A 461,373-nucleotide genomic window follows, 5' to 3' on the forward strand; every position below is an offset into this window, starting at 1 on the left:
CGGCTATGATGCGCTGGTGAAGACATTGGCGCAGGGCTGGCAGCAGGTTGCTAAATCCATCGCACAACAGGCTGTCTTGGCAAATTAACATCCGTTGTTAAAAGAAAGTCTCTGAGGGATAGGTGAAGTCGCCGAACTCTTTCAGAGGCTTTATTTTTTGTCTTTTTCTTCCTCCGGCCATGCTTTTTTCTTTTGGGGAAAATTCCCATTTTCATTCATAAATGTGACATTGGCGTGAATTTTGCGCCTTGACCTTTGGTGACCTAATGGCTATTCATAATCTGTGGTTGCCCAGAAAGTAATCACTGTTTTTTTTCCACCAGATAAATAATGAGGGAAATAAGGCATGAAAAGACAGAAACGCGATCGCCTTGAAAGGGCTCATTCACGTGGTTATCAAGCAGGTATTTCCGGCAAATCGAGGGAACTTTGTCCCTATCAATCTTTAAATGCGCGGTCTTACTGGTTGGGAGGCTGGCGCAAGGCCATGGAAGACAAGGCGGTTACGGCGTAACTCGCCTTGTGATTTCTAAAGGAACTGCCTCCGCTTTTGCGGAGGCTTTTTATTGAGGCTTTTCAACCGTCCATCACGCATAAAAGAAAACGCCCCTGACTCGCGTCAAGGGCGAAAAGGCGAGTGTACGGGGGGGATTGACTCGCGTCGTCGTGACGCTCGCCCTGCGGGCCGCCGTTGGCGGTCCAAAACGGCTATCCTGCCGTTTTGTCGAACCCTGACGAGGCTTTTCAACCGTCCATCACGCATAAAAGAAAACGCCCCTGACTCGCGTCAAGGGCGAAAAGGCGAGTGTACGGGGGGATTGACTCGCGTCGTCGTGACGCTCGCCCTGCGGGCCGCCGTTGGCGGTCCAAAACGGCTATCCTGCCGTTTTGTCGAACCCTGACGAGGCTTTTCAACCGTCCATCATGTATAAAAGAAAACGCCCCTGACTTGCGTCAAGGGCATTTTCTTTTATATGGCGGTGAGGGAGGGATTCGAACCCTCGATACGTTTTCACGTATACACACTTTCCAGGCGTGCTCCTTCAGCCTCTCGGACACCTCACCGGGTTGCCGCGGTCGTAGCAGCGGACGGCGCTAATGTAGGGAAATTAACGGACAGCGTCAATAAACTTCTGCTGTTATTACGCGCGTTTAGCTAAAGTTAAATCAATTTGTTGCTTTACTCGCCACATTCCTGGTTTCCCATGCGGCATCACGCGCGATGCCGCTCCACACCCATGTTTAATTTTTGTTAACTTTGGCGCGGCGGGCGTTCGTTAGCTGTTCGGTAAGTGCAAAAATGTTATGCTGCTATTAAATGTTGACTCAGGAGAAATCATGTATCCCGTCGATTTACATATGCACACCGTCGCCAGCACTCATGCATATAGTACATTGCATGACTATATCGCCGAGGCAAAAAGAAAAAATATTCGCCTGCTTGCCATTACCGACCATGGCCCGGATATGGCCGATGCGCCGCATTATTGGCATTTTATGAACATGAAGGTCTGGCCGCGTCTGGTGGATGGCGTAGGGATTTTACGCGGTATTGAAGCCAATATTAAAAATGTGGATGGCGATATTGATTGTACCGGGCCGATGTTGGATCAATTGGATTTAATCATCGCCGGTTTTCATGAGCCGGTATTTCCGCCGCAGGATAAAGATACCCATACCGCCGCGATGATTGCGACCATGGCCAATGGCGATGCGCATATTATCAGCCATCCCGGCAACCCGAAATTTCCCGTTGATATTCGCGCCATTGCTGAGGCCGCCGCCAAGTATAATGTGGCTTTGGAGTTAAATAATTCTTCCTTTACGCATTCTCGTAAAGGAAGCGAGCCAAACTGTCGGGCGATAGCTGAGGCGGTGCGTGATGCCGGCGGTTTGCTGTCTTTAGGTTCCGATTCTCACATCGCTTTTTCTCTGGGAGACTTCAGCCAATGCGAGCGTATTTTACAGGAGGTCAATTTCCCGCAGGAGCGCATTTTGAACGTGAGTTCCCGGCGAGTACTGGACTTTCTTGAACAACGGGGAAAGCCCGCTATTGCCGCATTTTCTGATTTGTGACGGCGTCACTAAATAATAATAAGCAGGTTTTGAATGAATGAGTTTTCCATCATGTGCCGTATTTTGGGCACCTTGTTTTATCGTCGTCCTCGGGATCCGGTAGTGGCTCCGCTGCTTAGTTTGCTGCAAGAGGGCAAGCTGCAGCCTAACTGGCCGCTAGAGCAGGATGCTTTGCTGGATCGCCTGCAGAAAAGCTGTGACATTGCAGCCATGGAGGCGGACTACCAGAGGCTGTTTGTCGGCGAAGCGCGCGCCGTCTCTCCCTGGCGTTCGGCCTATGTGACGGATTCCGATGCGGCGGATGTACGCGCTTTTTTACAGCAGCGCGGCATGCCGCTCAATGAGGGGGCGATCGACCACTTCGGCGGATTGCTTCTGGCGGCGTCATGGCTGGAAGATCAGGCGCAGGAGGATGAAACCGCGGCGCAGATCGAACTCTTTGATGAATATCTGCTGCCCTGGAGCAACCTTTTTTTAGGGAAAGTGGAAAGTCATGCCGTGACGGCGTTTTACCGCACGCTGGCGATCATCTGCCGCGAGGCGCTGGATGCAATGCGCGACGAACTGGATGAAGCGGAAGAGTTGCCTGACTCTGGCGCGGAGTAAATAACGATAGATGGAAGAGCGGGTGACAGCGCTGCTGTCACCGCAAGAGAACGTCAGTCAGTGAAAAGAATGACGATCTGTCCTGGCTTAATCTCAATGCCTTTCGCCAGTTTCTTCGCTAATGACTCCGCCGTGCTGTTATCCGCATTCAGGATATAGGCTGGCTTCTGTCCGAAGTAGCTTTTCAGCGATTGATTCAGATAGGGACTCAGCGTATTCATCACCGTCTGCATTTTTTCCGGTTGAACGGTGTAATCAACTAACTCCATATCTTTCAAATAAATAGCGCCCTGATCTTTATCAAACACGGGCTGAGCCTTCAGCGTCAGCTTGAGATCGGCGGTTTGATTGCCGAGCAGGGACGCGATATCAACCTTTGCATTGCCGGACAGCGTGACTTTGCCGGGTTCGGCCCTGCCGATTTGGCTGGATAAGTCGGTCAATACGATATTGGCATCCACTACGCCCGGTATGCCGAGTTGTTTCTGGTAATCGTTGTGCTTTTGCAGGTATTCGTTTATTTCTTGCTCATTGAGTGTGTACTGCGTCAATTTATTACAGCCGCTCAGAGTAAATATAAGCAACAATGCTGTGGCGGCGAATCCCAACTTCTTCATTATCCTGACCTCAATTATCATTCTTTCGCACCGTAATCTATGGCGAATTCAGGGTGCACTGCGAGGCGAGTTTCACCAATCAGATAGCGCTGAAAGTGGCGCTATCTGCGGCATGGCATCGCGCCCCGCTTTGCGGCGGCGAGGGCGCGTGCCGTTTCTTTCTTATTGCGCGAGGCTGCTCAGTAAAGTGATTTGCGCCTGTTTGGCCATATTGTCACGGTAAGCCGCAACGCGTGACGGCCATGTTACGCCAGCGACAATCGACAGAGAGCGTAACGTTGGGAACAGGTGAATATCATCCGTAGATAATTCGCCATTGCAGGCATTTGGCTGAACGATCAGCGGATCCAGATCCAGCAGATCGCTATTCAATTTCTTAATCAGACCTGCGGAATGATTGAGATGCTCTTCAAAACTGCCGATCTGCGCCTCTTTTTTATTGATGAAGTATTGCCGGGCCGATGCGGAGGCGAACTCTTCAAATGCGGCTTTGGCGAAACGCGGTATAACCAACCGTGACGTATAGTCGGAGACTTTGCGCAGCCAGGCATCGATCGCCGGGTTGGCCGGGCCGGTCAATAGCGGCTTTTTGTCGTAATTATCAATAAAATGAACAATATCCATGCTTTCAGGCATATAGCTGCCGTCATCTTTTTGCAGGATCGGCACCATTTTTTGCCCGATCATCTTCTTAGGCGTTTCTTCATCGTCATTGGCTAAAATGAGCAGTTCGACAGGGATATCCTTCAAGCCGAAAATCATGCGTGCTTTGACGCAGTAAGGGCAATGATCGTAAACATATAATTTCATACTCGGTATCCTCTGATCCACTGATAAGACAATGGCCGCGCGTGCGACCATGAATGAAAGCTGTCATCAAACGATGACATAACAATCGATTGAATGTATTAGGAAAGTATGGGGCGCTTTACCGGCGAGATCAAATGCGCCGGTAAAGTTCGTGGATCAGTGACCGCCAAGCATGGCGGGCTCAATGCGACGCAAATTGAATTGCCAATAGAGCGCGGCCAGCGTCAGCAATCCGATAACGCCCAACATAAACCAGGGGAGTTCGGGCTGCTCCAACGCATGTCCGGCGTCGAACAGCCAACCGCCGCCGCTATAGCCAATGGCGCCTCCCAATGCCAGCCCCAGACGGCTGAATCCCATGTAGCTGCCGCGCGCCCGCGGATCGGCCAACGAGGCACCCAGCGTTTCGCGAGCGGGTTCAGCAATAATCGAACCGATATAAAACAGACTGATTAGCATCAGCAAGGATTGCAGACTGGTGGTTAGGCCTATAGGGAACAGACTGAGCGTCATCACCAGTAATCCGGCCATCAGGCGCTGCTCCAGACGGTAATGCTTCTCGCTCCAGCGGGCGATCGGGTACAGCAAGGTCAGCGAAAGCGTCGCCTCGATGGCGTACATCCATTTTATCGCCGTCGGCGTGCCGGCGATTTCATTCACCATGATTGGCAACATCAGTAATACCTGAACAGACAACATGTAATATCCGGTCAGGGTTAGCACGTAGGTCAGAAAGCGCCGATCGCGGATGACGCGGATCATGCCTTCCTGCATCGGGGTTCTGGCCGTCGAAGTCCGATAGGCCGGCAGGTATCTCCAGTTGAGCGCCGCCGCCAGCACGAAAATCAAGGCGCCGACCCAGCAAACCAGTTCGAAGTCGTAGCGCAGCAGCCAACTGCCGATAAGCGCGCCAATCACGGCTCCGGCGCTGTCCTGCATCATCAGCAGGGAATAAAAACGTCCGCGTTCCTGAGGGCGGATCAGCTTAACGACCAGCGCGGTTCTTGGCGGATCGAATAATGTGCCGCCCAATCCGGAAAGCGCGCAGGCCAGCCATAACAGCCAGGGTTGGTCGGCGATCGCCATAAACACGAAACCGAAAGCGCGTAACAGCATCCCGGTAATGATCATCGGTTTTGCGCCGAAGCGATCGGCAATAGCGCCAGCGAAAATACCCAGCCCTTGCTGAATAAATTGACGCAAGCCCAGGGCAATACCGACAAGTAGCGCGGCCCAGCCAAGTTGATCGACAAAACGAATGGATATTAGGGGGAAGACGACAAAGAAGCCCAACACCACCAGCATATTATCTACTAATAGAAAGTATTTACCCAAGCTCCGAGCTTGCGACATCAGCGGCATGTTTCACCACGAGGAAGAAAGAAGAAAATAATGACGGTGACTATTTTGTACTCTATTTATCGTTTGGGATAGCCCATTGATGGATAATATTTTTTTATCGACCAAATAATATCTGAGTAACATTTTCCGTAGAAAATTCAGGATGATCTGGCCGATCGAGCAATAACTCGGCAACGGGGGTTTTACGCCAGAGAATTTATCCGGTTATAGTAAGCATTATCAGCAGTAAACAATATTTTCTGCTTACGGAAGATATTTATCTTTTCATCCCGATAAATTTCTCTTATCGAACAACCCGGGAGCTAGGGGGAGGAATGTTTGGCTATCGTTCTACATCATCAAAAGTTCATTTAAAAACCGAGCGGATGGTGGTGCGTTTGGCTCATGAGCGTGATGCCTGGCGTCTGGCTGAATACTATTCGGAAAATCGTGATTTTCTTAAGCCCTGGGAGCCCATCAGGGATATCAGCCATTGTTATCCGTCTGGCTGGCAGTCTCGCCTGAGCATGATTTGTGATATGCATAAACAGGGCAACGCCTATTATTTTTTGCTGCTTGATCCAAACGAAAACGAGGTTTGGGGCGTGGCGAATTTCAGCAATGTGCTAAGAGGCGCTTTCCATGCCTGTTATCTGGGTTACTCCCTCGGTCAAAAATGGCAAGGGCAGGGGCTGATGTTCGAAGCGCTGCAACCGGCGATACGCTATATGCAGCGCCAGCAGAATATGCACCGGATTATGGCCAACTATATGCCGCATAATCACCGCAGCGGGAGCTTACTGGCCCGATTGGGCTTTGAGCGAGAGGGTTATGCGAAAGATTATCTGCTGATCAATGGGAAATGGCAGGATCACGTTCTGACCGCACTGACAAATAACGACTGGAAACCACAACGCTAAGGAACCGTGATGAAATATCAGTTAAGCGCCAAAGAGGCGAGAGTGATTGGTTGCATGTTGGAAAAGCAGATCACTACGCCGGAACAATATCCGATGTCGTTAAACGGCGTGACAACGGCCTGCAATCAGAAAACGAATCGTGAGCCGGTGATGGATCTGAGCGAGAGTGAAGTTCAGCAGACGCTTGATTTACTGGTGAAAAAACATTTTTTACGCACCCTCAGCGGTTTTGGCAATCGGGTTGTTAAATATGAGCACCGCTTTTGTAATTCAGAGTTCGGCGATTTGAAATTCTCCCCCGCCGAGGTGGCGCTGGTGGCGACATTGCTGCTGCGCGGCGCGCAAACGCCCGGCGAGTTGCGCACGCGGGCCGCGCGGTTGCATGAATTTACCGATGTGAATGAGGTCGAAACCGTGCTGACGCAGTTGCAACAGCGCGAAGACGGGCCGTTTGTGGTGCGCCTGGCGCGTGAGCCCGGCAAGCGCGAAAGCCGCTATATGCATCTTTTCAGCGGCGAGCTAAGCGAAGATCTGGCGTCGGCAACGGAGACGGAAGCGGCGGACCAATCTTTAGCCGCGAGAGTAGACGCGCTGGAGAGTGAGGTCGCGGAGCTTAAGCGGCAACTTGCGCAGCTGCTGGCGTGAGCGTGTAAACCTTTACTTGGATAGATGTCATGGCCGCGAGTTCATCGATGAAAGCCAATTATGCTACAAACTCTGATTCTTTGGGCAAGATGCCCCGAATTGGGATCGTGGGATTAGGTTCGATTGCGCAAAAAGCCTATTTGCCGATACTCGCCCAGGCTAATCGTTGGCAGTTGATAGGCGCTTTTTCTCCCAATTGGACGAAGACGCAATGCATCTGCCGGCAATATCGGATGGCGGGTTTTACCGATCTGGAAGCGCTGGCGGCGGCGTGTGACGCCATTTTTGTTCATAGCAGCACCGCTACGCATTTCTCCGTCGTCAGTACGTTGCTCAATGCTGGCGTTCATGTGTATGTCGATAAGCCGCTGGCGGAGACGATTGAACAGGCTGAAGCGCTGGTTGAACTGGCTGAGCGGAAGCAAAAGACGCTTATGGTTGGATTTAACCGACGCTTTGCGCCGTTATACCGGCAGCTAAAGCATCAGCTAAAAGGGCCCGCGTTGCTACGGATGGATAAACACCGCATTGATAATGTGGGGCCGCAGGATATGCGGTTTACCCTGTTGGATGACTATTTGCATGTGGTTGATACGGCACTCTGGCTGATGGAAGGACAGGCCAGGTTAGTCGGCGGCGTATTGCAATGTAATGCGGAAGGACAACTGCACTATGCCGAACATTATTTTCAGACCGATGGCGGTCAAATAACCACCAGCATGCACCGCCGCGCCGGCAGTCAGCGAGAACGGATTCAGGCCGTAACTGACGGCGCGTTTTATCAGATTGATAATATGCTGGAATGGCGTCAGGAATGTCAGGGAATAACGACGGAACATCCAGCGCCTTCCTGGCAAAGTACGCTGGAGCAACGGGGATTCGTCGGCGCGGTGAATCACTTTATCGACTCGGTGGAACAGCAGAAACCGGCGGAAACATCGGGCCATCAGGCGCTACGAGCCCAGCGCATGATTGACGAACTGCTGAGAAAACGCTGAAAAGTTCAGCGGTCATCACAATCCCTGGTAGCTATTGGGCGCGCAATGCGTAGACTAGTTGCACCGCGAAATCAGGATGACCGCAGAATGGTCAACCAAAACCCCCGAACATTTCAGAATAAAATCGGATGAATTTACTAAAATCACTGGCAGCCGTCAGTTCAATGACCATGCTTTCGCGCCTTTTAGGTTTTGCGCGTGATGCAATCGTGGCGCGGGTTTTTGGCGCCGGAATGGCAACGGATGCATTTTTCGTTGCCTTTAAACTTCCTAACCTGCTGCGCCGTATCTTCGCTGAGGGCGCGTTCTCTCAGGCCTTTGTTCCCATCCTGGCTGAATATAAAAGTCAGCAGGGCGATGAAGCGACCCGCACATTCCTTGCTTACGTTGCCGGTATGCTGACGCTGATTTTGGCGTTGGTCACGGTGGCGGGCATGGTAGCGGCGCCGTGGGTGATTATGGTGACCGCCCCCGGCTTTGCGGCGACCGCCGATAGATTTGAACTGACATCGGCGCTGCTGCGGGTAACTTTTCCTTATATATTATTGATTTCTCTGACATCAATGGTGGGGTCGGTACTGAATACCTGGAACCGGTTTTCGGTGCCGGCTTTCGCGCCGACGCTGTTAAACGTCAGCATGATCGGTTTTGCGCTGTTCGCCACGCCGTATTTTCATCCGCCGGTGATGGCATTGGCCTGGGCCGTACTGGTCGGCGGGGTGCTGCAACTGGGTTATCAACTGCCGCACTTGAAGAAGATCGGTATGCTGGTTCTGCCGCGTATCAAGTGGCGGGAGTCTGGCGTCTGGCGGGTGATGAAATTGATGGCGCCCGCTGTACTAGGGGTTTCGGTTAGTCAAATATCCCTGATCATTAACACCATTTTCGCTTCGTTCCTCAGCGAAGGGGCCGTGTCGTGGATGTACTATGCCGATCGGTTAATGGAGTTTCCTTCGGGCGTGTTAGGGGTTGCGCTGGGGACGATCCTGCTGCCTTCATTGGCGAAAAGTTTTGCCAGCGGCGATCATGATGAATATTCCCGTTTGATGGATTGGGGATTGCGTCTGTGTTTTCTGCTGGCCTTGCCGAGCGCCGTCGCGTTAGGGATCCTGGCGCAGCCGTTGACGGTTTCGTTGTTCCAATACGGAAAATTCAGCGCTTTTGATGCGGCGATGACTCAACGCGCGTTAATCGCTTATTCCGTGGGGTTAATGGGGCTTATCGTGGTGAAGGTGCTGGTTCCCGGTTTTTATTCCCGGCAGGATATTAAAACGCCGGTAAAAATCGCAATAGTAACGCTGATTCTTACTCAGGTTATGAACCTGATCTTTATTGGACCGTTGCAACACGCCGGGTTGGCTTTGTCTATCGGGTTGGCATCCTGCCTGAATGCGGGGCTGCTGTTCTGGCAACTGCGTAAGCAAGATATTTTTCACCCGCAGCCGGGGTGGCTGAGTTTTCTGACCAAACTCGCCGTCGCTGTCATCGTTATGTCGTTGGCGTTGGCCGCTATGCTGTGGTGGATGCCGGCCTGGGACGTGGGCAATATGGGGTTCAGGATCGTCCGCCTGCTGCTGGTGGTGGCTGCAGGGGCGGGAGCCTACTTTGCCACGCTGGCTTTACTGGGATTTCGCCCGCGGGATTTTGCCCGCCGGAGCATCTGAGTTTGTAGGTAGGAATAGCAAAACACTATTGGCGAATGATGCTGATAGTGTTTTATATCGCTGACATCGTTTGTTGAGGCTCTTCGGCGATGAAAACGGCGGTGTTCGCCATTTTCATCGCGCATCAGAAAGTTACATTTTATCTACGGTTTCAATGCCCAGCGTGTCTAACCCTTGTTTCAGCGTCTTAGCCGTCAGCAGAGCCAGTTTCAGGCGGCTTTGACGAACCGCGTCATTTTCCGCATTCAAAATCGGACAGTGTTCGTAGAAACCGGAGAACAGGCCGGCCAAATCATACAGATAAGCGCACATCACGTGAGGCGTACCGTCGCGGGCGACAGTAGTGATGGTTTCTTCAAATTGCAGCAGGCGGGCGGCGAGAGCGAACTCGCGTTCGTCGCTCAACGTAACCGGCTGAGTCAGGCTATCTTCCTGAATATCTGCGCGTTTGAAGATTGATGCCACGCGGGTATAGGCATATTGCATGTAGGGCGCGGTATTGCCTTCGAACGCCAGCATGTTATCCCAATCAAAGATATAATCGGTGGTGCGGCTTTTGGACAGGTCGGCGTATTTTACCGCGCCGATGGACACCACTTTTGCCAGCGCATGCAGTTCATCGTCGTCCATTTGCGGGTTTTTATCGGCGATGAGCTTACAGGCGCGCTCATAGGCTTCATCCAGCAAATCGGAAAGCTTGATTGTACCGCCCGCACGCGTTTTAAACGGTTTGCCGTCTTTACCCAGCATCATGCCGAACATGTGATGTTCCAGGCTGACGGAGTCCGGTACGTAACCCGCTTTACGCACGATGGCCCAGGCTTGCATTAGGTGCTGGTGCTGGCGTGAATCGATGTAGTAAAGCACGCGATCGGCATGCAGCTTTTCATAACGATATTTTGCGCAGGCAATGTCCGTGGTGGTGTAGAGATAGCCGCCATCTTTCTTCTGAATGATGACGCCCATCGGTTCGCCTTCCTTGTTTTTAAACTCATCAAGGAATACCACCGTGGCGCCTTCGCTCTCAACCGCCAGGCCTTTCGCTTTCAGGTCTGCGACAATGCCTGGCAGCATGCTGTTGTACAGGCTCTCGCCCATTACATCATCTTTGGTCAGCGTGACGTTAAGACGCTCATAGGTGAGCTGATTTTGCGTCATGGTGATGTCGACTAGCTTGCGCCACATCTGACGGCAATATTCGTCGCCGCCTTGCAGCTTCACCACATAGCCGCGCGCCTTTTCTGCGAACTGGGCGTCTTCATCGTAATGCTTTTTCGCTTCACGGTAGAACGCTTCAAGATCGGCCAGCGCCATCTCGCCGGCATTATCATTCTGCACTTTTTCGAGATAGGCGATCAGCATACCGAACTGCGTTCCCCAGTCGCCGACATGGTTGGCCCGAATGACATTATGACCAAGAAATTCCAGCGTACGAACGGCGGCATCGCCAATGATGGTGGAACGCAGGTGACCAACGTGCATCTCTTTCGCTACATTCGGCGCGGAATAATCGATAACGATGGTTTGCGCCTCAACTGGCGCCACGCCCAGTTTCGGGGCGCTCAGCGCGTTCTCTACCTGGCGGGCGACCCACTGTTTATCAAGAAATATATTAATAAAACCTGGGCCTGCGATTTCTGTTTTTGCTGCAATACCGTCCAACGCTAAAAGTTGAACCACTTTTTCTGCCAGTTGACGAGGCGGCATGCCAAGTTTTTTGGCGACGGCCATAACGCCGTTAGCCTGATAATCACCAAACTGTGCTTTTGCCGATTGGCGGACCTGAGCTTCGCTCCCGATAGGAGCCCCCGCTGCGGTCAATGCCTGGCTGACTTTTTCGGAAAGAAGAGCCTGTATGTTCACCGGGTTACCTTAAGTAAAAAATCAAGCCCTGCTTATACCATATTTGCCTTGACGAGTCAGCAGACGGGAGGGGGACCGCAACGGATGGCATGCTTACATTAAACGTGGGTAGGTGAAATGAAACAATAGAATATTAAGAGAACATTTTTAATTTTTATGTAAAAAAGCGAAAACAATCAATCGCCTTTCTTAACGTTTTCTGGCTCTGGGATGAGATCCGATTTTTTGTTCATTTCTGATTTTAAAATGGCGAAAAATAGCATAAGCCGCAATGATAATCAGCAGAACGGAAATAATTAATAGCATCATGATCATAACTCAAGATTAATATTGATAGTTTAAATTATCCTGTTTTTTTTCTTCATTCAATGGGGGGGATTTTATTTAAGATAACTCCCAAGAAAAACGGGTAAATGTATCGTAAATCGGCTGATGATGAGCACAAATTGACAATAAATAGCCTCTCATACCATTTTCCGCTTACGCTTAATGTAGTCGCATTGTTATCAGTTTTTTACTCGCCTAAAACACTTTTTTTAGTAAGCCTATTGGGATTAGTTCATTCACTCTGCACGATGAAATGAATTTGACGATATGTTTATTAATCAATCTTTTCGGTTATCATTTATCACAATAATCTTATGGCTATTTTTTGCTCATAAAGCTATGAGCCAGTACGGAAAGAAAAATATAGCTGCCAAAAGTCATGGATGTAGATATTATCGCTGTGTAAATAATTCTTTAACAGTTTAAGTAACTAGTAAGGAGTCTATATCAAGTATGTTACCTAAAGATTTGGCACTAGATTTGGTGCGTTTTGAGCAAGAACTGAGCGGTCTGGCAGCGTTGCTTAAGTTGGATCTGGCACAGTTTCGCGCCGATCATATTTCGTTGCGTTGTCACCAAAATGCGACCGCGGAACGCTGGAAAGCACAAATGCTGAGTATAGGAACGCTATTTTCTGAAAAAATAATTAATGGACGGATTATCTGCTTGTTTATATTGGATTCTGCAATCAATGTCGGTCCATGGAAAATTGATTGTATTGAGTTACCCTGGCCAGGAAAGAAACACTATTCTCATGAAGGGTGGGAACATGTGGAATTAGTATTGCCGGGTGAACCGGCTACGTTGCATCAAAGAGCGCTGGCATGTTTATCTGACGAGGCGTTGCGCTCGCCCGGCATTAAACTCAACTTCAATTCTCCTCAGGGTGAAAATGAGCGGCTACCTAATCCAACTCTGGCTGCGTCTAATGGTAAGATAGCCATAAAATTTCATTCATCTGATATTCGCGATATTGTCATAAGCGAAAACAATAGCAAATAAAAGCGATTACAAGTGATGATTTTAGATAATGATTATTAATCAGTTATAAGCCTAATCATTACATAATGCGTATTAATAAAATTGTGGCTTATGTCATATTTATCTCAGCTATTTATCTCGCTCATTGTGACCATCGTCTCCTTACTACGTCCGCTTGAATGCCATAGTTAGTTGTTCTCGCCATTAAGGATGATCCAACGATCTTTGTCTAATAAAGAGAAATGAAATTTCAGTGGCTTTTAATGGAGGTGGAGATGGCAAAATTGGAAGTGTGTTGCTATAGCATCGAATGCGCGGTGACCGCAGAGCAGGCGGGAGCCGATCGGGTTGAGCTTTGTTCCGGGCTGCGGGACGGCGGATTAACGCCGGGATATGGATTGCTGCGGATCGCGCGGGAAAAAATAGCGATTCCCGTTCATCCTATGGTCCGTCCCCGCGGCGGTGACTTTTGCTACAGCGCAACCGAATTCGCCGCGATTAAGCATGATATTGAACAAATGAAGGATATGGGGTTCCCTGGCGTTGTCGTGGGCATTCTTGACGCGGAAGGGCATATAGATTTATCTCGGATGAAAGAGATTATGGCCCTGTCTCAAGGCATGGCGGTTACTTTTCATCGCGCATTTGATCTGTGTCTGAATCCGCATGTCGCGCTGCAGCAACTGACTGATTTGGGGGTCGCCCGCATCCTTACCTCAGGGCAACAACAGACGGCAGAAAATGGATTGGCATTATTACGTGAACTAACTCATGCCAGTTGCGGTCCAATTATTATGGCTGGTTCCGGCGTGCGGTTAACTAATCTTCACAAATTTCAGCAGAGCGGTATCCAGGAATTGCACAGTTCCGCCGGGTTGTGGGCTCCATCAGTGATGCGGTATCGCAAAATCGGTGTTTCTATGTGCACTGATACCGATATTGATGAGTTTAGCCAATATTGCGTCGATGGTGACGTGGTAGCGGCAATGAAGCGAGCGCTGAGTCCAGACCGTACGATATCGTCGGTTTCATAAACATTTCAGGTTGAGCGGCATCAGCCTGCCAGAGCACCTTGCCGCGCAGCATACCATCAGGTTTGCTTGCGAGTACCAAGCCCCGGCGTGTTGCCGGGGCTTTTTTTATTTAGATTCCGAGTGTGAAAAATGCACGATACCCGACGGTCATTTTTCTGATGGCTGGCAAATACTTTTGATTTTCAAAATAAAATTGCCATTCTCAAGTTTTATTTTTGCGCCACGGGCACACCATTCGCTCGCGAGTTGGAAAAATTCATCACTGCTAATGTTGAAAGCCAATTCAACTTTCTGATACCGCCCTGAGCCGAGTAGTTGCCGGGCCTCTTGCATGTTCGTCGCTTTTATGGTTTTCATTTTGCTGCCTTGAGGTATGGTTGCATGTAATAAAATTGAAATAATTCAACCGATTATGTGCCATTCTTTTATCACGGAAAGCATGGGATAGAAACCAATATATCTATACCGCATTGCTCTGCGCGCGCCATTGCCCGTTTTCGGACGAGCATTGGCTGAATCATCGTCCTGCCGTATGCCGGGAAGTTATGCAGAAAACTGATAACATTCTATTTACTATAGCCATAGGTAACTAGCTATGGCTGCGGCAGAAAGAGAATGAGAATTTTTATCATAAATCGTATAAGCGGCGGTAGATCGCTCGTTCAAGAAAGTCACATAAAAAAGTTACATAAAAATAGTTGGCGCCAATATATTCATCATTGATGAATCCCAAAGGTAAACCATCTTCGTCAAAGACTCAGCGGCGGGCTGAGCTGCCGTAAGCTAAAGTCTATATATGGTTCGCAGAATGAAGGATGGAGGCAAATGTGCAAGGTCTTGCTATAGAAAAGGCGTTCACGCTGATAGAACCGGGACCGGTCATCCTGGTTACGACGAACGATGGGCAGAAAGATAACGTGATGACCATCACCTGGACGATGGTGCTGGGATTCTCGGCGTCATTCGCCATTACCACCGGTCCCTGGAACTATTCATACGCCGCGCTGCAAACATCAAGAGAATGTGTGATTTCAATTCCCACGGTCGATATGATCGATACGGTCGTCGGTATTGGAACCTGTTCAGGGAAAGACACCGATAAGTTTCGCAAGTTCGGACTCACGCCATTGCCGGGGCGGCATGTGCGGGCGCCGCTCATCAAAGAGAGCCTGGCAAATATCGAGTGCCGGATTATCGATATTATCGATCAGCACAGCATCATCGTGCTTGACGGCATTGCCGCATATTATGACGCTGCGCGCGCCGAGAAGCGAATGCTCCACGCCGTCGGCGATGGAACGTTCATCGCGGATGGGCGCCGGATTGATAGAAAGGAGATGATGCGCTCCAAGCTGCCGGACGGCGTGTAGAACCCCGGCGCGTTGCCGGGGTTTGCTTTCTACATTTATGCTTAGGTAGGGTTATGGTTTATGCGCCACCAGTACCGCGCGTACCGGCGCAGGGTAACCCTCGATGGTTTTACTCCGATCGTTCGGATCGAGAAAATCAGCCAGTGATTCGGAGGTCATCCAGTCTGTTCTGCGTTGCTCATCCGGCGTGGTGGTACAGATATCTACGATCCGGATATCCACAAACCCGCATTTTTGCAGCCACTGCGTCAGCGCGGCGGGCGAGGGAATAAAGTAGACATTGCGCATCTGGGCGTAGCGTTCTCCCGGCACCAGCACTTGATTTTCATCCCCTTCGATGACCAGCGTCTCCAGCACCAGTTCGCCGCCAGGCGTCAGTTGGTTTTTCAACTGCCACAGATGATCGAGCGGAGAGCGTCGGTGATACAGCACGCCCATGGAAAACACGGTGTCAAACGCGGCCAGTTCCGGCAACTGCTCTATCCCAAGCGGCAGAACGTGAGCCCGCTGATCGTCGCCCAGCAGTTTGCGTACCGCTTCAAACTGGCATAAGAACAGCTGCATGGGATCGATGCCGACGGCCAGGCGAGCGCCTTCGCCTACCATTCGCCACAGGTGGTAGCCGCTGCCGCAGCCGACATCAAGGATTAGGCGATCCTGTAACGGACTGATATGAGGAAGCACGCGCTGCCATTTCCAGTCGGAACGCCATTCGGTATTGATATTGACGCCGTAAAGAGAAAACGGGCCTTTTCGCCATGGCATCAGGTTACGCAGCAACATCTCTATCCCTTCCCGCTGTCCGGCGGAAATATCGGGCGTCATGCCGGCGGTTACGCTATCGGTCAAATCCAGCTCGGTGGGGGTGAGGGCCGGCAGATGCTCCAGCGTGTTAAACCACAGTTTGAACTTCCCGTGCAGTGATTCCTGTTGCCAGCTGCTCAACTGTGAAGGCAGCGTATTAAGCCAGTGACTGAGGGGACTCTTCGCGATTAGCTGATAAAAGTTGCCGAAATCGATCACGCTTGTTCCCTTGTTTTGATCGCTAATAATGAACCAAAATTGAAGCATTGAAACCAAAGCTCGCCGTGCTCAAAGCCCGCCAGTTTCAGGCGGGCTTTATGGGCGTCGACGGAGTCGGTCAGCATGACGTTTTCCAGCATGCTGCGTTTCTGGCTTATTTCCAATTCGCTATAGCCGTTTGCGCGTTTGAAGTCGAGATGCATATTGAACAGCAGGTCGTCCACTTCGGCATCGGCAAAGCTGAATTTTTCAGACAGCACCAGCGCGCCGCCGGGCCTTAATCCCTGATAGATCCGGTTGATCAATAATTGGCGGTTTTCCGGCGCCAGAAACTGCAGGGTAAAGTTCAGAACCACCATGGAGGCGTTTTCGATTTCAACATCAAGGATATCGGCTTCAAGAATGTCGACCGGAGTATCGGAACGGAATGCATCGATATGACTCCGGCAGCGTTTTACCATCGCCGGGGAGTTGTCCACCGCGATAATTTTGCAGCCTGGTACGTGAATATTACGACGCATCGACAACGTGGCCGCACCTAGCGAGCAACCCAAGTCGTAGATCTGGCTATTTTGTTGCACAAAACGTTCCGCCAGCATGCCAATCATCGAAATGATGTTGGAATAGCCGGGAACCGAGCGCTGAATCATATCGGGAAAGACTTCAGCAACGCGTTCGTCGAATGTCCAATCGCCCAGATTGGCGATAGGAGCGGAAAAAAGCATGTCGCGGTTTGGCATGACAAAAATAATGGCTGAGATAAATAAATGAGGGGAGGTATTCTAGCAGAATGGCGTAATAAAGCATGTATACCCGTCATCTTTCGGGTAGCGAGCGGGTTGGCTTCCTGTGATTTGCAGTTGAACCGCTATTCTGTGCCTGGATTGGCAGGGAAGGGAGAGGGGATTCATTCCTTTGATCGCATCCCTCGCCGGGCGATCGCCGGTCCCGTGAATGGTTAAGCATCAACGGGCGGTTAGTACAGGGTAAAAACCATTTCCCATGGGAGGTAATAGAGATTCGCCAATGACATCAGGAGCAGTGATATATAGGTTGCCGCCATGCCTGAACGTCTCCAGCGGAATTCGCGCTGACGCAGACCGTAATAATGAAATAAACGCCCGATAATCAGCAAAATACCGCATAGGTGGATCATCGCCACGATTGCGCCGTTCATTTCCATCAAAACTAACAGGATCGCGCCGATAGGAATATATTCCACCGCATTGCCGTGTACCCGAATCGCCGTTTGCAGCTCATAAAATCCGCCGTCGCCGTAGGCTACACGGTATTGCATTCTGAGTTTGACAACGTCGAGCGATAATTTTATCAGCAATAATGCGCCAAGCACTACGTAGAGTGCGCTTACCATTTTTAACTCCATGATCTAACCGAAAACGGCTTGCAGAATAATAGCTTTCCATATTAAAGCTGTCGCCTGTAAAGCCAACTTTTTTTATTGGAAATGAACGTACTTGCCGGAGTCTTTATAAACAAAAAGACTAATGGTTTATTTAATGGATTATCGTTATCAATCGCCGCCAGCGCTTGAGCGCCGCCGGTTAAAACAGCGATGCCTGTTGCGGCCAGTCCGGCTGCGGCGGCATTGAGGGAATAACGCTGGTTAGCAACGGCCAGAGCTGCTGCGCCAGCGCGGGTGAACCGCCGTTATCGGGCGTGTGGATAAATAGAAAAGGCCGGGCTTGCGACCACTGCGGCAGTTTGGTTAACCACGGCTGGAACCAGTGTAGATTTTCCTGCAGGTTTTCGCTGCCGATAAAACGAATGATGGGTTGTGAAGCGGTTAAGACGGCATGTACCGGCAGACGCGGTTTTTTACGCTGCGCGTCGCGTATCGCCGGGCTGTTCGGCGCGGCATGATGAATCGGCCGACTGTCCAGAATGGCCCGATTGATCCCGCGCTGCTGCAGGCCCTGGTTCAACGCCCGTTCATCGTCGCCTTTCGCAAAAAATTGCGGGTGACGAATCTCCACGCCATAGCTAAATCCCTGAGGCAGCGTATCAAGGAAGCGCCATAACGTCGGGAGCTGCGCCGGGCCGAAAATGGCGGGCAACTGAAGCCAGAGTTGGCCAATACGTGATGCCAGCGGTTCCATGCGCTGGAAAAAGCTAAGCACATCCTGTTCACAGTGGCTTAATGCCGCCTGATGACTAATGGCGGATGGAAATTTAAAACAGAAGCGGAAATCATCCGCAGTCATATCGCGCCATCGCATAACCAGCTCATGGTTGGGGAGCGCGTAAAAGGTGGTATTCCCTTCAACACAGTTAAAATAGCGGGAATAGTCAGCCAGATCGTGCAATCCTAGACGACTCCAGGCAGGATGTTGCCATTGAGGTAATCCGATATACATTATTCTGTTCCAGTAACAAATTAACGCTATATTAGCGATCATTTCATTAACCGGTAATGGAAATTGTCAAAAAGAGTGTGCGGACAACCCGCAGAGCGTTACCTTCATACTTATCGTCCGAGTGAATTTCCTTTATAATAGCCGCCTTTTTTCACCGGACAGTAATCCAGAAAAACCACGCCGTTCAGCAAAGATACCACGGCTTTTTCAACTGCCATACGCAGCGAAAAAGGGTGAGTTGTGCGGCTGAGTAAAAGGACATAGTGATGCGTACTGAATATTGCGGACAGTTGAATTTGTCCCATGTGGGCCAGGAAGTGACATTGTGCGGTTGGGTTAACCGCCGGCGCGATCTGGGTGGTTTGATCTTCATCGATATGCGTGACCGCGAAGGTCTGGTTCAGGTGTTCTTTGATCCGGACCGTCAAGATGTGCTGAAACAGGCGGCCGAGCTGCGCAACGAATTCTGCATCCAGCTTAAAGGCGTAGTACGCGCCCGCCCGGATAATCAGATCAATAAAGATATGGCGACCGGTGAAGTTGAGGTTCTTGCCACTGCGCTGACGATAATCAACCGGGCTGAGCCGCTGCCGCTGGATTCGAATCAGACTAACACCGAAGAAGCGCGTCTTAAGTACCGTTATCTGGATCTGCGCCGTCCTGAAATGGCCCAGCGTCTGAAGACCCGCGCCCGGATTACCAGTTTTGTTCGTCGGTTTATGGACGATCACGGCTTTCTGGATATTGAAACGCCGATGCTGACCAAAGCGACACCGGAAGGGGCGCGCGATTATCTGGTGCCAAGCCGGGTGCATAAGGGCAAATTCTATGCGCTGCCCCAGTCGCCGCAGTTGTTCAAACAGCTGCTGATGATGTCCGGTTTTGACCGTTATTATCAAATCGTCAAATGTTTCCGCGATGAAGATTTACGTGCCGATCGTCAGCCGGAGTTTACCCAGATCGATGTGGAAACCTCATTCATGACCGCCCCGCAGGTGCGTGAAGTGATGGAAAAACTGGTGCGCGCGCTGTGGCTGGAAATCAAAGGCGTCGATCTGGGCGATTTCCCGGTCATGACCTTCGCCGAAGCCATGCGCCGTTTCGGTTCGGATAAGCCGGATCTGCGCAATCCGCTGGAACTGGTGGACGTGGCCGATCTGGTGAAAGATCTTGAATTCAAGGTATTCGCGGGCCCGGCAAACGATGCCAAAGGCCGTGTCGCGGTTATCCGCGTGCCGGGCGGCGCGCAACTGAGCCGTAAACAGATCGACGAGTACGGCAAATTTATCGAAATTTACGGCGCGAAAGGATTGGCCTATATCAAGGTCAATGAGCGCGCCAAAGGCCTTGAAGGCGTACAGAGCCCGGTTGCGAAATTCCTCAGCGAATCGGTATTGTCCGCGTTGCTGGAACGTACCGGCGCTGCCGACGGCGATATCCTGTTCTTTGGCGCAGACAGCGCCAAAGTGGTGACGGATGCGCTGGGCGCGCTGCGTCTGAAACTGGGCCGCGATCTGAATCTGACGAAAGAGAACAGTTGGCAGCCGCTGTGGGTTATTGATTTCCCGATGTTTGAAGACGACGGCGAAGGCGGTCTGGCTGCGATGCACCATCCGTTTACCGCGCCGCGCGATATGACGCCTGGCGAACTGGCGGCGAATCCGGTATCCGCGATCGCCAACGCCTATGATATGGTGCTGAACGGTTATGAAGTCGGCGGCGGTTCGGTGCGTATTCATAACGGCGACATGCAGCAAACGGTGTTCGGCATTCTGGGGATCAATGAGCACGAACAGCGTGAGAAGTTCGGCTTCCTGCTGGATGCGTTAAAATTCGGTACGCCGCCGCACGCCGGTTTGGCTTTCGGGCTGGATCGTCTGGTGATGCTGCTGACCGGCACTGATAATATTCGTGATGTCATCGCATTCCCGAAAACCACGGCCGCCGCCTGTCTGATGACGGAAGCGCCAAGTTTTGCCAACCCGGCCGCGCTGGATGAACTCTCCATTGCGGTGGTGGGAAAAGCGAAAGCGGCGCAAGACGGTCAATTCGAGAATTAATGACATGACATACAAGCGGCCCGTTTCGGTTCTGGTGGTGATTTATGCCCGTGATACCGGGCGGGTGCTGATGCTGCAACGGCGTGACGACCCTGATTTCTGGCAATCGGTTACCGGTAGCCTTGAAGATGGGGAAAGTACGCTGTGCGCCGCACAGCGTGAAGTTAAAGAAGAAGTTAATATTGATATATCCGCAGAGGCATTATCACTCTTTGACTGTCAACGCTGTATTGAGTTTGAGCTATTCGCTCATTTAAGACGTCGCTATGCGCCGGGGGTAACGCGTAACACCGAACATTGGTTCTGTTTGGCGTTGCCTGAAGAACGCGAGGTGGTGATTACCGAACACCTTGCTTACCAGTGGCTGGATGCGCCGAGTGCGGCGCAGCTTACCAAGTCGTGGAGTAACCGGCAGGCGATTGAGGAATTTGTTATTTATCCGGCCTGAACAGGCTTTTTTCGGAGATTTTTATGGCAGGTCATAGTAAATGGGCCAACACAAAGCATCGTAAAGCAGCGCAGGACGCGAAGCGCGGTAAAATTTTCACCAAAATTATCCGCGAATTGGTTACCGCCGCCAGATTGGGCGGCGGTGATCCGGGGGCGAACCCCCGCCTGCGTGCCGCCGTCGATAAAGCACTGTCCAACAACATGACGCGCGATACCCTGAACCGCGCCATCGCCCGCGGTGTCGGCGGCGATGACGACGCCAATATGGAAACCATCATTTATGAAGGATATGGGCCTGGCGGCACGGCCGTGATGGTTGAATGTTTGAGCGACAACCGTAACCGTACCGTATCCGAGGTTCGTCATGCGTTCAGCAAGTGCGGCGGTAATCTGGGCACCGATGGCTCCGTCGCCTATCTGTTCAGTAAAAAAGGCGTGATTTCCTATGCGCCGGGTCTGGATGAAGATACGGTGATGGATGCGGCGCTGGAAGCCGGCGCGGACGATGTAGTGACCTATGACGACGGCGCGATTGATGTCTACACGCCGTGGGAAACCTTTGGCGAAGTTAAAGACGCGCTGGATGCCGCTGGTTTGGTGGCGGAATCCGCCGAAGTTTCCATGATCCCTTCAACCAAAGCGGATATGGATGCGGAAACGGCGCCGAAGTTGATGCGCCTGATCGATATGCTGGAAGATTGTGATGATGTTCAGGAGGTTTACCACAACGGTGAGATCTCCGATGAGGTGGCGGAATTACTATAATGACGGCGGCGCGGTGATGGGAAGGTCGCACCTTTCTGTCCGGCGAGCCGGCGGTGCATGGCGATGACTATTATACTCGGCATCGACCCCGGTTCGCGCGTGACGGGCTATGGTCTTGTTCGTCAGCAGGGGCGCCAGATTTCATATCTCGGCAGTGGTTGTATTCGCACCGTGGTTGACGATTTACCCACCCGGCTGAAGCTGATTTATGCCGGAGTGAGTGAAATCATCACTCAGTTTCGCCCGGACTGTTTCGCTATTGAACAGGTCTTTATGGCGAAGAATCCGGATTCGGCGCTTAAGCTGGGGCAGGCGCGCGGCGCGGCGATTGTTGCGGCGGTGAATCAGGATTTGCCGGTGTTCGAATATGCGGCTCGTTTGGTGAAACAGACCGTGGTGGGAACCGGAGCAGCGGATAAAAAGCAGGTGCAGCACATGGTTCGCTCGCTGCTTAAGTTATCCGCCAGCCCGCAGGCCGATGCGGCCGATGCGCTGGCGATTGCGATTACCCACTGCCATTCCAGCCAGAGCCTTATCCGCATCGGCGTTGAAAAACGGCATATCGCGCCGAGGCGGCTGCGTTGAAACTGGAGGCTGGATATTCATCCAGCCTTTTTTATGTTATAAGCTATATCCATAATCTTTCAGGTTGCGGGCGTGACGGTTGTCTTCCTGCACCTTGAAATCCATTGGGTATACAATATTTTTTTGATAAAACGTAAAAGGAAGAGAACGTGATAGGTCGTCTCAGAGGCATTATCCTGGAAAAACAACCGCCGCAGGTGCTGATAGAAGCTAACGGCGTTGGCTATGAAGTCCACATGCCGATGACTTGCTTTTACGAACTCCCGGATCTTTCACAGGAAGCCATCATTTTTACCCATTTTGTGGTGCGTGAAGACGCGCAGCTGCTGTTCGGCTTTAATGATAAGCAGGAGCGAGCGCTGTTCCGTGAACTGATTAAAGTCAACGGCGTCGGGCCTAAACTGGCGCTGGCCATTCTTTCCGGGATGTCCGCCACGCAGTTCGTCAGCGCGGTGGAGCGCGAAGAGGTTAGCTCGTTGATCAAGCTGCCCGGCGTGGGGAAGAAAACGGCCGAGCGGCTGGTGGTGGAAATGAAAGATCGCTTTAAGGGGTTGAGCGGCGATCTGTTTAATTCGGCAAGCGATGTTCCGTTAACACCGCCTTCTTCCGCCGATAATGAAGCGGGCGATCCGGAAGCGGAAGCCGCTTCCGCACTGGTTTCGCTGGGGTATAAGCCCCAGGAGGCGAGCCGGTTAATCGCCAAGGTTGTTCGTCCGGATGCAGACTGCGAAACCCTGATCAGGGACGCACTACGCGCCGCGCTGTGAGGTATGCATGATTGAAGCAGATCGCTTGATTTCCGCAGAGGCCATCCCCGAAGAGGAATTTATTGATCGCGCCATTCGGCCGAAGCTGCTGGCGGAGTATGTCGGTCAGCCCCAGGTGTGCGAGCAGATGGAAATCTTCATTCAGGCGGCGCGTAAACGCGGCGATGCCCTGGATCATCTGCTGATTTTTGGTCCTCCTGGATTGGGAAAAACCACGCTGGCAAATATTGTCGCCAATGAGATGGGCGTGAATTTGCGCACCACTTCAGGGCCGATATTGGAAAAGGCGGGGGATTTGGCCGCGCTGCTGACCAACCTGGAACCGCACGATGTTCTGTTCATTGATGAAATTCATCGCTTGTCTCCCGTCGTTGAAGAAGTGCTGTATCCGGCGATGGAAGATTACCAGTTGGATATCATGATCGGCGAAGGGCCCGCCGCCCGTTCGATTAAACTCGATCTGCCTCCGTTTACGCTTATCGGCGCCACCACCCGCGCCGGTTCGCTGACGTCGCCGTTGCGCGATCGCTTCGGAATTGTTCAACGGCTGGAATTTTATAAAGTCGCCGATTTGCAACACATTGTCAGCCGCAGCGCACAGTGTATGGGGTTGGATCTTACTCAGGACGGCGCGTTGGAAGTGGCTCGGCGCTCGCGCGGCACGCCACGTATCGCCAACCGGCTGTTGCGTCGCGTTCGTGACTTCTCGGAGGTCAAATCCGAGGGCGCCATCACCGCCGAGGTGGCGACGCTGGCGCTGGATATGCTGGCCGTGGACACTGAAGGTTTTGATTATATGGATCGGAAACTGCTGCTGGCGATCATCGATAAGTTCATGGGCGGGCCGGTCGGATTGGATAATCTGGCGGCGGCAATCGGTGAAGAGCGGGAAACCATTGAGGATGTGCTGGAGCCTTATTTGATCCAGCAAGGTTTTATTCAGCGCACCCCGAGGGGAAGAATGGCGACGCAACATGCATATCGCCATTTTGGCCTTACGCGAGAAGAGTAATAGCCTGCTTTAAGCAGGCTGTTTCTTGATTAAACTGGCGATAAACAGCAGCGACGCACAAAGCACGACGGAAGGGCCGGCCGGCGTGTTGTAACCGGCGGAAAACGCCAGACCGCCGGTAATGGCTATCATGCCAACGCCTATCGCGATGCCGGCCATCTGTTCCGGCGTGCGGGCAAAACGGCGGGCGCTGGCTGCGGGAATAATCAATAATGAGGTGATGATTAGCGCCCCGACGAACTTCATGGAAATACCGATCGTCAGCGCGGTCACCAGCATCAGGATCAGCTTGGTACGCTCCAGGTTAACGCCGTCGACATGCGCCAGTTCGGGACTGATTGTCATGGATAATAACGCTCGCCACCGCCAGCCGAGCACCGCAACCACCACCGCAACGCCACCGCTGATAATCCATAGGTCGTCAGTGGTAACGGAAAGCAGATCGCCGAACAAATAAGCCATCAGATCCACACGCACGTTATTCATCAAACTTACAACGACCAGTCCGAGCGACAGGGCGCTGTGCGCCATAATCCCCAATAAGGTATCAACCGACAGATAGGGGCGCCGCTCCAGCCAGACTAGCCCAAGCGCCAGCGCCAGCGTAACGGTAATGACGGCGTAGAAAAGGTTGATATCCAGCAACAGGCCGAAAGCCACGCCCAGCAAAGACGCATGCGCCAGCGTATCGCCGAAATAAGACATGCGTCGCCAGACGACAAACGAGCCCAGCGGGCCTGCGGCGATGGCTAAAAAAATCCCCGCCAGCCAGCCGGGAAACAGAAGCTCAATCATGCGTCGTTTCCACCTTGTCTTTTTAAAATGACACGTCCATTTAAATCGTGACGATGATTATGATGATGCCGGTAAACCGCTAACTGCTCGGCGCCGCGATGGCCGAACATGGCTAAAAATTCGGGATGCAGGGACACCACTTCAGGAGTGCCGGAGCAGCAGACATGCTGATTGAGGCACAACACTTCATCGGTTTTCGCCATCACCAGGTGAAGATCGTGGGAAACCATCAATACGCCGCAATTAAACTCCTGACGAAGCTGGTTGATGAGATCATAAAGCGCAAGTTGTCCGTTGACGTCCACGCCCTGCGTCGGCTCATCCAATACCAGCAACTGTGGATGATTTAATAATGCCCTGGCCAGAAGAACGCGCTGATTCTCTCCGCCGGACAGCTTCTGCATCGGCTGCTGTAGCAGATGCGCAGCCTGAACGCGTTTCAGCGCGGGGAGAATATCCTGTTGTTTAACGCCGGGACGCAAGCGCATAAAACGGCTGACGGTTAATGGCAGCGTGGCGTCCAGGTGCAGCTTCTGCGGGACATAGCCGATACGCAGCCCCGGTATTTTTTGCAGCGAGCCGGAGGTGGGCGACAACAGGCCCAGAACCACGCGCACCAGCGTTGACTTGCCCGCGCCATTAGGGCCGAGCAGCGTAAGAATACGTCCCGCCTGTAAAGACAGCGAGATATCTGACAGCACTTTCTTACTGCCGAACGACACTGAAATATTATTGAGTGATACCAATGTGGACATAGAATTCGATTTGCAGAGATTCTGTAATGTTATAATATAACAAACTACACGTTAAAATCGATGGGATAACATGCGATGCAAAAGCATATTCAACAAAATAAATGGTTAAAAAGTGTGTTTGTTGCCAGCGCACTGATGGCTTCCGGTGCGTCGATTAACGCCGCCTCCGCCGAAGTAGTAACGTCTATCCGTCCGCTGGGTTTTATCGCTTCAGCGATAACGGAAGGGATTACGCCGACGGAAGTTCTATTACCCAACGGGGCTTCGCCCCATGATTATGCCTTGCGTCCGTCTGATGTCCAGCGTTTACAGTCAGCCGAACTGATCATTTGGGTCGGGCCGGAAATGGAAGCCTTTTTAACGAAACCATTGTCGCAGATTGCACCGGCAAAACAAATCACGTTAGCGGAATTACCGGCAATAAAAGCGGAATTGATAAAAGAAGCTGAACATCATCACGATCATGACGATAACGATCATGATGAGCATCATAATGATTCCCACGATAACGAACATCATCATGACGGCGAACATTCGGATGAGCACAGCCATGCAGCGGTTTCAGAACCAGAAGAAGAGGGCGATGGACACCATCACGGCGAGTACAATATGCACATTTGGCTGTCTCCTGAGATGTCAAAACAGGCTGCAATTGCTATTCATGCAAAATTATTGGAACTTATGCCTCAAAATAAAGACAAACTAGACGCGAATCTGCTTTATTTTACAGATAAAATCGCGCAGACAGACAAAAAAATTGCTAACATGCTAGCGCCTGTGCGGAATAAGGGTTATTTCGTCTTTCATGATGCCTACGGTTACTTTGAGCAGCGCTATGGTTTAAGTCCGTTAGGCTACTTTACGATTAACCCGGCGATTCAACCCGGAGCACAGCGCTTACACCAGATTCGAACACAGTTGGTTGAGCATAAAGCCGTATGCGTTTTTGCTGAGCCACAATTCAGGCCAGCCGTTATTAACGCTGTCGCCAAAGGAACTGACGTGCGCTTGGGCGTGCTGGATCCGTTGGGAAGCGATATCGCACTGGGTCAGGACAGTTATGTGAACTTCTTATCACAACTGTCGAGTCAGTATCTGAGCTGCCTGGAGGAAAAATCATGAGGATACGAATAAGTGCAGCAGATAGTCCGAACTATCGCTCTGGCGTATAACAACCTGCCAAGACCCCACCGCGTGATGCTGGGGTCCCTTACCGTTATGACATTGGCCGTTGCAGTTTGGCGGCCTTTTGTTTATCCCCCCGTTAGCGATGCTCCCGTGATAGTGAAAGACGTTGCTCTGGAAGCCAACCAGTTGCGCGCGCTTACGCCGGAGGCCAGCGAACCTATCGATCAACCCACGCCTGATGATGAAATTCCGCAGGATGAATTGGACGATAAAACCGACGAAGATGGAGCGGTGCATGAATACGTCGTTTCAACCGGCGATACGCTGGGTAGCATTCTTACCCAGTATGGCATTGATATGGCGGATGTCACCCAGCTTGCCGAAGGAAACCCGGCGCTGCGCAATCTTAAGATCGGCCAGCAGATATCTTGGGTACTCGGGGATAACGGTGAGTTGCAGAGTTTGACCTGGCAAATGTCGCGTCGTGAAACCCGGTTTTATGAGCGCGTAGGCGCCGAATTTAAAGAGCGAATTGAAACTCTGAAAGGGGAATGGCGTAATAGCGTACTAACCGGCCGTCTGAACGGGAGTTTCGTCAACAGCGCCAGAAACGCCGGTTTAACCCAGGGGGAAATCGGCGCGGTGGTTAAGGCGTTGCAATGGCAACTGGATTTCCGCAAGCTGCGCAAGGATGATACTTTCGCCGTGCTGTTATCCCGCGAAATCCTGGATGGCCGTAGCGAGCAGAGTGAACTGCTGGGGGTTCGTCTGAATAGCGGCGGTAAAGATTATTATGCCATCCGCGCCGATGACGGCAAATTCTACGACAAAGAAGGTTCCGGCCTAACCCGTGGATTCATGCGTTTCCCTACCATTAAACAGTTCCGTATTTCCTCGAATTTTAACCCGCGCCGTATTAATCCCGTTACCGGGCGTGTCGCGCCGCATAAAGGCGTCGATTTTGCCATGCCGGTCGGTTCTCCTGTGTTGGCCGTCGGCGATGGGGAAGTGCTTATCGCCAAGCGCAGCGGTGCGGCGGGCAACTATGTCGCGATACGGCATGGTAGACAGTACACCACGCGATATATGCACCTGAATCGTATCTTGGTGAAGCCTGGTCAAAAAGTTAAGCGCGGCGATCGCATCGGTTTGTCCGGAAACACCGGGCGCTCGACCGGTCCGCACCTGCACTATGAGTTCTGGATAAACCAGCAGGCGGTTAATCCATTAACGGCTCAGTTGCCTCGCTCCGAAGGTTTGAGCGGCAAAGAACGCCGCGATTATCTGGCGCAGGTGAAAGAAGTTGTACCCCAGCTTCAATTTGATTAGTTTCTGATGGAAAATAATTAGCCGGCAGCTTGCTGCCGGCGTTTTCATTTATATCCCTTGCGATTTTTCAGGTCGCTGGCTTGTTGGCTTCATTACTTATCCTTTGGGGTGCCGTCCGCCTGCATCTTGGAAAACACCGGGAGCGTTTTTAACCTTAGTTTCCGGAGGCGGGCTGGGGAGTCCGCCGTAAATTTATTGGGTTATAGGTTTTTCGGTTTATTTGAAGAGTTGATGATGGAAAAAGAGAAAAAAACGAGCGCTGAGTTTGTCCCTCAGTTCCAACGTGCCTTTTATCACCCTCGATACTGGGGAACCTGGCTGGGCATCGGGGTAATAGCCGTTGTTGCATATATTCCGGCTCGTTTAAGAAATCCGCTGCTGGGGGGATTAGGACGTCTGGTTGGCCGATTTGCCAAGGGAGCCCGCCGCCGCGCGCGCATTAACTTACTGTACTGCCTGCCTGAGCTAACCGAGGAGCAGCGTGAAACCATCATCGATAATATGTTCGCTACGGCTCCGCAAGCGATGATTATGATGGTGGACGTGGGCATTCGCGATCCTAAAAAAGTAGAGAAACATGTTCGCTGGCATGGCGACGAGATCCTGCACCAATTAAAGGAGCGGGGGCGGAATATCATCTTCCTGGTGCCGCATGGCTGGGCTGTTGATATTCCCGCCATGTTGATAAGTTCGCGTGGGCAAAATATAGCCGCCATGTTCCATAACCAGAAAAACGAATTAGTGGATTATTGGTGGAATAGGCTACGCCGCCGTTTCGGCGGACGGATTCATGCGCGTAATGACGGCATAAAGCCGTTTATCAGTTCCATTCGGCAGGGATACTGGGGATATTATCTTCCCGATCAGGATCATGGCGCGGAACACAGTGAATTCGTCGATTTTTTCGCTACCTATAAGGCGACGTTGCCGGCTATCGGCCGTTTGATGAAAGTTTGCCGCGCGGATGTTGTTCCGTTGTTCCCGGTATACGATGCGAAAACCTGCTGTCTTGATGTTTTCATCCGTCCGCCGATGGATGATCTGGCCGACGCCGATGATAAGCGCATTGCGCGCCGCATGAATGAGGAAGTCGAAATTCTGGTCAGACCGAACCCGGAGCAATACACCTGGATCCTTAAGCTGTTGAAAACCCGCAAGCCGGGAGAGATCGAACCCTATTGCCGGGACGATCTATACCGCGATTAATTATGCCGCTTGCGTTGGTCAGCATGGGGGTGGCAAAGAAGGCTTGTCACGATAAAAAAGCCGGGCGGTTTATTCATCGCCCGGCTTTTTAACTATATCGAATCAATAGCGGAGCAATGCACGACATCATGCTCTGCTGTTTTATCGGCTACTCCACCCGAAGGATACGCGTGGTATTGGTGGTGCCTACCGTACCCATTACATCGCCCTGGGTCACAATCACCAGATCCCCGGACGCCAGGAATCCCTTATCACGCAGCCGGATTACGGCATCATTAGCCGCGGCGACGCCATCGGTATAGCTGTCAAAATGCACGGGAGTCACGCCGCGATAAAGCGCGGTCAGATTCAGCGTGTGCTCATGGCGCGACATGGCAAAAATCGGCAGTCCGGAACTGATGCGGGACATCATCAGCGCGGTGCGTCCTGATTCCGTCATGGCGATCAGCGCGGTTACCCCTTTCAGGTGGTTGGCGGCGTACATTGCAGACATCGCAATGGACTCCTCAATGTTATCGAACTGCACATCAAGACGGTGTTTGGATACATTGATGCTGGGGATTTTTTCTGCGCCAAGACACACCTTCGCCATTGCGGCCACCGTTTCGGCCGGGTACTGTCCGGCGGCGGTTTCGGCTGAGAGCATAACGGCGTCGGTACCATCCAACACCGCGTTGGCCACGTCCATCACCTCTGCGCGTGTCGGCATCGGGTTCGTGATCATGGACTCCATCATTTGTGTTGCCGTAATTACCGCACGGTTGAGCTTACGGGCGCGGCGGATCAGCTTTTTCTGGATGCCAACCAGTTCGGGATCGCCGATTTCAACCCCTAAATCACCGCGGGCGACCATAACAACGTCGGAAGCCAGAATAATGTCGTCCATGGCCTCATCGGAGGAAACCGCCTCGGCACGTTCCACTTTGGACACGATTTTGGCGTGGCAGCCGGCGTCGCGCGCAAGACGGCGCGCGTAATTCAGATCCTCGCCGGTGCGGGGAAAAGAGACCGCCAGATAATCCACGCCGATCTTTGCGGCGGTAATAATGTCTTCTTTATCTTTTTCGGTTAGCGCTTCGGCGGAAAGACCGCCGCCGAGCTTGTTGATCCCTTTGTTGTTAGACAGAGGACCACCCACGGTAACTTCGGTGTAAACCTTCATCCCTTCAACCTGCAGGACTTTCAACTGCACTCGGCCGTCGTCCAGCAGCAGAATGTCGCCTGGGACGACGTCGGCTGGAAGACCTTTGTAATCAATACCAACTTTTTCTTTATCGCCTTCGCCTTTGGACAGATTGGCGTCCAACAGGAATTTATCGCCGATATTGAGAAAAATTTTACCTTCCTTGAAGGTGGAAACTCGAATTTTCGGACCCTGTAAATCACCAAGAATAGCAACGTGGCGGCCTAATTTAGCGGCAATTTCACGAACTTTATTGGCTCGTAACTGATGATCTTCTGCTGTGCCATGAGAAAAATTCAGGCGTACTACGTTAGCGCCTGCAGCAATAATCTTTTCCAGATTATTGTCGCGGTCCGTAGCTGGCCCCAAGGTAGTGACGATTTTGGTTCTTCTGAGCCGTCTGGACATGTATAACTCCGTTGACTTGTGAAGCAGTAGTGTTTCGATTAATGTCAGGTAGCGGTGAAAAATGTAACTTTACAACGAAACTATTTCATCCGGGTTACCCGAATTCCGTATGAACCTGGTGTCGTGTTAGCAGCCGTTATGTCAAGTAATGATGCCAGTTTAAAAATAAACTCCATTGAGCATTAACAAACTAATTGAAGGTTTTGGTAAATTGTTCCTCTTTATCAAAACGCGATTCCCGTAATGCTTCTTTGACTCGCTTCAAGTTATCTCTGAATTTTGCTCCACGCCGCAATGTGAAGCCTGTCGCCAGCACGTCAATCAACGTAAGCTGCGCGATACGGGATACCATCGGCATATAAATGTCCGTATCTTCGGGTACATCAACCCGCAGCATCAATGTGGATTCACGAGCAAGCGGCGTGCCGTCGGAAGTGATTGCGATCACTGTCGCATCATTCTTACGCGCCAGGCGAGCCATTTCAACCAGGCTTTTCGTTCTTCCGGTGTGCGAAATGAGCACGACAACGTCCCCTTCGCTCGAATTCATGCAGCTCATGCGCTGCATGACTATGTCGTCAAAGTAAACCACCGGGATATTGAAGCGAAAGAATTTGTTCATGGCGTCATGGGCTACGGCCGCCGATGCGCCAAAGCCAAAGAAAGAGATTTTTTTCGCCTGGGTGAGCAAATCCACCGCCCGGTTAATGGCGCTAATATCAAGACAGGATTTTACGTGTTCCAGTCCCGCCATCGTAGATTCAAAGATTTTGCTAGTATATGAATCAACGCTATCATCTTCTTCAACGTTGCGATTCACATAAGGCGTGCCATTCGCCAGGCTTTGCGCCAGATGCAGTTTGAAATCAGGAAAACCTTTGGTTTCAAGACGGCGGCAGAAGCGATTAACGGTAGGCTCGCTGACCTCGGACATTTTCGCCAGAGTCGCAATGCTTGAGTGAATGGCCGTTTGCGGTGCGCTCAGGATGACTTCGGCGACTTTTCTTTCCGATTTGCTCAGTAGTTCCAGGTAACTCTGAATTTTTTCCAGCATGTTCATATGCGAAGGGCCATGTAAGTTTTTCCGATTTCAGCCAAAGGAGCAACCGATGCGAATTTCGTGAAAATATACTACGACCTTGTAACTGTTGGCAGCGGGCAAAAAGTGAAGTTACTCACTTTTTTTGTCAGAACATGACATGTGTCTAACTTTCAGAAAAGTAATCCGTTGTCGGAAACGGTGAAAAATTTCTTTTTCAGGCGTATGCACCATACCCTTTAGTCATTGTAACAATTCAATTTTTTCGTATTTTTCTGGAAAGTATGGAGAAAATTTTGGCTTTGGGGACGGGTTTACTGGCTAGCGTCAAAAAGAGTACATTACTGCTGTAATAAAATTACAGTATCCCGTAACGAGGAGATGAACATGGCGGTAACTTCAACAGCCCAGGCATGCGACCTGGTTATTTTCGGCGCGAAGGGCGATTTGGCGCGCCGTAAATTGCTGCCTTCACTGTATCAGTTGGAAAAAGCAGGTCATATCCATCCGGAAACCCGGATTATCGGCGTCGGTCGAGCCGATTGGGATAAAGCAGAATACACCCGCGTCATTCGTGATGCGCTGGATACCTTTATGAAAGAGCCGATTGACGAGGCGTTGTGGGAGACGCTAAGCAACCGGCTGGATTTCTGCAATCTTGATGTTGAAGATACGCAAGGTTTTGACCGGTTGGGCAAAATGCTCGACCAAAAAAACCGTACCACCATTAACTACTTCGCCATGCCGCCCAGCACTTTTGGGGCGATTTGCCGCGGTCTGGGCACCGCGGGGCTGAATAAAGAACCGTCTCGCGTGGTGATGGAAAAACCATTGGGAACGGATTTAGCCTCTTCGTGCGTTATCAATGATCAGGTCGCCGAGTATTTTAAAGAGTGTCAGGTTTATCGTATTGACCACTATTTAGGCAAAGAGACGGTGCTGAACCTGTTGGCGCTGCGTTTCGCCAACTCGCTGTTTTCCGCTAACTGGGATAACAGAACCATCGATCACGTACAGATCACGGTGGCTGAAGAAGTGGGAATCGAAGGGCGCTGGGGCTATTTTGATAAAGCGGGCCAGATGCGCGATATGATTCAAAACCATCTGTTGCAGATTCTGACCATGATTGCCATGTCGCCGCCTTCCGATCTGACAACCGATCGTATTCGTGATGAAAAGGTGAAAGTGTTGCGATCGCTGCGCCGCATCGATCGCAACAACGTGCATGAAACCACGGTGCGCGGACAGTACACCTCCGGTTTCGTCCAGGGCAATAAGGTGCCGGGTTATCTGGAGGAAGAGGGCGCCAATAAGACCAGCGATACGGAAACCTTCGTCGCCATTCGGGTTGATATTGATGACTGGCGCTGGTCCGGCGTGCCGTTTTATCTGCGCACCGGTAAACGCCTGCCGACGAAATGCTCCGAAGTCGTTGTCTATTTTAAAAACCCCGCGTTGAATCTGTTCCGTGATTCTTATCAGCAGCTACCGCAGAACAAGCTGATCATTCGCCTGCAGCCGGATGAAGGGATTGAAATTCAGATCTTGAATAAAATCCCAGGGCTGGAGCATAAGCACCGTTTGCAAACGGTTAAGCTGGATTTGAGTTTCTCCGAGACGTTTAACCAACAGCACCTGGCCGATGCCTATGAACGTTTGCTGTTGGAAACCATGCGCGGAATTCAGGCGTTGTTCGTGCGTCGGGACGAGGTTGAAGAAGCCTGGAAGTGGGTTGATTCAATTATGGACGCATGGTCAATGGATAACGATGCGCCGAAGCCTTATCAGGCGGGAAGCTGGGGGCCGGTGGCCTCTGTTGCGATGATCACCCGCGACGGACGTTCCTGGAATGAATTTGAGTAGCATTTGAGTTGTTGACGAAAGTCATAACTCATCCGGTAAGTACAGTTTTAATGTATGGCTAACGGTGCGGTCGGACGTCTGCAATTTATGCAGACCCCTGTGGCAGGGGCGCGCTATATCATTAATGATGCCCACGGGCATGACAGGAGATAACTTTTGATGAAAAACTGGAAAACGAGCGCGGAACAAATTTTGACTGCGGGCCCGGTCGTTCCTGTTATTGTGGTTAACAAGCTGGAGCACGCGGTGCCGATGGCAAAAGCCCTGGTCGCAGGAGGCGTTCGCGTTCTGGAACTGACGCTGCGTACCGACTGCGCCATAGACGCCATCCGCGCCATTGCTAAAGAAGTTCCTGAAGCGATTGTCGGCGCCGGTACGGTAACCAATCCCCAGCAATTGGCCGACGTGACTGAAGCCGGCGCGCAATTCGCCATCAGCCCAGGGCTGACCGAATCTTTGCTGAAAGCGGCAACCGCAGGCAGCATTCCGTTAATTCCGGGGATCAGCTCCGTATCTGAACTGATGCTGGGCATGGATTATGGCTTGCGTGAGTTCAAGTTCTTCCCGGCGGAAGCCAATGGCGGCGTGAAAGCGTTGCAGGCGATTGCCGGACCGTTTGCGCAGATCCGTTTCTGTCCGACCGGGGGAATTTCGCCGAAGAATTACCGTGATTACCTGGCGCTGAAAAGCGTACTGTGTGTCGGCGGTTCCTGGCTGGTGCCGAATGATGCGCTGGAAAGCGGCGACTACGCGCGTATCACCGAATTGGCGCGTGAGGCCGTTGCCGGGGCGAAAGCGTAATCATTAATCTATAAATCTATACCGTTTTATTCTCAGGCCACCCATGATTTATGGGTGGCTTTTTACTATCAGCGCAAGTTAACCGCTGACCTTAACGGCTGATGCGCTGTTTTTTGCTAATATGACGGCCTCATCGGTGGTTGATGCGCTTGCCAGCGCGACGCCCATACGGCGTTTACCGTTAATTTCCGGTTTACCGAACAGACGGATCTGCGTATAGGGATGCAGCGCGCTTTCCAGTCCTTGATAGCGTACATTCCGGCTTTCCAACTCCGGCAGAATCACGGCCGAAGCGGCTGCGCCGTACTGGCGAATGGCGCCGATTGGCAATCCCAGAAAAGCGCGAACATGGAGTGCGAATTCCGACAGATCCTGAGAAATCATCGTTACCATGCCGGTATCATGCGGGCGCGGCGAAACTTCGCTGAAAATGACATCGTCGCCGCAGACAAACAGCTCAACGCCGAATAATCCGTAACCGCCCAGCGCCTTGACCACATCGCCGGCTATTTTTTGCGCCCGTTCTTGCGCCAGCGCGCTCATTCGCTGTGGTTGCCAGGATTCGCGATAGTCGCCGTCCTCCTGGCGGTGGCCGATCGGTTCGCAAAAGTGAATGCCATCCACCGCATGGATCGTCAGCAGGGTAATTTCAAAATCGAAATTGACCAGCCCTTCGACAATAACGCGACCGCCGCCGGCACGACCTCCCTGCTGGGCGTATTGCCAGGCTTGGTCTAATTGCCGAGGTTCACGGATCAGGCTTTGTCCTTTACCCGATGAACTCATCACCGGTTTAACGATGCAGGGATAACCGATTTCCGCTACGGCCTGCCGAAAGCGCGTTTCGCTGTCGGCAAAACGGTAACTTGAGGTAGGAACGCCCAGCGTTTCGGCGGCCAGGCGGCGAATGCCTTCCCGATTCATAGTCAGAAGCGTAGCCTGCGCGCAGGGCACGACGTGATGTCCTTGTTGTTCAAGCTTTACCAACATATCGGTAGCGAGCGCTTCGATTTCCGGCACGATATAATCGGGGCGTTCGGCTTCAACCAATGCTTTTAACGCTTCGCCGTCCAACATGTTAATGACGTGGCTTCGATGAGCAACCTGCATGGCCGGCGCGTCGGCATAGCGATCGACCGCGATAACCTCAAGGCCTAAGCGCTGGCATTCGATCGCCACTTCTTTGCCCAACTCGCCGGAGCCCAGCAACATCACGCGAGTGGCATCAGTACGCAGGGCAGTTCCAATCGTTAACATCATGTGATACCTGATCTGGTTGTGAAAAATGGGCGCAGTATAAACGAAAACGTTTGCGTTCGCATCTGAGGCGACGTCAGGGGGCGGATGCGGAGCGACGGGGATTCTCCTCGCTTGGCATCGCCGGGTAATCGTGCCACTCTTGATCTCAGCACGGTTTTATTCCTGATCCAAGGGCTTTATTCCAGAACAGAAGGAGCACCATGACAGCACCGAAAGCAGCAAAAAGACCCTATCCGTTGACTATCCACAATGATACCCGTATCGATAATTACTATTGGCTGCGCGACGACGAGCGGGCCGATCCTGAGGTATTGGATTATTTGCAGCAGGAGAATAGCTACAGCAGTGCGATAATGGCCTCCTACGACGGCCTGAAACAGTCGCTGTATGAAGAAATGGTCGCCCGGATACCCTCGGAGGATATGTCGGTTCCCTACGTTAGAAACGGTTACCGCTATCAGAGTCGCTATGAGCCGGGTAAGGAATATCCTATCTACCGACGCCAGCCCGAAAATGTAACGGATGAATGGGAGACATTGCTGGATGGAAACCAGCGGGCGGAAAATCATGAGTTTTATAGTCTGGGCGTGTTGGAAGTCAGTCCTGATAATCAGGTGTTGGTGATATCGGAAGATTTCCTGTCCCGGCGGCAATACGACATTCGGTTTCGCGATCTTAGCCGCGGCGAGTGGCTGCCGGACGTCATCGAGAAGGTGTCTTCCGGGGCTGAATGGTCGGCGGATTCCAGCACGCTCTATTATGTCCGCAAACATCCGCAAACCTTGTTGCCGTATCAGGTTTATCGCCACCGGTTGGGAAGCGATCCGGCGTGCGATGAACTGGTCTATGAAGAGCAAGATGACACCTATTACGTCAGTCTGAGCAAGACAACGTCGGAACGCTACATCACCATTTACCTCAGTAGTACCACCAGCACGGAAGTTTTGCTGATCGATGCGGCGGCTAATGATGCGGCGCCGCAGGTGTTTATCGACCGGCGTAAGGATCATGAATATTGGGTAGACCATTATCGGGGCGTCTTTTATCTGCGTTCCAACCGGGAGGGGAAAAACTTCGGTCTGTACCGCACCAATGATATTGGGGAAGAGAGACTGGAAACGCTGATCGCGCCGCGGGAACATCGCGTTCTTGAAAGCTTTGAGCTGTTTCGTGACTGGCTGGTGGTGGAAGAAAGAGAGAAGGGGTTAACCTGCCTGCGGCAAATTCACTGGCAAACCCAGGAAGAGAAAAATATTACGTTCAATGACGCCAGCTATGTCACCTGGCTATCCTATAATCCGACGCCGGAAACCGCTTTGTTGCGTTATGGCTATGCCTCCATGACTACGCCAAGTTCACTTTATGAACTGAACATGGATACCGGTCAGCAGCAATTGCTCAAACAGGCTGAAGTAAAGCACTTCACTACGGATAATTATTGTAGTGAACGTTTGTGGATTACCGCTCGGGACGGCGTTGACGTTCCGGTTTCGTTGGTGTACCACCGCGAACATTTCAAGCCGGGCCAAAATCCCATCTTGGTATATGGCTATGGCGCGTATGGCAGCAGTATGGAGCCGGATTTTAGCGTTAGCCGATTAAGCCTGTTGGATAGAGGTTTTGTCTTCGCGCTGACCCATATTCGCGGCGGCGGAGAGCTGGGACAACAGTGGTATGACGACGGACGCTTGTTGAACAAGATGCATACATTTACCGATTTCATTGATGTTTCACAGGCGCTGGCGGAAAAAGGCTATGGCGATCGGCAAAAAATGTTTGCCATGGGCGGCAGTGCCGGCGGGCTATTGATGGGGGCGGTAGCGAATTTCGCGCCTGATTTGTTTAAAGGCGTTATCGCCCAGGTTCCGTTTGTCGATGTTCTGACCACGATGCTGGATGAATCTATTCCCTTAACCACCGGTGAATATGATGAGTGGGGCGATCCTAACGATCTCACCTACTATAACTATATCAAGCAATATAGCCCGTACGATGGAGTAACGGCCCAGGATTATCCGCATATGCTGGTTACCACCGGATTACATGATTCGCAGGTTCAGTATTGGGAACCGGCAAAGTGGGTAGCGAAACTGCGTGAGATGAAAACAGATCAACATCTTTTGCTGTTGTATACCGATATGGATGCCGGGCATGGCGGGAAGTCAGGGCGTTTTAAACATTACGAGGATATTGCGCTGGAGTATGCGTTCTTACTGATGGTGCTTGAAACTGACTGAACCGATGAGAGTAAACCCGCTGATAGCGGGTTTACCGATCAGCATTGTTGACTTTACTTAATAGTATCCGCCTGTGGTTGCGCCTTCTTGGCCTTTTTTTCCGCGCGCTTTTCTGCTGCGGTTTTCAGGGGTTTCTTTTTGCTGTTCTTTTTGCTGTCCATTCCTTTACTCATTTCTGACCTCGCTTGGTAAAAGGTTGGTTTGCCAGTACATTAACCTCCTGTTTGGCGCGAGATGCAAGGGGAAAATGTTTTTTATTGAGAGGAAATGTGTCGCCGGCATAGTGAGCGAAAGATGCTATTTCGATTTCGGCTCGTAAGGCAAACGAGAGAACTGCAAAGAGAGCTGGCGGTAAACGCCAACGCGCTCGCGGAAGTAGCTGCGCAGATGTTCCGGTTGTTCCTTTTCTACCATTTCAGGAATAACCGGCATGTTATAACGTTCTTTGAAGGCGACGCCTGACGCGGCCAGATCCACATTAACCTTGTCCATCTCTTCTTTGGAAAGATCTGCCAAATTATATCCCATGGGGAGGTTCTCCTGCTAAGACGCTTTGTGCGTCAAGGTAAATCAGAGGCAGGAAAATGGCAAGTCTCAGCAATGTGTTTGAAATGACCTAATAAGTTAATCTTTTATTTAATTCGCATTCTGATAATAGAAATTATTATCAATAATAATCACGAAATATTTATTGGAAATAAAAATCAATATCAATCAACTTTTACTATCTTAATGATTTTAAACGTAAAAATAATTATTGTTAATTTAGTTAATAAGATGTTTTTATTTTTTATCTTCAGGCATAATAAGCGGCAAATCATCTACCTGCCAGAGAAATAAGGAATGACTATGTTAAAAAAAGAAATGATTAACAAACTGAATGAACAGCTTAATCTAGAGTTCTATTCCGCCAACTTATATTTACAGATGAGTGCCTGGTGTGGTGATAAGGGTTTTGAAGGCGCTTCTGCTTTTCTGAAAGTGCACTCTCAAGAAGAAATGGAACATATGCAGCGACTGTTCAACTATCTGGATGATACCGGCAGCATGCCGATATTAGGCGCCATCGCTGCGCCGCCGGTAGACTTCGCTTCACTGGCTGACGTATTCAAACAGACATATGAACATGAACAGTTGATTACTCAAAAAATTAATGAACTGGCCCATGAAGCCATCACTTTACAGGATTATTCAACGTTCAACTTCCTGCAATGGTATGTGGCGGAGCAGCATGAGGAAGAAAAATTGTTCAGTTCTATCCTGGATAAACTGGCGCTGGTTAATACCAGCGAAGGCGGCCTGTTCTTCATCGATCAAGATCTGAAAAAAATGGCGGCCAGCGCCGCGGGTAGCGAATCAGCCTGAACCCTTTAACTGGCTAAGCTATTTATCTCTACCTAACTAATTTCAAATTCGGTAAGTCAATATACCTGTGATTTGAAAGAGGAAGGGGTGTAGTGGCAATGCATATCGGGTTAGCGATTGCGTTGCCGCTCAATTGCAAAACGATCTTTTTCTTCATGTTTCGAAAGCCCTCCGATTTTTGTATCGCCTTTCTTCCACGGCGGCCTTATTTTCCCTTATTGCCAGACAATCCGATTTGACGAGGGTAAACATTGTCGCTCGACTTCAACGGCCGCTATCGTTATGATCGTTGTCAGCATATAGTTAGTAACCTTCTGTTTTATATGGAATGAATCTATTTTTTGATTTAGCGCGTTGTATAACCATGACGCGCGGAGCGTTTACATAATCATGTCCAGGAACATCATGATGAAGAAATTAATGCTATCCCTCATTCTCGTCTCCGTATCTGTGAATGCTTTTGCCGCAGCAAAATTGGCAAATATAGGCCGTTTACAGTATGGCGATAAGTGGGCCTTCACGCGGGAAGAGGTGCAGCTTATTTGTCGGCCAGGGAAGGCGCTGTATGCTCTGAACACCGCCACATTGATGCAATATCCGCTCAACGATGCCGCTACCGCACAAATGAAAGCAGGACAGGTAAACGCGCAGCCGATAGATGCCATCTGGTTGGATGATCCTAACAACCCCGGACAGAAAAAAAGCTTACAGCCTTTTGTTGAACGGGCTGAACAACTCTGCGATTCCGACAGCTAATCGTAAAGTCATTGATTCTTAATTAAATGTTAAACAATTGGTTTCCTACGGTTAACTATAAGTGTGATATTTATCTTAATTGTAATATTTGACGTTATGGGAAAACTGGAAAATGCGAGGGAGTTGGCTACGCTTAGGTTACAAGGCTAGTTCAGCTTGTAAAAATGCCAACTTTTAGCGCAAGGCTCTCTCCCAAGAGCCATTTCCCTAGACCGGATACAGGAATCGTATTCGGTCTTTTTTTAACTCATTGATATTTAATGATTTTATTTTGGTGATCCCGAAAAATCCCGAAATTCCCCGAAAATCGATATCCGGTCTTTTACAGATAAGTGTATTCTTTCCCTCTTGTATCCAGGTATTTTTCTGTCATTTTGGCCGATTTGTGTCCGAGTAATTTTTGAGCGAATTCCTTTCCATATTCGGCCTCATAAAGTCGTGAAGCGAGACTACGGATTTCATGGAAACTCGGCGGTGATTTCCCGTAAACCAGATCCGTTGCTTTGAGCGCTTTGACGAATGCTTTAGTGATCGAGTCGGCATTAAGCGCGCCTGGTGTTCTGCTCGATTTCCGGCTGGGTATTCCTGCCCCGGCAAATCCGATCGTTATCGCATCAATCACGCCGCCGGCGGATGCAGAAGAAGATGATGCAACTGACGATGAGACGCGGTTCTATACGGAAACCTATGTCACTGCGTACTGTGCAAAAGGACCGCCCGGCCCGGCATCGGCAGAGGTCACTGCCGCCGGACGGGATGATCGGGCTGTGCATGATGAGCAACGGTATTGCCGCCGGCTTCATGGGTAATCAGGTGATGTTTGGCGAGGCGTATTTGCCATACGCATGGAAGGATTCAAATAAGCAGACCACGCAGGATGAGATCGTCTCCATTACCCCGGTTGGCATTACTCTGGTGGTGGGCAACAAGGGCATACCCTATATATTCTCCGGTATCGCTCCGTCGAACATTACCAGCAATCATCCGATCAACATCGCTGCGTCAACGTTGTGCGACCACACGTTGCTGTCGCTGCTGACGAAGAAAGGGGCAGCTAGCGGAAAGCTGACGTGATGCGCATCCGCCGAGGCTGACGGCGCGGGATTCTCATCAGAATAGATGCCGGGCAGGACAAAGGCGGTATCCAGTTCACCGCCGATTGACAGGATCAGCACCTGCTCGCCAACGGACGGCGCCCACCAGCCGCGGGAGCGTCCGGCGCGCCGGGTCAGCCAGTTAAGCCAGCCGGTGGTCATTTCCCCGGTCTGCACCCGGCACAAGGCGTCACCCGTGTTGACGTGGGTGACGACGCCGACACGGATCAAATTGTGGAATAGGCGCATAATTTCGGTAAGGTTGGCTTGTGTGTTCATGCGAGAAAGGATGCCGTCGGGGAAATTTTGCGGCAATTGATGTGTGTTTGTTGACACGTAAAACAACAAGCGGTAGAACACACCGTGACCGCTATTGTTAAGGAATGATAATAGGGAGCAATAATGGCAACAAAAGAAGAGGGTTTCCGCAATCTTACGGCGGGTGAACTTAGGATAACCCGCACAGTTTTCAAGGATGCTATTAATTACGGGATGGTTAAGGTTTATAACGGCGAGTATATCCCTTTTGGAATGCAATATGATAGTACGGCTGTTACACCGAATGGCAATATGTATTGGCCTAAAAAAATATTTAAAGAAGATTTCTCTTCACAATCACCGGAAATACAAAATTGGTTCATTCATGAAATGACGCATGTCTGGCAGTATCAGATGGGGATGAATGTGAGAACGCGGGGGGCAATGAGTTGGGCCGCTAATTATGAATATTGGTTACCTGACTACAAAACTTTGGCTAATTTTAATATGGAACAACAAGCCGGAATTGTCGCCGATTATTTTACACTGGAGCGTTTTGGTATAAATTCCTGGATGCGAGCAAAGGATTTTAAAGGTATCGTTGGTCCTGATTTGAAGAAAAAGTATCAAAATGCACTAAAATACTTTCTTTATCACCGCGCGACAGGAAATGTTTATGGAACTGAAATTATTTTCTTTCAGCTTAATTGTTTTATTATTAGCTGGGTGTGGACATAAAACCGCTTTCCGTGTGGCTTCTGTTACTCTGAATAATAATCAGCCTTGTATTTCCGTTCAGAAAGAATCTGTCACTAAGGATGGTCGTTCAAAACTGGTTAGTGTCACTATTTACCAAAGAGATAGTGCTGGTGAAATGCGTACGGTTTGGGAAAAAAATGATATAAAAAATCCAACTTATGCAACATTACCTCAGCAATGTATTCCAATATCATATGACTTTGAACCGGATAAAGAATATAGCGTCAGTGTAGTAACAGATATTTCTGATGATACAGTGGAGTCCAAGCGTATATGGGTAAGAAATTTTACACTGGAAGAATTGAAATCGCAGGAAAATAAGTAACTGATGTTATGAATTGCCCCGAATTACGGGGCAATGTGTTTTATTGGCTCAGATGTTCTATCAGCAGCTCGTCAACCGTTTTTATATCTGCTTTACTAAATCCCAACAACTGCCTTGCCTCATATTGCACATCGTCACTAGGGCGATCGCGTAGACCGTAGTGATGCACGCGAGCCATGCGCTGAACCCGGCCGACAAACTCCACGCTGGCCGCATCCGCTGCGTCTTTAGCTTTCAGGTACTTGGCTGTGCGCAGTTTCTGGAACATCTGACGCTTAACCCGGCCTTTTTTACCTTCAATCGGCTTCGCTTTGCGTGGGGCGTAGGGCGTGCCGTCCGGCGCCTGCTGCTGCCTGATGGGTTGGTCGATGTCCTCGCGGATGACGGCACAGCGGGTCTGCGATGCATTACAGATGGCGCTGTGGCGTCGGAAGCGGCCGGAACAGGTTATTGTTCATACAGATAGAGGCGGTCAGTACTGTTCAGCGGATTACCAGACTTTACTGAAACGGCATAATCTGCGTGGCAGTATGAGTGCAAAAGGCTGCTGTTATGATAATGCCTGTGCAGAAAGCTTCTTTCATTCGCTGAAGGTGGAATGCATCCACGGTGAACACGTCGCCAGCCGTGAAATAATGCGAAGCACAGTGTTTAATTATATAGAGTGTGATTACAATCGCCGGCGCCGTCACAGTGCCTGCGGCGGTCTCCACATTACGTGGGTAGGATCACTTATCTCATCAGCGGCTTTCTCCGTTGCTGATAAACTTCCGTCTCTCACTGCCGATAACTTGTCCATAGGTCTGTTTATTGAGGGCAAGGATGTGAGGATATTGATTTTATTTCTGGCGGCGATTTCGTTTTCGGTAATGGCTGACGCTGATAAAGAAAGATGGAGTCACTCATTTGAAAAAGATAAATTCGACGGATTTCATATAGAAACAGCAACCACTGATAATGGAATTGCAAAGATGCAATTGCAAAGACGTGCTGGTATGTTTTCACTGAATTTGTTCATGTATGGTGGTAAATTTTCTTGCGGAGAAGATTGTACTGTAAGGATTAAACTTGATGATAATGAACCTAAAACGTACATAGCGTTGGGAAACAAAAATGAAAGAATTTTAAGTATCATTCTTAATAAGAAAGATATAAATGCCATAAAGCAATCAAGATCAATTGATATAGAAACAAATGTAATGGATTATGGTTTTAATTATAATGGAAAGAAAATATATTCATTTTCCTTACTAGGGAACCCGTTTGTTGGTGAGGTTCATGTTAATATCGAGTATATAAGAAGACTGGTATCTTCTGGCAAGAAACCGCAAACGTTAAGCGCAGAGAATGGCGGAAAGAAAATTGAATCATTTAAAACATGCAAAAAGGTTTTTTATGATTATTACAATAATAAAAATTATATTTCATTAATAGAGCGTGAAGATGCAAGGGTTTTGGTTGGGTTTATTTATTCCAGTGTGGGTGGGGTGATGTTTAGTTGCAGTGATGAAATAAGTAAAATAATAATTCTTGAATATATGTAATATCAAGAAAATTTAACCCGCTAAAAGCGGGTTTTTTAATGCCTGGAGAATACATTGGCTGAAAATGCAGGAACAATCGATTCTCTGTTGGTTTCGCTTGGGCTGGAAACTGTGCCAAATCATTCCAGAAAGGTGCGGACGCCAGCAAAGGTGTCACCGATGGAATGTTACAACTTGCGCCGCTGCTGGTGTTGGCACAAAACATCCACGAATTCCACTAACGGGGATTTCAACGCCGACGATCAATGAACAACACTGGCACAATTTATATTGGGGCCGGGAATTTTAGTGGATGGACAGATCCCGCCGCTAGATTCGGAGACAAAAATTACCCTGTCGGAATTGTGATGAACATGTATTGGGAATGGACTATTGGAGCGCAAAAATATTACCACCAGTTCGTCCCATACACGCTAACTGCATAACTTAAGTGCGTGAACAAGGGCGAATTGGCGGCCGCCGGCCGAAAATGACACAGGATGTTATCCATCATGCGCGTCAGATGTTGACGAATGGCGTTTTACGAAAACAGGTAGCGAATGTTTGTGGCATGACTGTGAAGACAATTTATAAGCATTTCCGTGCCAGTTAATTGATCGGTTATAGCGATCAATTAACCCGAATCGATCTGTACAAACGTTTATAAAATATACAGCTCAGGTGTCATGATTAATAGGTGACGAAAAACTATAAAAACGGCACTAGGGGAAGCAGCCCATCGAGTTACCGATGGGCTTTTTCTTTCGAGAGGCTTGATAGCGATTCTTTGCTATCAGCTGCGCGAACACGATCGCAACAAAAGGCTACTTTTTCACAGCAAGGTATCGCAAAAATCAATTAAATAGGCCATTTTTTAATGATTTTTGATATGCTGCCGAAATTTTAATAATCCGCTACCAGTGCGGGTTTTTATGTCTTCAGAAAATGGGCGAGCGCCAATAGAGTCATACGGCTGTTTAAATTAACATATAACTATTACCGGCATAATATTGGTATTATTTATGGGTGAATGAAATAAATTTGGAGTATATATGAAATTGGTTTTATCATTTGTTGTTGCTATTTTGTTTTCCTCCGCTGTTTTTGCTGCTGATTCAAATTTGAGCGATCTTATTTGGTCAAAGAAAGAAAATAGCGAAGCTATTCAAATAATGAATAACAATCCTAAATTGATTAACTCAAAAAACAGACTTGGTTATACCCCACTGCATTTAGCCAGCATGGTTGGCAATAAAGAGATAGTTATATTTCTTTTAGAGAAAGGCGCTGATGTCAATGCCACTGACGGGGAAGGGTATAGCCCCTTAGTCAGAGCTAAAGCTAATCACCATCAAGATATAGTTGAAATCTTGATCAAGAATGGCGGAAAGGAGTTAGAGCCACAGATTTAGGCTGACTTAATGCGTTAACCCAAATCACTATGCATTAAGTAACTCCACTCATAAGACAATATTCAAGGCTCACTTCGGTGAGCCTTTTCTTTTCCCGTAAATCACTCACAGCGCCGACCATTCGGGAGGTAAGGATCATGAAAATGCCAGACAAAATCCCCGACCTGTGGGCGCAAATCATTGCGTGGTTTACCGCATGGTTTACTGCTCACAAAGAGGAAGCTGGCTATTCAGCCGCTGCGGGAGACCTGAAACACGCGGGCCATCGCTTTGATGCTGAATTCAGCCTGATATTTTTCGATGAAGTCATACTTCATTTCAGGCGTTTCGCAAAGTATGTCGCGGCCTTTTGGAGAATGGCCGGTTCCTCTGCCTGTTCAGCCAACTATCTATTAAGACGGGCATTTTCAGCAGCCAGTTCGTTCTCTCGCTCAGACGATGTCAGTTGTTGCTGTTGTTTACTGCGCCCGGCGTACAGTTGCGACTCGTGTAAGCTGAGTTGGCGAGCCGCAGCGGCAACCCCGATATGCGCATGCTGGGTAAGATCAAAGGTACAACCGGATAACCGGAGTAAAACTTAATTGCTGCGCTGATGAGATGAGATCAACGGCGCGGGTCTTCCGATGTTTGTGTGTTGGGTTACGCACTTCATTGTTCCGAGACGCTGTCTGGCGATGGCGACTTAATTGGCGTTTCAATCGGGAAGTGATAATGATCTTGAATGATAAAACGTAACCAATTAAGATAAATTCTCTTTTAATCAGGAAGATTAATTATCATGTTTGGTTTTGACAGGCTCATAACACCTAAGATCATCAGCATTCTCTATGTTATTACCGTTGTTCTGCTGCTTTTCGCGGCTGTGGTCCAATTTATGTCAGGCGGCGTGTCAGCAGCAATAGGGTTTATTGTGATAGCTATTTTCTCTCGTATATTCTTTGAATGCATTATGATCGCATTCAAAAATAACGAATATCTTCGCCGTATTGCTGAGTCGCTGGAAAAAGATAAAATTCAGCCGTAAGACGGTTGAATATTTATTGGCGCCGCCATATAGATTTATTGCGCACATCCCAAGCCCTGGCATCTGCCGGGGCTTGTTATTTGGATAATGTCCCGGTATAAATATTTTGCTTGATGGAGATATGCAAGCCATGCGTTGTGAATCCTGCGCTGATCTCTGCGTTAAATATGTGATCCGTACACCCAATGATTTGCGCAAAGCCATCCGAATAGCTGCGCAAAATGTGCAAGATGGCACCATTACGGAAATAAAGGCCGATCCAGATTGGAATCAATTTAGTTTTGAAGAGTGTGCGAAAACGATGCGCTGGGGCGATATTGTCGCCTATCAGTTCGTCTGTAATCGTTGTGGGCGACGATTTACTCTTGGGGCTGAAACTTATCACGGCAGCGGCGGAAGCTGGGAGCCCGATAAGGGGAAACACCCGATTATAGATTAGGTAGGAATAGAAAACGGGCCAGCCATTTTAACTCGTTCGAAAATGCCCGATTTATCCGAAATCTTATCTCCGGCCTAAACCAAAATCTGTTTTTTCTCGCGGCTCGTGATAGCGCCGGTCAGCTTGATGGCGCTATGTTCACGCCGTTTTAGGCAAATTTCCTCTCTCATTCTCGCACATACGCACGCTGCAACTACCAACGAGGTTATCGATATACGCAGGCCAGGCGGCCGCGCGGAGGATATCAATTATTGGGCAAAAAAATAATGAGGACAAAGGGTTAATATTGCCGTTGGACAGGACAACGCACTAAAAGTGAATATCTATCACCCTGAAACAGTAAAATATTACATTTATTTTACTGAATATAATTACATTGATATGAAATTGATTTTTAGACAGTTTATTTTTCTTTTGTTTTCGGCGGTGATTGTGATGCTGGCGGTAATGGCGCTATTTTTAGATGTCCAATGGCTTCACAATGAAGTTAAAGAGACCTCCATTACAGAGATTTCCCAGGCGTCGATACTGGCGGCGATCGTGTGTTCGAACCTATTTCAGGCGGTTAGGAGCAGAGAGGGCAAACGAGGCTTTGTGCTGATAGCCGGATTTTTCGGCTGTATGCTTATTCGAGAAATGGACTTTGTGTTTGACATGATAGCGCATGGTTCATGGCTATGGTTTGCTCTGTCAGTGGCCATCGGAACTATATTTTTTTGCTTTAAAAAACCATCAGATACGATTCATCAACTGACGGTTTTCATTCGCCATCCTGCTTATGGAATGATGTTTTCCGGGCTTCTTTGCGTTTTGGTTTTTTCCCGTCTATTTGGGATGCAGGTTCTATGGCAAGATCTTATGCGGGACGGATATATCCGGTCGGTAAAAAATATAGTGGAAGAGGGAACCGAGCTTTTTGGCTATGCGCTTTGTTTGATTTCAACATTCTGGTTCATGGCGAGAAGTAATGAAAAGAAGGCGTTGTAGCGGAACAACGCAGAGTGGGAAGCGGTATGTGGCTGGATGGTTGAAGCCGGCTTCACAAAGGGCGCGTCGTTTAATCCCCGCAGGGACGTAAAGGCGTCACTTTCAAAGATCATGACGATTACAAACGGGGCTTCAGAACAGAAAGTGGGGGGCGAATAGGCCGCACTCCAATTATGCACCGGTATTATTACCGGTTCCTGTCTTACTGAAAATTATGTCAGGAGCAAGAGTGCGGTTGCAGTATTTTATTCATATTTATCCCAGTCACCTGAAAACCGGTGGATTGGTAAACATGCGTCGCCAGTTTATTATCCGGGGCTACGCGTAATTTGATTTGAATAAATCCTTCTGCCGAGAGTTTATCTTCCAGGCATTTCATCGTGCGTTTACCGAAGCCCCGGCCCCGGTAATCCGAGAAAATATAGAAATCGTTAATATAAGCCGAGCGGGCGGTAGGATCAGGCCGGTACCATAAATAGCCGAGCGTTTTTTCCGCTCCGCCGTCGCGTATGACGATGCAGAGTAAAACCTGTCCGGCGGTATCGACGCCATTCGCCAAACTTATCGCCACTTCACGCTGCGCCTGCTGTAAGGCGTCTTCTTCGGGGATCTGGTAACTTGAAGATATTTCCGCTGCATAGTCGGGAATGAAGTAAGCCAAATAATCTGAAAACTCACTGCTTAGCATTGCTCTAAATGAAATCATTTTTTCTTTTCCATCGAACTTATTCAGCACGCGAAAGTGCGCTACGGTAGACGCTGCGGCGCGCCAGTCGGGTTGAATAAGGGGATTTCTGTATATTTGCTGGACGGCCAGTTGCTGAATCCGAACGGGGTCGGCGGCCGCATGTCAAATATCCGGGAGATGCCCCGGATAACGAGAGTGTAAATCAAGGCTTGAAGGAACAAAAATAAGTTTTGCCGTTGTCAAAAGCGTCAGACCGGCAGCGATAAATCACCGGTTAAAGCGTTGGGGAGCGCGGCCAGTACGGGAGAAGGAACCAGCAGTTTTACCTCGCGGATCCCCCGCCCATAACGAGAGCGGGTTGCTGTAGAACCGCATTATCAATCAGCACCGGCCACGCGGCGGGCAGACCGAACACCGTAATCCCGCCGGGAACCATCCCGGTTAGCTCCGTGGATTTCTCCATCCGGGCGAAGGAGATGCGTTGCGCCGCGAGCAACTGCTTTACTGCGCCGTTGATGTCGAGGCGCCGCGCGCCCGTACAGACAGCGGCGGCATAGGCTTCAGCGCCGTGTTTTTTAAATTTCAGTATCAGCGTGTTGGCACAGGTTTCCAATGGATAACCATAGCGTTCGCTGAACACGCTTGTATCGGATGCCTCACTGTCGACGATAAAAGCCTTGAGCGATAAACGGGTGATGTGTTGCAGCACATGCGCGGGAATCTGCGCATCCAGCTGTTTGGGATCGAGTAATTTTTCATGATGGGGCTGCGTCATTTGTTTTATCGCCTCGTAGCTACTTTGCGTCACCGTTGAATCCTTTTGATTCAGTTAATATTATCCGCTTGTCGTATTTTTTCCGGCATATTTTTTTTCCCATACAGGAATTGAGAAATCTGTTTTTCCAGCGTCCGCGTTTCGGTTAGAAACCCGTCATGTCCGTAGAGCGAGTCAATTTCAGCAAATTGCGCGCCTTTTATGTGTTGCGACAGGAATTTTTGTTCTCTAACGGGGAAAAGATGGTCTGAAGCGATCCCGATAATCAGGGTTCTTGCCTCTACTTTCCCCAGCACGATTTCCGGTTTATTTCTCTTTCTGCCGATATTGTGGGTGTCCAGGGCATTAAGCAAGCACCAGTAACAATAGGCGTTGAAACGCCGGATAAATTTTTCCCCTTGATAGCGTTGGTAAGCGGCGGCCAGAAAATCATCCAACTTATGCCTATCGTGTTCCTTCTGGCTATGAAGGTAGGTGTCAAAACAGCGATAGGATAACAGGGCGATACTTCTGGCCGCCTTCAATCCGGCCATACCGCCGTTACGATCTATACCGTCAAAGGTTTTATCGGCCAGCAGCGCCAGCCGCTGGCTTTCATTGAAGGCTATCGCCCAGGGGGAACTGACGGCATTGGCGGATAATATCACCATCTGCCGTATCCGTTGGGGCTCGCAGATGGCCCATTCCAGCGCCTGCTGTCCCCCCATGGAGCCGCCGATAAGTAAAAAAATGCGTTCTATGCCCAGATAGTCGGCAAGCAGGCTATGCGCGAAGACCATATCCCGAATGGTGATTGACGGAAAATCACGCAGGTAAGGTTTGTTGGTCGATGGGTTGATGCTTTGCGGGCTGGTGGAACCATAAGGCGAACCAGGCACATTGGCGCATACGATGAACCAGCGGCCGGGATCAAAGCATTTTCCGGAACCGATCAGGCCGGGCCACCAGACTGCCACATCCGAGCTCCCCGTCAGCGCATGGCAAATCCATATCACATTGGATTTGTCCGCATTGAGCGTTCCATAAGTGTGAAAAACGATATCAATGCCCCGGAGAAACGAGCCGTTTTCCAGGAGAAAGGGGGCGTCTGAGCGGAAATGATGGCGCGTCATAGGCATGCCGGATTATTTACTGGCGTTGAACGCCTGTTCGATGTCCGCCTTCAGGTCGTCAATATGTTCGATGCCTACCGAGAACCGCAGCCCGGCCGGCGTCACGCCGGCGGCTAGCTGCTGCTCATCGCTCAATTGCTGATGGGTGGTGGCCGAAGGCTGGATAATCAAGGTCTTTGCGTCGCCGACATTCGCCAGGTGGGTAATCAGCCGCAGACTGTTGATAAAACGGCTGGCGCGCTCTTTGCCCCCTCTGATTTCCACGGACAGTACGCCGCCAAACCCTTTTTTCAGGTATTTGTGGGCGATATCGTATGCCGGGCTGGAAGGTAAACCCGGATAGTTCACGCTTTCCACTTCCGGATGCTTTTCCAGCCAGAGCGCCAGTTCCAGCGCGTTATCAACATGCCGCTCTACCCGCAGAGAGAGCGTTTCCAGTCCTTGCAATAGAAGAAAGGCGTTAAAAGGCGACAAGGTCGGGCCGAAATCACGCAGGCCTTCGACCCTGGCGCGGATAATAAACTGAATGTTGCCCAATTCACTGCCCGGACCGAAAACATCGTTATACACCAGACCATGGTAAGCCTCCGACGGCGTTGAGAATTGCGGGAATTTTCCGTTGCCCCACGGATAGTTGCCGCCATCCACTATCACGCCGCCGATGCTGTTGCCATGGCCGCCGATCCATTTGGTCGCGGATTCCACCACCACGTGCGCGCCATGCTCAAGGGGGCGAAAGAGATACCCGCCGGCGGCAAAGGTATTATCCACCACCAGGGGCAGGTTATATTTTTGCGCTAACTCGGCGAAATGGTCGAAATCAGGGAACCCCAGGCGCGGATTGCCGATGGTTTCCAGGTAAAGCGCTTTGGTGTTTTCATTAATCAGGCTTTCAAAACTTTTGGCGTTATCATCTGTGGCAACGCGAACTTCCACGCCCAATCGCTTAAAAGATAGATTGAACTGCGTCCAGGTGCCGCCGTACAACGAAGGCGAAGAGACGAAATTATCGCCGGCCTGCAAGATATTGTTCAGCGCAATAAATTGCGCGGCCTGGCCGGACGCCACCGCCAATGCGGCTACGCCGCCTTCCAGCGCGGCGATGCGCTTTTCAAACACGTCGGTGGTGGGATTTTGGATCCGGGTATAGATATTGCCGAATTCACGCAGTGCAAACCGATCGGCGCCCTGTTGGGCGTTCTCGAAAGCATAAGACGTTGTCTGATAAATAGGCACGGCCCGCGCTCCGGTAGTGGGATCGGGCTCTTGGCCGGCATGAAGTTGCAAAGTTTCGAATTTTAAGGATGCCATAAGATGTTCTCAATTAAGTTAGAGAATAAGAACATCAGGTAAACATAGCCGGGGTTGATTGTTAACTGACTAAAAAGGATATTGATTGTTGTTTTCGTACTATGCGTCACTACTCTTAATGGCAATCCATTCTTAAATATTAAGCGTGATAATTTATACCCTGAATAATGGGGGCGCAGGAAAATCAACGCATTTACCGCTTGAAACATTACGTCTTATATATTTAAAGAATATGTCATATGCTGGTCGCGCTTATTTCATTCATTAGTAAAAATCATGCCGCAACAGGCATTTTGTTTGAATGGCTATATAGAAAAATAAATGGTTATTTTTAATAAGCGCCGATTTCCGCGCCCGATAATATCGGCTCGCATTTTATGCGTCGATTATTTAGGGTATATACTACTAATTAGTCTCTGCGCTTTTTTAGCCACAAACTGGCGCGGCGTCCCGTTGAATACATCCACGATGTCGGCGTAGTGATCGTATTCAGCCAGGGCGGCATAGTCATGGGGGAACGTCGGATGGCCAAACCTAAATCATCGCGTAAGAAGGGCGGCTCGCCGGGGGCGAATCAAGAGGCTTTGCGTCGGCACATACGGGCGAAAGGCGCCGATTACCTCAAGGATCCCAATATTACGTCCGTTGGCATTGGCTTGAAAAATGGCGATGGCCCGGTATGTCTCCAGTTCACCGTCGGAATGAAGGGCGAATCGGCCATACAGTCGCTCGGCAGTCTGCGTATTCCAGAGGCTATCGAAATTGACGGCGTCATGATCCCGACCGACGTGATACAACGCTCTTACGGCCCCTCGTTCAAGCTCGTTAAGCCGGAACAAATGAATGCGCGCCGGGAGCGCATCGATCCCATTCGGCCAGGCGTCAGCGTTTCCCACATCGCCGGAACGGCGGGGACGATCGGCTTGATTGTCTATGATCGGTTCACCGGCAAGCCCGCGATCCTGTCGAACTGGCACGTCTTGCACGGGAATACCGGAAACGTTGGCGACGTCATCGTTCAGCCGGGGCTCTTCGACGATAACAACACCGCCCGCAATGTAACCGGCGAGCTTCTGCGCAGTCATTTGGGGCCGGCCGGAGACTGTGCGCTGGCTGGTATCCGTATGCGCGGATGTGACCCCTCGGTCTTTGAGCTGGATGTCGTTCCCACCCGCATGGCTCAAGTCGAACTCGGCGACGCCGTCGTCAAATCAGGCCGGACCACGGGCGTTACTTATGGCAAGGTTCGCCGCGTCGACGTGATGGCGCGTATCAATTATGGCTTGCCCGCAGGAGAGCAGGCGATCGGCGGCTTTGAAATCGGGCCCGACCCGGCGCATCCTTCCTCCGATGGCGAAATCAGTAAGGGCGGCGACTCTGGTTCGGCCTGGCTTATCGCCGAAGACGATAAACCGACGGATATTTTCGCTGGATTGCACTTCGCCGGCGATGCCGACGGTAATTCGAATGAACACGCGCTCGCCTGTTATCCCGCGTCTGTTCAGAAAAAACTCGGTTTTCTGCTGATGCCGCCTGGCGGGGCGGCGAAAAATTCGCTTCTTGAGGAGGCCGTTCCCCGCACCGGCTACGATGCTAATTTCCTCGGCATAGATGCTCCTGAGCCAGCTCTTTCGGCCGCGTTCAAGCGCGACGCCGTGAACTTCGGCCGCAGTCAGACCATCCCTTATACCCACTTTTCGGTGTGCCTCAGCGCAGGGCGGCGCATGGCGCGCTACGTCGCCTGGAACATTGATGGTTCGCGAATGGTAAAGCTCCCAAGACTGGGTTTCGCGCTTGATCCGCGCATCGACGCCAAGTATCAGATTGGCGAGGAGGCCTATGAGGGCAATCGGCTCGATCGCGGGCATATCGCCCGTCGCGCGGATCTCTGCTGGGGAGATGTCGAAGAGGCGATGCAGGCGAATAAGGATTCCTTCTATTTCACCAATATCGCGCCCCAGCACGAACGTTTCAACCAATCATCCCGCCAGGGGCTGTGGGGAGAATTGGAGAATCTTGTTTTCGAACAGGCTGATGTGCAGAACCTCAAACTCTCTGTTCTTGGCGGGCCGGTGTTCGGCGATGAGGATCCGATCTATCGCCGGATCCGTTTGCCGCGAGCGTTCTGGAAGGCGATCGTTTATCGGTCCGGCGATGGGCAATTACGCTGCTCGGCGTTCGTTCTCTCTCAGGACAATCTGCTAAGCGATCTTGAAAGTCTCGATCTGGACTCCTTGCGTATTTATCAGATCAGCGTATCGGATCTCGCTTCACGAACCGCGCTCGATTTCTCCGCCTATGCGGCGGCTGATGTAATGCAGCATCCGGAGATGGCGACGGTCGGCCAGGCGATCGAGGCTTCCAAACGTGAGCCAAGAGCCATCGTGGAAATCAAATCACGCGCGGAGATCATTTTTTAAAGCAAGGGGTATCTATCGGCGGCGGTTTAGTCATTCCATGACGCCGGCCCCAGCGCCGTAATCGAGCGCCGTCTCCAGCTAAACATGATAAAGCCCTGTGATCAGGGCTTTCAGGATTATTTATCGGCGGTAAAGTAATCGTTGGTATCTGTGATGGGGATATATGCTCTGACCCATTCGTTTCCTTCAATCATTTCCCAGCTATGCCCCTCGCCTTGGGTGTCTTCGGCAAGAAGCACGGTTCCCGGGGCTATGGTGAACGTCGAACCATCGCTTACTTTAAACTTCAGCGTTCCTTTTAGCGTTACGACATACTGTTTTCTTGGCGCCGGGTGCGTATTTTTTTCCCAATCTTCAGTGGAGTTGCTGATCCAGAATTGTTTGGCGGGGATTTTTTCCAGCGCTGGAATGCTTCCTTTTAAAAAGGTGGAATGGTTATCCGGCGTGCTCATGAGTTTAATTGCAGGTATGCGGGTCTCGCTATTGCCCGTTGTCTTAGCCGGCTCACCGTATCCCGCCAAGGGAAGAGATAACGCGGCGGCCGATAAGAGAAATAGTTTTGCTTTTTTCATTAACTAAAACCTATCAAATGTTGTTATTGAGTGGCTAATGCCTCTCGCCGTGCTCCCTGAAACAGCCGGATCGTGTTTCACACGGCGCGATATATTACCTCAGTCATTCTTCGGATCGCCAGTAGGGTTAATCCGAACCAGACTGGCATCGCCGGGGCCGTACTGTTGCAAACGCCTATCAAGTTTTTTAGCAAATGCTTCTCGGTAGATGACGGTTATGCGGCGGCAAAAAAAATCCCGCCACGGGGGCGGGGAAACTACTCTTGGCAGGGATGGATAACTCAATATCAAGAACACAACATCAATAAGGGTTGATAAAAAGATAGCACCGGCAATGTATAGAACTGTCTTGAGCAAGTAAGGTTACCTAGACGGGTGTAAAATGAGATTGAAGCCGAAACAAGGCGGACGCCCGATGTATTCACCGAGTTTCCAGCGCCCGAGCCGTGTGTTTTATTCCATTTCAATCACTTCGTCTTTCTGTTCATCCTCCAGCTGGCGCAGGATACGGTAAACTTGCGCCACCGCCTGCAGCGTGTCGCGCGGAATGTAGTGATCGACGGGGGTGCGGTAAAGCGTTCGCGCCAGCCAGATAAAACGGATAATCGGAATTTCCGCCTGTTTGGCCTGCTCGATAAGCAGCTGCGCCTGCCGGTCTTCGCCTTTACAGATAATTTTCGGCAAAGGGGTGACGCCGGGGCGGTAGTAGAGCGCCACGGCATAGTGGGTGGGATTGACCAGCAGCATATCGGCCTCGGCAACCGGTTTTTGCGGCGGGGGCGCCGCTGGTTGGTTAATCAACTCATTCGCCAGAGATTTACGGTGTCCCTTCATGTGCGGATCCCCTTCGGCGTCTTTGTGTTCGTTACGCAGATCCTGGTGGCTCATCCGTTGCTGCTTGAGGAAAAAGTATTTCTGCAACCCGAAGTCGAGAACGGAAAGCGCCAGCAGCGCCACCAGCGTGGTGCGAGAGATATGCGCCAGCAATTCTTTCACTCCCAGCCAGAAACCGTTTAAATCCCCGTAAGCCAACTCCACCAGCGACTCCAGTTCAGGCACCACAACTTTATAAAAAACCGTGCCGATAACGGCGGCTTTCAGAATATTGGTGATCAGCTCCGTCAGCTTCCGCACGGAGAACATCTGTTTGAGTTGGTTGATGGGATTAAGACGGTTCAGATCCATCTTTAATGCTTCGGGCGCGAACAGCGGGCCGTACTGTATCCAGCCGCCTATGACCCGCAGCAATACCGCAATGCTGGCGGCCAGCAGGCAGAAAGTCAGCGCCAGCGTCATCGCGTCATGGAATACCTCTTTGACGGCCTGACCGAACGGCTGGCCCAGCCGCATTAGCGGGAGTTGTATCAGCGCCTGTAATTTACCCATGGTTTGTTCGGCCAGCGCCAGAATGCACTCCAGCAGCCCGACGCAAATCAGCAGCTTGGGAACATCCTGGCTTTGCCCGACTTCGCCTTTCTTCCGGGCATCCTGAAGTTTTTTATCGGTGGGTTTTTCGGTTTTTTCGCTCATGATCGGGCCGTTATGGTGAGGGCGGGAAAAACAGCGGGAACAGATGCTTTAAATCCGGCAAGGTCTGCAGCTTGCCATCCCCTAGATAGTGCAGAACCGGCAGATAAACGATGAAAAAAGCCAGACCGACCAGGCATTTTGCCGGAATGGAGAGCACGAATACCTGTAACTGCGGGCTATAAAGGCTGAGCAGCGAGATGCTGAACTCCAGCAGCAGCAGCAGCGCGACCAGCGGGCCGGCATAGATCACCATATGGGTGAAGGTTTCGGCGAGAAGTTTCAGGTAGATCTCAAATCCTTGCTCGGTAAGGGGCGGCAGCCATGCCAGAGCCGGCCATAGACGGTAGCTGTCCCACAAAAGCTGGGTAAGCCCGCTAATGCCGATGCCGATAATCAGCAGCAAGATAATAAGCTGTTTGAGCAGGTGGCCGAGCGGGGTGGCGTCCGGTCCCAACGCCGGGTTGAGTTGTCCGCCCATCAGCGCCCCGCGCTGGTTATCGAATAATGCGCCTACGGATTCAAACAGCCAGAATGGCATCGCCAGGATCAGGGCGAGCAGCAGGCCGACGATGACCTCTTTTAATAGCAGCCCCGGCAGCATCGGCCAGGAGATCGGCGCCTGCAGCAATTGCTGCTGGATAATCGGCGCCGGCAGCAGCGTCAGCGAAATCACCACCGCGCTGCGCAGCATGCCTCTCAGAACGTTGAGCGAAAACGCCGGCACCAGGATAAAACAGGGATAGATACGCGCAATGCCCAGCGTGATGGCGATAATGAAATCATAAACGTGCTGGATCGTGGCGATCATCGGTATCCTCAGGTGTGTTCGATCATGTTAAATGCCGTAATGGCAAGCTGGATTAGCTCCACGCCGATCCAGCGGCCGGTCAGCGCCAGCGCCACGCCGACGGAGATTAGCTTGACGGCAAACGGCAGCGTTTGGTCCTGTAGCTGCATCACCGCCTGCAATAACGAGATCAGTACGCCGACGATAACCGCCACCAGCAGCGGCGGTGCGGAGAGCAAAACAACCATCACCATGGCCTGCCGGAAGAGCGTGATAATTTCCATGCGATCCTCACAGGTAACTGTAAAAAAGGCCGTCCAGCAGCCGGGTCCAGCCGTTGACCAGCACGAACAGCAGCAGCTTGAGGGGCAACGAAAGCGTCATGGGCGCCACCATCTGCATCCCCAACGCCAGCAGCACGTTGGAAACGATCAGATCGATGACGATAAACGGCACATAGATTAAGAAACCGATTTTGAATCCGGCCGTCAGCTCGGACAGCACAAAGGCCGGGATCACCAGCAGCAGATTTTGGCTATCGACTTTTTCCGTCATGGCCGGCGGCCACATGCGCTGGCTGTTTTCATGCAAATGGGTGAGAACGTCCGGGTCGGTATTGCGGGACATAAACGTCTGCAACGGCTCCAGGCCATGCAGCACGCTCTCATGCAAGACGGTAATGTCGCTCATATCCGGCGGGCTTTCTTTAAAGCGCTTGGTGATATCCTGAAAGATCGGCGCCATAACGAACAGGGTCGCCGCCAGCGCGATGCCGTACAGCGCCATGTTGGGCGGCACCTGTTGCACGCCGATGGCGTTGCGGGTAATCAGCAGCACGATGGCGATTTTCAAAAAGCAGGTACAAACGATCATCATCAACGGAATGAGAGAAAGCGCGCCCAGAAAGAGCGCGAACATCAAGGGATCGAATTGACCGGCCGTCATACCTCTGACTCCTGTCGCGCCGGGGCGTCGGCCGTGGAGAGCAACCGGGTGATTTGCAGCCCCAGTTTGCCTTCTATATCAATCAATTCGCCATGAGCCAGCGGGATATCGCCGTGACAAAGCCAGGCTTCTCCCAGCACCACATCGCGCAGCGTCAGAACCGAACCGCTGGCCAGACGCTGTAGTTCCGGCAGCGTAAAGGTGATCTGCCCGCAACGGATATTAAGCGTCACCGGCAGCGGCGGCAGTCTGGCCGGTTCGGTTTGGTCCATCGAATTCTTATTTGTGACGATGTCACTTATTTCGTCGTGGGCGGTCTGCTGCGCCTGCGCGTCGTTAAAAGAATCGTTCATTGGGATAATCTCCATGTCAGCGATGACAAAATGGTAAGGGGCCAGTCCCGCTAAGCGCGCCGCGCCATGCAGACGCCGCTGAGCCAGCGTGATGGAGCCCTGTCCGGCAGGAGAGAAATAGGGCGTCGTCGGCAGAATGACATCGCCGCAGCCAAGCCGGCTCAGCGTTTCGGGCGTTAGCACGGCGTCGGCCAGTATTAGTGGAACGGCGAACGGCAATGAATGCGGCAAGGCCGGGTAAATCCGTCGCCAGCCAGGCCGTTTGAGCAGGGCGCGCCACCAGGCGGTAGACGCCTGTATACGGCTGCGCGTGCGAATGCCGTTCCAGCTTACCGTTAGCCAGCCTGCCACTGCGATCTCCGCCGTCCGGGGCGCCGGATGGGGAAATAGCTGGCCCAGCACCGCCGCGACCGATGGCGCAAGCGATTGGTTATACAGCGTCCAGTACCACTCCTGCGCCGCTTGCTTGTCCGTCTCCGGCAATAACGGGCAGTCGGACAACAGGCTTAAAACCGGCGCGGGTGAGGAAAGCGCGAAGATCCCGTCATCGCAGCGCCAGTGGCTGAGGGGTTCGACGCCGCCGTTCTCCGCCAGCGTCAGGCGTATCTCGCCGGGCCGATCTTCACGGCTGAACGGCAGCGTCAGGCCTGCGGCAAGCTGGTTGCGCACGTCGGCCTGTTCGCGGTACATGCGCGGCAGCGCCAGAGGTTGCGTTACCATCGCTCGTCCTCGCGGCTGGCAAAACTCAGCCTGACCGGGCAGCCCAGCGCATCGGACAGCGAACGGCGGCAGGCTTCCCGGCGATGCTTTAATAACTGGTAGCTGTCGCGGCTAAAGCGCAGGGCGATATCCCAGCCCTGCGGCGCCAACGTTGCCAGCGTGACGTCGATATCGCCCAACTGCGGCAACTGCAGGCTGAATGAAAACGGCGGGTTGCCAACGTTGTCCACAGCGTCGACCAACTCGCACTGGAGGACCAGCCATTGTGACGATGTCACTTTATCCATCGACGCATCGTAGCCGGCGGGCGGCGGCGAATCAAAACAGACCGGGGCCGCCGTTGCCGGGACGTCAGGATTCCCAGCCTGATAAACCGCCTGCTCAAAGCCGTCGGAAAAGGTGAACGCTTGCCAAAAATGGTACTGTTCTTTCTCGCCTCGTGCGGCGGATTTGGCGGGGAAAGCCGCCGCGGCGTCGGCTGGTTTGGGGAACGGGATCGTTGCGTTGCTCATGTGCGCTCCTGGGGCAGCGTTAACAGAAACTCCAGTTTTTCGACTGCTTTCTGGCACTGACGAACCGTCTGGCGCGCCTGTCCGATCTGCTGCTGTTGGCGATGGCGCCGTTGCTGATGGACATGACCGCGCTGAATTTCCTGCTCGATGTTGCGAAGGGCTTTACGTTCGGCGGCCAGTTGCGACTTGAGGTCTTCAAGCGCCTGATTACGGTCTTTCAGTTGAGCGTCGAAGGCTTCACGCCGCTGCCGATCCGTCTGTCGCAGCGCCTGCAACTGCTGTTGGTGCCGCGCTATCTGCGCGTTGATCTCCGCCAGCGCGTTCTCTTCCTGGCGCAGTTGCCGTTCGCTGCGAAACAGACGCTGGCGGCGTATCGGCATCAGCAGGTTTAGCGTGGCCTGTAATTCCTGGGCGGCGGCATCGTCATGGAGCATAAGCGCTGACCTCGGCTAATTGCTGTTGAATATCGTCGTAGGACATGGGGTCGCGCATGGCCTGGCGCAGAAACCGAGTAATATCCTGGTGCGCGTTGACCGCCGAGTCGGTTAACGCATCGTGGCCGGGCTGGTATTCCCCCAGCCGGATAAGCATTTCCACCTGCTTGTAGGCAGCCATCAGGCGGCGTACGGCGCCGGCATGATGCTGGTGCGCGTCGTCCACGACGTTGCTCATGGTGCGGCTCAGGCTGGCCAGTACGTCGATGGCGGGATAGTGGCCCTGTTCCGCCAGCCGCCGGGTTAGAACGATGTGCCCGTCAATCAGCGAGCGCACTTCGTCCGCCACCGGGTCGTTCATGGAATCCTGTTCGATCAGCACCGAATAGAGGGCGGTAATGGCGCCGGCCTGCGTTTGTCCGGCGCGCTCCACCAGGCGCGGCAGCAGGGTATACACCGAGGGCGGCAGACCGCCGCGGCCCTGCGGTTCGCCAAGGGCCAGGCCGATTTCGCGCTGGGCGCGGGCAAAGCGGGTCAGGGAGTCGATGATCAGCAATACCTGTTTGCCGGCGGCGCGGTACGCTTCGGCGATCGCGGTGGCGGTAAAGGCCGCGCGCGCGCGTTCCATACTGCTGCGATCGGAAGTGGAGCAAACCAGCACGGTACGGCGGCGCAGATCGTCATCCAACTCATGATCGAGAAACTCGCGCAGTTCGCGCCCGCGTTCGCCAATCAGGCCGAAAACAATCGCATCGCACGGCGTGTTGCGCGCCAGTTCGGCCAGCAGCGTGGTTTTGCCGCAGCCGGCGCCGGCGAAGATCCCGACGCGCTGGCCCTGTCCCAGCGTCAGTAGCCCGTCGATGGCCCGCAGGCCGGTAGGCAACGGCATGGCGATGCGCGGGCGCGACGTGGGGGGCGGCGCGTCGCCCAATACCGGAAGGGCGCCGTCATGCCGTTCTCCGGGCTGGACGAATGCGCTTTCGCCGCCGTCTTCCAGCGCGCGTCCGAAGCCGTCCAGCACGCTGCCGAACAGCCGATCGGAAACCTGGATACAGTGGGGCTGGTAAAGCGGGGCGACGGCGGCCCCTGGGCGATGCCGTCTAACGCGCCCAGCGCCGATAGAAAGGTGTTCCGCGGACTGAAACCCACGACCTCGGCCATCACCTGGCTGCCGTCTTGACGCTCGACCAAACAGAGATCGCCGATGCGCGCGCGCGGCAGGCCGCACTCCAGCAAAATGCCGCTGATGCCGATAACCCGTCCTTTCAAATCGACGGGGGCGTAATCGGACAGCCGTCGCCGCTGTTGCTGAAACCAGCGGGTCATTAATGGAAAATCTATCGCTGCCTGCGTGTGCATTTACCAATTCACCCTAATCTGCTGCTGACCGCCGAACACGATCTGATGCTCGTCGATGCTGATCAGCCGGAGCTGATTCACTTCATCGCCGACAAACAGCCGTCTGCCGTCGTCGGTGACCACGTTGGCCCGCGGCCCGCTGGTGACCTGCACAATCTGAAACGGCAATTGCGCGCTCTTCAACTGGGTACGGTTATCAACCATCAGCGTCGTGCTATAACGTTGGTGGAATTGAAGAAGCATCCGTTCCAGTTTTTTTTGTTCTTCCGCCGTTAACTGGCCGGTCAGTACAACGCGCGTATGAGTGGACGCCAGTTTTACCGCATCGGTTAATTCACGCTCGCGCAGCATGGCGTGCAGCGTACGTTCCAACTGCGCCACGCTGTTAAGCATACGGCGCGTATCTTTGGGTTTCGGCGCGGGAGGCATTGCGACGCTCTCTTGCAACAGCCAACTGCCGATCATCATCATGAGCAACAGGCTGAGCAGCAGATAGCAGCTTTTGGCCCATAGCGGCAGACGCGGCGCGGCGACGGTCGCGGAGGGCGGCGCCGCGGCGGGCTGTACCGCGTCAGGAGCTTCCTGCGGCGGCGTTTCCGCTGCGATCTCTTCGCGCTCGACGGGCGCTTCCGGCTCCGGGTCCGCTTCCCAGGGGGTTTCGGCGGCGACCACGCACAGCCAGATATGATTAAGGGCGAAAGGCGTGCCGGGCGGCAGATCGGCGATTTGCGCGACGGCGTGGCCTTCCGCATCGCTCACTTCCCCGTCCAGCGCGCTGAGCCGCCAGTTTGTTTCCTGTTTTTCCAGCAGACAATGCTGCGCGCTGATGCCCGGATCGTAGAGGACGAGATCGGCATCGTCGTCGGCGCCTATCCGCCATGACGTTCCGCTCAGCGGTAATGCCGCGCCGCGATGTAAACCTGTCAGTACGCGTAGCTCAAACATATTTCATTCCTATGCGTTAAAAGGCGCGTTTTCTTCATACAGATCGAACCGTCCGAGGACGTTGATAGATAGATGCGATTCCAGTTCGGAGAACGAGAGCACCGGCACGTGGTGGAATTCATCTTGCAGCAGGACGCGTAAAGGGCTGCGTAAGTCCTGCGCGACCAATATCTGGCCGGTGGATGGCAGCGAGGACGGAAAGGCGCGCCGCAACTGTCCGAGCAGGGCGGCGGCGTAGTCCTGCGTCAACGCAAAGAAGGTTTCATTCTGGGTTTGGCGCAGCGAGTCGCGCAGCAGTTCTTCCGTTTCCGGCGTCACCAGCCACACATGCAGGCTGTTTTGTTGACTGTACTGGTGGCAAATTTGCGATTTCAGCGCCAGCCGGACGTAGTCGGTCAACGCGTGGATGTCCCGCTCGTGTTGTCCAATCTCAATCAGCGCTTCGGCGATCGGACGCACCGAACGCAGCGGAATCCGTTCCGCCGCCAGCCGTTGCAATACGCCGGCAAAGCGCGACAGCGGCATGATGCGTTGCAGCTCCTGCGCCAGTTCCGGCTGTTCGCTCTCCAGCCAGGTCAGGATCGACTTGGTTTCCTGCAGACCGATAAACTGCGCGCCGGAGCGGTGAATGGCGTTTTCCATCCGCATGAGGATTAATGCCTCCGCCGACCAGCGCGGGCGCTCTTCCTGTTCGAGCAGCGGATGAGCGGGGGAAACCCACAGCCAGTCCGCTTCATCACGCAGCGGAGAACCGGCGATGATATCCTCTTGCTCTTGTTCGTCCTGGCCGAGAGACGAGCGGTGCACGGCCAGACGTTCGGTGATGAAGGTGGCTTTGACGTAGGGGATTTCGTATACGCAGAATTGGAATTCGTCCTCGTCCAGCCGATCGTTGAACTCAATGTCGAACGACGGCAGCGTCATGCCGAACTGATACACCAGCCGGTTGCGCAAACGACGGATATGCTGCACCAGCGAGAGCGTGGCGGGATTTCCCTGCAGCGACGGATGAAACAGCAGCAGATAGGCCCGCGTTGGATTGAAACGCCGCAAATCCTGATGACCGTTTTGTTCGGCGGGCAGGTTGTCGGCCTCCGCCTGCGAATGGCTTAAGATCCCTTGCTGCTTAATCCGCCATAGCTGGAATACCCCGCTGCTTAACGAGGCGAGGCTGATCACCATAAATACCATCGAGGGCATGCCGGGCAGTAAGGCGAAACCGAACATGCCAAGGGCGGAGATGATCCAGGCCTTGGGCTGGCTGGTCAGCTGCTCGGCGATTTCGCGGCCGATGTTGGCGTCCAGCGGTTGCCCCTCGGCGGAAACGCGGGTGATGATCATCCCGGCCGTCAGTGAAATCAGCAGCGCGGGGATCTGGGCGATCAACCCATCGCCGATCGTCAGAACGGAGTAAACATGCATGGCGTCGGCGGCGGCCATGCCGTGCTGCAGCACGCCGATGGCGAATCCGCCGATCATGTTGATGAACACGATCACCAGCCCGGCGATGGCGTCGCCTTTGACGAATTTCATCGCGCCGTCCATCGCCCCGAACAGTTGGCTCTCTTTCGCCAGATTGTCGCGCCGCTGCCGTGCCTGATGCGCTTCAATCAGCCCGGCGCGGAGATCGCTGTCGATCGACATCTGTTTGCCGGGCATGGCGTCCAGCGTAAAGCGCGCGGCGACCTCCGCCACGCGTTCGGAACCTTTGGTGATCACCAGAAAGTTGACGACGGTAAGAATCAAAAAGATAACCAGTCCCACCGCCAGATTGCCGCCCACCACATAGTTGCCGAATGCTTCGACGATATGGCCGCCGTCCTGTTGCAGTAGGATCTGGCGGGTGGTGGAGATCGATAGCGCCAGCCGGAACATGGTGGTCAACAGCAGCACCGCCGGGAACGTGGAAAACGCCAGCGGCTTGGGCAAATACATCGCCAGTACAATCAGCAGCGAAGAGACGCAAATATTGAACGCGATCAGCACGTCGATCAGGCTGGTCGGCAGCGGGATGATCATCATAAATACGATGGACATGACGATGACCGCGCCCACCACCTCGGAACGCTGCATCGCGCTGAGGGCGATGCGGTTGAGCCAGATAATCAGCAGATTCATGTCAAATCCCTGCCTGGCGCCGGCGACAGCGAAGCCTTGACGTTCTCGTACTGCGCGACATCGCCGATCATGCCGCGAATAAGATGCAGCGCGGTTTGGCGGTTTTTCACATCGCGCCACAGCGGCTGCGGCAGCTCACGGACCAACGGCAGCAGCGCGTTGAAAAATATTACCTGGTGCCGGGGTTCGGTACCGGCTACCTCGCGCCCCAGATTGTGCAGATCGCGCGCGTAAGCGCCATTGGCGCCGAGACCGATCAGCCGGCGGGTGAGATCGATCGCGCCTAAGGTAAACGACGGCAGTTTTAGCGACAGGCGCGCCAGCATCTCTCTGCTGGCCGATAGCGTGTGGCTTAGGTGGCTGGCGTCGTTGAGGCTGCCGAGCATTTTTTTCAGCGCCTCTTTAGGGAGAGACGAAGCCTGGCAGGCGATATCCGCCGACAGCGCGCGCTGCATGGTGCGCAGGCCGTCCGTGAAACGGCCGGCGTCGAAGCGCTCCAGCAGCGCGTCCAGCAGGGCGCTGACCGACTGTTGATGGACGACCTTCTGATAATAGAGATCGCGCATCGCCTGGCGATGTTCGGGCTGGGCGCTGAACAGCGAAATGGCGCCGGCCGTGTTTATCCCCGCCCTGATTTCCGGCCCCTTCTCCTGATGCAGATGTTGCAGCGCCAGTTCCGCCGCTTCAGCCAGCGCGGGCCTGGCGGTCCGCTCCTGGCTGATAATCTGTCTGAGCAGCACGTCTCCCCGCGCCGGATCGTTTCCTGCGGCCTGGAGTATCGTTTCTACTGCCGGCGTTTCAGCGTTGGCCAACAGACCGCGCATGCGATCCATCTGCTGAGAGGGAGAGCCTTCGGATGGGTTTTCCAACAGCTTGAACAACTCGGTAAGTTTTTCAATCCGTTCGACGTTGGCCAGCGTCCGCACATCGGTTTGAACGATATTACGGCGATTAAGGGATTTACTTCTGCGCTCCGCCTGTTCGCCGAACGCCATGGCGACTTCTTCCATTGATGTGGCGAGCGGCGAGCGCGGCGGTTCATGATGTACAGGCGCTTTCGCCGCCGCCGGCTCGTTATCGGTATCTACTGGGCGGGATACGGGCGTCGTAACGGGCGTAACATTCTGAATTTTTATCATTATCCAGTCCGGCTTAAGTCAACACGATGCTGTTGTGTGGTTCGAAAGTCCGGACGGTTCCTGCATAGGCTTCATCTTTCTTGCCGAAAGCGCGCCGCCTATCCCGCATTTTGCAATCCATCTGCATAGAAACCAAAAATCAGAGCAATAGGTATTTCTTGCCGGGATGAATCATATACTTTTGAGCATTGCAAAAACTTGCATCGATTTTAGGGTCTATTGGCAAAATGTTGCGTGAAAAAGCGGCATCAAAAAAATAAGTAATTATAAATCAATAGAATAAATTGATGATAAGGGTGGTACGGGACTTGCTCTTCGTTGGCGCCGATATGGGCTAATTGCGGAGAGTAAGCTAAATGGAATCCTTTACCCCGGTCTATTCCGACCAGAAAGACGCCTCGTATAACGCGCCATCCGTCGATTGGGAACAGGTGTTTAGACAGCATGGAAAGAAGTTACATAACTTTATCCGTAAACGTGTCAGCAACCATGACGATGTTGAGGATTTACAGCAAATGACTTACCTGGAGGTGCTAAAGCATCAGGATAAGTTTCTTGGTGCGTCACGTCCCGAAACTTGGGTGTTCGGCATTGCCCTCAATTTGGTGCGCAATCACTTCAAACAGGCGCGCCAGCGATCGTATGAAATCGGCGATGAGGCGCTGGAAAACGTAACGGTTGATACAGATCCGGGAATGATCACAGAGAGCCAGAGAGCGTTAAGCAGGGCATCTGAAGCGATGTCCAGCCTGCCTGATGACACGCGCAATATGCTGCTGATGTTGCTCGATTCCGACGTTAGTTATCAGGATATCGCGCTACGGCTGGATATTCCTATCGGGACGGTTCGTTCACGGTTGTCCCGTGCGCGGGGGGTTATTCGTCAAGCCGTGGATGCCTGACCCGCGCTGTTCATGGCGGTAAAGCCTTCCGTCAGCCGGCACGACGGTGTTGTCGCAGGTTGGTTCTGAGCTCGGTTCCTGTGATGTATCTGAAACGCAGCATGGTTTCGGCTGTGCGTGCTATTCACTTAACAAGGGGAAGTCTAATGATGTTCACGCAACCTTTTCGGACCGCGTCTGATACCGATGTGCCACAGTTGGAGCTGGTGGATTTTGCGTTTAGCCGTATAAAAGACGCGATTTATATCGTGAACGAAGAAGAGCGTTTCTGCTATGCCAATGAATCGGCATGTCAAACGCTGCACTATAGCAGTGAAGAGTTTCTTCAGTTACGGGTCGCAGATATCGACCCCAATTGGCCGGTCAGAAGCAGACCGGCAAGCTGGTGGAAGGAATATGACACCGATAGGGGCGTCACGTTTGAAACATTTCACGTCACCCATTTCGGTATGGTTATTCCTGTTGAAGTCAATTTGACTCACTTCAAACATAAAGGACGCAGTTACAGCATGTGTGTGGTAAGAGATATCAGGGAACGGAAGCATATTGAGCAGTTGGCTTACGCGCGGGAACAAGAGTTTCGCGCGTTGGTGGAAAATACGCCTGACCTGATAACCCGTTTTGATCCTCAGTTGAATTGTCTTTACGCCAATCCGGCCACCCTAAGACACCTGGATTTTACTATTGAGCAACTGTGCGGCCGCAAGCTGACGGATTTAATGCCGGGAGCCAAGTGCGCCATGCATATCCAACAGCTGGTGCAACAGGTGGTTGATAGCCGCCGCAGCGCGGAGGGGGAGCTATCGGATGAAAACGGCAGAGGCGATCAGCGCCATGTGGTTATTCATCATATCCGCTGTGTCCCGGAGTTCGATCAGCAAGGGGCGCTGTTATCTATTCTCGCGGTAGGACGCGATATTACGGCCATTCGCTATGCGGAAAGAAAATTGGAGGACTCGCATATGCAACTGAGCTTGCTGGCGCGTCAGCGGGAGATTTCCCGTGAAGCGGAACGCAAGCATATCGCCAGGGAAATTCATGATGAACTGGGACAGCATCTGACCACCATCCGCATGAGCTTGTCGCTGATGCGGATGTGCTTCGCCAAAGACAACCCAGATATGCAGGAGCAGTTGAAGAAACTGATGCAGTTGTCGGATCAGACCATCCAGGTGGTGCGTAATGTGTCCACCCGGCTGAGGCCCAATGTGCTCAATATGGGGCTGACGCCCGCGCTGGAATGGCTATGTGACGAATTCAACCGTAATTACCGCGGCGAATGCCGGTTAAAAACGGCGGAGCCGGAGCTGATGCTCAAAGACGAATTCGTGACGGCCGCATTCCGCGTCGCGCAGGAGTCACTGACCAACGTGGCGCGTCATGCACAGGCGAGCAAGGTGGAGATCACGCTTGAAAACCACTCCGGCAATGTGGTGCTGCGGATCAAGGATAACGGCAAAGGGTTTGACGATCGGATAAACAAAGCCGATGCCTTCGGCCTGATTAGCATGAAAGAGCGAGGACGCATGCTGGGGGGCGAGGTGATTGTCGAAAGTGCTCCGGGAAGCGGCACCCTGGTGCAGCTTACCTTTCCAATGGAAGCGGATGCTTAGCAGGAAAAAGGGAAAAGGAGAGAGTGATGGATAAGCCGATCCGCTTAATGATCGCAGACGATCATGTCATTATGCGCGAAGGTCTTAAACAGATTTTCGCGCTGGACGATACGCTGGGCGTGGTCGCGGAGGCAGGCAACGGCGCGCAGGTGTTGAGCAAGCTGCGCACCAGCAGTATCGACCTGCTGCTGCTGGATATGTCTATGCCCGGCATCTGCGGCGAAGACCTGATTTTACGTATTGTCGCACAGTATCCCCTGTTGCCGATCCTGGTGCTCAGCATGTACAGCGAGGCACAGATTGCGCAACGGGCGCTGAAAAGCGGAGCCAAGGGATATATCACCAAAGATAAGGATCCTGAAACGCTGCTTTCCGCTATTCGCCGCGTAGCGCAGGGGGCGCGTTACATTGACCATACCATTGCCGAGCAGTTGGTCTTTTTCGATTGCATGGAAAGGGGGAAGGCGCCGCATGAGGTGCTGACGCCGCGGGAACATCAGGTTATGGTGATGTTTGCGCAGGGAATGGGGGTTAATGCGATAGCCCAGGCGCTGGCCATCAGCAGTAAAACGGTAAGCACCCATAAATCGCGTTTGATGGAAAAAATGCAGTTCAGCACCAATGCCGACATTGTTAAGTATGTGCTCAACAAGCGGCTTATTTTATAAACGACTCGCCAGCAATTCTCGTGGGGCGGTAGGAATTTCCTGACACGACTCTCTGTAATTCCTACCCTACGTTCAGCGATAACTGATGGTTTCGCTTTTCGTTGATGGTTAATGCTTAGCCCCACTCTATCAACGACTAACCGGCGCCGCTAATGCGCGCCGGTTACGTTCACGTAATTATAGAGCACAATAGGAACGTTCGGAAGGTATAAGTCAGCCCGGAAGGGCACAGGAGCAGGAAAATGTTTAGGAAAAACAATGACGCCTACCGTTGGGTAGGTTCATGCCCGGAAATAGCGTCAACGGCTTATTCATCAGATGACATTCACGCAACATTGTCTCCGTTTATTGATGTTATTGCACCGCTGAGTGTGGATATCGTCCTTGAGGGAGAAACCGGAACAGGTAAAGACACGCTGGCCCGCCGTATTCATCAGTTGTCGGGATGCAGCGGATCGCTGGTGGCGGTCAACTGCGCCGCCATTCCTGAGAGTCTGGCCGAAAGCGAACTCTTTGGCGTGGTTTCCGGCGCTTACACCGGAGCCAGCCGATCGCGGGCGGGGTATCTGGAAACGGCGGACAAAGGCATTCTCTTTCTGGATGAAATCGACAGTATGCCCTTGACGCTGCAGGCGAAAATGTTGCGCGTGCTGGAAAACAGAGGCGTAGAGCGGCTGGGCAGTACGCAGTTCAAACCGCTGGATATGCGGGTGATCGTCGCCACGCAAACGCCGCTGCATCAACTGGTGGAGAAAGGACTGTTCAGACGCGATCTGTACTTTCGTTTGGATACGGTGAAAATACAGTTGCCCACGCTGCGTTCCCGTACCGATATCATCGTCCCGCTTTTTCAGCGCTTCTGCCATGAAGCGGCCCAGCGTCTTAAAGTGTCGCCCCCCGCGATGACGACCCATTTGCATGAGTGCCTGCTGGCTCACTCATGGCCGGGTAATCTTCGCGAACTAAAAGCAGCGGCCGAGCGCTGGGCGCTGGGGCTATCGCCGTTGGCATCGGTATCGGAACCCAGTCATGAACCGTTGCAATTGCGAGATCGTCTAAAGCGGATTGAGAAATTCTTGATTCAGGACGCGCTACGGCGGCATGGCCACTGCATCGATCGCGTGGTTTCGGAGTTGGGTATCCCCAAGCGCACGCTTTATCACCGTTTAAAAGTCCTTAACGTTTCCGCGCGCTGAAAACGTTAGGGGGGCAGGCAGCGGATGCCTGCCATTAAGAAAGTTCGGCGTAGCGTGGAACTGTTTTTCTCTCTTCTCCACTTAATCGATGAACAGGATGACTGTAAGTACAGTATGACGGTTCACCCACATTATTAATGTCAATCATATTGGAGATAAATCATGGCTTTTGGACTTTCACAGGTTGCTTCACAGGCCGCCACCACCACGCTGGATACCGCAATGGCGGGTTCACTGACTAAATCCGCTGCCGCGCAGGCGCAAAAAATTGCGCTGGATACGGAGAACTCGATTGCGGACGGTCATATGGATTCCGCATCCAAGTCATTGAACGCCGGTCAAAAAACGGCGAAATCCATTCAGTTCTGATTCTGAAGCCGCCTGCCGGTTGCGTATGCCGGCAGGTTATTATTTCGCTGGAATGGAAAACTCATGAAAATCAATCGAGTGAATGAAGCAGCCCCGATGAACTTCACAGCGGAAGCCGGAGACTCAGCGATCGATCGGCAGGATATCGCCTGGTTCAGCGCCGCATTGGAGCAGCCTTCCGCTTCGTCGGCGCCGGCTAACGGCAACAGCGTCTGGATGAACGCGCTGGCAGAAAAGTCTCAGGGAATCAACGCCGGGTTTAAAGACGCCGAGCGTGAGGTAAGCCGATCGATGCGTTCAAATAATCCTAAGGATGTATTGGACGCCACCCGGACGCTCTCTTCTTTTTATCTGGAAAGTTTGTTCAGTGCCAAGCTGGTCGCCAAAAGCGTTCAGAGCGTGGAAAAACTGACCAATCTACAGTAACGCATGATGAAAACGGACTTGCGAGCACTATTTCTATTGTTATCCCTGCTGCTGATTGGCTGCGGCGATCCCATCGAACTGAACCGCGGGCTATCGGAAAGCGATGCCAATGAGGTGATTGCCGCGCTCGCGCGTTATCAGATCGCCGCGGAAAAGCGGGTGGATAAAACCGGGGTGACTCTGGTTATCGATGCGAAAAATATGGAAAGGGCGGTCAACATTCTTAACGCGGCCGGGTTGCCCCGCCAGTCCCGCACCAACCTGGGCGAGGTCTTCCAGAAAAGCGGCGTGATTTCCACCCCGCTGGAAGAGCGGGCGCGCTATATCTACGCGCTGTCGCAGGAGGTTGAAGCCACGCTGACGCAAATCGACGGCGTACTGGTGGCGAGAGTGCACGTGGTGCTGCCGGAGCGCATAGCGCCCGGCGAGCCGGTACAGCCGGCGTCAGCGGCGGTTTTCATCAAATACCGGCCGGAGCTGGAGCCGGACAGCATGGAGCCGCGTATCCGGCGCATGGTCGCCAGCAGCATCCCTGGGCTTTCGGGCAAAAACGATAAGGATTTGTCGATTGTTTTTGTTCCCGCCGAACCCTACCAGGATACGATTCCGGTCGTCACGATCGGTCCGTTTACGCTGACGCCGCAAGAGGTGGCGCGCTGGCAGTGGACGGCCGCGCTGCTGGGGCTGGTGATTGTCAGTCTTTTGGCCTGGCGGTTGGGCAAGCCCTATATGCAGCAGTGGCAGCAAAAACGCACTGATGCCCGGCAATAGCGTAGACGGGGAAAGAGGAAAGCAATGACGCGCGAACAATCTCGTCTTGACTGGGTGCGATGGTGGGCGGGGCAATGCGTATTACAGGCCGATCCCGACTGGGATGAACCGCGTTTTTTTACGCCGCCGTCCCCCCGGCTGCGGCAGTTTATCCATGCGAATCCGCTGGCGCTTGGCCGCTATTTCGATCTGCCGGCGCAGCCGCCTCCCGCGCCGGAGCCGTCTTTGATGCGGCTTGGCGCGCTTAACGCCGATCGACGGGCGCTGGTCTTGCGGCTGATGGCGGTGGTATGCCGGCCGGCCGAAGCGCCGCGGGACATCGCCGCGGAGCAGGTAATTTGGTGCCGGCGTCTGGCTAAAGCGCTGCGTCCCGGCTTGTGGCTGCCGGCGGACTGTTCGTTTACCGACGATGCGGACGCGCTTGCCCTGCTGCGCGTTCACTATGGCGAAGCGTGCTGGCCGCGCCTGCGGCTGCTGTATCCCCGCGCGTTGAGCGAGCGGAGCCCGCTGTTTAAGCAATCCTTGCCCGCCGGGCGGCTCAAGGCATTGTGCGAGGCGTTGATCTGGAAAGCCGAGACGCCGGAATCCTCACAAGGAGAGGGTAATGCTAACGAAGAAAACGTTTTTCACGCTTGATGGCGCAGCCCGGCAGGAAGCGGTGGTGATCCCCGCCGAGCGGGTGGCGGAGCATTATTACAGCCGTACGCTGCTGGATAATGCCCGCGAGCAGGCAACGGAACTATTGGCGCAAACGCGCGAGCAGGCGGGCCAGGAAGTTCGGCAGGCCGTTGAGCAGGCGGAGTCCCGTTTCTGGCGGCAGGCGGATGCGCTGTTGCAGGGATACCGGCAGGATCGGGAGAAGCTGGAACAGTTTTGGCTTATGCAGTCCGGCTCGCTGCTGCGCGAGGCGTTGAGCCGGTTGCTGGATGAGATCCCCGAAGCGCAGCGGCGCGACGCTCTGTTAAGGCAACTGCTGCGGCAGCGGCAGGATGAAGCGCGCGGTACGCTTTATTGCCATCCCGCTCAGTTGGCCGAAGTGGAGACTTGGCTCCAGGCGCATCCTCATCTGGACTGGCGGCTGGCCAGCGATGAGTCGCTGGATAACGACGCATTAAAGCTGATTACCGCCTACGGCGTGATGTCGCTCAGTTGGCGGCAGGCCAGCGAGCAGCTGCTGCCGCCCGCAGAGGCGACGCCGCTGCATTCTCAGTCATAATTCACCGATGGCCGCGGTTTCGCAATAGGGGACGCTGCTGGCGTATCAACGCGGCAGCACCTTATACCACCATCCCGCGCCCGCCATAACTTCGGCTCTGCGCCAGATGCGCCCATAGCGGCTGCAGCCGCGCCAGCGCCGCGTTCATCTGCGCCGTTTCCAGCGTGAACGGCAGGCGAAGAAAGCGTTCGAACGCGCCGTCGGCGCCGAAACGCGGACCGGCGCCGATGCGGATGCCGATGGTTTCCGCGCTGGCGGCAAAGACGCTCGCCAGCGGTTTAGGCAATTCGAACCACCAGGATAGCCCGCCCTCCGGGGAGACGGCCCGCCAGTCAGGAAACAGATCGCGTATCGTTGCACCGCAGGCGTCCCGTTGCCGGCGCAGCGCTTCCCGCTTTTGCGGCAGAAAATCATCCGCCTCGTTGAACAGGGCCACGGCGGCCAGCTGTTCCAGTACCGGCGAGCCTAAATCCAGCGTATCGCGAATCTGAGTCAGCGCGCCGATGGTGCGGGCGGAAGCGCGGATCCACCCCAAGCGCAGGCCGCCCCAGAAGCTTTTCCCGGCGGAACCGAGCGTAATCACCCGATCGGTGTGGTCGAATGCGGCCAGCGGCGGCGGGGGCGGGGCGTCGAACCATAAATTAACCATGGTTTCATCCACGACGATGGCGGTGTGGGTGCGGGCGGCAATGTCCGCTATCGTCTGACGGGTCGCGGCATCCATGCAACGGCCGGTCGGATTATGGAAATCGGGGATCAGGTAGGCGAGACGCGGCGAGGTCTGGGCGATGGTCGCCGCCAGGCCGTCGGTGTCCCAGCCCCGATCGGGCAGGCTTACCGGAACAGGCCGGCAGGATGCCCCTTTAATGGCGGCCAGCGCGACCGGATAGGTCGGATGATCGATCGCCACCCGATCGCCGGGGCCGGTCAGCAAACGCAGGATCAGGCTAAAACCGCCGACCGCGCCGTTTACCACCATAATTTGATCTGCCGTGGTCGGCAGCCCGCGCGCGGCATAGTGGCGGGCGATGGTGAGGCGGAGCTCCGGCAGCCCCTGTTGATTGTAACCGGTGGTGTCGAGGTATTCCGGCAAGGCGATCAGCGCGCTGGCGTAAGCCCGATGAATTTCCGGGCCGGCGGGCAGCGCGGCGGTGGAGAGATCCAGCGTCGGCGCCGCGCCGGGCGTAAGCGGGGCGGTTGAACCGCCTTCCGGCAGCATGGTCGCCGAACCTGAACCGTGACGGCTGATCAGATACCCCTCCTCGCGTAGCTGCGCCAGCGCGTTCGCTACCGTCGTGCGGCTTATGCCGAGCACCGCCGCCAGCTCCCGTTCGCCGGGCAGGCGGCTATCCAACGGCAGACGGCCATCAAGAATCAACAGCCGCAGACCATCCGCCAGTTGGCGGTAAACCGGCATTCGCGGAACATCCTGATGCCAGCGCCCCAGCAATCGCGCCAAAGACGCGGCGCCTATTCTGCGTTGTGCCATAACTTACAGTCCACTTTGTAAAAACTGGACCTTAATATTAAGTCCATTTTGCGTAACTGTATAGCCACAGTACAGATGAAGTATGAGGGGAAAAGAATGGTTCGTCGATTGGCGCAGCTTTATATCGGCCTGACGTTATACGGCGTTTCCACGGCGATGTTCGTGCGCGCAGATCTGGGCGCGGATCCGTGGAACGTGTTTCACCTCGGCGTAGCGCGTATCTTCTCGCTTAATATCGGCGCGGTGATGATTATTGTCGGGGCGCTGGTGTTGCTGCTGTGGATCCCTCTGCGCCAGCGCCCCGGACTGGGAACCATCAGTAACGTGATTGTTATTGGATTGGCGGCTGATGCCGCGCTGGCTCTGATGCCGCCTCTGGCGTCGCTGACGGCCCGCAGCGTGTTGCTGGCGTCGGCGATCGCGGTCAATGCGCTGGCGACCGGGATGTACATCGGCGCCGGTTTCGGCGCCGGCCCGCGGGACGGACTGATGACCGGCATCAACGCCCGCACCGGCTGGTCCGTACGGCTCGTGCGTACCGCTATCGAGGTAAGCGTGTTGCTATCGGGCTGGCTGATGGGGGCACGTTCGGCGTCGGCACGGTACTGTACGCTTTGTCAATCGGGCCGTTGATTCAGCTTTGCCTGCCGTGGTTTATCGCCAGACCGGACCAGAGAACGGCGCGCCCGCAACCGGCGGCGTCCTCCGCGGATCCCGGCCAAATTCCCTAATCTGCCGGTTCTCACTGATACCGCGCCGCGAAACGGCGGCGCGGGCATAACCCGCCTGACGATGGAACTCCTTCAACGCGCCGACCACTTAACAGCAGTCACCCCATGGTCGAATCAACGAAGGAGAGTTCATTATGTCCTACAACTCCGTACAGCGCCGTCTGGATACGCATTTCGTCAACGCCCAGCGCAGTCTGGATAACATCGCGCTGGACGTCGCCGACGGCGGCGCCAGCCAGGCCGATAGCTACGCTTTTTTCGAAGCCAGTATGGACTATTCCAACGCCAGTTGGGCCGTTGGGCAGCTACTGAGCGTAAAACACGGCTTGGCGAAGGCCATCATCAATGACTTCAACTGAGTTGGCCGTTTCGCTGGAGAACTGGCTAAATGGGATGACCGCCATGCTCCGGCTGGAAATCGACAACGGCGCGGTTGCGCTGATGCGCCATGCGCAGGGGATTGCCTGCTGTGCGGCTATTCCTTTGCCGATGGCCGTGGATGAGACGGTGCTTGAGCGGGCGCTGCAACTGGCCGGGAGCGCCAGGATGCAGTATGGCGAGGATGCCGCGGCGCTGTCGCTGTCCGCGCAGGATGAGCAACTGTGGCTGTGGATGAAGCATGAACCCGATGATGCGCTACAGCTGTGCCGGTGCCTGGAGGCATTGCTGAACCAGCGCGATGTCTGGCTCGGCATGCTGCTTCCCGCCCTTAGATCGGCGGCACCCGGTCCGCTGAACTTGAATACGTTGGCTTTTTTGCAAGGAGAACGGCATGCGTAACATGCTGTATGCATTTTTATTGACGTTATATCGCTGGTTTTGTTGGTCGCTTGTCTTGCTGGGAATGATCCCGATGGCGCATGCCGTCACGCCGCCGGAGTGGAACAAAGGCGCATACGCCTATTCGGCCGAACAGACGCTGCTGTCGACGATTTTAACCGATTTCGCCAACAGCCACGGCGTGAAGCTGGTGCAGGGCAACCTGAACGATACGCTGGTCGAAGCCAAGATCCGAGCCGAAACGCCCGCCGCCTTTCTCGATCGCCTGGCGTTGGAACACCGTTTTCAATGGTTTGTTTACAACCATACCCTCTATATCAGTCCGCAGGACGAGCAGGCGTCAATCCGGCTGGAAATATCTCAGGACGCCGCGCCCGATCTTAAACAGGCGCTCAGCGGCATCGGGCTGCTCGATCCCCGTTTCGGCTGGGGCGAGTTGCCTGAAGAAGGCGTGGTGCTGGTGACGGGGCCGCAGGCGTATATCGATTTGATCCGCAATTTCAGCCAGCAGCGGGAGAAGCAGGATGAACGGCGCAAGGTGATGATCTTCCCGCTGCGTTTCGCCTCGGTATCGGACAGAACGTTGCAATATCGCGATCAGCACATCGTGATCCCCGGCGTGGCGACGATCCTCAGTGAACTGATGGACGGTCAGCGCACGCCGCCGGCAGGCGCTGCCGGGCCAACGACCGCCGCGCCGGATAGCGCGATGGAAGCCATGCGGGAAAATACGCGCGCCATGTTGACCCGGCTGGCTACGCGCAATAGCCCGGCGCGCAGTACGGATGAGAACGGAAGGTTGGCGTTGAATGGCCGGATTTCCGCCGACGTGCGCAATAATGCGCTGTTGGTCCGCGATGATGAAAAGCGGCGGGAAGAGTATCAACAGCTGGTTGAGCAGATCGACGTTCCGCAAAACCTGGTGAATATCGACGCCATTATTCTGGATGTGGATCGCACCGCGCTGTCGCGTCTTGAGGCTAACTGGCAGGGCGCATTGGGCAACGTCAGCGCGGGCAGCGCCATGATGATGGGGCGCAGCACGCTGTTCGTCAGCGATTTCAAACGCTTCTTTGCCGATATTCAGGCGCTGGAAGGCGAGGGCACCGCCTCTATTGTCGCTAATCCGTCGGTGCTGACGCTGGAGAATCAGCCCGCGATTGTGGATTTCAGCCGCACCGCCTTCATCACCGCCACCGGCGAGCGGGTCGCGCAGATTCAGCCCGTTACCGCCGGAACCAGCCTGCAGGTTACGCCGCGCGTGGTCGGGCAGGACGGGCAGCGGAGTATCCAACTGGTGATTGATATTGAAGACGGCAGGGTTGAAACCGGACGCGACGGGGAAGCCACCGGCGTGAAGCGCGGCAACGTCAGCACGCAGGCGCTGATTGGCGAAAACCGCGCGCTGGTGCTGGGCGGTTTTCACGTGGAAGAGAGCGGCGATCGCGACCACCGCATTCCGCTGCTGGGGATATCCCCTGGCTGGGGCAGCTGTTTACCTCGACGCGGCATGAAGTTTCCCGCCGGGAACGGTTATTCATCCTGACTCCGCATTTAATCGGCGATCAAACCGATCCCACCCGCTATGTCTCCGCTGAAAACCGCCATCAGCTTAATGACGTCATGAATCGCGTTTCGCAGCGTAACGGTAAAAACGGCCTCTACAGCCTGGTGGAAAACGCCATGCGCGATCTGGCCGGCAAACAGCTTCCGGCCGGATTTCAGAGCGAAACGCGGGGGGCGCGTCTGAGCGAAGTTTGCCGTTCGCAGCCAGGCCTGGTGTATGACAGCAACCGCTATCAGTGGTACGGCAACGGCAGCGTCGGATTAACCGTCGGCGTGGTGCGCAATAGCGGGACGCGAATACAGCGTTTCGACGAATCCGCCTGCGGCGGTAGCCGCACGCTGGCGGTGGCGGCCTGGCCTAAAACCACCCTGGCTCCCGGCGAGTCCGCGGAGGTTTTTCTGGCGCTGCAACCGTTATCTTCAACAACGCCGGCCCGGCGTTCGCTGCTGGCTTCTTATTGAATTGGGAGAGATGTTATGTGGCATAAAGCATGCCTGCTTATTCTTGCCGTTCTGCTTTTGAGCGCTTGTTCTACATCGCGCCAGACGGCGAATTGCACCTCGGTTTCCTGCCGGCCGCAGCCCGACGCCCGGCAGTTGGTTATTTGGTGGCATCCGGATTTACGCACCGGACAGGCGGATTACAGCAAGGTGACGATCAATGAATGAGGAACCGGCGGTCTTTATGACGCGGGAGGCGTTTCTGGCGGCGATGAGCGACGTGCCGACAGGTTGCTGGCGGCCGCAGGAGGGCGTCAGCCTGCTGTTTCGACGGCGGTCGAGAGAGCCGGAGTTGCAACTGCTGTTGGCGTTCGGCCGGCGCTATCCGGGGATGCTGCATCAACTGCTGCAACGGCGCTTTCTTGAGGCTGAAACGCTGGCGGACTGCAGCCTAAGCATGAATGACCAACGCGACGTGGCGCTGCGCTGCCCGCTGCCGGAGACGGACGAGGAAAGGCGGCTCGCGTTGACCAAACTGTGGCGGCTGTCGGGTTTGCCGCCGTTGTAGCCGCACGGCGCAGGCGTTTCCTTTGAAAATCGTACCGGGCTATTCGACGCCGTCGCGCCGGATAGCCTTGTCTCATCTCGCCGCCGCCGGCGTGGCGATAAGCGGCGTATTCCCACAATAAACGCCTGTTTTCGCACGGTTTGCCGGGAACTGAACGCCGCAGATCGTCACTTAACAGGTGCGTCCACTAAAAGGCTGGGATCATCGGCCGCAAGGATAGTGGTGCTTTGATACACCCAGTAATTTTAAGGTGCGGCCCCGAAAGGGCTAGGTTCAGGATGGGCTAGGTAATTTAGGGAAACCAATACCGCTGCAACTTGAAAGATGACGGGGATTAAATCATTCAATTTATGAGGAATCGTTATGCTTAAAGATGTTATCAGCAATTCTGCTTCTACTTCTTCATTGCAGATTACCATCAAATCAAGTGGGCTGGATAAGCCGTTTCAGTCTTCCAACTCATCGCAACCTTTTTCTTCGGCCGGCGGCCAGCAGGGCGACGTTGCCGAGAAGCTGGCGAACGCGCTGACCTCCCTGCTGTTTGGAACGCAGGGACTGGGCGGCGGCGCGCAGAGCCGCGGATTATACGGCCAGAATAGCGGCGGGTTATTCGGACAAAACGGGTTTGGCGGCTTGTCTAACAACGGCAGTCTGTTAGGCTCCGGTCTGACTGCGATGGATTCCGGCACGCAGTTGGCCGCTCTGTTGTTAAACGTGCTCTCCCAGTTGCTGAACGGCGATACGGCACAAAACGGTCAGAACGGCCTGTTTGGCCAGAAACAGCCGACGAATTCGGAAGTCTCCGCCTATCAGCAGGGCGTTCAGGACGCCTTGTCCTCGATCCTGAATAACGGCTTTAGCCAGACAAGCAATGAGCAGCAGCCTTTGCAGTTAGGCAGTAACGGCCTACAGGGATTAAGCGGCGAAAGCGCGTTCAACCAACTGGGCAATACGCTGGGACTGAGCGTCGGTCAACAGGCGGGCTTACAGGAACTGAACAATGTCAGTACCCATAACGATAGCCCAACCCGTTATTTCGTCGACCAGGAAGACCGCGCCTTGGCTAAAGAGATTGGCCAATTTATGGATCAGTATCCTGAGAAATTCGGCAAGCCTGAATATCAGAAAGACAATCAGACATCGCCCACGCAGGATGATAAATCCTGGGCTCAGGCGCTCAGCAATCCTGATGACGACGGCATGACGAAAGCCAGCATGGACAAGTTCCTGGAAGCGGTCGGCATGATTAAGAGCGCCGTCGCCGGTGATGTCGGTAATGCCAACCTGCATGAACGCGGCAATGGCGGTTCTTCTTTAGGCATCGACGCGGCGATGATCGGCGACAGAATTATCAATATGGGGTTGGAAAAACAGGCTGCCTGATGGGCGGCGCATACTCCACGCAACATAATAAAGCAGGGCGTCAGCCCTGCTGTAGTTACCGACACGCCCTTTCCGGCATGGCCATTCCCGCGCAGCCCCGTTTTCTGGTCGCATTTTATGCAGACGCAGCACGCCAGAATGCCGCCGGTTCTATGCCATGCCGCCGCACGCCGCGCTTTCGCCGCGGCTATGCAGCTCATCCTAAGCCGGCCATCGCTTAGCATCCTATTATTTTACGCCGGGTAACGGCCAAACCCGTCAGCGCGCCGCATTTATATATAAAAGACGGAGCATATCGACTTTTAGGCTGCGCGTTGATAGCCGGAAGGCGGGAATGACGTATTTAGGTTCGGTATCGCGAAGCCTTTTGTCATCGGTCCGAGTAGGGCGCTCGTCCTGATTTTTATATGCGGCGGCCGGGCTATCAGCGGGGTGAAGCGAGTGGTCAACGGGAGGAGCCGGCGGTTGCATAAGCCAGCTTACGCTGGCTTATGCCGAGTCATTACGAAGCGAGTTTCCGCGGGGCTTGCGCCATGATGAGGTGGTCGGCCATCAGGCGAACGGCCCAGAATGCGGTTTGCGCCGCATCGCTGCGCACTTTTGTGCTCTGCGCGCCGGCGCATCGCAGAAAGTCCTGCTCCAGCGAATCCACAAAGGCGTCAAAATCGAACTGGCCGCTGCGCTGCGGCGCCGTCTGCGACAACACCTGATGCAGATTGTCCGTCACCAGACGTATCGCCCGTTCGAAGGCTTTACGCTGCGCCGGCGTCAGATAACCGCCTTGTCTTACCACATCAACCCAGCGCGTGGGCGGATTGTTGATGTTATTTAACGGCATGGGCATCTTAGTTTACCTGTATGTTAGCGGATTCAGGAACTTTGTAGTGATTCTTGACGTTGGTCAGGTTGATGTTGCTGCCCGTTACGTTCAAGTTTTCACTGTCGCTTTTCACAAACGCGAACTTGCCGTTTTCCGCGTCTATGTTGTTAAGGTTCAGATTCCAGTTGCCCTGCTGTCCGCCGTTGGTGCGGACAAAGGTGCCGAAATCTTTTGCTTTGAAGTTATCAACGGTCAGGTTGGCGTCGGCATTGAGCTGGAATATCTTGTCGGATGCTCCCTGAGCGCTGCTGTTGGTGATTTCAACGTTAGCCGGTTTGCCGCTGTTGGACTTCACGGTCAGCGCATCTTCCCCTACGTTGGTCCAGTGAACGTTATCAATCTTGGCATCGCCGCGGACATGTATGCCATCGGCCGCGTTGTCGCCAAAGACCACATTTTTCAGCGTAGCGCCTTCAGCCAGTTCAAACATGGGTTTTTGCCCCTCTTTCTGGCTGCCGTCGCCTAACTTACTGCTGGCGACGAAGGTTTTGCCGCCGCCGTCAAAGACTTCGCCCGGACCGACTTTTATTGTTTGGTCGACGACGGTCGCATCGTCACTGGCGGTAGGAAATTCGACCGCTCCCGTCTTGCCGATGTCACTAGCGCCGCCGGCGGTTCCCGGTGCGGCGGAGGTTACGCCTTTGCTTCCTTCAGGCGCGGCGCCGGAGGATGAAGAAGGCGCGGCGAAAGCATTGGTCGGGCTGCCGCTGGTTGTGGGAGCGGAGCCGCCGCCGGATGCCGGAGCGGATGAGCCGGATGACGATCCCGAACCCGCATCCTGTGGTTGACCGAATTCGCCATTTTGCGCATCCATCAGGTTGGCGATAATTTCCAGCAGCAGTTTTAACAGTTTATTGTCGCTGATTTGCCCGCCGCCGTCCTCCGTCGGGTTAATGGCATTATTCAGCGAGCTGTCCGTGGTGTCCTGCAATAATGAGCGCGAGAGATTTTCCGGGTTCTGCGCGCCGCCGGCGCCGGATAGAGGGGATGCGCCGGACGCCGCATTACCGGCATCGCCGGACTGCGCCAGCGGATTTTGCGCGCTTTGTCCGTTCTGCGCTCCGTTGGAGGAAATCAACTTCTCAAGCAGCTTCATTAATAATTCGCCCACATCCTGCTGGCCTGAGCCGCCATTACCCAGCGCATCGGCGGAGCGGTTCAGCGGATTATTGTTCGACTGAGATGCAGCGTTGCCCGCGCCATTATTGGGCATCAGCGCGTTCAGCAGAACGCCCAGCGCCTCCAGCATCTGCGCATCTTGTTGTGAAGAGCGTTGCTGCTGCGGTGAACTGCTGGAGTCGACCGGCGACAACCCCGGCGAGGAGTGTGTCAGAGTCAGCGTAATTTCTGCCATTGTTAACCTCATAATAGAGTGAAAAGTAAGTGTCTTGGCGACGTATGACGGATGGGCGGGCGGGATCGCCGCGTCCGCCTGTCCGCTATAAAATGAGTAAGGAAAGGCATGATGGGGTTCCCATGCGGGGGAAAAGGTTTTAACGCCGATAAGTTCAGCAGTAGGATAAGGACAGACAGATAACGTATTCATTCGTATAAGGTGAAGGGAAGACAGATGCAGATTTCAGAAAATCGCTTAATTGATATTGCCCGGTCACTGCTGCTGAAAGTGGGGTGCGAAGAGGCGGAAGCGGCCTGCGTGGCGGAACACTTGGTCGGAGCGAACCTCAAGGGGCACGATAGTCACGGCGTCGGCATGTTGCCGCACTACGTGAGTTTTATTGCGGACGGCATCATGCAGCCAAATACGCCAGCCCGAATGATCCGCGACGGCGGCGCGGTATTGCAGTTCTCCGGCGATCGGGGTTTTGGCCAACGAACCGGCAAAGAAGCCATGCAGGCGGCGATCGAGCGGGTAAAGACAACCGGCGTGTGCCTGATGACGTTATCGTCGACGTGCCATTTGGGCCGCATCGGCACTTATGGCGAAATGGCCGCCGCCGCGGGGCTGGTATCGATCCATTTCGTTAATGTCAACGATCTCGATCCGATTGTCGCCCCCTGGTGCGGCAGCGAAGCGCGCTTTGGCACCAATCCGATTTGCATCGCTTTCCCCAAAAGTGAAAACAATGCCGCCTTTGTGCTTGATTTCGCCACCAGTATTGTGGCGTTGGGGAAAACCCGTGTCGCCTATCTGGCGGGCAAAAAGTTTGATGAAGACGTGATGCTTGACTGTAACGGCGTTTCCACCAACGATCCGCGCGTCATGTGGGAAGGGGAAAAGCATGGCGCCCTGAAGCCTATTGCCCGGCACAAAGGCGGCGGGCTGGTGCTCGCGGCTGAAATGCTGGCCGGGTTATTGTCCGGCGGCGGCACCATCCAACCGGAAAATCCGCGTCATGGGGCGATAGTGAACAACATGACCACCATAGTGATCGATCCCGCCAATATGGTGTCGCTCACGTGGCTGCAGAAAGAGTACGATGCGATGCTGGATTATGTCCGCTCTTCACGCGCTCCGGATCCGGAACAGCCGATTCTGATCGCCGGCGAGCCGGAGATTCGCACCAGGGCGCAACGGCAGGCCGCAGGGATCGAGATCTCCGATCAGGAGTGGCAAAAGATTGTCGACGCGGGGATCTCGCTCGGCATGACGCCTGAAAACTTCGCCGCGTAGGCGCTTGCCCGGAGGCGGCCTGGCAAGCGTGACATCTGGTTGATATGGCCTACTATTGCATAAGGGCAGCGCGATAGCCGGGGTAGCGGAGTAGATGCGGGGATGGTTGGTCGTATTAGTGATGTTGGGCGGATTGGTCGCGTTGGCTCCATGGATCCAACGCCATCTGCCTCCGGGCTACAATCCTTTTACGCCGTTGTCGGTTGACGATCCGCCCACGCTGGTGACGCGCTTCAAACTCAGGCAGTTGGCGAACGATCCCGCCGCCTGTCTGGCTATATTGCGGCAGGCGCAGGAGGAGGGGCGCATTACCTTCTCGTTGCCCGGCAGCGTTGATGGACAGTGCCCGTTATCTTCCCCCATTCGCATACAGCGGTTCGGCGCCGTCACGCTCAGTTCAAGTTTTTTGGCCAGTTGTCCGCTGGCGGTGAGCGGCACGATGTTTGTTACGCAATCGGCGATACCGCAGGCGCAGCGTCTGGGCGCGATGCTGTCGCGTATCGATCATCTCGGAAGCTACGCCTGCCGTAACGTGTACCACCGGCCGGAAGGCCGGCTGAGCGAGCACGCCACGGCCGATGCCTGGGATATTTCCGCTTTCCGGCTGTCGGACGGGCGTCGCATCAGCGTATTGAATCAGTGGAATGCCGCGGATGACGCCGGTGAATATCTGCGCGCGACGTTTGAACAAAGCTGTGATTTCTTCGGCAATTCACTGGGGCCGGAGTACAACGCGGCCCATGCCAATCATTTTCATTTGGGAATGCGCGGTTTCGGCGTGTGCCGGTAATAGCGTCAGGATGAGCGGTCATAAGGCCGGCGCGAATTAAAAGTCGGCGTATTCCCGCGCCGGCAGCCAGAAACCGTCGATAAACTCTTCAATAGGATAACACCCGGCGCGGCGTAAACGTTGTTCAGCCATGGCCTTGAGACACTGATGCTCTGTGTTATATGCGCCGATCACCAGTTCATCGCAACCATTACCGAGATAGCAAACAAATATCACCAGTGCGAACATGATGTCCTCAGTTCTTACGTCAATCGTACAGCCGTATTTCTATGCCCTTATACTCGTCATACTTCGGTTGCATGCGCGTTGGCTTGGTTAATCGGCCATCCTTGGGCTTGGTCCCTGCGGGGGCGCAACCTTCCAGCAACGCGAATTATTCAGAGCATATGCGCTAATTGTAGATGAAAATCAGAAATAGATAGGGGCGCGGGCTTATCAGATGGCGATAAAACCACCTGATAAACCAATAGCGGGATTCAACTATTATCTTGCGCGGCGGAGCAGGCGCCGTCACGTACCAGATCGCGCGGCAAATTATTTTTTATCCGGCTGCCGATGCGTTTGGCCAACCCCACCGGGCAGTTATGATAGGTCAGCAATAGCTCATCGAAAGCGGGAACTTGTTGCGGATAGCTGTCTTTTCCCTGAAACCATTCACAGGCCTGTTGGTCGTCAAGCGCATAGGCGTGGCCGGCATTCACGTTTGCCAGCGCGATGATGGCCTCATGCTGCCAGCGATAGCCCTTGGGAAAACGTTCCGCCAGTTTGATGCCGATACGCGAGAATCTGATTTTGCCAAAAGCGGACGCCAATTCGGCGGGGAACAGCCAGATTTCGTTATCCCGTTGCCACAGTTGTAGCCGGTTTTCGTCCCATTCCAGCCCCTGGCGCCGCGCCGCCTGAGTGACCAGCGCGCGATCTTTGGCGGTTAGCGGGGCGAACGGGAATTTCCCGACTTTATAATCAGGCGCCGGAAGCGGCGGCACGCTGGCCGTTTTACGCAGACGCGCCACGAAAAAACCTTCGCTATCATAAATTTGCGGGAATACGTGTAAAAATCCCTCTTGCGTCGCGGACAGGGCGGCGCCGGGGAACAGGCCGGTTAACGGCTCGAACTCGCAGGCATCGGGGAAGGTCTGCCGCAGCCAATGGCACACCTGCTGATTCTCCTGCGTGTTTAGCGTACAGGTCGAGTAGATCATCACGCCCCCCGGTTTTAGGGCGTGAAACGCGCTGAGGATCAGTTCGCGCTGGGTGGCGGCGATGCTGGCGATGCTTTCCGGCGACCAGTGGCTCATCGCGCCGGGATCTTTACGCACCACGCCTTCGCCGGAGCAGGGGGCGTCAAGTAAAATCGCGTCGAAATATTCGGGCAGCGCCGCGCCGAAAACCCGCCCGTCAAAATGGGTCAGCGCCGTATTGCCGACGCCGCAGCGGCTGATATTGGCATGCAGAACCTTAACCCGGCTGGCGGAGTATTCATTGGCAACGATCCCGCCCCGGTTATCCATTCTGGCGGCTATTTGCGTGGTTTTGGAGCCGGGGGCCGCCGCCACGTCCAATACGCGCTGAGGAGACGTTTGATGCTGAAAAAGAGCGCTGACCGGCAGCATGGAACTGGCTTCCTGAATGTAAAACAGTCCGCTCAGGTGCTCCAGCGTATTGCCCAAACGCACGATTTCGTCATCCGCGTTCAACAGCCAGAAACCTTCACTGCACCAGGGAATCGGTTCTAGCCGCCATTGATAAGGCGCTACCAGATTTAAAAATGCCTCGGTGCTGATTTTTAACGTATTGACGCGAATACTTCGCCGCAAAGGCCGCTGACAGGCGGAAATGAAGTCATCCATCGACAGATGTTGCGGCATGATGTCCTGAATCGCGGAGAGAAACGCTGGGGGTAAATGGGCTGGTGTCTGTTTGGCCACGGCGGGATTCCGTTACAGCAATATAATATAAAGGGCGAAGTGTAGCATAAACGCCGGGCTTATCGGAAAGCGGCCGGCAGGCTTCGAATTGGAACGCGATACGATATGTTACACCCCGTTATTTGAAATCCGGCTGATTCTTAGCGCGGATGAATGAATCTTATGGCATGCTGTAGCAGGCATTTTTTATGATGGGTTCCTGCCATTCCCGGAGGGCCGTTGCAGGCGGCGTTTAAAATCGCTGCCGGCGGTTTTGTCTTGTAATTTCTTGTTATACCCTTCATCTTTTAAGTTGCAGCGGTGTTGGATTTTGCCTTTTGCCGCCGCCGGCGACGCGTAAGCCGGCTTCAGGAAGAATCGTCGCTTACCCGAACGCTGATTCGAGTAAGTTCGCAGAGATTGGCGTGATTCGGTTTGAATGCGCCTTGAAATCTATTGGACATGTGTGATTAATTCGATCCGAGAATATGAGCAAACAAGAGTTTTATCAGGATTTGGTCCGCGATTTGTCATCGCTGATTGCGGGAGAAAGGCGTTTCATCACGATTTTATCAAACAGCAGTGCGTTATTGTTTGAACGTCTGGATGGAGTTAACTGGGCCGGTTTTTATCTGCTGGAGCAAGACTCGCTATTTCTGGGGCCGTTCCAGGGGCGGGTCGCTTGCGTACGTATTCCGGTAGGCAAAGGGGTATGCGGCCGGGCGATTGCTGAAAATCAGATTCAACGCATAGGTGATGTGCATGCGTTTCCCGGCCATATTGCCTGCGATGCCGAGAGTAACGCCGAAATTGTACTGCCGCTGACGGTCAGCGGTCGGTTGATTGGCGTTTTAGATATTGATAGCACTGTTTATCAACGGTTTGACGCAGATGATGAAGAGGGGCTTAAGGCTGTGGCGGCGGTACTTTGCGCACAACTTGAAGAGAGCGATGTGCTGACTTCTATCAATTTCTCATGTTGAGACAAGGATAACGTAGCAATTGCCGATGGCGTCATTATAATGACGCCTGTTCATGCCTGCGCCGGTTGGCAAACCCGTTGTAATCAGGAAATTTCATGGAAAATCAACCTAAGTTGAACAGTAGTAAAGAAGTCATTGCCCTATTGGCAAAGCGTTTCCCGTTATGTTTCACCACTGAAGGTGAAACACGCCCGTTAAAGATCGGTATTTTTCAAGATCTTGTTGAGCGCGTATCCGAGATGGATAACATCAGCAAAACGCAACTGCGTTCTGCATTGAGGCTCTATACCTCAAGCTGGCGTTATCTGTACGGTGTTAAGCTGGGCGTTCAGCGTGTGGATTTGGATGGAAATCCATGCGGCGAGCTGGAACAGCAGCATGTTGACCATGCACGTAAACAACTGGAAGAAGCGAAGGCCAGGGTTCAGGCCCAGCGTGCGGAGCAGCAAGCGAAAAAACGCGAAGCCGGAGAAACGGCCGCACCCGCGCGCGCGCGCCAGGGCAACGGTAAAAATGCGCCGCGTCGCGATGCCTCTGATGCCACTGCGCGTAAACCACGCCAGTCTTCATTCCGTCACTCGCCGTCCTCTTCTCAGCAACCCGCCAAAGCTCAGCCCCGCCAGACAAAATCCGACGGTCGCGGCGAGTCTCAGAAGCGAGTTGCGGTTACGGATGTTTCCAAACTGCAAATCGGTCAGGAAATCAAAGTCAGAGCCGGCAAAGACGCCATGGATGCCACTGTGCTTGAAATTGCCAAAGGCGAAGTCAGGGTCCAGTTGGCTTCAGGGTTGGCTATGATTGTACGCGCAGAACATCTGCAGTTCTGATACGGAGGCCAACCTGGGCATGAACAAATTAGCCAGAATGACCGCCATTGCAGGCTTACTGCTGGCGGGTGCAAGTTTCGCGAATGAGAACATCACGCGTGTTGATCAAATACCACTGTTGCACCAGGAGTCTCAACACGCCACGGTAAGTGACCGGGTAACTTCACGTTTTCTTCGTTCCCACTACCGCCAGTTCGTACTGGACGACGCTTTCTCCGAGAAGATTTTCTCCCGCTATCTCAATATGCTGGACTATAGCCATAACGTGCTGTTGGCTTCAGATATTGCGCAGTTCTCCGACAAGAAAACGCAGTTGGATGATGAACTGAAATCCGGCAAGCTGGATATTCCCTATGCGTTGTATAACCTGGCGCAGAAACGGCGTTTTGAGCGTTATCAGTACGCGCTGTCGCTATTGGAAAAACCGGTGGACCTTACCGGCAACGATACCATCGACCTGGATCGAAGCAAGGCTCCCTGGCCGCAGAATGTAGGCGAACTAAACCGCTTATGGGACGCGAAGGTTAAATACGACTGGCTAAGTCTGAAGTTGACCGGTAAAGAAGACAAAGACATCAAAGAGACGCTGACCAAGCGCTATCAGTTCGCCATTCGCCGTCTGGCGCAAAGCAACAGCGAAGATGTCTTCCAACTGATCATGAACGCCTTTGCGCGGGAAATCGATCCTCATACCAGCTATTTATCGCCGCGAAATACCGAACAGTTCAATACCGAAATGAGCCTGTCGCTTGAAGGGATTGGCGCGGTGTTGCAGATGGATGAAGACTACACCGTCATTAACTCCATGGTTCCCGGCGGCCCGGCGGCGAAAAGCAAAAACATTACGGTGGGCGATCGCGTCGTGGGCGTCGGTCAGGGCGATAAGCCGATAGTTGATGTTATCGGCTGGCGTCTTGATGATGTGGTCGCGCTGATTAAAGGACCGAAAGGCAGCAAGGTCCGGTTGGAAATTCTGCCCGCCGGTAAAGGCACCAAAACCCGTATCGTTACGCTGACTCGTGAGCGCATTCGTCTGGAAGATCGCGCGGTCAAGATGTCGGTCAAAAACGTCGGCAAAGAGAAAGTGGGCGTGCTGGATATTCCGGGGTTCTACGTGGGCCTGACGGATGATGTCAAAGTTCAGATCCAGAAACTGGAAAAACAGCATGTCAACAGCATCGTGATCGACCTGCGCAGCAATGGCGGCGGGGCGCTGACCGAAGCGGTGGGGCTGTCCGGTCTGTTCATTCCCAGCGGGCCGGTGGTGCAGATCCGCGATAATAACGGCAAGATCCGCGAAGACAGCGATACGGACGGCATTGTTTATTACAAAGGGCCGCTGGTGGTGCTGGTGGACCGTTTCAGCGCTTCGGCGTCTGAAATTTTTGCCGCCGCGATGCAGGATTATGGGCGGGCGTTGATCGTCGGCGAGCCGACCTTTGGTAAAGGCACCGTGCAACAGTACCGTTCCCTGAATCGCATTTACGATCAGATGTTGCGCCCCGACTGGCCGGCGCTGGGGTCGGTACAATACACCATTCAGAAGTTCTATCGCATTAATGGCGGCAGTACGCAGATGAAAGGCGTGACGCCCGACGTGATGATGCCTACCGGCACCGAAACCGTCGATACCGGCGAGAAGTTCGAGGATAACGCTCTGCCGTGGGACAGCATTAAAGCCGCTGATTACACGAAGAGCGGCGACCTGAAACCGTTTATCGGCGAGCTGAATGAAATTCATCAGAAACGTATTGCCCAGGATCCCGAATTTCAATATATCGCAGAGGATATCGCGCGTTATAACGCAACGAAAGATAAGCGTAATACGGTCTCTCTCAATCTTGCCCAGCGGGTGAAAGAGAATGACGACGACGAAGCGCTGCGCTTGAACCGGATAAACGATCGTCTGGCCAGAGAAGGCAAAAAGCCGTTGAAGTCGCTGGAGGATCTGCCAAAGGATTATCAGGCGCCGGATCCTTATCTGGAAGAAACGGTAAAAATCGCCAACGACCTGGCTCAGGAAGAAAAAGAATAATCTGGCGATTTAAGCATAATGAACAAAACCCCGGCGCTGTCCGGGGTTTTTTTATGGCGGTTAGTTAGTTGACAGCCCCGTTATACATAATCGCGGCTGCTGTATGCCGGCTAATTTCACTTTGCTTGATATGAGTCAAAGGTACGGCGAGAGGTAGGAATATGATTGATAATAGTTATTACTTATGTTCATTTTTCAATCATATCCTCTCTATTATTCACATCGAATATATTGATTTAAATGAAGTGTTGTAGAAATAAAGGAAATCATACATGGCGTTACTTCTTCAAACATTACTGGATATTCCCCTTAATGTGAATGCGGTTGTCGCACGAGTTCGTCTAAACGGGGAAAGCCAGCAGCGCTTGACTGAACTAGGCATTCGCGTAGGCGGTAATGTGCGGGTTATTCAACGGGAAGAAAATCAGCCGTTGATGCTTGCCGCAGGCGATGGCCGCATCGCCATTAACTGGGATATGGGAAAGCAAGTGTGGGTTTCCCCGCAGCAATCACAATAACAAAGAGGGCGTGATGATGTCTTTGGACGAATTAACGGTTGCGACCCGGTGGCGCGTCATTGGTTTCCAAAAAGGTTCGGCGGATTATCGTAAAAGGTTACTGGCGCTTGGCGTCACGCCGGGCGTGGAGTTTTCCGTGTCACGCATTGCGCCATTGGGCGATCCGATCGAATTGCGTTTGCGCGGCGCGGCAATCAGCGTTCGCAAAAGCGAAGCGCAAATACTTATTCTCGAAAAATGTTGAACTAATAAAATTAGATAGGAAAATTTTATGGATGCGCAACCCGTTATTTGCGTTGTCGGCAACCCTAATTGCGGTAAAACAACTTTGTTCAACATGCTTACCGGCGGTAAGCAGACCGTAGGCAACTGGCCGGGCGTGACGGTAGAGAAAAAAATTGGATACTACCGTTGCCAAAACCAGCGAACGACGCTGGTTGACCTTCCCGGTGTTTATTCACTCAACCCATCATCCGAAAGTTCCGAAGATGAACGCGTCGCCAGAGATTATATTTTATCCGGCGAAGCGGATTTGGTTTTGAATATTGTCGATGCTTCCAATCTGGAGAGAAATCTTTATTTAACCGCGCAACTATTGGATATGAATGTTCAGATGGTGGTGGCCGTTAATATGATGGATATTGCCGCATCACGTAAATTGGATATTGATATTGCGGCATTACAGCGGCAATTGGGATGTCCGGTCATCCCTATTATCGCCAGCCAGAAAAAAGGCATCGATAATTTACGCCAGGTTTGCGCGGAAGCGATGTCTCATCCTGCCGCGCCCAATGTCGTCATTCCTTATGATGAGCCGCTGCGCCGGGCGGCAGAAGAGATAGCCCGGCGCTTTTCCCAACATGGAGGCATCAATAATCCCTATTGGCTGGCTCTGCAATTACTGGAGGGCGATACCACGGTCCGGGCGGCCATTCCGGCGGAACTGCTGGCAATGGCCGATGCCAAAGTGGCGGAGTTGATCGGGCAATATGAAGATGAGCTGGATATTTTTCTGGCGGATGCCCGCTATCAGTTCGTATCAGCGATGGCCGCATCGGTGATTACCCGCCGCGGCGAGATGTCGGTGACGTTGACGGATAAAATAGATCGCATTGTGCTGCACCGCTTTTTGGGAATACCCATATTCCTATTGGTGATGTATTTGATGTTTATTTTCACCATCAACATCGGTAGCGCCTTTATCGATTTCTTTGATAAATTCTTCGGCGCTATTTTTGTTGATGGCCTGGGCGAGCTGCTGGAGGCCGTCAATACGCCGGCATGGTTAAAAACGCTGATTGCCGATGGCATCGGCGGCGGTATCCAGACGGTATCGACCTTTATTCCCGTGATCGCCTGTCTATATCTGTTCCTGTCTTATCTGGAGGATTCCGGCTACATGGCGCGGGCGGCTTTCGTCATGGACCGCTTTATGCGCAGTATCGGCTTGCCCGGAAAGGCGTTTGTGCCGCTGATTGTGGGATTCGGCTGTAACGTCCCGGCGGTGATGGCGACGCGAACCATGGAAAGACACAGCGATCGTATCGTCACGGTGCTGATGGCGCCCTTTATGTCCTGTGGCGCGCGCTTGCCGGTGTATGTGTTATTCGCCACCGCGTTGTTTACCAGCGGCGGCCAGAATCTGGTATTCGGTCTGTATCTGATTGGGATTATCGCCGCTGTCGCCACCGGCTTTATGCTGAAAAACACCGCGCTACAGGGTGAGGCTTCCACTTTTGTTATGGAGATCCCGCCTTACCACCTGCCTGGATTACGCAGCGTGTTGATCCGTACCTGGGATCGGCTGAAAAACTTTATTTTCAGAGCCGGTAAGCTGATTGTCATTGTGGTTACGGTGCTGGGCTTTTTTAACTCAATGGGAACTGACGGCACGTTCGGCAACCAGGACAGCGATAAATCCGTTCTGTCGGCTATCGGACAAAAAATTGTGCCGGTGTTCGCGCCGATGGGGATAAAACCGGAGAACTGGCCGGCGGCCGTCGGCGTGTTTACCGGTATTTTCGCCAAAGAAGCGGTGGTAGGGACGTTGGATTCACTCTACGGCACTATGGCGGATAACCAAAATGAAGGCGGGGACGAGCCTGAAGAACCGTTCAGTCTGCAAGCCGGCATCGCCGACGCGTTGGCGACCATTCCTGAAAACTTCAGCAAGTTGGGCGGCGCGTTTCTGGATCCGTTGGGTATCGAGGTCGGCGATTTGAGCAATGCCGAATCGGTGGCGGAGGAAAATGAGTTTTCGGTTTCGTCGCTAACGGTAATCGGCCAACTGTTTGACGGCAAGCTGGGCGCTTTTGCTTATCTGCTGATGGTGTTGCTGTATGTTCCCTGCGTCGCCGCGGTTTCCGCCATCTGGCGCGAGGTCGGCACGGCGTGGACGCTATTCTGCGTGGCTTGGACCATTGAACTGGGTTACGGCTCGGCCGTGGTGGTCTATCAGATCGGACGTTTCGCCCAGCATCCGCTGTATTCAACGTTGGCGATTGCCGGCGTGTTGGCGGTATTGCTGATAACGATTCTGCTTCTGCGCCGTAAAGGCGACGCAAAGTTACCGGTTGCGGCGAACCATCTGAACGAAAGTCTCTAATTTGTTAATTCCGCAGGTGAGGAGACTCGCCTGTTCGGAGGATGTATGAGCTTAATTGAATTGCGCGATTATGTGCGCCGGCAAAAGAAAGTGTCATTGCAGGAGGTCAGCAGTGCGTTTCACGCCGACCCTGGCGTTATCGAAGGCATGTTGGATATTTGGGTGCAGAAAGGGAAGATACGCCTGCATCAGGCTGAGACCGGCGGCAAATGCGGGAGTTGCTGTTCGTGTGATAAAAGTCTGAGCCAGTATTACGAGTGGGCCGGCCGATAGCCTACTGAAGTATGACCGGCAGAGGAGCCTGCCGGTCACTTTGTCATGATGATTAATGTCCGGCTTTCAACTGCTGGAAATAAGTTTCATATAGCGTGCTGGCGCTGCCGACGTCGTTCTGCCATTCTCCCTGATTAATCACCGCCTCATCCGGATACAGCGTTTTATCGCCTGATACTTCCGCCGGCAACAGTTTTTTCGCCGCCAGATTGGGCGTCGGATAACCGATAGTTTCCGCCACCTGCGCCGCGATCTCCGGGCGTAATAAGAAATTGATCATTTTGAGGGCGCCATCAACGTTTTTGGCGTTGGCCGGGATAGCCAGGCTATCCATCCAGAAAATTCCGCCTTCTTTCGGCCAGATGATGTCCAGCGGCGTTCCGGCCTGACGGGCCACGTATGCCGAGCCATTCCACACCATGCCCAGGTTGACTTCGCCTTCCATAAACGGGTTGCCGGGGTTGTCTGAGTTGAACGCCAATACGTTGGGCATTAATTTCTGCAATTCTTTGTAGGCCGCTTCGATCTGCTGCGGATCGGTGGTGTTGGCGGAGTATCCCAGCTTGCGCAGGGCGATCTGGAAGACTTCGCGGGCGTCGTCCGTCAACAGCAGGCTGTTTTTGTATTTCGTGTCCCACAGGTCGGCCCAGCTTGTGACGCTGGCCGGATCGATCACATCGCGGTTGACGCCGATGGCCGTCGCGCCCCAGATGTAGGGAACGGAGTAATCATTATTCGGGTCGAACGATTTATGCAGTAAGTTTGGATCGAGATTATGGAAGTTGCTGAGTTTGCTGGTATCGATCTTTTGCAGCATACCTTCTTTACTCATTTTGGAAATGAAATAGGTTGAAGGCACCACAAGGTCGTAAGCGCTGTCCTGATAGGTTTTCAGCTTGGCATACATACTCTCGTTGGATTCATAGGTTGAGTAAATGACCTTGATCCCGGTCTCTTTGGTGAACTGCTCAAGCAGTCCGGGCGGGACATACTCGGTCCAGTTATAGAAATAGAGCGTTTTCCCATCGTCGGCATGGGCGACGTTCATGCTGAAAGCCATGGCGCAGGCCGCCAGCAGATGTGACCATTTCTTCATCGTATTCCTCTCCTTAAGGGTCCCAAAGGTATAATTATTTTCCGGTGCGATCGCGCAGGATAAGCTGACTGCCGAGCACCAGGAGCAATGAAAGCATCAACAAAATCGTCGCCAGCGCGTTCACTTCCGGCGAAACCCCGACCTTAACCATCGAGTAAATTTTTAACGGCAGGATTTCATAGGATGGCCCGGTAACGAAAGATGACACCACCACGTCGTCCATCGACAGCGTAAAACTCAACAGCCAGCCGGCAGCCACCGCCGGCATCGCCAGCGGCAGAATGATTTTACGCAGAATAATGACCTCGCTGGCTCCGAGATCGCGGGCGGCCTCCAGCATACGCACGTCAAACCCTTTCAGACGTGAATAAACGGTGACCACGACGAAGGGCAGACAAAAGGTAATGTGGGAAAACAGCAGCGACCAGAATCCCAGCGATATTCCCAGCAGCATAAACAGCACCAGCAGGGAGATGGCCATAACGATATCCGGCGACATCATCACCACAAACAGCATCCCGCTGACAAAGGGTTTACCGCGGAAACGGTAGCGGTAAAGCGCCACGGCGGCCAGAGAACCGATCAGCGTGGCGAACGTGGCGGAGAATACCGCCATGGTAAGCGAGTGCCGCGCCGCTTGCACCAGGCTGTCGTTATTCACCAGCAGCTTATACCAGTTAAGGGTAAAACCCTGCCAGTTGATGCCGAAACGGGCCTGATTGAACGAGTTCACAATCAGAATGATGATGGGAATATACAAATAGGCGTAGATGATGGACATGAATCCACCGCGCAACAGCCGTCCTATCATTCCAGTTCCCCTTGTTTATTCAGCACACGGGCGGTGCGATAGTAAACAAACAGCAGCAGTCCCATAATCAATGTCAGGCAAATGCTGGTGGCGGCGCCAAACGGCCAGTCGCGAATATTCAGGAACTGGCTTTTAATCACGTTGCCGATAAGCAGGTTCTTGGCGCCGCCCATCAGGTCGGCGACAAAAAACAGCCCCATCGCCGGCAGCAAAACCAGCAGGCAACCGGCGATAATGCCGGGCATGGTCAACGGAATGACAATCTGTATAAATCGCTGCCACTTATTCGCTCCCAGATCGCGAGCGGCTTCAAGGTAGGACTTATCCAGCTTTTCAATGCTGGAATAGAGCGGCAGAACCATAAACGGCAGCAGGATATAGATCAGGCCGAGAATCACCGCTTCCGACGTATACATGATGCGCAGCGGCGTCTCGATAATCCCGCTCCACAACAGAAACTCGTTCAGGTAGCCGCGGGTGCTGAGGAACAATTTCAGTCCGTAAATACGGATCAGCGAGTTTGTCCAGAAGGGAACAATCAGCAAAAACATCAGCAGCGGCCGGATCCTTTGCGGCAACTGCGCCAGAATAAACGCGAAGGGATAACCGAGGATCAGGCAACACAATGTCGCAATCACCGCCATATTCAGCGAGTGCAGCAATACGGAGGCGTACATCGGGTCGGCCAGCCGCGTATAGTTATCCAGCGTAAATACCAGGCTGATGAAGTTCGTATCGTCGCGGGTTAAAAAACTGGCGCCGATAATCATCAGGTTGGGTATGAATACGAACAAAACCAGCCAGGCCACGATGATGGTGATTATGGTGTTTTGAAAGCGTTTACGCGGCTTATTCATCGAGCAGCACGACCTCCCAGCTTTCAACCCAGGTTACCGCCACTTTTTGATTCAGCGAGTGGTCTACATCGGGATCGTCTTCATTAAAGAACTCGCTGACCATGACCATTTTGCCGCTTTCCAGTTCTATGCTGGATTCCAGCGTCATCCCCTTGTAGTTGCGTTCGCGCACGTAACCGACGATAGCGGCGGTCTGCGCGCCGTCGTTGATCTCTTTTACGCGCAGATCTTCCGGGCGCAACAGCACCTTGAGATGTTGCCCGACGCTCACCGGGAAACCAACCGTGATGACGCATTCGCGGCCTTCAATTCGGGCGCGCACGCGCTGCTCATCGATCTGGGCGATAACGGCCGCATCGAAGATATTGATCTCGCCGATAAAGCTGGCCACAAACAGGTTGCGCGGCTCTTCATAAATCTCACGCGGCGTGCCGTCTTGCTCGATCCGTCCGTCGCGCATTACCACGATACGATCGGACATCGTGAGCGCCTCTTCCTGATCGTGGGTAACAAAAATAAAGGTGATGCCCAACGTTCGCTGCAAGGCTTTCAGTTCGTTTTGCATCTGCTTACGCAGCTTGTAATCCAGGGCGGAGAGGGATTCATCCAGCAACAGAACCTTGGGTTTATTCACCACCGCTCTGGCGATGGCCACGCGCTGTTGCTGTCCGCCGGAGAGATGGTGCGGATGGCGCGGGGCGAAATCTTCCATTTGCACCATTTTCAGCACCTCCAGCACGCGGGAGGCGACTTCCGTTTCAGGTTTTTTTTGCATCCGCAGCCCGAATGCCACATTGTCAAAAACGCTCAGGTGGGGAAATAACGCATAGCTTTGGAATACGGTATTAACATGCCGGTGCTCGGCAGGCTGGTGGGTAATATCCTGTTCTTCTAATATGACCTTGCCGCTGTCCACGTTTTCCAGACCGGCGATCAGGCGCAGTACGGTCGTCTTGCCGCAGCCGGAAGGTCCGAGAATAGTGAGAAACTCACCGTTATTAATAGTGAGATTAAAGTGAGAAATGATGTCTTTGCCATCAAAGCTTTTATGGACGTCGAGCAGTTCAACGACCGGAGTAGCAGGATGATTATCTTTCATTTAGGGTTCTTGCTCTATTTCCATGTCTGGCGTATCCACAGGAGCGGGAGCGTGGTATATGCCAAGGGTTATCACCTTTCAGCCTACGAACTCAGTTAAGGGTCGGCATTCTACGGGAATCCATGCTGAACGCCAACTGATGACGCTACACTTGAGCCGGAACAATCACAAATAGTTTGTCGCGCGCAGCCGCGAACCCGCTCATTATGCTGAGCGATTGTTATGTTATTGCGTCTATTATGTAACTTGTGGCTGAAGAATGCGGGTATTTAGCGCATTACTATGACGATAATCCGGCGTTTGGCTGGAGCGGGGGGCCAGGATCGCTATTTCGCTTCTGCGAGTTAACACAGTAAAAACTGACCTGACGCAATATTTGCCGTGGATGCCATCCCCATAATGAAATTTAGGGCTCAAGAGGCACATAAGTGATGGATAAATTACTCGATCGATTTTTAAATTACGTTTCTTTTGATACTCAATCAAAAGCTGGTGTCCGTCAGGTGCCAAGTACCGACGGTCAATTGAAACTTGCACGGGCATTACAACAGGAGTTGCTTGAGCTGGGGTTTGAGCAAGTGACGTTAGGTAAACATGGATGCGTCATGGCGACGCTGCCTTCTAATGTCGCCTGGTCAGTACCAACCATCGGTTTTATTTCTCATCTGGATACCTCCCCTGACTACAGCGGGAAGAACGTTAATCCTCAGATTCTGGAAAATTATCGCGGCGGCGATATCGCGCTGGGCATCGGCGATGAAGTGCTTTCACCGGTGATGTTTCCCGTGTTGCATCAACTGTTGGGGCATACGCTGATCACCACCGATGGCAAAACGCTGCTGGGGGCGGATGATAAAGCCGGGATCGCTGAAATTATCACGGCGATGGCGCGGTTAAAAAAACGTCAGGTTCCGCACGGGGATATCAGGATTGCGTTTACGCCTGATGAGGAAATCGGCAAGGGCGCTCACTTCTTCGATGTGGCCGCATTCGATGCGCAATGGGCGTATACCGTTGACGGCGGCGGCGTGGGCGAGCTTGAGTATGAAAACTTTAATGCCGCCTCGGTGACGGTGAAAATCGTCGGCAATAATGTGCATCCCGGCAGCGCCAAAGGGGTAATGGTTAACGCGCTTACCCTGGCGTCGCGTTATCACCATGAAGTGCCCGCCGACGAATCTCCCGAGAATACCGATGGCTATCAGGGCTTTTATCATCTGCACAGCATGAAGGGCGTGGTTGAACGCGCGGAACTGCACTATATCGTCCGTGACTTCGACCGTGACGGGTTTGAGAAACGCAAGAAAAAGATGTTGGATATTGCGGAGAAGGTGGGCAAAGGTCTGCACCCCGATTGCTATATCGAAGTGACGATAACCGATACCTACTACAACATGCGTGAGCAGGTGGAGCAGCATCCGCATATTATTGCGCTGGCCCAGCAGGCCATGCGGGATTGCGATATCGAACCGGTGCTGAAGCCGATCCGCGGCGGAACTGACGGCGCGCATCTGTCGTTCCAGGGATTGCCCTGTCCTAATTTGTTTACCGGCGGCTACAACTATCACGGCAAGCATGAGTTCGTGACGCTGGAAGGCATGGAGCAGTCCGTGTCGGTGATTATGCGTATTGCCGAGTTAACCGCGTTACGGGCCAAGGCTCAGTAGTCCGGTAATTAATAAAGAAGGCGGGGATCCCCGCCTGAGTTTGATGGCGATTCCATCGCGATGAGATTAGAGAGACCCAATGCGAGAGCGGGGAGAGACGTCTCTGCGGCAACCTCTCCCCCTTGTTTCCCCTAATATCTGACTGTATCAGAAGTCTGAACGCTGACCGTTGACGCCTTAGTCGGCAAAATACCAATAGCCGCTGTTAATCAACGCGGTTAACTGCGCCAGGAATGCGGGATCTTCCAGCGCCTCGGCCAGCATGGCGACGCCAATCTCGTAATGTTCCGCCAGCGTCAGAAGCGCCTGTTTATGCGGGCTGTCGATTTTTTCGCCGTTGACGAAACAGTCGCCGCCGACGCCCAGCACGCGCAACCCGCCCAAGCGCCGCAATATTTCTCCCTGTTGCAGGAAGTCATATATTTCCTCGGCCTGGTAGGGCGGTTCCGGCGGAGCGAGATCGAGTTCATGACGGGACTGCGAAATGAATTCGCCGAACCAGTTCTGGAAATGCTCCGGCTGTTGAACCAGCTCCAGCATCATTTTCTGCAAGCGGTCCAACTCCTGCGGCAGCACCGTCGCCGGATGCTCGCGGGAGGGAATATCCGGATCGCTGTAGCGATGGCTGCCGAGTTCGCGCGATAACACATAGTCGGCGAAACCGCTGACCAGTTCACGAGCATTCGGCGCGCGGAAACCTACCGAGTAGTTGAGCGAATTTTCCAGCGAGTAGCCGTCATGCGGAAAACCCGGCGGGATATACAGAATATCGCCCGGCTCCATCTCTTCATCAATGATGGCGTCGAAGGGATCGACCTGAAGCAGATCCGGATGGGGACAATGCTGTTTCATCGGTATTTTTGCGCCGACGCGCCAGCGCCGGCGGCCCGTTCCCTGAATAATAAATACGTCGTACTGATCCAGATGCGGGCCAACGCCGCCGCCGGGAACCGAGAATGAGATCATCAGATCGTCAATACGCCAGTCAGGCAGGCGGCGGAAAGGGCGCATTAACGCGGTAGAGGGCTCGTGCCAGTGGTCGACCGCCTGTACCAGCAGCGACCAGTTGTTCTCGCCCAGGTGATCGAAACTTTCAAACGGACCGTGGCTGACCTGCCAGCGCCCGTCCTGATGGCTAATCAATCGGCTATCAACTTCATTTTCCAACGCCAGACCGGCTAGTTCGTCTGGTGAGATAGGATCGATAAAATTATTAAAACCGTGTTTGATGATGATCGGCTGCTTTTGCCAGTAGTGCGCTAAAAACTCCGGCCAGTCGAGATTGAGTTGATAATCCATACCATATCTTCCAGAAAGCGAGACTAGCGGCAATTATAGCGGAAGCGCGGTTGGCTGTACCGACTTTCATAGCTCATTCTGACCAAGATTCTGACGGGAGAAGATGGCCTCGACGCGCGCGCCTCCCAACGTACTGTCGCTAATGACGATCTCGCCTTGATATTGCTCGATAATTTCCGCAGCGACCGACAAGCCGATGCCTTGACCGGGACGCAACCGGTCGACGCGTTGTCCGCGTTGAAAAATCACTTCCCGTTTGCTTTCAGGAATGCCGGGACCGTCATCGTCGATGATCAAATGCAGCTTATGGTCGGAATATTGGGCGCTGACCTCCACAAACTCCAGGCAATATTTACAGGCGTTATCCAGTATGTTGCCCATAATCTCCATAAAGTCATTCTTCTCGCCGATAAAGGTCAGTTCGGGGGAGATATCCAGCGTCAGCACCACGCCTTTGCGCTGATAAACCTTATTCAACGCGGAACATAATCCATCCAGCAGCGCCGGGACGGAATGGAGCTCGCGCATTAACATATGATGTTCGGAACGAACGCTGGCGCGATGCAGGTAATAGCCAATCTGTTGTGAAATTCTGCTGATCTGCGCCAGCATGATGGGTTCCGCCTGATCGATGGTGATCTCCTTACCGGTACGTAAGGCCCGCAGCGTGGTTTGTAAAACCGCCAGCGGCGTTTTCAGGCTATGAGTGAGATCGGTCAAGGTCGTGCGGTATTTGTGATAGCGCTGGCGCTCGTTATTCAACAGAATGTTTAGATTTTTCACCAGGCTGAACAGCTCGCGCGGCGGATTTTCATCCAACTGTTCACGCGTGCCGTTTTCCAGTTCGGCAATCTGCCTGACCAGATGCTTGATAGGGCGCAGGCTCCAGTGCGCGCCGAGCCAGAGCAGGGGGAAAACCAGAATGAGATTGGCGATGACGACATAGCTGAACCATTCCCAGACAATGTCTTCCTGCTGCAATTCCTGCGGGATACGGTCTACTACCACGATGGTTAATGGCGGGAGATGCTCGGTGCGCGGATAAACGTTAACGGCGACGGAGTGCGTCAGCGTGTGCGAGTAGACGCTATTGAGCGCCCGGAGACTATTCAGCAGGAGCGTGTTTTCTTTCAGCACCGAACTGCTGGTGCTGCTATCGATATCCAGCTCATGATAGGCCGTTTTTTCCAGCCATTCCGGCTTGATCAGCGCTTCCAACTGCGGCACTTCTTTTTCACGCCAGAGGATTTTTCCCTGTTGGTCGTAAATCAAAACCAGCGTGGGGAAATTGATATCAATATCCGGCGGCGTGGCGATGGTTAACTGATTGTCGTGCCACTGCGCCAGACTGTAAAACAGGTTACTTTCGCCGCGCAGCAGCCGGAAAGAGGTTTTATCGAAATTGACGCTATAACCGATAATGGCCACGATGCCGTAAGCCAGGGACAAGGCGAGAACGATGGCGACGGTGGCGAGTAAAAAGCGGACGCGCAGCGAAAAAGGAAATTTTTTATGATGAGGCTTCTGCCCGTCACCCGCGGCGTTAAACAGCGCGCCGGGCGATTTTTTATTACTCATCTTGCGCTTGACTGGCGTCGATGTCGAAACGATAGCCTTGACCGCGAACCGTGGTGATGACGTCAGGGGAACCGGCGCTCTGTATTTTTTTGCGTAAACGACCCATTAATACATCGATAGTATGACTTTCGCGCAGCTCTGCATCAGGGTACAACTGTAACATTAGCGACTCCTTACTGACGACTTTTCCATTGTTGCGGATCAGGGTTTCAATAATAGTATATTCAAATGCGGTGAGTTTAACCGGCGCCCCTTTAATCATCAGTTCACGCCGCGACAGATCGATTTCAAACGGCGATATGCTGACAATCTGCGATGCCAGCCCGCTGTTGCGGCGCATCAGCGCCTGGAGGCGAGCGACCACCTCTTCCATATGAAACGGCTTTGTGACGTAATCGTCCGCGCCCGCTTCCAGCACCGCGACTTTATCTTGCCACCCTTCACGGGCCGTCAGCACTAAAATAGGCAGCTTGAACTGCTGTGAACGCCAGCGGCGGATCATACTCATGCCGTCTTCATCCGGCAGGCCGAGATCGACGATAGCAATATCCGGCGAGTGTTCGAGCAGGAAATAATCGGCCTCTTTGGCTCCCGCCGCCGCATCGACCTGATGTCCCATTTCATTCATTTGCACGGTAAGGTGATGGCGTAATAAAACGTTATCTTCGACAACCATAATGCGCATTGCTATTTCCTTTGTAAAACGGGCTGACGGTATATATAAGCGAACACCACTTACGTATCATAGTAATAGGTAGGCGGAATAATCCTATTATTTAGTTTTTATCTGACAGATTATCCATAGAGATAATAAACCGTGGATAAACGGGCGAACGAAGGGAAATGGGGAGAGAGAAATAGGCGCCTGGCGGCCGGACGATCGCGGGGATAAGCTATTGAAATCTCATCCCCGCGAGTCGTATCAGGGTAAGCGGGCGACAGAAACAGGGAACTGCGCCCGGCGGCTGGCCGCCCTTACTTCAGATCATCGACCATTTGAATGGCGCGGCCGATATAATTCGCCGGCGTCAGGGTCTTCAGCCGCGTTTTTTCCGCTTCCGGCAGCGCCAGGCCATCGATGAACGCCTGAATGCCTGCCGCGTCAACGCGTTTGCCGCGGGTCAGCTCTTTCAGTTTTTCATAAGGCTTTTCAATGCCGTAGCGGCGCATAACGGTTTGAATCGGCTCCGCCAGCACTTCCCAGTTATGATCCAGCTCTTCACTCAGGTGGTCGCGGTTGACTTCCAGCTTGCTGATGCCTTTTAACGTTGACTGATAGGCGATCAGCGCGTAACCCACGCCTACGCCCAAGTTACGCAGCACCGTTGAGTCGGTCAGGTCGCGCTGCCAGCGGGAAACCGGCAACTTCCCGGCTAAATGCCCTAACACGGCGTTGGCTAACCCCAGGTTGCCTTCCGAATTCTCGAAATCAATCGGGTTCACTTTATGCGGCATAGTGGAGGAACCGATTTCACCGGCAATGGTTTTCTGTTTGAAGTGATTCAGGGCGATGTAACCCCAGATATCGCGGTCAAAGTCGATCAGAATGGTGTTAAAGCGGGCGATGCAGTCAAACAATTCCGCGATGTAGTCATGGGGTTCGATCTGCGTGGTGTAGGGGTTCCAGGCGATCCCCAGCGACGTGACGAAACTCTCGCTGAACTGATGCCAGTCGATATCCGGGTAGGCTGCCAGATGCGCGTTGTAGTTGCCCACCGCGCCGTTGATTTTGCCCAGGATTTCAACCTGCTGAAGCTGACGATATTGGCGCTCCATCCGGTAGGTGACGTTAGCGAACTCTTTGCCGATGGTGGATGGCGTGGCCGGCTGTCCGTGCGTGCGCGACAGCAGCGGAATATCGCGATACTGCCGGGCCAGATCGGCCAGCGCGTCAATGATTTTGCGCCACTGGGGAAGGATCACGTCACGGCGCGCGCTATCCAGCATCAATGCGTGGGACAGGTTGTTGATATCTTCCGACGTGCAGGCGAAGTGAATGAATTCGCTCACGGCGTGCAGTGCCGGAACGGCGGCGACTTTTTCCTTCAGAAAATATTCAACGGCTTTAACGTCATGGTTGGTGGTGCGCTCAATAGTTTTAATGCGCGCCGCGTCCTGTTCATTGAATTCGGCGACAATTTTGTCGAGGAAAGCGTTTGCGTCAGCATCAAATGCAGGAACTTCCTGGATTTCTGCACAGGCCGCCAACTTTTGCAGCCAACGTACTTCAACCTGTACGCGGAATTTCAGTAAACCGAATTCGCTGAAAATAGCGCGTAACGAGCTGACTTTATCGCCGTAGCGGCCATCTATCGGGGAAACGGCGGTCAGTGAGGATAATTCCATCGCAAGCAACTCCTGGGATTGGTTTTAATAACAATAAATATACAGTTCATGCTATCGGCAAACATCTTGAATCGTCATCCCCGCGCAGGCGGTTATCTGCTGTGGGGAGAATGTATTTGCTTTGACGCTATGACGACTAGCGCGGGTCGTTCGCCGCGCAGCCGTTCATCAGCAGCGTTCCAATATCTGTTTCGCTTCTTTCACCAGTTGACCGCGGGAGAACATCAGTTGCAGGCGTCCGCCGCCAATCTGCTGCCACAGCACCGCTGAGCGAATACCGGCCAGGAGCGCCGCGCGCACCTTGGCCTGAATCTGGCTGTTTTTCAGTATCTCCGGCGAGCCGGTAACCTGAATACGCGGCCCCAGCGTACTGATGACATCAACATAAATACCGGCCAGCGCGCTGACGATCGTATCAGAGAGCAGTTCAAAATGCTCCAACTGACGCTCCAACTGCCCGATGCGCTTACCCAGCTCATCAAGCGCCGTTTTTTTGCCATGCAGTTTGCGCTCCAGCGTAATCAGGCTGAAGGTATAGCGTGACAATTCGGCCCCCGGGCCTTTACCGCTGGTGTTCAATATGCCCAGCAAGGTTTCCAGCCCGGTTTTCAGGTTGCGTTCCGCATCGCCGTAAACGGCAAGCGTCGATAGCGGGTTGACCACCAGAATACTGTTGAGCGACGTGTGCAGACTTTCATTGTCGCAATTGCCGGTATGGGCCAACTGCTGCACCAGTTGGGCGGACTGGCAGACACCCGCAAGCGCCAATGTAATGTCATGATAATTCTTGGCCACGGTTACTCCTGTAAACGCTCTTCAATGATGCCGCCGCCCAGGCAGACATCGCCCAGATAGAAAACGGCGGACTGGCCGGGGGTAACGGCTGCGACCGGTTCATCAAAACGTACGGTTATGCGATCTTCCCCCAGCGGGGTGACGGTGCAGGGAATGTCCGCCTGACGATAACGGGTTTTGACGACGCAGCGAAATTCCCCGGTCAGCGGTTGACGATCGACCCAATGCAACTGCTGGGCGATTAAGCCGCGGGACATCAGGCGAGGGTGCTCGTGTCCCTGCGCGACATAAAGGATATTGTTTCCCACGTCTTTATCTACAACGTACCAGGGTTCTTCTCCGCCATCTTTGACGCCGCCGATCCCCAGCCCTTTACGCTGGCCTAATGTGTGGTACATCAGCCCCTGGTGTTCTCCCATCGGCTTGTTGTCGTCGACGGACAGAATCGGCCCCGGCTGAGCAGGCAGGTAACGGGAGAGGAACTCGGTGAATTTTCGTTCGCCGATAAAGCAAATGCCGGTGGAGTCTTTCTTTTTGGCGGTCGCCAACTCCAGTTGCTCGGCAATTTTGCGCACCTGCGGCTTTTCCAATTCGCCGACGGGAAATAGACTTTGCGCGATCTGCTCATGGCTGAGCGTATAGAGAAAATAACTCTGGTCTTTATTGCCGTCCAATCCACGGAGTAAACGGCTTTTGCCATCGACGTCCTGACGACGGACATAGTGGCCGGTGGCGATGTAATCCGCGCCCAAATCTTCGGCCGCGAATTCAAGAAACGCTTTGAATTTGATCTCTTTATTGCACAGGATATCGGGATTGGGCGTGCGGCCTGCTTTATATTCCGCCAGGAACAGTTCAAAGACGTTATCCCAGTATTCGGCGGCAAAATTGACGGTATGCAGCTCTATGCCAAGTTTGTCGCAGACGGCCTGTGCGTCGGCAAGGTCGGTTGCCGCGGAGCAATACTCCGTGTCGTCGTCCTCTTCCCAGTTTTTCATAAACAGGCCTTCAACATGATAGCCCTGTTGTTGTAACAGGTAAGCGGAAACGGATGAATCAACACCGCCGGACATACCGACAATCACTTTTTTCTGGCTGTTATCTGACATAGAAGTCTCACGAACTGAAATACGTATACCCGCCATTTTTCAAATCACAGGCGCGTTGGCCCGGTTATTCGGCCTCTCTCCCGCAATTCGAAATCCACCGGGTATGACATTAAAGCGAAAAACAAGCGGCGTATTTTATCATGTTGCGACCGGGCCTGCACCGCTATTCCTGATACGTTATGCGCTAAAACGGCCAGTTAAAGGCGTTCAGTATCGTTAAAGGATAGCGTTCGGCCTGTTGATAGCGCCGGATGCTCTCCGCAACCAGCGGTGAGCGCAGCCGGTCGGAGTTGAGGATTTGTTCCGCCGTCAACCAGCGACAGCACTCGATATCGCTGTCGTGGGGGTGCGTTTCCATCCGATAGGGCAGATCGAGGGAGAAGCAGAAACGCAGAAATGGCGTATGATCGGGGGCGATCCATTGGTGTAACTGCAGAAAACTCTGCGGCTCCGCTTGAATACCCGTCTCCTCCCACAGCTCCCGGCTGGCGGCCTGAATCAGCGTTTCATCGGCTTCCAGGTGTCCGGCGGGCTGATTCCACAACAGTTTGTCGTTAATCAACTCTTCAACCACCAGAAAATGGTTCTCAGCCTGGACTACGCAGGCAACGGTAACGTGTGGCTTAAACATCAGCGATCTCCTTCCATTCTCCGGGGGACAGGTTTTCCACGGTCCGATCGGCCATGCCGTAGCGTATCAGGCGCAGCGTGGGATAACCAATATTTGCCGTCATACGCCGAACCTGACGGTTGCGGCCTTCATGCAGGGTGATTTTCAACCAACTGACGGGGATGTTTTTGCGTTCCCTGATCGGCGGAACCCGCGGCCACAGCCAGTCTGGTTCCGGTACTATTTCAGCGCCCGCCGGCAGGGTTTTACCGTCTTTAAGCTCAAGACCGCTTCGGAAGCGGGAAAGCGCGGCTGCGTCGGGAATGCCTTCAACCTGAACATAATAAATTTTTGCGGTTTTATAGGCGGGCGAGGTAAGTTTGGCTTGAAGCTTTCCGTCATTGGTGAGGATCATCAACCCTTCGCTATCCCGGTCCAGACGCCCGGCTGCGTAGACGCCGCTAATCGGTATATAGTCTTTCAGGGTTGAACGGCCGGCTTCATCAGTAAACTGGGGCAGCACATCAAAAGGTTTATTGAACAATACGATGCGTCGAGGCTCCGTATTAGCGCTTTTTTTTGCCGTTCGGGAGCTGAATCGTTTAACTCGGTGATTTTTAACAGGGAATTTATTCATCATCTTTATAGCCGCGGGTAACAAAAGCATTATACTCGAAAAGGTTTGCGATTGGCGCGGGCTAAATATTCAAGTAGTATCGACACACATCTTACAAGTCATTAACAAATTGCGCTCGAAGGAGAGGTTAATGGAAAGCAAAGTAGTAGTACCGACAGAGGGGCAAAAGATCACGGTTGATGCTCAAGGCAAGCTGGTCGTTCCCAATAATCCGGTGATCCCTTTTATCGAAGGGGACGGTATTGGCGTTGATGTCACGCCGGCCATGATCGACGTTGTTAATGCCGCAGTAAAAAAAGCCTATCAGGGCAAACGCGCAATTTCCTGGATGGAAATTTATACCGGCGAAAAATCAACGCAGCTTTATGGTAAAGACGTTTGGCTGCCGGAAGAAACCCTGGATCTGATTCGCGAGTATCGCGTTGCGATTAAAGGCCCGCTGACTACGCCGGTCGGCGGCGGCATCCGCTCTCTGAACGTCGCATTGCGCCAGCAACTGGATCTATATATCTGCCTGCGTCCGGTTCGTTATTACGAAGGCACGCCAAGCCCGGTAAAACACCCTGAATTGACCGATATGGTTATCTTCCGTGAAAACGCCGAAGATATTTACGCCGGTATCGAATGGAAAGCGGATTCGGCGGAAGCGGATAAAGTGATCAAGTTTTTGCGCGATGAAATGGGCGTAAATAAAATCCGTTTCCCGCAACATTGCGGCATCGGCATCAAGCCATGTTCCGAAGAAGGCACGAAGCGTCTGGTGCGTGCGGCGATTGAATATGCCATCACCAACAATCGTGACTCCCTCACGCTGGTCCATAAAGGCAATATCATGAAATTCACCGAAGGCGCCTTCAAAGACTGGGGCTACCAGCTGGCGCGTGAAGAGTTCGGCGGAGAACTGATTGATGGCGGGCCGTGGGTTAAAATCAAGACCCCGAACACCGGTAAAGATATCATCGTTAAAGATGTGATTGCCGATGCGTTTTTACAACAAATCCTGCTGCGCCCCGCGGAATATGATGTTATCGCCTGTATGAACCTGAACGGCGACTATATTTCTGATGCGCTGGCCGCACAGGTCGGCGGTATCGGTATCGCACCGGGGGCTAATATCGGCGACGAATGCGCGCTGTTTGAAGCGACCCACGGCACCGCGCCTAAATATGCCGGCCAGGATAAAGTGAATCCGGGTTCTATTATCCTGTCTGCGGAAATGATGCTGCGTCACCTGCAATGGTTCGAAGCCGCCGACCTGATTGTTAAAGGCGTTGAGGGTGCGATCAAGAACAAGACCGTGACCTACGATTTCGAACGCCTGATGGAAGGCGCTAAGCTGCGGAAATGTAGCGAGTTCGCGCAGGACATCATCGATAACATGTAAGTATATTGTTATAACATTGATCGGCGGGGGCGTTTGGCTTCCGCTGATTTTTAACATGGTGAATTCCGGTTAGTAAAACAATTTAGTAAATCTGATTGAAAAATGACCTTTTTGATGATCGTTTTTCATCGGTCATTGACCGTAATTGTTAACCAATCTTTGCCGCGATCGTCATTGTATCTGTCGGTTTGTTGTTGTGATTTATGCCCCAGTAATAACCGTGTATCCACATCTCCTTGCTCTCTGTAAAGTCGTTCAGCTAATGAGCGTTGTTCGTGAAATGTCGGCCCAAACCAATCCTGTCTCTGGCTGCGCTGAATCGCATTGTAAGCGTGCGGGAAGAGACGGCGTCGCCGCGCTTCGCCTGCGAGGTAGATCGAAAGAAATGCACCAGGTAAGGGCTGACGACATAGTCGCGACATCGGTTTACAACCTCGCGCAAGCTCCAGTTAATAACGTTACAGCGTAACGATAATGGAATGGCAATCCGTGTACCGGTTTTCTCTTGAATTACATGCAGATGGTCATCCCAAATGTCCGAGAACTTCATGTTTGCCACATCATCCAGACGTTGGGCTGTAACCAGGGCCAATAGCATAGCGTTACACTCGTTGTCTGGAAACTCGATCGGCTGGGCCGCAGTGTGCGCGACCTGATAACGCTCGACTCTGATTTGCAGTCCCGCGGCATTCATTTCCGCAGCCTGACCAACTCGATAGACACATCAACGCCAACTGGCCGATTTTTTTCCACGTTATGAGCGCGTTAGCAGAAATGGAACGCGAGCTGATAGTTGAACGAACCCGCGCCGGGCTTGTGGCTGCAAGAGAGCAGGGTAGGATCGGCGGCAGGAGACCGGTCATGACGCCAGATATTATTGAGCATGCCAGGCAGATGTTGCAGAACGGCGCAACACGGCGTCAAGTCGCGGAGATTTGCGGCGTGACGGTGAAGACGATTTATAAGTATTTCCCTGCCAGCTAATTGATCGGTTATAGCGATCAATTACCACAAATCGATCTGTATAAACGTTTATAAAATATACAGCCCAGGTGCCATGATTAATAGTGATGAAAAACTATAAAAACGTCACTAGGGGAAGCCGCCCATCGGTAACTCGATGGGCTTTTTCTCACACAAAAACGACAGGCGGCCCGATCTTGGAGCTGGATTGGAAAAATATTAAAATTGACCGCGCCGGAGTGGACAAGGTGAAACTTCATACCGGCCGGTTTGCGGAAACGCCAGAAAACAAGGTGATGATCGACCGCCTGGAAAAAATTCTGAAGGGTGAACTGCAGGCCACCGATACCGACAAACGTTTTTATACCCATGAAGTCAGGGAGCTAGAGCGCTACCGAAATCTGGGCATACGGGATGGTGCGGTTCCTCAAAGTGTTAAGGAGCAAAAAGATGTGTGGAATAATACACATACAGCAACCCTTGAGGATTACAAAATAAATGAAAGGGAGCAGGCTCTTTATACTGATGAGGCTTTACAAGCCGCATATGAACAGGAATTAAAAGATGCTTTAGGAGGGAAAAAATAATGTCTTTGAGTGATATTGTAAAAAATGAAAGCGTAGAGGATGTGCTAACCTTCCTGGGGCCAACCTCCGACTACCGTAAATTAGATCGATTGTACACATATAACCGGTTCGAAGTTATCTCCAGTGGTGAGCTTTCGTTTGCCTATGATGAGTTGCTTCGAAAAGGAGTGCTTCAGGACCAAAATGGAAAAGTTGTAAAAGGTCCCAATTGGAAAGAACCCAGATTCGTTACCGAAGAGAGCGTTAGAAATTCTGTGTCATTCCAGTAATATACTTCAAAAAAGGAATGACACATGTCCCAGCCCTTCGATTTCGACAAAGCACTTAAGGCCCTCCAGTCCGGTCAGGCATTAACAGGCAAGGATGGTATCTTAACCCCATTAATTAAACAGTTAACTGAAGCTGCTCTGGCCGCTGAACTTGACTCTCATCTGGCTGCAGATGTGGAAGCAAACCGTAAAAACGGTTCCGGCAAAAAGACCATTAAAGCGACGACCGGCAGTTTTGAACTCGCCACACCACGCGACCGCAATGGCACTTTCGAGCCTCAGTTGGTAAAAAAGCACCAGACCACCCTGTCCGACGAGATTGAGCACAAGATTATCCGCCTGTTCGCTCTCGGCATGAGCTACGCCGACATCAGCCGGGAAATCGAAGACCTGTACGCTTTCAGCGTTTCCACGTCCACTATCAGCGCCGTTACCGACAAGGTCATCCCCGAACTGAAACACTGGCAGCAGCGCCCGCTGGAGCCGGTGTATCCTTTCGTCTGGCTGGATGCCATCCACTACAAAATCCGTGAGGATGGGCGCTATGTGAGCAAGGCGGTGTATACCGTACTGGCCCTGAACGCCAAAGGCAAAAAAGACGTGCTGGGGTTGTATCTGTCTGAAAGTGAAGGAGCCAACTTCTGGTTGTCGGTGCTGACCGACCTGCAAAACCGGGGTGTCAGGGATATCCTGATTGCCTGCGTGGACGGATTGACCGGGTTCCCGGAAGCGATAAATAGCATTTATCCGCAGACGGAAGTGCAGTTGTGCGTCATCCACCAGATACGCAACTCCATCAAATACGTGGCGTCGAAGCACCACAAAGCGTTCATGGCCGACCTGAAGCCGGTTTACCGCGCGGTATCGAAAGCGGCGGCGGAAACTGCGCTGGACGAGTTGGATGCCAGATGGGGCCAGCAGTATCCGATGGTTATCCAGTCATGGCGCCGGAAATGGGAAAATCTGTCGGCGTACTTCCGCTATCCGGCGGATATCCGCAAGGTGATTTACACCACCAACGCCATCGAATCAGTTCACCGGCAGTTCAGGAAGCTGACGAAAACCAAAGGGGCGTTCCCTAATGAAAACAGCCTGTTGAAGCTGCTTTATCTGGGGCTGATGAATGCGCGGGAGAAATGGACAATGCCAATCCAGAACTGGAACTTGACCTTGTCGCAGTTGGCCATTTATTTTGACGGGCGACTGAATAACGTGATTACGCTGTAATATTTTTACCGTGACACAGAATTCTGAACACTCCCTTACCGAAAAAAAATACGGTTTCTAATCGAAGGTTCATCGCTTGCGCTCTTGATTGATACGCGCTAACTTCCCCGAAGTTACCAAGCCTCGCCTTAAACAGCGGGGCTTTTTTTATGCCCTTTTTATACCATTATCAGGATCCTCATGGCGACCATTGATATCACCACGATGCGTGGCGAGATGCCGCGTGTCATCGGGCATCTATTGCCTGAATCCAATTCCACACTGGCGCAAGGTTGCCATTTCGGCCCCTATGTTTTGCCAGTAAACCGTTTTTCCACAAAAATCCCCCTGTTTTTGTATTAACCATCGTCCTAATCGTTTTCCCGATTGTTTTTGTCGTTATTTTTTCGATCGGTAATCCGGTTGTCTCTGGCTATCTATCCCTCAATCTGGCGTGATATCTTCATCCATTCGGTTAAACCAGCATTGAAAGAATCATGAACTTTTCTTTTGATAAATATCAGCAGCATTATTTCACCTTTATGATGATCTTCGCCGCATCACTGGTGGGGCTGATTACCGGCTACACGTTACCGCTTATCAGCCTGCGGCTGGCTGCGATGGGGCATGGCGTCGCGCTGTTGGGCGTTATTTCCGCGCTTCCTGCCGTGGGGATGTTTATCTCATCGTTCATCACTCCCGCGCTGACGCGGCGAATAAACATGAGAATTCTGCTGGTTTTTAGCCTGCTGGCGCTTTCCGTTTCAACCGTGGCGTCGTGCCTGTTGAACAATCCCGCGCTATTGCTTTTCCCGCGCTTGATGACGGGGCTGGCCAGCGGAGTTGTGATTGTCATCGGCGAAAGCTGGATCGCCGGCGCGGCATCGGAGCGTTATAAGGCGACGTTCACCGGCTTATACACCTCGGCGTTCACCGGCTTTCAACTGATGGGACCGCTATTGATTGTGGCGGGCAATGCCTATGAGACATGGGCCGTATGGTCCATCGGTATCATGACGGCGGTATGCGGATTGATGCTCGTCCTCTGCCGCAGCGTCGCGAGTTCCGAGGAGAAAACACCGGTCTCTTATCGCCGCGTATTGAAAACAGCGGCGGCCATTGCCGTGGGCGTGCTGTGTTTTTCCTTTTTCGACGCCAGCGTACTATCGTTATTTCCGCTGTATGGCATGGCGAATGGGCTGACGGAGCAAACCGCCGCGCTTCTGGTTAGCGTGATTTTCCTGGGGGATGCGCTGTTACAACCTGCTATGGGCTGGATGGCCGACAAACTCGGCGTCAGGCGCGTTCACATCGGCTGTGGGGCGGTATTTTGTATTCTGTCGATGCTGGTGCCGCTAACGTTTAATTCTCCGCATTTGATGTTCCTGAACTGTTTTATCCTGGGGGCGGTCGCCGGCGCTATCTATACGCTTTCGCTGGTTCGCGCAGGAAAAGGTTTTTCCGGGCAGAAGCTCATTGTCGTCAATTCCCTTTTCGGGGTTGTCTGGGGAGCCGGAAGTATTTCGGGGCCGGCATTGACCGGTATCGTCGTGTCTTTTATCGGGTATGGCGGCGTCATTTTTTGTCTGGTCGGCATGGGGCTGATTTTTCTCTTGGCGCAGTACCTATCCGTCAGTGAGCAAAATCCGGCGCTGACGACGAATCTATGACGCCGGGCGGGTCAGGTTTGTGATCAAGACGCATACCGGCGGCGCGCCCGATTTTTCTTGACGCTATAAAGTATCGATATAACGGGGCGGGGCAGCGTCAGATTTTATCAATGTAGAAGTTTGCGCCAAAATTGGGATCATCATTGGCAAAAAATACCATTTCCCAGTCCATACCGTATTTTATGCTGTGAAATGCCGGGCATAACTTGTTTATCATTCGATTTATGATGATTATCAAAACGCCTAATAAGAATTTACATTTTATGGGTTCATCTTATTTCGCCGGCGATCCATTGGAAACGTGGGATTATGTTGATCTAAATCACAATCTGTCGGTATGTAATTTGCTCTTATGAAAATCCCGTTGTGGGAAAAATGCTCCATAGATTATGTTTCATAAAGGCATGCTAATAGCTGTATGCCGCGGAGGATGTATGTCTGTAATTCGCACGTGTATGAGTCTTTTTGGTGGTGATACGCTAATTGTTCGTTGTTCTAACGCTTTTGATCTTCAAATGATCAATGGCTCACATACAATGGACACTCAGAATAAAGCCGCTACACAAGACGCTATTAGCGTGAGTGCTGAGGATGAAGTTTATTTAACGGTTCCATATACTGGCGATTGGGATTTAATCATCCATGCAAAGAATGATACGCCCGAACATTCAATAAGTTATTTTCCGGCTTAATTTTATTTAGCGTCCATAGTGGTCAGCATATTTGATTAGCATCATTGGTGTTGTATTGCCTGTGTCCAGTTATGCTTTTCAGCGGTATATGCTGGCCTGTTTTTTATTCTTACCGAAACTGATTGATTGCGCGATTACGCCTTGTCGATGGCGGCGGTCAGCGCTGATATCTGTTGTGATATCAATCCCTTAATTCTATCGTCAATAAGATTGCCGTCTGCGTCGAAACTGTCGCTATAGGCGTTTGAGAACACCTCTGGCTTATTCAGCGGGCGTAGATCGAGAAATACGCACACCTGACGTAAATGATACTGAGCACGCGATGTTCCCATTCCGCCGCCGGAGCCCATTATTGCCACGGGTTTCCCTGCCAGCAACGTTTGGTCTTCATCACGAGACAGCCAATCAAGAATGTTCTTTAACGCCGGCGCCATCGAATAATTGTATTCGGTGCAGGCAAAAACCAGCCCATCGGCTTTTTTGACCTGTTGAACGATGTGTTGAACTGATTCGGGCTGGGCGGCGATATCTGAATTATAAAATGGCACGTCGCTTAAGTCGGCAATATTCAGCGATACGTTTTCAGGTAATACCGACTGCGCTGCGCGCAATAACCCTTTATTGGTTGATTTCTGGCGTAAGCTGCCTGAAATACCGACGAGATTAATATTTTCCATAATATTTCCTTATAGTTAAGTCCGCTTATTAAAATAAAGACCTGTATTTAGACTTTTCACTGGGGAAATGTCGCATACAGGTCATCATATCAGGAACCTGAAAAATTAGAATTCAGCATCGATATCGACGATGTCGATCAACTTGTGGTTAACAAATTCTTTGATGCCCAATCCAATCAATTCTCGTCCGTAACCAGAGCGGCGGAGACCGCCGAACGGAAGATCGGCTTTAACCATGGTCGGGTGATTCACAAAGACCATCCCGGTGGAGATTTTTTTGGCGACTTCCGCGCCGCGTTGAGCATCCTGGGTGAAGACAGAACCGCCTAAACCGAAGGGGGAGTCATTGGCGATACGGATGGCATCGGCTTCGTCTTTGGCGCGGAACAGCATGGATACCGGCCCGAAAAACTCCATGGAATAGGCCGGGTTGTCCGGCGTGACGTTGGTCAAAATCGTCGGTTGGACGAACGCGCCATTTTCCGGCACTTTCGGTCCCACTTCGGTCGCCGTCGCGCCATGGTCCACGGCGAACTGAATCTTCTCTTTCACTTCGTCAGCCGCTTTCTGTGAAGAGAGCGGGGCAAGCGTGGTTTCGGCAGACATTGGATCGCCAGTGCGTAATGCAGCTACGCCATCGGTATACAGTTTGAGGAAGTCGTCGTAGACATCATCAACAATGATCATTCGTTTAGACGACACGCACACCTGTCCGCCGTTCCAGTGACGCCCGAACACCGCCCATTTTGCGGTTTTTTCCAATTCGGCGTCGGCCAGCACGACAAAGGCATCGGCGCCGCCGAGTTCCAGCGTCGATTTTTTGAGTGCTTTGGCGGCTTGCTGAGCGACAAGCGCGCCGGCGTCTTCGGAGCCGGTAAGCGCCACCCCGTGAACCCGTGGGTCATTGAGAATTAATTCAATCTGGGTGCGTGTGGCGTACAGATTTTTGAATCCGCCGGCGGGCAAACCCGCTTCTAGCATCAGTCGTTCAAAACGCGCGGCGCTTTGCGGAACGTTGGAAGCATGTTTCAAAAGCACGGTATTGCCGGCAGACAATTGCGGGGCAATGATGCGGGCAATCTGGTAGTAAGGGAAATTCCACGGTTCGATTGCGAGCAGAACGCCAAGCGGTTCATGGTATACCACCGCTTCGCCTTCCGCCGGATCGGCGACGGGGAGTTTTTCCGGCTCCAGCAGGGATTCGGCATATTTTGCATAATACTCAAAAATCTGAGCGGAGAGTTCAACCTCGGCCTTCGCTTCGGTAAACAGTTTGCCCATTTCCAGCGTTAGCAATTTTGCATGTTCGTCGCTGTCTTTACGCAGCAGGTCGGCCGCCCGTTGCATAATGGCGCGCCGTTCGGCGAATGACGTGTCTTTCCAAGCCTGGAAAGTCGCATGTGCATGTTCAATCGCTGATGCAACTTCAGCATCGGTCGCATCAGGAAAGGTTTTAATCAGTTCCCCGGTATAAGGATTTGTTGTGGCATATGCCATGTCAGTTCTCCTTTATCTATGGAATAGGGTGCAGCTTGAAAGTTGGAACATATCCAACGAATTGCGGTAAGCCTGTATCAACGTCCGCATTGAGAGCGCGATAGCGGCGTATACCCAATTTTAGTCATGTATTTTTGCAAAGCTACATCAATCTTCTGACGTATTTTTAACTTTGCGTCAACATAAAATCATAATACGCTTATTTTAATCCAATACAATATTAGCCACATCGTGGTACGGTTTTGAAATGTTTCCGGGGGAATGATGAATAAAAAAGCCCAGAAAATCCAGGTGATATCGCGAGCCGCAAGCATTTTGCGCGCGCTGGGATGCGAGGGCGTCAGTCTGGGGACGTTAGCGTCGCGAACGAATTTACCCCGTTCGACGGTACAGCGTATCGTTGATACGCTGAAAGAAGAGAATCTGGTCGAGAGTAGCAAATTCGGCGTCAGGCTTGGATGGGGAATCAATGAACTGGCGAAAATGTCCTATTCGAATGTGGCGGCTCAACTGCGCCGTCCGCTGGAGATGGCGTTTGAGATGACCCATGAAACGGTGGATATCTCGACTATTCATGGCACCGAGGTTTATTGCCTTGATCGCATTATTTCCGACCAGGTGGTGCGGGTTGTGCCGGCTGCCGAACGGCCAAAACCGCTGTATGCCATGGCGAGCGGCAAGGCTATTTTAGCCAATATGGATGATGATGCGATCGTCAGTTTATTTAACAGCGGTATGCCCGCGCTGACCAGCAATACCATTACGTCGATCGACAAACTGCTGGAGGAGGTTCGGCAGGTTAGAGTCAGCGGTTTCGCTTTTGATTATCAGGAGCATGCCGAGGGCATTTGCGCCATTGGCATCCCGCTGAAAACGCATTGCAGCTCTCCTTATGCCATAGCGGTTGTTGTTCCGTCCTTTCGTTTTCAATCTCTCCTGCCCGCGATAACAGAAGCGCTAACTCAAGTAAAAGCATCATGCGTACCGATCCTGACTGGATGCCAGTCTTGATATCCGGGCGCGGCTTCAATTCTATTTGAAAATTCATTACACAAATTAAATGGTTACAATTGTCATTATTAATGTTGTTAATGTATAGCGATTTTGGTTTTTTTGCTTTAATAATCTATGGGTTATATGAATTTCCTGCTGTGTTGCTGAGCGGTCCAAGCATTTTATTTGTTTTGAAACGTTGTTTTTTTGTCCGTATTGTTCTATTTCGTTACATAGTTGGCTAGATTTATACATTGAAAACTTATGTTTTAATCTGAACGTTAAAGCGATGAATACTATAGGGGGCCCCATGAGCTGTACTCCAATAGTTAAAGAGGAAACGAATCGTCTCGCTGCTCTTCATGAGTATGGAATTGAAACCGAATTGTTTGATCCCAGTCTTAACAAGCTGATTAATCTGGCGTCAAACATATTTAATGTGCCTATTGTTTTGGTTTCTCTGCTGGAATCGGAACGGCAGTTGTTTGCCGCGGGACTTGGCGTTTCATTTACTGAAACGCCGATAGAGATTGCTTTTTGTACGCACGCGATTCACCAAGAAGGCATATTGGTTATTCCTGATGCGAGTAAGGATCCGAATTTTAAAGATAACCCGCTGGTTACGGGGGAGCCGCATCTTCGCTTTTACGCAGGCATTCCATTACGAAACCTATCCGGGTACGCCATCGGCGCGCTTTGCATTATCGATATCAAACCACGGTTGGCCTTTAGCGTCAGAGATGAACATAATTTGCAGGATCTGGCCATGTTGGTCATGGATCGGCTGGAGGCCAGACGGCTTAATTTGTCGCGTAAGATTGGGCCGGCGGTTTTTGAGAAAATCGCCAAAACGTCTACCGACGCCGTTATCTGCGTCGACGAGAAAGGCATTATCACTTTTTGGAATCCTTCCGCGCAGAGAATGCTAGAGTACGCCGGCGACGAGATCATCGGACATAGCGTCGATACCGTTATCCCAGACTATTTACTCGTTCAATTTACTCGTTTGGCTACGGATAAGGCGTGGTTGGCTAAAGGCGTCACGCTGGAGTTAAATGTTCGAACTAAAAGCGGTGTTTTGTTTCTTGTCGAGCTGTCCGTATCGATGTGGAAAAATGATGACGCTGTAAGTTACGGCGTTATTCTGCGTGATACGAAGGAACGACGGCGTAACGAGGAACGACTATTTTTACTGGCGCATATGGATCCGCTGACCGGTCTGGCCAATCGGGCTCTATTGACCTCGAATCTGGAACAGACTTTGAAAAACAAATCGGCGGCCTGCATCATGCTGATCGATCTGGATGGCTTTAAGAATATTAACGATAGTCTGGGGCATGACTGCGGTGATGATATTCTGGTCAGCGTAGCAAAGAAAATACAGATGAACGTGCGAACAGGCGATTTAGCGGCCCGCATGGGCGGGGATGAGTTCGTCTTGCTGTTTCCCGGCATGGACGATCGGGATGAGGCGGCTACGATCGCTGAGCAGGTCATCCATAATATTTCGCAAACCATGATTGCCGGCGAGGGGCCGCTCAATGTCAGCGCCAGCGTCGGGATAGTGTTTTATCCCATACATGGTCTTACCGCTCAAGAACTGCTGGCCAGCGCGGATCTGGCGTTGCTTCAGGCCAAGAGCGAGGGGCGCAACTGCTATCGTTTCTTTACCAGGGTATTACGCGAGAATTTTCAGGCCAAACATGCGTTTCAGTCAGAATTCGCGCGGGCTTATAAAAAACATGAGTTTGAAGTGTTTTATCAACCGCTGGTAGACCTGTCGAATAATGAGATTGTCGGCGCTGAAGCGTTATTGCGCTGGCGTCATCCCCATAAAGGATTACTTAGTCCGGGGGCGTTTCTTTCCGCTCTGGAGTGCGGCACCTGGGCTGAGTATGTCGGCGACTGGGTGATGCTGACCGCCTGCAAGCAGGCAGCCGAATGGCACCATATCGGCGCGAAAGATTTCCGTATCAGCGTTAACCTGTTCAGCGCACAGTTCCGTTCCGGTATGCTGTCGCAAAAGATCGCGGATATCCTGAAACTGACCGGTTTGCCGGCCAGCTCGTTGGAGGTGGAGATCACTGAAAATATCATCCTGCGTCACGATAAAAACATGTTGCAACCGTTGTATGAACTGCGGGATGCCGGGATCGGCATTGCGTTTGATGATTACGGCACCGGCTATGCCTCTCTCAGCGTATTAAAAAACTATCCGGTAACGCGTCTTAAAATTGATCAAAGTTTTGTTCGCACCATGTGTGAGTCGCCCACGGATGCGGCCATTGTTTGGGCGATAATCTATCTTGGCAAAAGCTTCGGACTAGGCATCGTCGCCGAGGGCATTGAAACGCTGGAGCCGTGCGAGCAACTGAAAAATCGCGGCTGTGATGAGGCGCAGGGATATCTGTTTGGTCATCCGATGTCCGCGAAGGAGTTCACTAACCTGTTGAAGTCGAGACATCGCCTCGCCGGGTGAACATGCTCGGTTTTAGCCTTAATGCATTGCTGCAATGCGCGCAAGAACTAATGGAATATAGATCACATTTTTTCTATAGTGACCGGCTTGTCGTCTGATTCCCGGAATGTTCTGTGCACGAAATATTCGAGATGCTACTGGCGGTGTTTGACCGTGCGGCGTTGATGCTGATTTGTTTGTTTTTCCTTACCCGCACACGGCAGTTTCGTCAACTGTTGCAAAAAGAACAGCACTCGCCTAGAGAACGGGTAATGGTCACGGCCATTTTTTCTCTGTTCGCGCTGTTCGGCACCTATTCCGGCATCAATGTCGAAGGCTCCCTGGTTAACGTGCGCGTGATTGCCGTGATGTCCGGCGGTATCTTGTTCGGACCATGGGTCGGCATCGCCACCGGGCTGATCGCTGGGATCCACCGCTATTTAATCGATATCGACGGCATTACCTCTATTCCCTGTCTGATTACCAGCGTGATTGCCGGAGTGATGGCCGGCTACATTAACCGGAAAGTGAAAAAAGAACAGCAATGGAGCGTCGGTATCCTGGGCGGAATGCTGTGCGAGTCGCTCACGATGCTGCTGGTGGTGGCCTGGGCAAAACCCATTGAGTTGGGACTGGATATTGTTTCTAAAATTGCATCGCCGATGATTTTGGGCACGGTGTGTATCGGGTTAATTGTTTTATTGGTGCAAAGCGTCGCGAACGAAAAAGAGGTTATCGCCGCCAGACAGGCGAAGCTGGCGCTGGATATCGCCCACAAAACCTTGCCGTACTTCCGTAACATCAACAGTGATTCATTGACGACTATTTGCAATATTATCCGCACCGAAATCAATGCGGACGCGGTCGCTATCACCAATACCCAGCATATTCTGGCTTATGTCGGCGTTGGCGAAGAAAAATATAATATCGGACACGACATCATTAGCCCCATGACGCAGCTGGCGATTAATGACGGAAAAATCATCATTAAAAATAATGATGAGCAGCACCTTACGCCGCAAATTCACTCGATGATCGTTATTCCCTTATGGGAACACGGGCAAGTGACCGGAACGCTGAAAATTTATTATTGTCACGCGCACAAGATTACCTATTCACTGCGTGTTATGGCGGTCGGCCTGTCGCAAATCATGTCTACGCAGATTGAAGTTTCCCGCACGGAGCAACTGCGTGATATGGCCAATAAAGCGGAGCTGCGGGCGTTGCAGAGTAAAATCAATCCTCACTTTTTGTTTAACGCGTTAAATGCCATTTCTTCCTCGATTCGCATTAATCCCGATACGGCCCGCCAGCTAGTGATTAATTTGTCACGTTATCTGCGCTATAACCTGGAATTGAATGACGATTCGCTGATTGATATAAAAAAAGAGCTTTATCAAATCCGTGACTATATCGCCATTGAACAGGCGCGTTTCGGCTCGAAATTAACCGTTATTTACGACATTGATGACGATCTATCCTATAAAATTCCCAGCCTGCTCATTCAGCCGCTGGTGGAAAACGCCATCGTTCATGGTATTCAGCCTTGCCGTGGAAAGGGTACGGTCGTGGTGTCGGTGAAAGATCTGGGCGACAAGCTGATGATCGCCGTGAAGGACACCGGACACGGGATTGATCAGGCAACGATGGACCGGGTGGCGAGGAACGAAGTGCCGGGTAATAAAATCGGCCTGTTGAATGTTCATCATCGGGTTCGTTTATTATACGGCGAAGGATTGCACATCCGGCGCTTAGAGCCTGGAACCGAGATCTATTTCTATATTCCCCGCCGCAGTAATCAACCGATTATTTCGCAAGCCGATAGTTCGCCAGAGAAAATTACCGCTGGCATTATGCAGTCAGGAGAAGGCCGGTGAAAGCCATTATTGTTGAGGATGAATTCCTGGCTCAGCAAGAGCTGAGCTACCTTATCAGAGCGCACAGCGATATCAGCATTGAAGCCGCCTTCGATGATGGCCTCGATGTGTTGAAGTATCTGCAACACAACGAAGTCGATGCCATTTTTTTGGATATCAATATTCCGTCGCTGGACGGCGTCTGGCTGGCGCAAAATATCAGTAAGTTTGCGCACAGACCTTATATCATCTTTATTACCGCGTATAAGGAACATGCGGTTGAAGCGTTTGAGGTAGAGGCGTTCGACTATATTCTCAAGCCGTATCACGAATCCCGCATTGTGACGATGCTGCATAAACTGGAAGCGGCCTGGCAACAGAGGCAATTGCCGCCCAGCGCGGAGCAGGGGATCGGCATCAGCGCGCAGCGCAACACGCAGCAAACCATCAATCTGATGAAAGATGAACGAATTATCGTGACGGATATTAATAATATCTATTACGCGGCGGCGCAGGAAAAAGTCACTCTGGTTTATACCCGGCGAGAAGAGTTCATCATGCCGATGAATATCACCGAATTCTGTAGCCGCCTGCCGGAAGAGTATTTCTTCCGCTGCCATCGTTCTTACTGCGTCAATCTGACCAAAATTCGTGAGATTGTTCCCTGGTTCAACAATACTTATATCCTGCGCCTTAACGATCTGGATTTCGAAGTGCCGGTGAGCCGCAGCAAAATAAAGGAGTTCAGGTCATTGATGCGTCTTTAGATGCATTTCATTCCGCATTCCAGGCATCTCATTCCCTATTCGGACAACCACCGTCAGCCCGCTTGTATACTGGCTTCAGCACATAGGCTGACGGTGTTTTCGGCGACATGTCTCTCCAGCACATCAGCTTATATTTTTTAGCGTACCGATCGATTCGGACCAAACTTTTGATGCAGGGGGGAAACCCATGAAGGCGAAACCGGTAAACCGGAGTTTGATTGTTTTAGGCACCATCATTACGCAAATGGGGCTTGGTACTATTTATACCTGGAGTTTATTCAACCAGCCGCTCGTTGATAAATTCGGCTGGTCGCTGGGCTCTGTGGCCGCCACGTTTTCAATCACCAGCTTCAGTCTGGCCGTGGCGACGCTGTTCGCCGGTAAATTTCAGGAGCGTATCGGTATTCGCCGCTTGATTATGTTCGCGGGGATTGCCCTGGGGTTAGGGCTGATGGCCAGTTCCGCCGCGTCGTCGATTACGCTTATCTACATTTTAATGGGCGGCGTGGTCGGCTTTGCCGATGGCACGGGATACATCACTACGCTCTCCAACCTGATTAAGTGGTTTCCCGATCGCAAAGGCCTAATCGCCGGCATCTCCGTCGGCGCTTTTGGTACAGGCAGCCTGCTGTTCAAATATGTTAATCACTTTCTGATTGCCAACGTCGGCGTTTCAGACGCTTTTTTTTACTGGGGAATCATTGTGATGACAATGATTATTATCGGCGGCGCGCTGCTGAGGGAACCCGGTTTGAACGCCGAGGAAAACGCTTCTTCGTCTCAACATCGCGCTCATGATTTTTCACTGGGTGAAATGTTGGCGACGAAAGAGTCCTACCTGTTGTTTATCGTCTTTCTCACCGCCTGCATGAGCGGCTTGTATCTGATCGGCGTAGTCAAAGATATCGGCGTTCAGATGGCCGGTATGAGTATGGAAACGGCGGCGAATGCGGTTTCCGCGATTGCCGTCTTCAACACCATAGGACGTATTGTTCTGGGGGCGATTTCAGACAATATGGGGCGTTTGCGCGTAATTTCCTTTACCCTGCTGGTGACTGCGCTGGCCGTTTCCGTTATGACCTTCCTGCCGCTTAATCCCATGCTGTTCTTTGCTTGCGTAAGCGCGATCGCTTTCTGCTTCGGCGGCAATATCACCGTATTCCCGGCCATTGTCGGCGATTTTTTCGGCCTGAAAAACCACAGCAAAAATTACGGCGTGATCTATCAAGGGTTCGGCATCGGCGCGCTTTCTGGCTCGTTCATTGCCGCACAGTTAGGGGGCTTTCAGGCAACCTTTACGGCGATTATTATTATGTCGGTGGCGTCTTTACTGATCACTCTGTGGATAAAGCCGCCAAAACAACAAGATACTTCATCAATGAGCGTAACAATGGCGCATGCGCAAAGCTGATTGATGAACATAGTCTAATGCCGGGTTATATAAGATGCGGGAGCCGGGTTGCTCCCGTTTTTTCGTCTTGACTGTAATATATTTGTTATAAACCGCTGCCGACAACTGCCTCTGCAATAAGCTTTTCTCCTTATAAAATGTAAAGTTATGTTGATTTAGTAACTGAAAAGTTAAGAATGCTTGAAAATGCCGCCGTAGCCCATACGATGTAGGTGTTACAAACTTTTATTTTTCTGCGAGAGGAAATCAAACTTCTATGATGCGTATTGCGCTTTTCCTGATCACCAACCTGGCGGTGATGTTGGTTTTCGGGCTGATACTCAGCCTGACGGGAATCCAATCCAGCAGTGTCCAGGGTTTAATGGTAATGGCTGGGCTGTTTGGCTTTGGTGGTGCATTTGTTTCACTGCTGATGTCTAAATGGATGGCATTACGATCTGTGGGTGGTGAAGTGATTGAGCAGCCACGGAATGAAACAGAACGCTGGTTGCTGGAAACCGTCCGTTCGCAGTCTCAGCAAGTCGGTATCGTCATGCCTCAGGTGGCGATTTATCATGCGCCCGACATTAACGCGTTTGCGACCGGAGCACGGCGTGATGCGTCTCTGGTTGCGGTGAGCACCGGGTTGCTGCAAAACATGAACCGGGATGAGGCGGAAGCGGTTATCGCTCATGAAATCAGCCACGTGGCCAACGGCGATATGGTTACCATGACCCTGATTCAGGGGGTGGTGAACACCTTCGTTATCTTCATTTCCCGGATCATTGCTCAGGTTGCTTCCGGTTTTCTGTCCGGTAACCGGGATGAAGGTGGAAACGGCGGCAATATGATGGTCTATTTCGCCGTTGCAACGGTACTGGAACTGGTATTCGGTATTCTTGCCAGCATCATTACCATGTGGTTCTCCCGCTATCGCGAGTTCCATGCCGATGCCGGTTCGGCGAAACTGGTCGGCCGTGAGAAGATGATCGCAGCCCTGCAACGGTTGAAAACCAGCTATGAGCCGCAGGAAGAAGGCAGCATTCTGGCTTTCTGTATTAATGGTAAATCCAAGTCGTTCAGCGAACTGTTTATGTCGCACCCTCCGCTGGACAAACGAATTGAAGCATTGCGTTCCGGCGCTTATCTGAAATAACCGTATTTGCCGTTTTCACCCAAAGGCCCTTATCGGGCCTTTGTCGTTTTTATCCCCCTCATTAATTTTTTCCTCCTTTTTTGTGCTGCCGGGTAATGTCATTGAATCTGAAACGATTGATGAAACACGCAGAATGTTTTGCAAAATAAAATCACGATCACGGAAAAATGAAACAATGTTTCTATAATGGCGATTTAACCGGCGTTATCGCATGAAATAGGCCGATCGCCGTTTCGCGGCGATCGTTTATCGTCATAGACGAAACAATTTATAGAAACCGCAGTTTGCAACGCAACAGCGTTGGATGCCCGCGCGGCTTCAGATTCTTCATTATTAGTTCTAAGGATTTACGGATGGCCAAAGGTAATAAGATCCCCCTAACGTTTCATACCTATCAGGATTCGGCGACCGGCGCCGACGTGGTGCGTTTAACCCCGCCCGATGTGATTTGCCACCGCAATTATTTTTATCAGAAATGTTTTACCAATGATGGTAGTAAGCTGCTGTTCGGCGGCGCGTTTGACGGCCCCTGGAACTACTATCTGCTGGATCTGAAAACCGGGGAAGCCACCCAATTAACCGAAGGCGAGGGCGATAATACCTTTGGCGGTTTCTTATCCCCTAACGACGATGCGTTATATTACGTGAAGAATGTACGCAACCTGATGCGCGTCGATCTGAATACCCTGGAAGAGAAAACGATTTATCAGGTTCCCGATGATTGGGTAGGGTACGGTACTTGGGTCGCGAATTCCGACTGTACCAAAATAGTGGGTATTGAAATTAAAAAGGAAGATTGGCAGCCGTTAACCGATTGGAAAAAATTTCAGGAATTTTACTTCACTAACCCCTGTTGCCGCCTGATTCGCGTTGACCTGGCAAGCGGCGAGGCGAAAACCATCCTGCAGGAAAACCAGTGGCTGGGGCACCCGATTTATCGTCCCGGCGATGATAATACCGTCGCTTTTTGCCATGAAGGCCCGCACGATCTGGTCGACGCCCGCATGTGGTTCATCAATGAAGACGGCAGCAACATGCGCAAGGTGAAAGAACATGAGCGGGGCGAGAGCTGTACGCATGAATTCTGGGTGCCGGATGGTTCAGCGATGATCTATGTTTCTTATCATAAGGGGAATCCTCTGCGTTATATTTGCAGCGTCGATCCCGTTACGTTGGAAAACCGCCGATTAACCGTTATGCCGGCCTGTTCCCACCTGATGAGTAACTTTGATGGTACATTGCTGGTGGGCGATGGTTCTGATGCGCCGGTCGATGTACAGGATGACGGCGGTTATAAGATTGAAAACGACCCTTTCCTATACGTTTTTAATATGAAGACCGGCAAACAGCACCGTGTCGCGCAGCACAACACATCATGGGCGGTATTGGAAGGCGATCGGCAGGTAACTCACCCACATCCTTCCTTTACGCCGGATAATAAACAGATTTTGTTTACATCCGATGTTGATGGAAAACCCGCGCTTTATCTGGCCCGGGTTCCGGACTCCGTCTGGCACTGATTGATATGACATAAAGCGATAGCGCCGCAACTCGAAAGGGGAAAAGAATAAACCGCGCTGCTGGTTACATCGCGGTTTATTGCTGAGAATTTACTTGCAGCATAATGAGTAAAGCATCTGAACCCAGAAATTCATCAAAGTTATTTGATTATCGTCGTTGCTCCATTGCCATAATCAAAGTGTTCCCTTTATACTAAAACCAGTGTTCTATTTTTTTTAAAACAAAAAAAACCAAATAGGGTAACGACAAAAATGGCTATTGCAGATTTAGATAAACAGCCCGATTCCGTGTCATCTGTTCTAAAAGTTTTTGGTATTTTGCAGGCATTAGGTGAAGAACGCGAAATCGGTATTACCGAGCTTTCACAGCGTGTGATGATGTCTAAAAGTACGGTGTATCGATTCTTGCAGACGATGAAATCTTTGGGATATGTGGCGCAGGAAGGCGAATCAGAAAAATATTCGCTGACGCTGAAGCTGTTTGAGCTTGGCGCGAAGGCATTACAGAACGTTGATTTAATCCGTAGCGCCGATATACAAATGCGGGAGCTTTCGGCCCTCACGCGGGAAACCATTCACCTAGGCGCGCTGGATGAAGACAGCATTGTCTACATTCATAAAATCGACTCAATGTATAACCTGCGCATGTATTCCCGTATCGGCCGCCGCAATCCGTTATACAGCACCGCCATCGGTAAGGTCTTGCTGGCCTGGCGCGCGCGCGAAGAAGTTAGCGAAATCCTCGCTAACGTTGAGTTTACCCGCAGCACGCCGCATACCCTCTCTTCGCCGGAAGAACTGCTGGTTCAGTTGGATATGGTTCGTGAGCAAGGGTATGGCGAAGATAATGAGGAACAGGAAGAAGGGCTGCGCTGCATCGCGGTGCCTGTTTTTGACCGTTTCGGCGTCGTTATCGCGGGCTTAAGTATTTCATTCCCGACCATCCGTTTTTCTGAGGAAAATAAACTCGGATACGTTGAAATGCTGCATACCGCGGCTAGAAACATCTCCGAGCAAATGGGGTATCACGACTATCCGTTCTAAATTAAGAATATTCTTTATAAACCTGTCCTGGCGGCAGGTTTTTTTTATGGCGTCGTTTCCAGCGGGCATCCTGCAAGCCGTCGCAAAACGCGCAGGAGTGAAATACCGCGCGTTGGGGCATCGGGGATAAAGCGGCGCTGTCGAACTTACCCAGGGCTTGGTGGTAAGATGGACCATCGTGAGTTGTTGTCTGGCTGATTGTTATGAGCGGAATTGGTGTGAACACATTAGAAATGCTTTTTGCCGTACTGGTCGCGCTGTTGCTATTGCTGGTTTGGTTTTTTCTCAACCGGGCAAGCGTCAGAGCGAACGAGCAGATTAAACTGTTGCGGGAGATAGTCGAACAGCAGCAGCAACAGTTGGAGCTGTTGAAACAGCTGACGCCCAAACAGAGCGGCGAGGGCGCGGATAATCCGCAAGAGCAGGATGAAGTCGCGCTTGATTTTAAAGATATCATCCCTGAGCGGTAATGGCGTATGTGCAAACTATCCCGTATCTCTTGCCATGCGGGATAGTTGCACTTTTCGGTTTACGCTAACACTCATTCCACTTTTGTTGTTTCCGAGTTACCCGCTTTCGCATTTTCTATTGCCGCACTAGCCAGTTTTTTAAAATCTTCCGTCGAGTGAGTGGCGCCGGTTACGCCATCGATATTCGCGATATCCTGTTTTTCTATCAGGCTCTGCGGCAGTTTGACGGTATAGATCGCAGGTGAAGTGCCCGTCACCGCCGCCATCGTTTTACCGTACGCTTCGTCTGAAGTTTTCAGGTGGCCATCTTTCTCGCTGGTATAGTCAAATTTTACCGCCGAAATTTTTCCATCTTGATAGGTCAGTTCGAGGAATGGTTTCCATCCATGGTCATCAAAATTAGCGGCTTCGGCTTTATAAGTTCCATCTTTAATCACACTGTCTGCAGCAAAAACGGCAACAGCAAAAACCCCCGTCAGAATGACAGATAACAACTTGATTTTCATGTTTTATTTCCTTGAAAAATGAAAGCGACGGCTATGGGTGAAATAGCGTTGACAGACTCATCGTTTGCAGGGAGCGCGCTGTAGACTAGCGCGAACTTTAGTTAAATAAAGTGGGCTATTTAACAGATTTGCGTTATTGACACATTTTTTACATGGTAATAAGAGGGCTGAGTCACACTGTTCGGCTGAGGTTATCTTTTGCTCGCCGCAAACCGCCTTTGGTGAAAACTATTTTTGAAATTCATGCGGGTTAGCGTTCAATCGCGACTGGTTTTTTTAAAGATCCACGCAAAACAACCGATAGACCTATAAGATCAGATAACTTAGGTCTTTATCATGTATAAGAAAATCGGCATGGTGTTTTTTACGTTGCTTATCCCATTGTTTCTGACAGGATGCCTGGAGGAAACCCCTCCTGAAAACGTGATGAACAGCAAAATTATCCTGCGATCCGGTATTGATGATGTTGACGGTTTTACCGTCAAACAGGTAATCGAGTCTATTCATTATTTAGAAAAATACGGCGATACCAACGTTAGGTGCAGAGGTTGGGAAAAAGGCAATAACCGCTACACCTACATCTATACCTATGAAAGCGGCGGGATAAGACATACCGTCGTCAGCGATTTCTATCCCCAGGGCGATTACACTATTTTCCGTAATGCGCAGAACCCTTCGCTTTTAGCCGCCAGACAGGATCTGATGGGATATGCTTCGGTGTATGAGCAGATAGCCAACAGACGGGAATAAGAGCGCGCCGACTTTCCCGGTCTTATCGGCGGTAATCAATGGCTTTCATGCGCCGATGACCTCTTCTACTTTGCTTTAACACCAGCATTATACGGTGTATTATTGCCGGGACGTTATCCGTGTCACGCAGGGCACATGTTTGATTTATGTGCCGTCATGTGTACATATTCCGCAGAGTATAGAGGAATAGCATGGGTAATATATTGAATTTAAATGATAAGTTATTTTGTATGTGATCTTTCGTGTGGGTCACCACTGCAAATAAGGGAATTATAATGCCTGTTATTACTCTTCCTGATGGAAGTCAGCGTCATTACGACCACGCAGTATCCCCCTTGATGTAGCCCTTGATATCGGACCCGGACTGGCAAAAGCCTGTATTGCCGGACGTGTGAACGGCGAACTGGTGGATGCCAGCGACAAGATTGAAAACGATGCTCAATTAGCCATCATCACTGCGAAAGATGAAGCCGGCCTGGAGATTATCCGTCACTCTTGCGCTCACCTGTTGGGACATGCCATTAAGCAACTGTGGCCTGATACCAAAATGGCCATCGGCCCGGTGATTGACAACGGTTTCTATTATGATGTTGATCTCGATCGCACCCTGACCCAGGAAGATGTCGATCTGCTTGAAAAGCGCATGCATGAGCTTGCCAACAAAGATTATGACGTTATTAAGAAAAAAGTAAGCTGGCAGGAGGCGCGCGACGTTTTCGCCGCACGGGGCGAGACGTATAAAATAGCCATTCTGGATGAAAATATCAGTCATGACGATCGTCCCGGCTTATATCATCATGAAGAGTACATTGATATGTGCCGCGGTCCGCATGTGCCGAATATGCGTTTCTGCCATCATTTCAAACTGCAGAAAACTTCAGGCGCGTACTGGCGCGGCGACAGCAAAAACAAAATGTTGCAGCGTATTTACGGCACCGCTTGGGCTGATAAAAAACAGCTGAACGCCTATCTGCAACGCCTGGAAGAAGCGGCGAAACGCGATCACCGCAAGATCGGCAAGCAGCTCGATCTTTACCATATGCAGGAAGAAGCGCCGGGCATGGTGTTCTGGCACAATGACGGATGGACGGTCTTCCGTGAACTGGAAGCGTTCGTGCGCATGAAGTTAAAAGCGTATCAGTATCAGGAAGTAAAAGGCCCATTCATGATGGACCGGGTGCTGTGGGAAAAAACCGGGCACTGGGACAACTACAAAGACGCGATGTTTACCACCTCGTCTGAAAACCGTGAATACTGCATCAAGCCGATGAACTGTCCGGGCCACGTACAGATTTTCAACCAGGGCTTGAAATCCTACCGTGATTTGCCGTTGCGGATGGCCGAGTTCGGCAGTTGTCACCGTAACGAGCCTTCAGGTTCGCTGCACGGGCTGATGCGCGTGCGTGGTTTCACGCAGGATGATGCGCATATTTTCTGTACTGAAGAGCAGATTCGCGATGAAGTTAATAGCTGTATCAAGATGGTGTATGATATGTACAGCACCTTCGGCTTTGAAAAAATCGTGGTAAAACTGTCCACTCGTCCGGAAAAACGCATCGGCAGCGATGAAATCTGGGACCGTGCAGAGGAAGATCTGGCCGCAGCGCTGACGGAAAACGGTATTCAATTTGAATATCAGCCGGGCGAGGGCGCGTTTTACGGTCCCAAGATTGAATTTACTTTATATGATTGTTTGGATCGTGCCTGGCAGTGTGGTACGGTGCAGCTCGACTTTTCATTACCGGGTCGTCTGAATGCCTCTTACGTAGGCGAAAACAACGAACGTCAGGTGCCGGTAATGATTCACCGGGCTATCTTGGGATCAATGGAGCGCTTCATCGGTATCCTTACCGAAGAATTCGCCGGCTTCTTCCCAACCTGGTTAGCCCCGGTACAGGCGGTGATTATGAATATCACCGATAGCCAGTCTGATTATGTCAGCGAATTGACCAAAAAGTTGCAAGAAGCAGGCATTCGCGTAAAAGCAGACTTGAGAAATGAGAAGATAGGCTTTAAAATCCGCGAGCACACTTTGCGGCGTGTTCCCTACATGCTGGTCTGCGGCGATAAAGAGGTAGAGGCGGGAAAAGTTGCCGTCCGTACCCGCCGAGGCAAAGACTTGGGAAGCATTGACGTTAGTGAAGTAATTAGTAAGCTGCAGCAAGAGATTCGCAGCCGTAGTCTTCATCAATTGGAGGAATAAGGTATTAAAGGCGGAAAACGAGTTCAACCGGCGCGTCCTAATCGCATCAACAGAGAAATTCGCGCGCAAGAGGTACGCCTGACCGGCGTCGAAGGCGAACAACTTGGCATTGTAAGTCTGAATGAAGCATTAGAAAAAGCCGAGGAAGCAGGTGTTGATTTAGTTGAAATCAGTCCGAATGCCGAGCCGCCGGTTTGCCGAATCATGGATTACGGCAAGTTCCTCTATGAGAAGAGTAAGGCCACAAAGGAACAAAAGAAGAAACAAAAAGTTATTCAGGTTAAGGAAATTAAATTCCGGCCTGGTACCGATGATGGCGACTATCAGGTCAAACTACGCAACCTGGTTCGCTTTCTGGAAGACGGCGATAAAGCCAAAATCACGCTGCGTTTCCGTGGTCGTGAAATGGCGCACCAACAGATTGGCATCGAAATGCTTAACCGCGTTCGTGACGATCTGAGTGAACTGGCGGTGGTTGAATCCTTCCCATCGAAGATTGAAGGCCGCCAGATGATCATGGTGCTCGCACCTAAGAAGAAACAGTAAGGCATTCAAGTAATTAAAACCCGCGCTGCCGTTGCGCCGTGCGGGTTTTGTTCGCCTTATCTGATTCGTTGTAATTAACAATGCGAAGTGGAAATTAACATGCCAAAGATTAAAACAGTACGTGGCGCCGCTAAACGCTTCAAAAAAACCGCCAGCGGCGGTTTCAAGCGTAAGCATGCCAACCTGCGTCATATTCTGACCAAAAAAGCGACTAAGCGTAAACGTCATCTGCGTCCGAAGGACATGGTCTCCAAAGGGGATCTGGGCCTGGTTATCGCATGTCTGCCTTACGCATAAGTAACCTTTTTTGAATTTAGAATAAGACTTTAGGAGAGAGCATATGGCTCGCGTAAAACGTGGTGTGGTTGCTCGTGCACGTCACAAAAAAGTATTGAAACAAGCGAAAGGTTACTATGGTGCCCGTTCGCGCGTTTATCGTGTTGCCTTCCAGGCAGTAATCAAAGCTGGTCAGTATGCTTACCGTGACCGTCGTCAACGTAAGCGTCAGTTCCGTCAGCTGTGGATTGCACGTATCAACGCAGCAGCCCGTCAAAATGGCTTGTCTTACAGCAAATTCATCAACGGCCTGAAAAAAGCCTCTGTTGAAATTGACCGTAAGATCCTGGCTGATATCGCCGTATTCGACAAAGTCGCATTCAGCGCGCTGGTCGAAAAAGCGAAAGCAGCTCTGGCGTAAGCCGGTTGAGAGAGGGAGCTTCGCTCCCTCTTTTCGTTTTTAGTCGCTAACGTTCAGATAAACAAGTATTACTGTTGACATTTAGTGTGTCTCATCTTTCAATAAAGCAGTTTTATTTTCCCGTTTTACGATGACGACAAGGTAACGCAAGTATGCATACTGCTATTTTCCGTTTCTTTTTTTACTTTAGCGCCTGACTTCAGGGTGGCTTTGCGCGTAAGAAAAGAAACGAAAAGTAGCGCCTAAGCCTCCCTCAGGGAGGCTTTTTTGTTTAAACAGCATAATTTTTCAATACGCGGGAAAAGTAGTACGCGTTATTGGGGAAATACTTTCCAATCATGACAGTTGGCCATACAGGCAGAAGAAGAGGAATGCAATGCCACATCTCGCAGAGCTGGTAGCCAAAGCCAGAACAGCCATAGAAGAGGCCCAGGACGTCGCCGCGCTGGATACCGTGCGCGTCGAATATCTTGGCAAAAAAGGTCACTTAACCCTTCAGATGACCTCGCTGCGCGAGCTGCCTGCTGAAGAACGTCCTGCCGCGGGCGCGGTGATTAACCAGGCTAAGCAGGAAGTGCAGGAGGCGCTGAACGCGCGTAAGCAGGCGCTGGAATCCGCTGAATTAAATGCCCGCCTGGCCGAAGAAACCATTGATGTGTCTCTGCCGGGGCGCACTATCGAAAACGGCGGGCTGCATCCGGTCACCCGCACCATCGAACGCATCGAGACCTTTTTCGGCGAGTTGGGCTTTTCCGTGGCGACAGGGCCGGAAATTGAAGACGACTATCATAACTTTGATGCGCTGAATATTCCCGGACACCATCCGGCGCGCGCCGATCATGATACTTTCTGGTTCGATGCCACCCGTCTGCTGCGTACTCAGACGTCCGGCGTGCAGATTCGCACTATGGAAAAACAGCAGCCGCCGATCCGCATCATCGCTCCCGGCCGCGTATATCGCAATGACTACGATCAGACGCATACGCCGATGTTCCACCAGATGGAAGGGCTGATTGTGGATAAAAACATCAGCTTTACCAACCTGAAGGGAACTTTGCACGATTTCCTGCGCAACTTTTTTGAGGAAGATCTCCAGGTTCGTTTCCGTCCCTCCTATTTCCCGTTCACCGAGCCTTCCGCCGAGGTCGACGTTATGGGTAAAAACGGCAAATGGCTGGAAGTATTGGGCTGCGGCATGGTGCATCCTAATGTGCTGCGCAACGTGGGTATCGATCCGGAAGTGTATTCCGGTTTTGCCTTCGGCATGGGCATGGAACGATTGACTATGCTGCGCTACGGCGTAACCGATCTGCGCGCGTTCTTTGAAAACGATCTGCGTTTCCTCAAACAGTTTAAGTAAGGCGGGAATATCATCATGAAATTCAGTGAACTCTGGTTGCGCGAGTGGGTAAACCCGGCAATTGACAGTGAAGCATTATCTGAACAAATCACCATGGCCGGTCTGGAAGTGGATGACGTTGAGCCGGTTGCCGGCGCGTTTCACGGCGTGGTTGTGGGTGAAGTCATGGAATGCGGGCAGCATCCTAATGCCGACAAGCTGCGCGTAACGAAAGTTAATGTGGGCGGCGATCGCCTGCTGGATATTGTTTGCGGCGCGCCTAACTGCCGGCAGGGTTTGAAAGTTGCGGTCGCTACTATCGGCGCGGTGTTGCCCGGCGACTTTAAAATCAAGGCGGCCAAGCTGCGCGGCGAACCATCCGAAGGCATGCTGTGTTCATTCTCTGAACTGGGTATTTCCGACGATCACGATGGCATTATCGAATTGCCGCTGGATGCGCCGATCGGAACGAATATTCGCGATTACCTCAAGCTGGATGATAACGCCATTGATATCAGCGTGACGCCAAACCGCGCCGATTGTCTGGGGATCATCGGCGTAGCCCGCGATGTGGCGGCGCTGAATCAGTTACCGCTGACAGAGCCGGAAATCACGCCTGTCGCGGCCGCCATTCAGGATACGTTCCCGATTCAGGTCGACGCGCCTCAAGCCTGTCCGCGTTATCTGGGGCGCGTGATTAAAGGCATCAATGTTAAAGCCGCCACCCCGATGTGGATGCGTGAAAAACTGCGCCGTTGCGGTATTCGCTCCATCGATCCTGTCGTCGACGTCACCAATTACGTTCTGCTGGAGTTAGGCCAGCCGATGCACGCCTTTGATCTTGACCGTCTCGATGGGGGCATCGTGGTCCGTATGGCGCGGGAGAATGAGGCGCTGACTCTGCTGGACGGAAACGAAGTGAAACTGCAAGCCGACACGCTGGTGATCGCCGATAAGCAAAAAGCGCTGGCGATGGGCGGAATTTTCGGCGGGGAACACTCCGGCGTTAATGAGACTACCCAGAATGTTTTGCTGGAGTGCGCATTTTTTAATCCGTTGTCGATTACCGGACGAGCGCGTCGTCATGGTCTGCATACCGACGCTTCTCACCGTTATGAGCGCGGCGTCGATCCGGCGATACAGTTCAAAGCGATGGAACGCGCAACCCGCCTGCTGATTGATATTTGCGGCGGTCAGGCCGGCCCGGTGGCGAACGTGACCAGCGAAGCGGATTTACCGGCGCGTGCGACCATTACGCTGCGCCGTGAAAAACTCGACCGTTTAATCGGTCATCATATCGCCGACGAACAGGTCACTGATATTTTGCAGCGTTTAGGCTGTAAGGTGACGAAAACGGAGGCCGGGTGGCAGGCTGCCGCGCCAAGCTGGCGTTTCGATATGGAAATTGAAGAGGATCTGGTAGAGGAAGTCGCTCGCCTGTATGGCTACGACAATATTCCGAATGTCGCTACTCAGGCGCCGTTGAAGATGACTTCTCACCGCGAAGCGGATCTTTCTCTCAAACGCGTGAAGACGTTATTAGTCGATCATGGCTATCAGGAAGCAATTACTTACAGTTTTGTCGATCCGAAGATTCAGGAGCTGATTCATCCCGGCGAGGAGGCGTTAATCCTGCCCAGCCCGATCTCTGCCGAAATGTCGGCCATGCGCCTGTCTCTGTGGAGCGGCCTGCTGAGCGCGGTGGTGTATAACCAGAACCGTCAGCAAAACCGTGTGCGTCTGTTCGAAAGCGGGCTGCGTTTCGTGCCGGACAGTAACGCCAATCTGGGTATTCGCCAGGATCTGATGTTAGCCGGCGTGATAACCGGCAGCCGCTATGAAGAGCATTGGGATCTGGCCCGCCAGACCGTAGACTTTTATGACTTGAAGGGCGATTTAGAAGCGGTGCTGGCGTTAACGGGGAAATTGTCCGACCTCGAATTCAAAGCGGAAAGCAATCCGGCATTGCATCCGGGGCAAAGTGCTGCTATTTATCTGTGCGGAGAACGCATTGGATTTATTGGTGTTATCCACCCGGAACTGGAACGTAAGCTGGATCTGAACGGACGCACGGTGGTATTCGAACTGCTGTGGGATAAGGTCGCAGACCGCGTGCTGCCTGATGCGAGCAACATTTCTCGCTTCCCCGCAAACCGTCGCGATATCGCTATTGTCGTGGCTGAAAATGTCGCTGCTGGCGATATTTTAGCCGAATGTAAGAAAGTTGGCGCAAATCAGTTAGTTGGCGTAAACTTATTCGACGTGTACAGAGGGAAGGGCGTAGCGGATGGGTATAAGAGCCTGGCTGTGAGTCTGATCTTGCAAGATACTTCCCGTACACTGGCAGAAGAGGAAATTGCCGCTACCGTTGCACAATGCGTAGCAGCATTAAAACAGCGATTCCAAGCATCCTTGAGGGATTGAACCTATGGCGCTTACTAAAGCTGAAATGTCAGAATACCTGTTTGAGAAGCTTGGGCTGAGCAAACGGGATGCCAAAGAGCTAGTCGAGCTGTTTTTTGAAGAAGTTCGTCGCGCTTTGGAAAATGGCGAGCAGGTCAAATTGTCGGGGTTTGGCAACTTTGATTTGCGAGACAAGAACCAACGACCGGGACGTAATCCAAAAACTGGCGAAGATATTCCGATTACGGCGCGCCGTGTGGTCACGTTCCGTCCGGGGCAGAAGCTAAAGAGTCGGGTAGAAAACGCTTCTCCCAAAGAGTAACAGTCATTACCAAAAAGGCCGCGTAAGCGGCCTTTTTCTTTGCGATCGCTTGCGCTATTTCGCCGGCTTCTCTGGCTGGATGACGGTCGTCGTCCAGGTCGGTAGCGTCCAGGAGCCGCCGGCTCGAATCAAGCGGCATAGCCCGGTAGTATAAATATCGCTTTGACGAAACGTCGCGCCATCCCATACCCAGGACTCCATGCTTCTGCAGTCCCCCAACCCTCGGCCTTTCTGAGAACTATCGATATTGCCGTCATAGTAATCTGTACCGGAGGTGGTAATCAGCTGTGGAGCGCTCTTCATATCATTGCTGATTGTCCAGAAGGCATAGCCTTCGTTATAAGCCGCGCGCCAGCACAACATACTGATCAGCGACGTTTTGTCGTTAAGCGTTCTGAGTTCTATGGATGACCCTTCTCCATCCCGATCGTCGTCTGAACGTTCATCGCATTCATCGCCTAATGTCGCCATCAGCTTGGGCAATAACAGCGATTGTTCGATCGCCGTTAGCTTGCGTGGTTGCTCATCCAGCGGAATAACCGCATGAATAGTGGGCGCCGGAAGCGCCGGGAGCACGTCGGTTTTATTCCCCGGCCGCGTAATGGCGCTGGTGGTGCCGATACGCCCCTGTATTTCGTCCATTTTTAATAAAATGGCGTAAGCGCCGGCGCCGGAGAGTTCTCGTGTTTCGCCAAACCATTTGAATTCGATTTTACCGTCGCCTTTCAGCGCGTTCAGTAACGGGATAATCTGTTGTTCCGTCAACGTGGCTTCGCCGTCATCCGGACTCAATGATTCGCCTTTATTCACGCCATTGATGTACAACGTTATATTTTCGTTTTCTGCATGGTTCGTTTGTTCGGTTTCATCATCGCCCCACATGACTTCACCGGTCAATGTCGTGCCGGGGCCAGCCTGACGAGTCAACAACAGCGAGACTTTATGCTCTTGCTCATCGTCTGAATAGCCCGCCGCGCGGCAGGTGAGGGTATTGTCGCAGGCGATTTCCCAGTCTTTGTGAGCGAAATATTTTCCTTCCGAATCGGCGCTGAAAGCTATTGAAGGAAGAAATAGTGCGAGTAAAGGCAAAAAGCGTAATTTGCTAAAAGGCGTTTGCATAAATATTTTGTTATGTGGCGGAAGATTAGTCGGCAAGATCATATCACCAGACTCAATTAGGATGAACTTCAATCTATCTCCCCCAATCCCGGCAGTGAGAATTGAACCGTTTTACAAGCTGCGGTGATGAATGGCGGGTTATTGGGCGCGTTTTGTTAGAGTAGTTCTTTCGCATCAGCGGTAATAAAAAGAACGGGGAGATAACTCCCCCGATCAAACAATGCGGCATCAGACTGGCTATCAGGCATAGCCGAACTGCGCCTGATGCAGGCTGGCGTAAATACCGCTGTGAGCCAGCAGTTCCTGATGGCTGCCCTGTTCGATGATGCCGCCGTTATCTACTACGACAATACGTTCGGCGTTCTGTATCGTCGCCAGACGATGTGCGATGACTAATGTGGTGCGCCCGGCGGAAAGCTCGCTCAGCGACTGTTGAATCGCCTGTTCCGTTGCGGTATCCAGCGCCGAAGTCGCTTCATCCAGAATGAGTATCGGCGGATTTTTCAGAAAGATCCGCGCGATAGACAAGCGCTGTTTCTGTCCGCCGGACAGCTTAACGCCGCGTTCGCCGACGATGGTATCCAGTCCGTCAGGCAGATTGTCAATCAGTTCGTCCAACCGCGCGCGCCGCGCCGCCTGCATGATCTCCTCATCGCTGGCGTTCAGTTTACCGTAGGCGATGTTTTCCCGGATGCTGCCGCCAAACAGGAAAACGTCCTGTTGGACGATACCGATCTGGCTGCGCAGGGATACTTGCGTCATCTCCCGGATATCTATGCCGTCAATGGTAATGCTGCCGCCGGTCAGATCGTAAAAACGCGGCAGTAATGAACAGAGCGTGGTTTTCCCCGCGCCGGAAGGGCCGACGAAAGCGACGGTTTCCCCAGCGTGAATAGACAGGTTGACGTTATGAATAATGGGACGATCGGCGGTGTAACCGAAGCTGACATGATTAAAGCGGATATCGCCTTTCAGCGCATCGACGTGTCGGGCGTTCGGCGCGTCGGTAATTTCCGGCACGGTATCGATCAGTTGAGTGAAGCGCTTAAAACCGGCGATGCCTTTCGGATAGCTTTCCAGTACGGCCGTGATTTTAGCGACCGGACGGAAAAAAACTTCAATCAGCAGCAGGAAACCGATAAAACCGCCATAGCTGAGCTCCCCGGCAATGACGTACCAGATGCCGGCCAGCATTACGATCAACTGTATCAAACGCGTGCTCAGGTAGCTGAGCGTCAGGCTGGCCGTCATGATGCGGTAAGCCTGAAGTTTGGTACGGCGGTAATTTTCGTTGTCGTGGGAAAACAGGCGCTTTTCATGCGCTTCATTGGCAAAAGCCTTCACCACGCGAATACCGCCAACGCTCTCTTCAATGCGGGCGTTGAAATTGCCGACCTGACCGAAGAGCTGCCGCCAGGTTTCCGTCATGCGTGCGCCATAGCGGCTCACCAGAAAGGTCATGAACGGCACGATGATAATGGTCAACATCGCCAGCGGCAGATGTACCGTCGCCATCAGGATAAATGCGCCGATGAAGGTCATCACGGCAATAAACAGATCTTCCGGGCCATGGTGCGCAATCTCACCCACTTCTTCCAGATCTTTGGTGACATGGGTAATGATATGTCCGGTTTTCATATTGTCGTAATAACGAAACGGCAGATTTTGCAGGTGCTCAAACGCCTGGCGCCGCATATCCGTTTCGATGCCGACCCCCAGCGCGTGCCCCCAGTAGTTAACGATCGCCATCAATCCGGTGTTCAACAGATAAACCGCCAGTAGCGCGACGGAGGCCAACAGAATCAGCGTCCAGTTTTGCGCCGGCAGCAGCGTATCAATGAACGACTTGATCGCCATCGGGAAACCCAGTTCAAGTAAGCCGGCGATAATGGCGCAGCCAAAATCGAGTACGAATAACCCCTTATAAGGGGCGTAGTAAGAGAAGAAACGCCGTAACATGCAATAAATTTTGAGTTAAAAAAATGTGAAAAACACTATAACAGGTAATTGTCCCCAACGGGACATGCGAATAATATGAACGGCTTATTTTCCTGGCTGCCGGACGGCCAACCAGCATAGCAGGGAGCCTGCCGTCACCATCAGGACGCCTTGCCAAAAAGAGAAGGCGGGGATGGTTCTGAGCCACAGCGCGGCCAACAGCGTGGAGAGTACCGGCGTAAAATAAGAGGCCGTCGCCAGCAGCATTAAATTACCGTATTGAATCCCGGCGTTCCAGGCTGAGTAAGCCAGCGCGGTCGAAGCGCCCATAAAAATGAGCTCTAGCGACGACGGCAGGGTGAATAAGATCGGACCTTCCGCACTCAGCGCATATTGCATCCACAATACGGCGGAGGCCACCAGGAAAAATAGCGAGATCCCGTTTTTACCCTGACCGTAGCGCTTGGTGATATTGCAATACAGCGCCCAAACCGCCGCCGCGGAGAATGCCAGCCCATAGGCCAGCGGATTACTGAGAATATTATGCCACAGCAATCCGGGGGACCATGCGCCTTCGCCTTTCATAATCCAGACGATGCCGGCTAAAGAGAGAGCCAACCCCAGCCAGAGTAGAATGCGGCTTTTTTGCTGATTGATGAAGATGGAGAACAGAATGGTCAGACAGGGCCAGAGGTAGTTAATCATCCCCAGTTCCATTGCCTGCAACCGGTTGTTGGCGAGTCCGATGGCGAGAGAGAGAAATATTTCATAGCAGACGAACAGGGGGCCGCCAACCAGCAGATAGATTTTAGGCAGCGTTTTGAGCTGCGGCATCCCGTAAAACAGCAAAAGGCATAGCGTGCTCATCGAGTAGATCATAGCCGCGCCGCCGATGGGGCCAAGCGTTTCGGTCAGACTACGAATCAGTCCGACGGACGTACTCCATAGAATAATTGCCACCAAGCCTGCAAGGGTCGCGCGTTGTGGCGTCGAAATCATGATGGGGTATCTTTCTAATATAAATGAAGCGGAAATAATAAAGCGGATACCGTGCCGGTATCCGCCCCATAATATCAATTTATGAGCGAGTTAGCGCCAGAAGTCATCGAAAACGGTAACCGGCGGCCGACGCTTATGTTCGGTTTTGAGATACCAGTTTTCAATGATCGCCGCATCTTTTGCATCAATCTGTTTACCTTCAAGGTAATCATCGATTTTTTCATAGGTGACGCCCAACGCGACTTCGTCCGGCAGCGCAGGTCGGTCGTCTTCCAAGTCGGCCGTCGGCGCTTTGGTATACAGGTTGGACGGGCATCCCAGTTCGCGCAACAGAGCCTTGCCCTGACGCTTATTCAAACGGAATATGGGATTGATATCCGTGCCGCCATCGCCGTATTTGGTGAAAAAGCCGGTTACCGCTTCTGCGGCATGGTCCGTTCCAACCACCAGACCGGCATTCATCCCGGCGATGCTGTACTGCGCTTTCATCCGCTCGCGCGCTTTCTCATTCCCTTTTACAAAGTCAGACAGCTCAATGCCAATCTGTTTCAGCGTGGCTTCGCTGGCGTCGACGGCGGGTTTGATATTAACGGTCAGCACCTTATCCGGTTTAATGAAAGCAATGGCGTCCTGGCAGTCCGATTCATCGGCCTGCACGCCATAAGGTAAGCGTACGGCGATGAACTGATAGTCTTGATTGCCGGTTTCATTACGCATTTCGGTGATGGCCGTCTGGCATAATTTACCGGTCAGCGTAGAGTCCTGGCCGCCGCTGATCCCCAGAACCAACGACTTCACAAACGGATGCGCCGCCAGATAACTTTTCAGAAAATCAACGCTGACACGGATCTCTTGCGCTGGGTCAATACTGCTTTTAACGCCTAACGCGGTGATGATATCTTGTTGCAATGACATAACGTTCCCCTTCCTGAACTTGTTGATCCTGCCTAAAATTGCCTTAATCATCAGAGTGTAAAGCTAATCGGCGTGAAGAAAAAGAACAAGCGCGCTATCAACAGTTTTACCTATGGTTAAACGCCCCCCGGCGCTTAATTAATTATGCGCATAGCTATGGTTATAATTTGAAAAAACGCCTTTTGCCATCTAGTCTTAACAATGACCCATTCACATGAGGTAATGCAATGAAAAATAATCGACTCTTGCTCTGTATGGCAGCGGCTGGCGTGGTCTTTCTTTCTGGGTGTACAACCTACAATAAAGCAGAAAGTCTGGTGACGGAACCTGTCGTGAAGGATGTGAAAACAGGAATGACGAAACAACAGGTTCTTCAAATTGCCGGACCGGGCGCATCGGAAGTACGCATGAAAAATGCAAGGGGGACGTGTAGCAACTATCTGTTGAAAAACCGTGATGGCACGGCGCAAAACTACTTTGTCAGTTATAACGAAACCGGCCAAGTGCTGAATAAGGGTTTCCAAAGCTGTGAGGCATACGATACTTCGCCACAGCGCTAACATGCTTTTCACGTAAGCGATGAGCTTACGCGGTTTATTAGCTCCGATCGTTATTTTTGAGTTTTTATCGTTACAAACATGCTGGAAGACGCACATCTCTTTTTAGATGCCTTTCAGCATGACAGACGCCCCGTCCGCCAACCTTTCCCGCCGTGGATGACGCAATATCAGCCAGAGCAAAACCGCTTGATCATTACCTTCTATTTAGAGTGTTAAGATTCTGTTTGAATTTGGTAATATATTGTCAGATCAAGGGGTTTAAGATATTTCTACCTTTCATTCCGTGACATTGTGACCGATATTGCTGTTAACCAAGTTATACAAAACGGTTTATGCGTTGAGGAAAATGCGATGACGAAAAAAACACTGGCATTAATGATGTCGTTACTTCTGGCGACAAGTTCCTTTTCAGGACTGACTTTTGCGCAAGGACCGAATGGACAGCAAGAGCAGAAGATGTTGCCAAACAATCATCAGAACGGCGGCGATCGTAAGAACGCGCCGGCGGCTAACAACAACCAAAGAAACGTGCCTAACGGCAACAGCCACAACAATAACCGCGGGAACCAGGCGGCAAAACCGGTGCAGCAGGCTCCGCGTGAGCAACGGAGTGCATCCAACTTCCGTGAACGGGAGCATTTTGCCTGGCGCGGCAATGATTTCAGAAAAGGGCATCCCGTGCCGCAGCGTTTCCGTGGCGATGATTATCGGGTTAATGACTGGCGCGCGCGCGGCTTACGTGAACCGCCAGCCGGTCAACACTGGGCCTATATCGACGGTAACTATGTCTTGATTGCCGCCGCTACCGGAATCATCACGGCTATTCTGCTGAACAGCGCGCTGAACTAAACTTGCCGTGAGAAAAAATTAACGCGCCGGTAGCACAAACTACCGGCGCGTTATGCTTTATGCCAGGCCGCCATGGCCTTATGAAGGCATTATCGATGCGCTAGCTCGGCGTCTTCCTGTCCGTCAAATACGTTTTTATCCGTTTGTTTCAATAACTGGCTGGTTACGGTTCCCGCCGTCATCGAGCCGCTGACGTTTAATGCCGTACGCCCCATGTCGATCAATGGTTCGATGGAAATCAGCAGCGCAACCAGCGTAACGGGCAATCCCATGGCCGGCAGCACAATCAGCGCGGCGAAGGTCGCTCCGCCGCCTACGCCGGCCACGCCGGCCGAACTAATGGTGACGATGCCGACCAGCGTCGCAATCCATACCGGGTCGAGCGGGTTGATGCCGACCGTCGGAGCAACCATAACCGCCAGCATCGCGGGATAGAGCCCGGCGCAGCCGTTTTGGCCGATGGTGGTGCCAAACGAGGCGGCAAAGCTGGCGATGGATTCCGGCACGCCGATGCGGCGGGTTTGCGCTTCAATGCTGAGAGGAATGGTCGCCGCGCTGGAGCGGCTGGTAAAGGCAAACGTCAGCACCGGCCATATCTTGCGGAAGAACCGGGCAGGGTTGATGCCGGTCAACGACAGGATCAGCGCGTGAACGCCGAACATGATGGCCAGCCCCAGATAAGACGCCACCACAAAACTGCCCAGCTTAAGGATATCCTGCAGATTGGAACTGGCGACCATTTTGGTCATTAGCGCCAATACGCCGTACGGCGTCAGCCTCATTACCAGACGAACCAGCTTCATGACCCAGGATTGCAATGTATCAATGGCCGTCAGAACGCGCTCGCCTTTTGCCGCGTCGTCTTTGGTCAATTGCAGCGCTGCGATACCGAGGAATACGGCGAAGATAACCACGCTGATGATTGACGTGGGATTGGCGCCGGTCAATTCGGCAAAAGGATTTTTAGGAATGAAGGAAAGAATTATCTGAGGAATGCTCAGATCGGAAACTTTCCCCACGTAGTTATTTTCGATAGCCGTTAAGCGCGCGGTTTCCTGCGCGCCCTGAACCAGCCCGCTGGCGGTCAATCCGAACAGATTCGTAACGAAAACCCCGACCAGCGCGGCGATAAGCGTGGTGAACAGCAGGGTGCCGAGCGTCAGTATGCTGATCTTCCCTAATGAAGAGGCATTATGCAGCTTGGCCACCGAGTTCAGTATGGAAACGAATACCAGCGGCATAACGATCATTTGCAGCAGTTGAACATAGCCGTTGCCGACGATGTTAAACCAGGCGATGGATTGATTAATTACGGGATTACCGCTGCCGTAAATCAGATGTAACGCCAGACCGAACAGCACCCCGACAACCAAACCCAATAACACTTTTTTTGCCAGACTCCACGATTTGTTCTGGCTGGCGTATCCCAGTAAGAACAATAGGGCGGCAAACGCCAGAATATTTACTAGCAGCGGAAAGTTCATCTCCACTTCTCCCTATTAATTAGATGAATAATTTTTTCAGCATGATGAAAAACGCGCTCAAGGATATCAGTTCTTCCATAAGTTTGTTATATGACTGTGAGCTATAAATTATAGCTAACGGTGCGAGCGATCTCCGCTTTTCGGGGATGATATCCGGTTGCGCCTTGTTCGCGAGGCTGTTCCGTAGCAAGCGGTTGAGGCGGTCGGCGGGCTATTTTAACAGTTGGATCACATGTGCCTGCGCTGATTGGATAAGCCTGAAGGATTGTTCGTAAGTGCAGCAGTTCAGGCTTTTCTGCGGCTGGTACAGCGAAAAACCAATAAAAGCGATGCAAAGGAAACGCTCTAGCTGATTACCTTTTTGCCCGTTTAGTATCGGCAGGCGAAAGCGCCAGCGGCAGGGCCAGAGCAGGGGCACCCCGGATGACGTCAGTATATCGGCCGCAATATGGCTTAGGTAACCGACGATCATCGCGTGATAGGCGTCGGTCGGCAGCAGCCAATCAGACGGCAGGCGGGTTTGAATGAAAAACACGCCGGCGATAATGGCGAGTAAACTATGGGTAAAGCCGCGATGGCCGAATGCGCGCGCGATAGGCGCCGATATCCACTTCAACCGTTGTCCAAGCAGGGATTTAGGGTGATCGATATCCGGCAGGAGGGACGTCAGCAGCGCGCCCGGAATGATATGCCACCAGTCTCCCGCTGCCAGTTCCGGCGATAACTCCACTTTTTTAGCCAGGATTGCACAGGCAACAGAGAATAGGACATGTCCTTCCGCAGTCATTAAACGTCTCGAACAAAACTGTTATTTTATACAGTATAAAAGATTGTGATGATCTGCGGAAGTAGTTACAGCGTAACTATTTATTGCTAATACGGTATTTTGTTCCATCCTGCTGCGCCGCGGCCGTTTATTCTCCCGTGGCGGCGCCAGCTATTTAATAACCGGGACGGCGGCTGAAATGGCGTCGGCGCCGCGAACGCCATGATTGCCTTCCCGAAACGATGAATTTCTGGCGCTATATGGCGGCAAGCATCGCCAGGCCGTTATCGGCGGTGAGTGAGGAGGGCATCAATGGTATGAAACGCCGGAACATATAGTTGGGAGGCTTTATGGCTGGTGTGAGCGCGTTATTAATAAAAAAAGAGGGCAGTCATTGTCTCGGAGAAAAAGATGACTGCCCTGAAATCAGGAAAATAGATCAATAGCCAACATTCATATATAAAAAGGGTAATTCAGACACAATAATGACAAACGCAATTCTAATAATGCGGCGTTATTAGAAGTTGTACTGCACGCCTACGCGGTAACGAGTCTGGCGGTGATCGGACTTGCCATCCTGAGCCACATTCCCGACAGCGACAAATGGCTTCCAGTTTTTATCCAGCTTATAGGCCAGCTTTACATCATGGTCGATATTATAGGTTTCATTATCGTATTGGTAAGCGCCGGCCTTGTTCGCCTTTTTATAGTCCATTTCATAATCAATCTGGAAATCTTTCAGGAATTTATAGGTGAGCGTGCCGGTAAGATTATAGCCGTTTTCCTGGGTGCTATTTGAACTGCCGATATTTGAACTTTTTCTCAGGTAGTAAGGCCGGTAACGCAGCGAGTAGGACAGATCGTCAGTGATATTGACTTTACCGCGCAAATAAGGACGGTAATTATTGGACGAAGAACTGGAATCTAACGAGAATCCCGGTTCAAGAGAAAAGGTTTTATTAAAATTATAAACGTAGCTGGCAACGACTTCAGTACCATTACTAACGGTTTCATGATAAGGCTTATTTGGCGTGGTCTCTTGCGACGGTTCGCCATTTTTCCATTTTGCTTCAACGGATAGGCCGAAACCATTGGCAAAACGATGGGAGATCAGCAGACGATCGCGATGATCATTCTTTGGCGTATCTTTCATTTCATGGCGGTAATCGATAGTAACGGCCATTGCATTAATACTGATAAGAGATGTAACTGCCAGAGCTAATGATTTTAATTTCATTGTTATATTACCTGTGTGATTAAAAGACGCTTAATAAAATGACTTCCTAATTCGAGCTCTATTTTATTTACCCGTATTATTCGTTCTGTGATCGAGATCGTTCGAGTAAAGAAAAAATAAAACGATGTTTCAAAATGTGACGATGATCTTAATGATGATATATTTTGTTTCAATTTAAATGAAAAACAACTGGCGTGCATTGCTATATTATTGGCATGTGAAAAATTTGTTTTGTTATTAATTCTTGTTTTTGTTTTTTATGTAACTCATTGATTTTTATTTATTATAAAAATAAATATATGATTTATTTTTTTAAATCTTACAGATTACCAATTATAAAATATACTTTCCGTGATCTGCGTTTTCATTGTTGATGATATTTGAAATAATGTTTTGTTTTTATTTTTTGTTATTTGTGGTTGGCAGTGTTTTGAATTAATTGAAATATCATAAGATGGATGGCGATCGTGATGAGTGATTGTGTTTCTTGCCGTGTTTAAGACTATCTTTGATGGGGGGATGAGGTTTATCTTGATTTGTGATTTCTATTGAGTTAAGCGTTTGGGCTGTTTTGAGCCGGCTGAAATATCTACTGGAATGAGTGTATTAAGCGCTGACTCCGATGCCGGGGGGAAATGCTTTTTAAGATGATTAATGCAAGATTTATTATCAAAAAACATTGAACGGTCGTGACAATAAAAATCCCTGCCGTATAAGCGGCAGGGATGGATACGCTAGAAGGATAATTTCTGCTATCGCATAGCGCGTTTTAAAATACGTTCAGACTGGCGCTGGAAGTATTTCGCTGTTTCCTCAACAGATTTCTGACCGTAATCGATATACTGAATGGCATCGCCGAACAGGGACACGATTTGCGGATCGTCAAAATAGGGCGAAACGCTGGTTTCGTGAGGCAGCGCCAGCGCCAGATTCAATCCGGTAACCGCGGGAGAATCATCTTTAATGACGCCGTCGGCGGTTAACTGCGCCACCGCGGCCTTGCTTAGCGGTACGCCACGCTCTAATCCCAGCGCCTGGACGCCTTCTTTGCTGTTTAGCAGGAAGTTAATCAGCATCGCGGACTCTTTGGGATGCTTAGTCGATTTACCAATAGACAGCATCTGGGCCGGTTTAAAGAACAGGCCGGCATCTTTGGCGCCCGGCAGCATCGGGTAGCTGCCCAGTTCCAGCTTCCCCGGCGGTTGCAGGTTGTCGGAGTACTTGGTAATCGTCGAGTTCCACATATAGGTGCCGCCCCAGTCGCCCAGGATCCACGGTTTCATCTCATACATGTTGCTCTTGCCGAAAGAGGCATAGTGTTTCGCTGACGGCATCACATGGCTATCAACCAGCTTTTTGTACATATCGAAAAATTCAACCCACTGGGCATCGGTGTATGAAAATTTCTTATTTTTCTCGTCTACGGCCGGAATATTGTATTTTTGCACCATATAGGAGTTAAGCAGAGCCAGAGAATCTTGATGCTCCAACACGATTGGATAGACTTGATCTCCCAGTTTCTCTTTGAACACGTTGCCGGCATTGAGCAGCTCATCCCAGGTTTTAGGGTAGTCCAGACCGGCCTTTTTCCAGGTTTCGGTGTTGAAATAGAACACGCGGGCGGTGACGGAAATAGGGATGCCGTTCAGCTTGCCTTCAACCGTGGTGGATTGCAGATCCAGCGGATTGAATTGCCCCAGATCCAACACATCCTTCATTTTATTCAGGTCGTAAAAACCATCGCCGGTTTTAGAGAAGATCGGCAACCAGTTCCAGTTAGTCTGCATTACGTCCGGTTCGGTATTTCCTGCTATTTGCGTCGTCAGCCGGGAAAGGTGGCCGTCCCAACCGGTATATTCGGCTTTAACATTAATATTCGGGTATTGTTTATGAAATTCCTCAATCGCCTTCAGCGTATATTGATGGCGGGTGTTGCCTCCCCACCATGACATTCGCAATTCGACCTGATCGGCGGCAAAGGCCTGGTGAGCCAATAACGCCAGAGACGAGGCTATCAACGTGTGTAGGATCGCTTTTTTCATCGGTTATTTTTCCTATTAAAGAGAAATATTTTTTTCTGTTTTTGCATCAAAGATATGGCACTTCTCCATATCAAATTGGAAGAATACCTGGCGGTGCAGGCCGTTCTTGATGATTAACCGGGCTTCATCCGATGGGACACGGCTGGTTAGTTCAAAGCCATCGACTTTGATATACATAAAGAATTCATGGCCCATGTTTTCTACGCGCACCAATTCGCCCTGCGAGTGATTGCCTGCAAAGGGCGTTTCGGAAACGGTCACGTATTCAGGACGGATACCGAAAAATACATCCTGGCCGGAGTAGGCCCGCACTTTATCCTGCTGCGCGCTGTTTAAGACCAGCGTGTAATGACCCACGGTTAAACCAATCTGACCGTCTTTTTCCACCAGCTTGCTGGGTTTGATATTCATTTCCGGCGCGCCGATAAAACCGGCGACGAACATGTTGTTCGGGTAGTGGTACAGGTTATCCGGCGTATCCACCTGCATGATGTGGCCGAGCTTCATGACGCAGATACGGTCGCCCATGGTCATGGCTTCCGTTTGGTCGTGGGTAACATAAACGGTGGTGGCCGGCTTACCGCTTTTCTTTAACTGCTTGTGCAGATCGGAAATGCGGATACGCATGGATGCGCGCAGCTTGGCGTCAAGGTTGGATAATGGTTCATCAAACAGAAATACGTCGGGTTTTTTCACGATGGCGCGGCCAACGGCGACGCGCTGGGCCTGACCGCCGGAGAGCTGGCGGGGCAGACGATCCATCAGTTCTTCCAACTCCAAAATTTTTGATGCTTCCGTAACCTGCGCTTCAATTTGATCTTTCGGCAGCTTGCTGAGCTTCAGGCCGAAGGCCAGATTCTCTTTGACCGTCATATGCGGATAGAGCGCGTAGTTCTGGAACACCATAGCGATGCCGCGCTCTTTCGGCGCCAGGTTATTCACTACCCGCTCGCCGATGCGCACTTCGCCGCCGCTGATGGTTTCCAGACCGGCCAGCATGCGCAACGTAGTGGATTTGGCGCAGCCGGACGGGCCGACGATAACCATAAATTCGCCGTCTTTGATGGTCAGATCGATGCCGTGTACTGCTTTGAAACCGTTGGAATAAACTTTTTCCAGTTTGTTGAAAATGACTTCAGCCATGATAGATCCTCAATTAACCTTTAATTCCGCTGCTGGTAACGCCCTGTACGAAGTAGCGCTGTGCCAGGAAGAAAATGATGATGGATGGCAGGATGGAAATGCTCGCCATTGCCAGGATTTCGTTCCACGGTGCGCCTTCCGTCACGTCGATGGACATTTTCAGCGCCAGCGCGATCGGATATTTATCCACGCTGTAGACATAAATCAGCGGACCGATAAAGTCGTTCATCGACCACATAAACTGGAACAGCGCCACCGAGATAATGGCCGGTTTCAGGATCGGCACCACCACGTACCACAGCACCTGGAAGGAGTTGCAGCCATCGATTTGCGCGGCTTCTTCCATATCACGCGGCACGCCGCGCAGGAACTGGATCAGCATGAAGACAAAGAATCCCTGAGTGGCGAAAGCCAGCGGCAAATACAGCGGCATATAGCTATTCAGCATGCCCATTTCGCGGAACATGATGTACTGCGGAATCAGCAGCACGGTGCTGGGCAGCAGCATGGTGGCGATCAGCGTGGCGAACCAGAAGGTTTTCCATGGAATTTCAAAGCGGGCGAATCCATAGGCCACGATGGTGGAAGAGATAATGGTCAGGATCACTTTCGGGATCACGTACTTGAACGTGTTGATCATGTAGTGGCCGAAGTTGTATTCCGTTCCGGTTTTCCAGCCATTGACGAAACCGTCCCAGGTGGCGTGTTCGGGCCACAATCCGAGCGTGGTGAAAATCTCATGGTTGGGCTTGAAGGACGCAGCGAACATCCACGCCAGCGGATAGAGCATCAGCAGACCGACAAATAACAGAATGACGTAACGGATAGCGGCGCTGATTTTTTCTTTCCGCAGCGTGCGGCGAATTTCTATTGCGGCCACTTCCTGAGCCGTACTCATGTTTGTATGCATGTCAGCCATTTTTTCCTCCTTTATCGGCGGAGTAGAACACCCAGTACTTGGACGACTTAAAGGCAATCGAAGCAAATACCGCGACGACCAGGAACAGAACCCACGCCAGCGCGGCGCCGTAGCCCATGTCGAAATATTTGAATGCCGTATCGTAGATATAAAGCGAGAACAGGTAGGTGTAATGAGTCGGCCCGCCGCCGGTAATAACGTAAGGCGCGGTAAATTCCTGGAACGCCTGCGTGGTCTGCATAATAAAGTTAAAGAAAATAACCGGCGTAATTAACGGCACGGTGACTTTCATAAACATCTGCCATTTAGAGGCGCCGTCGATCATGGCGGCTTCGTACTGAGATTGCGGTACGTTCTGCAGGGCCGCCAGGAAGATAACCATGGCTGAGCCAAACTGCCATACGCGCAGCAGCGTAACCGACATTAGCGCCAGAGAGGGCTCGCCGAGCCAGTTAACCGCGTCAAAACCAAACACGCCGAGAAAACTATTCAGCAGGCCGTCAATGGCGAAAAGCGCACGCCACAGCACGGCAATCGCCACGCTGCTGCCCAGAATAGAGGGCACGTAGTATGCGGTTCGGAAAAAACCAATGCCGCGCAGTTTAAAATTCAGCACAAAGGCGATTAATAACGCGAAAATCAATTTCAGCGGGATGGTTAAAAATACATAGGCAAAGGTTACCCCCATGGATTTCCAAAACAGGTCATCCTCAATGAACATGCGATGATAGTTTTCTATCCCGGTAAATTCGGGGGGACTCATCAAATCATACTCGGTAAAACTGAGTATAAATGATGAAATAAAGGGGAAAGCGGTAAAAACTATCAACCCTATAATATAGGGGGAGATATAGGCTAACCCCAGCATTCTGTTTTCATTCATAATGCTACCTATTTAGTAATTGTGAATTATTGGAAAATATGAAATCAAATCGTTAATAATTCTGGATAAATAAACTCCACGTCATAAATGGTTTTGTTTTTCCCGTTAACGCAAAAATCACCGTGAACATATCCCCCTTGCGTTAAGAACGGCGGAATATCGTTTAATTTGCGACGGCAAGCGGCGATGAAGGTTAAGAAAGCCAGAGGGATTGGATCATCCAGCCGGACATAGCGATGTTGCGCTGAACGAACGAGCAGACCGCGATGGAAGTGCTTATCAAACAAAATTTCCGCTAATTGCCAGGCATAAGTTCCCCATTTTCCCGATCGTTCATGTTCTGCCAGTTCAATCACGGCCAGTAATAAAACCGGACTGGCTATCTGATGAATATCTTCATTATTTAAGCGATTCAGCATGGTATTAATTAACGCATGCAGATCGTCGTCGCCGCTTAGACGATAAGCGCGCACCAGCGGTAATAAATAATCGCCTTCAAGCGTAAAAAGTTTTAGTTCAGTGCCTGCCTTTCCATAATAACCGTCGCGTTTAAAACGGTAACCCGTCATATCCTGGCCGTTATTCCACATTGGGCGCAGCGTATTAGCGGTAACGTCATAAGCGTACTGATAATAGTTTTTAAGCCCGGAAATAACCCAGCCAAGTATTTCAGCGTCGGGCTGGGTTCGCAGGATATCCAGCATCGCCAGCGGGTTATCGACTAACAGCGGGCGCATATCCCGGAATAGAACGTTGGCTTCTCGGGCTATTTCGCCAAATTCCGCGCCAAATTGACGTTGGGCGCGATCGCCGAACCATGACTGAGTCTGGTTATCGTCAGCGGGCGCCGGCTGACGCTGCAAAGGGGAACTGAATTGATAAACCGGCATTCCGGTTTCTGGGTTTCTTGCCAGTACGTATTGGCGGTACAGGTGCTTACCCCAGTTGGCCGCCTGGCGATCGCCGGTATATTCCGCATATTTGAATGCGGCGTAAATCAGATCGGTGCCGGCATTTACAAACGTTAGCCCTTTCGTCAACGGCAGGTCCGGCCATTTCGCCGGGTCAACCACGTCGCGGCAAGGGTGGAGGAACACATTAGGATCGCGGGGTTTGGCGTAATCGCCGTGACGCCCAAGATCCAATGAATTCCAATCTTCCACATGAGCATTCCAGAAGCCTTGCAGGAAGTTCAGCGTTTTTTCGGCATTAACGCGATGCAGCAGCGCGTAATAGGGCAGATGGTGCTTGAGTTCATGCACCTGGGCCTTTGATTCCGGCCCTTCGCTTTTTAGCGTGTCTAAATTGATGAAACGGTGGCCGCCCCAATAAAACAGTCCGCTTTTCTCGTCCGTAAAGCGATCCAGAAAATAACGGCACAATGATTCAGCCTGCTGTCGGTAAGTGTTTTCCCCGGTGATGGCGCTCATACCACAGAGCGTTCTTAGCCAGTTTTGCTGGCTGGCGAAGTTTGAGATCGGAGCACAACGGTCATCCGGGAATCGCCAGACGACCGGCTCCATATTCAGAACGTCGAACCCGTCGGCTAGCAACGGCGTTGCATGAGTACGGCTGTGCGCGACGCGCTGAATAATCTCAATATGACTTTTCAGAGCGGAAATCCACCCGTCAAGCGTTACTTCTTTGCTGGTGCTTAAATTGGCAAAAATACTCATGGAGTGCCTTCTTATGAAACTGACGGACAGTTCCTTATAAATAGAAACGCTGTTTTGATTGATTATATTGCGCTATTCACCCTGTCGTCATGCATGCAATATCGAAAGTGTGATCAAAGTCGGAACGTTGTTTCGAAATTTTTCACGAGGGGTTTTGTATGAGGGTTTGAATTATAACCATTTGAAAAAAAAGAAAAGACACAATCTGCGTTGTGTCTTTATCTTCGGTTGGAAACGGAATCGGTAATGCGGAAAAACGAATTAGCGAGCCAGCCAGCCGCCGTCGACGGCGATAGTATAGCCATTGATATAATCAGACGCGCTGGAAGCCAGAAATACCGCCGGCCCCATGAGATCCTGCGGTAAACCCCAACGGCCCGCAGGGATGCGATCCAGAATTTCTTTGCTGCGATCTTCATCGGCGCGTAGCTGCTGGGTGTTGTTGGTGGCCATATATCCGGGCGCAAGCGCATTGACGTTAATCTTGTGTTTGGCCCACTCATTCGCCAGCAGACGGGTGACCCCCATTACTGCGCTTTTTGACGCGGTATAAGAGGGAACGCGGATGCCGCCCTGGAAAGAGAGCATTGACGCGATATTGATGATTTTACCGCCATGACCTTGTTTGATAAATTGCCGGGCAACCGTTTGGGACATAAAGAACACGCTCTTGATGTTCAGATTCATCACATCGTCCCAGTTTTTTTCACTGAACTCGATGGAATCTTCACGGCGGATGATGCCGGCGTTGTTAATCAGAATGTCGACTTTGCCAAATTCCGCAACGGCTTTTTCAACCAGCCCGGCGTGACCGGCAATGTTGCCCATATCCGCAGTCAGGCTAAGGAAACGGCGGCCTAAAGCGGTGACTTTCTCAATGGTTTCTTTCGGTTCAACAATATTGACGCCGACAATATCGCAACCGGCTTGCGCCAGCCCGATCGCCATACCTTGACCAAGCCCCGTATCGCAACCTGTGATGATCGCAACTTTGCCCTGTAACTCGAAGGAATTTAAAATCATAGCCATTATCTCTCTATAAGCGACAATACGTTGTCGTTAGCTGTTAACGTAGGGTATGGAATACCGGTAATTCCGGCCGGCAGCGATTAACGCAACTCGCTGACCTTGACGTGATCCATGTCACCGAAAACCTGATTCTCGCCAACCATGCCCCAGATAAAGGTGTAGCGTTTGGTGCCCACACCTGAATGGATCGACCAGCTCGGTGAAATCACCGCCTGCTCGTTTTTAACTACAAGATGGCGAGTCTCTTGAGGTTGCCCCATCATGTGGAAAACCGCCGTTTCGTCGTCCATATCAAAGTAGAAATAAACTTCCATCCTGCGTTCATGCGTATGACAAGGCATGGTGTTCCACAGACTGCCTTCGGCCAGTTTGGTCAGGCCCATGGTGAGTTGGCAGGTGGGGAGTACGTCAGGAACGATATATTTATTGATGGTGCGACGGTTACAGCTGATATCCTCACCCAAGGTTTGCGGCGATGCGTCAGTCTGGGTGATTTTACGTGTTGGATAGGATGTGTGCGCGGGCGCGCTGTTATAGTAGAACTTGGCGGGGGCCGCCGCATCGGCGCTGGCGAACTGAACGTCTTTTACGCCCATCCCAACATAGAGCGCTTCTTCGTTGCCAATCTCGTAGCGTTTCCCGTCAACGGCGATGATGCCCGCGCCGCCAATATTGATAATCCCCAGCTCGCGGCGCTCAAGGAAATAATCGACGCCGAGCTGTTTACCGACTTCGCCGCCAATCGTTACGGTAGCCTGCACCGGCATAACGCCACCGACAATGATGCGATCGATATGGCTATACGTCATGGTGTAGGTATCAGCGGAAAAAATTTCTTCAATCAAAAATTCGCGACGCAAACCGGCGGTGTCCAATTGGCTGGCGTGATCGCTATGAATGCTTTGACGTACTTGCATTACTTGAGCCCCTCTCTTCCATAAAATCAATAACGTGCGGAAATCGTTGGAGAAAGCACCGGGCAGAACAGGCGACATCGCGTGGCAGTGACAATGTCACCTGAATCTTGGCCTGCCCGGGTCTTTCTTGTTATGTTGGGATAATAGTTCTACCGGGACGCGAATTCAATAAATATGAAATAATGTTTTATTTAATCTTGAGGAACGTCATAGTTTTACTTATTTTATGTTTCATAAGATGCCGGCGTGGCTAGAATGTCAGTGCTCGCAGTGGGTATGCTCATTCAGGTTGCGCGGTACGAGTGAGTAATCGGAAGGTAAGGAGAAATGATGAGACGCTATTTTATTGATGATGAAACACCCTGGGAAGAATTGGGCGGCGGTATCAAACGTAAGATCATGACCTGGAGTGATGAGCTGATGATGGTCTGCGTGCATTTTGAAAAAGGCGCCGTCGGCACGCCCCACAAGCATGACATCCACGACCAGATTGCCTATGTCGCCGCCGGTAGTTTTGAAGTCGTGATTGAAGGCGAAAAGCGTATCCTGAAAACGGGGGATGCCTACATGGCGGTCAAGGATGAAATGCACGGCGTCGTCTCTCTGGAAGACGGCAGCGTTCTGATTGACACGTTTTCCCCTAAACGCGCCGATTTCCTTTAAGCCGCTTCGCCGTTGGCCGGTGTCCGCCGGTCAACGGTTTCCTCGCCGTGCTATGAAATATGTTCGGCGCTGAGCTGTTGCAGCGAACCGAGTTTATGATCGGCCAAAACCCAGCGCGGGTCTTTACTGAACTCGGACTGCGGCACCACGATAGAGCGCATGCGGGCGGCTTTCGTCGCAATCATGCCGTTTACTGAATCCTCTAATGTTACGCATTGCAGCGGTGAAATACTCAATCCCTGCGCGGCATTTAAGTATACCTCCGGGTGCGGTTTGCTATACGGCAGGTGTTCGGCTGAAGCCAGAAAGTCAAAATAATGCGCTAAGTCGAACGTGCGCAAAACCTGCTTTTGCATATGCAGAGGCGAAGCGGAAGCCAGCCCGATCTTAAGATTTTGCTGACGGCAAAACTGCAGCGCATGTTCAACGCCCGGTAATAAAGGCCGGCGCTCATCCAGCAGTTCCATCGCCCGTTCAATAATCCGTTTGACCACCGTTTCCCGGCTTGGAGTGCTCCATGGCGCCAGCTGATACCAGAGATCGACGACCATATCGATGCGTAACCCCAACGTATCCTGCATGGATTGACGCAGCGACGTATCGATTCCCAACGATGCAATAACCTCAAGTTCGGCTATGTCCCACAAGGGTTCTGAATCAATCAGCAGGCCATCCATATCAAAAATCGCCGCGCGGATAGAAGAGTTCGAGGTCATGCCATCATCTCCGTAATAGATAAAATAAAGTTCAGATAGGTAAAACCGTTAGGATATACCTGATAGCTTTTAATATGCGGAACGCTATACTCCCGCAGCCCTGAAAAGAAGGGTATAAGTTAATTCACCGCTTATAAAGATCGCCGGCGATAAATTGTTGACTGATGATAAACTTACGGTAGGCTGCCTGCGATTAGCCGCGTTCGGATTTGCTTTGTCATGTATGCCAGTTACATACGGGTGCCAGCTCATGGGGATTACTCGGTCGCCGTCTTCCTGCATCTCGAAATTTATTGGGTATATACTGTTTGTTGTAAAAAATAGCGTCGTTTAGAAGGGGAACTCATGACGTATCAACAGGCTGGCCGTCTAGCCGTGGTCAAACGTATCGCGGGATGGATAATTTTTATTCCGGCTTTGCTGTCCACCATCATTTCATTTGCTAACTATCTTTATGCCTATACCCAGAAAAAACAGGGCATTGATGCGGTGTTGTTGGATTTTCTGCATCTGATGATCGATATGACGCGCTTTAATACACCGTTTCTGAATATTTTTTGGTACAACTCGCCGGTTCCCGATTTTTCGAACTTTTTCAAGGCCGCCAGCCTGATGTTTTGGCTGATTTATATCCTGATCTTTATCGGATTGGCGCTGCAAGGTTCGGGCGCCCGCATGTCGCGTCAGGTGAAGGCTATTCGTGAAGGGATTGAAGACCAATTGATTCTGGAAAAAGTGAAAGGCAATGAAAGCAATTCGCGCGAGAAGCTGGAATCACGGGTCGTGGTGCCGCACCACACCATTTTCCTGCAATTTTTCCCGCTCTATATTTTGCCGATCGTTATTGCTGGCGTCGGCTATATAGCGCTGCGATTATTGGGGCTGTTAGCCTAACGTCGGATATTCTGGCGCATTTATGCGCCAGAAACGCAGCGTTAATCGTAGAGTTGTTGTTCTATCGCTTGCTGGGCTTCGACAATATGTTTACCGCCAAATAAATTGGCGCGGTTAAGCAGGTAGTAGATCTGATAGACGGGCTGGCGTTCAATAAAATCCTTATCCAGCGGCCAGACGCTCTGATAGCCGTCGTATATCTGAGGCGGAAGCGCCGGGTACAGAGGCAGCATCGCCAAATCGCACTCTCGGTCTCCCCAATAACATGCCGGATCAAACAGATAGCAGCCATTACTGCTATTGGCGCAATTGTCTGGCCAGAGATCGCCATGCAGTAGCGACGGCTGCGGCTGATGTCCGGCTAATCGGGCTTCCGCGCGCATAATCAGGGTTTCGATATCACCGAAGTGCATGCCTTTTTCCGCGGCTAGCTGTAATTGCCAGCCAATCCGCTGCTCGGCAAAAAATGACGACCAGCGGCGCTGCCAGCAGTTGGGTTGGAGCGTCGTCGACAGGTCATTGTCAAAATCCAGGCCAAACTGCGGCTGATCGCTCCATTGATGCAACTGCGCCAGCTGCTCACCAAGGCACCAGGCGCTGTGGGCGTCCAGCGGTTTTACCGGCAGGTATTTCAACAGTAGAAAACTGTTATCGCGGGAACTGCCGACGCCGTATACCTCTGGCACCTTTACGGTATTACTGCGAGAGAGTAGCGCGAGTTGATCGGCCTCCGCGGTGAATTTCGGCAGCATTTCGCGCACGTCGCATTTAACGAATACCTCATGGTCGCCATAACGTATATACCAGGCTGGGTGGATCTCGCCACCTGATAATTCCCGGCGTTCCTGAATTTCAGCAGCACCGAGATGTTCTTCCAAAAGCCGGCTGATAGCTTGCCACATAAGACCATCCTCCCGTTGATGTCGCCTGATACCCGTTATCTTGATGCCTAGCGGGTAATATCGTTACGGTAATTCATTGAACTCTATAAAAACCGAACCTGTCGCACAGTGATGATGATTGATTACGATAGCAAAGAGAAAACCGGAGAAAAATATATCGCCGCGAATGAAAATAAAACCGCGGCGCTGCCCGCGGCGAAAACCGCCGGCAACGCCCGTGGAGTTATCAATCGGTTGAAACCGGCGCGACGGCGCGGCGGCGCGGTTTCAACTGGTGATAACCCAATGCGATGGTAAAAAACAGCGCCTGGACAATAACGATGCACGGCCCGGTCGCTCCGTCAATATAGAAGCTGATTATCGTACCGGCAATACAGGACACGACGGAAACCAGCGTTGCTACGATCAGCATACGGTCAAAGCTTTTGCATACCATAAAAGCAACAATACCCGGCGCGATTAACATCGCAATGACCAGAATAACGCCGACGGCCTGCAATGATGCGACGATGGTCAACGCCAGCAGGCAGAGCAATCCATAGTGTAGTAGCTTCACCGGCAGACCGATAACGCGCGCGTGATTAGGATCGAAGCAGTAGAGCATGAAATCCCGGCGTTTCAGCAGAATCACGAACAGCGTGAGGAAGGCGATCGACAATATTTGAGCCAGCTCCTGGGCGGTGATGCCCAGCACGTTGCCAAACAGAATATGATTCAGGTGCTGATCGGTATCGATGCGGGCGAACAACACCAATCCTAGCGCGAACATGCCGGAAAAGATGATCCCCATGACGGTATCTTCCTTGACCCGACTGTGATCTTTGACGTATCCGGTGGCGACGGCGCAGAATATGCCGGAGACGAACGCGCCGATAACCAGCGGGATCCCCAGCCAAAAGGCGACCACAATACCGGGTAAGACGGCGTGAGAAATGGCGTCCCCCATTAGCGACCAGCCTTTCAGCACCAGATAGCAGGACAGCACCGCACAGACCGCGCCAGTGACAATGGCGGCGATCAGCGCCCGCTGCATAAACGGGTAGGAGAGGGGTTCGATTATCCAACTCAGGATCAGGCTCATCGTGCATCCCCCGTTTGATCGCGGCGGCGTAAACGGCGCGACGCCAGCAGGCCATGTTTGGGCGCGAACAGAAATGCCAGCAGGAAGATGGCGGTTTGCAGCGTAACGATAACGCCCCCCGTGGCGCCATCAAGGAAAAAGCTCAGGTAAGCGCCGAATGCGCTGGTAAAGGCGCCCAGCGCGATAGAAATCAGCACTAAACGGCTGAAACGGTCGGTAAGCAGATAAGCCGTCGCGCCGGGAGTAATGACCATTGCGATCACCAGAATCGCCCCAACGGTTTGCAATGCCGCTACGGTACAGGCGCTGAGCAGGGTAAAGAAAATGATCTTCAGCTTCAGGGGGGAAAGACCAATGGAGCGGGCGTGGTTTTCATCAAAAAACACCGCCAGCAGATCTTTCCATAATAGGCAAAGGATCACGAAGGTAACGCCAATAATGATCTCAACCTGAAGGATATCTTCATCGGCGATCCCCAGAATGTTTCCGAAAATAATTGACTGCACGTTAACGGAAGTGGGATTGAGCGAGATGATGAGCAGTCCGACGGCAAAGAAGGTTGAAAAGATAAAACCGATCACCGCGTCTTCCCGCAGCCGGGTGATGTGGCGGATGAGCGTCATCGCCAGCGCCGCCAGCATGCCGGTGAAAAAAGCGCCGGCGGCATACGGCAGCCCCAAGGCATAGGCGCCCGCAACGCCAGGCACTACCGAGTGTGACAGTGCATCGCCCATCAGCGACCAGCCTTTGAGCATCAAATAGGCGGAAAGAAATGCGCAGACGCCGCCTACGATCGCGCTGACCCAGATAGCGTTAACCATGTAGTTGTAGCTGAAGGGTTGCAGTAAGGTGTCGATCATCTGGTTTCTTTCTCCCCCGGCAGGTTGCGGATAGCGGGAGGGTCGCTCTTGGTGGAGCCATAGAAAACAGCAGGGCGCTCGTCATCGGTCAGTACGGTCACCGTACGGGCGTCATCATCGTCATGGAGGTTAGGACCGCCAAGATTGATATGACGCAGTACGCCGCCAAAGGTTTTTTCGAGGTTACTTTGGGTGAAGGTACTGTGCGTCGGGCCTGAGGCCAGAACGGTGCCGTTCACCAGGATCACGTTATCGCAAAATTCCGGCACGCTGCCGAGGTTATGCGTCGCAACCAGAATCAGATGCCCTTCGTCGCGTAGCGTGCGGAGCAGATCGATAATCGCATTTTCTGTTTTTACATCGACGCCGGTGAAGGGTTCGTCCAATAGCAGCACGCTGCCTTGCTGCGCCAGCGCGCGCGCGAGGAAAACCCGTTTTTTCTGGCCGCCGGATAATTCGCCGATCTGCCGGTGGTGTAAGGCGGAGAGGCCAACGCGCTCCAATGATTCCGCAACGATGGCGCGATCCTGCTGGCTGGGAATGCGCAGAAAATTCATTTTCCCGTATCGTCCCATCATTACCACATCGGAAACCAGTACCGGAAAGTTCCAGTCCACGTCTTCGGTTTGTGGAACGTAAGCAACCAGGTTTTGCTTCAGCGCTTGAATAATGGGCTTTTTATTCAGCAGAACCTGTCCTGTCGTGGGTTTCACCAGGCCCATGATGCTTTTGAATAATGTCGATTTCCCGCTGCCGTTAATTCCCACCAGCGCACAGATTGTGCCGCCGTTCAATGCGAAAGAAGCATGCCGAATCGCCTGGTGTCCGTTACTGTAGGTGACCGAGACGTCATTGACCTCTAATGATTGTGTTGCCGTTGTATCGCTGCTCATTGATCAAATCCTTTGGCGATGGTATCTACCGTAACTTGTAACAGGTCAATATAGGTGGGGACCGGCCCTTTTTCGTTCGACAGGGAGTCAACATAAAGTACGCCGCCATACTTGGCGCCGGTTTCTTTACTGACTTGTTTTATCGGCTTATCCGAGATGGTGCTTTCACTGAACACCACCGGGATTTTTTCCGCCCGCACGGTATCAATCACATGACGCACCTGTTGGGGAGAACCTTGCTCATCCGCGTTGATTGGCCATAGATAGGCCTCTTTGAACTGGTAATCCTTCGCCAGATAGCTAAACGCGCCCTCGCTGGTTACCAGCCAGCGCTGCTGTTCGGCAATGCGCGACAGTCTTTCTCGCAACGGCGAATCAATCGCTTGGATCTTTTCCGCATAGGCTTTGGCATTGCGGTTATAAATTTCCGCGTTGGCCGGATCATATTTCACCAATCCCGCCCGGATATTTTCAATATAGATCAGCGCATTGGAGGGCGACATCCATGCATGGGGATTGGGGTTCCCGTTATAGTTGCCTCCTCTGATGGGGAGCGGGGTGATGCCTTCCGTCACCACTACCGCCGGAACGCCTTTAACGTTTTCAAAAAAGCGCTCAAACCAGCGTTCCAGATTCATACCGTTCCATAGTATCAACTGGGCGGACTGCGCCTTAACGATGTCGCGCGGCGTTGGCTGATAGTCGTGAATCTCAGCGCCGGGCTTGGTAATTGATTCCACCGTGGCCGCATCCCCGGCAATATTCTGCGCAATATCCTGAATAATGGTAAACGTGGTCACTACTTTGAGTTTTTCCGCTGCCTGGGCGACGGAGACGGATGCAAAGAGCAGGGCGCAGAGCAAGATAACGCGACGCCTAAAAAGAGGTAACCGAGGCAGAGAACCCATCATTCATATATCCTTACAAGCTGTGAATAATTTTTGAGAATAATTATCAATATCATTTAAGTCAAGAGACAGATGAAAGGTGACGGCGGGTTGGATGACTCGGCGGGGGACTAGCTGTATGCCTATGTGGGAAAAACCCATAGCGCCTCTTTGATAACAAAAATGCTGTTCTAATTTAATAAAACGCAATCAACCTTGCAACGTAAGTCTAACGCTAATGGAGAATATTCGCACTGTTCATATGGAATAAATAGAGATCGTCCGCCGTATGATAGAAGGGCTAAAAAAATGGTGAGTCGTGCCGATAAAACATTATGAATGGGGTTTTAGCATAAGTTTTATTCTGTGGGGAACCAAAATATGAGCATTAAATCAGAAAGACGTTGGAAACTGGCAAGCTGTTTTTTACTTACCCTAGTAGTTCTGCTGTTTATTGCTATGTTGATAGGTAATTAATCCGGGATAGAAGGAAAAATTATTGTTTCTTACTTTAACGCGCTAAGACTCTATCCGAAGGCACAGTATTAATAGTGGCGATATATTGCATTATTATCAGTATATTACCACTATCCATTTCCGCCTTTATTAACGCATTTCCATTTCATTCGGTTAATCTCATCGTATTTTCCTATGACCGCGGCGCCGAGGTAAGGGTTGCAATTACGCCGCAGACAGTGTTTTCTACCGTTATGTGTGAACGATGGGATTCATTAGCAAAAAATATACTTAACCCTATTGTTTACAGAGATTTAATGCATTATTGCGCACTTAGTGGCTTATCAATAGCTTCAATCTGTGCGGCAGGTCTATTACTGGTAAAAAATGGCTTGCCATTGACTACGGAGTGTGTAATAACGCACTTGGGTAAAACGAGGTACAGTTCTGTATATGAATGGCATTTTCAGTAAAGAAGACTTGAGTAAAAACGTTAGCGTTGAATACTACTTCTCTGCCGATCCTTATCTTAGTGCCTCAAGCAGTAACGACTTTGGTTTGTCTGTATACGCCTCTGGCGGTTTAAACAATTAAAGGAAATATCTGAAATGGCAAAGATTAAAGGTCAGGTTAAGTGGTTCAATGAGTCTAAAGGCTTCGGCTTCATCACTCCTGCTGACGGCAGCAAAGATGTATTCGTACACTTTTCTGCAATTCAAGGCAACGGTTTCAAAACTCTGGCTGAAGGGCAGAGCGTAGAGTTCGAAATCCAAGATGGTCAGAAAGGTCCATCTGCAGTCAACGTCACCGCGCTGTAATACACAGCTTACGTTGCAAAACCCGCCTTGGTGCGGGTTTTTTGTTGTTTGATATTTATAAATAATATTTTTTAAGCAGGAAAACATGCTGATAGCTTATCAATGCCCACTGTGTCAGCAACCGTTACGCCGAATAGAACAGCAATGGACATGTGGTCGTCATAACTTCGATTGTGCGAAAGAAGGCTATGTGAATTTATTGCCGGTGCAGTTTAAACGCTCCAAACAACCAGGCGACAGCGCTGAAATGATGCAGGCGCGCAGAATGTTTCTGGACGCGGGGCATTACCAACCATTGCGTGAATACGTCACGCGACGCATTAATGAAATATTGCCGGATGACGCCGCCGCGCTGCTGGATATCGGCTGTGGCGAAGGTTATTACACCGCGGCTCTGGCCGACAGTCTCAAGCAGCGCCGGGCGGCAATGGCCGTTTATGGATTGGATGTTTCGAAAGCCGCCATACAACGGGCGGCAAAGCGCTATCGGGAGGTTGACTACTGCGTCGCATCGAGTCAACGGCTGCCGTTTAACGATCAATCGCTGGATGCGATATTGAAAATTTATGCGCCCTGTAATGATGCTGAATTACGGCGCACCGTCAAAACGGGCGGCTGGGTGATTACCGTATCGCCGGGTCCACGGCATCTTTATCAATTAAAAGCGGAAGTTTATGATCAGGTACAGCTACATCCGCACAGGGATGAAGTTCTGCCTGGCTTTCAACTGCTGGAGCAGCAGACGCTGGCGTATCCGATGCGGCTATCGGGGCTGGAAGGGGCCGCGCTGCTACAGATGACGCCGTTCGCCTGGCGAGCGACGCCGGAGGTTAGTAAAAAACTGCGGGAAACCGCTCAATTCACCTGCGAAACCGATTTTATCGTGCGGCTGCACCAGCGCGTTGATGATGCCGGCGCATCCCGGTAACGGCGAATATATTCTGTATTTTTAACGCGCGGCAGGTTGATTGATAACCGAATACGGGGCAGGGAATAGGTTCCCTGCATCGTTGGGAGCTATAGGGGGGATCAGGCCGCCAGATAGCCAATATGTTCGTAGAGGATGTTGCAGCCAATCCCGATGAGTATGAGACCGCCAATAATCTCCGCTTTTTTACCCAGCAGAGGACCGATATAGCGTCCGATCAGCATTCCCAGCGTAACCATAATCATGGTCGCGCAGCCAATAACCATCGCGGTATGAAAAATATTGACCTGTAAGAATGCCAGCCCGACGCCAATCGCCATGGCATCAAGGCTGGTGGCGATGGCGGTGCAAATCAGAAGCGGCAAACTATGCTTTTTAACCTGCTCGCGGTGCGAGCTTTTAGACGGTTGGCTGCCGTTCATAATCATGCGCACGCCAAGAATAAAGAGCAGGCTAAACGCGACCCAATGATCCCATTCAAGAACGAACCGGCTGGCGAAAAAGCCGAGCGCCCAGCCGATTAACGGCGTAATGGCTTCGATAATGCCAAAGATAAGGCCGGTGCGAACGGCATCGCGAAATTTGGGCTTATGTAATACGGCGCCTTTACCGATAGATGCGGCGAAAGCATCCATAGACATACCGAAAGCAAGGATGAGTGTAGCTGATAGGTTCATGTTAAATAGCCTCGGCTGGGTGTTTCTCCATATCCACGTAGATCATCCCCAACCCCATGATGATCGCCGTGTCTATGGTCTCGCCTGCCAAGCGGCCGCCCGCACCACGTTTTAAACTATCCTGCATATAAAACGAGTATGTTGATACGAGCATTTCTGAATTAATTTCAGAAACCGGCTACTCCCCAATGACGGCGCAACCTTAACATATTATTTGTAGATCAAACAACAATAAAAAATCTACGTGTTAACAATGCGATTGATAATGATTTTCATTTAAGTAAAAATAAATAGTTAGAGTATAAAATAACAGCGAAATTGATAGGGATAAAATACCACAAGCAAGTTAATGGAATGTTTAATAATATTTTAAATCCATAATGAAAAATATTTATATTACTGATTTTCAACCATAAAATTATATATCTTTTCCAGATCGTCAAGCTCGCTTACCTGTATTAGTAAGCGACGCTTTTCTAAGTCAATCACCAGAACGCCATCCTCGGATAAATTCATGTTTTTAATTCGATTATAGAGAATAAATATATTGGCATAAAAGAAACCCGTCGATTTAAACAACAACTTAGGGCGCCGAATATAGGCAAGATAGATCGCCATAAATGCCAGAGAAAGCAAAAGCGAGGTGGTAATAATCGGACCGTTATTGATTACATTCCGATAAATAAGGATGACCACCAAACCGATGAAGATCAGGGCATCCAGGCGGTTTACCCGCTTCAGCAACACGCGCAGCCGGGTTTTCCCTTTAAGTTTATCCATGATGAACTCGTCATAGATGGCATAAGCCAGCGCCAGCGCGATTGATAAAATCAGAGCGATATCCGTACCCGACATAGATAACTCCAGGCGTGAAGATGAGGAAAGGGTAGTTTACTCGGCAATGCGGTTTCCCGCGTGGAATAATTCTTTAGATAGCGTATGCCGGAGGCTTGGCCTCCGGCGGATTAACGTATTACAGACCTAACAGACCGATCCAATAACCAAAGATGCCGATGACGAAGAATCCCATGATAAGCCACAGGGCATTCACTTTACGTCTCAGCAGCCACATACAGCCGAATGTGAGCAGCAGAGGGATCAACCCCGGCATGAGCTGGTCCAGAATCGACTGAACCGTGGTTACCGTGGTTTCCCCGTTTTGATTGGTTACCCTTGAAACCACCATCGGAACGTTAACGTGGGTCCATTTATTAACCAGCGCGCCCATGACAAACAGGCCGAGAATAGATGCCCCCTCGGTCATCTTCTGCAGGAAACCGCCGCCCATATCGCTCACGATGTCCACGCCTTTACGGTAGCCGTATGCGACGCCATAGTAGCGAACCAGCAGGCGAACCAGGTTGAACAGAACAAAGAACAGAACGGGGCCGAGCAGACTGCCGCTCATGGCGATGCCTGCGCCCAGCGCGGCAAAAACGGGACGTGCGGTCCCCCAGAATATCGGGTCGCCAACGCCCGCCAACGGCCCCATCAGACCAACCTTCAGGCCGTTGATCGCGCCATCGTCAATCGGCGCGCCGTTCGCACGTTGCTCCTCCATCGCCATCGTTACCCCCAGAATCGGGGCGGCGACAAACGGCTGAGTATTAAAGAACTCCAGGTGGCGCTTAATCGCCTGTTTACGCTCTTCCGAGTTTTCAGGGTAAAGACGGCGGATTACCGGCACCATGGAAAAACAGAAACCAAGCGCCTGCATACGTTCAAAGTTCCATGACCCCTGGAAAAGGTTGGAGCGAATAAACACACCGCGAATATCGCTGGCGGTGAGTTTCTTGACATTAGTTGATTCAACCATTTCTCTCACTCCTATTAGTCCAGTTCATTATCAAGATCGTTGCTGCCAGCCGCCGCAGGTTGACCCGGCACCCTGTTGTATTTCGGGCTGAGCTGGATATACAGCACGGCCATGACAACGCCAATCACACCCAGCGCGACCAGGTTGAAATCGGTGAATGCGGCGGTAACGAAACCGAGATAGAAGAAAGGCATCAGATAGCCGGCGCGCATCATGTTGATGACCATGGCATAACCAACGACCACAATCATGCCCCCGGCGATATTCAGGCCGTTGGTGACGACGTCGGGTATCGAATTCAACATGGCGTGAACGGCATCCGTACCGACGGATATCGCAACGATAACGGCAGGGATGGCGATACGCATCGCCTGGAGGAACAACGCCGAGACGTGAAGCCAACTGATGGCGCTCAGGTTGCCGCGTTCCGCCGCGCTGTCGGCCGCGTGTTGGAAGGCGACGGTGATGGTGCGGACGATAATCGTCAGCACTTGTCCTGCCGCGGCCAACGGAATAGCCAGCGCGATCCCCGCACCGACGCTCTGTCCGCCGGCAATAACCAGGATGGTTGAAATAATGGAAGCCAGAGCCGCATCGGGCGCGACCGCCGCGCCGATGTTCATCCAGCCGAGAGCGATCATTTCCAATGTGCCGCCGATAATGATCCCGGTTTGCAGATCGCCCAGTATTGCGCCAATAAGCGTACAGGCGACAAGCGGACGGTGGAACTGAAACTCATCAAGAATCGATCCCATCCCCGAGACGCAAGCTACAAGAAATATCAGCACAATTTGAAGCGTAGTAATCTCCATTGTACTTCTCCTATGAAAAACGTTTCTGAGTAAAATAAATCGTTACACAGCGTTATTTATAAATGCGTTAACGAGCCATCTTATTGATTAAGTCCATCATTTTGATTTTGGTATCGCTTGAAACTTTTCTTACCTCTAATTCAATTCCGCGTTTATCCAGTTCTTTAAACGCGGCAATATCTTTTTCATCAATAGAAACCGCGTTATTGACCTGCGTTTTCCCCTGGCGGAATGCCATTCCCCCAATATTGACCGACGTTATTTTCACGCCATTTTCAACCAGCGTGAGAACGTCGGTCGGATTGGTAAATAACAGCATGACGCGATCGGACGCGTATTTCGGATTGTTATAAACGCGAATCGCTTTCTCCACATCGACCACATGAGCGGTAACGCCCGGCGGCGCGACCTGCGTCAACAGCGTTTTGCGCACGTTATCGGCGGCGACCTCATTACTGACGACGATAATGCGGCCGACGTTGGTTTCTTTGGTCCAGCGGGTGGCGACCTGACCGTGAATCAATCGGTCGTCGATGCGCGCTAACCCTATCTTCATATGCTCGCCCGAGCCGGAGACCGGCGCCGCGGGCTGAGCCTTGGGAGGCGCGGATACGGCGGGTTTCTGCCGCTCTTGCGTTTTCAGGGCTTTTACTCCGTCCCGGCCGGCTTCAAGGGCGATGGACACCAGATCGGCAAATGCGGGATTGTCGTCTCTGGCCATAAAGGTTTCCACCAGCAAGGGGATATTCACCCCGGCGATGACTTCGTAGTTCTCCTTATCCGTTACCATTCGGCTGGCGGCGTTAAAAGGGCTGCCTCCCCAGGTATCGACTAAAAACAATACGCCAAGCGAAGTATCTAACTGGGATAGCTTCTCTTGATATTTTTCCATCAATGTTTCAGCATTCTCACCGGGGATGAAATCTATCCAGGCAACGTTTTGCTGTTCACCCAGAATCATTTCGGCTGTTTTAAGCAGCGGCCCTGCGGTGGTACCGTGAGTGCATAGCATTATTGCAATACTCACTTGCTACCTCCTCATTATTCACGATCAAATTATGTGTGTAATGTATCGGGATATTGGGTTAACGCCTCTCTATAGAGAATTAACCGTACAGTATCTGTATAGTCGAAAGAATCTAATTTGGTTGTCCAATAGGTGAAAAACCCACAATGAATTCATGGTGTTCAATGAATTCTCGTTCTAGCTATAAACCGTAAATCAACGGTTTGCCGGATTTATTTTACCCAGCGAAAAAATAAATAGTGTGATGGTGATCGCGTAAAGTTTGCACTGTTATGAAAGTGTGGAGCATATAACGAAATTGTTACACGGTTTTAGATAATTAAAGTGTGTAAGAAAATCTTTGTGAAAAATGGGAGCAACCTGCTAGAGTAATCTTCTGTTAAATTACTTAGGAGCACTGGGCATTAGCCCTTCCCATGGACTGTCACCGACAAAACGTTCTCTGTGTACCCGCTAACGATGGTGGTTTTCTGTACTTGGTTGGCCATTCTGACCACCTTCAGAGTCATTCTGCTTCATACCAACTTTTCTTATTACCATTCAATGCAATTGACGCATTGATGTCATTTGCTCGTTCATTTTTCGGAGTCTGACATGGAATTCTTTTTGCTGGATCCTTCAATCTGGGCAGGCTTATTGACGCTGGTGGTACTTGAAATTGTTCTGGGCATCGACAACCTGGTATTTATCGCCATTCTGGCGGATAAACTACCGCCCAGACAGCGGGATAAAGCCCGTATCATCGGTTTATCGCTGGCCTTATTAATGCGTTTGGGGTTGTTGTCCTTGATTTCCTGGATGGTTACGCTGACCCGTCCGCTGTTTCACATCGGCGATTTCAGCTTCTCCGGCCGCGATCTCATCCTGTTGGGCGGGGGGCTGTTCTTACTATTTAAGGCCACCATGGAGTTGCATGAACGGCTGGAAAATAAATCGCACGATGAGCAAGGCAACCGCTCGCACGCCAGCTTTTGGGCCGTTGTGGCGCAGATTGTCGTCCTGGATGCGGTATTTTCGCTGGATGCGGTGATTACGGCGGTGGGAATGGTTAACCATCTTGGCGTTATGATGACCGCGGTCATTATTGCGATGGGAGTGATGCTGCTGGCATCCAAACCGCTGACCAACTTCGTAAACGCGCATCCCACCGTGGTGGTGCTGTGCCTCAGCTTCCTGCTGATGATTGGCTTAAGTTTGGTGGCGGAAGGTTTTGGTTTCCATATTCCCAAAGGCTATCTGTATGCGGCGATCGGCTTCTCGATCCTGATCGAACTGTTTAACCAGATTGCCCGGCATAACTTTATGAAGCATCAGTCGCGGCGGCCTTTGCGTGAGCGCACCGCCGAGGCGATTCTACGGCTGATGGGCGCCAGAAAGACCGCTAGCGATGAAGACGACGAACCGCAGAAGGTTATGTCTGAAGAGTTTGCGGAGGAAGAGCGCTACATGATCAACGGCGTTCTGACGCTGGCGTCACGTTCTTTGCGCAGCGTGATGACTCCCCGGACAGAAATTTCCTGGGTGGACTGTGAGCGCTCCGTAGAAGAAATACGGATGCAGTTGCTGGATACGCCTCACAGCCTGTTCCCGGTTTGCCGCGGTTCTCTGGATGAATTAATCGGCGTTGTGCGGGCCAAGGATCTGCTGGTGGCGCTGGAAGAGCATGCCGATGTGGAAAGTTTCGCCGCAGCAAACCAACCGATTGTGGTGCCGGAGACGCTGGACGTCATTAATCTGCTGCCGGTGCTGCGCCGGGCCAAGGGCGGCCTGGTGATGGTAACCAACGAGTTCGGCGTGGTGCAGGGGCTGGTGACGCCGTTGGATGTGCTGGAGGCTATCGCCGGCGAGTTTCCGGATGAGGACGAAACGCCGGAGATTATCGCCGATGGCGATGGCTGGCTGGTAAAGGGCGGTACGGATCTGCACTCGTTGCAGCAGGCGCTCGACAGCAACGATCTGGTCAGCCCGAAAGAGGACTATTCATCGTTGGCGGGGATGCTGCTGTCGCACTGCGATGAGTTTCCTAAAGTCGGGGATGTTATCGAACTGCATCAACTGCGCTTTCGCATTATGGAAGTGTCGGAATATCGTATTGAACTGGTGCGGGTGGAGAAAATCACCGAGCCGGTTGAAGACGAGGAAGAGCGGTCGCATGCTTCCCGCTAAATGATCCCGACGGGTGACGATACGGCTTGTTCCTGGCGGACAAGCCGTATTTCGTTGCCGCCGGTCTTGTTAAGAGGCGTTTGGCGATTGCGACCAGTGCGCCATTTCTTCAGCAATAAACCATGTCACCAGATCGCGGTACATCTTTTCTATAACGTCGGGGTTTAGCTCTGCATTTTCCGCCCAGGTTCTGCGCTGTGCGAGCATGCTTTCAAACCGGGCTTTGGCCTGAACCTGATCAGGATTTTTCTTGAACCTGGCGGCGGATTTAACATACGCAAAGCGCTGCGACAGCAGTTGGATTACTTCCCGATCCAGCGCGTCGATTTCCGCTCTTATTTCACCCATGTCGGAACAGCTTTCCGGCGCGTTCGTTTGTTTGTATCCCATTGCTCATCCTTTTTTATTCAACGAATGGCGCAGTCAGCGGACGATTGGCCGTTAATGAACAACAATGCGCTCCCCTGGCTACCCGCTCGGCTTGACATCAACTTTTACGATAGACAGCCAGGCCACCGGCCAGAAAGACCATGATCGCCGCGCAGGCGCGGTTAAGCCTTCTTAACCCAACAGCGGTAAAGGCGCGGGCGGCCTGCATTCCGCCAAAGGCATATCCCGCCATAATGGCGATATCAATGACTATCGTGGCGCAGGCGAAGGCGACATACTGAGGTAGCTGCGGTTCATTGACAACGATGAACTGCGGTAAAAACGCAGAAAAAAACAGTAACCCTTTGGGGTTGGATAAGGCGACCAGCAGGCTGCGCATAAACGCGCGATTGGCCGAATACGAAGGGCGATCGGTCGGCGCCGTCGTCAACAAGGACGAGGGTTTCGCCTGCCAAAGTTGTAGCGAGAGCCAGAATAAGTAACCGACGCCGATCCATTTAACCAGCGAAAACAGGGTTTCGGAGGCGGCCACCAATGAGCCCAGGCCAATGGCGACCAGACCAATCAGGATGAAGTCGGATAAGGCCGCACCCAAAATACCGAAAGCAATTAATTTCTTAATCACTGTTCTGCAATGCAACAACGGCAAAAGGGAGTGGCGGAAAAAGAGGATAACGGGTATGGATAAGCGATGGTGAAGCGGAACGATTCCATGCTGATAGATCGGCGGGCGCCGACCGCCCACCGATTATTGTGAAGAGGACGCTAGTCGCACTGCACCTTTATCGCCAGTCCGCCGCGTGACGTTTCGCGATATTTGGCGTTCATATCCTTGCCGGTTTCATACATGGTTTCTATGACCTTATCCAGCGACACGCGCGGTTCGCTGGTGCGACGCACCGCCATACGCGCGGCGTTAATGGCTTTTACCGCAGCGATGGCATTACGCTCAATGCACGGAACTTGAACCTGACCGGCGACCGGGTCGCAGGTTAAGCCCAGATTGTGCTCCATACCAATTTCCGCGGCCACGCAGACCTGTTCCGGGCTGGCGCCCATTAATTCGGCCAGGCCGGCCGCCGCCATTGAACAGGCGACGCCCACTTCACCCTGGCAGCCCACTTCAGCGCCGGAAATGGAGGCGTTCATTTTGTATAGGATCCCGACGGCTCCGGCGGCAAGGAAATAACGGATATATATTCCCGGCTCAACCGGTTCAATAAAGTGATCGTAATAAGCCAGGACGGCAGGCACGATGCCGCAGGCGCCATTGGTCGGCGCCGTCACGACGCGTCCGCCGGCCGCATTCTCTTCGTTCACGGCCAGAGCGAACATGTTTACCCAATCGACAACATTCATCGGGTCATTCGATAATTTATCGGAAGCCACCAGCATACGGCGCAGCGCGGAGGCGCGGCGGGGAACGCGCAGCGGGCCGGGCAACACCCCTTCAGTATTCACGCCGCGGTCGATACAGGCGCGCATGGCATGCCAGATATCCGAAAAATAAGTTTCGATATCCTGACGACTATGTAACGCCAGTTCATTGCGCATCATCAGACCGGACAGCGAAAGGCCGCTTTGTTTGCAGTGCGCCAGCATCTCTTTCGCCGAATTAAAGGCGTAGGGCACGGAAACTTCGGTTAAAACGCTTTTGCCAAAGTTTTCTTCGTCGACGATAAATCCGCCGCCGATGGAATAATAGGTCTTGCTGAAAACCGCCTTATTCCCGGCAAACGCAGTGATGGTCATACCATTTTCATGCAGCGGCAGGTTTTCGCTGCGGAAAACCATGCCGCCTTCACGGGGAAAATCGACTTCATGCCGGCCGTCCGCCAGCAACAGCCGTTCACGCTGCTCAACATCTCGGATAAAGCCTGGTATGGCATCGATATCGACGTTATCCGGCATACTGCCGGCCAGTCCCATGATGATGGCGATATCGGTATGGTGTCCTTTCCCTGTTAGCGATAGCGAACCGTAAACATCAACGGCAATACGCGTGGCGGCCGTTAGTAAATTCCGATTTATTAACTCATCGACAAACTGCTTACCGGCTTTCATCGGTCCTACTGTATGAGAGCTGGAGGGGCCAATACCGATTTTAAACATGTCGAAAACGCTTATCACGCTAAAAACTCCTTAAAAGCGCAACCATACCCACAGGCTAGAATAAAACTCTCAGAACGGGCTATTGTAGTGTGGAATATGTTGCGAGGTTTCCCTTTTCGCATGAAATAAACTTATGCCAATGGATAAGTTTATTTATTTTCGGGAACGCTAGAGCGTATTAAGCGGGAAGAAAAGGATTAATAATAAAATTAACTATTTTTACTTTATGGATAATGGGGCGAAAGCGGCGTGGGGAAATAACAAAAAGAGTAAAAATATCATGGGCTATTGGCCACATGCAGCGCGAGCTGACGAATGATCGATGCCGTTAATCCCCAGACAAATTGCTGCCGATACCAGGAAAGATAAACCCGGTGCGGTTTCCGCTGCCGCTCAATATCAAGGGCATGATAGCGTTCCAGCGCGAACGCGACCTCAAGCGGCATTTCAAACAGTTCAGCCACTTCTCCCTCATTCGGCTGAAAGCGGATCCGAGAGGAAATCAGGCCGACGACCGGAGTGACCTGGAATCCGCTCACGCTGTCGACGGGCGGCAAGACGCCGAGAACCTGCACGTCCTGGGGCGGGATCGCCACTTCTTCCTGCGCTTCGCGTAAGGCCGTTGCAATCAGCGACCGATCGTCGCTGTCGGCGGCCCCGCCGGGGAAGGCGACTTGCCCGGCGTGTTTCCTGAGATCCGATGCCCGGCGGGTCAGAAGCAAGGTCGGGGTTGTGCGGCGGACAATCGGCACCAGGACGGCGGCTTTCCGTAACTGGCGCGCCGGCGATGCGGCGCGCAGCGTTTGCAGTTGAAAGCGCGTAATGAACTCCGCCAGATCGAAAGGCGTGGTAGAACGGAACGGCGGCGAATTTATCTCAATCACTGGATGCGTCACGAATATTAACCTGTCTTTTCCTGCTGCTTATCCAACTGGCTCAATACGGGCAGGATACGATCTATTTTATCAAAAGTTTCCTGATATTCCGCCTGCTCCCGACTATCGGCGACGATACCGCCGCCGGCCCAGCAGTATATTTTACCCTGTTCGGTCAACAAGGTTCGGATGGCGATATTGGTATCCATGGTTCCGCAGATGCTCAGATAACCAATGCTGCCGCAATAGCCATTACGCCGCTGCGGCTCCAGCTCTTCAATAATCTGCATCGCACGGATTTTGGGCGCGCCGGTAATGGAGCCGCCGGGAAAACAAGCTCGCAGCAGCGCCGCCGCATGGCGGGTCGGGGGCAATTCGGCCACGATCGTACTGACTAGATGATGTACCGCGGGGAATGGCTCGACGACGAACAACTCTGGCACGCGAACGCTGCCGGGAACTGCGACCCGGCCGATATCATTGCGCAGTAGATCGACAATCATCAGATTTTCCGCCCGATCCTTCTCCGACTGGGCCAGCCGCGCGGCCTGTAGGGCGTCGGCGTCCTTATCCGCCAGTCGCGGCAGCGTGCCCTTAATCGGACGGGTCTGGATTCGCTGGTTCTCCAGCCATAGAAAACGTTCGGGAGATACGCTGATAACCGTATTTTGCGGCAGACGCAGGAAAGCGGAAAACGGCGCCTTATTGCCGGATGACAGCCGTAAAAACGCCTGCCACTCATCGCCTTCATAGTCGGCGACAAAACGCTGCGCCAGATTGACCTGATAGCAGTCCCCGGATAGCAGGTAGTCCTGTATTTTACGAAATTTCTCGCCGTATTCTGCCCGCGACATATTGGCGCGCCACGGGCCGGCGAGTTGAAAGTCTGATTGATGGCGGCGCGCGGGCGGATTTGCCAGCCAGTTCAATCTGGCTTGGAGATCGCCATGTACGATCAGCGTTAACGTCTGGCGCTGATGATCGGCGATTAACGCCCAGTCATACAGGCCGACGGCCATGTCGGGCAGGTCGATATCCCGTGCCGCCTGCGCCGGCAACTTCTCCACGCGCCGCCCTAAATCATAACCAAACAGGCCGAGCGCGCCGCCCTGAAAGGGAAAATCGGATTGCGCGCCGGCCGCTATCTCCATTCCCATCAGGTCAAGGTGCTGTTGCAGTAGCGTAAAGGGATCGGCGTCGGATATCTGTTGGCTGCCGTCCTGGGTGATTTCCGTCCGTCCGCCGCGGGTGCATAGCGTGACCTGCGGGTCGGCGACCATGATGTCAAAGCGGCTATGAGGATGCTCGGCAAAACCTGAATGCAACAACATTGCCCACGGCTGCTGTGAAAACGCCGCGAAAAGCGTCAATAACGCCTCAGGCTGATAGGGCAGCGAGTGGTAGGTAGGGGATGAACGCATGGTATTTTTGTATAATCTCTTGCTGTGCAGGTGGATATTTTTTCTTGCCGGTCTGAAACCCGGTCTGAAACCGCGTCTCTTTAGGGGGAGCGTATCACAAACCGGAAGTTCTGGTGTATGGCTGAGATAGCGTGCGATGATATGCCCCGTTTCAATTAGCAGGAGTTTAGCATGATTGCCGGTATGCCCGCGCTGACGCATGAGCAGCAGCAAAAAGCCGTAGAGCGGATTCAGGAACTGATGTCGCAGGGAATGAGCAGCGGTCAGGCGATTGCCGTCGTGGCGGCTGAGATCCGTGAAGAACATCGGGGAGATATGGTCGCCGCGATGTTTGAAGATGAAGAAAACGACCAGCAGGAAGAGGGCGAAACCTACTCTTTTGATGATGGAGAAGAAGAGGAAGAGCACTGATCGTCTTCCCCTCTGGTTATTGTTATAGCGCGGCAATCACTTTTATTTCAATTTTGTATCTGGGGTCCATCAGCTTAGCCTGTACGGTGCAGCGTACCGGCGCGCTGCCCGCAACCACCCAGGCGTCCCATTCGGCGTTCATGGCCGCAAGATCATCGGCGTCGGCCAGAAAAATCGTCACATCCAATAGGCGGCTTTTGTCGGTTCCCGCGCGCTGTAAAACATCGTCCAACGCCGCCAGCGCATTTTTTGTCTGCGCCCGGGCGTCCTGGTCCAGATTATCCGCCACGCAGGTGTGGTATAGCGTGTGGTTATGAATAACGGCGTTGGACCAACGGGCTTCGGGTTCGATTCTGGTGATTGACATAACGTGCGCTCTCTCCAATTTGAGTGAAATAACGCAGCCAAGCGTAACATAATCTTTTATGCGGCTTTAAGTTCCGCGGCAAAAGCCCAACCCCATCTGACGACCGATATCAGGCGCAACGCGGTGTCTCGCCTTGCGTATTTCGTTCCATAAGCGGCGGTGTCAGGCAAAAGCCATCTGATTTTAGGTGGTAGCGCTAGTTGAGTATTGGCATAATCAGCGCGGCGTTGTTATTAACGGCGCCGGCCGCCGGAATATCCTACAAAGAGAGACAGTGTGACGAATGATCGCGTAATAGATGATTTTGCAACCGATGGCGCGCTGGCGAAGGCCATCAGCGGGTTTAAACCACGCGAGCCTCAGCGGCAAATGGCTCAGGCCGTTGTTCAGGCTATCAGCAAGCAGCAGGCGCTGGTGGTGGAGGCGGGAACCGGAACAGGCAAGACTTATGCTTATCTGGCTCCGGCTTTGCGGGCGGACAAGAAAGTCATCATTTCGACCGGTTCGAAAGCGTTACAGGATCAGCTCTACAACCGAGACCTGCCGATGGTGGCGCAGGCGCTTAAATACAAGGGAAAACTGGCGCTGCTAAAAGGGCGCTCCAACTATCTTTGCCTGGAGCGTCTCGACCAGCAGGCGATGGCCGGGGGCGATCTGCCCGCCGAAACGTTAAGCGAGCTGGTGCGGCTGAGGGGATGGGCCTCTGAAACGGCGGAGGGCGACGTCACGACCTGTGCCGGTGTGGCGGAAGATAGCTCCGTCTGGCCGTTGGTGACCAGTACCAATGATAATTGCCTGGGCAGCGATTGTCCGCGCTACAAAGAGTGTTTTGTGGTTAAGGCCCGCCGCAAGGCGATGGATGCCGATATTGTAGTGGTCAATCACCATTTATATCTGGCCGATATGGTGGTGAAAGAGAGCGGTTTCGCCGAGTTGATCCCGGACAGCGACGTGGTGATTTTTGATGAGGCCCACCAGATCCCCGATATCGCCAGCCAATATTTCGGCCAGCAGTTGTCCAGCCGTCAACTCATGGATTTAGCGAAAGATATTATTATCGCCTACCGGACGGAGGTGCGTGATGCGGCGCAATTGCAAAAGAGCGCCGACCGCCTGACGCAAAGCACGCAGGACTTTCGGCTGGCGCTGGGCGAACCCGGATACCGGGGCAATCTGCGCGAGATCCTTAATCAGCCGTCTCTTCAGCGTGCGCTGGTGCTGCTGGATGACGCGTTGGAGCTGTGTTACGACGTGGCCAAACTCTCTTTGGGGCGCTCCGCGCTGTTGGATGCCGCTTTTGAGCGGGCAACTCTATATCGCGGCCGTTTAAAGCGGCTGATGGATGTACAGCAATCAGGATACAGCTACTGGTACGAATGCAGTTCTCGCCACTTTGTTCTGGCGCTGACGCCGCTTTCCGTGGCCGATCGCTTTCGCGAACTGATGAAAGAAAAACCGTCGGCCTGGATTTTCACCTCGGCTACGCTGTCGGTGAACGATCGGCTAAACCATTTTACCGATCGGCTGGGACTGGATGAGACGAATACCCAAACCTTGCTGCTGCCAAGCCCGTTTGATTACGCCAGTCAGGCCTTGCTCTGCGTGCCGCGTTATCTGCCGGAAACCAATCGTCCGGGGGCCGCGCGTAAACTGGCCGCTATGCTGCGTCCGCTGATTGAAGCGAATCAGGGGCGCTGTTTTATGCTGTGTACCTCCCACCTGATGATGCGCGATCTGGCCGCCGAGTTCCGCGCCACGCTGACGCTGCCGGTATTATTGCAGGGCGAAACCGGTAAAGCGCAGTTGCTTTCGCAGTTCGTGTCTGCCGGCAATGCGCTTTTGGTGGCGACCAGCAGTTTTTGGGAAGGGGTCGATGTGCGTGGCGATACGCTGTCCTGTGTGATTATCGATAAACTTCCGTTTACTTCCCCGGAGGATCCGCTATTGAAGGCGCGCATTGAAGATTGCCGCCTGCGGGGCGGGGAGCCATTCGACGATGTGCAATTACCGGATGCGGTTATCACCCTGAAACAGGGCGTCGGGCGGTTGATTCGGGATATTGACGATCGCGGCGTGCTGGTTATCTGCGATAACCGGCTGGTTATGCGGCCGTATGGCGAGGTCTTTCTCAACAGTCTGCCGCCGGCGCCGCGTACGCGCGATCTCGGACAGGCCATCGAATTTCTTACCCGAAAAGCCTAGCGGCGGCTATCGGACTCCGATGATCCGGCGATCAGACGAGTCCGCCATCCAAAGCCGTGACGCATCAATCAGATAAAACCAGAGGAGACCGCTATGCTTAACTCAAGTCTGCGGGGGATATATGCTATGATGCGCGCCGTTAAGATTTATTTTTCCCGCCTGAGGTTGGCATGTCTACGCGAATTCTAGCGCTTGATACCGCAACGGAAGCCTGTTCCGTCGCACTCTGGAATGATGGTGAAATTCATTCTTTATTTGAAGTTTGTCCCCGAGAACACACTCAACGCGTGTTGCCGATGGTCCGGCAAGTGCTGGCGGAAAGCGGTCTGACGCTCAATGTGTTAGATGCGCTGGCGTTTGGCCAGGGACCGGGAAGTTTTACCGGCGTGCGCATTGGCATTGGCATCGCGCAGGGGCTCGCTCTGGGCGCCGATCTGCCGATGATAGGTATTTCCACGTTGGAAACCATGGCGCAGGGCGCTTTTCGTTGCCGCGGCGCGACGCGGGTATTAGCGGCGATAGATGCTCGCATGGGCGAGGTTTACTGGGCGCAATACCTGCGGGAAAGCGACGGCCGCTGGCAAGGCGGATCGTCTGAAGCGGTGCTGACGCCGCAGCAGGTTCAGGCGCTGACCGAACCGTTGAGCGGCGAGTGGGCGACGGTCGGCACGGGATGGAAAACCTATGCCGATCTGGTGAATCATCCGGCGATCGCCTTGCAGGACGGCGAGACGCTTTTGCCGCGGGCGGAAGATATGCTGCCGCTGGCGCTTCAGCAGTGGATCGCGGGCCGGACCGTGAGCGTTGAACAGGCGCAACCGCGTTATTTGCGTAATGAAGTCGCCTGGAAAAAACTGCCCGGCCGTGAATGAGCGGCAACTTATTCTGTGCGTTACAGTCTAATTAGCAGGCATTGAAAAAAGGTGTATGTCATGAAAATGGTGATTATGCATATGAATCAGCGCGCTCGGCTAATTCAACTTCCCCGCGCGCTGCTGGGCGGCATTTTCGCGGCGGCCGCACTGTTGCTGGCCGGGTGCGTATCTGTCCCTGATGCGATAAAGGGCACATCGCCAACGCCGCAGGACGACCTTGTCCGGGTAATGAATGCGCCGCAACTCTATGTCGGGCAAGAATCCCGTTTTGGCGGGCGCGTGGTCAGTATTCGAAACGAAGCCGACAGAACCCGTTTGGAAATCGCCAGTATGCCGTTGGATGGCGCGGCCAGACCTCGTCTGGATTCGCCTTCTGAAGGGCGGTTTATTGCTTACGTCAATCGTTTTCTGGATCCGGTTGATTTTCGAAACAGATTGGTTACAGTTGTCGGCCCGATTACGGGAACGGAGCAGGGCGCTATTGGCGATCGTCCCTACCGCTATGTGGTGGTCGACGTCCGCGGATATCAGCGCTGGAACGTCGCGCAGCGGGTGGTTAATCCTTATGGGCCGGGCCCATGGGGATGGCATGGCCGCTATGGCTGGGGCCCCGGTTGGGGGTTCGGCGGTTGGTATGGTCCCGCTGAGATTGAAACTTTCGTGACTGAATAAACATACTGCCGATATGCGCGATAGTGAATCAGGCGACCTGGGTCGCCTGATTTTTTTAATGATTTTTTAACATGGAATTAAGTGATCGACCTCGCAACCTTGACATTGCTTGATTATTAATTAGCGTCATAAGTTAAAATAATGTTAATGGCAATTCGGCGCAGAGGTTAACGATGCTATTAAGAAAATCTCTCGGGAGTAATGTCTTGGACAGAATTTGGCTATCCCGCTATCCGGAGGATGTTCCCGCAAGCATCGATCCGGATCGCTATTCCTCGCTGGTTGAAATGTTTGAGAATGCGGTAAGGCGTTACGCCGACCGGCCCGCATTTATCAATATGGGCGAGGTGATGACCTTCCGTAAATTGGATGAGCGCAGCCGGGCGTTCGCCGCCTATCTGCAAAACCAGCTTAAGTTGAAAAAAGGCGATCGTGTGGCATTGATGATGCCGAATCTGCTGCAATATCCGGTCGCGCTGTTTGGCGTTTTACGGGCGGGTATGGTGGTGGTTAACGTTAATCCGCTATATACCCCGCGTGAGCTGGAGCATCAGTTGAAAGACAGCGGGGCCGACACGATCGTCATCGTCTCCAATTTTGCCCATACGCTGGAAAAAGTAGTGCATAACACCCAGGTGCGGCACGTTATCCTGACTCGCATGGGCGATCAGCTTTCCGCCGCCAAAGGAACGCTGGTCAATTTTGTGGTCAAGTACATTAAACGGCTGGTGCCCAAATACTACTTGCCTGACGCTATTTCTTTTCGTCAGGTATTGCAGCAAGGACGGCATATGCAATATACGAGGCCGGATATCGATAACACCGATCTGGCTTTTCTGCAATATACCGGCGGGACGACGGGCGTCGCCAAAGGCGCAATGCTGACTCATCGCAATATGCAGGCGAACATCGAGCAGTGCAAGGCGGCTTACGGTCCCGTATTGCAGGAACGGCATGAAGTGGTCGTTACCGCATTGCCGCTGTATCACATATTTGCGTTAATGGTGAATTGTCTGCTGTTTATTGAATTTGGCGGAACCAATCTGCTGATTACCAATCCGCGGGATATTCCCTCGCTGGCCAAGGAGCTGGCAAAGCATCCTTTTACCGTTATCGTCGGCGTGAATACGTTATTTAACGCCTTATTGAATAATGAAGAATTCCATAAGCTTGATTTCTCTACGCTCAGCTTATCGGTCGGCGGCGGCGCTTCCGTTCAGCAAGCGGTCGCTGAACGATGGGAAAAACTTACCGGCAAACATCTGCTGGAGGGATATGGGCTGACGGAGAGCTCGCCGCTGGTTTCGGGCAACCCTTATAATATGAAATATTACAGCGGTAGTATCGGTCTGCCGGTGCCTTCCACCGATGTCAGAATTGTCGATGAAGAGGGCAATGACGTCCCGCTCGGCGAATCCGGCGAACTGTGGGTCTGCGGTCCGCAGGTGATGAAAGGATATTGGCGGCAGCCTGCCGCAACCGATGAAGTTTTGAAAGACGGCTGGTTGGCTACAGGTGACATTGTCACCTCTGATGCGGAAGGCTTTTTACGCATCGTCGATCGTAAGAAAGATATGATTCTGGTATCGGGATTTAACGTTTATCCAACTGAAATTGAAGATATTATTACCCGTCACCCAAAAGTATCGGAATCTGCGGTCGTCAGTATGCCAAGTGAATTATCCGGCGAAGCGGTGAAGGCATTTGTCGTACGACGAGACAATTCGCTGACCAAAGATGAGTTGATTGCGCATTGTCGCCGGAATTTAACCGGCTACAAGGTGCCGAAAGAGATTGAGTTCTGCGAGGATTTGCCCAAATCGAATGTAGGAAAGATCCTGCGCCGGAAGCTGCGTGAGGATAAAAATTCACTCAAGTCGGTAGCAAATGCTTAGGCTCCATACTATTTATCGTTAAATCCGCTGCCAGAAGCAGCGCGGACGCGCTATCATCACTAACAAGCCCGACGCCGGTATAGCCGGCGTCAATTTTTATATCTATATAATGGTCAGATCCATTATGAACATAACCAAGAGAATGATGTTTTGAATTATCAGTTGATCGCTACCGATTCCGGGTTAAAACAGATTTGCACGCAGGCGCGCCAATATAAACAAGTCGCGCTGGATACCGAGTTTGTCAGAACGCGTACTTACTACCCGCAACTAGGGCTGATTCAATTGTATGACGGCGAACGGCTTTCGCTTATCGATCCCTTGACGATAACGGATTGGACGCCTTTTCAGGCGTTGTTGAGCGATAAGCAGGTCACCAAATTCCTTCATGCCGGCAGCGAAGACCTGGAGGTTTTTCTGAATGCTTTCGGCATGACGCCGGAGCCGTTTATCGATACCCAGATTCTGGCGGCTTTTTTAGGTAAGCCGCTCTCTTATGGCTTCGCCGCGCTGGTCGCCGACTATATGGACGTCGCGCTGGATAAAAGCGAATCGCGTACGGACTGGATAGCTCGTCCATTGAGTGAAAAGCAGTGCGATTACGCCGCCGCCGATGTGTTCTATCTGTTGCCGATGGCAATAAAACTGGTGGCGGAAACGCAAACTGCCGGCTGGATGAACGCCGCGCTGGATGAATGCCGCGCGCTGTGTCAGCGCAAGCAAGAGATATTGGCGCCGGAGCTGGCTTATCGGGAGATCGGCAACGCCTGGCAGTTGCGCGGCCGGAATTTGGCCTGCCTTCAGCGGCTTGCCGAGTGGCGTCTGCGTAAAGCGCGGGAGCGCGACAGCGCGGTGAATTTTGTCGTGCGTGAAGAGAACCTGTGGCAGGTGGCACGCTTTTTACCCGCCTCGCTGGGCGAGTTGGATTCTCTGGGGCTGAGCGGTCCGGAAATTCGCTATCACGGTAAAACGCTGCTGGCGATTGTCGAACAGACCAACGGAATAACGGAAGCGGACTGCCCTGAGCCGGTGATAAACCTTATCGAACATCCTGGCTATAAAAAAGCATTTAAAGACATTAAAGCGATGATACAGAGCATCAGCGTCCGTAGTGGCTTATCAACCGAACTGCTGGCGTCGCGGCGTCAGATTAATCGGGTGCTTAACTGGCATTGGAAATTAAACGGGCGGAACGGCGAACCTGAAATGCTGTCTGGTTGGCGCAATGATTTATTCGGCGATGAACTACGGGTAATTCTTCAGGCGTATTAAGCGCGGGCCGCCGAATTAACAGCGAGAGAAATTCGCTAACGAAAGATCGCGTTGGGTAATAGAAGCAGGCAACACCCCGAAAATAAGCCGGGGGTGTTATAGCAGAAAAATCATTTAGGCGTTTCTTCCGCTTCAGGTAATGTTACGTTCAGTTCAAGCACGGAAATATCATCTCCTTTTTGCTCTAACTGAACGCTTACCATTTCAGGATCTATCTGTACGTATTTACAGATAACTTCGAGAATATCCCGCTTTAACTGCGGCAGATAATGGGGCTCGCTATCTCCCCGACGTCGCTCCGCAACAATAATTTGCAGCCGCTCCTTGGCGATATTAGCCGTCGTTTTTTTGCGGGACAGAAAGAAGTCGAGTAATGCCATAATTTATCCCCCAAAAAGTCGTTTAAGGAAACTTTTCTTCTCTTCTTCAACGAAGCGGAAGGGCTTTTCTTCGCCTAACAAGCGGTCGACGGTATCAGCGTAGGCTTTACCCGCGTCGGCTTCGTTATCGAGAATAACCGGTTCGCCCTGGTTGGATGCGCGCAGCACCGACTGATCTTCAGGAATGACGCCCAGCAGCGGGATCCTGAGGATCTCCAACACATCTTCCATGCTCAGCATATCGCCGCGGCTTACCCGGCCAGGATTGTAGCGGGTCAGCAGCAGGTGCTCTTTTATCGGCTCTTCAGAACGTTCCGCACGACGTGATTTAGATGACAAAATGCCAAGAATACGGTCGGAGTCGCGTACCGAAGAAACTTCCGGGTTGGTCGTGATAATGGCTTCGTCGGCGAAATAGAGCGCCATCAGCGCCCCGGTTTCAATACCGGCCGGAGAATCGCAGACGATGAAATCAAATTCCATTTCGTGCAGGTCGTTAAGGACTTTTTCAACGCCTTCACGGGTAAGCGCGTCTTTATCACGGGTTTGCGATGCCGGCAGGATATACAGATTATCGGTGCGTTTGTCTTTAATCAGCGCCTGGTTTAATGTGGCATCGCCTTGAATGACATTAACAAAATCGTAAACCACCCGCCGCTCACATCCCATGATCAGGTCGAGGTTACGCAGACCGATGTCAAAGTCGATGACAACCGTCTTTTTTCCTTTCTGGGCTAAACCGGTAGCAATGGCCGCGCTTGAAGTGGTCTTGCCAACGCCCCCTTTACCCGATGTAACAACAATGATGCGTGCCATAAGTGTTTCCTTGTCAAAGGGCTTAGTCTAAAGGTTGTATGTTTAAAACATTGTCCAGCAGGTTCAAATTGATCCTGACTGCCTGTCCGGAATAGGGTGCGGGTATCTGATCGCTCAGCCAATAGCGGCCGGCGATGGATACCAACTCTGCGGCCAGATGCGTGCAAAAAATCTGGCTTTGTACATCGCCAGAAACGCCGGCCAGGGCGCGGCCGCGCATCATGCCGTAAATATGAATATTGCCGTCGGCGATGACTTCGGCGCCGGCGCTGACGCTGCTGGTGATAATCAGATCGCTGTTCCGGGCATAAATCTGCTGACCGGAACGAACCGGCGCATTGATAACTTTGGTTTTCACCACGGAAGGGGCTGCGACGACAGGGTCGAGCGCCCGGCGCTGTTCTTTCCCTTCGCTCAACAGCGGCAATCCTGCTTGAGTAATCGCCTGTTTCAGCTTCTCGTCTTTGCAACCGCTGATGCCAACGACGTGAAGCCCTGTTGATGAAATTGCCTGCTGTAATCTTATCCAGTCGGTTTCGGCATTTAAGCCTGCGACATTAATGACAACGGGAGCATTTTTCAGAAAAGCCGGCGCTTGCTCAATCTTTTCCTGCAATGCCTGATAAATTACCTCGGGTTGGGAATCATGCAAATGAACAACCGATAAGGTAAAGCTGCTGCCTTTTAGTTCAATTGGCGTTTGTGACATCTATCCTGACTCAGTTTCAGCATCTTTTAATCCCCAGAGTAACATTTAAGGTATGATATTCCAGAGCGCTGTAAGCATGTTATAGTCACAATTATATACAGGCAAGACGCCATTCTCATTAAGTAGAGTAAAAAAAATGTTTTGTGTGATCTATCGAAGCGCCAAACGCGATCAAACATATCTTTATGTCGAAAAAAAAGACGATTTTTCCCGCGTGCCTGAAGAATTGATGAAGAGTTTCGGTATGCCGCATTTCGCCATGTTATTGCCGCTGGACGGCAGTAAGAAATTGGCCAGAGCGGATATTGAAAAAGTGAAGCAAGCGCTCAAAGAGCAGGGGTTTTATCTCCAGGTTCCGCCGCCGCTGGAGAATTTATTAAACACGCTTGGATAAATGTAAAAAAATAATACCGGCTTTATTTTCGGACAATGCCTTAGTCGTAATATCCGTTCGCGCATCATTCAAAAAAGAGATCCGGTATTAATAACCGGATCTTTGTTTTAAAGCGATCCGGCTTCCGGGGGATGATTGCTCCGCATCAACGATATGGCGGGGCGGGTCCAAGGGCAGCCGTGGCGACGGCGATGCCGCCGCCGCGATCGCCGTATCTACGGCTATTCTTGCCGAACGCGTTTTTTCCGACGGGGTAACGTCACTTGATGTAATGAACGTGTTCGCAGATCTCTTCGACAATGGCATCACGTTTTGCTGCAAATCGCTTTTTATTTTTCTCTATCAGGTTGTTTCCATGCGTATCGATGGAAACAATCAGCGGACCGAAGTTCTTTACCCGGCAAACCCATAAAGACTCGGGCATACCTAAATCCATCCAGTGTACTTCCTCTATTTCCTCAACCTGAGTCGCCGCTAATACGGCGCACCCTGCGGGGAATATAGCGTGCAGCGCTTTATATTTCATACAGCCCTGCTCGGTATTCGGCCCCATCCCGCCTTTACCCACGACTAATTTCACACCTGTTTGCTCAAGAAACGCTTGCTCGTATTTTTCCATGCGCATACTGGTTGTCGGGCCGACTGAAACCATCTCCCATTTGTCGCCGTTTTTTCTGACGATTGGGCCGGCATGAAATATTGCTTTGCCCTGTAAATCAATAGGCAGTTCTCGCTTTAATTCAATTAAACGGCGATGACAAACATCTCGGCAGGTAACCAGGGTTCCATTAAGATAGATGATATCTCCCGCTTTGATATCCGTCAGATCTTCATCCTTGATTGGCGTGGTTAATACCTTTTTCATAGCGATGCCCCCTGATGAGAAATATTTTCATAAGTCATATCCGCATGAATTAATAATGTTCCGCGGCGATGAGCCCAGCACCCGGTGGAAACGGCTACGCCGATGGTTGAAGGATGACGGGCCGCGGATTCGATATGCACGCCCATGACCGATGCTTTTCCGGTCAGTCCCTGTGGACCGATCCCCAGTTTGTTCAACCCTGTTTCCAGCCGTTTTTCCAACTCGGCCGCTTTCGGGTTGGCGTTATGCGAGCCGATGGGGCGCAGAATCGCCTTACGTGAAAGTACGGCGGCCGTTTCTACCGACGTGGCGATCCCGACACCGACCAGCACCGGCGGGCAGGCATTGACGGCCAATGTCGAGATGTTTTCAAAAACGAATTTAACCACGCCCTCATATCCTTCGGACGGCATTAATACCTTTGCATGGCCGGGTAATGTGCAGCCGCCGCCCGCCATATATATTTCTATTTCAATGTCATCGCTGTCGGGTATTAAATCCCATGTCACCCACGGAACACCTGAGCCGGTATTGGTGCCGGTATTGAATTCATCAAAAATCTCAACGGCGTTATGGCGTAGCGGCGTGTTTATCGTCGCCGTTTCCACGGCGCGCCTTAATATCGATTGCAACTCCGCCAATAATGGGAAACGGGTGCCGGCCTTAACGAAAAACATAATTTCGCCGGTGTCCTGGCAGGCCGGCCGATTTAGCTTGATGGCCCTTTCCATATTGTCGAACATGGTGTTATAGATGATCTTCGCTATGCCTTCGTTTTCTATATTGCGTAATTCTTGTAATTTTTTAACCACATCATTCGGCATACGGGTTGAAATCATCGCCATAAATCTGGCGACAATATCGGTCAGTTTTTCCACCTCTTGGCTTTTATCTTCTAGCGTGATCATTTGCGAGCTCCAGTATCAATGGGGGAAAATATTGATATTAATTATCATTTGATTTTTTTAATCATCGATTTGCTAACAGCGAAAAACTAACACAGATTGTGTGGTTTATTGGCGGGTGAAAGTATGAATGTAAGATTTACGATTCATGAATTAAGGTTTTATATTCGCCGTACTTCACGTTACGGGCGAAACGGATACAGCGTGATATGTTTCACAGAAGCGGACTTCATACTGTTATTTTAAATAGTCATGGATTACGGTCTTTTGCATAACATTTCCCGCTGAGGATCGCGTTTTCGATGAACAGCCGATATCCCATCCCTAAAGATTTACTGGTGCTGACCACCGTCGTTAACAAGGGCAGCTTTGCCGGCGCCGCAGAAGAGTTGGGGCAGACGCCGGCTTTCGTCACCAAGCGGATACAATTTTTAGAGAGTCAGCTCGGCGTGAAATTGCTACACCGCTCGTCACACGGCATTGCGCTGACGGAGAGCGGCAAGCTGGTATATCAACGCGGGGGCGATATCCTTGAACAGCTACAAAGCCTGCTTGACGCGGTTTCGCAGGTTAAGACGGAACCGAAAGGGATGGTGCGCATCGGCTGCAGTTTCGGCTTCGGGCGTAACTATATTGCGCCGGCGATTACGCAACTTATGGAGCGCTATCCGGAATTACAGATACATTTCGAACTTTTTGATCGCCAGATTGATTTACTTAAAGACCGAATCGATCTTGATATCCGGGTTAATGATGATATCGCCGATAATTGCATCGCCCGGCTGTTAACGAAAAACCAGCGTATACTATGCGCCGCTCCTGAATATATACGGCAGCGGGGAATGCCGGATTCGCTGGCGGCGCTGCGGCAACATGACTGCCTGATCACCAAGGAGCGCGATCAAACGGCGGGCGTCTGGGAATTGGAAAATAAGCAGGGCCGGAAATCGGTAAAAGTATCTGGCCATTTATCTTCCAATAGCGGAGAGATTGTTCTGCGCTGGGCGCTGGAAGGCAAAGGGATTATGCTGCGCTCGATGTGGGATATCGCTACGTTGCTGAAAGAAGGCGCGCTAATCCGGGTGTTGCCGGAGTATGCGCAAAGCGCCAATATTTGGGCGGTATACCAGACCCCGTTATATTCTTCCGCAAAGCTGCGGGTTTGCGTGGAACACTTTACTCGCTATTGTCAGCAACAGAAATTTTGATGTTTGCTTTACAGTAGGTGTAGATTGTCGTGACGCCGCAAGATGAAATACAGGCGCGTAAACCGATATCCATGGCGCCGATACTCGGGTCGCCGGCGTTGGTTTGCCGCCGCGTTGGCTGATGATGGCCGTGATTGATCGTAGTACATGATTACATTTTCACGCGATTTTCACCGTGATGAAGTGTGATATTTATTTAACTGACAGGGCAGGAGATCTCCATGTATCAACACAGAGACTGGCAGGGCGCGCTGCTGGACTTCCCGGTAAACAAAGTGGTGTGCGTCGGCAGCAACTATTCGGCGCATATTAAGGAAATGGGAAGTGCGACGCCGACTGAGCCGGTTCTATTCATTAAGCCGGAAACTGCGCTGTGCGATCTGCGTCAGCCCGTCGCTATTCCAAAGAATTTCGGTGCCGTTCATCATGAAGTCGAATTGGCGGTGCTGATCGGCACGCCGCTTAAGCAAGCGACGGAAGAACGCGTCGCTCGTGCGATTGCGGGTTATGGCGTTGCGCTGGATTTAACCCTGCGTGACTTGCAGTCCGCCTTCAAGAAGGCGGGGCAGCCGTGGGAAAAGGCGAAAGCGTTTGATGGTTCTTGCCCCATCTCCGGTTTTATTCCGGTAGCGGAATTCGGCGATCCGCAGCAGACCGATCTGGGCGTGAAAGTGAATGACGAAATACGCCAACAGGGTAATACCCGCGACATGATTACGCCGGTTCTGCCGTTGATTGCCTATATGAGCCGTTTCTTTACTCTGCGGGCGGGTGACATTATTCTGACCGGAACGCCGCAGGGCGTGGGGCCGATTCAGTCTGGCGATATGCTGAAAATCACCATCAATGACCGGACCCTGAATACCCGCATTATCTAAATACCGCGTTACCCGTTCCGGCGAGGGCGGGTAACGTTTTTCGCCTCCATACAGAGCATTCGATACAGATTAACCGGAAAGAAAAATGACTGAACGCCCCTTTTGGCAGCATAAAACGTTGTCTGAAATGACTGACGACGAGTGGGAGTCGCTGTGCGATGGCTGCGGTCAGTGCTGTTTGAACAAACTCATTGATGAAGATACGGAAGAGATTTACTTCACCAACGTAGCCTGTAATCAATTGAACATCAAAAGCTGTCAATGTCGTAACTATGCGCGCCGATTTGAGTATGAGCCTGACTGCATCAAGCTCACGCGGGAAAATTTACTGACCTTCAACTGGCTGCCCGCCACCTGCGCCTATCGCCTGATCCACGAGGGAAAAGCGTTGCCGCAGTGGCATCCGTTGATTGCGGGATCGAAAGCGGCAATGCACGGGGAGCGCATTTCCGTCCGGCATATCGCCGTGCGGGAAAGTGAAGTGGTGGACTGGCAGGACCATATCATCAACAAACCTGAATGGGCCAGATAGCTTATTGGACACAAGACAATGCCCGGAGCGGCGTTGACATTATCAGGGGTGAAGGATACGGAGATAACCAGGAAATGCGCTATCGCCGCGACAGAATTAACCTGCCGTATCCTTAACAAAAATAAACATGAGACACCGTTATCAACACCAATCTGAATTTTATCGGTGATAGGAAACCGCCCTTTGAAGTGGACGCGCGAGCGGCGCTTTATCCAGGCGGTTTTTTTGATGGATATCACCGGTTGTAAAGCGTCACTCCCGCCGATTTTCGGACATGTATCACAGATCTATTTCAAACCTGTCGGCTTTAGCCAAATAAGCTAAAGTCAGCGTACCTTCTCCCATGTGAAAACCTGAATGTGCAGTATACTTTTAATACAGCAATGGGCGAATGAAAGGGGGGAAGCAGATGATTAATTTTGAGAAGATGATTCTTGGATACAGCGATCAGTACGCTGATTTTGCTGCTTCCACGATTGCTTTTATGGAAAGTCAGAAAAAGCAAATTAATGCTGACGAAATTTCAAAAAAAATCCCACCGGAGAAAAGACAGTACTTCAAAGAACGATTGGACCATTACAGGGATATTTATGGATCGCCGCACTAACGCACGCACGAAAGAGATTGATAAAGAAGCCCGGTTTGCGCAGCCGGGCTTTTTTATTGACTATTACCTTCGCTTTTCGCCTAAAGGCGTTCGCGGTTAGCGCGCCGGATGTTGATCCAACGCTTTGGCGACGTCATCCATCATCCGGGAATAGGATTGCAGCCCGCCCGCCAAATACAGCGCTGCGGAATCCAGATAAACGATCTGATTTTTCTGCCATGCGGTGGTTTTGTGAACCAGCGGATTATTCAGCACCTGTCTTGCCGATTCCGCTTCGCCGCTCCCGATCGCGCTGTCGCGGCTCACCACAAACAGCCAGTCGGGGTTGTATTGCAGCAAAAATTCCGCACTTACGATATTGCCGTGTAATCCTTCCTTCGGCAGAACAGCGGCGGGTGTAAAACCAAGAACGCCGAAGATAAAGCCAAAACGCGAGTTCGGGTTATAAGAGTAGAGTTTTCCACCGCCGATCATCAGTACCATGGCGCTACCCGCGCCGGCGGCTTTGGCTTTAACCTGCTCGGCCTGTTGGTTAAACGCATCCAGTTTCTGTTGCGCCTCCTTCTCTTTGCCGAAAATAACTCCGATTTGCTGCATACGCTGGGCCAGGCTAGCCACGAAGTTATTACTGTCGATGTTCAGGGAAACCGTGGGCGCGATGGCGCTGAGTTTGTCATACGCATCGCGCATGCGCCCGCCGGCGACGATCAGGTCCGGTTCGGCGTCGCTCAGCGCTTCGTAATTGGGTTCAAACAGCGTACCGGCGTTCATGTATTCGCTGCCGCGATATTTGGCTAAAAATGACGGCAAGTGGGTGTTGGTTTGCGGCACGCCGCTGATGTTAACCCCCAGGGCATCCAGAATATCCAGCGTTTCCAGGTTGAATACGATCACTTTCTGCGGGTTTAGCGGCACCTGCGTGGCGCCCTGCGCATGTTCGATAGTTATCGTTTGCGGGGCGGCGGGGCGGTTAAGTCCGGCCGATAAAAACAGCGCCATAGCGATGGCCGCCGAACGTGCTGGAGAGAATTTTATTTTGCTCATAACAAGGCCTGTCTGTGTGATTGATGCGTCATGAGAAATTGCCGGGTGGCCCGGCAATCGGCATGAGAAGTCAGAAGTTATAGGTCACGCCGGCGTAATAGGCGCGCCCCGGCTCGTTATAGGTAAATGCGCCCTGATTATCACGATAGACTCGCTTGTCCAGCAGGTTGCTGACGCCCGCATTAACCTGCACATTTTTCGTGACGGCGTAATTCACGCTGGCGCCCAGGACGGAATAGGCGCCCAGCTCTTTGGTCGACATGAGGGTGCCGCCGCCTACGCCGGAATCCGCGCCATTTTCATAATGCTGGCGCGGTTTCTGGCGGCCGTACAGGGTCCAACTCAAATTGGCGGACAGATCTTCGTTCACCTGCCAGTCCAGCATCGTGTTTATGGTGTACTTGGGGATGACGGACAGCGGGTTGCCGGTCGTCTTGTCCTTGGAGTTGATCATCCAGGTGGCGTTGGTGCGCCAGTCCAGCGTATCCCGCACCAGCGGCACCGTCAGATAGGCTTCCCATCCATGCACCAGCGCCTTGCCGCCGTTTTCCCACTGATAGACGCTGCGTCCGTTGCTCAAGGTATCCAGGGCGCCGGTACTGGAGACAATCTTGTTTTTATAGTCATTGCGGAAGTAGGTGAGCCCGGCGTCGTAGCCTTCATAAGTAAACTCCAGCCCGATCTCCTTATTGACGCTGACTTCCGGATCCAGATCGTCGTTGCCGATCAGATAGCAACCGCCGCTGGTTCCGAGCGGACAACCGCCGCCGTTGCTATACAGCAGGTAACCTTTGCTGGACTGATAGAGATTAGGAGCCTTGAATACCCGGGCGATCCCCGCCTTTAGCTTGAAATAGTCGCCCAGTTCCTGGGATGCGTTCAGGCTCGGGCTCCAGTTGGCGCCAAACCGATTGTGGTAATCGAGACGCAGTCCGGGGATGATATGGGTGCCCGGCGCGGCTTCGATATTATCTTCGAAATAGATGGCGCTCAGGGTGGCGCTGTTTTTGCTGCTGCGTTCGTTCGGATTGCCCGGGATGCCGCCGATGTCGCTATCGGTGGCGGTGTAGCTGGTTGAGTCCGGATCGTCCAACTCTTCGCGGTTCCATTCGGCGCCGATAGTGGCGGTCTGCTCCGCCAGCAGGCGGAACGGAATATTCAACTCGCCGCTAGCCTTATAGTTATCCAGCCGGCTGGTGGAATATTCGTCGGCGTTAACGTCAATCATCCCTTCACCGCGCCCGAATAGCCCCTCGGACAGGCGAGTGTTGTTGGTCTTCTCATAGTAGAAACCCAGCCGCGACTGGCCCCAGTCCCAGATGCCGTTATGCGTGACGCCATAGCTCTGGCGGTACATGCGGTTGGTTTCCTCGCCGTAGTAAGCGGGCAATAGGGGCTGGATATTACTGTTGCTATGCTGGGTATCCCCGGTATAGATATTGCCCTGGCGGCTATAGGCATACTCGAAGTCCAGGATCTGCAGCGGATTGATCTTCCACGACAGCAGCGTATTGATATCCCTGTTGCGCACCCCTTCGCGCCCGGCGGCGTAGGAGCCGTTCTGCGCATGATTGATATCGTAGTCGTCGGCGTCGGTTTTATTGATGTTGCCGTACAGCCGCATGGTCAGCACATCGTCGATCAACGGGCCGTTCAGACTGAAGTTGGCGCGTCGGGTCGCGCCTTCCTTACTGTCTTCCGGCTGATTGGCGTACAGGGAGAACGAACCGCGCCAGTCGTTGGTGGGGCGTTTGGTGATGATATTGACTACGCCGCCGGCGGCTCCGGAACCGTAGCGCGCCGCCGCCGGGCCGCGCAACACTTCGATGCGTTCCACCATTTCCACCGGAACCCAGTTGCTGTCGCCGCGGGTGTCGCGCTCGCCGCGCCAACTGTAGCGGACGGAGTTGCGTGACGTGACCGGTTTGCCGTCGATCAGGATCAGGGTGTTTTCCGGCCCCATGCCGCGAATATCGATTTGCCGGTTATTGCCGCGAGCGCCGGTGGCGCTGTTGCCGGTCAGGTTGACGCCGGGCATTTTGCGAATAATCTCCGACAGATCGTTGACCGGCGGCGAACGTTCGATGTCCTCCTTGGTTATGATGGAAACACCGGGTTGCTGCTTAAGCGCTTCTTCCGCCGTCGCCTGCACCACCATTGTATCTTCGTCATAGGATTCCGTTGCGCCATAACTGCCGCCGCCCATGAATCCTGCCAGTAACAATGTCAGTGGTTTCTTGCTGTATTTAATACCCTGAAAATACATTCCATGCCTCCTCGTTGCTGTGGTTGTTTTTTGTACAGGTCGAGTCGGATGATAAATGTAATATGAATGATAATCATTAGCGTTATTTTCAGGAGTAGAATTTTTCTCAGAATCACGGTTTTTTTAAATAAATTGATAGTGTGAATAAATTATGGAGATTCCTATTTTGAGGTATGCAGGTCTTTACACCCGTGCGTTTTGCTGCGCAACGCGAGACTGGTGAAGTCGGCGGCGGCAGGCTGTGATATCCATTATCGGGATGAGTCGCGCCGTTTGTATTCAGCGGGAAGCCGGCGGCGGCGGATGCAGGTTTTTGACAGGCCGGAGTCAGAGGTAGTCATGTGGAAGCAAGGGAGCGGGGAAAGACGTTCCGCCCGGCGGAAGAAGCGTCAACGGCGACATCCACCGCCTATTCAGACAGAAAAAATCCAGAATCAGGGGAACTGATTCTGGATGATCTCTTGCCGGCAGGGGCGTTTAAACGGGCGGCGCCGGGTTTATTCAGCCGGGCGGCTATCGTTCAATTCGTCGATTTTTAGCGGCTGAAAAGGTCGCGTCGTTTAGGGCGGAAAGGCTGGGCGATTAATACCAGCACGGCAATCAACAGATAGGCGGCGAATATGCCAATCAGCCACTGCGGCATTTCCAGCGACAGGAATTGCCATTGGCGCTCCGAACAGTCGCCCGTTGCGTTGAATATAGCGGGGAGCCATTTATCCAGCGGCAGCCATGATGGGAAACTGACGAAAAAATCACAGGTAGTAAAAGGAGATGGGTGAAGTTGTATATTGGTATGTTCCCAGGCCAGACGCAGTCCTTCGAACGAACTGTATATCCATAGCGCAATGGCGGGATAGCGTAACAGACTGGCGGGAGCGATGGCGCCCAGCAGACCCGCGCCCATAATGCCGAAGAGCGCATTTCGCTGATAAATGCAGAGCACGCAGGGTTTTAACCCCAATACGTGCTGGAAATAAAGCGCGACCAGTTCCAGAATCAAGGCTGTGAATGCCATTAACAGCCAGGCGCCGCGCCCGCGTGAGCAACGGTTAAGAAATCGCAACATAACAAGTATTCCATGCTAAAAATGATCGAATCAGCAGTGTAAACCGAAGCGGCTCCACTACCATCATTTCACTGTGCAAAACGTAGCGTGTATTTATTTGATTCTCTTATTTATTCCGCGACGGTTCAATAATCGTCGACCCGGTGTGGTTTCGGGGCCGAAATCGCATCGTATTGACTACTATACACGAATGTGAGCGCTAATAGCTGCCGGATATGTTTCCGGCTAATACGATGCCGGGCATCGGCCGGGTTACGCGGCATGTCCGAAAATATTTATGACCAGTCAATGAGTATATCGATGCCGTAGGGAAGGGAGTTGTTGATAGTCACAGTTTTATATTGAATTTGTTTCGGGTATGGCGGCGGCGCTATATCATGGCTGGCTCATCTGGTATGATGAGTGTGTTTTTCATCGGTAAATATCGCTACGGAACATCAAACCCATGGTTATAAAGGCGCAAAGTCCGGCTGGATTCGCGGAAGAGTATATTATCGAAAGTATATGGAATAACCGCTTCCCGCCGGGATCAATTCTGCCGGCGGAAAGAGAGCTTTCCGAGCTGATAGGCGTGACGCGCACCACGCTGCGAGAAGTGCTTCAGCGTTTAGCGCGTGACGGCTGGTTGACTATTCAGCATGGTAAACCGACGAAAATCAATAATTTCTGGGAAACCTCAGGGCTGAATATTCTGGAAACGCTTGCCCGGCTCGATCACGACAGCGTACCGCAACTCATCGATAACCTACTGTCCGTTCGTACCAATATCGCGGCTATCTTTATCCGCACCGCGTTGCGGCAGCACCCGGAAAAGACGCAAGACGTGTTGAAGCAAACCGAAACGGTGGATGATAACGCGGACGCTTTTGCCCAACTTGACTACAACGTATTCCGCGGACTGGCGTTTGCGTCCGGCAATCCTATTTATGGGTTAATCTTGAATGGATTGAAAGGGCTGTATATCCGCGTAGGCCGTTATTATTTTTCCAATCCCGATGCGCGCAAACTGGCGTTGGATTTTTATGGCCGGCTGGAAGCATTATGCCGCGAAGGGTTATATGAGCAGGTGCTGGATGTTGTTCGGCATTACGGCAAAGAGAGCGGCGCTATCTGGCATAGCATGCAAAGCGCTATTCCGCGCGATATCGCTGAAATCCGACGCTAAAGAAAAGGGTATTCAGCATTGCCTGAATACCCTTGGCCTTATATCCGCCTTTCAGTTAATTCCGCTCAAGGCTGTGAGGATGAAACATTACGGGGCGGGCACCGCTCCAGCAGTTCGACGCTGCCGTCTTCGTTCACCTGCTCCATAAATACCTCAAATCCCCATAAACGATGAACATGCTTCATCACTTCGTTGCTGCTCTTATCCAGCGGCGCGCGATTATGCGGGATGTAGCGTAACGTCAGCGAACGGTTACCGCGTAAATCGACATTCCAAACCTGAATATTCGGTTCGAGATAGCTCAGGTTGTACTGCGCGGACAACTCCTGCCGGATTAAACGATAGCCTTCTTCATCATGAATCGCAGCGATTTCAAGATAATTGTTGTTATCGTCGTCAAGAACGGTGAACAGGCGGAAATCACGCATCACTTTCGGCGACAGGAACTGACTGATAAAACTTTCATCCTTAAAGTTCTGCATGGCGAAATGAAGCGTTTCCAGCCAGTCTTTACCGGCGATATCCGGGAACCAATAGCGGTCTTCTTCCGTCGGATCCTGACAGATGCGTTTGATGTCCTGGAACATCGCAAAGCCCAGCGCATAGGGGTTTATGCCGCTATAGTAGGGACTGTTATACGGCGGCTGGTAGATCACGTTGGTATGACTGTGCAGAAACTCCAGCATGAAACGTTCGGAAACCCGGCCTTCATCGTATAAATGATTAAGAATGGTGTAATGCCAGAACGTGGCCCATCCCTCATTCATGACCTGCGTCTGTTTTTGCGGATAGAAATACTGGCTGACCTTACGGACGATGCGCAAAATTTCACGTTGCCAGGGTTCCAGCAGCGGCGCGTTTTTTTCCATAAAGTAGAGCAAATTTTCCTGCGGCTCCTGCGGGAAACGTCGGCGCGTCTGCTCATGCGCCACGTCTTGTTCACGGCGCGGAAGCGTTTTCCACAGCTCGTTGACCTGACTTTGCAGGTAAGCCTCACGGCTCTTCTGGCGGGACTTCTCCTCCTCCAGGGATATTTTTTGCGGACGCTTGTAGCGATCGACGCCGTAGTTCATTAGCGCATGGCACGAGTCCAGCAGGCGTTCAACCTCTTCCACGCCATAGCGCTCTTCGCATTGCGCAATATATTGCCGGGCGAAGATCAGATAATCGACGATAGAACCGGCATCGGTCCAGCTACGGAATAGATAATTGCCTTTGAAGAACGAATTATGCCCATAGCATGCATGCGCCATGACCAGCGCTTGCATGGGCATGGTATTTTCTTCCATCAGATAAGCAATACAGGGATCCGAATTGATAACGATTTCGTAGGCCAGCCCCTGTTGACCGTGCTTGTAACGCTGCTCGGTTTCAATAAATTTTTTCCCAAATGACCAGTGAGCATAGTTGATCGGCATACCTACGCTGGAGTAGGCATCCATCATCTGTTCAGACGTAATCACTTCAATTTGGTGAGGGTAGGTATCCAGACGATAAAGTTTCGCTACCCGATCTATTTCATCGAGATAGACCTGCAATAGCTCAAACGACCAGTCTGGCCCGTCATCCAGGCGATTAGGTTTCTTTACCGGGTTATCAGTCGATATAGCCATCAGCGCGCCCCTTACATGATCGGCCTGCACAAGATCGCACAGACATTATTAATCGTAGCTCAATCTGATAAAAGTGACGTAAAAACGGTAGGTTGGCGGAAAAGATTTACAGAGTTTTATTCCATAATATGACGCTATTACGCCTTATGAACAATAGTTAAATGCTATATCTGCGCCTGATGACATTTTTTACCTAAATGCTAGAGTAGCTTTTTATTTCAGTGCATAAATAATTATCCAGCATATTACATGGTAATTCAGAATGATTGGGGGAGATAAGTAAAGATGCGGGTTGCGATTCTAGGGAGTGGCGTTATTGGCGTCAGTACCGCCTGGTATCTGGCGCAGGCCGGGCATGAGGTAACCGTGATCGATCGGCAACCGGAACCGGCGCTTGAAACCAGTGCGGGAAACGCCGGACAAATCTCTCCCGGTTATTCAGCTCCCTGGGCCGCGCCGGGTATTCCGCTGAAAGCCGTCAAATGGTTATTTCAACGCCATGCTCCGTTGGCTATTCGGCCAGACTTTTCCACTGAACAGTTAGGCTGGATGTGGCAGATGCTGCTGAATTGCGACGGCAGACACTATAAAGTCAATAAAGCCCGTATGGTCCGGCTGGCGGAATATAGCCGCGATTGCTTACAGACGCTGCGTCAGAAAACCGATATCCACTATGAAGGACGACAGGGCGGTACGTTGCAACTGTTCCGAACCGAGCAGCAGTACGAAAATGCGGTTCGCGATATTTCGGTATTAGAAGAGGCGGGAGTGCCTTATCAATTACTGGATCGGCTCCAGCTATCGACGGTCGAACCGGCGCTGGCCAATGTGGCGGATAAACTTACCGGCGGTTTACGCTTGCCGAATGATGAAACGGGGGATTGTCAGCTATTTACCCGCAGCCTGGCGAAAATGGCCGAAGAGGCCGGCGTCGTCTTTAAGTTTGGTCAGGAAATCAGCCGGCTGCAGGTAGAAGGTCAGCAAGTCAGCGGCGTGCAATGTAACGGCGAAGCGGTAACCGCGGATGCGTATGTCATGGCCTGCGGCTCCTACTCGACGGGACTGCTGCGTAGCTGGTTCCATATTCCGGTTTATCCGCTGAAGGGATACTCTTTGACTATTCCGTTGGCGAATGAGGCGGCGGCGCCGATCTCTACCGTACTGGATGAGACGTATAAAGTCGCCATCACGCGTTTTGACCAGCGCATCCGCGTAGGCGGCATGGCGGAAATCGTCGGTTTTAACACCGCGTTGAATGCGAAGCGCCGGGAAACGCTGGAGATGGTGGTTCGCGATCTCTACCCGAATGTGGGGCCGGTTGAACAGGCGACATTCTGGACCGGTCTGCGCCCTATGACGCCGGACGGAACGCCGTTAGTCGGGCGCTCCCCGCTAAAGAATCTGTATCTGAACACCGGACACGGCACGCTAGGATGGACGATGGCCTGTGGTTCGGGGCAACTGCTGGCCGATATTATTTCGGGTAAGACACCGGATATTCAATCCGATGATTTGTCCGTATTCCGTTACGCCAAGGTCTAACTCTGGGACAGTTCGGTAATGCTGCCCTTCAGCCTGCGGGTCAGCAGCCTGGCCCGTAGGGCCAGCAAACCCGCGCATAGCATGACCAATGCCAGTGATATTTTGGCTGGTAGAGGTAAAGCCATTGCCGCCAGCCCCAGTGCCGCGCCGCCTGCCATCTGAATAAAGCCGATCATCGCCGAAGCAATGCCGGCTTCATTCGAATAGGGCTCCAGGGCATAGCTGGTGGCCGGCCCCATCAGAAAAGCCAAACCGGCGCAGGACAGCGCGACCGGCAGCATGTAGCTCGGCCAGGTATCTTGTAAATGCGGCGGCAGCAGCGCAACCCCCAGGGTTAGGCTGAGAAATCCGGCGCCCATCAATAGGCTTCCCGTGGTCAAGCACACCGGGCGGCCAAGCTTACGAATAAGGCGGTTGGCGAAACGTTAAGAAAACCGGAAGTCCGGGCGGCGTCATCGCCATTCAGCCGGTCGCGTACGCAGCTGAAAATCGCGACGGCGGTGCAGCAGACGGCGAGTCCCTGAAAAATGTCCGCTGTTAAGTTTTTTGTGGAAATGCAGCGGGAAAATAAGTCATGCAGGACAATGGGTTAGACCATATTCTGGCCCTTTCCTGCTTTTGGCCTCAATACACTAGGCGCCACATAGGGGCGTTGCGGTGGGAAGCCTTGAAGTAACGCGGCGAGTTCTGGCGAAGGCTACCGAGGGCATCCACCGCCGCAGCAGCTCAGAGCATCGTCCAAAGGCGAACACATAAGGCATGGACAGCCTCAACCTCCACTCGGCACCATCCACTCATTGACGAACGCTATGCATTATCCAGAATACGGCGACTGATTCCCAGCAGAAGGCAATCAAGGGCGAAATTCCATTCAGTGGCACTGCTCGTGCTGGTGCCCGATTCGGCGCGAAAGGCCAGCACCGGGTCTTGCGGAGATCGTTGCGCTAGTTGGCGAGTTAGATCGTCTAATTCACCTTGCGAGCCCTTTGCCATCCATGCAGCCTCTATGGCTCCGTGTCCATGAGCAAGGGCGAATACGGCGGACAGCGATGCCGTAATGAGATGGGGCGGCAGACCGCCGTCTGACAACGCATTGGCTGCCAGAGTTGTCATTGACGTTACGTTGGGGCCTGCATTGAGATACCGGCCTGCCAGCGTGGGCAACCAGGGATGGGCAACAAGTAGTCGCCGATAGTCATCTGCCAGTTGACGCAGCACGGCATCCCAAGGGCCGGGGGCCACCTTCAATGCGCCCATGACATGATCTTGGGCGAGTTCAAGTACGTCATCTTTATGACGGACATGGGCATAAAAGGCCATCGCGCTGACACCGAGTCGTCCCCCTAGGGCTCGCATGGTGAATGCTTCCAGGCCATTCTCATCAAGCAACTGCGCAGTGTGGCTTGCAATAAGGACACGGTCAATGGTGCCTTTTGCAATTTTCCGGCTGGTTGGCTGCACCAGCCACACGCTCATTGCGGTGCTTTTGCCAGTCATTTGTACTTTATCTCCCATCGTGGTCGATGCGTCATGGTTCAGTAGCCAGTGCGCAAGGGGTAAGTGTCGCATTGCCGATGCCGACCCCGCCAGGGTACCAACAGCAGAGACAACCATTAGCGCAAGTATCTGCCATCTTATTTACGTTGTAAAGAAGATGATCTATCATTGTCTCCACTGCGAACCCAATGAAGGGAGTTCTCTATGTCTATGCCCTGCATTTTGTTCAACCGAACCTCTTTTAGCTGGCCAGACGGCACCCGCGTCCTGGACGACACGACGGCAGCTTTCGGGCCAGGACGCACCGGCCTGATTGGTGACAACGGTGCAGGCAAAACAACGATTCTTCGATTGATAAACGGAGAATTGGCACCTACCTCTGGGACGATCAACGTTTCTGGCGAGATTGGCTATCTTCCTCAAAATCTGACGCTGGCGACGGACGCTCTTGTTTCTGATTTGCTAGGAATTCGCCCGCAGTTGGACGCCCTCGCGGCGATTGAGGCGGGAGAAACGGCCTCTATGCTTTATGAGACGCTAGGTGATGGCTGGGACGTCCGTGCCCGTGCAGAAGCTGTGCTTTCCAGAGTCGGATTAGGGGCGTTGGGCCTCGATCGCTCAGTGGGCACGCTGTCAGGGGGAGAGGCCATGCTTGTCTCTCTTCTCGGACTGCGCTTGGCCGCGACGCCAATCGTGTTGCTGGATGAGCCGACAAACAATCTCGATGCAGTTGCTCGGCAACAGTTCTATGAAGTCGTCTCCTATTGGCAAGGTACTTTGGTTGTGGTCAGCCACGACATCGAACTACTTGACCTCATGCAAGAGACGGTGGAGTTGCATGACGGAAAACTTGAAATCTATGGCGGCGGATATACCGCCTACAAAGAATTGGTAACGACCGAGCAAGCAGCCGCAGCGCAAGCGCTGCGTACCGCTGAACAGGGGCTGCGCAAAGAGCGGCGACAACGGCAAGAGGCCGAAACCAAACTTGCCCGCCGGACTCATAGTGCGGACAAAAGCCACGCGACCAAGCGTGCCGCAAAAATTGTCATGAATACCCGTCGATTCCAGGCGCAGGTATCCGCCGGGAAACTGCGGGAAAGCCACGATGATCGCATCCAGTCCGCGCGAGACATCGTGGCCGAGCAGAAATCTCGTCTGCGCGACGACGATAGGGTTCGCATTGAACTTCCTGACCCTGCTGTTCATGCTGGTCGTCGTTTGATCGAATTGCACCACGCTGGCGGCATCCACACCATCATCGGGCCGCAGAGAGTTGCAATCACAGGGCGCAATGGTGTTGGCAAGACGCGCTTGCTTGCAACGATTTTCGACGATGCGCTGCGTGCGTCACGGGCAACCCACGCTGTGCCCATCACCTCGGCAATTGGATACCTGTCCCAACGTCTTGACGGTCTTGATAACAACCTTTCTGCCATTGAGAACGTCCACACAGCGGCAAAGCGAGTACCGACCGGTGAAATACGTACCCAACTGGCCAGGTTCCTGATTCGTGGTGAGGCAGCAAACCGATCAGCAGGCACGCTGTCCGGTGGCGAACGGTTTCGCGTTGCCTTGGCGCGCCTATTACTGGCAGACCCGCCCCATCAAATCCTTGTCCTTGATGAGCCGACCAACAATCTGGACATCAAGACCCGACAGGCCCTCATTGACAGCCTGCGCGTCTATCGCGGGGGGCTTCTTATTGTCAGTCACGATCATGACTTGCTTGAGCAGCTTGGGCTCGATCTGCAATTAGCGCTGGATGATTCGGGATGGCTCACTGTTGCGACAGAGACAGCATTGACGTAACCACTTTCTATGATGCAGGGGAAGCAAATTGGAATTTCGCCATCTTCGTTGCTTTCTCGCCGTGGCCGAAGAACTTCACTTCGCCCGCGCCGCGCAGAAACTGCACGCAGGTCGCCGCGTGCCGCACAGCCGACGTGACTAGCCGCCCGTTGGCCGGGCTTACCTATTTGCTAAGGCCCGACAAGGTCGCATCCGAGTCTCTTCGGGCTCCAAGTCCTCTATATATTCCATTTCACCCGCGGCAGCGCTAACTGACCGAGCCCCATGACCATGATGAAAAGCGCAATGGTTGATTGGATCAATGGTTCAGGACTGTTTAAACCGTGAGCGATAGCGGGAATCAGGGGCAAATAAATATCGTTCCCTAGCGGCCCCAGCAACACCAGCGCCAGCAAGAGCAGAACAAACTTTTGCATGAGAAAACAGAAACCTGAATTTTACCTTTCCGCTAAGGGTAATGCCCGGCGGCGAATGGAAGCGTTATATCGGTGACGTTGTAACGAACGTGGCCTTGATAACCGTATATGGCGCGGGCGCCGCCGCGTCAGCTTAGGCGGGAAAAGGGGACGGCAGCATAAAATCAGCCAGAAAATAGAGGTAACTGGCTGATTTATATTATGCTAATGGCCTACGGTTTGTTTCCGGAAAAGCTCCCGGAACACCGGATAGATGTCATCCGGATCGCGAATATGCTGCATGGCGAAATTATCAAACTCATCGCGCAACATTTCATATTCACGCCACAGCGTTTGATGTGAACGCCGGGTGATTTCAATATAGCTATAGTAGCGCACGATAGGCAGCAGTTGATTCGCCAGGATTTGATGACACAGCGGCGAGTCGTCGGCCCAGTTATCTCCGTCAGATGCCTGTGCCGCATAGATATTCCACTGCGCCGGATCGTAACGCTCCTGAACCACTTCCTCCATCAGCTTCAACGCGCTGGAAACAATCGTGCCGCCGGTTTCCTGCGAGTAGAAGAACTCTTGCTCATCAACCTCTTTAGCCTGCGTATGGTGGCGAATATAGACAACTTCGACGTTTTTATAATTTCTACTGAGGAACAGATAGAGCAGAATATAAAAGCGTTTCGCCATATCCTTGGTCGCCTGATCCATGGAGCCGGAAACATCCATCAGACAGAACATCACCGCCTGACTGGATGGCTCGGCCCGGCGTTCATAGTTTTTATAACGCAGGTCAAACGTATCGATAAACGGCACGCGGGCGATCTTCTGGCGCAGATCCGCAATTTCCTGGCGTAGCCGTTCCTCTTCCAGTAATTGAACCGGCTCAGAGTGTTCCAGTTGATCCAGCGTCTCCTCCAGGGCATGCAACGCTCTGCGTTTCCCTGCGGTCATCGCCATACGGCGGGCCAGGGAATTTTGCAGCGATCGCACAACGCTGATGTTGGCGGGAACGCCGTTGGCCGTATAGCCCGCGCGATGCGTTTTGTATTCATTAAGCTGCCGGTGCTGCGTTTTTTTCAGGTTCGGCAGGGCCAAATCCTCAAACAACAAATCCAGATATTCATCTTTGGAGATCTGGAATACGAAGTCATCCTGACCCTCGCCGTCTTTACTGGCGTCGCCCTGACCCGATCCGCCGCCGCCACCTCCTTGTGGCCGCTCGATTCGGTCATTTTGTACAAAATGATCATTCCCCGGGTGAACGCGATGGCGTCGTCCACCGCGGCCCTGATGAAACATCGGTTCATTGATGTCCCCGTTGGGGATCGATACTGACTCCCCACTTTCGATATCAGTCACCGAACGCTTATTAATGGCCTCGGAAATCGACTGTTTTATTTGCGACTTGTAGCGGCGCAGAAAGCGCTGGCGATTAACCATGCTCTTGTTTTTGCCGTTTAGCCGTCGATCAATGAAATAGGCCATACTCCCCCCAAACGACTTTGCTCGCTTCGCATCTCATTACGATGATTTCCGCACCCGCAGATACCATTCGCACAGCAAACGTACCTGCTTCCGGGTATAGCCTTTCTCCATCATACGATCAACGAAGTCATCATGCTTCTTCTGCTCATCCGTTGAGGTCTTGGTATTAAACGAAATAACCGGCAACAGCTCTTCAGTGTTAGAGAACATTTTCTTCTCAATCACTGTCCGCAGCTTCTCGTAACTGGTCCAGTTCGGATTGCGGCCATTGTTGTTGGCGCGGGCGCGCAGCACAAAGTTGACGATTTCGTTACGGAAATCCTTGGGATTACTGATACCCGCAGGTTTCTCAATCTTTTCCAGCTCGGCATTGAGCGATTCCCGGTCAAACAATTGTCCGGTATCCGGATCACGATACTCCTGATCCTGAATCCAGAAATCCGCGTAGGTGACATAACGATCAAAAATGTTTTGTCCGTATTCGGAATAGGATTCCAGATAGGCGGTTTGGATCTCTTTGCCGATAAATTCCGCATATTTGGGAATGAGATAACCCTTCAGGTGCTCAAGATATTTTTCCGCCAGATCCTGCGGAAATTGTTCACGTTCAATCTGTTGCTCCAGTACGTAGAACAGGTGTACCGGGTTCGCCGCCACCTCGCTGTGGTCGAAGTTAAATACCCGGGAAAGGATTTTAAAGGCGAATCGGGTTGAAAGGCCGTTCATCCCTTCGTCCACGCCCGCGTAATCGCGGTATTCCTGATAGGACTTCGCTTTCGGATCGGTATCCTTCAGGCTTTCACCGTCATACACCCGCATCTTGGAATAAATGCTGGAATTTTCAGGTTCTTTCAAGCGCGATAAAATCGAGAAGCGGGCCAGCGTTTCCAGCGTGCCGGGCGCGCAAGGCGCATGGGCAAGCTCGCTGTGGTTAAGCAGTTTGTCATAGATCTTGACCTCTTCGGAAACGCGCAGGCAATACGGCACTTTCACGATATAGACACGGTCAAGGAAGGCTTCGTTGTTTTTGTTATTACGGAACTGTACCCATTCAGATTCATTGGAGTGAGCCAGAATGATGCCGTTAAACGGCAGGGCGGCGATGCCTTCCGTACCGTTGTAGTTTCCTTCCTGCGTCGCGGTCAGCAACGGGTGGAGCACCTTGATGGGCGCTTTAAACATTTCCACAAACTCCATGATGCCCTGGTTGGCGCGGCATAGCGCGCCGGAGTAACCGTAGGCATCGGGATCGTTCTGGGCGTAATGTTCCAGCTTGCGGATATCCACTTTCCCGACCAGCGCCGAGATATCCTGATTGTTTTCGTCCCCCGGTTCGGTTTTGGCGATGGCGACCTGCGACAAAATAGACGGCCACACTTTGATCACTTTGAATTTAGTGATATCGCCGCCAAATTCCTGCAGGCGTTTAGCCGCCCACGGCGACATGATGGTGCCCAGATAGCGCCGCGGAATGGCGTACTCTTTCTCCAGAATGGCGGCGTCTTCCTGCGGGTTAAACAGGCACAATGGATGATCGTTAACCGGGCTGCGCTCGCCGTTCGCGCTCAAAATATAAATCGGCACACGCTGCATCAGCACCTTCAGGCGTTCCGCCAGCGAGGATTTACCCCCGCCGACCGGGCCCAGCAGATATAGAATCTGTTTCTTCTCTTCTAATCCTTGCGCCGCGTGTTTCAAATAAGACACGATCTGCTCTATGGCGTCTTCCATGCCATAGAATTCTTCGAAAGCGGGATAACGGGCAATAATCCGGTTTGAAAATAAGCGGGACAAACGCGACTCATGGGCGGTATCCACCATTACGGGTTCACCGATGGCCATTAGCAATCGTTCAGCAGCGTTTGCATATGCGCTTCGATCTTGCTGACAGATAGTAAGGAATTCCTGCAGTGTGAACTCTTCATCCTTGGCAGCGTCGTAACGCTGACGGTAGTGATCAAATATGTTCATAGCGATGCCCGTCCTTCGTCGATTAGCACAGATTAAGAGAGCGTGTAAAAATGCGTACGGCCTATAATATTGCTCCCCGAAAGAAGAAATCCTCCTGAGTACAGCAACCCTTATGCCAACTTGCGGTATAAGGACAATGTCATGGTTTTATCCATTTCTGCTGACTCGAAAAACTTCGCCTTCTGTATTAAAGCGTAGTTTGCATCCGCAAAATTTCCTCCACTCTGCGGACATATTTTTAAGATATTTCAATGACTCACTTCCTGACAATACCAGGTAATATCCTGTAATGCGGCAGTATAGGCCGCTTGGCGCCGCTGTTCATGAAACAGAGACAATATTGATATAAATTATTCGTTTATCTTATTTTTATTTAAACTAAGAGAAGATGTGAACAGTAGAGTCATCATGTTTAACGATGTTTGTTCGTAACAGGAAACGAAAACTGTGAATAAATTCCAAATATTTTTGTCATCCGCTCTGGCGTCGGCGGCTATGGCGCAACCCGCAGCCTATGCCGCTGACGTGTCGTTAGGCGTTGGGGCGCTCGGCTCGACGTCGGTGTATCGTGGCGATGATAGCCACGTTTACCCGTTTCCCATGTTGAATTATGAAAGCGAACGCTTCTATTTTCGTGGCTTGGGAGGCGGATACTACTTATGGAACGACGGTGAAAATCAGCTATCGCTGACCGCCTATTACCTGCCGTTGGGGTTTAAACCCGGCGACAATGATGATGCCCGCATGCAGCAGTTGGATAAGCGGCGCAGCACGCTGATGGCCGGCGCCGCCTATCGCCACCTGGCCGAGTGGGGCGAAATTCGCACCGTACTGGCGGGCGATACGCTGGATTACAGCAACGGGATTATCTGGGATACCGCCTATCTTTACCACTTTACCATGGGCGACCTGAATATAACACCCGGTATTGGCGCCAGTTGGTTCAGCGAAAACATGAACCGCTATTATTATGGGGTCAGCAGCCAGGAATCCGCACGTTCAGGGTTTAGCCGCTATCGTCCCGGAGATGGGTGGTCGCCGTATGTTGAGCTTAGCGCCAACTATCGACTAACCCCAAACTGGAGTGTTTGGGCCGTTGGCCGTTATATCCGGCTATCCGATGAAACCAAGGATAGCCCGATCGTCGATAGCAGCTACAGCGCGGTAATGGGCGCGGGCGTCAGCTACCAATTCTAAGCCCGTTCGATATCATGGTGCGTTGCCTGCACGATAATGGGGCGACGCCGCTCCATTTGCTCGTTAATGGTGCACGGGCTATTGCGCTACTTTATCAAGGGGAGAAGCAGTCATGGCGATAAAAGAAGTCAGCTTTCCGGATGGAACGAAAGTGCCGGCTATTGGGCAGGGCACTTGGTTCATGGGAGAAAACGCGCAAACGAAAGCTCAGGAAGTTAAAGCGTTGCAGTCGGGGATCGATCAAGGGCTGCGTTTGATCGATACGGCTGAAATGTATGCGGATGGCGGGGCGGAGAGCGTCGTCGGCGAGGCGATTCGCGGGCGGCGCAATAAGGTATATTTGGTTTCCAAAGTTTACCCGCACAATGCGGGAGGCGCAAAGGCGATTAACGCCTGTGAGCGGAGCCTGAAACGTCTGCAGACCGACTATATCGATCTGTATTTACTGCACTGGCGCGGCAATATTCCATTGATCGATACTATCTCCGCCATGCAGCAACTACAGCGTTCCGGCAAGATTGGCCGTTGGGGCGTATCCAACCTTGATATTGACGATATGCGTGAGCTCTGGTCGCTGGATGGCGGTCGGGAATGCATGACCGATCAGGTGCTTTATCATTTGGCGTCGCGCGGAATAGAGTTTGATTTACTGCCCTGGTGTCAGCAACAGCATGTACCGGTTATGGCTTATTGTCCGATTGCTCAGGCAGGGCGGTTGCGCAGCGGGCTGTTCGCGCATCCCGCAGTTAACGCCATCGCCAGCGCGCATGCAATCACGCCGGCCCAGGTATTGCTTGCCTGGGTGATTCGCCAGCCTGGGGTGATAGCCATTCCTAAAGCCAGTTCAGAGCAGCATATTAAAGAGAATGCGCAGGTATTGGATATTACGCTTCACCCCGATGAACTAGCCTTGTTGGATCAGGCGTTCCCGCCGCCGAAGCATAAACAGCATCTTGATGTTGTGTAATGTTTGGGAAGATGGCGTATGAACGCGTGTTCATACGCCCATTTCGTCGTTATGACGATTTCTTAATACGGATAAGCGTGGATAAGCGGGCCGGTGACTGTACTGTCGCGGTTAAAGGCTGACTAATGCGCGCCGTTTCTACGCAGACAAACGTTTTATAGCCATCGTCGGTCATATCGCCGATGGTATGCGATAGCTCTGCGCCGGGATTCCATGCAACAACGTCGCTATAGTTGGTGTGGTGCACTTCAATCGTGCGTTGTAATACCGGGTCATTAATAACGCTAATACTTTGCGGATGCGTGTAAATACGGTCGGTACGATCGGTAAATACCAGATCCCCTTGCTGAGCGGATACCTTGCCCTGGTTTACTTTATCAATAAATTGATCGCCCAGTCCGCTGATACCGATCTGGCCAATATCGCCGATTTGGAAATAGGTGTGTAACGCGCTGGTGTAGCTGTAATCGCCGTGCGCTTCCAATTCGACATGACACGTTTTACCCAATTTGAAACGGGCGATAAGGGTAAATTCGTGCGGCCAGGATTCTCTGGTTTTCGCCGTGTCGCGCAGCGTGAAAGTCAGTTCCACACCTTGTTCATCTTCGCTGTGAGATGTGAATTCCCACGGCAGCAGACGTGCAAAGCCGTGATTAGGTTCAGCATACGGGCCGAACCATGGGAAACAGACAGGGATACCGCCACGAATAGCCACATGTTCGGCGAACGCCGTGTTATCGCTGAGCCAAAGAACCGGCGCTTCACCCGCTGGCTGCCAGTTCAACAGATGCGCGCCCTGCAATGCTACGGCGGCGCGGACCTGGGGATGCTCGACAACGATCACCGGCAGTTGTTCTAGCTGTCGTTGGCTGATGGTTGAGGTGATGGACTTAGTGATGGGGAGTTTGAAAATCTTATCATTCATGATGTTGCCTATTTTGGTTGTTGTTAATCAGCAAGTAAAAAGGGCGACCGGAGGCCGCCCTTCATCATTGAACTATCACTCGAACTTATTTGGAGATATGAGTGATCAGATCCAGAACTTTGTTGGAGTAGCCAGTTTCGTTATCGTACCAGGAAACCAGTTTCACAAAGTTGTCGCTCAGAGCAATACCTGCTTTGGCATCGAATACGGAAGTCAGTTTTTCACCGTTGAAATCGGTAGAAACGACGTCGTCTTCGGTGTAACCCAGAACGCCTTTCAGTTCACCTTCTGAAGCTGCTTTGATAGCGGCGCAGATTTCTTTGTAAGAAGCCGGTTTTTCCAGACGGGCAGTCAGGTCAACAACGGATACGTTCGGAGTAGGAACGCGGAACGCCATACCAGTCAGTTTGCCGTTCAGTTCAGGGATAACTTTACCCACTGCTTTCGCTGCGCCGGTAGAAGACGGGATGATGTTCTGAGATGCGCCGCGGCCGCCGCGCCAGTCTTTGTGAGACGGGCCGTCAACGGTTTTCTGAGTAGCGGTGGTGGCGTGAACGGTGGTCATCAGTGCTTCAACGATACCGAAGTTGTCGTTGATGACTTTAGCCAGCGGCGCCAGGCAGTTAGTGGTACAAGACGCGTTGGAAACGATGTCCTGACCAGCATAGGATTTGTGGTTAACGCCCATAACGAACATCGGAGTGCTGTCTTTAGACGGACCAGTCATAACAACTTTTTTCGCACCAGCGCTGATGTGCTTACGTGCGGTTTCGTCAGTCAGGAACAGGCCAGTTGCTTCAGCAACCACGTCAACGCCAGCTTCGTTCCATTTCAGGTTTGCAGGGTCGCGTTCTGCAGTAACACGGATAGTTTTACCGTTAACAACCAGATGGCCATCTTTAACTTCAACGGTGCCGTTGAAACGGCCATGAGTAGAGTCATACTTCAGCATGTACGCCATGTAGTTAGCGTCTAACAGATCGTTGATCGCAACAATTTCGATGTCAGAACGTTCTTGTGCTGCACGGAAAACAATACGGCCGATACGGCCAAAACCGTTGATACCTACTTTGATAGTCATATATTCCACCAGATTTGGTTAGTGAATAAAGGTTGGTTGTAAAATTACAAAAACCTTGCTGAGCGTCAAGCGGAATCGTGTCAATAGTTGCTGTAAGTCAATCCTATGACCAACCTTTGAACGAAATTCCACCTAAGCTGTAAATAAAGAACATTTAAGACTGATATAGGGCTACGTAAGTCATATTCATATGAAGCCCAATCCGTCTAAAATTGTGATGAATGTCACAATTAAATGCTCATCCGGTCCACTGACATTATATTAAGCCAAAATGACCTGTAAAGTTGTTAATTTTTTGTTATTATTAATGAATGATTTGGTTGATGCTGCTTCCGTGAGACTTCTATGACTAACAAACTCGTTCAGCAAACTTCTTCAGATGCGACTGAATTGACCGAAATACAACGTTACGTGACTCAGCAGAGAGGCACCGAACCCCCGTATTCCGGCAAGTTGCTGCATAACAAGCGTACCGGTATCTATCACTGCCTGTGCTGCCAGAGACCGTTGTTTTATTCAGGCAACAAGTATGACTCAGGGTGCGGCTGGCCGAGTTTCGACCAACCGGTATCCTCTGACGCCGTTCGTTATCTTGACGACCATTCACATCATATGCACCGTATTGAGATCCGCTGCGGCAATTGTGATGCACATTTGGGACATGTATTCCCCGACGGCCCTCAGCAGACCACCGGCGAACGGTATTGCGTCAATTCCGCCTCGTTAAGTTTTATTGATGCCGATGACGGCAACCGGGTCGATGGCTAACCTGCCGCCGTTTTAAAGAGGGCGGTGTGTGGGTTGAGAGTTAGCTAAAACGTTTCAGCAATGCGCGCGAGAACAAACGATGCAACTTGATGATTTGATCGATGCCATGACGCCGGAAATCTACCAACGGCTGGCGACGGCCGTTGAACTGGGAAAATGGCCGGACGGCGTTTCTTTAACCACGGAACAGAAAGAAAACTGCTTGCAGATGGTGATGCTGTGGCAATCACGCCACAATAAACAAGCGGAGCATATGACCATCGGCCCTGATGGGGAGATCGTGATGAAAAGCAAGCAGGAGCTGAAACAACAGTTCAGCGATCCCGCTATTGCGAGGCTTTATCCAACGTGATTGGCGAGGACTGATGTCGGCTCCTCAGCATCCCGATATAAATAGCCGTCCGGCTACGCCGGCAGGGCGGCGATGAATGTGTCCAGATCGATTAGGCTTGCTCCTTGCCGCTGCATCTCCTGAAGCGCTAGGCGGCTATCTTCCGGATTAAGATTGACGCCTCGACATCCATCCACCAGAACATCCGTTTTGTAGCCCAGCGCGAGGGCGTCCAGCACGCTGAATTTGACGCAATAGTCCGTTGCGATACCCATGATGATCAAGTGCGTGACGTCATGAGCGCGCAGCCAGTCATCCAGATCGGTTTTGGCGCGGTGACCGTTGTCAAAGAATGCGCTATAGCTATCAATGTTGGCCTGAGTACCTTTGCGCACCACCCATTCAATCGCTTGCTGATTTAGCGCCGGATGAAACCGGGCGCCCGGTTGATCCTGGACGCAATGGACCGGCCACCAAACTTGAGGCAGACCGTCAAGCTCGCCGATTTCGCCTACTGATGCGTTGGCGTTGACGGCAAAACTGCCATGATTGGCCGGATGCCAGTCCTGACTGGCGATGACCGCGACATTCGACGCGGCGCAGGCCGCAATCGCGCGATTCGCCACCTCAATCACGCGATCGCCTTCTTTGACGGCCAATGCGCCGCCAGGGCAGAAGTCATTTTGCAAATCAATCAATAATAAAGCGCTGTTCATGGTGGCCCCCGTAGTTGCTTAGTCTTTATCGCTCAGTTCGCCGCGCAGATTTTGCTGCATCAGTTGCCTGATCTGGTCGGGACTAAGCGCCTGCTGACTCAGTAGGTAGTGCAATTTAGTCAGCGTTGCTTCGACCGTCATATCGAAACCGCTGATTACGCCGGCCTGAGCCAACGCATTACCGGTGGCGTAGCCGCCCATATTCACCCGGCCGGAAATGCATTGCGTTAGATTAACCACCACGATGCCGCGTTCCGACGCTTGACGCAACTCATTCAACAAACCAGGACTTTGCGGGGCGTTGCCTACGCCGTAGGAGCGTAATATCAGCGCCTTCACCGGCTGCCGCAGAAAATTGCTGACCACATCCGCGGAGATACCCGGATAAATCGTAATAACCCCGATGGGCTGCGGCGTAATGACGTTCACCCGCAACGGAGGACAATTTTCGCATACCGACGGCGGCGCCAGGCGGCGAATATGAATGCCGGCCTCCAACAGCGGCGGATAGTTGGGCGAAGCAAAGGCGTCAAAACCATCAGCATGCGCTTTGGTGGTTCGGTTGCCGCGCAGCAGTTTGTTATTAAAAAAGAGGGCGACCTCGTTGATCGGGTGATTGGCGGCGACATACAGCGCATTCAGCAAATTGGTCTGCCCATCCGAACGTAATTCCGCCAGAGGAATTTGTGACCCTGTCACTATCACCGGCTTAGACAGGTTCTCCAGCATGAAAGATAGCGCCGATGCGGTAAACGCCATGGTGTCGGTGCCGTGCAGAATGACGAAACCATCATACTCATCGTAATGCTGCTGAATATCATCCGCGATGGCCTGCCAGTCGGCGGGCGTCATATCGGATGAGTCGATAAGCGGCGAATACTCATGAATAGTGAATGCCGGCATCTCGGAGCGATGGAATTCCGGCATCTGCGCCAATTGTTGCTGTAAATGCCCGGAGACGGGGATATAGCCGTTAGCGGAGCGCTGCATTCCGATTGTGCCGCCCGTATAGGCAACGTAGATAGACTTTTTCTGCATAGGTGCGGGTTATCTGGGTAAAAGCAGGATTATAGAGATTACCGGGAGGAAAAACAGCCCGGCGTATTGGCGCGCCGGGCCGTAAGGCTGGTTTTTACTGGATGTCGCCGCAGGTGAGGCACAGTGCGTACCGGTGCTGCGGATCGTTGAGGTTATTCATGATGGAAGGCTGCGCGTGTATCGCATTGGTCAGTTGCGCTACCGGAGCAGGCAGCATCGACTGAACGGCCGTAGGCAGCCAAGCGTAGACCGACGCATTGATCTGATTCATCATGGCATCAAACAGGCTTGGCTGTTCTGCGAACCAGCTAAGCTGATATTGCCCCAGTTTCGCCAGTTCGGCGGCTTTCTTCACCGCGTCGTCGAAATCGCCTAATTGGTCGACCAGGCCGTTTTCTTTCGCATCGCTACCGATCCAGACATGTCCCTGCGCAATCTGATCGATTTGCTCCGGCGTTTTTTTACGGGCCTGGGCGACGATATCGATAAAGTTCTTATACCCGCGTTCGATACTCAACTGAACCATTTGGCTGAACTCCGGCGATAACGATTTGGTTACCGATAGATCGGCCAGCGGCGAGGTGGCGACGCCATCCGTATGCACGCCGATACTTTCCAGCGAATTTTCAAACGTATTGATTACGCCGAAGATACCGATAGAACCGGTTAACGTGCTTGGGCTGGAGATAATGGCGTTCGCCGGCGTCGAAATCCAGTATCCGCCGGATGCCGCCATTCCGCCCATTGAAACCACCACCGGCTTGCCCGCGAGACGCACGGCCATGAGTTCCGAGCGGATCATTTCCGATGCCGACACGCTGCCGCCGGGGCTGTTGACGCGCAGGATCACGGCTTTGACTTTAGAATCAAGACGCGCTTCGCGGATCTGGGCGGCCGTCGTGTCGCCGCCCACCATTCCGGGCGTTTCCTGACCGTCAATAATCGCGCCATTGGCAAAAATCACGGCTATCTGATTATTGTTCTGAACCGGCGGTTTCGGCTCATAGTCGTAAATGCTGGTGAAATTAAAGTTGCTGGTCTTGTTATTCCAGCCAAACGCCTTGATCAGCGTTTGTTCAATAACGGTACGGGAAGCGACTTCATCCACCAGCTTGTTTTGCAGGGCATAGCGTGCGGTGTCGCCCTGAACTTCCCGCAGGCCCGCGATGATGCCGGCGGCGCCGGGGAACAACTGCTCCGGCGTGATCTGACGATTCGCCGCGACGGTATCCAGATAATGCTGCCAGAGGGTGTTGATCCAGCGGCTGTCGGCCTCTCTGGCTTCCGGCGACAGATCATCGCGCAGATAAGGTTCAACCGCGGATTTATAAGTGCCGACCCTGAAAATATTGGTGGTGACTTTCAGTTTATCCAATAACGATTTGAAGTAGAGGTTATTGGTGGCTAAACCATGGAGATCCACCTCGCCTTGGGGCGTCAAGGCAATGGTGTTGGCGAAGCTGGCCAGATAATATTGCGCCTGGCTATAGCTATCGCCTACGGCATAGATAGGTTTACCGCTGTCGCGGAATTCACGCAGAGATTTGCCGATATATTGCAAGGATGGCTGGTCAGCCCCGGAAAAATCGCTCAGATCCAGCACGATACCGGTAATATTATCATCGGTTTTGGCCTGACGGATGCTGTCGACAATGTCAAACAGGGAGTTCTCCTGCCGCCGGTTGCTGGATGCGCCGAAAAATTCACGTCCCAGCTGACGTAATTTGTTGTTCATTGACGGCTGATCGACCACAACGCCGGTTAGATCGACCAACAATGCGCCACGGGTAATTTCTGCTGGCGAACTTGTGAACTGTGCGTAAATCCCGACTCCAATCAGAATGAGCGCGATAAGAAAAATATTGAGAATAAATTCTCTGATAAAATTAAGCAGACGCCAGGTCCACTTAAAAATGCCGCTAAAAATTCGCCACAATGTGCGCATGGTATCTCCGGAAACGGGAAAACAGCTATTATTCTAATATCCTAATAAGCGGATAGTAAAAAGTCAGCATTAAATAATCCCCAGGTGGCTCTTGAGTGGGGCTATCTTGTAACAAATCTTCTTCTTATGCTACCGTGGCGCGCACTGCGTCTTACCACAGAAATCACATTGTAATACAGGAGATGTGCGATGGATGCTCTCGAACTGTTGCTTAATCGTCGTTCGGCTTCGCGCCTGACGACGCCCGCGCCTTCCGGCGAGGCGCTTAATAATATTATTCACGCTGGCATGCGTGCGCCCGATCACGGAACGTTACAGCCCTGGCGGTTCTTTGTGATTGAAAATGAAGGACTGGCTCGCTTTAGCGCGCTGCTTACCGAAGCGGCGGAGCAGGAAGGTCTGGATGAAGCCGGCATAGAAAAAGCCCGGCAGGCTCCGTTTCGCGCCCCGCTGATTATTACCGTGGTGGCGCATTGCGAAGAAAATCCGAAGGTTCCCCGCTGGGAGCAGGTCGTTTCCGCCGGCTGCGCCGTTCAGGCGATGCAGATGGCAGCGCTGGCTCAGGGTTTTAACGGCATCTGGCGCAGCGGCGCCTGGACGCACAACCCGCGAGTACGCGAGGCGTTTAATTGCCGCGAACAGGATGAAATCGTCGGTTTTCTCTATTTGGGAACGCCGCAACTGAAAGCGTCAACCTCGGTGACGCCGCTCGCCGCCGAAAAATTTGTCCATTATTTCTGATAAGCGCCAATTGAAAAGTTTTCGTTTCTCCTCTCTGCATTCAGCGGGCGTTTTATCCCGTGGCTGCGGGGGGACAATCTTCCTGCGCAATGGTACGTAATGCGACTTTTTATTGCTGAAAAGCCCAGTTTGGCGCGGGCGATCGCGGATGTGCTGCCTAAGCCGCATCGCCGCGGCGATGGTTTTATCGCCTGCGGTCAAAACGATGTTGTGACATGGTGCGTCGGGCACTTGCTCGAACAGGCGCAACCCGATGTTTATGATGCGCGCTATGCGCGCTGGTCATTGGCCGATTTACCCATCATTCCCCAGAAATGGCTGCTTCAGCCCCGGCCTTCCGTGAGCAAACAGCTCAACACCATTAAAAAACTCCTGGCGGAAGCCAGCGAAATCATTCATGCAGGCGACCCCGATCGCGAAGGACAACTGCTGGTTGACGAGGTGCTGGAATATCTCGCCTTGCCGGAAGAAAAACGGCATCAGGTACGGCGTTGTCTGGTGAACGATTTGAACCCTCAGGCGGTGGAGCGCGCGGTCGCAAGGCTGCGTGAAAACAGAGAGTTCATTCCGCTGTGCGTCTCTGCGCTGGCGCGTTCCCGCGCCGACTGGCTGTATGGCATCAATATGACGCGCGCCTATACGTTATTGGGGCGCAATGCGGGCTATGACGGCGTTCTATCGGTCGGACGGGTTCAAACGCCGGTGCTGGGACTGGTGGTGCGCCGCGACGAAGAGATCGAGAATTTCGTTCCTAAAGATTACTTCGAGGTAAAGGCGCACATCCTCACGCCGGCCGGCGAACGATTTGTTGCGATCTGGCAGCCAAGCGAATCCTGCGAACCTTATCAGGATGAAGAAGGGCGCTTGTTGCATCGTTCTCTGGCGGAACACGTCGTCAAAAGAATCGATGGCCAGCCCGCTTTTGTGACCGGCTATAATGATAAACGGGAATCAGAAACCGCGCCGCTGCCTTATTCGCTATCGACGTTGCAGATTGAGGCCGCTAAGCGTTTTGGGCTCAGCGCTCAGCAGGTGCTGGATATTTGTCAGAAGCTCTATGAAACCCATAAGCTGATTACTTATCCGCGCTCTGATAGCCGTTATCTGCCGGAAGAGCATTTTGCCGGGCGTCATGCGGTACTGAATGCGATTTCGGTGCATCAGCCGGATCTTTTGCCTCAGCCGGTTATGGATATCGAACGGCGCAACCGCTGCTGGGATGACAGTAAGGTCGACGCCCACCATGCGATTATTCCTACGGCGCGCACCTCAGGCGCGGCGCTGTCCGATAACGAGCAAAAAGTTTATGGGCTGATCGCCCGACAATACATCATGCAGTTCTGTCCTGACGCCGTGTTTCGCAAATGCGTGATCGATTTGGATATCGCCGGCGGAAAATTTGTCGCCAAAGCGCGGTTTCTGGCCGAAGCGGGCTGGCGCGCGCTGTTGGGGGGAAAAGAGCGCGATGAAGAGAACGAAGGTACGCCGTTGCCGATCGTCGCCAAAGGCGATGAGCTGTTGTGCGAACGCGGCGAGGTGGTTGAGCGGCAAACGCAGCCGCCTAGACCGTTTACCGATGCGACCTTGCTGTCGGCGATGACGGGGATCGCGCGTTTTGTTCAAGATAAAGCGCTAAAGAAAATCTTGCGGGCGACCGATGGTTTAGGTACGGAAGCGACGCGCGCGGGTATTATCGAGTTGCTGTTCAAACGCTCATTCCTATTCAAGAAGGGACGTTATATCCATGCCAGCGAAGCGGGGCGGGCATTGATTCATTCTCTGCCGGATATGGCGGCGCATCCGGATATGACGGCTCACTGGGAAGCGACGCTGACGCAGATCAGCGAAAAGAAATGCCGCTATCAGGATTTTATGCAGCCGCTGACGCATTCGTTGCAGGAACTGATTCATCAGGCCAGACAGAACCGTGCCGTGAGCGCTTTCAAAGGTATTGCTGCCCCTCCGGTGAGCAGTAAAAAACGGCGTAAAGCCCAGCCCAAAGTGAAGGAGCAGAATAAATGAGGTCGTTAATTTCCTGGTTTATTGCCGGCGCCGTGTTGGCGCTGCCGGCGGCGGTTTTGGCGAGCCGCGGCGGGACGGACGTAGTGGTGCCGGTCCCTCCGGAAGTGTGGGGCGCGGGAACCGCGCGTGAACCGAACAATAATTGTATGCGCTGCTGCGTTTATGAAAACCGTAACTATTCGGAAGGCGCGGTGTTGAAATTGGACGGGGTGATCCTTCAGTGCGTTCGGGATAAACAGACGGTGGGAACGAACGATCTGATTTGGCAGCCGCTCAAGCAGTAGCGTAAGACGCCGATTCAGGCGGGTAGATCTCAAAGGCGCAGTCGCGACGGTAAAATCGCCACTGCGCTTTTTTATGACGGGCGTTTTGCTTTTCGCGCCGCGGCAAGCGGCGTTTAACATCGCTCCCGGCGACTTTTACTTATAACGCGAACTCGGCCCAGATCGGCGCATGATCGGACGGTTTTTCCATCGCCCGAATATCATAGTCGATGCCGGTATCGGTACAGCGTTCGGCCAGCGGTCGGCTTGCCAGTATCAAATCGATACGCAGCCCGCGATTGGTATCAAAACCGGCGGAACGATAGTCGAACCATGAAAAACGATCGTCGCAGTCTGGGTTGGCGGCGCGGAACGTATCGGTAAGCCCCCAGGTTTGCAGACGGGACAGCCACTCACGCTCTTCCGGCAAGAACGAACATTTACCCGTACGCAGCCAACGCTTGCGGTTGTCTTCGCCAATGCCGATATCAAGATCGGTCGGGCTGATATTCAGATCGCCCATAACGATCAACGGTTGGTCGGCGGCATGGTGCTGCTCAATATAGTTTTGCAGATCCTGATAAAAGCGGGTTTTGGCCGGGAACTTAATCGGATGGTCGCGATTTTCTCCCTGAGGAAAATAACCGTTCACCACCGTCAGCGTGCCCTGTTCCGTCGCAAAATCCGCCATGATGATCCGCCGCTGCGCGTCTTCTTCATCCGTTGGAAAACCGCGCCGCACCGCTATCGGTTGGTTTTTGCACAGCAGTGCGACGCCGTAATGGCCTTTTTGTCCGTGATAAAAGACGTGATAGCCATATTGGCCCACTTCTTCCAGTGGAAACATGTCGTCATGGACCTTGGTTTCCTGTAGTCCGATCACATCTGGCTGGTGCTGCTCGATAATTGCGGCCAACTGATGCGGCCGCGCTCGCAGTCCATTGATATTAAAAGAAACAACTTTCATATTAGCTGCCGTTCAATGAAAATGTTTCCAGATGGTAACAGATATTGGCGTCGTGAGTCACGGCAGAGAGAGAACCCGCTCGCGGCGGGTAAATAAGACTCAATCATGATTAGTTGAACCATAAGCGCGGAGCCCGTATACTCCGCAACTCGCAGGAGAGAGCGCGTCAATTGACGCTCCGCCGAAGGCGCAAACTCCCATAATCGCTCAGGTCACCATACTGCGAATTTCATTCAAGCCAACTGGAGAGAGGTTGTTGCGACAACCCACCGAAGGGGCAAGCGCCGCGAACGGCGTAAACTCTCAGGTAAACGGACAGAGGGAGGGGCACATTTCACAGGAAATTTTTTGTGCTTACTTATATCTATCTGATCGCGATCACGGCGGAAGGCATGTCTGGCGCGCTGGCTGCAGGGCGGCGCAATATGGATATTTTCGGCGTGAGTATGATCGCCTTTATCACCGCGCTCGGCGGCGGTACGGTGCGCGATATTCTGCTTGGTCATTATCCCATCGGTTGGACTCAACATCCCGGCTATATTTACCTCACTATCGGCGCAGGTCTCTTCACTATCGTCATCGCCCGCGTGATGCATCATCTGCATCGCTTGTTTCTGGTGCTGGATGCCATGGGGCTGATTGCATTCACGATCATCGGCTGCAATGTCGCGCAAGGGCTGAATTACTCTATTACGATTGTCGTTATGGCGGGGATTGTGACGGGGATTTTTGGCGGCATTCTGCGGGATATATTCTGTAACCGAACCCCAATGGTTTTGAAAAAAGAGCTCTATGCCTGTGTGTCACTGCTGGTTGCGCTGCTTTATCTGGGGCTGAAGGCGTTGAATGTGGATCATGATATCAACCTGCTGGTTTCCTTCGGCATCGGTCTGTCCGTGCGTCTGGCCGCGATTCGCTGGTCATGGCAGCTTCCGGTTTTTTCTTATATGTCGGAAAGTTGGAAGGGCTAACCAGACGAACCTTGGTCGAAGGTTCTCACCTTCCCCCAACGGGGTTCTGGAAATATGGTATTGGAATTTGATTCAGAGAAGTAATTTGAAGTGGTGGTGGGGGAAGGATAACTCGCCGCTACGCGTCTCGCCCTGCGGGCCAACGCTGACGCGTTGTTCAAAACCTTCGGTTTTGTCGAACCTTGGTCGAAGGTTCTCACCTTCCCCCCAACGGGGTTCTGGAAATATGGTATTGGAATTTGATTCAGAGAAGTAATTGAAGTGGTGGTGGGGGAAGGATAACTCGCCGCTACGCGTCTCGCCCTGCGGGCCAACGCTGACGCGTTGTTCAAAACCTTCGGTTTTGTCGAACCTTGGTCGAAGGTTCTCACCTTCCCCCAACGGGGTTCTGGAAATATGGTATTGGAATTTGATTCAGAGAAGTAATTGAAGTGGTGGTGGGGGAAGGATTCGAACCTTCGAAGTCTGTGACGGCAGATTTACAGTCTGCTCCCTTTGGCCGCTCGGGAACCCCACCACTGGCCTTGCTGCAAAACGCTTTTGCTTCAAGCGGGGCGCATCATATCAAATGACGCGCCGCTGTAAAGCCTGATATATCAAAAATTAACGTGTTTGCCGATTTTTTATTCCAGATGGCGCATCCTTGTACATTTAACGTGTAAAGCGATGTCCGATCGGCAGATTAAAGAATAATGGTGCGATTTCCGTAGACAAAAACACGTTGTGCCAGCACCCGGTAAAGCGCGCGGCTTAACACATTTTTCTCAACGTCGCGTCCGGCGCGCATCATGTCATCCGCCGTATAGGTATGGTCGACGTTGATAACGTCCTGCATGATGATCGGGCCTTCGTCCAAACTGTCGTTCACGTAGTGAGCCGTAGCCCCGATGATTTTCACGCCTCGTTCATAGGCTTGATGGTACGGGCGGGCACCGATAAATGCCGGCAGGAATGAGTGGTGAATGTTGATAACCTGGTTCGGATAATGTTGAACAAATGCCGGTGTTAATACACGCATGTATTTCGCCAGAACAACAAAGTCAGGCTGATATTGATCGATCTGCGCGATCATGTGCTGATCGTGCTCTTCGCGGGTGAACCCTTCATGGCTGACCAGATGGAAGGGAATGTCAAACCGCTCGACCAGCGTGCGCAAAGTGTCGTGGTTGCCGATGACGGCGGCGATTTCGACATCCAGCCCGCCGTATGCGCTTTTCATCAATAAGTCGCCCAGGCAGTGAGCTTCTTTCGTTACCAGAATGACGATGCGGCGACGGCCGGAAGTCGTCAGTTCACGAGCAGAACCGGCAGGGAGCGCGCCGTCGAGATCGGCCAGCAAGGTGACATCATTAAATATCCCTTCCAGTTCGGTACGCATGAAAAAACGCCCGGTGCGGTGATCGACAAACTCATTGTTTTGCACGATGTTGAGCTCGTGCTTGTAACAAATATTAGTGATTTTTGCGATTAGCCCTTTAGCGTCGGGGCAAATGGTCCGTAATACTTTTCTTTGGGTATTTTGGGGTTGCATGGGTGTGTGGATCCTGTCCAAAACTTAATGGCGTATCTGTGTTTAGGGTTTAGGTTGAGCAGTGCCGGAATTCACCGCGTTTATGTCTGTTTTACTGTCCGCAACACTTTTTGTATTTTTTGCCGGAACCGCACGGACAGCGCTCATTTCTGCCGGTTTGCAGATGAATGCCGTCCGTATAGTACCAGCGATCGTGATGGCGAAGGAAGCGTGAGCGTTCTCGCATTAATCCAGCCTGTTGTTTATCGCTAGCGGACGTATAGCGGGCGGCGAATTCTACATAACCTTCGTCCGGCGTTTTACCCGGCGCGCTAGCCAATATGTTAAGCCCGAGCCAGAGCGTGTCCTGACAACTTTCCTGAATCGAACGCCGCCATTTTTCCGGCTGATGATCGGGGTGCCAGGTCGCTATCAGGTAGTCCACATCATGCTTAACGTAGGCCGTATAGCGGGAGCGCATCAGCGTAACAGGGTCGGCCGCCGCCGCATCATTGCTGAGATACGGCTGACAGCATGATCGGTATGGCAGACCGCTGTTACAGGGGCAAATTTCCGGCACGACATCTCCTGAAGAATATGTAATTAAAAAAAGTTGATAAATAATAGTGGGATCCTTATTCAGGATGCCGATATGTTACCTAATAATCTCTGGATGTAGCAATGTGCGCTAGAATGAAAGCACACGAGGTCAACCATGCGACAGAAAAAAGTTGGTCTGGCATTAAGTTCAGGGGCGGCCAAAGGATGGGCTCACATTGGCGTGATCAATGCGCTAACGGAGCTTGGCATTAAGATTGATGTCGTTGCGGGATGTTCCGTAGGGGCATTGGTAGGCGCCGCCTATGCGACGAATCGATTGGATGCCATGGAGCGTTGGGTCACTGGGTTTGGTTACTGGGACGTCATCCGTCAGATGGACCTTTCCTGGCAACGCGGCGGTTTGTTGCGTGGCGACAGAGTATTCAATAACGTAAAAAATCTGTTAAGAACAAAACAAATTGAAGATTGTGCGATTAAATACGGCGTGGTTGCGACGAATCTGAGTACAGGACGTGAGCTTTGGTTAACGACAGGGGATTTGCATCAATCGATTCGGGCTTCTTGCAGCATACCTGGTTTGTTATCCCCCGTTTGGTTTAATGGTTACTGGCTGGTTGACGGCGCGGTGGTAAATCCGGTGCCGATATCGTTGGCGCGGGCTATGGGCGCAGATGTTGTGATCGCGGTTGATTTGCAGCAGGATGCCAGCCTTAACCACCACGATTTGCTGTCGATTAAACCAACGACGCCAGAGCCGGAGACTGCGTCAAACTGGCGCAGGATGATTCGTAAACGTTTGGCGCGCGGACGACGCCAGTCGGCGGCGATCTCGCCAACAGCGATGGAGATTATGAGTACATCAATTCATATTCTTGAAAACAGATTGAAGATGACCCGGATGGCGGGAGACCCGCCTGACGTGCTCTTACAGCCTTCTTGTCCGCAAATAGCCACTCTGGATTTTCATCGGGCGCAGGAAGCGATCGAAGCCGGTCGACAGGCAGTGGAAAAAAAACGTGATGAATTGTTACCGCTGGTAAATAGTCCGCACTGAAAATTCAGAACACCGGAGTTAAACGAGCATTGCTGATAATGCGAATCTGAACATTAAGAGTTTGAAGTAAGGGGTAACTGATGGAACAACCATTAGCGGGTAAACGTGTGTTGATTATTGAGGATGAAGCTGTTTTCCGCTCCGTACTTTTCGGTTATCTGACTTCGCTCGGCGCTTCGGTTTTAGAGGCGGTACATGGTTTGGAAGCGTTAAGTATCCTGGAGCACCATTACCCGGATTTGATCATCTGCGATCTAAAAATGCCGATGATGGGCGGTATCGAGTTCCTTGAACGCCTGCGTTTGAAAGATAATCGTACCCCGATACTCGTGATCTCCGCGACCAGCCAGATGGCCGATGTCGCGAAGGTTCTGCGGCTGGGCGTTCAGGATGTGCTGCTGAAGCCTATTCGTGACTACGCGCGCTTGCGCGAGGCGGTCATGTCTTGTCTTTACCCGGATATGTTTACTTCGCCGGTGAATGAGATTGAACAATTAATGCAGGATATGGATTCCCTTAATCAATCTCCGGATGCGGTTGCAAAACTTTTAGCCCAATTACAACCGCCGGTTCAGCAAACGCTTGCGCGTTGCCGAATAAACTATCGCCAGTTAACGGTGGCCGAACAACCCGGCTTGGTTTTGGATATTGCGGCGCTGTCCGACGATGATTTGGCTTTTTATTGTCTTGATGTTACCCAGGCGGTAAACAATAACGGTACGCTGGCCGCGCTGTTGCTGCGTACATTATTTAACGGCGTACTTCAGGAACATATGGCGAATCAACAACATCGTCTGCCTCATTTACCGTTGTTATTAAAACAGGTCAATCAGCTATTGCGCCAGGCGAGTCTGGAAGGGCGTTTCCCTTTGTTGGTCGGTTATTATCATCGTGAATTAAAAAGGCTGATACTGATATCCGCCGGTTTGAATGCCACATTAAACGTTAATGAAAGCCAAATTGCTCTCAACAGCGGCGTGCCGTTAGGAACGCTTGATGAAGCCTACCTCAATCAGTTAAATCACGATTGCGATGCCTGGCAATGCCAGATATGGGGCGGCGGCGGGCGCTTACGGCTGATGCTTTCTACAGAATAGTCCGATAGGTGGGGTAATAGCCCTTGTCAGACCTTGTTCTCCTTCCGTTAGCATTTTTTATTCCCTACTATTAAGTCATATCCTAATTTTTAATTGGACTATGATGTTGGATAAGAGTAACCCGGTAAAACTGGTATACTCATCCGGTTTTTAGACCAGACAATTTAAGTTCGTTATTTGAACGATATATAAGAGGTTGTTTATGTCGATTGTGAATAAAAAAGTTAAAAAAGCGGTTATCCCGGTGGCCGGGTTGGGAACGCGTATGTTGCCAGCCACAAAAGCCATTCCAAAAGAGATGCTGCCGTTGGTTGATAAACCTCTAATCCAATATGTTGTCAATGAGTGTATTGCTGCGGGTATCAATGAAATAATCTTAGTTACGCACTCATCTAAGAATTCAATTGAGAACCATTTTGATACCAGTTTTGAGTTGGAAGCCATGCTTGAAAAGCGTGTTAAACGCCAACTGTTGAAAGAAGTACAATCTATTTGTCCAAAACATGTCACCATTATGCAGGTTCGTCAGGGGCTGGCGAAAGGGCTGGGCCACGCCGTATTGTGCGCTCATCCATTAGTTGGCGATGAGCCTGTCGCTGTTATTTTGCCGGATGTGATTATTGATGAATATAAATCAGATTTGACGAAAGATAACTTAAGCGAAATGCTGCGTCGTTTCTCCGAAACGGGTCATAGCCAGATTATGGTTGAACCTGTTGAAAATGTCAGCAGTTATGGGGTTGTCGATTGCAAAGGCGTGGAATTAAAACCAGGCGATAGCGCGCCAATGGTTGGGGTAGTAGAGAAGCCGAAAGCTTCCGAAGCGCCATCTAACTTAGCCGTTGTCGGTCGTTATGTTCTATCCGCTGATATTTGGTCTTTGCTGGAAAAAACGCCCCCAGGCGCCGGTAATGAAATCCAGTTAACGGACGCCATTGCGATGTTAATGGAAAAAGAAACGGTGGAAGCGTATCACTTAAAAGGCGTGAGTCATGACTGCGGCAACAAACTTGGCTATATGCAGGCCTTCGTGGAATATGGCATGCGCCATGAAAATTTAGGTTCTCAGCTTACCCATTGGCTGCAGGAAACTATTGAAGAAGAAGAAAATTAATATTTAGAAAAAAATGCTCTCTGTTTTATTACATAAGGCGGAGAGCACGGATTTTCACCGGTTTAGCGTTTATTTCCTCAAAAAAATACCCTTGATAAAAATCAAGGGTATTTTGCATTTAATTATTTAAAAAATAGATCAGAGAAGGAAATCGTCTAAAGATTTACCTTGTTCTTCGATCGCTTTTTTGATTACGGCAGGCGTGCGGCCCTGGCCAGTCCAGGTTTTTACTTCACCGTTTTCGTCAGTATATTGATATTTGGCAGGGCGGGCGGCGCGTTTGCTTTTACCTGCGGTTTTGACAGAACCTAAAGATTGCAATAGTTCATTCGGATCAATACCGTCGGCAATCAGCATATCGCGGTATTGTTGTAATTTACGCGCGCGTTCTTCAACTTCTGCCTGAACCTGGCTTTCTTCTTCGCGGCGTTCATTTACCACTACTTCCAGTTTTTCCAGCATTTCTTCCAAAGTATCCAGACTACATTCCCTAGCTTGGGCGCGCAGAGTACGGATGTTGTTTAGAATCTTTAGTGCTTCGCTCATTGTGATAATCTCAAATTTATATTATTGGTGGCGTGTAGGGAGATAATAGAGTGCTATTTTCTTTTCTGCAATAGTCAAATTTGTAAGTTTGTTAAAAATTCCCATTTTTAAAACAGATATCACAAGTCATGTTACATGAATATAAATACGGGCATCTCAATATGAAATACATTTAACCTATCATTTCTCCAGCATTGATGGGTTTGATAAGATATTGAGGCATAGCCAACGTTATAAGGAATGATTATATCCATATTGCATCATCAATAGATGAAACTTAGTGAGCTTGCACAAGTAATAGCCCGTTGCATGGCTTGTCGGAGAGTTGTTACAATAAAACTTTCCTATTACATACGTGATATAGCCTCTTTTTGGGAGCATCGGAGTATGGCTCAACTTTATTTTTATTATTCAGCAATGAATGCAGGGAAATCTACCGCGTTATTGCAATCATCATATAACTATCAAGAACGTGGTATGAGAACGGTGATTTTCACCGCAGAAATAGACAGCCGATATGGTTCCGGTGTAGTTAGTTCGCGTATCGGTCTTTCCGCGCCGGCGCTATTGTTTAATCCGCAGACGCCGTTATTTAGTTTGCTGGCTAAAGAACATCGCAGCCAGCCTATTCACTGCGTATTAATTGATGAGTGCCAATTCTTAACTCGTGAACAAGTCAGCGAACTTTCTGACGTAGTTGACCAATTAGATATCCCCGTATTGTGCTACGGTCTGCGCACGGACTTTCGCGGCGAATTGTTTTCGGGAAGTCACTATTTATTGGCCTGGGCGGATAAGCTGATTGAGCTTAAAACGGTGTGTCATTGCGGTCGAAAAGCGAACCGCGTATTACGATTGGACGCCCAGGGAAATCCTCTGCACGAAGGGGAGCAAGTGGTTATCGGCGGTAATGAAAACTATGTTTCCGTTTGCAGAAAACATTATAAATCGGCGCTCGGATTGATCAGACTTGAAGCCGAATAACAAGGCCGTAATAACTTTAATTACTTGCCGCCGTTGACGACAAACGCGTTTCTAACTCATTTATGCTATTACGATTATTCCGCGTGTGATATTGATTCGCTCCGTTTCCATTGAACAACGATACCCGGTCGCAAGAGGGCGGCGAGCGGACGAGTCGCCTGGCGTTTAGACGACGTAACCCTAGAATGGGCGGAGCGCAACGGATTCACAAAATAAGCCATTTACCGCGTGTGATTGTTAGCGGTGGAGTTATACCCTCCCATTAACGCAATTCAGCGCTGTAAACGGGCGCTGAAGCGCCAGAAATCAATCCGTGTTCTGAGATGCCGATATGTTCGGACCGCATCGCCGAGGATCGCGAAATCGTAAGTGATTCAGGCTGCGGAAAGAGGCGGTATCGTTGTGAATTGCCAGGGGCCAAAGCAAGCAGGCGGGTGACATATCAGTCGGGGGCATGTCTGAAAACGGCTTATAACCTCATCAATGCGAAAGGCCGATATAGGCTCCATTTACCTCAAGGCCGGCTCCTGGCGCCGCATGGCGTTTAAAGGGCCAGGGAAGGCCGTCAGGCGCGTTTTCTCGATGGATATAGGGTTCTCTTCTTCGTCACTCGGCGTAAGCTTGTCAAGCGCTGCATTAGATCGGGATAAAAAAATACCCTGACAGCTGAACTGACAGGGTATATGCGATGCTTGTCCGGGATAAACAGCCTCGGCAGAGGCTGTCATCTCAGGGAGGCATTAGTTAGTCACTTTCTTTGACTGCTTGACTGCTTTCGCGACGGGAGCAGGGGCAGCCGCTTCGGCAGTCGCTTCCTTCTTCTCGTCATTTTCGGTGTACTTACGTCCATAGTAAGTATCCAGCAGGATTTGTTTCAGTTCTGAAATCAGCGGATAACGCGGGTTAGCGCCGGTACACTGGTCATCGAACGCATCTTCAGACAGCTTATCCACTTTCGCCAGGAAATCAGCTTCCTGTACGCCAGCCTCACGGATAGAAGCAGGGATGCCCAAATCCGCCTTGATTTCTTCCAACCAGTTCAGCAATTTTTCAATTTTCTGCGCGGTGCGATCGCTTGGCGCAGTCAGACCCAGGTGATCCGCTACTTCGGCATAACGGCGGCGAGCCTGCGGACGGTCGTATTGGCTGAATGTCGTTTGCTTGGTCGGGTTATCGTTAGCGTTATAACGGATAACGTTTGAAATCAACATGGCGTTGGCCAGGCCGTGAGGAATGTGGAACTCGGAGCCCAGTTTATGCGCCATGGAGTGACAAACACCCAGGAAGGCGTTGGCAAACGCGATACCGGCGATGGTGGCGGCGTTGTGGACGCGTTCGCGAGCAACTGGGTTTTTCGCCCCTTCGTGGTAGCTGGCCGGCAGGTTTTCTTTCAGCAGTTTCACCGCCTGCAAAGCCTGACCGTCTGAGTATTCATTCGCCAGTACGGAAACATATGCTTCCAACGCGTGGGTCACGGCATCCAAACCACCGAATGCGCACAGTGATTTCGGCATATTCATAACCAGATTCGCATCAACAATCGCCATGTCCGGCGTTAATGCGTAATCGGCCAACGGATATTTCTGACCGGTTGCATCATCGGTTACTACGGCGAACGGCGTAACTTCAGAACCCGTACCGGAAGTCGTCGTAACGGCGATCATTTTCGCTTTCACGCCCATTTTCGGGAACTTGTAGATACGTTTACGGATATCCATGAAACGTAATGCCAGTTCTTCAAAGTGGGTTTCCGGATGTTCATACATTACCCACATGATCTTCGCGGCATCCATCGGGGAACCGCCGCCCAGCGCGATGATGATATCCGGCTTGAAGGAGTTCATCTGTTCCGCGCCTTTACGTACGATGCTCAGGGTCGGATCCGCTTCAACTTCGAAGAAGACTTCGGTTTCCAATCCGTGTTGTTTCAGTACGTCGGTGATTTGGTCTACATAACCGTTATTGAACAGGAAGCGGTCAGTAACGATGAATGCGCGTTTTGCTCCGTCGGAGGCGACCTCGCTAAGTGCTACGGGCAATGAACCGCGACGGAAATAGATTGATTTGGGAAGTTTATGCCACAACATATTTTCTGCTCGCTTAGCTACCGTTTTCCTGTTGATTAGGTGCTTAGGACCGACGTTTTCCGAGATGGAGTTGCCACCCCAGGAACCGCAGCCCAGCGTCAGTGATGGGGCGAGTTTGAAGTTATACAGGTCGCCGATACCGCCCTGTGAAGCAGGCGTGTTAATCAGGATACGGGAAGTTTTCATCATGTCGCCGAAGTGGGCTACACGTTCCGGTTGGTTATCCTGATCGGTATACAGACAAGAGGTGTGGCCGATACCGCCCATCGCCACCAGTTTTTCCGCCTTGATAACGGCGTCGTTGAAATCGGCGGCGCGGTACATTGCCAGCGTCGGCGACAGTTTTTCATGAGCGAACGGTTCGGATTCGTCGATATCGGTAACTTCGCCAATCAGCACTTTGGTATTGGCTGGTACGCTGATGCCGGCCAATTCTGCGATTTTCGCCGCAGGCTGACCAACGATGGCCGCATTTAATGCGCCGTTTTTCAGCAGAATGCCCTGAACGGCGTGAAGTTCTTTGCCTTTAAGCAGGTATGCGCCATGGGAAGCCAAACGTTCGCGAACCGCGTTATAAACGCTGTCAACGACAACAATGGACTGTTCGGACGCACAGATAACGCCGTTATCAAACGTTTTTGACATCAGGATTGACGCTACGGCGCGTTTAATGTCCGCCGTTTCATCAATAACGACCGGGGTATTACCCGCGCCCACGCCGATTGCCGGTTTACCGGAGCTGTATGCGGCTTTCACCATGCCCGGGCCGCCCGTGGCCAGGATCAGGTTGATGTCCGGGTGATGCATCAATTGGTTAGAGAGCTCAACGGACGGTTGATCAATCCAGCCGATAATATCTTTTGGCGCGCCGGCGGCAATGGCGGCCTGCAGCACGATATCGGCAGCTTTGTTGGTGGCGTTTTTTGCACGCGGGTGTGGAGAAAAGATAATACCGTTACGGGTTTTCAAGCTGATTAACGCTTTGAAAATCGCGGTGGACGTTGGGTTAGTGGTTGGAACAATACCGCAGATTAGGCCGATAGGCTCAGCGATGGTAATGGTACCGAACGTATCGTCGGTGGAGAGAACTCCGCAGGTTTTTTCATCCCGATAGGCGTTGTAAATGTATTCGGAAGCAAAGTGGTTTTTAATCACTTTATCTTCCACAATCCCCATGCCGGATTCAGCAACAGCCATCTTGGCCAGCGGGATCCGCGCATCCGAAGCCGCTAACGCCGCAGCCCGGAAGATTCTGTCGACTTGCTCTTGAGTATAATTGGCAAATTCACTCTGTGCCTTTTTTACTCTTTCGACCAGTGCGTTAAGTTCAGCAAGATTAGTTACGGCCATAATGCTCTCCTGATAATGTTAAACTCTTTCAGTCAATGGTCTGCTAAGTAGATGAGTATAGATAAATGAGCGAATGTTGCGTCTGAACTCAAGCCTTATCTACTTTTTCCCGTCACTGCATTAATTGACTCAAAGAGCTTACTTACAGTCATGCTACTGGTTATCTGCCGTATCACCTGGGAATCAACGTCCTCGCATCAAAAACATTTTGAGAACTCACTAAATCAAAGATGATTCCTTCGGCTTAACCGGATGACTAAGAGCATACCTGCTTATAGGCGGAGTTTTTGTGATCTCAATCTAGTTTTTTTGATGCTGACACCATTCAGCATCATCGTTTTTGAGAACTATTATCAATTATAAAGCCGGTGCCGGACGACATACCTCTTTTACATGTTGCTGTCAAACTTAAATTGATGATTTTTTATTCTACTCTGCCGGTAAAATGAGAAATAAAATCCTGCGTATGAGAATGGATAAAAATGGCTGATTACACTACATTAGCGCCAGTAGGACATTGGTGCGAACGGCAACCCATCCGGGGTGGTATGTGGTCCAATCACTGTTGAGTTTTTCAGACTATATCAAATTCTTCATCGGATTGTTTGCATTGATCAACCCGATAGGCATTCTTCCCGTCTTTATCAGCATGACCAACTACCTGGCGGTGGAAGGGCGCAATAAAACCAATCTGACGGCCAACTTTTCCGTTGTCGTGATCCTATGGACATCGCTGTTCTTCGGCGACAGTATCTTGCGATTGTTTGGCATTTCAATTGATTCATTCCGCATTGCCGGCGGCATCTTGGTCATGACGATAGCCATGTCAATGATCAGCGGTAAGCTGGGGGAAGACAAACAAAACAAGCAGGAGAAAACGGAAACCGCCAATCGAGAAAGTATCGGCGTGGTGCCGCTGGCGCTGCCGTTAATGGCCGGTCCTGGGGCAATCAGCTCCACGATTGTCTGGAGTTCTCGTTATCATGAGTGGCAGAACTTATTGGGTTTGGCGCTGGCTATCGCGCTGTTTGCGTTTTGTTGTTGGTTATTGTTCCGCGGCGCGCCGCTTTTAGTCAGAGTTCTCGGTCAGACTGGCATTAACGTGATTACGCGTATTATGGGGTTATTACTGATGTCGCTGGGTATTGAGTTTATTGTGACCGGCGTGAAAGCGCTCTTTCCCGGTTTATTATGACCTGGTAGCAAACGCTGAATTTTCCGGGAATATAAGATATTCCGATGAATTATCTGTTTGAAACAAACTGACACCGCAGTGAATTTCATCTCCTCCGTTCTTTTCTATTTTTCGCATAAACAATGCTTATTTATTAAGCGTGTTTTTAGTCTACTTTTTATATGCTAATTGTGACTGCGATCTCTTTCTTGCGCTTTTGATAGTGTACTGGCTTGTGAAATTAATAACATTTTATTGACTAATTCGTTGAGTATGTAACACATGTGAGCGGCCGTTATTTGTACAACCAAAGGCGGGCTTCGATGGGTATGCTGCTAACTGGTTATTTTAACTAAATTTTTCTTGCGTTATGTCTAAATGCTTTTAGATAATACCATTATTAATCAAATGGTTAATAGTGTGAGGCTTCTTTTTTTAGTGATGTTTCTAACGTTTACAAAAAATTATGCAGGATTAATTTTAAATATATTGGCGAATGAATTCTCTTTTGTTAGTTTCGACAACAGGCCGTTAATTGTGAGCTATTCATAAGTTAAATTTATTAATAATGTAAATGCCGGAATCAGCATTTGCTTATCATTTATTCATATGTCCATGCACAAGGTTAACCGTTGTCTGTGAATGGCACGATACGTCACTGTAAAAACAGGAGTGGAGCAGTGGAAAATATCAAAACAAGAAAAAGCGTTGTCGCCAGTTTTATCGCTACGTTGATCATTATGCCAGTCGCGGGTGTATGGGCGGCGGAGGTTCCCGCCGGCGTTCAGTTGGCTGAAAAGCAGGTTCTGGTTCGCAACAACGGCGCTGAAGTCTCTTCACTGGACCCTAACAAAATAGAGGGGGTTCCGGAATCCAACGTCGCGCGCGATCTCTATGAAGGGCTGGTGATTTCCGATTTGGACGGACACCCGATCCCCGGCGTGGCGGAAAGTTGGGATAGTAAAGACGCTAAAGTATGGGTTTTTCATTTACGTAAAAACGCGCGCTGGTCGAATGGCGAGCCGGTGACCGCGCAGGATTTCGTCTATAGCTGGCAACGCCTGGCCGATCCCAAAACAGTATCGCCTTATGCCAGCTATCTGCAGTACGGACATTTACTAAATATCGATGACATCATTGCCGGTAAGAAAGACCCGGATACGCTCGGCGTCAAAGCGCTGGATGACCATACGCTGGAGGTAACGCTCAGTGAAGCGGTGCCGTATTTCTACAAGCTGCTGATCCACTCATCCCTGTCTCCGGTGAACCGGGCGGCGGTGGAGAAATTTGGCGAGAAGTGGACGCAGCCGGAAAATTGGGTGGGGAATGGCGCCTATAAGCTGAAAGAGTGGATCGTGAATGAAAAGATTGTGCTGGAACGCAATCCTCAGTATTGGGATAACGATAAAACCGTTATCAATCAGGTGATCTACCTGCCTATTTCTTCGGAAGTGACGGATGTTAACCGTTATCGAGCCGGGGAGATCGATATGACCAACAACAAATTACCCATCGAGCTGTTCCAGAAATTAAAGAAAGAAATCCCGCAGGAAGTCAAAGTAATCCCGTATCTGTGTACTTACTACTATGAAATCAATAATCAGAAAGCGCCGTTTGACGATGTGCGGGTAAGAACCGCGCTGCGTATGGGAATCGATCAGGATGTATTAACCAATAAAGTGAAAAATCAGGGGGATATTCCCGCCTATGGCTATGTTCCTCCCTTTATTGACGGATTTAAGGCGCAAACGCCGGAGTGGTTTACCTGGCCGCAGGAAAAACGCAACGCGGAGGCGAAAAAACTGCTGGCGGAAGCCGGCTATACGGCAACCAAACCGCTGACATTCAGCCTTCTGTACAACTCATCGGATTTACATAAAAAACTGGCGATTGCGGCGGCGTCCATCTGGAAACAGAATATCGGCGTTAATGTGAAGCTGGAGAATCAGGAATGGAAAACCTATCTGGATAATCGTCATCAGGGCAACTTTGATGTCGCCAGAGCAGGGTGGTGCGCCGATTATAACGAGCCAACCTCCTTTTTGAACACCATGCTTTCCGGCAGCAGCAATAACACCGCCCATTATAACAGCACGCAATTCGATAGCCTGATAGCGCAGGCCGTACAGGCCGGTACGGATGACGATCGCGCCACCCTCTACCAGCGGGCCGAATCTCAGTTGGATAAAGACGCAGTTATTGTCCCCATTTACTACTATTCAAATATCCGCTTGGTAAAACCTTATGTCGGTGGGGTTACCGGTAAAGATCCGCTGGACAATCTCCGGGTAAAAAATCTCTATATCATCAAGCATTAATTGATAAAACCTGCATTCTGATGACCAATTTTGTTGGTCATCAGAATGCGCATGCAGCTATAGGCATGATAAACAACACAGGAGAAAACAATGATATACATTACAACAACAAAAAAAAGGTTGGCCGCAGGCATTATCGCGGCAATGGGGATGTCTTCCGCCTGGGCCGCCACGGTGCCCGCAGGCGTTGAGCTGGCGGCAAAGCAGGAACTGGTGCGCAATAACGGCGCGGAAGTCGCTTCACTGGATCCCCATAAAATCGAAGGCGTACCCGAGTCCAATGTGTCCCACGATATACTGGAAGGGCTGGTGATCTCCGATCCTAATGGCAAGGTTATCCCTGGCGTGGCGGAAAGCTGGGATAACAAAGATTTCAAGGTGTGGACTTTCCATCTGCGAAAAAATGCCCGCTGGTCAAATGGTGACCCTGTCACTGCACAGGATTTTGTCTATAGCTGGCAGCGTCTGGCCGATCCGAAAACCGCTTCTCCTTATGCCAGCTATCTGCAATACGGCCATTTGCTGAATATCGATGACATTATCGCGGGTAAAAAATCGCCGGAAACCCTGGGCGTGAAGGCCATTGACGACCATACGCTGGAAGTCACCCTCTCTGAGGGCGTGCCTTACTTCTATAAACTACTTATCCATCCGGCAATGTCGCCTGTTTATAAAAAATCGGTGGAGCAGTTCGGAGAAAAATGGACTCAGCCGCAGAATTGGGTCGGCAACGGCGCTTATAAGCTGAAAGACTGGATTGTGAATGAAAAAATTGTGCTGGAGCGCAACCCGCAGTACTGGGATAACGATAAAACCGTCATCAATCAGGTCACTTATTTACCTATTTCATCCGAAGTCACCGATGTTAACCGCTACCGCAGCGGTGAAATTGATATGACTTATAATCAACTGCCGATAGAACTGTTTCAGAAGTTAAAAAAAGAGATCCCGCAGGAAGTAAAAGTAAACCCGTATTTGTGCACCTACTATTACGAAGTTAATAACCAGAAAGCGCCGTTTACCGATGTACGGGTGAGAAATGCGCTGCGTATGGGACTGAGTCAGGATATTTTGACCAATAAAGTTAAAAATCAGGGTGATATTCCGGCTTATAGCTTCGTCCCGCCTTATATTGATGGGATAACGGTAACGCAGCCCGAATGGTTTGGCTGGCCGCAGGAAAAACGCAACGCGGAGGCGAAAAAATTACTGGCGGAAGCGGGATATAGCGCGGACAAACCGCTGACCCTCAGTCTGTTATATAACACTTCCGATTTACATAAAAAGCTGGCGATTGCGGCGACGTCAATCTGGAAACAGAATATCGGCGTTAATGTGAAGCTGGAGAATCAGGAATGGAAAACCTTCCTCGATAGCCGTCATCAGGGTTCTTTCGATCTCGCCCGTGCCGGATGGTGCGCCGACTACAATGAACCTTCAACCTTTTTCAACAGCATGCTATCGGACAGCAGCAGTAACACCTCTCATTATAAGAGCAGCGATTTCGATGCGCTGATAGCTAAATCTTTGCAGGTCAATACAGAAGAAGAACGCGCGGCGGTTTATCAACAGGCCGAAGCCTTATTGGATAAAGATGCGGTTATCGTTCCGGTTTATTATTATGCCAACACTCGTCTGGTGAAGCCTTACGTCGGTGGTTTAACGGGTAAAGATCCGATGGATAATATCTACGTGAAAGATCTTTATATCATCAAACACTGATAATATTGCGGGCGGCGCCAATAGTCGCCGCCCGCTCTTATTTGCAGGTTTTATAGGTACGGGCAATGTTAAAATTCATTTTTCGCCGCTGTCTGGAAGCTATTCCGACGCTGTTTATTTTGATTACTATTTCATTCTTCATGATGCGCCTTGCACCAGGCAGCCCTTTCACCGGGGAACGAAATCTTCCGCCTGAGGTTATGGCTAATATCGAAGCCAAATACCATCTTAACGACCCGATGTTGACGCAATATGGCAACTATTTGTGGCAACTGGTTCAGGGTGATTTTGGTCCTTCATTCAAATACAAAGACTACTCCGTAAACGATTTGGTGGCCTCTTCATTTCCGGTTTCCGCCAAGTTGGGGGCGGCCGCATTTCTGCTCGCCGTGATTTTCGGCGTTGGCGCCGGCGTGATCGCCGCACTGAATCAAAACACCAAATGGGACTATACGGTAATGGGGTTTGCGATGACCGGGGTGGTGATTCCCAGCTTTGTCGTGGCGCCGTTACTGGTATTGATATTCGCCATTACGCTGCGCTGGCTGCCGGGCGGCGGCTGGAACGGCGGGGCGCCCAAATACATCATTTTGCCGATGGTGGCCCTGTCGCTCTCTTATATCGCCAGCATTGCGCGTATCACCCGGGGATCGATGATTGAAGTGCTGCATTCCAATTTTATTCGCACCGCGCGCGCCAAAGGATTGCCTTTGCGTCGCATTATTCTGCGTCATGCTTTAAAGCCGGCCTTATTGCCGGTGTTGTCCTATATGGGGCCGGCGTTTGTCGGCATCATTACCGGTTCAATGGTTATTGAGACCATTTTCGGCTTACCCGGTATAGGGCAGCTTTTTGTTAATGGCGCACTGAATCGTGATTACTCGTTAGTGCTTAGCCTGACCATTTTGGTCGGCGGATTAACCATTCTTTTCAATGCGATAATTGACGTGCTATACGCTGTTATCGATCCGAAAATTCGCTACTAACCGGGGGCGTTATGTTTTGGAATCGAAAAAATACTGAGGCGTTGGATAACTTCAACGAGAAGATGGACGTTGAAGGCCGCAGCCTGTGGCAAGATGCCCGCCGGCGTTTTATTCATAACCGCGCCGCGCTTGCCAGCCTGTTTGTTCTGGGGTTGATTACTCTATTCGTGATTGTCGCGCCATGGCTGTCGCCCTTCGATTATGCGGATACGGATTGGGGCATGATGTCTTCCGCGCCCGATATGACATCCGGACACTATTTCGGTACGGACTCATCAGGCCGCGACCTGCTGGTTCGCGTAGCTATCGGCGGGCGGATTTCGCTGATGGTCGGGGTGGCCGCCGCGCTGGTCGCCGTTATTGTCGGCACGCTGTATGGCGCGCTGTCAGGCTATCTTGGCGGAAAAGTCGACTCCGTGATGATGCGCCTGCTGGAGATCCTCAACTCATTCCCGTTTATGTTCTTCGTTATTTTGCTGGTGACGTTTTTCGGGCAGAACATGCTGTTGATCTTCGTTGCGATCGGCATGGTGTCCTGGCTGGATATGGCGCGTATCGTGCGCGGGCAGACGCTGAGCCTGAAACGTAAGGAGTTTATCGAGGCGGCGCTGGTATCCGGCGTTTCAACCCGCGGCATCGTATTGCGCCATATCGTACCGAACGTGCTGGGGGGGTTGTGGTGTACGCCTCATTACTGGTGCCAAGTATGATTTTGTTTGAATCATTCCTGAGCTTTCTGGGATTAGGCACGCAGGAGCCGCTAAGCAGTTGGGGCGCGTTGTTGAATGACGGCGCGAACTCGATGGAAGTGTCTTCCTGGCTGTTGTTTTATCCCGCGGCGTTTCTGGTCGTGACGCTGTTTTGTTTTAATTTTATCGGCGATGGCTTGCGTGATGCCCTCGACCCGAAAGATCGCTGAGGAATCGCATTATGAATAGGCTTGATTCAACTGGAGAAAATGAACCGCTGCTAAGCGTTCGGGACTTACGGGTCACCTTCCGTACCGAAGATGGCGACGTAACTGCGGTAAACGATCTCAATTTTACCCTGAATGCCGGGGAAACGCTGGGAATCGTCGGCGAATCCGGTTCAGGGAAATCGCAAACGGCGTTTGCGCTGATGGGATTGTTGGCCAGCAACGGTTATATCAGCGGTTCTTCGCGTTTTCATGGCCGGGAGATCCTCAACTTGCCTGAGCGTCAACTGAATAAGCTGCGTGCGGAAGAGATCGCCATGATATTTCAGGATCCGATGACCTCGCTGAATCCTTATATGCGGGTCGGCGAGCAGCTGATGGAAGTCCTGATGCTGCATAAGCAGCTCAGTAAAAGCGAGGCTTTTGAAGAGTCGGTCAGAATGCTCGACGCCGTAAAAATGCCGGAAGCGAGAAAACGCATGAAAATGTATCCTCATGAGTTTTCCGGCGGTATGCGCCAGCGCGTGATGATCGCGATGGCATTGCTGTGCCGTCCTAAATTGCTGATTGCCGATGAGCCGACCACCGCGCTTGATGTGACGGTGCAGGCGCAGATCATGACGTTATTAAATGAGCTAAAACGCGAGTTTAATACCGCCATCATTATGATCACCCACGACCTGGGCGTTGTGGCCGGTATTTGCGATAAGGTGCTGGTGATGTACGCAGGGCGGACGATGGAGTACGGTTCGGCGCGCGATGTGTTTTATCATCCGAGCCATCCTTATTCTATCGGGTTGCTTAACGCGGTTCCGCGGTTGGACTCCGAGGATGAAGTCCTGGCGACCATTCCCGGCAATCCGCCTAATTTGCTTCGCTTGCCGAAAGGGTGCCCGTTCCAGCCGCGCTGTCCTTACGCGATGGATGTTTGTCATGAAGCTCCCGCTTTGGCGTCTTTTGGTAACGATCGCCTGCGCGCCTGCTTTAGAACGATCGAGGAGGTGTTATGAGCATGGCAACGGAAAAAAACGCCTTGCTGGAAGTGGTCGATCTGAAAGTTCACTTCGATGTAAGAGACGATAAACAATGGTTCTGGCAACCGCCTAAAACGCTGAAAGCCGTTGATGGCGTGACGCTTCGTTTATATGAAGGGGAGACGCTGGGCGTCGTGGGCGAGTCAGGCTGCGGGAAATCCACGCTGGCTCGCGCCATTATCGGTCTGGTGAAGGCCACCAGCGGAAATATTACCTGGCTGGGACGCGACTTACTGGGCATGAGCGATGATGAGTGGCGTAAGGCGCGCAGCGATATCCAGATGATTTTTCAGGATCCGCTGGCGTCGCTTAATCCGCGAATGACTATCGGCGAAATCATCGCGGAACCGCTAAAAACCTATTATCCCAAACTGTCGCGTCAGGAAGTGAAAGATAAAGTCAAAGCGATGATGTTGAAGGTAGGTTTGCTGCCCAATCTGATCAACCGATATCCGCATGAGTTTTCGGGCGGCCAATGCCAGCGTATCGGTATTGCCCGGGCGCTGATCCTGGAACCGAAACTGGTTATCTGCGACGAACCCGTTTCCGCGCTGGATGTCTCCATTCAGGCTCAGGTGGTGAATCTGTTACGGCAATTGCAGCATGAAATGCAGCTGTCGCTGATTTTTATCGCGCACGATTTATCGGTGGTGAAGCATATTTCCGATCGGGTTCTGGTGATGTATCTGGGACATGCGGTGGAGTTGGGAACCTACGATCAGGTTTATCGGAACCCCCTACATCCCTACACGCGGGCTTTGATGTCGGCAGTGCCTATTCCCGACCCTGATAAAGAGAGGAATAAGCAGATACAACTGCTGGAGGGGGATCTGCCTTCGCCGATAAACCCTCCTTCGGGATGCGTATTTTGCACCCGATGCCCGATCGTCGGGCCTGAATGCGTAAAAACCAGACCCGTAATGGAAGGCAACTTTTCTCATGCCGTGTCTTGTCTGAAAGTTGATCCGCAAGAGCTGGTATCGTCATAACGGTAAAAAAACAAGGACGTCCCTTAACGGGACGTCCTTGTTTCAGCGGCTGGATTTACCGTGATGAGCGGTTTCGGCGCGGTTTATTCTTTCCACAGAATGTGGCAGAGTTTATGGTCCTTTTCCCGGCAAATCAGCACACGGGCAAAAATATCGGTAATTTCGCCGCCATCCTGCTCCGCGAGCCCAATCACCACTTCAGCAAAGAAATCCGGATTAAGATCGAAATCAACATGTTCCGACCAGTCTTCGGCGGGATCGAATAATTCTGCGCCGCCGCGTTCCTCGAACTGTAGGTTAAACAACAGGATATCCGCCGGATCAAGATTATCGGCCGCCAGTTCCAGAAAGATATCGTAAGCCTGCTCCAATGCTTCGTCTTCGGTCAGGCGGTTATTTAAATCCATACAAAATGTCCTGTTAAATGCGTGATGCACTATTAGAACACGTGAGAGGCCGTATTTATAGCAGAGGGCTGAAAAAGTAGAACAGGCGCTCTACAATTCGCTGCCAATATGGCCGGTTTTGCCACTGTGTGGCGCTTAATAGCGTTGAGCGGGCGATATAATCTTCCTGCACGCAGGCAAGATCGGTGCCGAAACCCGCATCGTCAATCACCACCGTAATTTCGAAATTCAGCCAGAGGCTGCGGATATCAAGATTAACCGTACCTATCAGGCTTAATTGTCCATCCACCAGTACGCTTTTTGTATGTAACAGTCCACCCTTAAACTGGTAAATTTTGACGCCGGCCGCCAACAACTCGGCAAAAAATGCCCGGCTGGCCCAACCGACCAGTACGGAATCATTTTTATACGGAACGATAAGACTAACATCGACACCGCGCTGGGCGGCGGTACATATGGCGTGCAGCAGATCGTCGCTGGGAACGAAATAGGGCGTGGTCATGATCAGCTGTTTCCGCGCGGAGTAAACCGAGGTTAACAGCGCCTGATGGATCATCTCTTCCGGATAGCCCGGGCCGGATGCGACTACCTGAATGGTGTGGCCGGTTTCCTGCTCAAACGGCATCATGTTGACGTCTGGCGGCGGCGGCAGCAGACGTTTGCCCGTCTCCATTTCCCAGTCGCAGCAATAGATAATCCCCAGGGTCGTCGCCACCGGGCCTTCGATGCGGGCCATCAAATCGATCCACTGACCCACGCCGGAATCCTGCTTGAAGAAGCGGGGATCAACCATATTCATACTGCCGGTATAGGCAATACGGTTATCGATTAGAATAATTTTACGATGCTGACGTAAATCCATACGGCGCAGAAACGCCCGGAATAAATTCACCTTCAGCGCTTCGACGACTTCTATTCCGGCTGTGCGCATCAACTGCGGGTAGGTATCGCGGAAAAACTTAACGCTGCCGGCGGAGTCGAGCAATATCCGGCAATGGACGCCGCGTCGGGCCGCCGCAATCAGAGACGACGTGACCTGATCGACAATCCCGCCGGATTGCCAGATATAGAACACCATCTCGATATTATTATGGGCAAGTTCGATATCACGAATCAGCGATTTAATCGTATCGTCAAAGGTCGTCAGCAATTGCAGTTGGTTGCCTTTGACCCCTCCCACGCCTTGCCGACGCTCGCACAATTGAAATAACGCGCTGGCGACTTCGCTATTTTCTGTTGCGAAAATACGCCGGTATTCTTTTAGTTCTCGTAGCCATTTGGCGGTGGACGGCCACATTTTACTGGCTCGTTCCGCCCGGCGCTTGCCGAGATGTAATTCACCGAAAGAAAGATAAGCGACAATACCGACCAGGGGCAGAATATAGATAACTAATAACCAGGCCATTGCGGAAGGGACGGTTCGGCGTTTCATTAGAATACGTAGCGTAATACCGGCGATCAGTAACCAATAACTGAAAACAAGTAACCAACTTATTACAGTATAAAATGTTGTCATAAAGGCGTCGTAAATCCCTTCCGTAAAACTTTAATAAAGTGTACGCATACTTTGATGAAAGAGGAAATGTCTTTAGTCTTAATAAAATAGCCCGATTGTTATTTTCCGCCGGGAGGGGAAATTTAAACAATACTTGGATCGCAGTATGAAGGGTCTATAATGCATGCTGCAAGTTGTCGATATAAGAGTTATGTCATGAAACGCAGCCGGAATGAAGTTAGCCGCTGGCGAATGTTGCGCCAGGCTCAGCGTCGCAGAAGTCGCTGGTTGGAAGCGCAGTCGCGCACTTACCGTCATATTCACTACGCCCGCTATTTACAGCAAAAGCATCAACGGCGCGCGTTGTTATATGCGGTAGCCTACGAGTGGTAGCGAGCTGAAAAAATTAGCGGTCATCGGTTAATATGACCGCTAATTTTTTAGGTATAAATCACCGTTTTACTGACATAAAACCGCACGCTCAGGACAATACCGGTATCAGCGTGTTATCGGTCGCGGTAGACGATTTATTCGCATCGGACGGCAGTTGGAAAAGCGACACGGTAGTGCTGAGCTGCTCTGTCTGTTCCAGCAGCGATGAAAAAGTCAGCGCCGTCGTTTCAACCTGATCCGCATTCTGCTGAACGGTATCATTCAAGGTGCGGATACGGCTGGTGACTTCATGGATACTCTGATTTTGCTGGTCTGATATTTCCGAGATTTCACTCAAAAAGGTGCTGGTGCCTTTCGCCGCCTGAATAATTTCCTGCAGGCTGTCATTCAACTTCTTAACCAGTAGCGCACCCATTTCAACGCTGTTGTCGGAATCGCGGATTAACGCATTGATATTTTGCGCGGAGTGACTGCTTTGCGACGCCAGCGTTCCGACTTCGCGCGCTACGACAGAAAAACCTCGTCCCATCTCTCCGGCGCGAGCGGCTTCAATCGCCGCATTCAATGATAGGATGTGCGTTTGGAACGCCACGTTTTCAATCATGCTGATGGCCTCCGTCATTTCCCGCGTCCTGCTTGCGATATCCGACATGGCCGTTTTTACTTCGTTCATCATAACTTCGCCTCGCATGGCGATATCGCTGGTATCTTCGGCGTGTAAGCTGGCTTGTTGAGTATGCTGCGTGTTCTGTTCCAGATGCTGGCTTAGCTGGATGATATGTTCGGTGGTGGCTTTTAGCTCATGGGACTGTTTGCCGGCCTGTTCCGACAGGATCCGGTTATCTTCAGCAACTTTATCAACCTGGCTAATCATGTTGCCAACGCTCTGGCGAACCTGATTAACCAAAACAACCAGTCCTCGTTGCATCTGAATTACGCTGTTATTTAACTGGTCTATTTCCCGCGTCGCCCATTTTTCCATTGCGATGGTATGTGAGAGATCGCCCGCCGCAATAAGCTGCAAATGATCGATGATGCGTTTCAGCGGACGGATAATGACCTTGTTGACGCTGACCCAAATCAGCACCGATACCAGCAGTAATAAGCCGAGCACGATAATAAAAATGGTATGGGCGCGATCGAGCGACGTCAGAAATTGCTGACCGTGCTGCTTTTGCCGGGCATCGTTATCCTGCAGGTAGAGCGAATATTTTTGCGTGAAATCGTTTTGATAAGCCTGAATAGGAATGACGAAAAAGATATCAATTTCATTGGTTCCCTTTATTCCCTGCGCGAGTTCGGCCAATCCGGCATACAGTTGTTGATAACTGTTTTTCAATTGATCAAAGGCCGGGGAGGAGGAGGAGGCATCCAGCGACTGATAGTAGATTTGCGCCTGTTTCAACGACGCTTCAGCCTCATCCATCAGGCTCTGCCAACTGCCGACCGATCCCGTTTCTTTATCAACCAGCAGATAAATTCCGGCTCGGTTAAGCTTATCGCTGGCGTTCATGACTTCCATTCTGGCCTTATCCATCAACGCCTGCTGTTGACGCAGCTGTTCATTGGCGGACGTGTCCAGTCTTACCTGTGTCATCGTTTGGGAAATAATTCCGACCGAAATCAGCTGCAATAAGGAAAATAACCCGATGACGAGTAGTAAACCCAAAAGAATACTCGGTCGGCGGCGGCGAAATATTCTCGATATCCCTAATCGTAACGTATCGGATGTTGACATGTTGTCCGGCTCCCTACATATAAATGGCAGCCAGCCTATCATGGTTAAATGACTAGAATATTTCAGTTTTATCGGGCAGGGATGCGATTATCCGGGGCATCGAACCGCGGGCGCCCATCATATTCCGCTTCTTGGGCGAACGGCAATGGGCCGAGGCCGGCACTGCCGCTACGGCCCATTTAATGAACGGAATTAAAACACTTTTTTGAAGGGTTTTACCGTTACCTGCCGGTAAACGTTGGCCGCGACGTAAGGATCGGCGTCGGCCCAGGTTTTAGCGTCTTGCAGGGAAGGGAACTCGGCAATAATGATGGAACCGCTAAAACCGGCTTTCCCTGGATCTTCGCTATCAACGGCGGGAAACGGACCGGCGGTAATCAGCCGGCCTTGATCCTGTAACTGTTTTAGGCGAGCCAGATGATCCGGGCGTGCCGCCAGCCGCTTATCCAGAGAACCGGCGATATCTTCAGCGTAAATAACGTATAACATAATGCGCCTCGCGTATTGGAGAGAACAAAACCGAAGTAACCCATCATACTTGATGATACGACCAGGACAATAGCTTGATTTACCAGAAAATTAGCTCCATGAGGCGGTTTTTTTTAACAATTTGGGTGGTTATTATTGAATATGATTGCTATTTGCATTTAAACTTGGGCGGCATAAGAGGATAAAGAAATACTATGCCGCAGAAAACGTTTTTCCTGACCCGCCGCTATTCATGGCCATTTTTGCTTTCAGTTGGTATTCACGGTTCTTTAATCGCGGGTTTGCTGTATGCGTCATTCAATAAGGCTTTTGAACTGCCGGAAGAGTCCAAGGCAATTAATGTCGTTATGGTCAATCCAGCATTATTTGAAGCTGCGCCTGCGGCAAAATCGGCGCCAACCGAGCCAGAGCCGGTAACGCAGCCGGAACCGGTTGTCGAGCCGGAGTCGATTCCTGAGCCCGAACCTGTGGTTGAACCTGAACCTATTCCCGAGCCGGAACCGATTCCAGAACCTGTTCCCACGCCGCTCCCTGAGCCAAAACCGGAGCCTAAGCCGAAACCAAAGCCCAAACCTAAACCGGTGAAAAAGATTGAGCAGCCAAAGCCGGTCAAACGGGAGAGGGCCGTTGAAAAACGGCCGCCGTCGCCGTTTACCAGCGAAGCGCCCACGCAAAGCGCGGTGAACGCGCCCGTCAGGCAGGCTCCGGCTCCCGCATCAAGTACGCAGTCGACGGGGCCGCGGCCGCTTAGCCGGGTCGAGCCGCAGTATCCTGCGCGGGCCTTTTCACTGCGTGTGGAAGGCCGGGTGAAAATTCAATTCGATATTGATGATTCTGGCCGGGTGGATAATATTCGGGTGATTTCGGCAGAGCCACGCAACATGTTCGAACGTGATATCAGACAGGCTATGCGGAAATGGCGTTATGAAGCCAATAAGCCAGGCAGGAATCTTGAGGTGACGTTCGTCTTCAGAATAAATGGCAAGACGACCATGGAGTAAGTTCGCCGAGGGTGATTGATATTGACAAAAAACGCCGCTTAACAGCGGCGTTGAGCTAACTGGCCATCCCCATTCTTCTCTTCTCATCCCCGCGCGGGCGGGGATCGACGTTCAGGCGGCGGGGTGATACCAGGATGATTTCCGCCGGCGCGGGAATGATAAAACGATGATATGAGGGGGGACTCAGTCCCGTTCTTTGGGGGTAAGGTGACTTTTCCCCGGCGGCAGTTCGCATGAGCGGCCATGACTATCCACCGCGACATAGGTAAATAATGCTTCCGTGGCGCGATAACGCTGTCCGATGGGTTCTGACGATACTTTTTTTATCCAGACCTCGACATTTATATTGATAGAACTGCGTCCGGTGCTTACGCAACGGGCGTAACAGCACACTACGTCGCCGACGGCCACGGGTTTCAGAAACGACATTCCGTCGACCCGAACGGTGACGACGCGGCCTTCCGCAATCTCTTTTGCTAAAATAGCGCCGCCCATGTCCATCTGCGACATGATCCAGCCGCCAAAAATATCTCCATTCGCATTGGTATCCGCAGGCATCGCCAGTGTGCGAAGTACCAGATCGCCATGAGGTATAACGTCTTGTTTGCTCATTGTGGTATCAATCAAATTAGGCTGACTCATAAAGTCATACTGTTTTTATCACGCAGGCATTATCAGTGCTCGCTGCCATTTTCTTCTGACTTTTCCCGATCGCCGGGTAAATGCCGATAAATATAGACGCCGCAGATAAGCGTAAATAGCAGGGTCAACCCCGTTAAACCAAAGACCTTGAAGTTAACCCACACGCTTTGCGGCATCCAGAAAGCAATATAAATGTTTAATAATCCACATACCAGAAAGAACATGGCCCAGGAGAGGTTAAGCCTTCCCCATACCGTCTGCGGCAAGGTCAGCTCTTTACCTAACATTCGCTGGATCAGCGTTTTTTTCATCACGAACTGGCTGTACAACAATGCCGCGGCAAACAAGGCATAAATGATGGTCACTTTCCACTTGATAAACTCATCGTTATGGAATACCAGCGTCAAGGTGCCGAAAATCGCCACCATGACAAAGGTGACCAGCATCATTTTCTCTATTTTGCGGTAAAGCACCCAGGTCACAACCAGCGCCAGCGCGGTAGCGGCAATCAATGCGCCCGACGCCACATAAATGTCATATAGTTTGTAAAACACAAAAAATACGACAAGTGGTAAAAAATCAATAAGTTGCTTCATTGTGTCGATCCGTAGCTCAATAAGATTTTGGTAATAACCGCAAAATGGTTACCTGATAACTGACAGTATTATCCTTCATTGTGGTGCGCTGTTCTCTTGATATCGCAATAATTTGCAGAAAATTACGATTGGGCGCGCGCGGCATGCGGGTGAAAAGGAGCGTCATAACATAAACGGTTAGCGCTCCCTCCTGAATCAAGCGCGAAGCAGCATGTAAAGACGGAACAGATAGATCAGCAGGATAGCGGATATCAGGTTGCTCAGACCATTTAACAGTACGGAAAGCACGGTGGGTGAAAACATCGGGATCTTCGTCACCAGCAGCAGGATGGCGATTTTGGTCAGCATCCAAAGGATCACCGCCGGCGCCGTTACGCGCAAGTTGGCATAAGCCAGTTTGGAACTGGTTTTAATGGCGCTGAATACGCCGCGTTTTTCGGTGACGACAATGATTGGCGACAGGCTTAGCGCGATAGCCAACAGTACGCCCGGAACAATCAGGAACAGCATGCCGAATTGAATGAGCAGGGTACAGAACAGGATCAGTATAAACAGGCGGGGCAATACCGGCGCAGAGGCGCCGATAGCCCGCAACGCGCTGGTACGGTTTCCGGCGGATACCATCTGAATCAGCATAAGAATGCCGCCGGTGAGAATCGCATTACCGACCAGGGCGGAGAATGTTCCCGCCGCAGACATTTTCAGCAACACCACCTGCTGTTCCGGCGTCATCTGCTGGATCATATCCATCATTCCCAGCTCGACGGACGAGGATAAATCGCTACTCACGTTATTCAGCGTTTGCAACTCTTCATTTCCTGGGGCGAAAGCATGATTCAGAATGACAGTAATGAAGGCGGTCAACAGCGACATCATTAAAATACTGATGAACTGGTTACGCGTAAAATTCATTGTGTCACGGTACAACGCGTTAGCCGTGATAGGCATGCAAACTCCTTGAGAAAAGATAGGCTAATGATATTAGCCTTTAATTGTAACCTGTTACTCTGGGCTGTGGCACCCCCGTCCGCGTTGCGGGGAGCGGATTTCTCATGATTCTGCGGACGGAGCGTCAATCATTGGTCGTCAACGGGGGGAGTCCATAGCGGGCGCGGGCGCGGTCACAGGCCTCATTTGTCTGGCCATTTTCTCCTGACGGCATAAATTCACGGCATGGGGAGGGGCGGTTGGCGTAAATGGAACAGCTGACGTTTTCGCCAATGTTGCCTTCTAGCGCGCGGCAACGGGGAGTTTTGCTGTTTGTGCCCTGCATGCAGCGTAAAAATGGCGTAAGAGGTTCTGTAAGTAGAGTTGGAACTACGCCGCCGCCATCATCGGCTTCAGCCCAGTAAAAAGAGACTCTGAAATAAGCGCAACAAGCACCGCAGTGCATACAGTCGTTATCACTCATTTGATTATCTACCGTCCTCAACCGGCATTGCATCACGCCCTTCATCTTTCAAGCCGCCTCGTGTTGGCTTCGGCAGGAAATCTGTTGGGTACAAAAAGAATGATGAGAATTTACCGCCTAACCATTCACTTGGGCAGCGCATTTTTTCAGGAGCGCACGTTATGTATATTTGGCTGTTTTTGATTTAAATCAATTTCTTTATTTTTAATTAGTTATGGAAAATTGATGGATTTTCATTTTTACAAAAAGCATTTAAAAGATGTGATCTGGCTTAAAACAAGAATGACCGCTTAAAGGTATATTTCGCTCGCAATTTAAACCATACAAATGGAGTGGATAATGAAAAAAGCGTCTTTCTTGCTACTGGCGGCAGCGCTGTTGCCAGCGGCCGCACTGGCTCATCAGGCCGGTGATGTCATTGTCCGTGGTGGAACCGCTACCGTGCGTCCGGTAGAGGGGTCTGACAATGTTTTGAACCTGGGTTCGTTTAAAGTTGATAACAATACGCAACTGGGGTTGACGTTCAGTTATCTGGTTACGGATAACATCGGCGTGGAATTATTGGCCGCGACGCCGTTTACGCATAAAGTAGGGTTGAACGGCGTCGGGACGATCGCCGAGGTAAGCCATCTACCGCCTTCTTTGATGGCGCAGTATTACTTTGGTGATAAAGCCGACAAACTTCGTCCTTACCTTGGCGTAGGCGTGAACTACACCATGTTCTTTGATGAAAAATTCAATGACCGGGGGAAGAGCAATGGCTTAAGCGATCTGAGCCTGACAAACTCCTGGGGCGTGGCTGCGCAGGCCGGTCTGGACTACAATCTGGATGAAAACTGGCTGATTAACGCTTCGCTGTGGTGGATGGATATTGATACCGATGTGAAATTTAATGCCGGCGACCAGCGGCAGACGATTAGTACCCGTCTGGATCCGTGGGTATTTATGTTTGGGGTCGGCTATCGTTTTTAACGATGAAAACGGAAAGGGGGTTGTCGGTAACCTCAAACGGCGGATTTTCACCCGCCGTTTTTCGTCTCTTGCGCGGCCTACCGCTATGAACGCGTTGCCGCTTTCATATTGCTGACAAAGGTACGCAACTGAGACAGCATCTCCGCGGGATTGTGCTGATTTTTTTCAATAATCCGAACGATCGCCGAACCGGAAATAGCGCCGGCCGCCCCTGCGGTTAATGATTCCCGTACTTGTGAAGGTTCTGAAATCCCGAATCCCTGAATTGGCGGGGCCGCATGGTACTCCTTCAATTTGGCGACCAGATGGTGAAGCGGCGAATGAGCGCGATTTTCCGCGCCGGTTACGCCCGCGCGCGACAGCAAATAGGTATAACCGCGGCCATAGGATGCGATTTCACGCAGCAGATCGTCATCGGCGTTGGGCGGGCAGATGAAGATCGGCGCGATGCCGTGGCGCTGTGCCGCGGCCCGGAAAGGCGCGGACTCTTCAACCGGAACATCGGCAACCAATACGGAGTCGACGCCGACTTGCGCGCAGCGCTGATAAAACTCATCGATACCGTTGCTGAAAACCAGGTTGGCGTACATCAGTAAACCGATGGGGATGTCCGGATATTTCTGACGGATGGCGGCAAGCATTTCAAAGCACTGACCGACCGTGACGCCGGCGGAAAACGCGCGCAGCGTGGCGGCCTGAATGGTTGGCCCATCAGCCAGCGGATCTGAAAAGGGGATGCCCAGCTCCAGGGCGTCGGCGCCTGCGGCAACCAGAGTATCAATGATTTTCAGCGACTGTTCCGGTGAGGGATCGCCCAGCGTCACAAAGGGGACAAACGCGCCTTCTTTATTGTCGCCGAGGCGTTTAAACAGATGTTGATAGCGCTCCATTAGATTTCTCCCCGATTTTTTAAAATATCGTGCACGGTAAATATGTCTTTATCGCCGCGGCCTGACAGGTTAACCACCAGAATTTGCTCTTTCTCCGGCTCTTGCTTGATCATTTTCAACGCATAGGCCAAAGCGTGGGACGATTCCAGCGCCGGGATAATACCTTCATGACGGGAGAGTTCTTTAAAGGCCTCCAGCGCTTCATCATCGGTGATCGAGACATAGTCGGCCCGGCCGATGCTATTCAGATAAGCGTGCTGGGGACCGACGGAGGGGAAATCCAGACCGGCCGAGATGGAATAGGACTCTTCGATTTGTCCTTCGCTGGTTTGCATCATCGGGGATTTCATCCCGAAGTAGATCCCCACGCGGCCATGCTTGAGCGGCGCGCCGTGTTGCCCGGTTTCAATGCCTAATCCCGCCGGTTCCACGCCGATCAGGCGGACGCCGGCGTCATCAATAAAGTCGGCGAACATACCGATGGAGTTGGAGCCGCCGCCCACGCAGGCCAGCAGCACATCCGGTAAGCGGCCTTCTTTTTCCAGCATCTGCGCTTTTATTTCCTCACCGATCATGCGCTGAAATTCACGCACGATGGTGGGGAACGGATGCGGACCCGCCGCCGTACCCAATAGGTAATGCGCCTTCTCATAGCTGCCGGACCAGTCGCGCAGCGCTTCGTTACAGGCATCTTTCAGCGTGGAAGAGCCGCTGTGAACCGGTATGACTTCCGCGCCCATCAGGCGCATACGGAATACGTTGGGGGATTGGCGCTCGGCATCCTTGGCTCCCATGTAGACGCGGCATTTCAGCCCCAGCAGGGCGCAAGCCAGCGCCGTCGCGACGCCGTGTTGCCCGGCCCCGGTCTCGGCGATGATTTCCGTTTTCCCCATCCGCTTGGCGAGCAGAGCCTGTCCCAGCACCTGGTTGGTTTTGTGCGCGCCGCCGTGCAGCAAGTCTTCGCGCTTCAGGTAAAGCTTGGTGCGGGTGCCAGCGGTCAGGTTTTTACATAATGTCAGCGCGGTCGGCCGGCCGGCATAGTTCTTCAGTAAGTCGATGAATTCCGCCTGGAACTCGGGATCCTGCTGGGCGCTTACAAAGGCTTCCTCCAACTGGCGAAGGGCCGGGATGAGGATCTGCGGCACATACTGTCCGCCGAATTCACCAAAGTATGGGTTGAGTAATGTCATAATATTCCTGTCTTTATATTCAATATACCCGTCATCTTTTCGCGTTGCGGGCATAAATGTTGAGCCGCGCTGCCATTGACGCTACGGTCATTCCGTCCGTAGCGTCTGAAAAACCGCAGCGATCTTATTCGCATCTTTCTTTCCAGGCTGACTTTCCACGCCGGAATTGAAGTCCAATCCGGCGCACCCCAGTTGAGCCGCCTGGGCGCAGTTATCAACGTTTAGTCCGCCGGCCAACAGTACGTTATCCAGCGTCTGTCCCTTGAGTATGGACCAGTCGAACGTCTGGCCGCTGCCGCCCTGGGCGTTATCCAGCACATAGCGATCGACGTGCCGTAGGTTTCTTTCCGGGCATGCGCCGCGTATGCTCAGCGCTTTCCAAATTTGGCAGGTCGCGGGCAGATGTTCACGCAGCAGCGAAATGGCGTGCTGGTCTTCGTCGCCGTGCAGCTGTACCGCGGCTAGTTGCAACTCGCCGGCGAGAGCGACGATCCGCTCGATCGGCGCATCGCGGAATACGCCGACATAACGCAGCGGGGCGCTCTGAATAAGGCGCTGCGCCTGTTCCAGCGAGATATGGCGCGGGGATGATTCAACAAAAATCAAACCGCCATAAACAGCGCCGGCCTGATAGGCGGCCTGGGCGTCTTCCGGGCGGGTGAGGCCGCAGACTTTATTCTCGCCGAGGATCACGCGGCGCACGGCCTGCGCCAGGTCGGATTCGGACATCAGCGAGCTGCCGATCAAAAAGCCATCGGCGAACCGGCTCAGTTCGCGAATTTGCGCATGAGAATGGATGCCGGACTCGCAGATCACCGTCACGCCTGCCGGCAGCCGTGGCGCAAGCTGACGGGTACGGTCTAAATCAACAGACAAATCGCGCAGGTTGCGATTATTAATTCCCACCACGCGGGCTTCAAGTTTAATTGCCCGTTGCAGTTCATCTTCGTTACTGGCCTCGGTCAACACGCCCAGCTTCAGACTATGGGCCAGGGCGGACAACTGGCGATACTGTTGGTCGTCCAGCACGGATAGCATCAGCAGAATGGCGTCGGCCTGATAATAACGCGCCAGATAGATCTGATACTCCGAAATAATAAAGTCTTTACACAACACCGGCTGGTGAACCTCTGCGCTGACCTGCGGCAGAAAAGCGAAATCACCCTGAAAATATTTTTCATCGGTCAGCACCGAAATCGCGGAGGCGTAGTCTTTATAAATCCGGGCGATCTTTGCCGGATCGAAATCATCACGGATCAACCCTTTCGAAGGCGAGGCCTTTTTGCATTCCAGAATAAACGCCGGCTTATTCTGGCTCAGCGCCTGATAAAAATCCCGTTGGCTGGGAACAACCTCATGCTGGAACGTCGATAAAGGCTGTTTTTTCTGGCGCGCTTCAACCCATAAGGCCTTATCCCGCACTATTTTATTCAGAATGGTTTCCTGCATGACTTCTTTATCCTCTTGCGGCCAGATCGGTAACCCGCTGATAGGCCTGTCCGCTACGAATGACTTCTAATGCCTGCTGCGCATTTTGACGCAAATCTTCCCGTCCGAATAGCTTCAATAATAATGCAACGTTGGCGGCGACGGCGGCTTCATGTGCCGGTTTGCCTTTACCCTGTAACAGTGAGGCCAGAATGTCACGGTTTTCTTCCGGAGTGCCGCCCGCTAATGCCGACAGCGGGAAACTTTCCAGCCCGAAATCCTGGTGGGTTAATTCGTAGGTTGCTATATCGCCCTGGTTCAACTCGGCGACCTGCGTTGGCGCATGTATCGCCACTTCGTCCATTCCACCGCCGTGAACTACGGCCGCCCGCTGATACCCCAATACCTTCAAGGTTTCGGCAATCGGGCGCACCAGTTCCGGACGATAGACGCCGATCAGCGCCAGCGGCGGACGGGCCGGGTTAACTAATGGACCCAGAACGTTAAACAGGGTTCGGGTTTTTAACTGCTGACGCACGGGGGCCGCGTGGCGAAAACCGGGATGATACTGCGGCGCAAACAAAAAGCACACGCCCAGGTCGTCCAGCGCCTGACGCGCCTGTTCGGCAGGCATATCAAGGCGAATGCCGAACGCGGCCAGCAAGTCGGACGACCCCGACCGGCTGGAGACGCTGCGGTTGCCGTGTTTGGCGATCTTCAACCCGCAACTGGCGGCCACAAAAGCGCTGGCGGTCGAAATATTGATACTGTTGGTGCCGTCGCCGCCGGTGCCGACAATATCGGCGAACGGGTAGTCAGGGCGGGGGAACGGTTGCGCATCGGCCAGTAAGGCGGTTGCCGCGCCGGCGATCTCTTCCGGGTGTTCGCCGCGAATTTTCATACTGATCAGCGCCGCGGCCAGCTGGCTAGCTTCAAGCTCGCCGCGCACGACGGCGCCAAACAGCGCCTGGCTTTCCTGTCGGCTGATGATTTCGGCCTGATATAGTTTTTCAAGTATTTCCGCTATGGAGAAAGTCTCTTGCATGATCGTGTCCTTTAATTAAGCCAACGCCCAGTCCAGCGTCTGTTCGAGCAGCCGCGCGCCGTGGGTGGTTAAAATCGATTCAGGATGAAACTGGAAGCCGTAAACGCGGTCGGCGTCGTGACGCACCGCCATCACCATGTCGTTAAAGTGAGCGTTAACGGTCAACTCCGCCGGAATATCGCTGCCCACCAGAGAGTGATAGCGCGCCACCGGTAGCGGATGGGGTAAGCCGGCGAACATCGCCAGACCGTCATGGTCGATGTTGGAGGCTTTGCCGTGCAGAATCTCGCCCGCCTGACCTACATGGCCGCCATAGGCTTCCACAATCGCCTGATGCCCGAGGCAGATGCCGATAATCGGCAGTTGACCGCGCAGACGCTGTAGCAGTTCAGGCATGCAACCCGCCTCGGCCGGGGCGCCCGGACCGGGAGATAACATCAAAACCGGCCGTTCCATTTTCTTTAAATGGTCGATGATGGCGTCGGCCGGCAGATGATTACGATAAATAACCACCTGATGCCCGCTGGCCCGCAGTTGATCCACCAGATTGTAGGTAAATGAATCGATATTATCGAGCAGTAAGATATCCGCCATTAGAACAACTCCTTCGCGTTGTGCGCACTGGCAATGGCCCGCAGAACGGCCCTCGCCTTATTTCGTGTTTCATCGGCTTCCGCTTGCGGAACGGAGTCCAGAACAATGCCCGCGCCCGCTTGCACTGTGGCGATGCCGTCTTCAACGTAGGCTGAACGGATAACGATACAGGTATCCAGATCGCCGTGGGCGGTAAAATACCCCACCGCGCCGCCATAGCTGCCGCGCCGGGTTTTCTCACTGGCGGCGATAAGCTGCGTAGCGCGGACTTTCGGCGCGCCGCTCAGCGTTCCCATATTCATACAGGCGCGGTAAGCGTGCAGCGCATCCAGATCTTCACGCAGCGTTCCCACCACGCGGGATACCAGATGCATGACGAAAGAGTAGCGATCGACCTGGGTTAAATCGGCTACATAGCGGCTGCCGGGCTTACAGATTCGCGCCAGATCGTTGCGCGCCAGATCGACCAGCATCAGGTGTTCGGCCATCTCTTTATGGTCGGTACGCATTTCCAGTTCAATGCGGCTGTCGAGATCGCGATCCAGCGAGCCGTCGGCGCGGCGTCCGCGCGGGCGGGTGCCGGCGATCGGATAAATTTCAATCTGACGGCTGTCTGCGTCATATTTCAGCGAACTTTCCGGCGAGGCGCCAAACAGCGTGAAGTCCTGGTCCTGCATGAAAAACATGTAAGGGCTGGGGTTATTGTCTTTCAGAACCTGATAGGCAGACAGCGGCGACGGGCAGGGCAGCGAAAAGCGGCGGGAAGGCACCACCTGAAAAATTTCTCCGGCGCGAATCGCCTGCTGCATCTGAGTAACAACCTCGCCATAGGCTTCATCGCTCTGGTTGCAACTGAGCTCCATGCTGTCAATCGATTGATGCGGCAGCGCGGGGGCCGGTTGTTTCAACTGCTGCTGTAGTTGCGTTAACCGTTGCTGTAAGCGCTGCCGCTCGCCGCTGTCCGGCGTAAACAGGCTGGCCTGAAGCAGGGTAGTCCGTTGTTGATGGTCCAGCGTCAGCAGGGTTTCCGCCAGATAAAAGCAATAGTCCGGGCAGCGCTGCTGCTGGCTCAGTTCCGGCAATGTTTCAAAACTGGCCACCAGATCGTAAGCGAACAGTCCGCCCAAAAACATCGCTTCACGCTCATCGGCAGGCGAGTCGACCAGCTTTAGAATGACGCGTAGCGCATCAAAAACGGATAACGAACGCAGGCGGGAGTCTTCATCCTGCATGTTGTCTGCCGGGGGGAAGGTCAGTTCGCGGCTGTTAGGATGCGCGGCGATGACGACTTCGGGCGGCAGCGCCTTATCCAGCAGCGGCAGCAAATTCGCGCCGTTGGCGGTCAGCGCCTGAACGGAAACCTGCTGGCCGAGTGCGGTGATGCGCAGCGCGCTATCAATAATTAATAGGCTTTTCAGGTTTTGCTTACTTTCTATTTCGGCTGACTCCAGCAGCAGCGTGGCGGGTCTTGCGCCGCAGAGCTGGTGGAAAATGGTGCTGGGGTCATTGCGGTAGATGGCCTCGGTACGCAGAAGCTCCAGTTTTGGTCGTGTCGTTTGCATCATTGCTACCTGTTTTATTTTGCCCATATATGAAAAAGCCCGCTTAATAAGCGGGCCTGGGAATATCTGCATGTATGATAATGGCTATGCGTGATTACTCCACCCGCGTAAGGGAAGAGCGCCACCAACCTGATTTCATCGTGTTTTGCATGACCATTATCAACATCTCACTGTTTGTGTGCTGAACTTGCGTACTAGTAAACTAGTTCGTACTTCGAAAGTCAATAACAGGAATAATATTATTTTATTGCCGGGGTTAAAGCGACGGCGTAGTTCATCATCATGCTAATTATTACTATTACCGGCGCGTTGATGGCATCATAGTGACCTTCGAACCACCAATTCTGCCAGTGATGGGAATATTTGTGTCACAAGAACCTCAACCGCTATCGTCTTTCCCGCTTTATGATCTGCATAGTCACACTACGGCGTCCGATGGCGTATTAACGCCGGCTGAACTGGTTAACCGGGCGGTTGCGATGCGCGTCAGCGTGTTGTCGATTACCGATCATGATACCACCGGCGGCCTGGCCGAGGCGCAGCGAACGATTGATGAGCTGGCGTTGCCGTTGCGGCTGATCTCCGGCGTGGAGATTTCAACGCTATGGGAAAACCATGAGATTCATATCGTGGGGCTGGGTATGGATATTGGTCATCCGGCCCTGCGCGATCTTTTGCTGAGCCAGGCGCAGTCGCGGTGGGAAAGGGCGGAGCAGATCGCTTTGCGCCTGGAGAAAGCGCGCATTCCCGAGGCGCTGGAAGGCGCGAGCCGGTTGGCGGTCGGCGGCCAAATCACCCGCGGGCATTTCGCCCGCTTTCTGGTGGAGCAAGGCGTAGCGGCGAATATTAATCAAGTGTTTAAGAAATATCTGGCGAAAGGGAAAACCGGATACGTCCCGCCACAGTGGTGTACAATAAAGCAAGCGATTGATGCCATTCATCAATCTGGCGGCGTCTCGGTGCTGGCGCATCCGGGGCGTTATAATTTGACCGCAAAATGGTTGAAACGTTTGTTGACCGGGTTTGCGGACAGCGGCGGTATTGCCATGGAAGTGGCGCAATGCCAGCAGGCGCCGGATGAGCGAACGCGGCTTGCCCGTTATGCCCGGGAATTTAGCCTGTCGGCATCGCAGGGTTCGGACTTTCATCAGCCCTGCGCCTGGATTGAACTGGGGCGCAAGCTGTGGTTGCCCGCCGATGTGGAGCCGGTGTGGCGGCATAAGGCGCTGGCTGAATAAGCATTCCGCCGCCGGTTGTTTGTCCCTGGCGCAAACGGAAATAACAATATTGACGATTATGCGGGAGAGGCCGTGAGCTTTCCCGTATTTCAGAAGCATGAGGTAGTGTCATGAGTCAGTTTTTCTACATTCACCCGCAGAATCCTCAGCCAAGACTGATCAATCAGTCAGTGGACTTTCTGCATAAAGGCGGGGTGATTGTTTACCCTACCGATTCAGGTTATGCGCTGGGATGCAAGTTGGGTGAAAAAAATGCAATGGAACGTATCTGCCGAATCCGCGATCTGGATAGCAACCACAATTTTACCCTGATGTGCCGCGATCTTTCGGAGCTATCGACATATGCCTACGTTGATAATGCGGCGTTTCGTCTGATTAAAAATAATACGCCGGGCAACTATACCTTCATTCTTAAAGCGACCAAGGAAGTGCCGCGCCGCTTGATGAATGAAAAACGTAAGACCATTGGCCTGCGGGTGCCTTCTAATCCTATTGCGCTGGATTTATTAGCCGCATTAGACGAACCATTAATGTCCACCACGCTGATGTTGCCCGGCAATGATTTTGCCGAATCCGATCCGGAAGAGATCCAGGAATCGCTGGGAAAACAGGTCGATCTGGTAATTCATGGCGGGTTTCTCGGCCAGCAGCCTACCACGGTGATTGATTTGACCGAATCCACGCCGCAGATTGTCCGTGAAGGAACCGGGGACATCACGCCATTCCTGTAACCTTGGCCGCCGCAATCTCGCCCTTTCGTTCAAACGATCGTAGTAGGACGCGATTGCCCGGAGAGCCGGGGGCTCAGCCTGTAACCAATACAGCTGGTAATGATCGAAATCTTGTTTAGTTGCATACGAACGTCTAATTAAACGAGAAGAATCAATTATTCTAAAATTCGTGTAGTATGTTCGCCCGCGCAGCATTGTGTGTGGCTTATTTTTCACCATGCTGTTTGTCGTTAAATGTTTTTATATCAGCAGGTTATTCTGTTTTTTATTATAACCTGTTGTTTTTGAAGAACAACATGACGCCTGTGAAGGCGGCACTCAGAGGTTGCTCGATGAGCGAAAAGCTACAGAAAGTATTAGCACGGGCCGGTCACGGCTCGCGCCGTGAAATAGAAGGTATGATTCAAGCGGGTCGCGTCAGCGTTGACGGTAAAATCGCTACGCTCGGCGACCGGGTTGAAGTAACCAAAGCCACTAAAATCCGCATTGACGGTCACGTGGTTTCCGTCAAGGAAACTGAAGAAACCGTTTGTCGCGTTCTCATTTATTACAAACCGGAGGGGGAGCTGTGTACGCGTAGCGATCCTGATGGACGCCCGACGGTTTTTGATCGTTTACCCAAGATTCAGGGTTCTCGCTGGGTAGCGGTAGGGCGGCTGGACGTGAATACGTCAGGTCTGCTGCTGTTCACTACGGACGGCGAACTGGCGAACCGTTTAATGCACCCGAGCCGTGAGGTTGAACGTGAATATGCCGTGCGGGTTTTCGGTGAGGTCAACGATGAGAAGATTAAACAACTGAGCAAAGGCGTGCAGTTGGAAGACGGTCCGGCCTCATTCCGCACCATCCGTTATCAGGGCGGGGAAGGTCTCAACCAGTGGTATAACGTGACGTTGACGGAAGGGCGAAACCGTGAGGTTCGCCGTTTATGGGAAGCCGTCGGCGTGCAGGTCAGCCGCCTGATCCGGGTTCGCTATGGCGATATTCAGCTGCCTAAGGGCTTGCCGCGCGGCGGCTGGTCGGAAATGGCGTTGGAAAGTCTGAACTATCTGCGCGAACTGGTGCAGTTGCCGCCGGAAACGGTGACCAAACTGCCGGTTGAAAGCGAGCGCCGCCGGGTGAAGGCCAACCAGATTCGCCGGGCGATAAAGCGCAGCAGCCAGGTTTCTCCGGCTCGCCGCGGCGCGCCGAAACCGAAACGCAGCGGTCAATCTTAACAACTAAACCGTTGCGGATAATGCGGTAAGTATCTACGGTCAAGCCGCGTCTCTCCGCCAGACTTTAACTTTCTTTATGCCCGCGTAAGCGGGCATCTCAGCAGCGGTTCGTTACCAGTCAATCCCCTGTTGCGCTTTGATCCCGGCTTCAAAAGCGTGTTTTACCGGCCGCATCTCGGTGACGGTATCAGCCATTTCCAGCAAATCACGGTGGCATCCCCGCCCGGTGATAATAACCGATTGCCCGGCCGGACGGTCGCGCAGGGCGCTCAGCACCTCTTCCAGTTCAAGATAGCCATAGCTGACCATGTAGGTCAGTTCATCCAACACCACCAGATCCAACTGCGGGTCGGCCAGCATGCGTTTGCCGTGCCGCCATACTTTTTGCGCGGCCTCGGTATCCGTCTGGCGGTTTTGTGTTTCCCAGGTGAAGCCGGTTGCCATTACCTGAAATTCAACGCCGTGTTTTTGCAGCAGATTTTTCTCGCCGTTCGGCCATTCTCCCTTGATGAATTGGATAACGCCGGCGCGTAAATCATGGCCGATCGCCCGGGTAACGGTGCCAAAAGCCGCCGTGGTCTTCCCTTTGCCGTTGCCGGTGAAAACCATCAGGATGCCGCGCGTTTCGTTCGCGGCGGCGATACGGGCATCAACCTTTTCTTTAATACGCTGTTGACGTTGTTGGTGACGTTCATCACTCATGCTGCGTTTTCTCCTGACTATTCGGCTGGGCCTGATTTTCTACCTGGTTGAGCATCAAAACTCATTCCCGTTTTACGGCGGCTGTCATCGCCCATCAGGTAGAGATACAGCGGCATGATATCCGCCGGGGTTTTTAGTTTTTCCGCGTCTTCATCGGGGAATGCCGATGCGCGCATGCGGGTACGCGTGCCGCCGGGATTGATGCAGTTCACTCTCAGATTTTGCTGGCGGTATTCGTCGGCTAATACCTGCATCATGCCTTCAGTCGCGAATTTTGATACGGAATAGGCGCCCCAGCCGGCGCGGCCCTGACGGCCTACGCTGGAGCTGGTGAACACCAAAGAGGGGCTAGGCGATTTCAACAATAGGGGCAGCAATGCCTGCGTCAGCATAAAGGTGGCATTGACGTTAACCTGCATCACATCGTGCCAGACATCTGCCGGCTGCTGCGTCATCGGCGCGATTTCTCCCAGTAATCCGGCATTGTGCAGTACCCCGTCAAGACGCGGAACAACTCGGGCCAGTTCATCGGCTATTTGAAAAAATCGTTCCGAACGGGTGGTTAACATATCGCAGACGATGACGTGCGCTTTAGTACCGCTTTCTTCATAGATCTGCTGGTTAACCGCCTGTAGTTTACTTTCAGTGCGGCCCAGCAGGACAAGACGGGCGCCGAAGCGGGCGTAGGTAAGCGCCGCCTCACGACCGATACCATCGCCGGCGCCGGTAACCAGAATGATTCGCTGTTGCAGCAGGTCGCTTTGGGGCTGGTAATACACGGGCAATTCCTCTTGCAGACGTACCGGATACCTTCATTAATACGCTTGACGTCGCTATGCCGTTATCTGGCTGAAAAGGCATCCAATAGGATGAAGATGACGGATTTATGCCTTAAATAGGTGGCGTTTTCAATGAGACTGAGACCATTTCTTGGCGCATGTGCGGTAAAAAGCAGCGGAAAGCGCGGAAACGGAACAAATAACATCGCCATCTTGGGTGTCATACGTTAGGTTAAAGGTTTCGTTTACGATGCTGACTTGTCAGTTGGTCAGTATAATCAATGTGATATTTTAATACTCAGTTAATGAGGGCGGTATTTGTGGAATTACTTTCTCAGTACGGTTTATTCCTGGCCAAAGCGCTCACCATCGTTATCTCTATTGGCGCGCTGGTGGTTTTGGTCTTCGGTATGACGCAGCGTAAACGTCAGCGTAAAGGTGAATTACAGGTCGTTGATCTGGGGGAACAGTACCGTGATATGCAACGGGATATGCAGATGGCGTATATGAGCGATGCCGAGCGTAAGCTGCTATCCAAGCAAGAAAAAAAGAAGGAAAAAGCCGCTGCCAAGCAAGAAAAACAGCGCGCGCGGCGCGGTGAGGAAAAACCGTCGAAACCTTGTCTGTACGTGCTGGATTTCAACGGCAGTATGGACGCCGGCGAAGTGAACTCCCTGCGCGAAGAGGTTTCGGCGGTGTTGGCCGTCGCCAAACCAGAGGACGAAGTGCTGTTGCGATTGGAAAGTCCCGGCGGGGTGGTGCATGGTTACGGTCTTGCCGCCTCACAGCTGCAAAGGCTGCGGCAGAGCGGGATCCGGCTGACGGTGGCGGTTGATAAAGTGGCCGCCAGCGGCGGCTACATGATGGCCTGCGTCGCCGACCGCATTGTCGCCGCGCCGTTTGCGATTGTCGGCTCCATCGGCGTGGTTGCGCAGATCCCTAACTTCAATCGCCTGTTGAAAAATAAGGATATCGATGTTGAATTGCACACGGCAGGCGAGTTTAAACGCACGTTAACGCTGTTCGGCGAAAATACGGAACAAGGACGTGAGAAATTCCGTGAAGAGCTAAATATTACGCATGGCCTGTTTAAACAGTTTGTTCACCAGATGCGTCCGTCGCTGGATATTGATTCAGTGGCGACCGGGGAGCACTGGTTCGGCACACAGGCCAAGGATCTGGGGCTGGTTGATGCGATTGGCACCAGCGACGATCTGCTGATTGCCGAGATGGCCAATCATGAGGTTCTTAGCGTACGCTATACGCGCCGTAAACGCCTGATCGACCGTTTGACGGGAAGTACGGGCGATGCCCTTGAAAGGCTGATGCTGCGCTGGTGGCAGCGAGGAAATAGCCCGCTATTGTGATGATTTCATTCAACGGCTTTTCATGTTCATCGCCCGCGCCAAGCGCGGGCGATGGCGTTTAATCGACCAGATAATATTTTTCCGACAGCACGTGAGCCAGGTGTTTGAACATGTTAAACACCGCGGTGGTTTTCAATGTGGGCAGGCCGTTGTCATCAAGAAAAAACTCGCCGCGAAAAACCAGCACGTTGTTTTTTTGCTCAACGTCATCCGCCGCCATGCCATGCAGATAGTCGCCGTGATTTTTAATAATGGCATTAGCTTCGGCGAGCAGCGTTTGGCGGTCGATCGGGGATCTCTCTTTAATCATCTGAATTTCATCGGACATGGGTTACAACTCCATAAATATCTTTCAATGCGACCTGATGTACATCAAGCTCGTCTCTACGTTATGGGTGATAGTACGCCATAACGACCCAAGTGTTACCTATGATTGTACTTCTCCGGCGCATTTTATCGCAAATGTACTAAGTTTTAGTCACTTGGCGGTCGATACTGAGTTCAACATGGAGTGGATAAAACGGTTTTTCCATGCTAATTAGGTTGCGTGACGTCATTTATCAGGTAGAGTGTGGGATTTTGCGCGGTCAGTGGAATTAATTCTTTACGTCATGGCGGTTTGTATTTATTTGATATTGGAATAAACGCGTGACTATTCAGACCGGAGATAAGGATTACGGAAGGTTTTCCGAGTGGAAAATGGTCACCGGTAATGAACTGGCGTACTGCGGCGTTATCCACAATTAATCGAGTATCCGCCCTTGTTTATTTCGGCGGATGCCCCCAAAAGAAATCTGATTTTCAGAAGAATTCAGCAGGTAATAGTACATATGGGTAAAGCTCTCGTTATAGTTGAGTCCCCGGCAAAAGCCAAAACGATCAATAAGTATTTAGGCAATGCCTACGTGGTTAAATCCAGCGTCGGCCATGTGCGCGATTTGCCGACCAGTGGCTCAGCCAGTAAGAAGAGCGCGGACTCAACCAAAGACAAAACGAAAAAAACCGTCAAAAAGGATGAGAAATCCGCGTTGGTGAATCGCATGGGCGTCGATCCTTATCATGGGTGGAAGGCGAACTATGAGATTTTGCCCGGTAAGGAAAAGGTGGTTTCCGAGTTAAAAACGCTGGCGGAGAATGCCGAACATATCTATCTCGCAACCGACCTTGACCGCGAAGGGGAAGCCATTGCCTGGCACCTGCGGGAAATCATCGGCGGCGACGATAATCGCTTCAGCCGCGTCGTTTTTAATGAAATCACCAAAAATGCGATCCGGCAGGCGTTTGAAAATCCGGACAAGTTAAATATCGATCGCGTTAATGCCCAGCAGGCCCGCCGGTTTATGGACCGGGTGGTGGGCTATATGGTTTCGCCGCTGCTGTGGAAAAAAATCGCCCGCGGACTGTCCGCCGGCCGCGTTCAGTCGGTTGCGGTGCGTTTGATTGTCGATCGCGAGCGTGAAATCAAGGCTTTTGTGCCTGAAGAGTATTGGGAACTGTATGCTGACTTACTGGCCGGCAAGGATACCCAACTGCAAATGCAGGTCACGCACCATAACGGCAAGCCGTTTAAGCCGGTTAATAAAGCGCAGACGGAAGCCGCAGTCAGCCTGTTGGAGAAGGCTGATTATGTGGTGGCGGAGCGCGAAGATAAGCCAACCAGCAGCAAGCCCGGCGCGCCGTTTATCACTTCCACGTTGCAGCAGGCCGCCAGTACGCGGTTGGGCTTTGGCGTGAAAAAAACCATGATGATGGCGCAGCGTCTATATGAAGCGGGCCACATAACCTACATGCGTACCGACTCAACCAACCTGAGTCAGGATGCGCTGACCATGGTGCGCGACTATATCGGCAAAGAATTTGGCAATAAATATCTGCCCGATTCGGCCAACCACTACAGCAGCAAAGAGAATTCACAGGAAGCGCACGAAGCCATTCGCCCCTCCGATGTGAAAGTGCTGGCCGAGCATCTGAAAGATATGGAAGCGGATGCGCAGAAACTGTATCAGCTGATTTGGCGTCAGTTTGTCGCCTGTCAGATGACGCCGGCGAAATACGATTCCACCACCTTGATTGTTAAAGCGGCTGATTACCAGTTGCGCGCCAAAGGGCGCACGCTGCGTTTTGACGGCTGGACCAAGGTCATGCCCGCGCTGCGTAAAAACGATGAAGACCGCACGTTGCCGACGGTCGCCGTCGGCGAACGACTGGCGCTGCAGAAGCTATTGCCGGGGCAGCACTTTACCAAGCCGCCCGCACGCTATAGCGATGCATCTCTGGTGAAAGAGCTGGAAAAACGCGGCATCGGCCGTCCTTCCACCTACGCATCGATCATCTCCACTATCCAGGATCGTGGCTATGTCAGGGTGGAAAACCGCCGTTTCTATGCGGAGAAAATGGGCGAGATAGTGACCGATCGTCTGGAGGAAAACTTCCGCGAACTGATGAGTTACGACTTCACCGCCCGAATGGAAAGCAGCCTGGACCAGGTGGCTAACAATCAGGCGCAGTGGAAAGCGGTTCTGGACGAGTTTTTCGCCGAGTTCAGCCAGCAGTTGGAAACCGCGGAGCAGAATCCCGAAAAGGGCGGAATGCGGCCTAACCAAATGGTTCTGACCAGCATTGATTGTCCGAGCTGCGGACGCAAAATGGGCATCCGTACCGCCAGCACCGGGGTATTCCTCGGATGCTCCGGATACGCGCTGCCGCCGAAAGAGCGCTGCAAAACCACCATCAATCTGATCCCTGAAGCCGAAGTGCTTAACGTACTGGAAGGGGATGATGCGGAAACCAATGCGCTGCGCGCCCGCCGCCGTTGCCCTAAATGTGGTACGGCTATGGACAGCTATCTGATCGATAACCAACGCAAACTGCATGTCTGCGGTAACAATCCGGCCTGTGATGGTTATGAGATTGAAACCGGCGAGTTCCGTATTAAAGGTTACGACGGCCCGGTTGTTGAGTGCGAAAAATGCGGGTCGGAAATGCATATGAAGATGGGCCGGTTTGGTAAGTACATGGCCTGCACCAACGAAAGCTGCGGCAATACGCGTAAAATTCTGCGCAATGGCGAAGTCGCGCCGCCGAAAGAAGATCCGGTGCCTTTGCCAGAGCTGCCGTGCGAGAAGTCCGACGCCTATTTCGTCTTGCGTGACGGCGCGGCTGGTATCTTCCTGGCGGCCAATACGTTCCCGAAATCCCGCGAGACGCGCGCTCCTCTGGTAGAAGAACTGGTGCGCTTTAAAGACCGCCTGCCTGAAAAAATGCGTTATCTGGCCGAAGCGCCGGTTGTTGATAAAGATGGCAATAAGACCATGGTGCGCTTTAGCCGCAAGACGAAACAGCAGTATGTCGCGTCTGAAAAAGATGGCAAAGCAACCGGATGGTCCGCTTTTTACGTCGACGGCAAATGGGTTGAAGGAAAGAAATAACCCTTTCCATGATTTATATTGTTATATCAGGCCAGCCTTTTAGGCTGGCTTTTTTTGATCTGGGTAAGGGGATAGCGATTTACCTGAGAGGATAATCATAGCATTGGTATACCCTTATCTTTCACGGCGTAGTGGCGTTCTTATTTCAGTCATCCGTTGATAGTGACCGGGATGCGCCCGTTACCGGCTTCGCCTTGAGATCGGGTGGAGATAAAATATTTTTTATGACGGATCACCGTTTTTTCTATAGACCGCTCTTTAGTGGTTATATAAAAACTATTTTTATGATTAAATGACATTAATTGATGAAAATCTGCACCAGATTGTTACGGTGCAAAAAAATATTCAGCATATGGAACATCGTCAGAATTTGGGATGCCGTGCGCATAATTCAATTGAAAATGGGATAAATTATGAAACTGCAACAGCTTCGTTATATTGTTGAAGTTGTTAATCACAACCTGAATGTTTCTTCTACCGCAGAAGGGTTGTACACCTCTCAGCCTGGGATCAGTAAACAGGTCCGGATGTTAGAGGATGAACTGGGAATTCAGATCTTCGCCCGTAGCGGAAAACATCTGACGCAGGTGACGCCCGCCGGACAGGAAGTCATTCGGATTGCGCGAGAGGTTCTTTCAAAAGTCGATGCCATCAAGGCTGTTGCAGGTGAACATACCTATCCCGACAAGGGTTCGTTGTATGTCGCCACGACGCATACTCAGGCCCGCTACGCGCTGCCTCAGGTGATTAAGGGGTTCATTGAACGTTATCCCCGGGTCTCTCTGCATATGCATCAGGGCTCGCCGACGCAGATTGCTGAAGCCGTGGCGAAAGGGTCGGCCGATTTCGCCATTGCTACGGAAGCGCTGCATCTTTATGACGATTTAATCATGCTGCCTTGTTACCACTGGAACCGAGCCATCGTGGTTAAACCCGATCATCCGCTGGCGTCGAAAACGGATATCTCTATTGAGGAACTGGCCTCGTATCCGATCGTGACCTATACCTTTGGCTTCACCGGCCGTTCTGAACTTGACACCGCTTTCAACCGCGCCGGTTTGACGCCGCGCATCGTGTTTACCGCAACCGACGCGGATGTGATCAAGACCTATGTGCGCCTCGGGCTGGGTATTGGGGTGATCGCCAATATGGCCGTCGATCCGCAGATCGAAACCGATCTGGTGAAGATCAATGCAAGCCAGATATTTAGCTATAGCACCACTAAAATCGGCTTTCGCCGCAGCACGTTCCTCAGAAGCTACATGTATGACTTCATCCAGCGTTTTGCGCCGCATCTGACGCGCGATGTGGTGGATACCGCGGTGGCGTTGCGTTCGAACGAAGAAATTGAAGCCATGTTTAAAGATATCACGCTGCCTGTAAAATAGTGGGCGGCTTGATGCGAACCGCACCCCAAAAGTTGGCTATCAACTGATTAAGGTGCGGTTTTTTATGACGACAGCAAAGCATTCGGTTGAGTTAACGCTGACGATGTCTCGCTAGCGCCGGGGTTTATGGGTAAACCTTTTCTTTGTATTCGCAAAGATCTTCAATCAGACAGGAGCCGCAGCGGGGCTTGCGGGCGATACAGGTGTATCTGCCGTGCAGGATCAGCCAGTGATGGCAATCGACTTTAAATTCGGCGGGCACCACCTTAAGCAGTTTTTCTTCAACCTGTTCAACATTTTTCCCTGGCGCGAAGCCTGTGCGGTTGCAGACGCGAAATATATGCGTATCAACGGCGATCGTCGGCCAGCCAAACGCGGTATTCAGCACGACATTGGCGGTTTTCCGTCCGACGCCGGGCAGAGCCTCCAGCGCGGCGCGGTCTTCCGGAACCTGGCTTTGATGCTGTTCAATCAGAATGCGGCAGGTTTTGATCACGTTTTCGGCTTTGCTATTAAACAGGCCGATGGTCTTGATATAGCTTTTTATACCCTCAACGCCTAACGCCAGCATCGCTTCCGGCGTATTGGCGACGGGATAGAGCTTAGCCGTTGCTTTGTTGACGCTAACATCGGTCGCCTGCGCGGAAAGTAGAACGGCGATCAACAGTTCGAACGGCGTCGTGAATTTCAGTTCCGTCGTGGGATGGGGATTATTCGCGCGTAGTCGGCTTAAAATTTCAATCCGTTTTTGTTTGTTCATAATGTTTCTCCCGCCACGCCGGTGGACGAGGATTTAACATTTTCGGCAATCCTGGCTTTTCGTTGTTTCATTTTTTCATCAATCAGATATTTGACCGCCAACAACAGTCCTAACCCGATAAACGCGCCGGGAGGAAGCATGGCAAGCAGGAAGGGAGAATCCAGATGAATAACCTCAATGCGCAGCGCTTTGGCCCAATCGCCCAACAGCAAATCGGCGCCGTCGAATAACGTGCCGTTACCCATGAGTTCGCGCAGCGCGCCCAGTACGAACAGCGCGCTGGTGGCGCCTAACCCCATGGCCAGTCCGTCCAGCGCGGAAAGCCCCACCGGATTTTTAGACGCGAACGCCTCCGCCCGGCCGATAACAATGCAGTTGGTGGTGATCAGCGGAATAAAGATCCCCAGCGATTGGTACAACCCGTAAGCATAGGCATTGATCAGCATTTGCACCGTACTGACGACGGATGCAATCAACATAATGTAAATCGGGATGCGGATTTCCGCCGGAACCCAACGCCGCAGCGCCGAGACGGAAATATTGGTGAAAACCAGCACCAGCGTCGTGGCCAATCCCAGTCCCAAGGCGTTGGTTGCGGTTGAGGAAACCGCCAGCAGCGGGCAGAGTCCAAGCAGCTGCACCAGCGCCGAATTGTTCTTCCATAGTCCCTGGATTAAAAGATGTTTAACTTCACTCATCGGCTCTCTCCACACTTCGGCAGGGAAGTCAGTTGGGGCGGCAAGGTTTCCAGATACAATGCGCTGCGTTTGATGCTGTTGATCACCGCGCGGGGCGTAATGGTCGCGCCGGTAAACTGATCGAATACGCCGCCTTCTTTTTTTACCGCCCAGCGGGCGTCTGCGCCGCTTTGCACCTGTTGCCCGCTGAAATGGGTGATCCAATCTGATATCCGGACATCGATTTTATCGCCCAGCCCTGGTGTTTCATGATGCTCGGTTACGCGAGCGCCCAGCACGTTACCACTAAAATCAGCGCCGATCAGCAGATAGATCGCGCCGGAGTAGCCGTCCGGCGCGGCGCTTTCCACCGCCGCCGCGACGGGTTCGCCATCTTTACGGGCAATAAATAGCTGATGTGCGGAAGCCGACCCCAACGCTTTATCGGTGACAATGTAACATTCTTGCAGCATGTCGTTGTTGTATTTGTCGGCGGGAACGACCTGATCCAACAGCTTTTTTTGTTCCAACGCCGTTTGATGGGCGATGATTGGCGTGGTCAGACTATTGACCACCGCCGTCAATGCGGTGGTGCCGACAGCGAAGAGAGCCAGCGTTGTCGCGTGGCGGCGCATCGTGGTTAACATGGCGGCTCCTTTAGCGATGATGGCCGTAAGCGCGAGGCTTGGTGTAATAGTCAATCAGCGGCACGGTGATATTCGCCAGCAGGACGGCAAAGGCAACGCCGTCAGGATAGCCGCCGTATGTTCTGATTAACCAGACCAGCAGACCGATCAGCGCGCCAAAAATCAGACGGCCGCGGTTGGTGGTCGATGCCGTGACCGGATCGGTGGCGATAAAGAATGCTCCCAGCATGGTGGCGCCGGAGAACAGATGCAACATCGGCGGGGCATATCTTTCAGGCGACAACATCCAGCCGAGCGAAGCGCATAGCGTCAAGGTAAACAGAAAGCTAAGGGGGATGTGCCAGCGAATGGTTCCCTGTTGCAGCAGGAATAGGCCGCCGATCAGAAAACCGATGTTAACCCACTGCCAGCCAATGCCCGCCAGCGCGCCGGAAAATACCGGCTGTTGAAGAATCTGTTCCGGATGATGGCCCGAGCGTAATGCCGTTTTGAAGGTATCCAGAGGCGTCGCCTGGCTGATCCCATCCACGTTTTGCATCAATTGCTGTACTGAATGTCCTGATGGCGTATGTCCGGAAACAATGGTTAACAGCGTATCGTAGAAACCGATGGGAATACTTTGCAGCGAAGCGGGCGGCAGCCAACTCGTCATCTGCACCGGAAACGAGATCAGCAGCACCACATAGCCGATCATCGCCGGGTTAAACGGGTTTTGCCCCAGGCCGCCATAGAGTTGCTTGGCAATGACAATGGCAAATGCCGTGCCCATTACCACCATCCACCAGGGGGCCAGCGGCGGCAGACTGATGGCTAGCAGAATACCGGTGAGCAAAGCCGAATTGTCGGCCAGATTGACGCGAACATTAAACTTTCTGAGTGACAATGTCACTGATTCGGCCGCGATGGCGGTAACGGCGGCCAGGAAAACCTGGATCAGGTTACCGTAACCAAAGAAATAATACTGCGCCAGTATGCCGGGAACGCAGGCGACGATCACCAGCAACATAATGCGCTGAGTGCGCTGCTGATTATGTGTAAATGGTGAACTTGCAATTTTGAAAGCCATTTATTCCTCTTGATACTTTGACGCTTGCGCCGCTTTACGCGCTTTTACGCGGGCGATAGCGGCGGCGACGACGGCCTTGCGCGGATCTAGCGGCTCATCGGCCGGGCTTTCCGGAACCTCCGCGGCGGGCGTCGCCGGTATGGTTTTACTGCTTTCCGCCGTTTGCGCCGCTTTACGCGCTTTAACGCGAGCGATAGCGGCGGCGACGGCGGCCTTGCGCGGATCTAGCGGCTCATCGGCCGGGCTTACCGGGATCTCCGCGGCGGGCGTCGCCGGTATGGTTTTACTGCTCTGCGCCGTTTGCGCCGCCTTGCGTGCTTTAACGCGGGCGATAGCGGCGGCGACGGCGGCCTTGCGCGGATCTAGCGGCTCATCGGCCGGGCTTTCTGGAATCTCCGCGGCGGGCGTCGCCGGTATGGCTTTACTGCTTTCCGCCGTTTGCGCCGCCTTGCGTGCTTTAACGCGGGCGATAGCATCGGCGACGGCGGCCTTGCGGGCATCATCAGTTTCGGCGGCGCTGGTTTCCACGGCGGCGGCTTTATTGATCCTTGCCTGCGCTTTACGAGCGGCGCGAGCGGCGATAACCGCGCTATTATCCGGCTGCTGACCCGGGATAACCTCAATATCCGGCGACGATTTCGCCTTACGCACTCTGGCCAACGCCGCCTGTATCGCCTGTTTGTCGCTGTCGGCAACGCTGACGGCAGCTTGTTTATGGCGCAGTTCCCGTGCCGCTTTTTCACGCTCAAGACGCGCTTTCTTGGCTTCGAAACGGGCTTTAGCCTGCGCGGCGCGCAGGGCTTCTTCATCAATGGCCCGGATTTCCGCTTTTTCCTGGCGATAATACTGCACCAGCGGGATATTGCTGGGGCAGACATAGGCGCACGCGCCGCATTCGATACAGTCAAACAGATGATGATCGCGCGCTTTTTCGTGCTCTTGCCCGCGGCTGAACCAGTACAATTGCTGAGGCAATAGCCCCGCGGGGCAGGCGTCGGCGCACTTGCTGCAACGAATGCAGGATTGCTCTTCGGCGGCCGGTTCGATTTCCGCATGCGAAGGCGCAAGAATGCAGTTGCTGATTTTTACGATAGGAACATCCAGCGACGGCAGGGTAAAACCCATCAATGGACCGCCCATAATAACCATCGGCTGCCGGCTGATATGAAATCCGGCGTGTTTCAGCAAATGGCGCACCGGCGTTCCTAATCTGGCCCAGACGTTTCCCGGCTGTTGCAAGGCTTCGCCCGTCAGGGTGACGACGCGTTCGGTCAGCGGTTCGCCGTCAATGATGGCGCGCTTGATGGCGAAGGCGGTTCCGACGTTCTGCATCAGTATGCCGATAGCGGCGGAGTGCTTGCCGAAGGGGACTTCTTTACCGGTCAGAATTTTGGTGAGCTGTTTGGCGCCGCCGGACGGGTATTTGGTCGGAATAACGCGTAGCTGGATGTCCGAATGCGGGGGCAGCGCCTGTCGCAGCGCGGCGATAGCCTCTGGCTTATTATCTTCAATCCCGATCAAAATGCGTTGCGGCTGTAAAAGATAAGCAAGAATATCAATGCCCTGCATGATTTCATCGGCATGTTCCCGCATCAACCGGTCATCTGCGGTGATGTAGGGCTCACATTCGGCGGCATTGACGATCAGCGTTTCAATGCCGCGCATTCCGCCCTGCAACTTGGCGGCGGTAGGGAATCCGGCGCCGCCTAATCCTGCTATTCCCGCCTGATGCAGATGGGTGAGCAGGGTATCCGCCGGCTGGGTAAGGTAGTCGCTGAACGTTCTGCGTTCGCACCAGCGGTCTTGGCCATCGGGCGTGATGAACACGCTCAGCTCAGGCAAGGCGGAAGGGTGCGCCGTCATATGATGTCGAATGGCGCTGACCGTGCCGGAAGTCGGCGCATGGACCGGCAAGGTTCTGCCTTTCCCCACCGTCAGCGGCTGGCCGCGCAGCACCTTGTCGCCGGCCTGCACGCACAGCTCGCCTTCCGGACCGAGATGCTGCTTGAGCGGAATAATAAGCTGTTCCGGCAGCGGTATGGCGCGTAGCGGAACCTGGCTGGACTGGGTTTTCATTTCCGGCGGATGAATGCCGCCGTCGAAATCCCATATTTTGTCTGTTTTTATAACGGGCTTCCCGCCCGATCCCCTGCGGGCCGTCGTAAGCGACGTTGAGAATCGCGCCCGGCGATTTTTTAAAGCGGTAAACAGCTTAAGCATGGTGTTCTACTTGAATAACGCGAACCGGAATGGCGTTGAGATCCCATTTCCAGTTTTCGGGAGTCGGGGCGACGGGGCGCAGCGTGATGCAATCAGTGGGACAAGGTGCGACGCACAAATCGCAGCCGGTGCAGAGATCGCTGACCACGGTGTGTACCGCCTTGGTGCTGCCGATGATGGCATCCACCGGGCAAGACTGAATGCATTTGGTGCAGCCGATACAGTTGGCTTCATCAATCCAGGCCACTTTCCGTTCCGGCTTCAGGGCCGCGCCGTCCCCGTCGAGCGGCTGCGGTTCGATGTTCAGCTTCTCGGCCAGCTTCAGCATCATCGCTTCGCCGCCGGGCACGCATTTATTGATCTTTTCGCCATTCAGCGAGACGGCTTCGGCATAAGGCCGGCAGCCGGGGTAGCCGCACTGTCCGCACTGGCTTTGCGGCAGCATGGCTTCAACCTGTTCAACGACGGGATCGTCATCCACCTGAAAGCGGCGCGACGCATAGCCGAGAACAAGGCCAAAAAATAAGGCGAGTAAGCTGAGAGCCGCAATGGCGATCCAAATAGCCGTCATCAGAATTTCACCAGACCGCTAAAGCCCATGAAAGCCAGCGACATCAATCCGGCGGTGATCAGCGCGATCGACGAGCCGCGGAAGGGGGCGGGAACATCGGAAACAGCCAGACGCTCACGGATGGCGGCAAACAGCACCATAACTAAAGAAAAACCGGCCGCCGCGCCGAAACCGTAGATCGTTGATTGCAGAAAACCATGGGACATATTGACATTAAGCAGCACTACGCCCAAGACGGCGCAGTTGGTGGTGATCAACGGTAGAAAAATGCCCAGCAGGCGGTAAAGCTCCGGGCTCGTCTTGCGCACCACCAGCTCGGAAAACTGGACGACCACCGCCAGTACCAGAATGAACGCCATCGTACGCAGGTAGAGGATATCGAGCGGCAGTAAGATAAATTCATTAACGATCCAGGAACACATGGACCCCACGGTCATCACGAACGTGGTGGCCAGACCCATGCCGATGGCCGTCTCCAGCCGTTTAGATACGCCCATGAACGGGCATAGTCCTAGAAACTTCACCAGAACGAAATTATTAACCAGAAGGGCGCTTACAAATAACAGTGCGTATTCAGTCATTACTCTGCCTAAAAAACAAAACCCGCACATTATCGGGTATTGTCAGGCTTTCGACAACATACCTACCGTAAGGATATGGGCAAAAGCCTGAGTAGATATCGGATGGGGATCCGGTAAAGAGACGTTAGAGATCATCAGGTTGTCATGACCGAAATAACTAAAAACGGTGAATATGCATAATTATTCTTTAGTTAGTTACATTAATCACCGGCCGGATTACACCACATAATGCCACACCGATTTAGGCACGCAGCCTAAATCAAATAGTTTTCCGCCAGCCGCCAACTCCGCCCGGCGATGATCCGCCGCCCGATACATATTGATTATTTCTTGATTATCAGTCAGGGAGTAGTTGAGGTGGTCGAAGAGTTTCTCCAGGCTTTCCGTAGTATTAACCTTGCGAAACTTAAGCAAATACTCATACGCAGTCATAATTAATAAGCTAATAGTTATGTAGATGGAGGTGATTAAGTATATGCAAGAGATAGGCGCTGTCTATAGCATAATAAAAAAAGAAATATAAATATTAAGCAAAAAAACGACGCTAAATAATAGATGGAAATGGGGCGGTTATTGATGGCGCGTCGTTTTTTCCGGCAATGTTCGCGATGCGAAAAATTACAGGAATATCGGCAATGCGAAAAAACTAGGAATATTCCGTATGTCAAGGTCTCATCATTTTTTAGGGCTGCGGTATCGAAGGTCATTTTATCTCCGGGCTTTGCCGCGTCCATGCGGCTCAGCTTTTCAGATCAGCGGACGCAGAGTTTGTAGTACGCCTCATTCCAGCGCAGCGCGTCCCTGAACGCCGGGAGGCGGGTGTCGTTATCGATTACCAGTAATTCGATATTCTGCATTTCGGCATAAAGGCGAATGTAGTCCAAATCCAGAGCCTGACTGAATACCGTATGGTGCGCTCCGCCCGCAAGAATCCAGGCTTCCGCCGCCACCTCCAGGGAGGGTTGCGCTTTCCAGATGGCGCGCGCGACCGGTAATTTGGGCAGTGGGCGCGGTTGTTCAATGGCGTCCACTACATTAACCAACATTCTGAAGCGATCCCCCATGTCGATAACGCTGGCATTGAGCGACAAGCCGCCGGGGGTGGAGAAAATCAGCCGGGCGGGGTCCGCTTTACCGCCGATCCCCAGGTGTTGCGCATCCAGAATGGGTTTTTGCTCTTTAGCGATGCTGGGGCAGACTTCCAGCATATGGGAGCCTACAACCAGATCGTTATTGTTTTGGAAGTTGTAGGTGTAATCCTCCATGAATGATGTGCCGCCCGGCAAACCGTCGGCCATCACTTTCATAATGCGCAGCAGCGCGGCGGTTTTCCAGTCTCCTTCGCCGCCGAAACCATAACCCTGCTGCATCAATCGCTGGACGGCCAGCCCCGGCAGTTGCTTCAGCCCGTATAAATTTTCAAAATCCGTGGTGAAAGCCTTATAGCCGCCTTGCTCCAAAAAGCGCTTCATACCCAGTTCAATCTGCGCCGCATCCAGCAGATTCCGGCGGTTTGGGCCGTTAAGTTTTACCGCATCGGTCAACCGGTAGCTGGCCTCATACTCTTCAATCAGCGCATCAATATCGCCTTTGGATACATCGTCAATCACGCTGGCCAGGTCGCCCAATCCCCAAGCGGTGACGGAGTAGCCGAACTTAATCTGCGCGCCGACCTTGTCGCCTTCCGTTACCGCGACTTCGCGCATGTTGTCGCCAAAGCGCGCCAGCTTCAGGCGCTTACTTTCCTGAATCGCCGCCGCCGCCCGCATCCATTTGGCGATGCGCACATGGGCGCGTTTATCCTGCCAGTGGCCGACGATAACCTGATGCGCCTGACGCATCCGGGCGCCGATAAAACCGAATTCCCGGCCGCCGTGAGCCGTCTGATTCAGATTCATAAAGTCCATATCCATCGTATCCCACGGAATTTCCGCGTTGAACTGGGTATGAAATTGCAGCAGCGGTTTATTCAGGATGCCGAGCCCGCCGATCCACATCTTGGCGGGGGAGAAGGTATGCAGCCAGGTCAGCAGACCGATACAGTTGTCCTGATAATTTGCGTCGCGGCACAACGAAATAATTTCGTCCGGTGTTTTCACCAGCGGTTTGAGGATCAGTTTTACCGGTAGCCCGGCCTCCTGGTTCAGTCCGGCAACCACTTTTTCGGCGTTCTCTTTTACCTGGCGTAAGGTTTCCGGCCCATAAAGATGCTGGCTGCCAATAACAAACCAGACTTCAAGCTGCGTAAAATGATCCATGATGACTCCTGTTTATTCCCAACGGGAAGAGAAGATAATTAACCGACGAATCAGGCTTCTGTCCGGGGCGTCGCGCGGTAAGCCGGTTCAGCTATGCGGCACCACTGTTGATAACGTTCGTAAAGGCGCTGGTATTGCGCGACGCGCCGGCCATCAGGCGTTAATGTTCGCTCGATGCCGCTGGACATCCGGCGCTGTGCGCTTGGAATGTCGGCGTAAATATCCGCGGCGACGGCGGCAAAGATGGCCGCCCCCAGCGCGCAGCACTGGTCGGACGCGACGATTTGCAGCGGGCGGTTCATCACATCGGCGCAGACTTGCATGATGGTGGGGGATTTACGGGCGATGCCGCCCAGCGCCAGAATATTCTCGACCGGCACACCCTGATTTTCGAAACATTCCATAATGGCGCGGGCGCCGAAAGCCGTGGCGGCGATAAACCCACCGAACAGGGTCGGCGCATCCGTACCCAGATTGAGATCGGCAATCACCCCTTTTAAGCGCTGATCGGCGAAGGGGGTTCTGCGTCCGTTAAACCAGTCGAGCACTACGGGCAGATGGTCCAGCGTTGGGTTGTCCGCCCAGGCGAGGGTGAGCCGTTCCAGCAACCGGGCTTCCGTGTCCTGCAGCGCCGCCGCAAGCTCCGGGCGATCGCCGGCGGCCTGCCGTAATGGCCAGCCCAACAGACGGCCGAACCAGGCGTACATGTCGCCAAAGGCGGATTGTCCCGCTTCCAGACCGATATAACCAGGCACGACGCTGCCATCGACCTGGCCGCAAATACCTTTGATCGTCCGGCCGCCGATACGATCTTCCTCCGCAATCAGGATGTCGCAGGTCGATGTCCCGATCACTTTCACCAGCGTATAGGGCTGCGCGCCGGCGCCAACGGCGCCGACATGGCAGTCGAAAGCGCCGCCGGCGATCGCGACGGTTTTCGGCAGACCGAGCCGTTCCGCCCATTCGGCGCTAATGACGCCGACGGGCCGCTCGGCGGTCCAGGTATCGGTAAACAGCGGATATTGCAGTTTTTCGGTCAGGCAGGAGTCGAGCGCCTGCAAGAATGCTTTCGGCGGCACGCCGCCCCAGTCCGGGTGCCAGAGCGATTTATGTCCGGCGCTGCAACGGCCCCGTTTGATGCTATTTGGCGTGGTGGCGCCGGAGAGCAGGGCGGGCAGCCAATCGCACAGTTCGATCCAGGATACCGCGGCCTGACGAACGGCGGCATCCTTACGCGAGATATGAAGTATTTTCGCCCAGAACCATTCAGATGAATACACGCCGCCGATATAGCGGGTGTAATCCGCAAACCGGCCGCTGCGGCACAGCGTATTGACGGCGTCCGCCTCTTCTATTGCGGTGTGATCCTTCCATAGCACGAACATGGCGTTGGGGTTGTCGGCGAATTCAGGCCGCAATGCCAGAACCTGTCCCTGGGCATCAATGGGTGCGGGCGTGGAGCCGGTCGAATCCACGCCGATGCCGGCGATCTGCCGGCGCTGCTCCGGCGTCAACTGTTCTACGACGGCGCGAATGGCCTGTTCCAGCGATTCAATATAGTCCAGGGGATGATGGCGGAATTGGTTGCTGGCCGGTTGGCAATATTTCCCTTCGCGCCAGCGGGGATAGTAAACCACGTCCGTCGCCAATTCTTGCCCGCTCTGGCAGTCAACGGCCAATGCGCGCACCGAATCACTGCCAAAGTCGAGGCCGATAGTAATCGCATCCGCACTCATTGTTTGCTCCTGTTGGTCCTGCCCGTCGTGTCGTAACGATAAAGAGAGACGGGCGACGGCGTTAGGAGGCGTTAGCTGGAAGTATGCATTTTTCTGCCGCTGATGGTCGTTTTGTGATGTTCGTCAAAAGTTAATGGCTGGTTAAATTCGCTATATATATGCACAAATCTGCCGTTGTTCCGGTATGTGATAACGCTCTATCTTCTGGTGAAAAATACCAGCTAGAAAGTAGGGCGTCTGAATGCTGCTGAGTAAGGGAATTGCATTAATACGGTGTTTTTCCTTTATCCAGACCGGGAATGCCCTTCTGGAAACGATTACACGTTTCAGAACCGTTGGCGCGTAAAACGACAAATATACCGGAGAACATCATGCATAAATTCACTAAGGTACTGGTAACAATCGGGTTGGCGGCCGTTATGTCACAATCGGCTATCGCCGACACATTGAAACTGGGATTTCTGGTTAAGCAGCCGGAAGAGCCCTGGTTTCAAACCGAATGGAAGTTTGCTGATAAAGCAGGAAAAGATCTCGGTTTTGACGTGATTAAAATCGCCGTGCCGGATGGTGAAAAAACGCTCAACGCCATTGATAGCCTGGCGGCCAGCGGAGCCAAGGGATTTGTTATCTGTACTCCCGATCCCAAATTGGGGCCGGCGATAGTGGCTAAAGCGCGCAGTTACGATTTGAAAGTGATTGCGGTGGACGATCAGTTCGTGAATGCCCGGGGCGAACCTATGGATACGGTGCCGCTGGTGATGATGGCGGCCACGAAAATTGGCGAACGTCAGGGGCAGGAGCTGTGGAAAGAGATGAATAAACGCGGCTGGAAAGTCGATGAAACCGCCGTTATGGCGATCACCGCCAATGAGTTGGATACCGCCCGCCGCCGCACCACCGGATCGATGGAAGCCTTAAAAGCCGCCGGCTTCCCGGAAAAGCAGATCTATCAGGTGCCGACCAAATCCAATGATATTCCGGGGGCATTCGACGCCGCCAACTCCATGCTGGTTCAGCATCCTAAAGTGAAAAACTGGCTGATCGTCGGCATGAACGACAACACCGTGCTGGGCGGCGTGCGCGCCACGGAAGGACAGGGCTTCAAGGCGCCGAACGTGATCGGCATCGGCATTAACGGCGTGGATGCGGTAAGCGAGCTGTCTAAAGAACAGGCCACGGGTTTTTATGGTTCTCTGCTGCCTAGCCCGGATATCCACGGCTATAAGAGCATCCAGATGTTGAATGACTGGGTGACGAAAGACGTCGAGCCGGAAAAATTCACCGAAGTCACCGATGTTGTGCTGATCACCCGCGACAACTTCAAAGTCGAGCTGGAGAAAAAAGGTCTGATGTAACGGCCGATCACCGTTTAACCATGAGGAAATGGACATGACAGCACAGTCGCCCTACTTATCATTTCATGGCATTGGAAAAGAGTTTCCCGGAGTGAAGGCGCTGACGGACATCAGCTTTTCCTGTTATGCCGGGCAGATCCATGCCTTGATGGGAGAGAACGGAGCGGGTAAATCCACGCTATTAAAGATTTTGAGCGGTAACTATTTGCCTTCAACCGGGGAAATCCATATTCAAGGTAAGCCGGTGCGCTTCAACAATACCATGGACGCGCTGAATCAAGGGGTCGCGATCATTTATCAGGAGTTGCATCTGGTGCCGGAAATGACGGTGGCGGAGAATATTTACCTTGGCCAGTTTCCGCATAAATACGGCGTGGTCAACTATTCTCTGATGCGCTATGAAAGCCAGTTGCAACTCGATCATCTGGGATTGGATATCGATCCCGATACGCCGCTCAAATACCTTTCCATCGGCCAGTGGCAAATGGTGGAGATCGCCAAAGCGCTGGCCCGTAATGCCAAGATTATCGCTTTCGACGAGCCCACCAGTTCGCTATCCGCGCGCGAAATCGAGCAATTGTTCCGGGTTATCCGCGAGTTACGCAGCGAAGGCCGGGTGATTTTGTACGTTTCGCACCGTATGGAGGAAATTTTCGCGCTGAGCGACGCCGTCACCGTGTTTAAAGATGGCCAATATGTGCGCACGTTCGATGATATGCGGCAGGTAAACCATGAACTGCTGGTTCAGGCGATGGTCGGGAGAAATCTGGGGGATATCTATGGCTACTCGCCCCGTCCGCATGGCGAGGAGCGCCTGACCTTGAAAGAGGTGAAGGCGCCGGGGGTGAAATCCGCCGTTTCGCTGCATGTGCGGCAGGGGGAAATCGTCGGGTTATTCGGGCTGGTGGGCGCTGGACGCAGCGAACTGCTGAAAGGGCTGTTCGGCGCAACCCAAATCACCGGCGGACAGGTGCTGCTGGATGGCAAGCCGTTGGTCGTCAACTCGCCGATCGAGGCGATCCGCCAGGGGATCATGCTTTGTCCCGAAGATCGCAAGGCGGAGGGGATCATTGCCGTTCATTCGGTACGCGACAACATCAATATCAGCGCGCGGCGCAAGAGTTTGAAGGCCGGTTTTTTCATTAATAATCAATGGGAAGATGAGAATTCGCAACAACGTATTCAGGCGCTGAACATTAAAACCCCCAGCGCGGAGCAGTTGATGATGAATCTTTCCGGCGGCAACCAGCAGAAGGCGATTTTGGGCCGCTGGTTATCCGAAGAGATGAAAGTCATTTTGCTGGATGAACCGACGCGCGGAATTGACGTCGGCGCCAAACATGAAATCTACCACGTCATCTATGAGCTGGCGAGACAGGGCATTGCCGTTCTGTTCGCTTCCAGCGATCTGCCGGAAGTGCTTGGGTTGGCCGACCGCATCATCGTGATGCGCGAAGGCGCGGTATCCGGCGAACTCCTGCACGATGAAGCCACTGAGCAGAAAGCGCTGAGTTTGGCGATGTTACGAACCCCTGATATTGAACCCGCGGTTGCCTGACCGCAAAGGAGTAGAACCATGCCATTGAGTAAAACAGATTCAACGGTTGCGTCGGCTAGCCCGGAGAAGAAGGAAAACGGGTCGGGGATTTCCCGCATTTGGGATAACTACGGCATGCTGGTGGTTTTTGCCGCGCTGTTTTTGGGCTGTGTGATTTTCGTCCCAAACTTTTCCAGCTTTATCAATATGAAAGGGTTGGGGCTGGCGATGTCGATGTCGGGTATGGTGGCCTGCGGTATGTTGTTCTGCCTGGCCTCCGGTGATTTCGATTTGTCCGTCGCATCGATTATCGCCTGCGCCGGCGTGACCACGGCGGTGGTCATCAATATCAGTCAAAGCCTGTGGATCGGCGTCGGGGCCGGTCTATTGCTGGGCATCGCTTTCGGTTTAATTAACGGCTTTATCATTGCCCGGCTGAAAATCAACGCGTTGATCACCACGCTGGCGACGATGCAGATTGCACGCGGTCTGGCTTACATCATCTCCGATGGTAAAGCGGTGGGTATCGAAGACGAGCGTTTTTTTGAACTGGGCTATGCCAACTGGCTGGGGCTTCCGGCGCCCATCTGGCTCACCGTGATATGTATGATCCTGTTCGGGCTGCTGCTGAATAAAACCACCTTCGGGCGCAATACGCTGGCGATCGGGGGAAATGAAGAGGCGGCGCGTTTGGCCGGCGTGCCCGTGGTTCGCACCAAAATCATCATCTTTGCGCTTTCCGGCCTGGTCTCCGCCGCCGCGGGCATTATCCTGGCATCGCGTATGACCAGCGGACAGCCGATGACCTCGATTGGCTATGAGCTGATTGTGATTTCTGCCTGTGTGCTCGGCGGGGTTTCATTGAAGGGCGGCATCGGGAAGATTTCCTATGTCGTCGCCGGGGTCTTGATTCTGGGAACCGTGGAAAACGCGATGAACCTGCTGAATATTTCTCCGTTCTCGCAGTACGTGGTGCGCGGTTTGATTCTGCTGGCCGCGGTCATCTTTGACCGTTACAAACAGCTGGCCAAGAAAACCGTGTAAGTTTCCTCATGCTTATATCCTTAGCATGAGGCGCATCGCTGGCTGATCCCGAGGCTCCCCCGTTTTAAGGCGGAAAACGCGGGAACAGCCAGAGCTTTTTGAGACGCCCGCCTTGCGCGGGCATAACGGGGTAAGGCAGTTTGGCGGCGGGCGGTTAACACCATAGTTACTCAGGTGGATATCTCCTGTAGCCAGGCTGTCGTTTGTTATTACTTTGCGTATTCCGGAGGGGCGATGTATCACCGCGTGGCGCATGAATCCCAGTCTAATCCGTTGTTGCCGGGCTATTCGTTTAACGCCTATCTGGTCGCCGGATTGACGCCGATCCTGGCGGACGGGCCGCTGGACTTCTTTATCGATCGCCCCGATGGCATGAAGGGCTACATCATTAATCTCACCATCAAGGGCCGGGGACAGGTTTTTGATGGAGACGACGCCTTTTATTGCTCTCCGGGCGACTTGCTATTGTTCCCGCCTAAGTCAAAACACTTTTACGGACGTGCGCCTGACTGCGACTGCTGGTATCACCGTTGGGTCTATTTTCGTCCCCGCGCATACTGGGCCGACTGGCTGGAGTGGCATACCAAAAGCTGTGGCGTTGGCCGTATGAGCCTGCCGAATAATCAGCTGTTGCTGGAGTTCGATCGGCTATTCGCCAACATTGAACAAACCCAGCGCTCTGGCCGGCGCTTTTCGGAAGAGTTGGGGATGAATTTGCTGGAGCGCCTGTTATTAAGGGCGATGGAGGAGGATCCGCAAAGTCCGCAAAAAATAATGGATCCGCGGGTAATTGAAGCCTGCCAATTTATCACCGGCAATCTGGCCGGGGAACTGCGCATTGATGAAGTCGCCCGGCACGTGTGTCTGTCGCCGTCGCGGTTGGCCCATCTATTCCGCGAGCAGGTGGGAATCAACATCTTACGCTGGCGGGAAGACCAGCGGGTGATCCGCGCCAAACTGCTGCTGCAGACGACGCAAGAGTCCATCGCCACTATCGGCAGGGTCGTCGGTTATGACGATCAGCTCTATTTCTCCCGCGTATTTCGTAAACGGGTGGGGGTCAGTCCGAGCGACTTCCGCCGCAGCCGCAGTGAAATCAACTATCCGGCGGCGCGCAAGGAGACTTTGATATGGGAAAAGAGATCTCCCGACGCCGGCGGCATCGACCGAACTTCGGAAATGTCATAGGAGATAACGGGATTTCCCTGGTGCTATACTGTGTTCAAATTACAAAGTGAATGCGAAGGGGAATCTTCATGAGTGACGTAATTCGTGTTGGGTTACTGGGGTACGGTTATGCGAGCAAGACGTTTCATGCGCCATTGATTGCCGGAACGCCGGGTATGGAACTGACGGCGGTTTCCAGCAGTAATGCCGATAAGGTTCATGCGGACTGGGCGAAAGTCAAAGTAGTGAGCGATCCTCATACGTTATTTAATGATAAGGATATCGACCTTATCGTTATTCCAACCCCGAACGACACTCATTTCCCCTTGGCTAAACAGGCGTTGACCGCCGGTAAGCATGTGGTGGTGGATAAACCTTTCACCGTGACGTTGTCACAGGCTCATGAGCTAAGTCTGCTGGCCGAGCATATGGGAAAACTGCTTTCCGTGTTTCACAACCGGCGCTGGGACAGCGATTTTCTAACGTTAAAACAGGTATTTCATACCGGCGTGTTGGGCGACGTGGTTTACATGGAGTCCCACTTTGACCGCTACCGTCCGGAGATCCGCCAGCGCTGGCGCGAAGATGGCAGTGAAGGGAGCGGCATCTGGTACGATTTAGGGCCGCATTTACTGGATCAGGCTTTGCAGCTTTTCGGCCTGCCGGTCGCTATTCAGGTCGACCTGGCGCAGTTAAGGCCCGGCAGCAAAGCGACTGACTATTTTCACGCGACCCTGATTTACCCCCAGCGCCGGGTGGTGCTGCATGCCAGCATGTTGGTGGTTGCGCCTTCCGCCCGCTATATTGTCCATGGCTCGCGCGGTAGTTTTGTTAAGTATGGCCTTGATTCGCAGGAAGAACAGCTGAAACTCGGGGAACGCCCGCCGCTGGCGAACTGGGGGCAAGACAAACAGGACGGCGTGCTGACCCTGTTCCGCGACGGCGTGACGGCGGAACAGACCGTTTCAACGCTACCCGGCGATTATCCCGCCTATTATGCCGCGATCCGCGACGCGTTAACCGGGAAGGGCGAAAATCCGGTGACGGTGCATCAGGCGATGCAGGTAATGGAGTTGATTGAGCTTGGTTTAGCCTCCCATCAGCAGAAAAGAGTGATGACGCTAAAAAATAGCTAGTATTGCCGATTTTTATCATAGACATTACAGTTAGGTTTAAGCAGGCGATCTTAGGATCGCCTGTACTGTTTAAAACGAAGCTGATGATGTCCGATATTTCAAGATGCGGAATAACGTCTTGAAAACTGAAAAGTGGCGGGGATAGAAGGCCGTGATAAAGGTGTAAATAATGGCGTGGCTACAGCGGTTGAGAATTGATAAGTTTTTGCTGGTATTGATTTCAGTGGTGGCGGCGGCGTCATTTTTCCCCTGTGAAGGCGCCGCGCAGGTCTTTTTTGAGTATCTGACGACAGCAGCTATCGCGCTGCTGTTTTTTATGCATGGCGCAAAGCTGTCCCGGGAAGCCATTACGGCGGGAATGGGGCACTGGCGGCTTCATATAGTGGTGTTTGCCAGTACATTTATCCTGTTCCCGCTGCTGGGCGTGGGAATGAGCCTGTTGGTGCCGGTGGTGTTAACGCCGACGCTGTATCTGGGCTTTCTTTATCTATGCGCTTTGCCGGCCACGGTACAATCGGCCATCGCCTACACCTCAATGGCCGGCGGCAACGTCGCCGCCGCCATTTGCAGCGCCTCGGCTTCCAGTATCCTGGGGGTATTTTTGTCTCCCATCTTGGTCGGTCTGCTGATGCATACCCAAGGCGGAGGGCATACGGATACGTTGCACGCCATCGGCTCCATTATCATGCAGCTGATGGTGCCGTTTGTGATCGGGCATCTATCCCGGCCGCTGATTGCCAACTGGGTTGAGCGTCACCGTAAATTAATCAATATTACGGATCGGTCATCCATTCTGCTGGTGGTTTACGTCGCCTTTAGCGAGGCGGTTGTTCAGGGGATTTGGAGCCAGATCAACGGCTGGTCTTTATTAGCCGTGGTGGGGTGTTCCATTGTGCTATTGGCGATTGTGCTGGTGGTGAATACGCTGGCGGCGCGCAAGCTCGGCTTTAATACCGCCGATGAGATCACCATCGTATTTTGCGGCTCGAAGAAAAGCCTGGCCAATGGCATCCCTATGGCCAGCGTACTGTTTCCGGCCGCGGCGGTGGGGGCAATGGTGTTGCCGCTGATGATATTCCATCAGATTCAACTGATGGTCTGTGCGGCGCTGGCCCAGCGTTATGCGAACAGGGCAAAGCGCGCCGAAGCCGAGCAGGTTTCTATGGCGGCAGGCGATAAATAACGCTATGAGGCGGCGAATGCCGCCTTTATTTAAGTTTGAGGTTCTAACCCCGCACCGCCGCTTACCTTGCCAAGGTTGTCTGTTAGTCACATTTTTATGCGGACTTAGAGACCGTCCCTGGGGAGGAAGCAAATCCGGCGTGAGTTATCATGCCTGGCCGCGCTTACGCTGCACTTTCTCGCGCAATTGCTGCTTTTCCTGTTCGCTGAGAAACGCGATCTTCAATCCATTTTCCTGCGCCTGACGGGTTTCTTTGGCGGTTAATCCGGCTAATGGCGCGGCCACTTCATATTCATGCCGGATCTCAATGCCTTGCACCGCTGGATCATCGGTGTTAATCGTGGCGGGAATTCCATGGCGCAGAAAATGTATCAGCGGATGTTGCTCCAGAGAGGCTACGGTGTTGGTTTGCAGATTGGACGTCAAGCAGGATTCGACGCCGATGGCGTTTTCAGCCATGTAGGTCATCAGACTGCTATCGACGATGGCGGCGACGCCGTGACCAATGCGTTCCGCCTTCAGTTGGTTGATGGCCTGCCAGATGCTTTCAGGGCCGGCCGCTTCTCCGGCATGGACGGTAATATGCCAGCCCGCGTCGTGAGCCTGCTTGAAGTGTGATGAAAACAGTTCGCCGGGATATCCCAGTTCATCGCCCGCCAGATCCAGCGCGACAATGTGGTCACGGTGGGCCAGCAAACCATCCAGTTCCTGCTGGCAGGCGTCGGTGCCGAAGGTGCGGCTCATGATGCCGATCAGACGCACATCAATATCGCGATCTCGGCATCCTGCGGCCACGCCGTCAATTACCGCTTCAACCACGCCTTCAATCGGAAGCCGGTGATTCATCGACATATAGTATGGGGAGAAACGGAGTTCCGCATAATCCAATCCGGCGTTGACCGCATCTTCAACATTTTCATAAGCGATTCGGCGGCAGGCATCCAGCGATCCCAGCACGGCGACCCCCCAATCCAGTTTGCGTAAAAAGCTTAATAAATCCGGCTCATTGGAAGTGATTTGAACATGAGGACGAAGAGACTCTAGATCGTTGGCGGGTAATGAAATATTGAACTGGCGGCCCAGATCCAGAATGCTCTGCGCCCGGATATTGCCATCAAGGTGACGATGAATATCCGTTAATGGGAGTCGCGTATCGATCATGATGTACTCTTTGTAAATAGTGATATTAGTCAGTCGGGCCGGGCCCGTCGAATGCGGTGAAGTATAAAAACAAATAACGGCAAATTGCCAATCGTTGCTGAAAAAAGTCAGAACGGACGCATTAGCCGGATGTTCACCGTGTCCTCGCGGTTAGTTTGGGGATGAGGCGGATATAAACCAGTTCGCTCAGCAGTTCTACCAGGGTTTGGGTAACGATAATCGCCGGCAACAGCGGGATCGCGCCGGGAATAGCCAGCGCCAAAGGCAAAACGACCAGCGAATTGCGCGTCCCGGCACTGAACGCAACGGCGCGGCCGCTGGCGGTATCAAGCCGGAATAGCCTGCCGGTCAGCCAGCCTAACGTTGGCGCGACGATCGCGAATAGCACATAGAACGGAACGGCTGTCAGAACGATCGACCAGGTGGTTTTAAGCTGAGGGATGACGGAAACCACTACCACGAATAACACCAACGCTGTTGCGGGAACGGGGAGAAAGCCGAGTCCGTCGGCGAACTTATCTAGCGCGGGAGAGCGGCGGGCTCCCCATTGCACGGCGCCGGCCAGCAGCAGGGGAAGCGCGATAAGCCAGATGAACGCATGGAAAAATGGCGCGATATGGACGAGATCGGCCGCTTCCTGGTTAAGAAAAAGGCCAAGATAAAACGGCAGCGCCAGCATTTGCACGATAAGCAGCGCCGGCGTCGCTGCCAGCAATCGCGGCGCATCCGCGCGTCCGAGGTGGGAAAACGTCACCACGTAGTCAATACATGGCGCCAGTAACACCAGCAGAATGCCCAGCCGGATGATTGGCTCGGCGGGTAAATAGGGAATAAGTAACGCCAGAAACAGCGGGATTACGATAAAATCGGCGATGAGCAGGGCGGCAAGAAACCGGATTTGAGTAAAACTTTTTTTCAGGGAGGTTAGCGGCACCTGCAAAAAAGTAACAAACAGCATTAACGCCAGTGCGGGATTGATCGCTACATCCAGTTTTTCTGTGCCGGGAAGCAGCAGGGCAATCAATACCGCCGAGATAACAGAGATGAAGTAGATAGCAGTCTGGCGCTCTTCCATTAACATTTTCAGCTTTTGCATGCTAGAACTCTCAACGGTACGACGAATTCAAATAGGGAAAGCGCCTGTGGCGGCTATGCCGCCGCCACGGATTTTTTATCGGTTTTATTGCGCGGGCGGAGCGACGGGTTCTTCCGGCTGTTGGGGAAGCGATTCTTCGCCGTCTTCTCCGGGGATGCCAATAAGCGGCGCGATGAAATCTGCCAGCGGTATCTTGTTGCCGTTAAAATCAACCTGACCGTCGGCATACTGTAATGAACTGGTGATTGCGCCGTCCTTCGTGACCGTTAACTTGTTCATCTGGCCGATGCTCGCCATCATATTGGCTTGCTGAAGCGCCATTTTACCGGCCTGTTCCCGTTCTTCATCATTGGCGGGTTGTTTGTCCGCCTGAACCATCAATTCTGCCAGCATTTCCAACGGCACGTTCAATTTAGCATCGAATTTTTTGACTGATTGAAGGATGATTTTCTCTTCATCGGAGGCTTCAGGATCGGCGGCTTTGGCGCTGTTTTGAAGCGGATCGGTCATATCCAGCGAGAGCGTAAAGGTACTTTCGCCTTTACTGTTTTTCCAGCTAAGCGGGGCGATCGATACGTTTGGATTTCCCTTCAGCAATTTAGGCAAGTTTTGCAGGAAAACCATGATGACCTGATGTTGGTAAGCAAGCGGATTGATGTCGCTCGACGTTTGCCAAAGCTGTTGAATCGCTTTCTGGTAATCGGTGACGAATTGCTTCGCGCCTTCGCCATCAAACTGGGAAAAGGTGATATTGAGGTGGCCGGAACCCAGGTTACGGCCGCCGATGGTCAGCGATTCCAACGTTATTGCTGATTTGCCCGCCAGATTTTTATCATCTTCCGTCACGGTGCTTTGCACTGCAAAATTGTTCAGCGAGATGGGTTCGCCGCCCTCAACGTTTAATGCCACGGATTTGGCGGTAATGTTGCCGTCGCCTATGCCGATATCAAACTTGCCTTTAAGGTTATTGACGTCCATGGCGAAGTCTTTTAGCGTGAGTTGTTCCATCTCACCCCACTGGTTTCTCATTTCCATCTGTATGTTGCCGATCGTGCCCGTCAGTTTGTTGCTGCGGAAATCGCTGGCGACGTCTAACTGGATTTCAGCGCCGCTGAACGACAGTTTCTGATTGTCGTCCTGGTGTTCGATGGGTAACAGCGAGATGTCGGTATGGGTATCTCCGCTGTAGGAGACGCGCGTTTCAGCCGTGACAAAGGGTTTATTGTGCGTGAGATAGAATAGAGGACTGACCACCTGCGTATTCGCCAACTCGCCGTGTACGGACGCCATAGCGGGGATCAGGTTGAATTTTTTGATCTGCGCCAAAGGGAAGGGACCGTGAGAAACGGTTTCATTAATGACGATTTCCTCGCCCGGCTCAAGCAGTTGCTGCCTTTTCCCCGAACCATCGGGTTGCAGAACGTAGGCTAATTTACTGCTGAAAATTCCGCCTTGATAGTCGCGGTATACGACTTTCAGGGCGGCGTCGGGATAAGCGGCTTTTAGCTGTGTATTAATATTGTCGGTAAACTCATCAATATTCTGAGCCAATTGTTTGCCGGTATACCAGGATGCACCGGTCCAGATTGCTCCCAATGCGATAATAACGCCGGCGGCAATGAGTGATTTTTTCATTCTATATTCATCCTTTTATTAAAAACTCGCCCAGATTCTTCCGGGCGAGAGATATCGGTAATTACCGATTAAATACGCGCGCGATGCGCCCTTGTCCCTGAACCACCACCGGCGACTCGTCGGCGGAAATAAAACAGGATTCGCCCGCTTTGAGTTCGATCCGCCGATCGTCTTTTTGCAGTAACGCTTCGCCATCGACGCAGAAAACGATGGCGGCGCTATTTTGGCTGAGCGCTTGCGGTTCGCCGTTCAGGTTATGCAGGGAAAAGGCGAAGTCGTCTACGGGAATAGGAAAGCTTAGCTCATTTCCATGTTGAATTGGGGCCGTCAGCAATTGAGCGGCCGGTTTGGCTACAAATTTCACATTGTCCAACAGTTCCGGGATATCAATGTATTTAGGCGTTAATCCAGCGCGCAGGACGTTGTCCGAGTTGGCCATGACTTCCAGAGCCACGCCGTTCAGATAGGCATGCGGCGTTTCCGCGTATAAAAACATGGCTTCGCCGGGTTGAAGCGTAATTACATTGAGCAACAGCGGAGAGAACAAACCGCTGTCGTCCGGATAAAACCGGGTAATATCGCGAATGGTCGCCCAGGGTTCATCCGGTTGGTTGTTCAGCGCGGCCTTTAATACGCCCAATGCCTGACTTTTCTGCTTTCCGTCCATACTCAGCAGGTTCGCAAACAGCATGGCGAGATTTTTGCTGTCGGGCTGTTGCAAAAAAGCGGAAATCGACGGATGCGCGCTGGCGACCGGCTGCAATAATGTGACAATTTCAGATAATTCTCTAAAGCCGTTCATCGCCTGAAACGGGGTTAGCGCGAAAACTAATTCAGGCTTGTGATTAGCATCCTTATAGTTTCTTTCTGCTGCATCCATCGGGATGCCGGCCGCATTTTCTTTGGCAAATCCTTGTTCTGCCGAAGATTTACTGGGGTGTACCTGGATAGACAGCGGCTGTGCGGCGCACAGCACCTTAAACAAAAATGGCAATTCCCCGAAACGCTGCGCGACTTTCGCGCCGAGATGCGCGGACAGATTCTCGGCGATCGCTTCCCGCAGGCTGCGATCGTTTCCTTTTTCATCAATGACATGGGAACTGCACTTGGGGTGGGCCCCCATCCATAATTCTGCCATTGGTAAATCATTAGGATTATCAATGCCATATAGCTCAGTTAACGCGTGTTTGCTGCCCCAAGCGTAATGCTGGACACGATTGAGCATTTTTTGCATGTTAGTTTCCTGACGTTAAGTAACTTGTTGATTAACTAAGTTAAAATAATTAATAATAAGGAATGGCTGCGAATACACCGCTTCTGCTCACATCATGGTAATGTTTTATGTGTCACTATTCCAGACAGTGCTGGCTGGCTATAACCTAATGTTGATCGTTTAAGGAAGGATATTCTGGGGCGTTCCTGGTTGGATGAATCAACCCAGACTTAATTAACGGGCATTAGTGTTATTCCGTTCATTTTACTGTTGTAGACAAGCCGGCTTTCCCCGCTATTTTGTGATACTTAAGGAGAAAAGGTTATGACAACCACGCGTAGTGAAAAAGATTCGATGGGGCCGATTGACGTTCCTGCCGATCGCTTATGGGGGGCGCAGACGCAGCGTTCGCTTGAGCACTTCCGTATTTCCGAAGAAAAAATGCCGCGGGCATTGATTTACGCGCTGGCGCAGACAAAACGCGCGGCGGCTAGCGTCAATATGGATTTGAAATTACTGCCCGAAAATAAAGGAAACGCCATTGTGCAGGCGGCGGATGAAGTGCTGGCGGGCAAACTTGCCGGCGAATTCCCGTTGGCCATCTGGCAAACCGGTTCCGGCACGCAAAGCAATATGAATATGAACGAGGTGCTGGCGAACCGCGCCAGTGAACTGTTGGGCGGGGAACGAGGAAACAACCGTCTGGTCCATCCCAATGATGATGTTAATAAAAGCCAAAGCTCCAACGATGTTTTCCCCACGGCAATGCATGTTGCGGCCGTGCTGGCGATTAACGAACATCTAATCCCCGAACTGACGTCGTTGCAGCGTACGCTCGCGGCGAAAGCCGAACAGTTCAAAGATATCGTAAAAATCGGACGTACCCACCTGCAGGATGCGACGCCATTAACGCTGGGACAGGAAATTTCCGGCTGGGCGGCCATGCTGCAACATAACCTGAAGCATATTGAAAACAGCGTACCGCATTTGTGCGAACTGGCGCTGGGTGGAACGGCGGTCGGCACCGGGTTAAACACGCATCCCGAGTATGCGGTGCGGGTCGCCGCCGAACTGGCTAAGCTAACCGGACAGCCATTCGTCACCGCGCCGAATAAATTTGAATCATTAGGCACCTGCGATGCGTTGGTTCACGGGCATGGCGCACTGAAAGGATTGGCCGCCTCATTAATGAAAATCGCCAATGACGTTCGCTGGCTGGCTTCCGGTCCGCGCTGCGGCATCGGCGAACTGAGTATTCCTGAAAATGAACCCGGCAGTTCCATTATGCCCGGTAAAGTCAATCCTACGCAGTGCGAAGCCATGACGATGTTGTGCTGCCAGGTGATGGGGAATGACGTTGCGGTTAATATGGGCGGCGCATCGGGTAACTTTGAACTGAATGTTTATCGTCCTATGGTGATTCATAATTTCCTGCAATCCATTCGTCTTCTGGCCGACGGAATGAAGAGCTTTAATGAGCATTGCGCGGTTGGCATTGAGCCGAATCGTGAGCGTATCGATCAACTGCTGAATGAATCGCTCATGCTGGTGACGGCGCTTAATACTCATATCGGTTACGACAAAGCCGCTGAAATCGCTAAAAAAGCGCATAAAGAGGGGCTGACGTTAAAAGCTTCGGCGCTGAAGCTGGGCTATCTTACCGGAGAGCAGTTTGATGAGTGGGTGCGGCCGCAGGATATGGTCGGCAGTCTGAAAAACTAATTAGTCTCTGTCTCGCCTGCCGGTATTATTGCCGGCAGGCATAGAAATAATAATCATTATTGTAATCATTGGTATTTTGCAATTGGGCGATTCAACCTGCGCAAGGCGGGATGCCGGAGGGATCACGATGAGCATAGGCAGGGTGACTGGGCTGCTAGTTTGATGCATGACGAGGAGCGTCATCAATCGTCGGTATAGGGGTTGAGGTCAAACGTGCAAAAAACACGCTAAGGAGTTAACTTAATGTTTTATTTACTAAAACATCACCAGCCGACGGTTGGTGATGATTCAGTTTTGTCCGCAATCTTTGTGTATACCTACTGCTTAGAGATGTTTACATTGTGTTTAGAATCTGCCAGAGATTTCGTATAGGGACTTCGGTATATCTGGACAAATATTTCCCTGGGTGACGTAAAATGAGCAACAGTAATCACGTCATTATTTTTATAACTTCGCCAGCATTCCGCCTCAACATCACACGTTTTTTGTAGTTCATACCCTTCGGCTCTTAAGTAGTTAATAATTACGCTACTATCTTTGGCTCCATAAAAATGGACTGTAAAAACAAACTCATCTCTGCCTGCGCCTTTACTGAAGTCAAACCTATAGTTATCTGAGGCTCTTGGAATTTTTTTTAGTATTTCAGGCGTGTAATACTCGTACTCACGTTTATCCAGCTCGGTATAATGCGCGCTGCTGGCAAACTCCATCCTCACATACGGCCAGCCAACGACCAGCACAATACCAGCGATGACTACCACACCAATCAGGGCGACGATAGCTTTCCTCATAATCCCATCCTGCCGTTGCTGGCACCAAGTATCACAAACGTCCCATCATACCGTGGCAGGATCACGTTTCCGGACAGAAAATCGTTATAGGGGACTACCGTCCGCATGAATGGCGGCAAAAGCCCTTTACAGGGCCGTGAGTGCGGGAATTTATCCGGATCGGGGAACAGCAGCGGCTGGAACGACTCGTTTTTCCAGCTACCGATCTTGCCGTAGTAGTCCCAGCGCTTTAGGGCTTCGGCCTTGCTCACCGGCCGGATCTGCGCAAAGGGATTCTGAATCGACACCACTCGATAGAAACCCAGCAGGTCTGACACCAGATCCTCACCGCTGAAGCCGCTATCAGTCATCAGGTTATTGGGAAACGATCTCTGGAACGCCTCAAACTTGCACGCCATCGTCATCATCATCGCCAGCGCAATGCTTTTCTGCTCCCAGTGAGGCCTCCCGCGCCGGATGCGCCAGACCATCACCTTACCCGAACGGAGCAACCTAAAGGGTGATGTCATCCCCTGTGAATATCTGACATCATAAAACTCCTTCCCTGATGACTCGCCCTCGGCCATTAATCTTAAGAGGTTGCGTATATCCTCCCCCTCGAATGCCCCAAATCCACCCAGCCAAGTACCTCCGTGTAAATTAATCCATCTCTAGATGTTGCCGCATATTTCCCGTCAATGATGTCTGATCGCTTACTCATCCTGAATATCCCATTCCATGTTTTGATCCACTGCGGCCTAATTTACCATAACACCTGATAGCGGAGTGTAAATTGGCTTAATATGTGAGCATGAGCGTTTTCTCCATGGAAGTGCTCATGTGAAAGAGGAAAAAGTACGGCTTTAGAGCGTAAATGCAAAATTCAGGTTCAGGTTAAATGACGCCTCCTCGCTCAGGTCATCGTTGACGCTCCTTCTTGAGTCTGCGGCGGTCGTTGCCGGTTAATGGCAGAGGTTCTCAAATCAGAAAGGGCAAAGCCCGACAGGACTTAAAGATCTCCACCGTTAGCGGGGTTTTTTACATCATTATCCCTCAAACCCCGTATATAGATGTAGCCGGGGTATCAGTAGTCGCAGCGGCATAGCCTGCGGTTTATGCTTATGTTTTATATTATCGGCATCATAGTTATTCAACTCGCCGATAATGGGAACCTCTCCGCCAAACTCCTGCTGACACAGTACCAACAGCGGCGACGGGCAGGGGTGTTGGACCTGTTTCTGCTGTTTGGGATACCACACTCTGGCAATCGGCTGGACTTTCACCGGACGCTTTATCTTCAGCACCGCATGTTTAGGTAAGCCTATGACCTGTTCTATCTCCCGCTCAACTAATGCAACCCACTGATCTTTGTTGTACGGCGCGCTGCTTTTGCCCGCTTTCAGGCTTTTTTCCAGCTTGGTCAGTAACTCGGTGCGGGTCATATTCTTGATGATATGCTTATTGGCCCAGCCGAAGCGTACCGACGCCGGGTTGGTAATAAGCATTAACGAGCGGTAAGCGCTCAGCGTGATAAGGCCGGGCAGATGGTTATGTACAAACTCAAAACGCTGTTCGGGGGCTAACCCCGATTCAACGGCGATGATGTGCTCTAGTTCTTTCTTCAGCGCGTTTATCTCGGTGACGAGCTGTTGCGCCTGCTGATACTGCCGTTGATCGACGGAAAAACACAGCGCGCCCGGAAGGCGAATGGCGGCTTTGCTGCTGATGGTTTCGGGGTAGTGGTGGATAAATAAGCGTTGGAAATGCGCCAGCCCCAATTCACAGGCCGCCGGGCCTATATGCTGGCGGACCTCGATGCGCGCTATGGCGTCGTGTTCGGCGCCTTTTTCAATATCGGGTAATGAATAAACACGACCAGCCAGTAAACGAAAGGAGGAAAACAGCGGCGGCATCCGCGCCAACTTTTCTTCCAGCGACGTAAAGCAGCGATTCATTCGATCAATCAGTGAATAACGATCCATACCCGCACCATTCTTTAGTTACAACATACTAATGGTTATATTATTAATTCCCGCTATCGGCAACCGTGTTTTTATCGCCAAGCAGGAATTAATGGGAACCCCGATGGGGCAAAGGAGGGATGCCGCGCGCTTAAGCCTGGATTTAGGGAGAAATCTCGGTTCTTAAACGAGCGGCATCAGCGTTAGGAGAGCTGTTTCAGACGAACGCTGACCAGCAGCGCGATGAATAGTAGGGTTGCCAGAAAGGCGGTGATGCCCGCCCAGCCATACGAATACCAGAAGACGCCGCCGAGGGTTCCGGCCAGACTGGAACCGAAATAGTAGGAAAACAGATACATGGAGGATGCCTGGCCTTTTGCACGGCGCGCTCGCTGGCCAATCCAACCGCTGGCGACGGCATGGGCAGCGAAGAAACCGGCGGCGAACATCATCATGCCGAGAAAAACGCACAACAGCGGGCTAAAAGCGGTAATGAACAGGCCTAGCAGCATAATTGCAATGGAGATGCTCAATACCGGCCCCCGGCCATAGCGCGCGGTTAATGCGCCGGCTTTCGGCGAGCTATAGCTTCCTGTCAGATAAACCACGGATAAAAGACCAACCACGGCCTGACTAAGCAGATAGGGTGAGGCCAGCAGACGGTAGCCGATGTAATTAAAGAGGGTAACGAAAGACCCCATCAGCAAAAAACCTTCTAAAAACAGCAATGGCAGCCCGGCATCATGCCAGTGCAGTTTGGCATTCAGCAGTAAGGATTTGGGCCGCAAAGAGCCTGGCCGGAAATGGCGCGACTCCGGCAGAATTTTCCAGAAGGTCAGCGCGGAAATTAACGCCAGAACGCCGATGGCGCCGACAGAAACTCGCCAGGGGAAATAGTCGCTCAATACGCCGCTAACCAGGCGTCCGCTCATGCCGCCAATAGAATTACCGCTGATGTACAGCCCCATGGAAAAGGCCAATACGCTGGGGTGGATCTCTTCGCTCAGATAGCTCATCGCGACGGCCGCCACGCCGCTAAGCGACAGACCGACCATGGCGCGCATGATCAGCACGCCTTGCCAACTGGTCATAAAGGCGCAAATCAACGTACAAATAGAGGCCAGCATTAGCGACACGACCATTACGTTTTTGCGGCCGACGGTATCGGACAGCGGTCCGGTAAATAGTAGTCCGCAGGCCATCGTCCCCGTGGCTACCGAAAGCGACAGGCTGCTGGTCGCCGGGGAAATGGAAAACGCCTGGGAAAGAACCGGCAATAGGGGCTGCACACAGTAAAGCAAGGCAAAAGTGGCCAGGCCGGCTGAAAATAGGGCCAATGTGACGCGCATAAACTGCGGCGTGCCGCGTTTTATATAGGGTTTTTTACCGGTAGCGTTCGATTTAGTTGAAAGCGGTTCCACATCATCAAGGATAGAGACGGATACGGCGTTTGATGCTGGGGTTGAAGGGGTACTCAAAATAATTCCAGGTTTGAAAAAGAAAAGATGGCGCGATCATAGAAGAGCAATATTGTTTTGTATAATATATTAGTCATCATAATTAATACTTATAAGATATGAATATCGAATTACGCCACCTCCGTTATTTTATTGCTGTTGCCGAAGAGCTGCATTTCGGCCGCGCGGCCGAAAAATTGCTTATTTCGCAACCCCCCCTCAGTCAGCAAATACAGATTCTGGAGGAACAGGTCGGGGCGAAGCTGTTAGAACGAAATAATCGTAATGTCCGATTGACCCCCGCGGGCGAAATGTTTTTAAAAGAAGCGTGGTCGATCATCGCGCAGGTTAATCAAGCGGCGGAACGCGCAGCACGAATTCAGCGGGGAGAAATAGGGGAACTGACCATTGGTTTTACTTCATCAGCGCCTTTCATCAAAAAAGTGTCCCGCAGTCTGCTCCGGTTCCGCCAGTCTTTTCCGCAAGTACATATTCAGATGATCGAATTAAACACCAAACAGCAAATCGAACCTTTGCTGAATGGTAAACTTGATATTGGCGTGATGCGCAATAATCCGCTGCCCGATGCGCTGGAACATCAACTGCTGCTGCATGAAGCGCTCGTCGCCGTGGTGCATGAGGAACATCCGTTGGCCACACAGGCCAAAGGACCGATCAGTATTAGTCAATTGGCGAATGAGCCTTTTGTTTTCTTCTCTCGGGCGGTTGGTACGGCGCTGTACGATGAAACGCTGACGTTGCTGAAGAAATATGGGATCACGCCTTATATTACTCAGGAAGTCGGCGAAGCCATGACGATTGTCGGTCTGGTGTCATCCGGCTTAGGCGTATCCATCCTTCCCGCCTCGTTCATGCGGATTAAAGTCGATGGCGTGAAATACTTACAATTAGCGGAAAGTGACGCGATTACCGAAGTATGGTTGGCTACGGCGCGGCATAGGCCGTTAAAAACGGCGGCCGAGACGCTGATTTCGCTTATGCTTAACCGATAATATTTTCAATATGTGCATTAAATCACATAACGAATCAAATATTTGACGGCTTTGGCGAAAAGCTCCAACATAACCTCAGTTTTTTATTTTGCAGCGTGAAAAATAGAATACAGATACCCGTTAGATGTCGAGGTGCAGCGAGAGCCTTAGCGCGACGAAAAGGATAATGGGTATAACCGGTCCCCATCAGCAGTGCTAGCGATAAAAAGTAGGAGCCAGTTTTGTGATTGCCGACGGTCAGCCAGGACATATCGATCAGATTAAACAAATGAATGCCGGTGCAGTATACAGGCTGATCGATAAATATGGCCCGATATCACGTATTGAACTGTCTAAACGTGCGCAATTGGCGCCAGCCAGCATCACCAAAATCGTGCGCGAACTGCTGGAAGCCCATCTGGTTCAGGAAACGGAATATCAGGATGTCGGCAGCCGGGGACGGCCGGCCATCGGGTTGATTCTTGATACACAGGCATGGCATTACCTTTCCGCGCGCATCAATCATAATTCGATCACTCTGGCGTTACGCGATCTGAGCAGCAAACTGGTGGTCGAGGATAGCATTCCTCTTCCGGCGGACCAGCCGCAGCCGCTGCTTCAGCGTATCCTTAACGAAATCGATCAATTCTTTATTCGCTATCAAAATCGGCTGGAACGCCTGACCGCCATTGCGATTACCGCGCCCGGCATGATCGATGCCGCCGCCGGCATTATCCACCGGATGCCGTTTTATGATGTCGAAGAGATGGCGATAGGGCCGGAATTGGAACAGCGGACGGGATTACCTGTTTTCGTACAGCATGATATCTGCGCCTGGACGATGGCCGAAGCGTTGTATGGCGCATCGCGCGGTTGTCAGAACGTCATCCAGGTGGTGATTGACCATAATGTCGGGGCGGGCGTCATTACCGGCGGACGGGTGCTGCATGCCGGGAGCCGTAACCTGGTCGAGATAGGGCACACGCAGGTCGATCCTTATGGCAAGCGCTGTTATTGCGGCAATCACGGTTGTCTTGAGACGGTCGCCAGCACGGCAAGTATGCTGGAACTGGCGCAGCAGCGGATGAATGCGTCGATGAGTTCATTGCTGCATGGCTCGCCATTGACGGTTGATAGCCTTTGTGACGCCGCGCTGAGAGGCGATCAACTGGCAAGAGACATTATTAACGATGTGGGTAATAACGTCGGACGAATTGTTGCCATCATGGTTAATTTATTTAATCCCGATAAAATTCTGGTCGGCTCTCCGCTAAATAAAGCCGCCGGTATTTTATATCCGGCCATTATGGGCTGCATTCATCAACAGTCTTTTCCGCCTTATAGCCACAACATTAAGGTAGAAGCGACCCAGTTTTATAATCAAGGCACGATGCCCGGCGCGGCATTGGTTAAAGATGCATTGTATAACGGGTCGTTACTGGTGAAATTGTTGCAGGGTTAAAGTTAAACGTTCAAATTAATATTTTTCTGTTCGGAAGCGCAGAAAAACAAAACATTGAGCTAACGCAAACTGCCCGAATGGCGCTTCGCCTAGACTTCCACCATTGGATAGCATTTCTGTTGTGCTTGTTATTTTCAGGTGGCCCCCCGGAGTTTTCTCATGTTGAACCGCATTTTTGTCACAGGTACTGATACTGCAGTCGGTAAAACTGTTGTATCCAAAGCGTTATTGCAGAAATTAGCAATGACCGGAAAATCAGTGGCGGGCTATAAACCAATAGCAAAAGGGTGTGTGGAAACGGAAGAGGGGTTACAGAATAAAGATGCGCTGTTGCTACAGGCGGCGTCTTCTATTCGTCTACCCTATGCGGCGGTAAATCCGATTACGCTGAGCGAGGATGAAATCAGCGCGAGTGAACAACCGATTAACTACAGTTCGATGACGCAGGGATTACAGCACTTAAGCGATATAGCCGACGTCGTTGTGGTTGAAGGCAGCGGCGGTTGGCGTACATTGATGAACGATCTGCGCCCTTATTCTGAATGGGTCGTTCAGGAACAACTTCCGGTCGTTTTAGTCGTCGGTATTAAATTGGGCTGTATCAGCCATGCATTATTAACCGCTCAAGCCATTATTAATGACGGCTTGCCGCTGGCCGGCTGGGTTGCCAATCGAATTAATCCGGGACTGGCGAATTATGCGGATATCATTACCGTGCTGCGCAAAAAAATTCCCGCGCCGCAGTTGGGGGAGTTACCTTATTTACCCCGGGCCGAACAGCGTGATTTGTCTTCTTATATCGATCTGTCGGCGTTGGATTATTAGTCCTGCGGCGATATTTATCGAATGATTGCAAGGTGTAGCCTGTACCGCGCTACACCTTTATTCCTTCCGTCGTGTTTATAGCATTCCTGTTTTTAATTCCAAAATAATGTTACCTATCCGCGCCAAATGCAGGAATGATACAGCTTTTCATTTTCTCTTTTCAGTCAGTCACCCAATAGGATGGCAACTGGTATACTCAAAAACAGAGTCTATTTTTCAGGCGAAAAAGTATAATGAAAACAGTAAATAATTCTGAGCATCCTCCTGTAACGCATCGCCACTGGGTTTTAATCGCCTGTATGTTGGCCATGTTTACGGCGGCAATCGAGGTCACCATCGTGGCTACCGCATTGCCGACGATTATTGCGGATTTAGGCGGTTTTTCACTATTGGGATGGGTCTTTTCCGGCTATTTGCTTACGCAAGCGATCAGTATTCCTATTTATGGCCGGCTGGCTGATTTGTTTGGCCGTAAGCGCGTTTTTTTCATCGGTACGATTATTTTTCTGCTGGGATCGGTGCTGTGCGGCTTTTCCAGCCACATGGGATGGTTAATCCTGTTTCGCACGATTCAGGGCTTGGGCGCCGGCGCTATCACGCCGATCGCGTTCACGATAGTCGCTGACGTGTATAGCAGGACGGAGCGGCCTAAAATTCAGGGCTATCTCTCCAGCGTGTGGGGCATCTCGGCGATTGTCGGCCCGCTGATGGGCGCGTTCATCGTTGAGCATTTCAACTGGGCTCTGGTTTTCTGGGTTAACGTCCCCATTGGGTTACTGTCGATATTTTTATTAGCCCGCTATCTGCCGACGGTTAGCCAGGTACGGCAACATCAATTAGACTGGGCTGGCGCATTCTATCTCGCCGTCACCGTCGCCAGCCTGTTGATGGCGTTGCTGCAGGCTGAAGTGCTTGGGCTTTGGATTATCCCGTTAATGGTTATTGCCCTGGTCGGGGGCGTTCTATTATTCCGGCAGGAAACGAGTACGCCGGAGCCGCTTTTCCCGTTAGCCTTATGGCGTAACCGGGTGATTGTCGCGGGAAATCTTGGCGGTTTGCTGATTGGTGCGACCATGATGGGTGTCAGCGCCTTTCTGCCGACCTTTATTCAGAGCGTAATGGGGCGTTCGCCGCTGGAGGCGGGCAGTATTCTGGCGCTGATGTCGATTGGCTGGCCGTTGGCCAGTACGCTGAGCGGCAGATTAATGCTGTGGACATCCTACCGGGTTACCGCCGTCAGCGGAGGCGTGCTGCTGATCGCCGGCAGTTTGACGCTATTAACGCTTGAGCCGGATAAATCGCTCAACTGGGCGCGCATCGCGGCTTTTCTTATCGGCGCCGGCATGGGATTAAGCAACACGACCTTTCTGGTTTCGGTACAAAACGCGGTGGATTATTCCATTCGCGGCATTGCGACCGCGTCCACCATGTTTACCCGCATGCTGGGATCGGCGTTGGGTACGGCAATTCTTGGCGCGACGCTGAACATCAACCTGCATTTGCGTCTGCCGGGCATGGCCGATCCGCTGCAAACGCTGATGGATGCCCATAGCCGGAGCATGATGAGCGCGACGCAGCTTGAATCGCTATCCTGGAATGTTTCATCCTCGATACATTGCGTATTCATTGTATCCGCGCTAATTGCGTTTATTACGCTATTTTCGGCCTGGATGATCCCGGCTAATCAACGAGTTTGAGGTAAGGGTAGGATTGCCTGAATATTTTCGTTTCAGAGATAGAGAGAGCTCTCCGCTCTCTGAAACGAAATATGAACCGGCAGAGGCGCGTTACTGCGCGGTGGGAGCTGGCTGACTCTCCGTCGCCGAAGGTGCGCTGTCGACGCTTGTATCGCCATCAGCATGCCGGATGTAAATAATTTTTTGCGAGTCATTCTCACAATGACCAACTACCTGACCGCCGGCTTGACTCACCTGATCGTTAGGAACGATATCAAGCGTAAAACCTGACTCAGGCACGCCGTTATTGATGATTTTCTGCGAGATATCCGCTTTAACGCTCTCACAAGAGGCCTGTGCCGCCAGAGGAACAAGCACAAATAAGGCCGCGCCGAAAATTATCGTCTTTTTCATCTTATCACCCTTTTATTTGAACAAAGTCCTGGCTCATTGCCTGGCGTTATATCTTTCACCGTCGAAGAGGCTCGAAATCTATTGGGTTATGCCGCCAGGCAAGATGGTTACTTTAAAGCGTAGACTAAATTTCAGGGCGTAACAGGGCGGCCGGTCCGACGGTCAAGACAACGCGCGGTGTTGGCTTCCCAATAGGCGTTAACGTTATAGCTGGCGTTACATTTTTCCTCGCCGTCTATCGCTTTTTCAGTTTTATCGAATTCTTTCTCAACGCGGGTGTTAACCTTGTTACGCAAAGAGCGGGTTGAATTCCACTGCTCGCTGCTTTGACGCGCCGCTTCTTTGGACAAGGTATTATCCGATTCGATAATGACATGACGAGTATCCGCCTGCACGGCTGGCAACCAGGCTGCGGACGCCATCAACATGGACAGTGGGATCAAGGCCCGAATCAGGGAGGCAAAGGAGTGTTGGTTCATTTTTCACCTTGATAAATAGAATGCGCCTTCCAACTTTCTGGCTGCGGATGCGCATCGGGAAAGCCATTGGGCATAAATATAAAAAAACGTTATTACTATGGCAAATACTGCCGGTAATTACAAAACAACCCTTCACTGTGGGACGTAAATGAGAAGGAAACGGCCGGGAATATCTGGCGGCGCGCTGAAGTGTATCATTTTTATCGTCAATGGCTCCATAACCGCGGACAACCGCGCAACGGAAGGAAAGGGGACGTTGCGGCGCGAAGAGCGGCTTCGCGCCGCATGAGGTTTAATTTTCGCGATATACGTTCAGCCCGGCAAAGGATTGGCTGACCGGCATCATTTCCAATGAGTTAATATTGACGTGGACTGGCAGGGAGGCTACCCAGAATACCGCCTCGGCGACATCGTCGGGCGTAAGCGGGTTGGTCTTATCGTAGGTTTTATTCACTTTATTTTCGTCGCCCTTAAAGCGCACGGCGGAAAACTCCGTTCCCCCGACCAGCCCCGGCTCGATATTCGTGACGCGAACCTTGGTCCCGAACAAATCCGCCCGCAGGCCAAGGCTGAACTGCTGGACAAAGGCTTTAGTCGCGCCATATACGTTACCGCCGGCGTAAGGCCAGCTTCCGGCGACGGAGCCGATATTAATGATATGGCCGACATTGCGTTTGACCATCTCCGGTAACAGCGCGCGAGTCATAAAAACCAGCCCTTTGTTATTGGTATCGATCATCACATCCCAGTCATTCACATTGGCTTTATTGGCCGGCTCCAAACCCAGAGCCAACCCGGCATTATTCACCAGGACATCGATATTGCGCCATTCGGCGGGAAGGGAGGTTAACGCCTGATCGATTGATTGATGTTCGCGGACATCCAACTTTAAGGTATACAACGATGTTCCCAGCTCTTTTTTCAGCGCATCCAGACGTTCCTGACGGCGGCCGCACGCGATAACTTTGTGGCCCTCTTTGATAAATCTGCGAGTGATGGATTCACCGAATCCGGCCGTTGCACCGGTAACGAAAATTATCATTACTGTTTCCTCTGATGACTACGTTTATTCAATTAAGGGAAAAAGGCGACAAATCAGCCAGGGCAAAACGGCTGTTTGTGCTCGATGTCAGTTCAGTATAGATAAAGTAGGGCGAACAAACTGACTTTGATGAATACAACATTAACAGCTTGAAGATAACCTTCAAGCATTAAGCTTTACGCACCGTTAAAACGACACTATTCCCGAACAGGTAAAGTCCAGGGTTACCCGCGCTTGGCTAAAATGAATTTCGTAGAGTTCAATCTCATCACCGGCATGATCGATTATCGTTTGATAACCGGGATTTTTTTTAATAAAAAATTCACTTAAATCGTAGATAGTCAAATCGCTCTTTTTAACTATCACATTCATCGCTCTGACATGTTGATTTTCCGACAAGGGGATAGTTGTAAAAGCAACCCGGTTATTTTGCTTAAACTCTTTGACCTTCAGGTTATCTCTGAACGTCGAAAAATAGACGATGCCTTTTTTCGCCGTGTCGCAATAAAAGTTCACAATACGAACGTTCGGTCTATTTTCAATGCTGGTCGCTAAAGCCAACTCCCGCTGTTCCGTCATCAGGCGGTTGAATTGCTGTAAGAAGTCCATCTATTTCCTCCATATACTCAATGAAATTAACATGCGTTTCTTTATGACGTGAGTGTAGTAGACTAACCCTGACATCTGCGTGTCAGGGTTTATTTGCAAAGTAAAAAATAATTGGCAGAGCATCGACAGTGAAAATAGAACGCATCATCGCCATCATTATGCTGTTATTGGAAAGGGATAGAATCAGCGCTACGGTATTGGCAGAAATGTTCGAAGTCAGCATTCGCACCATATATCGGGATATTGATACCATCAATTTAGCCGGCATTCCCATTGTGACGTATCAGGGCGTTAATGGCGGCATCAGTATTATGGATAAATATAAAGTAAATAAACGATTATTCACCACCGATGATATATCAACGCTGCTAACCGGCTTGGGGAGCCTTTCGTCAGCGTTATCGGGTAAATCGCTCATTAATACGCTGGCTAAAATAGAAAGCCTGATCCCGCAGCAGCAGGCCGGGGAAATTAAGTTGAAAACCAGTCAGATTGCTATCGACCTGAGCCGCTGGATTGGCTCTCCCAACCTGCAAACGCACCTTGAAAAAATCAAACAGGCGTTGAATCAAAGCCTATTGCTGAATTTCAACTACTCCGATGGCAAAGGGAAAAAGAGTCAGCGGCAAATTGAGCCTTATCAATTGAGATTAAAAGAGGGGAATTGGTATGTTCATGGCTTTTGTCTTGCCAGGCAGGATTTCCGGCTATTCAAAATCTCCCGAATAACGCAGTTAAATATATCAGAGCAGGGCTTTACTCCCAGGCCGTTTGAACCTGGAACATTGGCGGGGAATATTGGATAGACAAACCATTAATTGCGGTGACGCTGCTACTGGATGAGTCCGTCAGGGATTTGATTTCCGAACGCTGCGATGAAGAGAATATTCAGCCCTATGAAGAGAGTAAACTGTTGGTAAATTTTCCCTTTATTGCCGATGAACAGGGATATCATTTTCTGCTTAGCCTCGGAGATAAATGCGAATGTCTGCAACCTGAATTCGTCCGTAATGAATTGATCGGCAGGGTTAAAAAAATGCTGGCGAACTATAATTAGCGGCAGAGAGAATAAATAAACGACCACCGGCAAGCGGCCGTTTATTTATCATGGGCGACGACGAATATTATTCGTCCTGATTATCCGCCTCTACGGCATCATACAACCGTTCCAGAATGTCAGGGAAGGCGGACTGTACGCGGTTCCAGCTTGGCACGAACGGTTTATCTCCGGGGCTTTCACTGTATACCTGACCAGAAATCGTAATCACGTCAGAAAACAGCTCAACGGCTGACTCCTCCGTATGCCGATCAAAATGTAATCCGTTCATTCGGGCATCATGTTCGAAAGCGTCAATCATATCCAGAGCCGTTCGATAGTAGGTCGCCCGCAGGATACGGAACGAATCCGTCGTGATATTCACCCCTAAAATTGCCAGCTTGCGGTATAGCGCTTTAGTGATATCGATGGCCATCCGCTGTAGACCGGTATTGGGATCGTCTTCCGACATCGGCTGATGTTTATGCTCGTAGTTGTCGGCAATATCCACCTGACAAATACGGCTGGTCGCCGTACCGCGATGTATTTCAGATAGCACGCCGATTTCCAGCCCCCAGTCGCTGGGAATACGCAGATTATTCAAAATATGGGTACGCATGGCGAACTCGCCCGACAGCGGGTAGCGGTAGCTGCGTATGTACTCCAGATAGTCCGAGTTGCCGTAAACCTTTTGCAGTGATTTGAGCAATGGGAAGACCAGCAGGCGGCCGACGCGGCCATTGAGCTTCCCGTCAGCGACGCGCGCATAGTAGCCTTTACAAAAGTCATAATGAAAATGCGGATTCGCTACGGGATAGAGCAGGCGGGCCAGCATACCGCGATTATAAGTGACAATGTCACAATCGTGCAGCGCCACACAGGCTGTCCGGCGTGACGCCAGCGTATAACCGACGCAAAACCACACGTTGCGTCCTTTGCCTGGCTCCGTGGGCGCCAGGGATTTATCCGCCAGCTCATCGCTTAATGCTTTCAGCCGGGGGCCGTCGTTCCACAAGATACGATGACGTTGCGGCAGGCGAGAAAAAAACTCGCGCGCGTATTGAAACTGTTCCCGATCGGCGCGATCCAGGCCGATGACGATTTCATTGAGATAAGGCACCTTGGATAACAGCTCGACAATATTATCCAGGGCCGGACCTTCCAGTTCGGAGAACAGAGAAGGAAGGATAAGCCCCATGCTGTTTTGCCCGGAAAACACCTGTAGTTCATACTCAAGCTCTTCCACATTTCTCTGGGTCAGATTATGGAAGTTGGTAATTATGCCGTCTTGATAAAATTCACTCATTATGTTCTCCCATGCCAATTAGATTTTATATGTCTAATATCACCAATAAACGTTAAGAAAATTAATCGCCAAGAAAATAATCGAGGCCTTCACTCCAGCCCGCCGGCCCCATGAACTGGGTACGATATAGTTTGCCGGCATAGCTTTCTGGCAAACCAACAGGTTGATTTCCTTTACCTTTAATCATCACTGCATTATCCATTGCACACAGCAGAGAGATATCATTCGGCCCATCGCCAAGACCAATAGTTAGCGCCGCCTTGCCGCTTTTATCCGAATACTGTTTTTTTATCCAGTCGGCGGCCTTGCCTTTACCGATGTCTTTTCCCATAACGTGATAAAAACGCCCGCCCTGGGTTAGTGATAATCCAACCTCCGTCAATGTTTGACGAAAGACGGCCAGAGAATCCGTATCGCCCAGCCACTGAATCGGCTCTGAGGCTTCACGCCGACGGGCAAGTTCAGCATCCTGCGCCGATAGCCCGGTTAATCCGGCGACTTCCGCGGCGTCCATGTCGGCGAATCCTCTAAAACGGAAGGCATGTTTTTCCCGCAATTGATTCAGTTGAGCGCAGATAAAAGGGTAGTCGGCGTTAAAAATTTTACGCGGGTAATCCGGATGCGAATGCCAATCCGTCGGCAACGCAATCAGCGCGCCATTTTCCGCGATATAAGGCAGATGGTTGAGACCGAGAGCGCATCGCAGTTGCTCCACTTCAGCCGTGGTTTTACTGGTTGTGATGATGACCGGGATCTTATTCTGAGCCAGTCGTTCCAGCCACGGACGCGCAGGTTCCCAACTGTATGTGTCATGATCAAGCAGCGAACCGTCGAGGTCGCTGAAGATCATCAGATTAGAACTCAATCTTGACATTGGCGCTCCATAGATTATTGGGGATAAACAGATAATAACGGTGAGTTTGCAGTATTGCGTTGCGTTGTCGTATCAAACTGATTTTTTCTATCAGTTTGATAATAAAATGAATTTAAACTATCGATTCTATTTTAACTGTATGCATAAATCGCTAATTACGCAAATTTATGCGGGTTCCATCACATGGTTACCGAGAGCGCCATCGCCGCCATAAAGATGATCAAATGGCTTTCGAAGGGGATGAAACGGCTATTCTTGCTGGAATAATGCCTGGATCTGCTTTGGTGAAACGGGTTTGGAGAAAAAATAGCCTTGAGCTTCATCACAGCCGAACTCTTTAAGCGTTAGCGCCGTTTCCTCATCCTCAACGCCTTCCGCAAGCACGGTATAATCCAACTCCTTAAGCATTACGATGATATTTTTTACGATAATTCGGCTACCGGTATCTGTCGTAATAAGGCTAATAAGGGAACGGTCGAGTTTGATAATATCAATAGGCATACGACGCAGGTAATTGATGTTGCTGTATCCTGCGCCAAAATCATCCAGAAGTATTTTAAACCCTCTCAGTTTGAGCATATTAAGTTCATGCAACGCGGTATCGCTTTCCAGTACCTTTTCGGTTTCTAAGCACTCGATGCGCAAGTCTGCCGGGGTGAGCGCAGATGCGAGTATGCGTTCCTCCAGCCGGTCGGCAAAACCAGGGTTGGATAAATCACTCACGGTTACATTAATAGAGATGGGAATATCGATGCCTGCTTTTCGCCATATTTTGAGTTGTTCAAGCGTTCTGAAAATCACCCAGTTTGTAATATTTCGCATCAGACTGGTTCTTTCCGCCAGGGCGACAATCGTTGTGGGAGAAATATTTCCTTTAACTGGGTGCTCCCAGCGCAGTAGCGCTTCTACACCTTCAATATGACCGTCGTGCAATGACACTTTGGGTTGATAAGCCAGATACAGCTGATCCCCGGATTTTACGGCTTCCCCCAGATCATACAGCAGCCTAAAGTCGTCGTTTCTTTTTTTATCTAATACAGGATCAAACTTTTGCACCGGGATGGCTTGCTTTATCGCTTCATGCAGCGCGCTTACCGCCTGGCGAAAAACCTCCGCGGTTGAAGCGGTGGCCGGTTTGAAAGAGACATAACCCGCATAGATGTGAAGCGTGATGTCAATATCGTTAGTAATTTTTGCGTGCGTCGGGGGTAAAACCGCTGCTTTTTGTAGAATATTCTCCATATTGCGCGATTTAACCAATAGGGCGTACCGTCCCACCGCGAAGGAATACAAAACAGTCTCTTTTTTCAGGTTAAGCCGAAGACGCAGCAATGAACTAAAATCTATTAGTATTTTCTCGACGGCGGCAAGCCCCAGGTATCGGGAAAGCTCATAAGCCTGCGGCATATCAATACAATCAAAAATGATCAAACTATAAGGATCGACGACGCGTTCTTCGGGTAGCTTTTCAATGTCATTGAGTAGCTGTCGTCTATTGGGCAATTCGGTCAATGCGTCAATACGGCTAATCGAGTATCGGGCTTCAAGATAAACGCTTCCCAGCTCGGCTATGCGCAGAAAGCTGTCAATGTCCTCCTGCGACGGAGTCAAAGGATTAGGATCAATGACGCACAGCGAGCCCAGCACAAACCCATCCTTGGTTTTTAATGGCGCGGCCGCATAAAACAAAATAGCGCCGTCTTTAACAAATTGATGATCTTTAAACCGTATATCGGCACGAGTATCCGGGCATATAATCGGATTGCCGGTATCCATCGCATGCCGGTACATGACCTCGGCCATCGGAACTTTTGCAAGCGGGAAGGGCACATTTTTTGCGAACTTAACGTCTTGATGCGCATCATCAAAAATAGTCACAAAATATCCCGATGTTCCCATAGCCTTGCTGGCCAGCCACGCAAATTCACCCAGGGCATGGTCTCTTGCTTGGTCTGCTGTTTTGAGTAATGCAAGCGTCGCTAGTTTTTTTGCTTCGTTTTTATTAAGACCAGTAAACATATCGGTTTTTACCCTCGTGGATAATTTTATTCGAATTTGCCCTGACAAGGGGAAAGATGTCTACCATATAAGGTAAGTGCCTATAAACATTCAGATCATCCTATAGATTATAGCAGCTTGGTGATGATTGGGATTAAGGCGGTTTTTATATGGGGTGTGTACGCAGTTGATTTATGAATTCTCGAGGCCTTTGTCAAAGCTAAGTTCAGATGTCCGGGGCCGGGCAAATTGAAATGTCCGCTGTGGGCCAGAACCGACCATTAATATCTTTATTTAGATGGCCAAAATCTGTGTTCTGCTACGATGACCTGATGCCAAAAAGTGGCTGTATCCAGGACATTTTCCCGATAAAGTAAAACCTAAGCCAGACTGATTTGCATGGAGTAAAAAATTAATAATGATGATTTACGATGTTTTTGGCAGGCACATAGGGGTTGAGCGTAAAGACGAGCGTTGGCTAGTTTATCGTGTTGATTTGACAGAGCGAAAATCATCCCGACTCTATGACGTCATCATTCCTGATGATCTTAGTGAAGCCGAAATCCTCGGCTGGTTGGATGATATTTTTCACGAAGCCGCTAACGCACGTCATCCTGAAGTAAGGAGGATTCAATAAGCCGTTGTGATAATCATCAGGCAACACCGGGCCAGAGCCCAGAATTGAGGCAGCATTACAGAAGCGAGTCCTGGATTCGGTAATCTTAACTTTAAATAAATATAGCTGTCAGGTTGTAAATGTTCGTATGGAATCCAGATTATCCATCACGATCTGGAGCATGGCACCGAAGAAGTGATGTTTGATTCAGCGCATCAATACGACCAATGACAGCACCGGGAATACCAGTTCCCGCCCATTCTTATCTTGGTACGCATAATGTATATTATGTTAAATAAACTTTATGGCAGCCTGACGCTGACACTGGACGTTGCTGGTTGGTCACTCCCCCCATTTTTAACTGAAGGCATTGCCTCATCGAACTATCCACGCGTCTTCCGATACCGTTCTGAATGCTAAGTGTGGGCCTTCGGTGCTCCTGAGATAGGAAGCAAAAAAGCAATCACATTGCAATTGCAAACCTGATAATCGCTGTCATCAGTATGACTATCTCAGTTTCGCAGGTAAAAACCGAAAGAAACCTCACGGTAAAGTTCGCACAATAGTGTTTGCTAAAGAGGCCGCGCGGCCGATATCTTCACTGCGGCCTTTTCAACATAACGAGTCGTACATTATGCGCACTAGATTTGGTTGAATGGCTCTTCCCTTCCCTATTTTACATATGACTGATTATTCAATAGATGGAAGATTACTTATCTTTTCCTTTTCACGTGTCAAAGCGCAGATAGAATATCTAGACTGGCCCCATAGATCACCAGACACTTCGACTCTCTTAAAATAAGAGGTAGTCTTGGAACTATGTTTAATACCAGTCAGAACGATAAGATGGTTGACGTGTTATCAGGGCCTGAACGGCGTCGCCGCCGTACTCCGCAGGAAAAAATTGCCATTATTCAGCAGACTATGGAACCCGGTATGACCGTGTCTCATGTCGCGCGCCTGCATGGCATCAATGCAAACCAGATATTCAAATGGCGCAAGCAATATGAAGACGGCTCGCTGACGGCTGTTGCATCGGGCGAGGAAGTGGTGCCGGCCTCCGAGCTCGCTGCCGCCAATAAGCAAATCCGCGAGCTCCAGCGCCTTCTGGGCAAAAAGACGATGGAAGCCGAGATCCTTAAAGAGGCCGTGGAGTTCGGTCGGGCAAAAAAATGGATAGCGCATGCGCCCTTGTTGCCCGGGGACGACGACTAACCGACGTCTGCCGGAGTATTGGTGTGTCGCGTGCGCAACTGAGCATCAGGGTTCACCGGCCATCTGACTGGCAGGATCACAGACGGCAGCCCCGTTCTGACGATACCACCGTATTGTCCCGGATAAACATGGCGGTGGCTGACCTGCCGACGTATGGTTATCGCCGTGTGTGGGCGCTGCTGCGACGGGAGTCAGAGCGGGACGGCCTGCCTGTGGTTAATGCGAAGCGGGTGTATCGCATTATGAGAACACATAATTTGCTTCTTGAACGTAAACCCGCTGCTCCTTGCCGTAAGCGGGCCCATAAGGGGCGCGGTAGCAGTAGCGGAAAGTAACCGGCGCTGGTGCTCAGATGGCTTTGAGTTCCGCTGTGATAATGGCGAAAAGCTGCGGGTGACCTTCGCGCAGGACTGCTGCGACAGGGAGATCATTGACTGGGCAGCGAGCACCGGAGGCTATGACAAAGAAACGGTGCAGGATGTCATGTTGGGTGCGGTGGAAAAACGCTTCGGAAGGCAGTTGCCAACAGAGTCGCTAGAGTGGCTGACGGATAATGGTTCAGCCTACAGGGCTCATGAAACGCGGGCGTTCGCCCGGTTGCTGGGACTGGAGCCTTGCACGACAGCAGTGCGAAGCCCGGAAAGCAACGGCATAGCAGAAAGCTTCGTGAAGACGATAAAACGGGACTACATCAGCATCATGCCGAAACCGGACAGCCAGGCAGCGGTGATGAATCTGGCGGTGGCGTTCAGTCATTACAACGAACATCATCCGCATAGTGCACTGGGATATCGCTCACCACGGGAATATATACGCAGGAAGTTATCGCAACCGTAAGAGAGCAAAAACGTCTGGATATATAGGGTCAAATCCAGTCGACAGCTTCAACAACTATCTTGAATTATCTAAAAAACTTTGCTATCCGCGTTAGTGACGATTTTTCATATGACGAAACATCAATTCACGGAATAGATTGGTCATCTAATTATTCCACTTCCGCCGGTAACGTTAAATGCATATCCGTGCCGTTACTAACTATGGGGATGACCGGGAGTTGGGAATATTTATCCGTAGAAACAATTTATCAAAATGCGAAAAGTCCTGATAAAAAGATTGCATTTGTAGATGGCGCTAATCATCTTTTTCAAACCTGCACTCAATGTGAAAAAAGCAAAGGACAATATGGGGATACGGCTAATACTCTATTCAACTATATAGACAAGTGGATATCTTTCCCTGGTAGGTTTGATAACTTTTAAGCAATTAATAATAACACCATAGATCCCCTTGAATAACACACCCTAGAATTGTTAGTCTAGGGCGATAAATAAGAGTTCATCGCCATTCGCCAGTCCCTCAGGGGCTTCGTCCATTTCTGCTATGCCGCCTGAATAGGCCGACACAGGAAAGATTTTCGCAGCGGCCTTTTCAACATTTGAATTTTGCTGTTTTGCTTAAAAACTATACTGAATGTTGCCGTCACGAGTGCGCCGAATCATCATAAGAATATTTTTGTCGATGCAGTTCCGAGGAGGCTTCACATCGCTAAAGCACCGTCTGTCCTCTTTCCCTTCCTCTTTATACCCATCTCCAAAATCGTATATGGTAATGAAAAATGGCCCTTCCTCTCCATTTGGAATGTTGTATTTCTTTCTGATTTCTCCTTGATTGTGCTGCCACCAATTAATTCTGGCTGCGTCGGTAAACGGCAATCTATCTACCAGAACCTGTGCGGTATTTCCGTCATAGTGCACGGCAATAATATTTATCGCCCGGTTATTCAGAAACAGGTAACATGCAACACTAAACAGAGCTACCAAAATTAACGCTATTAGCAATCGCATCACAGCCCACCTTCTATATTAATCACTGCTTCCATATTGGTAAGAAACGGATGAAAGCCAAATTTATTAAATCGTTGTAATACAAACCATATTTTAAAAAACTGAAACTGGTTGAATTTCTGTTTTCGAATATCATCAACATCCAAACCGAAATGGTCTTGACCTATGAACTTAACTCTGGCTTTCCAGCTTCTTTCTCCAACATCAAGGCTGAGTATATCTATCTTTGTGGCATGAACATCGTGAACGGTAATACCCATCCCGTTTATTTTATCGAATATAAATGAATCGAACTTTGGAAGTATTGTATCCCTAATAGCGGAATCAAGCTTATTCAGTTTGTCTTGCGGGTAGCCCCTATTGTCATAATCAATGAATAGATCAATAACTTCCTGTATAGCCAGTTTTGTGCTCTTTGATGAATTATCAGAAATAATTCGCTCCCTATATGCAGCGTTTAACTGCATATCAGTGAATGGAGTCCCTGATTTTCTTTGAAAGTGCTTTAGCATTTGATTGATTAAATACTTATACGGACCATAAAAGGAATAAAGAAGTGATGTAGCCTGCATTTCTTCAAATAATAACCTAGCACACTCCTGGATGCTGACTGCGTTGCCACGATGGACACCGCCATAAACCCCTGCAAATCTGGATTGTGGGTTATCAAATGCTGTTAGTCTGGTTAATGTGTAAGGGTCAACAACATTTGATACATTCGTCAACCCAAACTCTCCTTTTAATCTATCCTCAGAAATATCGCCATAGCGCATATCGTTAGCGCCGTAATCATTAAAACTTTTCTGTGTGGTGTATATCGTCTGTGGAAATCTGGTGATAATCATACCCGTTACTCCCTTAACTGATAGTTAATTAATCCATCTTTCCATAATACCTCAACAAAAAACGGGGTTCGAGGACCAGTGCAGTAAAAAAACACGTTGAGAAGCATCAAAAATCGAAATCATTAATCTCTTTTTTGCAGCTACGACCAGAACAGATCGATCATCCAGCACTCCCATCGTTGCTCTGATAACAGATAGCTAAGGGCTGCCCTGCTCCCAGGTTTCCTTGTTTCAGTCAAATAAGTTCCAACATTTCTAAGATGTCCTGCGGGTAAACAACCTCATGCGTTGTTCTTAGTTCTTCTGCATTCCACCAGTGATGATCGCTGATAACCTTTTTTTCATTACTGCTCCAACTGTCATTACTGATCTCATGGTTAGCCACCCGCACAACGTAAAACTTCTCCAGTGCTGCAACCATCTCACCGCTCGGTAATTTCATCTCGAAATTTCTTTGTGCAACGCACCGGCCAACATCTCTACGTACAATGCCGGTTTCTTCCATTAGCTCTCTGATAGCTGCTTGCTCGAATGATTCGCCTTGCTCGACACCGCCGCCTGGCGTAGCCCAGTATGATTTGCCCGCCAGAGCGTCCATACTGTGTGTAAACTTAAACAATAAAACCTGTCTTAAAGAATCGACAATCAAAAGTCTGGATGCTGGCCGGGATTTCACATTATCTCCTGTTTGCTGTTAAGGCGGGGGCAAACCAATAGAGGCAGCCTAATATTCTCAGGGAAATGTTATTATATTTCAATGGATTATTTGTGATTTTTTGACGGCACGCCGAGATTATACTTATACATCAACGTGCCATATGACGTGTTGCTGCTGTCTACGATTACGAATTAATTCAACTTATATTGAAGCGTGATTTCTGCTTTGAGCAGTTGTGATACCGGGCAACCGGCTTTAGCCTTTTGGATAATTTTATCGAAGGTGGCTTCATCAATGCCGGGTAATTTTACCGTGCTATTGAGCGCGATTTTGGTAATGGCGAAGCCGCCGTCGACTTTGTCCAGCGAAACATCGGCCGTTGTATCAATTGATTCCGGCGTATGGCCTTCTTCACCAAGCATCAGCGATAGCGCCATAGAAAAACAGCCGGCGTGCGCGGCGCCGATCAGTTCTTCCGGATTGGTGCCCGGTTTTCCCTCAAAGCGCGTGTTAAAACCATATGGCTGCTGTTGCAAAGCGCCGCTCTCGGTTGAGATAGTGCCTTTCCCTTGTTTGATGTTGCCTTCCCAATGTGCCTGCCCTTTCTTATGAATGGTCATGCTAGCTCCTTTAATCGCTTCGTATTGACGCCTTGACAGACGCCGCCGCCGTGACATTCAATGCTGTCACATCTCCCTTTAACCCTAGTTCACATTCGAAAGGAAAGCCAAACCAGGGGGTGTTTCAGTCTTTAATATCTGGCATGGCCTGGTATTTCTGCTTCATTTCTTTTATGAATTGCCATTCTTTTTCTAGGTTTATTGTACGATCTCGGTTCTGGCAGGCCGTCACGCATAATTTCCTGAGCGCGCCATCATTTTCCTTTACAATGACCATTCCAGCCATTAATCAGGTCGATACTTATGCCAAGACTGACGCAGAAAGACATGACGGAGCAAGAACAACGTCAACTTAAAACCTTGCTCGATCAGGAAAGAAAAAAACGCGGCCGTCCGCTGACCAATTCTGAAAACAATCACATCAAAGATGATTATATCGATAGTCTAATGAAAGAACGGGAAGCGGCAGCCAAACAGGCTCGGGCAGAGAAGAAAAAGAATAAATTCAAGCCCGATACTTCCGCTACCTATAGTTGGTCGTCCAATACCAATTGGCGGGGCCGTCGTTAAGAGTTGAATTTGGTTTACTCAGGCGCTAATCGCTATTATCACCTGAGTAAACAATTAGTTAGATGGTTTTTAATCCATCAAGTTCTTTGCTTGTCATCGACGGCGCAAACTCGATGATGTCATAGTTGGCGACCGCATTGAACGGATCTTCGGATAGTATCGATTCAAGAACCGAGCGCTCCATCGTTTTGGCAAAAATCACTCCGCCCGTACGCGGCACCTTTCTGCCGGAGGCAACGAACGCACCCTGCGCATAGTATTTTTTTAACCATGCGATATGCTCTTCCAGATGCGCTTCCACCGTTTCAATGGGTTGATGATAAGTAAGACTAATTATGAACATCGGTTATCCTTTCGCAATACAAAAAAGCGTTGCATATTAACGCAAAGAGCACGCCGTTGACATAGATAAAACCCGGCCGGTCGTCCCTTTCATCGTCGTTCGAATCTTGCTTATTCATCATCTATGCCGCAAATATTTACCAGTTTTGCCCCTTCTTTAAGCATTTGATTCGCCATCATTGGCACTAGAGTATAGCCTGTCGCAGATTACACACTATTTTCTGCCCTAGGTATCTATTACAAAAGGTCTCTTTTGCGTGACAAAATTATTTTTACGTAGCGGGAGTTTGGATGATTTTCTGGCTCTAGGTGAAAATGGACAGCCAGTTTATGCATCAGCACTTCAGTTACGGGAAACTTTACGTCTCAGAAAACAGCAACGGATTGCGGAATGTTTGGCTATCCCTCAACCCAACGAAAATGGCGATCGTATTGACTGGTATTCGCCAATTGCAGGCAAGATAACATCCTGGATCGCTGCAAGCGAAGATGAACGAGCCGCCGCGCTGAAACTATTGGAAACCTATCAATCCGCTGTGGCTGAAATTAGCCAGCGGGCGCAAAACGCGGAAAAACCCGGCCAGAAACTTTTTGGCGTGCTGTTGGCGAAAGCGATACAGTTCCCCGGACCGAATCACGTTTATCTGGTTGACGGTAAACCGGTCTTGACCTTTTGGGGATTTGTCAATCTTGATAAAAAATCCCGCGCCGACGCGCTAGATTGCTTGCGTCTGGTCGAGAAAGCGGCGGAACCAGCCCTCTCTCCTGTCTCTGCTTATGCTGAGCCTCCGGCCGAACCGGTAGCGCCAGAGCCGAAACCTGCGGTGAAACCAGAACCCATTCCTGAGCCTGAAGCCGTTGCGGCGGCGCCTCGCAACAGTCAATGGCGACGCTTGTGGTGGCTATTCCCCGCCGCCGCGCTGTTGGCGGTTTTAGCGCTACAGATCCGGGGATGGCTCTCACATCAGAACGAGGCGCCGGAGCCGCCGGCGTTGACCGCAGCGATAAAACCGGAAAAACGCGTGTTGCCGGCCTCTTCGACCACTCCTCAAGAAACAGAGCCGAAGCCGCAGGCGGAGAGCGATGCCGAGACGGTAGCGCCGCCAGAGGCTGAACCGCCCAAACCTGTTGCCGCGCCCACTGAAGCGGCTAATCCTGACGTTGCGCAGCCGGAGCCCGCTGCGGCGCCGGTCGAAACGCCTCCCCCGGCGGCGAATACCGAGCCTAAAGCGATCGCCGCTGAAGCCCCGGCCCCTGTTGAAACGCCCGCCGCGCCGCCCGCCAAGGCCAGTAAAGATGAATTGGTCATGCCTGCGGATGCGGTGAGAATGGGCTCGGTCAACTTCCTTAACGGAAACTGGCGCGTGTCGATAGACGCTAAAACCCCGGTTACCGGCCGGCCGCCGAGTCTGATATATCAGATTAAAAATGGCAGAGGAACGGCAAGAATTACTCATGGCGATGGCGTCACTTGCCGGACGGATATTGAAGCTGGGCTGATGAGTTCCGGTAACCTGGTCATCAATAGCCGATATAGAGCGCGATGCAGTGATAATACCCGATACCAGATGCCGGAAATCGTATGTAAACAAGGTACGGCAGGCGGCGCCGCAGAGTGTACCGGTCGCTATAACGCTGATGCGGTCTTCCCTATGACGATAAAGCGCGAGAGTAAATGATAATGCTGGCGACGATCACCGATTACAAACAGAAAATTACGCTTATTCAGGATAGCGGTATTCAATTTCTGGATTTTGCGTTGAAACCAGAATTATCTACGGACTTTCCTAATAAGTATGTACGAAAAAGCGCCAACGGCCCGCTGTTGCGCCTGGTCTATAACGAACAGACCGATAAATATTTGCTTCCGTCCCCGACGGGCGCTGCGCCAGAAGTGGTCAGGCCTGAGTTAAGCATCCCGCTGGCGCAGTCGCTGACGCTGCTGGAAAAAATCTGGTTGCCGCTGCCCTTTTTCCGTTTTAATCCGCCGCGCACTTTTATGGGCGGGCCGGATAACTGGGCGCGGATGCAAATTTTAGCGCTGGATACCCCGGATCAGGACGGCAATACCCATCGAATTTGTCTGGCCTTTGATACCAAGGTTTATCCCGAAGGACATGAGTATGAATCCCTGGCGCCCAACGTCAATGACATCAAAACCGGCGGCAGCTTCGCGTTGGCCTATCGCAGCGACGAACTGGGCGAGTTTCTTGACCTGACCTGGGTGGACGGCTGGCTGCGTGAAGTCTTTACTCAGCAGGCGGTCAGGCTGGAAAAGCGTAGCGCCGGGGAGATCAAGGCCGCGCTGCGGGGATTTGAGTATCAGGCTCATTACATGAACTTGCTGGATATGCTGGGCAATCAACTGTCCGTGCCGGAAATACGCATTAATGCCAGTACGCTCCAGGAGCCTGCCGTCAACGTCGATTTGATACTGGACGTCGGCAACTCACACACTTGCGGTATTCTGGTTGAAGACCATCCTGATGAGAGCAACGGTTTAAAGCAGACTTACGAACTGAAATTGCGCGATCTGAGCGAACCGCACTACCTGTATAACGAATTGTTTGAAAGCCGGGTTGAGTTTGCGCAAGCTAAATTCGGCAAGCAAAATTTCTCCATTGAAAGCGGCCGCGATGACGCCTTTATCTGGCCTTCGATTGTCCGGGTCGGCCGTGAAGCCAGCCGAATGGCGTTACTGCGTCAGGGTTCCGATGGCTCGACCGGTATTTCCAGCCCGCGTCGTTATCTGTGGGATGAAGAGAGCTATGCGCCCGGCTGGCGTTTCAGTCCATCGTCCGAAGTGAATGGTACGAGCGAACCGCTGGCGACGGCGATGCCGCTGACTATTCTGCTGGATGACGAAGGGCAGCCGCTGTACAACCAGCCGTTGGAAGATCGTTTACCGGTTTTTTCCCCGCACTACAGCCGCAGTTCAGTCATGACGTTTATGCTGTCTGAACTGTTGTTGCAGGCGCTGATGCAGATGAACAGCGCCGCCCAGCGTCTGAAAATGGTCCATTCCACGGCGCCGCGTCAGCTGCGCAACATCATCCTTACCCTGCCCTCTGCGATGCCGAAGCCAGAGCGCGAGATATTTCGCCGCCGGATGCATGAGGCGATTGGTTTGGTCTGGAAATCAATGGGCTGGCATCCGTTAGATGACGATTTCACCACGCCGCAAGACAAACAAAAAAGCAGCGTTCCGGTGCCGGAAGTCCAAATCGAGTGGGATGAAGCGACCTGCGGACAAATGGTGTATCTGTACAATGAGGCGCAGGTCAATTTTGGCGGGCGCGCCGAAGACTTTTTCGCCAGCATGGCCCGCCCGGATAAAGAGCTGTCGGAGAATGAGCCCGCCGGAAAAACCCTGCGCATTGCGTCGATTGATATCGGCGGCGGAACAACCGACCTGGCGATCACGCAATATTTGCTGGATGACGGCATCGGCAATAACGTCAAGATCATTCCGCGTCTGTTGTTCCGCGAGGGGTTCAAGGTAGCGGGCGACGATATCCTGCTGGACGTCATCCAACTATATGTTTTACCGGCGCTACAGGCCGAGTTGAAAACCGCCGGTCTGGCCAACGCCGATGAGCTGATGGCTAAACTGTTTGGCAACGAAGGACGAATCGACGGACAGTTGACGTTACGCCAGCAGGTCACGTTGCAGATTTTCATCCCGATTGGCCGGTCGATTCTGGAAGCCTATGAAAGTTTCGATCCGCTGGATATCAGCGCCGAAATTGAATCAACCTTTGGCGAGCTGCTGGCGCAACATCCAACGCCCAAGGTGCTGGAGTACATCAATACCGAGGTTCTGCGCGAACTGCCGGCCGACAGCAGCCCGTTCGATATTTTACAGGTGCCGCTGATCCTCAAACTAAGCAAACTGCATGGGGAATTTTTATCCAACCGGATGAACATCACCCAGAATCTGCGGTTAATGTCCGAGGTTGTCTCGCTCTATTCCTGCGACGTGCTGTTGCTAACCGGACGCCCTTCCCGTTTTCCTGGCATTCAGGCATTGTTCCGGCATCTACAGCCGCTGCCGATTAACCGTATGCTGTCGCTGGATGGTTATCACACCAACGATTGGTATCCGTTCAATAAGCGCGGCCGCATTGATAATCCGAAGTCTACCGCCGCGGTTGGCGCCATGCTCTGCCTGTTGGCCCTCGATCTGCGGCTACCGGGGTTCTATTTTAAGGTCGGCGATTTCCAGCCTTATTCCACCGTGCGCTACCTCGGCATGATGGACGGCAATAACGCGCTAACCACGGACAACGTTTATTACAACGATATCGATCTGGACGATCCCGCTTTTGAGCTTAATCCTAACGCCAGTTTCCAAATTCGCGGCTCCCTTTGTTTGGGATTCCGCCAGCTTGATAACGAACGCTGGCCGGCATCGCCCCTCTATACCCTGTCGATCGTCGATCAGGAATTGGCAAGAAAAGTGGTCGGCGACAGTATCCTGCGCGTCAGGCTGGCCGTGACCAGAGACGATGATCGGGATAGCCCGGAACGCTTTGAAATAGCCGATGCCGTGCTTGACGACGGCAGCCGCGTGCCTCCTCAACATTTGCGCCTCAAACTGAACACATTAGCCGCTAACGGCTCAGGAGCAACCCATTATTGGATCGATAGTGGGAGTGTATTTAGAAAATGAAACCATTAACGCCAAAACAACTGTCAAGCCGACTCAATAGCCAGCTACAGGCCGTAGCGCAAGGCGTTGATCGGGCGATAGACTGGATCGAAAACACCCGGCAAAATGCGCCGCGGCTGGATATTGAGGCCGACAGGCTGATTGTTAAACTTCGCCGCAATCGCAACAAGGCAAAACACCTGTCCGATGTGGCGTTGAAAGATATCGCCATTGGTTTCTTTGGCCTGGCGCAGGCGGGGAAATCTTACTTAATCTCATCATTGGCCGGCGGTGAAAACGGTAAGCTGGAAACGTTTTTTGAAGGACAACAAATTGATTTTCTTACCCATATCAATCCAACCAACCAGCCTGCCGCGTTGGTCACCCGTTTCAGCCGCCAGTCGGGGGTAAAAAACCAATCCTTCCCTGTTCAGCTGTTGCTGCTCAGTGAGGCGGATATCGGCAAAATTATCGCCAATGCTTTTCTATACGATCTCAATCAGGAAAACGCGTTCGAGGAATTGGACGAGCAGCTCATTGATGAACATCTGAGAACATTGCTGATGCATCGTCAGCCGGAACCGGTCGACGGCATGACTTCTGATGAAGTCGTCGCCCTGTGGGATTATCTGGCTCGCCATGATGCAAAGCGGCAAAAACAATTGGAGACGCATTTCTGGCCTGTAGCGGTAGAACTGGCGCCATACCTCGGCGTTGACGATCGTGCGCAGCTGTTCTCGGTGCTCTGGGGCAATAATCATGCGCTGACGGCGGCTTACCGTCAGTTTTCCCATACGTTGCAACACCTCTCCGGCGCGCATAAGGTATTGGCTCCGCTTCGGGTATTAGTCGATGAGGCGCTGCATCCCGTAAATAGCATCATTCACGGCGCCGCGTTGGCGCGTATGAATTCGGCTTACGATCCCGGCGTTTTGGTTCGCCCGATATTGAATAGCCGGGCGGGCAAAGCGGTCGAGCTTTCGCAGGCTGAATTGGCTATGCTGACCGCTGAACTGCTGATCCCTTTGCATTCCCCGCCTCGTGAAACTTTGTTTGAACAGGTCGATATCCTGGATTTCCCCGGTTTCGGCGACCCGTCGGAAGAGGACGGCGAGCAAACGGAAGGACAAGTAAAAAACGAGACGCATCCCCTGGCGCGCACGCTGTTGCGGGCCAAGCGCGCTTATCTGCTTGAGCGCTATACCGATAATCAGGAAATGAATCTGCTGATGGTATGCACCGCCGCCGGCAAGCGCTCTGATGTAAAAGTCGTAGGTAAGGCGCTGGATCACTGGGTTAAACAAATGCAGGGAGAGAATGCCCAGATCCGCAGCCGCCGTAAACCAGGGCTTATCTGGGCGGTCACCAAGTTTGATCGGCGCATCACCCACGGGCAAAACCATGACGCGGCGGTACAACGTTATGTCGGTAATCCTGGCGATGCCTGGGGGACGATGCTGGCAATGGACAAACGGGGCGTCAGCCGGATGGCGGCCTGGCTGGGAACGGAAGTGCACCGTGAAGTGAAACTGGGCCGTATCAATGAACAGCTCAACGAAATACAGCGGGAGATGGGCGATAATCTGCTGGGAAGTTGGTATCAGCCGACGGAGACCGACGACCCGGCTAAAAAACAGCAAATCGCCGAAACGCTGCTCAAGTCGTTACAAACCCGCACCGGCGTGCATGGCGAATTGCTGGAGCGCCTGTTGCCTTCACGCGATGAACTGTGGCGCCTCTATCTGCAACAGCAGGGACAACCGGGGTTCGGCAACTACCATCAGGAAGCGGAGGAACTCAGCGTACCGCTAACGGGGAACGATCCCTTTGGCATCGGGATCGAAATCGATCTATTTGCCGATGAACCCATCGACGTGGATCAACCCGTTTCTCCCGTCCAGGAGATGGATCATGGTTACGAGGCGGAGTATGCGCACAATGTTTATCGGTATTGGATAAACCATTTACGCAGTCTGCCGGAAAACGGCCCGCTGGTGGAGCTGTTGGGCGTAACCAAAGCCACCATAGAGATGCTGGTGGAAGAGCTAATCACCGCGAGCATTCGCATGGGTATCGAAGATGCGCTGATCGCTATGCTGGTGGATGCGGAACAGCTGGGCGTGCATCGTGAAAGTAAGGCTGACCGCCAGGTTTCCCGTGTTCTCACCGTATTGGGTGACTTCGTCGCCTGGCTGGGGTTCCAGCAGATGGATGAGACGCTGCGCCCCGCCAGCCGTATCAATCGCGGCCATAAAATTTTCGCCAAGCCGGAAAAGCAGGCGGTGAGTTGGGGAGCGTCGCAGCGCCTGACCAAGATTTCATTAACGCCAACCAACAATACGGCCTTTTATATCTATGACTGGCTGGTCGGCCTTAATGAGATGATTATTCAAAACACGGGATATTCCGCCGGACGCGAAGTCAGTGCGGAACAGCGTGAGCAGTTAGGCGCTATCTTGAGTTTGATCAAGCCCGACGCGAAGTAATCTTTTGATTATCCCCGGTTAAACCGGGGATATCGTCCTCTTGTTTTATCCGCCAGCGGCCGTCAATTCATGCCGGTGGCATCGCGCCATTATCCATTCAGAAGACTGCTGACAGAAACTGACAGCGGCGCCCGTTACGCTTTGGTCTCCGGTAGTTCATAAGATATGACCAGAGAAGGATATTCCAATGACCAAAGCCATCACTATCATCACCGAAAACTTTTCCGACTGGGAAACGGCGCTGATAAATTCCACATGCCGGGCCTATTACGGTTTCGATACACAGTTCGCCTCCCCCAGCGGCGCTTCGGTTAGCTCTTCCGGCGGCATGACGGTGACTCCCCATATGGCGATTGAAAATATTCGGCTTGATGATCTTGACCTGTTAATCATCTGCGGGGGTACCATCTGGCGGACCAGCCATGCGCCAAATATCAATATGTTGGTTGCTGAAGCGCATGATAAGGGCATCGCCGTTGCCGGCATTTGTGATGGCACCAGAGTGTTGGCGCAAGCGGGCGTGCTTGACGATCTCCGCCACACCTCCAATTCGGCAGAAAACCTGTCGCAGCTGAATTATGGCGGAGCCGCGTATTATCAGGATGTCCCTTATGCCGTAGCCGATCGTCATGTCGTCACCGCTCCCGGCTCTGCCCCGGTTAGCTTCATGGCGGAAATTATGGGGGTGTTAGGGATAAGGGATGAAAAACTCAATGCTTATTTGGCGATGCACGCGGCTGAACACAGCAAACCCGCGGGGAATATCATTAGCTAAAGAGAACCCCATGCCGTATCAAAAGCGATACGGCAATCATTATATCGCAGCCCAATTCCATTGCCTGAATAAGGCAGTATGCAAATAACAAAATATCAGTGTGATTTAGCTTACGTTTTTTCAGATTGAAATCGTGATGTCTTGCTATTTTCACCCGTCATCTTGTGATATTAATCACAATATTTTCCCCGGTAGTTTACTGCTATGACGATTCGCTAATACAGTCAGTGAGATAAATCAGTAAGGAATGATTATGCAGGTTTTTTTGCTGGATGCGCTGCCAACCCCGCTAGGGGAATTAATGATTGTTGCGGATGAAAATAATTGCCTGCGGGCGGTAGAATGGCGTGAATATGAAGAAAAGTTATATCGTTCGCTTAATAGCAGTTACAAGAATGATCCCTTTAGGTTACGGCCTTGCCATAACCCCGGCGGATTGACGGATGTTCTACAGCGTTATTTCGCCGGCGATTTAACAATTATTGAAACAATAGCGGTCGCTTCGGTTGGAACCGCATTTCAGCAACAGGTATGGCGCGAATTACGCCGGATTCCCTGTGGGGAAATAATAACTTATGGTGAGCTGGCCGCCCGGCTCGGTCGCCCTTCCGCTGCCCGCGCGGTGGGAATGGCCAATGGCTCAAACCCAATTAGTATTGTCGTTCCCTGTCATCGGGTTATCGGCGCGAACGGCGCATTAACCGGTTATGCCGGCGGCGTTCATCGTAAGCAATGGTTGCTAACGCATGAAGGGTATTTCCCACAGCAGAATATATTGGCGTTATGAAAGGTATTTCTCCGACAACGGCCTGATCGCTAAAGTATATTTGGCCTTATATCGGGTGAAATTATCTTAGTTCGCTATATATTGGCATCTTGAAGAGACTATCGGACTTATCAGCGGCGATAAAAGCTGTTAAAATTGACCAATATCAATTATCGCCTGAGCAAAGTCTATGATCCCGGAAAAGCGAATTATCCGCCGCATCCAGTCTGGCGGTTGTGCGATCCACTGTCAGGATTGCAGTATCAGTCAACTATGCATTCCATTTACCTTAAATGAGCACGAGCTCGACCAGCTCGATAATATCATTGAAAGGAAAAAGCCTATCCAGAAAGGACAAGCTCTCTTCAAAGCTGGCGATGAGTTAAAATCTTTATACGCTATCCGTTCGGGTACGATTAAGAGCTACACAATCACCGAACAAGGTGATGAACAAATTACCGGTTTTCATCTGGCTGGCGATCTGGTCGGTTTTGATGCCATCGGTAATGCGCAGCACCCTAGCTTCGCGCAAGCGTTAGAGACGTCAATGGTATGCGAAATTCCATTTGAAACGCTGGATGATCTCTCAGGGAAAATGCCCAACCTGCGTCAGCAGATGATGCGTTTGATGAGCGGCGAGATTCGCGGCGACCAGGATATGATCCTGCTGCTGTCGAAGAAGAATGCCGAAGAACGTCTGGCGGCCTTCATCTATAACCTGTCCCGCCGGTTTGCCGAACGCGGGTTCTCCCCCGCGAGTTTCGCCTGACCATGACCCGCGGCGATATCGGCAACTATCTGGGGCTAACCGTTGAAACCATCAGCCGTTTGCTCGGCCGTTTTCAAAAAAGCGAGATTCTTGCGGTAAAGGGCAAATACATCACTATTGAGAATCTTGGCGCGCTCTCCGAGCTTGCCGGCTCCTCGCCTAATCGCGCCTAATCCCTTGCCGGACCTATAAATATCCTATTTTATTGATCCGGCTTGCATCATCTGTTGTTCAAAACGACGCCCTTAGGGTACTCTTAATTTACAGACTGTGAACTAACAGCTGTTTGGAGGACCTATGGCAAAGTATCAGAACTTACTTGTAGCTATTGACCCGAATCAGGATGACCAACCAGCGCTTCGGCGGGCGGTTTATTTGGTTCAGCGACTTGGCGGCCGTATTAAGGCGTTTCTGCCTATTTATGATTTTTCGTATGAAATGACCACCCTGCTGTCTCCGGATGAACGGACGGAAATGCGACAAGGCGTGATTCAGCAACGCACCGAGTGGATTAAGGAGCAATGCAAATATTATCTTGATGCAGGCGTACCGATAGAAATCAAAGTGGTCTGGCACAATAAGCCATTTGAAGCCATCATCCAGGAGGTCATTGCCGGACAGCACGACCTGTTACTGAAAATGGCGCATCAGCACGATCGGTTGGAAGCGGTTATTTTCACTCCCACCGACTGGCAGCTATTGCGTAAATGCCCATGCCCCGTCTGGATGGTTAAAGATCAGCCCTGGCCGGAAATTAGCCGTGCGCTGGTTGCCGTCAACCTTTCCAGTGAAGACCCCTATCACGATCCTCTTAATATTAAGCTGGTATCAGAAACGCTGGAACTGGCTAAACAGGTTAATGAAACGGAAGTTCACCTCGTCGGCGCCTATCCCGTCACGCCGATTAATATCGCCATCGAACTGCCTGATTTTGACCCCAGCGTCTACAATGACGCGATTCGCGGTCAGCACCTTATCGCCATGAAGGCATTACGTCAGAAGTTCAACCTGGATGAACGGGTGACGCATGTGGAAAAAGGATTGCCCGAAGAGGTGATCCCCGATCTGGCGGAGCATTTACAGGCTGGCGTAGTGGTTCTGGGCTCGCTGGGGCGAACCGGGCTTTCTGCGGCGTTTATCGGCAACACGGTGGAACATGTTATCGACCATCTGAAGTGCGATCTGCTGGCGATTAAACCTGATGATTTCGTCAGCCCCGTCACGCAGGAAGGTGAAGCCGAAGAGGATAAAAGTTAGTATAGATTTACATCAATAGCGGGCATAAGAAAGGGGCGATAATTATCGCCCCTTTTTCGTCAGCCTATTCCCGGTAGGGATTACAGCGCTTTCAGAATCGCTTCTACGCTGTCTTTGGCATCGCCAAATAGCATCTGTGTATTTTCTTTGAAGAATAACGGGTTCTGAACGCCGGCATAGCCGGTATTCATCGAGCGTTTGAACACGATGACATTCTGCGCTTTCCACACTTCAAGAACCGGCATTCCCGCAATCGGGCTATGCGGATCTTCCTGCGCGGCCGGGTTTACCGTGTCATTGGCGCCGATGACCAACACGGTATCGGTATCGGCGAAATCATCATTGATTTCATCCATTTCCAGCACGATATCGTAAGGCACTTTCGCTTCGGCCAACAGCACGTTCATATGACCAGGCAAGCGACCCGCAACCGGGTGAATGCCGAACCGAACATTAACGCCGCGGGCGCGCAGCTTAGCGGTAATATCGTGTACCGGATACTGTGCCTGCGCTACCGCCATGCCATATCCGGGGTGATGATCACCGAGCTTGAGTTCTTGAGTAACTCAGCCACTTCTTCCGCTGAAGCCTCACGGTATTCGCCCATCTCTTCGCTTTCACCGGTGGAAGAGCCGTCGGTGCCGAAACCACCGGCAATCACGCTGATAAAGGAACGGTTCATCGCCTTACACATGATGTAAGACAGGATGGCCCCGGAAGAACCCACCAAAGCACCGGTCACAATCAACAGGTCGTTGCTTAACATGAAGCCCGCGGCGGCGGCGGCCCATCCTGAGTAGGAGTTCAGCATGGAAACCACGACCGGCATGTCGGCGCCGCCGATGGAGGCGACCAAATGCCAGCCGAACACCAATGCGATTGCGGTCATGACCAGTAAAGCGAGGGTTTGCGCCACAACGCTGTCGGTATTAATAAACGCCAGAAGCAGCAGGAAAGAGACAACCAGCGCCGCCAGGTTCATTTTGTGACGATGAGGCAGCATCAGCGGTTTGGATGAGATTTTACCGCGCAGCTTGCCAAAAGCGACAACCGAACCGGTAAAGGTTACCGCACCGATGAAGATACCCAGGAAGACTTCCGTCAAATGGATATTCACCATCACCGGGTCGGTGATTTCGCCGTGATCAAGAAAGCTGTTAAATCCAACCAGAACGGCGGCCAGCCCCACAAAGCTGTGAAGAATGGCAACCAGTTCCGGCATTTCGGTCATTTCAACTTTACGCGCCAGATAAACGCCGATCGCGCCGCCAATTACCATGGCGAGAATGATCCAGCCAACGTTTCCGGTTTCAGGCCCAAGGATGGTGGCGATCAACGCTATCGCCATCCCGACGACGCCGAAGATGTTCCCCTGACGAGACGTTTCGTGCTTGGATAAACCAGCCAGACTAAAAATAAATAAGATCGCGGCAACAATGTATGCAGCTGTAACTAATCCACCAGACATGTGTTACCCCTTAATTTTTGCGGAACATTTTCAGCATGCGCTGAGTGACGGTGAAACCACCGAAAATATTGATGCTGGCGATCAATACGGCGATGAAGGAAAAGAAAGACACCCATCCGCCGTGACCAATTTGCAACAATGCCCCTACCACGATAATCCCGGATATCGCATTGGTTACCGACATCAAGGGCGTGTGCAGCGCATGACTAACATTCCACACGACGTAGTACCCCACCACGCACGCCAGCGCGAAAACGGTGAAGTGAGATAGGAACTCTTTGGGCGCGACATTCGCCAGCCAGCCGAACAGCAGGATGGCAATGGCGATGAAAGCATATTTCTTCCACGGAGAAGCCGGCTTTTCCTCTTCTTTCGCCACCGCGGCGGCGGCAGGTTTGGCCTGCTGCGGCTGAGCGGAAACCTGAATCGGCGGCGCAGGCCAGGTTACTTCGCCATTTTTGATAACCGTTACGCCACGAATGACGTTGTCTTCGAAATTAACGTCGATTTCGCCATTCTTCTCTTTGCACAACAGCTTCAACAGGTTAACCAGGTTGGTGCCGTAAAGCTGGGAAGACTGGGTCGGCAGACGGCTGGGCAGATCGGTATAACCGATAATTTTGACGCCGTTTTCCGTTACCGTAACCTGATCGGCAACCGTCAGTTCGCAGTTACCGCCGGTTTGAGCGGCCAGATCGACAATCACGCTGCCGGGCTTCATGCTCAGAACCATATCTTTGGTAATTAGGCGCGGAGCGGGTTTGCCGGGGATAAGCGCGGTGGTGACGATGATATCAACATCTTTTGCCTGTGCGGCAAACAGTTCCATTTCCGCTTTGATAAAGGCTTCCGACATGACTTTGGCATAGCCGTCGCCGCTGCCGGCTTCTTCTTCAAAGTCAAGTTCCAGGAACTCGGCGCCCATACTCTTGACCTGCTCCTTAACTTCGGGGCGAGTATCAAAAGCGCGGACAATCGCACCTAAACTCCCTGCCGCGCCGATCGCAGCCAGACCCGCGACACCGGCGCCGATAATCATAACCTTGGCCGGCGGAACTTTACCGGCAGCGGTAATCTGCCCGGTAAAGAAGCGGCCAAACTCATGGGCGGCTTCTACAATGGCGCGGTAACCCGCAATATTCGCCATTGAGCTGAGCGCATCCATTGACTGGGCGCGTGAGATTCGCGGCACAGAGTCCATTGCGAGCACGGTCACCTGGCGGGCGGCCAGTTTTTCGAGTAGCTCGGGATTCTGAGCGGGCCAGATAAAGCTGACAATCGTACTTCCCGCGCGGGTGAGTTCAATTTCCTCATCCAGCGGCGCATTGACCTTCAGGACAATATCGGATTGCCAGATTTCTGCGGTATCTGCAATTGACGCGCCGGCTTCTGCGTAAGCCGCGTCTTCAAAACTAGCAAGTTTCCCTGCCCCACGTTCTATCGAGACCTCAAAGCCAAGTTTCAGCAACTGCTCGACCGTTTTCGGCGTTGCCGCGACTCTTGCTTCATTGGTCAACCGTTCTCTTGGAACACCAATACGCATACTGATTCCCTTTTTTGCTTATTTTTAACGAAGGTTATTAAGTTACCTTACTGCGGTAATATGAATTGACTGAGATCTATTTCACCCCGTTCTCTATACTAGTCAAATCATCTATGCTCTGTATCTTGCGAATTGCAATGGCGGCGGCATTCCGCACTACATATCTTAGCCTAATAAGACGCTAGGTTGCCGCCAAGGTCCGACTTGAAATCTAATTGGTATATAACCTACTGAAAATGTGATCGATGATCCATAGATAAAACGAATTTCACACAAAAGCCGAGTTATTATGGGCGTCACCCGCTTTTTTTGGTCAAAAATCACACTTACCGCCCCCTTTGTAGCATTATTATTGAAGTATTATTCTGGGGTATTTCACAAAACACATGTGTTACGGGCTTGTTAATACATGAATTTCTCATAAATATCCTTTATTATGAGAAAACAATCATTAACCGTTATTATTTGCGCTTTTCTTCATTCCATTCCCATAAGGGAGCGTTGGAATATCCTGCAAAAATGCTAAGGCATGTGTTTGTATTCCGTGCGATAATCCGTGGCTATCCCATTACATCTTGATTGCTAAGCACGTTATAAACCAAATGCGCCAAGCGAAAGGATCCTTTTATGAAGTTGAAGACTACTATTGTTATTGCATCCGCACTGCTCTCGTTATCGGCATTTTCAGCGCAGGCTGCGAAGGAACTCACGCCGGAACAGGCTGACGCATTGCAGCCATTTGAGCGCATTTCATTTAAAGGCCGGTTTAACGCTATCAATGAAGCGGTTGCCGCCGCATCGAAACGGGCGGGTAAGCTAGGCGCCGATGCGTTCTATGTGCAGGACATGATAGACGAGAATTCCAATGGCAACTGGAACGTTATCGTTGACCTCTATCATAAAGATGCGCCCAAGGCTGATGGCAATGTTAAATTACGTGATTTTCATGGCGTCAAAGAGCTTCCTAAAGATGTTGCCTATGCGTTGGAACCGTATGATACGGTCACCGTCAGCGGCTATTTCCCCAATCAGCCAAGCCTGAATGAAGCGATCGCCAAAGCGGCGAAAGAAAAAAACGCGGCTTCTTTCTACATTGTGCGCCAAATAAACATTAACTCCGAAGGGGGCAACCAGCGGGCTACGGCGTATATATACAAAGCCGATGCGCCTAAGCGCCAGATCCAGAGCGCGGATGCCATTCCCGCTGATTCCGAGGCCGGGCGCGCAGCTTTGGCCGCCGGTGGCGCTGAAGCCGCCAAGGTGGAAATTCCAGGCGTGGCGAACTCAGGCAGCCCAAGCCGCAACGTCGGCAATTTCTTTGAAACTCAATCGTCGAAAGGCGGCCGTTACACGGTAACGTTGCCGGACGGCACCAAGATTGAAGAAGTGAATAACGCCACCGCCGCGCAGATGGTGCCGTTTGATTCGATCACCTTCCGTGGAAACTACACCACCAGCCCCGCCGTATCGGAAGCGGTTGCCAAACGCGCCGCCCAGAAAGGCGCCAAGTATTACCACATTACCAAACAGTGGCAGGGAAACGGTACGAATATGACTATTAGCGCTGACCTGTATAGATAATTTTCGTGTCGCAAGCCCCAAAAAAAACCCGCGTAATGCGGGTTTTTTTATCGGCCGGGTAACGCAAGCCAACGTATCCCTTATTTACTGGTATCCAGTTCAGGGAAACTTTTCACCAGATCGTCAATGGCTTTGATCTGTTTGAGGAAGGGTTCCAGCTTATCAAGCGGTAATGCGGAAGGACCATCGCATTTCGCATTAGCCGGATCGGGATGCGCCTCAATGAAGAGCCCCGCCAGCCCTACCGCCATCCCCGCGCGGGCAAGCTCGGTTACCTGCGCGCGTCGTCCGCCGGATGCCGCGCCAAACGGATCGCGGCACTGCAATGCGTGAGTAACGTCAAAAATCACCGGTGCGCCGTGGGAAACCTGCTTCATAACATTAAAGCCCAGCATATCCACAACCAGATTATCGTAACCGAAGTTGCTGCCGCGATCGCACAGAATCACCCGATCGTTTCCGCCTTCGATAAACTTATCGACGATGTTTCCTACTTGTCCGGGGCTGACAAACTGGGGTTTTTTCACGTTAATGACGGCTCCGGTTTTCGCCATCGCCTCAACCAGATCGGTTTGACGCGCCAGGAATGCCGGCAACTGGATAACATCAACAACCTCCGCGACGGGCTGAGCCTGGAATGACTCATGGACGTCGGTAATTATTTTTACGTCAAAGGCCTGTTTTAGTTCCTGAAAAATTTTCATTCCTTCTTCCAGGCCCGGACCGCGGTAAGAATGAATGGAGGAGCGGTTGGCTTTATCAAATGAGGCCTTGAACACGTATGGAATACCCAGCTTTTGCGTTACCGTAACGTAATGCTCGCAGATACGCATCGCCAGATCGCGTGATTCAAGTACATTCATGCCGCCAAACAAAACAAAAGGCAGATCGTTGGCAACGGGGATATCCCCCACCTTGACCACTTTGTTCTTCATACTTTTACCTTAATGTCGGATAAATCAACGTTGAAATACACCCGCCGACGTTCAAGCTTTCGTCCGGCTTTGCCTTGAGGTCAAGCGGGTATAAATATGCATTCATCAATGCAGGACGATATGTTTTTGCTCTATTGAGTGAATTTGCACTTTAATCATTTCACTCACCGGATCTTCCGGGCATTGTTCAACAAAATAGTTAAGGTCGGATAGCGCAATGTGATCGCAGTCCAACTGGGCGTAAATCAGGCCGCGGTCACGGATTTCATATGGATCGTCGGGATCGAACTGCAACACCGTTTCGCTGGCTTTCAGGGCCAGTTCCATCTGTTTTTCCTCCATTAGCGCCACTTTCAGCGTATCGAGTATTTTACGGACGATCAGCACATTCTCGGCCTCATCAAGATCTTCATCCATCAGCTGCGACGACGGGCCAATATTGCCTTTCAGCCACACTTCCAGCACATGCTCGCTCAAGGTGTCGCCGTTTAACGGATTGATCAGCCACATTTCTTCGTCCAGCCAGTCCGCCCGCAAAATAAGCTGGGTTGGGAAGATGACCGGCATCAGCGGCAGCCCGAGCGCATGCGCGATATGCAGGAAGATAACGCCAAGCGATACCGGCATGCCCTGGCGGGACTCCAGTACCTTATCCAGCCACAGCACATCGGAAAGCCGATAAACGCCGCTGGCGCCGCCAAATCCCCAGGTGTGAAAGAAAAGCTCGATGAGCTTTTCAAGCTGCAAATCTTGTTCAAGATCTTCGGGAATGACCGCGCGGGCATCGTCAACCAGCTGTTGCAGATTTTTCCGCACATCCTGAGCGGGGAAGTCGCGGCGAATCGCCTGTGAAACTAATACGACACCTTCACTTAATTGTGAACGATTGAATTCAAAATTAGCAATAGAACTCATAGTTATTCCATCTGCAACGGTAACTTAGTCAGCGAAATCTGCATAACCAGATAAAAGCATACTAAGGCAAGTATAAACGCCAGCCAACGCACTTTCCCACTACGTGGGCGTTTCCCCAAAGCGATTGCGCCAAGGAGGATGTAAATAATAACGCCAAACAGTTTTTCCGTCAGCCAGCTTTGTCCGGCAACGAACGGATAAACGCGGTTAATAACGACTAAGCCGATACCGCTGACTAATAATAAAGTATCGTTTATATGCGGCAGTATCTTAACCCATCGTTGTCGCAGCATGGCGGATTGCCGGCATAACCAGAAAAAACGCAGCACAAATAAAAAAATGCTGGCGCCGACCGTAACCATATGCAGATATGCAAACCCTAAAAAAAGCGCCATCCGCGTCGCCTCCTGAATAATTATTTAATTGCCGCGTTTAGCCATTGCCCTAGCGAAACGCGATCGTTATTGCCGTAATCCCGATAGGTCTCTATCCGTGCAAACCCGCTGTTTTGCAACAACCGGCGCACGGCGGCTCCCTGTTGCCATCCGTGCTCCAGTAATAGCCAGCCGTTCGGCAGTAAATGGTTGACGGCATGTTCGATAATAAAACGCAAATCGGCCAACCCATGCTCCGCGGCCACCAGCGCGCTGTCGGGCTCAAAACGAACATCGCCCTGAGACAGATGGATATCATCGGCATCGATATAGGGAGGATTGCTGACGATCAGCGTGAACCGCTGTTGCGATAGCGACGAGAACCAGTCGCTCAATAAAAATCGGGCGTTCGTAATACCAAGCCGCTCGGCGTTGCGCCTTGCCAGCGCGACGGCTTCGGACTGCGCATCCACGCCAGTCACCTGACAGTCAGGGCGCTCGCTGGCAATGGCCAGCGCAATCGCGCCGGTGCCGGCGCCCAGATCCAAGACGGCGGACGCTTCAGCGGGCAAGCGTTGCAATGCCAGCTCAACCAGCCGCTCGGTATCAGGGCGTGGTATCAGCGTGGCGGGCGAAACCAGCAGCGGCAGCGACCAAAACTCGCGTTCTCCGGTCAGATAGGCGATAGGTTCGCCTTTAACCCGCCGGGCCAGCAGCGCATCCAACTGCCGCGACTGGCCGTCCGTCAGCATGGTTTCACCAAACGCCAGCAAAAACGTGCGCGCTTTCCCGGTGACAAAGCTCAGCAGGATTTCCGCATCGCGTTTCGGGCTTTCCCCCGCCGCCAGCCGCGCAGTGGCCGATGCTAACCAGGTTTGATAATCCATTACTCTTGCTCTGAAAGCGCGGCAAGCTGATCGGCCTGATATTCCTGAACTATTGGCTGAATCAGCATATCCAGCTTGCCCTCCATTGCTTCATCCAGGCGGTAAAGCGTCAGGTTGATTCGATGATCGGTCACCCTTCCCTGCGGAAAGTTATAGGTGCGGATACGATCCGAACGATCGCCGCTGCCAAGCAGATTACGGCGCGTAGAGGCTTCCTCCAACTGCCGTTTCTGCATTTCCGCGGCGCGGATACGCGCGCCCAGCACGGACAACGCCTTAGCCTTGTTTTTATGCTGTGAACGCTCATCCTGACATTCAACGACGATGCCGGTCGGCAAGTGGGTAATACGAATGGCGGAATCGGTGGTGTTGACGTGCTGACCGCCCGCCCCGGACGAGCGGAACGTATCGATACGCAAGTCGGTTGGGTTGATTTCGGGCAGTTCGGCTTCCGGGATTTCCGGCATCACCGCCACGGTGCATGCCGAGGTGTGAATACGCCCCTGCGACTCGGTTGCAGGAACGCGCTGCACGCGATGGCCGCCGGATTCGAATTTGAGCTGACCATAGACGCCATCGCCGGAGACTTTGGCGATGACTTCTTTATAACCGCCATGCTCGCCATCACTGGCGCTCATGACTTCAACCTGCCAACGGCGGGTTTCCGCGTATCGGCTGTACATGCGGAACAAATCGCCGGCGAAGATCGCCGCTTCATCCCCGCCGGTTCCGGCGCGAATTTCAAGGAAGCAACCGCGTTCGTCATCCGGATCTTTCGGTAATAGCAGAACCTGAAGCTGCTGTTCCAGTTCTTCAGCGGTTAGTTTCGCCTGTTTTAATTCTTCCTGCGCCATTTCGCGCATTTCCGCATCATCCAGCATGATTTCCGCGGTTTGTATATCTTCCTGTACCTGCTGCCATTGTTGGAAACAGCGAGTAATATCAGTGAGCTGCGCATACTCGCGGGACAATGCGCGAAATCGGTCCATATCAGCGATCACGCTCGACTCACCGAGTAACGCCTGAACTTCCTCATGGCGCTCTTGTAACGCTTCCAGTTTAGCAACAATAGAAGGCTTCATGCGGGCTGTTAAATCCTGTTATTAAAAGAGATGAATACTAGTCCAGCCCAAGGCTGTCACGTAAAATTTGCAAACGGTTCAAATCGCCATCGCGGGCGGCTTGTTGAAGAGATTTGGTGGGAGCATGAATTAAACGATTGGTTAAACGATGCGTCAATTCCTGAATGACCGCTTCCACATCGTTTCCCTGCTGAATAGCGGCAATGGCCTTGGCCGTCATTTCCGAACGAAGTTCCTCTGCCTGATCCCGGTAATCGCGGATGGTATCGACGGCGGACTGCGCCCGCATCCAGGCCATAAAGTCAGAGCTTTCCTGCTGAACAATCGATTCCGCCTGGATAGCGGCTGCTTTGCGCTGCGCTAAATTGTGCTGAATGATGGCGTGCAGATCATCAACGCTATAAAGATAAACGTTAGGTAATTTACCCACTTCCGGTTCGATATCACGCGGAACGGCAATATCCACCATTAACATCGGCTGATTGCGTCTTGCTTTCAGCGTCCTTTCCATCATCCCTTTCCCAATAATCGGCAGCGTGCTGGCGGTTGAGCTAATTACGATATCGGCATGAGCAAGCTGCTCATCCAGTTCGGCGAGAGTAATGACTTCGGCCCCTACTTCGGCGGCCAGCGCCCGAGCGCGTTCGCGAGTACGGTTGGCAATCACCATACGATGAACCCGATGTTCATGAAGATGGCGGGCCACCAGTTCGATGGTTTCCCCCGCGCCGACCAATAACACGTTAACATCGGCAAGGGATTCGAAAATCTGGCGCGCCAGCGTACACGCGGCAAACGCGACAGACACCGCGCTGGCGCCGATATCCGTCTCGGTGCGAACCCGCTTGGCGACGGTAAATGATTTCTGGAATAAGCGCTCAAGCTCGCCGGAGACGTTATGTCCGCGCAATGATTCAGCAAAAGCTTTCTTCACCTGCCCCAAAATCTGCGGTTCGCCCAACACCAGTGAATCCAGGCCGCTGGCAACGCGCATTAAATGGCTGACGGCGGCGTTGTCTTTATGCCAGTAAAGGCTGTCGCTGACTTCATCAGGATTCAGATGGTGATATTCACATAACCAGTCAATCAGTTGCTCACGCAGATTTTCCCGCTCTTCGACGCTGAGGTAGATTTCGGTGCGGTTGCAGGTGGACAGCAGTACGCCGCCCTGCACCATAGGTTGTTGCAGCAGGCTATTCAGAGCCTGCTCCAGCGCATCCGGCGAGAAAGAAACTCGTTCACGCAAAGAAACTGGAGCCGTTTTGTGATTAATACCTAGCGCAAGCAGCGTCATTGAACAATTCTTGAGTAATACCGGTGTTAGTATGGGTTTCGTGTGAATGGCATTCTACTTGATGCCGGGAAGCAAGAAAAGCGACAGCGCGCAATGCCGCCCCTCCTCGGTGTATACTCTTTGATGAAAACGACAAATATTGACGCTGAGTCACAAGCCCGTTAGCGTGACACATTTTGCGATACTCAACCTGATTTATAGGATCCGACAGACATGCCACTAATCACCCTCCGTTGCTTGCGGCTACTGCCTTTAGCCGGTTTTTTACTGACCGCCTGTAGTCTTCACCAACCCGCTTCGCCGGGAAAAAGTCCGACGTCGCCCGAGTGGCAACAGCATCAACAGAAAGTGCAACAGCTGAGCCAATATCTGACCCGCGGCTCCTTTGCCTATATCTCCGATAGCAAGAAACTATATGCCCGTTTTTACTGGGAGGAGTCATCATCACAGCGCTATCGTCTGTTGTTGACCAACCCGCTGGGGAGCACGGAACTGGAGCTGAGCGCGCAGCCGGGCAGCGTACAGATCACCGACAATCAGGGTAAACGCTACGTCGGGAAAGACGCAGAAGATATGGTGCGACAGCTGACGGGAATGGCGATCCCGCTGAATAATCTGCGTCAGTGGATCCTGGGGCTGCCGGGCGATGCGAGCGATTTCTCCCTCGACGATCGGTTCCTGTTGAATAAGGTCACCTATCGCCAGGGCGATCAAAACTGGAGCGTGAGCTATCAGAGCTACAACCAGAAAGTGAATCCGCCATTGCCGGAAAACCTGGAGCTTACTCAGGGCGAACAGCGTATTAAGTTAAGAATGGATAACTGGACGGTAAAATAACCCATGCGGCTCAACTTCATTGAGAAATGGCCCTCTCCAGCCAAACTGAACTTGTTCCTTTATATCACGGGGCGGCGGGCGGATGGCTATCACCTGCTGCAAACCCTGTTTCAATTTTTAGACTATGGCGATACGTTGACGATTACGCCTCGTCAGGATGAACGGATTCAATTGCTCACGCCGATAGACGGCGTTGATAACGAGCAGAATCTGATTATCCGCGCGGCTCGCCTGCTGCAACAACATTGCATCAGCCGCGGCGTTCGCCCCGCCGGTTTCGGCGCGGATATTCGTATCGATAAGCGCCTGCCGATGGGCGGCGGACTGGGCGGCGGTTCATCTAATGCGGCCACGGCGCTGGTCGCGCTTAATCACCTGTGGCAGTGCAATCTGAGCGCAGATGCGTTGGCCGGCCTCGGCCTGCGGCTCGGCGCCGACGTTCCGGTGTTCATTCATGGACACGCCGCATTTGCAGAAGGCATAGGAGAAAAGCTGACGCCCGCCTATCCAGCTGAAAAATGGTATCTGGTGGCGCACCCTGGCATCAGCATCTCTACCCCGCTAATCTTTGGCGATCCCCAGCTAAAACGAAATTCTCCGGTTCGATCTTTAGAAACGTTACTAAAACAGACCTTTGTCAATGATTGTGAGACTATCGCAAGAAAACGTTTTCGTGAGGTTGAACAGCTACTTTCATGGCTGTTAGAATACGCCCCGGCGCGCCTGACCGGAACAGGTGCTTGTGTGTTTGCTGAGTTCGACACCGAGCCCGAAGCCCGTCAGGTGCTTGACCAGGCCCCGGATTGGTTAAATGGTTTTGTGGCGCGAGGCGTTAACGTTTCTCCGCTGCAACGCACGCTTTCCGGGCAATGTTAGGTTTTGATAACACCCAACCTTTTCGGGCTGTGTGTTATCAAGCTTAATTCATACACCCGTATGCATATTGTACCTGTTGTTGCTCACCGCTCCCGGATATTATAGCGGGTACAATATTTCTCTGGACGCAAGCCTGAGGTTCTTCTCGTGCCTGATATGAAGCTTTTTGCTGGTAACGCCACCCCGGAACTAGCACAACGTATTGCCAACCGTTTGTACACTAGCCTTGGCGACGCCGCAGTCGGTCGTTTTAGCGATGGTGAAGTCAGCGTGCAAATCAATGAAAATGTACGCGGTGGTGATATTTTCATCATCCAGTCCACCTGCGCACCGACTAACGATAACCTGATGGAATTGGTTGTTATGGTTGATGCGCTTCGCCGCGCTTCCGCCGGACGAATCACCGCCGTTATTCCTTATTTCGGCTATGCTCGTCAGGATCGCCGGGTACGCTCTGCCCGTGTGCCAATCACCGCTAAAGTGGTTGCCGATTTTCTTTCCAGCGTAGGCGTCGACCGTGTACTGACCGTAGATCTGCACGCAGAACAGATCCAGGGCTTCTTTGACGTCCCAGTCGATAACGTTTTCGGTAGTCCTATTCTGTTGGAAGATATGTTGCAACAGGAACTGGATAATCCGATCGTGGTATCCCCGGATATTGGCGGCGTTGTTCGCGCCCGCGCCATCGCCAAGCTGCTGAACGATACCGACATGGCGATTATCGATAAACGACGCCCGCGCGCCAACGTGTCTCAGGTGATGCATATCATCGGTGACGTTGCCGGACGTGACTGCGTGTTGGTTGACGATATGATCGATACCGGCGGTACGCTGTGCAAAGCGGCTGAAGCGCTGAAAGAACGTGGCGCCAAACGCGTATTTGCCTACGCGACGCACCCGATCTTCTCAGGTAAGGCGTACGATAACATTAAAAATTCGGTCATTGATGAAGTGATTGTCTGCGACACCATTCCGTTGACGGACAAGATCAAATCGCTGCCGAATGTTCGTACGCTGACGCTGTCCGGCATGTTGGCTGAAGCGATTCGTCGCATCAGCAATGAAGAGTCGATTTCTGCTATGTTTGAGCACTAATCGTTTCTGCCGGTCTGGTTATTTCCGCGAGTTAAGCCACCTTTTCAGGTGGCTTAATTATTGGCGTGAAGGAATATAGAGATAAAAAACCGCCGTCGCACAGAGGCCACAGCGGATTTTGAAATTCGCTACAGATTATATTTTATATTGCGCTATGAATGGCGTTCTCGCCGGCAGCGCTTATCAAAATGTTTTAACCACCAATAACGATCGGCGACTTTTTCGCGGCCGCTAATACGAGCGCCTGCCAGCCAGGAAATAGCCCCGGTAAAAATGGCCACCAAATCAATATAGGCCGAATGATGCGGCAGGTTCAGATCGGGAAACTGACTGATGATGGAGTAAGCAATACCGCCAATCATCAGAAACATACCGATGCCCATCAACACGTTACCCAATGTAGTCACGTTCTTACGTTTCATCTGTCACCTCCAGATAAACTCTGTGGATGAATGGGGCTTCGTTGTATTGATGTAATTATAGACAATCAGGGGGCTGATGATTGCGTGAGGGATCACAGATAGCGGAGTAAAAAGAATATTTTTTTACATATAACTAGATAAATAGACAAATATTTAAATAATCCCTACCTGGTTTGGCCGGGCAATGTTCTTAACGTTCATATTGAGCTTAGGCGTCCTGGTATTGATGTCAAATGCTCTGCGGCCTTCAAGTAATAAAGAGATATGTGTAAACTATCGGCCTTCACCGCTATTTAAATTATGCGGACGTTATATCGAACAACAGCGATATGGCACGCAATCTGGAATATTATCGTGAGTAGCATTAAGTTAATTGTTGGCCTGGCTAACCCTGGCGCTGAGTATGCGGCCACTCGTCATAATGCGGGAGCCTGGTATGTTGACCGTCTGGCTGAAATTCATCGCCAGCCGTTGAAGGAAGAAAGCAAGTTTTTTGGTTATACCTCGCGCCTTAATTTGGCTGGACGCGATATCCGGTTGTTGGTCCCGACTACGTTTATGAACCTGAGTGGCAAAGCCGTGGCCGCCATGGCGACGTTTTATCGCATTCAGCCGGATGAAATTCTGGTTGCGCATGATGAGCTGGACTTATTGCCAGGGGTTGCCAAACTCAAATTAGGCGGTGGGCACGGCGGCCATAATGGATTAAAGGATATCATCAGTAAGCTGGGGAATAACCCCAACTTCCATCGTTTACGCATTGGCATCGGGCATCCGGGCGATAAAAATAAGGTGGTCGGCTTTGTTCTGGGAAAACCGCCCGTCAGCGAACAAAAGCTGATTGATGAAGCCATTGATGAAGCGATCCGCTGCACTGAGATCCTGCTGAAAGAGGATATGGTGAAAGCCATGAACCGCTTACATTCATTCAAAGCGGTATAAATCGCGCGCTGATGACGATGGCTGATCGAGATAAATAGTCATTCCGTGTATAATCAGCCGGAATATTTTCATTCTGACAGGCATTTTTGATTAATTGTCTGATTAATAAGTAATTTAAGGTGATATAAACATGGGATTTAAATGCGGTATCGTCGGCCTGCCTAACGTCGGTAAATCCACCCTGTTCAACGCGTTGACCAAAGCCGGTATCGAAGCGGCCAACTTCCCGTTTTGTACCATTGAACCCAATACCGGCGTAGTGCCAATGCCCGATCCGCGTCTGGATAAACTGGCCGAAATCGTCAAACCGCAGCGTACCCTCCCTACCACCATGGAGTTTGTCGATATCGCCGGGTTGGTAAAAGGCGCTTCCAAAGGCGAAGGCCTGGGTAACCAGTTCCTGACCAACATTCGTGAAACCGAAGCCATTGGTCACGTGGTACGTTGTTTTGAAAACGAAAATATAGTTCACGTTTCCGGCAAGGTGAGCCCGGCCGATGATATTGATGTGATCAATACCGAACTGGCCCTGTCCGACCTGGATACCTGTGAGCGCGCTATCCATCGCGTACAGAAGAAAGCCAAAGGCGGCGACAAAGACGCAAAAGCCGAACTGGAAGCGCTGGAAAAATGCCTGCCGCAGTTGGAGAAAGCAGGAATGCTGCGCTCGCTGGATCTGAGCGCGGAAGATAAAGCCGCGATTCGTTATCTGAGTTTTCTGACGTTGAAGCCGACTATGTACATCGCCAACGTGAACGAAGACGGTTTTGAAAACAACCCGTATCTCGATCAGGTTCGGGAGATCGCCGCCGCCGAAGGTTCCGTCGTCGTGCCGGTTTGCGCCGCGGTTGAATCCGATATCGCCGAACTGGATGATGAAGAACGCGATGAATTCATGGCGGAACTGGGGCTGACCGAGCCCGGCCTGAACCGCGTCATCCGCGCCGGCTACGAGCTGCTGAATCTGCAAACCTACTTCACGGCGGGCGTTAAAGAAGTCCGCGCCTGGACCATTCCCGTCGGCGCCACGGCTCCCCAGGCTGCGGGCAAAATCCACACCGACTTTGAAAAAGGCTTTATCCGCGCCCAGACCATCGCTTATGAAGACTTCATCACCTACAAAGGCGAGCAAGGCGCGAAAGAAGCGGGAAAAATGCGTTCAGAAGGTAAAGACTACATCGTGAAAGATGGCGATGTGATGAACTTCTTGTTTAACGTCTAAATAAAATTTGTCGTCTCATGAGGTTTCAGCAAATCTCATGAAAGCCATAAAAATCTATAAAATCCACGCATTTGCGTGGATTTTTCTTGAAACGGTAACTGAAGCTCGGCACTTCTTTAATCAGTCATCAATTTCCCGGTAAAAGCAAAAACTGAATAAACCGCATAAAATGCCAGGTAACCATGCAGTGATCATTTCAAAAGTAGGATTGGGATATATCTCTACTGCATTTACCGTAGCCTGCGCAAGCGTAACAGCGGCTACGTCTCCCAGCAGACACATAATCCGGTACACGCCTTCTCTATCCTTAAATTTCGCTGTTCGCCAAAACAGTGACAACGCAAGCGTGAATAAAGCGAGAAATGCGAGAGTGAAAGCATCTTTAATTATGACTTCAGAGAGCAGCAAAGTGATGCCAAATATAGCAACTGCTAACAGTGCAGGGCGGAAAAAAAATTTCCATAACTGTTTGTATTTTCTAATGTTAAATTTATGAGTGGTAATCATTTTTTCCCTGATATAGCTTTTCGGATTAGAGGATATGAGCTTATTAGCTCAACCCCTTGGTTTTTCCATACGATATAATCCCTATACTCTCATTTCTTAAGGATGCGATCGATTAATCTCCATTCCAACGCTTCCTCCGCTCTCATGGCCCCGCCAGCGACCCTCCCCCCCTGCAATAAAAGAAAATTGCTTTGCGACCGGCGTTCACTTCCGTCGGCATAATACTAAAACCGCCGCCAGCGCCGCGTAAGACATCCCTGCGACCGCCATGCCGTTCCACCCGAAATGTCCCGCAACTATGGCGCCTAATGCCGAACCGGCCGCACCACCGAGAAAGTAGGCGGTCATATGATTTTGAGGCGCTGCTGCTGGCGGCGATTGCCGGTATTGGCTTGTGTTACCTGCCAACCTGGGTTACCGCGCGCGCCACTGCCGGCGGACAATTAATTACTGTGTTTGACGATCCGGCGCAACGCCACGACGATATCCATCTGCTGCGCGCACTGAGAAATCCGCCGGCCAAGTTGCAAGTGTTCGCACAGGCGCTGCTGGGAGCATAAATCGGCCAGACAAATCAGAGCGGAAACAGGTTTTCCACGATGAAGTCAACGAACACCCGAATCTTGGGCGAAAGGTGACGGCCCGACGGCCACAATACATGGAAAACCATCATATCCCGGTTGTAATCGTCCAGGATGGTCATCAAGCGGCCTTGCTGCAACTGCGAGCGCACCGCGATTTCGGGCACACAGGCAATGCCCAGCCCCTGCTCCGCGAAGCATACCTGCGGGTCAAGACTATTGGTCACCATACTGGCGGGGAGTTCAATGGCGGGCATACCATCAGGGCGCGACAATGGCCAGACATCCTGTTTACCCGTAGCGGGAAAGCGATAGAGCAGGCAGGCATGCCCTGCCAGATCTTCCGGTTTAAGTGGAATACCGGCCTTGTCAAAGTACTCGGGCGCGCCCACTATCACTCTGCGGCAGACCCCCAGACGTCGCGCGGTAAGCCGGGAGTCGCTGGGCGTTCCGGTGCGGACAACGGCATCGAACCCCTCCTCAATAACATCCACCAGACGATCTGAATAATCGATATCAAGCGCTATATCGGGATAGCGCCGCTTGAATTCCCCCAATCTGGACATAAAAAGCGTACCGATCGATGGGAGGCTGATGCGCAACTTGCCCTGCGGCGTTTTCTTCGTTTGCAGCAGCTCGGCTTCGGCAGATTCCACCTCACTCAGAATGCGCCGGCATCGCTCCAGAAACAGCGCGCCTTCCGGCGTCAGACTGACGGTACGGGTTGAACGGTGGAACAGGCGCACTTCCAACCGATCTTCCAGCCGAGCGATGGCCTTGCTTACCGCCGATGCGGAGATGCCTAACTGCTGACCAACCGCCGTGAAACTACGGGAATCGCCGACCCGCACGAAGATGTGGAGTGAGCCGAGACTATCCATATAACTCCCCTAATGATGACGAATTTGTCACAAGTGTTATTCACTCTAGCCTATTTTTCTTCTATGCGGGAATTGGCAGCATGACAAACAGTTTTCAGCAAGGGGCTGAATGACGTCGATCCGGGGATATATGATTAATGAACAAAACGACTACGGCGATTCTAGACAAGAACAGCGAACGCCTGCCGCTGCCGGGACTGTTTGCTTTGGCGATGGCGGCTTTTCTCACGCTACTGACCGAAATCCTGCCCGTGGGATTACTTTCCGCCATTGCGCAAAGCCTGGATACCTCTGAAAGTCTGGCGGGTCAGTTCATCACCGCCTATGCGTTGGGGGCGTTGATCGCAGCCATCCCTGTCACCGTGCTTACGCAAGGCATGCGGCGGCGTCCGCTGCTCTTGACTGCGATCTTCGGCTTTGCGGTAGTCAATTTTATTACCGCGACCTCCGCTAGCTATACCATCTCGCTCATAGCGCGTTTTTTCGCCGGCGTTTTCGGCGGCGTCGTCTGGTCGCTGCTGGCTGGCTATGCGGTGCGCATGTCGCCATCCCATCTCAGCGGGCGCGCCATAGCAATCTCCGGCGCGGGTGCGACTATCGCGCTGGTGCTCGGCGTGCCGCTCGGTTCCTTATTGGGGCAAGCCATCGGCTGGCAAGGCGCTTTTGGTCTGATGACGGCGCTGGCGTTGGCTCTCATCGCATGGATAGTCGCGGTCGTGCCGGATTTCCCAGGGCAGACCAAAGAACAACGCCAGAGGCTTGTCAGCGTCTTTCTGAGGATCGGCATTCGTACCGTGCTGTTTGTGGTCTTTACCTTCATTATCGCCCACAACATTCTCTACATCTACATCGAGCCTTTACTCATCCCTTCGGGATTATCCGCGAATGTGGATATCGTGCTATTCGTCTTCGGTTCGGGGGCAATCATCGGGCTGTGGTGCGTCGGCGCGCTGGTCGATCGCCGGTTGCAACGGCTTGCCGTGGCGAGCATTGCCGTTTTCGCCCTCGCCTCTCTGCTGTTGGGCCTTTGGGGCGATCTTCCGCAGGTGGTTTATCCTTCCGTGCTGGTATGGGGGCTCGCTTTCGGCGGTTTTGCCACAATCACGCAAACCGCATTATCTTGTTTCGCCGGCGCCTCGGTGGATGTAGCGCAATCCTTCTATACCACCGGCTGGAACACCGCCGTTGCCGGCGGAGGCATCGTCGGGGGCATTTTATTGGGCCGGACGGGTTCAGCATCATTCGCATGGGCGGCGATCGGCATTCTGCTTGCTTCTTTACTGGGGGTGCTTTTCATGAACAGACGGCTGGCCAACAACCACAATCGTTGAAGTGAACGCGCCATAAGCAGGATATGGGGAATGGCGTCGCCCAAAAACCGCTTTCCAATAAGGAAAGCGGTTTAAGGAAGAGAACTTAGCGGTAAACAATGCCGCCATCAATCAGGATAGACTGACCGGTGACGTAGTCAGAGTCAGGGCCGGCCAGGTAGGATACCAGACCTGCCACGTCATCTGCCGTTTCGGCGCGGCCAAGCGCAATACCGTCCACGTATTTTTTGTAGGTTTCGCCCACCGGCGTACCGGTAATTTCCGCAAAACGGCGGTCCATATGTTCCCACATCCCGGTACCGACCACCCCAGGGCAGTATGCATTCACCGTGATTCCGCGGCTGGCATACTCTTTGGCGGCGGCCTGGGTCAGAGCGCGCACGGCAAATTTGGTGGCGGAATAAACGCCGAGTAAAGCGAAACCATCATGACCGGCAATGGAGCTGGCGTTAATGATTTTGCCTTTCTGTTTCCGGTCGATGAATTTCTTCGCGGCGGCCTGAATGCCCCAGAGCGTTCCCTGAATGTTGATGCGCGTGATGCGTTCAACTTCTTCCGGCGTGACATCGGCCAGCGCCTGAACCTGGGAAATACCCGCATTGTTGACAATAATGTCGAATCCGCCTAACTGTTTCTCAGCCAGATCGATAGCTTCATAAACCTGAGCGCGATCGGAAATATCGGCAACAAACGTTGCCGCCTTACGCCCCAATGCTTCAACTTCCGCGGCTACCGTATCCAGAGCGGAACGATTAACGTCGACCAGCATTATCGATGCTCCGTCTCTGGCCAGACGCAATGCGATACCACGGCCAATACCCTGCCCGGCGCCGGTTACCAACGCTACTTTATTTTCGATAGCCATACTCTAAATCCACCTCATTACTGATTAAAAGAAACAATAGTTACTGATGCAATGCCCGGCCATTAGCTGTAAAAAATGGCCCCGAACATTGTTTCCAACAGCCTGGGATGCGCAAAATCATCCCAGGGAAAATTTTCATCCTCCGTCTTAAACGCAGGCGGATGAGCGGCACAATGGCCGTGACCCCGGAGTGCTGAACCGATATAATCGGTATATATCAGGCTTATATACACGCTGACTGCGATGTCCTACTCACCGGCGTATTGATGTATAAATCCGGGAATATCGCCGCCGGTATTTTCAGCGCGCAGACGTTCTTCAAACTCACGATTCATGCATCTTGGATAAGCCGGTAACAACCGTTGTTTATTTCATGTTCCCCGGCGGTATGGCCGTTAGGCGCGTGGAATCCCGTCTTCCTGCTCTATTTGCGGAATGCGGTTTACTTTATAGAAGTGAACAAACTCGGTATACCCCCCGATTGGGGGGGCTAATTCATATGGGGCGAGTCATCGCGGCGGTTCGGTCTATCCTCTTAAGCGCCTTGAAAACATTTATTGAATAAAGGGATATTGGCACGTATGCCGTTTTTGCTCCCCAAATATTACCCGCTGGCAGAATTCGTTAATGAAGAGCCTTTTCGTTTTACACGCAAGCTACCGCTGATCCTCACCAAACTTACGCCCCCGCGCACATCGGGAATGTTGTTGCAGCGAGAGCGCTTATTGCAACGGCTTGATGAAGCCGCGCCATGCTGTTTGACGCTGGTTTGCGCCGCGGCCGGCTTTGGTAAAACCACCCTGCTGGCTCAGTGGTATCATCGGCGCCGGCAGCAAGGCGATGCGGTGGCTTGGCTAAGCCTTGAGGAAGACGACAACTCGCCGCTGCTATTTATGCGTTATCTGCTGGAAGCGCTGCGGCCCCTGTATCACGATTGGAGCTCGGCCTTCCAACAGTATCTGGAGGGCGAGTTACCCGCCGATTTTTCGATGTTTCTGGCGGAACTCATCAACCAATTACACCTTTGTCCGCATCCGTTGTATCTGATTCTTGATGACTACCACAGCATCAGCCATCGTGAAATACGTGACGGGCTTGCATACCTGCTTAACCATGCCCCTTCTTCTTTGCACTTGATAATCGGCAGTCGTTTCCACCCGCCTCTGGCGCTGAGCCGTCTGCGGCTTCAGGATCAACTGGCGGAAATTTACGATAAAGATTTACGTTTCACCGTTGAGGAAGCCAGCGCCTATTTTATGGATTTAGCGCCCGATACGGCCAGAAAGCAGGATATTCAGCAGATTATCGCCCTGACCGAAGGCTGGATCGCAGGCATGAAGATAGCGACGCTGTCCGCCGACTGGCGCACTAACCCCGGTAGCTTTATCGGCAGTCTGAGCGAAGGTTCCCGTACGATCACCCGCTATCTGGAAGAGATTATTTTCAAGCCGCTGCCGCCCGATGTGTTCGATTTCCTGTTATGCACGGCTATTCTTAACCGTCTCAGCCCCTCCCTATGCAATGCCGTAACCGGGCGGAGCGACGGCGAGGCGACATTGGCCTGGATAGAGCGGCACAACCTGTTTCTCTGTGCTCTGGGCGAAGGCGGAGCCTGGTTCCGTTATCATCCGCTGATGCGCGATACGTTGCTCAACCGGCTGCAAAACTCAGCGGATAAAGACATTCATCTCTTGCATGAACGGGCCAGCAATTGGTTCGCCGGTGAGAATCTATGGTCCGAAGCGATAAGACACACGTTGGCCGCGGGCAAAACCGGCAGCAAGCATGCCGTGGTTGGGGCTCAATCGCTGGCTGAGGAAGGGGATATTGATACGCTGGTGCGCTGGATGCGCTACCTGCCGGCCAATCTGGACCCTTCCCGCATTGATCTACAGCTCAACCTGGCCTGGGCGCTGGCGCATCATTTTCGGTTTAACGATTCCCGGCAGTTACTCGATGCCATAGAGGTACTGGTGGCGGCCAACCGCGACAGTCTGACGCGCAGCATCTGGGTCAAGTTACGGGTGGTTCGGGCCATTTGCGAGGCCTTTGCCGAAAATATTCCACAAAGTATGGCCCTGGCCGAACCGTTATTACGCGAAATACCCTGTGGTGATGTTTGGGTGGATGGCCTGGTGTGCAACATTCTCAGTTATTGTCATCTGGTTGATTTACGTCCGGAACAGGCTCTGAATGTGCAACGCCGACTACCCGGCGCCAAAGTCGCGAACCGGAATCTGTTCGTTGAGGTCTACCGTGCGTTCGTCGTGGCCCAGGGTTATCTGCGTCAGGGGCAGCTGATTGAAGCCGAGCGTCAGGCCTCCCAGGCATTGCGCTATGCCGAACAGCATACCGGGGATAATTCCAGCAGCGGCGCAACGCTCGCCCCTATTCTGGCTGAAATTGCCTGGGAGCAAGGGGATATAGGCAGGATTGATGCGTTGCTCACCCTGCGCCTGGAGATGATCGATAATTTCTGCCCGCCCGATAGCCTCAGCCGCTGCTATATCGTCTTAGCGCGCCAGGCGCTGTTAAACGAACAGCCCGGCGAGGCGGATCGGTTGCTGCTGCATGCTGAACAACTGGCGATTAGCCGGGGCTGGTCGCGGGCGCGGGCGCCGCTGCTGGCCGAGCGGTTAGCCGTGCGTCTTCGGCAGCGAGACATCGACGGCGCCAAGCATTTATTCGGCCAGTTGCAAGCGTTGGCTGAAGAAGCCGGGCCGGGGGAAAATGCTGCGGGTCTGAATGTTATTATCTATTATCTTCGCATAAGCCACAGCCGCCTGCTGATTGCCGATGGCGAACCCTTGGCCGCAGCCGACATAATTAACCAACTGGCCGGCGAACAGGAGCAATGCGCAGAGTGGTTGTCGGCCGTACGATTGAGGATTATGCAAACAGTCGCCTTGCGGCGGGCGGGTCAGGAAGCGCGTGCTTGCGAGATCTTTAAACCGGTGTTGCAGCGGGCGATACAGCAAAAACTCAAGCGTAGCCTGTTGGATGCCGGCTCTGACCTGCTGCCTTTGCTGGGCCCATTATGCAAGAAACTGCCCCCTAACGCCGAATGCGCCAAGACGATCGCAATATTATTGCAACAGGCCGCAGAGGGCGGCGAGCTTCTGGCGGAAGAGATCCCGCAATCGCAGCCACACCATTTGACCGAACGAGAGCAGCAAATGCTCCATCTTATTGCCGATGGTTATTCCAATAAAGGCATTGCCCGTTCGTTGGGGATCTCGGTCGAAACGGTAAAATGGTATCTGAAGCAGGTGTATGAAAAGCTGGGCGTCAGCGGCCGAATTCAGGCGATTAACCAAGCCAGGGAGTGGAATCTGTTGAGCTGATTTTCTCGTTATACGATGCAATCACGCTTCAAATGCCGCATTGAGCGGTAATCTCCCTCTTCATTTATTCAGGCAGTCATTTCCTTCTGTCTTGAATGAAATTGCAGGCCGCGATTGTCGCGGTTAACGGCGCTTAATGTTCGAAAAAGGCTAATCGTTTCGTGCCGGTTGCGTTATTTTCCCTGCATAACAATGCGAGCGTTTCACTGCGGCGATATTTTTATATTGTCACCCTGGTGTTAAGAGATAACGACGCGAAATAATCGAGAAAAAGATGATAAACATCTATTTATTATTTTTTGATAAATAATAAATACGATAAATTGTATCACTGGTGACTTTTAAATTCATCAAACATTGAAATACTTAAAAAGCGGATATCATAAAAAATACTCATCTATAACAAAAAGCACCTAACCATAACAAAAAACGCGCCGGCTTTTAATAATATGTATAGATCTTGCTCCGGGGTAATAAATAAATTACCATTTCCGGGTTTTATAACTTTGACGACAAAAATTTTATGAAAAATCATCACTCATTATCCATGTTTAGAACGCTCGCTTTTATTATATTACCTTTACTGCCATTGCAGTCCTTCGCTGAAGTTTCAGTAATTAAAAGCCCCGGTATCAAGAATGCTAATGTTGAGCATGCCAAAATCGTTTATGTCGGCGACGTGACCGAAGGTAAAACCATAGATGTAATGTCCACGCTGGATGAGATTAACGCCACTTACCCTAATCTGAAGGATATATATTTTTATATCAATAGCTACGGCGGCGACATGGACAACGGTTATATGACCTATGAGGCGATAAAAAGCTCGCCGGCCCCGGTGATCACAGTAAATATGTCAATGGTCGCCTCTTCGGCTACCATGTTTTATTGCGCAGCAAAAGAGCGTCTGGTTATGAAAGGCGCATCATTTCTCCTCCATCCGGCGGCTTCATCCAACATCAATAGGGAGTATTTAAAACCTGATGAGGTAAATACGGTGCAACAAATGAATATCACATATAACAATATGTTCGATACGATATATAAGAGCTGTACAACGTATACCGCTGATGAGCGCCAAAAAATCCTGTATAGCGAAAGCACCAGAGCATTAATCAATGCCGATCAGGCGGCGGAGAAAAAAATGACGACCGGTATTGCAGAAGCAATGGTCAATGCCGACGTATCTTATTACATTTCTGAGAAAGAGACGCACTAAACAGTAATCTTCGTTGTTGTTACGCAGCGTTGCGGTCAGGTAATATCAGCACATTTGCGATATTACCTGTCGATATTTTATTTCTGAAATGTCGGTGTTATTTCCCCGCCATCTTGTCGGCGATCGATGTATCCCATTAGTCACTTCTTTTTTAGTCGTCAATGGAATAACGCTATTCTAATGAAATAAAATAAATTATTGCTGAATTAATTCTCATGGCAGAAAGCCGGCGATATGTTATTAACCGTTATTCTGGCAATCCTTTGTTGATTGGCGATTTTTCTCCCAGTCACGAAGCCGGCCGGCCGCGTTTTTATAGGGAGAGGCGGTATTAAATTGAATCATTCTGCCGCGCGTCCACTTACCATACCAGGGCGCGCCGTAGAGTTGTTCATTGGAGTATCCCTCGATCAACGCAAGCAGACTAGCTTTGTTATCCTCCAGTAACTCAACCAATACCGGCCACTTCTCTATATGGGCGTAATCCTGATAAAACTTTTGCGCCAACAGTCCGAGTTGATTCCATTTGAAACCCGTCTCGGGAAAGTCGATCGGCAGGTCTTGTCGTTCGCATTCATGCCATTTCAGCACCAGTTCGCCCCACCCCAGCAGGTAAGCCACCAGATTGGCTGCGCTCATCCGCGTATCTTTTGCGTGTCCGGGCATTTCAGGAACAAAGGCGCGTTCGGGGGAACTGCGTTGATGCGTTTCATCAACGACGCAAAATTACGGTTAATCGCCTTAATTAATTCGTCTTTTGTATCAGGTACCGACATATAACCTCTTCAACTGAAAGTCTGAGAGAAAAGATTAGCGTCAGCATATCCGGTTAACTTTGTTATCGATCATATTGCGGGGTATTAGTCTTCAGGCGAGAAGCAAAAATCAATTTCACTACAGCTTTCGCAGGATGGAGAACGGCACATCAGTTCCCCGTCCTGCGTCAGGCAAACCTGGCGATAGAAAAATTTCTTCCAGCGCATGTTTTTTTCATTCATGCCGACCAGCGGCGTAAAACAGACCGTCATTAATTCCCGCAGCTCTGCGCGTGAAGCCAGCCCTAAATCCTGCCACAGATGATTAAACCCCATCGCGGCGCTGGCGATTAAACGATGCATTGGCGCGGCCTGTTCCGTCATGTATTGAGCGAGCCAGTCGGCTAGCTGTCCGCACTCCTGACGACGCGGCATAAGCAAGCCGCGCAATAGTTCATCCTGCTGATGCAAGTACTCCGGCCGCGCCGGTTCCGTTATCTCTAGCCGTTGCAGCAACCCTTTCCAGGCGGCATCATCCAGATTCATCCGGGTCGGAAAGCGCGACAGGCCGCGCAGGTGATTGTCGACCAGGTAGCGCAGCCATATGTCCGGCGTCTGATGCATTATGCCACCCCCTTCTGGTTGACCTCCGGCGGAGTGCGCTCGGCGCGCCATTGTTCCAGCGTTTCACGAACGGGTTGCCAGGCGCCGTTGACGTATGGTTCTATTCCTTCTGATTCCAGACGCTGCCAGGGCGTCAGCCCGATACGGGCGCAAAAGACCGCCTTTACGTCAGACAGCAATGCGATAACCCGTTCCAGGCGATCTTCCGGCTCATCTTCAGCGCAATCATCCGGCCCCTGGCAATAGCGTTGAGTAAAGCGTTCGCCCAGCGGGATGATACCGGCTCTGGAAATGCTGAAAATATGGAAGCGATCCGCATGGCCGAAATGCTGATCGATGACATCGCCGCTCCCGGTCGCCACCGCAACCAGGCAGGCGTCCGGCTCTTCAGACTCCCCTGCGTTGCGATGCCGGCCTGAATGCTGGCGCGGCGAAACAGTGACGGCAGCATCGGTTCAGGCTGTTGCGGTAGCGATGATAGCGGGAACTCCTGGCTGCGGTCATCGCCCAGCATGCCAATCGCATCGGCCCGGCATTGATTGCAGTGCGCCATCTGCGGCAGATGACGTCCGCACTGGTTGCGCGCCGCTCCCAACTCATCCGCGTTGGGTTCGCGAACCCCATCCAGACCGAAACGCGTGCCGTGTTCCGGTTTGGCTATCAGCGGCATGACATTATGCAGCACGGCGCCCCACTGGCGAGCCTGTAAACTGACGTCATTCAGATGCGCGGCATTGATATCCGGGATCAGCACCGAGTTCACCTTTACCATGATGCCGCGTTCGGCCAGCTTGCGAATGCCCTCGCCCTGCCGTTCTATCAGCAAATCGGCGGCCATGCGGCCCCGCAGCTTATCCCCTTCATACCACAGGTGGTCGTAGATTTTTTCGGCGATGACCGCATCGATGGCATTAACCGTGACGGTGACGTGATCGACGCCCACGTCAATCAGCCGATCGACCACATCTGGCAGCATCAGTCCATTGGTCGATAGGCACAGTTTGATATCCGGCATCTCCGCGCGCAGCCCTTCCAGCGTTTTGAAGGTTCGGGCGATATTCGCCAGCGGATCGCCCGGCCCCGCAATGCCGATAACCGATAACTGGGGGATCCGGGAGGCGACATACCTGGCTTTGGCGACGGCCTGTTCAGGCGATAACAGCTCAGAAACCACGCCAGGACGGGATTCGTTACTGCAATCATACTTCCGGTTACAGTAATTGCACTGCAGGTTGCAGGCTGGCGCCACGGCCAGATGCATACGTGCATAACGGTGATGCGCCTGTGGCGAGTAACACGGATGGCGGGAAATTTTATCCGCCTGCAGAGGCGTAAAGTGCGCCGTATTCATCGAACCGCATGAACGCTTGCCTGAAAATGATGCGTTATTTGCCATATGCTTAACCCCGGTAATGAGCCAACCTCATCACATTTCGTGCAATCGCCATGCCGGGCGGACAAAATAAAAAGTCTTTATTAAATAAATAGTTATTTTTCAGGCATCGTGCTTTATAACCGACATTGTCGCACAATGTACCGAATGCGACATACGCATGGGACGCCTCCTGACGCGGGTTCTTATGCGGTTTCGCGCGGCTTTTGTATATAACAGACAGCAACGCCAGCGGGGATCCGCTTCCGCTGGCGGCCAAACGTGGTTTGAAATATCCGTCCCGTGCGGAACGGAAATAGCGGGCTTCTCACATCCGCTGCATATTGATATTCATTATCTGAATGCGGTAGGCCACCTGGCGGGGCGTCATCCCCAGTAAGCGGGCCGCCTTGGCCTGAACCCAGCCGGTGCGCTCCAGTGCGGCGATTAACCGCTGCCGTTCATCCTGAATGTTTTCAATGCTCGGTTCGCTACTGACGCCCGCCGCCGGATCGTTGGTTTTGGTGCGGCTGAGCGGCATCAAGGCATTTTCTTTGTAGTTAAACAGGATTACATCGCGGTCGATCAAACCATCTTCGGCCATTACCGCTGCACGTTCCAGGCAGTTTTCCAATTCGCGCACGTTGCCCGGCCAGTCATAGTTCATCAATAGCCGTAACGCCCCGTCGCTGATATGCAGCGCCCGCCCTTGCCGTTTACTCAGTTTGGCTAACAAAAACTGGGCGAGATCGGGCACATCCTCAAGCCGATCCCGTAGCGGCGGCAGGAAAATCGGCATGACGTTCAGGCGGTAATAGAGGTCTTCACGAAAGCTGCCCGCGCGAACTTCCTCCTCCAGGTTACGATTGGTCGCGGCGATAATGCGTACATCCACGCGAAGGGTTTCGTCGCCGCCCACCCGCTCCATTTCCCCTTCCTGCAGGATGCGCAGCAATTTAGCCTGGAATGACGCGCTGCTCTCGCCGATTTCATCCAAAAACAGCGTGCCGCCATCCGCCAGTTCAAAGCGCCCTTTGCGCTGCTTGACCGCGCCGGTAAACGCCCCTTTCTCATGGCCGAACAGTTCGCTTTCCAGCAGTGAATCCGGCAGCGCGGCGCAGTTAAACTTCACAAATGGCGTGCCGGCGCGCGGTGAATTGTAGTGAATGGCATTGGCGATCATCTCCTTACCCGTACCGCTCTCGCCGCGAATCAACACCGTGGTATCCCAGCGCGACACTTGGCGCATCATGTCGAAGATATGCCGCATCGACTGGCTTTTCCCGACGATATTGTCAAAACCGTACTGCTGTTGGACTTTTCTGCGCAGGCTATCGCGTTCGGTGCGAAGCGCCTCGCTTTCGCCTTTGGCATGGCTGACCAGCCGGACGGTTTGCGCGATCAGATTGGCCACCATTTCCAGAAAGCGGGTACTGGAAGGCAGGCGATCTTCATGCAGCTCCATGGGCTGCGCGGCTAAAACGCCCAACGGCATCTCATCCGGCCCCGGAATGGGAACGCAGATAAAAGGCAGGGCGTAATCGTAAAGATTGAGCCGATCCAGAAAGCGCGGATCGTCCGATACGCGGGGCAAAACCAGCGAAGAACGCTGACTCATGACCGAACCTAAAATTCCTTCTCCCATCCGATAGCGCACTCCCCGCCCGCCTTTGATAACCTGGGCATCCGAGCCCTGCAATGCCTCAATAAACAGCGACGCCCGGTCTTTATCAAACAGACACACCATGCCGTATTGCATAAACGCATGATCGTGCAGCACCTGGATCATCGCCTCCAGCGTTTGTTGCAAATCCAGCGAATGACTGAGCGCTACGCTGATTTTATGCAGCGCGGCAACCTGTTGTTGCAGATCTAATCGGCGGGTGACGCGTTCCGTCGTCGGAAAATGAGACATGTTTTCATCCTCCCATAGTATCGGTGCCGGCGAGGTATAAACCATCAAGCGGCAGAGCAAGCGTCATCCGTGTGGCGCCCGATGACAGGCTCTCTACGTTAACCGTGCCGCGCAGATGTGACATGATCATCTGAATCAGACGCAACTCCATACACTGCCCCGTCGCCAGAATTTCCGTCATTGGATGCGGCGTGTCCCGTATGGAGGTCGGCAGGTTATCGCAGACGGAAAAACACAGCTGGTGACACTGCCGGCTGGCGCGAATTTCAATCACGCCTTGTCCGTCTTCCCTGGCGGGCTGCGTCAGGCAGCGGTCGAGCCACAGGCTGAGCGCGGTGAGAACCAGCGTGCGCTGAACGCGCAGGGTCAAATCGGGCGCGGAGCAAGACCACATCAGTTTGCCGATGTTGCTCAGCCGATATTGGTAGAGCTCCGCCAGATCCGTCATCATACCGGCTACCGGCCAACCGTCCGGCAGTTCATGATTCATGGAGGGGCGGCATGCCGTTAAACGTGCAATGGCCTCCTTTCCTTCACTCCAGGCCGCCCGCAGCGCAATATTGTCCGCGTCGGGATTCAGACGCAAAGCGGCGGACAGCATATTCAGCGGACAACTGAGCTGGATTAAGGCCGCATCCAATGTTTCCCGGATCGCCGCCATCATTTTATTTACGTTAATTTGCCGTTCGAGTTGGGTGCGCCGCTCCTGGGTCATTTGCCGCTGCTGCTCCGTGCAATCGACAATAACCACAAGCTGTCGCGGGGGGGCGCTGTCGGTAAAATAGAGGCTGGCTTCCTCATTAACCGCATGCAGCGGCCAGTTGCTTACCGAAAACCAGCGCTGCGCCCCGCGGATGGTTAGCGGCAACATGGCGTAGGGCTCCGATTGGTTGAGGCAATCCAGCAAGACCAGCGGTTCCTGGCCTTCGCAGTCGGCGCTGAGAGTCTTATAGGCCAGATTATCCATCACGATTTTTTGCCGCTCGTCCACTACCACCACCGCGGCCGGGATATTGTTCAACACGGCGGAAATCAGCGTCATCTGATTACGCACCCGCTGCGCCAGCGCGTAACGCTCGCTGATATTCTTATGCATGCCGAGATAGTGTTCGATTTCCCCCTGGGCGTTGACGATGGGCGAAATAGTGACTTCAGCCAGATAAAGCGAAGAATCCCGGCGCCGGTTAATCAACTGACCGCTCCAGGAGTCGCCGGCCGTAATCGTTTTCCACATGGATTGATAAACCGATTCCGGCGTATGGCGGCTGGACAACAGATTGTGATTCGCGCCGATCAGGGTCTGCCGCGTGTAGCCGCTCAGTTCGGAGAAGGCCGGATTGACATAAACGATATTCGCCTGCGGATCGGTAATCGAAATAGCGACAGAGGATTGCTCGACGACGGTATGAAAGACTGCCGCATGCAATCCCATTCCCCCGAAAGATGATGTAATCAACTGCACATCGTCCAAAATTAATGATGAACTCATCCAGACCCTCCGGTTTGTATTGCGGGTTCTGTCGGCTTCATGACAAATTGTCAGATTGCAGGACAGCCATCGAACGACACGAAATAACCATAAGAAAACTGCAAGAATCGTTCCTCCTGCACGAAAAACCGCGGAAACCTTGATCTCGATGAGGGTTTTGTCCCTGTTTGGCGGGATTCTCCTTGTCTGTGAGCGAAGTCACATCATGGAGGCTTACCGATTTGCTCATTTTTGGCGCAGGTTTCTGCACTCTAATTGAACATTTATTGACCTAAAAACGGAGGGCGAACGATTGCCCGAGACTAAAATGACAAATATATAAATCCAGACTCTATCAGAGAACTGTTCGGAATTAACTGTAACCAACTGGTTCGCCACAGTAAGTTAATCAGAATTCGCATTTTCTGTATAATTGAGGTCACTTTCCGAACACATTAAGGAGTCTCCGCATTATGGAAGATAGTCACGGAATCAGAATCGCACTTTCACCGGTGCAGCTTGCAGCGGTGCTATCCGATAAAAGCGTCAGTGAAGGAGAAATACTCAGTAACCGCCTCTGGGGCGGTCTAGGACTGGTTGGAGGCGTTGCCGAAATGTTTGGCGCCGGCGTTATGTGCGTCGTTCCGGAACCCACCATGCTGACCAAGGCGGGTTGTGTTGTTGTAGGAACCCATAGTCTGGATACGGTGCAGGCTTCTTTTCGGCAAATCTGGACCGGACGCCAGACAAGTACCGATACCTACAATTCAGCCGTCGCGCTGGCAGAAACGTTGGGCGCCGACCGCAACACGGCGATGAACGTCGGGATGACGGTGGATCTGGCCATCCCTATGGGCTTTTCCATTGCTGTGGGCGCCGTACGCATCGCCGCAATACGAGGAGGAAGAATCAAACTGGCGGAACATGAGTCGACAACGGGCCGCCACCCCGGTGGACATACGCTTGAAAGGCATATCGGCAAAACACCTGAAGAGTTACTGGCCAGAATGGAACGACGGCCGGGACTGCCTGCCGCAAGTTCTTTCAGAAATATTGATGAAGCTGAAATTCTCACAACTAAGGTATTAAAAGCACATAAAAACGAAGTAGAGATGTTTGTAAAATATCAACCTAAGGGAACACCCTGGCGCAAAAAGATATCTATGAGTTTCTCTCAACCAACCGGGACTGTCGTTAAAAAAGGGAGCCGCGAAGTCAGGAAATGCTATCGCGTTGAAATCTGGCTAGAGCTCACTGAATATAATGGAAAGCCCTATTTCATCCTGACATCAATGCCGTTGGAGTAAGTCATGTTCATCAAAAATAAAGCGCGAGAGCTCGATAACTTGATCTGTAACTACTTTGGGTTGGATTATGACTTGATCGATGACAGTGAAGAACTCCAGCCCAAAATTGATGCGTATAACGAACGCTCAGGGCGGGCAATGCAGCAGGCGCTCCTTGATGACATAGAAGAACTTCTGTCGTTAGGGGATCTGTTGGATAGCACTTTTCACGACGTTTATGGAGAGTATTTCGATCCCGCGCTCTGGGGTACGACTCCCCGTGAATTTTTATTGCTGGTCCGGGAGCAGGTAACCTTGCAACTGAAGAAAGAAAACAACTGACGCGCCGAAAACCGTACTCGGATTTTGCGTAGATGCGAGGACTTCAGTTTTTGGACAAGGATTTCGCACAGCCTGAGCAAAAGTCCGGCCCGTTGGGCGAGCGCAGCGAGTAAACCAGAGCGTACGCGTAGTACGTGAGGATTTCGAGCACTGCCCAGGGCCGGAATGGCAAGTAAAATAGCCTAATGGGATAGGCTTTTAGGGGTTACCAGCGGTAATGAATACCCGCGACGCCGGTCCAGTCGCCGGTCACGCCGGAAGATCGCTCCCTGCCTATCTCGATGAACATGCGGAGCTGCGGTTGATTAAACGTCATGGATGTGCCGAAGGTGATTTCGTGGCCGCCGCGATGCGAAGGACCGGAATGAGGCGATATCCGTCCGCCGTTCTTGGCCGCCACCACATCAATATCTCCGCCGTAGGTTTGAGTCCGCAGCGCCCGAAGATAGAATTCATGGTCCAGCACGTTCCCGCTGGCGCGGTAAGCGAGCGTCGCGCCCGCTTTGGCAATGGTTACCGCCGTGCGTTTCATCTCCATCGACACGCCGGTCGACGTCTGATGGCGATCGCCTTGCAGCACGCCGGTAGCGATGGAAGCCTGCGGTTGCAGGGACAGCGATTGGCTAAGCTGGAACGGATAGCCCGTTTCGATCGAAGTCATGAAAGCATTGGCGCGCAGCGTGCCCGCGCTGTAGCGTCTTTCGCTGTCGGTAGCATGGTAGTTATTGCGCAGGCGGCTGATACCCGCGCCGAGCCGCAGATAGCCGCCACGGTCGCCGACAACCCCGCCGTAGACGTTGACTCCCAGCGAGGCGAGATTTCCGCGGCCTTGTTCATACCGGCTGGTCGAACGCCCTTGCGTGATGCTCGCGCCCAGCCTTAATGCCGGTTTGTCCAGGTCGATGCGGCGCTCGCCGCCTAGCGTCGCAGTCTGGATATCCTGGCGGTAATGTCTTGCATACGCGGTATCCACTTTACGCTGGCTACCGCCGGCATTGATCCACACGTGCGGGGCGTCGGCATCGACAAACGCCCGCGAGCCGGATAGCCGGGCGGATTCGAATGACTGTATCCACAGTCCCAGCAGGCTATCGGCGGCGTCGGCGGCGGTCAACACCGTTGCGGATGGGCGGATCCCGCCGTCGATTATCCGGTAGGCGTTATTGCTAGCGATGTTGCTTGCGTCGATGCTAGCGTCATCAATATTATCGAGGCGCAAAGCGCTGACGTCCGCCGCGCTGGCCGTCACCGAACCGTTGCCATGAATATTAATGCCGGTCAGCCGTACTTGGCTTCCGTCCTCCGAGCGTTCAAGCGTCGGGGTATAGGTGAACGCCACCAAATCGTTCTCATAGTTCTGCGACCATCCTGCTTCCAGACCGGCAACGTTATTCAGACTGGCGGTTCCGCCGGCGGCCTGACTGGCGTCAATAACCGTAATGTCCGCCGCGGCATCAATTTGTTTGCCTGTCTGTAACGTGGTTTCATTAACCCATGAGGCGTCGTCGAGTACCGGATCGTAGACCACGCCAATATGTTGCGTGCCGGAAGCGTCAAAACGCGCGATCCCGCCGCCAAAGACGATCTTATCAGCCTGTCCGTTGCGAATATCGCTGAGCAACAGAATTTTTGCGCCGTCCTCAATGGTCACCGCCGCGTTGCCGGTTGAACTGTCTATTTGCAGCGTGCGCAACCTGTAGTCCGGTACGGAGCCAGGCGAGAACGCGCCCCAGCCGGATGCCATATCAATGATGCCGCCCGCGCCGAGCGTCAGGCCGCCGGAGCCGAAATCATTGACTTCCTCCCCGCCGCCGGTAGGTATCCAACTCGCGCCTTTGGCGAAATTCAGCGTCGTGGCGCCGGTGTGGTAATTCAACGCATCGGCAGTATCCGGATCCTGATAACCCAGTACGCGCCCGCGCAGATAAGCGTCGTCGCCGGACAAAGTAATGTCGGTGATGCCGTCAAACGTGTTTCCGTCGCCATTCGTCACGCTGCCGGTGACGATATCGCCGTCCAGACTAACCCGCGCTTGGCCCGCCTTATTTACGCGAACTTCGCCGGACAGCCCGTCAGCCGCGATATTGTGGATCAGGTAAGCCGTCCCTGCTCCCGTAGCGGCGACATCGGCATCCAGCCCGCCGGCAAAATTGATTAAGCCGCCGATGTTTCTCACGCCGTACACCAGACAGCCATCACAGGTCGAACTCGCACTTAACATTACGGTATCGCTTTCGGAGAGGAAATTGATGATACCGTTATTGTGGATGGCATGAGCCTGAGCCGCCGTGCCGATCGTCGCTTTCACGCCCTGAGCGAAATTGATCGATGCGCCGCGGCCATAGACGTTCTCGATGGCGGAAGGCAGTCCCCACGGGGTATATCCGGTGCTGTTGACCACCGAAACGGCAACATCGCCGTCGAAACGCATCTGTGCGGTGCGATAGGTATTGGCGATGCCGAAAGCCGAACGCGGTCCCCCGGCGACGATCGTGGCGTCGCCTCCCACAGAGAGCTGTCCCTGGTTACGAATGCCGAATACGGTGGAACCGTTGGATGTCGCCGTCATATCCAGCGAACCACTGATGAAGAGTTTGCTATTGGCGTTATTGTTGTAGATGCCGTGAACATTGTCGCTGGGCCATATGCCGTAGGCCGTAATGCTCGCATCGCCGTTAAGACTGATGCTGCTTCTTCCGCCCCCGGAATTGTAGATCCCCGTCGTCGATTCTCCCCGCGCCTGTGCGGTGATCGCGGTGTCGCCGTTGATTGCGACATCGCCTTGATACACCCACAGTCCCTGCGAATAGCCCGGCGTAGAGGTTTTAATCGTCGTATCGCCGTTGAAAATGGCGGTGCTCTGGTAAATGCGAATGCCGATGGACGAACTCAGCGGCGTCGCGTCGTCAGACTGAGCGTAGACCGAGGTTGCGCCGTTCACGGTCAGGCTATCCTGCTCAACGTTAATGGCCATCGCGGTGCCCCATGCGCCGACTTCGGCCCGCTTGCTCGAAATGTTCAACAGGCCGTCGCCATTGTCCCCGACCTGAAAAACGGCCGGCGCACTTCCGCTCTGCATGTTGACCGCGTAGATATCTTCGATTTTGTCGGTCGCGGTGGCGATGGTATCGCCATCCTGGAATTTATAGATCAGTTCGCCGCCGTCGCCGGCGCGGGTATCATATTGCGAATCGGCTTCCCGTACCCCAGTGATAACCTGATCGAACGTGGCTGGGAATGCGGCGTCAGGCCATCCTGCGCCCAGCAGCGCCGCAAGCACCGACATGGAGAGCGCCGAGCGGCGTTTTCCCGTCTGCGTGGATTGTTTGTTTGCGTTGATTTCACTTAAACAGGACGTATGCGGGCGCGCATCATCCGTGATGAATAAGCTCATCGAATCCCTCCGGTTGCATTACCTATTCTGTCGGCTTCATGACAAATTGTCAGTTTGCAGGACGGTCATTAAGCGACATCCGATATCCATATAAAAAGTGCAAGATACATTCCTCATAAATGAAGAATCCGATAAACCTTGATCTCAATATGGGTTTTGGCCGCTATTGCTTCATAAATATTCACAATATCGGCATTTTAGCTGCGGATATTTACATTATCTTTGCATATTCATCAACTAATAAAAACTGGCATGGCTTTCGCAATACCCCTTGGGTTGTCATGACCTCAGGGGGATGAATGAAAGAGATATTCTTAATCATGCTGACCAACATTCTGGTCAACAATGTTGTACTGGCGCGCTTTCTCGGGCTGTGCTCCTTTATGGGAGTGACCAATCAGGTCCGGGCCGCCGTCGGTATCTCCATCGCCACCACCGCGGTCATTACCCTGGCCGCCGCGCTGGGCTGGATGGTTGAATCCTGGATCCTGATACCGCTTGATTTGGGCTATCTGCGCCTGCTATCTGTGATTCTGGTGATTGCGTCGCTGGTTCAGCTTATTGAAATGGTGATTGCGAAATACAGTCCGACGCTTTACCGCACGCTGGGCATCTTCCTTCCCTTGATTACCACCAACTGCGCCGTGCTCGGCGTGGCGCTGTTGATACTTCAGGAAAAACTCAGTTTCACCCACAGCGTGCTGTTTGGCTTCAGCGCGTCGCTGGGATATTCGCTGGTGATGGTCATCTTTGCGGGATTGCGCGAACGGCAGGCCAGCGCCTTGCCACCGCTGCTGTTTAAAGGAATGCCGCTCAACTTTATTACCGCCAGCATCCTGGCGCTGGCCTTTACCGGCTTTGCCGGTTTGTCATCATAAGGGGGACGGAGATGCTGTTGCTTTCATTACTCGCCATTCCGCTTATCTCTGCAATGATCGGCGCACTACTGGGCTATGCCTCGATCTACCTGAAAATAGAAAGCGATCCGCTGGTCGACAGCATTGCGGCGTTGTTGCCAAGCGGCCAGTGCGGCCAATGCGGCTATCCCGGCTGCCGTCAGGCCGCTACCGCAATGGCCAGCGGCGACGCTCCCGTCACCATCTGCTCGCCCGGCGGCAATATGGTCGCCCAGCGTATTGCCGCATTAATGGGGATAAACCTGGATGAAAACAGCGTTCAGGGGCCGATGGTGGCGGCGATCGTCCCGCAAACCTGCGATGGCTGCGGCCGATGTTTAAAACAGTGCGCTTTTGACGCTATCGTCGGGGCGACCCGCCAGTTGCATGGCGTACTCAGTGAAGACTGCACCGGATGCGGCTCATGCGTCGCCGCCTGCCCGAACGACAGCATTCAACTTTACGCCGATCCCCATCTTACCCCCGTGGTCGTCAAGCCCGGTTTACCGTTACGGCAGGAGCCTAATTATGCTTAAAGCCCTCACAAGGCCTCATGGTGGTATCCGTCCTTATAGCCACAAGTCATTAACGCGCGATCTGGCGATCCGCACGCTGGCGACGCCGGACAAACTGACGCTGCCGTTACGCCAGCATACCGGCGCGCCCGCCATCCCAGAGGTTAATATTGGTGACGTTGTCACTACAGGGCAGCGGCTGGCGAAGCCGGACGGGCGGATGTCCGCCCCGCTGCACAGTCCGGCCAACGGCGTCGTCAGCCAAATAGTCGCCGGCGAATCCGGCTATATTCAGTTGCAGGTTTTGTCATCCGCATCGAAAGCGTTACCGCTGGAAGCCTGCGCGGATTCCCCCGAAGAACAGATGTTGTCGTTAATCGAACAGGCCGGCATTGTGGGGATGGGCGGCGCAATGTTCCCGGCGGCGGATAAAATCCGGCTGGCGATGCGCCATGAAATCAAGTACCTGATCATCAACGGCGGCGAATGCGAACCTTACATCACCGCCGATGAGCGAATGATGCAGGAGCAGGCCGAGTTTCTGCTCGGCGGGATTCGCTATTTGCAACAGTTGACGAAAGCCCGCCACGTTTACATCGGCATTGAGGACAATAAACGCGAGGCGATCCAACGTCTCGATCGCCTGTGCCAGGGTGAAGCGGATATCGACGTCGTCGCCCTGCCTTCGCTCTATCCGATGGGGTCGGCCAAACAGCTGATTGAAGCGGTGACCGGCAGGCAGATTCCGCATAACAGACGTTCCCCGGAGATGGGCGTGCTGGTGCAGAACGTCGGCACCTGCATCGCCATTTTTCACGCTATCCGTTTTCGCCAGCCGTTGACTCACCGGGTGATTACCGTGAGCGGCCGGGCGATTGAGCAACCCGGCAATCTGCTGGTTCCCATCGGCACGCCGATCAATGCCATTATCTCCGCCTGCGGCGGCATGAAGAGCACCCCGGCCCGCATGGTCCTCGGCGGTCCGATGATGGGGCGCGCCACCACCGACCTCAATGCGCCGATCACCAAAGGCACCAGCGGGCTGCTGCTGCTGACCGAGGATGAAATTCCCCAGCCTCACGCCAGCGCCTGTTTGCGCTGCGGCCGCTGCGTGGATGCCTGCCCGATGGGACTGCCGCCGCTGGCCATGTTGGCCGAGTTAAAAATGGACGCCTTGAATAACGCGCGGGATCTGGGGTTGAACAGCTGTCTGCTCTGCGGCTCCTGCGCGTGGGTCTGCCCGGCCGTATTGCCGTTAACGCAGTTCTTTGACTGGGGACAACAACAGCTAAGGCTGGAACAACGCCAGCAGCAAAAAATGCTGCGCGCCAGCGCCAATAGCCTGCGGCGGCAGGAGCGCCTCGCCCGCGAAGCGGCGGAAAAAGCCGCGGCGAAAGCCGCCAAACCATCGCGCCGTCGCCGAACGACGCCAGATGCACCGATGGAGGAGTCAACATGCTGACATCACCGCACGTACATCAAGGGCTCAGCACGCAAAACCTGATGTATAAGGTTAATTTGGCGCTGATGCCGGCCGTGCTGCTGGGCATCATTCAGTTCGGCGCGCCGGCATTGATGCTGATGTTCGCCAGCATTGTCACCGCCCTGCTGTGCGAAGCCATCTGTCTGCGGATCAATCCGGTGGCGCTCGGCCATGTTTTCGACGGCAGCGCGCTGCTGACCGCGCTGCTGTTTACCCTCAGCCTGCCGCCGCACGCCCCGCTATGGCTGGGGGCGCTGGGTTCCGCCATCGCCATCCTGCTGGGTAAGCATATCTATGGCGGGCTGGGACAAAATCTGTTTAATCCCGCGATGCTGGCGCGCGTGGTGGTGCTGATCTCCTTTCCGGTGCAGATGACTAACTGGGTCGTCCCCACCGAATTCTGGCACGGCGCGGTGTATTCCCTGAGCACCGACGGCACCACCAGCGCCACCCTGCTCGGCGCTTTCCGCGAACATGCCCAGGCCGATTTCTCATTGGAGAATGCCCTGTTCGGCACCCACAACGGCAGCTTTGGCGAAACCTCCACTCTGCTGTTGGCGTTGGGCGGACTGTGGTTATTGCAACAACGGGTGTTTAGCTGGCATGCGCCGGTCGCCATGCTGGCCGGCTGTCTGCTTCCCGGCTCGCTGCAATGGCTTATCGCGCCGGAATCCATACTGCCGCCGCTGGCGCAGCTCACCACCGGGGGATTAATGCTGGGCGCGGTGTTCATTATTACCGACCCGGTTACCGGCCCCGGCAGTCCGCGCGGCCGCCTCTATTACGGCGCGCTGGCCGGACTGCTGGTCTGGGCCATCCGCAGCTTCGGCAACTACCCGGAAGGCGTCGCGTTTGCTGTTCTGCTGGTCAACGCCGTTACCCCGCTGATCGATAGCTGGACCCGGCCGCGCGCCTACGGTTATCAAACGCAGAAGGAGAAATAATATGGCCTCTGCCTTTTCCGGCGGGCTGCGCTGGCCGCCGCTCAGTCACCCGATAAACCTGAGTCTGCTGCTCGGCACCTTTACTCTGCTAATCAGCCTGATGATCGGCGGCGTTTGGTGGGCCACCTATACCGAGATTGAACTGCGGCATCAGGAAGATACCCAGCGTCAGCTCTCGGCGGTTTTCCCGCCGTCGCTGCACGATAATCCGCTCAGCGACAGCGAAGTCACCCTGTCGTTAGAGGGGGAAAACGTGCGGGTTTATCGCGCCACGATGCAAGGGCAACCCAGCGGCGTGGTGATGTTTGGCGCAGAACGAGGCTACAGCGGCATTATCAGCCTGCTGATCGGCATTAACGCCGACGGCGAACTCACCGGCGTTCGGACCATCTCCCACACCGAAACGCCCGGACTGGGCGACAAGATCGAACTTAGCCACGGCGACTGGATCCTGGGGTTTAACGGTAAATCGCTGCAAAACACCACGGAAAAACAGTGGGCGGTCAAAAAAGACGGCGGTGACTTTGATGCCTTTACCGGCGCCACCATTACGCCGCGCGCCGTCGTAAAAAGCGTGCATCAAACGCTGCTGCTGTTCCAGCGTCACCGGGATGAATTGCTGGGTTTAACTGAGGGAAAAAACGATGAGTGAGATTACCGCGACTGCGCCGATAGAACGCCCCGCTTACCGGGATATTCTGGTAAGCGGAGTTTGGACCAACAATATCACCTATGTGCAGATCCTCGGCCTGTGCCCGCTGATGGCGGTCACCACCACGGCGACCAATGGTTTCGGGATGGGGATGATGACCATGGCGGTGCTGGCAAGCGCCAATCTGCTGGTGTCGATATTGCGCCACATCACTCCGCATCAGATCCGTATCCCGGTTTATATCCTGATCATCTCCAGCCTGGTCACGCTGCTGGACCTGTCGATGAACGCCTGGATGCACGATCTGCATAAGATCCTCGGGCTATTTATCCCGCTGATTGTGGCGAACTGCGCCTTGCTCGGCCGGGCGGAATCCTTTGCCGCGCATAACCCGCCTTTTGCCGCCACGCTGGACGGCATGGCGACAGGATTAGGTTTTACCCTCGGCGTAACCTCAATGGGGGCCATCCGCGAAATCATCGGCAGCGGCACGCTATTCAGCGGCGCGGAACAACTGCTGGGGCCGGCATTCCGCTTTCTGGAAATGCACGTGCTGCCGAACTATGACGGCTTTTTGCTGATGCTGTTGCCGCCGGGCGGTTTTGTGGTCATGGGATTTGTGCTGGCCGGGATCCGCGGGGTGAAAGTATTGCGCTACGGCCGCGATGTCTTGAAGAAAGAAACGTCCGGCGGCGCAGGCTGCGGCGCTGGATGCGGAGGCTGCCAAGGATGAAATTCACTATAGCCCACGCCAACGGTTATGAAAGCCGTTGCGTTGAGATGGAGATGCCCGCGCCCGTCACGCTGAGAGAGGCTTTTCTGGCCTCGCCGCTGCCTGCGTTGTATCCCTGGTTGGATCCGGACAAACATCGGATGGGGATTTATGGCCGCCTTTGCTCCGCCGACAGCGAAGTGCATGAAGGCGATCGGGTAGAAATTTATCTACCGATTGAACGTACCGCTCAAGAGTCGGACGACGACGATGAGTAATGTCATCCCTAATGCCGCTTGCTTAAGCCTGGATTTAGAGGGGAAACACGATGATGAGGTTCCCGTAGGGACGCTCCACGCTGTGGCCGCCCCCGCTATCTCGCTTCTTAAACGATCGGCATTACCTTTTCAGGCATCCTTTTAAGGAGAATGTAAACCATGAGCACTATCGGCATTTTTTTCGGCACAGATACCGGTAAAACCCGCAAAGTTGCGAAACTCATCAAGGAAAAGTTGGGCGATCGGGCGGACGAACCGGTGAATATTAATCGCGCATCGTTAGCGGATCTGCTGGCTTATGACATTTTGATCCTCGGCACGCCTACGCTGGGCGACGGACAGCTTCCCGGTCTGGATGCGGAGTGTATGAGCGAATCATGGGCCGAGTTCGCCGATGAACTGGCGAATGCCGACCTAAGCGGGAAAACGGTCGCGCTGTTCGGGCTTGGCGATCAGGAAAGCTATCCCGATGCCTTCGTTAACGCGCTGGGCGAACTGTACGACATCGTCAGCGAAGCCGGCGCGACGGTGGTCGGCGCATGGCCGACGGACGGCTACTCATTTACGGAGTCCACCGCGCTGGAGGGCGATCGCTTCGTCGGGCTGGTACTGGATCAGGATAACCAGCAAGATTTGACCGAAGAACGCGTCACCCAGTGGGTCAGCGAGCTTCAGGCGGAATTTTGATATAAAAAAGACGCCGCCCGAGCCTGATTAATGTCATATTTGCTTACTACGGGGGGCGGTTTCTGCTCAGGGCGGCTGACACTCTAAGCAATCGTGGTGGAGACAACCGCTTTATAGCTGTTGAGTAATCGCTCCGCCTTTGCCATTAAAAGAAACGCTCGCCAATGCCCCGTTGACCAATGAAAGCTGTGGCGGGATGTGGCCGATATCGACGTCATAAAGTATGGGTATCGTCAGGTAACTCAATGCGGAAATAAGGGCGTCAAGGTAGTTTTGCCGTTCTGGTTCGGCTACTTCCGGCGCTGCGCTTCTGCCTATCAGAATACCGGTGAGGCCGTCGAACCAACCGTGCATACGCATGCTCAACAACGCCCGCGTCAGTTCACACGGCCGCATTTCCACATTTTCAAAATACAAAATGACCCCGTCACCCTTATTCTGTTCGCAGAATTGGGGAAGGTTACCAAACCGAGTGCCCGCCAACCTTGAAATAGTATCTAAACATCCACCAATCAGGCGGCCTTTAAAACCTGCCGCGGCCGTCTTTCCGTCAAGGCGTTTCCACTCGGTTTGCTGTGTGAGGTTGAATCCTGCATCCGTATCTGTGCCCCAGTTATTCTCTTCTTTCTGATAGGCTGACGACGACAGCTGTTTATTCAGCGTACCCCGTTCACTTTCTAAAACAGACCATATGCCTTGTGTCGTCGGATCCAATACTCTGGCGCCGAGATCCATCAGATTAGGGCCATGCACGGTTGCCCAACCTGAAAGCGTGGTCAACGGGAAATGTAATGTACTGAGATCGGAAAACCCCACAAACCATTTTGGCGCGGTTTGCGCTAATCGATCAAAATCGATTAATTCAAGCAATTCCATCGCCAACTCGCCCCCCAGGGGGCATAACGGCTTTTATCTCAGGGTTGCTAAGAAAATCTGTCAGTTCTTTCGCTCGTGAAACGCTATGCGAACTTTTATTTTTATATTCGGAACGCAGACAACGCCCTTCTATTACGCTAAATCCTCTTTTTTTAAGGGTGTCTATGGCGAATTCGAGCCGAGGATGTAATGCAGGAGGAACCCCGGATGACGGCGCGGTAATAGCGATTAAATCGCCTGGGACCAGCCTGGCGGGAAAACGAATATTCATACAACGAAGTCCTATCAAGGAAACACCTCATTGCAATGTATAACATTTATTATTCTTTCGGAATAACCCTATGTTTCTGATGATGTTTTAATTCATGGCAAACCGTTACGTTAGAGTAATCCGTTACCGGCGTGTTGGCGCTACCGATCCGCCTTTAAGTCTCTCAGCGCAAGATCTCCGCCAGCCATTGGCGTTGATACTGCTGGCGGCGCTTCTCTTGCCACTGCTGGCGGATTTGCGCCAGCGCTTGCGCTTTCGGCAGTTCGCCGGCCGGGCGGATCGACTCGCACCATAAAACATGCAGGCCCATCGGGCTTTCCACTATCGGGCTGATGTCGTTCGCATCAAGGGAAAACAGCAGCGAGTCTAACGCGGGATAGAGCACGCCCCGGCTAACCCAGCCGATTTTTCCCCCATCCATCGCCGTCGGACATTCAGAAAAACGGCTGGCCAGGCGGTGAAAACGGCGCGGATCGATCTGCAAACGGCGTTGCAGCGCGGTGATGCGCCTGGTGACGGTTACCCTGTCACAATCTATCTGCGCATCGTCAATCACCAATAGCAGGTGATGCGCCAAGCGCTGTTCCGGCTGCTGAAAACGGTGCGTATTATGCTGATACCACTCATCAATTTCCCTTTCACTGACTTGGGGTACTTGATTAGCCACATTTTCCAACGTGGCGGCGAGGATCGCTTCATGCGTTAACGCCTGCAACCGCCCGGCCTCATCAATGCCGGCGCGCGCTAATGCCTCATTCCAGGCGTGTTCGTCATCGAAAAAGGCGCGCAGCACATACTGCGCCGTCATAATGCTTTTCTCATCCGCGCGGATCCCCTGCTGTTCCGCCTGTTCGCGGATAGCCGCTTCCAGCCGCCACTGCCGCTCCAGTTGCTCGGCAAATGCCATCTGCTGCTCGGTTCCCAACTGCCAGGGCAGACAATGGTATAGCGACAGCGAGAGTTTCAGCCGGCAATAGCGTTGCCACGTCGAGAGAACATCCTGGTTACAGATTGTTGTCATGGTCGACCGCCTCCAGCGCGTGTTCCGGCACCTGTAATAACGTACTGCCGAACAGCACGATAAACTGCATGGGGTCCATTTCCCGCTCGACGCCCATTACCTGACCGACATCCCCTATCTGAACGCGGATTTGCTGATTGGTCGCCAGCATCATTGAGGCGGAAACCCAATCGCCGTATTGGAATGCGCCATCCACCCACGGCGCCGCGGCGGGGAGCAATTCCTGCTCGCGGCAGCCCACGATGCGATCGTCCTCCAGAAAGTGGACCTGATAGATAATATTGTCCTGTAGAAAGGTTCCCCATTCCCGCACATACCCTATCGCGCCGCACCGCGCCAACAGCTCACCACGCGCCATATGCGGGAAAGTTCCGTCATTGCGCACGGTACGGTTCACCCGCACCGCTTCACCAAATGCAAAGCGCGGTTTCATACGCTTTCTCCTTCATCCAGTAATAACCAGGGGATAAAACAGCGGGCGGTGCGTTGATAGATTTGCAATTCCGAACGTTCCCGCAGGTCGCCGCTGACCACGTACTGATAGCTTTCCATCAGCATCGAGCGCACCTGTTCCAGCCGGAATTGCCGTCGCTGCTGCGGCGTGATATCCGGCTCGTCGTCCGGCTGGTAACGCCGTAAACGGCGGCTGAAGGCATGCAGGATATGCAAATGTTTAACGCGCACGCTCTGTGCATCAAATGGAATGGCAAAGAAACGCAGGAAGTCTTCAGCGCTCTCCAACTGACTTATTCCGGGCAGTTCATTAAACCAGTCCATATTTTTCCTCCGTCAAACAACGTTAAGCGCCCGCGCCGGTATTTCGCTTATCCCCTGATAAAGACGGCGAAGTTCATCTCCGGTGGGCGTGCGTTTATCCGTTTCGGCAAAGAGACGCAGCGCCTGTTGAAGCTGTGGGATCTGAGCGTTGCTTACCGGCAGGCCAAGTTGAGCGAATACCGCCTCCAGCGCCCGGCGGCCCGAATGTTTCCCCAGCACCAGTTGATGCTCGCGTCCCAGGATGTGAGGAGGAATACTCTGGTAGCTCTCAACCCCTTGCAATAGCCCCGCGACGTGTACGCCCGACTCATGGGTAAATACCCTGTCGCCGACCAGCGGCTGCCGGTAGGGAATGCGCTCGCCGGCGGCCGTGGCGAGCTGCTGGCACAAGGCCGTCAGTTGCGTGGTATCGATATGGGTTTCGCCCAGTTGAGTATGGGACAATCCAAGCACCACCTGTTCCAGCGCGGCGTTGCCCGCCCGCTCGCCCAGCCCCAGAATGGTGGTGCTGACGTGCGTCGCGCCGGCGCGTACCGCCGCCAGCGTATTGGCCGTCGCCATGCCAAAATCGTTGTGGGCATGAATTTCCAATTCACCTGACCAGTGACGACGTAACTTTTGCATCTGCTGCACGGTTGAAAACGGATCGAGCAGCCCCAGCGTATCGGCAAAGCGTATCCGGCCGGCTCCGGCTGCGGCCGCCACCTGGGCAACCGCGGCCAGGTCTTCTTCGCTGGCGCGAGAGGCGTCTTCGCCGCCGACACAGACCTGAAGCCCCTGCGCCAAAGCGAATTGGATCAGATCGCTGAGCCGCTGTAGCATCTCGGACCATAGCAGCCCCATTTTGAACTGCCGTAAACAGGCGGAAACCGGCAGCGAAATGTCCACCCAGTTAACGCCCAGACGCGCGGCCTGCCGAATATCCTTCTCGTTGAGCCGGCACCAGGCCATCAGCGTGATGTCCGGCAATAGCTGCCGGATCTGATAAATCCGCGCGCACTCTTCTTCGCCCATGGCGGGCGTGCCCACTTCCAGCTCCGGCACCCCGGCTTGCGCCAGCGATACGGCGATCGCCAGCTTCTCTTCGGCGCTGAACGCCACGCCGGGACTTTGCTCGCCATCACGTAAAGTGGTGTCATTAACGACGACGGTTCTCATCGGCGTAACCTCCCCGGTTAACCCCAGGCCGGCATGAATTCACCCGGTTTTCCTTGCTGCCAGTATGGCGACAGCGCTCGTAAACGGTCGATCACCGGCGGCACTTGTTCGAGCACGTAGTCGATCTCTTTTTCTCGCGTATAGCGCGACAGTGAAAAACGGATGCTGCCGTGAGCGGCGGTATAAGGGATATTCATGGCGCGCATCACATGGGAGGGCTCCAACGAACCGGAGGTACAGGCGCTGCCGCTCGAAGCCGCAATGCCGACCTGATTCATCATCAGCAAAATGGCTTCTCCTTCAATAAATTCAAAGGCGATGTTGAGGGTATTCGGCGTGCGCGGCTGTCCCGCGCCCATCACCCTGGTGCCGGCGACAGTCCGCAACCCAGCTTCCAGGCGGTCTCTCAGCGGCGCGATGCTGGCCGTCATCATCGGCAAATGGATGGCGGCCAGCTCGCTGGCCATGCCCATGCCGACGATCCCGGCGATATTCTCGGTTCCGGCCCGGCGGCCGCGCTCTTGATGCCCGCCGCGCAACAGCGGACGAAAGCGCGTACCGCGCCGCAGCCACAGGCATCCGGTGCCTTTCGGACCGTGGATTTTATGCGCTGAGCAGGAGAGCATATCAATGGCTGAATCGGCCACCGCCACCGGTACTTTTCCCAATGCCTGCACGGCATCGCAGTGAAACAGAATGCCGTGCTCATGCGCCATCTGCGCCATCTGTTCGATGGGAAACAGCACGCCGGTTTCATTATTCGCCCACATCGCGGTCACCAGCGCGACGCCATCATGCAGCAAACTCCGGTAGAGCGCCAGATCGAGCGCGCCCTGCTCGTTTACCCCCAGGCGGTGGATTTTGTAGCCTTGCCGCTCCAGGTGCTCGCATACCGCCAGCGTCGCCGGATGTTCAACCGCCGTGGTGATGATTTCACGGCGGGAGGGAAAGGCTTCCGCCGCGGAAAGAATGGCGGTGGACGTGGCTTCCGTCGCGCAGGAGGTGAAGATCACTTCGCTGTCGTAACGGGCGCCGAGAAAGCTGGCCACCTGTTCGCGCGCTCTGGCCAGCGCCCGCCGCGAAGGTTCGCCGAAGTCATGAATCGACGACGGGTTGCCGTACTGATCCTGTAAAAACGGCAGCATGGCTTCCAGCACCATCGGATCCAAACGGGTGGTGGCATTATTATCCAGATAGATTGGTTTCATGTGCGCGCTCCTTAAAAATCGGAAGTCTGGAGGATCACGCCGGCGGAGGCCGGCGTATCCACCACAACCACGCGGATAAAGTAACCCAGCCGTTCCAGCAGTTTCTGTTGCAGCCAGCCCAGCGTCATGTCCGTCATCATGCAGCCATTACAGCTGCCGGACAGGCTCACGCGCACTTCGTTATCAGTCGCGCCGATCAGTTTGATATCGCCGCCGTCCATTTGGATATGCGGCCGCAGACTGTTAATCACCTCTTCAATCGTCAACCAGCGTTCGGTCTGTTGTTCTTTTACTGCATTCTGCGCCGCCGGCGCATCCTCAGCCGCCGCGGCCAGAATAGCGCTCAGCGTCTGTTCGATTTTTTCATGGCATGCCGTGCATCCGCCGCCGGCTTTGGTGTAATTGATCACCTCCTCCAGCGTAGTCAGCCCATTGGTCAGCACCGCGCGTTTGATTTGCCCCTCGTCAACGGCAAAGCATTTACATATCAGCGCGCCCTCTTCGTGATCGTCTTCCAGCGTCTCCCCGCGATAGTTGGCGATCGCCGCCCGCAGCGCTTCCTGTCCCATCACCGAACAGTGCATCTTTTCCGGCGGCAGGCCGTCCAGATAATCCGCAATTTCCCGGTTGGTGACGCGCGAGGCTTCGTCCAGCGTTTTGCCGATGATCAACTCGGTCAACGCCGATGAAGAGGCGATCGCGCTGCCGCAACCAAACGTTTGAAATCCTGCTTCCTGAATCACTTCACTGGCGGGATCAACCCGCAACATCAGCCGCAGGGCGTCGCCGCAGCTGAGGGAACCGACATCGCCGACTGCATTTGCCTGTTCCACCACACGGGCGTTGCGCGGATGAAAGAAATGTTCTTTTACCTTCTCAGAATAGTTCCACATGCTCTCTTCTCCCGTTTGTTTACGGCTTATACCCAATGGATTCCAAGATGCAGGGTCTATGCGCACGACCCGCTTTCACACCGACACCCCAACGGCTGAAATTCGACCCAGATACCTCGCGTATCCGAGCTGATGCGAGCCTGCTCCAACTGCCGCCAGTGCAGCTCGGAGGCGAACAGTCGCAATCCTTCGATTTCACGGCATTCGTCGCCGGGTAACGGCCGATCGCGCCACATCATCTGCAGCGACCAGCCCCGGCAGGCATCGCCCCTGACGACCAGCGCCAGACCGGCCGAGGCCTGGCTGCGTTGCGCCTGACGTTGCCTGAGCTGCTTTAAGGTCATTGCATCGATATGAATCATGATTGGCTCCCTTATCCGGCGTTTAATCATTGAGCAAATGTAGTGCCAGTCAGAAAATCAATTATTATCAGCAGGATAGTGCTATTTATTGTTGTTGCGCTGTTGCATAAACAGCGGCAATTGTCGGTTTTGTCGCACAGCCGACAAGCCTTATTCCTCTTCAAACCAGCGGTTTTCCTGCATCATCGCCTGGAAACGGTTGGCGTCTTTTTTGCGCAACGATTTTTTGACCCGCCCGTCGTCGCATAGCGCTTGGGCATCCGCCAGCAGCATGGCTATCGGGGTATTGCGGGCCACGTTGACCGCCCTGACCCCGATCCCCAACAGCTGCCTGAACGCCGTATCGCCGACGGCCGTGCAGTACAGGGTGAAACAGCCCTCAACCGCGCTGATGCGGCTGGTGAGCTTATCTTCGCTATGGCCGTGACAGACCGTAAAATCGGCCACTTCCAGCAGTTGCACTTCATCTCGGCATACGCCGTAAATCGCCAGGCGCGGCGATGAGCCAAAATGCTGATCGACAACGCGTAAATCGACGCTGGCGAACGCAATGCGAATAATCCAGCGGTCATCGGCGGAGGGGATCGCCAACTGACGGGTTAAATGTCTCATGGCTTTGTCTCCATGACGGATCCCTGCGCAACGGCGGACGGGAAAGTCTGCTTCAGGGGCGAGTGATAAACGGGGAGTTCGTGATGCGCCAGGCGCATCGCGTTCGCCAGTTCAAACAGGGTATCGCGCATGCCGGCGTAGCCCTGGCGCAGACGGCGAAACTCGCCGATGCGGTCAAAGATCGGAAAACCGATGCGCACCAGCGTCAGATGGTGCTTCTGCGCCAGCGCCGCCGCGTGAGAGTTGGCGCACAGGATATCTGCCGGGTGACGTTGTAACCTATCATCGACATCCTCCAGATCGCCGATTTGTACTTCAGCCACCGGCAGTGAAGAGAGCCCCGGCTGGTTAGCCGGAGCGACCACGCATTCAGGGCGAATCCCCTGACTGATGGCGAAGTCCAGCCAGGCGGCCAGCAGATCGCCCTCCGCCGCAATCGCCAGGCGCTTATCCTGCAACCAGACGTGGGTATCGATCATCGCATCCTGAAACTGGCCGCGCTGACGCGCGATCCAGGCCGGAACCTCGCGGCCGGACAGCTTGTGCAGATGATGGATAAAGGCGTCGCACTGATCCTGCGTCATCAGGTGCGGCAGCCAAAGCGACGGCGTATGGCTGCGGCTTTCCAGCAGGCGCGCGGCGCGCTGTAGCGATACCCCGATGGCGATGGTAGACGCGCTCTGCCCCATTTGCTCGATCGCGCGTATCGGCGTGCCGCCCTGGGTCAAGGCCGAAAAATCGCCTTCCGCCAGGTGGCCGTCCAGCGATTCCGCGAGATCGGGCAGGATAATCGGCTGCAGGCCGAATGCTTCCACGTAGCTGCGGATCTGTTCGTGATCGCCGGGCGTCAGCATATGCCCCAACAGCAGATTCACCCGCTTTTTGCGTATCAGACTGGCCGGCGGAGAAACCGGCACGCATTGTTCAATCACGCTTTCCAGTACGGCGGCGTAGCCGTTCTCCATCGAACCGTAAAAATCGGGCGAGTTGACCGTTATCACGGTAACGGACTGAAATTTTGGATAGTTCTCTCTGAACTGGCGCAACGCGAACGCCAGATCCGCCCCCTGCGCTTCCGACAGGCCGGTGCTCAGCACCACTATTGTTTTGGGATTATGGCGCTCGCACAGCAATGACAGCGCCGCCAGCACATTATTGTTCGATCCCATGATGGTGGTGACCGGGTCCATGGCGGTGGTTTGCAGCGGGATGGGATCGTGAAAGTGCTGAATAAAAAACACCTTGGCGAAAGCGCTGCACCCCTGCGCCCCATGCACCAGCGGGATGCATCCCTCCAGCCCCATGCCGGCCAGGATCGCCCCCAGCGGCTGTCCGCTTTTGATCGGACTGGTCGCCAGCGGTTTTGCCGATTTCAAAACCTGAGCCATTGCCTCTCTCCTTCTTCAGATATGCCAGGGCGCCCGGCGGTTTACCTGCGGCCAGATCGGGCTTTCCAACGTAGAGCAGAGCTGACGAGCCAGAGCGACGATGCCCTGATAACCCGCGAAGGCGTGTTCCCGCTCCTGATTGATATCCAGAAACGGCAGACGGGCCTTATAAGCGGTATACATATTGCGTCCGCCGGCGATCATGATGTCGGCGTTATAGCGGTAGGCGGTATCCAGCAGCAGGCGGGCGTTGCCGTCCTCAAGCATGATGGCGTTGTCGCCCATCAGTTCGCGGATGCGGGCTTTATCTTCTTCGGTGGATTTTTTGGTTCCGGTCGCCACCACTTCCAGCCCCAGATCCTGCAAGGCCGACACCACCGACCAGGATTTTACGCCGCCGGTATACAGCAAGGCGCGTTTGCCCTTTAGCCGTTGACGATAAGGCGCCAATGCCAGGTTGGCCGCTTGCTCCTGCTGGGCGATCAGCGTTTCGGTCCTTGTCTGTAAATCCTCATCGTTCAGTAGGCCCGCCAGGGTACGCAGCGAGGAGGACATCTCCCGTACGCCGTAAAAGCTGCCTTCGAACCAGGGGGTGCCATAGTGCATTTCAAGATGGCGGGCCACGTTGATCAGCGCGCGCGAACACACCAGCATATTGACTTCGGTGCGGTGCAGGGTTTGCACCTCGGCAAAACGGGCATCGCCCGAAAGACTGCCCAACACGCGGATCCCCAACCGATCCAGCAACGGCAGCACGTGCCAGAATTCGCCGGCGATGTTGTACTCGCCAATCAGGCCGATGCTGTGCCCTTGCGCTTCCGGGATGGCGAAATCTTCCGGCCAGGGGGCGGGTTCGCGCTGACCGATCACCTTTTTCGCCATAATATCGCCCGCAATGCGGTTGCCCAGATTTTTACTGCCGTAGAATCCGGCGGCATCAATAGCAATCACCGGAATATGGTTGACCTGTTCCGCGGCCCGGCATACCGCTTCGATATCATCCCCCTCCATGGCGGGCACGCAGGTGTTGTAAATAAATACCGCCGCCGGATGGTAGCGCTCAACGATATGGCGCACCGCGTGAAACAGACGTCGTTCGCCGTGCCCCATGATGACGTCCTGCTCGCTCATATCGGTGGTAAATCCCAGCCGGTTAATCTGCGGCCCCGAACTGTGGCTGCCGCGATTATCCCAGGAACTGCCTGCGCATCCGATCGGCCCGTGCACCAGATGAGCGACGTCCGTAATCGGCAACAGGGTGATCTGCGCGCCGTCGAACGCGCAGCCGCCCGCCGCCGTACCGGGTTTGGGGGCGCTGCAGCCGGATTTATGACCGCCATTATGATCGCAGGCGGGCTGATCCATTAACGCCGCAATCTCACTACTTCTCATAATTCACCTCGGCACGGTTAATGTGACTCCATGAGGTGCGTTGCAATTGATAAGCCAGATATTAATTAGCTGATTTAAAACGGGTTGCTGTTGTCGGTTGTACGACAAAACCAACAATGATTGTCAGTTGGAGCGCGATGGACGAACGGACGAAGGAACAAGGTCAACGCGCTTCCCCTTTATCGCCATGGAGAAAAACGCGAAATAAAAAAAGGCGGCGGCGCGCCAGAACAAAATACTGCCTGCGAGCGGTAAACGTAATATCTACGAGCAAGATCTAAACTAAATACTATGCTTTTTATCGTATTCATTAGATTAATTAACAGGACAGACTGTCATGCAGGACTATGCAACCCCCGTAAATTCTCCCTCCATTGATTCTCAGACTCTAATCCGCACACTGACCGGTATCGTCGGCAAATCTCATATCCTTACCGACAAAAATAAAACAGAGCGTTATCGCAAAGGTTTCCGTTCGGGTCAGGGCGATGCGTTGGCGGTGGTATTCCCCGCCTCGCTGATTGAGCAGTGGAAAGTCTTCAAGGCCAGCATTGAGGCCGGACGTATCGTGTTGATGCAGGCGGCCAACACCGGTCTGACCGAAGGCTCCACGCCGAGCGGCGATGATTACGACCGTGAAATTGTGATCATCAACACCCTGCGCCTGGATAAGGTTCAACTGCTGGATGAGGGACGACAGGTTGTCGCGCTGCCGGGCAGCACCCTGTGGCATCTGGAACGGGTGCTCAAACCCCTGGGGCGCGAGCCGCATTCGGTGATCGGCTCTTCCTGTATTGGCGCATCGGTGATCGGCGGTATCTGCAACAACTCCGGCGGTTCGCTGGTTCATCGCGGGCCGGCCTATACCGAAATGGCGCTCTATGGCCGGGTTAACGAACAGGGCCAGGTGGAACTGATTAACCATCTGGGGATCAATTTGGGCGAATCGCCGGAAGAGATCCTGACTCGCCTTGAATTGCAGCAGTATGAGGCTAAAGACGTTATTCACGATGAACGTCAAGCATCCGACCATGAATACGCAGAACGTATCCGTGATGTGGATGCAAACACCCCTTCGCGCTTTAATGCCGACGAGCGCCGTTTGTTTGAAGCCGCAGGCTGCGCCGGCAAGCTGGCGGTTTTCGCCGTTCGTCTGGATACGTTCCCGGCGGAAAAATCCCAACAGGTTTTCTATATCGGCACCAATCAGCCGCAGGTGCTGACCGAACTGCGCCGCCATATCCTCGCCGATTTCAAAAATCTGCCGGTGGCGGGAGAATATATACATCGTGATATGTTCGATATCGCCGAAGTTTACGGCAAAGACACCTTTATCATGATCGATAAGCTGGGCACCGACAAAATGCCGATGTTTTTTAACCTGAAAGGACGGATGGACGCCATCTTCGGCAAAGTGCCCTTTCTGCCGTCGCATTTGGTGGATCGCACCATGCAGTTCCTCAGCCGCCTGTTGCCTTCCCATCTGCCGGAACGGATGAAGGCCTACCGCAATCGTTTTGAGCACCATCTGATGCTGAAAATGGCCGGTGACGGCATTGATGAAGCGCGCAACTGGCTGGAACAGTATTTTCGCGAGGCTGACGGCGAATTTTTTGTCTGCACGCCGGAAGAAGGCGCCAAAGCCTTTCTGCACCGTTTTGCCGCGGCGGGCGCGGCGATCCGCTACCACGCGGTACATAGCCACGAAGTGGAGAACATCCTGCCGCTGGATATCGCCCTGCGGCGTAACGACCATGAGTGGTTTGAACACTTACCGGCCGAGTTCGACGACATGCTGGTGCACCGGCTGTATTACGGCCACTTCATGTGCTACGTCTTCCACCAGGATTACATTGTGAAGAAAGGCGTGGATGTGCATAAAGTGAAAGAGAAGATGCTGGCTCTGCTCGACCAGCGCGGCGCGGAGTATCCGGCCGAGCATAACGTCGGCCATTTGTATCAGGCCAAACCCCAGTTGAAGGCGTTTTACCGGCAAAACGATCCCACCAACAGCCTGAACCCCGGCATCGGCAAAACATCCAAACTGAAAAACTGGGGCTGCGGCTGTGGATGCGGCGATGAACATCATTCGGGGGACTGATGGTTCGTCGCTTGGCCGATAACGGCATGAGCGATCGCATTGAAATCTCCCTCCCCTGTGAAGGGGAGGGTTGGGGTGGGGTTAGCCTATCGATCGGCTCATCAAGGATTAAGGATGGTCGCGATCTGTTGGCTGCTGAGCGAGATAGCGAAAAAGTCATGGTAAAAATCATAGGTCTCTTTTGCCATATCGATATCCGCAAAGCGCTGGGGATAGAGCGTCTTTGCCAGCCACAGGATTTGCAGCGCGGCTTCGCTGGTTTCCCGGCACCACCAAAATAGCCCCTGCGGATTAGCGTAAACCCGCTGATGCCGTACCGCCGCGGTGCCCTGCCAGGCGGACGACTGACGAATGTCCTGTGCATCCCGGCTATTCATCGCGATGATGACCTCAGGATCGGCGGCTATCACTTTCTCCAACGGCACCTCGCCGGAACTGTTCTTCTTGGCGGCGAACCATGATTCCGCCACGTTGCGCGCGCCGGCCAGATCCATCCAGTCCTGATTGAGCGAAGGACGCCCGCTGGTCATCAACGGGCTGCCCATGCTGTGATAGACCGTTATCCGTTCCGATTCCGGCAGATCGTTAAGGCGTTGTCGGATCAGCGCGACATTGCGATCAAAATAGCGCTGGTAACGCGTATCCACCTGTTCCGCATCCGGCCCTAACGCCTGGGCCGTCAGGGTGATCCGCTGACGCAGCGCCGCCATCGAATTGGCTTTTAGCTCCAGCGTTTTAACGCCGGCCTTGGCCAACATTTCCGGTTGAGACAATCGCATATTCTGTGGAATAAACAGAAGTTGAACCTTAAGCGCGATGACCTGTTCGGGATTCACTTCATGACTGCTGCTGACGCTGATGGCCGGCACCTGGTCAATACCTGGGTAGATCTGGCGAAACAGCGGAATGCGTTTGGCGATATCCGAGGTGCCGACAATGCTATCGCCGTAACCCAGCATGGCGATAATGGTGTTTTGCGCCGGCCAGGGGGTCGCCACCCGGATGTCGCGATGCCCTTCGCCTGCCGACAGCGCAATGCCGGGAAGCATCAACACCGCGACAATCAAGGCGGCGACATATTGTCGAAAAAGATTATACATGGCGATCCGGTGTTCCCCTGCCGGGAAACACCGCTCCTGTTATCAGAAATCGAAGGTCACGGAGGCGCGAACTTCACGCCCCGCTCCGGGGAAAGCGCTGGCGGAACCGCCGCCGCCGTTGATGTCCGACGGGAAGATCGAGGCCCAGTAGTGCTCATTGGTGACGTTATTGACCGATACCCGGAAGGTCGTGGGCACATTGCTTAGTTTGGTGGTATAGCGGGTTCCCAGATCAAGCGTGGTATAGCTATCCGCCCAACTGCTGTTGGTGTCGTTGGCGGCTCGTTTGCCGGTGTAGTGGATATTGGCGCTGTAGACCAGTTCCGGCATCGACGGCAGGCTGTATTCCATCAGCAGGTTGGCCTGCACTTTGGGCACGCCCACCACGCGCTTGTTGCTGGTGTCGTCAGATACGGTGTTTTTGAGCGTCGGGTCGAGGAAGGTCACGCCGCTGTAGATATTCAGCCCCTGCCACAGGTTACCGCTAGCGGTCAGCTCCAGCCCCTTATTCACCTGATCCCCCTGCTCTTTGTAGACCATATCGGTCGGGTCGGTATAGGCGAACGGACGTTTGAGGCGGAACAGCGCCGCCCCAAGATTCATGCCATTTACATCCGCTTTCAGGCCGATTTCATACTGCTGGCTGCGGTAAGGATCGAGCGTCTGCCCTTCATTTTTGACGCCGCTGCCCGTCGGCGCGGTGTCCCCCTGCTCCAACGAATCCGCATAGCTGATATAGGCCATCACGGACGGAGTGATTTTATACATGACCGCCACGTTCGGACTTAATCCGTCTTGGTTAACCTGGCTGGTTTTACTCTTCTGGCTGTTGAAGTTTTGCGTTTCCAGCCAGCTCTGGCTCAGGTAGAACATGGCCGACCACTGTGGATTAAACGTCACCGTATCGCCAATGGTAATGCTTTGTTGGGTATTATCGCTCCCCTTATAACGGGCGCCGTTGGTACGGATCTTCCCGTCGCCCGGCTCCTGCATGGGGGACGGGTCATAAAAGCTGGACGTTCCCAGGTTATAGCGTTGGCTGGCACCTCTGGCGCTGTAGATCGACCAGACGTAGCCGGTGGTGGAGAACGCCAGATCGTGGCCGATGCTGCCGGTATCCGCATGGCCGTTAAGAGTGACGGTGTTGCTCCACACCCGGAAACGCCCGGCGGCGGGGGAATCATTAATGGCGCGGGTGATGGTTCCCGCATCGTTGGTAATCGTATTTGAGACCGTGCGCATGGCCCGATCCGCTTGCGTCCAGCCGACCCCGGCGGTGAGATACCAGTCGTTGTTGAAATAGTGAATCAGGCGGCTGCTGACCGTATCGGTGGTCAGATCGTTGCCGGTGGTGGGCAGCGTGAAGTTTTTGTTTTTCGCATCGGGGGCATTCGGCAGCTTTACGTTTGCGCCATAGCTGAAACCGCCGACATAGCCTTTTTGCAAAAATTCGTAATGGCTGGCATCAAGCTGGAGCTGCGTACCGGGCTGGATATTCCAGTCCAGCGCGATAGCGGCCAGCTTACGGCGCAGCGTGCTGTCGTCGACATTGCCTTCCCCTTCTTCGTCCAGCAGATTCAGGCGATAGCCAAAGCGATTTTCATCATCAAATTGTCCGCCGAGGTCCACGTGGCCGCTATAGGCATTGCGGCTCTGATAACCGAGTGTAACCTTGCGCAACGGCTGTTCCGTGGGGCGCTTGGCCACAAAGTTAAACTGTCCCGCCGGACTGGCCGGGCCGTACAGCGCGCCGGTCAGGCTGTTGAGGATATCCAGCCGCTCCAGCATTTCAACGGGAAAGGCCGTGGTGGAAACAATATTCAGCCCGTCGAGCCGGCTGTTGGCCACCACGCTTCCCTGCATTCCGCGGCTCTGCGGACGGCCGACATCCATCCCGCCGCGCGCCTGCATCTGCGTACTCGGCGCATATTTCAATAATTCGCTGACGCTTTTCGCCTGCTGATTATCAATCATTTCCCGGCTGACGGTATTGGTGGAATATGGCGTATCGATCCAGGTTTTATTGCCGATGGGGCCAAGATCGATATCCGGGGTGACGAACCCGGCGCCGGCCTTGGTATCCGGCGTGACGCCGGATGGCTCGGTGGCCGTTACCACGATCTGATCCTCTTTTGTTGTGGTGTTTTTGTTTACTGACGAGGTAGTCGCATCAGTTGCCGTTGCCGCAGTCGTCATTCCAGGCAAGGTCGCTAGCATGGCGGCCAGAAAGGTTTTATTCATAGTGCACACTCACGCATCGTTATGTAAAAACTTATATTACGACGGCAAATATTCTTGTTTTCTGATATGCATCAAGAGTTAGTTGTGATGGAAATAATTACTCCATTCATTATTTACTCATTTATCAATTGGTTGAATTCAGCCGGCGTAAAAAAGAAATGGCCGCGGTTAGACGGGGCGTGGCAGAATTTGCCAGCCCCTAGACATGAAAACCTTATGGCGGTTGCGGAGAAACAAACTAGGTCTGATGATCGGGGAACGGCGCTTGTGGCATCCCTTTACTCTTCTCGTTTTTTAAAGTCGGGGATATCGGTAGAGAATCTCGCGCTGATGGCATCGCGTTCATAACCCTGACGTTCACACAAAATGCCGTATAGCTCAGGCCGGCGCCCATGGATCCACCTTCTCCCGGTAGACATGGGAAGCAGACTTAAATCAAGATCGGCACAGACCATGGCGTCTTCGAAAGAGCCGGTTTCTGAGACAACACGGCCATAGGGATCAAGGATCATGGCGCTACCCGTACGAACCTCTCCGTTATCCAGGCCGACGCCATTGCTGAATAGAATAAACATACCGTTATCATGCGCCCGAGCGGGTAGCCAACGCATCAGCCAACCGCGTCCGCTATCACCGCGAAATGCCGTTTCCAGGGCAACGGGATCTTTATCCCTGTTTTCCCAGAGTGCGGCGGGAATGGGCTTCATACCATAGGGACTACGGGAGTTCGTGCCGCCCGTCTGGTGCGGCGCCAGCAGGATATCCGCGCCAAGCAACGCCGTGGCGCGCGCGTTTTCTACCAGATTGTTATCCCAGCAGATAAGAACCCCTATTCGCACGTTCCAAGGGGTGTCAAACACCGTAAAACAATCGCCTCTGGCGATAGCCGAGTGCTCAAAAGCATGCAGTTTACGATGCACATGAATATTGCCGTCCGGCATACATATCGCGTAAGCGTTATAGAGCCGCCCATCGTTTCCCCGTTCAATAAATCCTGCGCCTATTGCCATCTGGTACTTTTTCGCCAACACCGTGATACGGGCTAAAGACGGACTGTCATCAACCCGTTCAGACAGTGCCGTCACCTCCTCAATGCTAAGGTCGGGAACATGCCAGTAGCCGGTAATGCACATTTCAGGAAAGGCGAGAATTTTAATACCCTCGCGCGAGGCTTGGTGAACAAACGATTCAATAAGTGAAAGGTTATATTGCTTATCATTGGCTCGGTGCAAGAATTGGACTGTTGCAACCCGCAGATGCTGTTTCATTAGGTTTCTCTCCGATTGGAAACTGGTACCAATTTCACCATCAAAGAGCGAAACTGAATAATCACAATTTTTCCGGATTTGATAAATGGCAGGAATGGACATAAAACTGTTGCGGGCATTCGTTACGTTGGCTCAGCAGGGGCGTTATCATTCCGCGGCTCAAATGCTGTGTCTGACGCAACCCGCATTAACCAAGCAGATTCAGACCATGGAGCACCTGATCGGCGTGAATCTGTTTGAACGTGGGCGTCATGGCGCGAAATTGACCGTCGCCGGTGTGCAGCTTTACGCCAAAGCTTGCGAATTAGTGGCGCATTACGACGAGTTTCAGGAATACGCGCGCAAGGTACAGAAAGGCGATGTGGGCAAGCTGGCGCTTGGGTTTGGCATCTCGTCATTTCAATTTGCCCCTGCGCAGGTTATCGCTTTTCGTGAACAGTTTCCGGATGTCGAGATATCCCTGAACGACATTCCTTCCGACGTGCAGTGCCGAATGTTACTGGACGGACAACTTCAGGCCGGATTTATACGTCTGCCCGTGCCTGAGCCGCTGAAAGCCAGGGTCGTGATGGAAGAGTGGATGGTACTTGCCGTCCCTTCAAACATCAGTGCGAACCCGGCGAACATCCAGTCTGTACTTGAGGCGTATCAGCTCTTGCAGATCAATCCGCAACGCGGGCGTGGTCTGGTTGAGCAAACCGCCCGTTTTCTCACAGAAAATAATCTCACTGCCAGAACGGTGTCTGATGCCGATGATATTCATACCATACTGTCGTTAGTCGCGGCGGGAAACGGCGTGGCATTGCTCCCCGCGGGCGTCAGCCATTTTCTGCCTGCTGGCGTAACGCTTGTGCGGCCAGAAGGAAAGCACACGGAATGGCGGATTGGGATTGCATGGAATCCGGCAGTGCAGGATTTGCTGCGGGATAAATTTTTACACATGGTGCCTGCCATTACCTGAAACCCATGAGGCGAGATGAAGCAAACGCCCGCTTGCGGCGCCGCTATCCATGTAAGAGTGATAACCGTCCCCTTATCGACGTTCGTCATGATGACGGGCGGGCGACGGAGTTGTCCGCCCGCCATCAGGTTAAAAACCGAATTGCCGCTGTTGCAGCGGATTGTCTTTTCCCAGCCGTTTCGCCAGCCAGGGCGGCATATGCTCGGTAATCATGCCATGCAGCGCCTGGAGTTGTTCGTCGATAGCGGTTGCCGGGGGAACCTTGATTGGGTGGATGTTATGACGGATCACTTTCGCCGCGGCCGGCCCGCCAATCGATTCGCAAAACAGCAGGTGACAGTCGGTCAGCAGGCGCAACCGCCCTTCATTCCCCTCCTCCCCCTCCTGCGGCTGATAGCGCCGTAATCCGCTGAGGAACGGCCCCTGCCGATCCCAGGCGTAAATAAAGAACAGACGGCATTGACCAAAGTGGCCGTTAATCGTCAGACCGTTGCTGGAGGCGAACGCGACCTGTAGCTGTTGCCCCTGTTTGCGCTCGGGCTGTGCGGTTAAATGCGGAGGCAGGTTGCCGTGCAGGCAATCCATGATTTGCTGCCAGCGGGAAACGGTGAGTACGCTATTATCCACGGGCACATGGCGGGATAACTCATCCAGCGACAGTGCGGACAGGCGTTCTAGCGTCAACGCCTCGTCGCAGGCGGTTTCCAGCCAGTTGATCAACGTCGCGGGCGCGATTTCCGGCAGCAACTGCGCCAAAGCGAATAGCCGCCAGAAAAGTAAATCGTCACGGGTCAGGCTCATGAGCATCTCCGGTGTTTATGCGACCATGTCGGCCATGATCGATCGTTAGTTTTCACATTTTTTGGCACGTAAGGTAACGGGCAAGGCCGGTTTTTCGCTCAACGGCGTAATAAACCACTCCTGCCCCCCTTCCAGCTCGATGCGGCCGCCCCAACGGTCGGGCCGATCGAACTCCAGGAACGTGACTTTGGCTTCCAGATCTTTTTTGGCGATGTAACAGTGCATGCCGTCAGCGCGCTGACGAAGAATGATGCTGGCCATACGTCCTCCTGATGAACGAAAAAAACGCGCTGTACTTTAGTCCGGCTAATGCCTTCGGCCCGGTCGCCCCTTGCCGGGGCGGCGCTAACGGAATTAGCGAACCAGGTCATAGCCGTAATCGGTTTTACCCAGCGCCATCGTGTCATCGTCGAGTTTTTCCAGAATGGCGTTCACCAGCGTGGTCAGCATCGTCATTGCCCCCTCATAACCCCAGGTGGTGGCCCGGTGTAAATGGTGGCGATCGAAAATCGGAAAGCCGATGCGAATCAGCGGAACTTCAAACTGCTCGCCTTTAGCTCTGGTGTCGCGCTGAATAAACTTGCCGTATGAGTTGCCGATCATGAAATCTGGCCGGCGGGTGAACATCAGCGAGCGGAAATGCCACAGATCGCAGTTGATAAACACCTCGCTGTCTTTGCCGTACGGCGATGACTCCAGCAGTTTATTCATCGCCTTCTGCCAGCGTTTGGAACCGTTGTGACAGAGGATCACCGCCGGCTCGCAGCCCAACTCCATCAGAAAGCGGGTCAGCCCCAGCAGAAAATCGGGATCGCCATAGATGCCGAAGCGTTTGCCGTGCAGCCAGGTATGCGAGTCGAGCATCATATCGACCAGGCGGCCGCGCTCAAGGGTTAGCGCCTCTGGAATGGGTTTGCCCGTCAGTTGACTGATGGTCATCAAAAACTCATCCGTCCCGGCTAGCCCCATCGGGATGGCGACCTCGGTGCAGGGCTGCTCCCACTCTTCTTTTACCGTCTTTTTGGTTTTGACCAACTGCCAGGGTTGCAATAGCAGCGTATCGATGGCGTTGGGCGCATCGCGCATTTCGGCCTGCGTGGTGCCGCCTGAGTAAAGGCGATAGTGGCCGTCGGCCGGGGTATCAAGCACCTCGGAAGGATCGGACAGCAGCGAACACGGCACATCCATCTGCGCCATCATGCGTTTGAGTACCCGGTAATTGCCGAGATAGGTTTCAAAGCCGGCGACCAGATTGATTTTGCCGTTGCTACCGGCCTGATACCCTTCAACGCCCTGGGTAAAGGTGCGGGCGAACCCTTCGAACATATTGTCCCAGCCGGTCACGTGGCTGCCGATAAAGCTGGGAGTATGCGCATAAGGCACCTCAATGGTTTCTGCCACAAAGCCGTCTTTTTTGGCGTTGCTGATAAAAGCCTGTAAGTCATCGCCGATGACTTCCGCCATGCAGGTGGTTGAAACCGCGATCACTTCCGGTTTATACAGTGCGCTGGCGTTCTGTAGCCCCTGATTCAGGTTGTTATTGCCGCCGAACACGGCGGCGTCTTCCGTCATCGAGTCGGAAACGCAGGCCACCGGTTCTTTAAAGTGGCGGTTGAAATAGGTGCGAAAATAGGCCACGCACCCCTGAGAACCGTGCACGTAAGGCAAGGTTTTTTCAAATCCCAGCGCACAGAGCACGGCGCCCAGCGGCTGGCAGGCCTTCGCCGGATCGACGGTCAGCGCCTCACGCTGAAAATTCAGCGCTTCATATTCCGGGGTGGTCGTCCAGGCAAAAACCTCTTGCACGCGCTCTTTGCTGTGCGCCTCTTCCAGCTCGCTTTTGCTGGCGAATAACGCCTGATATTCCGGCTGTTCAAACAGCGGATAACAGGGTTTTACTTTCTCGGTGTTCTGGCTCATCGTCTTCTCCTCCCGCGCCACAAATCGGTGAACTAACGGGATAAAGGTATCGTCAGGCCTCAGGCGGATTTCAGCCAGGGCGCCGTTAACTGCTGCCAACAAGGGTTGTTCAGCGTCATGTCCATATCGCGGGCGAAAATCGCAAAACCGTCATAGCCGTGATAAGGACCGGAGTAATCCCAGGAGTGCATCTGCCGGAACGGCATCCCCAGCTTCTGAAATACGTATTTTTCTTTGATGCCCGATCCCACCAGATCCGGCTTCAGCCGCTTAACGAATTCTTCCAGTTCATAGGTGCTGAGGTCGTCAAACAGCAGCGTACCGCTCTTCAGGTCGGGCAACGTGCGGTCATAGTCGTCGTTGTGGGCGAACTCATAACCGGCGGCCATAATCTCCATGCCCAAATCTTCATACGCGCCGATCACGTGACGAGGACGCAACCCCCCACATACAGCAGCACTTTTTTCCCTTCCAGCCGCGGACGGTATTTGGCGATCACCGCCTCCGTCTGCGCCTGATAGCGGGCGATTACCGCTTCCGCATTGGCCTGAATGACGCTGTCGAACTGGCTGGCGATTTTGCGCAACGAGGCCGCAATTTGCGTGGGACCAAAAAAGTTGTACTCCATCCAGGGAATACCGTATTTCTCTTCCATATGACGTGAGATGTAGTTCATCGAACGGTAGCAGTGCACCAGATTGAGCTTCACCTTGGGCGTTTTTTCCATTTCCACCAACGTGCCGTCGCCGGACCACTGGGCGACCACGCGCAGCCCCATCTCTTCGAGTAAAATTCGGGAAGACCAGGCATCGCCGCCGATGTTGTAATCGCCGATAATGGCGACGTCATACGGCGTGTCGGCAAAAGGCTGCTCGTCACGGGCGGGCAGAACCCAGTCGCGGATCACGTCATTGGCGATATGGTGCCCCAGCGACTGGGATACCCCGCGAAATCCCTCGCAGCGCACCGGGATCACCGGTTTGCCGATCTCTTCTTTGGCGGCGCGCGCCACCGCTTCGATATCATCGCCGATCAGCCCGACCGGGCATTCCGACTGGATGCTGATGCCTTTGGTCAGCGGAAATAGCAGTTCCAGTTCGTCAATTAGCTTACGCAGCTTTTTATCGCCGCCGAACACGATGTCTTTCTCCTGAAAATCCGAGGTGAAATTCACCGTACCGAAGCTGTCGATGCCGCTCATGCCGGTGTAATAATTACGCCGCCCCGCGCGGGAATATTGACCGCAGCCAATCGGTCCGTGAGAGATGTGCGCCATATCTTTGATTGGCCCGAAAACCACCCCTTTTGAACCGGCATAGGCGCAGCCGCGAACCGTCATCACGCCCGGTTGAGACTTGCGGTTGGAAATAATGCATTTCCCAACGGACTCCATTCCCGGCTCCACGGTCATGATATGTTTGGCGCGCTCTTTCCGCGTTCTGTCGGGAAAGACTTCAAGCACTTCCTGAATCAACGCCTGATTCTTTTGGATAATGGTGTCTGTCATAGGGATGTTCCTCAGGCGGACTGCGCTTCTTCTGCCGCGGTTTTACCGACAATGGATTCGTCTTCTTCATTGAGGATGCCGAATTCCATCAGCAGCGCCTCCAACTCATCCATAGTGACCGGCGTCGGCACGACCATTTTGGTGTTGCTAACGATCTTGCTGGCCAGCGTGCGGTATTCGTCCGCCTGTTTGCAGGTGGGATCGTATTCAATCACCGTCATGCGGCGGATTTCCGCCCGCTGCACAATGTTGTCGCGCGGAACAAAATGGATCATCTGGGTGCCCAATTTTTCGGCTAGTGCGATGATCAGTTCATCTTCGCGGTCAGTCTGCCGGGAGTTGCAAATCAACCCGCCCAGCCGCACCTTCCCTGACTTGGCGTATTTCACAATCCCTTTGGATATGTTGTTGGCGGCGTACATCGCCATCATTTCGCCGGAGCAGACGATGTAAATTTCCTGCGCCTTGTTCTCACGGATCGGCATGGCGAATCCGCCGCAGACTACGTCGCCCAGCACGTCATAGAACACAAAATCCAGATCGTCTTCATAGGCGCCCTCTTCTTCAAGGAAGTTGATGGCGGTGATCACTCCGCGTCCGGCGCAGCCTACCCCCGGTTCCGGACCGCCGGATTCCGCGCAGCGCACGCCGCCGTAGCCGACCTGCAACACATCTTCCAGCTCCAGATCCTCCACGGAGCCCACCTCGGCCGCCATCTCCATGATGGTGTTCTGCGCTTTGGCGTGCAGAATCAAGCGCGTCGAGTCTGCTTTGGGATCGCAGCCGATAATCATCACTTTTTTACCCAGCTCCGCGAGCGCCGCCACCAGGTTCTGCGTGGTGGTGGACTTGCCGATCCCGCCTTTGCCATAAATCGCACACTGACGTATTGCCATGGTGTATTCCTCTTTCACAGTGAATGTCCCTGTTTATACTGCAGGGTACATACCACTATCAGGAAATATGGTAGTAGCTTGATAAATAAGGAGAATTATTAATTTAACCGTAAAGCGCCGCGAGGGATTAGATACAATAACGTGACTAATTGTTGTAAAAGAGACAAAAGTGACAGAAGCGCGTTCCCCGGCTCCCGCAGGGGGATCGCTCTGTTTCTATCGGCTCAGAGGTGAGAGAATTAAAGACAAAAGCGAAACGAAACGGTAGGATTTGCGCTGGTGATTAACATTTACAGCAATTGTGCAACACGTTCTTCCGCGTACCTGTTGCATTCCGGTGCGGAGCGTACTCATGAAAAGAAAACGAATCCTGATCCCTCTGATTACCCTGGCGCTGCTTATCCTCTACCTCAATCGCGATGCGCTTAATCCCTTCGCGCCTGATTGCGACAATATTCCTGCCGGAACGCCCAAACCGGAGGTGTGCAACAAACCGGCAAAAGTGGTGGCGCCGGGATTTGAACTTTAGTGCTGAACGGCGCATTGGCCTGCGATCCCCTATATATAGCGAAGGCGTGTGATATCTTCCGCTAACGCTATACTGGCGCGCGCTTTTCAGCTATGAGGTTTTTTGCCGCGCCGCGTCATGATGGGCCTGGCCTTGTTGCAATTCGCTGATCATAAAATCCAGAAAGGTCTGCAGCGGTTCCGAATGCGGTTTCCCGGCCATGGTCTGTATCTGTAACGACCGCTGGTCGAGCTGTTTAATCGTTAACAACTTAAGACGGATAGGATCCTGTAAATATTTATACATCACTGAGTAGAAGCTACAGGCGGTCACCGCCCGCGGCGTATTCAGCGCATAGTAATAGAGCGTGGCGAAGTTATTGCAGCATAGCGAGGGTTCCAAAAAGATGCCGCTCATGCGGCACGAGAGATCGAACAACTGGCGCAGCGTGGTGGAAGGCTCCGGCAATGCTAGCGGAAATTCATGTAAATCAGAAAGTTGAACCGACTGTTCAGCCAACGGATGCTGATCTGACATCAGCAACATCAGCGGCGCGGGCAGTGATATTTCCACGTTAACGCCCTGCTCCGGCGCCAGCGCGAATTGCAGGGCGATATCCACCTCGCCGTTGCGGATCATCTGGGATACCTGCATTGCCGACCCCACGTTAAGATAAAACGTGGTATCGGCGTTGTGTTGCCGAAAGCGGGAAAATAGCGTCGGCAGCAAATCAAACGCGATGCCTTCGGTGCAGCCAATCCTCAGCAGCGTATGGCGGCTGGCTTTTAGCCCCTGAATTTCCGCCATCGCCAAATCCATATCCATCATGCTTTTACGCACATGATTTTCCAGAATTCGTCCGGCATCATTGAGCACCATACCGCGGGCATGGCGCTCAAACAGCGGCACGCCAACCCGCTCTTCCAATCGCTGAATTTGACGGCTGATGGCCGAAACCGCCACAAAAAGATGCTCGCTGGCGGCGCTGAGAGAACCGGTGGTCGCCACAACCAGAAAATAACGAATCTCGGAACTGTGTAGCATGATGATGGCTCGTCCTACGCAAGGATAAAGTATAAGGTTTATATTAAAAGCAAAGCTCGCTTGCAAATTTCATTATTGTTGTAAAGGTTGTTTTTCCTTTAACTATCCGCCACTTCAGCTTTTATCCGTTAAGGAAAACTATGACCCGCGCAGATGTTATTCAGCAAGCGTATGACCGCTTCGATCGCGGCGATGTGAAACATATTCTGGCACGCCGTATCGCCTATGCCAGCGAAAGTCAGAATCAGGATGGCCGCAGCATACTACGCGCCTATCTGGAAGAGGAAATCCGCCCATCGCTCCAGGCCATGGGGTTTACCATCACTTTGGTTGAACATCCGCTTTATCCGCATGTTCCCTTTTTGATCGCCGAACGTATTGAGCACCCCGATTTGCCTACGCTGTTGTCATATGGTCATGGCGACGTCGTGTTTGGCGATGAACAAAACTGGCGTGAAGATTTGCACCCGTGGGTTTTGGTTGAAGAGGATGACCGTTGGTATGGCCGCGGCAGCGCCGACAATAAAGGCCAACACACCATTAACCTGATGGCGCTGGAACAGATTTACCTGGCGCGGGGCAATAAGCTGGGATTTAACTGTAAGCTGTTGTTTGAAATGGGTGAAGAGATTGGGTCGCCGGGATTGGCCGACATTTGCCGGCGTTATAAGCAGCAACTTGCCGCGGACATTTTCATTGCCTCCGACGGCCCGCGTCTTAATGCCGAAAGGCCGACCTTGTTTCTCGGCTCCCGCGGTTGCATCAATTTCAGACTGAGCATTCATGCGCGTAAAAAAGCGTATCACTCGGGAAACTGGGGCGGTTTGCTCAGTAATCCCGGCACGCAACTGGCGAACGCCATCGCCAGCCTGGTGGATGGCAAAGGACGAATGCGCATCGAAACGCTGTTACCGCCGCCATTGACGCCATCATTGCAGCGAATTCTCAGCCAGGTTGCCCCCGGAGGCAACGCGGGCGACCCTGACATTGATCTCCAGTGGGGAGCAGAGGGACTCACGCCCGCCGAGCGTTTATTTGGTTGGAATACGCTGGAAGTGCTCTCTTTTATTGCCGGCGATCCCGACAAAACCGTCAATGCGATCCCGGCCTGCGCAACGGCTCTATGCCAGCTGCGTTTCGTGGTAGGTACCGACTGGCAACGGTTGGACGCACATCTGCGCCAGCATCTGGATAAACATGGTTTCGATAACGTGAAAATTGAAATGCTAAGCGCGTCGCCGGCCACCCGCTTCGATCCTGAAGATCCGCTGGTAAACCGGACGCTGGAGCTAATGAGGAATATTACCGGCAAACAGCCGGCGCTATTGCCCAATCTGGGCGGATCGCTTCCCAACGATGTCTTTGCCGATATTCTCGGTCTGCCAACCTTATGGATTCCCCACTCTTATCCGGCTTGCGGACAACATGGGGTTAATGAACATTTATTGAAATCGGTGGCGCGAGAAGGATTGGCCATCATGACCGGGCTGTTGTGGGAACTGGGAGAACGGACTAACTGAGACGGATAGCGGCGAGGTGATTGGCCTCGCCTATGCGTATCGGTTTATTTTGCCTGCGCGGCTTTCATCCATTCAGGTTTCTGAAATGCGTGGAACATGGATGCCTCGTCATCAAAAAACGCGGCAAACTGCGGTGATTGCACAGCGGCTTTCAGGTCATGGGCAAAAGGTTTATCGGCATCTTCCGCACGCACCACAATCATATTTTTCAAATCTTCGGGCAACACATCCAACTGAATGGCATCAGACAGATTCAATCCGGCGGAAATGGCAAAGTTGGCATTGATCAACGACCCGGTGACGCCACCTAACGCGCGTGGCAACTGCGCCGCTTCCAATGGTTTGAATACCAGCCCTTTAGGGTTTTCTGTGATATCCCGCAGTGAGGCCTTGGTCGGCGTAATATCCGGGTTAATCTTGATTAGACCGTATTTTTGCAGAAAATCCAGCGAACGAGCCAGGTTGGACGGGTCATTCGGCAATGTAACCACATCCCCTGCTTTCAGTTCATTCAGCGAATGCACCTTGTTGGAATAAAACCCCATGCTGGCCGTCGGCACGGTAATCACCTCGGATAATTTTAATCCTTTGTCCGCGCTGAATCTGTCCAGATAACGGCGATTTTGAAACAGATTAGCCTCAATGCTTTTATTCGCCAGCGCCAGATTAGGCTGAATATAGTCGCTAAACTCACGCACTTTGACCTCATATCCCTTCTTGACCAGCTCGGGTTTAATCGCTTTGGTGACCATATCGCCATAAGGCCCCGGCGATACGCCGATGGTGATTTCTTTTGTTTGTTCAGCCGCCAGAGTCTGAGATATTCCCAGCGCGAGTAATAATGGAATAACTTTTCTTAATATCATTATGCGTTCCTGTCTATCCTGTCTGAGTAGCGTTATAGGTTATTACGGCTTGCGGCGGTAAGCGCGTACGGCCAATATAGCCGATACGAAAAAGCCCCCCCGCCTCAATCCGCTTAATGCGAGTTTTCTCTGGTATTGGAATTATCCGCTTTGCTTAAAATAAAAAGGACTCCTGCCCGTAACAATATTTTTCATATAACCGGGGATTAATATCGAATCCAATACCCGGCTTATCCGGCACGGCCACACAACTGTCTTTATCTATTTCCACCAGCGGCAGCATAAAGTCCTCATGCCAATAGCGGGAAGAGGGAGGAATATCGTGAGCGTAGACAAAATTGGGTAAGGTAGATACCGCAATATTGTGCGCTTTCCCCACGGCGGTATCCAACATGCCGCCACACCACACGGGAATATTATGATCCTGACAATAATCGTGAATCAGTATAGTTTCAGTAATGCCGCCGACCCGGGCGACTTTGATATTGATAATCTTCGCGCTGCCCAGCTCAATCGCTTTGCGCGCATCTTCGACAGACGCAATACTTTCATCCAGGCAGATCGGGGTGGCGATGGCCGCCTGAAGCTTACGGTGATCGACGATATCGTCATGCGCCAGCGGCTGCTCAATCATAATAAGATTGAATTTATCGAGACGTTTAAATAAGTCGATATCATCCAGCGTATAGGCTGAATTGGCATCAGCCATTAGCGTAATATCGCCAAATGCTTGACGCAGCGCCAGAATATAATCGTAATCATGGCCGGGTTTTATTTTTATTTTTATTCGCTTGTAGCCGTCACGTAAAAATTCATCCACCACGCGGACCAATTCATCAGGCGATTTCTGAATACCAATACTGACGCCAGCTTCAATTTTATTTCTCTTGCCGCCAATAGCCTGATGCAACGGAATGCCTTTTATCTTGGCGTAGGCATCCCATATTCCACCTTCAATCGCCGCTTTGGCGCAATTATTTCGTTTAACCGCCGAAAAAATATCCCTTACTTGCGAAGGATGCTGAATATCGCCGGCTTGTTTAATCATCGGGATAAGAAAATCGCGCATGATATGCCAGGCGGTGATATTGGTTTCTTCATTATAAAACGGCAAAGAGATGGCGGAACAGTCGCCGTACCCGATATGGCCTTCGGCATGAACTTCGGCAATGGAAAAATATTTTTCCGTTTGTGTGGCGAAGCTGGTGGTAAATGGCGTTTTCAACGTCATTTTCATTTTTCGTAAAACAATTTTATCGATTTTCATGACATAGTCCTGCGTGTAATCTGAATGCGGCGACAATGCCCATTCATTACACAGATAATCGTGCTGAAAACACCGTCAATACCCTTTATACTTCAAGTACATGTGCGTTGGCTTTTCTGTCAGGAGAATTTCATTTCCTTATATTCCTATACACATGAAATATAAAAATATGTTTATAAATCAATTAATAATAAAAGGTATACGGCGTTTAAATTAGATAGAAACAAGCTTTGCGTCAATGATAAAAAAAGCAAATTAACTTTGCTTTTTTTAGAAACCTATCAGTGACCGTTATTGTTGGATAAAATCACCGGATAATTTTAATTGATTGATTTTATTGTTTTATTTTTTACATGCCAACAAAAGTAAAATCTCGTTAACAAGGGCGGGATCTGTCATTCAAGGCTGATAATTCTCATATTCCCAGGCAAAGACGCGGGAGAGTTTTTGCGCTATCTCCATCAGTCATTTGATGCTTACAGAGCCATTCGGGGTACCTATTGCTTTTTGGATATCGCCATCCAGCCCGCAGCTTATTTAGATTTATTTGGCCGACTCTTTTCTAGCCTTGCGCTCTTGTAGTTTGGCTTTTATCCAGATGCCGACCCCAGCTAACGTACCAGCAGAAGCTCCTACTTATTAAAGAATAAAAAATATCTTTTCCCCAATAAAAAACAGAATGTCAGCTCTAAAAAATACTACTAACCTACCCTCTTTTACAGAAGATCCTAAAGTCCCAGATATAACTTTGCCGGTACCGCTACCAAGCACGGAACCTAATCCAGTTCCAATCACAGAGTTAGTCGGATTTTCACCTTTAATACCACAGCCAACCGCAGCATCGCTCATATTTATCGCCGCAGATGCCTTCCATCCTTTCCCTGTCGTGGCCGCCGTTGTCACCCCGGCCAAAATCGCATCAACATAACTGAACTCGTCATTTCCGCTAAGCTGAACGCCTGTATTAACCGCAGTACCTATCGCCGTGTTGAGATCCATCCCTTCGGTAAAAACGACGATGGCCGCCTCTATCAGCAGCGAAGAACAGGTATTTATGACCGCGTTGGGCAAACGGATCACCGCCTTGCGCAAGGACGCCGGACTGACCCAGGTGCAACTGGCGCAGGCGCTGAATGTCTCCCAGCAGGCCGTGCAGTCATGGGAAGCGGGCAGAAGACACATACAGATATCCGTACTGCCCGCTGTGGCACGGATATTGTCGGTTTCACTGGAAGGTTTGCTGGGAGAGGACGCGGAGAACGCACCACGCAAGCGCGGCCCGGCATCACGGCTGGAACAGCAGATTCAGGTTATCAGCCAGTTACCCCGCAGCAGGCAGAAGCTAGTATCAGAGATGCTCGACGCCGTGATTACTCAGGCGCAACTGGCAGGAACGGACGGTTAATAAAAAGACAGGATTTTTAACGCGCCGGCAATGAGTTCGCATCTCACTGCCGACGCTCACCACAAGCAACTAACAGAGGTAGTTACTATGGCTGATGCACATCATAAGTCAGAACCCGCCACACCCCAAGCCCACAAGAGCATTGTTGGCTATCGCCCCAACGGCGGCAGGCCCAACCCGCTGCCGCAACTGACCCTCAAGGGACGATGGCTGGAGCCGCTGGGCTTTACCACCGGACAGCAGATCGAAGTGATCACCGGGCCCGGACAGTTGATCATCCGGTTGGCTGATAAAAGTTAACCAACTGACGTATAAAGAAAAACCCCGCCAACAAGGGCGGGGGGATTTATTGGTCACCACCATTTAGGGTAATCATTAAACGCCTCGTATAATGCCTGTTTCGATTCGTCAGTTAACCTTTCTCGTCCCTTTGCTGATGTGATATAGCCATCCAAATCTTCTTTTTCACATAACCATTCAAGCCAGCCGCGCTCAGGATTTAACAGCAATTCAAAAAAACCATTTATATCCTTAAGAACAGCTACATCACCAACCCTTATACTATCGATAAATGCATCAAAACATTGACATTCTATCCATATCTGAGAGTTAACATCTGCACTATAGCCAAATTTTCTTACATGGATCGTAACGTCAAGCTTCATTGATGGAATATGTTCATCAAGTTCAATAACGTCCAAAGTGATATTTACAGGATCATTAATTTCTATATCCATTTAATTCGTTCCCACATAACGGGCATGAGTGGCGGTTGGTAATTCACCATCTGCACGAGGAGGTTTAATTTCTAATTGCCAACCATCAACAGTAATTCTTTCACCATACGGCATATTATTTTTCGTTGCTGTATTTACAGCAGATTGGAAACTTCTCAGTTCTTCCTGACTGGCAAGCCTTACAGCCACAGGTGTATGCGTGACTGCTTTCGATGCCGCATATCTGCCATATGCTCTGTGGCATTACCGTGTACCGTTGGGGGCCGTCCGGCCCCTCTTCCACCGTCAGGTCGGCCGGCAGCACAGTTTCTTCTTCCCTATCCTGCTCTGCCGGATGGGGTGAGGCGTGTACCGTCTGTAATGCCCGGATGCTCACCTGCGTATAGATTTGCGTACTCTCCACGCTGCGGTGGCCTAGCATCGCCTGTATCCAGCGCAGATCCGCGCCGTTCTCCAGCATTTGCGTCGCCATCGCATGGCGGAACAGATGACAACTGCCTTTTTCGATGCCCGAGGCTCTCAGGTACGGCACCACGGCCATCGTGATACCGTTGCTCGTCTGTCCCTCCACGCCATCCATTGCCTTACACTCAGGCAAGGCCGCAGACCTGACTCAACAGGCGCTGGCCGACAGTGCGTCCATTCATGTCAACCAGATACGCCGCTATGAGGCGGGGTCGGCGCACCCGACCTTAGACGCCCTGATCAGGCTGGCTAAGGTGCTGCATGTCTCGCTGGATGGGTTGGTGTTTGATGACCACGAGCGTGGCCCGTCTGATGATTTGGCATTGCAGTTTGAGGCGGTCAGCGGAATGCCAGAAGAAGAGCGCCGTATTATCAAGGCGTTACTGGATGGAATGATACTGAAGTACCAGGCTAAACAGATTACTGAACGCGGTTAGGACAGGCGGCAACCTGTCCCAACCGCTCACCACAACAACTAGTTAGGAGTAGTTGATATGGCTAGGCAGCATCATAAGTCAGAACCCGCCACACCCCAAGCATTACGACACCTGAAGGTCGGCTATGTCAGCCGTCGCCACGCAGACCGCAACGATATGACGCGCTATTACAGCCGCAGCCTGCACCTTACCGGGCACTGGCTGGAAGCCGCGGGATTTGGGACTGATACCTCGGTAGTCATCACCGTTGAGCACGGGCAACTGCTGATCCGCATTGTGGCTGAATGACAGATAAAAAATCTCGGCCTGTTTTAAGGGACCGGGATTTGGGATTAATGTTTATTTTTCAGGAAGTTCAGACCATGAGTCTAATCGGATGATAATTTCTGTATCTTCAACGATGGCATCAAAAAAACTGGATAAACTCATAGCATGAGTTCTCAGTTTTAACAAAGCTGACAACACTGCAAGCTCGTTTCCTTTATTTTTAGCTTGCGAAAGCAGCCTTGCCTGTTCACGTAACAGTCCTAAATACTTTTCCATCAGCTCATCAAGATCTGTTTCGTAATCAATGGATAGACGATCTTTATCTATCGGAGAAGAGGATTTCTCCTCCAAAATAACAATAAAGTCATCCTTCATATTGCTAAGGAATAAATTATTCATTATTTAGGCAACCTCCGTCCTTCTTTAATTGCAGCTTGTGTTTTTGAACTGTTGTAAGAACCATCAATATTCAGGACGGCTTTAACTTTTCCTTTACTATCAAAAACCTCAATGTGATCTTTATGTAGTCCATCAAGATAGTACTTATCGCCTTTCGCGATATAATCTCCAACAGGTTTCTTCGCCTGATAAACACTTTGTCCCTGAAAGATCTGACTAGTTTTCTGAGCATTATCTTTCATTTGGCTACCAAAGCCAGGTTGTTTGAAAAATTCCCCCATATTTCCCACAGCACCTTTATTGGGCTGGTACTTATTAATTCCCCCAAATGCCGCCGCTGCCGCACTCGCTACAATACCCGCCTGAACCTCATCCAGACCATATTCTTTCTGGAGCGCTTCAGAGACTTTATTTGTGGCGACAACACCTTCCACCTGCATTTGCTGCGCGTAGGTTGCTGTCAGATCGTAGACCATCTTGATAGGGATATCTTCACCCAGAGCACGGTCTATCGCCTGCTTCACCGCCAGACTATCAGCTAGCACATCACCATATTTCTGCTGGCAAGTTGTCGGACTGGTTGCACAGTCGCTGATAAGCTGTTGTTGCTGAGCGGTACTCAGTTCCTCGTATTTCTTGATTATACCGCTACAGTCATCGCCATTTGCCTGGCAGGATTTCATTTCAGCCGACCAGGCATCTATCTGTTTACTGCTCAGATAGTTATTCTCCACAACAATACGTAATACCAGACACAACAAATAACGCCGTTACCGATCTCGATAATTCCTATAGCGAAGAAAGTACAACAACCATAGGCAAAATGCTCCCCACAAACCTAAAATAAAAGAGAGTTTCATTGCCCACAGCATTATTTCCAAAGAAAAATCTGAATTACTCAATGTCAGCCACTTACCTAAAATAACAATAATAAAAGATATGACAAACATAATAACAAATACTTTAACAAAGTAGCGAACCATATTGCCAATTTTATTATTCATTTTTATTTATCACCTTCTTTAGTATCTGACACTGAGTTGCTCATAACTTCACTACTCACTCCACCACCAAACCCTCCTAACATACCTGGAATTGGACTCATTGCCCCACCTTTCAACAAATAACCAGGGCCAAAGGAATTCTCGGTATATTTCAAAGCATTCTTGCTGGCCTCCATTCCAAAGTAATTTTTAATGTACTGAGTTTCTAATTTATTGGTAATGGCTGAGCCGATACCATAACCTACTCCAGTACCTATCATGCTACCCATCACAGCGGCTTGACTATCTTGTCCTGTAATTTGGCTAGACGCATAAGCACTACCCGCACCAATAAGTTGGTTTGAATAATAAGATTTACCGGTGGTTGCCGCACCGGTTAGCCCAGAAAACCCAAAGCTGACTAAATCAAATTTATCTCCTGTATTTCCACTAGAGATTTGTACCAGACCATTCGCGCCATAACTTAAAGCTCCACCAACTAATTTATCACTCATCGTTGTTGACGATGTAAATAACGATCTCCCCCCCGCAACCAATCCCCAGAAATTTTCAGGTTCACCAATAAACGCCAAAGCTCGATCACCATTAGTGGTATGACTATTAATATAATTCAGGTCATAACTGTTATTGGCTGCAACATAATCTCTTACATCCGGGTTATCCAACGAACCGTATAGCCAATCAGGCCGGTCAGCAGCCGACAGCCCGCCTTCAACATTCCATTTAGTTTCACCACTCAGAACAACCAGAGGATCTGTCGCCAGCGTCTGTTGCAACTCTTCACGATTTTCCTTATTCAACGTGTCGTACTTACTAATAACCGCATTACAATCGTCACCGGAAACCCTGCAAGCTGTCATTTCTTTGTCAAAAGCACGAGCCTCATCAAAGCTAAGATAATTATTCTCCACCGCATTCCGCCCGGCCTGCGCGCCGCTGGCGGCGGAAGCGGTATCGCCAGTCGCCAGACCCGATGCTAACCCGGCGGCGAGGGTCGCTAAGGCGCTGACAGACTGTTTTTCCTCTTCCGTGAGATCTTCCGTTTTCTTGCCCGGATACTGGTTTTCCATTATTACTTGTGCCGCCAGTTCTCCGCCCGCGGCACCGATGGCGCCAGCCGCCGCATCCTGCCCGGAAAGTTGCGCGACTACCGCGCCAACCACCGCGTGGGCCATCGCATTGGCTGCAATATCCGAGGCCGTTGCCCCGCTCTCGCCCTGAGGCATCGTGATATCTTTCACCAGTTGCGCCAGATACGGTGACGCGCCACTGGCTATCGCCTTCTGGATATCGCCGCCCGCCAACGCCTGTATCGCTGCCGTCGCCGCCTGAGCCGCCCGCTGGTAAGTCCCCCGGTACCATACTCTTCCATTGCGGTTTTGTAGCTCGCTGTTTCCGTCAGCGCTTTTTTATAAGCATCCCATTCATCTGGCGGTGCATTATCATCCGGCCGTGAAACCGTTGACTCTCCTGATGTTTCCGCCGCCTTTTGCGCCCGCAACTCGCCTTCAGTGCGCACGATATCCATCACCTGCGCGCCCAGCTCGCCGATAAGCTGAGCCTGCTTGAGCCGTTGCTGTTCTTTCTCTTTGTTAAAGATCGGACTTAACGCGTTATTCGCGTGCTCCACATCGCGGCTTAACGTCGTGATATCTTGTTGCTGATTCGCATTATCCCGGATCAGCAGGCTACCATCACTCACCGCCGCATAGGTAGTGCTGGATGCATTACCGTTGTTACCTAACGACATTAATGCGGACGGTACGTTCATCGCCAGCGTTGACAGCAGGTTTCCGTTCATTGAGGGGCTGGAGCTCATGCCGAACCCGCTGTGTTCTACCTTGAATTCGGCCTTATTGTCCACTCCGCTCCAGCCCAGCGTACCCGTATCCAGCGTGTTTTTATCCGCACTGGCGGTGGAAGCAATCACCGCCGCGTCAAGCTGGGTGTGGTTGCCGGTTTTGATGTCAAATCCTTCTTTGCCCGCGAAGAAACCGGTTTGCTGTTGCACGCTGTCGTAGTTGCTGTGCATTTTGTCCTGGCTGACGCTGAAGTAACCACTGCCGCTCATCGAACCCCAGGTGAAACTGCCGCCGGCAGACCCACTGACCTGTTTCGAGTCATAGCGATCGCTATCCTGCTGGCTTTGCAGCAGCAAATCCCGACCGGTTTGTACGTCGATATGCTCACCCGTTACCTGAGCGCCAATCAGACGGGTATCACGCTGGCTTTCCAGTTTGACTTCGCTGCCCGCATCAACCGTGGTTTCCGACCAACTGTTACCCGCGCCCGTCTCGCGGCCTTTTGAGCCATTCACATTGGCAAAAATACTCAGTCCGGCGCTGCCGTTGCTTATCCCTAAACTGACGCCAATATTGCCGCCGCTGCTGCTGTTTTTACCGCTGAGCGTTTCACTGTTGCGAGAAGAAAGCAGGTTGATATCCTGCGCGGCATTCATCACTACGTCATTAGCCGCCTTAAGCTGGCTGCCCGTTACCGTAATGTCTCCCTGACGGGATTCAATCGCGATATCGTGTCCTGCGTTCAACGTCGAGCCAAAGCTCTGCTGTTGCTCCGTCGTCTGGCTGGAACGCGATGTTTGCGCCCCCAACGAAATGCTGACGCCAACAAATGACGCCGATCCTTGATCGTTCAAGTCGGACTGGCTGGCTTGATAGGCCTGGAAGCCGGATAATCCGGCTTTCATCCCCTGAAGTAACGCCAGCCGGCCGTCGCTTTCGCTTTGCGCCGCCTGAATACTTTGTACCGCGCTGTTCAGAGCGGAACCCACTACGCCCGACAACGCGACCGTCAGGCCACTGCTTTTTTGCTCAAACTGCTGCTGTTGCGTGCGCAGATCGTAGCCGGGATCGATCGTGACGTTATTGCCTGTTAACGTGATGTCTTGCCCGGCAACCATATCCGTGCCGCTGATATTGACGTCGTTACCCGCATTAATCGTAACCGACTGGCCGGTGCTGCCAAGGGTGCTCACGCTTTGGCTTTGCGTGACGGCCTGATCTTGCAGTTTCTGGCTGGTCGAAGTGGAACCAATAGTGAAACCAATACCGCCACTGCTGAAAAGTCCGCTCTTTTTCTTTGTATACTCTTCGTAGTGCTGATAGTTTTCCACGCTGGCAGCGGTGTTGACGTCATTATCCGCCAGTAGCGTGACCTGATTATCTCCCACCACGGACGAACCTTGCAGATTGATATCATGATTAGCCGCCATAGAGACGCTGTCACCAGAAAGCAGGCTGCCTTTCTCGTCCGTCTGTAACGTTTCTCTCAAGGTATGCGTCACCGTTTTCGAGAAGGTTTTCTTCTTGACTTTGGTTTCTTCAAAGAAGGAGTGCTGTGTTTCCGTCGCAGACAGCAGGTTGATGTCGTTACCGGCCTGCGCCGTCAAAGCTCCGCCGGAAATCCCTTGCGCGGCTTGGAGATTGATGTCTCTCCCTGCTTGCAGACTCAACCCTTCTCCTGCGGTCAATTCGGTACTTTGCTGCGTGATGTTTTGCTGCCAGTCAGCATGGCGTTTCCACCAGTTGCCGCTATAACTTTCTTCTTCCGCCGATAACAGATTGAGATCGCGGCCTGCCGCCAAGACGGCATCGCCTTTGGCATTCAGACCGGCCGCTTCTGCTAGCACATCGCGTCCCGCCAGCAGTTCAAGATCGCCGCCGCTCAGCAATTGCGTCGACTCTATCTCCTGAGTACGACGCTGCGCCGCGCCGCCGCCGTTGCGATTCAGCGTTTCCTCTAGGGTTTGCTGGGCGGTGAGTTGGATATCGTTCGCAGCCGTTAGCGATAGCCCCGCGCCGCCGGAAATCATGCTGGCATCAATCTGAATGTTATTGCCCGCATTGGCTTGCAGCGTACCGTCCGCGGACACCTGACTTCCCTGAACCGCGGTATTCAATGACAATTGGCTGCGGTTCCAGTTTTGATCCAGCCGATCATTAGTCAGCGTCAGCGCTTCAATTGATACATTATTACCGGCATTCAGTGTCATATCCTCACCGGCGCTCAGCGTTGCGGCCACGTTGCGAATATCATGACCGGCCGCCATCGTCAGGCTATTGGTCGCACTGATTGCGGCCGTTTTACCCAACTCGGTAACGGTAAGATAACCGGTTCCACTACCCGAGGAGGCGGACGCGGATGTCTGCCACTCGCGGGATTCGGTTTTATTGATGATATCGCCGTTAATGCTGGCTAGTTGCAGCGCGTCGCCTTCGATTCGGCTGCTGCTATTGGTGATATTATTTAATGCGACCAGATTCAGACTACCGTCTGATTTAAGCAGTCCGCCTTCCTGATTATCAATCGTATCGCCGCTGGCGATAGCCAATAATTCAACCGCGCTAATCGTACCGCTGTTGGTGACGCTGCCTCCCGCGCTCAGATTAAGCTGATTGGCGACGATGGCGCTGCCTTGCACGTTATTCTTGTCGGCCTGCGCCAGATACAATTTCGGCGCCAGTACGGTTTGGCCGTTGACCTCAATATTTTCCCACCAAACAATGCTCTCGCTGAGGCTGGCGACCTGATCCGGCGTCAGGCTGACGCCCCATTGCAGATCCAATCCTTTTTGCGCCGCCGCCGCGTTATCCAGCAGCATTTGCATTTGCGATAAGTCGGATCCGGTACCGTCAAGATAGCGTTTCCCGCTCTGACTCAACACGGCATTGCTGATGTAGCGGGTGTCGAATTCGGCGTCGCCCAGAAAGCGGTAATCGTGGTCGGCATCCAGATTCAGCTTGTCCAGCAGATAGGACGATCCCAGAACCTTATCCGCTTGCGTCCATTGTGAGCTGGTTTCCATCGGCGCTATAGTTGACGGCTGTTGACCCAGCATGTTCTGCAAGTCATTGAACAGGCTGTTATCCACCTGCCCCAACTGCTCCAGTTTAGGGTTGGTGTGGATCAGATAACGGCTATCGCTGCTCGGATCGACAACCAGCAGCCCATTATTGCCCGCGGGCAGCGGATAATCCGCCAGTGGACTACTGCCTAATGCTTGTAAACCGTTACCGATGGAGTCCATCAGTTCAGAAGCCGAAAGATGGCTGAACGGCGCCGATGATTCAACGCTGATGGGCGTTGCGGCGGTATCCGTGATGAGAGCGTTGACCGCGCCCGGTTTTTCCAATGTGATGGCCGTACTAACGGCGGTATCCTCAGTATTTAACGTAACCGATTGAGGTTTCTCGATATTGGTCTGCGTTGGGCCATCAATCGACAGACCCGGCGATTGATCCGGAATCTGACTCGTGTTGCTTAACGCGATCGGCTCCGCCGCGCCGGACGCCGTTTGATCGGGTTTCTCTAGGTCAATCTGCCCCGGCTTTTGCAACACCAGCGCATCATTTTTCGTTAGCGATTGCGGTTCTGCATTTTCCAGCGCCGTCGTTGCGGCGCTAATCTGTTCCGCCTGCACGCCAGACTGTAACGTGGGTTCCGTCACCTGACTTAACGACACATTTTTAGCCGTCGAACTGACCGCGCTGGCGTTGCGCCCCAACGTAGCGGCATCTACGCCGCTATTACTCAGATCAACGCTGCCCGCGCTGAGCGATGCTTCGTTGCCCACCAACTGGCGCGTGGTTTGTTTCTGTAACGGCGATAGCGTCAGGGTGGAAGCCAATACCGGCGTCGTCGTGGCGGGGATAAAACCGCCGCTGCCCGGTTGCAGCGTAGTGTTGCTGATATCCTCTTTGAAATCGGCGGTGATGGCGCCGCCGGCCTGAATTAAGGCGTTGTAGCTTTCGCCGATGGTTTGTTCGTAAGTGGGGGTGCCAACTAATACGTAAGGAATGTATCCTGGGATAGAGCCCTTTTTTCTCGATTCCGGTACTAAATTTGGTTGATATTTGTATGTCAGATATTCGAGGATTGTCCCTGAATGGTATGACTGATTATTTAATTGATCTCCCTGGATATAAGCGTTATTGGTCGCAAATAATACCGATGAGTCGTTAATTAATTGAGATGTATATAATGAAAGATTATTCCCAGAGTTGACTTTTCCCGCATTTCCCTGAACGTATACATCGATCTCTTTGCCGCCGATATTTATTTTTTGCACATCAGCGCTTGGTTTAGCAACATAGGAGTAATAATAAATAGTTTTGTCACAATCACAGCCATTAGCACCACCTACTTCTATGCTATCCTCCCTGATATTAATTTCGTAATCTTCCGGTTTGAACCACCCAATCGGGATGTTCGCCGTCGTCTGCCCAGCCCAGTCCGGCACAGAACCAGCCGCCAATTTCGTTTCCGTTACCACCATTCCCTCACGCTGGTTAGTCAACGTGCCGGTAGTGATCGTGATATCCCCAGACTGCGTTTCGATAGTACCGGAACTGTTTAATACGGCGGTACTGGCATTGCCCTGTTCATCGCGCTGAATCCACAAATTATTACCCGCCAGAATATTGCCGAATACATTGCGGAGCGAATCGGAGAATAGCCGCATATTACCGCCGGCATATAACAGGCTGGTATTATTCAGCGCCGCGCCCGCTTGCATCAATAAATCACCGGTAGCGCCAATCAATCCCTGATTGTGAATATCGTTTTCACTCACCAGCGACAAATTTCCCCCGCCTGAATACTGCCCGCCTCCTGTTGTTCAATAGTTTGCGCGGTAATACGCGAATCGCCGCCACCGGCCAGAATATTACCCTGATTAGTCAATTTCCCGGCGCTGGCGAGTACCACCGATTGCCCCTGAAGCGTGCCGCGCTGATCGAGATCGCCCGCGACGTTTAGCGTTAAGCGGTTCCCGGCAGCCAATAGCTGCGTAAACATCAGCGGCCCGCTGATATCGGCGGTCAGATTACCCAGCGCCAGCAGTTGCCCGTTTTGTTGCAGTTCGTCGGTTTTGAGGCTTAAATCCTGCGCGCTGTAGATTTTACCGCCCTGCTGATTGATCAGGCGGTGGGTTTGCAGTGCTAACTGCGTCAAACCGAGTAAGGTGCCCTGATTTTCCAGCACATCGGCGATGACTTCCGTCTGCTGCGCCTGAATCAGCCCTTGGTTGACCCACTGTGGAATGCGCAATGTGACTTTATCCTGCGCAATCAGGCTGCCTTGTTGGGTAAACTGCTGTGTTTGCACATCCAGATTCTGACTCTGTAACCAGCCGGCATTATCCAGCGCCGCCGCTTTCAGCGTCGCCGAGCCGTCCGACAGTATCTGCCCGGCCTGCTGGTTGGTTAGTTTCCCAGCCGTCTCCAGTTGTAACGATGACGCTCCCTGCAATACACCGTTATTCTTCAGCGAGTTATTGCCTTGCAGCGTAAGATCGGCGGCATTAATTGTGCCCTGATTATCAATATCGTTCGCCTGAACGTTCAACGCGCCGTCGCTGACCAACCGGGCATTTTGCGCATTGTTCAGTTGCTGTTCCACTGTCGCATCAAGGTTCTGGTTGCCGCGCAGCGTTCCCTGATTGGTGAGCGAATTGGCGGTTACATCCAGCTCCAGCGCCTGAATTTGTCCACGGTTATTGATATTCGCCGCCGTCAGCGTTGCGCTACCTCCGCTGACCAATTGGCTATCTGCCGCTCCCTGATAGTCGCCGCTCAGTTGCAGCACGGCCTGTTTAACCCCCAGAATCCGACCCTGATTGTCCAATTCGCGGGCGATAAGCTGCAAATCGTCAGACTGCCACAGCCCCTGATTGATGAACTTATCGGTATTAACGGCGCCGACGCCGCCGTTCAATAAACGGCCCGCTGATTGATTAAGCAGGAAATCGGCGAATTGCAGATCAAAACCCGTAATGCCAGTTACGGTTCCTGCGTTATCAAAGGTCGCGCCGCTCAAGGCCAACGCGCCCTGGGAGAAGATATCACCCTGATTGCTAATCTGTTTACCCGTGAATGACAGGCTGTCCAACCCCGCCAGCGTACCGCCATTGACCAGCGAGTCTGCTTGTATCGTCAGATTATCCGCCTGCCACAGGCCCAGATTGTCAGCCTGTTTAGCTTGAATGGCCGCGCCGCCGCTGCTTAACAACTGACTGGTTTTATCGCCAATATACTGGTTGAGATTCAGCAACCGCAGCGCGGAGGTGCCCTGAATACGTCCCTGGTTTTTTACCCGCTCAGCGCTGAGGCGCAGGTCGTTCGCTTGCACCGTGCCGCCGTTGCTCAACAGAGTACCGTTAATTACTCCGTCGCCATTGGTCAGTATTTCACCGTTTTCCCGGTTGATTATCTCTCCCTGGTTGGTTATTTGCAGGTGATCCAGACCCAACACGCGACCGGCGTTATCCAACGCGCCGGTATTCAGTTGCAGATTATTGGCCGCTATCTCTCCGCTCTGGATTACGCGGTTTGCCGTTAGGGTGGCGCTACCGTCGCTAAGCAGTTGAGAACGATCCTTACCCTGATAGCTATCTTGTAACGCCAGTTGCAACCTGTTTTGTCCTACCAGCACGCCATCGTTGAGGAATGCGTCCGCGGTCAACGACAGCAATTTTCCCTGCCAGAATCCCTGATTGCTGACGCTACCCGAGTTCGCCAGCAGTTCACCGCCGGTCAATAACTGTCCGGCGGCGCCGACGGTAAGTTCATCGGTCAGGTCCAGTTCAAGCCCTCGCTCACCAACAAGCGTTCCCTGATTGTCAAACGACTGCCCGGTCAATTGCAGAACGCGGCTTTCCCAACGGCCGGTATTGCCAAGGCGAACGCCGTGCAGCGCTAATAGTCCCGCCGTATACAGCAAACCGTTGCCTTGATACTCGCCGTTCAACGACAGTCCATCGGTGGCGATCACATGGCCGTCATTGCGGATAGCCGTACTGCTGATAGTTGAATATCCGTTGCTGGACAGCGTTCCCCAATTATTAAACTGTCTGGCGGAAAACAGGCTGTCGCCACCGGAAATAAGCATACCTTGATTGCTCAAAACGCCGGTTGAGCCAGAAGGAGCAAGCGTAACCGACAGCCCTTTATCGCCTTGAACACGTCCGCCATTGGTAAAATTATCCGCGGCAAGGCTCAGATTCTGCGCCTGCCAGTCGCCGAGATTCGCCACATTGGCCGCGTTGAATACGGCGGTTCCCAACGACAGCAACTTTCCGTCTTGTTGATTGACCAAATCGCTATTCGCCGACAGTTTCAGCGCTGAAAGGCCAAGCATTTGGCCGCTATTGATTATCTGATGAGCGACGGTATCGATCGTGTCCGCTTGCCACAGTCCGAGGTTTTCCACCCGTTCAGCCGTCAGAGAACTGTCACCCTGGCTCAGCCATTTTCCCTGATTGCGGGCATTGCCGCTGATGGCCAGCGTCAGCGCATCCACGCCCAGCATTTTTCCCTGATTATCCAGTTCATCCGCCTGCACATGCAGGGTTAGGCCTTCCAGCGTATCGCGCTGATTGATACGTTTCGCCGTAACGTTCAGCATATTATTGCCGCTGATCAACCCGTTATTATCGAGTTCGTTTTGCAGTTTCAGTTGCAGATCGTCGATGCCCAGCATCTGACCGCTGTTGAGCGCCGACATTGCCGTAACCGCCAATCGCCGGCTGTTTAGCCCGCCGGTGTTGTCCAGCGTCCCATTGAGGAAGAGCTGCAAGTCGTGAGTGGCGTTGATTTTTCCCGCGTTGGTCAGCGAATTTGCGCTCACCGACAATGAATGGCTGTTTAATTCCCCCTGATTATTCAGATCGCCGTTGAACGAAAGCGACAAACCATTAACGCCCGTCATTTGCCCGTCATTCGTCCCTTGCACGGTGTCCGCCGTCAGGAGATTGCTGTTCAACGATCCCGAATTGTTCAGAGACTGAGAGAGATTCAGACTCAGGCTATCGATCCCCGTGATATCTCCCACGTTAATAAGATCCTGGGCATCAATCGTCAATGCCGCGCCATACAGGAACCCCTGATTATCCAGCCGGTCATTGAGGGAGACCGTCAGTCCGTCAACACCATTCATCTGCCCCTGGTTAATCAGCCGATTGGCGCTAACACTCAGCAAATAGCTATTCAACGAGCCTTGATTATTCAACGTATCATCAAGCGTTAATGTCAGTTCGTTGGCTCCGGTGATATCGCCGTCATTGCTTAACGTCTTCGCTATAATGCCGGCACGATTGCCGAGGATCGTTCCCTGGTTGTCAAGCGTATCCCCAACCAACGCTAACGCCTGGCTTTCCCAGTAACCGGCGTTACGCAGTTGATTGCCGCGCAGCGTCAGCGTACCGTCCGTATTTAGTTGACCTTTCCCTTGATAATTGCCATTTAACGACAGGGATTGCACAGCCAGAATGTCGCCGTCGTTACGGGTTTCGATGCTGGTAAGCGTCGTATCGCCATGACCAGATATGATGCCCTGATTATCGATTAATGATGCGGAGAGTTGGCTATTTCCGCCGGAAATCAGCGTTCCCTGATTCAGCAGCCTCCCGGCAGCGGGATCGAGGGTTACAGCCAGCGTTTGATTGCCCTGAATCCGACCGGTATTGGTGAGGCTTTTGGCATTCAATACCAGGTTATCAGCCAGCCATTCATCGTGATTAATCGCACTGGCCGCGTTCAATATTGCCGTTCCCTGCGACAACAGCTTGCCACCCTGCTGGTTAATCAACGCTCCCGTCGCCGTCAACGCCAACGAAGAAAGCCCCAGAATTTGTCCGCTATTTGTCAGTTGGCCGGCCTTCATCTCAAGGGAATCCGCCTGCCATTGGCCGAGATTCTCGACTTGTCCGGCGGTCAGTGAACTGTTTCCCTGAGTTAGCCATTTCCCCTGATTGCGCGCGCTACCGCTAATCGCCAACGTCAACGCATCCACACCCAGCATTTTCCCCTGATTATCCAGACTAGCCGCTTGCACGTTCAGGGTACGGCCCTCCAGCGTTCCACTCTGATTGATATTTTCCGCCGTCACCTCCAGCGTATTGCCGCCGCCGATCAGCCCAGTGTTGCTCAATCCGTTTTGTAGCGTCAGTTGGAAATCGGCCACCCCCTGCATATTGCCCTGATTGGTCAGGTTATCGGCGATGACGGACAGATCCCGGCTAGCGATATCGCCCTGATTCGCGAGGTTTTCTGTAAGATTGATGGACAGCCCGCCGACGCCGGTCAGCGCGCCGTCATTTATCACTCGGGTTGCATGTATTGCCAGAAGATCGGCGTAAATATCACCGTTATTTTGCAGAGTGTCGTTCAGATCGAGTATCAGGCGAGTATCCGCGCTCATATCGCCATGGTTGAAAAGATCGGTGGCGGTAAGCGTCAGCGCCGCACCGTATAGCGAGCCCTGATTTTGCAGCCGATCGCCAAGGGTTAGCTGTAATGACTCGATCCCGGCCATTCCACCGTCGTTTGCCACATCATTGGCGGTAATATCGACAGTATTGCCGAGCAGCGTTCCCTGATTATTCAGTGACAGCCCGCGTACCTGGAGAGAATCGCCTTCCCATTGCCCGGCGTTATGCAGACTATCGCCGCGCAACGTCAGCATGCCGTCGGTTTTTAACCGCCCATCGCCCTGATAATTGCCCTCTAACGAGAGTGACGCCGCTGCCGCCGCATTGCCGTCATTACGGATGCTGTCACTGGTCAGCGCCGCACTGCCGCTGCTGGATAACACGCCCTGATTATTAATCTGTCCGGCGGTCAGTTGGCTATCGCCGCCGGAAATTAACTCTCCGGTATTCAGTAGCGTCCCTGTAGATGCCGGCTCGCTGAGATGCTGTGCATCACCAGCCAGCGATAACGCCATAGCTAACAAAGAGGATTGATTGATGGCGGGTGACGTAACCGCAATCGTCAGTGAGCGTTCGGCCTGTACCCGGCCGTCGTTGATGAAGCGATGAGTCTCAAGCAACAGATTCCCCGCCAGCCACTCCCCATCATTAAGGGTATCCGCCGCCTGTAGCGTGGCGACGCCCTGCGTCAGCAATTTACCGCTTTGCAGATTTTGCAATGAATGACCAGCGGTCAGCCGTAGCGCCGCAAGTCCGAGTATCTGCCCGGCATTGGCAATTTCATCGGCGGTCAGCGTGATATCATTTGCCTGCCATTGTCCATTATTATCAATGCGTTGCGAAGTAACTGCGTTGTCGCCCCGACTAAGTAACGTACCGCTATTATGCAGGCTGTTGCGGATCGCCAGCGTTAGCGCATCCACACCCAGCATTTTGCCCTGATTATCGAGCATCTCGGCATTCAACCGTACCGTGTGTCCTTCAAGGGTACCGTTTTGCCGGACGTTTTCCGCCGTTAACGCCAGCGTCTTACCGCTTAGCGTACCGGCGTTATCCAGGTCGCCTCGTAAATTCAGTTGCAGATCGCTCACGCCGAACAGACCGCCCTGATTGTCCACTCCAGCGGCGTTCACCGACAACCGATCGCCATTCAGGTCGCCGCGATTGAACAGATGCCGATCCAGCATCAGGGTCAGTTCGTCCACGCCGGTTATCTTGCCGTCATTAATCAAGCTATCAGCCGTTATGCCGACATGGTCGCCTAATAACGTTCCCTGATTGGTCACCGTTTTCCCGAACAGTTGGAGAACATCGCTTTCCCAACGCCCCGCGTTATATAAGCTGTCCCCCCGCAGCGTCAACGTCCCTGCGGCGTTTAATAACCCCGTCCCCTGATAGTTCCCCGCCAACGATAGCGCGCGCGCGCCAACAATAAGTCCGTCATTGCGTATATCCTCACCAACCAGTTCAGCCTGCCCCTGGCTGGAAATAGTTCCCCGATTCTCCACCTGCCTGGCTGACACATGGCTATCGCCGCCGGAGATAAGCGTGCCATCATTACGCAATTCCCCTTGCCCGCTAGGGACATCAAGCATCACCGTTAACGTCTGTTCAGCCTGAATCCGACCGCTATTAGTCAGATTTCCGGTCGCCAGCGTCAGGCTGCCGGCCTGCCAGTCTCCCGCATTCGCGGTATCCGCCGCGGTTAATACCGCCATCCCCTGGGAAAGCAACTTACCGGCCTGTTGATTGGTCAACATATCTTTTGCGGTCAGCGTCAGCGCCGAGATACCCAGAATTTTTCCGGCATTGGCTATCGTATCCGCATTCAGCGTTATGGTTTGTGCTTGCCACTGACCTTGATTATTAATCTGACGTGCCGTGGAGGTACTTTCCCCCTGACTAAACAGTTCACCCTGATTATTAAGCGTGTTGGTAATCGACAATGTCAGCGCATCGGCGCCCAATATCGTTCCCTGATTATCCAGTTCGAGGGCATCCAATTGTATTGATTGCCCTTCCAGCGTACCCTGCTGTTTTACCGCTGCTGCGGTTACATTCAGGTCACTGTCTGCGTGGATCATCCCGCGGTTATCAAGATTGCCGGACAAACTGAGTTGAAGGTCATCGACTCCGGCGAGCCGCCCGCGGTTGTTCAGGCTACCCGCGCTGATAGCCAGCAGGTTACCGTCCAGCGTTCCCTGATTGTCCAGGCGGTCAAGAATATGCAAATTCAGATGTTGGATGCCAGAGATCTGTCCGCGATTGCTGAATCGTTCGCTCTGAGCCTGCGTGGTCAGCGCGCGAAGATTTCCTGAGTTATCTATAGCCAGAGCATTCAGGCGTAGGGCGTCGCCGCTAAGCCAGTCGCCGGTATTAATCAGGCTATCATGCGCATGCAGCATACTGGATTGAAGTGATTGGGCCTGACCGCTGTTGGTGATGTTATTGGCGCGCAGCTCCAGACGCTCGCCCTGCAATATTCCCTGATTAATCACGTCATGGCCCGACAGCAGCCAGCGTCCTTGCGCCAGCAGGCTGCCGGTATTATCGAGATAGTATGCCGTCGCCTGCGCATCGCCGCCGATGCTGGTTTTGCCGCGGTTAAGCCAGCGATCGGCATTCAGTAAAAACTGCATTGCCTGTAGCTCGCCGTCGGTTTCCGCCTGGGCGGCGGTCAGCGTCAGCGAGTCTCCCGCCAGCAATTTACCGCTCGCGCGCTGCGTCAATTGACGCTCGGCGCCGATCGTCAGCGTATTATCGGCCTGAATAATCCCCTGATTGTCGAGCGAATCGCTTTGAATCTGTAATTCCGGCGCGGTCAGCGTACCGTCATTGATGACGTCGGCGGCGGCAACCGCCAGGTTTTTCCCAGCCAGCAACATGCCGCTGTTATTTAGCCCCGAGTTCAGAGTAGCCGCCAGCGATACGCCTGCGCTGAGCGTGCCGCTATTCAGCGCGGCGCCGCCGGACAGATTGACCATCTGTTGCGCATTAATCGTGCCTTGGTTGTCGATCGCCTGATTGTTCAGATCGATATTTTGACTTGCCGTGACGTCGCCCTGATTGGTGAAAGAGTCGCTTTGTAATGCCAGCGTTGCAGCTTGAAGGGTTCCCTGATTCGCCACGCTGCCGGCTAGCATGAACAAATGATTTTCCGTCAGGATTTTTCCCTGATTATTCAGCAGCGTTTGCAACTCAAGCTGCAAATCGCCGCGGGCGCTGAGTAATCCTACATTGTCAACGCTGCCCGCCTTCAACGTCAGCTGCTCCGCCGCCGATAGCGATCCGCCGTTAGTCAGTCGTTTTCCAACCAGCGACAGTCTCTGTAATGATGCGATATCACCCTGGTTATCCAACCAATCAACGTTCAGATTCAGCGTCTTTCCGGCCAATGTGCCGCGCTGAACGATTTGTCCGCCTTGCAGCGTCAATGTATCGCCGGCGGTCAGATTGCCCTGCCAGTCGCCTTGTTGAACTGCGCTAACCGTTGCGCTATTTTTAGCCTGGAACTGGGCGCTGCGGGTGGCGGTCAATGTTTCGGCCTCTAGCTGAATCGTCTGCGCTTCGGCAAGCCCGGACAGCGTAATGCCTTTGCCTTGTACGACGAGCTCGCTATCGGCTTTAATTCCGCTTAAGGCATCCTGCCGCAACGCGTTATCGGCTTTGATCGCTACTTTATCCGCGGCTAATTGGGTATTATTTAGTGTTACATTGTCACTTTTTATCGTTAGGCGGTGGCCGGCCCCCAGTGCGCCTTGTGTATCGACGCCCGAGCTAATCCGAGAATTAGTCGCGTTTAATTCGCCTTGTGAGGCTAGCGTAACGGATTGCCCCGCACGTAACGTGGCATCCGTCAGGGCGATCCCTGAACTCCCGTCAAGGATGAGCTCGCCGCCTGCCTGCTGCTTGCCTTGCAACGCCAGCGTTTCTCCTTGCGCACGGATATTTCCCTGCGCAACGGCATCCCCAACGCTGAGTTTGCCGTTCGCCGACAGCGTGATATCGCCGCTGCGGGCGCTCAGGCTACCGACGTTGACGCCGACTCCTTTATCGCTGGATACCAGCGTGATCCGGTTGGTGTACATGCCGCCTAATGCGCCGGTATCCAGCGCCACTTTGATGCCGCTATTATCCGCCGTTTGCGCCGTCACATTGCCGTCTGCATTGACCTGATTCGCCCCAAGCACCACCTGCGCTTCATTCGCGTTTAGCCCCGCATTAATCTGCGCCGTGCGGGAAATCAGGCTGAAATAGTCGCTTTTGCTGGCATCCAGCCCTTGTCCCGTCAGCGTGATATCCCCGCGTTTTACGTCAATGCCTTGTAATCTGCCCTGCGCGTCAAATTGCGGTTTACCGGTCGTCAGCGTGACCCGCGGCGTATTGATAAATCCGCAACCATCACAGGTGATGCCGTAAGGGTTGGCGACCATCACGCTGGCCTGTTTCCCGCCCACCTCCAGATAACCGGCAAGCGTACTGCGATTGGGCGATACCACTTCGTTGATAATGGCGTCCGCCGCTTTACCTTTCAGATTGGGGTTATTTTGGATTAAACCGCCAAGCTGGGTAGGATTAAGCTGAGCCGTACCGTTATTCAGGATCAATCCTGATTTATCGACATTGAAGTCGTGATACTGGTTATGAGAAATTCCCGCGCTATTCGGCGTAGCGATATTCACCACGGGTACGCCGTTGCCGGCTTTGTCCACCGCGGTATTGCCGCTAGCGACATTGACGCCGGCCGCCATCGCCGGCAGTACGGGTTGGAAGGCAATAAGATTGATCAGCGTATAGGCTATTAATCGTTGCGTTATTTTGATTGGTTTCATCCCTGCCCCCTGCTGCGACTGCATTCAACGGCTAAAAAGAAAGACCCAGACGGTAATAAACGGCTACAGCGTCAGGCTTGAGCCAGTCTGGATAATCCAGCGGCCAGCCGACGGCGATCTGCTGTGACAAATATCGATTGGCGACTCCCGCTCCGACCGCCGCGCCCCACAAGGTGCCGCCGGATTCGCTATCCCCGTGATGCGCAAAAATTCGGCCGCCGTCCAGCGCCGCCGTTAAGGTCAGTTCGCCCAATAATGGCAACGTCATAGGTCGCCAGTTGATTTCATTGCGCCAATAGCCGCCACGATCGCCTGAAAGGTATTGTTCTTTAAATCCGCGTACCGAACTCTCCCCGCCCAGCGTGACCTGCTCGCTGCCATATAGCGCCTGTGCGGAGTACTGACCGTAGATGTTGGTGAGATAACTAATGTTTTCGCTGATCGGATGGTAATAACTGGCGGCCAGCGTCAGCTTGTTAAACGCCGCCCGCGGCGCATCGCTGTCTTTGCCAATATCGCTTTCCGCCCCAAACCAGCGTGTCCCGCGACTGTACGCCGGGTTAAATGTCGCCAACCCGCCCCACAGTTTCTGGTTGTGATTAACGCCGGCAATTGCCGTGCTGAGTTTTCGACTGCTGGATTGCAAAAGTACATCATTGAGGTAGTTATGGCCGATACGGTGAGTCATGCCCGCCGATAGACTGGTTTTCATATCGCCATTACGAAAAACCACGCGCGATACCGACAGACGGTGCGTCTGACTATCGCCGGTCGAATGCCAGAGGAAATCCCGATTCAGAAAATCATTACGATAGCGGCTTTGAGAATAGTCATAGTCGAGGTTCCAATAGCCATACGGCAACGACACGCCCGCTTGCAGATTGTCGGCGTTCTTTCCGTCAGTAAATTCACTGCTGCGTCCCCCGCTGATAAACCAGCGATCGGCAATCCCCAGCATATTATCCGCCCATAGACCGCCGTTTAGCTGCCATTGTCCGGTGCTTTTTTGACCACTATTATCAAAACTGATGTTTGCCGTCAGCGGTATCTGCTTTTTGCTTGTCAGATTGACGATGGAATAACCTGGCCGGCTGCCCGGAAGAATTTCAATACTTACCTGCTGCGTCGGCATACGATTAAGCTGTTCCATCCCCTGTTCAATATCACGGAGATTTAATATTTCGCCTTCAAGACCAGGGAATACCTGTTTTAAAATACGCTTTGATTCATTATTTATTTTAATGTATTCCAGCCGACCTTCCAGAATATCGATCGTTAATATTCCGCCGGACAAATCCTGCTCAGAAATAAAAGCGCGACTGGTAATATAACCTCGCTCGATATACCAATTACTGACATCATGAATAAGTTGATTTATTTTGTTAACATTAATACACCGATTAATGTAATTATTATTTAACCGTTCTTTATCTTTTTTATCCAATAATGAACTATGGTTATAGCGAATATCATGAATGGCAAAACAACGGCCCGGGTCGCCCTCCTGCCCGGCATCCCGGCTCGTCTGGGGTTGATTCAGTTGTAATAGGCGTTCGCGCTGCTCTCTTGACTGCTCAAGGAGCTCCGTTTGCCGTTGCTGTATTTCATTTCTATCAGCCGGAGTAAGCGGAGCTGAAAATACAGAATAAGAAAAAGAAAGAGGCAATATAAAAAGCAGACTGATAAAACCACGCACGATTTTCATCTCTGATAATTAATATATTTTATCTGGGATAGTAAAACCGTTACTTATCAACCTCAATATATCAATCAATATATTGTTCTATAATAATTAATTTCTTTTAATTCGATACAAAATATTTCACTAAACAATAATTAAAGCTCAATTGTTCAGTACGAATGCGGCATAGCCAATCAAACGACAACGTTTGTATTAATAGAGCAAAACGCGTTCGCTAAGAAAATCGATAAATACTCTCAGTTTTGGCGTTAGGTAACGACCCGACGGCCAGACCACGTGCAAACTGACCGTGCGTGCGACATATTCATCCAATACGGTGCGCAGGTTGTCCGCAGCCAGCTCGCGTCTGACGGCAAAATCCGGCAGACAGGCGATGCCCAGCCCCTGCAATGCGAAACACACCCGGGTTTCAATATTATTGCAGACCATGGAGATGGGAATATGCAGATCGGCCTCATTAACCAGCGGCCAGGTTTCCAGTTTCCCGCTATTGGGAAAACGGTAATGCAGGCAGACGTGTTGCGTTAAATCGGTGGGCTGGCGCGGTACGCCCGCCCGTTCGAGGTAAGCCGGCGAAGCGACCAATAGCATGTTGAAGTCGCCCAATTTGCGGGCCAGCAATCGGGAATCGGTCAGTTTGCCGGTGCGAACCACGGCGTCAAACCCTTCCTCAACGACATCAACCTGACGATCGCTGAAATCAAGATCCAATTCAATGTCAGGATATTGACGCATAAAGTCGCCCAATACCGGCAACAACAGCGAGCTAATCACGGGCAGACTGACCCGTAGCCGTCCGCGCGGGAGCGTCGCAATCTGCGATAATTCCTGCTCGGCGCTTTCAACCTCCGACAGAATGCGCCGGCTGCGCTCAAGAAAAAGAGCGCCTTCGACGGTCAGGGTAATACTGCGGGTACTGCGATGAAATAGACGCACGCCCAGCCGGGCTTCCAATCGTGAGATGCTTTTCCCCACCGCCGACGCCGAAATGCCCAACATACGCCCTGTTATTACAAAACTACGCGTTTCAGCCACCTGAACAAACAGCGTCAAACTGCTTAGACTGTCCATGACATCTCCGATTACGGACAAAATTGTCCATTAATAATGGAAATTTACCCTCCTTTTTCCGCATTTCCCAGTAATCTATATTGCGTTATATCTAAGCCGTAACGTAACTATCCCGCTAAGGAGCTTGAATATGTCAGAGATATCGCCATCGGTTAGCGAGCCGGCATCCCCCAACGGCGCGCTATCCGCCCGCCTGAATACCGTAATCGAACAAGCTATTGCCGAGCAGCGCATTGTCGGCGCAGTGGTTATCGTTCGGCGGCATGGCAAAGATGCATATCGCGGCGCGGCCGGTCTTGCCGATCGGGAAAGCGGCCGGCCGATGACAGAGGAAACGCTGTTTCGTCTGTCATCGGTCAGCAAACCGATTGTCGCAACAGCGGCAATGGCGCTGATCGCGCAAGGGAAATTGGGGCTTGATGAAGATATCCGCCGCTGGTTGCCTGATTTTCAGCCGCGGCTGGCAAACGGCGAAGCGCCCGCGATCACACCCCGTCAGTTGCTCAGTCATACTGCCGGATTTAGCTACCGTTTTCATGAACAGGATGGCAATGGTCCTTACGCCCGCGCCGGCATTTCCGACGGTATGGATGACGCCGATATCACGCTGGCGGAAAATATTCGCCGGTTGGCGAGCGTACCGCTGTTGTATCAGCCGGGCAGTTCCTGGGAGTATTCGCTGGCGATTGATGTGCTGGGCGCGGTGATTGAAGGTGTTTGCAACCAACCGCTCGGAGACGCCGTCCGCACACTGGTTACCGCTCCGCTTCACATGGATGATACCGCTTTTTATACCCGTGACGCGGAGCGTCTGGCCACTCCCTACGTGAATGATACGCCTGCGCCGCATCGCCTGCGGGAAGGTGAAATCGTGCCGCTTTCAGAAGAGACCGTCGGCGTTCGCTATTCTCCTGCCCGGGCATACAATCAGCGGGCGTTTCCATCGGGCGGCGCCGGGATGATCGCTACGGCCGGCGATGTTATGACATTACTGGAAACGCTGCGTCAAGGCGGCGCGCCGCTGCTTTCCGCCGAACTGGTTGAAGAGATGGGCCGCGATCAAACGGGAGGATTCACTATTCCCGATGCGCCCGGCATTGGTTTCGGGCTGGGATTTTCCATATTGCGCGATCCGGCCGCCGCGAACTCTCCGGAATCGGTGGGAACCTGGCGCTGGGGCGGCGTTTACGGTCATTCCTGGTTTGTCGATAGGTTGCAAGGGATTAGCGCTGTGGCGCTCACCAACACCCTATATGAAGGAGTGTCCGGCAACTTAGTGACCGAACTGCGGGATGCCATTTATGACGTCGGGCTTGCAGGGAAAAAGTGATGAAACAACGCCCAACTTCGTCAGGCTTCCCGTTATCCGGCCTGCTGGCGCTGGCGATGACCGGTTTCATCGCCATTATGACGGAAACCTTGCCTTCCGGCCTTCTGCTGTCTATCAGCCAGGGGCTGAATGTTTCGCAGGCGCTGGCCGGGCAATTGGTTACGCTCTACGCGCTTGGTTCAATGCTGGCCGCCATTCCGCTGGTTGCCCTGACCCGAAGTTGGGGACGCCGTTCCGCGTTGCTGGCCGCAATCATCGGTTTTTTCTTGTTCAATACCGTCACTGCGGTTTCATCACAGTATGCCTTGACGTTGGCCGCGCGTTTTTTGGCTGGCGCCGCCGCCGGTCTTGCCTGGGGATTACTGGCTGGCTGCGCCCGGCGAATGGTGCCGCCGCATCAGCAAGGGCGCGCGATGGCGATTGCCATGGTGGGAACGCCGATTGCTCTGGCGCTGGGCGTTCCGTTAGGCGCATGGCTGGGAACCGTGGTTAGCTGGCGTACCGTATTCGCGGTAATTTCCGGGCTAACGCTGCTGCTGATCGGCTGGGTTGTGCTCAAAGTGCCGAATTTCCCCGGGCAAAAGGCCGGGGAAATGAAATCAATTGTCCGCGTGCTGACGACGCCGGGCATACGGCCGATTCTCTCGGTGATCGTGTTATGGGTTCTGGCTCACAACGTCCTCTATACCTATATCGCGCCGTTTCTTGCGCACGCGGGGATAAGCGGCCAGGTAGACAGCGTACTACTGGTGTTCGGCGTCAGCGCCCTGGCCGGGATCTGGATCACCGGATTGGTTGTCGATCGCTGGTTGCGTCGTGGCGTATTGGTCAGCGTCGGTATTTTTGCCCTTACCTCGCTTGTTTTGGCACTGGCTGGAACCTCCGCCGGCGTTATTTATCTCTGCATGGCGTTCTGGGGATTGACGTTTGGCGGCGCGGCGACGCTATTACAGACCGCATCGGCCGATGCGGCGGGCAGCGGCGCTGACGTTGCTCAGTCGATGATCGTCGTCGCGTGGAATCTTGCCATCGCCAGCGGCGGTATCGTGGGGGAATACTGTTGCATAGCGTTGGCGTTACCAGTTTTCCCTGGATATTACTGGCGCTGTTGATTGTGGGCTGGATTATTGCGTGGCAGTCTCATCAATATGGATTCAGGCCCGGAGCGCGTACCGAGATATACGCCGTACGCTGCAAGTGCGAGGGGTAGAAGAATCTCGCGCCCCGCCCAAAGCGTGTCATTTGGTTAAGCAATATCTCGAAATGTATCCTGTAATAAATTCATCATAAACGGGGTCTACTTTGAAAAAAACGCGTTTTTCCCCCGGTTTTTAACAAAGAAAAAGGAGCGCCGCATGCGCTACAGTAGACCCATGATAACTATGCTCGGCAGCTTTCTGATCGTGCATTCCGCTTGGTCAATGCCGCCGTCGACTCAGATCAGTGATATTGGCGCAATCGTGGATACCACAACGCCGGCGAGTAAAAGCCATCAGTTCAGTGAGCTGGAACTGAATATACAGGCCGCGCTCCGGCAGGCGCTACAGGGCAGCGCCCCATCCCTGACTCGTCCTCAGTTGGAAACCGCAAAACAGAGCGATCGGGTAGCTGATACCCAGTGGCTGCACAGCATTAACTATGATTTTGCAGAAAAGAAAAACCAACAGGCCGATATCGAAATTCTTAGCGCTTTCTCCCAGCTTCCCGCGGATATTCTGCAAAAAAATCTGGCGACGGTGACGCAGATTAACCGTGACGCCACGCAAGGTCAGCGAGAACAGGCATTGGCGGACGCAGAAGGCATCAATTATCTTTATTTTCTGGCCGATGCTTTAGGCCCGCGTCTCGGCAACGCCTTTATCACCGCCTACAATCAAGGCGAGATAAGCAAAGCCGCAGCTTTGATTAAGGCTTCAGAAGTCAGCACGTCCGCCGCCAAGGCACACTTTAACTACCCTCGCCCCTTCTTACAGCCCGACAACACGATCCATCTGGTTCCGGATAACGTTGTGGTGAAAGATAACAAACCTTATAGCGCAACCGGCGGCGCGTTCCCCAGCGGACACACCAACACCGGTTATACCGATGCATTATTGTTGGCGGAAATGCTGCCGGAACGATTTGTTCCGCTGATCGATCGCGGCGCTCGCTACGGCTTTTCCCGCGTGGTATTGGGCGTTCACTATCCACTTGATGTCATCGGATCGCGGATGGTCGTAGAGCGTAACATCGCGCATTATCTGAACGACCCTCAATACCGCCAGATGTTTGAACAGGCAAAAACGCAGTTGCGTACGGCGCTGGAAAAAGAGTGTGGGATGACGCTGAGTGCCTGTGCGAAAAGTGAAGGCCGTGATGACCCGTACACCGATCCGGCCATGACCACTTTTTACCGCTTCACGATGACATATGGTTTGCCGGCACAGCATAAAGAAGCGACTCCGGTTAAAGTTCCAGACGGCGCTGAAGTGCTGCTTGAAGCTCCGCTGCCTAACCTGTCGGCCACAGAACGTAAGCGGTTGATGGTTAAAACGGCATATGCCGGCGGCTATCCGCTGTCAGGCTCTGACGAACAAAGTTTCTGGCACCGGTTGAATCTGCACGACGCTGTTCGCCAGGCTACGCACTGATATCGCTGATAACCGTTTTCGGGAAAAATCAGAGGGTGAAATTTGCACACTTGCGATCGCGCTGAGTATCCTGAATCGTTCATTCAGCAATTACAGCGGGGGGCGAAAGCCTCCCTTTTTTTATTTCGTTATTTCTTTATATAAGAAATTAGCGTAATTGGTTAACTGTATAATTCATCGATGGGTATTTATATTTGCGCTATTAATGCGATATTGATTTAGAGAACATCTGGATAATTATAATTCCGATGGCAATGCATCCCATTCCTATTATGGCGGGCAGATCCAGTTTTTGCTTATAGATAAAATAGGACATTAGCGACACAAGAAATATCCCCGTACCTGCCCATATTGCGTATGCAATTCCGATATTCATTGTTTTTACAACCTGCGAAAGGCCATAAAACGATATTGCGTAGCCGATAACGACGATGGCGCTAGGTATAAACCGGGTAAAACCATGGGATGCCTTCATCATCGTTGTCGCTATGGTTTCGGCAAAAATAGATATCGCTAAAATAATATACACTTTAAACATAATGCCTTCAAAAATATGTAATATTTGAACCTGTTTTTTTGATGATGGCAATACTACAGGCATTGCGTTTAATCCTCAACAAAACCAGGTATGCAGGAAGGCTACTGCATTTTATTTTCTAAACGTATCGCGGTGATAATCCGACTACCGTGCCGCATGGTCATATAGCGGTCATCATTCTTTCTACTGACAGGACTGCCGTAGCCAAGCATGGCATTGTTCATATGAATAATTAGCCATTCGGCTCAGGCCGCGCCAGCATTGAGGCAAATTACGCAGCAGATAATCCCTGTTTTCGGGATATAATGCCGAACGCCACTGCGGAATGATTATTCCCAACGTCATACGAACCGCTATTAAGTCGGGAAGCAGCGCGATTTCCTCCTCGGTCAGCGGTAGCTGCTGATGATACGCCGCAAGAAATGGCGTCACGAATTCAAACGGATTTTCGCTGTCGCTGACCTGGTAAGCCAATGCCGTCGCCAGTTCGGCAATCAGCGGCGCGTGCAGCGCATCGCCGAAATCAATAATGCCCGTCACCTGCGTGGGATTATTGAGATTTACCAGCGCATTGTGCGGGTTGAGGTCGTTATGGATGGTTTGCTGACGCAGCAATTTTAATCGGGGAGCGACAAACTGGTCATAACGATCCAGAATGCGGGTTACCTGCTGATATTGTTGTCGATCATCCACAAAATCAAGATAAGGCCGCACCTGCTCTGCCCGGCTGATATCCCATAGCAACGGACGATGAGCGGCGGGATGAGAGAAATTCTGCAACGCCAGATCCAATCGCGCCAGATTTTCGCCCAAGGCCTGCATCAGTTCAACCGACTGCGGCGCTTTGTATTGCGGTATGCCCTCCAGATAGCTGACCAAGCGCACCCGCAGGGAAACGCCGCCGATCTTAACCACCGGTTCGGCCAGTTGGTTCTGCGTGATGACAACCCGGGGAACGAGCAGGTCCGGAGCATATTGGGCGATATGCAGCAACATATTGGTCTGGAAGTGGCTAACTTCGGTAGGTTCAGCCGCATTAATAACCTTAAGCATATAGCGGCGTTCAGGGGTTACCGACAGACAGAAGTTCAAGTCGCGCTCCCCCTGCAATAGCTCGACGTCCCCGCGCAAGCCATATAACCGCAAGGCGATATCCGCCGCCTGCTGACAAGATACCTGTGGTACTGACTGCGTCATCAGATGATCGGTAACTGCTGTTTTTGGTTGACTCATGGCTGGTTACACTCCTAACGGAATTTATTCAAACATGCCGATCACCATTGACATACGCCGCCCCTACGATATTAATTCCCGCCGCGCAGACGCTCTGCTCTACGACGTAAAATCTCCATGACAATCAGCAGAATTAATGCAGCGCCAACCATCATGGATGCCGCGGCGGCGATCGTCGGGTCAAGGTTTTCCCGAATTCCCGCGAACATCTGCAACGGCAGCGTACGCTGGCGCGGACTGGCCAGAAACAGCGTAACGATTACTTCATCAAAGGAGGTGGCAAACGCAAACAGCGCGCCGGAAAAGACGCCTGGCGCAATCAGCGGAAACGTCACTTTACGGAAAGCCAGCAACGGCGGAGCCCCCAGGCTCGCCGCCGCCCGCGTCAGATTCTGATCGTAGTTTTTAAGCACGGCGGTCACGGTAATAACGACGAACGGCACGCCCAGCATGGCATGCGCCAGCACTAAACCGACATAGCTGTTCAGCAACGATAGCTTGGCGAAAAAGAAAAACATACCGACAGCGACAATCACCACCGGGGCGATCATGGGGGATATCAGTACCGCCATCACCAGCGATTTCCCTTTAAATTCGCCGCGTACCAGCCCGACCGACGCCAATACCCCCAGAATGGTCGCCAGCAGCGTAGCCAACGGCGCTATCAGCAGACTGTTGCCTAGCGCGCCCAACCATTCGCTTGAGTTGAAGAACTCATGATACCAGCGTAGAGAAAAGCCGCTCAGCGGGTAGCTCAGAAACGATCCGGCATTGAATGAAAGCGGCACAATCACCAGCACTGGCACGATCAGAAACAGCAGCATGGCCGCACCGTAAAAATTAAAGAACGTATTCCACAAGCGGATAACTATCTCGCCCTGCTGTCTCATATTCGTTTCCCCTTGTATCTATCCTTAACTTTTCAAGCTGCGGCGGTGGGCGCTTCCCTCATTTGCCGCAGCTTGAACATCATTGGGCATACCCGGCCGCAGCTATCTGCAACCCGGGTCGATATATCAATTTAATCGCGCGTAAAAATAGCCGGCATAAATTGCGTTGATATCACCGCGCCGCAATTTCAGCATTGGTTTTTGTCACGCGGATATAAACCACGTACAACAGCGTGACGATAACCAGCAACTGTGTCCCCAATGCCGCGGCCATACCCCAGTTCATGGTGGTATTGGTAAAGAAAGCGACAAAGTAGCTCAGCATCTGATCGCTTGGCCCGCCGAGTAATGCCGGCGTGATGTAGTAGCCAATCGCCATCATAAAGACCAGCAGCGCCCCCGCCGTCACACCGGCATAGGTCTGCGGAACATATACCCGCCAGAACGCAATGAACGGATGCGCCCCCAGCGATATCGCCGCGCGAACATAGTTGGGAGAGATCCCTTTCATCACGGCATAGAGCGGTAGAATAAAGAACGGCAATAGAATATGCGTCATCGAGATATAAACCCCGACTCGGTTAAACACCAACACCAGCGGTTGATCGATGATGCCGATATTAATCAGCGTACGGTTAATTAACCCGCCGGATTGCAGCAGCACAATCCAACTGGCGGTACGTACAATCAGCGACGTCCAGAAAGGCAACAACACCAAAATCAGCAGCAAATTAGCCCGGTTAGACGGCTGTTTCGCCAACCAGTACGCCAACGGGTATCCCAGCCCTACGCACAGCAGCGTTACAACGCCGGCCATAAGCAGCGTGCGGAGCAACACATCGATATACAGCGATTGATCGGGGATTGCGGCACGATTTCCTGGGTTTTGGCATCCACTTTGTGGTCGAAAACCGCGAGCAGGTAATAGCTGGTAAACGGTCGTGATGCGCGATCCAATGTTTGCCAGGTGGATAATTCGCCCCACAGCGGCTGTTCGCCGATGAGTTGGCTGCGAACGTCGGTACTGCCTTCGGCCGGCAGGCTACGCAACGTGCGGGTAATCAGCGTGCGGTATTCCGCGCCTTCATAGCCCAGGCGTTTAGTAATCGCCGAGATCTTACCGCCGCTGCGGGCGGCGCGCAGATCGCTGACCACGGCCTGGAACACGCTCTCATCCGGCACTTCTTTGCCGGACCATAGCCGCATAGCGGCTATGGTGGCTGGCATATTTTCTCTTAATTCCGGATTCGAGACGCTTTTTCCCAGAATCGAGGTGATAGGGAAGAGAAAACTCACCACAATAAACAGAAACAGAGGTGCTATCAGCAACAGGGAACGCTTTTTATACATCGCCTGGGCTTGATGCAATTGCTGTTTCAGTTTGGCGTTCCCTTCTTTCTCACCGGATGGCGGCGCGGCCGCCACCATTTCGCTCTGGGTCATAGGCTTTATCTCCATTATTCTTACGGGTAAAACGGTTTCTTAATTATTGAGCAGCCCATGAGTTAAAGCGCTGTTCCAGTTCTTCGCCGTGATCGATCCAAAATTCAGTATCAACCTGCACCGACTGCGCCAGGTTCTGCGGGTCCGTCGGCAGGTTGCTGGCGATTTCCGGCGCGATCAAACTTGTGGCTTTGATATTGGTTGGGCCGTAAGGAATATTTTCAGCGAAGACTTTCTGGTTTTCCGGCTGATTGGCGAAGGCTATGAACTGCTCAGCCAATGCTTTATTTTTAGTGCCCTTCACAATCGCCCAGCTATCCAGATCGTAAATACTGTCAGCCCAGACAATTCGGAAGTCATGCCCCTCTTTTTGCGCCGAAGCGACCCGGCCGTTGTAGGCGGAGGTCATCACCACATCGCCGGAAACCAGCCATTGCAGCGGTTGCGCGCCAGATTCCCACCACTGAATATTGGATTTAATCTGATCAAGTTTCTTAAATGCGCGATCGACGCCGGCGGGAGTCGCCAACTCTTTGTAGATATCTTCGCGTTTTACGCCATCGGCCAGCAGCGCAATTTCCAATGTGAACTTAGCGCTTTTGCGCAGCGCGCGTTTTCCAGGATAGTTTTGCACATCCCAGAAATCCGCCCAGCTCTTCGGCGCCTGTTGCAGTTTTTGCGCGTTATAGGTTAATACGGTTGACCACAGGAAAATCCCGGCGCCGCACTCTGATACCGAACCTTTTACAAACTGCGACTCATCGCCCAGGACTTTCCAATCCAGTGGTTCAAACAGTCCTTCGTTGCAGCCGCGCAGCAGTTCCGGGCCTTCCACTTCAACCACATCCCAGCCGACCTGACCGGTTTCCACCATCGCGCGGATACGCGCCATCTCGCCGTTATATTCTCCGGCTTGAATAGTCCCTTTACCCGCTGCGATAAACGGTTTGTAAAATGCTTTGTCTTGCGCGTCCTTATTGGTACCGCCAAAGGAGATCACGGTGATGGATTCCGCCTGCGCCTGACAGGCTACTGCGACGAGAAAGGCTGATACGGCAATTTTCTTCAACATAGCTTGGCTCCTGGAGTGTGTTAGTCAACGTAAAACAGGAAGTCACGCATCAAGTCCTTGATGCATCATACATTACGATTAAGCACAAACTGTGCCACTTCAACAGTTCATGAAAGATTGACACAGCAACCGGCGAGGATGGCTGAACAACGCGTGGTAATAATTCACCGAACGTTTGCACAATTTTTCTTTTGCCGGTTTTTCCTTTTAGTAGTGCGAAGCCAAAATTATTCCGCACCATTAGTGTGCATGAGGGGTTTGCTAAACAAATGCAATAAAATCCTCATCGCACTGTTATCCCCTCATGTTTTTACCTGAAAATCAGCTGGAAAGATCTACGCAGATGTATTTCATTTCCAGATAATCTTCGATACCGAAACGCGATCCTTCACGCCCCAGTCCCGACTGTTTCACACCACCGAATGGCGCGACTTCATTAGAAATCAACCCGGTATTAATACCGACCATGCCGTAATCCAAAGCCTCTGGCACTCTCCACTGACGAACGGCGTCACGCGTGTAGACATACGCCGCCAGACCGAACTCCGTATCATTCGCCATGGCGATAACTTCGGCTTCATCGGTAAACTGGAACAACGGCGCGACCGGACCGAACGTCTCTTCACGGGCAAAGCGCATGTCGCGGGTAACATCGCCGACGATCGTAGGAGTAAAAAACGTTCCGCTCAGATCATCAGGCTGCTTACCGCCAAACAGCAAGGTGGCGCCTTTATCCAACGCATCGGCGATATGCTGCTGCACTTTGCTGACGGCATCGGCATCAATCAACGGCCCCTGGGTCACGCCCGGCTGACTGCCGTCGCCCACTTTGAGCTTTTTGACTTCTGCAATCAGTTTTTCCGTCAGCGCGGAATAAACGCTCTTTTGCACATAAATCCGGTTGGCGCACACGCAGGTTTGCCCGCTGTTGCGGAATTTAGAAGCCAGAATGCCTTTTACCGCCAGATCCAGATCGGCATCGTCGAACACGATGAACGGCGAGTTGCCACCCAGTTCCAATGACAGTTTTTTCACCGTCGGCGCACTTTGCGCCATCAGAATGCGGCCGACTTCGGTTGAGCCGGTAAAACTCAATTTACGAATGACCGGGCTGTCGCACAGAATTTTACCTACCGACGGCGCATCGCCGGTGATCACCTGCAGCACGCCGCGAGGAACCCCCGCCTGCTGCGCCAGCGACGCCAACGCCAGCGCGGTAAACGGCGTTTGCTCAGCCGGTTTAACAATCATGGCGCAGCCTGCCGCCAACGCGGGCGCCACTTTGCGGGTTACCATCGCCGCCGGGAAATTCCATGGCGTGATCGCCGCGCAAACGCCGATCGGCTGTTTAATCACCAGCAGCCGCTGCTGCTCCTGGGGAGATTGCAATACGCTGCCTTCGACGCGTTTGGCCTCTTCCGCAAACCAGTCGATGAACGAGGTGGCATACGCAATTTCGCCGCGCGCTTCAGCCAACGGTTTCCCCTGTTCGGCAGTCATCAACGCCGCCAAATCATCCTGATTTTCCATAATCAGACGCGCCCAGGATTTCAGCACCGCCGCACGTTCTTTCCCTGTACGCTGGCGCCAGCCGACCTGCGCCAGCTCAGCGGCGGCGATCGCTTGTTCCGTTTGTGACGCCGTTACCAGTGGAACCGAGCCCAACACCTCGCCGTTGGCTGGGTTGATCACATCAAGATGTTCGCCGTTCTGGCTATCGTGCCATTCACCGTCAATCAAACAGCGTTGGCGGAATAATGTTTTTTGATTCAATTGCATGGAATCCCTTTTACTTCGTTAGCACACGAGTCAGAATGGTCATAGCTTTGCTGAACTGATCGTCTGGGATCGTCAGCGGATGCAAGAAACGAATAACGTTGCCGTGTACGCCGCAGGTTAGCAGCAGCAGCCCCTGTTCCAGCGCCGCTTTTTGGAACTTGCGGGTGATTTCGGCGGAAGGTTTGCCGGTTTGCGGATCGTTAAATTCGGCGGCTACCATGGAACCCCGAGCGCGAATCGCCGCCAATGCCGGACACTGCTGTTTGGCGTTTTCCAGCGTTTCCACCAGCGCCGCGCCCAGGCGCTGCGAACGCTGACACAATTTTTCTTCTTCGATCACATCCAGCACCGCCAGCGCGGATGCCACCGCCAGCGGGTTGCCCGCATAGGTTCCGCCTAATCCGCCAGGGCCGGGCGCGTCCATCACATCGGCGCGTCCTACCACGCCAGAGATGGGGAAACCGCCGCCCAGGCTTTTCGCCATCGTGATCAGATCGGCCTGTTCAGCGTAATATTCCATCGCAAACAGCCTGCCGGTACGGGCAAAACCGCTCTGCACTTCGTCGGCAATCAGCAGAATGCCATGCTCATCGCACAGTTTGCGCAGAGCGCTAATGAATTCCGGCGGCGCTATGTTGAACCCGCCTTCGCCCTGAACCGGCTCCAGCAGAATCGCGGCTACCTGATCCGCCGCGATATCGGTATGCAACAGCCGATCGATGCTTTCCAGCGACTGTTCAACGGTAACGCCGGTCTGCGCATTGGGATACAATGCGTGGAAAATAGATCCAGGGAAAGGGCCAAAACCGGTCGAATAAGGTGCCACTTTGCCGGTCAGCGTCATGGTCAGCAGAGTACGGCCGTGGAATGCCGCGCCAAATGCAATAACGCCGGGGCGTTTGGTATAGGCGCGAGCAATTTTCACTGCGTTTTCAACCGCTTCGGCGCCCGTTGTAAAGAAGGTGGTTTTTGCCGCGCCTTTGATGGGCGCCAGGGCGTTGATACGCTCGGCCAATGCGACATAGCTGCCGTAAGGCACGATCTGATAAGCGGTATGGGTAAAACACTCCAATTGTTCACGCACCGCCGCCATGATTTTCGGATGGCGATGGCCGGTATTCAGCACGGCTATCCCTGCGGCAAAGTCGATGAACTCACGGCCCTCAACGTCCCACAACGTGGCATTTTCTGCACGGGCGGCATAGAAATCACACATCACACCTACGCCACGCGGCGTGGCAGCCAAACGACGTTGATTTAATTCGCTATTACTCATTTTTTGCTCCGATTCAAAGAACAACCTCAAACCTATTGATAACCGTACCCGGACCGTGATGTGACTATCGTTTCACATCATTTCTGTTGCTATTTATGCGCCAGATGGTTCTATAATCCAGAGCCAGTTTTTAATATTTAAGGGATCCACTTTTGCGCTCGCTACTGACCGATTTATTACTTCAGCGTTTGAGTAGTCAGCAGGAAGGCACGCTGAATAAACGCCTGTATGACTCTATCCGGCAATCGATCCTCGACGGCGCCATCAACGCCGGCAGCCGCTTGCCCTCCTCGCGCGATCTGGCGCATGAACTGTCGCTGTCCCGCAACACCGTACTGGCCGCTTATGAACAATTATTGGCCGAGGGCTACATTGAAACACGCACCGGAAGCGGCACTTTCGTTACCGAGCAATTGCCGGATGGCAACATGGCCCTTGTGCGGAATGAAAGCGAAACCTTCTCGCGCCAGCCGATACAGGAACTGTCGCGCCGGGGCATGCATCTGCTGGGGTATGCCGGCGCCTCCGCCCGTCAATGGGGGGCCTTTATGCCCGGCATTCCCGACATTTCCAGTTTTCCCCATGACTTATGGCGCAGGATACAAACCCGGCTCACCCGGCGCGCCCTTCCCGAGCAGCTATCCTATTCCCCCATCGGCGGGTGTCCTGAACTCCAACTGGCCTTGGTGGATTATCTGCGCGTCGCCCGTTCCGTTGAATGCACCTCAGAGCAGATTCTGATTACGGAAGGCACGCACCAGGCGATGGATTTGCTGGCAAAGATGTTATGCAACCCTGGAGATTTGGCCTGGATTGAAGATCCCTGCTATTGGGGAACGCGGAATCTGTTGACGATAAACGGACTGCGCGTCGCGCCGATCGAAGTGGACGATCAGGGGATGGTGCCGCCGGATACCGTTTCACCACAATCGATACCTCGGCTGATCTGCGTTACGCCATCGCATCAATATCCGTTGGGCGCCGTAATGAGTCTGGCGCGGCGGCAACGTTTGCTGGCGCTGGCGCAGGAACACGGCTGCTGGGTGATTGAAGACGACTACGACAGCGAGTTCCGCTTCTCCGGCAACCCCATCCCCGCGTTGCAAGGGATACAAACGCAATCTCCGGTCATTTACATCGGCACCTTCAGTAAAACGCTCTATCCGGGACTACGCGTCAGCTACATGGTGTTGCCCCCCAACTGGCCCGGGAACTGAAAGTCGCCCATTCCGAGCTTTACCGCGGCGGCCACTGGCTGACGCAGGCAACGCTCAGCCAGTTTATCCGCGAGGGACATTACGCCGCCCATATCCGCCGTATGCGGCTGCTCTACGCCAGGCGCCGGGTGATGCTGACCGAACTGATCGAACAACATCTAGGCGCAGACTATGTGGGTGACAACAGCAATGCCGGCTTGCATATGCTGCTCAAACTCCCCTACGACATTGATGATGTGCTATTAAGCGCGCATATCCTGCGCCGCGGCGTGATGGTCAGACCCCTTTCGAGCTACTATTTGCGCCAAACCCGAGAGCGTGGATTGCTGTTGGGTTATGCCTGCGTGGAAGAGAGTAAAATGGCCCAGTCGTTTGCCGTCATCGTTGACTGCATACGTGCACAAAAAAGCACATAATCGGTGTTTTAGCCGATAAATTTTATGCATCATTATGGTGCAATTCCATTCACTAATGTCACCATAATAGTGCAATGCTGCGTCGCGTTTTTTGCCTCATCGGTTTTAACTCATTCGCCACACTCGATTTAACCAAATCGGCACGATTCGTGCATATAAACGGGTTAAGACACGTTACTGCGAGAAATGGAATAATGAGAACCTATGTCAGCTTCAAAAACATTCAGAAGACCTACGATGGCGATCGTTTGGTGGTAAAGAACCTGAATCTGGATATTAAAGAAGGCGAATTCCTTACCTTGTTGGGCCCTTCCGGCTCGGGGAAAACCACCAGTCTGATGATGCTTGCCGGGTTCGAAACCCCGACTCAGGGTGAAATCTTTCTGCATGATACGCCGCTGCATAATCTGCCGCCGCACCAGCGCGGCATCGGCATGGTCTTTCAGAACTATGCGCTGTTTCCACATATGACCGTGGCTGAAAACCTGGCGTTTCCATTATCTATCCGCCGCTTAAGTAAGGTGGATATCAAGGAAAAAGTCGATCGCGTATTAGATCGCGTCAAGCTGACAAACCTGGCCGATCGCTATCCGGCCCAAATGTCCGGCGGTCAGCAACAACGCGTGGCGCTGGCCCGCGCGCTGGTTTTTGAACCCAAGTTAGTGTTGATGGACGAACCGCTAGGCGCGTTGGACAAGCAGCTACGTGAACATATGCAATTAGAAATTAAAGAGTTGCATGAGTCTTTGGCGCTGACGGTAGTCTACGTGACCCACGATCAGAGCGAAGCGATGACGATGTCCAACCGCGTTGCGGTATTCAACGATGGCGTTATTCAACAAATGGACAGTCCGAGCAATATTTATGAAAAACCGGAAAATGCCTTTGTGGCGCAATTTATTGGCGAAAATAACACCCTAATCGCCACGCAAACCGGCTCGGAAGGCAATTTTTATCGAGCCGCGCTGGATGACGGCACTCAACTCCAGGCGCTTAAAGTTCGGCCTAGCTCGCCGGGTAAAAAGATCACTCTATGCATCCGTCCGGAACGCATCCGCATCAATGCTGAAAATACCGGCGCCGATGTTCAGACGGTAAAAGCGCGGATTCAACAGTTTATTTATCTGGGGGATCATGTGCGCATGATGACGGAAGTCGCCGGTCAGCCGCAGTTTATGGTGAAACTTCCAGCCAGTGAAATTCAGCCGCATTGGAAAGCCGGCACTGAAGTTACATTATCCTGGCATCCGGAACATCTGCGCGCGCTGGATGTGGTAAAAACGCATTAAAAAAACAGATCAAAAAAACCGCACGCCATGAACGTTAGCGTGCGGTTTTCGTACTGATATTGATGTTGCCGCTTAGTCTTAGCTGCGGATTTTACGGTATATCCACAGCACGACAATACCGCCGATCACTGCCACCACGAAGCTGCCGAAGTTAAAACCGTCGACTCGGCCAAAACCAAAGAAGGTGCTGATGTATCCCCCAACGACTGACCCGATGATGCCGAGGATCACGGTCAGGAAAAAACCACCTCCGTCTTTGCCAGGCATTATCCACTTGGCCAAAATACCCGCAACCAACCCAAAAATAACCCAGGACAAAATTCCCATAATAACCTCGCTTTTTTATGGAGGGCTATCCTACCCGCCCCCCGCCGGGCCACCATATTGCGGTGCTAAAACGCTCCCAGCGTTTTGATATTTCCATGATGGATTTATCTGCAAAAATCGCTGATGCAGACAAGACGCGGTTCTAAGTATAGACAAGAATTATCATTCGGGGAGAAGCGGACGCTGTTTAGCTAACCGATTGATTACATTATCGACTACCAGCGATAAGACGGCATGCGTTACTCATTTGTAAACGTTTCCTAAACGAAGTCGATATTTATAATCGTTTATGGAAATAATCCTAACTGATGAGATATCCCCCTCAGCTAAACTGTTTGTTACAGCACATTCCCGCAGTTTCAACAGGATTCACTGAGGAACACCATGAAGGAAGTCAGTAAAGAGCGATTTATCGGGCTCGAATGGCTGCGATTTCTGCTCGGTTGCTATGTGATGATTTATCACACGGCGCATCTTTATCCCCAGCGTGAGCGCGTGCCGTTTTTAAACGAGCTCACCAGTATGGGATTTTTTGCAACCAGCACGTTTTTCGTGCTGTCTGGCTTTTTATTGGCGCATGTTTACATCAAAGACGGACGTCTGCGCGAACCCGCGCGCCGGTTCTGGGCAAAGCGGTTTTTTAATCTCTATCCGATCCATATTATCGCCCTGCTGGCGTCAATCGCCGTCGTCACCCTAATGCAATGGCTTGCCGTACCGCCTGAAGGGCAAGTCGCCAGCGCGCGCTTTGTGATTTATGACACCAACGAGCCGAATGTCGATCCGCAAACGCTGCGCCACTATATGACAGACGCGCAACTGGCGTTTAACAGTCTATTGCAGCTATTAATGTTACAGGCGTGGAACCCGTATTTCCTGACGTTTAACGCCCCGCTGTGGTCGCTTTCCACCCTTTTCTTCTTCTATTTGACGTTTCCTGTCCTGGCGCCCCGTCTGCTCAGAAGCATCCATCCCTGGATGTGGATGGGGATTGTTTGTCTGTTATACCTGGTGCCGCCGATATGGGTTGTCTGGCAGCAGCAGTATGGCATGCCATATACCGGGCTGTTGCAACGCGGACCGATCTTCCGCTTGCCTGAGTTTTTGGCCGGCATTCTGGGCTATGCCATCTTCCGCAACTACCGTCAAAAGGAAATCAATCCACTCAGCAAGGCCCAGTATTACGGCATTACGCTATTCATCGTCGCCAGCTTTATTATCGGCACCTGGCTGTTTACTCATGGCGAGGCATATTGGTATTTTCTGCTGCATAACGGCTTGCTGCTGCCTGCCCAGGTGGGGCTGGTCTGCATCAGCGCGTTAGCCAGAGAACCCAACAGCAATTGGCTGCGGCATTGGTCGCCGCGATTGGGGGCGGCATCGTTATCGATCTTTGCACTGCATGTGCCGCTATTTAACCTATTCCGCACGGTCGAGCAACTGGTGCGAGGCAACCCGCTGGCCTGCTTCACCGATTGGGATCAGTGCATTGCCGCCGCCGGACAGGTTCAACTGTCGCTGATGGGCTACATTATTTTCCTGTTTTCCACCGTGGTGCTGTGCGTGCTATTCCAGGAACAGATTGTTTTCCGCGTCCGGCAATTTCTGACGGAGCGTTATCTAAATCGCAATCTGTCATCCCGCTCACAGAGCGCAACTTAAATTCCTTGACAGCTATAACGCAAACTGTGATGAGTATCGCGTTATAGCTGTTAATCATCAATCGCATCTTTTATAACTATTTACATTCTAATCAATAGCGGTTTTAGGCTAGAGCATCCCTTAAATTCCTGTTAATGTTCCCCTTCCGGGCTGAACCGGTTCATGATTCATCGGCCGTACGTCTTAAATGACGTCTTTCAAAACCTGTCACTACTGTTTATTTGGCAAAATGACACTATCCAAACACGCAATATCTTCCCTGAGTCTGGCTATCGTTCTTGCTTCCGCAGGAATTAGCCAAAGCCGCGCCGACACCATCTGGCTAACTAACGGCGATCAGATCAGCGGTAAGATCACACTGCTCGACAGCGGTAAATTGTTTATCACCACCGATTATGCAGGCTCGATTTCCGTTTCATGGGATAAGGTAAAAACCTTTGAAACCGATCACGGGCTGGTGATTCAGGGAGAACGTTACAAGGAAGGCGAACTGTATCCGGTGATTAAGGCCGGGGAAAATCGTGCGATTATCGCCACGCCGTCAATATCCAGCGATACTGCCGGACCCAAAACATTGCAGCTCTCCGATATCACCTCCATTGTCGCCCAGAAGCCGCTGGTAACGGATCTCTCCTGGAAAGGCAATATCGATGCGGGGATGTCGCATAAGAAAAGTTCGACTGAAACAGAAAACTATGACGCCACCCTCAGCACGCAGGCCCGCCATGGAACCTGGCGCCACAATATTGATGCCAGCTACCATCTGGCAAAAGAGAACAATATAGAAAGCACCAAGAATGCCGGCGGCGAATATGCTCTGGATAAATTCTTGGATGAAAACTGGTTCTGGCAGGGACGTTATCAATACAAGCGTGATTGGATAGAAAATATCAAGATCAGCCGTTCATTCGGTCTTGGTCCTGGCTACCAGTTCTGGGATAACGATCTTGGCGCGTTCTCATTGACTTCGCTGGTCAGCACCCAGACCTATGTCTATCAGGATAACGATGAAGATAACTTCTACACTGGCGGGATTAAATGGGATTACAACCGTTTCCTGTTCAGTAAATCAGTGGAAGCCTTCACCAGCGGCGAATTGGGCCGATCCTTTGACTCTACCGCGCCGCTTTACCTGAAAGCCGATGCCGGTCTGCGTTTCAAACTGACCGACTGGTCTTCATTGAGCATGAAAGTGTCACGCACCCGTACCGAAAGCAAGCAAGGGAATGTTAACGACACGCTGTACACGATGGGCGTGGGCGTAGGCTGGTAATCGCCGCGCTCAGCTTGAATACCGGTCAGCGAACTTCATGAAGATGGCGTTCGCTGACGGTCTTTTTAACATTGCCCTTCATTACCGTTCGCCGCCGTTTGCTGTTGCAGCGCCCGAACCTGCTGAGCCAGTTTGCTTAACTCGTCGTCTTCCATTCCATAGTTTTTCAATTCTCGTTCGAGCGCGTACAGATACTGCGCATTCGTCCCCAGCGGGCCGCTGGCCTGAGCGATAAGCGGAGCAACACGTTGAATACAGGTGTCTTCTTCAATGAGAGGATGATCCATGGCTGAAACGAATACCAATGCAGTGACAGTGTCACCATTCTTCTGCTGTAGTTCAAACCACTCGGGGCGATAACATCCCGTCAGCATTTCGCGTTTCCACAGCAGTTCCAAATCCTCACGCAATGAAGATTCCGACAAGCGAAACGCCAGCCCGGTGGTTTTCCCGCCCGGAATCAGCGCCAGCATGCGGCCGGGGCGATTGACCGTCCCCCGCCCAACCGTCAGGCGCAGACAAAAAGCCCGATGCCAGTCATGCAAGGTAGCCAGGCAGGCTTCTTCTGCATCAAAAACCGGGTTCCACATCAGCGAACCATAACCAAATACCCAAACCGGGCCGTGGTTGGGACGACAGGCCAGCGTCTTTTCTAAAGATTCCGCTCGCTGCTGCGGCGTAAGTAGTAAAGCCTCCTCAATACATCCAAAAGACGTTCTACAATCTGCTTTCTGCAAAAAATCACGTGTCAACACGACTTACCACTCCTGGACCATACTATCTACTGCCTTTCAGGCCTGCTATCGTTCAATCCTTAAACCCCAACACTGTCGCTTGGTTGTACTTACGGCAGTAATAACAGTGAGGTTATTCATTTCCTGTGCCGCAATCAAGTTTGATCTCGCACACAAAAAATGGAAATGTCCCCATCAGGGGAAAACAATGATAAATCACGTCCGGCATGCTGTACCTAATAAAGATCAAAGCGCATCTAACGAATCAGTAAACTGAAAAAGACAGGGAGCCGGAGAAAGCTATCGATTCGGCCCAAATCTTCCGAATTAATCTACACTGGGTAACGGTAGAGCGGAATCGCCGGAAAAGCCGGGTTAATCTGAAAAATAATATCTGGATTTACGCCGGCCCGCCGGTAGCGTTCGGATTGTCACTCAGCGCCGGCCTCATGCCGGTTACGGTTGGAGATGTCTGCGTAATAGGCTTTACGCAACCACTCATCGGCGAAATGGATTAAATAAAACGGATTTCCATTATAAACGCTAAGGTAACTTCACCAATTTTGGAAATCACCATAAAAAAAGGCATTTAATATTATTGTGATAGAAAGAAGATAATGGAATTACGCCAATTCGCTTTAATTATTGGTTTCAAGCGTAAAAATCCGTAAAAAAGACACAAAAAGCCATAGAATCTGTTAATCTACACTTTCTTTTTACGCTATAACTACTTTTCAGTAACCTAATTGCTAAAAAATAAATCTTTAATGACATTTTGTTCTTTGCCGTAGCGCATATCTGCTGGATAAGGAGAACCCCCGTAATGAAGTCTCACTCTGAGGTTGTCAAAACCCGCCATCAGGAATATTCACTTATTCTGCCGGTCGTTGCACTGATCGTTCTGTTCCTGTGGGGGGGCACACAAGATTTCCTCGCCATTTTGGGTATTAACTTACTGGCTTTGGCCGGTATTCTGTTCAGCGCCTTCAGCGTTGTTCGCCATGCCGATGTATTGGCCCATCGTTTAGGCGAGCCCTACGGTTCGCTGATCCTCAGCCTGTCGGTGGTCATTCTTGAAGTCAGCCTGATTTCAGCGCTCATGGCGACCGGCGATGCCGGCCCGGATCTCATGCGGGATACGCTCTATTCCATTATCGTCATCGTCACCGGCGGGCTGGTCGGCTTTGCGCTGCTGCTGGGGGGACGTAAGTTTGCGACTCAGTACGTTAACCTGAGCGGCATTAAGCAGTACCTGATGGCGATTTTCCCGCTGTCGGTGATCGTGCTGGTTTTTCCCAGCGCTTTGCCTGAAGGTAATTTCAGCGTGGGCCAGTCGCTGATCGTGGCGCTGATTTCCGCGGCGATGTATGGCGTATTCCTGTTGATTCAAACTCGCACGCACCAAAGCCTGTTTGTTTACGAGCATGAAGACGAAGGCGACGAGGACGATCATCACGGCAAGCCGTCGGCGCACAGTTCGTTATGGCACACGGCGTGGTTGCTGATCCACCTGATTGCCGTTATCAGCGTCACCAAAATGGATTCACAGCCGCTGGAGGCGTTGCTGACGACGATGAATGCGCCGGCCCAATTTACCGGTTTTCTGGTCGCGCTGCTGATTTTGTCGCCCGAGGGTTTAGGCGCGATCCGCGCCGTGCTGAAGAATCAGGTACAGCGTGCGATGAATCTGTTTTTCGGTTCCGTACTGGCGACGATTTCGTTAACCGTGCCGACCGTGACCGTGATTGCCATGCTGACCGGCCGCACGTTGAATTTCGGGTTGGATATGCCGCATATCGTCGTGATGCTGTCGGTATTGGTGTTGTGTCATATTACGTTTTCAACCGGCAGGACCAACGTCCTGAGCGGTAGCGCGCATCTGGCGTTGTTCGCCGCCTATTTAATGACCATTATGCTTTAACCCCTTCTTTTTTGCCGGCATTGCATTCTCGCTTTGCCGGCCCCCATAACAAGCATCTCTTGATGTATATCTGGATTTTCTAAGAACATCAGGCGTATCGTATATAGCGTATATCTACGACGGACCCAGCCGGCCCGCCATTTTGTTTTTCTTTTTATTGGTTCTTTTTTAGATGAAAACGCATGGAATTAACGGCATCAAACCGTTCAGCGCGCTTATTGATGCGTGCTGGCGCGAAAAATATACACTACAACGTTTTACCCAAGATATTATTGCCGGCATCACGGTTGGTATTATCGCCATTCCTTTAGCCATGGCGCTGGCTATCGCCAGCGGGGTTCCTCCACAATACGGGTTGTACACTGCGGCTATCGCCGGGATTGTTATTGCAATCAGCGGCGGTTCCCGTTTTAGCGTCTCCGGGCCAACGGCCGCCTTTGTTGTTATTTTATATCCGGTATCTCAGCAATACGGCCTCTCGGGCCTACTGATCGCCAGCCTGCTTTCCGGCGTATTCCTGCTGCTGATGGGGATATGCCGCTTTGGGCGGTTGATTGAATATATTCCGCTGTCGGTGACGCTGGGCTTTACCTCCGGGATTGCCATCACCATCGGAACAATGCAGATCAAGGACTTTTTCGGCCTGCATATGGACGTGGTTCCCGAGCACTATGTCGGCAAGGTCGCCGCGCTGGTTCAGTCAATGCCTACGCTGCATATTGGCGATACGCTGATTGGCATCGTCACGTTGGCGGTGTTGATTGGCTGGCCGAAACTGGGCATCCGCCTGCCGGGGCATCTGCCCGCGTTGCTGGCTGGCGTTGCCGTAATGGGGGGACTGTCGTTATTCGGCATTAATGTCGCCACCATCGGCTCCCGTTTCAGCTACCTGCTGGCCGATGGCACCCAGGGTCAGGGTATCCCGCCGATCTTGCCCCAGCTCATTCTTCCCTGGAATGTGGCGACGCCGGGCGGTCAGTCCATGAATCTCAGTTGGGAAAGTATTTCCGCTCTGCTGCCGGTAGCCTTTTCGATGGCGGTGCTGGGCGCGATTGAGTCTCTATTGTGCGCCGTGGTGCTGGACGGCATGACGGGTAAGAAACACAATTCGAATGCCGAACTGGTGGGACAAGGTTTTGGTAATATCATCGGCCCGTTCTTTGGCGGCATTACCGCTACCGCCGCTATCGCCCGTTCCGCAGCAAACGTCCGCGCCGGCGCGACGTCGCCGGTTTCAGCCATAGTCCACTCGCTGATGGTTTTGCTGGCGCTGCTGGTTCTTGCTCCCTGGTTGTCTTACCTGCCGCTGGCGGCAATGGCGTCATTGCTGTTAATGGTGGCCTGGAATATGAGTGAGGCCCATAAGGTAATCGACCTGCTGCGCCACGGCCCGAAAGACGACATCATCGTGATGGTGCTGTGTATGTCGCTGACCGTGCTGTTTGATATGGTCGTGGCCATCACTATCGGGATTGTGCTGGCGTCGCTGTTGTTTATGCGCCGCATTGCCCGGATGACCAAACTGAGCGAACTGCCGGGAACCCAGTTGCCGGACCATCTGGTGCTGCGCGTCAACGGTCCGCTGTTTTTTGCCGCTGCCGAGCGTATCTTCAGTGACTTGCTGGACCGCAGCGAAGATTACCAGACCATCATCCTGCAGTGGGACGCCGTCCCGGTGCTGGATGCCGGCGGGTTGAACGCCCTGCTCCGCTTCAGTGACGCGCTGCCGCAAGGGAAGCAACTGATTATCACCGATATTCCATTCCAACCGTTGAAAACGCTGGCGCGCGCGAATGTACACCCGATTGAAGGCCGTCTCAGTTTTTACGGTTCTTTATCGCAGGCGTTAGACGCTATCGGGGAAACGAAGTCGTTAAAAGCGCCGGAGTAAGCTGCGGCGATATGTTTTCTCAGCCGTTGTCTGGCTGGGTAAAACCGCTTTGACACACAAAAGGCACTCCGGCGACGGCTGGCGTGCCTTTTTAGTTATCGCCGATTGCGCAATGGCGGGCGTTACCGGTTTTTATTTGGTAACCCCGCCCGGCTCGGCGACAATCCGTACCGACAGACACTCATCCTGCTGCGTTAACGCCAGCGCGTCATGACACTCCTCGTCAATTATGCCCAGTTGCTCATTGGTCAGCGAGTAAGGCAGTTGAATATCAAACGCCTGCAACCCTTGCCGCCGCGCCAATTCAATCAGCCTTACAATGTTCGTTTCATCGCTTACCTGAGTGGAGAGAACCTGCAAGGCAAGCAGTTTTAGCCGCTCTTTGCCGGACGCTTTCTGCCAGGATAACGGTATTTTGGTCACCATGCCGAAAATCGGCCAGACACCGTAAATGGCATCAATAAATCGCCAGCGTTTCTTACACAATGCGGACAGGTAATCTGTATAGTCGATGCATATTCTTTCACCAAAATATGCCGGTTCAGGGTGATACTCCGCCATCCCCTTTCTCCTCTACGCCGGTGAGTTCACCGCGCCGTTTTGCGACAAAACATTATCACGCGAAACCGTTTATTCGATTATATTGGCACGGTTTAATGTGATTTTACCAGTCGGCGCCGCAGGATTGATTGTGGCAACTTTTCCTTCCGCCCCCATTTTGATCGCCGTCGGCACAAGGCCAATCCGTCTTGCCCCGGCGCGCCCGCCGTGAGCCACAACGCCAGCAGTCGGCAAGCGGAAAGCACGGCTATTCCGCAGGAAAGGATGCTGGGACTGAATGGCGGCTGCGCTGCGCTGAGAAGAACAGTTAACACCCGTTTACGCTTCATCTCTGGAGCTTGCTTTGCCATCGGTCTATGCTACCGAAAGCGATTTTCAGATAGTACGAGTACCATGTATAAAATTGTTTTTGTAGAAGACGATGCGGAAGTCGGTAAGCTGATTGCCGCGTATCTTGGCAAACATGATATTAATGTTCAGGTAGAGCCGCGAGGCGATCGGGCGCTGGAATTTATCGAGCGGCAGCAGCCTGATCTGGTACTGCTTGATATCATGCTGCCAGGTAAAGACGGTATGACGCTCTGCCGGGAACTTCGTCCCCAGTATAGCGGCCCGATTGTTTTGCTGACCTCGCTGGATAGCGATATGAATCATATTCTGGCGCTGGAAATGGGGGCCGACGATTATATTCTGAAAACCACGCCGCCCGCGGTTTTGCTCGCCCGGCTGCGTCTGCATTTCCGTCAGTACGCCAATGCGCCGCAGGCCGGGATAGAGCCGGCCGTCGCGCCTTTGCAGGTGCATAAACCCCTGCACTTTGGTTTGCTGTGCATCGATCCCGTCAACCGTGAAGTCACGCTGGGCGAGGAAAACATCGCGTTATCAACCGCCGATTTCGATCTTCTCTGGCAACTGGCTACCCATGCGGGAAATATCATGGACCGCGATGCGTTGCTGAAAAACCTGCGCGGTGTGAGCTACGACGGCATGGATCGCAGCATTGACGTCGCCATCTCCCGTTTACGCAAAAAATTATACGACAACCCGACGGAACCCTTTCGTATCAAGACCGTGCGTAACAAAGGCTATCTGTTTGCTCCCAACACCTGGGAAAACGTTGAGCCATGAGAAAGTTGTTCATCCAGTTTTTTTTATTACTGTTCGCCTGCTTTGTGGTTATGACGTTATTGGTAGGGCTGGTTTATAAAGTCACCGCGGAACGTGCCGGACGGCAATCCATGGATGACCTGATGAAAAGTTCGCTCTACCTGATCCGTAACGAACTCCGCACCATTCCTCCCCGTGACTGGCATAAAACAATCAGCCAGTTGGATCTGAATCTGTCGTTTCAACTGCAAATCGAACCACTAAATAAATACGCATTAAGCCCGAAAACACAGCAGCGGCTGAATCAGGGCGAAATCGTCGCGCTCGATAATGAGTATACGTTTATCCAACGTATCCCCCGCAGCCATTATGTGTTGGCGGTCGGCCCCATTCCCTACCTGTTTTTTCTGCATGAAATGCGTCTGTTGGATCTGTTATTGGTGCTGATCATCGGTCTGTCGCTGGCGCTGCCGGTATTTTTGTGGATGCGCCCCCACTGGAAGGCGATGCTGCAACTGGAAAGCGCGGCGTTGCGTTTGGGAGACGGGCACCTCGAAGAGCGTACCCACTTTGACAATACTTCCAGCCTGTTTCGTCTCGGTATCGCTTTTAACCTGATGGCGGACAACCTCAACCAACTGATCGCCAGTAAAAAACAGCTTATCGATAATATTGCCCACGAGTTACGCACGCCGCTGGTGCGTTTACGTTACCGGCTCGCTATCAGCGAGAATCTGACGGATGAAGAGCAACAGGCGTTAAACCGGGATATCGGCCAGCTTGAATCGCTGATTGACGAATTGCTTACCTATGCCAGGCTGGACAGGCCGCAGGTCGCATTGCATCTGACTGAAATTGATCTTCCCGCGTGGTTACGCAGCAAAGTCGATGACTTCCGGCTTGTCCATGCTGATAAAGACATCACGCTGGATATCCCGAAGCCGGCGAATTTCGGCTTTCTCGATCAGCGTCTGATGGAACGAGTGTTAAACAATCTGGTTAACAACGGATTACGTTTCTGCCGCACCCGATTGCACATCAGCCTGCTGATGGATAACCGCAATATGGCCAGCCTATACGTTGAGGATGACGGCCCCGGCATTGCGCCGGATCAGCGCGAACATATCTTTGAACCGTTTATCCGTCTAGAGGCGGGAATTGAGAACAGCAGCGGCGGATGCGGACTCGGGCTGGCGATTGTTCACGCCATTGTCCGCGCCCATGAAGGGACGATCGTCGTGGATAATAGTTCGCTCGGCGGAGCCAGATTCTGTTTTTCCTGGCCGGTAAAACGCGCCGCCGCGCCGCAGGCGCTGCCGCATCATAAATAAATTTTTAGCGCCGAATCCGGGTTTGTACATTCGGTTACACGCCGAAACCAATCACTTACGGAAGCCAATTCATTTTTTCCCTATTCTCTCTTCACCGACCCGGGTTTGGGTCACGAAACGTGAACAGTAATGAGGAAATGATAATGAACAAAGTATTAGTTATGATCGCGGGTGCGGCTCTGGGTCTGTCTTCTGCGGCGTTTGCCGCCAGCACTGCGCCTAGCGTTCCGGCTCAACCTACCGCTACTTCCACCACTTCCGCTCCGGCTCAAGCGACTCACAAAAAACATGTGAAGAAAGCTAAAACAACGGAACAAAAAGCCCAGGCGACCAAAACCAAAAAACAGGTGAAGAAAGAAGCCAAACCCGTTGAACAAAAAGCGCAGGCTGCGAAAAAGAAGGTGAAAAAAGCTAAAACGGCAAAACCGGCTACTACGACTCCAGCCGCTTAATCAACCGGTTGCGTCATCACCGCAATGACGAAAGATGACCTCACCATAGGTTTTGATGATGAGGTCTCTGATATCGCAACAATGACTTAATAGCCGTTTCAGGTAATATCCAAACACCCGGCTGACCGTAATAAGCGGCATTACGGTCGGTTGCGTGTTTATTTAATGGGATATCAGATGATGTCGCGTCGTTACTCATTTGAAATCATGTTATCGCTGGTTCTCGTCTGTGGGCTCATCACCCTGCTCTTTTTTCTATAGTTCATTGGGTTAAAGCCTCTCTTCGCTTAAAAACTTCATTCGGCTTAACCGCTTGCAAGCCAAAATGCATCTATAGTTATTTGACTTAATTTGTTTATCAAGACGCAGACTTTTAACGTAAGGCTCAAGACTACATGCGCATATCGGCCTGGTTGTTATGTTCATTATCTTTTCTCGCCCCTTTTTGTTGGGCTGAAGACTCCACTTCCGATGCGGCGAAACAACAGCAGATTCTATTTTTCAACCATGATGACCGGGATCGCGTACCGGACGCCGCGCTGTGGCCGTGGCAGGCTATCGGCCAGCTTGAAACCGCCAGCGGCAATCTGTGTACGGCAACGCTTATCTCTCCGCATCTGGCGCTGACTGCCGGACACTGCGTGCTGATACCGCCCGATGGCAAAGCGGATCGGCTGGTCGCGCTGCGCTTTCTCGCCACGGATGATGGTTGGCGGTATGAGACGAAAGATATTGAGATGTTGGTGAACAAGAACCTCAGCCGAAGGCTGGAAGCCGACGGCGACGGCTGGGTTGTTCCCTCCGCGGCGGCGCCGTGGGACTACGCGCTGATCCGGCTAAAACAGACGCCGCCGGGCATTGAGCCGATCCCGCTATGGCAAGGCAGCCGCCATGAATTAATGCAATCATTAGCGCAAAATGAGCAACAGGTGACCCAGGCCGGGTATCCGGAAGATCATCAGGATGCCCTTTACCGTCACCAGAACTGCATAATAACGGGCTGGGTGCGGCAGACGGTGCTATCGCATCAGTGCGATACCTTACCGGGTGATAGCGGTTCCCCGTTGATGCTGCACTCGGCATCAGGATGGACAATCGTTGGCATTCAAAGCTCTGCGCCTGCGGCCATCGATCGTGATAAAGCGGATAATCGCGCCGTTTCCGTTATCGCAATCCGCGAGACGCTGGAAGCATTGGCGAAAAAATCGGCATCAATAACGCCGTAACATTTGCGCATAAGCGCTTTCACTATATTTTACCTATCGAAAAAACAATTTCTCGCCAATGCACAACTTGAGGCGAATCATTCGCTCGAATACGGCCACAATTTATGCACTATTAAAGCCGTACACAAAAACATCTTATTAGTTTCACAAAAGACAAAATTGATTAACATGCAACTTGTTAATGCATAAGGGTTTTATGATAGATAAATATTAAAGGCCGTTATTATCAATGAGAATGTTATCAAGTTAATCTTATTTTCATTGTCATTAAGCAAAATTTTCTTTCATTTATTTCGCATAACAAAGCTCATATCCGCTATGGGCTTCGTTATGCCTATAATAAACTACCCTACTCTTATTTATACATGTTACTGTGTAAGGATAGCTTTTAATTCATTTTGCAATAGCTATTGTTGCATGATAGGAGGAGCCAGCATGTTAAAACATTTAAGCCATGATGAAAAAAAACGCATGCAGACTCTGGACACATTGCAGGAATTTGATATATCTCAAGACGATATTCTTAATAAGCTTACCGCTCTGGCTTGCCAAGTATTGAAAATGCCGACCTCATTAGTGACGTTGAGCGGATCTCGCAAGCAGCATGTGAAAGCAAAAACCAATTTCGCCTTAAATGAAATGGAAAAATTGGGATCATTCGATCAATTCACGGCGCAAACAGGTTGTTTTCTTATCTGCCAGGATGCGATGAGGGATGAAAGATTTAAAAAAAACCCTTACGTTTCAGGCGCGCCTTATATCCGCTTTTATGCCGGTATTCCCCTTTTTACTGAAGAAGGCTACGCCATCGGCACCCTGTGCGTCATAGATTATGTTCCCCGAACCTTCAGTATGAGCCAGCTACACACGCTTAAGAATTTAGCGAATATCGCTATGTCATTGATTAACTATCGTAATGCGATCGGTTTGGTCGATGCGGTGACGATGCTGCCGAATCGCCAACAGCTGATCGAAGATATTAATCATATGACGGATATCCATGAAAACTATCTGCTGATCCTTATTGAAGGCATTGATGTTTCCTACGCTTATCAAATGAGCCGGGCGCTTGGCATGCCGACGGTAGAAGGGATGTTAAAAGATATCGGCATGTTCCTGCGTTTGTCCTTTAACTTTAGCGAAAATGTTTATTGTACGGCGTTGGGGCGTTTTGCGTTGCTGGTCAAGGCTGACAGGAAAGCGCAGATTCTAGCTAAGCTTGAAGAGTGCGCCGATCGCATCCAGGAAAGTATTATCAGCCATGTTCCGTTAAAACTGGAATTATTTGTCGGCTATACGGAATTTAGAATTCCGGTAAGCGATCCGCAACGTATCCTGCGTGAATCAATGAGCGCCCTATACGATGCCATTGATAAAAATATCCGTCAGAGCGCATACCATGAAGGCAGCGATAAAGCTCAACAGCTTTCCTTTACCCTGCTTAATGAGCTTGCCGATGTATTACTTCACAATAAACCAGGGTTATATCTGGTTTATCAGCCTAAACTGAATATCAAAACCCGTCAGGTTATTGGCGCTGAAGCGCTCATTCGCTGGCATCAGTCTGATTTAGGCAACATTCTTCCCGATAGATTTATTCCCCTGGCGGAAGGCACTACGCTAATGCAGCCGCTAACAGAATGGGTCATTAAGCAGGTAGCCCGGCAGCTAAAAATATGGCGTCAGGCCGGAATGTTATTTCCGGTGTCCATCAATATCGCCGCCAGTAATTTTGCCGAAGAAGATTTCATTTCACGGCTAATTAATAGCCTTGCCGAACATAATCTGACCCCTGCCGATATTGAACTGGAATGTGTGGAAACGCAGAAAATAGTGGAAAGCTCCGAAACACTTGCTGCAATACTTGAGCTAAAACAGCGCGATTTCACTATTTCGCTGGATGATTTTGGCGCGGGGTACAGTAATTTAAATTATCTGAAAAATATTCCGGCATCGATAATAAAACTGGATAAATCGCTGATTCAGGGTATTAAATCCGATCTGGATAGCCGCATTGTTGTTGAATCGATCATCGGCATGCTGCATAAACTTAATTACAACGTTCTCGCCGAGGGCGTAGAGGATGATGAGACTCTGGACTACCTTGACCACTTTGGTTGCGATGAAGTTCAGGGGTACTATTTCTCCCGGCCGCTTCTTCCCGATGATTTCGTTTCGTGGCTTCGTAATCATGAGGCCCGGATAACGGCATAAAAGCCAAGAGCATTTTCATGACCATTTTTGACGACAAGCAAGATATTGATGACCTGAACAAAGCCATTGCCCTATTGGAAGCGCCTTCAATCACCATACAACTGGCTAACCTGATAGGCGGACCGATTGAATGGAGCATGGCCAAACTGCCCGCCATGGTGAAAAACAAGGTGCAGGATGTTGTTCATGCCGCGCTGCATAAATCCGTTGACGCCGCTTTATATACCATGGACGACGATCCGAAAAGAGCCTCCTCGACCAAAACACACAAGCTGGCGGCCGCTACGGCCGGCGCGGTCAGCGGTTTCTTCGGCGCTGCGGGATTACTGGTCGAACTCCCCGTAAGTACCACAATCATGATGCGTTCAGTCGCGGATATCGCCCGCAGTGAAGGTTTTTCACTGGCCGATATTTCCGTCAAGGCCGCCTGCGTTGAAGTTTTCGCCCTCGGCGGCCGCAGCAAAAGCGATGATGCGGCAGATTCCGCCTACTATGCTTCCCGCGCGGTGCTGGCCGACGTCACCAAGCATGCCGCACGCGAATTAATCGATATTGCCAGTAAAAAAAGCGCAGAAAAAGCGTCTGCAAGAATCACCACCACGCAGGCTGGAAGAGCATTGGCGCAACTGATCGACGCCGTGGCGACACGCTTAGGCATCACCATCACTGAAAAAATGGCCGCGCAGATCGTCCCGGTTATCGGGGCGGCCAGCGGCGCAGCCATCAATACGTTGTTCATTAACCATTATCAAAACATGGCGAAAGGCCATTTCATCATCAAACGCCTGGAGCAGAAATATGGCGAGGATGAAATCAAGTCGGCTTATATTCGGCTAAAAGATGATATCCGCCCCGCCTGACAGTGAGCGAACGGGCTCATAGGTTACAACGTCACCACTGGCGTTCACTTGAATAAGCAATCAGGCGTATGCCCTTATCGTCAGCCTCTCAGCGGTTAATGCGCTTATCGGCCGGTCATAAAATGACTGGCCTGCCACACCAGACTGAAGGAACCTGAATGATCAAAACGGCGAGAGTCGGGACTCCCGCTGCTTTCGCCGGTTACGCTGGCGGGATTTCTGAGATTTTCCGCCTCGCTTCTGATGCTGTTTAACTCATGCCAGAAATCATCCCGGCTCCGTTCTCTGTTGCTGATGGCCAGCCGCAATTCATTGGCTCTGAGCCTTAACTGATCCGATGCCGGGGTTTTAAGCGTCCTGTCGAGAGCGGTAACATCAACTGCCAATCTTGTGCTTTCATGGTATAGCGCGTGCCATTGCTGCGCACGACCCGGACGCGTCGGGTTAGATTGCTGCTGCGGCTCCGCTCTGGTCGGCGTGTTGCCAGCGGGCGGGCTGTAAGTACGGCTGGTGGAAGATACGCATCCCATAATTATCTCCTGTGCTATCGAGAAAAACATTATTCATCACAATGGCAAAGCGAAATTTCTCCCGGATTTCTTACTGCGAAACAGGGGAATAACGCCTGCGGCCATGAGTCTGAACAACTGTCGTTAATTACGGTATATGTGGAATCAAACGCTAGTGGGTTCCTGCGCCTATATTTTTTTATCCCTTAAAAACCAGCCGACTTGAAAAAATGAAGCCTATGCGCATCAATCCGCGCCATCGTCTGCATTTGCTACCACCGCCCAGAGGCGCCGCCCCGCCGCTGAACAGAAATCTACGCATCGTCTTAAAACATACGGTTACGCATCAATCTGCTCCATCGCCTGCAACACCCGTTTATCCGATATTGGGAACGGCGTGCCCAACTGCTGGGCGAAATAGCTTACCCGCAATTCCTCAATCATCCAGCGCACCGCTTTAACGTCATCATCGTCACGGCGCTCGGCCGGAAGTTTATGCCGCCACTGTTGCCAGGCCTGCTGTACCTGCTCGACCTTCAGCATTTGCGCCCGATCGCGGTGAACATCCTGCGCCAGTTTTTCCAGACGGCGCTCGATAGCCTGTAGGTAGCGCAGCACATCCGGCAGCCGCTGCCAACCGTTGGCGGTGACAAAGCCGCGGAACACCAAACCGCCAAGCTGGTTTTTAATATCGCTTAACGCCAGAGCCATCGCCATATCGACCCGGCCTTTCAGCCGTTTGTTAATGGCAAAAACCGCGGTCAGGATCTGTTCGACCTGTTTGGCAATATCAACCACCGTATCGTTGAGTTCGGCGCGTACTTTTTCATGCAGACGCTGAAACTCCTCTTCCCGCCACACCGTCCCGCCAAATTCGCTAATCAGCTTATCTACCGCGCAGGAGATACAGTCATCGATCAAATCGAGCACTTTGCCGTAAGGATTGAAATACAGCCCCAGCTTCGCTTTGTTCGGCAGTTTCTCATGCAGGTATTTAATCGGCGATGGAATATTCAGCAGCAGCAGACGCCGCAGCCCCTGACGCATCATTTGCTGTTGCTGGTGCGGCGTATCAAAGAGGCGGATCGCCACGCTGTCTTTCTCATCCACCAATGCCGGATAGGCTTTGACGGAATAACCGCCGCGTTTCTGTTCGTAGCATTCCGGCAGCGCGCCAAAGCTCCATACGTGTAAATCACGCTGCTCCAGCCCATCGTCGACCACCGCGGACAAGGTTTGCTGTACTTTGTCCTTAAGCTGCTCTTTCAGCGCATTGAGGTCTTTGCCTTCCCGCAAGGTACGGTTTTTTTCATCAATAACGCGAAACGTCATTTTCAGATGATCGGGCACCTGTTCCCAGTGCCACTCTTCACGCGGCACGGTTACCCCGGTCATCAGCCGCAGTTCGCGTTCTAATGCATCCAACAGTCCCTTTTCCAACGGCGTTGTGCGCGCCAGAAACGCGTCGGCGTAATTCGGCGCCGGCACGAAATTACGGCGCATCGGCTTAGGCAATGATTTGATCAGCGCAATAACCAGGTCGCGCCGCACGCCGGGAATTTGCCATTCAAATCCCTCTTCCCGCACCTGATTAAGAATGGGAAGCGGAATATGCGCCGTTACGCCGTCAGCGTCCGTTCCCGGCTCAAACTGATAAGACAGGCGCAATTTCAGGCTGCCCTGATGCCAGAAGTTCGGATAATCCAGCGCGCTGACGTTATCCGCCCCGTCTTTAATCAACATGCTTTTTTCAAAGTTCAGCAGATCGGCATCCTGACGGCTGGCGTTTTTCCACCATTTGTCAAAATGACGGGCCGAGATGATATCGTGCGGCAAGCGCCGATCGTAAAACGCAAACAGCGTTTCATCATCCACCAGGATGTCGCGGCGGCGAGATTTGTTTTCCAGATCCTCCACTTCCGCCAGCAATTTCAGATTGGCGCGGAAAAAGGCATGGCGCGTTTGCCAGTCACCCTCCACCAGGGCGTGACGAATAAAAAGCTCGCGCGCCAACACCGGGTCGATCTGGCTATAGTTCACCTTGCGCGCCGCCACAATGGGCAGACCGAACAGCGTGACTTTCTCCTGCGCCATCACCACGCCTTGCGCCTTTTCCCAGTGCGGATCGCTATAGCTGCGCTTAATCAGGTGCTGCGCCAGCGGTTCGATCCATTCAGGATCGATGCGGGCGGCAATGCGGCCCCAGAGGCGGCTGGTTTCCACCAGTTCGGCGACCATCGTCCATTTGGGCGGTTTTTTAAATAACCCGGAGCCGGGGAAAATCGCAAAACGCGTATTGCGCGCGCCGCTGAACTCCTGCTTATCGATATCTTTCTGGCCGACATGCGACAACAGGCCGGTCAGCAACGCACAGTGGATACTGCGGTAGTCCGCCGGTTCGCTGTTGATCGGCAATCCCTGCTCTTTGACCACCTGGCGCAGTTGGGTATAAATATCCTGCCATTCGCGCACGCGCAGATAGTTCAGGAAATCGTTGCGGCATAATCGGCGGAACTGACTGGAAGACAAGGCTTTTTGCTGTTCGCGCAGATAGTTCCATAAATTCACGAACGCCATAAAATCGGATTCTTTGTCCGCGAAGCGCCGGTGCTTTTCATCCGACGCCTGCTTTTTATCCAACGGGCGCTCGCGCGGATCCTGAATGGATAGCGCGGCGGTAATCACCATCACTTCGCGCACGCAGCCGGTACGGCGCGCTTCCAGCACCATTCGAGCCAACCGGGGATCGGTAGGCAACTGGGCTAACTGCCGCCCCAGCGGCGTTAAATGATAGTGGCCGTTTTCCGCCAGTTGAATCGCGCTTAACTCCTCCAGCAACCGCACGCCGTCCTGAATGTTGCGCTTATCCGGCGCTTCGACAAACGGAAACGCGGCGATATCGCCTAACCCCAGCGAGGTCATTTGCAGAATGACGGAGGCCAAATTGGTGCGCAGGATTTCAGGGTCGGTAAATTCCGGGCGCGACAGAAAATCCTGCTCGGAATAGAGCCGAATGCATACCCCGGCGGCCACGCGTCCGCAGCGCCCTTTGCGCTGATTGGCCGAAGCCTGGGAAACCGGTTCAATCGGCAGGCGCTGTACTTTGGTGCGGAAACTGTAGCGGCTGATACGCGCCGTGCCGGGGTCGATAACATAGCGAATGCCCGGCACGGTCAGCGACGTTTCGGCCACGTTGGTCGCCAGCACAATACGGCGGCCGTGGTGGGACTGGAATACCCGATTCTGCTCCTGGTTGGATAGCCGGGCATAGAGCGGCAGGATCTCGGTATGGGGCAAATCCAGCTTGGTCAAGGCATCGGCCGTATCGCGAATTTCCCGTTCGCCGCTCATAAAAATCAGAATATCGCCCGGCCCTTCGCGGCTCAGTTCATCCACCGCGTCAAAAATAGCCTGTAGCTGATCGCGGTCGCTGTCTTCGGCATCTTCCACCACAGGGCGATAGCGAACATCGACCGGGTAAGTCCGCCCGGAAACCTCAATAATCGGCGCATTATTGAAATGGCGCGAAAAACGCTGCGGATCGATGGTGGCGGAGGTAATAATAATCTTTAAATCCGGGCGTTTTGGCAGCAACTGACGCAGATACCCCAGAATGAAATCGATATTCAGGCTGCGCTCATGCGCTTCGTCAATGATCAGGGTGTCATACTGCATCAGCAGGCGATCCTGCTGGATCTCCGCCAGCAGGATACCGTCGGTCATCAGTTTCACCAGCGTATTGTCGCCCACCTGATCGTTAAAGCGGACTTTGTAACCCACGCATCCGCCCAACGGCGTTTCCAACTCGGCAGCGATGCGATCGGCCACCGTTCGGGCGGCCAGCCGGCGCGGTTGCGTGTGGCCGATTAGCCCGCGGACGCCGCGGCCTAACTCCAGGCATATTTTCGGTAACTGGGTGGTTTTGCCGGAACCGGTTTCCCCCGCCACGATAATGACCTGATGTTCGCGCAGCGCATGCAGAATTTCGTCTTTTTTCTGACTGACCGGCAACTGTTCCGGATAATTGATGGATGGACAGCTTGCCCGACGGTTTTCCACTCGTTGGCGGGCTACGGCGATCTCACCTTCAATCTCCTGTGCAATAACGCTCTGAGCCTTTAGGCCGCCGACTTTCGCGGCACCCTGTAAACGACGGCGCAGACGTTGCTGATCGCGGAGCATTAACTCACTTAGCTGCGAGGATAATGCGTTGAGAGGTGATTTCACGTTGCTATTCCTTAATACTTTTTTGATTCGGCGAATGTTTATATACCCAATAGATTTCGAGTTGCATCAAGGCGGCCGGTCTCCGGCGAGAGACAGGATGTCTCTCACTCCCCTCCACTAAGCGACTGGGGCGAGCAAGGGAAGCCAACGCGGATGTAGCCTGAAAGATGCAGGATATACGCCTCTATTTTTCGGCGGGCATGGTAGCACATCAAAGGCCGGAGCTATAATCCGGAACGCCAGTTCTTATTCAAGAAAATCGAACGATGTACTCGAAATATTGCACTTTCAACCAATTAAAAGGCTGCATAAGATGGAGCTCATCAAGGGGACGTTTCATCAATAATAAGTCCGACTTCAATCAATAAGGAATTGGCATGAGCAAAGTATTGGTTCTAAAATCAAGCATTCTGGCGAATTTTTCTCAGTCAAATCAACTGGCTGACTATTTCAGCGAACAATGGCGGTCTGCTCATCCCGGCGATAGCATCACCGTTCGTGATTTGGCTGCTCAGCCGATTCCGGTTCTCGACGGTGAATTAGTCGGTTCGCTGCGTCCCTCCGACGCGCCCCTGACGCCGCGTCAGCAGGAAGCGTTAAAGCTGTCTGATGAACTGATCGCTGAATTGCAGGCGCACGACATTATCGTCGTTACCGCGCCTATGTATAACTTCAACATCCCGACGCAGTTGAAAAACTACTTTGACCTGATTGCCCGTGCCGGCGTGACCTTCCGCTATACCGAACAAGGTCCGGAAGGTTTGGTGAAAGGCAAACGCGCTATCGTGCTGACCAGCCGCGGCGGTATCCATAAAGATACGCCAACCGACCTGCTGGCGCCCTATGTGCGTCTGTTCCTGGGCTTCATCGGCATCACCGATGTTGAATTTGTTTTCGCCGAAGGCATCGCCTATGGTCCGGATGTGGCTGAAAAAGCGGTCGAATCCGCTAAAGCGCAGATATCTCAATTAGTTAGCGCTTAAGCTAAAAAACATCATTGTTACCCTGTCACTCATATTCTTATATTTAGCTGTTATTGCGCGCCTTCCGGCGCGCTTTTTTTATCGCTGACCGCCGCAAGCGACGTTTAGCATCACTCCCGGCGATTTTTTATCTCTTCAGCTACGGCGTTGTCCGATTTTTCCAATAATTGAGCGGCCTCTTTATCGGCCTTAATGTAAATCTCATGCTCGATTTTGACGTTCATGTTGATGGTTATCGGCTCTTTGGGCGCAGCCACTTCTATCCGCGGAATACAGCCGCTCAGCAGCAGCAGGACGCAGAGCGTTCCCGGCCATGTATACAGTTTTTTCATCATCCAATCCTGATTATTCATTTGCCTGCTGCTCCAGCGTATCCTGCAAATTATCGCCGAAACGCAAGCTGCGCCATAGCTGGAAGATATTCTCCTGATGGCGGTAGTTGAGCGTCACCTGCCTATCGGCGCTCAGCGTCGGGTTTTTCCCCTGAATTTGCGAGTTCAACGACAGCGCGCCCTGGTTATCCAATTCAACGGCGGCATAAGAGCGGCCGATCTCCAGGTAGCGCAGCCAGCCAATGGCTGCGCCAGTGGCTATATTTTTACTTGCCAGCTCTTCAGCCAGTTGTTGATCCAGCCGCAGCGTCAGAAAGTTATCATTGGTGATGCGCCCTTTCTGAATCAACATCTTCGGATGGCTAAAATTAAGCGGTAAAACGCCGCTCACCTTGCCGGACATGGCGATCTGCTTCTGTTTTAACGCCGTCAACAGTTCGCTGAGTTCGATGCTTTCCACTTTTAATAGTGCGTCATCATGCTGCGGCAAGCGTAAAGCGGACAGTGCGATATGCCCGCCTAAAACATCCATGCTGGCCTGCGACATCGTCAGCGGCTGTCCTTCGCTATAGGGGTAAAAACCTTGTAAATCGACGCGAATATCCGTCATTCGAAACAGGTTATCCAACGTATCAATACGCAGCGTGACCGGCTGTTTCACGCCCAACTGCCAGTGCTGATCCTGAAGCCGGTAGGGAAGAATAAAATTAACGCCGCGCACGCCGCCATCTTGCAGCCACAGATCGCCATTTTTCACCACCCAGTGTCCGCCGGCGCGGAATCCTTCCCCTCGCGCGGCGGAAAAAGCGGACTGGGCATAAAATTGTCCGCTACGAATATTCATTTTCAATCTGGGAGACAACAGCGGCTGAAATACGGTCAACGGTTGCTGCGGCCACCATGCGCCGCCGCGCAGACGCTCTCCATCCCAACGGCCTCGAAGCGTAACCGGACCAATATCCCGCGCCTGTAGCCGTCCTTGCCACAGAAACTCGTTGGGATCGCGTCCGTTCAGCTTAAAGGATATCAGCGACGGCGGAAGATAACCGCCGTTACTGAAATCCACCTGTTCCGTCGCCAGTTGCAGCGCGCCCTGAAAATACGCATCGGATTGAGTACGCTGCCAGCGTATCGGCTCTTCGATGGTCAAGCGGGGTTGATGCGCCGTCACCAACCCATAACTTAGCTGATCCAGGCCGCTGGAAAGCTGCCGTACCTCAATAAGCGTGTCCTGCCAGCTCCCCCGTCCGGCCACATCCCATCGGGCCTTTAACGGCGGCAGTTGCCCGCGCCCCCAGTAACGCCACTGCCATTGTCCTTTATCCGGCCAGAAGTCCTGCGCTTGTCCGTCAAGATGCAGGTTGAACCGCCCCCAATATTCGTCCTGTGCCTTAACAATGGCCTGTAATCGACCATTAATGCCGTCGGGGCCGACTCGGACGCCGGCCAACGGCCAGCGAGCCTCCTCAAGCCGGACCTGCGGCGACAGCATTCCCCAGGCGCGCAATAACGCCCCCGGTAAAATAGACAGTTCGGGATTTAATACCGAGCCTTGGATCATCCCCGGCAATGATGCGGTCAGCGAAATATTCGATAGGTTGGCCTGGCCGGTCAACTGGAAACGCAATTGACTGTTTATCAACCCCAGATTGCCCGGCCCCAGCACCAATACCACATTGGCTTTGCCATTATGCCCCTGGGTTAACATATTCATCCTGGCGTCAATACGGGTTTTATCCAATCCCTGCCGCCAGTGCTGCAATGTGACTGATAGCTGCCCGGACAACGGTTGTACGGCATAAGGCCAGCGCCAGAGGCCATCCTTAATCTGTACCGTTTCCGGCGTCAGCAGCCACGGCAACACCGCCAGCGGCTCGGCCTCGCCTGCGGCGTTAAGTGATAATGAACCTTGCCGCCCTTGCCAGCGCAGCAGCGCCGAGACCGATTCCGGCGTTTGGCCGGTATCCAACTGGCCTTGCAACATTCCCTCAACCGGGGGCTGCGCCAGCGTGTCGGCCAGTTCCATCTCGCCGCCGAACCGTAACCGGGCGTAATCAGCCGGGGTCGCCAGCACGCCGTCTCGCAATACAAGATGCCGATCGCTCAATTGCGCCTGAAAACTCAACGCTTCGCTCTGATAATCAAGCGTCTGCCGCGTGTTGCCATCGGCGCTTAACCGCACCTGCCCCGTATAGTCCCGCCAGGGCTTTAGCTCGAAGGTTTCTATCGTGATATCGGCGGCAGGCAAACGCCGTTGCCACTGTGACAGCGATACAGGCGCCGCATTATCATCGGACGGCAGCCGCGACAGGCAATCGCTATCCAGCGTGACCGATGCCATAGCGACGCGCCACCGACCTGATTGCCGGTGCAGCGAAATATTCCGCACATCAAGCAATTGACAGTCACCGGCTTGCAGGCTGAACCCTTGACTTCGCAGCCCCCCATCGTGCCAGACGGGCGAAGAGTCCAGCGTGAACGACATCTCCGCCGGCAACCAGATCCCGATTAAACGAGGCAACCATTGCGGCAGAGTTCGCCATGACACGACCAGCAACAGCAATATCAGCGCCAATCCTGCCAGTGAATATTTTTTAGTCATCAAGGGATATTAAGCATCCTGTTCCATGTAAAACCAAAACCTGCTATTTCCTGCTTTATTAGGTAGGAATTATAGGCTGTTAATCCCTTCACCTTTATATAGTAGACAACCATCAGACCGCACACTGAACTTTCTTGCGCCTTATCGCCCTCATATGATTATGTTGTTATTGTTAGTCAAGCAACAGTTTGTCAATTCAGTGTTTTCTGATAGCTTAACAAGAGGACTTTGCGGAGAAACACGCTATGAAATTGGCAGTTTACAGTACTAAACAATACGATCGTAAGTATTTAGAGCGAGTTAACCAACAGTTTGGCTATCAAATTGAATTTTTCGATTTCATGCTGACGAAACGCACCACGGCAACGGCCGCAGGCTGCCAGGCCGTGTGCATTTTTGTTAACGATGACGGCGGACGTGAAGTGTTGACCAAGCTGGCGAAACTTGGGGTAAAAACGCTGGCGTTACGTTGCGCGGGTTTCAACAATGTCGACCTTGATGCGGCCAAAGAGCTGGGGATTAAGGTGGTTCGGGTGCCGGCCTATTCACCGGAAGCGGTTGCCGAACATGCGGTTGGGATGATGATGTGCCTTAATCGCCGCATTCATCGCGCCTATCAGCGTACCCGCGACGCCAACTTCTCGCTGGAAGGCTTGATTGGCTTCAACATGCACAACCGCACCGCGGGCATTATCGGCACCGGCAAGATCGGTATCGCCACCATGCGCATCCTGAAAGGGTTCGGTATGCGCCTGCTGGCGTTTGATCCCTATCCTAACCCCCAAGCGCTTGAGCTGGGCGCGGAATATGTGGATCTGAAAACGCTGTATGCCAAATCGGACGTAATTTCATTACACTGCCCGCTGACGCCGGAAAACCACCATCTGCTTAATCAGGCCGCATTTTCGCAGATGAAAAACGGCGTGATGATCATTAACACCAGCCGAGGCGGATTAATCGACTCGCAGGCAGCCATTGACGCGCTGAAGCTGCAAAAAATCGGCTCGCTGGGTATGGACGTCTATGAAAACGAACGCGATCTGTTCTTTGCGGACAAATCCAATGACGTTATTCAGGATGACGTTTTCCGCCGCCTATCCGCCTGCCATAACGTGCTGTTTACCGGGCATCAGGCATTCCTGACCGAAGAAGCGTTGACCAGCATTTCCCAGACAACGCTACAAAATCTGAGCCAGATAAGCCGGGGCGAAGAATGCCCTAATTTATTGAATCCATAAGCCGATTCCGCGCTTTTCCCGCGGCGGCCTTGCGTCGCCGCAGCGTCAGCCCGCGGGACAAGTGCCATTCATCAATGAGCGTTCATCACAACGCTTGCCGTTAGCCAACTGGCAAGTCCCCACGCTGGCGCCATTTAACTGTCTGGATAACGCCATTGTTCCCCCCATTAATGAACAACTCGCATCGGCGGGCGAATCGATTTTCAGCAGCACGGCGGAATTGTCATTCTTAAATGAAGGATCCTGCTGATTTACGGCAGTGGTTTTTTCACTATTGCTGCAACCAGCCAGCACGAGGACAGCCGCAGTGAATAACCATTGATACGATTTCATTCTCTGGCTCCGGATCGTTTTATTTTATGAAGTGATTAATGACTTTGTCCCACACTATTTACCACACCTTATTTCGCCGTCACACCGATAAATGCGCCAATACGGCACAAGATCAATAAAGTGGCCGGATACCTAGACCTTTCCAATCCCAATCTGAATAAGCATGCCGATAAATGCGAATCCCGCCGCAATAATCGGCAGCAGGAACACATCCAGATCAAAGGCCAATATCAATCCGCCGGCGGATGCCCCCAACGAGCTACCGAGATAAAGCGCGGATTCATTCAGCGCCACGGCCAGGTTGCCGTCTCCGGCGTGTTCTCTGGCTTGAATAAGCTCGTGATTTTGCGGAACCTGCAATGCCCATCCAACAGCCCCCCAAAGCATTATCGGGATTGCCATAAGCCAAATGTTCCATAGCGCCACTACCGGCATGGCAAACAGCGCAAGCGTTAATATTCCCATAATAATCAACGTAAGCGTTGGCCCGGCGATTCGGGTGGTTAGCATACCGATGAGAATGCTGCCCAGGACGCCGCCGATACCCCAGAGCCAGAGCCACGGCACCACTGAATGCACGCCGGGATAGGCCATCACGAACGGCGCTATAAAGGTATACATGCCCAGACTGGCAATAGCAGCCAGCAATGACACCGATAAAATCGCAAACACTTTACGATCGCGTAAAATCGACAGCCTCTGACCGATAGATGCCTCAATGTTCGCAGGCAATACGGGAAGCTTACGCCAAAGCGCGATAAACGATATCAACCCTAATCCGGCAATAAACCACAGGGCGGATTGCCATCCGGCATAGTTCGCCACCAGTAGGCTCAAAGGCTCGTGCGCCGACGGCGCAAGATATTCAGGAACTGACGAAAAATCTTGAAAAACGTTCTCCAGACTTTAAAGCTGACTGGCACCAGCAGAACGTTCAGGGCTCATGCACCGGGGTACGAACCTTAATGATTGATGATATTGGAGAGATCGCGTTTCAGCACACCACGCTCATCATTGATGAAGATCGCCACCTGAGATTGGTCTACTACGCGACAGCACAAGCATCTGAACCCGTTTTCGAGTCATGGCGGCAAGCGGCGATAGCTAAACGTTAATACCGGTCACCTCATGGTGGCGGGTTGTTCATGCCCGCGGCAGAGTAAACTCCGCAGGGAATGAACATCATCCCCATTCGCCGGAAAATCTGATCTGGTATTCGTCGTCGTAATCCGTACCATACACGCCATACTTATGCATGTTGGATAGAAAACCTGTACGGTAACTATTTTTTGCCACCTGTGGTGCCCCTTTTCGGAATGAGCACGTGTAGAAATGGAAGAGAAACAGCAAGTTAACAAAAAGCAGCAATACAATTTAAACAAACTTCAAAAGCGCCTGCGCCGCAACGCGGGGGAAGCTATCGTCGACTTCAATATGATTGAAGAAGGCGACCGCATTATGGTTTGTCTGTCCGGCGGTAAAGATAGTTTCACCATGCTGGAAATTCTACGCAATCTGCAACAGAGCGCGCCGGTTAACTTCTCGCTGGTTGCCGTCAATCTTGATCAAAAGCAGCCGGGTTTCCCTGAACATGTGTTGCCGCAATATCTTGATAGTCTTGGCATTGAGTACAAGATAGTGGAAGAGAACACTTACGGTATCGTTAAAGAAAAAATTCCGGAAGGTAAAACCACCTGTTCGCTGTGTTCACGCCTGCGCCGCGGTATCTTATACCGTACGGCCACGGAACTGGGCGCAACCAAAATAGCC

Annotated in this window: 399 protein-coding genes, 2 tRNA genes, 2 other RNA genes, 33 pseudogenes, 2 riboswitches and 2 other annotated features (2 of these 440 only partly in view); of the genes and pseudogenes, 210 read left to right on the forward strand and 226 right to left on the reverse strand. The window is 52.3% G+C overall.

What is annotated here, in order from left to right:
- Positions 1 to 88, forward strand: the 3' portion of a protein-coding gene (gene pqiC / locus HC231_RS09480; protein ID WP_208230754.1) for a membrane integrity-associated transporter subunit PqiC. 476 nt of this gene lie to the left of the window's left edge; the window shows 88 of its 564 coding nt (coding positions 477-564); its start codon lies off the left edge, out of view; it ends in the stop codon at positions 86 to 88.
- A gap of 258 nt (positions 89 to 346) precedes the next feature.
- Positions 347 to 514, forward strand: coding sequence for a ribosome modulation factor (rmf, locus tag HC231_RS09485; protein WP_072065898.1), 168 nt, complete (start codon positions 347 to 349; stop codon positions 512 to 514).
- Between the two features lie 461 nt (positions 515 to 975).
- Here the strand turns inward: rmf and HC231_RS09490 are convergent.
- Positions 976 to 1,065, reverse strand: a tRNA-Ser gene (locus HC231_RS09490).
- 273 nt (positions 1,066 to 1,338) lie between these two features.
- Between HC231_RS09490 and HC231_RS09495 the strand changes: the two genes are divergently transcribed.
- Together HC231_RS09495 and HC231_RS09500 are read left to right on the forward strand one after the other, a co-directional pair.
- Complete coding sequence (locus HC231_RS09495) at positions 1,339 to 2,076, forward strand: phosphatase (protein ID WP_208230755.1); 738 nt, start codon at positions 1,339 to 1,341, stop codon at positions 2,074 to 2,076.
- A 33-nt stretch (positions 2,077 to 2,109) separates the two neighbouring features.
- On the forward strand, positions 2,110 to 2,682 hold the full coding sequence (locus HC231_RS09500; protein ID WP_208230756.1) for a TorD/DmsD family molecular chaperone: 573 nt from the start codon (positions 2,110 to 2,112) through the stop codon (positions 2,680 to 2,682).
- Positions 2,683 to 2,735: 53 nt separating this feature from the next.
- Here the strand turns inward: HC231_RS09500 and HC231_RS09505 are convergent, their stop codons facing one another.
- The 3 genes from HC231_RS09505 to mdtH form a co-directional block, all read right to left on the reverse strand.
- Positions 2,736 to 3,299, reverse strand: coding sequence for a lipoprotein (locus HC231_RS09505; protein ID WP_208230757.1), 564 nt, complete (start codon positions 3,297 to 3,299; stop codon positions 2,736 to 2,738).
- 162 nt (positions 3,300 to 3,461) lie between these two features.
- Positions 3,462 to 4,109, reverse strand: a complete 648-nt coding sequence (gene grxB, locus HC231_RS09510) for a glutaredoxin 2 (RefSeq protein ID WP_208230758.1) — start codon at positions 4,107 to 4,109, stop codon at positions 3,462 to 3,464.
- Positions 4,110 to 4,265: 156 nt separating this feature from the next.
- A complete protein-coding gene (gene mdtH, locus HC231_RS09515; RefSeq protein WP_208230759.1) occupies positions 4,266 to 5,471 on the reverse strand; it encodes a multidrug efflux MFS transporter MdtH in 1,206 nt (401 codons plus the stop codon).
- 314 nt (positions 5,472 to 5,785) lie between these two features.
- Here mdtH and rimJ point away from each other — a divergent pair, with 314 nt between their 5' ends.
- The 4 genes from rimJ to murJ all read left to right on the forward strand — a co-directional run bounded on the left by rimJ (position 5,786) and on the right by murJ (position 9,677).
- Positions 5,786 to 6,370, forward strand: a complete 585-nt coding sequence (rimJ, locus tag HC231_RS09520; protein WP_208230760.1) for a ribosomal protein S5-alanine N-acetyltransferase — start codon at positions 5,786 to 5,788, stop codon at positions 6,368 to 6,370.
- 9 nt (positions 6,371 to 6,379) lie between these two features.
- Complete coding sequence (locus tag HC231_RS09525) at positions 6,380 to 7,015, forward strand: YceH family protein (RefSeq protein WP_208230761.1); 636 nt, start codon at positions 6,380 to 6,382, stop codon at positions 7,013 to 7,015.
- A 47-nt stretch (positions 7,016 to 7,062) separates the two neighbouring features.
- Positions 7,063 to 8,013: a Gfo/Idh/MocA family protein gene (locus HC231_RS09530; protein ID WP_208231282.1), complete on the forward strand. Its 951-nt coding sequence runs from the start codon at positions 7,063 to 7,065 to the stop codon at positions 8,011 to 8,013.
- A 128-nt stretch (positions 8,014 to 8,141) separates the two neighbouring features.
- On the forward strand, positions 8,142 to 9,677 hold the full coding sequence (murJ, locus tag HC231_RS09535; RefSeq protein WP_208230762.1) for a murein biosynthesis integral membrane protein MurJ: 1,536 nt from the start codon (positions 8,142 to 8,144) through the stop codon (positions 9,675 to 9,677).
- A gap of 132 nt (positions 9,678 to 9,809) precedes the next feature.
- Here the strand turns inward: murJ and argS are convergent, their stop codons facing one another.
- A complete protein-coding gene (argS, locus tag HC231_RS09540) occupies positions 9,810 to 11,540 on the reverse strand; it encodes an arginine--tRNA ligase (protein ID WP_208230763.1) in 1,731 nt (576 codons plus the stop codon).
- 780 nt (positions 11,541 to 12,320) lie between these two features.
- On the opposite strand from argS, the gene HC231_RS09545 reads away from it, so the two are divergent.
- Together HC231_RS09545 and cutC are read left to right on the forward strand one after the other, a co-directional pair.
- A complete protein-coding gene (locus HC231_RS09545) occupies positions 12,321 to 12,869 on the forward strand; it encodes a VOC family protein (RefSeq protein ID WP_208230764.1) in 549 nt (182 codons plus the stop codon).
- A gap of 254 nt (positions 12,870 to 13,123) precedes the next feature.
- The gene (gene cutC, locus HC231_RS09550; RefSeq protein ID WP_208230765.1) at positions 13,124 to 13,882 is read left to right on the forward strand and encodes a copper homeostasis protein CutC; all 759 of its coding nucleotides are present in this window, start codon (positions 13,124 to 13,126) and stop codon (positions 13,880 to 13,882) included.
- A gap of 147 nt (positions 13,883 to 14,029) precedes the next feature.
- Here the strand turns inward: cutC and HC231_RS09555 are convergent, their stop codons facing one another.
- Positions 14,030 to 14,239 carry a hypothetical protein gene (locus tag HC231_RS09555; protein ID WP_208230766.1) on the reverse strand — a complete coding sequence of 70 codons (210 nt, stop codon included), beginning with the start codon at positions 14,237 to 14,239 and terminating at the stop codon, positions 14,030 to 14,032.
- Positions 14,240 to 14,709: 470 nt separating this feature from the next.
- On the opposite strand from HC231_RS09555, the gene HC231_RS09560 reads away from it, so the two are divergent.
- Positions 14,710 to 15,252: a flavin reductase family protein gene (locus HC231_RS09560; RefSeq protein WP_208230767.1), complete on the forward strand. Its 543-nt coding sequence runs from the start codon at positions 14,710 to 14,712 to the stop codon at positions 15,250 to 15,252.
- Between the two features lie 51 nt (positions 15,253 to 15,303).
- Here the strand turns inward: HC231_RS09560 and cmoB are convergent, their stop codons facing one another.
- The 4 genes from cmoB to HC231_RS09580 all read right to left on the reverse strand — a co-directional run bounded on the left by cmoB (position 15,304) and on the right by HC231_RS09580 (position 18,650).
- Entirely contained in the window at positions 15,304 to 16,275 is a 972-nt protein-coding gene (gene cmoB, locus HC231_RS09565) for a tRNA 5-methoxyuridine(34)/uridine 5-oxyacetic acid(34) synthase CmoB (protein WP_208230768.1), read from the reverse strand.
- On the reverse strand, positions 16,272 to 17,015 hold the full coding sequence (cmoA, locus tag HC231_RS09570) for a carboxy-S-adenosyl-L-methionine synthase CmoA (protein ID WP_208230769.1): 744 nt from the start codon (positions 17,013 to 17,015) through the stop codon (positions 16,272 to 16,274). The genes cmoB and cmoA overlap by 4 nt, the downstream gene beginning before the upstream one ends.
- A 236-nt stretch (positions 17,016 to 17,251) precedes the next feature.
- Positions 17,252 to 17,647 carry an MAPEG family protein gene (locus tag HC231_RS09575; RefSeq protein WP_208230770.1) on the reverse strand — a complete coding sequence of 132 codons (396 nt, stop codon included), beginning with the start codon at positions 17,645 to 17,647 and terminating at the stop codon, positions 17,252 to 17,254.
- A gap of 190 nt (positions 17,648 to 17,837) precedes the next feature.
- Entirely contained in the window at positions 17,838 to 18,650 is an 813-nt protein-coding gene (locus HC231_RS09580) for a DUF72 domain-containing protein (protein WP_208230771.1), read from the reverse strand.
- A 266-nt stretch (positions 18,651 to 18,916) separates the two neighbouring features.
- On the opposite strand from HC231_RS09580, the gene aspS reads away from it, so the two are divergent.
- The 6 genes from aspS (at position 18,917) to ruvB (ending at position 24,289) form a co-directional block, all read left to right on the forward strand.
- Complete coding sequence (gene aspS / locus HC231_RS09585; RefSeq protein WP_208230772.1) at positions 18,917 to 20,710, forward strand: aspartate--tRNA ligase; 1,794 nt, start codon at positions 18,917 to 18,919, stop codon at positions 20,708 to 20,710.
- A complete protein-coding gene (gene nudB / locus HC231_RS09590; RefSeq protein WP_208231283.1) occupies positions 20,706 to 21,158 on the forward strand; it encodes a dihydroneopterin triphosphate diphosphatase in 453 nt (150 codons plus the stop codon). Before aspS ends, nudB begins: the two co-directional genes overlap by 5 nt.
- Positions 21,159 to 21,181: 23 nt before the next feature.
- Positions 21,182 to 21,925, forward strand: a complete 744-nt coding sequence (locus HC231_RS09595) for a YebC/PmpR family DNA-binding transcriptional regulator (RefSeq protein ID WP_208230773.1) — start codon at positions 21,182 to 21,184, stop codon at positions 21,923 to 21,925.
- A 63-nt stretch (positions 21,926 to 21,988) separates the two neighbouring features.
- Positions 21,989 to 22,510, forward strand: coding sequence for a crossover junction endodeoxyribonuclease RuvC (gene ruvC / locus HC231_RS09600; protein WP_208230774.1), 522 nt, complete (start codon positions 21,989 to 21,991; stop codon positions 22,508 to 22,510).
- A 149-nt stretch (positions 22,511 to 22,659) separates the two neighbouring features.
- Complete coding sequence (gene ruvA / locus HC231_RS09605; protein WP_208230775.1) at positions 22,660 to 23,277, forward strand: Holliday junction branch migration protein RuvA; 618 nt, start codon at positions 22,660 to 22,662, stop codon at positions 23,275 to 23,277.
- Between the two features lie 7 nt (positions 23,278 to 23,284).
- The gene (gene ruvB, locus HC231_RS09610; RefSeq protein ID WP_208230776.1) at positions 23,285 to 24,289 is read left to right on the forward strand and encodes a Holliday junction branch migration DNA helicase RuvB; all 1,005 of its coding nucleotides are present in this window, start codon (positions 23,285 to 23,287) and stop codon (positions 24,287 to 24,289) included.
- A 9-nt stretch (positions 24,290 to 24,298) separates the two neighbouring features.
- Here ruvB and znuB read toward each other — a convergent pair whose 3' ends face one another.
- Positions 24,299 to 25,084, reverse strand: coding sequence for a zinc ABC transporter permease subunit ZnuB (gene znuB / locus HC231_RS09615; RefSeq protein WP_208230777.1), 786 nt, complete (start codon positions 25,082 to 25,084; stop codon positions 24,299 to 24,301).
- Complete coding sequence (gene znuC, locus HC231_RS09620; protein WP_208230778.1) at positions 25,081 to 25,839, reverse strand: zinc ABC transporter ATP-binding protein ZnuC; 759 nt, start codon at positions 25,837 to 25,839, stop codon at positions 25,081 to 25,083. The genes znuB and znuC overlap by 4 nt, the downstream gene beginning before the upstream one ends.
- 75 nt (positions 25,840 to 25,914) lie before the next feature.
- Between znuC and znuA the strand changes: the two genes are divergently transcribed.
- The 3 genes from znuA (at position 25,915) to lpxM (ending at position 29,502) form a co-directional block, all read left to right on the forward strand.
- Complete coding sequence (gene znuA, locus HC231_RS09625) at positions 25,915 to 26,961, forward strand: zinc ABC transporter substrate-binding protein ZnuA (protein WP_208230779.1); 1,047 nt, start codon at positions 25,915 to 25,917, stop codon at positions 26,959 to 26,961.
- A gap of 12 nt (positions 26,962 to 26,973) precedes the next feature.
- The gene (gene mepM / locus HC231_RS09630; protein ID WP_208230780.1) at positions 26,974 to 28,296 is read left to right on the forward strand and encodes a murein DD-endopeptidase MepM; all 1,323 of its coding nucleotides are present in this window, start codon (positions 26,974 to 26,976) and stop codon (positions 28,294 to 28,296) included.
- 234 nt (positions 28,297 to 28,530) lie between these two features.
- A complete protein-coding gene (gene lpxM, locus HC231_RS09635) occupies positions 28,531 to 29,502 on the forward strand; it encodes a lauroyl-Kdo(2)-lipid IV(A) myristoyltransferase (RefSeq protein ID WP_208231284.1) in 972 nt (323 codons plus the stop codon).
- Between the two features lie 148 nt (positions 29,503 to 29,650).
- Here the strand turns inward: lpxM and pyk are convergent, their stop codons facing one another.
- On the reverse strand, positions 29,651 to 31,093 hold the full coding sequence (gene pyk / locus HC231_RS09640; RefSeq protein WP_208230781.1) for a pyruvate kinase: 1,443 nt from the start codon (positions 31,091 to 31,093) through the stop codon (positions 29,651 to 29,653).
- Positions 31,094 to 31,283: 190 nt separating this feature from the next.
- Positions 31,284 to 32,153: a MurR/RpiR family transcriptional regulator gene (locus tag HC231_RS09645; protein ID WP_208230782.1), complete on the reverse strand. Its 870-nt coding sequence runs from the start codon at positions 32,151 to 32,153 to the stop codon at positions 31,284 to 31,286.
- Between the two features lie 366 nt (positions 32,154 to 32,519).
- On the opposite strand from HC231_RS09645, the gene zwf reads away from it, so the two are divergent.
- Together zwf and HC231_RS09655 are read left to right on the forward strand one after the other, a co-directional pair.
- Positions 32,520 to 33,995 (forward strand): glucose-6-phosphate dehydrogenase, encoded by a 1,476-nt coding sequence (gene zwf, locus HC231_RS09650; protein WP_208230783.1) that lies wholly within the window; start codon positions 32,520 to 32,522, stop codon positions 33,993 to 33,995.
- A 159-nt stretch (positions 33,996 to 34,154) separates the two neighbouring features.
- Positions 34,155 to 34,796 (forward strand): bifunctional 4-hydroxy-2-oxoglutarate aldolase/2-dehydro-3-deoxy-phosphogluconate aldolase, encoded by a 642-nt coding sequence (locus HC231_RS09655; protein ID WP_208230784.1) that lies wholly within the window; start codon positions 34,155 to 34,157, stop codon positions 34,794 to 34,796.
- A 78-nt stretch (positions 34,797 to 34,874) separates the two neighbouring features.
- On the opposite strand, the gene purT is transcribed toward HC231_RS09655, so the two are convergent.
- Positions 34,875 to 36,053 (reverse strand): formate-dependent phosphoribosylglycinamide formyltransferase, encoded by a 1,179-nt coding sequence (gene purT, locus HC231_RS09660; protein ID WP_208231285.1) that lies wholly within the window; start codon positions 36,051 to 36,053, stop codon positions 34,875 to 34,877.
- A gap of 203 nt (positions 36,054 to 36,256) precedes the next feature.
- Here purT and HC231_RS09665 point away from each other — a divergent pair, with 203 nt between their 5' ends.
- A complete protein-coding gene (locus tag HC231_RS09665) occupies positions 36,257 to 38,293 on the forward strand; it encodes a S9 family peptidase (RefSeq protein WP_208230785.1) in 2,037 nt (678 codons plus the stop codon).
- Between the two features lie 297 nt (positions 38,294 to 38,590).
- Here HC231_RS09665 and HC231_RS09670 read toward each other — a convergent pair whose 3' ends face one another.
- Positions 38,591 to 38,821 carry a DNA polymerase III subunit theta gene (locus HC231_RS09670; protein ID WP_048639136.1) on the reverse strand — a complete coding sequence of 77 codons (231 nt, stop codon included), beginning with the start codon at positions 38,819 to 38,821 and terminating at the stop codon, positions 38,591 to 38,593.
- A gap of 321 nt (positions 38,822 to 39,142) precedes the next feature.
- Between HC231_RS09670 and ftnA the strand changes: the two genes are divergently transcribed.
- Positions 39,143 to 39,658: a non-heme ferritin gene (ftnA, locus tag HC231_RS09675; RefSeq protein ID WP_208230786.1), complete on the forward strand. Its 516-nt coding sequence runs from the start codon at positions 39,143 to 39,145 to the stop codon at positions 39,656 to 39,658.
- Positions 39,659 to 40,063: 405 nt separating this feature from the next.
- The gene (locus HC231_RS09680; protein WP_208230787.1) at positions 40,064 to 40,414 is read left to right on the forward strand and encodes a YebY family protein; all 351 of its coding nucleotides are present in this window, start codon (positions 40,064 to 40,066) and stop codon (positions 40,412 to 40,414) included.
- A 322-nt stretch (positions 40,415 to 40,736) separates the two neighbouring features.
- On the opposite strand, the pseudogene HC231_RS09685 reads toward HC231_RS09680, so the two are convergent.
- Positions 40,737 to 40,988, reverse strand: a pseudogene (locus HC231_RS09685) (tyrosine-type recombinase/integrase); the annotation flags it as partial.
- Positions 40,989 to 41,101: 113 nt separating this feature from the next.
- On the opposite strand from HC231_RS09685, the gene HC231_RS09690 reads away from it, so the two are divergent.
- The gene (locus HC231_RS09690; RefSeq protein ID WP_208230788.1) at positions 41,102 to 41,488 is read left to right on the forward strand and encodes a hypothetical protein; all 387 of its coding nucleotides are present in this window, start codon (positions 41,102 to 41,104) and stop codon (positions 41,486 to 41,488) included.
- Here the strand turns inward: HC231_RS09690 and HC231_RS09695 are convergent.
- Positions 41,473 to 41,787: pseudogene (locus HC231_RS09695) on the reverse strand (phage baseplate assembly protein V); the annotation flags it as partial. The gene HC231_RS09690 and the pseudogene HC231_RS09695 overlap by 16 nt on opposite strands.
- A gap of 123 nt (positions 41,788 to 41,910) precedes the next feature.
- Between HC231_RS09695 and HC231_RS09700 the strand changes: the two are divergent.
- Together HC231_RS09700 and HC231_RS09705 are read left to right on the forward strand one after the other, a co-directional pair.
- Positions 41,911 to 42,504 carry a hypothetical protein gene (locus tag HC231_RS09700; RefSeq protein WP_208230789.1) on the forward strand — a complete coding sequence of 198 codons (594 nt, stop codon included), beginning with the start codon at positions 41,911 to 41,913 and terminating at the stop codon, positions 42,502 to 42,504.
- Positions 42,443 to 42,850, forward strand: a complete 408-nt coding sequence (locus HC231_RS09705; RefSeq protein ID WP_208230790.1) for a putative T6SS immunity periplasmic lipoprotein — start codon at positions 42,443 to 42,445, stop codon at positions 42,848 to 42,850. Before HC231_RS09700 ends, HC231_RS09705 begins: the two co-directional genes overlap by 62 nt.
- A gap of 40 nt (positions 42,851 to 42,890) precedes the next feature.
- Here the strand turns inward: HC231_RS09705 and HC231_RS09710 are convergent, their stop codons facing one another.
- Positions 42,891 to 43,301, reverse strand: coding sequence for a phage virion morphogenesis protein (locus HC231_RS09710; protein ID WP_208231286.1), 411 nt, complete (start codon positions 43,299 to 43,301; stop codon positions 42,891 to 42,893).
- On the opposite strand from HC231_RS09710, the pseudogene HC231_RS09715 reads away from it, so the two are divergent.
- From HC231_RS09715 to HC231_RS09725, 4 genes and pseudogenes are all read left to right on the forward strand, one after another.
- Positions 43,204 to 43,560, forward strand: a pseudogene (locus tag HC231_RS09715) (IS3 family transposase); the annotation flags it as partial. The gene HC231_RS09710 and the pseudogene HC231_RS09715 overlap by 98 nt on opposite strands.
- Positions 43,561 to 44,896: 1,336 nt before the next feature.
- Positions 44,897 to 44,986 carry a hypothetical protein gene (locus tag HC231_RS09720; RefSeq protein WP_246494818.1) on the forward strand — a complete coding sequence of 30 codons (90 nt, stop codon included), beginning with the start codon at positions 44,897 to 44,899 and terminating at the stop codon, positions 44,984 to 44,986.
- 150 nt (positions 44,987 to 45,136) lie between these two features.
- Positions 45,137 to 45,235, forward strand: a pseudogene (locus HC231_RS23940) (bacteriophage antitermination protein Q); the annotation flags it as partial.
- Between the two features lie 190 nt (positions 45,236 to 45,425).
- Positions 45,426 to 45,785 (forward strand): ankyrin repeat domain-containing protein, encoded by a 360-nt coding sequence (locus tag HC231_RS09725; protein ID WP_208230792.1) that lies wholly within the window; start codon positions 45,426 to 45,428, stop codon positions 45,783 to 45,785.
- Positions 45,786 to 46,018: 233 nt separating this feature from the next.
- On the opposite strand, the pseudogene HC231_RS09730 reads toward HC231_RS09725, so the two are convergent.
- Positions 46,019 to 46,311: pseudogene (locus HC231_RS09730) on the reverse strand (transposase); the annotation flags it as partial.
- Between the two features lie 252 nt (positions 46,312 to 46,563).
- Between HC231_RS09730 and HC231_RS09735 the strand changes: the two are divergent.
- The 3 genes from HC231_RS09735 to HC231_RS09745 all read left to right on the forward strand — a co-directional run bounded on the left by HC231_RS09735 (position 46,564) and on the right by HC231_RS09745 (position 48,235).
- Positions 46,564 to 46,809, forward strand: coding sequence for a DUF4282 domain-containing protein (locus HC231_RS09735; RefSeq protein ID WP_208230793.1), 246 nt, complete (start codon positions 46,564 to 46,566; stop codon positions 46,807 to 46,809).
- 121 nt (positions 46,810 to 46,930) lie between these two features.
- Positions 46,931 to 47,248 carry a hypothetical protein gene (locus HC231_RS09740; protein WP_246494763.1) on the forward strand — a complete coding sequence of 106 codons (318 nt, stop codon included), beginning with the start codon at positions 46,931 to 46,933 and terminating at the stop codon, positions 47,246 to 47,248.
- A gap of 315 nt (positions 47,249 to 47,563) precedes the next feature.
- The gene (locus HC231_RS09745) at positions 47,564 to 48,235 is read left to right on the forward strand and encodes a hypothetical protein (protein WP_246494764.1); all 672 of its coding nucleotides are present in this window, start codon (positions 47,564 to 47,566) and stop codon (positions 48,233 to 48,235) included.
- Between the two features lie 217 nt (positions 48,236 to 48,452).
- On the opposite strand, the gene HC231_RS09750 is transcribed toward HC231_RS09745, so the two are convergent.
- The 4 genes from HC231_RS09750 to HC231_RS09765 all read right to left on the reverse strand — a co-directional run bounded on the left by HC231_RS09750 (position 48,453) and on the right by HC231_RS09765 (position 52,121).
- Positions 48,453 to 48,941, reverse strand: a complete 489-nt coding sequence (locus HC231_RS09750; protein ID WP_208230794.1) for a GNAT family N-acetyltransferase — start codon at positions 48,939 to 48,941, stop codon at positions 48,453 to 48,455.
- A gap of 304 nt (positions 48,942 to 49,245) precedes the next feature.
- Positions 49,246 to 49,731 (reverse strand): YbaK/EbsC family protein, encoded by a 486-nt coding sequence (locus tag HC231_RS09755; protein ID WP_208230795.1) that lies wholly within the window; start codon positions 49,729 to 49,731, stop codon positions 49,246 to 49,248.
- Between the two features lie 17 nt (positions 49,732 to 49,748).
- Positions 49,749 to 50,810: a homoserine O-acetyltransferase family protein gene (locus HC231_RS09760; RefSeq protein WP_208230796.1), complete on the reverse strand. Its 1,062-nt coding sequence runs from the start codon at positions 50,808 to 50,810 to the stop codon at positions 49,749 to 49,751.
- Positions 50,811 to 50,822: 12 nt separating this feature from the next.
- Entirely contained in the window at positions 50,823 to 52,121 is a 1,299-nt protein-coding gene (locus HC231_RS09765) for an O-acetylhomoserine aminocarboxypropyltransferase/cysteine synthase family protein (protein ID WP_208230797.1), read from the reverse strand.
- 524 nt (positions 52,122 to 52,645) lie between these two features.
- On the opposite strand from HC231_RS09765, the gene HC231_RS09770 reads away from it, so the two are divergent.
- Positions 52,646 to 54,541, forward strand: a complete 1,896-nt coding sequence (locus HC231_RS09770) for a DNA/RNA non-specific endonuclease (protein ID WP_208230798.1) — start codon at positions 52,646 to 52,648, stop codon at positions 54,539 to 54,541.
- A 116-nt stretch (positions 54,542 to 54,657) separates the two neighbouring features.
- On the opposite strand, the gene HC231_RS09775 is transcribed toward HC231_RS09770, so the two are convergent.
- The 12 genes and pseudogenes from HC231_RS09775 to sctW form a co-directional block, all read right to left on the reverse strand.
- The gene (locus HC231_RS09775) at positions 54,658 to 55,113 is read right to left on the reverse strand and encodes a cupin domain-containing protein (RefSeq protein ID WP_208230799.1); all 456 of its coding nucleotides are present in this window, start codon (positions 55,111 to 55,113) and stop codon (positions 54,658 to 54,660) included.
- A gap of 453 nt (positions 55,114 to 55,566) precedes the next feature.
- Positions 55,567 to 56,643, reverse strand: coding sequence for a type III secretion system export apparatus subunit SctU (gene sctU, locus HC231_RS09780; protein ID WP_208230800.1), 1,077 nt, complete (start codon positions 56,641 to 56,643; stop codon positions 55,567 to 55,569).
- A gap of 10 nt (positions 56,644 to 56,653) precedes the next feature.
- Positions 56,654 to 57,451, reverse strand: coding sequence for a type III secretion system export apparatus subunit SctT (sctT, locus tag HC231_RS09785; RefSeq protein ID WP_208230801.1), 798 nt, complete (start codon positions 57,449 to 57,451; stop codon positions 56,654 to 56,656).
- An 8-nt stretch (positions 57,452 to 57,459) separates the two neighbouring features.
- Positions 57,460 to 57,714: a type III secretion system export apparatus subunit SctS gene (sctS, locus tag HC231_RS09790; protein WP_208230802.1), complete on the reverse strand. Its 255-nt coding sequence runs from the start codon at positions 57,712 to 57,714 to the stop codon at positions 57,460 to 57,462.
- Between the two features lie 7 nt (positions 57,715 to 57,721).
- On the reverse strand, positions 57,722 to 58,375 hold the full coding sequence (sctR, locus tag HC231_RS09795) for a type III secretion system export apparatus subunit SctR (RefSeq protein WP_208230803.1): 654 nt from the start codon (positions 58,373 to 58,375) through the stop codon (positions 57,722 to 57,724).
- Complete coding sequence (gene sctQ, locus HC231_RS09800) at positions 58,372 to 59,448, reverse strand: type III secretion system cytoplasmic ring protein SctQ (protein WP_208230804.1); 1,077 nt, start codon at positions 59,446 to 59,448, stop codon at positions 58,372 to 58,374. Before sctQ ends, sctR begins: the two co-directional genes overlap by 4 nt.
- On the reverse strand, positions 59,442 to 59,960 hold the full coding sequence (locus HC231_RS09805) for a type III secretion system HrpP C-terminal domain-containing protein (protein ID WP_208230805.1): 519 nt from the start codon (positions 59,958 to 59,960) through the stop codon (positions 59,442 to 59,444). The genes sctQ and HC231_RS09805 overlap by 7 nt, the downstream gene beginning before the upstream one ends.
- Positions 59,957 to 60,394 (reverse strand): type III secretion protein, encoded by a 438-nt coding sequence (locus HC231_RS09810; RefSeq protein WP_208230806.1) that lies wholly within the window; start codon positions 60,392 to 60,394, stop codon positions 59,957 to 59,959. The genes HC231_RS09805 and HC231_RS09810 overlap by 4 nt, the downstream gene beginning before the upstream one ends.
- Positions 60,384 to 61,753: pseudogene (gene sctN / locus HC231_RS09815) on the reverse strand (type III secretion system ATPase SctN). The gene HC231_RS09810 and the pseudogene sctN overlap by 11 nt, the downstream one beginning before the upstream one ends.
- A complete protein-coding gene (locus HC231_RS09820) occupies positions 61,754 to 62,698 on the reverse strand; it encodes an FHA domain-containing protein (RefSeq protein WP_208230807.1) in 945 nt (314 codons plus the stop codon).
- 9 nt (positions 62,699 to 62,707) lie between these two features.
- The gene (sctV, locus tag HC231_RS09825) at positions 62,708 to 64,816 is read right to left on the reverse strand and encodes a type III secretion system export apparatus subunit SctV (protein WP_208230808.1); all 2,109 of its coding nucleotides are present in this window, start codon (positions 64,814 to 64,816) and stop codon (positions 62,708 to 62,710) included.
- Positions 64,813 to 65,955, reverse strand: a complete 1,143-nt coding sequence (gene sctW / locus HC231_RS09830) for a type III secretion system gatekeeper subunit SctW (RefSeq protein WP_208230809.1) — start codon at positions 65,953 to 65,955, stop codon at positions 64,813 to 64,815. Before sctW ends, sctV begins: the two co-directional genes overlap by 4 nt.
- Before the next feature lie 356 nt (positions 65,956 to 66,311).
- On the opposite strand from sctW, the gene HC231_RS09835 reads away from it, so the two are divergent.
- From HC231_RS09835 to sctL, 9 genes are all read left to right on the forward strand, one after another.
- Positions 66,312 to 66,857 (forward strand): RNA polymerase sigma factor, encoded by a 546-nt coding sequence (locus HC231_RS09835; RefSeq protein WP_208230810.1) that lies wholly within the window; start codon positions 66,312 to 66,314, stop codon positions 66,855 to 66,857.
- A gap of 146 nt (positions 66,858 to 67,003) precedes the next feature.
- The gene (locus HC231_RS09840; RefSeq protein WP_208230811.1) at positions 67,004 to 68,470 is read left to right on the forward strand and encodes a PAS domain-containing sensor histidine kinase; all 1,467 of its coding nucleotides are present in this window, start codon (positions 67,004 to 67,006) and stop codon (positions 68,468 to 68,470) included.
- 26 nt (positions 68,471 to 68,496) lie between these two features.
- A complete protein-coding gene (locus HC231_RS09845) occupies positions 68,497 to 69,138 on the forward strand; it encodes a response regulator (protein ID WP_208230812.1) in 642 nt (213 codons plus the stop codon).
- A gap of 242 nt (positions 69,139 to 69,380) precedes the next feature.
- On the forward strand, positions 69,381 to 70,334 hold the full coding sequence (locus HC231_RS09850) for a sigma 54-interacting transcriptional regulator (protein ID WP_208230813.1): 954 nt from the start codon (positions 69,381 to 69,383) through the stop codon (positions 70,332 to 70,334).
- A gap of 162 nt (positions 70,335 to 70,496) precedes the next feature.
- Positions 70,497 to 70,703, forward strand: coding sequence for a type III secretion system major pilin HrpA (locus HC231_RS09855; RefSeq protein WP_208230814.1), 207 nt, complete (start codon positions 70,497 to 70,499; stop codon positions 70,701 to 70,703).
- A 63-nt stretch (positions 70,704 to 70,766) separates the two neighbouring features.
- Positions 70,767 to 71,129, forward strand: coding sequence for an EscI/YscI/HrpB family type III secretion system inner rod protein (locus HC231_RS09860; RefSeq protein ID WP_208230815.1), 363 nt, complete (start codon positions 70,767 to 70,769; stop codon positions 71,127 to 71,129).
- 3 nt (positions 71,130 to 71,132) lie between these two features.
- Complete coding sequence (gene sctJ / locus HC231_RS09865; RefSeq protein WP_208230816.1) at positions 71,133 to 71,900, forward strand: type III secretion system inner membrane ring lipoprotein SctJ; 768 nt, start codon at positions 71,133 to 71,135, stop codon at positions 71,898 to 71,900.
- 24 nt (positions 71,901 to 71,924) lie between these two features.
- Positions 71,925 to 72,536: a type III secretion protein gene (locus HC231_RS09870; RefSeq protein WP_208230817.1), complete on the forward strand. Its 612-nt coding sequence runs from the start codon at positions 71,925 to 71,927 to the stop codon at positions 72,534 to 72,536.
- Positions 72,505 to 73,116 (forward strand): type III secretion system stator protein SctL, encoded by a 612-nt coding sequence (gene sctL / locus HC231_RS09875; RefSeq protein WP_208230818.1) that lies wholly within the window; start codon positions 72,505 to 72,507, stop codon positions 73,114 to 73,116. Before HC231_RS09870 ends, sctL begins: the two co-directional genes overlap by 32 nt.
- 61 nt (positions 73,117 to 73,177) lie before the next feature.
- On the opposite strand, the gene yczR is transcribed toward sctL, so the two are convergent.
- Complete coding sequence (yczR, locus tag HC231_RS09880; protein WP_208230819.1) at positions 73,178 to 74,605, reverse strand: MocR-like transcription factor YczR; 1,428 nt, start codon at positions 74,603 to 74,605, stop codon at positions 73,178 to 73,180.
- 96 nt (positions 74,606 to 74,701) lie between these two features.
- On the opposite strand from yczR, the pseudogene yczE reads away from it, so the two are divergent.
- The 7 genes and pseudogenes from yczE (at position 74,702) to HC231_RS09915 (ending at position 80,074) form a co-directional block, all read left to right on the forward strand.
- A pseudogene (yczE, locus tag HC231_RS09885) lies at positions 74,702 to 75,336 on the forward strand (membrane protein YczE).
- Positions 75,337 to 75,470: 134 nt separating this feature from the next.
- On the forward strand, positions 75,471 to 75,695 hold the full coding sequence (locus HC231_RS09890) for a serine kinase (protein WP_208230820.1): 225 nt from the start codon (positions 75,471 to 75,473) through the stop codon (positions 75,693 to 75,695).
- Positions 75,682 to 76,116 carry a type III secretion system chaperone gene (locus HC231_RS09895; protein WP_208230821.1) on the forward strand — a complete coding sequence of 145 codons (435 nt, stop codon included), beginning with the start codon at positions 75,682 to 75,684 and terminating at the stop codon, positions 76,114 to 76,116. The genes HC231_RS09890 and HC231_RS09895 overlap by 14 nt, the downstream gene beginning before the upstream one ends.
- Positions 76,109 to 78,144, forward strand: a pseudogene (sctC, locus tag HC231_RS09900) (type III secretion system outer membrane ring subunit SctC). The gene HC231_RS09895 and the pseudogene sctC overlap by 8 nt, the downstream one beginning before the upstream one ends.
- Positions 78,145 to 78,159: 15 nt before the next feature.
- On the forward strand, positions 78,160 to 78,351 hold the full coding sequence (hrpT, locus tag HC231_RS09905; RefSeq protein WP_208230822.1) for an HrpT family type III secretion system protein: 192 nt from the start codon (positions 78,160 to 78,162) through the stop codon (positions 78,349 to 78,351).
- Positions 78,344 to 78,691, forward strand: coding sequence for a type III secretion protein (locus HC231_RS09910; protein ID WP_208230823.1), 348 nt, complete (start codon positions 78,344 to 78,346; stop codon positions 78,689 to 78,691). The genes hrpT and HC231_RS09910 overlap by 8 nt, the downstream gene beginning before the upstream one ends.
- A gap of 363 nt (positions 78,692 to 79,054) precedes the next feature.
- On the forward strand, positions 79,055 to 80,074 hold the full coding sequence (locus HC231_RS09915; RefSeq protein ID WP_208230824.1) for a type III secretion protein HrpN: 1,020 nt from the start codon (positions 79,055 to 79,057) through the stop codon (positions 80,072 to 80,074).
- Positions 80,075 to 80,576: 502 nt separating this feature from the next.
- On the opposite strand, the gene HC231_RS09920 is transcribed toward HC231_RS09915, so the two are convergent.
- Both HC231_RS09920 and HC231_RS09925 read right to left on the reverse strand, forming a co-directional pair.
- Entirely contained in the window at positions 80,577 to 80,918 is a 342-nt protein-coding gene (locus tag HC231_RS09920; RefSeq protein ID WP_281397400.1) for a DNA-binding protein, read from the reverse strand.
- Between the two features lies 1 nt (position 80,919).
- Entirely contained in the window at positions 80,920 to 82,308 is a 1,389-nt protein-coding gene (locus tag HC231_RS09925) for a pectate lyase (protein ID WP_208230825.1), read from the reverse strand.
- A 216-nt stretch (positions 82,309 to 82,524) separates the two neighbouring features.
- Between HC231_RS09925 and HC231_RS09930 the strand changes: the two genes are divergently transcribed.
- Both HC231_RS09930 and HC231_RS09935 read left to right on the forward strand, forming a co-directional pair.
- On the forward strand, positions 82,525 to 83,586 hold the full coding sequence (locus tag HC231_RS09930; protein ID WP_208230826.1) for a malate/lactate/ureidoglycolate dehydrogenase: 1,062 nt from the start codon (positions 82,525 to 82,527) through the stop codon (positions 83,584 to 83,586).
- Between the two features lie 94 nt (positions 83,587 to 83,680).
- Complete coding sequence (locus HC231_RS09935; protein WP_208230827.1) at positions 83,681 to 84,376, forward strand: extensin-like domain-containing protein; 696 nt, start codon at positions 83,681 to 83,683, stop codon at positions 84,374 to 84,376.
- A 36-nt stretch (positions 84,377 to 84,412) separates the two neighbouring features.
- Here HC231_RS09935 and HC231_RS09940 read toward each other — a convergent pair whose 3' ends face one another.
- Together HC231_RS09940 and rsmF are read right to left on the reverse strand one after the other, a co-directional pair.
- Positions 84,413 to 84,604 (reverse strand): YdfD/YebW family protein, encoded by a 192-nt coding sequence (locus tag HC231_RS09940; RefSeq protein ID WP_048639061.1) that lies wholly within the window; start codon positions 84,602 to 84,604, stop codon positions 84,413 to 84,415.
- 248 nt (positions 84,605 to 84,852) lie between these two features.
- A complete protein-coding gene (gene rsmF, locus HC231_RS09945) occupies positions 84,853 to 86,304 on the reverse strand; it encodes a 16S rRNA (cytosine(1407)-C(5))-methyltransferase RsmF (protein WP_208230828.1) in 1,452 nt (483 codons plus the stop codon).
- Positions 86,305 to 86,771: 467 nt separating this feature from the next.
- Between rsmF and HC231_RS09950 the strand changes: the two genes are divergently transcribed.
- The 7 genes from HC231_RS09950 to HC231_RS09980 all read left to right on the forward strand — a co-directional run bounded on the left by HC231_RS09950 (position 86,772) and on the right by HC231_RS09980 (position 93,524).
- Positions 86,772 to 87,266 carry a GAF domain-containing protein gene (locus HC231_RS09950; protein WP_208230829.1) on the forward strand — a complete coding sequence of 165 codons (495 nt, stop codon included), beginning with the start codon at positions 86,772 to 86,774 and terminating at the stop codon, positions 87,264 to 87,266.
- A 95-nt stretch (positions 87,267 to 87,361) separates the two neighbouring features.
- A complete protein-coding gene (proQ, locus tag HC231_RS09955) occupies positions 87,362 to 88,093 on the forward strand; it encodes an RNA chaperone ProQ (RefSeq protein WP_208230830.1) in 732 nt (243 codons plus the stop codon).
- A gap of 19 nt (positions 88,094 to 88,112) precedes the next feature.
- On the forward strand, positions 88,113 to 90,128 hold the full coding sequence (prc, locus tag HC231_RS09960; protein WP_208230831.1) for a carboxy terminal-processing peptidase: 2,016 nt from the start codon (positions 88,113 to 88,115) through the stop codon (positions 90,126 to 90,128).
- Positions 90,129 to 90,400: 272 nt separating this feature from the next.
- Positions 90,401 to 90,646: a FeoA family protein gene (locus HC231_RS09965; protein WP_208230832.1), complete on the forward strand. Its 246-nt coding sequence runs from the start codon at positions 90,401 to 90,403 to the stop codon at positions 90,644 to 90,646.
- Between the two features lie 13 nt (positions 90,647 to 90,659).
- Entirely contained in the window at positions 90,660 to 90,890 is a 231-nt protein-coding gene (locus HC231_RS09970) for a FeoA family protein (RefSeq protein WP_246494765.1), read from the forward strand.
- A gap of 27 nt (positions 90,891 to 90,917) precedes the next feature.
- Positions 90,918 to 93,251 (forward strand): Fe(2+) transporter permease subunit FeoB, encoded by a 2,334-nt coding sequence (feoB, locus tag HC231_RS09975; protein WP_208230833.1) that lies wholly within the window; start codon positions 90,918 to 90,920, stop codon positions 93,249 to 93,251.
- Positions 93,252 to 93,296: 45 nt separating this feature from the next.
- The gene (locus HC231_RS09980) at positions 93,297 to 93,524 is read left to right on the forward strand and encodes a FeoC-like transcriptional regulator (protein ID WP_208230834.1); all 228 of its coding nucleotides are present in this window, start codon (positions 93,297 to 93,299) and stop codon (positions 93,522 to 93,524) included.
- Positions 93,525 to 93,576: 52 nt separating this feature from the next.
- Here the strand turns inward: HC231_RS09980 and potD are convergent, their stop codons facing one another.
- The 4 genes from potD to potA are packed head-to-tail and all read right to left on the reverse strand — an operon-like array spanning position 93,577 to position 97,387.
- Positions 93,577 to 94,620 carry a spermidine/putrescine ABC transporter substrate-binding protein PotD gene (potD, locus tag HC231_RS09985; RefSeq protein ID WP_208230835.1) on the reverse strand — a complete coding sequence of 348 codons (1,044 nt, stop codon included), beginning with the start codon at positions 94,618 to 94,620 and terminating at the stop codon, positions 93,577 to 93,579.
- Positions 94,621 to 94,654: 34 nt separating this feature from the next.
- A complete protein-coding gene (gene potC, locus HC231_RS09990) occupies positions 94,655 to 95,431 on the reverse strand; it encodes a spermidine/putrescine ABC transporter permease PotC (protein WP_208230836.1) in 777 nt (258 codons plus the stop codon).
- Positions 95,428 to 96,288, reverse strand: coding sequence for a spermidine/putrescine ABC transporter permease PotB (gene potB / locus HC231_RS09995; RefSeq protein ID WP_208230837.1), 861 nt, complete (start codon positions 96,286 to 96,288; stop codon positions 95,428 to 95,430). The genes potC and potB overlap by 4 nt, the downstream gene beginning before the upstream one ends.
- The gene (gene potA / locus HC231_RS10000; protein WP_208230838.1) at positions 96,281 to 97,387 is read right to left on the reverse strand and encodes a spermidine/putrescine ABC transporter ATP-binding protein PotA; all 1,107 of its coding nucleotides are present in this window, start codon (positions 97,385 to 97,387) and stop codon (positions 96,281 to 96,283) included. Before potA ends, potB begins: the two co-directional genes overlap by 8 nt.
- Positions 97,388 to 97,818: 431 nt before the next feature.
- Between potA and pepT the strand changes: the two genes are divergently transcribed.
- Entirely contained in the window at positions 97,819 to 99,054 is a 1,236-nt protein-coding gene (pepT, locus tag HC231_RS10005; RefSeq protein WP_208230839.1) for a peptidase T, read from the forward strand.
- A gap of 177 nt (positions 99,055 to 99,231) precedes the next feature.
- Here pepT and HC231_RS10010 read toward each other — a convergent pair whose 3' ends face one another.
- From HC231_RS10010 to rluE, 8 genes are all read right to left on the reverse strand, one after another.
- A complete protein-coding gene (locus tag HC231_RS10010; RefSeq protein WP_208230840.1) occupies positions 99,232 to 100,353 on the reverse strand; it encodes a ribosomal protein uL16 3-hydroxylase in 1,122 nt (373 codons plus the stop codon).
- 66 nt (positions 100,354 to 100,419) lie between these two features.
- Entirely contained in the window at positions 100,420 to 101,931 is a 1,512-nt protein-coding gene (gene phoQ / locus HC231_RS10015) for a two-component system sensor histidine kinase PhoQ (protein ID WP_246494766.1), read from the reverse strand.
- A complete protein-coding gene (gene phoP, locus HC231_RS10020; protein WP_208230841.1) occupies positions 101,924 to 102,616 on the reverse strand; it encodes a two-component system response regulator PhoP in 693 nt (230 codons plus the stop codon). The genes phoQ and phoP overlap by 8 nt, the downstream gene beginning before the upstream one ends.
- A 290-nt stretch (positions 102,617 to 102,906) precedes the next feature.
- Complete coding sequence (gene purB, locus HC231_RS10025; RefSeq protein WP_208230842.1) at positions 102,907 to 104,277, reverse strand: adenylosuccinate lyase; 1,371 nt, start codon at positions 104,275 to 104,277, stop codon at positions 102,907 to 102,909.
- Positions 104,278 to 104,445: 168 nt separating this feature from the next.
- The gene (gene hflD, locus HC231_RS10030; RefSeq protein WP_208230843.1) at positions 104,446 to 105,072 is read right to left on the reverse strand and encodes a high frequency lysogenization protein HflD; all 627 of its coding nucleotides are present in this window, start codon (positions 105,070 to 105,072) and stop codon (positions 104,446 to 104,448) included.
- A gap of 2 nt (positions 105,073 to 105,074) precedes the next feature.
- Complete coding sequence (gene mnmA, locus HC231_RS10035; protein WP_208230844.1) at positions 105,075 to 106,181, reverse strand: tRNA 2-thiouridine(34) synthase MnmA; 1,107 nt, start codon at positions 106,179 to 106,181, stop codon at positions 105,075 to 105,077.
- A gap of 184 nt (positions 106,182 to 106,365) precedes the next feature.
- Positions 106,366 to 106,812, reverse strand: coding sequence for an NUDIX hydrolase (locus HC231_RS10040; RefSeq protein WP_208230845.1), 447 nt, complete (start codon positions 106,810 to 106,812; stop codon positions 106,366 to 106,368).
- Positions 106,805 to 107,458, reverse strand: a complete 654-nt coding sequence (rluE, locus tag HC231_RS10045; protein ID WP_208230846.1) for a 23S rRNA pseudouridine(2457) synthase RluE — start codon at positions 107,456 to 107,458, stop codon at positions 106,805 to 106,807. Before rluE ends, HC231_RS10040 begins: the two co-directional genes overlap by 8 nt.
- Before the next feature lie 100 nt (positions 107,459 to 107,558).
- On the opposite strand from rluE, the gene icd reads away from it, so the two are divergent.
- Complete coding sequence (gene icd, locus HC231_RS10050; protein ID WP_208230847.1) at positions 107,559 to 108,812, forward strand: NADP-dependent isocitrate dehydrogenase; 1,254 nt, start codon at positions 107,559 to 107,561, stop codon at positions 108,810 to 108,812.
- Positions 108,813 to 108,937: 125 nt separating this feature from the next.
- On the opposite strand, the pseudogene HC231_RS23945 reads toward icd, so the two are convergent.
- Positions 108,938 to 109,416 (reverse strand): annotated as a pseudogene (locus tag HC231_RS23945) (tyrosine-type recombinase/integrase); the annotation flags it as partial.
- 3 nt (positions 109,417 to 109,419) lie between these two features.
- Here HC231_RS23945 and HC231_RS10055 point away from each other — a divergent pair.
- The 7 genes and pseudogenes from HC231_RS10055 to HC231_RS10085 form a co-directional block, all read left to right on the forward strand.
- Positions 109,420 to 109,796: pseudogene (locus tag HC231_RS10055) on the forward strand (recombinase family protein); the annotation flags it as partial.
- A 164-nt stretch (positions 109,797 to 109,960) separates the two neighbouring features.
- Positions 109,961 to 110,362: pseudogene (locus HC231_RS10060) on the forward strand (S-type pyocin domain-containing protein); the annotation flags it as partial.
- On the forward strand, positions 110,362 to 110,631 hold the full coding sequence (locus HC231_RS10065; protein WP_208230848.1) for an immunity protein: 270 nt from the start codon (positions 110,362 to 110,364) through the stop codon (positions 110,629 to 110,631). The pseudogene HC231_RS10060 and the gene HC231_RS10065, both read left to right, overlap by 1 nt.
- 24 nt (positions 110,632 to 110,655) lie before the next feature.
- Positions 110,656 to 111,858, forward strand: a complete 1,203-nt coding sequence (locus HC231_RS10070; protein ID WP_208228152.1) for an IS256 family transposase — start codon at positions 110,656 to 110,658, stop codon at positions 111,856 to 111,858.
- Between the two features lie 180 nt (positions 111,859 to 112,038).
- Positions 112,039 to 112,140: pseudogene (locus HC231_RS23950) on the forward strand (hypothetical protein); the annotation flags it as partial.
- A 194-nt stretch (positions 112,141 to 112,334) separates the two neighbouring features.
- On the forward strand, positions 112,335 to 113,507 hold the full coding sequence (locus tag HC231_RS10080) for an MFS transporter (RefSeq protein ID WP_208230850.1): 1,173 nt from the start codon (positions 112,335 to 112,337) through the stop codon (positions 113,505 to 113,507).
- A 434-nt stretch (positions 113,508 to 113,941) separates the two neighbouring features.
- Positions 113,942 to 114,199 (forward strand): hypothetical protein, encoded by a 258-nt coding sequence (locus tag HC231_RS10085; protein ID WP_208230851.1) that lies wholly within the window; start codon positions 113,942 to 113,944, stop codon positions 114,197 to 114,199.
- 134 nt (positions 114,200 to 114,333) lie between these two features.
- Here the strand turns inward: HC231_RS10085 and HC231_RS10090 are convergent, their stop codons facing one another.
- Positions 114,334 to 114,876: an NADPH-dependent FMN reductase gene (locus tag HC231_RS10090; protein WP_208230852.1), complete on the reverse strand. Its 543-nt coding sequence runs from the start codon at positions 114,874 to 114,876 to the stop codon at positions 114,334 to 114,336.
- A gap of 105 nt (positions 114,877 to 114,981) precedes the next feature.
- A complete protein-coding gene (locus tag HC231_RS10095) occupies positions 114,982 to 116,373 on the reverse strand; it encodes an NAD-dependent succinate-semialdehyde dehydrogenase (RefSeq protein ID WP_208230853.1) in 1,392 nt (463 codons plus the stop codon).
- Between the two features lie 261 nt (positions 116,374 to 116,634).
- On the opposite strand from HC231_RS10095, the gene HC231_RS10100 reads away from it, so the two are divergent.
- From HC231_RS10100 to HC231_RS10140, 9 genes are all read left to right on the forward strand, one after another.
- Positions 116,635 to 117,384 (forward strand): IclR family transcriptional regulator, encoded by a 750-nt coding sequence (locus HC231_RS10100; protein ID WP_208230854.1) that lies wholly within the window; start codon positions 116,635 to 116,637, stop codon positions 117,382 to 117,384.
- Positions 117,385 to 117,676: 292 nt separating this feature from the next.
- Entirely contained in the window at positions 117,677 to 119,845 is a 2,169-nt protein-coding gene (locus HC231_RS10105) for a sensor domain-containing phosphodiesterase (protein WP_208230855.1), read from the forward strand.
- A gap of 113 nt (positions 119,846 to 119,958) precedes the next feature.
- Entirely contained in the window at positions 119,959 to 121,701 is a 1,743-nt protein-coding gene (locus HC231_RS10110; protein ID WP_208230856.1) for a sensor histidine kinase, read from the forward strand.
- Positions 121,698 to 122,447, forward strand: coding sequence for a LytR/AlgR family response regulator transcription factor (locus HC231_RS10115; RefSeq protein WP_208230857.1), 750 nt, complete (start codon positions 121,698 to 121,700; stop codon positions 122,445 to 122,447). Before HC231_RS10110 ends, HC231_RS10115 begins: the two co-directional genes overlap by 4 nt.
- 187 nt (positions 122,448 to 122,634) lie before the next feature.
- Entirely contained in the window at positions 122,635 to 123,858 is a 1,224-nt protein-coding gene (locus tag HC231_RS10120) for an L-lactate MFS transporter (RefSeq protein WP_208230858.1), read from the forward strand.
- A 256-nt stretch (positions 123,859 to 124,114) separates the two neighbouring features.
- Positions 124,115 to 124,993, forward strand: a complete 879-nt coding sequence (gene htpX, locus HC231_RS10125) for a protease HtpX (protein ID WP_208230859.1) — start codon at positions 124,115 to 124,117, stop codon at positions 124,991 to 124,993.
- Positions 124,994 to 125,346: 353 nt separating this feature from the next.
- Complete coding sequence (ogl, locus tag HC231_RS10130) at positions 125,347 to 126,513, forward strand: oligogalacturonate lyase (RefSeq protein WP_208230860.1); 1,167 nt, start codon at positions 125,347 to 125,349, stop codon at positions 126,511 to 126,513.
- Between the two features lie 252 nt (positions 126,514 to 126,765).
- A complete protein-coding gene (gene kdgR, locus HC231_RS10135; RefSeq protein WP_208230861.1) occupies positions 126,766 to 127,557 on the forward strand; it encodes a DNA-binding transcriptional regulator KdgR in 792 nt (263 codons plus the stop codon).
- Between the two features lie 203 nt (positions 127,558 to 127,760).
- Positions 127,761 to 128,027: a YebO family protein gene (locus HC231_RS10140; RefSeq protein WP_208230862.1), complete on the forward strand. Its 267-nt coding sequence runs from the start codon at positions 127,761 to 127,763 to the stop codon at positions 128,025 to 128,027.
- Positions 128,028 to 128,098: 71 nt separating this feature from the next.
- Here HC231_RS10140 and HC231_RS10145 read toward each other — a convergent pair whose 3' ends face one another.
- Positions 128,099 to 128,533: an FMN-binding protein gene (locus HC231_RS10145; RefSeq protein WP_208230863.1), complete on the reverse strand. Its 435-nt coding sequence runs from the start codon at positions 128,531 to 128,533 to the stop codon at positions 128,099 to 128,101.
- Positions 128,534 to 128,869: 336 nt separating this feature from the next.
- On the opposite strand from HC231_RS10145, the gene HC231_RS10150 reads away from it, so the two are divergent.
- From HC231_RS10150 to ihfA, 9 genes and pseudogenes are all read left to right on the forward strand, one after another.
- Positions 128,870 to 129,283 (forward strand): hypothetical protein, encoded by a 414-nt coding sequence (locus HC231_RS10150; protein ID WP_208230864.1) that lies wholly within the window; start codon positions 128,870 to 128,872, stop codon positions 129,281 to 129,283.
- Positions 129,284 to 129,558: 275 nt separating this feature from the next.
- Positions 129,559 to 131,486, forward strand: a pseudogene (gene thrS / locus HC231_RS10155) (threonine--tRNA ligase).
- 3 nt (positions 131,487 to 131,489) lie between these two features.
- Positions 131,490 to 132,032: a translation initiation factor IF-3 gene (gene infC / locus HC231_RS10160; RefSeq protein ID WP_072065893.1), complete on the forward strand. Its 543-nt coding sequence runs from the start codon at positions 131,490 to 131,492 to the stop codon at positions 132,030 to 132,032.
- Positions 132,033 to 132,131: 99 nt separating this feature from the next.
- Positions 132,132 to 132,329 carry a 50S ribosomal protein L35 gene (gene rpmI, locus HC231_RS10165; RefSeq protein WP_048639028.1) on the forward strand — a complete coding sequence of 66 codons (198 nt, stop codon included), beginning with the start codon at positions 132,132 to 132,134 and terminating at the stop codon, positions 132,327 to 132,329.
- Positions 132,330 to 132,372: 43 nt separating this feature from the next.
- Positions 132,373 to 132,729 (forward strand): 50S ribosomal protein L20, encoded by a 357-nt coding sequence (gene rplT / locus HC231_RS10170; protein ID WP_048639027.1) that lies wholly within the window; start codon positions 132,373 to 132,375, stop codon positions 132,727 to 132,729.
- A gap of 146 nt (positions 132,730 to 132,875) precedes the next feature.
- Positions 132,876 to 133,001: a sequence feature (Phe leader region), on the forward strand.
- Positions 132,882 to 132,926: a pheST operon leader peptide PheM gene (pheM, locus tag HC231_RS10175; protein ID WP_121514181.1), complete on the forward strand. Its 45-nt coding sequence runs from the start codon at positions 132,882 to 132,884 to the stop codon at positions 132,924 to 132,926. Its footprint overlaps the feature before it by 45 nt.
- A gap of 104 nt (positions 133,002 to 133,105) precedes the next feature.
- Entirely contained in the window at positions 133,106 to 134,089 is a 984-nt protein-coding gene (pheS, locus tag HC231_RS10180) for a phenylalanine--tRNA ligase subunit alpha (RefSeq protein ID WP_208230865.1), read from the forward strand.
- Positions 134,090 to 134,104: 15 nt separating this feature from the next.
- Positions 134,105 to 136,492 carry a phenylalanine--tRNA ligase subunit beta gene (gene pheT / locus HC231_RS10185; protein WP_208230866.1) on the forward strand — a complete coding sequence of 796 codons (2,388 nt, stop codon included), beginning with the start codon at positions 134,105 to 134,107 and terminating at the stop codon, positions 136,490 to 136,492.
- Between the two features lie 4 nt (positions 136,493 to 136,496).
- Positions 136,497 to 136,793 carry an integration host factor subunit alpha gene (gene ihfA, locus HC231_RS10190; RefSeq protein ID WP_009112984.1) on the forward strand — a complete coding sequence of 99 codons (297 nt, stop codon included), beginning with the start codon at positions 136,497 to 136,499 and terminating at the stop codon, positions 136,791 to 136,793.
- Between the two features lie 54 nt (positions 136,794 to 136,847).
- On the opposite strand, the gene HC231_RS10195 is transcribed toward ihfA, so the two are convergent.
- From HC231_RS10195 to nadE, 4 genes are all read right to left on the reverse strand, one after another.
- On the reverse strand, positions 136,848 to 137,912 hold the full coding sequence (locus HC231_RS10195; RefSeq protein WP_208230867.1) for a DUF1176 domain-containing protein: 1,065 nt from the start codon (positions 137,910 to 137,912) through the stop codon (positions 136,848 to 136,850).
- 240 nt (positions 137,913 to 138,152) lie between these two features.
- Positions 138,153 to 139,871, reverse strand: coding sequence for an ABC transporter ATP-binding protein (locus HC231_RS10200; RefSeq protein ID WP_208230868.1), 1,719 nt, complete (start codon positions 139,869 to 139,871; stop codon positions 138,153 to 138,155).
- A gap of 84 nt (positions 139,872 to 139,955) precedes the next feature.
- Positions 139,956 to 140,849: an aromatic amino acid DMT transporter YddG gene (gene yddG, locus HC231_RS10205; RefSeq protein WP_208230869.1), complete on the reverse strand. Its 894-nt coding sequence runs from the start codon at positions 140,847 to 140,849 to the stop codon at positions 139,956 to 139,958.
- 90 nt (positions 140,850 to 140,939) lie between these two features.
- Positions 140,940 to 141,764, reverse strand: coding sequence for an ammonia-dependent NAD(+) synthetase (gene nadE, locus HC231_RS10210; protein WP_208230870.1), 825 nt, complete (start codon positions 141,762 to 141,764; stop codon positions 140,940 to 140,942).
- 227 nt (positions 141,765 to 141,991) lie between these two features.
- On the opposite strand from nadE, the gene osmE reads away from it, so the two are divergent.
- Both osmE and HC231_RS10220 read left to right on the forward strand, forming a co-directional pair.
- Positions 141,992 to 142,324, forward strand: a complete 333-nt coding sequence (gene osmE, locus HC231_RS10215) for an osmotically-inducible lipoprotein OsmE (RefSeq protein ID WP_208230871.1) — start codon at positions 141,992 to 141,994, stop codon at positions 142,322 to 142,324.
- A 351-nt stretch (positions 142,325 to 142,675) separates the two neighbouring features.
- The gene (locus tag HC231_RS10220; RefSeq protein ID WP_208230872.1) at positions 142,676 to 143,173 is read left to right on the forward strand and encodes an RcnB family protein; all 498 of its coding nucleotides are present in this window, start codon (positions 142,676 to 142,678) and stop codon (positions 143,171 to 143,173) included.
- A gap of 89 nt (positions 143,174 to 143,262) precedes the next feature.
- Here the strand turns inward: HC231_RS10220 and HC231_RS10225 are convergent, their stop codons facing one another.
- From HC231_RS10225 to kduI, 10 genes are all read right to left on the reverse strand, one after another.
- Positions 143,263 to 144,657 carry an L-cystine transporter gene (locus HC231_RS10225; RefSeq protein ID WP_208230873.1) on the reverse strand — a complete coding sequence of 465 codons (1,395 nt, stop codon included), beginning with the start codon at positions 144,655 to 144,657 and terminating at the stop codon, positions 143,263 to 143,265.
- A gap of 211 nt (positions 144,658 to 144,868) precedes the next feature.
- On the reverse strand, positions 144,869 to 145,444 hold the full coding sequence (locus HC231_RS10230; RefSeq protein WP_208230874.1) for a metal-dependent hydrolase: 576 nt from the start codon (positions 145,442 to 145,444) through the stop codon (positions 144,869 to 144,871).
- A gap of 496 nt (positions 145,445 to 145,940) precedes the next feature.
- Positions 145,941 to 146,660 carry an oligogalacturonate-specific porin KdgM family protein gene (locus HC231_RS10235; RefSeq protein WP_208230875.1) on the reverse strand — a complete coding sequence of 240 codons (720 nt, stop codon included), beginning with the start codon at positions 146,658 to 146,660 and terminating at the stop codon, positions 145,941 to 145,943.
- Between the two features lie 752 nt (positions 146,661 to 147,412).
- Positions 147,413 to 148,702 carry an ABC transporter substrate-binding protein gene (locus HC231_RS10240; protein WP_208230876.1) on the reverse strand — a complete coding sequence of 430 codons (1,290 nt, stop codon included), beginning with the start codon at positions 148,700 to 148,702 and terminating at the stop codon, positions 147,413 to 147,415.
- Positions 148,703 to 148,717: 15 nt separating this feature from the next.
- A complete protein-coding gene (locus HC231_RS10245) occupies positions 148,718 to 149,845 on the reverse strand; it encodes an ABC transporter ATP-binding protein (RefSeq protein WP_208230877.1) in 1,128 nt (375 codons plus the stop codon).
- 13 nt (positions 149,846 to 149,858) lie between these two features.
- On the reverse strand, positions 149,859 to 150,755 hold the full coding sequence (locus tag HC231_RS10250; RefSeq protein ID WP_425490554.1) for a carbohydrate ABC transporter permease: 897 nt from the start codon (positions 150,753 to 150,755) through the stop codon (positions 149,859 to 149,861).
- A 1-nt stretch (position 150,756) separates the two neighbouring features.
- Positions 150,757 to 151,647 carry a carbohydrate ABC transporter permease gene (locus tag HC231_RS10255; protein ID WP_208230879.1) on the reverse strand — a complete coding sequence of 297 codons (891 nt, stop codon included), beginning with the start codon at positions 151,645 to 151,647 and terminating at the stop codon, positions 150,757 to 150,759.
- A 44-nt stretch (positions 151,648 to 151,691) separates the two neighbouring features.
- On the reverse strand, positions 151,692 to 153,323 hold the full coding sequence (pelW, locus tag HC231_RS10260; RefSeq protein WP_208230880.1) for a pectate disaccharide-lyase PelW: 1,632 nt from the start codon (positions 153,321 to 153,323) through the stop codon (positions 151,692 to 151,694).
- A 261-nt stretch (positions 153,324 to 153,584) separates the two neighbouring features.
- Complete coding sequence (gene kduD / locus HC231_RS10265; RefSeq protein ID WP_208230881.1) at positions 153,585 to 154,346, reverse strand: 2-dehydro-3-deoxy-D-gluconate 5-dehydrogenase KduD; 762 nt, start codon at positions 154,344 to 154,346, stop codon at positions 153,585 to 153,587.
- 86 nt (positions 154,347 to 154,432) lie between these two features.
- Positions 154,433 to 155,269, reverse strand: coding sequence for a 5-dehydro-4-deoxy-D-glucuronate isomerase (kduI, locus tag HC231_RS10270; RefSeq protein WP_208230882.1), 837 nt, complete (start codon positions 155,267 to 155,269; stop codon positions 154,433 to 154,435).
- A gap of 330 nt (positions 155,270 to 155,599) precedes the next feature.
- Between kduI and HC231_RS10275 the strand changes: the two genes are divergently transcribed.
- The gene (locus HC231_RS10275; protein ID WP_208231292.1) at positions 155,600 to 155,932 is read left to right on the forward strand and encodes a cupin domain-containing protein; all 333 of its coding nucleotides are present in this window, start codon (positions 155,600 to 155,602) and stop codon (positions 155,930 to 155,932) included.
- Between the two features lie 50 nt (positions 155,933 to 155,982).
- Here HC231_RS10275 and hxpB read toward each other — a convergent pair whose 3' ends face one another.
- Positions 155,983 to 156,648, reverse strand: coding sequence for a hexitol phosphatase HxpB (hxpB, locus tag HC231_RS10280; protein ID WP_208230883.1), 666 nt, complete (start codon positions 156,646 to 156,648; stop codon positions 155,983 to 155,985).
- A gap of 345 nt (positions 156,649 to 156,993) precedes the next feature.
- Here hxpB and HC231_RS10285 point away from each other — a divergent pair, with 345 nt between their 5' ends.
- Positions 156,994 to 157,542: a YniB family protein gene (locus HC231_RS10285; protein ID WP_208230884.1), complete on the forward strand. Its 549-nt coding sequence runs from the start codon at positions 156,994 to 156,996 to the stop codon at positions 157,540 to 157,542.
- Between the two features lie 41 nt (positions 157,543 to 157,583).
- Here HC231_RS10285 and HC231_RS10290 read toward each other — a convergent pair whose 3' ends face one another.
- The 5 genes from HC231_RS10290 to HC231_RS10310 all read right to left on the reverse strand — a co-directional run bounded on the left by HC231_RS10290 (position 157,584) and on the right by HC231_RS10310 (position 162,189).
- A complete protein-coding gene (locus HC231_RS10290) occupies positions 157,584 to 158,444 on the reverse strand; it encodes a fructosamine kinase family protein (protein ID WP_208230885.1) in 861 nt (286 codons plus the stop codon).
- Between the two features lie 226 nt (positions 158,445 to 158,670).
- Positions 158,671 to 159,525: a metal ABC transporter permease gene (locus HC231_RS10295; RefSeq protein ID WP_208230886.1), complete on the reverse strand. Its 855-nt coding sequence runs from the start codon at positions 159,523 to 159,525 to the stop codon at positions 158,671 to 158,673.
- Entirely contained in the window at positions 159,522 to 160,385 is an 864-nt protein-coding gene (locus tag HC231_RS10300) for a metal ABC transporter permease (protein WP_208230887.1), read from the reverse strand. The genes HC231_RS10295 and HC231_RS10300 overlap by 4 nt, the downstream gene beginning before the upstream one ends.
- Positions 160,382 to 161,278 carry a manganese/iron ABC transporter ATP-binding protein gene (locus tag HC231_RS10305; protein ID WP_208230888.1) on the reverse strand — a complete coding sequence of 299 codons (897 nt, stop codon included), beginning with the start codon at positions 161,276 to 161,278 and terminating at the stop codon, positions 160,382 to 160,384. The genes HC231_RS10300 and HC231_RS10305 overlap by 4 nt, the downstream gene beginning before the upstream one ends.
- Positions 161,275 to 162,189 (reverse strand): metal ABC transporter substrate-binding protein, encoded by a 915-nt coding sequence (locus tag HC231_RS10310; RefSeq protein WP_281397401.1) that lies wholly within the window; start codon positions 162,187 to 162,189, stop codon positions 161,275 to 161,277. The genes HC231_RS10305 and HC231_RS10310 overlap by 4 nt, the downstream gene beginning before the upstream one ends.
- 885 nt (positions 162,190 to 163,074) lie before the next feature.
- On the opposite strand from HC231_RS10310, the gene HC231_RS10315 reads away from it, so the two are divergent.
- The 3 genes from HC231_RS10315 to rlmA all read left to right on the forward strand — a co-directional run bounded on the left by HC231_RS10315 (position 163,075) and on the right by rlmA (position 164,367).
- Positions 163,075 to 163,215 (forward strand): DUF2627 domain-containing protein, encoded by a 141-nt coding sequence (locus HC231_RS10315; RefSeq protein WP_208230889.1) that lies wholly within the window; start codon positions 163,075 to 163,077, stop codon positions 163,213 to 163,215.
- 14 nt (positions 163,216 to 163,229) lie between these two features.
- On the forward strand, positions 163,230 to 163,439 hold the full coding sequence (gene cspE, locus HC231_RS10320) for a transcription antiterminator/RNA stability regulator CspE (protein ID WP_048639002.1): 210 nt from the start codon (positions 163,230 to 163,232) through the stop codon (positions 163,437 to 163,439).
- Between the two features lie 91 nt (positions 163,440 to 163,530).
- Positions 163,531 to 164,367 carry a 23S rRNA (guanine(745)-N(1))-methyltransferase gene (gene rlmA, locus HC231_RS10325; protein WP_208231294.1) on the forward strand — a complete coding sequence of 279 codons (837 nt, stop codon included), beginning with the start codon at positions 163,531 to 163,533 and terminating at the stop codon, positions 164,365 to 164,367.
- Between the two features lie 101 nt (positions 164,368 to 164,468).
- On the opposite strand, the gene mntP is transcribed toward rlmA, so the two are convergent.
- The 5 genes from mntP to manX form a co-directional block, all read right to left on the reverse strand.
- On the reverse strand, positions 164,469 to 165,044 hold the full coding sequence (gene mntP, locus HC231_RS10330) for a manganese efflux pump MntP (protein WP_208230890.1): 576 nt from the start codon (positions 165,042 to 165,044) through the stop codon (positions 164,469 to 164,471).
- 7 nt (positions 165,045 to 165,051) lie between these two features.
- Positions 165,052 to 165,243, reverse strand: a riboswitch (yybP-ykoY riboswitch).
- Between the two features lie 197 nt (positions 165,244 to 165,440).
- The gene (locus HC231_RS10335) at positions 165,441 to 165,899 is read right to left on the reverse strand and encodes a DUF986 family protein (protein WP_208230891.1); all 459 of its coding nucleotides are present in this window, start codon (positions 165,897 to 165,899) and stop codon (positions 165,441 to 165,443) included.
- A gap of 118 nt (positions 165,900 to 166,017) precedes the next feature.
- The gene (locus HC231_RS10340) at positions 166,018 to 166,860 is read right to left on the reverse strand and encodes a PTS mannose transporter subunit IID (protein ID WP_208230892.1); all 843 of its coding nucleotides are present in this window, start codon (positions 166,858 to 166,860) and stop codon (positions 166,018 to 166,020) included.
- Positions 166,861 to 166,874: 14 nt separating this feature from the next.
- Positions 166,875 to 167,672 carry a PTS mannose/fructose/sorbose transporter subunit IIC gene (locus HC231_RS10345; RefSeq protein WP_208230893.1) on the reverse strand — a complete coding sequence of 266 codons (798 nt, stop codon included), beginning with the start codon at positions 167,670 to 167,672 and terminating at the stop codon, positions 166,875 to 166,877.
- Between the two features lie 67 nt (positions 167,673 to 167,739).
- Positions 167,740 to 168,699, reverse strand: a complete 960-nt coding sequence (manX, locus tag HC231_RS10350; RefSeq protein WP_208230894.1) for a PTS mannose transporter subunit IIAB — start codon at positions 168,697 to 168,699, stop codon at positions 167,740 to 167,742.
- Between the two features lie 594 nt (positions 168,700 to 169,293).
- Here manX and HC231_RS10355 point away from each other — a divergent pair.
- Entirely contained in the window at positions 169,294 to 170,865 is a 1,572-nt protein-coding gene (locus HC231_RS10355; protein WP_208230895.1) for a TerC family protein, read from the forward strand.
- Between the two features lie 69 nt (positions 170,866 to 170,934).
- Here the strand turns inward: HC231_RS10355 and HC231_RS10360 are convergent, their stop codons facing one another.
- From HC231_RS10360 to pabB, 5 genes are all read right to left on the reverse strand, one after another.
- On the reverse strand, positions 170,935 to 171,255 hold the full coding sequence (locus HC231_RS10360) for an isochorismate lyase (protein WP_208230896.1): 321 nt from the start codon (positions 171,253 to 171,255) through the stop codon (positions 170,935 to 170,937).
- 97 nt (positions 171,256 to 171,352) lie between these two features.
- Positions 171,353 to 171,880 carry a LysE family translocator gene (locus HC231_RS10365; protein ID WP_208230897.1) on the reverse strand — a complete coding sequence of 176 codons (528 nt, stop codon included), beginning with the start codon at positions 171,878 to 171,880 and terminating at the stop codon, positions 171,353 to 171,355.
- 140 nt (positions 171,881 to 172,020) lie between these two features.
- Positions 172,021 to 173,385 (reverse strand): L-serine ammonia-lyase, encoded by a 1,365-nt coding sequence (locus HC231_RS10370; RefSeq protein WP_208230898.1) that lies wholly within the window; start codon positions 173,383 to 173,385, stop codon positions 172,021 to 172,023.
- 260 nt (positions 173,386 to 173,645) lie between these two features.
- The gene (locus HC231_RS10375; protein WP_425490529.1) at positions 173,646 to 174,251 is read right to left on the reverse strand and encodes a CoA pyrophosphatase; all 606 of its coding nucleotides are present in this window, start codon (positions 174,249 to 174,251) and stop codon (positions 173,646 to 173,648) included.
- A 17-nt stretch (positions 174,252 to 174,268) separates the two neighbouring features.
- On the reverse strand, positions 174,269 to 175,663 hold the full coding sequence (gene pabB / locus HC231_RS10380; protein ID WP_208230899.1) for an aminodeoxychorismate synthase component 1: 1,395 nt from the start codon (positions 175,661 to 175,663) through the stop codon (positions 174,269 to 174,271).
- A 171-nt stretch (positions 175,664 to 175,834) separates the two neighbouring features.
- Here pabB and HC231_RS10385 point away from each other — a divergent pair, with 171 nt between their 5' ends.
- The gene (locus HC231_RS10385) at positions 175,835 to 176,074 is read left to right on the forward strand and encodes a YoaH family protein (RefSeq protein ID WP_208230900.1); all 240 of its coding nucleotides are present in this window, start codon (positions 175,835 to 175,837) and stop codon (positions 176,072 to 176,074) included.
- A gap of 22 nt (positions 176,075 to 176,096) precedes the next feature.
- On the opposite strand, the gene HC231_RS10390 is transcribed toward HC231_RS10385, so the two are convergent.
- On the reverse strand, positions 176,097 to 176,441 hold the full coding sequence (locus HC231_RS10390) for a RidA family protein (protein WP_208230901.1): 345 nt from the start codon (positions 176,439 to 176,441) through the stop codon (positions 176,097 to 176,099).
- 276 nt (positions 176,442 to 176,717) lie between these two features.
- Between HC231_RS10390 and yoaA the strand changes: the two genes are divergently transcribed.
- The 5 genes from yoaA to rnd all read left to right on the forward strand — a co-directional run bounded on the left by yoaA (position 176,718) and on the right by rnd (position 183,357).
- Positions 176,718 to 178,643: a DNA repair helicase YoaA gene (gene yoaA / locus HC231_RS10395; RefSeq protein ID WP_208230902.1), complete on the forward strand. Its 1,926-nt coding sequence runs from the start codon at positions 176,718 to 176,720 to the stop codon at positions 178,641 to 178,643.
- 170 nt (positions 178,644 to 178,813) lie between these two features.
- A complete protein-coding gene (tsaB, locus tag HC231_RS10400; RefSeq protein WP_208230903.1) occupies positions 178,814 to 179,515 on the forward strand; it encodes a tRNA (adenosine(37)-N6)-threonylcarbamoyltransferase complex dimerization subunit type 1 TsaB in 702 nt (233 codons plus the stop codon).
- 81 nt (positions 179,516 to 179,596) lie between these two features.
- A complete protein-coding gene (locus HC231_RS10405) occupies positions 179,597 to 180,190 on the forward strand; it encodes a Slp family lipoprotein (RefSeq protein ID WP_425490555.1) in 594 nt (197 codons plus the stop codon).
- A 206-nt stretch (positions 180,191 to 180,396) separates the two neighbouring features.
- Entirely contained in the window at positions 180,397 to 182,085 is a 1,689-nt protein-coding gene (gene fadD / locus HC231_RS10410) for a long-chain-fatty-acid--CoA ligase FadD (protein WP_208230905.1), read from the forward strand.
- Positions 182,086 to 182,235: 150 nt separating this feature from the next.
- The gene (gene rnd, locus HC231_RS10415) at positions 182,236 to 183,357 is read left to right on the forward strand and encodes a ribonuclease D (RefSeq protein ID WP_208230906.1); all 1,122 of its coding nucleotides are present in this window, start codon (positions 182,236 to 182,238) and stop codon (positions 183,355 to 183,357) included.
- Between the two features lie 110 nt (positions 183,358 to 183,467).
- On the opposite strand, the gene minE is transcribed toward rnd, so the two are convergent.
- The 3 genes from minE to minC are packed head-to-tail and all read right to left on the reverse strand — an operon-like array spanning position 183,468 to position 185,262.
- Positions 183,468 to 183,737, reverse strand: a complete 270-nt coding sequence (minE, locus tag HC231_RS10420; protein WP_208230907.1) for a cell division topological specificity factor MinE — start codon at positions 183,735 to 183,737, stop codon at positions 183,468 to 183,470.
- Positions 183,738 to 183,740: 3 nt separating this feature from the next.
- Positions 183,741 to 184,553, reverse strand: coding sequence for a septum site-determining protein MinD (gene minD, locus HC231_RS10425; RefSeq protein ID WP_208230908.1), 813 nt, complete (start codon positions 184,551 to 184,553; stop codon positions 183,741 to 183,743).
- A gap of 22 nt (positions 184,554 to 184,575) precedes the next feature.
- Positions 184,576 to 185,262: a septum site-determining protein MinC gene (gene minC, locus HC231_RS10430; RefSeq protein ID WP_208230909.1), complete on the reverse strand. Its 687-nt coding sequence runs from the start codon at positions 185,260 to 185,262 to the stop codon at positions 184,576 to 184,578.
- 136 nt (positions 185,263 to 185,398) lie between these two features.
- Between minC and HC231_RS10435 the strand changes: the two genes are divergently transcribed.
- The gene (locus HC231_RS10435) at positions 185,399 to 185,656 is read left to right on the forward strand and encodes a YcgL domain-containing protein (protein WP_208230910.1); all 258 of its coding nucleotides are present in this window, start codon (positions 185,399 to 185,401) and stop codon (positions 185,654 to 185,656) included.
- 259 nt (positions 185,657 to 185,915) lie between these two features.
- Here the strand turns inward: HC231_RS10435 and ttdB are convergent, their stop codons facing one another.
- Positions 185,916 to 186,521, reverse strand: a complete 606-nt coding sequence (ttdB, locus tag HC231_RS10440; RefSeq protein ID WP_208230911.1) for a L(+)-tartrate dehydratase subunit beta — start codon at positions 186,519 to 186,521, stop codon at positions 185,916 to 185,918.
- Positions 186,518 to 187,429 carry a L(+)-tartrate dehydratase subunit alpha gene (gene ttdA, locus HC231_RS10445; protein WP_208230912.1) on the reverse strand — a complete coding sequence of 304 codons (912 nt, stop codon included), beginning with the start codon at positions 187,427 to 187,429 and terminating at the stop codon, positions 186,518 to 186,520. Before ttdA ends, ttdB begins: the two co-directional genes overlap by 4 nt.
- Before the next feature lie 299 nt (positions 187,430 to 187,728).
- Between ttdA and ttdR the strand changes: the two genes are divergently transcribed.
- The 4 genes from ttdR to HC231_RS10465 all read left to right on the forward strand — a co-directional run bounded on the left by ttdR (position 187,729) and on the right by HC231_RS10465 (position 190,651).
- Positions 187,729 to 188,634 (forward strand): L-tartrate utilization transcriptional activator TtdR, encoded by a 906-nt coding sequence (ttdR, locus tag HC231_RS10450; RefSeq protein WP_208230913.1) that lies wholly within the window; start codon positions 187,729 to 187,731, stop codon positions 188,632 to 188,634.
- Between the two features lie 221 nt (positions 188,635 to 188,855).
- Positions 188,856 to 189,512, forward strand: coding sequence for a fumarylacetoacetate hydrolase family protein (locus tag HC231_RS10455; RefSeq protein ID WP_208230914.1), 657 nt, complete (start codon positions 188,856 to 188,858; stop codon positions 189,510 to 189,512).
- Positions 189,513 to 189,597: 85 nt separating this feature from the next.
- Positions 189,598 to 190,044, forward strand: coding sequence for a YcgN family cysteine cluster protein (locus HC231_RS10460; protein WP_208230915.1), 447 nt, complete (start codon positions 189,598 to 189,600; stop codon positions 190,042 to 190,044).
- Positions 190,045 to 190,453: 409 nt separating this feature from the next.
- Positions 190,454 to 190,651 (forward strand): DNA polymerase III subunit theta, encoded by a 198-nt coding sequence (locus HC231_RS10465; RefSeq protein ID WP_048639952.1) that lies wholly within the window; start codon positions 190,454 to 190,456, stop codon positions 190,649 to 190,651.
- A gap of 96 nt (positions 190,652 to 190,747) precedes the next feature.
- On the opposite strand, the gene HC231_RS10470 is transcribed toward HC231_RS10465, so the two are convergent.
- A complete protein-coding gene (locus HC231_RS10470; RefSeq protein WP_425490556.1) occupies positions 190,748 to 191,686 on the reverse strand; it encodes a siderophore ABC transporter substrate-binding protein in 939 nt (312 codons plus the stop codon).
- Positions 191,687 to 191,765: 79 nt separating this feature from the next.
- Positions 191,766 to 193,961: a TonB-dependent siderophore receptor gene (locus HC231_RS10475; RefSeq protein ID WP_208230917.1), complete on the reverse strand. Its 2,196-nt coding sequence runs from the start codon at positions 193,959 to 193,961 to the stop codon at positions 191,766 to 191,768.
- 341 nt (positions 193,962 to 194,302) lie between these two features.
- Between HC231_RS10475 and HC231_RS10480 the strand changes: the two genes are divergently transcribed.
- Positions 194,303 to 194,500 carry a hypothetical protein gene (locus HC231_RS10480; protein ID WP_208230918.1) on the forward strand — a complete coding sequence of 66 codons (198 nt, stop codon included), beginning with the start codon at positions 194,303 to 194,305 and terminating at the stop codon, positions 194,498 to 194,500.
- Here the strand turns inward: HC231_RS10480 and dsbB are convergent.
- Positions 194,497 to 195,027 carry a disulfide bond formation protein DsbB gene (gene dsbB, locus HC231_RS10485; RefSeq protein WP_208230919.1) on the reverse strand — a complete coding sequence of 177 codons (531 nt, stop codon included), beginning with the start codon at positions 195,025 to 195,027 and terminating at the stop codon, positions 194,497 to 194,499. The genes HC231_RS10480 and dsbB overlap by 4 nt on opposite strands.
- A 445-nt stretch (positions 195,028 to 195,472) precedes the next feature.
- Here dsbB and fadR point away from each other — a divergent pair, with 445 nt between their 5' ends.
- The gene (gene fadR, locus HC231_RS10490; protein ID WP_208230920.1) at positions 195,473 to 196,192 is read left to right on the forward strand and encodes a fatty acid metabolism transcriptional regulator FadR; all 720 of its coding nucleotides are present in this window, start codon (positions 195,473 to 195,475) and stop codon (positions 196,190 to 196,192) included.
- A 65-nt stretch (positions 196,193 to 196,257) separates the two neighbouring features.
- Here fadR and HC231_RS10495 read toward each other — a convergent pair whose 3' ends face one another.
- Positions 196,258 to 197,805, reverse strand: coding sequence for a SpoVR family protein (locus HC231_RS10495; RefSeq protein WP_208230921.1), 1,548 nt, complete (start codon positions 197,803 to 197,805; stop codon positions 196,258 to 196,260).
- Positions 197,806 to 198,090: 285 nt separating this feature from the next.
- On the opposite strand from HC231_RS10495, the gene HC231_RS10500 reads away from it, so the two are divergent.
- A complete protein-coding gene (locus HC231_RS10500) occupies positions 198,091 to 199,347 on the forward strand; it encodes a D-amino acid dehydrogenase (protein WP_208230922.1) in 1,257 nt (418 codons plus the stop codon).
- Here the strand turns inward: HC231_RS10500 and HC231_RS10505 are convergent.
- Positions 199,344 to 199,769, reverse strand: a pseudogene (locus HC231_RS10505) (Bcr/CflA family drug resistance efflux transporter); the annotation flags it as partial. The gene HC231_RS10500 and the pseudogene HC231_RS10505 overlap by 4 nt on opposite strands.
- Before the next feature lie 385 nt (positions 199,770 to 200,154).
- On the reverse strand, positions 200,155 to 200,916 hold the full coding sequence (locus tag HC231_RS10510; RefSeq protein WP_208230923.1) for a TetR/AcrR family transcriptional regulator: 762 nt from the start codon (positions 200,914 to 200,916) through the stop codon (positions 200,155 to 200,157).
- A gap of 132 nt (positions 200,917 to 201,048) precedes the next feature.
- Here HC231_RS10510 and HC231_RS10515 point away from each other — a divergent pair, with 132 nt between their 5' ends.
- A complete protein-coding gene (locus HC231_RS10515) occupies positions 201,049 to 202,656 on the forward strand; it encodes an ABC-F family ATP-binding cassette domain-containing protein (RefSeq protein WP_208230924.1) in 1,608 nt (535 codons plus the stop codon).
- Between the two features lie 28 nt (positions 202,657 to 202,684).
- Positions 202,685 to 202,762: pseudogene (locus tag HC231_RS24235) on the forward strand (LysR family transcriptional regulator); the annotation flags it as partial.
- A gap of 142 nt (positions 202,763 to 202,904) precedes the next feature.
- Here the strand turns inward: HC231_RS24235 and HC231_RS10525 are convergent.
- The 3 genes and pseudogenes from HC231_RS10525 to yeaG all read right to left on the reverse strand — a co-directional run.
- Positions 202,905 to 203,072, reverse strand: a pseudogene (locus tag HC231_RS10525) (Bcr/CflA family drug resistance efflux transporter); the annotation flags it as partial.
- A 204-nt stretch (positions 203,073 to 203,276) separates the two neighbouring features.
- Positions 203,277 to 204,551, reverse strand: coding sequence for a YeaH/YhbH family protein (locus tag HC231_RS10530; RefSeq protein WP_208230925.1), 1,275 nt, complete (start codon positions 204,549 to 204,551; stop codon positions 203,277 to 203,279).
- 36 nt (positions 204,552 to 204,587) lie between these two features.
- Entirely contained in the window at positions 204,588 to 206,522 is a 1,935-nt protein-coding gene (yeaG, locus tag HC231_RS10535; RefSeq protein ID WP_208230926.1) for a PrkA family serine protein kinase, read from the reverse strand.
- Positions 206,523 to 207,017: 495 nt separating this feature from the next.
- On the opposite strand from yeaG, the gene HC231_RS10540 reads away from it, so the two are divergent.
- Together HC231_RS10540 and HC231_RS10545 are read left to right on the forward strand one after the other, a co-directional pair.
- The gene (locus HC231_RS10540; RefSeq protein WP_425490558.1) at positions 207,018 to 207,719 is read left to right on the forward strand and encodes a MipA/OmpV family protein; all 702 of its coding nucleotides are present in this window, start codon (positions 207,018 to 207,020) and stop codon (positions 207,717 to 207,719) included.
- Positions 207,720 to 207,831: 112 nt separating this feature from the next.
- Positions 207,832 to 208,686, forward strand: coding sequence for an aldo/keto reductase (locus HC231_RS10545; RefSeq protein ID WP_208230928.1), 855 nt, complete (start codon positions 207,832 to 207,834; stop codon positions 208,684 to 208,686).
- Positions 208,687 to 208,735: 49 nt separating this feature from the next.
- On the opposite strand, the gene HC231_RS10550 is transcribed toward HC231_RS10545, so the two are convergent.
- Together HC231_RS10550 and gapA are read right to left on the reverse strand one after the other, a co-directional pair.
- Positions 208,736 to 209,611, reverse strand: coding sequence for a D-hexose-6-phosphate mutarotase (locus tag HC231_RS10550; RefSeq protein WP_208230929.1), 876 nt, complete (start codon positions 209,609 to 209,611; stop codon positions 208,736 to 208,738).
- 85 nt (positions 209,612 to 209,696) lie between these two features.
- Positions 209,697 to 210,692: a glyceraldehyde-3-phosphate dehydrogenase gene (gene gapA / locus HC231_RS10555; RefSeq protein WP_208230930.1), complete on the reverse strand. Its 996-nt coding sequence runs from the start codon at positions 210,690 to 210,692 to the stop codon at positions 209,697 to 209,699.
- A gap of 345 nt (positions 210,693 to 211,037) precedes the next feature.
- Between gapA and msrB the strand changes: the two genes are divergently transcribed.
- Complete coding sequence (gene msrB, locus HC231_RS10560; protein WP_208230931.1) at positions 211,038 to 211,460, forward strand: peptide-methionine (R)-S-oxide reductase MsrB; 423 nt, start codon at positions 211,038 to 211,040, stop codon at positions 211,458 to 211,460.
- A 79-nt stretch (positions 211,461 to 211,539) separates the two neighbouring features.
- Positions 211,540 to 211,812, forward strand: coding sequence for a YeaC family protein (locus tag HC231_RS10565; RefSeq protein ID WP_208230932.1), 273 nt, complete (start codon positions 211,540 to 211,542; stop codon positions 211,810 to 211,812).
- 53 nt (positions 211,813 to 211,865) lie between these two features.
- On the opposite strand, the gene pncA is transcribed toward HC231_RS10565, so the two are convergent.
- From pncA to sppA, 3 genes are all read right to left on the reverse strand, one after another.
- Positions 211,866 to 212,507, reverse strand: coding sequence for a bifunctional nicotinamidase/pyrazinamidase (gene pncA, locus HC231_RS10570; RefSeq protein WP_208230933.1), 642 nt, complete (start codon positions 212,505 to 212,507; stop codon positions 211,866 to 211,868).
- A gap of 18 nt (positions 212,508 to 212,525) precedes the next feature.
- The gene (ansA, locus tag HC231_RS10575; RefSeq protein WP_208230934.1) at positions 212,526 to 213,545 is read right to left on the reverse strand and encodes an asparaginase; all 1,020 of its coding nucleotides are present in this window, start codon (positions 213,543 to 213,545) and stop codon (positions 212,526 to 212,528) included.
- A 94-nt stretch (positions 213,546 to 213,639) separates the two neighbouring features.
- Complete coding sequence (sppA, locus tag HC231_RS10580; protein WP_208230935.1) at positions 213,640 to 215,490, reverse strand: signal peptide peptidase SppA; 1,851 nt, start codon at positions 215,488 to 215,490, stop codon at positions 213,640 to 213,642.
- A gap of 189 nt (positions 215,491 to 215,679) precedes the next feature.
- On the opposite strand from sppA, the gene HC231_RS10585 reads away from it, so the two are divergent.
- The 3 genes from HC231_RS10585 (at position 215,680) to HC231_RS10595 (ending at position 218,537) form a co-directional block, all read left to right on the forward strand.
- Positions 215,680 to 216,231, forward strand: a complete 552-nt coding sequence (locus HC231_RS10585; RefSeq protein WP_208230936.1) for an NAD(P)H nitroreductase — start codon at positions 215,680 to 215,682, stop codon at positions 216,229 to 216,231.
- Positions 216,232 to 216,330: 99 nt separating this feature from the next.
- Complete coding sequence (locus tag HC231_RS10590) at positions 216,331 to 218,253, forward strand: DNA topoisomerase III (RefSeq protein ID WP_208230937.1); 1,923 nt, start codon at positions 216,331 to 216,333, stop codon at positions 218,251 to 218,253.
- The gene (locus HC231_RS10595; protein WP_208230938.1) at positions 218,250 to 218,537 is read left to right on the forward strand and encodes a DUF1496 domain-containing protein; all 288 of its coding nucleotides are present in this window, start codon (positions 218,250 to 218,252) and stop codon (positions 218,535 to 218,537) included. The genes HC231_RS10590 and HC231_RS10595 overlap by 4 nt, the downstream gene beginning before the upstream one ends.
- A gap of 139 nt (positions 218,538 to 218,676) precedes the next feature.
- Here the strand turns inward: HC231_RS10595 and xthA are convergent, their stop codons facing one another.
- Entirely contained in the window at positions 218,677 to 219,483 is an 807-nt protein-coding gene (gene xthA, locus HC231_RS10600) for an exodeoxyribonuclease III (protein ID WP_208230939.1), read from the reverse strand.
- Positions 219,484 to 219,715: 232 nt separating this feature from the next.
- Positions 219,716 to 219,812: riboswitch (glycine riboswitch) on the forward strand.
- A 21-nt stretch (positions 219,813 to 219,833) separates the two neighbouring features.
- Between xthA and HC231_RS10605 the strand changes: the two genes are divergently transcribed.
- A complete protein-coding gene (locus HC231_RS10605) occupies positions 219,834 to 220,454 on the forward strand; it encodes a trimeric intracellular cation channel family protein (RefSeq protein ID WP_208230940.1) in 621 nt (206 codons plus the stop codon).
- A gap of 91 nt (positions 220,455 to 220,545) precedes the next feature.
- Here the strand turns inward: HC231_RS10605 and HC231_RS10610 are convergent.
- The 5 genes from HC231_RS10610 to HC231_RS10630 all read right to left on the reverse strand — a co-directional run bounded on the left by HC231_RS10610 (position 220,546) and on the right by HC231_RS10630 (position 222,544).
- A non-coding RNA gene (locus HC231_RS10610) (RtT sRNA) lies at positions 220,546 to 220,674 on the reverse strand.
- A gap of 42 nt (positions 220,675 to 220,716) precedes the next feature.
- A non-coding RNA gene (locus HC231_RS10615) (RtT sRNA) lies at positions 220,717 to 220,845 on the reverse strand.
- 41 nt (positions 220,846 to 220,886) lie between these two features.
- A tRNA-Tyr gene (locus tag HC231_RS10620) sits at positions 220,887 to 220,971 on the reverse strand.
- A 165-nt stretch (positions 220,972 to 221,136) separates the two neighbouring features.
- Positions 221,137 to 221,985, reverse strand: a complete 849-nt coding sequence (purU, locus tag HC231_RS10625; protein WP_208230941.1) for a formyltetrahydrofolate deformylase — start codon at positions 221,983 to 221,985, stop codon at positions 221,137 to 221,139.
- 91 nt (positions 221,986 to 222,076) lie between these two features.
- Entirely contained in the window at positions 222,077 to 222,544 is a 468-nt protein-coding gene (locus HC231_RS10630; RefSeq protein ID WP_208230942.1) for a YchJ family protein, read from the reverse strand.
- A 135-nt stretch (positions 222,545 to 222,679) separates the two neighbouring features.
- Between HC231_RS10630 and rssA the strand changes: the two genes are divergently transcribed.
- The 3 genes from rssA (at position 222,680) to galU (ending at position 225,790) form a co-directional block, all read left to right on the forward strand.
- Entirely contained in the window at positions 222,680 to 223,579 is a 900-nt protein-coding gene (gene rssA, locus HC231_RS10635; RefSeq protein WP_208230943.1) for a patatin-like phospholipase RssA, read from the forward strand.
- 80 nt (positions 223,580 to 223,659) lie between these two features.
- Positions 223,660 to 224,676: a two-component system response regulator RssB gene (gene rssB, locus HC231_RS10640; RefSeq protein ID WP_208230944.1), complete on the forward strand. Its 1,017-nt coding sequence runs from the start codon at positions 223,660 to 223,662 to the stop codon at positions 224,674 to 224,676.
- A gap of 202 nt (positions 224,677 to 224,878) precedes the next feature.
- A complete protein-coding gene (gene galU / locus HC231_RS10645; RefSeq protein WP_208230945.1) occupies positions 224,879 to 225,790 on the forward strand; it encodes a UTP--glucose-1-phosphate uridylyltransferase GalU in 912 nt (303 codons plus the stop codon).
- Positions 225,791 to 225,928: 138 nt separating this feature from the next.
- Here galU and hns read toward each other — a convergent pair whose 3' ends face one another.
- On the reverse strand, positions 225,929 to 226,336 hold the full coding sequence (gene hns, locus HC231_RS10650; RefSeq protein ID WP_208230946.1) for a histone-like nucleoid-structuring protein H-NS: 408 nt from the start codon (positions 226,334 to 226,336) through the stop codon (positions 225,929 to 225,931).
- A 387-nt stretch (positions 226,337 to 226,723) separates the two neighbouring features.
- On the opposite strand from hns, the gene HC231_RS10655 reads away from it, so the two are divergent.
- Positions 226,724 to 227,320 (forward strand): thymidine kinase, encoded by a 597-nt coding sequence (locus HC231_RS10655; RefSeq protein WP_208230947.1) that lies wholly within the window; start codon positions 226,724 to 226,726, stop codon positions 227,318 to 227,320.
- A gap of 740 nt (positions 227,321 to 228,060) precedes the next feature.
- On the opposite strand, the gene adhE is transcribed toward HC231_RS10655, so the two are convergent.
- The gene (adhE, locus tag HC231_RS10660; protein WP_208230948.1) at positions 228,061 to 230,757 is read right to left on the reverse strand and encodes a bifunctional acetaldehyde-CoA/alcohol dehydrogenase; all 2,697 of its coding nucleotides are present in this window, start codon (positions 230,755 to 230,757) and stop codon (positions 228,061 to 228,063) included.
- A gap of 550 nt (positions 230,758 to 231,307) precedes the next feature.
- On the opposite strand from adhE, the gene HC231_RS10665 reads away from it, so the two are divergent.
- From HC231_RS10665 to oppF, 7 genes and pseudogenes are all read left to right on the forward strand, one after another.
- On the forward strand, positions 231,308 to 231,952 hold the full coding sequence (locus HC231_RS10665; RefSeq protein ID WP_208230949.1) for a YchE family NAAT transporter: 645 nt from the start codon (positions 231,308 to 231,310) through the stop codon (positions 231,950 to 231,952).
- 719 nt (positions 231,953 to 232,671) lie between these two features.
- Positions 232,672 to 234,249: an oligopeptide ABC transporter substrate-binding protein OppA gene (gene oppA / locus HC231_RS10670; RefSeq protein WP_425490559.1), complete on the forward strand. Its 1,578-nt coding sequence runs from the start codon at positions 232,672 to 232,674 to the stop codon at positions 234,247 to 234,249.
- A 90-nt stretch (positions 234,250 to 234,339) separates the two neighbouring features.
- Positions 234,340 to 235,971 carry an oligopeptide ABC transporter substrate-binding protein OppA gene (gene oppA, locus HC231_RS10675; protein ID WP_208230951.1) on the forward strand — a complete coding sequence of 544 codons (1,632 nt, stop codon included), beginning with the start codon at positions 234,340 to 234,342 and terminating at the stop codon, positions 235,969 to 235,971.
- A 65-nt stretch (positions 235,972 to 236,036) separates the two neighbouring features.
- Positions 236,037 to 236,957 (forward strand): oligopeptide ABC transporter permease OppB, encoded by a 921-nt coding sequence (gene oppB, locus HC231_RS10680; RefSeq protein WP_208230952.1) that lies wholly within the window; start codon positions 236,037 to 236,039, stop codon positions 236,955 to 236,957.
- 11 nt (positions 236,958 to 236,968) lie between these two features.
- Positions 236,969 to 237,876, forward strand: a pseudogene (gene oppC, locus HC231_RS10685) (oligopeptide ABC transporter permease OppC).
- 11 nt (positions 237,877 to 237,887) lie between these two features.
- Positions 237,888 to 238,883, forward strand: a complete 996-nt coding sequence (oppD, locus tag HC231_RS10690; RefSeq protein ID WP_208230953.1) for an ABC transporter ATP-binding protein — start codon at positions 237,888 to 237,890, stop codon at positions 238,881 to 238,883.
- Entirely contained in the window at positions 238,880 to 239,896 is a 1,017-nt protein-coding gene (gene oppF, locus HC231_RS10695) for a murein tripeptide/oligopeptide ABC transporter ATP binding protein OppF (protein ID WP_208230954.1), read from the forward strand. The genes oppD and oppF overlap by 4 nt, the downstream gene beginning before the upstream one ends.
- Before the next feature lie 83 nt (positions 239,897 to 239,979).
- Here the strand turns inward: oppF and HC231_RS10700 are convergent, their stop codons facing one another.
- The gene (locus tag HC231_RS10700) at positions 239,980 to 240,303 is read right to left on the reverse strand and encodes an HI1450 family dsDNA-mimic protein (protein ID WP_048638944.1); all 324 of its coding nucleotides are present in this window, start codon (positions 240,301 to 240,303) and stop codon (positions 239,980 to 239,982) included.
- A 55-nt stretch (positions 240,304 to 240,358) separates the two neighbouring features.
- Complete coding sequence (cls, locus tag HC231_RS10705) at positions 240,359 to 241,819, reverse strand: cardiolipin synthase (RefSeq protein WP_208230955.1); 1,461 nt, start codon at positions 241,817 to 241,819, stop codon at positions 240,359 to 240,361.
- Positions 241,820 to 242,014: 195 nt separating this feature from the next.
- Between cls and HC231_RS10710 the strand changes: the two genes are divergently transcribed.
- The gene (locus tag HC231_RS10710) at positions 242,015 to 242,191 is read left to right on the forward strand and encodes a YciY family protein (RefSeq protein WP_208230956.1); all 177 of its coding nucleotides are present in this window, start codon (positions 242,015 to 242,017) and stop codon (positions 242,189 to 242,191) included.
- Between the two features lie 88 nt (positions 242,192 to 242,279).
- On the opposite strand, the gene HC231_RS10715 is transcribed toward HC231_RS10710, so the two are convergent.
- Positions 242,280 to 243,929 (reverse strand): methyl-accepting chemotaxis protein, encoded by a 1,650-nt coding sequence (locus tag HC231_RS10715; protein WP_208230957.1) that lies wholly within the window; start codon positions 243,927 to 243,929, stop codon positions 242,280 to 242,282.
- Positions 243,930 to 244,121: 192 nt separating this feature from the next.
- Positions 244,122 to 244,418 (reverse strand): YciI family protein, encoded by a 297-nt coding sequence (locus HC231_RS10720; protein ID WP_208230958.1) that lies wholly within the window; start codon positions 244,416 to 244,418, stop codon positions 244,122 to 244,124.
- 194 nt (positions 244,419 to 244,612) lie between these two features.
- Between HC231_RS10720 and HC231_RS10725 the strand changes: the two genes are divergently transcribed.
- On the forward strand, positions 244,613 to 245,419 hold the full coding sequence (locus HC231_RS10725) for an energy transducer TonB (protein WP_208230959.1): 807 nt from the start codon (positions 244,613 to 244,615) through the stop codon (positions 245,417 to 245,419).
- A gap of 183 nt (positions 245,420 to 245,602) precedes the next feature.
- On the opposite strand, the gene yciA is transcribed toward HC231_RS10725, so the two are convergent.
- The 4 genes from yciA to HC231_RS10745 all read right to left on the reverse strand — a co-directional run bounded on the left by yciA (position 245,603) and on the right by HC231_RS10745 (position 248,068).
- On the reverse strand, positions 245,603 to 246,031 hold the full coding sequence (gene yciA / locus HC231_RS10730) for an acyl-CoA thioester hydrolase YciA (protein ID WP_208231296.1): 429 nt from the start codon (positions 246,029 to 246,031) through the stop codon (positions 245,603 to 245,605).
- Positions 246,032 to 246,093: 62 nt separating this feature from the next.
- On the reverse strand, positions 246,094 to 246,657 hold the full coding sequence (locus HC231_RS10735; protein ID WP_208230960.1) for a septation protein A: 564 nt from the start codon (positions 246,655 to 246,657) through the stop codon (positions 246,094 to 246,096).
- Positions 246,658 to 246,852: 195 nt separating this feature from the next.
- Entirely contained in the window at positions 246,853 to 247,605 is a 753-nt protein-coding gene (locus HC231_RS10740; RefSeq protein ID WP_208230961.1) for a YciC family protein, read from the reverse strand.
- 124 nt (positions 247,606 to 247,729) lie between these two features.
- A complete protein-coding gene (locus HC231_RS10745) occupies positions 247,730 to 248,068 on the reverse strand; it encodes a YkgJ family cysteine cluster protein (RefSeq protein WP_208231297.1) in 339 nt (112 codons plus the stop codon).
- 339 nt (positions 248,069 to 248,407) lie between these two features.
- Between HC231_RS10745 and ompW the strand changes: the two genes are divergently transcribed.
- Complete coding sequence (ompW, locus tag HC231_RS10750) at positions 248,408 to 249,040, forward strand: outer membrane protein OmpW (protein ID WP_208230962.1); 633 nt, start codon at positions 248,408 to 248,410, stop codon at positions 249,038 to 249,040.
- Positions 249,041 to 249,123: 83 nt separating this feature from the next.
- Here ompW and trpA read toward each other — a convergent pair whose 3' ends face one another.
- The 5 genes and pseudogenes from trpA to HC231_RS10780 form a co-directional block, all read right to left on the reverse strand.
- Positions 249,124 to 249,930, reverse strand: a complete 807-nt coding sequence (trpA, locus tag HC231_RS10755) for a tryptophan synthase subunit alpha (protein ID WP_208230963.1) — start codon at positions 249,928 to 249,930, stop codon at positions 249,124 to 249,126.
- A complete protein-coding gene (gene trpB, locus HC231_RS10760) occupies positions 249,930 to 251,120 on the reverse strand; it encodes a tryptophan synthase subunit beta (RefSeq protein WP_208230964.1) in 1,191 nt (396 codons plus the stop codon). Before trpB ends, trpA begins: the two co-directional genes overlap by 1 nt.
- Positions 251,121 to 251,207: 87 nt before the next feature.
- Positions 251,208 to 252,569: a bifunctional indole-3-glycerol-phosphate synthase TrpC/phosphoribosylanthranilate isomerase TrpF gene (gene trpCF, locus HC231_RS10765; RefSeq protein WP_208230965.1), complete on the reverse strand. Its 1,362-nt coding sequence runs from the start codon at positions 252,567 to 252,569 to the stop codon at positions 251,208 to 251,210.
- A 7-nt stretch (positions 252,570 to 252,576) separates the two neighbouring features.
- A pseudogene (gene trpD / locus HC231_RS24445) lies at positions 252,577 to 254,187 on the reverse strand (bifunctional anthranilate synthase glutamate amidotransferase component TrpG/anthranilate phosphoribosyltransferase TrpD).
- Entirely contained in the window at positions 254,187 to 255,749 is a 1,563-nt protein-coding gene (locus HC231_RS10780) for an anthranilate synthase component 1 (protein ID WP_208231299.1), read from the reverse strand. Before HC231_RS10780 ends, trpD begins: the two are co-directional and overlap by 1 nt.
- 29 nt (positions 255,750 to 255,778) lie before the next feature.
- Positions 255,779 to 255,882, reverse strand: a sequence feature (Trp leader region).
- Between the two features lie 232 nt (positions 255,883 to 256,114).
- Here HC231_RS10780 and rnm point away from each other — a divergent pair.
- The 3 genes from rnm (at position 256,115) to rluB (ending at position 258,935) form a co-directional block, all read left to right on the forward strand.
- Complete coding sequence (rnm, locus tag HC231_RS10785) at positions 256,115 to 256,987, forward strand: RNase RNM (RefSeq protein ID WP_281397407.1); 873 nt, start codon at positions 256,115 to 256,117, stop codon at positions 256,985 to 256,987.
- Between the two features lie 110 nt (positions 256,988 to 257,097).
- Complete coding sequence (locus HC231_RS10790; RefSeq protein WP_208230967.1) at positions 257,098 to 257,718, forward strand: L-threonylcarbamoyladenylate synthase; 621 nt, start codon at positions 257,098 to 257,100, stop codon at positions 257,716 to 257,718.
- Between the two features lie 332 nt (positions 257,719 to 258,050).
- Positions 258,051 to 258,935, forward strand: a complete 885-nt coding sequence (rluB, locus tag HC231_RS10795) for a 23S rRNA pseudouridine(2605) synthase RluB (protein WP_208230968.1) — start codon at positions 258,051 to 258,053, stop codon at positions 258,933 to 258,935.
- Positions 258,936 to 259,046: 111 nt separating this feature from the next.
- Here rluB and cobO read toward each other — a convergent pair whose 3' ends face one another.
- Together cobO and HC231_RS10805 are read right to left on the reverse strand one after the other, a co-directional pair.
- Complete coding sequence (gene cobO, locus HC231_RS10800) at positions 259,047 to 259,637, reverse strand: cob(I)yrinic acid a,c-diamide adenosyltransferase (protein ID WP_208230969.1); 591 nt, start codon at positions 259,635 to 259,637, stop codon at positions 259,047 to 259,049.
- 17 nt (positions 259,638 to 259,654) lie between these two features.
- Positions 259,655 to 260,416, reverse strand: a complete 762-nt coding sequence (locus HC231_RS10805) for a YciK family oxidoreductase (RefSeq protein WP_208230970.1) — start codon at positions 260,414 to 260,416, stop codon at positions 259,655 to 259,657.
- Between the two features lie 320 nt (positions 260,417 to 260,736).
- Between HC231_RS10805 and sohB the strand changes: the two genes are divergently transcribed.
- Entirely contained in the window at positions 260,737 to 261,783 is a 1,047-nt protein-coding gene (gene sohB / locus HC231_RS10810; protein ID WP_208230971.1) for a protease SohB, read from the forward strand.
- Positions 261,784 to 261,841: 58 nt separating this feature from the next.
- Here the strand turns inward: sohB and HC231_RS10815 are convergent, their stop codons facing one another.
- Positions 261,842 to 262,111 (reverse strand): YciN family protein, encoded by a 270-nt coding sequence (locus HC231_RS10815; protein WP_208230972.1) that lies wholly within the window; start codon positions 262,109 to 262,111, stop codon positions 261,842 to 261,844.
- A gap of 502 nt (positions 262,112 to 262,613) precedes the next feature.
- On the opposite strand from HC231_RS10815, the gene topA reads away from it, so the two are divergent.
- Positions 262,614 to 265,211, forward strand: coding sequence for a type I DNA topoisomerase (gene topA / locus HC231_RS10820; protein ID WP_208230973.1), 2,598 nt, complete (start codon positions 262,614 to 262,616; stop codon positions 265,209 to 265,211).
- Positions 265,212 to 265,624: 413 nt separating this feature from the next.
- Positions 265,625 to 266,599 (forward strand): HTH-type transcriptional regulator CysB, encoded by a 975-nt coding sequence (gene cysB / locus HC231_RS10825; protein ID WP_048638914.1) that lies wholly within the window; start codon positions 265,625 to 265,627, stop codon positions 266,597 to 266,599.
- A 124-nt stretch (positions 266,600 to 266,723) separates the two neighbouring features.
- Here the strand turns inward: cysB and nth are convergent, their stop codons facing one another.
- The 10 genes from nth to HC231_RS10875 all read right to left on the reverse strand — a co-directional run bounded on the left by nth (position 266,724) and on the right by HC231_RS10875 (position 277,115).
- Positions 266,724 to 267,359 (reverse strand): endonuclease III, encoded by a 636-nt coding sequence (gene nth / locus HC231_RS10830; protein ID WP_208230974.1) that lies wholly within the window; start codon positions 267,357 to 267,359, stop codon positions 266,724 to 266,726.
- A complete protein-coding gene (locus tag HC231_RS10835; RefSeq protein ID WP_208230975.1) occupies positions 267,356 to 268,057 on the reverse strand; it encodes an electron transport complex subunit E in 702 nt (233 codons plus the stop codon). Before HC231_RS10835 ends, nth begins: the two co-directional genes overlap by 4 nt.
- Complete coding sequence (rsxG, locus tag HC231_RS10840) at positions 268,054 to 268,683, reverse strand: electron transport complex subunit RsxG (protein ID WP_208230976.1); 630 nt, start codon at positions 268,681 to 268,683, stop codon at positions 268,054 to 268,056. The genes HC231_RS10835 and rsxG (HC231_RS10840) overlap by 4 nt, the downstream gene beginning before the upstream one ends.
- Before the next feature lie 10 nt (positions 268,684 to 268,693).
- The gene (gene rsxD / locus HC231_RS10845) at positions 268,694 to 269,749 is read right to left on the reverse strand and encodes an electron transport complex subunit RsxD (RefSeq protein ID WP_208230977.1); all 1,056 of its coding nucleotides are present in this window, start codon (positions 269,747 to 269,749) and stop codon (positions 268,694 to 268,696) included.
- Positions 269,750 to 271,969, reverse strand: a complete 2,220-nt coding sequence (gene rsxC, locus HC231_RS10850) for an electron transport complex subunit RsxC (RefSeq protein WP_208230978.1) — start codon at positions 271,967 to 271,969, stop codon at positions 269,750 to 269,752.
- Positions 271,962 to 272,540 (reverse strand): electron transport complex subunit RsxB, encoded by a 579-nt coding sequence (rsxB, locus tag HC231_RS10855; protein WP_208230979.1) that lies wholly within the window; start codon positions 272,538 to 272,540, stop codon positions 271,962 to 271,964. The genes rsxC (HC231_RS10850) and rsxB overlap by 8 nt, the downstream gene beginning before the upstream one ends.
- Positions 272,540 to 273,121, reverse strand: a complete 582-nt coding sequence (rsxA, locus tag HC231_RS10860) for an electron transport complex subunit RsxA (RefSeq protein WP_208230980.1) — start codon at positions 273,119 to 273,121, stop codon at positions 272,540 to 272,542. The genes rsxB and rsxA (HC231_RS10860) overlap by 1 nt, the downstream gene beginning before the upstream one ends.
- A 216-nt stretch (positions 273,122 to 273,337) precedes the next feature.
- The gene (ydgT, locus tag HC231_RS10865; protein WP_208230981.1) at positions 273,338 to 273,553 is read right to left on the reverse strand and encodes a transcription modulator YdgT; all 216 of its coding nucleotides are present in this window, start codon (positions 273,551 to 273,553) and stop codon (positions 273,338 to 273,340) included.
- Between the two features lie 320 nt (positions 273,554 to 273,873).
- The gene (gene araA / locus HC231_RS10870; protein WP_208230982.1) at positions 273,874 to 275,379 is read right to left on the reverse strand and encodes an L-arabinose isomerase; all 1,506 of its coding nucleotides are present in this window, start codon (positions 275,377 to 275,379) and stop codon (positions 273,874 to 273,876) included.
- A 50-nt stretch (positions 275,380 to 275,429) separates the two neighbouring features.
- Entirely contained in the window at positions 275,430 to 277,115 is a 1,686-nt protein-coding gene (locus HC231_RS10875; RefSeq protein ID WP_208230983.1) for a ribulokinase, read from the reverse strand.
- Between the two features lie 371 nt (positions 277,116 to 277,486).
- On the opposite strand from HC231_RS10875, the gene HC231_RS10880 reads away from it, so the two are divergent.
- The 6 genes from HC231_RS10880 to HC231_RS10905 all read left to right on the forward strand — a co-directional run bounded on the left by HC231_RS10880 (position 277,487) and on the right by HC231_RS10905 (position 284,537).
- The gene (locus HC231_RS10880) at positions 277,487 to 278,470 is read left to right on the forward strand and encodes an arabinose ABC transporter substrate-binding protein (RefSeq protein ID WP_208230984.1); all 984 of its coding nucleotides are present in this window, start codon (positions 277,487 to 277,489) and stop codon (positions 278,468 to 278,470) included.
- A gap of 34 nt (positions 278,471 to 278,504) precedes the next feature.
- Positions 278,505 to 280,028 carry an L-arabinose ABC transporter ATP-binding protein AraG gene (gene araG, locus HC231_RS10885; RefSeq protein WP_208230985.1) on the forward strand — a complete coding sequence of 508 codons (1,524 nt, stop codon included), beginning with the start codon at positions 278,505 to 278,507 and terminating at the stop codon, positions 280,026 to 280,028.
- Positions 280,029 to 280,046: 18 nt separating this feature from the next.
- Positions 280,047 to 281,051 (forward strand): L-arabinose ABC transporter permease AraH, encoded by a 1,005-nt coding sequence (gene araH / locus HC231_RS10890; RefSeq protein ID WP_208230986.1) that lies wholly within the window; start codon positions 280,047 to 280,049, stop codon positions 281,049 to 281,051.
- Between the two features lie 234 nt (positions 281,052 to 281,285).
- Positions 281,286 to 282,239: an arabinose operon transcriptional regulator AraC gene (gene araC / locus HC231_RS10895; RefSeq protein WP_208230987.1), complete on the forward strand. Its 954-nt coding sequence runs from the start codon at positions 281,286 to 281,288 to the stop codon at positions 282,237 to 282,239.
- 68 nt (positions 282,240 to 282,307) lie between these two features.
- Positions 282,308 to 283,354, forward strand: a complete 1,047-nt coding sequence (locus HC231_RS10900) for an oxidoreductase (protein ID WP_208230988.1) — start codon at positions 282,308 to 282,310, stop codon at positions 283,352 to 283,354.
- Positions 283,355 to 283,523: 169 nt separating this feature from the next.
- Positions 283,524 to 284,537, forward strand: coding sequence for a bile acid:sodium symporter family protein (locus tag HC231_RS10905; protein ID WP_208230989.1), 1,014 nt, complete (start codon positions 283,524 to 283,526; stop codon positions 284,535 to 284,537).
- Positions 284,538 to 284,684: 147 nt separating this feature from the next.
- Here HC231_RS10905 and add read toward each other — a convergent pair whose 3' ends face one another.
- From add to manA, 4 genes are all read right to left on the reverse strand, one after another.
- Positions 284,685 to 285,698, reverse strand: a complete 1,014-nt coding sequence (gene add / locus HC231_RS10910; RefSeq protein WP_208230990.1) for an adenosine deaminase — start codon at positions 285,696 to 285,698, stop codon at positions 284,685 to 284,687.
- A 133-nt stretch (positions 285,699 to 285,831) separates the two neighbouring features.
- A complete protein-coding gene (locus HC231_RS10915; protein ID WP_208230991.1) occupies positions 285,832 to 286,794 on the reverse strand; it encodes an arsenic resistance protein in 963 nt (320 codons plus the stop codon).
- Positions 286,795 to 286,878: 84 nt separating this feature from the next.
- Entirely contained in the window at positions 286,879 to 288,429 is a 1,551-nt protein-coding gene (locus HC231_RS10920; RefSeq protein WP_208230992.1) for a YdgA family protein, read from the reverse strand.
- A gap of 61 nt (positions 288,430 to 288,490) precedes the next feature.
- Positions 288,491 to 289,663 carry a mannose-6-phosphate isomerase gene (gene manA / locus HC231_RS10925; protein ID WP_208230993.1) on the reverse strand — a complete coding sequence of 391 codons (1,173 nt, stop codon included), beginning with the start codon at positions 289,661 to 289,663 and terminating at the stop codon, positions 288,491 to 288,493.
- A 303-nt stretch (positions 289,664 to 289,966) separates the two neighbouring features.
- Here manA and fumC point away from each other — a divergent pair, with 303 nt between their 5' ends.
- Positions 289,967 to 291,364, forward strand: coding sequence for a class II fumarate hydratase (gene fumC, locus HC231_RS10930; RefSeq protein WP_208230994.1), 1,398 nt, complete (start codon positions 289,967 to 289,969; stop codon positions 291,362 to 291,364).
- 317 nt (positions 291,365 to 291,681) lie between these two features.
- On the opposite strand, the gene HC231_RS10935 is transcribed toward fumC, so the two are convergent.
- The 4 genes and pseudogenes from HC231_RS10935 to HC231_RS10950 all read right to left on the reverse strand — a co-directional run bounded on the left by HC231_RS10935 (position 291,682) and on the right by HC231_RS10950 (position 295,528).
- Positions 291,682 to 292,155, reverse strand: coding sequence for a hypothetical protein (locus tag HC231_RS10935; RefSeq protein WP_208230995.1), 474 nt, complete (start codon positions 292,153 to 292,155; stop codon positions 291,682 to 291,684).
- Positions 292,152 to 292,855: pseudogene (locus tag HC231_RS10940) on the reverse strand (hypothetical protein). Before HC231_RS10940 ends, HC231_RS10935 begins: the two are co-directional and overlap by 4 nt.
- A gap of 325 nt (positions 292,856 to 293,180) precedes the next feature.
- Positions 293,181 to 294,116 carry a DNA replication terminus site-binding protein gene (tus, locus tag HC231_RS10945; protein ID WP_208230996.1) on the reverse strand — a complete coding sequence of 312 codons (936 nt, stop codon included), beginning with the start codon at positions 294,114 to 294,116 and terminating at the stop codon, positions 293,181 to 293,183.
- 182 nt (positions 294,117 to 294,298) lie between these two features.
- On the reverse strand, positions 294,299 to 295,528 hold the full coding sequence (locus HC231_RS10950) for an MFS transporter (protein ID WP_246494824.1): 1,230 nt from the start codon (positions 295,526 to 295,528) through the stop codon (positions 294,299 to 294,301).
- Between the two features lie 143 nt (positions 295,529 to 295,671).
- Here HC231_RS10950 and HC231_RS10955 point away from each other — a divergent pair, with 143 nt between their 5' ends.
- The 4 genes from HC231_RS10955 (at position 295,672) to HC231_RS10970 (ending at position 300,528) form a co-directional block, all read left to right on the forward strand.
- Positions 295,672 to 296,565, forward strand: coding sequence for a LysR family transcriptional regulator (locus tag HC231_RS10955; RefSeq protein ID WP_208230997.1), 894 nt, complete (start codon positions 295,672 to 295,674; stop codon positions 296,563 to 296,565).
- A gap of 223 nt (positions 296,566 to 296,788) precedes the next feature.
- A complete protein-coding gene (gene mlc, locus HC231_RS10960; protein WP_208230998.1) occupies positions 296,789 to 298,006 on the forward strand; it encodes a sugar metabolism global transcriptional regulator Mlc in 1,218 nt (405 codons plus the stop codon).
- A 159-nt stretch (positions 298,007 to 298,165) separates the two neighbouring features.
- Positions 298,166 to 298,831, forward strand: coding sequence for a dethiobiotin synthase (gene bioD, locus HC231_RS10965; protein ID WP_208230999.1), 666 nt, complete (start codon positions 298,166 to 298,168; stop codon positions 298,829 to 298,831).
- Between the two features lie 233 nt (positions 298,832 to 299,064).
- Entirely contained in the window at positions 299,065 to 300,528 is a 1,464-nt protein-coding gene (locus HC231_RS10970; protein WP_208231000.1) for an MDR family MFS transporter, read from the forward strand.
- A gap of 90 nt (positions 300,529 to 300,618) precedes the next feature.
- Here the strand turns inward: HC231_RS10970 and HC231_RS10975 are convergent, their stop codons facing one another.
- The 4 genes from HC231_RS10975 to HC231_RS10990 form a co-directional block, all read right to left on the reverse strand.
- Entirely contained in the window at positions 300,619 to 300,921 is a 303-nt protein-coding gene (locus HC231_RS10975; protein WP_208231001.1) for a DUF1161 domain-containing protein, read from the reverse strand.
- Between the two features lie 131 nt (positions 300,922 to 301,052).
- The gene (locus tag HC231_RS10980) at positions 301,053 to 301,400 is read right to left on the reverse strand and encodes a DUF1283 family protein (protein ID WP_208231002.1); all 348 of its coding nucleotides are present in this window, start codon (positions 301,398 to 301,400) and stop codon (positions 301,053 to 301,055) included.
- Between the two features lie 292 nt (positions 301,401 to 301,692).
- A complete protein-coding gene (gene ydfG / locus HC231_RS10985) occupies positions 301,693 to 302,442 on the reverse strand; it encodes a bifunctional NADP-dependent 3-hydroxy acid dehydrogenase/3-hydroxypropionate dehydrogenase YdfG (RefSeq protein ID WP_208231003.1) in 750 nt (249 codons plus the stop codon).
- 186 nt (positions 302,443 to 302,628) lie between these two features.
- On the reverse strand, positions 302,629 to 303,051 hold the full coding sequence (locus tag HC231_RS10990; protein ID WP_208231004.1) for a pyridoxamine 5'-phosphate oxidase family protein: 423 nt from the start codon (positions 303,049 to 303,051) through the stop codon (positions 302,629 to 302,631).
- A 128-nt stretch (positions 303,052 to 303,179) separates the two neighbouring features.
- Here HC231_RS10990 and HC231_RS10995 point away from each other — a divergent pair, with 128 nt between their 5' ends.
- Complete coding sequence (locus HC231_RS10995; protein ID WP_208231005.1) at positions 303,180 to 303,857, forward strand: helix-turn-helix transcriptional regulator; 678 nt, start codon at positions 303,180 to 303,182, stop codon at positions 303,855 to 303,857.
- A 17-nt stretch (positions 303,858 to 303,874) separates the two neighbouring features.
- On the forward strand, positions 303,875 to 304,108 hold the full coding sequence (locus tag HC231_RS24125; RefSeq protein ID WP_208231006.1) for a WCX domain-containing protein: 234 nt from the start codon (positions 303,875 to 303,877) through the stop codon (positions 304,106 to 304,108).
- A 67-nt stretch (positions 304,109 to 304,175) separates the two neighbouring features.
- On the opposite strand, the gene HC231_RS11005 is transcribed toward HC231_RS24125, so the two are convergent.
- The 3 genes from HC231_RS11005 to HC231_RS11015 all read right to left on the reverse strand — a co-directional run bounded on the left by HC231_RS11005 (position 304,176) and on the right by HC231_RS11015 (position 308,286).
- Positions 304,176 to 305,393, reverse strand: coding sequence for a glycosyltransferase family protein (locus HC231_RS11005; RefSeq protein WP_208231007.1), 1,218 nt, complete (start codon positions 305,391 to 305,393; stop codon positions 304,176 to 304,178).
- Between the two features lie 61 nt (positions 305,394 to 305,454).
- Positions 305,455 to 306,267, reverse strand: a complete 813-nt coding sequence (locus tag HC231_RS11010; protein WP_208231008.1) for a mannosyl-3-phosphoglycerate phosphatase-related protein — start codon at positions 306,265 to 306,267, stop codon at positions 305,455 to 305,457.
- 249 nt (positions 306,268 to 306,516) lie between these two features.
- Positions 306,517 to 308,286: an EAL domain-containing protein gene (locus tag HC231_RS11015; RefSeq protein ID WP_208231009.1), complete on the reverse strand. Its 1,770-nt coding sequence runs from the start codon at positions 308,284 to 308,286 to the stop codon at positions 306,517 to 306,519.
- A gap of 397 nt (positions 308,287 to 308,683) precedes the next feature.
- Between HC231_RS11015 and HC231_RS11020 the strand changes: the two genes are divergently transcribed.
- Complete coding sequence (locus tag HC231_RS11020; protein WP_208231010.1) at positions 308,684 to 308,902, forward strand: DUF7661 family protein; 219 nt, start codon at positions 308,684 to 308,686, stop codon at positions 308,900 to 308,902.
- 825 nt (positions 308,903 to 309,727) lie between these two features.
- Positions 309,728 to 310,933 (forward strand): annotated as a pseudogene (locus HC231_RS11025) (IS3 family transposase).
- A 617-nt stretch (positions 310,934 to 311,550) separates the two neighbouring features.
- On the opposite strand, the gene HC231_RS11030 reads toward HC231_RS11025, so the two are convergent.
- The 4 genes from HC231_RS11030 to HC231_RS11045 all read right to left on the reverse strand — a co-directional run bounded on the left by HC231_RS11030 (position 311,551) and on the right by HC231_RS11045 (position 314,063).
- Positions 311,551 to 311,940, reverse strand: coding sequence for a DUF943 family protein (locus tag HC231_RS11030; RefSeq protein WP_208231011.1), 390 nt, complete (start codon positions 311,938 to 311,940; stop codon positions 311,551 to 311,553).
- Positions 311,940 to 312,785, reverse strand: coding sequence for a DUF3289 family protein (locus HC231_RS11035; RefSeq protein WP_208231012.1), 846 nt, complete (start codon positions 312,783 to 312,785; stop codon positions 311,940 to 311,942). Before HC231_RS11035 ends, HC231_RS11030 begins: the two co-directional genes overlap by 1 nt.
- Positions 312,786 to 313,020: 235 nt before the next feature.
- Positions 313,021 to 313,461, reverse strand: a complete 441-nt coding sequence (locus tag HC231_RS11040; protein ID WP_208231013.1) for an NUDIX hydrolase — start codon at positions 313,459 to 313,461, stop codon at positions 313,021 to 313,023.
- Between the two features lie 173 nt (positions 313,462 to 313,634).
- Positions 313,635 to 314,063: an OsmC family protein gene (locus HC231_RS11045; RefSeq protein ID WP_208231014.1), complete on the reverse strand. Its 429-nt coding sequence runs from the start codon at positions 314,061 to 314,063 to the stop codon at positions 313,635 to 313,637.
- Between the two features lie 297 nt (positions 314,064 to 314,360).
- On the opposite strand from HC231_RS11045, the gene HC231_RS11050 reads away from it, so the two are divergent.
- A complete protein-coding gene (locus HC231_RS11050) occupies positions 314,361 to 314,633 on the forward strand; it encodes a YjbD family protein (protein ID WP_246494825.1) in 273 nt (90 codons plus the stop codon).
- Positions 314,634 to 314,691: 58 nt separating this feature from the next.
- Here HC231_RS11050 and HC231_RS11055 read toward each other — a convergent pair whose 3' ends face one another.
- Positions 314,692 to 314,976, reverse strand: a complete 285-nt coding sequence (locus HC231_RS11055) for a YciI family protein (protein WP_208231016.1) — start codon at positions 314,974 to 314,976, stop codon at positions 314,692 to 314,694.
- 256 nt (positions 314,977 to 315,232) lie between these two features.
- On the opposite strand from HC231_RS11055, the gene HC231_RS11060 reads away from it, so the two are divergent.
- The 7 genes and pseudogenes from HC231_RS11060 (at position 315,233) to uspE (ending at position 325,679) form a co-directional block, all read left to right on the forward strand.
- Positions 315,233 to 316,654 (forward strand): SrfA family protein, encoded by a 1,422-nt coding sequence (locus tag HC231_RS11060; protein ID WP_208231017.1) that lies wholly within the window; start codon positions 315,233 to 315,235, stop codon positions 316,652 to 316,654.
- 2 nt (positions 316,655 to 316,656) lie between these two features.
- The gene (locus HC231_RS11065; protein ID WP_208231018.1) at positions 316,657 to 319,647 is read left to right on the forward strand and encodes a virulence factor SrfB; all 2,991 of its coding nucleotides are present in this window, start codon (positions 316,657 to 316,659) and stop codon (positions 319,645 to 319,647) included.
- On the forward strand, positions 319,644 to 322,112 hold the full coding sequence (locus HC231_RS11070; protein ID WP_208231019.1) for a putative virulence factor: 2,469 nt from the start codon (positions 319,644 to 319,646) through the stop codon (positions 322,110 to 322,112). Before HC231_RS11065 ends, HC231_RS11070 begins: the two co-directional genes overlap by 4 nt.
- 187 nt (positions 322,113 to 322,299) lie before the next feature.
- On the forward strand, positions 322,300 to 322,887 hold the full coding sequence (locus HC231_RS11075; RefSeq protein WP_208231020.1) for a DJ-1/PfpI family protein: 588 nt from the start codon (positions 322,300 to 322,302) through the stop codon (positions 322,885 to 322,887).
- Positions 322,888 to 323,140: 253 nt separating this feature from the next.
- On the forward strand, positions 323,141 to 323,674 hold the full coding sequence (ogt, locus tag HC231_RS11080; RefSeq protein ID WP_208231021.1) for a methylated-DNA--[protein]-cysteine S-methyltransferase: 534 nt from the start codon (positions 323,141 to 323,143) through the stop codon (positions 323,672 to 323,674).
- A 169-nt stretch (positions 323,675 to 323,843) separates the two neighbouring features.
- A pseudogene (gene fnr / locus HC231_RS11085) lies at positions 323,844 to 324,595 on the forward strand (fumarate/nitrate reduction transcriptional regulator Fnr).
- A gap of 124 nt (positions 324,596 to 324,719) precedes the next feature.
- Positions 324,720 to 325,679, forward strand: coding sequence for a universal stress protein UspE (gene uspE / locus HC231_RS11090; RefSeq protein ID WP_208231022.1), 960 nt, complete (start codon positions 324,720 to 324,722; stop codon positions 325,677 to 325,679).
- 80 nt (positions 325,680 to 325,759) lie between these two features.
- Here the strand turns inward: uspE and pntB are convergent.
- Positions 325,760 to 327,147 (reverse strand): annotated as a pseudogene (gene pntB, locus HC231_RS11095) (Re/Si-specific NAD(P)(+) transhydrogenase subunit beta).
- A 10-nt stretch (positions 327,148 to 327,157) separates the two neighbouring features.
- On the reverse strand, positions 327,158 to 328,690 hold the full coding sequence (pntA, locus tag HC231_RS11100; protein WP_208231023.1) for a Re/Si-specific NAD(P)(+) transhydrogenase subunit alpha: 1,533 nt from the start codon (positions 328,688 to 328,690) through the stop codon (positions 327,158 to 327,160).
- Between the two features lie 627 nt (positions 328,691 to 329,317).
- Between pntA and ydgH the strand changes: the two genes are divergently transcribed.
- On the forward strand, positions 329,318 to 330,271 hold the full coding sequence (gene ydgH, locus HC231_RS11105) for a DUF1471 family protein YdgH (protein ID WP_208231024.1): 954 nt from the start codon (positions 329,318 to 329,320) through the stop codon (positions 330,269 to 330,271).
- An 80-nt stretch (positions 330,272 to 330,351) separates the two neighbouring features.
- Here the strand turns inward: ydgH and kdsA are convergent, their stop codons facing one another.
- The 6 genes from kdsA to hemA all read right to left on the reverse strand — a co-directional run bounded on the left by kdsA (position 330,352) and on the right by hemA (position 335,758).
- Complete coding sequence (kdsA, locus tag HC231_RS11110; RefSeq protein ID WP_208231025.1) at positions 330,352 to 331,206, reverse strand: 3-deoxy-8-phosphooctulonate synthase; 855 nt, start codon at positions 331,204 to 331,206, stop codon at positions 330,352 to 330,354.
- Between the two features lie 105 nt (positions 331,207 to 331,311).
- A complete protein-coding gene (gene sirB1 / locus HC231_RS11115) occupies positions 331,312 to 332,121 on the reverse strand; it encodes an invasion regulator SirB1 (RefSeq protein ID WP_208231026.1) in 810 nt (269 codons plus the stop codon).
- 2 nt (positions 332,122 to 332,123) lie between these two features.
- The gene (locus HC231_RS11120) at positions 332,124 to 332,516 is read right to left on the reverse strand and encodes a SirB2 family protein (RefSeq protein ID WP_208231027.1); all 393 of its coding nucleotides are present in this window, start codon (positions 332,514 to 332,516) and stop codon (positions 332,124 to 332,126) included.
- 20 nt (positions 332,517 to 332,536) lie between these two features.
- Positions 332,537 to 333,382, reverse strand: a complete 846-nt coding sequence (gene prmC, locus HC231_RS11125) for a peptide chain release factor N(5)-glutamine methyltransferase (protein ID WP_208231028.1) — start codon at positions 333,380 to 333,382, stop codon at positions 332,537 to 332,539.
- Positions 333,382 to 334,464, reverse strand: a complete 1,083-nt coding sequence (gene prfA / locus HC231_RS11130) for a peptide chain release factor 1 (RefSeq protein ID WP_208231029.1) — start codon at positions 334,462 to 334,464, stop codon at positions 333,382 to 333,384. The genes prmC and prfA overlap by 1 nt, the downstream gene beginning before the upstream one ends.
- 37 nt (positions 334,465 to 334,501) lie before the next feature.
- A complete protein-coding gene (gene hemA, locus HC231_RS11135) occupies positions 334,502 to 335,758 on the reverse strand; it encodes a glutamyl-tRNA reductase (RefSeq protein ID WP_208231030.1) in 1,257 nt (418 codons plus the stop codon).
- A gap of 213 nt (positions 335,759 to 335,971) precedes the next feature.
- Here hemA and lolB point away from each other — a divergent pair, with 213 nt between their 5' ends.
- The 3 genes from lolB (at position 335,972) to prs (ending at position 338,566) form a co-directional block, all read left to right on the forward strand.
- Positions 335,972 to 336,595 carry a lipoprotein insertase outer membrane protein LolB gene (lolB, locus tag HC231_RS11140; RefSeq protein WP_208231031.1) on the forward strand — a complete coding sequence of 208 codons (624 nt, stop codon included), beginning with the start codon at positions 335,972 to 335,974 and terminating at the stop codon, positions 336,593 to 336,595.
- Positions 336,596 to 336,598: 3 nt separating this feature from the next.
- Positions 336,599 to 337,471, forward strand: coding sequence for a 4-(cytidine 5'-diphospho)-2-C-methyl-D-erythritol kinase (ispE, locus tag HC231_RS11145; RefSeq protein ID WP_208231032.1), 873 nt, complete (start codon positions 336,599 to 336,601; stop codon positions 337,469 to 337,471).
- 147 nt (positions 337,472 to 337,618) lie between these two features.
- Positions 337,619 to 338,566, forward strand: a complete 948-nt coding sequence (prs, locus tag HC231_RS11150; protein WP_121514191.1) for a ribose-phosphate diphosphokinase — start codon at positions 337,619 to 337,621, stop codon at positions 338,564 to 338,566.
- 152 nt (positions 338,567 to 338,718) lie between these two features.
- Here the strand turns inward: prs and ychH are convergent, their stop codons facing one another.
- Positions 338,719 to 338,988 carry a stress-induced protein YchH gene (gene ychH / locus HC231_RS11155; RefSeq protein ID WP_208231033.1) on the reverse strand — a complete coding sequence of 90 codons (270 nt, stop codon included), beginning with the start codon at positions 338,986 to 338,988 and terminating at the stop codon, positions 338,719 to 338,721.
- 300 nt (positions 338,989 to 339,288) lie between these two features.
- Between ychH and pth the strand changes: the two genes are divergently transcribed.
- A complete protein-coding gene (gene pth / locus HC231_RS11160; RefSeq protein ID WP_208231034.1) occupies positions 339,289 to 339,930 on the forward strand; it encodes an aminoacyl-tRNA hydrolase in 642 nt (213 codons plus the stop codon).
- Between the two features lie 130 nt (positions 339,931 to 340,060).
- Positions 340,061 to 341,152 carry a redox-regulated ATPase YchF gene (gene ychF / locus HC231_RS11165; protein WP_208231035.1) on the forward strand — a complete coding sequence of 364 codons (1,092 nt, stop codon included), beginning with the start codon at positions 340,061 to 340,063 and terminating at the stop codon, positions 341,150 to 341,152.
- Between the two features lie 120 nt (positions 341,153 to 341,272).
- Here ychF and HC231_RS11170 read toward each other — a convergent pair whose 3' ends face one another.
- Positions 341,273 to 341,659 carry a hypothetical protein gene (locus HC231_RS11170; RefSeq protein WP_208231036.1) on the reverse strand — a complete coding sequence of 129 codons (387 nt, stop codon included), beginning with the start codon at positions 341,657 to 341,659 and terminating at the stop codon, positions 341,273 to 341,275.
- A gap of 308 nt (positions 341,660 to 341,967) precedes the next feature.
- Here HC231_RS11170 and HC231_RS11175 point away from each other — a divergent pair, with 308 nt between their 5' ends.
- Positions 341,968 to 342,219, forward strand: coding sequence for a LysR substrate-binding domain-containing protein (locus HC231_RS11175; RefSeq protein WP_208231037.1), 252 nt, complete (start codon positions 341,968 to 341,970; stop codon positions 342,217 to 342,219).
- A gap of 14 nt (positions 342,220 to 342,233) precedes the next feature.
- Here HC231_RS11175 and HC231_RS11180 read toward each other — a convergent pair whose 3' ends face one another.
- Positions 342,234 to 343,121, reverse strand: a complete 888-nt coding sequence (locus tag HC231_RS11180) for a LysR family transcriptional regulator (protein ID WP_208231038.1) — start codon at positions 343,119 to 343,121, stop codon at positions 342,234 to 342,236.
- Between the two features lie 137 nt (positions 343,122 to 343,258).
- Between HC231_RS11180 and HC231_RS11185 the strand changes: the two genes are divergently transcribed.
- Positions 343,259 to 344,452, forward strand: coding sequence for an MFS transporter (locus tag HC231_RS11185; RefSeq protein ID WP_208231039.1), 1,194 nt, complete (start codon positions 343,259 to 343,261; stop codon positions 344,450 to 344,452).
- Between the two features lie 85 nt (positions 344,453 to 344,537).
- Here the strand turns inward: HC231_RS11185 and HC231_RS11190 are convergent, their stop codons facing one another.
- Positions 344,538 to 345,317: an acetoin reductase gene (locus tag HC231_RS11190; protein WP_208231040.1), complete on the reverse strand. Its 780-nt coding sequence runs from the start codon at positions 345,315 to 345,317 to the stop codon at positions 344,538 to 344,540.
- A gap of 164 nt (positions 345,318 to 345,481) precedes the next feature.
- Positions 345,482 to 345,652, reverse strand: a pseudogene (locus tag HC231_RS23955) (ABC transporter substrate-binding protein); the annotation flags it as partial.
- Between the two features lie 246 nt (positions 345,653 to 345,898).
- Between HC231_RS23955 and HC231_RS11195 the strand changes: the two are divergent.
- Together HC231_RS11195 and HC231_RS11200 are read left to right on the forward strand one after the other, a co-directional pair.
- On the forward strand, positions 345,899 to 348,661 hold the full coding sequence (locus HC231_RS11195) for a winged helix-turn-helix domain-containing protein (RefSeq protein WP_208231041.1): 2,763 nt from the start codon (positions 345,899 to 345,901) through the stop codon (positions 348,659 to 348,661).
- A gap of 523 nt (positions 348,662 to 349,184) precedes the next feature.
- A complete protein-coding gene (locus HC231_RS11200; protein ID WP_208231042.1) occupies positions 349,185 to 349,880 on the forward strand; it encodes an ATP-dependent Clp protease proteolytic subunit in 696 nt (231 codons plus the stop codon).
- Positions 349,881 to 350,120: 240 nt separating this feature from the next.
- On the opposite strand, the pseudogene HC231_RS11205 reads toward HC231_RS11200, so the two are convergent.
- The 5 genes and pseudogenes from HC231_RS11205 to nifL all read right to left on the reverse strand — a co-directional run bounded on the left by HC231_RS11205 (position 350,121) and on the right by nifL (position 356,035).
- Positions 350,121 to 350,656 (reverse strand): annotated as a pseudogene (locus HC231_RS11205) (ClbS/DfsB family four-helix bundle protein).
- Between the two features lie 84 nt (positions 350,657 to 350,740).
- Positions 350,741 to 351,259, reverse strand: a complete 519-nt coding sequence (locus HC231_RS11210; RefSeq protein ID WP_208231043.1) for a nitrogen fixation protein NifQ — start codon at positions 351,257 to 351,259, stop codon at positions 350,741 to 350,743.
- A pseudogene (gene nifB / locus HC231_RS11215) lies at positions 351,259 to 352,655 on the reverse strand (nitrogenase cofactor biosynthesis protein NifB). Before nifB ends, HC231_RS11210 begins: the two are co-directional and overlap by 1 nt.
- A 304-nt stretch (positions 352,656 to 352,959) precedes the next feature.
- Positions 352,960 to 354,546: a nif-specific transcriptional activator NifA gene (gene nifA, locus HC231_RS11220; RefSeq protein ID WP_208231044.1), complete on the reverse strand. Its 1,587-nt coding sequence runs from the start codon at positions 354,544 to 354,546 to the stop codon at positions 352,960 to 352,962.
- A 4-nt stretch (positions 354,547 to 354,550) separates the two neighbouring features.
- Positions 354,551 to 356,035: a nitrogen fixation negative regulator NifL gene (gene nifL / locus HC231_RS11225; protein ID WP_208231045.1), complete on the reverse strand. Its 1,485-nt coding sequence runs from the start codon at positions 356,033 to 356,035 to the stop codon at positions 354,551 to 354,553.
- Between the two features lie 452 nt (positions 356,036 to 356,487).
- Between nifL and HC231_RS11230 the strand changes: the two genes are divergently transcribed.
- Both HC231_RS11230 and HC231_RS11235 read left to right on the forward strand, forming a co-directional pair.
- Positions 356,488 to 357,321 (forward strand): RNase A-like domain-containing protein, encoded by an 834-nt coding sequence (locus HC231_RS11230; RefSeq protein WP_208231046.1) that lies wholly within the window; start codon positions 356,488 to 356,490, stop codon positions 357,319 to 357,321.
- Between the two features lie 3 nt (positions 357,322 to 357,324).
- On the forward strand, positions 357,325 to 357,642 hold the full coding sequence (locus HC231_RS11235) for a contact-dependent growth inhibition system immunity protein (RefSeq protein WP_208231047.1): 318 nt from the start codon (positions 357,325 to 357,327) through the stop codon (positions 357,640 to 357,642).
- A gap of 205 nt (positions 357,643 to 357,847) precedes the next feature.
- Here the strand turns inward: HC231_RS11235 and HC231_RS11240 are convergent, their stop codons facing one another.
- The gene (locus tag HC231_RS11240) at positions 357,848 to 361,036 is read right to left on the reverse strand and encodes an autotransporter outer membrane beta-barrel domain-containing protein (RefSeq protein WP_208231048.1); all 3,189 of its coding nucleotides are present in this window, start codon (positions 361,034 to 361,036) and stop codon (positions 357,848 to 357,850) included.
- Positions 361,037 to 361,335: 299 nt separating this feature from the next.
- On the opposite strand from HC231_RS11240, the gene rsxA (HC231_RS11245) reads away from it, so the two are divergent.
- The 8 genes from rsxA (HC231_RS11245) to HC231_RS11280 all read left to right on the forward strand — a co-directional run bounded on the left by rsxA (HC231_RS11245) (position 361,336) and on the right by HC231_RS11280 (position 367,203).
- Complete coding sequence (rsxA, locus tag HC231_RS11245; protein WP_208231049.1) at positions 361,336 to 361,914, forward strand: electron transport complex subunit RsxA; 579 nt, start codon at positions 361,336 to 361,338, stop codon at positions 361,912 to 361,914.
- 11 nt (positions 361,915 to 361,925) lie between these two features.
- Positions 361,926 to 362,468 (forward strand): RnfABCDGE type electron transport complex subunit B, encoded by a 543-nt coding sequence (locus tag HC231_RS11250; protein WP_208231050.1) that lies wholly within the window; start codon positions 361,926 to 361,928, stop codon positions 362,466 to 362,468.
- A complete protein-coding gene (gene rsxC / locus HC231_RS11255) occupies positions 362,461 to 363,909 on the forward strand; it encodes an electron transport complex subunit RsxC (RefSeq protein WP_208231051.1) in 1,449 nt (482 codons plus the stop codon). The genes HC231_RS11250 and rsxC (HC231_RS11255) overlap by 8 nt, the downstream gene beginning before the upstream one ends.
- Positions 363,903 to 364,874 (forward strand): RnfABCDGE type electron transport complex subunit D, encoded by a 972-nt coding sequence (locus HC231_RS11260; RefSeq protein ID WP_208231052.1) that lies wholly within the window; start codon positions 363,903 to 363,905, stop codon positions 364,872 to 364,874. The genes rsxC (HC231_RS11255) and HC231_RS11260 overlap by 7 nt, the downstream gene beginning before the upstream one ends.
- Before the next feature lies 1 nt (position 364,875).
- The gene (rsxG, locus tag HC231_RS11265; RefSeq protein WP_208231053.1) at positions 364,876 to 365,526 is read left to right on the forward strand and encodes an electron transport complex subunit RsxG; all 651 of its coding nucleotides are present in this window, start codon (positions 364,876 to 364,878) and stop codon (positions 365,524 to 365,526) included.
- The gene (locus tag HC231_RS11270; RefSeq protein ID WP_208231054.1) at positions 365,519 to 366,259 is read left to right on the forward strand and encodes an electron transport complex subunit E; all 741 of its coding nucleotides are present in this window, start codon (positions 365,519 to 365,521) and stop codon (positions 366,257 to 366,259) included. The genes rsxG (HC231_RS11265) and HC231_RS11270 overlap by 8 nt, the downstream gene beginning before the upstream one ends.
- The gene (locus HC231_RS11275; RefSeq protein WP_208231055.1) at positions 366,256 to 366,516 is read left to right on the forward strand and encodes an RnfH family protein; all 261 of its coding nucleotides are present in this window, start codon (positions 366,256 to 366,258) and stop codon (positions 366,514 to 366,516) included. The genes HC231_RS11270 and HC231_RS11275 overlap by 4 nt, the downstream gene beginning before the upstream one ends.
- Positions 366,517 to 366,675: 159 nt before the next feature.
- The gene (locus tag HC231_RS11280; protein WP_208231056.1) at positions 366,676 to 367,203 is read left to right on the forward strand and encodes a flavodoxin; all 528 of its coding nucleotides are present in this window, start codon (positions 366,676 to 366,678) and stop codon (positions 367,201 to 367,203) included.
- A gap of 111 nt (positions 367,204 to 367,314) precedes the next feature.
- Here HC231_RS11280 and HC231_RS11285 read toward each other — a convergent pair.
- From HC231_RS11285 to nifE, 11 genes and pseudogenes are all read right to left on the reverse strand, one after another.
- Positions 367,315 to 368,350, reverse strand: a pseudogene (locus HC231_RS11285) (S66 family peptidase).
- A 163-nt stretch (positions 368,351 to 368,513) separates the two neighbouring features.
- A complete protein-coding gene (gene nifM / locus HC231_RS11290; RefSeq protein ID WP_208231057.1) occupies positions 368,514 to 369,371 on the reverse strand; it encodes a nitrogen fixation protein NifM in 858 nt (285 codons plus the stop codon).
- Positions 369,355 to 369,804, reverse strand: a complete 450-nt coding sequence (locus HC231_RS11295; protein WP_208231058.1) for a nitrogen fixation protein NifZ — start codon at positions 369,802 to 369,804, stop codon at positions 369,355 to 369,357. The genes nifM and HC231_RS11295 overlap by 17 nt, the downstream gene beginning before the upstream one ends.
- Positions 369,801 to 370,148 carry a nitrogenase-stabilizing/protective protein NifW gene (locus tag HC231_RS11300; RefSeq protein WP_208231059.1) on the reverse strand — a complete coding sequence of 116 codons (348 nt, stop codon included), beginning with the start codon at positions 370,146 to 370,148 and terminating at the stop codon, positions 369,801 to 369,803. Before HC231_RS11300 ends, HC231_RS11295 begins: the two co-directional genes overlap by 4 nt.
- A gap of 12 nt (positions 370,149 to 370,160) precedes the next feature.
- Positions 370,161 to 371,306, reverse strand: coding sequence for a homocitrate synthase (nifV, locus tag HC231_RS11305; protein WP_208231060.1), 1,146 nt, complete (start codon positions 371,304 to 371,306; stop codon positions 370,161 to 370,163).
- Between the two features lie 17 nt (positions 371,307 to 371,323).
- Positions 371,324 to 372,514, reverse strand: coding sequence for a cysteine desulfurase NifS (gene nifS, locus HC231_RS11310; RefSeq protein ID WP_208231061.1), 1,191 nt, complete (start codon positions 372,512 to 372,514; stop codon positions 371,324 to 371,326).
- An 11-nt stretch (positions 372,515 to 372,525) separates the two neighbouring features.
- Positions 372,526 to 373,407 carry a Fe-S cluster assembly protein NifU gene (nifU, locus tag HC231_RS11315; protein ID WP_208231062.1) on the reverse strand — a complete coding sequence of 294 codons (882 nt, stop codon included), beginning with the start codon at positions 373,405 to 373,407 and terminating at the stop codon, positions 372,526 to 372,528.
- A 56-nt stretch (positions 373,408 to 373,463) separates the two neighbouring features.
- Positions 373,464 to 373,769 (reverse strand): hypothetical protein, encoded by a 306-nt coding sequence (locus tag HC231_RS11320; protein ID WP_208231063.1) that lies wholly within the window; start codon positions 373,767 to 373,769, stop codon positions 373,464 to 373,466.
- Between the two features lie 150 nt (positions 373,770 to 373,919).
- Positions 373,920 to 374,381: a NifB/NifX family molybdenum-iron cluster-binding protein gene (locus HC231_RS11325; protein ID WP_208231064.1), complete on the reverse strand. Its 462-nt coding sequence runs from the start codon at positions 374,379 to 374,381 to the stop codon at positions 373,920 to 373,922.
- On the reverse strand, positions 374,378 to 375,769 hold the full coding sequence (gene nifN / locus HC231_RS11330) for a nitrogenase iron-molybdenum cofactor biosynthesis protein NifN (RefSeq protein ID WP_208231065.1): 1,392 nt from the start codon (positions 375,767 to 375,769) through the stop codon (positions 374,378 to 374,380). Before nifN ends, HC231_RS11325 begins: the two co-directional genes overlap by 4 nt.
- 15 nt (positions 375,770 to 375,784) lie before the next feature.
- On the reverse strand, positions 375,785 to 377,161 hold the full coding sequence (nifE, locus tag HC231_RS11335) for a nitrogenase iron-molybdenum cofactor biosynthesis protein NifE (protein ID WP_208231066.1): 1,377 nt from the start codon (positions 377,159 to 377,161) through the stop codon (positions 375,785 to 375,787).
- A 337-nt stretch (positions 377,162 to 377,498) separates the two neighbouring features.
- Here nifE and dld point away from each other — a divergent pair, with 337 nt between their 5' ends.
- Complete coding sequence (gene dld / locus HC231_RS11340; protein WP_208231067.1) at positions 377,499 to 379,262, forward strand: D-lactate dehydrogenase; 1,764 nt, start codon at positions 377,499 to 377,501, stop codon at positions 379,260 to 379,262.
- Between the two features lie 101 nt (positions 379,263 to 379,363).
- Here dld and HC231_RS11345 read toward each other — a convergent pair whose 3' ends face one another.
- The 3 genes from HC231_RS11345 to HC231_RS11355 all read right to left on the reverse strand — a co-directional run bounded on the left by HC231_RS11345 (position 379,364) and on the right by HC231_RS11355 (position 383,871).
- Complete coding sequence (locus HC231_RS11345) at positions 379,364 to 380,362, reverse strand: ABC transporter substrate-binding protein (protein WP_208231068.1); 999 nt, start codon at positions 380,360 to 380,362, stop codon at positions 379,364 to 379,366.
- 42 nt (positions 380,363 to 380,404) lie between these two features.
- Positions 380,405 to 382,558, reverse strand: coding sequence for a TonB-dependent receptor (locus HC231_RS11350; protein WP_246494829.1), 2,154 nt, complete (start codon positions 382,556 to 382,558; stop codon positions 380,405 to 380,407).
- Between the two features lie 323 nt (positions 382,559 to 382,881).
- Positions 382,882 to 383,871 (reverse strand): nitrilase family protein, encoded by a 990-nt coding sequence (locus HC231_RS11355; RefSeq protein WP_208231302.1) that lies wholly within the window; start codon positions 383,869 to 383,871, stop codon positions 382,882 to 382,884.
- Positions 383,872 to 383,965: 94 nt separating this feature from the next.
- On the opposite strand from HC231_RS11355, the gene HC231_RS11360 reads away from it, so the two are divergent.
- Entirely contained in the window at positions 383,966 to 384,832 is an 867-nt protein-coding gene (locus HC231_RS11360; protein ID WP_208231303.1) for a LysR family transcriptional regulator, read from the forward strand.
- 129 nt (positions 384,833 to 384,961) lie between these two features.
- Here the strand turns inward: HC231_RS11360 and HC231_RS11365 are convergent, their stop codons facing one another.
- The 5 genes and pseudogenes from HC231_RS11365 to nifH all read right to left on the reverse strand — a co-directional run bounded on the left by HC231_RS11365 (position 384,962) and on the right by nifH (position 389,956).
- Positions 384,962 to 385,627, reverse strand: coding sequence for a NifB/NifX family molybdenum-iron cluster-binding protein (locus tag HC231_RS11365; RefSeq protein ID WP_208231304.1), 666 nt, complete (start codon positions 385,625 to 385,627; stop codon positions 384,962 to 384,964).
- Positions 385,628 to 385,678: 51 nt separating this feature from the next.
- A complete protein-coding gene (nifT, locus tag HC231_RS11370; RefSeq protein ID WP_208231070.1) occupies positions 385,679 to 385,894 on the reverse strand; it encodes a putative nitrogen fixation protein NifT in 216 nt (71 codons plus the stop codon).
- Between the two features lie 93 nt (positions 385,895 to 385,987).
- Entirely contained in the window at positions 385,988 to 387,553 is a 1,566-nt protein-coding gene (nifK, locus tag HC231_RS11375; RefSeq protein WP_208231071.1) for a nitrogenase molybdenum-iron protein subunit beta, read from the reverse strand.
- Between the two features lie 59 nt (positions 387,554 to 387,612).
- Positions 387,613 to 389,060: pseudogene (gene nifD, locus HC231_RS11380) on the reverse strand (nitrogenase molybdenum-iron protein alpha chain).
- Between the two features lie 11 nt (positions 389,061 to 389,071).
- Complete coding sequence (gene nifH, locus HC231_RS11385) at positions 389,072 to 389,956, reverse strand: nitrogenase iron protein (protein WP_208231072.1); 885 nt, start codon at positions 389,954 to 389,956, stop codon at positions 389,072 to 389,074.
- 352 nt (positions 389,957 to 390,308) lie between these two features.
- Between nifH and HC231_RS11390 the strand changes: the two genes are divergently transcribed.
- Positions 390,309 to 390,485: a hypothetical protein gene (locus HC231_RS11390; RefSeq protein ID WP_208231073.1), complete on the forward strand. Its 177-nt coding sequence runs from the start codon at positions 390,309 to 390,311 to the stop codon at positions 390,483 to 390,485.
- Between the two features lie 90 nt (positions 390,486 to 390,575).
- Here the strand turns inward: HC231_RS11390 and HC231_RS11395 are convergent, their stop codons facing one another.
- Positions 390,576 to 391,508, reverse strand: coding sequence for a LysR family transcriptional regulator (locus HC231_RS11395; RefSeq protein WP_208231074.1), 933 nt, complete (start codon positions 391,506 to 391,508; stop codon positions 390,576 to 390,578).
- Between the two features lie 140 nt (positions 391,509 to 391,648).
- On the opposite strand from HC231_RS11395, the gene HC231_RS11400 reads away from it, so the two are divergent.
- Positions 391,649 to 393,028, forward strand: coding sequence for a M20 family metallopeptidase (locus tag HC231_RS11400; RefSeq protein ID WP_208231075.1), 1,380 nt, complete (start codon positions 391,649 to 391,651; stop codon positions 393,026 to 393,028).
- A 44-nt stretch (positions 393,029 to 393,072) separates the two neighbouring features.
- Here HC231_RS11400 and HC231_RS11405 read toward each other — a convergent pair whose 3' ends face one another.
- The 3 genes from HC231_RS11405 to HC231_RS11415 form a co-directional block, all read right to left on the reverse strand.
- Positions 393,073 to 393,894: a MetQ/NlpA family ABC transporter substrate-binding protein gene (locus HC231_RS11405; protein WP_208231076.1), complete on the reverse strand. Its 822-nt coding sequence runs from the start codon at positions 393,892 to 393,894 to the stop codon at positions 393,073 to 393,075.
- Between the two features lie 154 nt (positions 393,895 to 394,048).
- A complete protein-coding gene (gene menC / locus HC231_RS11410; RefSeq protein WP_208231077.1) occupies positions 394,049 to 395,161 on the reverse strand; it encodes an o-succinylbenzoate synthase in 1,113 nt (370 codons plus the stop codon).
- A gap of 639 nt (positions 395,162 to 395,800) precedes the next feature.
- The gene (locus HC231_RS11415; protein WP_246494770.1) at positions 395,801 to 396,160 is read right to left on the reverse strand and encodes a hypothetical protein; all 360 of its coding nucleotides are present in this window, start codon (positions 396,158 to 396,160) and stop codon (positions 395,801 to 395,803) included.
- Positions 396,161 to 396,179: 19 nt separating this feature from the next.
- Between HC231_RS11415 and HC231_RS11420 the strand changes: the two genes are divergently transcribed.
- A complete protein-coding gene (locus HC231_RS11420; RefSeq protein ID WP_208231078.1) occupies positions 396,180 to 396,566 on the forward strand; it encodes a helix-turn-helix domain-containing protein in 387 nt (128 codons plus the stop codon).
- Between the two features lie 87 nt (positions 396,567 to 396,653).
- Positions 396,654 to 396,866, forward strand: a complete 213-nt coding sequence (locus tag HC231_RS11425) for a SymE family type I addiction module toxin (RefSeq protein WP_208231079.1) — start codon at positions 396,654 to 396,656, stop codon at positions 396,864 to 396,866.
- Positions 396,867 to 396,919: 53 nt separating this feature from the next.
- On the opposite strand, the gene HC231_RS11430 is transcribed toward HC231_RS11425, so the two are convergent.
- On the reverse strand, positions 396,920 to 397,303 hold the full coding sequence (locus HC231_RS11430; protein ID WP_208231080.1) for a hypothetical protein: 384 nt from the start codon (positions 397,301 to 397,303) through the stop codon (positions 396,920 to 396,922).
- A gap of 304 nt (positions 397,304 to 397,607) precedes the next feature.
- Positions 397,608 to 397,886 (reverse strand): annotated as a pseudogene (locus tag HC231_RS11435) (tyrosine-type recombinase/integrase); the annotation flags it as partial.
- Between HC231_RS11435 and HC231_RS11440 the strand changes: the two are divergent.
- Together HC231_RS11440 and HC231_RS11445 are read left to right on the forward strand one after the other, a co-directional pair.
- The gene (locus tag HC231_RS11440; RefSeq protein WP_343073020.1) at positions 397,882 to 398,205 is read left to right on the forward strand and encodes a helix-turn-helix domain-containing protein; all 324 of its coding nucleotides are present in this window, start codon (positions 397,882 to 397,884) and stop codon (positions 398,203 to 398,205) included. The pseudogene HC231_RS11435 and the gene HC231_RS11440 sit on opposite strands and share 5 nt — an antisense overlap.
- A 57-nt stretch (positions 398,206 to 398,262) precedes the next feature.
- Positions 398,263 to 398,493 carry a SymE family type I addiction module toxin gene (locus HC231_RS11445; RefSeq protein ID WP_208231082.1) on the forward strand — a complete coding sequence of 77 codons (231 nt, stop codon included), beginning with the start codon at positions 398,263 to 398,265 and terminating at the stop codon, positions 398,491 to 398,493.
- 51 nt (positions 398,494 to 398,544) lie between these two features.
- On the opposite strand, the gene HC231_RS11450 is transcribed toward HC231_RS11445, so the two are convergent.
- From HC231_RS11450 to HC231_RS11480, 5 genes and pseudogenes are all read right to left on the reverse strand, one after another.
- Positions 398,545 to 398,871 (reverse strand): hypothetical protein, encoded by a 327-nt coding sequence (locus HC231_RS11450; RefSeq protein ID WP_009112641.1) that lies wholly within the window; start codon positions 398,869 to 398,871, stop codon positions 398,545 to 398,547.
- Positions 398,872 to 399,170: 299 nt separating this feature from the next.
- Positions 399,171 to 399,614 (reverse strand): annotated as a pseudogene (locus tag HC231_RS24375) (VENN motif pre-toxin domain-containing protein); the annotation flags it as partial.
- 1,121 nt (positions 399,615 to 400,735) lie between these two features.
- Positions 400,736 to 415,934, reverse strand: a pseudogene (locus HC231_RS24380) (hemagglutinin repeat-containing protein); the annotation flags it as partial.
- A gap of 31 nt (positions 415,935 to 415,965) precedes the next feature.
- Positions 415,966 to 417,630 carry a ShlB/FhaC/HecB family hemolysin secretion/activation protein gene (locus tag HC231_RS11475; protein WP_208231306.1) on the reverse strand — a complete coding sequence of 555 codons (1,665 nt, stop codon included), beginning with the start codon at positions 417,628 to 417,630 and terminating at the stop codon, positions 415,966 to 415,968.
- A gap of 198 nt (positions 417,631 to 417,828) precedes the next feature.
- Positions 417,829 to 418,707 carry a LysR family transcriptional regulator gene (locus HC231_RS11480; RefSeq protein ID WP_208231084.1) on the reverse strand — a complete coding sequence of 293 codons (879 nt, stop codon included), beginning with the start codon at positions 418,705 to 418,707 and terminating at the stop codon, positions 417,829 to 417,831.
- A gap of 130 nt (positions 418,708 to 418,837) precedes the next feature.
- On the opposite strand from HC231_RS11480, the gene HC231_RS11485 reads away from it, so the two are divergent.
- The 3 genes and pseudogenes from HC231_RS11485 to HC231_RS11495 all read left to right on the forward strand — a co-directional run bounded on the left by HC231_RS11485 (position 418,838) and on the right by HC231_RS11495 (position 422,667).
- A complete protein-coding gene (locus HC231_RS11485; RefSeq protein ID WP_208231085.1) occupies positions 418,838 to 420,037 on the forward strand; it encodes a serine hydrolase domain-containing protein in 1,200 nt (399 codons plus the stop codon).
- A pseudogene (locus HC231_RS11490) lies at positions 420,037 to 421,247 on the forward strand (MFS transporter). The gene HC231_RS11485 and the pseudogene HC231_RS11490 overlap by 1 nt, the downstream one beginning before the upstream one ends.
- 145 nt (positions 421,248 to 421,392) lie before the next feature.
- On the forward strand, positions 421,393 to 422,667 hold the full coding sequence (locus tag HC231_RS11495) for an acid phosphatase (RefSeq protein ID WP_208231086.1): 1,275 nt from the start codon (positions 421,393 to 421,395) through the stop codon (positions 422,665 to 422,667).
- Between the two features lie 202 nt (positions 422,668 to 422,869).
- On the opposite strand, the gene HC231_RS11500 is transcribed toward HC231_RS11495, so the two are convergent.
- The 7 genes and pseudogenes from HC231_RS11500 to HC231_RS11530 form a co-directional block, all read right to left on the reverse strand.
- Positions 422,870 to 423,205 carry a DMT family transporter gene (locus tag HC231_RS11500; RefSeq protein WP_208231307.1) on the reverse strand — a complete coding sequence of 112 codons (336 nt, stop codon included), beginning with the start codon at positions 423,203 to 423,205 and terminating at the stop codon, positions 422,870 to 422,872.
- Positions 423,206 to 423,388: 183 nt separating this feature from the next.
- Positions 423,389 to 424,438, reverse strand: coding sequence for a phosphotransferase (locus tag HC231_RS11505; protein ID WP_208231087.1), 1,050 nt, complete (start codon positions 424,436 to 424,438; stop codon positions 423,389 to 423,391).
- A gap of 71 nt (positions 424,439 to 424,509) precedes the next feature.
- The gene (locus HC231_RS11510; protein WP_208231088.1) at positions 424,510 to 425,328 is read right to left on the reverse strand and encodes an ABC transporter permease; all 819 of its coding nucleotides are present in this window, start codon (positions 425,326 to 425,328) and stop codon (positions 424,510 to 424,512) included.
- A gap of 172 nt (positions 425,329 to 425,500) precedes the next feature.
- Positions 425,501 to 426,771, reverse strand: a pseudogene (locus HC231_RS11515) (ABC transporter permease).
- Positions 426,772 to 426,814: 43 nt separating this feature from the next.
- Entirely contained in the window at positions 426,815 to 427,843 is a 1,029-nt protein-coding gene (locus tag HC231_RS11520; protein ID WP_208231089.1) for an ABC transporter substrate-binding protein, read from the reverse strand.
- Positions 427,844 to 428,164: 321 nt separating this feature from the next.
- Positions 428,165 to 429,622 (reverse strand): NAD-dependent succinate-semialdehyde dehydrogenase, encoded by a 1,458-nt coding sequence (locus tag HC231_RS11525; RefSeq protein WP_208231090.1) that lies wholly within the window; start codon positions 429,620 to 429,622, stop codon positions 428,165 to 428,167.
- Between the two features lie 10 nt (positions 429,623 to 429,632).
- Complete coding sequence (locus HC231_RS11530) at positions 429,633 to 430,898, reverse strand: 4-aminobutyrate--2-oxoglutarate transaminase (protein ID WP_208231091.1); 1,266 nt, start codon at positions 430,896 to 430,898, stop codon at positions 429,633 to 429,635.
- A 152-nt stretch (positions 430,899 to 431,050) separates the two neighbouring features.
- On the opposite strand from HC231_RS11530, the pseudogene pdxR reads away from it, so the two are divergent.
- Positions 431,051 to 432,531, forward strand: a pseudogene (pdxR, locus tag HC231_RS11535) (MocR-like pyridoxine biosynthesis transcription factor PdxR).
- Positions 432,532 to 432,725: 194 nt separating this feature from the next.
- Entirely contained in the window at positions 432,726 to 433,820 is a 1,095-nt protein-coding gene (locus tag HC231_RS11540; RefSeq protein ID WP_208231092.1) for an ABC transporter ATP-binding protein, read from the forward strand.
- A gap of 78 nt (positions 433,821 to 433,898) precedes the next feature.
- Here HC231_RS11540 and HC231_RS11545 read toward each other — a convergent pair whose 3' ends face one another.
- Positions 433,899 to 434,147 (reverse strand): GlsB/YeaQ/YmgE family stress response membrane protein, encoded by a 249-nt coding sequence (locus HC231_RS11545; protein WP_208231093.1) that lies wholly within the window; start codon positions 434,145 to 434,147, stop codon positions 433,899 to 433,901.
- Positions 434,148 to 434,531: 384 nt separating this feature from the next.
- On the opposite strand from HC231_RS11545, the gene HC231_RS11550 reads away from it, so the two are divergent.
- On the forward strand, positions 434,532 to 435,809 hold the full coding sequence (locus HC231_RS11550; protein WP_208231094.1) for an acyltransferase family protein: 1,278 nt from the start codon (positions 434,532 to 434,534) through the stop codon (positions 435,807 to 435,809).
- A 229-nt stretch (positions 435,810 to 436,038) separates the two neighbouring features.
- Complete coding sequence (locus tag HC231_RS11555; RefSeq protein ID WP_208231095.1) at positions 436,039 to 437,082, forward strand: DUF481 domain-containing protein; 1,044 nt, start codon at positions 436,039 to 436,041, stop codon at positions 437,080 to 437,082.
- 65 nt (positions 437,083 to 437,147) lie between these two features.
- On the opposite strand, the gene HC231_RS11560 is transcribed toward HC231_RS11555, so the two are convergent.
- Positions 437,148 to 437,837: a gamma-glutamylcyclotransferase gene (locus HC231_RS11560; RefSeq protein ID WP_208231096.1), complete on the reverse strand. Its 690-nt coding sequence runs from the start codon at positions 437,835 to 437,837 to the stop codon at positions 437,148 to 437,150.
- Positions 437,838 to 438,639: 802 nt separating this feature from the next.
- On the opposite strand from HC231_RS11560, the gene chaA reads away from it, so the two are divergent.
- Together chaA and dauA are read left to right on the forward strand one after the other, a co-directional pair.
- Positions 438,640 to 439,737, forward strand: a complete 1,098-nt coding sequence (gene chaA, locus HC231_RS11565; RefSeq protein ID WP_208231097.1) for a sodium-potassium/proton antiporter ChaA — start codon at positions 438,640 to 438,642, stop codon at positions 439,735 to 439,737.
- Positions 439,738 to 439,909: 172 nt separating this feature from the next.
- Positions 439,910 to 441,628 (forward strand): C4-dicarboxylic acid transporter DauA, encoded by a 1,719-nt coding sequence (gene dauA / locus HC231_RS11570; protein WP_208231098.1) that lies wholly within the window; start codon positions 439,910 to 439,912, stop codon positions 441,626 to 441,628.
- Positions 441,629 to 441,760: 132 nt separating this feature from the next.
- On the opposite strand, the gene HC231_RS11575 is transcribed toward dauA, so the two are convergent.
- Positions 441,761 to 442,189 (reverse strand): hypothetical protein, encoded by a 429-nt coding sequence (locus tag HC231_RS11575; protein WP_208231099.1) that lies wholly within the window; start codon positions 442,187 to 442,189, stop codon positions 441,761 to 441,763.
- A gap of 393 nt (positions 442,190 to 442,582) precedes the next feature.
- Here HC231_RS11575 and rstA point away from each other — a divergent pair, with 393 nt between their 5' ends.
- From rstA to HC231_RS11605, 6 genes are all read left to right on the forward strand, one after another.
- Positions 442,583 to 443,317 carry a two-component system response regulator RstA gene (gene rstA / locus HC231_RS11580; RefSeq protein WP_208231100.1) on the forward strand — a complete coding sequence of 245 codons (735 nt, stop codon included), beginning with the start codon at positions 442,583 to 442,585 and terminating at the stop codon, positions 443,315 to 443,317.
- Positions 443,314 to 444,627 carry a two-component system sensor histidine kinase RstB gene (gene rstB, locus HC231_RS11585; protein WP_208231101.1) on the forward strand — a complete coding sequence of 438 codons (1,314 nt, stop codon included), beginning with the start codon at positions 443,314 to 443,316 and terminating at the stop codon, positions 444,625 to 444,627. The genes rstA and rstB overlap by 4 nt, the downstream gene beginning before the upstream one ends.
- Before the next feature lie 143 nt (positions 444,628 to 444,770).
- Positions 444,771 to 445,079 (forward strand): acid resistance repetitive basic protein Asr, encoded by a 309-nt coding sequence (gene asr / locus HC231_RS11590; protein WP_208231102.1) that lies wholly within the window; start codon positions 444,771 to 444,773, stop codon positions 445,077 to 445,079.
- A 395-nt stretch (positions 445,080 to 445,474) separates the two neighbouring features.
- Positions 445,475 to 446,305: a trypsin-like serine peptidase gene (locus tag HC231_RS11595; RefSeq protein ID WP_208231103.1), complete on the forward strand. Its 831-nt coding sequence runs from the start codon at positions 445,475 to 445,477 to the stop codon at positions 446,303 to 446,305.
- Between the two features lie 435 nt (positions 446,306 to 446,740).
- Positions 446,741 to 448,519, forward strand: coding sequence for a sensor domain-containing diguanylate cyclase (locus HC231_RS11600; RefSeq protein WP_208231308.1), 1,779 nt, complete (start codon positions 446,741 to 446,743; stop codon positions 448,517 to 448,519).
- Positions 448,520 to 448,536: 17 nt separating this feature from the next.
- Positions 448,537 to 449,379, forward strand: a complete 843-nt coding sequence (locus HC231_RS11605; protein WP_208231104.1) for an EcsC family protein — start codon at positions 448,537 to 448,539, stop codon at positions 449,377 to 449,379.
- 104 nt (positions 449,380 to 449,483) lie between these two features.
- Here HC231_RS11605 and HC231_RS11610 read toward each other — a convergent pair whose 3' ends face one another.
- Both HC231_RS11610 and hrpA read right to left on the reverse strand, forming a co-directional pair.
- Positions 449,484 to 449,909 (reverse strand): hypothetical protein, encoded by a 426-nt coding sequence (locus HC231_RS11610; protein ID WP_208231105.1) that lies wholly within the window; start codon positions 449,907 to 449,909, stop codon positions 449,484 to 449,486.
- A 318-nt stretch (positions 449,910 to 450,227) separates the two neighbouring features.
- Positions 450,228 to 454,115 (reverse strand): ATP-dependent RNA helicase HrpA, encoded by a 3,888-nt coding sequence (gene hrpA / locus HC231_RS11615; RefSeq protein WP_208231106.1) that lies wholly within the window; start codon positions 454,113 to 454,115, stop codon positions 450,228 to 450,230.
- A gap of 377 nt (positions 454,116 to 454,492) precedes the next feature.
- Between hrpA and HC231_RS11620 the strand changes: the two genes are divergently transcribed.
- Entirely contained in the window at positions 454,493 to 455,098 is a 606-nt protein-coding gene (locus HC231_RS11620; RefSeq protein ID WP_208231107.1) for an FMN-dependent NADH-azoreductase, read from the forward strand.
- A 110-nt stretch (positions 455,099 to 455,208) separates the two neighbouring features.
- On the opposite strand, the gene HC231_RS11625 is transcribed toward HC231_RS11620, so the two are convergent.
- Together HC231_RS11625 and HC231_RS11630 are read right to left on the reverse strand one after the other, a co-directional pair.
- Complete coding sequence (locus HC231_RS11625; protein WP_208231309.1) at positions 455,209 to 455,430, reverse strand: YnbE family lipoprotein; 222 nt, start codon at positions 455,428 to 455,430, stop codon at positions 455,209 to 455,211.
- Positions 455,431 to 455,443: 13 nt separating this feature from the next.
- Positions 455,444 to 458,032 (reverse strand): YdbH family protein, encoded by a 2,589-nt coding sequence (locus tag HC231_RS11630; protein ID WP_208231310.1) that lies wholly within the window; start codon positions 458,030 to 458,032, stop codon positions 455,444 to 455,446.
- Between the two features lie 245 nt (positions 458,033 to 458,277).
- Here HC231_RS11630 and HC231_RS11635 point away from each other — a divergent pair, with 245 nt between their 5' ends.
- Positions 458,278 to 459,270, forward strand: coding sequence for a 2-hydroxyacid dehydrogenase (locus tag HC231_RS11635; RefSeq protein WP_208231108.1), 993 nt, complete (start codon positions 458,278 to 458,280; stop codon positions 459,268 to 459,270).
- A gap of 45 nt (positions 459,271 to 459,315) precedes the next feature.
- On the opposite strand, the gene HC231_RS11640 is transcribed toward HC231_RS11635, so the two are convergent.
- A complete protein-coding gene (locus HC231_RS11640) occupies positions 459,316 to 459,603 on the reverse strand; it encodes a putative hemolysin (RefSeq protein WP_208231109.1) in 288 nt (95 codons plus the stop codon).
- A gap of 132 nt (positions 459,604 to 459,735) precedes the next feature.
- Complete coding sequence (locus HC231_RS11645; protein WP_208231110.1) at positions 459,736 to 460,440, reverse strand: MFS transporter; 705 nt, start codon at positions 460,438 to 460,440, stop codon at positions 459,736 to 459,738.
- On the opposite strand from HC231_RS11645, the gene HC231_RS11650 reads away from it, so the two are divergent.
- Entirely contained in the window at positions 460,410 to 460,718 is a 309-nt protein-coding gene (locus HC231_RS11650; protein WP_281397420.1) for an MmyB family transcriptional regulator, read from the forward strand. The genes HC231_RS11645 and HC231_RS11650 overlap by 31 nt on opposite strands.
- A gap of 217 nt (positions 460,719 to 460,935) precedes the next feature.
- Positions 460,936 to 461,373, forward strand: partial view of a tRNA 2-thiocytidine(32) synthetase TtcA gene (gene ttcA, locus HC231_RS11655; protein ID WP_208231111.1) — the 5' portion only. The gene runs 498 nt beyond the window's last position; the window shows 438 of its 936 coding nt (coding positions 1-438); it begins with the start codon at positions 460,936 to 460,938; its stop codon lies beyond the right edge, outside the window.

The sequence above is a fragment of the Brenneria izadpanahii genome (assembly GCF_017569925.1).
Lineage (GTDB): Bacteria > Pseudomonadota > Gammaproteobacteria > Enterobacterales > Enterobacteriaceae > Brenneria > Brenneria izadpanahii.

Bases quoted from the DNA above. Each gene is read 5' to 3' on its own strand.
- pth (WP_208231034.1), top strand. From the start codon at position 339,289: ATGCGGACGTTATATCGAACAACAGCGATATGGCACGCAATCTGGAAT.
- HC231_RS11010 (WP_208231008.1), bottom strand. From the start codon at position 306,267: ATGTCAAGATTGAGTTCTAATCTGATGATCTTCAGCGACCTCGACGGT.
- asr (WP_208231102.1), top strand. From the start codon at position 444,771: ATGAACAAAGTATTAGTTATGATCGCGGGTGCGGCTCTGGGTCTGTCT.
- HC231_RS10290 (WP_208230885.1), bottom strand. From the start codon at position 158,444: ATGTGGCAAGCTATCAGCCGGCTTTTGGAAGAACATCTCGGTGCTGCT.
- HC231_RS11250 (WP_208231050.1), top strand. From the start codon at position 361,926: ATGCTGTTGCTTTCATTACTCGCCATTCCGCTTATCTCTGCAATGATC.
- topA (WP_208230973.1), top strand. From the start codon at position 262,614: ATGGGTAAAGCTCTCGTTATAGTTGAGTCCCCGGCAAAAGCCAAAACG.
- potA (WP_208230838.1), bottom strand. From the start codon at position 97,387: ATGAAAGATAATCATCCTGCTACTCCGGTCGTTGAACTGCTCGACGTC.
- sctS (WP_208230802.1), bottom strand. From the start codon at position 57,714: ATGGAAATTATCACGCTCTTCCGGCAGGCCATGGTGATGGTTGTTTTG.
- HC231_RS11495 (WP_208231086.1), top strand. From the start codon at position 421,393: ATGCGCTACAGTAGACCCATGATAACTATGCTCGGCAGCTTTCTGATC.
- HC231_RS11425 (WP_208231079.1), top strand. From the start codon at position 396,654: ATGGCTGATGCACATCATAAGTCAGAACCCGCCACACCCCAAGCCCAC.
- HC231_RS10220 (WP_208230872.1), top strand. From the start codon at position 142,676: ATGACGAAAAAAACACTGGCATTAATGATGTCGTTACTTCTGGCGACA.
- HC231_RS10545 (WP_208230928.1), top strand. From the start codon at position 207,832: ATGGCGATAAAAGAAGTCAGCTTTCCGGATGGAACGAAAGTGCCGGCT.
- feoB (WP_208230833.1), top strand. From the start codon at position 90,918: ATGGATGCGCAACCCGTTATTTGCGTTGTCGGCAACCCTAATTGCGGT.
- HC231_RS11595 (WP_208231103.1), top strand. From the start codon at position 445,475: ATGCGCATATCGGCCTGGTTGTTATGTTCATTATCTTTTCTCGCCCCT.
- rsxD (WP_208230977.1), bottom strand. From the start codon at position 269,749: ATGGCTTTCAAAATTGCAAGTTCACCATTTACACATAATCAGCAGCGC.
- HC231_RS10245 (WP_208230877.1), bottom strand. From the start codon at position 149,845: ATGGCTGAAGTCATTTTCAACAAACTGGAAAAAGTTTATTCCAACGGT.
- HC231_RS09845 (WP_208230812.1), top strand. From the start codon at position 68,497: ATGGATAAGCCGATCCGCTTAATGATCGCAGACGATCATGTCATTATG.
- HC231_RS10355 (WP_208230895.1), top strand. From the start codon at position 169,294: ATGGAATTCTTTTTGCTGGATCCTTCAATCTGGGCAGGCTTATTGACG.
- sppA (WP_208230935.1), bottom strand. From the start codon at position 215,490: ATGCGCACATTGTGGCGAATTTTTAGCGGCATTTTTAAGTGGACCTGG.
- mdtH (WP_208230759.1), bottom strand. From the start codon at position 5,471: ATGCCGCTGATGTCGCAAGCTCGGAGCTTGGGTAAATACTTTCTATTA.
- pabB (WP_208230899.1), bottom strand. From the start codon at position 175,663: ATGCGTTCATCCCCTACCTACCACTCGCTGCCCTATCAGCCTGAGGCG.
- HC231_RS11235 (WP_208231047.1), top strand. From the start codon at position 357,325: ATGTTCATCAAAAATAAAGCGCGAGAGCTCGATAACTTGATCTGTAAC.
- HC231_RS09735 (WP_208230793.1), top strand. From the start codon at position 46,564: ATGTTTGGTTTTGACAGGCTCATAACACCTAAGATCATCAGCATTCTC.
- HC231_RS10875 (WP_208230983.1), bottom strand. From the start codon at position 277,115: ATGAGTGCGGATGCGATTACTATCGGCCTCGACTTTGGCAGTGATTCG.
- znuA (WP_208230779.1), top strand. From the start codon at position 25,915: ATGCAAAAGCATATTCAACAAAATAAATGGTTAAAAAGTGTGTTTGTT.
- HC231_RS10345 (WP_208230893.1), bottom strand. From the start codon at position 167,672: ATGGAGATTACTACGCTTCAAATTGTGCTGATATTTCTTGTAGCTTGC.
- HC231_RS11480 (WP_208231084.1), bottom strand. From the start codon at position 418,707: ATGGACAGTCTAAGCAGTTTGACGCTGTTTGTTCAGGTGGCTGAAACG.
- HC231_RS09765 (WP_208230797.1), bottom strand. From the start codon at position 52,121: ATGGCATCCTTAAAATTCGAAACTTTGCAACTTCATGCCGGCCAAGAG.
- fadR (WP_208230920.1), top strand. From the start codon at position 195,473: ATGGTTATAAAGGCGCAAAGTCCGGCTGGATTCGCGGAAGAGTATATT.
- HC231_RS09775 (WP_208230799.1), bottom strand. From the start codon at position 55,113: ATGAAAAAAGCAAAACTATTTCTCTTATCGGCCGCCGCGTTATCTCTT.
- HC231_RS11325 (WP_208231064.1), bottom strand. From the start codon at position 374,381: ATGAGACATTTAACCCGTCAGTTGGCGATCCCCTCCGCCGATGACCGC.
- oppD (WP_208230953.1), top strand. From the start codon at position 237,888: ATGAATAGGCTTGATTCAACTGGAGAAAATGAACCGCTGCTAAGCGTT.
- HC231_RS10655 (WP_208230947.1), top strand. From the start codon at position 226,724: ATGGCTCAACTTTATTTTTATTATTCAGCAATGAATGCAGGGAAATCT.
- HC231_RS10915 (WP_208230991.1), bottom strand. From the start codon at position 286,794: ATGCAAAAGCTGAAAATGTTAATGGAAGAGCGCCAGACTGCTATCTAC.
- cspE (WP_048639002.1), top strand. From the start codon at position 163,230: ATGGCAAAGATTAAAGGTCAGGTTAAGTGGTTCAATGAGTCTAAAGGC.
- trpA (WP_208230963.1), bottom strand. From the start codon at position 249,930: ATGGAGCGCTATCAACATCTGTTTAAACGCCTCGGCGACAATAAAGAA.
- HC231_RS09580 (WP_208230771.1), bottom strand. From the start codon at position 18,650: ATGTATATCGGATTACCTCAATGGCAACATCCTGCCTGGAGTCGTCTA.
- HC231_RS11605 (WP_208231104.1), top strand. From the start codon at position 448,537: ATGACCATTTTTGACGACAAGCAAGATATTGATGACCTGAACAAAGCC.
- HC231_RS09760 (WP_208230796.1), bottom strand. From the start codon at position 50,810: ATGACGCGCCATCATTTCCGCTCAGACGCCCCCTTTCTCCTGGAAAAC.
- HC231_RS10710 (WP_208230956.1), top strand. From the start codon at position 242,015: ATGAAACGCAGCCGGAATGAAGTTAGCCGCTGGCGAATGTTGCGCCAG.
- HC231_RS10390 (WP_208230901.1), bottom strand. From the start codon at position 176,441: ATGTCAATCACCAGAATCGAACCCGAAGCCCGTTGGTCCAACGCCGTT.
- HC231_RS09930 (WP_208230826.1), top strand. From the start codon at position 82,525: ATGCAGATTTCAGAAAATCGCTTAATTGATATTGCCCGGTCACTGCTG.
- HC231_RS10900 (WP_208230988.1), top strand. From the start codon at position 282,308: ATGAGTGACGTAATTCGTGTTGGGTTACTGGGGTACGGTTATGCGAGC.
- HC231_RS10935 (WP_208230995.1), bottom strand. From the start codon at position 292,155: ATGAGGAAAGCTATCGTCGCCCTGATTGGTGTGGTAGTCATCGCTGGT.
- nifM (WP_208231057.1), bottom strand. From the start codon at position 369,371: ATGACAACAATCTGTAACCAGGATGTTCTCTCGACGTGGCAACGCTAT.
- HC231_RS09505 (WP_208230757.1), bottom strand. From the start codon at position 3,299: ATGAAGAAGTTGGGATTCGCCGCCACAGCATTGTTGCTTATATTTACT.
- sctQ (WP_208230804.1), bottom strand. From the start codon at position 59,448: ATGGTAACGCAACCTCTGGCGCTGCCGCGCATGTACCGCGAACAGGCC.
- HC231_RS10920 (WP_208230992.1), bottom strand. From the start codon at position 288,429: ATGAAAAAATCACTCATTGCCGCCGGCGTTATTATCGCATTGGGAGCA.
- HC231_RS11280 (WP_208231056.1), top strand. From the start codon at position 366,676: ATGAGCACTATCGGCATTTTTTTCGGCACAGATACCGGTAAAACCCGC.
- HC231_RS11360 (WP_208231303.1), top strand. From the start codon at position 383,966: ATGGACATAAAACTGTTGCGGGCATTCGTTACGTTGGCTCAGCAGGGG.
- sctU (WP_208230800.1), bottom strand. From the start codon at position 56,643: ATGAGCGAAAAAACCGAAAAACCCACCGATAAAAAACTTCAGGATGCC.
- HC231_RS10835 (WP_208230975.1), bottom strand. From the start codon at position 268,057: ATGAGTGAAGTTAAACATCTTTTAATCCAGGGACTATGGAAGAACAAT.
- rsxA (WP_208231049.1), top strand. From the start codon at position 361,336: ATGAAAGAGATATTCTTAATCATGCTGACCAACATTCTGGTCAACAAT.
- HC231_RS10495 (WP_208230921.1), bottom strand. From the start codon at position 197,805: ATGGCTATATCGACTGATAACCCGGTAAAGAAACCTAATCGCCTGGAT.
- HC231_RS09595 (WP_208230773.1), top strand. From the start codon at position 21,182: ATGGCAGGTCATAGTAAATGGGCCAACACAAAGCATCGTAAAGCAGCG.
- rplT (WP_048639027.1), top strand. From the start codon at position 132,373: ATGGCTCGCGTAAAACGTGGTGTGGTTGCTCGTGCACGTCACAAAAAA.
- rluB (WP_208230968.1), top strand. From the start codon at position 258,051: ATGAGCGAAAAGCTACAGAAAGTATTAGCACGGGCCGGTCACGGCTCG.
- HC231_RS11355 (WP_208231302.1), bottom strand. From the start codon at position 383,871: ATGAAACAGCATCTGCGGGTTGCAACAGTCCAATTCTTGCACCGAGCC.
- HC231_RS10070 (WP_208228152.1), top strand. From the start codon at position 110,656: ATGTCCCAGCCCTTCGATTTCGACAAAGCACTTAAGGCCCTCCAGTCC.
- nifH (WP_208231072.1), bottom strand. From the start codon at position 389,956: ATGGCAATACGTCAGTGTGCGATTTATGGCAAAGGCGGGATCGGCAAG.
- HC231_RS11390 (WP_208231073.1), top strand. From the start codon at position 390,309: ATGAAAAGAAAACGAATCCTGATCCCTCTGATTACCCTGGCGCTGCTT.
- uspE (WP_208231022.1), top strand. From the start codon at position 324,720: ATGGCAAAGTATCAGAACTTACTTGTAGCTATTGACCCGAATCAGGAT.
- HC231_RS11575 (WP_208231099.1), bottom strand. From the start codon at position 442,189: ATGGCGGAGTATCACCCTGAACCGGCATATTTTGGTGAAAGAATATGC.
- pheT (WP_208230866.1), top strand. From the start codon at position 134,105: ATGAAATTCAGTGAACTCTGGTTGCGCGAGTGGGTAAACCCGGCAATT.
- HC231_RS10090 (WP_208230852.1), bottom strand. From the start codon at position 114,876: ATGGAAAATATTAATCTCGTCGGTATTTCAGGCAGCTTACGCCAGAAA.
- HC231_RS11195 (WP_208231041.1), top strand. From the start codon at position 345,899: ATGCCGTTTTTGCTCCCCAAATATTACCCGCTGGCAGAATTCGTTAAT.
- HC231_RS09705 (WP_208230790.1), top strand. From the start codon at position 42,443: ATGGAACTGAAATTATTTTCTTTCAGCTTAATTGTTTTATTATTAGCT.
- icd (WP_208230847.1), top strand. From the start codon at position 107,559: ATGGAAAGCAAAGTAGTAGTACCGACAGAGGGGCAAAAGATCACGGTT.
- HC231_RS09895 (WP_208230821.1), top strand. From the start codon at position 75,682: ATGACTTCAACTGAGTTGGCCGTTTCGCTGGAGAACTGGCTAAATGGG.
- HC231_RS10305 (WP_208230888.1), bottom strand. From the start codon at position 161,278: ATGAGCAGCGATACAACGGCAACACAATCATTAGAGGTCAATGACGTC.
- cysB (WP_048638914.1), top strand. From the start codon at position 265,625: ATGAAACTGCAACAGCTTCGTTATATTGTTGAAGTTGTTAATCACAAC.
- HC231_RS11320 (WP_208231063.1), bottom strand. From the start codon at position 373,769: ATGATTCATATCGATGCAATGACCTTAAAGCAGCTCAGGCAACGTCAG.
- HC231_RS11275 (WP_208231055.1), top strand. From the start codon at position 366,256: ATGAAATTCACTATAGCCCACGCCAACGGTTATGAAAGCCGTTGCGTT.
- adhE (WP_208230948.1), bottom strand. From the start codon at position 230,757: ATGGCCGTAACTAATCTTGCTGAACTTAACGCACTGGTCGAAAGAGTA.
- HC231_RS09725 (WP_208230792.1), top strand. From the start codon at position 45,426: ATGAAATTGGTTTTATCATTTGTTGTTGCTATTTTGTTTTCCTCCGCT.
- HC231_RS10455 (WP_208230914.1), top strand. From the start codon at position 188,856: ATGTATCAACACAGAGACTGGCAGGGCGCGCTGCTGGACTTCCCGGTA.
- HC231_RS11620 (WP_208231107.1), top strand. From the start codon at position 454,493: ATGAGCAAAGTATTGGTTCTAAAATCAAGCATTCTGGCGAATTTTTCT.
- HC231_RS09850 (WP_208230813.1), top strand. From the start codon at position 69,381: ATGTTTAGGAAAAACAATGACGCCTACCGTTGGGTAGGTTCATGCCCG.
- cls (WP_208230955.1), bottom strand. From the start codon at position 241,819: ATGACAACATTTTATACTGTAATAAGTTGGTTACTTGTTTTCAGTTAT.
- HC231_RS10085 (WP_208230851.1), top strand. From the start codon at position 113,942: ATGTCTGTAATTCGCACGTGTATGAGTCTTTTTGGTGGTGATACGCTA.
- ispE (WP_208231032.1), top strand. From the start codon at position 336,599: ATGCGGCTCAACTTCATTGAGAAATGGCCCTCTCCAGCCAAACTGAAC.
- ruvC (WP_208230774.1), top strand. From the start codon at position 21,989: ATGACTATTATACTCGGCATCGACCCCGGTTCGCGCGTGACGGGCTAT.
- rimJ (WP_208230760.1), top strand. From the start codon at position 5,786: ATGTTTGGCTATCGTTCTACATCATCAAAAGTTCATTTAAAAACCGAG.
- araC (WP_208230987.1), top strand. From the start codon at position 281,286: ATGTATCACCGCGTGGCGCATGAATCCCAGTCTAATCCGTTGTTGCCG.
- htpX (WP_208230859.1), top strand. From the start codon at position 124,115: ATGATGCGTATTGCGCTTTTCCTGATCACCAACCTGGCGGTGATGTTG.
- potD (WP_208230835.1), bottom strand. From the start codon at position 94,620: ATGAAGAAATGGTCACATCTGCTGGCGGCCTGCGCCATGGCTTTCAGC.
- ydgH (WP_208231024.1), top strand. From the start codon at position 329,318: ATGAAGTTGAAGACTACTATTGTTATTGCATCCGCACTGCTCTCGTTA.
- HC231_RS10335 (WP_208230891.1), bottom strand. From the start codon at position 165,899: ATGTCGGGTACGGATATCGCTCTGATTTTATCAATCGCGCTGGCGCTG.
- cmoA (WP_208230769.1), bottom strand. From the start codon at position 17,015: ATGCCAAACCGCGACATGCTTTTTTCCGCTCCTATCGCCAATCTGGGC.
- HC231_RS11545 (WP_208231093.1), bottom strand. From the start codon at position 434,147: ATGGGAATTTTGTCCTGGGTTATTTTTGGGTTGGTTGCGGGTATTTTG.
- lpxM (WP_208231284.1), top strand. From the start codon at position 28,531: ATGGAAAAAGAGAAAAAAACGAGCGCTGAGTTTGTCCCTCAGTTCCAA.
- lolB (WP_208231031.1), top strand. From the start codon at position 335,972: ATGCCACTAATCACCCTCCGTTGCTTGCGGCTACTGCCTTTAGCCGGT.
- ruvB (WP_208230776.1), top strand. From the start codon at position 23,285: ATGATTGAAGCAGATCGCTTGATTTCCGCAGAGGCCATCCCCGAAGAG.
- msrB (WP_208230931.1), top strand. From the start codon at position 211,038: ATGACTAACAAACTCGTTCAGCAAACTTCTTCAGATGCGACTGAATTG.
- chaA (WP_208231097.1), top strand. From the start codon at position 438,640: ATGAAGTCTCACTCTGAGGTTGTCAAAACCCGCCATCAGGAATATTCA.
- HC231_RS11405 (WP_208231076.1), bottom strand. From the start codon at position 393,894: ATGATATTAAGAAAAGTTATTCCATTATTACTCGCGCTGGGAATATCT.
- HC231_RS09920 (WP_281397400.1), bottom strand. From the start codon at position 80,918: ATGCCCATGCCGTTAAATAACATCAACAATCCGCCCACGCGCTGGGTT.
- HC231_RS11120 (WP_208231027.1), bottom strand. From the start codon at position 332,516: ATGGCGCTTTTTTTAGGGTTTGCATATCTGCATATGGTTACGGTCGGC.
- HC231_RS11065 (WP_208231018.1), top strand. From the start codon at position 316,657: ATGCTGGCGACGATCACCGATTACAAACAGAAAATTACGCTTATTCAG.
- HC231_RS10315 (WP_208230889.1), top strand. From the start codon at position 163,075: ATGAATGGCATTTTCAGTAAAGAAGACTTGAGTAAAAACGTTAGCGTT.
- fumC (WP_208230994.1), top strand. From the start codon at position 289,967: ATGACAACCACGCGTAGTGAAAAAGATTCGATGGGGCCGATTGACGTT.
- HC231_RS10040 (WP_208230845.1), bottom strand. From the start codon at position 106,812: ATGTTTAAGCCACACGTTACCGTTGCCTGCGTAGTCCAGGCTGAGAAC.
- manA (WP_208230993.1), bottom strand. From the start codon at position 289,663: ATGCAAAAAATGCTCAATCGTGTCCAGCATTACGCTTGGGGCAGCAAA.
- HC231_RS10120 (WP_208230858.1), top strand. From the start codon at position 122,635: ATGAAGGCGAAACCGGTAAACCGGAGTTTGATTGTTTTAGGCACCATC.
- ompW (WP_208230962.1), top strand. From the start codon at position 248,408: ATGAAAAAAGCGTCTTTCTTGCTACTGGCGGCAGCGCTGTTGCCAGCG.
- HC231_RS10275 (WP_208231292.1), top strand. From the start codon at position 155,600: ATGAGACGCTATTTTATTGATGATGAAACACCCTGGGAAGAATTGGGC.
- HC231_RS11020 (WP_208231010.1), top strand. From the start codon at position 308,684: ATGATGATTTACGATGTTTTTGGCAGGCACATAGGGGTTGAGCGTAAA.
- trpB (WP_208230964.1), bottom strand. From the start codon at position 251,120: ATGACATTACTCAACCCATACTTTGGTGAATTCGGCGGACAGTATGTG.
- HC231_RS09750 (WP_208230794.1), bottom strand. From the start codon at position 48,941: ATGATTTCATTTAGAGCAATGCTAAGCAGTGAGTTTTCAGATTATTTG.
- ihfA (WP_009112984.1), top strand. From the start codon at position 136,497: ATGGCGCTTACTAAAGCTGAAATGTCAGAATACCTGTTTGAGAAGCTT.
- HC231_RS10195 (WP_208230867.1), bottom strand. From the start codon at position 137,912: ATGCAAACGCCTTTTAGCAAATTACGCTTTTTGCCTTTACTCGCACTA.
- prmC (WP_208231028.1), bottom strand. From the start codon at position 333,382: ATGGATTATCAAACCTGGTTAGCATCGGCCACTGCGCGGCTGGCGGCG.
- nifU (WP_208231062.1), bottom strand. From the start codon at position 373,407: ATGTGGAACTATTCTGAGAAGGTAAAAGAACATTTCTTTCATCCGCGC.
- trpCF (WP_208230965.1), bottom strand. From the start codon at position 252,569: ATGCAGGAAACCATTCTGAATAAAATAGTGCGGGATAAGGCCTTATGG.
- HC231_RS11420 (WP_208231078.1), top strand. From the start codon at position 396,180: ATGGCCGCCTCTATCAGCAGCGAAGAACAGGTATTTATGACCGCGTTG.
- HC231_RS11450 (WP_009112641.1), bottom strand. From the start codon at position 398,871: ATGAATAATTTATTCCTTAGCAATATGAAGGATGACTTTATTGTTATT.
- ogt (WP_208231021.1), top strand. From the start codon at position 323,141: ATGCAGGTTTTTTTGCTGGATGCGCTGCCAACCCCGCTAGGGGAATTA.
- prc (WP_208230831.1), top strand. From the start codon at position 88,113: ATGAACAAATTAGCCAGAATGACCGCCATTGCAGGCTTACTGCTGGCG.
- oppB (WP_208230952.1), top strand. From the start codon at position 236,037: ATGTTAAAATTCATTTTTCGCCGCTGTCTGGAAGCTATTCCGACGCTG.
- HC231_RS09740 (WP_246494763.1), top strand. From the start codon at position 46,931: ATGCAAGCCATGCGTTGTGAATCCTGCGCTGATCTCTGCGTTAAATAT.
- kdsA (WP_208231025.1), bottom strand. From the start codon at position 331,206: ATGAAGAACAAAGTGGTCAAGGTGGGGGATATCCCCGTTGCCAACGAT.
- HC231_RS10745 (WP_208231297.1), bottom strand. From the start codon at position 248,068: ATGAGTGATAACGACTGTATGCACTGCGGTGCTTGTTGCGCTTATTTC.
- nifN (WP_208231065.1), bottom strand. From the start codon at position 375,769: ATGGCTCAGGTTTTGAAATCGGCAAAACCGCTGGCGACCAGTCCGATC.
- nifL (WP_208231045.1), bottom strand. From the start codon at position 356,035: ATGAGTTCATCATTAATTTTGGACGATGTGCAGTTGATTACATCATCT.
- HC231_RS11600 (WP_208231308.1), top strand. From the start codon at position 446,741: ATGTTAAAACATTTAAGCCATGATGAAAAAAAACGCATGCAGACTCTG.
- HC231_RS10385 (WP_208230900.1), top strand. From the start codon at position 175,835: ATGATTGCCGGTATGCCCGCGCTGACGCATGAGCAGCAGCAAAAAGCC.
- grxB (WP_208230758.1), bottom strand. From the start codon at position 4,109: ATGAAATTATATGTTTACGATCATTGCCCTTACTGCGTCAAAGCACGC.
- rssA (WP_208230943.1), top strand. From the start codon at position 222,680: ATGCGACAGAAAAAAGTTGGTCTGGCATTAAGTTCAGGGGCGGCCAAA.
- aspS (WP_208230772.1), top strand. From the start codon at position 18,917: ATGCGTACTGAATATTGCGGACAGTTGAATTTGTCCCATGTGGGCCAG.
- HC231_RS10725 (WP_208230959.1), top strand. From the start codon at position 244,613: ATGCCGCAGAAAACGTTTTTCCTGACCCGCCGCTATTCATGGCCATTT.
- araG (WP_208230985.1), top strand. From the start codon at position 278,505: ATGACAGCACAGTCGCCCTACTTATCATTTCATGGCATTGGAAAAGAG.
- ychH (WP_208231033.1), bottom strand. From the start codon at position 338,988: ATGAAACGTAAGAACGTGACTACATTGGGTAACGTGTTGATGGGCATC.
- HC231_RS10225 (WP_208230873.1), bottom strand. From the start codon at position 144,657: ATGAACTTTCCGCTGCTAGTAAATATTCTGGCGTTTGCCGCCCTATTG.
- znuB (WP_208230777.1), bottom strand. From the start codon at position 25,084: ATGATTGAGCTTCTGTTTCCCGGCTGGCTGGCGGGGATTTTTTTAGCC.
- HC231_RS09700 (WP_208230789.1), top strand. From the start codon at position 41,911: ATGGCAACAAAAGAAGAGGGTTTCCGCAATCTTACGGCGGGTGAACTT.
- HC231_RS10715 (WP_208230957.1), bottom strand. From the start codon at position 243,929: ATGTCAACATCCGATACGTTACGATTAGGGATATCGAGAATATTTCGC.
- pheS (WP_208230865.1), top strand. From the start codon at position 133,106: ATGCCACATCTCGCAGAGCTGGTAGCCAAAGCCAGAACAGCCATAGAA.
- HC231_RS11045 (WP_208231014.1), bottom strand. From the start codon at position 314,063: ATGACCATTCATAAGAAAGGGCAGGCACATTGGGAAGGCAACATCAAA.
- HC231_RS10975 (WP_208231001.1), bottom strand. From the start codon at position 300,921: ATGAAAAAGACGATAATTTTCGGCGCGGCCTTATTTGTGCTTGTTCCT.
- HC231_RS10150 (WP_208230864.1), top strand. From the start codon at position 128,870: ATGTATAAGAAAATCGGCATGGTGTTTTTTACGTTGCTTATCCCATTG.
- HC231_RS11400 (WP_208231075.1), top strand. From the start codon at position 391,649: ATGACCCGCGCAGATGTTATTCAGCAAGCGTATGACCGCTTCGATCGC.
- HC231_RS09495 (WP_208230755.1), top strand. From the start codon at position 1,339: ATGTATCCCGTCGATTTACATATGCACACCGTCGCCAGCACTCATGCA.
- cutC (WP_208230765.1), top strand. From the start codon at position 13,124: ATGGCAAAATTGGAAGTGTGTTGCTATAGCATCGAATGCGCGGTGACC.
- HC231_RS11635 (WP_208231108.1), top strand. From the start codon at position 458,278: ATGAAATTGGCAGTTTACAGTACTAAACAATACGATCGTAAGTATTTA.
- HC231_RS10530 (WP_208230925.1), bottom strand. From the start codon at position 204,551: ATGGCCTATTTCATTGATCGACGGCTAAACGGCAAAAACAAGAGCATG.
- HC231_RS11200 (WP_208231042.1), top strand. From the start codon at position 349,185: ATGAAAAATCATCACTCATTATCCATGTTTAGAACGCTCGCTTTTATT.
- HC231_RS11015 (WP_208231009.1), bottom strand. From the start codon at position 308,286: ATGTTTACTGGTCTTAATAAAAACGAAGCAAAAAAACTAGCGACGCTT.
- hemA (WP_208231030.1), bottom strand. From the start codon at position 335,758: ATGACGCTGCTTGCGCTAGGTATTAATCACAAAACGGCTCCAGTTTCT.
- HC231_RS10240 (WP_208230876.1), bottom strand. From the start codon at position 148,702: ATGAAAAAAGCGATCCTACACACGTTGATAGCCTCGTCTCTGGCGTTA.
- HC231_RS10295 (WP_208230886.1), bottom strand. From the start codon at position 159,525: ATGAGCCTGATCCTGAGTTGGATAATCGAACCCCTCTCCTACCCGTTT.
- HC231_RS11640 (WP_208231109.1), bottom strand. From the start codon at position 459,603: ATGAAATCGTATCAATGGTTATTCACTGCGGCTGTCCTCGTGCTGGCT.
- HC231_RS11550 (WP_208231094.1), top strand. From the start codon at position 434,532: ATGAAGGAAGTCAGTAAAGAGCGATTTATCGGGCTCGAATGGCTGCGA.
- rsxG (WP_208230976.1), bottom strand. From the start codon at position 268,683: ATGTTAACCACGATGCGCCGCCACGCGACAACGCTGGCTCTCTTCGCT.
- yczR (WP_208230819.1), bottom strand. From the start codon at position 74,605: ATGGCACAACGCAGAATAGGCGCCGCGTCTTTGGCGCGATTGCTGGGG.
- HC231_RS09665 (WP_208230785.1), top strand. From the start codon at position 36,257: ATGACAGCACCGAAAGCAGCAAAAAGACCCTATCCGTTGACTATCCAC.
- HC231_RS10735 (WP_208230960.1), bottom strand. From the start codon at position 246,657: ATGAAGCAACTTATTGATTTTTTACCACTTGTCGTATTTTTTGTGTTT.
- rsxG (WP_208231053.1), top strand. From the start codon at position 364,876: ATGGCCTCTGCCTTTTCCGGCGGGCTGCGCTGGCCGCCGCTCAGTCAC.
- HC231_RS09910 (WP_208230823.1), top strand. From the start codon at position 78,344: ATGAATGAGGAACCGGCGGTCTTTATGACGCGGGAGGCGTTTCTGGCG.
- HC231_RS10880 (WP_208230984.1), top strand. From the start codon at position 277,487: ATGCATAAATTCACTAAGGTACTGGTAACAATCGGGTTGGCGGCCGTT.
- HC231_RS09720 (WP_246494818.1), top strand. From the start codon at position 44,897: ATGTTGACGAATGGCGTTTTACGAAAACAGGTAGCGAATGTTTGTGGC.
- HC231_RS10565 (WP_208230932.1), top strand. From the start codon at position 211,540: ATGCAACTTGATGATTTGATCGATGCCATGACGCCGGAAATCTACCAA.
- HC231_RS10145 (WP_208230863.1), bottom strand. From the start codon at position 128,533: ATGAAAATCAAGTTGTTATCTGTCATTCTGACGGGGGTTTTTGCTGTT.
- HC231_RS10720 (WP_208230958.1), bottom strand. From the start codon at position 244,418: ATGTTATACGTTATTTACGCTGAAGATATCGCCGGTTCTCTGGATAAG.
- oppA (WP_208230951.1), top strand. From the start codon at position 234,340: ATGATATACATTACAACAACAAAAAAAAGGTTGGCCGCAGGCATTATC.
- ychF (WP_208231035.1), top strand. From the start codon at position 340,061: ATGGGATTTAAATGCGGTATCGTCGGCCTGCCTAACGTCGGTAAATCC.
- mntP (WP_208230890.1), bottom strand. From the start codon at position 165,044: ATGAACCTATCAGCTACACTCATCCTTGCTTTCGGTATGTCTATGGAT.
- rluE (WP_208230846.1), bottom strand. From the start codon at position 107,458: ATGCTTTTGTTACCCGCGGCTATAAAGATGATGAATAAATTCCCTGTT.
- HC231_RS09555 (WP_208230766.1), bottom strand. From the start codon at position 14,239: ATGAAAACCATAAAAGCGACGAACATGCAAGAGGCCCGGCAACTACTC.
- HC231_RS09810 (WP_208230806.1), bottom strand. From the start codon at position 60,394: ATGCTCCATGACGATGCCGCCGCCCAGGAATTACAGGCCACGCTAAAC.
- purB (WP_208230842.1), bottom strand. From the start codon at position 104,277: ATGGAATTATCCTCACTGACCGCCGTTTCCCCGATAGATGGCCGCTAC.
- nadE (WP_208230870.1), bottom strand. From the start codon at position 141,764: ATGTCATTGCAACAAGATATCATCACCGCGTTAGGCGTTAAAAGCAGT.
- nifT (WP_208231070.1), bottom strand. From the start codon at position 385,894: ATGGCCAGCATCATTCTTCGTCAGCGCGCTGACGGCATGCACTGTTAC.
- HC231_RS11395 (WP_208231074.1), bottom strand. From the start codon at position 391,508: ATGCTACACAGTTCCGAGATTCGTTATTTTCTGGTTGTGGCGACCACC.
- HC231_RS09545 (WP_208230764.1), top strand. From the start codon at position 12,321: ATGTTACCTAAAGATTTGGCACTAGATTTGGTGCGTTTTGAGCAAGAA.
- HC231_RS10460 (WP_208230915.1), top strand. From the start codon at position 189,598: ATGACTGAACGCCCCTTTTGGCAGCATAAAACGTTGTCTGAAATGACT.
- HC231_RS10585 (WP_208230936.1), top strand. From the start codon at position 215,680: ATGGATGCTCTCGAACTGTTGCTTAATCGTCGTTCGGCTTCGCGCCTG.
- proQ (WP_208230830.1), top strand. From the start codon at position 87,362: ATGGAAAATCAACCTAAGTTGAACAGTAGTAAAGAAGTCATTGCCCTA.
- HC231_RS10905 (WP_208230989.1), top strand. From the start codon at position 283,524: ATGGCGTGGCTACAGCGGTTGAGAATTGATAAGTTTTTGCTGGTATTG.
- HC231_RS09935 (WP_208230827.1), top strand. From the start codon at position 83,681: ATGCGGGGATGGTTGGTCGTATTAGTGATGTTGGGCGGATTGGTCGCG.
- osmE (WP_208230871.1), top strand. From the start codon at position 141,992: ATGAAAAATAATCGACTCTTGCTCTGTATGGCAGCGGCTGGCGTGGTC.
- HC231_RS11500 (WP_208231307.1), bottom strand. From the start codon at position 423,205: ATGTTTAAAGTGTATATTATTTTAGCGATATCTATTTTTGCCGAAACC.
- HC231_RS10700 (WP_048638944.1), bottom strand. From the start codon at position 240,303: ATGGATTTAAATAACCGCCTGACCGAAGACGAAGCATTGGAGCAGGCT.
- HC231_RS09855 (WP_208230814.1), top strand. From the start codon at position 70,497: ATGGCTTTTGGACTTTCACAGGTTGCTTCACAGGCCGCCACCACCACG.
- HC231_RS09690 (WP_208230788.1), top strand. From the start codon at position 41,102: ATGTCACTGCGTACTGTGCAAAAGGACCGCCCGGCCCGGCATCGGCAG.
- rssB (WP_208230944.1), top strand. From the start codon at position 223,660: ATGGAACAACCATTAGCGGGTAAACGTGTGTTGATTATTGAGGATGAA.
- oppF (WP_208230954.1), top strand. From the start codon at position 238,880: ATGAGCATGGCAACGGAAAAAAACGCCTTGCTGGAAGTGGTCGATCTG.
- sctW (WP_208230809.1), bottom strand. From the start codon at position 65,955: ATGATAAAAATTCAGAATGTTACGCCCGTTACGACGCCCGTATCCCGC.
- HC231_RS09525 (WP_208230761.1), top strand. From the start codon at position 6,380: ATGAAATATCAGTTAAGCGCCAAAGAGGCGAGAGTGATTGGTTGCATG.
- rstB (WP_208231101.1), top strand. From the start codon at position 443,314: ATGAGAAAGTTGTTCATCCAGTTTTTTTTATTACTGTTCGCCTGCTTT.
- HC231_RS11260 (WP_208231052.1), top strand. From the start codon at position 363,903: ATGCTGACATCACCGCACGTACATCAAGGGCTCAGCACGCAAAACCTG.
- rsxC (WP_208230978.1), bottom strand. From the start codon at position 271,969: ATGCTTAAGCTGTTTACCGCTTTAAAAAATCGCCGGGCGCGATTCTCA.
- HC231_RS10590 (WP_208230937.1), top strand. From the start codon at position 216,331: ATGCGACTTTTTATTGCTGAAAAGCCCAGTTTGGCGCGGGCGATCGCG.
- HC231_RS10515 (WP_208230924.1), top strand. From the start codon at position 201,049: ATGTCTATGCCCTGCATTTTGTTCAACCGAACCTCTTTTAGCTGGCCA.
- purU (WP_208230941.1), bottom strand. From the start codon at position 221,985: ATGCAACCCCAAAATACCCAAAGAAAAGTATTACGGACCATTTGCCCC.
- hns (WP_208230946.1), bottom strand. From the start codon at position 226,336: ATGAGCGAAGCACTAAAGATTCTAAACAACATCCGTACTCTGCGCGCC.
- HC231_RS11505 (WP_208231087.1), bottom strand. From the start codon at position 424,438: ATGAGTCAACCAAAAACAGCAGTTACCGATCATCTGATGACGCAGTCA.
- sctL (WP_208230818.1), top strand. From the start codon at position 72,505: ATGCTAACGAAGAAAACGTTTTTCACGCTTGATGGCGCAGCCCGGCAG.
- ansA (WP_208230934.1), bottom strand. From the start codon at position 213,545: ATGCAGAAAAAGTCTATCTACGTTGCCTATACGGGCGGCACAATCGGA.
- HC231_RS10235 (WP_208230875.1), bottom strand. From the start codon at position 146,660: ATGAAATTAAAATCATTAGCTCTGGCAGTTACATCTCTTATCAGTATT.
- HC231_RS11240 (WP_208231048.1), bottom strand. From the start codon at position 361,036: ATGAGCTTATTCATCACGGATGATGCGCGCCCGCATACGTCCTGTTTA.
- potC (WP_208230836.1), bottom strand. From the start codon at position 95,431: ATGATAGGACGGCTGTTGCGCGGTGGATTCATGTCCATCATCTACGCC.
- murJ (WP_208230762.1), top strand. From the start codon at position 8,142: ATGAATTTACTAAAATCACTGGCAGCCGTCAGTTCAATGACCATGCTT.
- HC231_RS11430 (WP_208231080.1), bottom strand. From the start codon at position 397,303: ATGGATATAGAAATTAATGATCCTGTAAATATCACTTTGGACGTTATT.
- HC231_RS11270 (WP_208231054.1), top strand. From the start codon at position 365,519: ATGAGTGAGATTACCGCGACTGCGCCGATAGAACGCCCCGCTTACCGG.
- minE (WP_208230907.1), bottom strand. From the start codon at position 183,737: ATGGCATTACTCGACTTCTTTCTGTCCCGCAAAAAAACGACGGCTAAT.
- hxpB (WP_208230883.1), bottom strand. From the start codon at position 156,648: ATGACCTCGAACTCTTCTATCCGCGCGGCGATTTTTGATATGGATGGC.
- HC231_RS10475 (WP_208230917.1), bottom strand. From the start codon at position 193,961: ATGTATTTTCAGGGTATTAAATACAGCAAGAAACCACTGACATTGTTA.
- dld (WP_208231067.1), top strand. From the start codon at position 377,499: ATGCAGGACTATGCAACCCCCGTAAATTCTCCCTCCATTGATTCTCAG.
- yciA (WP_208231296.1), bottom strand. From the start codon at position 246,031: ATGAGCAAACAAGACGTTATACCTCATGGCGATCTGGTACTTCGCACA.
- HC231_RS09925 (WP_208230825.1), bottom strand. From the start codon at position 82,308: ATGGCAGAAATTACGCTGACTCTGACACACTCCTCGCCGGGGTTGTCG.
- HC231_RS09820 (WP_208230807.1), bottom strand. From the start codon at position 62,698: ATGTTTGAGCTACGCGTACTGACAGGTTTACATCGCGGCGCGGCATTA.
- HC231_RS10010 (WP_208230840.1), bottom strand. From the start codon at position 100,353: ATGGATTATCAACTCAATCTCGACTGGCCGGAGTTTTTAGCGCACTAC.
- HC231_RS09940 (WP_048639061.1), bottom strand. From the start codon at position 84,604: ATGTTCGCACTGGTGATATTTGTTTGCTATCTCGGTAATGGTTGCGAT.
- tus (WP_208230996.1), bottom strand. From the start codon at position 294,116: ATGGATCGTTATTCACTGATTGATCGAATGAATCGCTGCTTTACGTCG.
- HC231_RS11175 (WP_208231037.1), top strand. From the start codon at position 341,968: ATGCCGAACCGGCCGCACCACCGAGAAAGTAGGCGGTCATATGATTTT.
- nifK (WP_208231071.1), bottom strand. From the start codon at position 387,553: ATGAGCCAGAACACCGAGAAAGTAAAACCCTGTTATCCGCTGTTTGAA.
- oppA (WP_425490559.1), top strand. From the start codon at position 232,672: ATGCCAGTCGCGGGTGTATGGGCGGCGGAGGTTCCCGCCGGCGTTCAG.
- HC231_RS09655 (WP_208230784.1), top strand. From the start codon at position 34,155: ATGAAAAACTGGAAAACGAGCGCGGAACAAATTTTGACTGCGGGCCCG.
- pntA (WP_208231023.1), bottom strand. From the start codon at position 328,690: ATGCGTATTGGTGTTCCAAGAGAACGGTTGACCAATGAAGCAAGAGTC.
- pncA (WP_208230933.1), bottom strand. From the start codon at position 212,507: ATGAACAGCGCTTTATTATTGATTGATTTGCAAAATGACTTCTGCCCT.
- phoQ (WP_246494766.1), bottom strand. From the start codon at position 101,931: ATGAGTAATAAAAAATCGCCCGGCGCGCTGTTTAACGCCGCGGGTGAC.
- HC231_RS11510 (WP_208231088.1), bottom strand. From the start codon at position 425,328: ATGAGACAGCAGGGCGAGATAGTTATCCGCTTGTGGAATACGTTCTTT.
- HC231_RS11625 (WP_208231309.1), bottom strand. From the start codon at position 455,430: ATGAAAAAACTGTATACATGGCCGGGAACGCTCTGCGTCCTGCTGCTG.
- rmf (WP_072065898.1), top strand. From the start codon at position 347: ATGAAAAGACAGAAACGCGATCGCCTTGAAAGGGCTCATTCACGTGGT.
- sctV (WP_208230808.1), bottom strand. From the start codon at position 64,816: ATGAATCTGCTGATTATCTGGCTCAACCGCATCGCCCTCAGCGCGATG.
- HC231_RS09530 (WP_208231282.1), top strand. From the start codon at position 7,063: ATGAAAGCCAATTATGCTACAAACTCTGATTCTTTGGGCAAGATGCCC.
- HC231_RS11530 (WP_208231091.1), bottom strand. From the start codon at position 430,898: ATGAGTAATAGCGAATTAAATCAACGTCGTTTGGCTGCCACGCCGCGT.
- nifE (WP_208231066.1), bottom strand. From the start codon at position 377,161: ATGAGAAGTAGTGAGATTGCGGCGTTAATGGATCAGCCCGCCTGCGAT.
- HC231_RS10065 (WP_208230848.1), top strand. From the start codon at position 110,362: ATGTCTTTGAGTGATATTGTAAAAAATGAAAGCGTAGAGGATGTGCTA.
- HC231_RS10740 (WP_208230961.1), bottom strand. From the start codon at position 247,605: ATGCCTATCACGGCTAACGCGTTGTACCGTGACACAATGAATTTTACG.
- rsxC (WP_208231051.1), top strand. From the start codon at position 362,461: ATGCTTAAAGCCCTCACAAGGCCTCATGGTGGTATCCGTCCTTATAGC.
- HC231_RS11415 (WP_246494770.1), bottom strand. From the start codon at position 396,160: ATGGATCTCAACACGGCGATAGGTACTGCGGTTAATACAGGCGTTCAG.
- HC231_RS10540 (WP_425490558.1), top strand. From the start codon at position 207,018: ATGGCGCAACCCGCAGCCTATGCCGCTGACGTGTCGTTAGGCGTTGGG.
- HC231_RS09950 (WP_208230829.1), top strand. From the start codon at position 86,772: ATGAGCAAACAAGAGTTTTATCAGGATTTGGTCCGCGATTTGTCATCG.
- HC231_RS11035 (WP_208231012.1), bottom strand. From the start codon at position 312,785: ATGATTATCACCAGATTTCCACAGACGATATACACCACACAGAAAAGT.
- rstA (WP_208231100.1), top strand. From the start codon at position 442,583: ATGTATAAAATTGTTTTTGTAGAAGACGATGCGGAAGTCGGTAAGCTG.
- nth (WP_208230974.1), bottom strand. From the start codon at position 267,359: ATGAACAAACAAAAACGGATTGAAATTTTAAGCCGACTACGCGCGAAT.
- pepT (WP_208230839.1), top strand. From the start codon at position 97,819: ATGGATAAATTACTCGATCGATTTTTAAATTACGTTTCTTTTGATACT.
- HC231_RS10300 (WP_208230887.1), bottom strand. From the start codon at position 160,385: ATGATCGACACCTTACTGCAACCCTTCAGCTACAACTACATGGTTAAC.
- HC231_RS09980 (WP_208230834.1), top strand. From the start codon at position 93,297: ATGAGCTTAATTGAATTGCGCGATTATGTGCGCCGGCAAAAGAAAGTG.
- HC231_RS09860 (WP_208230815.1), top strand. From the start codon at position 70,767: ATGAAAATCAATCGAGTGAATGAAGCAGCCCCGATGAACTTCACAGCG.
- galU (WP_208230945.1), top strand. From the start codon at position 224,879: ATGTCGATTGTGAATAAAAAAGTTAAAAAAGCGGTTATCCCGGTGGCC.
- HC231_RS09915 (WP_208230824.1), top strand. From the start codon at position 79,055: ATGCTTAAAGATGTTATCAGCAATTCTGCTTCTACTTCTTCATTGCAG.
- bioD (WP_208230999.1), top strand. From the start codon at position 298,166: ATGTTGAACCGCATTTTTGTCACAGGTACTGATACTGCAGTCGGTAAA.
- HC231_RS11075 (WP_208231020.1), top strand. From the start codon at position 322,300: ATGACCAAAGCCATCACTATCATCACCGAAAACTTTTCCGACTGGGAA.
- tsaB (WP_208230903.1), top strand. From the start codon at position 178,814: ATGTCTACGCGAATTCTAGCGCTTGATACCGCAACGGAAGCCTGTTCC.
- xthA (WP_208230939.1), bottom strand. From the start codon at position 219,483: ATGAAAGTTGTTTCTTTTAATATCAATGGACTGCGAGCGCGGCCGCAT.
- add (WP_208230990.1), bottom strand. From the start codon at position 285,698: ATGATCGATACGCGACTCCCATTAACGGATATTCATCGTCACCTTGAT.
- ttdB (WP_208230911.1), bottom strand. From the start codon at position 186,521: ATGAAAAAGGTATTAACCACGCCAATCAAGGATGAAGATCTGACGGAT.
- HC231_RS09500 (WP_208230756.1), top strand. From the start codon at position 2,110: ATGAATGAGTTTTCCATCATGTGCCGTATTTTGGGCACCTTGTTTTAT.
- HC231_RS11180 (WP_208231038.1), bottom strand. From the start codon at position 343,121: ATGGATAGTCTCGGCTCACTCCACATCTTCGTGCGGGTCGGCGATTCC.
- HC231_RS10790 (WP_208230967.1), top strand. From the start codon at position 257,098: ATGAGTCAGTTTTTCTACATTCACCCGCAGAATCCTCAGCCAAGACTG.
- HC231_RS10200 (WP_208230868.1), bottom strand. From the start codon at position 139,871: ATGTTACGGCGTTTCTTCTCTTACTACGCCCCTTATAAGGGGTTATTC.
- sctR (WP_208230803.1), bottom strand. From the start codon at position 58,375: ATGACGGCCGGTCAATTCGATCCCTTGATGTTCGCGCTCTTTCTGGGC.
- HC231_RS10990 (WP_208231004.1), bottom strand. From the start codon at position 303,051: ATGGACTTCTTACAGCAATTCAACCGCCTGATGACGGAACAGCGGGAG.
- nifA (WP_208231044.1), bottom strand. From the start codon at position 354,546: ATGTCTCATTTTCCGACGACGGAACGCGTCACCCGCCGATTAGATCTG.
- HC231_RS11170 (WP_208231036.1), bottom strand. From the start codon at position 341,659: ATGATTACCACTCATAAATTTAACATTAGAAAATACAAACAGTTATGG.
- kdgR (WP_208230861.1), top strand. From the start codon at position 126,766: ATGGCTATTGCAGATTTAGATAAACAGCCCGATTCCGTGTCATCTGTT.
- ftnA (WP_208230786.1), top strand. From the start codon at position 39,143: ATGTTAAAAAAAGAAATGATTAACAAACTGAATGAACAGCTTAATCTA.
- HC231_RS11295 (WP_208231058.1), bottom strand. From the start codon at position 369,804: ATGAAACCGCGCTTTGCATTTGGTGAAGCGGTGCGGGTGAACCGTACC.
- HC231_RS09835 (WP_208230810.1), top strand. From the start codon at position 66,312: ATGGAATCCTTTACCCCGGTCTATTCCGACCAGAAAGACGCCTCGTAT.
- HC231_RS11520 (WP_208231089.1), bottom strand. From the start codon at position 427,843: ATGTTGAAGAAAATTGCCGTATCAGCCTTTCTCGTCGCAGTAGCCTGT.
- HC231_RS10550 (WP_208230929.1), bottom strand. From the start codon at position 209,611: ATGAATGATAAGATTTTCAAACTCCCCATCACTAAGTCCATCACCTCA.
- yddG (WP_208230869.1), bottom strand. From the start codon at position 140,849: ATGATTTCGACGCCACAACGCGCGACCCTTGCAGGCTTGGTGGCAATT.
- HC231_RS10255 (WP_208230879.1), bottom strand. From the start codon at position 151,647: ATGAATGAAAACAGAATGCTGGGGTTAGCCTATATCTCCCCCTATATT.
- HC231_RS11190 (WP_208231040.1), bottom strand. From the start codon at position 345,317: ATGGCTATCGAAAATAAAGTAGCGTTGGTAACCGGCGCCGGGCAGGGT.
- ogl (WP_208230860.1), top strand. From the start codon at position 125,347: ATGGCCAAAGGTAATAAGATCCCCCTAACGTTTCATACCTATCAGGAT.
- HC231_RS11525 (WP_208231090.1), bottom strand. From the start codon at position 429,622: ATGCAATTGAATCAAAAAACATTATTCCGCCAACGCTGTTTGATTGAC.
- HC231_RS10310 (WP_281397401.1), bottom strand. From the start codon at position 162,189: ATGATGGGTTCTCTGCCTCGGTTACCTCTTTTTAGGCGTCGCGTTATC.
- minC (WP_208230909.1), bottom strand. From the start codon at position 185,262: ATGTCACAAACGCCAATTGAACTAAAAGGCAGCAGCTTTACCTTATCG.
- HC231_RS11610 (WP_208231105.1), bottom strand. From the start codon at position 449,909: ATGGGATGCGTATCTTCCACCAGCCGTACTTACAGCCCGCCCGCTGGC.
- HC231_RS09970 (WP_246494765.1), top strand. From the start codon at position 90,660: ATGATGTCTTTGGACGAATTAACGGTTGCGACCCGGTGGCGCGTCATT.
- HC231_RS09670 (WP_048639136.1), bottom strand. From the start codon at position 38,821: ATGGGATATAATTTGGCAGATCTTTCCAAAGAAGAGATGGACAAGGTT.
- HC231_RS10230 (WP_208230874.1), bottom strand. From the start codon at position 145,444: ATGACTGCGGAAGGACATGTCCTATTCTCTGTTGCCTGTGCAATCCTG.
- rpmI (WP_048639028.1), top strand. From the start codon at position 132,132: ATGCCAAAGATTAAAACAGTACGTGGCGCCGCTAAACGCTTCAAAAAA.
- HC231_RS10510 (WP_208230923.1), bottom strand. From the start codon at position 200,916: ATGCGACACTTACCCCTTGCGCACTGGCTACTGAACCATGACGCATCG.
- pelW (WP_208230880.1), bottom strand. From the start codon at position 153,323: ATGAGTATTTTTGCCAATTTAAGCACCAGCAAAGAAGTAACGCTTGAC.
- ttdR (WP_208230913.1), top strand. From the start codon at position 187,729: ATGAACAGCCGATATCCCATCCCTAAAGATTTACTGGTGCTGACCACC.
- HC231_RS10080 (WP_208230850.1), top strand. From the start codon at position 112,335: ATGAACTTTTCTTTTGATAAATATCAGCAGCATTATTTCACCTTTATG.
- nifS (WP_208231061.1), bottom strand. From the start codon at position 372,514: ATGAAACCAATCTATCTGGATAATAATGCCACCACCCGTTTGGATCCG.
- HC231_RS10100 (WP_208230854.1), top strand. From the start codon at position 116,635: ATGATGAATAAAAAAGCCCAGAAAATCCAGGTGATATCGCGAGCCGCA.
- araH (WP_208230986.1), top strand. From the start codon at position 280,047: ATGCCATTGAGTAAAACAGATTCAACGGTTGCGTCGGCTAGCCCGGAG.
- HC231_RS10105 (WP_208230855.1), top strand. From the start codon at position 117,677: ATGAGCTGTACTCCAATAGTTAAAGAGGAAACGAATCGTCTCGCTGCT.
- HC231_RS11185 (WP_208231039.1), top strand. From the start codon at position 343,259: ATGAACAAAACGACTACGGCGATTCTAGACAAGAACAGCGAACGCCTG.
- sirB1 (WP_208231026.1), bottom strand. From the start codon at position 332,121: ATGAGTTCTATTGCTAATTTTGAATTCAATCGTTCACAATTAAGTGAA.
- HC231_RS11345 (WP_208231068.1), bottom strand. From the start codon at position 380,362: ATGTATAATCTTTTTCGACAATATGTCGCCGCCTTGATTGTCGCGGTG.
- HC231_RS11540 (WP_208231092.1), top strand. From the start codon at position 432,726: ATGAGAACCTATGTCAGCTTCAAAAACATTCAGAAGACCTACGATGGC.
- HC231_RS11555 (WP_208231095.1), top strand. From the start codon at position 436,039: ATGACACTATCCAAACACGCAATATCTTCCCTGAGTCTGGCTATCGTT.
- HC231_RS09680 (WP_208230787.1), top strand. From the start codon at position 40,064: ATGATGAAGAAATTAATGCTATCCCTCATTCTCGTCTCCGTATCTGTG.
- cobO (WP_208230969.1), bottom strand. From the start codon at position 259,637: ATGAGTGATGAACGTCACCAACAACGTCAACAGCGTATTAAAGAAAAG.
- HC231_RS11055 (WP_208231016.1), bottom strand. From the start codon at position 314,976: ATGTTCATAATTAGTCTTACTTATCATCAACCCATTGAAACGGTGGAA.
- minD (WP_208230908.1), bottom strand. From the start codon at position 184,553: ATGGCACGCATCATTGTTGTTACATCGGGTAAAGGGGGCGTTGGCAAG.
- HC231_RS11485 (WP_208231085.1), top strand. From the start codon at position 418,838: ATGTCAGAGATATCGCCATCGGTTAGCGAGCCGGCATCCCCCAACGGC.
- gapA (WP_208230930.1), bottom strand. From the start codon at position 210,692: ATGACTATCAAAGTAGGTATCAACGGTTTTGGCCGTATCGGCCGTATT.
- HC231_RS10970 (WP_208231000.1), top strand. From the start codon at position 299,065: ATGAAAACAGTAAATAATTCTGAGCATCCTCCTGTAACGCATCGCCAC.
- potB (WP_208230837.1), bottom strand. From the start codon at position 96,288: ATGAATAAGCCGCGTAAACGCTTTCAAAACACCATAATCACCATCATC.
- zwf (WP_208230783.1), top strand. From the start codon at position 32,520: ATGGCGGTAACTTCAACAGCCCAGGCATGCGACCTGGTTATTTTCGGC.
- HC231_RS11300 (WP_208231059.1), bottom strand. From the start codon at position 370,148: ATGGACTGGTTTAATGAACTGCCCGGAATAAGTCAGTTGGAGAGCGCT.
- HC231_RS11350 (WP_246494829.1), bottom strand. From the start codon at position 382,558: ATGACGACTGCGGCAACGGCAACTGATGCGACTACCTCGTCAGTAAAC.
- HC231_RS09870 (WP_208230817.1), top strand. From the start codon at position 71,925: ATGACGCGCGAACAATCTCGTCTTGACTGGGTGCGATGGTGGGCGGGG.
- pyk (WP_208230781.1), bottom strand. From the start codon at position 31,093: ATGTCCAGACGGCTCAGAAGAACCAAAATCGTCACTACCTTGGGGCCA.
- HC231_RS11210 (WP_208231043.1), bottom strand. From the start codon at position 351,259: ATGCATCAGACGCCGGACATATGGCTGCGCTACCTGGTCGACAATCAC.
- HC231_RS10405 (WP_425490555.1), top strand. From the start codon at position 179,597: ATGAATCAGCGCGCTCGGCTAATTCAACTTCCCCGCGCGCTGCTGGGC.
- HC231_RS11070 (WP_208231019.1), top strand. From the start codon at position 319,644: ATGAAACCATTAACGCCAAAACAACTGTCAAGCCGACTCAATAGCCAG.
- HC231_RS10435 (WP_208230910.1), top strand. From the start codon at position 185,399: ATGTTTTGTGTGATCTATCGAAGCGCCAAACGCGATCAAACATATCTT.
- HC231_RS10500 (WP_208230922.1), top strand. From the start codon at position 198,091: ATGCGGGTTGCGATTCTAGGGAGTGGCGTTATTGGCGTCAGTACCGCC.
- HC231_RS11030 (WP_208231011.1), bottom strand. From the start codon at position 311,940: ATGCGATTGCTAATAGCGTTAATTTTGGTAGCTCTGTTTAGTGTTGCA.
- sctT (WP_208230801.1), bottom strand. From the start codon at position 57,451: ATGATCGCCACGATCCAGCACGTTTATGATTTCATTATCGCCATCACG.
- HC231_RS10780 (WP_208231299.1), bottom strand. From the start codon at position 255,749: ATGCAAACGACACGACCAAAACTGGAGCTTCTGCGTACCGAGGCCATC.
- yeaG (WP_208230926.1), bottom strand. From the start codon at position 206,522: ATGAACATATTTGATCACTACCGTCAGCGTTACGACGCTGCCAAGGAT.
- HC231_RS10340 (WP_208230892.1), bottom strand. From the start codon at position 166,860: ATGGTTGAATCAACTAATGTCAAGAAACTCACCGCCAGCGATATTCGC.
- rsxB (WP_208230979.1), bottom strand. From the start codon at position 272,540: ATGACGGCTATTTGGATCGCCATTGCGGCTCTCAGCTTACTCGCCTTA.
- kduD (WP_208230881.1), bottom strand. From the start codon at position 154,346: ATGATTTTAAATTCCTTCGAGTTACAGGGCAAAGTTGCGATCATCACA.
- HC231_RS09840 (WP_208230811.1), top strand. From the start codon at position 67,004: ATGATGTTCACGCAACCTTTTCGGACCGCGTCTGATACCGATGTGCCA.
- HC231_RS10815 (WP_208230972.1), bottom strand. From the start codon at position 262,111: ATGTCCGATGAAATTCAGATGATTAAAGAGAGATCCCCGATCGACCGC.
- phoP (WP_208230841.1), bottom strand. From the start codon at position 102,616: ATGCGCATTATGGTTGTCGAAGATAACGTTTTATTACGCCATCACCTT.
- HC231_RS11630 (WP_208231310.1), bottom strand. From the start codon at position 458,032: ATGACTAAAAAATATTCACTGGCAGGATTGGCGCTGATATTGCTGTTG.
- HC231_RS10250 (WP_425490554.1), bottom strand. From the start codon at position 150,755: ATGCATACAAACATGAGTACGGCTCAGGAAGTGGCCGCAATAGAAATT.
- purT (WP_208231285.1), bottom strand. From the start codon at position 36,053: ATGTTAACGATTGGAACTGCCCTGCGTACTGATGCCACTCGCGTGATG.
- HC231_RS10595 (WP_208230938.1), top strand. From the start codon at position 218,250: ATGAGGTCGTTAATTTCCTGGTTTATTGCCGGCGCCGTGTTGGCGCTG.
- HC231_RS10095 (WP_208230853.1), bottom strand. From the start codon at position 116,373: ATGGCATATGCCACAACAAATCCTTATACCGGGGAACTGATTAAAACC.
- HC231_RS09965 (WP_208230832.1), top strand. From the start codon at position 90,401: ATGGCGTTACTTCTTCAAACATTACTGGATATTCCCCTTAATGTGAAT.
- HC231_RS11005 (WP_208231007.1), bottom strand. From the start codon at position 305,393: ATGAGTGAATTTTATCAAGACGGCATAATTACCAACTTCCATAATCTG.
- sctJ (WP_208230816.1), top strand. From the start codon at position 71,133: ATGATGAAAACGGACTTGCGAGCACTATTTCTATTGTTATCCCTGCTG.
- HC231_RS09575 (WP_208230770.1), bottom strand. From the start codon at position 17,647: ATGGTAAGCGCACTCTACGTAGTGCTTGGCGCATTATTGCTGATAAAA.
- HC231_RS11445 (WP_208231082.1), top strand. From the start codon at position 398,263: ATGGCTAGGCAGCATCATAAGTCAGAACCCGCCACACCCCAAGCATTA.
- nifV (WP_208231060.1), bottom strand. From the start codon at position 371,306: ATGAGAACCGTCGTCGTTAATGACACCACTTTACGTGATGGCGAGCAA.
- ydfG (WP_208231003.1), bottom strand. From the start codon at position 302,442: ATGATAATTTTCGTTACCGGTGCAACGGCCGGATTCGGTGAATCCATC.
- dauA (WP_208231098.1), top strand. From the start codon at position 439,910: ATGAAAACGCATGGAATTAACGGCATCAAACCGTTCAGCGCGCTTATT.
- araA (WP_208230982.1), bottom strand. From the start codon at position 275,379: ATGGATCATTTTACGCAGCTTGAAGTCTGGTTTGTTATTGGCAGCCAG.
- menC (WP_208231077.1), bottom strand. From the start codon at position 395,161: ATGAAAATCGATAAAATTGTTTTACGAAAAATGAAAATGACGTTGAAA.
- prfA (WP_208231029.1), bottom strand. From the start codon at position 334,464: ATGAAGCCTTCTATTGTTGCTAAACTGGAAGCGTTACAAGAGCGCCAT.
- HC231_RS09890 (WP_208230820.1), top strand. From the start codon at position 75,471: ATGTCCTACAACTCCGTACAGCGCCGTCTGGATACGCATTTCGTCAAC.
- HC231_RS09770 (WP_208230798.1), top strand. From the start codon at position 52,646: ATGGCCAAACCTAAATCATCGCGTAAGAAGGGCGGCTCGCCGGGGGCG.
- hrpT (WP_208230822.1), top strand. From the start codon at position 78,160: ATGTGGCATAAAGCATGCCTGCTTATTCTTGCCGTTCTGCTTTTGAGC.
- HC231_RS09805 (WP_208230805.1), bottom strand. From the start codon at position 59,960: ATGAGCAACGCAACGATCCCGTTCCCCAAACCAGCCGACGCCGCGGCG.
- ydgT (WP_208230981.1), bottom strand. From the start codon at position 273,553: ATGACTGCGTATGAGTATTTGCTTAAGTTTCGCAAGGTTAATACTACG.
- dsbB (WP_208230919.1), bottom strand. From the start codon at position 195,027: ATGTTGCGATTTCTTAACCGTTGCTCACGCGGGCGCGGCGCCTGGCTG.
- HC231_RS10980 (WP_208231002.1), bottom strand. From the start codon at position 301,400: ATGAACCAACACTCCTTTGCCTCCCTGATTCGGGCCTTGATCCCACTG.
- HC231_RS10465 (WP_048639952.1), top strand. From the start codon at position 190,454: ATGATTAATTTTGAGAAGATGATTCTTGGATACAGCGATCAGTACGCT.
- kduI (WP_208230882.1), bottom strand. From the start codon at position 155,269: ATGCAAGTACGTCAAAGCATTCATAGCGATCACGCCAGCCAATTGGAC.
- HC231_RS10955 (WP_208230997.1), top strand. From the start codon at position 295,672: ATGAATATCGAATTACGCCACCTCCGTTATTTTATTGCTGTTGCCGAA.
- HC231_RS10285 (WP_208230884.1), top strand. From the start codon at position 156,994: ATGACGTATCAACAGGCTGGCCGTCTAGCCGTGGTCAAACGTATCGCG.
- HC231_RS11230 (WP_208231046.1), top strand. From the start codon at position 356,488: ATGGAAGATAGTCACGGAATCAGAATCGCACTTTCACCGGTGCAGCTT.
- mnmA (WP_208230844.1), bottom strand. From the start codon at position 106,181: ATGTCAGATAACAGCCAGAAAAAAGTGATTGTCGGTATGTCCGGCGGT.
- HC231_RS10360 (WP_208230896.1), bottom strand. From the start codon at position 171,255: ATGGGATACAAACAAACGAACGCGCCGGAAAGCTGTTCCGACATGGGT.
- HC231_RS10140 (WP_208230862.1), top strand. From the start codon at position 127,761: ATGAGCGGAATTGGTGTGAACACATTAGAAATGCTTTTTGCCGTACTG.
- znuC (WP_208230778.1), bottom strand. From the start codon at position 25,839: ATGTCCACATTGGTATCACTCAATAATATTTCAGTGTCGTTCGGCAGT.
- rsxA (WP_208230980.1), bottom strand. From the start codon at position 273,121: ATGACTGAATACGCACTGTTATTTGTAAGCGCCCTTCTGGTTAATAAT.
- ttdA (WP_208230912.1), bottom strand. From the start codon at position 187,429: ATGATCACGCTAGAAGATAAAAGCCAAGAGGTGGAAAAACTGACCGAT.
- HC231_RS09645 (WP_208230782.1), bottom strand. From the start codon at position 32,153: ATGAACATGCTGGAAAAAATTCAGAGTTACCTGGAACTACTGAGCAAA.